Here is a 409324-nt window from a genome sequence, read left to right as displayed (position 1 = left end):
TCCTTCGGGTTGGCGGCAGAGCGCGGATGGGGACCGATGCGCCGCACACCGTCGGGGGCGCGATCGAGACCCACCTTACCCGAGCACGCCAGGTGCTCCGCGCCGTGTGACGCTCCGCCTCAGCCGGTCAGCGACGAGAAGTTCAGCGTGCTCAGCGCGACGACGTTCATCCAGAACACGGCGACCAGCGCGAGCCCGGCGAGGAGGACGAGCGCGAACTCGACCGCCTGGCGCCGTCGGCCGAGCGCGTATGCCGGGGCGAAGATGAGGATCGGGAAGAGCACGGAGAAGAGCAGGACGAACCACCCGTACGCGTTGAGTCCGTACTGGGCGACGCTGACGAGATACGCCACGGCGTTCCACACGGCGTACGCGTAGAACAGCCCGGCAAGACCGAGGATCAGCGTCTTCATCAGCCCGAGGCCCTGCCCCTTCGTCGTCTCGCGCGCGGTCATGCGCCCACCGCCCCGGTCATCACGAACGGCCAGGGCACCAGGAGTGCGATCCCGGCGATGAAGCCGACGACGCGGATCCAGGCCGCGGAGTGCCGCGTGAGCGTCCAGACAGCGCCGAACCACAGCGCGGGGGCCAGCACCGCTGCCCAGACCGCGACCTGGTACATGACCGTCGGCACGAGGAACAGGGCGCCCGCCTGCAGATTGAGACCACCGATGATCCAGCCGATCGTGTACAACAGGTACACCCCGCCGACGATGCCGACCAGCAGCAGCATGGGTGTGCTGAGACCCTCCGGCTCGTCCGGCTCGACGACCGTGCCGTCCGCTTCGACCCGGCCGACCGACTCACTGTCCTTGCCGACCGCGTTCCAGCCGTCCGGCAGGGCCGGCTTCGCCGTCTCCCCCGCCGATGGCTTACGGCGAGGCGCTGCCGGATGCTCGTCGTCGCCCTCCCAGGAGAACGCGTCGTCCGCTTCGGATGTCATGTGTCCAGCGTAGCCATCGCCATCGGTGCCGGATATGCTCAGGGAGTTCACAGGAGCCTGAGGGAGATCGACCGTGACAGAACCGGACAAGAACGTCGCCGCGAACGACTGGAAGCCCACGCCGGAGTCCAAGCGCAAGGCGACCGCCTTCCGGTGGATCGCCGTTGCGCTGTGGGCCGTCGCGATCGCCACAGAGGCCGTCGCCATCTTCTGGCTTCTGCGCCAGCGCGAGTTCGTCGGCGAGGACGGCGGACTCGTCCGCAACACCGACACCGGCCTGCTCGAGGATCAGCAGGCCACGGCCCAGTTCCCGCAGTGGGCGTTCGTCACGCTGATCGTGATGCTCGTCGTGATCGCTGCGCTGTCGATCACCGGTTCCTTCCTCTGGAAGAAGGCGAACCGTCTGGACCCTGCGCGCAAGTCCGACAAACTGCGGTTCTTCGTCCAGAACCAGCTGGGCGCGATCATCGCGGTCATCGCATTCCTGCCGCTGATCATCCTCATCTTCCTGAACAAGGACATGGACAAGGGGCAGAAGACCACGGCCGGCATCATCGGCATCGTGCTCGCGGTCGCCGCATTCGCGCTGGGCATCGACTACAACCCGTCGTCCGTCGAGCAGTACACCGCCGACCAGTCCACCGTCATCCAGCTGCTGGGCCAGGACCAGGTCGTCTGGGTCGACGGCGGATCCGTCTACCACGTCTGCGAAGAGGTCTCCGACATCCAGACCGGCAGCGAGAAGCGCGTCGGCACCACCGCCGAGGCCGTGGCGGCCGGCAAGACAAGGCTCACCCTGGAATTCGCATCCGAGCTGCGCACGTGCGGACTAGCCGTACCCGAGAACTCGGATGAGATCGTCGAGGCGCTGCGCGCGATCCGCGACGGCGCGACGGACACGCTGCTACCCGAACCGGTGTGGGCGTCCCCGTCGGATGCTCCGATCGAGATCCCGGATGCCGCCCCGGAGGGCGACGAGTCGGAGTAGGTCCGAACACGGAGAGACCCCGTCTCAACGACGAGACCCCGTAGCAATCACGTGGATGCGACGGGGTCTCGTCGATAAGACGGGGTCTCAGTGTCGTGCAGTCGGACTCAGATCAGCGCGCGGCCGAACCGTCCACGTAGTCCTCGTCCTGCTGCTTCCATGCGAACAGCGAGCGCAGCTCCTTGCCGGTCGTCTCGATCGGGTGCTGCTCCTCCTTGGCGCGCAGCTCCAGGAACTCCTTCGCGCCGTTGTCCTGGTCGTCGATGAAGCGCTTCGCGAACGCGCCCGACTGGATGTCGGCGAGCACGCCCTTCATGCTCTCCTTGACGGCCGAGTCGATGACGCGCGGGCCGGAGACGTAGTCGCCGAACTCAGCGGTGTCGGAGATCGACCAGCGCTGCTTGGCGATGCCGCCCTCCCACATGAGGTCGACGATGAGCTTGAGCTCGTGCAGCACCTCGAAGTACGCGATCTGCGGCTGGTAGCCCGCCTCGGTCAGCGTCTCGAAGCCGGCCTGCACGAGGTGGCTCACGCCACCGCAGAGCACCGCCTGCTCGCCGAACAGGTCGGTCTCGGTCTCCTCGGTGAACGTCGTCTTGATGACGCCGGCGCGGGTTCCGCCGATCGCCTTGGCGTACGACAGCGCGAGGTCCCAGGCCTTGCCGGATGCATCCTTCTCCACGGCAATGATGTCCGGGATGCCGCGACCGGCGACGAACTCGCGGCGCACGGTATGGCCGGGCGCCTTCGGCGCGACGAGGATGACGTCGACGCCCTCGGGTGCGTCGATGTAGCCGAAGCGGATGTTGAAGCCGTGCGCGAAGGCGAGGGTCTTGCCCGCGGTCAGGTTCGGCGCGATCGACTCGGAGTAGATCGTGCGCTGGTGCTGGTCGGGGGCGAGGATCATGATGACGTCCGCCCACGCGGTGGCATCCGCCACATTCTTGACCGGGAAGCCGGCCTCCTCGGCCTTGGCAGCCGACTTCGAGCCGTCCTTGAGGGCGATGGCGACCTCGACGCCCGAATCGCGCAGGTTCTGCGCGTGGGCGTGGCCCTGCGAGCCGTAGCCGACGATCGCGACCTTCTTGCCCTGGATCAGGGACAGGTCGGCGTCGTCGTCGTAGAAGATCTCAGTGCTCACTTGTATTTCTCCTTGATTGTGGTTCGAAAAGTTCGTAGTCAGCCGCGCAGGACGCGCTCGGTGATGCTCTTGCCGCCGCGCCCGATGGCCAGCAGCCCGGACTGCGCGATCTCCTTGATCCCGAAGGGCTCCAGGGCGCGCAGCAGGGCGTCGATCTTGCCGCGGTCGCCCGTCACTTCGACGACGAGCGCATCGGCGGCGTAGTCGACGACGGAGGCGCGGAAGAGATTCACGACCTCGATCACGTTCGACCGCGTCGTGTTGTCGGTGCGCACCTTCACCAGCACGTGCTGGCGCTGCACCGAGGTGGCGAAATCGAGCTCGACGATCTTGATGACGTTGACGAGCTTGTTCAGCTGCTTGGTCACCTGCTCGAGCGGAAGCTCCTCGACGTCGACGACGACAGTGATGCGCGAGATCCCCGGCACCTCGGTCACGCCCACGGCGAGCGACTCGATGTTGAAGCCGCGACGGGCGAAGAGACCGGCGACGCGGGTCAGGAGACCTGGGGTGTCCTCGACGAGGAGGCTCAGAACGTGCTTGGACATGGTTCAGACCTCCTCATCGAATGCCGGAGCGTGGTCGCGCGCGTACTGGACGTAGTTGTTGCTCACGCCCTGCGGCACCATCGGCCACACCATCGAGTCGGCGGAGACGACGAAGTCGATGACGACCGGGCGATCATTGGTCTCCAGCGCCAGCTGGATCGCGGCATCCACCTCGTCCTCCTTCTCGACGCGGATGGCCAGGCACCCGTAAGCCTCGGCGAGCTTGACGAAGTCCGGGATCCGGACGGTGTCGTGCCCGGTGTTCAGGTCGGTGTTCGAGTACCGGCCGTCGTAGAACAGCGTCTGCCACTGGCGCACCATGCCGAGCGAGGAGTTGTTGATGATCGCTACCTTGATCGGGATGTTGTTGATCGCGCAGGTCGCGAGCTCCTGATTGGTCATCTGGAAGCAGCCGTCGCCGTCGATCGACCAGACGACCCGGTCGGGCTCGGCGACCTTCGCGCCCATCGCCGCGGGCACCGAGTAGCCCATCGTGCCCGCTCCCCCGGAGTTCAACCATGCGTTCGGACGCTCGTACTTGATGAACTGCGCGGCCCACATCTGGTGCTGGCCGACGCCGGCGGCGTAGATGCCCTCGGGCCCGGTGAGCTCGCCGATGCGGGAGATCACATACTGCGGCGCGAGCAGGCCGTCGCTGGGCTCGGTGTACCCGAGCGGGAACTCGTCACGGAGCCCGTCGAGGTAGGACCACCAGTCCGAGATGTCGGGCTTCGTGCTGCCGACGACGCCGCGGTATGCGGCATCCAGGTCGATGAGCACATCGCGGACGTCGCCCACGATCGGCACGTCCGCCGTGCGGATCTTGGAGATCTCGGCCGGGTCGATGTCGACGTGCACGACCTTCGCATACGGGGCGAACAGCGATGCCTTGCCCGTCACGCGGTCGTCGAACCGGGCACCGAGCGAAACGATGAGGTCGGCCTCCTGAAGCGCCAGCACGGCAGGCACGGTTCCGTGCATGCCGGGCATGCCGAGGTGCTGCTCGTGCGAGTCCGGGAAGGCACCGCGGGCCATCAGGGTGGTGACGACAGGGGCTCCGGTGGATTCGGCGAGTTCCTTGAGCTCAGCAGCGGCCCGGCCGCGCACGACGCCGCCGCCGACGTAGAGCACCGGTTTCTTCGACTCGGCCAGCAGTGCCGCGGCTGCCTGGATCTGCTTGCCATGCGCCTTGGTGACGGGCCGGTAACCGGGCAGCTCGATCTTGGGCGGCCAGACGAACGGCACGGTGTCCTGCTGAGCGTCCTTCGTGATGTCGACCAGAACCGGACCGGGACGGCCCGTCGAGGCGATCTCGAAGGCGGCCGCGATCGCGCCGGGGATGTCGCGGGCGTCCTTGACGAGGAAGGAGTGCTTGGTGACCGGCATCGTGATGCCGACGATGTCGGCCTCCTGGAAGGCGTCCGTCCCCATGAGAGTGGAGAACACCTGACCGGTGATCGCGACCAGCGGCACGGAGTCCATGTAGGCGTCGGCGATCGCGGTGACAAGGTTCGTGGCACCGGGCCCGGAGGTGGCGATGCACACGCCGACCTTGCCGGACGCCGAGGCATAGCCCTCCGCGGCGTGGCCGGCGCCCTGCTCGTGGCGCACGAGGATGTGGCGGAGCTGCGAAGCATCCATCAGCGGGTCGTAGACGGGGAGGATCGCTCCTCCGGGCAGACCGAACACGTCGGTCACGCCGAGCAGCTCGAGCGAGCGGACGACAGCCTCGGCGCCGGTGATCTCCGGCGCGGAGGTCTTCGGGGCGGGCGGCCGTGGCACGGCCGAAACGGCGTCAGCAGTCATGTGATTCCTTGGTGATCTGCGGGTTCAGCCCGTGGTCGCGCCTTCGGCGGCGGAACGCACGAGCTTGGAGTACTTGGCAAGAACGCCACGGGTATAGCGCGGGGGAAGCGGCTCCCAGCCGGAGCGGCGGGAGGCGAGCTCTGCATCATCGACGAGTAGGTCAAGAGAGCGAGCTGCGATATCGACCCGTATCAGATCACCATCGCGCACGAAGGCAATGGGACCAGCGTCCACCGCTTCGGGTGCTATGTGGCCGATGCACAGGCCGGTTGTGCCGCCTGAGAATCGTCCGTCCGTCAAGAGTAGTACATCTTTTCCGAGCCCAGCGCCCTTGATGGCGGCGGTGATGGCGAGCATCTCGCGCATGCCCGGTCCGCCCTTGGGGCCCTCGTAGCGGATCACGATGACCTCGCCGGCGTTGATCTCGCCGTTCGCCACAGCATCCATCGCCGCGCGCTCGCGTTCGAAGACGCGAGCAGGGCCCTCGAACACGGTCGCGTCGAAGCCGGCGGTCTTGACGACGGCGCCCTCGGGGGCGAGCGAGCCGTGCAGGATCGTGAGGCCGCCGGTGGCGTGGATCGGGTTGTCGAACGTGTGGATGACCTCGCCGTCGATGGGGTCGGGGTTCAGCTCCGCGAGGTTCTCGGCGAGCGTCTTGCCCGTGACGGTGAGCGCGTCGCCGTGCAACAGGCCCTCGTCGAGCATCGCCTTCATGATGACCGGGATGCCTCCGTGCCGGTCGACATCGTTCATGACGTACTTGCCGAACGGCTTCATGTCGGCCACGTGCGGCACCTTGTCGCCGATGCGGTTGAAGTCGTGCAGGCTGAGGTCGACCTCGGCCTCGCGGGCGATCGCGAGCAGGTGGAGCACGACGTTGGTGGATCCGCCGAGCGCCATGGCGAGGGCGATCGCGTTCTCGAACGACTCCTTCGTGAGGATGTCGCGGGTGGTGATGCCCTGACGGAGCAGGTTCACCACGGCCTCGCCGGAGCGGTGCGCGAAGTAGTCGCGGCGTCGGTCGGCGGAAGGCGGCGCTGCGGATCCGGGGAGGCTGAGGCCCAGCGCCTCGGCGACGGATGCCATCGTGTTGGCGGTGTACATGCCGCCGCACGCGCCCTCACCGGGGGCGATCGCGCACTCGATGCGCTTGAGGTCCTCTTCGCTCATGAGCCCCGCACGGCAGGCGCCGACGGCCTCGAACGAGTCGATGATCGTGACGTCCTTCTCGGTGCCGTCCGACAGCTTGACCCAGCCGGGGGCGATCGAACCGGCGTAGAGGAACACGCTGGAGAGGTCGAGGCGGGCGCTGGCCATGAGCATGCCGGGGATGGACTTGTCGCATCCGGCGAGCAGCACGCTGCCGTCGAGGCGCTCCGCCATCATGACCGTCTCGACCGAGTCGGCGATGACCTCGCGCGAGACGAGCGAGAAGTGCATGCCCTCGTGGCCCATCGAGATGCCGTCCGAGACGGAGATGGTCCCGAACTGCAACGGGTAGCCGCCACCGGAGTGGACGCCCTCCTTGGCGCCCTGGGCCAGGCGGTCCAGGCTCAGGTTGCACGGGGTGATCTCGTTCCAGCTGGACGCGATGCCGATCTGCGGCTTGTCCCAGTCCTCATCCCCCATCCCGACGGCGCGGAGCATGCCTCGGGATGTGGTGGCCTCGATGCCGTCGGTGACGACGCGGCTTCGGGGCTTGATGTCGATGGATGCATTCGAAGAAGGGTCGTGCGAGGACATGACGGCAGTCTATTCCCGTCCCGACGCACGCTCGGACGCGAGCGTCTCCAGAAGATCCGCCATCTGCTGTGGAGTGTCCACACGCAGCGCAGCCGCGCTCTCCCCCGGACCGACGCGCACGCCGAGGTCGCCAGGGAGCAGGACCCGCATCGCGTCCTCGTCTGTGACGTCGTCGCCGGCGAACAGGATGCCGGTGGCATCGAAGTGCTCGCGCAGAACCGACATCGCCGTGTCCTTGCCCTCGGTCCGCGACGAGAACTCGAGCACGCGGTGCCCCGAGCGCCGCCGCCAGTGCGGGTAGTGGTCGGCGACGAGCGCGTCGATCTCGGCGAACGCGGCCTGCTCCGTCTCGCGCGTCGCCCGGCGCGTGTGGATGCCCATCCCGAACGTCTTGGGCTCGAGCTCGACGCCCTCGTAGCGGTCGACGATCGGCTGCGCTGTCGCCCAGAGCCGTTCGCGCGCGCCGTCCTCGGTCGCAGCCCCCGGAGCATCCTCGTCACCCGTGCCGGGGAACCAGTACTGCGCGCCATGGGAGCCGGCCAGGGCTATCACCGAATCCTCGTCGTGCTCGGTGATGATCTTCAGATCGTGCATGCTGCGACCGGACACGTAGGCGACGAGCGTGTCGGGAAGGGATGCGAGCCGCTCGACCTGCGCGGCGACCTCGGGAAGAGCCCGTGCCTCCATCGGGTCGGGCACGAGCGGGGACGCCGTGCCGTCGAAGTCGAGTGCGACGAGGAGTCGTGGTGTCCTCGCGATCGCTGAGAGGGCGTCGTCTGCGGTTCCGGGGGTCCAGGTGCGGGTCACTGCGGGTCTCCTCGTCGGGGTCGATTCCCGACCAGCCTCTCATGCGCCGGTGTCCGGCTCCGCCGCATGACGGCCGATCAGGAGCGTTGCGTGCGCACGGCCGCGAGGGCGTCGAGGAACGACGAAGACCACACCTTCACATCGTGCTCGAGCACGCGCTTGCGCAGCGACCGCATCCGGCGGCTCTGCTCGGCCGGCTCCATCTCGACCGCGGTCATGATCGCGTCCTTCAGCCCCTCGATGTCGTGCGGGTTGACGCGGATGGCCTGACGCAGCTCATCGGCCGCGCCGGTGAACTCGCTCAGCACGAGCACCCCGCGGTTGTCGGCGCGCGTGGCGATGTACTCCTTCGCGACGAGGTTCATGCCGTCCCGGAGCGCGGTGACGAGCATGACGTCGGCGGCCAGGTACAGCGCGACCATCTCCTCGCGCGGGAAGCCCTGGTGCAGATAGCGGATCGCGGTGTGCACCATGGTGTCGAAGTCGCCGTTGATGCGGCTCACCGCCAGCTCGATCTCATCGCGCAGGTGCACGTACGCGTCGACGCGTTCGCGGCTGGGGCTCGCGACCTGGATGAACGTGACGTCCTCGACGCTGAGCCTGCCCTCGGCGAGCAGCTCGCCGTAGGCCTTGATGCGGTGCCGGATGCCCTTGGTGTAGTCGAGCCTGTCGACGCCGAGCAGGATCCGCTTGGGGTCGCCGAGACTCTTCCGGATCTCCGCCGCCCGCGCCCGCACTTCGGGCTTCTGGATGAGCTCGAGGTACGGGGCCGTGTCGATCGAGATCGGGAAGGCCTTCGCGAGCACGCGGCGCGAGCCCTCCTCACCGGGGACCTCCACGAGAGATCCCTTCACCGGGTGCTGCAGGCGCCGGCGCACGGCGGCGAGGAAGTAGGTGGCGTCCTGCGCTCGCTGGAATCCGATGACGTCGGCGCCGAGCAGTCCGCGCAGCACCTGGTCGCGCCAGGGCAGCTGCGCGTACAGTCCGTGCGCAGGGAACGGGATGTGGTGGAAGTAGCCGATCGTGACGTCGGGTCGGAGCGTCCGAACCATCTCGGGCACGAGCTGAAGCTGGTAGTCGTGCACCCAGACCGTTCCGCCCTGCGCGACGGCTGAGGCCGCGGCCTCGGCGAAGCGGTGGTTGACGGCGACGTATGCCTCCCACCACTCGCGATGGAACTGCGGCGGGGCGATCACATCGTGATACAGCGGCCAGATCGTGTCGTTCGCGAAGCCCTCGTAGTACTCCTCGACCTCCTGCTCGCTCAGCGCGATCGGGATCAGTCGGATGCCGTTCGCCTCGAACGGCTCGAGCTCGAGGTCGGCCTGCCCGGCCCACCCGACCCATGCTCCGTCGACCGTCTTCATGACAGGCTCGAGCGCCGCGACCAGGCCGCCGGGAGAGGTGCGCCAGCTCTCCTCGCCGTCGGGGGCGACGACCCTATCCACCGGAAGACGGTTCGCGACGACGACGAATTCTGCGGCTGTCATGGCCGGCCCCTCGCTAGCGGTGGAACCCCAGGCTATCGACTCCGCCACGGTGCGCGGCAGGCGACCCCGTTCAGCGCACCGCACACGAACACGATCGCGGCGGCGGCGGCCGGCACCATCAGTGCGGCGGATGTGCCCACCGACTGCGCGATCTCGCCGGTGACGGCCGCGCCGATCGACTGCCCGACGATGACGCCGGAGCCGAGCATGGTCATCACCGTGGCAGAGCGGCCCAGCGGGCTTCGGGCGGCGCCGAAGCTGTACTGGGTCACGAGGGTCGGTCCGATCCCGATGCCCATGACGGCGAGGACCGCGACCATCCCCGCCACCGACGAAACCGTCGCCAGAAGCAGAGATCCCAGCAGCAGGATGCCGGAGAACACCAGCCAGCGGGCGTGAAGGCTGAAGCGCGGAGGGAGCCAGGCGACTCCGAGCGCGAGCAGCGCGGACCCGATTCCCATGACGCCGTAGAGGAGCCCGGCCTGCTCCGGTTCCCCTCGATCGGCCATGAAGGCCGTCAGCGCGGTGAGAGTCGCGCCGAAGAACAGCCCGACGCCGAAGATGCCGGTGACGACGACGAGCAGCTGCGGTCGGAACAGCTCGGCCGGTGCCGACGGCGCCCGACCGTCGCTTCCCCGCTCATCCGAGACATGACGACCGCTCGGGTGCAGCGCGAAGGCGCCGACGAACACGATGGTGAGCACGGCGGCGCCCACCAGGGGCGCCCAGGGGGCGATCCAGGACGCCGCGATCCCGACAAGGAAGGGCCCGAACACGAATACCGTCTCGTCCGCAGCGGACTCGTAGGCCATGGTTGCCGACAGCGTGCGCGCGCGGTGCGGTTCCGGCATCCGCTCGTTGATGATCGTCACCAGGCGCGATCGGGACATCGGCGCGACCTGCGGGGCGGTCGCGCCGATACCCGCAGCCGCCAGCAGGACATACGGGTCGGCGGCCGAGCCGTATACGACGAGGGTGAAGACGATCAGCGCCACGCTGTTCGTCACGGCGAGCAGCACGAGCACCGGTCGCTGGCCGAACCGGTCTGCCGCCGCGCCGAGCAGCGGCCCGAAGCAGGCGGTGCCGATGCCGACGGCCGCCGAGGTGAGTCCGCCCAGGGAGAGCGATCCGCGGGCCGAGACGACGAGGGTGAGGACGCCGACGACCATCATCGCGAACGGCAGCCGTGCGACGAAGGCGATCAGGAAGTACGGCAGGCCCGCCTGGCGGAGCAGGCTCGCCGGTCGGGTTGGAGGGGATGGAACTGATGCGTGTGTCTGTGTCATGACTCTCACGCGCCCGGACGGCGCGGGATCAGGTGCCGCCGCTTTCCGCCGGGATGCCGACGGCCGGTAGATACACAGCTTCTGGCGCTCGCGCGCCGCACTGATCATAGCGAGGGCACCTGAGCGTTTTCCAGCCCCGCGCGCGCCCGGGCGCCATGAGGGTAGCGTGGACGTCATGCGCTACCTCTTCAGCACCGGTCTGGTCGCAGCGATCTCTGCAGGAGTGTCGCTTCTGCGCGGAACTCGAGACGAACCGATCACCTGGCGGCTGGTGCTCTCGTGGTTGAGCTGGGGCATCACCCTCTCGCTCGCGATCGGCGCCGTCGTCGACATGAGGAGAGAACGCACCGGCAACCAGGTCGACGCCGACTCGCCGCAGTCGGTCAAGAAGGCGAAGAAGGCGCAGCGCCTGCAGTTCAAGTCTCAGAAGGCCCTGGCCGACGCCCAGCGCCACGCCAAGGATCGCCGCTGAAAGTCTGGGTCAACGTGTGAGGATGAGCGCCTCGCCCTGACCTCCGCCGCCGCACAGGCCGACGGCGACGGTACCCCTCCCCCGTCGGTTCAGCTCGTGCGCCATGTGCACGACCAGACGGTTGCCGGATGCGCCGATCGGATGCCCGATCGCGATGCCGCCGCCGTGGATGTTCACGATGTCGCTCGAGATCCCGAGCTCGGTCTGCGAACGCGCGACGACCGCGCCGAATGCCTCGTTGATCTCGACCAGGTCGAGATCTGCTGCGGTGATGCCCTGCTTCTCGAGCGCGCGGGCGATCGCCTGCGCCGGCTGGGCCTGGAGCGAGTTGTCCGGGCCTGCGGTCTGGCCGCTCGCACCGACGACGGCGAGCACCGGCCAGCCCTGGGCCTCGGCGTTCTCGCGTGTGGTCACGATGACGGCGGATGCCCCATCGGAGATCTGCGAGGAGTTGCCGGCGGTGATCGTTCCGCCCTCGGCGAAGGCGGCCCGAAGCTTCGCGAGCGTCTCGACGGTCGTGTCGGGGCGCACGCCCTCGTCGCGGGTGAGGACGACCGGCTCGCCGCGGCGCTGCGGGACCTCGACGGTGACGAGCTCGTCATCGAAGACGCCTGCGTCGGCGGCAGCGGCGGCGCGCTGGTGCGACAGCGCCGCGACCTCGTCCTGCGCCTCACGGGTGAGCTCGAACCGCGGGTTGTGGCGCTCGGTCGATCCGCCCATGCTCTCGCGGTCGTAGGCGTCGGTGAGTCCGTCATAGGCCATGTGGTCGAGCACCTCGACGCTGCCGTAGGTCCAGCCGTCGCGCGATCCCATGAGCAGATGCGGCGCACGCGTCATCGACTCCATGCCGGCGGCGACGACGGTCGTGGCGTCCCCGGTGCGGATCATGCGCGCGGCGTCGATGACGGCGGTCAGGCCCGAGAGGCACACCTTGTTGACCGAGTGCGCCGGGACGTCCCAGCCGATGCCCGCCCCGATGGATGCCTGGCGGGCCGCGTTCTGGCCGGAGCCGGCCGCGAGCACCTGGCCCACGATGACGGCGTCGATCGCTGCCGGGTCGACGGATGCCTGCTCGAGCGCGCCCTTGATCGCCAGCGACCCCAGTTGCGGCGCGGTGAAGGACGCCAGCTGCCCTTTCAGGCGCCCCTGCGGGGTGCGGGCGGCTGCGACGATGACGATGTCGGTCATGAGTTCTCCTTCAATGCTTCCGTGACGATGAGCGGAGGCTCGGTCGCGTCGATGACCTGCTGGGCGCTCACGCCCGGCGCGGTCTCCACGAGCACGAGTCCGGCTTCGGTGACATCGATCACAGCGAGGTCTGTGATGATGCGGTGCGCGACCCCGCGACCCGTGAGGGGCAGGGAGCACTCGTTCACGATCTTCGCCGAGCCGTCCTTGGCGACGTGCTCCATGAGGATGATCACGCGGCCGGCGCCGTGGACGAGGTCCATCGCGCCGCCCGGTCCCTTGACCATCTTGCCGGGGATCATCCAGTTCGCCAGATCCCCTGTCGCGGAGACCTGCATGGCACCGAGGATCGCCGCGTGGATCTTGCCCCCGCGGATCATCCCGAAACTCGTCGCCGAGTCGAAGAACGCCGCGCCGGGGAGCGTGGTGACGGTCTCCTTGCCGGCGTTGATGAGGTCGGGATCGACCGCGTCCTCCGTCGGGTACGGGCCGACGCCGAGGATGCCGTTCTCCGACTGCAGTACGACCGTGACGCCGTCGGGCACGTAGTTGGGCACGAGGGTCGGCAGACCGATGCCGAGGTTCACATAGGAGCCGTCGGAGAGCTCTGCCGCAGCGCGCGCGGCCATCTGCTGGCGGGTGAGTGCCATGTCAGGCTCCTTCCGTGGTGGTCGCCGGCTGCGAGGCCGCCGGCTGTGAAACCGTGCGCCGCTCGATGCGCTTCTCGATGTCCGTGCCGACCTCGACGACGCGGTGCACGAACACGCCCGGGAGATGGACGCTGTCGGGGTCGATCTCGCCGGGCTCGACGAGCCTCTCGACCTGGGCGATGCACACCCGGCCGGCCATTGCGGCGAGCGGGTTGAAGTTGCGGGCGGCCTTGTTGAACACGAGGTTGCCGTGGCGGTCGCCGACGGCGGCGTGCACGAGTGAGAAGTCCGTGGTGATGGCCTCTTCGAGCACGAAGTCCTTCTGGACGCCGCCGACGTCGAAGGGGCGCACCTCCTTCACGGGCGAGGCGACGGCGATCGAGCCGTCGGCGTTGTAGCGGCGCGGCAGGCCGCCTTCGGCGACCTGGGTGCCGACGCCCGTCTGCGTGAAGAACGCCGAGACGCCGGATCCGCCTGCGCGCAGCTTCTCGGCGAGCGTGCCCTGTGGGGTGAGTTCGAGCTCGAGCTCACCGGAGAGGAACTGCCGCTCGAACTCCTTGTTCTCGCCGACGTACGACGACGTCATCTTGCGGATCCGCTGCGCGTTCAGCAGGATGCCGAGGCCCCAGTCGTCGACGCCGCAGTTGTTGCTGACGATGCTGAGGTCGGTCGTGCCCTGTGCGAGCACGGCCTCGATGAGGGCGATCGGGTTTCCGGAGAGGCCGAACCCGCCGACGGCCAGGGAGTCACCGTCCTGGATATCGGCGACGGCTTCGGCGGCCGAGGACCATTGCTTGTCGATCACGCAGCACTCCTTCGGGTCAGGTCTTCCTCCAGCATCCGCCTTCCGAGTCCGTACTCGAAGCGCCTTCTTGCGATGTGGTCGGATCTGCGGATAGCGTCCACATTGTGGACACCTCGAATCGTTCCGTGCCGGGCGCGCAGGCGGTCGCCAGAGCAGCGCGGCTCCTGCGCCTGGTGACGTCGACCGCCGGCGACGGCGCGGCGCTGCAGGACCTCGCCAGGACCGCCGACCTCTCGCGTTCGACGACGCACCGGCTCCTGTCCGCCCTGCGGGCCGAGGGGCTCGTCGACCGCGATGAGGAGAGCGGGCTGTGGATGCCGGGCCCTGAGCTGTTCCTGATGGGATCCGTGGCCGCAGCGCGGTACGACGTGACCGCCCTCGCCCGCGACATCGTGCGCGCCCTGGCCGTCAAGACCGAGGAGAGCGCGTTCCTCTCGGTGCGCCGCGCGGATGAGACCGTGTGCCTGCTGCGGGAGGAGGGGTCTTTCCCCATCCGCTCGTTCGTCCTGAGCGAGGGGGTGCGCTTCCCGCTCGGGGTCGCGAGCGCCGGGCTCGCGATCCTCTCGTTCCTGCCTGACCACGATGTGGATGCCTATCTCGACCGGCATCCCGACCTCAGCGAGCGCTGGGGCAGGACGCATGCGCGCGCTCCCCTGCGACGCCGCCTGGCGGAGACGAAGGAGCGGGGCTTCGCCGTGAACCCCGGACTCATCGTCAACGGCAGCTGGGGCATGGGTGCCGCTGTCTTCGACCGCACGGGCCGCCCGGAGTGGGCACTGAGCCTCACCGGCGTCGAGTTCCGCTTCGGCCCCGACCGGATCGCCGACCTGGGACGCACGCTCATGGCGCACGCGCATCAGCTGTCGTCCCGCATCGCGGGCGCCAGGCGCTGACTCCATCCGCTCAGGCGTCCACGGCCGCGATCGCCGATTGCACGAGCGGTGCGAGCTGCCGCGCCCCCCGCTCGCTCATCACGACCGTATAGTGGTTCAGCCCCTCCAGGTGCCGATGGGCGACCTCGGGGTGGTCCGCGAGCAGCCGCTCCCGGTGAGCCGCCCGGTACAGTCCGGGCTCCGCGTTCTGCAGACCGCGGCTCCAGTCGCCCCCGCACGCGGGGTGGTTCGGCCAGAAGCCCTCCCCGTACTGCGCCGCATCGGTCCAGCGCGTCGAGAGGCGCTCGGCCGTCGGCCCCAGGATGATCGACACGAGCTGCTCCGGCTCGCATGCCCGCGGGGTCCATGCCAACTAATATATATTAGTTGGTATGAATAGCCCCGACGTCATCTCGTCGATCGTGGTCTCCGCGCACGCGCTGGCTCGCATCGCCGCGCAGGATGCCGAGAACGACGCACCCGCAGCCCAGTGGCGCGCGCTCACTCTGCTCGAGCGGACCCCAGGAAGACGTGTCGGGGAGCTCGCCCGCGCCTCGCGCACGACCCAGCCGGGAATGACGCGACTGGTGGGCGACCTGGAGCGCGCCGGACTCGTTACCCGCTCCCCCGATCCCTCCGATTCGCGCGCGACCGTCGTCGACATCACACCGGAGGGACTGCGGGCACTCGCGGAGTGGCGCGAATCATTCCGCGCCGCGCTCGCACCGCGCTTCGCCGACCTCGACACCGCGGACTGGGACGCACTGCGCCGCTCGGCCGAGATCCTCGCCGCGCACAGCATCGAAGAATCCGAACAGACAGGAGAGAACGCGTGAACACGGCCGTCTCAGGCGACGCGACAGCAACCGGATCGATCTGGCGCCAGCCCGCCCAGGTTTGGGCCGTCGCCTTCGCGAGCGTCGTCGCATTCATGGGCATCGGCCTCGTCGACCCGATCCTCCCGGCGATCGCCGAGTCGCTGCAGGCGAGCCCGACCGAGACCGAACTGCTGTTCACCAGTTACCTGCTCGTCACGGGGGTGGCGATGCTCATCACGAGCTGGGTCTCCAGCCGCATCGGAGCAAAGGCGACGCTGATGATCGGATTGGGCCTGATCGTGGCGTTCGCCCTGGCCTCGGCGCTCAGCGGCAGCGTCGACGCGATCATCGGATTCCGGGCCGGGTGGGGCCTGGGCAATGCCCTGTTCATCTCGACGGCACTGGCGACGATCGTCGGCTCCGCGTCCGGCGGCAGCGGTGCGGCGATCGTGCTCTACGAGGCGGCGCTCGGCCTCGGCATCGCGATCGGGCCGCTGCTGGGCGGACTGCTCGGCGAGGTCAGCTGGCGCGGTCCGTTCTTCGGCGTCGTCGCCCTCATGGCCATCGCCTTCATCGCCGTGTTCACGCTGCTGCGCGGTTCCGGCGAGAAGCGGGTACCCGTGCGGTTCTCGGCGCCGTTCACGGCGCTCGGACGCCCGGCCCTCGCGATCCTCGCCGTGGCGGCGCTGTTCTACAACATCGGCTTCTTCGTGCTGCTCGCGTTCTCGCCGTTCCCGCTGGGCTTCGGCGCGATGGGCATCGGGTTCACGTTCTTCGGCTGGGGCGCGGCACTGGCGATCACCAGCATCTGGCTGGCGCCGTGGATGATGAGGCGCATGTCGCGCACGGCGATCATCCTCACGATGCTGCCCCTGCTCGCGGTCGACCTTGTCGCCGCGGGAATCCTCGCCGAGACGGCATCCGCACTCGTCGTCTGCATCATCATCGGCGGCCTGCTCCTCGGCGTCATGAACACCGTCCTCACCGAAGCCGTCATGGAGGCGACCGACCTCCCGCGATCGGTCGCCTCGTCGGCGTACTCGGCCGTGCGCTTCATCGGCGGCGCGATGGCTCCACCGATCGCCGCCCTGCTGTGGCACGCGTTCAACTCGACCGTGCCGTACCTGTTCGCCGCGGCGTCCGTCCTCGTCGCCGCGCTGACCGTTCTCCTCGGGCGGAGGATCCTCGCTCGGATCGACGATGAGCCCAAGGATCGCGTCGCCGAGGACGCCGAGGCCATCACGGTCGGCGACGCCGCCTGACACGCCCGGGTACGTTGGCACCCATGAGTGAAACCCTCCCCGAGCGCAGTCGCATCGTCAGCCAGCACCTGGAAGCGGCCGGCATCGTACCTGCGATCCGGGTGCTGCCCGATTCCGCCCGCACCGCCGCGGAAGCGGCAGCGGCCATCGGCTGCGAGGTCGCGGCGATCGCGAACAGCCTCGTGTTCCTCGCCGACGACGAGCCCGTGCTCGTGATGACCAGCGGCGGCCACCGCGCCGACCTCGCCGTGCTCGCCTCCGAACTGGGAGCGGAGGCCGTGCACATGGCGCCGGCATCGGTCGTGCGGGCCGCGACCGGTCAGGCGATCGGCGGCGTCGCGCCAATCGGACACCCGACGCGGTTGCGCACGTTCCTCGACGAGAAGCTCCTCGACTTCGATGAGATCTGGGCGGCCGCCGGGCATCCGCACACCGTCATGCCCCTGACCTTCGAGACCTTGCAGCGGCTCACAGGCGGTCGCACGATCACAGTCGAGTGAGGATGCGGCGCCGATTTCGCATGAGGCTGCGAAACTGGTAATGTAATTCCTCGGCCGGGAGAGATCCCAGACCATGCGCCTCTAGCTCAATCGGCAGAGCAATTGACTCTTAATCAATGGGTTCAGGGTTCAAGTCCCTGGGGGCGCACGGATCAGCCCCGAAGCACTCTCGCCAGTGCTCCGGGGCTTTTCTGCATTCCGGCGACGATCGCGCCGACTAGTCTGAGAGCGTGACCGATTCCCCTGACGCGGCAGGCCTCGCCGCCGATCTCGATCTCGCTCTGCGGCTGGCGGACGCCGCGGATGCCGAGTCGCTCCCCCGCTTCGACGCCGCGGATCTGCAGATCTCGACGAAGGCCGATCGCACCCACGTGACGGATGCGGACCTTGCCACCGAGCGCACGCTCCGCGCGATGCTCGCCGACGAGCGTCCCGCCGACGGCATCTTCGGCGAGGAGTTCGGCTCGTCCGGCGACACGCAGCGGCAGTGGATAATCGACCCGATCGACGGCACGGCGAACTTCATGCGCGGGGTGCCGCTGTGGGGCACGATGATCGCGCTCGCCGTCGACGGCGTACCCCAAGTCGGCGTCGTGAGCATGCCAGCGCTGGGGCGACGCTGGTGGGCCAGCACAGGAGCGGGCGCGTGGACCGCGGCGCATCCCCGGCCCCGGCAGATCCGCACGTCGGCGGTATCGTCCCTCGACGACGCCGCGGTCAGCTTCCAGAGCATCACCCAGTGGGCCGATGCCGGGCACCTTCCCGCCCTGCTCCGCCTCGCGGACCGGGTCTGGCGTGATCGCGCTCTAGGCGACGTGTACGCCTACATGCTGCTCGCCGAGGGCCGGCTCGAGATGGTGGCGGAGTTCGATGTAAAGGAGTACGACATCGCCGCTGCCGTGCCGATCGTGCGCGAGGCCGGCGGCTCCTTCACCTCGTTCGACGGCAACGACAGCATCTCCGAGCGGTCGGTGCTCGCATCCAACGGCATCCTGCACGATGCCTTCCTCGATCTCGTACATGAGGCGGCCTGAGATGAACCGCAGAATCCCCGTCATGGCGCTCGCGTCGATCGCTGTGCTCGCCGGTGTCTCCGGATGCGCGGCCGAGCCCGAAGTCGCCCCGACCAGTACCCCGACGCCCACCGCTTCGGCACCGGATCCGGCTTCCACGCCCGAACCTGTCGAGACCGAGCCGGTGGAGGCTCCGGGCGCCGAGCCGACCTGCGAGACGATCCTCGCGCCGAGCACGACGGCGATGTTCGCCGAGCAGGGCTGGACGTTCGAGCAGCAGGAGTTCCGCATCGGCGAGGACATCGTCGCGGACGGCTTCGAGTGCGTGTGGGGCGACTACACCGTGCCCTCCGATCACGTGCAGGTGTTCGGCTGGGCGCCGATGGATGCCGCGGCGTCCACGTCGGCGCAGCAGAAACTCCTGTCGCAGGGTTGGCTCCGGGCGGACGCCGACGGGCACCTGTACATCACCGAGGATCCTGACTACGCCTTCGCCGTGGACGAGGACGGCTACGGCATGACGTACGAGTTCGGCGACGGGTGGGTGACCCTCGCCGACACCCGGCAGGGCCTCCTGCTCATCCAGCGGCCGTGACAACACGACGAAGGCCCGTGGCGGATCTCTCCGCCACGGGCCTTCGTCATGTGACAGCGGTTCGGTGGAGCTGGGGGGAATCGAACCCCCGTCCAGCGCTGAGTATCCACGGCTTCTCCGGGCGCAGTCTGTGCAGACGTTCTGCTCGGCTCCGACCTTTGTCACAGACACCTAAGTCGACAAGCCCAGCCTGGGAAGAGTCCCACGTGACGTCCAGACGCCGTCACGCAGCAAGATTCCTAGATGACGCCAGGATCCGTATCGGAATCACATACGGTCTGACGGACTATCGGGCTCGCTTATGCAGCGAGGGCGAAGTCGTTGCGCTTGGATTCGGCAACTATATTTTTGCAGGGAGCGTTCACGAGATAACCCTGCATCCTCGGCCCGCTTCTCGTGGATTCACAGGCGCTGTCGAAACCGATCAGCCCCGTGTTCCTTCTTGCGAAAGGACCGCTGTCACACTGTGGAATTACCATCTCGGAAACCGGAGCATCCGAGCATTACAGTCTACACCATGAGCGACGTCACAATCACCGTCCGGGGCGAGCACGAGGAGCGCATCGCTCCCGAGCGCGCCACCATCCACGTCACGGTCCGCACGGAGGGCGCCGCGCGCGCAGCCGTCGTGGATCACGCCATGCGACTGGCCGAACCGGTTCGCACCGGGCTCTCCGAACGGCAGGCTGCCGGAACGCTCATCGAATGGACCAGCAAGCGCCTCGCGGTGCGCGCGGAGCGCCCGTGGAACAACCAGGGCAAGCGCCTCGCGCTCGTGTACCACGCGAGCATCGACTTCACCGCGACGTTCGGCGAGGCCTCTGAGCTGTCGGTCTGGGTGTCCGAGATCTCTGCATGGGACGGTGTCGAGGTCGGCTGGGTGAACTGGCACCTCACACCGCAGACGCGTGCCGACGTCGAGCGCGAAGTCGCATCCGCGGCGGTCGGCGTCGCCGTGCAGCGCGCCCAGGCGTACGCCGGCGCCCTCGGACTCGAATCCGTCACGCCGTTGGAGATCGCGGACACCGGTCTCATCTCTCGCGAGCAGTCGCCCGCCCCGCAGATGATGAAGGCGCGCGGCGCGGCCTTCGCGACATCCGCGGAGTCCGGGCCCGCCATGGAGTACGAGCCGGAGGACATCGTGGTCTCGGCGACCGTCGAGGCCCGCTTCACCGCTCGCTGAGGCGCGTCAGCTGCGGAATGGAGCCAGTTCCGCCGCGAGGCGCTCCGAGACGTGCGCGTGGATCTGCGTCCCGTGCTCGCCGTGCTCCGCCGAGGCGAGGATGCCCGTCTCGTGCACGGCCGCGACGAGGTCTCCCCTGTCGTACGGCACGAGGGCGTGCACCTCGACGGCCGGCATCGGCAGGGCCTCATCGATCGCGGCGCGCAGCTGCGCGATCCCCTCGCCGGTGCGCGATGAGACGAAGTGCGCCTTCGGCTCGAGGCCCTGGAGCACGAGCCGTTCGTCCTCGGGGATGATGTCGGCCTTGTTGAACACGACGATCTCGGGCAGGTCTCGGGCGCCCACGTCGCCCATGACGTCGCGCACCGTCTGCAGCTGACCGGCGGGGTCGGGGTGGGACCCGTCCACGACGTGCAGGACGATGTCGGCGTCGCCGACCTCCTCGAGCGTCGAGCGGAACGCCTCGACGAGTTGGTGCGGCAGGTTCCGCACGAAACCGACGGTGTCGGTGAACGTGTAGACGCGGCCGTCATCGGTCGTGGTCCGGCGCACCGTGGCATCCAGCGTCGCGAACAACGCGTTCTCGACGAGGACGCCGGCGCTGGTGAGCGCATTGAGCAGACTCGACTTGCCGGCGTTCGTGTACCCGGCGATCGCGACCGACGGGATCGTGTTGCGCTTGCGCTCGGCGCGCTTGGCGTCGCGCGCGGGTGCGAAGTCGCGGATCTGGCGACGCAGCTGCGCCATGCGCGTACGGATGCGGCGACGATCGAGTTCGATCTTCGTCTCACCGGGACCGCGGGAGCCCATACCGGCACCGCCTGCTCCGACCTGGCCACCGGCCTGGCGACTCATAGAGTCACCCCAGCCGCGCAGACGAGGCAGCAGGTACTCGAGCTGCGCGAGTTCGACCTGGGCCTTGCCCTCGCGGCTCTTGGCGTGCTGGCTGAAGATGTCGAGGATCACGGTGGTGCGATCGATCACCTTGACCTTCACCACGTCCTCCAGCGCGCGGCGCTGGCTGGGTGCGAGCTCGGTGTCGGCGATGACCGTGTCGGCGCCGGTCGCGGCGACCAGGTCCTTCAGCTCCTGCGCCTTGCCCCGGCCGAGGTACGTGGCGGGGTCGGGATGCGGGCGCCGCTGCAGCACGCCGTCGAGCACGACGGCGCCTGCCGTCTCGGCGAGGGCGGCCAGTTCGCGCAGCGAGTTCTCGGCATCCGTCTGCGCGCCCTGCGGGTAGACGCCGACCAGCACGACGTTCTCGAGCCGCAGCTGGCGGTACTCGACCTCGGTGACGTCCTCGAGCTCAGTGGAGAGCCCGGCGACGCGGCGCAGCGCATGGCGATCGTCGAGATCCCACTGGTCTCCGTCGCGGTCGCCGTACGCGGCCGTGCCGGCATCCTGCAGCGCCTGGGCCGCACCGAACACTCTCGCCTCGGTGCGCTTCTCTGCGCTCGCGATCACACGATCGAGGGTCTCGTCGTGGGTGTCATGTGTGGTCTTCGTCATCCTCTGCCTTCTACGTTCGGCGTCTTAATGTTAACCCGCCCGTCCGGTACGCTCGCCCTATGGGGTCCGATCACTACTTCTCTGCGACCCCGGCAAGTGCGGAGAATCTTCGGACCATTCGGGTGACTCTCGCCGGTCGCGACCTCGAGGTCACCACCGCTGGCGGCGTGTTCAGTCCCGACCGCCTGGACGCCGGGACGGCCGTGCTCCTCGCCAACATGCCGCCGCTGCCGCCCGGCGGCGACTTCCTGGACCTCGGTTGCGGATGGGGTCCGATCAGTCTCACGATGGCTCTCGCCTCGCCGCATGCGACCGTCTGGGCCGTCGACGTCAATGAGCGCGCACTGGACCTCGTCCGCCGGAATGCCGATGAGCTGGGTCTTACGAATGTCAACGCCGTACGGCCGGACGATGTTCCCGACGACATCCGATTCCGCACCATCCGATCGAACCCGCCGATCCGCGTGGGCAAGAACGTGCTGCACGACATGCTCGAGCGCTGGATCCCCCGGCTGGACGAGCGCAGCGATGCGTGGCTGGTCGTCCAGCGCAATCTCGGCGCGGATTCGCTGCAGCGCTGGCTCGCCGCGACCTTCACGCCCGGCTACAGCGTGTTCCGCTCGGCCACGGGCAAGGGATTCCGCGTGATCAAGGTGCGCAAGCACGGCTCTCCCCCGACGGAGCCGATCGCGCTGGCGTGATCAGACGCCGACCCTGTTCCCGATCTTGAAGCCGGCACCGCGGTGCTCGTCCGGCAGCCGGTCTCCGCGGCCGTGCAGCTTGTTGCGCAGCGTGCCGGGGGCGTACCCGGTCTGATAGACACCACGGCGCTGCAGCTCCGGGACGATGAGCGTCACGACGTCCTCGAACGTGCCCGGTGTGATCGCGTAGGCGAGGTTGAATCCGTCGACGTCGGTCTCCTCCACCCATTCCTGCAGGAAGTCGGCGACCTCCTCCGGCGACCCGACGACGCGGGGCCCGAGGCCCCCGATGCTGCCGAGCTTGGCGATGTCGCGCACCTTCCACTCCTTGCCGGAGTCGTCGGCCTGCTGGAAGTTCGCCACCGTCGACTGGATCGCGTTGCTCTTGACGTTGCCGATGGGCTCGTCGAGCTCGAACTGCGACAGGTCGATCCCCATCCATCCCGACATGAACACCAGCGCACCTTCGTCGCTCGCGTACTGCAGGAACTCCTCGTGCTTCGCGTGCGCCTTCTCGCTCGTCTCGTCGGTGATGATCGTGAGCAGCGTATAGATCTTCGCCGAGTAGCGGTCGCGTCCTGCCGCCTCAAGGGCGTCGCGGATGCGCTTCACGGTGCCGGCGAGCACCGTCTTGGTCGGGGCCGCGACGAAGATCGCCTCGGCGTTGCCCGCGGCGAACGCGATCCCGCGCGGCGAGGCGCCGGCCTGGAAGATCACCGGCGTGCGCTGCGGCGACGGCTCGGAGATGTGGATGCCGGGAACCGTGAAGTGCTCGCCGCTGTGACCGATCTCGTGCACCTTGGCCGGGTCGGTGAAAACCCCGGCCTCGCGGTCGCGGACGACCGCGTCGTCCTCCCACGAGCCTTCCCAGAGCTTGTAGGTCACCTCGAGGTACTCGTCCGCGACGTCGTAGCGCTGGTCGTGCTCGAGCTGGTCGTCGTGCCCCATGTTGCGCGCGGCGGAGGGCAGATACCCTGTGACGACGTTCCAGCCGACTCGTCCGTTCGTCAGGTGGTCGAGCGTCGTCATGCGGCGCGCGAAGGGATACGGATGCTCGTACGCGGTGCCGGCGGTGATGCCGAAGCCGAGGTTCTCGGTGACCGCCGCCATCGCGCTCACGAGCAGGATCGGGTCGTTCACGGGCACCTGTGCGGCGTGGCGGATGGCCGCCTCGTTGGAGGAGCCGTAGACGTCGTAGGTGCCGAGGACATCCGCGATGAAGAGGCCGTCGAAGTGGCCGCGCTCGAGCAGCTGCGCGAGCTCGATCCAGTAGCCGAGCTCCTTGTAGCGCGCTGACTGATCCTGCGGGTGCCGCCACATCCCGGAGGACTGGTGGGCGACGCAGTTCATGTCGAAGGCGTTGAAGCGGATCTGTTTGCTCATGCGCACCATCGTCACCGGACGGCGGCTGCACTGTCACTCCGAGTCGTCACACGACGACTCATTGCGCTCCGCCGACGTGTCAGGCGAGGTCGACCGTGCCGCTGAAGACGAGCTGCGCGGGCCCGGAGAGCGCGACGTGCTCGCCGTCCTCCGCGGGGAACATCCGCACGCCGAGCGTGCCGCCCGGCACCTCGACGCGCCAGTTGTCGGGGGCGCGGTCCCCCGCCCAGTAGCGGACCGCCAGTGCCGTGGCCGCCACGCCGGTTCCGCAACTGAGGGTCTCGCCGACCCCGCGCTCGAACACGCGCATCGAGACGTGCCCGATGCCGTCTCGGACGAGCGGTTCGCCGGGGACGACGAACTCGACGTTCGCGCCGTTTGGCAGCGCCGGGTCGAGTTCGGGGATGTATTCGAGTTCGAGGCCTTCGAGCTCCTGCTCGGATGCCAGGGCGACGACGACGTGCGGATTGCCGACGTCGATGCCCAGGCCCGGGCGGGCCACATCGAGCCCGCGGGCCTTGGCGAGGGGGTTGTCGCCCGACAGCTTCCACCGGCCGAGGTCGACCTGGTATCCGTTCGCACTGGTCGTCACGTCGCGGATGCCCGCCCGTGTGCCGATCGGCAGCGTCGAGCCCTGTTCGATCGTGGCCAGTCCCGCTCGGAGGAGGTAGTGCGCGAACACCCGGACGCCGTTGCCGCACATCTCGGCGATCGACCCGTCGGCGTTGCGGTAGTCCATGAACCACTCGGCCGCCGGCTCTTCGGCCAGAGCAGCCGCGCCTTCGGGAATCGCCGTCGAGCGGACGACGCGCAGCACGCCGTCGGCTCCGATGCCGAAGTGGCGGTCGCACAGAGCGGCGACCTGCTCCGGCGTGAGGTCGAGCTCCCCGTCGGGGTCGGCGATGATCACGAAATCGTTGCCCGTGCCGTGACCCTTGGTGAATGCGACCATGGATCCAGTCTATTCAGCGCGGAGCACGCGATATCGCCGCACAGGAACGCCCGATTGCGGGCGACGTCGATGAGCTCGAGGTCGAGAGAGCGCGGCAGCACCGGAGCACCGCTGCCGAGCGTGACGGGCGCGTACTGCAGCCAGACCTCGTCGAGCAGCCCCGCGTCGACGAACTGCCCGGCCAGGTCTCCCCCGCCGACGATCCAGATGTCCTTGTCGCCCGCCGCCGCGGTCATGGCCGCGTGGACGGAAGTCCTGCTTCAGCGACCAGTCGAGCGAATGGTCCGCGCGGCGATGAATCCGTCCAGACTCGTCGCCGTGAAGAAGTGGGTCGTCATCCCGCCAGGATGTCACGGGGGTCGGACATCGGCGAGAGCCACTCGATGCCGGGGTATCGCTTGAACCACGACACCTGTCGCCGGGCGTACCGGCGGGTGAGGGCCTGCGTCTCGGCGATGGCCTCGGCTTCGGTCTTCTCCCCGCCAGCGCGCGAGCGCCTGCGCGTAGCCGATCGCGCGCGGTGCGGTGGTGCCGCGTTGGATCCCGTCCGCGCGCAGGCGCGGCCTCCTCGAGCATGCCCTGCTCCCACATGCGCTCCACCCGGGCATCGAGCCGGGCGACGAGTTCCGCGCGGTCCGCCTCGACTCCGAGGATCCGTGTCCGCGGGTGCCACAGCAGGGGTTCGTCGGGGAGCGCCGCGCCGTGGGTCTGCGCGCCCTGCTCGATCACCTCGAGCGCGCGCACGATGCGCCGGCCGTTCTTCGGGTCGACGCGGGCCGCGGTGACGGCATCCACCTGCTGCAGCCGTGCGAAGAGGGCACCGGCGCCCTGCTCGTCGAGTTCTCGTTCGAGCCGCTGGCGCACTGCGGGGTCGCGGGGCGGGAAGCGGAAGTCGAAGATCACGCTCGAGACGTAGAGACCGGACCCGCCCACGAGGACGGCGTCGCCGCCGCGTGCGTGGATGGTCTCGATCGCCGCCCGCGCGAGCGGTTGATACCAGGCCACGGCGGCGTCCTGGGTGACCTCGCGGACGTCGAACAGGTGGTGCGGGATGCCGCGGCGCTCGTCGACGGAGAGCTTGGCCGTGCCGACGTCCATGCCGCGGTAGAGCTGCATGGCGTCGGCGTTGACGATCTCGGCGGGGTTGCCGCTTTCGTGCAGCGCCTCGGCGAGGCGGAGTGCGAGGTCGCTCTTGCCTGTGCCCGTGGCGCCGACGATCGCCCAGATGCGCGGATCCCGATCACTCATGTCGACGCCCCCGCCTGTCGTCGATGCCCCGGCTGGCGACGCGTCGGCGAGGGGCCTCGGCGACCAGCGGGGGCCTCGGCGGAACAGGAGGAGACGGGATCAGACACCGACGCGGAGCGTGGGCAGGCCCAGTGAGACAGCGCGCGGGCCGCCGGATGCGCCCGAGGGGGCGGGGACGCCGCAGGACTCCGCCTGTGCGCGATCCCAGGCATCGCCACCGCGCGTGCGCCGGATGCGCAGCGGCGCGCCCGTCGGGTCGTCCGCCAGGAGGTGGAACGGCGCACCGTGGGTGATCGTCACGGTCACCACGTCACCGGGGCGCGGCAGGTCGGAGCCGGGGGTCACTTCGAAGTGCACGAGCCGGTTGTCCTGCGCGCGGCCGGTGAGGCGGTGCGTCTCGGCATCCTTCTTGCCCTCGCCGACGGAGACGAGAACCTCGACTTCGCGGCCGACCTGCTTCTGGTTCTCCTCGAGCGAGATGCGCTCCTGCAGGGCGATCAGCCGCTCGTAGCGCTCCTGGACGACGGCCTTGGGAACCTGATCCTCCATCGTCGCGGCGGGCGTCCCCTCACGGATCGAGTACTGGAACGTGAAGGCGTTGGCGAACCGCGCCTGCTCGACGACGCGCATGGTGTCCTCGAAGTCCTCGTCGGTCTCGCCGGGGAACCCCACGATGATGTCGGTGGAGATCGCCGCATGCGGAATGCGCTCGCGCACGCGGTCGAGGATGCCGAGGAACTTCTCGCTCCGATAGGAGCGGCGCATCGCCTTGAGGATGCGGTCGCTGCCGGACTGCAACGGCATGTGCAGCTGGGGCATGACATTGGGCGTCTCCGCCATCGCATCGATGACATCGTCGGTGAACGCCGCAGGGTGGGGACTTGTGAAGCGCACCCGCTCGAGTCCGTCGATCTGACCGGTGGCGCGCAGCAGCTTGCCGAAGGCCTGCCGGTCGCCGAACTCCACGCCGTAGGAGTTGACGTTCTGGCCGAGCAGGGTGACCTCGATCGCGCCGTCCTCGACGAGGAGGCGGATCTCGTTCAGGATGTCGCCGGGCCGGCGGTCCTTCTCCTTGCCCCGCAGGCTCGGGACGATGCAGAACGTGCAGGTGTTGTTGCAGCCGACCGAGATCGATACCCAGCCGCTGTGCGCCGAGTCGCGCTTGGTCGGGAGGGTCGACGGGAAGACCTCGAGCGACTCGAGGATCTCGAGCTCGGCATCGCCGTTGTGCTTGGCGCGCTCGAGCAGGCCGGGGAGCGACCCCATGTTGTGGGTGCCGAAGACGACGTCCACCCACGGAGCCTTGTCGAGCACGGCATCCTTGTCCATCTGGGCGAGGCAGCCGCCGACCGCGATCTGCATGCCCTCCTTGCGGCGCTTGACCGAAGCGAGGTGTCCGAGTGTGCCGTACAGCTTGCCTGCGGCGTTGTCGCGCACGGCGCACGTGTTGATGATGACGACGTCGGCCTCGGCGCCCGTCTCGGCGCGCAGATATCCGGCGCTCTCCAGGGATCCGGAGAGTCGTTCGGAGTCGTGCACGTTCATCTGGCACCCGAAGGTGCGCACCTCGTACGTGCGCTGACGGCCGTCGGCATCGACGGACGCAGAGGACGCCGAGATGATCGTCGGTTCGCTGCGGGGAATAGTCATGGTGCTCCCTATTCTACGAGGGCGCGCCCGCGGACGGACTCGGGGGTCAGTCCGAGTCGACGAACCTCACGCCCGTCCTCGGCGCCCCGAGGGATGCCTCGCCCAACGCCGTGCGGGCGGCATTGGCGGCGACCGATCCGCCGTAGCCTCGGCGTGCGAGTTGACCAATCAGTCGGCGCAGCGCCGTGTCGAAGTCGAGCCTCGACAACGACCGGGCCTTGGTCCTGGCGAACTCGAGAGCCCGTTCGGCATCGTCATCGGGAAGGTCGCCGAGGGCGGTGTCGATGACGTCGCGCGGGATCCCGCGCTGGGCGAGCGCGCGCGACAGCGCCACACGACCCTGCCCCTTGCGCTCGACCCCGGAGATCACCAGATGCTCGGCGAGCAGGGAGTCGTCGAGGTAGCCGCGTTCGCAGAAGCGGTCGATCACGTCGTCGATACGGCCCTGGTCGAGGTCGTGGCCCCGGAGCACCTGACGCGCCTCTGAGACCGAGAGCGACCTCGCGCGCAGTTTGCGCACAAGAGCCTCCTCGGCCCGTTGGGCGAAGTCATCGGCATCGGGTTCGCCGTGTTCGACCGTCCGATCCGGACGAGGACCCGGCGCCGCATCCCTGTCGATCGTGACCGCCGGGCTGTCGACCTCCCGGGGCTGCAGATCGGACGCTCGTGCGACTCGTCCGCCGAAGAGCGGAATGACGGGGGCGAGGCGGTCCTCGCCCCCGTCATCGTGCGTGTGCGGCATCAGGCCGGGCGGCGCTTAGCCAGCTCGTCTGCACCGGCCGGTGCAGCTGCCGTGTCGGCCGCCGGTCCTCCGATTCCGAGCTTCTGCTTGATCTGCGTCTCGATTGTCAGTGCGATGTCGGGGTTCGCGATCAGGAAGTTGCGAGCGTTCTCCTTGCCCTGGCCGAGCTGGTCGCCGTCGTAGGTGTACCAGGAGCCCGACTTCTTCACAATGCCGTGCTCGACGCCGAAGTCGATCAGGCTGCCTTCGCGGGAGATGCCGACGCCGTAGAGGATGTCGAACTCGGCCTGCTTGAACGGCGGCGCCATCTTGTTCTTGACGACCTTGACACGCGTGCGGTTTCCGACCGCCTCGGTGCCGTCCTTGAGCGTCTCGATCCGACGGATGTCCATGCGGACCGACGCGTAGAACTTCAGCGCCTTGCCGCCGGCGGTGGTCTCGGGAGATCCGAAGAACACGCCGATCTTCTCGCGCAACTGGTTGATGAAGATCATGGTCGTGTTGGTCTGGTTCAGACCACCGGTCAGCTTGCGCAGCGCCTGCGACATGAGGCGGGCCTGCAGGCCGACGTGCGAGTCGCCCATCTCGCCCTCGATCTCGGCGCGCGGCACGAGAGCTGCGACGGAGTCGACGACGATGAGGTCGATCGCCCCGGAGCGCACGAGCATGTCGGCGATCTCGAGAGCCTGCTCACCGGTGTCAGGCTGCGACACCAGCAGAGCGTCGATGTCGACGCCGAGCTTCTTGGCGTACTCGGGGTCGAGCGCGTGCTCGGCGTCGATGAACGCCGCGATGCCGCCGGCGCGCTGCGCGTTGGCGATGGCGTGCAGCGTCAGGGTCGTCTTACCCGACGACTCCGGGCCGTAGATCTCGACGATGCGTCCACGCGGGAGGCCGCCCACACCGAGGGCGACGTCGAGGGCGATGGAGCCCGTCGGGACGACGGCGACAGGTGCGCGCTCGTCGCTGCCCAGTCGCATGACCGAGCCCTTTCCGAACTGACGGTCGATCTGGGCGAGAGCCGATTCCAGGGACTTCTCGCGGTCTGCGGTTGATGGCATGACGTGCTCCTCATATGTTCGCGTGGTGCCGCCTGTAGGCTGTCGCGGCCACCCCGGCTGGGGTGGACTCTCCGACAAGGCGTATGGCTCCTGGGCCTGTGATCACCGTAGGAGGGGCATCCGACATTGCGTCGGATTCGCCACGAACGGTGGACGACAGCGCTTCGTAACCACTTGTGCAGAACGATACGCGCGCTTCGAACACATCTTCGACGACACGCCGGGCTCGTCGGAGTGAACCGTCGACGCGGAGACTCAGTGCCGGCGCGGTTCCAGTCGGCCGACGCCGTAGCGGCGCTCAGGCGGAACATCCATCTCGGCGCACAGCGCGGCCCAGATCTCCCGCGGAGGCACGCCGCTCTCCAATGCCTCTGCGGCCGTGCGGTTTCCGACCGCTCCGAGCACGAGATCGCTCATGAGCGCGACGGAGCGTCCACCGAACTCATCTTCGACCGCGCGATGGAACTCGCTGCGTCGCATCCGTCGTCCTGATTCGCCTCGGGTCAGTGCAGGGACAGTTCGGGCTCGACCGACGCCACCAGGTCGTCGGGAACCACATCGGGGAAGACCTGGATGCCCTCGAGCACGGAGATCCGGTCTCCGACCTCGCGCATGATCCGCGAGATGGGGACGTCGAGCGCCTCGGCGACCGATGCGAGGATCTCGCTGGACGCCTCCTTCTGGCCGCGTTCGACCTCACTCAGGTATCCGAGCGCCACCGACGCCTTGCTCGCGACCTGCCGGAGCGTGCGCCCCTTCTGCAGGCGGAAGTCCCTCAGCACATCGCCGATCTCCTGTCGGACAAGAATCATCGGAACCTCCTCTCCATTCCCCGGATCGGAGTCGCCTCCGAACGGATCGCCAGTCTAACCCGACTTTCTGCTGAAAACGCTACCGTTTCACGCTGTGGTTTCGTTGAGAACGACACATCTTCCACAACGCGGGCCCCGCGGGTGCTATTCCCCGAGTGCTGTCAGCACCGCGGCGACCGCCGCCTGCACGGACGCGGCGCGCACGGCGGCGCGGCCTCCGTCGAATCGGAAGCCGTACGCATGCGCACCGTCCGGTGTCGCGACGCCGATGTGCACCGTGCCGACCGGCTGGCCGTCCGGCGAGTCGGGCCCTGCGATCCCGGTCGTGGAGACGCCGACGTCGGCGCGGCGGCCGTCGACCTGCACCGCCTCGCGGACGCCTCTCGCCATCTGGATCGCGACCTGGGGATGCACCGCTCCATGTTCTGCGAGCAGTGCGGCATCCACCCCGAGCAGTGAAGCCTTGACGGGCGTCGCGTAGGCCACCACTCCCCCGAGAAGCGTCGCCGACGCACCGGGGACCGAGACGATCTCGGCGCTGAGCGCTCCCCCGGTCAGTGATTCGGCGACGCCGATGGTCCAGCCGCGGGCCGTGAGGGCGGCGACGAGCCGTGCCGCGTCGCTCATGTCCGGTCGGCGCGTGAGCCGCGAACCTGCGAGACGACGTAGTCGATACCGCTGGCTACGGTCAGCACGAGCGTCGCGTACATGAGGACCATGCCGACGCCGGTCCACCAGTCCATGCCGATCCACTGGTGGAGCGGAAGCAGCCACCAGCTCAACGCCACGCCCTGGAACGCCGTCTTGAGCTTGCCCATCCAGGCGGCCGCGACGATGTGATCGTTCGCGACCAGGAAGCGGTGGATCGTGATGCCCCACTCGCGGATCAGGATGACGACGACGACCCACCAGGGCCATTCGCCGAGGATGGCGAGCCCGACGAAACCGGCGCCGGTGAGCAGCTTGTCGGCGATCGGGTCCCAGAGCTTGCCGAAGTCGCTGACGATGTCGTACTTGCGGGCCAGATACCCGTCGACCCAGTCCGTGGAGATCGCGAGTACGAAGAGTCCGCCGGCGACCCAGCGCATCACCATGTCACCGTGACCGTACATGCCGCCGAGCAGCAGCAGCACGAAGAAGACGACGGCCAGCGGGATACGGGCGACCGTGATCGCGTTCGGCAGCTGCCGGGGAATCGTCATCAGTCGCGGCCCGTCAGGCCCCAGGCGTCTTCGTCGCCCTGATCCTCGTCGACGACCGGGAGCCCCTCGAACTGCGATTCGATCGGGTCGCGGCCGTAGTCGACGGACTCGGCGGCGGGAGCCGCGGGAGCCGTGGGCGCGGGCGGTGCATCCTCGCCGCGCAGCTTGGCCATCACGGCGGGCAGCTGTTCGGCGGTGACGAGCACGTCGCGGGCCTTCGAGCCCTCGGAGGGACCGACGATCTCTCGCGACTCGAGCAGATCCATGAGGCGACCCGCCTTCGCGAAGCCCACCCGCAGCTTGCGCTGCAGCATGGAGGTCGATCCGAACTGCGACGACACCACGAGCTCGGCCGCGGCGAGAAGCACCTCGAGGTCGTCGCCGATGTCTTCGTCGACCTCCTTCTTCTTGGCAGGGTCCATGGCCTCCTGCACATCGGCGCGGTACTCCGGCCGAGCCTGTGCGGTGACGTGCTTGACGACGGCGTCGATCTCGGTCTCCTCGACCCAGGCGCCCTGCAGACGGAACGGCTTCGACGACCCCATGGGCGAGAACAGAGCATCACCCTGACCGATGAGCTTGTCGGCACCGGGAGCATCCAGGATCACGCGGCTGTCGGTGACGCTCGTCACCGCGAACGCGAGCCGGGACGGAACATTCGCCTTGATGAGACCGGTCACGACGTCCACGCTCGGGCGCTGCGTCGCCAGCACGAGGTGGATGCCGGAGGCACGGGCGAGCTGGGTGATGCGGACAATCGAGTCCTCGACGTCGCGCGGGGCGACCATCATGAGGTCGGCGAGCTCGTCGACGACGACGAGCAGGTACGGGTACGGCTTGAGCACCCGCTCGCTGCCGGCCGGCACCTCGACCTCGCCGGCGCGGACGGCCTTGTTGAAGTCGTCGATGTGGCGGAACCCGAACGACGCGAGGTCGTCGTACCGCATGTCCATCTCCTTCACCACCCACTGAAGCGCCTCAGCGGCCTTCTTCGGGTTGGTGATGATGGGCGTGATCAGATGCGGGACGCCTGCGTAGCTGGTGAGCTCCACGCGCTTGGGGTCGATGAGCACCATGCGCACATCGGCCGGCCGTGCCCGCATCAACAGGCTGGTGATCATCGAGTTCACGAAGCTCGACTTACCGGATCCGGTGGATCCGGCCACGAGCAGGTGGGGCATCTTGGCGAGGTTCGCGACGACGATGTTGCCGCCGACGTCCTTGCCGACGCCGATCGTCATCGGGTGCGTGCTCTTCTGCGCGGCGGGCGAGCGCAGCACGTCGCCGAGGGCGACCATCTCCTTGTCGGCGTTCGGGATCTCGATGCCGATCGCGCTCTTGCCGGGGATCGGCGAGAGGATGCGGACGTCGTTGGATGCCACGGCGTAGGCGAAGTTGTTCGACAGCTGCGTGATCTTCTCGACCTTGACGCCGTGCCCGACCTCGACCTCGTACTGCGTCACCGTCGGTCCGCGGGAGAAACCGGTCACCTTGGCGTCGACCTTGAACTGCTCCAGCACGCTGGTGAGCTGCTGGATCACCTTGTCTGTGGCGTCCGAGCGCACCACCGGCGGCGGGCCCTCACGGAGCACGCCGGGCGAGGGCAGCACATAGGGCGCGCTCGGCGCCTGCAGCCCCCGCTCCCCCGGCCCGTCGGTGCCGAACCCGGAGAGTCCGGGCAGCTCGGGCTGCTCACCGGTGTCGCCCGAGTCGTCGAGCAGAGCCGTGCCGCTCTGCCCCGGGAGCCCCTGCATGACGCCGGCGACGTCGCTGAGCACCTCGGTGGCGGCATCCGACGGGTCGTCGAGGATGACCGCCTGGTCGTATGCCGTGTTCGTGTGGGCATCGTCTGCGCCCGAGAGCAGTTCGGTGAGATCCTGCGAGCCGATCCCCTCGTCCGGGTCCTCTTCTCGGCCGCTCTTGTTGCGGCGCCACCACGGCAGCGAGTCCTCTTCGGCGATCTCGACGAGGTCGCCGGATGACCCGTCCGAATCCTTCTCGACCCGCTCCGGGCGCTCCGCCCCGAACATCCAGGCGTACAGGTCTCCGAGACGCTGCCCGATCTTGTTCGGCGGCGTCTTGGTGATGATGAGGATGCTCAGCAGAGCGAGCAGGCTCAGCACGATGTAGGCGACGATGTCCGTCAGGTATGACAGCGGCTCGCCCAGCATCCATCCGAACAGACCGCCGGCTGCGCTCAGGGCGGGCATGCCCTGCCGCGGCTCGGGCTGGCCGCCCGCGACGTGGCAGATGCCGGCGATCGAGATCACGAACAGACCGAATCCGATGCCGATGCGGCCGTTGTCGTGCACCGATGACGGATGCCGGAACAGCCAGCCGGCGAGGATCAGCAGCATGACGGGCATGAGGAACGCCGTGCGCCCGATCAGCCCGCCGACCGTGTAGGCGCTGATGTTCTGCGCGACCTCGTTGCCGATGAAGAACCACTCGTCGACGGCGCCGAGGCACGCGAGGATCACGAGGAGGAACGGGAATCCGTCGCGTCGCTGATCCTTCTCGAGGACCTCGGGGCCGAACGCGCGGAACAGCCCGCCGACGCCGTGGGCGAGCCCGACCCACGCGCGGACGAGGACCGAGGGCTTGTCGTCCTCGTCGATGTACTTCTTCGGTGCCGCGGGGATCTTCTTCGTCGGGGCCGTCTGCGCCTTGGCGCGCGAGGTCGTCTTCTCAGACGCGCGCGAGGTCTTCGTGGTGCTCCTGGCCATGATCACAGACTACGTTCAGCCACCGACGACGCCGCGTAATGACGCGGCTTTCCGCCGATTCAGGCTTCGATGACCAGCGGCACGATCATGGGCCGGCGACGCAGCTTCTGGTTCACCCAGCGCCCGATCGTTCGGCGCACGACCTGCGACAGCGCGTGCGTGTCGCGCACGCCGTTGCCCGCGGCCTCCTTGAGCGCCGCGACGATCTTCGGGACGACGTCCTCGAAGACCGCGTCGTCCTCGGCGATGCCGCGGGCGTGGATCTCGGGGCCGGAGATGATGCGGCCGGTGGTCGCGTCCACGACGACGATGATCGACACGAACCCCTCCTCGCCGAGGATGCGGCGGTCCTTGAGATCGGCATCCGTGATCTCGCCCACCGTCGAGCCGTCCACGTAGACGAAACCGATGTCGTGCTGGCCGGCGACGCGCGCCTCACCGTCCTTGAGGTCGATGATCGTTCCGTTGGAGGCCAGGAACGTGTTCTCGACCGGGACGCCGGTCTTCTGCGCGAGCTTGGCGTTCGCCATGAGGTGACGGTACTCGCCGTGCACCGGGAGCACGTTCTTGGGCTTGAGGATGTTGTAGCAGTACAGCAGCTCACCGGCAGCCGCGTGTCCGGAGACGTGCACGCGAGCGTTCGCCTTGTGCACGACGTTCGCGCCGAGCTTGGTCAGGCCGTCGATCACGCGGTAGACGGCGTTCTCGTTGCCCGGGATGAGGCTCGAGGCGAGGATGACGGTGTCGCCCTCACCCGGCTCGATGGCGTGGTCGAGGTTCGCCATGCGGCTGAGCACCGCCATCGGCTCGCCCTGCGATCCGGTCGACATGTAGACGATCCGGTCGTCGGGGAGGTCCTTGGCCTTCTTGTAGTCGATGAGCACGTTCTCGGGCACCTTGAGGTAGCCGAGGTCTGCGGCGATGCCCATGTTGCGGACCATGCTGCGTCCGAGCAGCGCGACCCGGCGGCCGTTCGCGTGCGCCGCGTCCAGCACCTGCTGAACACGGTGCACATGGCTCGAGAAGCTCGCGACGATCACGCGGCGCTGCGCCTTCGCGATCACCTGATCGAGCACGGGTCCGATTGAGCGCTCGGTGGGCGTGAAACCGGGGACGTCGGCGTTCGTGGAGTCGACGAGGAACAGGTCGACGCCTTCCTCGCCGAGACGCGAGAACGCCCGGAGGTCGGTGATGCGGCCGTCCAGCGGCAGCTGGTCCATCTTGAAGTCGCCCGTGGCCAGGACGAGACCCGCGGGCGTGCGGATCGCGACCGCCAGGGCATCGGGGATCGAGTGGTTCACGGCGACGAATTCGAGGTCGAACGGCCCGACCTTCTCCTGCTGCCCCTCCTTCACCGTGAGGGTGAAGGGCTTGATGCGGTGCTCCTTGAGCTTCGCCTCGACGAGCGCGAGGGTGAGCCCGGATCCGATCAGGGGAATGTCGCCCTTGAGCCGCAGCAGGTACGGCACGGCGCCGATGTGGTCCTCGTGGCCGTGCGTGAGCACGACGCCGACGATGTCGTCGAGACGGTCCTTGATCGGCTCGAAGTCGGGCAGGATCAGGTCGACGCCCGGCTGGTGGTCCTCGGGGAAGAGCACGCCGCAGTCGACGATGAGGATCTTGCCGTCGAACTCGAAGGTGGTCATGTTCCGGCCGACCTCGCCGAGGCCGCCGAGCGGGATGATGCGGAGTGTTCCCTCCGCGAGCTGTTCCGGGGCGGCGATGGGAATGGACATTGATGTCTCCTCAGTCGGTCACGATTCGTGCCCGTATTGCTGTGGGCGCGCTCTGCGCCCGTCGTTTGTGCGCATGGCGTCAGCGGGTTGTGCCGTGCACCTTCGGCAGTGCTCCGCCGGCGGCCGCATTGCGGTCAGGGCGGAAGTTCGAGAAATCGGCTCCGGGCACGTCCTTCACCAGGTCGAGCTCGTCCTCGATGAGTGCGGCCTCCCACTCCTCCGGCCCGACCAGGGGCAGGCGGACGCGGGGGCTGGAGATGCGGCCGAGGCCGTGCAGGATGTACTTCGCCGACACCGTGCCCGGCACGTGCGTCATCGTGGCGCGCACGAGCGGCTCGAGGCGCTTGTGCTCGGCCGTCGCCGTGGCCAAGTCGCCGCGGTTCACGGCGTCGACGATCGTCCGGTACGGCGCCGAGGTGATGTTCGCCGTCACACCGATCAGACCGGATGCACCGATCGAGAGGTGCGGGAGCACATTGGCGTCGTCGCCGGAGAAGTACATCAGGTCGGTCTGGTTCAGCACGCGGCTGACCTCGCTGAAATCGCCCTTGGCGTCCTTCACCGCGAGGATGTTCGGGTGCTTGGCCAGACGCAGGATCGTCTCATACTTGATCGGGACGCCGGTGCGGCCAGGGATGTCGTACAGGATCACCGGCAGATCGGTCGCATCGGCGACCAGGCGGAAGTGCGTCAGGATGCCGGCCTGGGTCGGCTTGTTGTAGTAGGGCGTGACGATCATGATGCCGTCTGCTCCGGCCTTCTCACTGGCCTTGTAGAGCTCGATCGCGTGCGCGGTCTCGTTCGAACCGCCGCCGGTGATGATCTTCGCGCGACCGGCCGAGACCGACCGCCCGACCTCGACCAGCTTGAGCTTCTCGGCGTCGGTGAGGGTCGACGTCTCACCCGTGGTCCCGGTCACGACGATGCCGTCGGCACCGCCCGCGATGACGTCGTCCATGTGCTTCTCAGTGGCGTCCCAGTCGACTTCGCCGTCGGCCGTCATCGGAGTGACGAGCGCGACGAGAACCTGTCCGAAGGGGTTGCCCGAGTGCGTCATGATCCCAGCGTATCGGTTTCGGCCTGTCGTGACCGCGCCGGATAGGCTCAGCGGCATGACCTGGCAGACCCGCGCATCCCGCGTCGTGTACGAGAACCCGTGGATCTCGGTCCGCGAGGACGTCGTCGACGGCCCGTCCGGCGAGGGCATCTACGGCGTCGTCACGCTGCGCAACGCCGCGGTGTTCGTCGTCGCCGTGGATGACGAGGACCGCGTGTGCCTGGTCACCGTCCACCGGTACACCGTGGGGCGATCGATCGAGGTGCCGGCGGGCGGAACCGACGGCGAGGCACCGCTGACCGCCGCCCGACGCGAACTTCTCGAGGAGACCGGTCTGCAGGCCGATCAGTGGACGCCGATCGGTTCGATGAACGCCCTGAACGGCGTCACGGTCGCCCCGGAGCACGTCTTCCTCGCCCGCGGCCTGAGCTCCGCGGCATCCGGGTCGGCGCAGGAGGAGGAGGGCATCGTCGACCTCGCGTGGGTGCCGTTCCCCGAGGTGCTCGAGATGGTCGCCGACGGACGCATCTCGGACGGCGAGACGGTGGCCGCACTCGCCTATGCGGGCATCCACCTCGCACGGTTCCGCTGAGCGCTCGCCCTCAGACGCGGCCGCGACGGGCGGCGCGTGCCGTCAGGGGTGCCGGGAGCACCTTCGTGAGCGCGACGACGACCTTGTAGCGCAGCGACGGGACCGACACGGCCTTGCCGCGTGCGGCATCCCGCAGGCCTTCGCGAACGACGTCCGGCGCGTTCAGCCAGCCGATCGCGGGGATCCCCTCGTGCCCGGGGGCGAGGCCCATCCGCTCGTGGAAGGTCGTGTGCGTGAATCCGGGGCAGAGGGCGGTGACGGTCACGCCGTCTGCGGCGTACTCGGCGTTCGCCCACCGGCTGAAGCTGATCAGCCACTGCTTGCACGCCGAGTACGTCGAGCGCGAGATGAATCCGGCGACGGATGCGACGTTGATGATCCGCCCGCCCCGACCGCGCATGCTGCGCAGTGCCGCGTGCATGAGCCGCATGGGCGCCTCGACGTGGATGCGCAGGTGCCTCACCTCGTCGTCGATGTCGTTGTCGGCGAAGTGCAGGGGCAGGCCGAAGCCCGCATTGTTGACGAGCAGGTCGATCGGATGCTCCGGGTCGGCGATTCTGTCGACGATCCGCTGCAGATCGTCTGCGACGACCAGGTCGGCGGTGATCACGTCGACCGCCACGCCGTGCTCGTCGCGCAGCTCTGCCGCCAGGCGCTCGAGCGGCGCTGCTGAGCGCGCGACGAGGACCAGGTCGGCGCCGCGACCGGCGAGCTGGCGGGCGAACTCCTCGCCGAGCCCGGCGCTCGCGCCGGTGATGACAGCGGTGGGCATCAGCGCTCGTATCCGAGGAAGCGGTAGCGGATGCCGGTGCGGGACGTCTGCCACTCCCCCTCGTCGACGAGGCGCCAGCCCTGCTTGGAAGGGGCGTAGGCGTCACCGGCGACCTCGAGGTCGAGCTCGGTCACCTCGAGACGGTCGGCGTCGCCGATCACCTGCGCGAAGATCTCGGCGCCGCCGATGATCCACACGCGTTCCAGACCCCGCACGGCGCTGGGCAGATCCGCCGCGCGGCGTGCGCCGTCGGCGCTCCAGTCCTGCTGACGCGTGATGACGATGTTCTCCCGCCCCGGCAGAGGCCGGAAGCGCTCGGGCAGCGAATCCCAGGTCTTGCGCCCCATCACGACGGGTGCGGTCAAGGTGATCTCCTTGAAGTGCGCCAGGTCTTCGGGCACGTGCCAGGGCATGCCGCCCTCCGCGCCGATCACGCCGCCGCGCGCCTCGGCCCAGATCAGGCCGACCATGGGACCAGCGGAGACGGAGTCACTCACACCGCCACCGCCGCACGGATCGCCGGGTGGTGCTGATAGTCCTCGACGACGAAGTCGTCGTACGCGTAGTCGAAGATGGACTCCGGCTTCCTGGCGAAGCGCAGCGTCGGGTAGGGGTACGCATCGCGGCTCAGCTGTTCGCGCACCTGCTCGACGTGGTTGTCGTACACGTGGCAGTCGCCGCCCGTCCAGACGAAGTCGCCGGGCTCGAGGCCGGTCTGCTGCGCGATCATCATCGTCAGCAGTGCGTAGCTGGCGATGTTGAACGGGACGCCGAGGAACATGTCGGCGCTGCGCTGGTAGAGCTGGCAGGAGAGCCGTCCGTCGGCGACGTAGAACTGGAACAGTGCGTGGCACGGGGCCAGCGCCATGTCGGGGATGTCGGCCGGGTTCCAGGCTGAGACGATGATGCGACGGGAGTCCGGCGTCGCCCTGATCTGCTCGATCACCTGGGCGAGCTGGTCGACCGTGCCGCCGTCGGGCGTCGGCCACGACCGCCACTGCACGCCGTACACGGGGCCGAGATCGCCGTCGGCATCCGCCCACTCGTCCCAGATGGTGACGCCGTTCTCCTGCAGCCAGGCCACGTTCGAGTCACCGCGCAGGAACCAGAGCAGCTCGTAGGCGATCGACTTGAAGTGGACGCGCTTGGTCGTGATCAGCGGGAAGCCCTGCGAGAGGTCGAACCGGATCTGCCGGCCGAACACGCTGGTCGTCCCCGTCCCGGTCCGGTCGTCCTTGTGCGTGCCATGATCCAGCACGTCGCGGAGCAGGTCTTCGTACGGCGTGGGAACGGCATCGCTCATGCCAGCCAGACTACCGCGACGCTCCGACGACCGGGCCCGTCACGCACCGTCACATCCGTCCTGCGCGGCCGAGACCGGACGTACGCTCGGAACATGCCCGTGTCCACCGCGATAGCCGTCGCCGCCGCCCTGCTCGTCGTGGCCACCGTGCTCGGGCTCGTGCTGCGCACCGGAGACGGACGGCGGCGCGCAGGACGCGGGCTCGCGGTGCGTGCGGAGGATCTCCCCGCTCCCCTCGCGACCGGCGCGACACTCGTGCAGTTCAGCACCGCGCTGTGCGCCCGGTGCCCGCAGGTGCGCCGGATGCTCACCGGGATCGCGGAAGCCGACCCCGCCGTGACGCACCTCGACATCGACCTCACCCACCGCAACGACCTGGCCGCGCGCTATCACGTGCTCCAGACCCCCACCATCTTCCTCGTCGACCGCACCGGCGCCGTCGTGTCCCGCTGGAGCGGCGTGCCCGAGCGCACCGCCGTCGTCTCGGCGCTGCGCGCCGTGACCAAGACTGCACCGTGACCACCCTTCAGGAGCGCCCATGAGCACGCCTGCCGGAATCGATCCTCGCGGCCCTCACTTCACCGCCGCCATCACCACCGCGCTGCTTCTCGTCGCCGTCGTGCTCGGTCTCGCCGGCGCATCCACGGCGAGGCGGCTCGACGCCGCGTTCGGCTGGTTCGCGTATCAGCCGCTCTCCGGCGACGACTTCGCCTTCATCGCCGGGACGTGGCTCCTGCCCGCGCTCCCGCTCGCTCAGCGCGCACTCGACCCCGGATTCGTCCTCCTCGCGGTCATCGCACTCCTGTTCCTGTGGGGCGCCGCCTTTCCACGCAGCGCTCCCTGGGCGGTGCTGTTCCGCCGGGTCATCCGACCACGACTGGCGCCGACGACCGAGCTCGAGGACCCGCGACCTCCGCGCTTCGCCCAGGGCGTCGGTCTGGTCGTCGTCTCGATCGGTCTGCTCCTGCATCTGCTCGGTGTGCCGTGGGCGCTGCCGATCGCGGCTGCGGCCGCATTCATCGCAGCCTTCCTCAACGCGGTCTTCGGATTCTGCCTCGGCTGCCAGTTGTATCTGCTGCTGCAGCGCGCCGGTCTCGTCAGGCGGTCGGCCGCGGCCTGATCCCCCCGGTTCCCCGGATCGTCCCTGCTCGATAGGCTGACGGAACACCTGTCACGATCCCTGGAGGAATCATGCCCGTCACCAGCGAAGCAGCAACGACCTGGACCGGTTCTCTCGCCGAGGGGTCGGGCACCGTCCGGTTCTCATCGTCGAACCTCGGCACGTTCCCCATCGACTGGAAGGCGCGCAGCGAGGGGTCAGACACGACGACGACGCCCGAGGAGCTCATCGCCGCGGCGCATGCGTCCTGCTTCAGCATGGCGCTCGCGCACGCGCTGTCGGAGAACGGCACGCCGCCGGAGCGCGTCGACACCAGCGCCTCGGTCACCTTCAAGCCCGGCACGGGCATCACCGGCAGCCACCTCAACGTCAACGCGAAGGTGCCGGGACTCACCGCGGAGCAGTTCCAGGAGATCGCCGAGGGAGCGAAGACGGGATGCCCGGTCTCTCAGGCGCTCGCCGGCATCGACATCACCCTCGAGGCGACCCTCGCCTGAGGCCCAGCGAACCGCAAGTCTGGGAGAACGTCAGCTCGTGAGCTTCGCGAGCCTGATCGCCTCGCGGATGCTGGCGCGGGCGTCCTTGCGACGTCCCGCCGCATCCTGAACCACCCCCAGGCGGTACCGGGCGCGCCAGTCGTCGGATGCCGCCTCTGCTTCAGCCGCGTAGCGCTGCACGAGCGGCTCCGCATCCGCCCTCGCGATGCGTCCGTTCGGGCTCAGCTCGGTCTCGGCCGCGGGCATCCCGCCCTCGGCATCCAGCTTCGAACCGAGGCGCTCCGCCTGCACGCCGAACTGCACCTCGCGCACCAGCGCCCAGGCGCCGATCAGCGGAAGGACGATCAGCGCGGCCCCCATGGCGATCCCCACGGGGTCGCCGCTGGTCAGATACAGGAAGGCCCACTGCCCCGTGAGCACGAAGTACAGGACCAGGCACAGTCCGATGACGATGACGCCGGCTCTGGCCATCATGCGCGCGGCCGGATGCCGATGTCGATCATGTTCTCCAGCCCGATGACGACCCCGCGCGCGGTGGCCGCATACGGCACCGCGAGGCGGATGCCGGGGGCATAGGCCTGCGCGGGATCCACGGTGTCATGCGTGATCGTGAGCGATTCGCCAGGGCCCGAGAGGATGACGTCCTGACGGGCGACGACGCCGGGACGGCGCAGCGAGTGCACGGGGACGCTCGCGACCTGCTGCCCTCTCGCGCGCTGATCGGCGTGCGGGGCGCTCACCGGCCCCTGCTCCGCCCTGGCGGCGGCGATGAGCTCCGCAGTGCGCACAGCCGTGCCGCTGGGCGAATCGATCTTGGTGTCGCGGTGGGCCTCGACGATCTCGGCGGATGCGAACAACGGCGCGGCCGCAGCGGCCAGCGACGACCCGATGACCGAGCCGAGCGAGAAGTTGGGGATGAACACCGCACCGGTGCCCGCCTCTTCGACCAGCGGACGCACGAGGGCGATGCGCTCCGCCGACCACCCGGAGGTGCCGACGAGCACGTTGATCCCGCGCTCGACCGCCGCCCGGACGACGTCGACGCTGACCTGCGGGGTCGACGCGTCGACCACGAGGTCCGCGCCGTCGAGCTCGTCCAGGCCGCTGGCGGAGGTGAGCTTGCGCGACACCTCGAAGCCGTCGAGCTCGTCGATCACCTGCGCGATGATCGTGCCGAGCTTGCCCGAGCCGCCGACGAGTGCCACCTGAAGCGTCATGCACCCAGTCTATTTGCGCTCACACCGGCATCGCGTCCGGCAGGCCGGTACGCAGCTCCATCGGCAGGTGGCTCAGCTCGTTGTGGTTGATCAGCGTCCACGGGCGCCCCTGCTTCTGCCCGATGACCGTGAGACCGCAGTGCGCCTGGTTCAGCGTCATCCAGCGCCAGTCGGGCGCGCCGAGCACCTCGCGCACGAACCACGCGATGACGAAGTTGTGCGTGATGAGGACCTCGTGCACGTCGCCCTGCTTGCGGACGAGGAACTCGTTCACAGCATCCGCCATCTGCGCTCCCCCTGCCTCGATCTCGGCGTCGGTCACCGACCCGAAGAACGACTCGTACACCGCGGGGGTGTCCTCGTTCATGCCGGTCGGAACGCAGTCGAACAGCAGCGCGGACGGTTGCGGGGTGACCGACGGCAGCCGCTCGGCGATCGCGCGGGCCGTCTCGGTCGCCCGCAGCAGCGGCGAGTGCCACACGGCGTCCAGAGGGAGACCGGAGAGCCGGTCCGCGATCAACTCGGCCTGGCGCTGCCCCCGCGGCGAGAGGGGTCCGTCGTCGACGCCGTGCTCGGCATCCTGATGTTCACCATGTCTGACCAGATATATGTAGTGCGTCACAACCCGCTCGCTTCGTCGCCAGCCTTCACAGGGGCGTTCCCAGCCTAACCCGGACTCGAGCGCCGGGCCACGCGCGCATCGGTCAGTTGCCGACGCGGGTCAGTTCGGCGACCTGGGCGCGGGTCAGGGTGATCCCTGCGCCCTGCATGAGCTCGTCGACGTGCTCGGTGGCGAACGTGTTGACGATCGGCGCGACGATGCTGCTCCGTGCGAGCAGCCAGGCGATCGACACCGCCGCCACGGGTGCTCCCACGTCGGCTGCGACCTGGTCGAGGGCACGGAGGATGCGCGTGCCCCGGCGGTTGAGATGCCCGCGCAGCTGCTCGCCGCGCACACCGCGTGAGACGTGGGCTTTGCTGCGGTGCCTGCCGGAGAGGAACCCGTGCTCGAGCGCATGGGACGGTGTCACGGCCAGCCCCTGCGCCCCGGCGACGAGGCGCAGATCTCCTTCGAAGGCCTCGCGGCGGATGAGGTTGTACGGCTCATCGACGACCTCGATGCGCGGGTATCCGGCCGAGGCGAGGATGCGCGCCTCGACGAGCTGCTCGGGTGAGAGCCCGAACGCGCCGATCGTGCCGACCTTGCCGGCGTCGCGCAGCCATTCCACCGTGGCGAGGGCATCCTCCACGGAGGCCGTGCGATCGAGTGTGGCATCCAGGTAGATCACGTCGATGCGTTCGACGCCCAGCCGGGTGAGCGAGCCCTCCACGGCGCGGACGAGGTTCGTCGAACCCAGACCCGGATTGTCGGCGTGCGAGCCGACGCGGACGCTGAGCACGGTCCGATCGCGCAGTCCGCGGGAACGCAGCCACTGCCCGATGATGTGCTCACTGCGACCGCCGGAGAATCCGTCGGCCGTGTGGACCGCGTTGCCGCCGAACTCGACATAGCGATCGAGGATCGCATGACTCGTCTCGAGGTCGACGTTCCAGCCGAACTCTGCTGCACCGAGCATGAGCGGGAAGGTCTGGATGCCGCTGTCGCCGAGCGCGACCCGGATGCCCTCTCCGACACCGGGACCGACGACGGGGATCGGCGCCGACGGGTGCTCGGCGTTCTGCTCGGCGCGCTCGGGCTGCTCCTCAGTAGTCCCCGTGCCGAACAATCGCATTCTCACCACCCCCGGGGTGCGCACTCCCCGAGTGCGTACTCACAGGGTAAGCGAGAACGGCGACATCGCCGTCCATTGACGGTAACGAGAGCGGAACTTCCGATAACGGTTCGATCACGCACAACGCCGCGACGGCCCGGATTCCGCACATGAAGTGCCGAACCCGGGCCGTCGTGTGGAGGTGTTACGCCTCGGTGGTCTCCGCCTCAGCGGCCTCGGCCGGAGCGTCGTCGAGCACGGGCTCGAGCGACAGCTTGCCGCGGTCGTCGATCTTGGTGATCTTCACGAGCAGCTTCTGGCCGACCGAGAGGACGTCGTCGACGTTCTCCACGCGCTTGCCACCGGCGAGCTTGCGCACCTCGGTGACGTGCAGCAGGCCGTCCTTGCCGGGCAGCAGCGAGATGAAGGCGCCGAACGAGGCGATCTTCACGACGGTGCCGAGGAACTGCTCGCCGACCTCGGGGTTGGTCGGGTTGGCGATCGCGTTGACCTGGGCACGAGCGGCCTCGGCCGACGGACCGTCGACGGCGCCGATGTAGACGGTGCCGTCCTCCTCGATGGAGATCTGCGCGCCGGTCTCGTCCTGGATCGCGTTGATCGTCTTGCCCTTCGGGCCGATCAGCTCGCCGATCTTGTCGACCGGGATCTGCACGCTGATGACGCGCGGCGCGGTCGGCGCCATCTCGTCAGGAGCGTCGATCGCGGCGTTGAGGACGTTCAGGATCGTCAGACGCGCGTCCTTGGCCTGCGTCAGAGCGCCCGCGAGGACGTCGGACGGGATGCCGTCGAGCTTCGTGTCGAGCTGGATCGCCGTGATGAACTCACTGGTGCCCGCGACCTTGAAGTCCATGTCGCCGAGGGCGTCCTCGGCGCCGAGGATGTCGGTGAGGGCCGCGTAGCGGGTCTCGCCGTCGACCTCGTCGGAGACGAGGCCCATCGCGATGCCGGCCACGGCCGCACGCAGCGGCACACCGGCGTTCAGCAGTGACAGGGTCGATGCGCAGACCGAGCCCATCGACGTCGAGCCGTTGGAGCCGAGGGCCTCGGACACCTGACGGATCGCGTACGGGAACTCCTCGCGGCTGGGCAGCACCGGCACGAGTGCGCGCTCGGCGAGGAAGCCGTGCCCGATCTCGCGACGCTTCGGCGACCCGACGCGGCCGGTCTCACCGGTCGAGTAGGGCGGGAAGTTGTAGTGGTGCATGTAGCGCTTGCTCGTCGTGGGAGAGAGCGAGTCGATCTGCTGCTCCATCTTGAGCATGTTCAGCGTGGTGACGCCCATGATCTGGGTTTCGCCGCGCTGGAAGATCGCCGAACCGTGCACGCGCGGGATGACCTGCACCTCGGCGTCGAGCGGGCGGATGTCGGCGAGGCCGCGGCCGTCCATGCGCACGCCCTCGGAGAGGATGCGTCCGCGGACGATGCCCTTGGTGACCGACTTGTACGCGCCGGAGACCTCGCCTGCGGCGGACGCGGGCAGGGTGCCTGCCTCGATGGCCGCGGCGACCTCGGCCTTGACGCGGTCCTTGACCTCGTCATCGGCTTTCTGGCGCTCGATCTTGTCGGCGATCTGGTAGACCTTCTCGAGGTCCGCGGTCGCGGACGCGGCGATGAAGTCGTAGGTCGCCTGCTCGTACGCCGGGAAGACCGGGTAGACGCCCGGCTCCTTGGCGGAGTGCGAAGCCATCTCGGCCTGCGCCTCGACGAGCTGCTTCAGGAACGGCTTTGCGGCCTCGAGACCACCGGCGACGATGTCCTCGTTCGGCTTGACGGCGCCGCCCTTGATGAGGTTCCAGCTGTTCTCGGTGGCCTCGGCCTCGACCATCATGATCGCGACGTCTTCGGAGCCGTCGGCCTTCTTGACCACGCGGCCGGCGACCATGAGGTCGAAGACGGCCTCCTCGACCTGAGCCTGGTTCGGGAACGCGACCCACTGGTCGGCGTTCTCGCCGTGGCCGGGGATGAGCGCGAGACGGACACCGGCGATCGGACCGGAGAAGGGCAGACCCGAGATCTGGGTCGACGCGGATGCCGCGTTGATCGCCAGAGCGTCGTAGTACTCGCCCGGAGCGATCGAGAGGACCGTGATGACGATCTGAACCTCGTTGCGCAGTCCGTCGACGAACGACGGGCGCAGCGGACGGTCGATCAGGCGGCAGACGAGGATCGCCTCGGTCGAGGGACGGCCCTCGCGACGGAAGAACGAACCGGGAATCTTGCCCGCTGCGTACGAACGCTCTTCGACGTCGACGGTCAGCGGGAAGAAGTCGAAGCCCTCGCGCGGGTGCTTGCCGGCGCTGGTCGCGGAGAGGATCATCGTCTCTCCGTCGAGGTAAGCCGCAACCGAACCCTGTGCCTGCTGAGCGAGGCGACCGGTTTCGAAGCGGACGGTGCGGGTGCCGAAGCGGCCGTTGTCGAGAACGGCCTCGGCGGCAGTGATTTCAGGACCTTCCAAGAGGTCTCTCCTTCTTTGTTTAGACTCGTCCGTCCGTGTGACGGGCGAGCTCATTCATCGCGAAGCGGAGCCTCAGAGTTCGGGCGCGCGGGCACTCCCGCGAATCTCGCCTGCGCTGGCCACCAGTAGAAGACCACCCGGCATGTGCCGAGGAACCCACCACAGGGGACCAGCTTCTCGCCGATTCCACTCCGTATCAGCGTACCAGCGCCCGCTGCGCCTGTCAGCGGACGCACGGCGCGATGCGGGCGCGTGTCCTCCGAATGGCCGACAGCACGGCGACCGCTCCGCGCAGTATCTTCAATCATGACCGCACTCACCGCTCCGTCGCCCGCACCGTCCCGATACCGCAGGCTCGGCACTGCGTCGCTCGTTACCGGCGTCGCCACGCTGCTCGCCGCCGTGATCGGTGTCGCTGTCTCCGCCGCAACGCCGGGAGCCGCCGCGCTGGGTGTCGCCGCCCTCGGGCTCGGCGTCGTCGCGATCATCGCCGCGGCGTCGCTCGTGCTCGGCATCGTCGCGGTGTCCCTCTGCCGGCCGCGCACGATCGCGATCCGGGGGCTGGGCATCACGGTCGCGACGATCGTCGCCCTCGCCTTGATCGTCTTCCCGCCGTCCCTGTGGTGGGGATGAACCGGCGTCACCGCACTTCAGCGCCTCGCATGCTCGACGACCGGCCGATGTAGACGTAGTCGTCGTGCTTGGCGACCCTCCCGTCGCCGGCCACCCGCCCCCGCATGCGCCGCCACACCCAGGGCAGGGCGTGCTCGCGCCACCACACGGCCCTGGTCGTGGCATCCGCGTCGTGCAGCACCTGATCCAGCGCTCCGAGCGTCTCGGCGTGCGGCACCCCGAGCAGGTCGCCCGCGACGTACGCGAGGAAACGGTGCCCCCTGCTGCCGAGGTGGACGAGGTCCTCTCCCCAGTTCGGGCGGGCGCCGAGAGTCGGATGCAGGTCGGTGTCGAGCAGGATGGCGCCGTGGCGCTCGGCGATGCCGGCCAGTCGTGCGGCGAACGCCGCGAACCGGGAGGCGAACACCGCTGCGGCCCTCCGGCCCGGCAGAAACGGCGTGACGAGCAGCACATCGGCGCCGTCGGCGCGAAGCTGCCGCACCGTCTCCTCGACCTCGGCCGCAAGGGCGGGGACATCGGCATGGGACTTCACGAGGTCGTTCGCGCCGATGAGGATCGAGACGAGATCGGGTCGCAGCTCGCGCGCCCTGGTCAGCTGCTCGCCGCGGACGTCGCGCACACGCCGGGAGCGCACGGCGAGATTCGCGTAGTGGATGCCGCCCCGGGCCGACAGCAGCAGCGCGAGCCGGTCCGCCCAGCCGCGCAGCGCGCCATCCGGGCCCGGGTCGCACAGACCCTCCGTGAGCGAATCGCCCAGGGCGACGTAGCGCTGCCACCGGCCGTTCCGTGCAGCCCCGGCCGGCTCAGGACGTCGCGGGCGAGGCGCCCGCAGCGCACGATCGACGACGTGGAGCTCTCGCGCCTCGTCGAAGTGGTCCAGCAGCTGATCGCACACGGCCTGCCAGCTGCGGCCCTCGACGGCGGCACGGCCGGCGACGCCGAAGGCCCGGCGCTTGCGCGCATCGCCGGCGAGATCCAGGACCCGCATCCGCAGATCGTCGAGGTCTCCGGGACGGTACAGCCAGCCGTCGATGCCCATGCGGACGAGATCGAGCGGCCCGCCCCGACCGGTCGCGACGATCGGCACGCCGCTGGCGTGCGCCTCCTGCAGGGTCTGCCCGAACGTCTCGCTCTCGCCGGGGTGGACGAACACGTCGAAGGAGGCCATGGCCGTGGCGAGGCGGTCGCCGTCGAGATGTCCGAGGAACACGGCCCCGGGCATGAGCGTCTCGAGGCGCGAACGGGCAGGTCCCTCGCCGACGATGACGAGGCGGACGCCGGGCAGGCCGTGCAGCACCCGCAGATCCTCGACCTGCTTCTCGGCCGCCAGGCGCCCGACGTACCCGACGACGACCTCGCCCGCAGGGCGCTGCCAGTTCTCGTCCCGGGCTCCGGGGTGGAAGCGCTCGGCGTCGACACCGCGGCCCCAGCGGCGGATGCGGTCGACGCCGAGTCCGACCAGCTGCTGCTCCGACTCGGAGGAGGGAGCGAGGGTCAGCGTCGCACGCCGGTGCAGGCGCGTGATGTGGTTCTGCGCGAAGCTCGTCGTCGCGGCGACCCGGTAGCGCTCGGTATAGGCGGCCACGTCGGTCTGATAGGCCGCGACGGAGGGCACGCCGAGGCGGCCCGCTGCCAGTACGCCGCGCCATCCGAGCGCGAACGGTGATGCGAGGTGGACGACGTCCGGACGGAACCGCGCGAGCGACCCGGCCACGCGCTGAACGGTCGCAGCGCCCACCCGGACGTTGCGGTATCCGGGAAGCGCCATGCTCGTCACGGGTTCGACAGCGGCCCCGTGCATGTCCGTGGGGATGCCGACGGCATCCGGTGCGATCACGTGGGCAACATTCCCCGTGCGCTCGAGGTGCCGCAGGATCTGCAGCACGGACCCGGTCACCCCGTTCATGTGCGGCAGGAAGGATTCGGTCACGATCGCGACTCTCACGATGCCAGGATGCCCCGCCGATGCGGCGAGGCAGCGTGCGGACAGCCGCCGGAACCGAGAGTTCACCGGTTGCACGACTTTCCTTCACCGGCTGTCCCCGATTCGGTTTCCGTTCATCTCGGGAGCGCATCGTCGAGACGTGATCACCGACGTGGTTCTGGATGCCGTGCACGGCCCGTGGGCCCTGATCGCCATGGCGCTCCTCGTGCTCGGCGACGCCTTCTTCGTCGTCGTCCCGGGCGAGATCGCCGTGACGGCCATCGGCGCCCTGTCGATCTCGTCCGCCGCACCGCCGCTGTGGGCGGTCATCGCCGTGGCTGCCGCGGCCGCCGCCTGCGGCGACCTGCTCTGCTACGGCATCGGTCGCTGGGCGGGCATCGAACGCTGGCGGTGGATGCGCTCCCCACGAGTGGTCAGGGCGCGCACCTGGGCGCACGACCGTCTGCAATCGGGAACCGCCGTCGTGCTGTTCACCGCGCGGTTCATCCCGTTCGCCCGCCTCGCCCTGAATCTCGTCGCCGGAGCGACGCGCGTCCCTCTCCCCCGCTACGCCGCCCTGGTCGCGGTCGCCGCGACCGGCTGGGCCGCCTATCAGGCTGCCGTCGGCGCTCTCTTCGCGGCGATCCTGCCCGGTGGTCCTGTCGTCGCGATCCTCGTCTCGGTCGTCGCCGCGATCGCCATCGGCGCGCTGATCGACCTTCTGATCCGACGCCGCGATCGGATACGCACAGGCTATCGATCCCCCGCGCTGCGCGACTAGGCTGACCGCATGAGCACCGAAGAAGGCGCTGCGTCCCCCTCGGAGGACATGAAGCGCAAGTTCAAGGAAGCGCTCGAGAAGAAGAACGCTCACCACCGCGACGGCGAGTCGCACATGGACGGCGACTCCGCCGTCCATGCGGTGAACGCCCCGCAGACGCGGCGCGAGTTCCGACGCAAGAGCGGTTGACCGTCCAGAAGGCGCCGACCCGGAACCGGGTCGGCGCCTTCCTCATGCTGGCCTCACTCCCCTGCGAGCCCTCCGAGCAGGTGGCCGAACGAGCGCCCCTCGCCGAGGTAGTTCGCCGGATCGAACGGGTCGGACGTCGTCGCGGCATCCTTGCGGGCGATCGCCTCGGCGAGCTCGCGCGCGCCCTTCTCGACGCGCTTGCCGAGCGGGGCGACCTCATCGGCTCCGCCGCCCCAGTCGCTGGATGCTGCGAACACACCCGTCGATACGGCCTCGGCGTGCAGGTAGGCGAACAGCGGACGGATCGCGTAGTCGATCGCCAGCGAGTGCCTGGCCGTTCCCGCGTTCGCGCCGATGAGCACAGGCTTGCCGGTGAGCGCGTCGGGGTCGAGGACGTCGATGAACGACTTGAACAGCCCCGAGTAGCTCGTCGAGAAGATCGGCGTCACGGCGATCAGCGCATCGGCCGAGTACACCGTGTTGATCGCCGTCTCGAGGTTCGCCGGTGCGAACCCGGTCAGCATGTTGTTCGTGATGTCGTGCGCGAAGTCACGCAGCTCGATCACGTCGACCGACGCCTCGATGTCACGCTCGGCGAGCTGCTTCACGGTCTCGGCGGCCAGCTTGTCGGCCAGCATCCGGGTCGAGGACGGGTTGGAGAGCCCGCCCGAGATCACGGCGATGCGACGCTCCGTCATGCTCAGGCCTCCTTCCGGCCGAGTCCGAACGCGGCGCCGGCGGGCGCCGGCGTGTCCTGGTAGGGCGATCCTGCGGTGAGGTTGTCGCCGCGGTTCGCGCCGGGACGGGCCTCGCGCGCCGGTCCGTCGCCGTAGACCGCCTTGACGCGGGCCGCATGCGTGGGCGCATCCGGCACCGCGGCCGGGCGGTTCTTCGCCAGCTCCTTGCGCAGCACGGGCACGACCTCGCCGCCGAGGATGTCGAGCTGCTCGAGCACGACCTTCAGCGGGAGTCCGGCGTGGTCGATGAGGAACAGCTGGCGCTGGTAGTCGCCGAACGTGTCGCGCATCGCGGCGTAGCGGTCGATGACCTGCTGCGGCGAGCCGACGGTCAGCGGCGTCATCTCGGTGAAGTCCTCCATGCTGGGGCCGTGACCGTAGACGGGTGCGTTGTCGAAGAACGGGCGGAACTCGTTCACCGCGTCCTGTGAGTTCGCGCGCGTGAACACCTGTCCGCCGATGCCGACGATCGCCTGCTCGGGGGTGCCGTGGCCGTAGTGCGCGTAGCGCTGGCGGTACAGCTCGATGAGGCGCTGGTAGTGCTCCTTGGGCCAGAAGATGTTGTTCGCGAAGAAGCCGTCGCCGTAGTACGCGGCCTGCTCGGCGATCTCCGGCGTGCGGATCGAGCCATGCCACACGAACGGCGCCACGCCGTCGAGCGGCCGGGGCGTCGAGGTGAAGCCCTGCAGCGGGGTGCGGAACTTGCCCTCCCAGTCGACGACGTCCTCGTCCCAGAGCTTGCGCAGGAGCGCATAGTTCTCGATCGCCAGCGGCAGCCCTTGACGGATGTCCTGCCCGAACCACGGGTAGACCGGGCCGGTGTTGCCCCGGCCGAGCATGAGGTCGGTGCGGCCGTCGGAGATGTGCTGCAGCATCGCGAAGTCCTCGGCGATCTTCACCGGGTCGTTCGTCGTGATGAGCGTGGTGGAGGTGGAGAGGATCAGCCGCTCGGTCTGCGCCGCGATCGCGGCAAGGGTCGTGGTCGGCGACGAGGACCAGAACGGCGGGTTGTGGTGCTCGCCGATCGCGAAGACGTCGAGGCCCACTTCTTCCGCGTGCGTGGCGATCCGGATCGCGTCCTTGATCTTCTGCCGCTCGCTCGGGGTCTCACCGGTGACGGGGTTCTGCGTGATGTCACTGACGGTGAAGAGTCCGAACTGGATGCCCGAGGTCTCGGTCTGCTCGCTCATGGTCTGATGCTCCGGTCTCGCGGCGGATGCTGTGGCATCCGCATCTATTCATTTGAATGTATCTGATACAACGCCACCCCGGCAACTTTATTCCCGGCCGGTAGCCTTCAAGGGTGAGCAGCACCCCGCAGACCCCGCGCGCCCCTGCGACCGGCTGCATCGCCCGTGCGAAGCGGCGCGTGCCGTTCTGGGACAACGCCCGCTACGCATGCATCGTCCTCGTCGTGCTCGGTCATGCCATCCAGCGGTTGACGTACGACTCCAGCATCGCGATGGCCCTGTATCTCGCGGTGTACGCGTTCCACATGCCGGCGTTCGCGATCATCTCGGGCTACTTCTCGAAGGCGGCCCCGCCCACGAGGAAGCAGATGTCGCGCGTCATCACCGACATCCTCGTACCGTACGTCATCTTCGAACTGCTCTGGACCCTCACCAAGTGGCTCGTCGAGGGACAGGCGAACCCGAACATCACACAGCCGTCGTGGACCCTGTGGTTCCTCCTGGCGCTGGGGATCTTCCGGCTCGTCCTCCCCTACCTCGCCCTGCTACGCTGGCCGCTCGTGTGGAGCCTGCTGATCTCGATCGGCGCCGGCTACCTGCCCAACGTCGACAGCACGTTCTCGCTCTCGCGAACCCTGGGATTCCTGCCGTTCTTCGTGCTCGGCTGGTGGGTGCGCGAGCACGATCTCGTGAACCGGCTGCGACTGATCGACGTCCGCCCGTGGTGGGTGCGCGCGGTCGCCCTCGCGATCTTCGCCGTCGAGGGGTTCATCGCGTGGAACTGGGTGGATCTGTGGAAGAGCGTCGACCTCGACACCTGGTTCTTCTACAACGACGCGTACTCGGATCTCGGGGCGCATGTGTGGTGGTCCGGCGGCATCCGGCTCCTGCTGATCGTGCTCGGCGTCGTCCTCAGCGTCGCCTTCTTCGCCCTGATCCCCCGCGGCGAGCACTGGTGGACGAAGTTCGGTCAGTACACGATGTACGTCTACCTGCTGCACTCGTTCGTGCTGTACCCGTTCCGCGAGACGGGGATTCTGCGCAACGCGGAGCCGACCTGGTTGTGGCTGCCCGCCGTCATCGTGCTCTCGGGGGCGATCGCCGTGGTGCTGGCCACGAGGCCGGTGCGGTGGGTGTTCCGGCCGCTGATCGAACCGCGGGCGCGGTGGCTGTTCTCGGACACGCGGCTCGTCGAGACGTCGAGGCGCGACGACCCCACCGGATCGCGGCGTCCACGGGAGGGCGCGAAACGTCAGGCGAACAGTCCCGATCCGACGTAGGACCCCGGTGCCGCACCGGGCGGGATCGCCCAGATACCGGTGCCGATGTGCCGGATGTACTCGTTCATGAGGTCGCTCGAGACCGATGCCAGCCCACATGCGCGGAAGCACATCGCGACGGCCGAGGCGGCGGAGATAGGCGACGAGGATGCCGACGGCAGTCCTTAGCGAGCTGACATTAGCACCCTGCGCGCGATGTCCGTAACACTCGCCCGCCCTCGCAGAAAACGGACTTACTCTCGGGTCATGGCTGATCTGAACCTCCCCATCCTCGACCTGTCCGACCTGGACAAGAGCCCCGAGGACGCCGCCCGCTTCCGCGAAGACCTCGCCGTGGCCGCCCATGACGTCGGATTCTTCTACCTCGTCGGAACGGGCATCGAGCACGATCTGTTCCGGCGGCTCCAGCGGGCTGCGCGCGACTTCTTCGCCCTTCCCGAGGACGACAAGCTCGCCATCGAAAACGTGCACAGCCCGCAGTTCCGCGGGTACACCCGCATCGGCGGCGAGCTCACCCAGGGCAAGATCGACTGGCGCGAGCAGATCGACATCGGCCCGGAGCGCGAGAGCGTGCAGGGCGGCCCCGCATACAACCGGCTGATCGGCCCGAACCTGTGGCCCGCGGTGCAGCCGGAGCTGCGCGAGGTCGCCGAGAGCTGGCAGCGGCACCTCACCGCAATCTCGCGGAAGCTGCTGAGCAGCTGGGCAGAGGCCCTCGGCGTTGCTCCCACGCACTTCGACGCCGCGTTCGAGGAGGCCGAGAGCCTGCTCAAGATCGTGCGCTACCCGGGAACGGATGCCGTCGAGCCCCAGCAGGGCGTCGGCATCCACAAGGACGGCGGAGTTCTCACGCTGCTCTGGGTGGAACCGGGCAAGGGCGGCCTGCAGGTCGAGCGCGGCGGCGAGTGGGTGGATGCACCGCCGGTCGATGACGCGTTCATCGTCAACATCGGCGAGATGCTCGAGTACGCCACGGGCGGCTATCTCAAGGCCACCAAGCACCGCGTGATCTCGCCGAAGGCGCCCGACGACCGCGTCTCGGTGCCGTTCTTCTTCAATCCGGCGCTGAACTCGCAGGTGCCAGTCATCGACCTGCCCGACGAGCTGCGCGCGCAGTCACGAGGCGTCTCGGGCGAGGGCGAGAACCCCATCGACGGCGTCTACGGCGAGAACGCGCTGCGCTACCGGCTGCGTGCGCACCCGAACGTCGTCGAGATCCACCACGCGGATCTGGCGAACGCGCCCAGCTGAGCTCCCGGAAACGGTGAAGGCCTCCCCACACCGTGGGGAGGCCTTCTCAAGAATGTTCTGCGCGATTGAACGCTGGTCGCGTTATCGGCGATTCGGATCGGCGTGCGCCGATCCTCTCCAGACTGCGTCTGATTGCGTCCTGCGGCTTATCGCCGCAGTCCGAGTCGCTGGATCAGCGAGCGGTAGCGCTCGATGTCCACGCTCTGGAGGTAGCCGAGCAGACGACGACGCTGACCGACGAGCAGGAACAGCCCACGACGCGAGTGGTGGTCGTGCTTGTGCTCCTTGAGGTGCTCGGTGAGGTCCTTGATGCGCTGCGTCAGCATTGCGGCCTGCACCTCGGGGGATCCGGTGTCACCGGGGTGCGTCGCGTACTCTTCGATGATCGCCTTCTTGACGTCTGCTTCCAGTGCCATAGATTCGATCCCCTTTCAGTCGTTGCGCGGCGCCCGACGCCTGATGCGTGGGCTCTCTTTATCCGCGGCCGATCAAACGGCAACCTGTAGAGTCTACCAGCCCTGCGGACACCGGATAGCCTCGTCCGGTGAGCAGCGCCCTGATCGATCTCCGCCCCTTCCGGGCGAGCCCCGCCTTCACCCGCCTGTGGATCGGATCCACCCTTGCGGGCATGGGCGGGCAGCTGACACTTGTCACGATCATGCTGCACGTGTTCGAGCTGACCTCGAGCACGTTCGCGGTGTCGATGGTCGCCGTCGCAGGCCTCGTGCCGATGATCCTCGCCGGGCTCTACGGCGGAATGCTCGCCGACGCGTTCGACCGCCGCGTCGTCGGGTTGATCGCGGCCGTGATCACGTTCGCCTCCACGCTCATGCTCGCGGCGCTGACCTGGACCCACCTCGAGACGATCTGGTGGCTCTACGCGCTGAGCATCATCAACGCGGCGGCGAACTCGGTCGGTATGGCGACGCGCAGCGCGATCATCCCGCGTCTTCTCCCCCGCGACCTGCTGGCTTCGGCATCCGCACTCAACGGCATCACGATCGGGATCATGGTGATGGTCGGTCCCGCGCTCGCCGGCGTGCTGGTCGCGACCACCAGCTACGGCTGGACGTACACGATCGACGTCGTCCTCATGCTCGCGATGTTCATGGGTCTGTGGACTCTTCCGTCGCTCCGCCCTGAGGGAACGATCGTCCGCCCAGGGCTCGAGTCCCTCGTCGACGGGTGGCGCTTCCTCCAGCGGGCGAAGAACATCCGGATGCAGTACATCCTCGACATCATCGCGATGACCTTCGGCCAGCCTGTCGCGCTGTACCCGGCGCTGGGCACGGTTCTGCTCGGAGGCGGCGCGGTCACCACGGGTGCACTGACAGCCGCCGTCGCGGCGGGCACGTTCCTGTCGAGCCTGTTCTCGGGCCGGGTCGTGCGCTACCGATGGCACGGTCGTGGCATCCAGCGCGCGATCCAGGCCTATGGAGCGGCGATCCTCGTGTTCGGAGCCGTCCTCCTCATCGGGGTGTGGATGCCGCCCGCCGACGAGACCCACGTCAATCTCGGACTCGTCATCGCGGCGTGCATCGCGCTCGCGGCATCCGGCGCCGCCGACAACGTCAGCTCGATCTATCGCAGCACGATGATGCAGGCATCCGTTCCCGACAGCATCCGCGGCAGACTCCAGGGGATCTTCATCATCGTCGTCACCGGAGGACCCCGCATCGGCGCGCTCTACGCAGGTACGCTCGCAACGCTCACCGCGTTGTGGTTCCCACCCCTGCTCGGAGGGTTCATCGTCATCGTGCTGGTCGCGCTGCTCGTGCGGTCGGCGCCGTCCTTCCGCGACTATGACGCCGAGGACCCCGCACCCTGATGGGCGCGGGGTCCTCGGGGAGACGCGGCGTCAGTCCTGCTGCAGCGAGCCCTGCAGGTCGAGGTTGATCGTGACGTCCTTGCCGACGAGGACGCCACCGGTCTCGAGAGCGGCGTTCCAGGTGAGGCCGAAGTCCTCGCGATTGATGGTGGTCGTCGCCGACGCGCCGGCCTTGTAGTTGCCCCACGGGTCGGAGCCGAACCCGCCGAAGTCGAACGCGAAGCTCACCGGCTTCGTGATACCGCGGATCGTGAGATCGCCGTCGACGAAGAAATCGCCGTCCTCGACGCGGGTTCGCGTGGAGACGAAGTCCATCGTGGGGAAGTTCTCAGCGTCGAAGAAGTCGGCCGAGCGCAAGTGGGCGTCGCGACCTTCGTCCTTGGTGTCGACGGACGTGACGTCGACGGACGCCTCGACCTTGGCGTCGAGCGGGTTCTCGGGGGCGATGAGAGTCGCGCTCTTCACACCGAACGTGCCGCGCACCTTCGAGATCATCATGTGGCGCACGCTGAAGGTGACCTCGCTGTGCGCGGGGTCCAGGGTCCAGGTGCCGGGGCGGTAGCCGGGGACGTCGATGGTCATATGGGGGTTCTCCTCGAGATCAGGGCCGCGTCGCGGCGTTCACGTCATCCAACCTACATGCGTTCGCATGTATTCCCTGAGTGCGAACCGAATACTCATCACGAAGGCCTCCGCCCGATCCACGGGCGGAGGCCTTCGTATCGATGCGACGGGTCAGCCGACGGCCACGAGGTCGATGATGAAGATGAGGGACTTGCCGGAGAGGAAGTGCCCGGCACCAGCGGGCCCGTACGCCAGGTGCGGCGGGATGACCAGCTCGCGACGTCCCCCGACCTTCATGCCCGGGATGCCGTCCTGCCAGCCCTGGATCAGGCCGCGAAGCGGGAACTGGATGGTCTCGCCGCGGCCCCAGGACGAGTCGAACTCCTCGCCCGAGTCGTACTCGACACCGGCGTAGTGCACGGTGACGGTGTCGCCGGGCTTGGCCTCGGCGCCGTCGCCTTCGATGAGGTCACGGATGACGAGCTCTGCGGGAGCAGGGCCGGTGGGGGCGTCGAACTCGGGCTTTGTGCGATCAGTCATGCCTCCATACAACCCTGCGTCGTCACCGTCGGTCAACGTGATGACGACAGCCGACAGCGAACACACGGAAGGTCCGTGGCAAGACTCAGCGCCCGGTGCTGCGGCGATGCCTGCGAGTCTCCCGGGCGCTGAGTTGATCTGAGACCAGGGTGCACCCGGTCGCCGAACATGTCAAGGGTCAGTACGCGAGCAGCGCAGTGCGGGTCGCCGACGTGCGGGTGAGCAGCGCTCGCTCATCCTCAGCTGCGAGCGGATCCCGCCCTGTGATCGCCCGCTGGCGAACGGCCGCGAGGGCGGCGGCATCCCGGATGAACTGCTTCATCAGTGCCCGACGATCTCCGCTCAGGGTCGCGGCCCATTGCATCGCCACCTTGCGCCCGGCCGGGGTCGCGAGCATCGTGACCTCCTCCGGGGTGAACCATCCAGCCGCGGCGTACTCCCCCAGCCGCTCGCGCGTGAGCCGCGCCTCCTCCCTGCGCAGGGCGACGATCACCAGGATGAAACCGATGAACAGCGGGACCTGCAGCGTGACGTAGAGCGCGAAGAAGTCGGCGAACATGGCGGAGCCGTTCCAGAAGCCGTGCAGCAGCATGGCGCCGATGAGGCCGATGCATCCGCTGCCGAGCACGGCGCTCCGGGAGGCTTGCCGTCGCGCCGCGAGGCCCATCGCGAAGCCCGTGAGGCTCGTGAACATGGCGTGGGCGAACGGCGAGAGCAGCCCGCGCATCACGAACGTGGCGGTCAGCTGCGATCCCCCGCCCTCGATGAGACTGATGGCGAAATACTGGATGTTCTCGGTGAACGCGAATCCGCCGCCGATAAGGGCGCCGTACACGATGCCGTCGACCGGGCCGTCGAACGCGCGTCTGCCGATCAGGAAGATGATGAAGATCCCCAGCCCTTTGGCGATCTCCTCGACGATCGGCGCCTGGATCACCGTGCTGAGGACCTCTGCGCGCAGACCGATCGCCAGCGTGATCGCGAGATCGACGAGCAGCGTGATCCCGATCGCGGCGATCGCGCCCCACGCGATCGCGAAGGCGATCAGGGACTTCGGCTCCGGTTCCCACCGATCGATGATGTACACCCCGACGAACACGATCGCCAACGGGACGAGGGCGATGACCAGACCGATGCCGGATGCCACCGCCCCCAGCGCCCACACGAAGTACCCGATCAGGGCGACCAGCACGAAGCCCAGAATGCCGAAGAGCCAGATCGAGACGGTTCGTCCGCGGCGCGCCGGCACGGGTAGCGCCGGGAGAGCGGGCCCCGGAGCCGTCACAGTCGGGGCGGGCGGCGAATACACCGTCGGCTGCGCAAGGGCCGATGCATACACCTGCCGGGTGTTGTCGTATTGGGCAGGTCCTCCGAAGGTCATAGCCAAAGCCTAGATGTACTGACCCGGATCGTTGTTGACGTAGGAGAGACCTCCGTAGTCGAGTTGGAGCTGTCTAGGTTCCCTCGAGTCCACGGAGGTCTCTCGTGTCCCACGCTAATGCCCGGCTGACTCCGGCCGGCAGGTTGATCATGGTCCAGCGCATCGAGTCGGGGCGTGCGGTCGCGCATGTTGCCGCGGAAATGGGGATCTCCCGCACGACTGCGTGGCGGTGGTGGCGCAGGTTCCGGGAGTGCGGCCCGGCGGGCCTGATCGATCGTTCCAGCGTCGCCCGCTCCCACCCTCGCCAGACCAAAGCGTGCGTGGAGGCGAGGGTGCGGATCATGCGGCACCTCACTCGGCGTGGGCCGGTGTTCATCGCTGACAAGCTCGGCTTGCAGGCCTCAACGGTCGGTAGGGTGTTGCGCCGCCACCACGTGCCGTTGCTGCGGGAGCTGGACCCGGTCACGGGGTCCGTGATCCGCGCGACCCGCCGATCCGCGCAGCGTTACGAGCATGATCATCCCGGGTCCCTGATCCACGTCGATGTGAAGAAACTCGGCCGTATCCCCGACGGCGGCGGATGGCGTCTGCATGGCCGCGGGCAACGTCCTGCGCGCAAGCGGGGCCTGGGTTACGACTACGTGCACACCGTCATCGACGACCATTCCCGAGTTGCTTACGCGGAGATCCACGACGACGAGAAAGGCACCACCGCGGCGGGCGTCCTCGACCGCGCGATCGCGTTCTACGCGCGCCTCGGCGTCACAGTCGAACGCGTCATCAGCGACAACGCGTTCGCTTACCGCCACTCGGCCGCGTTCAAGGCCGTGGTCGACGCGCACGGCATCCGACAGCGGTTCATCAAACCGCACTGCCCCTGGACCAACGGGAAAGTCGAACGCCTCAACCGCACCCTCGCCACCGAGTGGGCCTACGCCCGCCCCTGGAGCTCGAACGACGACCGAAAAGCAGGGTTGACGACCTGGCTCGACTACTACAACCTAGACAGGCACCACCTCGGCATCGGAGGCCGCACCCCCATCGACCGAATCAACAACGGTCGAGGTCAGTACACCTAGAGGCATGCGAAGCGACGACGGGGAAGGCGACCGGTAGCGTAGAACGCATGCGTTTTGCCCATCTCCGCGGTCCCGACTCCTCCGACATCCGGCTCGCCGTCATCGAAGAGTCCACTGCGATCCTCGTCTCCGACCTGCTCTCCCCCGGTCCCGGCACCCTGCAGGAGCTCATCGCAGGCGGAGACGACGCGCTCGAGGCGCTGCGCGACGCACTCGCGAACGTCGACGCGCCGCGGCATCCGCTGGGTGACTTCGGGTTCGCGTCGGCCGTGATCGACCCGCCCGTCGTGCTCGCCGTCGGCTTGAACTACGCCGCGCACTCCAGCGAGCTGGGCCTGAAGACCGACACGGCACCGACCGTCTTCACGCTCTGGCCGAACTCGCTGACCGGCCACGAGCAGACCACCGCCTGGCCGCGCGCGCTGAGCGAGTCCGTCGACTACGAGGCCGAGCTCGGCGTCCTCATCGGCCGCCCGGCCAAGGACGTCACCGCGGAAGACGCCCTGGGCACCGTCTGGGGCTACACCGTGGTAAACGACATCACCGCCCGCGACATTCAGTTCGCCGAAGCGCAGTGGTCGCGCTGCAAGTCGTTCGACGGCTTCACCCCGACCGGGCCGTTCGTCGTGACCGCCGACGAGGTTCCCGACCCGCAGGACCTGCACATCTGGGCCGTCGTCGACGGGCAGACCGTGCAGGACGCCAGCACCGGACAGATGGTGCGCTCGGTGGCGACGCTCATCGCCCACCTGTCGCAGTCGATCACGCTCCAGCCGGGCACGCTGATCTCCACCGGAAGCCCGGGCGGTGCCGGCTACTCGCGCGACCCGCAGATCTTCCTGCGCGATCAGTCGATCGTGACGGTCGGCATCGACGGCATCGGCGAGCTGACCACGCACTGCCGCATCCACGACTGAGCGCTCCGCCCCGCTCCCGAGCTCGACGCGGGGACCAGGGCGGGCGCTCCGCTCAGATCTGGATCATGTCCTCCGGCGGGACCACGTTGATCGCCGCGGTGACAGTCTCGAGTCCCGACAGACGCGCAGGCGAGAGCTGCTTGGTGACCTCTTCGCGCGTCATCAGCTCGGCCTCGACCACGAGGTCCGCGACGTTCCGGTTGGTCAGCAGCGCCGTCTTCGCGAGCGCGGCCGCGGCGGCGTAGCCGATGAACGGCGTGAGCGCGGTGATGACACCCACGGATGCTCCGACCATCGCGCCGAGGCGGTCCTCATTGGCCGTGATCCCGTCGACGCAGTTCACGCGCAGGGTCCACATCGCCTGGCGCATCCAGGTGATGGACTGGAAGATCGAGTGCGCGATCACGGGCTCGAACGCGTTCAGCTGCAGCTGACCAGCCTCGACGGCCATCGTGACGGTCATGTCGGCGCCCACGACCGAGAACGCGACCTGGTTGACGACCTCGGGGATCACCGGGTTCACCTTGCCGGGCATGATGCTCGAACCCGCTTGCTTCGCGGGCAGGTTGATCTCGCCGAGCCCGGCCTGCGGGCCGGACGAGAGCAGCCGCAGGTCGTTGCAGATCTTCGACAGCTTGATCGCGTTGCGCTTGAGCGACGATGAGAAGGACATGAAGGCACCGGTGTCGCTGGTGGACTCCACGAGGTCGCTGGCGGTCTCGAGGTCGAGTCCGCTGATCTCGCGCAGGTGCTTGAGGACGGCCGGGGCGTAGTCGACGTGCGTGGTGATCCCGGTGCCGATCGCCGTCGCGCCCATGTTGATCTCGAACATGAGCGACGCGTTCTCGGTGAGACGCGAGTGGTCCTCGCCGAGCGTCGTGGCGAAGCCGTGGAACTCCTGGCCGAGCGTCATCGGCACGGCATCCTGGAGCTGAGTGCGGCCGACCTTGAGCACGTCGTGGAACTCGACGGCCTTGCCGAGGAACGAACGGCGCAGCAGGTCGAGCTCGTCCAGGAGCGAGCGCAGGTTCAGCGACAGCCCGATCTTGATCGCCGTCGGGTACACGTCGTTGGTGGACTGGCTGCGGTTGGTGTGGTCGATCGGCGAGAGGAAGTCGTAGTCGCCCTTCTCGCGTCCGGCCATCTCGAGCGCGACATTGGTGATGACCTCGTTCGCGTTCATGTTCGTCGAGGTCCCGGCGCCGCCCTGGATGACGCCGACCGTGAACTGGTCGTGGAACTCGCCGTCGATGACGCGCTGAGCGGCCGCGTCGATCAGGTCGGCGCGCTTCGCATCGAGGACGCCGATCTCCTTGTTCGCACGGGCGCTGGCCTGCTTGACCATCGCGAGCCCGCGGATCAGGTCCGGGTAGACGGAGATCGGACGCTTCGAGATCGGGAAATTGGCGTCGGCCCTGGCCGTGTGGATTCCCCAGTACGCATCGGCGGGGATCTCCATGCTCCCGAGCGAGTCGGTCTCGGTGCGGGTCTGTGCGGGCGCGTCAGATTCCATGTCACTTCCTTGTGGGTGGTGGCGGGTGGGTACTCCGGGGGATGCATCCATCCTATGCCGGGTTGGCCGCCTCCGCCGTGGCGGCGCGGGCCTCGTCAGTGGTTGAAGACGATCAGCAGCACACCGCTGAGGACGGCCAAGCCGCACAGGGCGAAACAGGCGCACGCGCCGACGAACGCGAGCTGCTTCTGCGCCTGCGAGAGCGGACTCTTCAGCGCCACCTTCGCCGCGTGCTTCTCGGCGCGTTCGATCTCCTTCTCGGAGAGGATCGTGATCGCGTCGGTGAACTCCGCAGGGGTCACGACGGGAATGCGCCCTGCGCGCACGAGCAGCCGGAGGCCCGTCGCGTAGAAGCCGACGATGAGCACGGCGCCGACGAACGCGGCGACGAACACGTTCACGAAGGCCATCCAGTCGATCTCGACGCTCATCGCTGTGCCTCCCGACGCTCGGCCTCTTCGTCGGAGACGTCCCACTCGGCCAGCCGCGCACGTGCACGGCGACTCGCGCTGAGCGCCTCCCACTCCTCCGCCGCCGTCCGCGCCTCGGCGAGCTTGCGGTTCGCGCGATCAGCAGCCTTGCGGGCGGCCTTGATCTCGGCTTCGGAACCGCCGTTCTTCTTGAGTTTGCGGGCGCGACGGCCGGCTTTCTCAGCCTCGTCGGCCTTGCGCTCGGCGCGCGCCATCGCACGGACGAGTTCGATGCGCGTCTGCCTGCGCGTGGGCGGCGGCACCTCAGGATGCTCGACAGCGTGGCCGGAGTCGGCGACGTCGCTCATCGCGTTGGCGTGAGTGACCTCGTTGCGCCGCGACCGCAGGTAGAGGCCGACGATGATCACCACGGCCAGGATCGCGTCGATGATGACGCCGGGCGTTCCGAGCCACACCACGACCAGCGCGGCCAGGGCGCCGACACCGCCCGCGGCGGGGAGTGTCAGCAGCCAGCCGAGCGCGATGCGACCGGCCGTGCGCCAGCGGACCTGCGAGCCGCGGCGCCCGAGGCCGGAGCCGATGACCGAACCCGACGCGACCTGCGTGGTCGAAAGGGCGAACCCGAGAGCGCTGGATGCGAGGATCGTGGCCGCGGTCGAACTCTCGGCCGAGAAGCCCTGAGCGGGCTTGACGTCGGTGAGTCCCTTGCCGAGTGTGCGGATGATGCGCCATCCGCCGAGATACGTGCCCAGCGCGATCGTGAACGCGCAGGCGACGATCACCCACAGCTGGGGTTCGTGGTGCGCTCCCGACTGCCAGCCGACCGTGATGAGGGCGAGGGTGATGACGCCCATGGTCTTCTGCGCATCGTTGGTGCCGTGGGCGAGCGCGACCATCGACGACGTGAAGATCTGGCCGAGGCGGAAGCCGGAGCGGCCGTCGGGCTTGCCGTCGTAGCGTCGGGTGATGCCGTACGCGATCTTCGTCGCGGCGAAGGCGATGATCCCGGCGGTCAGCGGGGCGATCAGAGCAGGCAGCACGACCTTCGACAGCACGACGCCGAAGTTGATTCCGGCCGTGCCGACGCCGATCAAGGTCGCGCCGATCAGTCCGCCGAACAGCGCATGGGACGAACTCGACGGAAGCCCGAGCAGCCAGGTGAGCATGTTCCAGGTGATCGCGCCGATGAGACCGGCGAAGATCAGCGACGGCAGCAGCGCGTGCGAGATGTCGCCCTCGTTGACGATGCCGCCCGAGACGGTCTTGGCGACCTCGGTCGACAGGAACGCGCCGACGAGGTTGAGCAGCGCCGCCAGCAGCACGGCTGTCTTGGGCTTGAGGGCTCCCGTCGCGATGGGCGTCGCCATCGCGTTGGCGGTGTCGTGGAAGCCGTTGGTGAAGTCGAAGAACAGTGCCAGTGCGATCACCAGCACAACGATGAGGGCTGCGGTTTCCACCGTTCGCTTTCAGGTCGACGAGAAAGGATGGTGCCGACGCCGTCGGCGTGACGAACGAAGAGTTCATCGTGGGTTTGATTTCCGTTAACCGGCCCGCCCAATCCTCGCACCGTCGTCACCACCGGTCAACTCGACAGCGACTAGCGTTGAGAGGGTGACCAACGCCCCCGCCGCAGCCCGCCGCTCGCACATCCGCACCCACCACGGCGACTCGTTCGACGACCCGTACGAATGGCTGCGCGAGAAGGATTCCCCCGAGGTCGTCGCGCACCTCGAGGCGGAGAACGCCTACACCGACACCGCGACAGCGCACCTCGCCGATCTCCGCGAGACGATCTTCCAGGAGATCAAGGGACGGGTCCAGGAGACCGACCTCTCCGTGCCGTCGCGCCGCGGCGACTGGTGGTACTACAGCCGTAGCGAGGAGGGTTCCCAGTACGGCATCCACTGCCGCGCAGCGGCCGCACCCGACGACTGGACGCCGCCGACGCTCGAGCCGGGGGTTCCCGTCCCGGGCGAAGAGATCCTGCTGGACGGCAACGTCGAAGCCGAGGGCCACGAGTTCTTCTCGCTCGGCTCCTTCGACGTCTCCGATGACGCGACCAGGCTGCTGTGGGCGCCGGACTACGACGGAGACGAGCTGTACACGATCCGTGTGCGCGATCTGACGACGGGAGAGACGCTTGCCGACGAGATCCCCCGCACCGGCGGCGGCTTCTTCACCCCGGACGGCACCGCGATCGTCTACACGACCCGCGACGATGCCTGGCGCCCCGACACGCTGTGGCTCCACCGCCTGGGCACGCCGGTCGACGAGGACGTGAAGCTCTTCCACGAGCCGGACGAGCGGTTCTGGCTGGGAGCCGGGATCACACGCAGCCGCCGCTATCTCGTCATCGGAGTCGGTTCGAGCATCACCAGCGAGGAGTACCTCGTCGATCTGCACGGCGACATCACAGCCGAGCCGCAACTGGTCTGGCCGCGGGTCGAGGGCGTCGAATACGAGGTCGACCATGCAGTCGTCGACGGCGAGGATCGGCTTGTGATCCTGCACAATCAGGATGCCCTCGATTTCGAGCTCGTCTCCGTCGCGGCATCCGACCCGCAGGGCGAGCGTCGGGTGATCATGGCGCATGAGCCGGGCAGACGCATCCTCGGCGTCGACTGCTTCCGCGACTTCGGGGTCGTCGGGTATCGCAGTGAGGGGCTCGAGCGGATCGGCCTCCTCGACTACACAACCGACGCGGTCGAGGAGCTCGGTTTCGACGAACCGCTGTTCTCCGCCGGCCCTGCCGGGAACCCGGAGTGGCACTCCCCCTTCCTGCGGCTGTCGTACACCTCGTTCGTGACCCCCGCGACCGTCTACGACCTCGATCTCGAGACCAGCGAACTCGTACTCCGCAAGCAGCAGCCGGTGCTGGGCGGCTACGAGCCCTCGGAGTACGGCCAGGAGCGGCGCTGGGCCGAGGCCGCGGACGGCACACTGGTGCCGATCTCTCTCGTCTGGAAGCGCTCGTTCGGCGACCCGGGCGCGGGGCTGCGGCCCGTGCACCTGTACGGCTACGGCTCCTACGAGCACTCGATCGACCCCGGATTCTCCGTCGCCCGGCTCTCGGAGCTCGACCGCGGCGTCGTGTTCGCGGTCGCGCATGTTCGGGGCGGCGGCGAGATGGGTCGCGGCTGGTACGAGGACGGCAAGCTCCAGCACAAGCGGAACACCTTCACCGACTTCGTCGCATGCGCCGAGCACCTCATCGCGACCGGTGTCACCTCGGCCGAGCGCATGGTGGCCGAGGGCGGGAGCGCCGGGGGCCTGCTGATGGGCGCGGTCGCGAACCTGGCTCCATCGACGTTCGCCGGCATCCTGGCATCCGTTCCGTTCGTGGACGCGCTGACGTCGATGCTCGATCCGTCACTGCCGCTGACGGTCATCGAGTGGGATGAATGGGGCGACCCGCTGCACGATGCGGAGGTGTACTTCTACATGAAGTCGTACACGCCGTACGAGAACATCCGATCGGATGCCGCATATCCGAAGATCCTCGCGATGACCTCGATCAACGACACCCGGGTGCTGTACGTGGAGCCGGCGAAGTGGGTCGCCGCCCTTCGGCACGCCGGCGCGCAGGACGTGCTCCTCAAGTGCGAGATGGCCGCAGGTCACGGCGGGGTGAGCGGGCGGTACAACGCGTGGCGCGAGCGCTCCTTCGAGCTCGCCTGGATGCTGGACGCCCTCGGCCTCGCCTGACCCGGGCGCCCGGTCGTTCCCCGAGATCAGGACGAATCACCCAGCGCAGGATGATTCCACCCGATTCCTCCTGTCCTCGGTCATTCCTCCTGATCTCGGGGGTGAGCGTCCTCAGTCCACAACTGGCCCTGACTTGGCTGCTTTGCCCTGCTCGTGGACTGACGGCCACCTGCTCGGTGGAGGATCCGGCATTGTGAACGCATGCTCCTCGAGGAATGGATGCGACGACACGACGGCGTGGCGCACACCTCGCAGGTCTACGCTGCCGGTTTCAGCAAGCGCACTGTGGCCGCCGCCGTGCAGAGCGGACGGATGCTGCGTGTACGCCGCTCCTGGCTCGTTCTCCGCGACTGCCACCCTGATAGAGCGGCCGCGGCGAGGGCCGGCGGACGACTCACCTGTGTGAGCGCCGCCCGATCACTGGAGCTGTGGGTTCCGGTGCACGAGCACGTGCACGTGGCCGTGTCGCCGACGTCAGCGCGTTTCGATGCACATGGGCTGCGCGTCCACTGGTCGAACGGCCCAGCCCCGTTCGCGCCACGGGCGGCCGTCGACCCGCTGATCAACGTGCTGTTCCACGTCGCTCGATGCCAGCCTCAGCCCGATGCCCTCGCGATCTGGGAGTCTGCGCTCAACAAAGGTCTGATCGGCGCCGAAGCGTTGCGCCGCGTGGCCTGGCGGAGTGAGAGAGCCGCGGCATTGGCCGCGCTGGCATGTCACCTGTCCGATTCCGGGCTGGAGACCCACTTCGTCGATCTCATGCGTGCGATCGGGGTAACGCCCCGCCAGCAGGTGTGGATCGACGGGCATCCAGTGGACACCCTCATCGGCGACCGACTCGTCGTGCAACTGGACGGATTCGCCTTTCACAGCGACGCGGCTGCGCGCAGACGCGACATCGCCGCGGACGTGCGATTGAGGCTGCTCGGGTACACGGTGCTCCGCTTCGACTACCAGCAGGTGCTGTTCGATCCGGAGTTCGTGCGGGATTCGGTGCTGACAGCGATCGCTCAGGGGCTGCATCTCTCCGCATGACGGTGTCCGAGATCAGGACAAAGCACCCCGCTCAGGACGAATCCCACCGAAAGCTCCTGATCTGGGCCGAGGCTCCTGTTCTCGGGACGCCCGCCCGACGGCGGTGGCTCAGCCGAAGAGGGCCGCGGCCTCGTCGTAGCGGTAGCGCGGGACGGTGTTGAGCTCGCCCAGTGCCTCCTCGAACGGCACGCGCACGATGTCGGTGCCCTTCATCGCCACCATCTGCCCCCACGCGCCGTCGACGATTGCATCCGCGGCGTGCAGCCCGAGCCGGGTGGCGAGCACCCGGTCGAACGCGGAGGGCGATCCGCCGCGCTGGATGTGCCCGAGGATCGTCGCCCGCGTCTCCACACCGGTGATCTGCTCGATCAGCGGCGCGAGCTGGTCTCCGATGCCGCCGAGACGCGGGCGGTTGAACGCGTCCAGGCCCTTGTCGCTGTACGCCTCGTCCATGCCCTTGAGCTTGAAGCCCTCCGACACGACGACCAGCGGCGCGCGGCCGCGGTCGTGAGCGCTCGTCACCTGAGCGGCGATCTCGTCGATCGACATCGGCACCTCGGGGATGCAGATCGCGTGAGCACCCGCGGCCATGCCCGCGTGCAGGGCGATCCAACCGACGTGGCGCCCCATGACCTCGGCGACCATGCAGCGCTGGTGCGAGTCGCCGGTGGTGCGCAGGCGGTCCATCGCGTCGGTGGCGATGTTGACGGCCGTGTCGAAGCCGAACGAGTAGTCGGTCGCGCGCAGGTCGTTGTCGATCGTCTTCGGTACGCCCAGGACCTTGATGCCGTCCTTCGAGAGCCGGTCGGCCGCGGCCAGCGTTCCCTCGCCGCCGATGGCGATGATGCCGTCGATCTTGTGGCCGTAGAGAGTCTTTGCGATGTTGTCAGCACCGCCGCGCTCGCCCTCGTAGGGGTTGGTGCGGCTGGTTCCGAGGATCGTGCCGCCGATCTTCGAGAGTCCCTTGACCTCGTGGCGGGTCAGCGGCATGAAGTCGCCCTCGACGACACCGCGCCAGCCGTCGCGGATGCCGACGAACTCGAGGTCGTACGATGTGGTGCCCTTGAGCACGACTCCGCGGATCACCGCATTGAGGCCGGGGCAGTCGCCGCCGCTGGTGAGGATGCCGATCTTCATGCTGATGCCTTCGGATGATTCGGGAGTGGGGGACGGGCGACGCTGCCTGCTCTCGACCCTAGTGGGCATCACAGGCGGATGCCATTCGGAGGGCGTGAGAACACCGGATCTTGCGACCGATTCTGCGGCGAATCCTCAATCCTGCGCAGAAGCCGCACGATCGCACGGAAAACCCCCGCAAGAATCGACATTCTTGCGGGGGTTTCGACAGGGGCGCCTCAGGCGCCCAGCGCCTCGCGCAGCAGGTGCATGAGGGCAGCGAGCTGCACCGACTCGCTCGCCGCCTCGTCGACGGCCTCGCCGTCGAGAGCGCGGGCTGCGAGGCCCTGCTTCTGGTCGATGAGCTCGGCGATCTTCGTGTCGATCGTGTGCGCGGCGATGATCCGCCACGCGGTGACCGGCTCGTCCTGACCGATGCGGTGCACGCGGTCGATCGCCTGCGTCTGCTCGGCCGCGGTCCAGCTGAGCTCCGCGAGCACGACGTTCGACGCCGCCTGCAGGTTGAGTCCGACGCCCGCCGCGGTGAGCGAGCAGACAGCGATGCCGACGCCCTCATCGCCGTTGAAGTCGTCGATCGCCTGCTGGCGAGCAGGAGTCGTCTGGTCGCCGCGGATCGAGACGTACCGGATGCCGGATGCCGCGAAGTGCGCCTCGGCCTGATCCATCACGTCGATGTGCTTGGCGAAGAAGACGACCTTGCCCACCGAGCGCTGCAGCTGCGCCGCGTAGTCGGCGGCGAGCACGGCCTTGGCCTGACCGATCTTGCGCACCATCGTGAAGACGTTGTCTCCTCCGGTGCCCGCGGCCTTGGACTCCTCGAGCTCCCCCGTCGCGACGAGGCGGACGATGTCGTCGTCGATCTCGCCGGCGGCGAGCCCGCGGTCGCCGCGCGCCTCGATGATGCGCCGGTACTTGGCTGCCATCCGCTCCCCCAGCTCGCGCTCCGCCTGGCGGATGCTGCGGCCGAACTCGTCGTCCAGCTGCACGGGGAGGTCGGCGATGAGCTTGTCGGGCAGGTCGGCGGCGACGTCCTTCTTCTTGCGCCGCACGATGCCCATCGAGATCACGGCATCCCGCGCCTCGCCGTAGAACGCCTTGTCAGCGGGAGTGAGGCCGGTGGCGTCCAGCTTCTCCATGAGTTCGTTGCCCGGCTTGTCGCCCGTGGTCCAGCCGAGGAACCGCCAGATCGCGTCGAAGTCCTCGACGTCGTTGATCAGCGGGGTTCCGGTCAGAGCCATCATCAGCGGGTCGCGGGTGCGCTCGCGGATGCGAGAGGCGAGGGCGAGCACGTTCTGCGAGCGCTGCGACGTGAGGTTCTTGATGAAGTGCGCCTCGTCGACGACCATGCCCTTCAGGCCGATCGAGCCCAGCCACGACAGGTGCCGATCGAGGATCTCGTAGTTCACGATGAACACGTCCGCGAACGCGTCGATGTCGACGCCGTCGCCCTGGATGACGGTCGCACGGCGCTGCGGCGTCCACCGCTCCACCTCACGCGCCCAGTTCATCTTGACGACGTTGGGGACGACGACCAGCAGCGGGTACGCGTCGGCGAGGGATGCCGCGAGAACCGACTGGGCGGTCTTGCCCAGGCCCGGCTCGTCGGCGAGCAGGAAGCTGCGGTGACCGGCACGCACCGACTCGAGCAAGCGCGACTGGTGCACCATGACCTCGAGGCCCTTGGGCGAGATGTGGTCGTACTCGGGGACGGGCGGCAGCTCCATGGTCGCCGAAGCTCCGCCGGCGCCGGTCTCGAAGGCCTTGTACAGCGGGCCCATGAGTTCCCAGCCGTCCAAGCGGCGGCGCGGCGCCGTCGTCTGCCGCGGTGTGAGATCCGGTGCGAGGAACGGGTTCGCGAGCTGCCGGGACTCGACCGAGGGCGGTGTCACCTGCTTCTCGGCAAGAGCCGCCGGCACGACCGGTGCCTGCACGGGGGCGATGTCGGCGATGATGAGCTCCTCCGGCGCGAGCTCGGCGCCGGATTCGAGCAGCCAGTCGCGACGCATCCGCTTCGCGACGGGCGAGGTCGCCTGGTCTGCCTCGAGGAGCTGGATGAGCGAGGTGTCGCGGGCCGCCGTCTTGGCGAGGATCGTTGCGACCCCATCGAGCCGCTTGAGCAGCTCGGCGCGTGCGGCATCCGCAAGGGCGTCATCCGCCTTCACCCTGGCGCGCTCCTCGCGCACCAGGAATGCGATCACCTGGAACTTGACCCTGTTGGTCGGGCCGAGCTTGCCGCGCTGGGCCTTGGCCTCGATCTCGCGCACCTTGCGCGCGAGGATCGGGATCAGCGGGGCCTCGTCGTCTCGACGAGATGTCTTCCTGCGCCGCGGCGCGGCGGGTGCCGAAGTCGGCATGCTCCTCCTGAGCGTGAATACCGGGCCGCCGTCGGAGACGGCCCTGCCGTATGGGTCATCCGCGTGTGGCGTGAGCCAGGACCGTGCGGACGTTGTTCTCGCCCTCAGCGGTGCGAGCGCACCGCAACGTCGAGTACGAGAGTCATTCTACGGCATCCGGGCCCAGAATGGCTCGGGCCGCGTCGACGTCCGCCGACATCTGGGCCATCAGCGCATCGATGCCGTCGAATGCGACCATCCCGCGCAACCGCCGCGTGAACTCGATCGTCACGTCGTGACCGTACAGGTCGAGGCCGTCGTGATCGATCACGTGCGCCTCGACCTGGCGGACGACCACGTCGTCGAAGGTGGGGTTCGTGCCCACCGACACGGCCGCGGGGAAGCGCTCACCCGTGGTGTGGTCGTGAAGCCACCCGGCGTACACGCCGTCCGCGGGGACGAAGGCGTCGACGGTCTCGGACAGGTTCGCCGTGGGGAAGCCGAGCTCGCGCCCGCGCTTGAGGCCGTGCACGACCTCGCCGCGCACGTCGACGGGGCGCCCGAGCACGCGCGCCGCCATCGTCACGTCGCCCTGGGCGAGCAGGTCGCGGATCCAGCTCGACGAGACCCGGCGCTCGGAGTCCTCCAGGTACACATCGTCGACGACGTCGACCGTGAAGCCGAAGCGGGGGCCGAGCTCGCACAGCAGGTCCGGAGTACCCGCGCCGCGGTGCCCGAATCGGAAGTCACCGCCGACGAGCACGGTCGACACGTTCAGAGCGCCGACGAGGATCTCCTCGACGAACGCCTCCGGTGCGAGTGATGCGAGCTCCCTGTCGAACGTGAGGAGCAGGGTCGCATCCAGCCCCAGCTCCCCCAGGAGCTCGAGCTTCCGCTCGACGGAGACGACGTTGTCCGGGCAGATCTCCGGACGCAGCAGCGCCAGCGGGTTGCGGTCGAACGTGACCGCGACCGAGCGGGCTCCCGTCGCCGCGGCATCCGCCTTCAGCCGCTCGATCACCGCGCGGTGCCCGGCGTGCACGCCGTCGAACTTGCCGATCGCGACGGCCGAGCGGCCGAAGTCGCCCGGCACGTCGCCGGGCGCCCGGAAGACGATCACGCGACGACCTCGACGCCTGCGGGGCGAACCGCAGGACGATGCGTGCGCAGCCACCAGATGCCGAACATCGGCAGCACCAGGGGGATGAACAGATACCCGCGGCCGAACACCGACCACACGGAGTCGTGCTGGAACAGCTCGGGGTGGGTGAGGCTGAGGGTGCCGACGACGAGGACGCCGACGAGTTCGAAGACGATGGCCACCCAGGCGATGGTGTACCAGCCGCGGCGTCCGGCGAAGACGAGACCCAGCGTCGCGATGATGTACACGACCGCGGCGAGCGCGGAGAGCGAGTACGCCAGCGGCGCCTCGTCGAAACGTCGCACGATCTGCACGAAGCTGCGGCCGGTGGCGGCGAGCGCCATCACGGCGTAGACGATGACGAGAACGCGGCCGATGCCGGTCATCCGAGAGCGGGGCTGGGTGGTGCTCATAGCGCCTTCCATCCTAAGCGCGCACGGCGGCGCCGGATGCCGGGGTCAGGCGACCTGGACCGTCCAGATGACCTCCATGCGCCACAGCATGATGGCGACGGCGAATGCGACGACACCGAGGATCACCGTGCTCCACCTGCTGCGTTCGAGCAGTGCCCAGACGACTCCCCCGACGGGCAGCAGGGCCGCCGAGATCAGGTACACCCAGAACTCCAGCGGGTCTCCGCTCGGCGGATTGCCCGCGAAAGGCGCGATGATCGCCATGACGACCTGGACGATCAGCAGCACCTCGACGAGCGCGAGAGCACCGACCGTGTAGTCGCTCGGGCGCCGGCCGAGGAGCCCCGCGATGACGGCGAAGAGACCGGCGGTGACCGCGATGACGATCTGCAGCGTGGTGAACCACAGGATCACGGCTTCTCCTCCGGCATGTTCATGGCGCTCTTGAGGTCGCGCGCTCGCCGCTCGACGATCCCGACCAGAGCACCGGCGGGGTCGACCGCGGCCGCGTACGGGCCCTCCAGCCGGTCCGCCGCGTCGACGATCCGCTTGCCGTGGCGGAGGTCACGTGCCTCTTCGGCGGTGACGTCGAGCCGCGGCATGACCATCGCCGCGGCCCGGGCTGGCGTGAGCACGGCATCCGGGTCGATGTCGTCGAGTTCGACAGCATCGGTGACGTCGAACGGTCCGATCCTCGTGCGGCGCAGCGCCGTCAGGTGCCCGCCGACCCCGAGCGCGTCGCCCAGATCGCGCGCGAGTGCGCGGATGTACGTGCCGGACGAGCAGTCCACGACGACGTCGAGGTCCATGACGCCCTCTCCACGCCGCTCGGCGAGCACGTCGAAGCGCGAGACGGTGACCTCGCGCGCCGCCAGCTCCACCTCCTCGCCGGCCCGCACGCGATCGTAGGCGCGGCGGCCGTCGACTTTGATCGCTGACACCGAGCTCGGTACCTGGGAGATCTCTCCGGTCAGCGCGGCGATGCCCTCGCGGACGCACTCCGCGGTCACGGCATCCACATCGGCGATGAGCGCTCGGCGCGTGATCTCTCCGTCGGCGTCATCGGTCGAGGTCGCCTGCCCGAGTCGGATGGTGGCGAGGTAGGTCTTGTCGGCGCCGACGATGTACGTCAGCAGCCTGGTGGCACCTTCGATGCCGAGGACGAGGAGTCCGGTGGCCATCGGGTCGAGCGTGCCTGCGTGCCCGATCTTGCGCGTGCCGGCGGCCCGTCGGGTGCGCGCCACGACGTCGTGACTGGTGATGCCCGCAGGCTTGTCGACGAGGAGGATGCCGGGCGCGACCATTCCTCCAGCCTACCGAGGGTCTCGCCAGCGCCGTGCCCGTCGCTGTCAACCGCAGCTCTCGTACGGCGGCTGGTCGAGCGTCGTGACGGTGACCGCGTTCACCTGGTCGCCGCCATCGAACTCGAAGAACACGGTGCTCTCTCCGGATGGCACGCTCAATCCTGGCGCTGCCGTCGCGCAACCGGAGAGCACAAGGACTCCGACGACCATGGTCAGTGCGATGCTGCGTCTGCGAGTCATGAAGGCTCCTTCACTCTCCCCCCGGCGAGTTCCCAGCGCTCCACATAGGCTAACGAGGTGACTGCTCGTTCGACACCCCCTGTGCGCATCGCTGACGAGGTGTCCGGTTGGTACCGATCCTCGGCGCGCGACCTCCCGTGGCGGCGCGACGAATTCCATGACCGCTACGGGGCATGGGGCACGCTCGTGAGCGAGTTCATGCTGCAGCAGACGCCCGTCGCGCGGGTAATTCCGCACCTGGCGGCGTGGCTGGCCCGCTGGCCCGACCCTGCCGCCATGGCCACGGCATCGCCCGCCGACGTCGTGCAGCAGTGGGCGAACCTCGGGTACCCGCGTCGTGCGCTGTGGCTGCACCGCGCCGCGATCGAGATCACAGAACGGCACGGCGGCGACGTTCCCCGCGACGTCGACGCTCTGCTGGCGCTGTCCGGCATCGGGGACTACACCGCGCGGGCCGTCGCGACGTTCTCCTTCGGCGATCGGCATCCGGTCGTCGACACCAACACGCGGCGAGTGATCGCGCGGGCGGTCGAGGGCAGATCGCAGCCGGGAGCCGCTTCGCGTCGCGATCTCCTCGCGATGGCGGAACTGCTGCCGGAGTCCGCAGCCGAGTCCGCCGTTTTCAACGCCGCCATGATGGAGCTGGGGGCTGTCGTCTGCACCGCACGGTCCCCCCGCTGCGATCGCTGCCCCATTCAGGGCACGTGCGCGTGGGTCGCGGCCGGGCGGCCGGACACCGGTGACGCGCGCCCGCGCCAGGCCCGGTACGAGGGATCGGATCGCCAGGCGCGAGGGGCGGTGCTGAAGGCTCTGCGGGATGCCGCGCCCGACGGCGTCGCGCTGGACGCCGTCATCCACGACTGGGTCGATGCACCGCAACGCGATCGTGCGATCCATTCGCTGATCGGCGACGGCCTGGCTGAGGCATCGGACGGGATGCTCCGTCTGCCGCGCTGAGATCAGAAGACGCGTCCGGCCCTGTGCGCCATGACCGCGAGCTCGACCCGGTTGCGGGCGCCGAGCTTGTCGAACAGGTGCCGCACGTGCACCTCGACGGTCCGAACCGAGACATCGAGCGCCGTCGCGATCTCGCGGTTCTCAGAGCCGGCGGCCACGCGCATCGCGACCTCGAGCTCACGCTGCGTCAGCAGCGTCTCCCACGCCGCCCTTCCCGCCGCCAGCGCGTCGTCGTCGCGGATCACCGCGATCGGGTCTGTCATCGGGTCGCTCATCGCGTCCTGCGTCGTGCGCACACCGGCGATCCGAGCATCCATCGCATCCTTCCACGCGTGCGCTCCCGCATCCTCGAACAGTCTGCGCGCGGCGCGCAGATGGCGACGGCCGCCCGGCAGATCGCCGTGCACCAGCGACGTCGATCCCAGGAGCGCCTCAACCCTGCCGCGCTCGAACGATGACGTGAGCGTTCTACCGGCTTCGGCGATCTCGCGGTGCTCGTGCCGCCACGACGATTCGGTCAGACCGCGGATGCGCTGAAGCAGCGACCGGGCGGCGCTCGCATCGGGCGGTTCGACCCGCTCCCGATCGACGAACGGCCCGACCTCTTCCAGTCCGGCCAGCGCGAGCGGGGGTTCCGGCGCTCCGCGGTCACGCCACAGCGCGATGTCCGTCGCGGCCTGCTCGGATTCTCCGAGGAGATACGCGCTCAGCCCGCTGTCGACGAGCGTGTCGATGCGGATGCCGTCGGGCAGCGTCGCGGAGATCGCCCGGGCGACGGGACCGGATGCGCCGTCGATCGCGATGTCGATACGCCGAGCGAGCACGGCCCCGAGCCCGGCGAACGGGATGCCGACCGGAAGGCGCAGCGCGGCAGCGGCGAGGCATGCCCGAGCATCTTCGATGTCACCACTCCAGAAACGCAGCAGCGCCTCCGTCACGGCGAGATAGGCGCCTGTCAGCGGGCTGCGCTCGAAGCCCGGGATCAGCGGATCGTCCTCCGGTACGGACAGGGCGCTCCGCGCGAGGCCCTGCCGCCCCTCGACGACGTCCCCGTCCATGGCGGAGCGCAGGGCATCGAGCAGCGCACCGGAGAACGTCCCGCTGGCCTCGATCGGGTCGGCATCGGCTTCGCCGGTCAGCATCCAGCACAGGGCGACGGCCGGATCGCGCACCTCCCCGCCCGCGCCTGCCGTCGTGTCGGCCTCACGTGCTTCGGCGAGCCAGGAGCGCATGGCAGAGGTCGCTCCGCGTTCGGCGCACAAAACGGCGGCGAGGCCTGTCGTGCGCGCCCAGGCCCGCCACAGCCGTGGATCCCCCGCACGCGGAGGCCGCGCCTCGGTGTCGAGGGTCGGGATCGTGCCGCGCCCGCAGGTCTGTGCGATCAGCAGGGCCGTCAACGATCCCGCGCGCACGGCGTGGTTCGAACTCGACGCGAGATCGGCGAGCAGGTCGTTCGCGTCGTCGAAGCAGCCCGCCGACGCCGCTGTCGTGCCAGCGATCAGGTGCGCGTGCTCACGCCATAGCGGCGCCGCGTGCTCCGACGCCTCGATCGCGAAGGCGAAGGCGCGATCCGTCTCCCCACGATCCCGCAGCTCACCGGCGGCATTCGTCAACGGCGATGCGATCTCCGGGCGGCGTTCGACCGCACCGCGTGCCGCATGCCAGGCGGCGATCGCCTCGTCACCGCGCACACGGTGGGCGCGTTCCAGTTTCCGGTGCGCGCACGCTGTCTCCTGCGGCGTCGCGGCGTGCTGCAGCCAGATCGCTGTTCGCCGTCGCGTCAGCGCGAACCGGCCGTTGGAGGCGCGCAGGTGTTCGGCGATGCCGGGCCTGAGCAGGTCCTCCGCGGAACGCGAGGCGGCGATGAGCAGTGGCTCGAGATCGTCGTCGATGCTGAGAGCGGCAGTCAGGAGCGTGAGCCGGTCCTCGTCGCCCGGGTCGATACCGACGCTGAGCGCCTCGACCGACGGCACCAGAGGCAGCAGCGTCGGGAGCATCCTCTGCCCGGAGCGCTGCGCTGCCGTCAGCGCCGCCGCGACCTCGTGGACCGCCGCCCTGTCGCCGTCCAGCTCGTGAAACAACCGAGCGACGATATGCGGCGCGGTCGGGAGCCCCGACGAGTTCAGTTCGGCGGCGATGTCCGACACCGTCGCGTGCTCGTCGGCGAGCTGCGGCTGCTGCTGCCGCAGGCCCTCCTGCCACGTCGTCGTCACCGGATCGATTCCCCCGACATCCTGATCGCGTATGGTCGGCGTCGCCGACAATGCGGGTCAGGCTATCAACGGGAGGACCGCCCTACCAGGGCAGAAGTCCCCATCCGGGCTCAGCCGGAGGGCCATCGATTCTCGCGATTCAGTCCTCGTCGGGGGCGTCCGCGCGCAGGTACGGGTCGGCGTCGCCGGCGTGCTTGGCCGATGACGCGAGCTTCGCGACTTCGGCATCTCGCTCCTGCGCCTGGCGCAGCAGAGCCGTGATGTTGTCGGCGTTCTCGGGCAGCGCGTCGGGGATGAACTCCAGCGTCGGCACGAGACGGGTGCTGAGCTGTCGCCCGACCTCGCTGCGGAGCATCCCTGTCGCAGACGCCAGGGCGGCACCGCTCGCGATGCGCTCCTCCTCCGTGCCGAGCACGGTGTAGAAGACGGAGGCGTGCTGGAGGTCGCCGGACACGCGCACGTCGGTGATCGTGACGAACCCGAGGCGCGGGTCGCGCAGCCCCTTCTCCAGGCGCTCGGCCAGGATGACGCGGATGCGGTCCGCCAGACGGGCCTGTCGTTCTCCAGCCATTTCCTTCTCCTTTGTGACGAATGAGGGGCGCCCGCAGGCGCCCCTCACGAATCGATCGGATCAGCCGCGCGGCTTCTCCACCATCTCGGTCGTCTCGATCTCGTCGCCGACCTGGATGTCGTTGTACTTGCCGAGGCCGATACCCGCCTCGAAGTCCGTGCGGACCTCGGTGACGTCATCCTTGAACCGGCGCAGCGACTCGATGGCCAGGCCATCGGCGAGGACGACGCCGTCGCGGATGACGCGGGCCTTCGCGTTGCGCGTGATCGTTCCGGAGCGGACGATGACACCGGCGATGTTGCCGAACTTCGAGGAGCGGAACACCTCGCGGATCTCGGCGACGCCCGACTGGACCTCTTCGAACTCCGGCTTGAGCATGCCCTTGAGGGAGTTCTCGATCTCGTCGATGGCCGCGTAGATGACCGAGTAGAACCGCACGTCCACGCCCTCGCGGGCCGCGGCCTCACGGGCCTTGGTGTCGGGGCGGACGTTGAAGCCCACGATGATCGCGTTGTCGATCGTCGCCAGGTTCACATCGGACTCGGTGATCGCACCCACGCCGCGGTGAATGATGCGCAGCTGCACGGAGTCGTCGACCTCGATCTTCAGGAGCGACTCCTCCAGCGCCTCGACGGCACCGGAAACGTCGCCCTTGATGATGAGGTTGAGCGTCTCGACCTTGCCCTCTTCGAGAGCACGGGTGAAGTCTTCGAGCGAGATGCGCTTGCGGGCCTTGGCCAGCAGGGCGTTGCGCTCGACGGCTTCACGCTTCTCGGCGATCTGACGCGCCATGCGGTCTTCCTCGGTGACGATGAAGACGTCGCCGGCACGCGGCACGGAGTTCAGACCCTGCACCTGCACCGGACGCGAGGGCGCTGCCTCTTCGACGGCGTCGCCGTTCTCGTCGAGCATCGCACGGACGCGTCCGTAGGCGGTGCCCGCGACGATCGGGTCGCCGACGCGCAGCGTCCCGGACTGGATGAGCACCGTGGCGACCGAACCGCGGCCCTTGTCGAGCTTCGCTTCGATGGCCACACCGCGCGCCGCCTTGTTCGGGTTGGCCGTGAGGTCGAGCCCGGCGTCGGCGGTCAGCAGGACGGCGTCCAGCAGCTCCTGGATGCCGGTGCCCTGGCGTGCCGAGACGTCGACGAACATGACATCCCCGCCGTACTCTTCGGCGACCAGACCGTACTCGGTGAGCTGCTGGCGCACCTTGGCCGGGTTGGCGTCGGGCTTGTCGACCTTGTTCACCGCGACGACGATCGGCACGTTCGCGGCCTGGGCGTGGTTGAGCGCCTCGACCGTCTGCGGCATGATGCCGTCGTCGGCCGCGACCACGAGGATGGCGAGGTCGGTGACCTGCGCACCACGGGCACGCATGGCGGTGAACGCCTCGTGACCCGGGGTGTCGATGAACGTGATCGCGCGCTCGATGCCCTCGTGCTCGGTCCACACCTGGTAGGCACCGATGTGCTGCGTGATGCCGCCGGCCTCGCCCTCGATGACGTTGGTCTGACGGATCGCGTCGAGCAGTCGCGTCTTACCGTGGTCGACATGGCCCATGACGGTGACCACCGGAGGACGGATCTCGAGGTCGTCCTCGCTCTCCTCCGCCAACTCCTTCTCGAGGTCGAGACCGAAGCCCTCGAGGAGCTCCTTGTCCTCGTCCTCGGGCGAGACCATCTGGATCTTGTAGCCGAGCTCCTCGCCGAGAACCTCGAAGGTCGCCTCGTCCAGCGACTCGGTGGCCGTGGCCATCTCGCCGAGGTTGAAGAGGATCGTGACGAGGGTTCCCGGCTGGACCGTGTACCCGGTCAGCGTCTCGATCTTGTCAGCGAAATCGGCGATCGAGGCGCCGCGGCGCATGCGGATGGTCTCCCCGTTGCCGCGGGTGACGTTGACGCCACCGACGACGGGTGCATCCCGCATCTCGAACTCTTGCCGCTTAGCCCTGCGCGACTTGCGCTGCTTGGACTTGCCGCCTCCCTTTCCGAAGGCGCCGGCGGTACCACCGCCGGGTCCACGGCCGCGGCCACCGCCGCCACCGGGACGACCGGCGAAGCCGCCGCCCGGACGTGCGCCGGGACCACCGGCACCGGGACCGCCGCCCGGACGACCGGGGCCGCCGGAACGCTGCTGGAACGGAGCACCGGGACGACCGCCCTGACCGCCGCGAGGCGCGCCGGGACGCGGGGAACCGGGACGCGGAGCGCCCGGACGGGGCGCTCCGGGGCGCGGAGCCTGCGGACGCGGGATGTTGCCCGGAGTCGGACGCTGGCCCATGCCCTGCGAGGACGCGAACGGGTTGTTGCCGGGACGAGGCGCACCCGGCTTCGGGGCGCTCTTGTCGGCCGAGGGAGCGGGAGCCGCAGGTGCGGGCGTCTCCGCAGCGGGTGCTGCGGGCGCCTCAGCGGCGGGCTTCTCCTCGGCGGTCGGCTTCGGACCGGGTTTGGGTCCGGGGGTCGGCGCCTTGGGTCCGGGCTTGGCGGTCGGCTGCGAAGCCGCTGCGGGCTTCGCCGCCGGCTTCTCGTCGACCTTGGGCTTGATCGCCCCGTCCGCCTCGATGGCGGCACGGAGCTTGCGAGCCACCGGCGGCTCGATCGTCGAGGACGGGCTCTTGACGAACTCGCCGAGCTCCTTCAGCTTTGCAAGTGCGACCTTGCTGTCGACGCCGAGTTCAGCGGCGATCTCATGTACGCGTGGTTTACCAGCCACAATTCTCCTGTCTGGGTCGGTCTGCCCAGACAGGGCAGACCACTAGTCGCGGACGGGTCTCATTTCGAGCCGTTCACTTTGTTTCCATAGCCGTTCAGCCTTTGTTTCTCTGGCGATGCTTTTCGATGGTCTGCGAGAGGGCGGCCTCGGGGAACCCGATGGATGCCGACACGCGTAGTGCACGGGCGAAAGCCCGGCGCCTCACGGCGCCATCCAGGCATTCCTGCGTCGGATGCACCCACGCGCCCCTCCCCGGCATCGCAGCGCGCTCATCGAAGATGAGGACGTCCTGGGAGGCCACCACTCTGAGAAGAGCGGATCGGGAAGCACGCATGCGACAACCGACGCATGTCCGTACGGGTTCCATCTTACACCGCGAGGCTGAGGGACGACTCCGCGACGCGGAGTCAGTCCAGGATGCTGTCGGGCTGGATGTCGATCTTCGCGCCGGTCAGCTTCGCGGCCAGACGGGCGTTCTGCCCCTCCTTGCCGATGGCGAGCGAGAGCTGGTAGTCGGGCACCAGTGCACGGACGGCCTTGGTGCCGGCATCCAGCACGAACGAGCTCGTCACCTTCGCCGGCGACAGGGCGTGCGCCACGAACGTCGCGAGATCGGCGTCGTGGTCGACGATGTCGATCTTCTCGCCGGCGAGCTCCTCGGTGACGGCGCGGACGCGCCGGCCGAGCTCGCCGATGCAGGCGCCCTTGGCGTTGATGGACGGATCGTTCGCTTTCACGGCGATCTTCGTGCGGTGCCCTGCCTCGCGGGCGAGCGAGACGATCTCGACGAGCCCGGCGGCGATCTCCGGCACCTCGAGTGCGAACAGCTTGCGCACGAGGCCCGGGTGGGTGCGCGAGACGGTGATCTGCGGGCCCTTCAAGCCCTTCGCGACGCTGGTCACGTACACGCGCAGTCGGGAACCGTGGGCGTACTCCTCGCCGGGGACCTGCTCCTCCGGCGGCAGGATCGCCTCGACGCTGCCGAGGTCGACGTGGATCATCCGCGGGTTGGGGCCCTGCTGGATGACGCCGGCGACGATGTCGCCCTCCTTGCCGCGGAACTCCCCCAGCACGGCATCATCAGCGATCTCGCGCAGCCGCTGACTGATGACCTGCTTGGCGGCGAACGCGGCGATGCGGCCGAAGTCGTCGGGGGTGGCATCCTCTTCGCCGATCACGGCGCCCTCGTCGTCGGTGACGGGCTGGAGGACCGCGACGTGGCCCGTCTTGGTGTCGAGGTCCACACGGACGCCGGCCGGAATCGCGCCGTCAGGCGAGACGTGCTTGCCGTAGGCGGTCAGGATGGCCTGCTGGATGATGTGGACGAGTTCGTCGAAGGGGATGCCCTTCTCCTTCTCGATCCCTCGCAGCAATCCGAGTTCAATGTCCATGACGGCCTCCGTATTCAGCTCTTCGCCGCGGCATCCTGCACGCGCGGCATCCGTACTACGATACCCGCTCCGCGCAGGGGCTGTCAGTCGACGGCCGACCCCAGAGCGTTGATCGCGTCGATGAGGCGATACAGGCCCCCGACCTCGCGCTGCCCGAGGTGGAGTGCGAGGCGAGGGAGGTCGACGACGTCGCCGTCGGAGACCTCGACCGGCTGCGCGTCGACGCGTTCGATGCGGCCTCGCGCCAGGATCGAGGCGAACTGCTCGTTGAGATCGTCGATCTCGGCGTCCTCGGGCCGATGCTTCAGTCGGAGCACGAGCAGGTCGCCGACCCAGCGGAGCGAATGGTAGTTGCGCCAGAAGCCGGTGATCTCGGCGACGGCCTCCTCTGCGGAATCGGTCACGAGCACGCGGTCGAAGTCGCCCGGCGAGATGACTCCGGCGGGGATCAGCGCCTCGGTCACGAAGCGCTCGAGCGAGCGCCAGAAGGTTCCGCCCGGCTCGTCGAGGAGAACGATCGGCACGGGCTCCGCCTTGCCGGTCTGCTGCAGCGTCAGAAGCTCGAACATCTCGTCCAGGGTGCCGAAGCCGCCGGGCAGGCAGATGAAGCCGGTGGACTCCTTGACGAGCATGAGCTTGCGCGTGAAGAAGTACTTCATCTCGACCGAGTGCGTCTCGTCGGCGATGACGGCGCTGGGCTTCTCCTCGAACGGCAGGCTGATCGAGACGCCGAGCGCCATCTTCTCCCCCGCGCCTTCGGCCGCGGCCTGCATGATTCCGGGGCCGGCGCCGGTCACGACCATCCACCCGCGGCGGGCGAGCTCCTCGGCGACGGAACGCGCCTGGCCGTACAGCGGATCGTCCTGCTTCGTGCGCGCTGATCCGAAGACGGTGACCTTGGGGACGTCGGCGAACGGCTGGAACAGCCGGAACGCGTCGCGCATCTCGGCCAGCGCCGCGGAGGCGATCTTCAGGTTCAGCCGGTCGGTGCCGTCCTGCCCGAGCCGGATGCCGGTCTCGAGGATGCGGGAGATCAGGGTGCGGTTGGCGGTCACGCCCGCCTCGTCCATCAGTGCGTCGATCCGGGTGCGCAGCTCGTCCATGCCTCTACTCTCGCATGCCGGCCGGCCGAACAGGTCAGCCGCGCAGGCGCTCCAGTGCCGCGTCGAGAGACAATGCCTCGCGCTCACCTGTGCGGCGATCCCAGAGCTCGACCTGGCCATCGGCGGCGCCACGGCCGACGACGAGGACGTGCGGCACGCCGACGAGCTCGGCGTCGCCGAACTTCACCCCGGGCGACACCTTGGGTCGGTCGTCGTAGAGCACGTCGAGACCGGCGGCCTCGAGATCGGCCGCGGCCTTCTCGGCGACCTCGAACGCGATCTGGTCGCGCCCTGCTGCGACGACGTGCACGTCGAACGGCGCGACGGATGCCGGCCAGATGAGGCCCTTGTCGTCGTTGTTCAGCTCGGCGATGATCGCGAGGATGCGGGTGACGCCGATGCCGTACGAGCCCATCGTCACGGTGACGAGCTTGCCGTTCTCGTCGAGGACCTTGAGCCCGAGCGCCTCGGCGTACTTGCGGCCCAGCTGGAAGACATGCCCGATCTCCATACCGCGCGCGAGCGACACGGGGCCGGAGCCGTCCGGAGCGGGGTCGCCGTCGCGCACGTTCGCGATCTCGACGATGCCGTCGGCTTCGAAGTCGCGGCCGGCGATCACCGAGTACGCGTGCTTCTGATCGATGTTCGCCCCGGTGATCCAGCTCGTCCCTTCGGAGACGCGCGGGTCGACGAGGTAGCGGATGCCGGTGGCGGATTCCTCGCCGAGCACGGCCCCGGTCGGCGACCACGGGCCGATGTAGCCCTTGACGAGCAGCGGGTTGGCCTCGAAGTCCTCGGGAGTCGCGGTCTCCACCTCGGCCGGCGCGAACGCGACCTCTGCGCGCTTGGGGTCGACCTCGCGGTCGCCGGGGATGCCGACGACGACGAGCTCGCGCGTGCCGTCCAGGTGGCGCAGGGCCAGCACGACGTTCTTCAGCGTGTCGGCTGCCGTGACCTCGCGGTCGAGCACGGCGTTCGAGTGCGCGACGAGCGTCTCGATCGTGGGCGTGTCCGGGGAGTCGAAGATCGTCGCCTCGGGCGCGTCGTCGAACGCGACGGCATCCGGGACCGCAGTCGTGAACGCCTCGACGTTCGCCGCATATCCGCCCTCGCTGCGGACGAACGTGTCCTCGCCCACCGGGGTCGGGTGCAGGAACTCCTCCGAGCGGGAACCGCCCATGGCACCGGCATCCGCCTGCACGATCGCGTACTCGAGTCCCAGGCGCTGGAAGATGCGCTCGTAGGCGTCGCGCTGGGCCATGTAGCTGGCGTCCAGGCCGGCATCCGAAGCGTCGAACGAATAGGCGTCCTTCATCGTGAACTCGCGGCCGCGCAGGAGTCCGGCGCGGGGGCGCGCCTCGTCGCGGTACTTGTCCTGGATCTGGAAGATCGTCAGCGGCAGGTCCTTGTACGACGAGTACAGGTCCTTCACGAGCAGCGTGAACGCCTCTTCGTGCGTGGGGGCGAGCAGGTAGTCGCCGCCCTTGCGGTCCTGGAGGCGGAACAGCAGATCGCCGTACTCGTCCCAGCGCCCCGTCGCCGCGTACGCCTCGCGCGGCATGAGCGCAGGGAAGTGCACCTCCTGCGCGCCTGCGGCGGCCATCTCCTCGCGGATCACCGTCTCGATCTTCGCCTTGACCTTCAAGCCCAGCGGCAGCCAGGCGAAGATGCCGGCGGCCTGCGGCCGGATGTAGCCGGCGCGGATCAGCAGCTTGTGGCTCGCGACCTCGGCACCGGCCGGGTCTTCGCGGAGCGTACGGAGGAAGAAGTTCGAAAGACGTGTGACCACGCGTCAAGTCTAGTGACGCGTGGTCACACGAACCGCACGGTCAGTTCAGTGCGCGCGTGCCCTCGGGGATCACCCCGTCGGCGTACAGGCTCTTCGCGACGTCCTGCACCGCAGTGAGGCCGACACGCTGAATCATCGGACCGTAGGAGATCCGGGCAACGCCGAGGGCTTCGTACTCGGCGGCTGTGAGCGCACCGGGCAGGCCGATGACGCTGATCTTGCCGCGGCCGATCCCGTCGACCAGCTGCGACGTGACGTCGGCGTTCAGGATGCCGGGGACGAACACGCACGTCGCGCCGGCGTCGAGGAAGGCACGGCCGCGCTCGATGGCGTCCATGATGCTCTCCTCGAGAGGGCGGTCGCCGCCCCGGACGAACGCATCGGTGCGGGCGTTGAGGGCGAATGGGACGCCCTCGGCCTCGCCGGCCTTCACGATCGCCTCGACGACGGCCACGGATTCGGTGAGGGGCTTGAGGCGGTCCTCGACGTTGGCGCCGACGATTCCGGCGCCGATCGCGAGGCGCGTGGTCTCGCCGGCGTCCCCGTACGCGTCGTCGAGGTCGGCGCTGACCGGAAGGTCGGTGGATGCCGCGATGCGGCCGACCATGTCGATCATGATCTCGCGCGGGATCTGACCGTCGGCGTAGCCGAAGGTCGCGGCGATCGAGTGCCCCGCGGTGGCGATGGCAGTCGTCTCGGGAAGCGCGGCAACGGCCTGGGCTGAGACGACGTCCCAGATGTTGACGACCCGGAGGATCTCGGGTGCCTCGTAGAGCGAACGGAGCGTACTTGCCTTCTCTGCAGCGGTCATGGTCTCACGCTAACGCCCATCGCGGACGTCAGGGGCGGAAGTAGGGTGATTCCATGCCTCAGCGTCGATCACATGTCGCCCCGTCCGCCGCGCAGAGCGAGCTCGCCGAGGCGCTGGTCGCGCTCAGATCCTCACTGGACGCGCCGACGGAGTTCTCGCCGGAGGCGGTCGCCGAGGCATCCGCCGTCACTCCCCCTGCGCCGGAGCTCGACCTGCGCGACGTCGAATTCGTGACTCTGGACCCGGAAGGGTCGAAGGACCTCGACCAGGCCTTCCACCTCGCCCGTGACGGGTCGGGCTTCGCGGTACGCTACGCGATCGCCGATGTGCCCGCGTTCGTGGAACCCGGCGGCGCCCTGGATGCCGCTGCCCGTGAGCGCGGACAGACCCTGTACGCGGCGGACGGGCGGATTCCGCTGCATCCTGCGCAGCTCAGTGAGGACCGCGCATCACTGCTGCCAGACGTCGACCGACCGGCGCTGGTGTGGACTTTCGCCCTCTCGTCGTCGGGCGAGATCACGGAGTTCCGGCTCGAGCGCGCGCTGATCCGTTCACGGGCGCAGCTCGACTACGTGAGCACGCAGAAGAGTCTGGATGCGGGTGAGGAATCACCCGCCGCCCTGCTGCCCGTGATCGGAGCGCTGCGCCTGCAGCAGGAGGCGGCACGCGGAGGGGCGAGCCTGAACATGCCCGACGAGGAGGTCGTGCAGCTTCCGGACGGCACGTACTCGATCGAGCGGCGCAGCCCCCTGCCGGTCGAGGAGTGGAACGCACAGCTGTCGCTCATGACCGGGATGGCCGCAGCATCACTCATGGTCGATGCGAAGGTGGGCGTGCTGCGGACGATGTCCGAACCGGATGCTGCGGCGTTCGACGCGTTCCGCCGGCAGACTGAGGCGCTCGGGCGGCCCTGGACGTCGGGGAACTACGGCGAGTATCTGCGTTCGCTGGACCGGGCGGACCCGCTGACTCTGCCCGTGCTGCAGGCCGCGGCATCGTTGTTCCGCGGCGCGGGGTACGTCACGTTCGACGGCAGTGTTCCCGCCGACATCGAGCAGGCGGCGATCGCCGCACCGTACGCGCATGCCACCGCTCCGCTGCGGCGTCTGGTCGATCGGTGGTCTCTGGCCATCTGCCTCGGCCTCTCGGACGGCTCCGGCGCCCCGGCGTGGGCCAGGGAGTCGCTGGCGGAGCTGCCTGACCTCATGCAGGCCTCGAGCCAGCGGGCGTCGTGGCTCAACGCCGAGACCATCAATCGTGTGGAGGCCGCGCTGCTGCAGCCGCTCGTCGGACAGACGGTCGAGGCGACGGTGATCGAGATCCGAAACGGCGGAGAGCGCGCCGGAATCCAGATCGCGGAGCCCGCCGTCACGGCATCCGCGCCCGTGCCTGCGGGGACGAGGCCCGGCGACTCCGTGACGCTCCGCGTGGAGCAGGCCGATATCGCCAAGGGCGAGGTGGAGTTCGCGCTGTGAGCGGATGGGTCCGCCTCGCGCCCTCCCAGCAGGCTTGGGTTCGCTCACGGATCGGCGACGCGGAGGTCGTGAGCGACATGTCGTGGAATCTTGTCGGATCGATCGTGCTCCACGTCCGAGCAGGCGCGGAAGACCTCGTCGTGAAGGCGGGGGACGCCGACAATCATCACATCGCCCGCGAGATCGGAGCGCATCCGACGTACACCGCTCGGCTCGTCGCATCCGGGCATGCCGCGCGGCTGCGCGACGCGGACGAGGCGCTGCGTGTGATGATCCTCGACCATCTTCCGGGGAGGCTGCTCGAAGGCACCGATGCCGAGCACAGCCCGGACGCCCACGAGCAGGCGGGCCGGCTCCTGCGTGAGCTGCACAGTCAGTACGCGCAGGACGTCGCCGACTACGGGAGCAGAACGATCGCGAGGGCGCTGTCGTGGCTCGACAAGCCGAATCGCGTGGCTCCGGACGCCGCGATCGAGGCCCGGCGCATCCTGCACCGTGCGTCCGCCGGCTCGGCCACGGTCGTCCCCACGCACGGGGACTGGCAGCCGCGGAACTGGCTCATCGATCACGGCACCGTGCGCGTCATCGATTTCGGCCGATTCGGATTCCGTCCCGCCGCGACGGATCTGACCCGCCTCTCCGCGCAGCAGTGGCGCGGCCGGCCGGACCTGGAAGCGGCGTTCTTCGCGGGTTATGGCGCCGATCCGCGCGATCCCGACGAGTGGAGACTGGAACGCCTGCAGGAAGCGATCGGAACGGCGTGCTGGGCTTTCCAGGTCGGCGATGAGGAGTTCGAGGCCCAGGGTCATCGGATGCTGGCGGAGATCCTGTCCGAGTTCTGAGAACCGCCCCATCGTGACGGTCACTCGGCCAGGAACGCCTCGATCGCTGCGATCGTCGCGCTGTTGTCGCGGTGCAGGACGGCGCGGATGCCGCACCTCTCGGCGCCGTGCTTCGGGCCCTCGTTGTCGTCGATGAACAGCACATCGGCGGCGGAGGCTCCCATGCGGTCCAGTGCGGCGAGATAGGCACCTGCATCCGGCTTCGCCACGCCCTGCTCGTGGCTGTAGCAGATCGGGTCGAAGATCGACGAGAGTTGGAAGCGCCTCTCTTCCTCTTCACGTGCACCGTCACCCGAGTTGGAGAGGACCGCGAGGCCTGCGCGGCCCCTCAGCGAGCGCGCGTGATCGAGGAGTTCTGTGTTCGCCTCTCCGCAGTACGCGTCCCACATCTGTGCTCGCATCGCCGCGACCTCCTCGTCATCGATCTCGAGCGCAGCGCCGAACTTCTGCCAGTACTCCGCGGCAACGTCCGCCTGCAGAGTCGTGTCGGGGAGATCGGCGTCGTCGAGCCGGGCACGGAACACGTCGACGGGCAGGCCGACGCGATCACTCCAGGCCTGCTCGAGGTGCTGCGGCAAGCTGTGATCGTCGACGAGTTCGAGGACGCCGCCGATGTCGTAGAGGATCCACTTCATCGGAGCACGGTAGCGCGGAACAGCGATGTTATCTATCCGTTACCTCAGATCACCTTGATCGGTATCGAAACTAGCTTCGAACGTCAGTGGTCCACGAGAGCATGGGGTATGGCCTTCTTCACCGAGATCACCGACGGGATCAGCGCGATGCGCGATCTCGTGGGCGACTGCGTGCAGGCCGATGATCTGCCCGCTCGCATCGGTGCGCTCGACGGCGACGCCGTGATCTCCGTCCTCCGGCAGGCGAATGAGATCGTGAAGGCGGTCGAGCAGGTGAGCCTCGTCGCATCCGGCATCGTCTCACGCCGCTCCAACCGCGAGGCCGGCCATTCCGGGCTCGCGCAGTCGAACGGGCACCGCAGTGCCGCCTCTCTCATCCAGGACATCACCGGCACGTCACGAGCGGATGCCACGCGCCAGAGCCGCGTCGGCGAATCGCTGCTGGAACCCGAGGAGGCGCCGTTCGCAGACGACGAACTCCTCGCGGACGGTTCTGACACGTGCGCCAGCGACGCACCTCGCACTTCTGCTCGTTGGGACGATCCGTTGCGGACCGCCTTGTTCGGACGCGTCATCTCGCAACAGCAGCACGACGCGATCCTGCGCGGCCTGGACGAGCCGCCCACGCCAGAAGGGGCATCGGACGCCGTGCTCCTCGGGTTCCGCGAGGCATGGACCGTCGCCGCCGAACAGCTCGTCGCGGAGGCCGCGCATCGCACGCTGGAGGAGCTCCGCGCCGCCGCGCGAACGATCCGCGACCAGCTCGACCCTGACGGGGCGGAGGCGCGCTTCCTCGAACGGCACGCTGCTCGCTCCTTCCGCATGTGGACCGAGCCGGACGGTCGCCATCGCGCTTCCGCAGTGCTGGACGATGACGGGTACCTGTGGCTGTCGACGATCCGGGACGCGGCGCTTCGTCCGCGACGCGGAGGCCCACGGTTCGTGGATGCCGATGAGCAGCGACGGGCGCAAGAGCTCGCCGACGACTCCCGGACGAACGATCAACTCGCCTATGACCTCGTGATGGACCTGTTGCGAGCGGGCTCACTCGCCGACGCGGAAACAGTGTTCGGTACCCGCCAAGCCGGGGTCCGGCTCGTGCAGCCGGTCGACGCGAGCGGACAGGCCACGGGCCCCGTGCTCACCGAAGACGGCCTGCAGGCCATGCCCGACTCGTACGCCGAGCAGCGCATCTGCGACAGCGGGAGCACCCGCGTCACCGTCGACGGCTGCTGCAACCCGCTCGATGTGGGGCGCGAACATCGGCTCTTCACGCCGAAACAGCGGATAGCCCTCGCGATCCGCGATGGCGGATGCCGATGGAAGGCCTGCGACAGACCCGCCTCGTACTGCGAAGCGCACCATATCGACCCCTACTCCGAAGGCGGCAGAACCGACATCGACCGCGGAATCCTCCTCTGCCGATTCCACCACATGCGGTTGCACCACGGGCAGTGGCGGATCACGAGCGACCGCAAGGGCGAGTTCATCGTGAGACATCGCTCCGGTGAGGAACGCGAGCTGAGACCGCGCATCGCACTCGCCTACGCCTGGGCAGGAATCGAACCACCACCCAAGAGATTCCGACCAGCGGCGTGACGCGTCACGCTTTGACTACGCGCCGACAGCCGTCGTGGTCATCACGAGCGTCTGCGGATCGGGCAGCTCGAGCGTCACCGAGATCGATGCGAACTCCGCGAGCGAACGGGCATGCGTACCCCCGCACGGGATCACGGCGTCACCCTCCGGCAACGCACAATGCCAGCGACGGCGGTCGACGATCGTGGGACCGTCGGTCTCCACCAGGCTCGAAGCACCCGAAGCCACCCATGCCGACAGCTGCGCGTTGATCGCGGCCTCCCGCTCCCCCAGCGTCGCCGCGAACGTCTCGGTGTCGAACCCGGCCTTGCGCAGGCTCTTGCCCAGGCGGTATCCGTCCACCGCGCCGTCCTCATGGATGCGGCTGCTCTGGTTCGCGCGACCCTCGAAGTCGGGATTGCCCAGCGCATCTGCCCCGGCATCCTTCCGCCAGAGATCCGCCACGGCGAGGTCCAGCGCGAGCGATGCCAGATGGCACGCGGTGTGACCGCGGCTGAGGCCGGCTCGCAGCTCCGCGTCGACCTCGAGGGAGACCTCCGCACCAGGTGTCAGCCAGGCTGGCGCCTCCGCATCGAGCACATGACCGACCAGCCAGGTCCATCCTTCGACGCCGCGCTTGACCGGGATGTCCGCACCGACCGCGAAGGCGCCATCGTCGCTCACCGCCGCCATCACGGCCTCGACGACCGCGACGGATTCCCCACCGAGACGGATCGCACCGGCATCCCCGGGCTGATCCGGCCAGGTGTGATCCACGGGATGGAACGGCGTCGCATCCACGATCACAACGGCCCCGGCCTCGCTCGCGTGCACCGAGGAGATGATGCTGTCCCCGACCACCGAACCGGCGGGGAACGTGACGACGGTCGGCGACATCAGGCCGTGATCACCTGAGCGGTGCCGGGCTTCGCGTCCGGGCCCATCTCCTCGGCGATGCGATTGGCCTCTTCGATGAGCGTCGCGACGATGTCGGCCTCCGGCACGGTCTTGATGACCTCGCCCTTGACGAAGATCTGGCCCTTGCCGTTGCCGGATGCCACGCCCAGGTCGGCGTCGCGCGCCTCACCGGGCCCGTTCACGACGCATCCCATGACGGCGACGCGCAGAGGGACCGTCATGTCCTTCAGCCCCTCGGTGACGTTGTCCGCCAGCGTGTACACATCCACCTGGGCACGGCCGCAGGACGGGCACGAGACGATCTCGAGCTTGCGCTCGCGCAGATTCAGCGACTGCAGGATCTGGTGGCCGACCTTGACCTCTTCCGCCGGCGGAGCCGACAGCGAGACGCGGATCGTGTCACCGATGCCCTCCGACAGGAGGATGCCGAAAGCCGTCGCCGACTTGATCGTGCCCTGGAACGCGGGCCCGGCTTCGGTGACGCCGAGGTGCAGCGGCCAATCACCGCGCTCGGCCAGCTGACGGTATGCCTTCACCATCACGATCGGGTCGTTGTGCTTGACCGAGATCTTGAAATCGTGGAAGTCGTGCTCCTCGAACAGGGATGCCTCCCACACGGCGCTCTCCACGAGCGCCTCCGCCGTCGCCTTGCCGTACTTGGCGAGCAGCCGCTTGTCCAGGGACCCGGCGTTCACTCCGATACGGATCGAGACGCCGGCGGCCTTCGCCGCCTCGGCGATCTTGCCGACGTTTCCGTCGAACTCGCGGATGTTGCCCGGGTTCACGCGAACGGCACCGCACCCGGCGTCGATCGCCGTGTAGATGTAGCGCGGCTGGAAGTGGATGTCGGCGATCACGGGGATCTGACTCTTCATCGCGAGGATCTTCAGGGCATCCGCGTCGTCCTGATGCGGCACCGCCACGCGCACGATCTCGCAGCCGGATGCCGTCAGTTCGGCGATCTGCTGCAGCGTGGCGTTGATGTCCGTCGTCTTCGTCGTGGTCATCGACTGCACGCTCACGGGAGCATTGCCGCCGACCAGCACCTTGCCGACGCTGATCTGACGCGACTTGCGACGGGGGCTCAGAACTTCGGGGACGCTCGGCATCCCAATGTTGACTGCAGGCACGACTCCAGGTTACGCGGCTCCGCCGGGCGGGGGCTGACAGCTGTGATAGTTTCACCGCATGCGAACAATCACCTGGTGGCCCGCCTCCTAGGCGGTGCGTTCGCAATACTCGAATCCAGACCGCCTCCGGGGCGGTCTTTTCGTATGTCCGAGCCGGAGCACTCCACAGGAGACATCGATGACCGAAAACCTGCTCGACGGCCTCGTACAGGACGCCGAAGCGTCTTTCGTGCTGATCGCCCGTGACGGCGCTCAGACCGTCGAACTGCTCACCGGCGACATCCTCGACGTCGACCTGCTCGCGGACATCCCGCTCAGCGCCGACGGCACCCCGCGCGAGGTGTTCGCCATGGTCCCCTACCGCCAGGTGCGCGAACGCGGCTTCGATGCGGTGGATGACGGCACTCCACTGCGCTGCCTCATCGTCGACCAGCACCATCACTTCGACCGCGGCGAGCTTCTCGCAGCCCTCCCCACCGAACCCGTGCCGCTGCGCGACGGGGGGTTCGACATCAGCGACGAGGAGTACGCCGAGGTCGTCTCCCGCGTGATCTCCGATGAGATCGGTCGCGGCGAAGGCGCGAACTTCGTGATCCGCCGCGACTACACCGCAGCCGTGGACGTGGACGAGCGGCGGGCGGCGATCACCTGGTTCCGTGCGCTCCTCGAGCACGAGCGCGGCGCCTACTGGACGTTCGCCGTCGTCACCCCCGGCCAAATCGCCGTCGGCGCCAGCCCCGAGGCGCACGTCGTCGCCCGTGACGGCATCGTCACGATGAACCCCATCTCGGGCACCTTCCGCCACCCTGCTGGCGGCGCCACGAAGGAGACGCTCGTCGGCTTCCTCTCCTCCGCCAAGGAGACCGAGGAGCTGTTCATGGTCGTCGACGAAGAGCTCAAGATGATGAGCGCCGTCTGCTCCGACGGCGGACGCATCACCGGCCCGCATCTGAAGCAGATGTCGCGCCTCACGCACACCGAGTACATGCTGCGCGGGCGCAGCCGCCTCGACCCGCGCGACATCCTGCGCGAGACGATGTTCGCCCCGACCGTCACCGGCTCCCCCATGCAGAACGCGTGCGCGGTGATCCGACGCCACGAGACGAGCCCCCGCGGCTACTATTCGGGCGTCGCCGCCCTGTTCACCCCGAACGCCGACGGCGGACACGACGTGGACGCGCCGATCCTCATCCGCACCGTCTATCTGAAAGGCGGCAAGCTGCGCGTTCCGGTCGGCGCGACGCTCGTGCGTCACTCCGACCCCTACGGCGAGGTGAGCGAGACGCACGGCAAGGCTGCGGGCGTTCTCGGCGCGATCGGCGCCATCCCCCGCGACACGGTCGCGGAAGCCGCCGCGGACGCCGATCAGCCGGACGCCGCCCCGGTGACACTCGCCGATGACCCCGAGGTCGCCCAGCTGCTCGCCTCGCGCAATTCGCGCCTGGCGGAGTTCTGGATCAACCCGCAGGGTGACGGCGCCACCGGCCCGTTCACGGGTCGGAGCGCATTGGTGATCGACGCGGAGGATCGCTTCACCACGATGCTCGCCCACCAGCTGCGGCACCTGGGGCTCGACGCCAGGATCGTGCCGTGGAGCGAGGTCGCGGACGCCGACATAGACGCCGCCGAGCTGCTCGTCGCCGGGCCAGGCCCCGGAGATCCGCGCGACACGGAGTCTGCGCGCATCGCACGCATGCGCGACGTCGTCGCGCGGCGCCTGGCGGAAGGCACTCCCCTGCTCGCGGTGTGCCTGAGCCATCAGATCCTCGCCGACAGTCTCGGCATCGAGCTCGCCCCGCTCGCCTCACCGCATCAGGGGCTGCAGAAGACGGTGCCGGTGTTCGGGGAGGACGCCTCGATCGGCTTCTACAACACCTTCACCGCTCGGGTCTCCCCCGCAGCCGAGCGCGCGGGCGCAGCCGAGGTCTCCGCCGACCCGGCGACCGGCGACGTCTACGCGCTTCGCGGCGAGCATTTCGCGAGCGTGCAGGGGCACCTCGAGTCCATCCTGTCCCGCGACGGCATCCGTACCCTGGAGCGCCTGGTCGAGCACGCGCTCAATTAGCGCGCGAGGTTTCGGCTCGCTCCGCTCGCTCGACCCGTTTCGTCTCGCCTGCGGCTCGCCCAATGTCCCGCAGGAGTCGCGCCGGGGAGTTCACTGGAACAGGTTCACCGGGTTCACGACGTCGGCGATCATCAGCAGCGCGCCCATCGCGATCAGCACGACGGCGACGACGACGGTGAGCGGCACGAGCCGCGTGGCGTCCACGGGAGCCGGCGGCGGCCGGCGGAACAGCTTCGCCCACGCACGGCGGATGCCGTCCCACAGCGCCACGACGACGTGACCGCCGTCCAGCGGCAGGAGCGGGATGAGGTTGAAGACGAACAGGGCGATGTTCAACGAGCCCAGCAGGCTCAGCAGCACGACGAACCGGTCCAGGATGGGGGCATCCGTGGCGGCCACCTCACCGGCGAGACGGCCGACGCCGACGACGCTGAGCGGGCCGTCCGGGTCGCGCTCGGTCCCGGTGACGAGGGACACGCCGACATCCCACAGCTTCACCGGCAGCTGCACGATCAACTCGCCCACACGGGCGACGTTCTGCCCGGCCATCTCCGCCCCGGTGCCGAGCGGCTGCGGCACGAAGCCCATCTGCGCGCTCATCCCGACGTACCCGACCTCGGCGACGATCTGCTCGCCGTCCTCGTCCAGGCGCGGCTGCCCGCCGGCATCCGTCAGCGTGCGCTCGGCCGTGATCGGCGTGATCGAGAGGTGCACATCCTCGCCGTCGCGGGAGACGACCATGTCGAGGGTCTTCCCCGGCGAAGCCTGGACGATCTCTGTGGCGTCGGCGAAGTCCGCGACCCGCTGACCGTCGATCGACACCAGCACGTCTCCGGGCAGGACACCCGCCTCGGCAGCCGGAGACGCGGGGTCGCCCGCTGCGCACTCGGTCTGTGTGGTGCCGGCCGGAAGGACGCACTCGGTCACCCCGGCGATCGTGGTGGTGCCCTGCTGCAGGCCGATCCCCGATGCGAGGACCGTGAAGATCACGACGGCCAGGATGAGGTTCATGACGGGCCCGCCGAGCATGACGATGATCCGCTTCCACACCGGCAGCCGGTAGAAGACCCGGTCCTCCGCACCGTCGGCGATGGTCTCGTCGTTCGCCGACCGCGCATCCTGCACCAGCGATCCGAACAGTCCGCGCACGGGCTTGCCGTCGGATGCCGGATACATGCCGGACATCGAGATGAAGCCGCCGACCGGCAGCGCCTTGAAGCCGTACTCGGTCTCACCGATCCTCTTCGACCACAGACGCGGCCCGAAGCCGATCATGTACTGCCCGACGCGGACGCCGAACAGCTTCGCCGGAACGAGGTGCCCGATCTCATGCAGACCGATCGACAGCCCGAGACCGATCAGCATGAACACGATGCCGACGAGGTAGAGGAGGATTTCCACTCCCCAAAGCTACTGCCCGAGGCTTAGGAATCCGCCGCATATGCTGGAGGCGTGACCTCCCGGCGGATGCGACTCGTGCGCGGTGCCGGCGCGTCCGCGGCCTCGACGATCATCGCGGCCGTATCGCACACGCTCGGCGGCGGCGCGGCGCCCCATCCTCTGCTGGTGCTCGCACTCCTCGTCTTCCTGACCCCGCTCGCGGCACTCCTGATCGGCCCGCGCGCGAGCCTTCGCCGGCTGAGCAGCGCGGTACTCGTCGCGCAGAGCATCTTCCACGTCCTCTTCGTCGCCTTGAACGCGACCGCGGCGCCGTCGGCCATCGGCACCGGACATCACCACACGCTCGTGCTCCCGGCGATCACCGGCGCCTCGCCCGACATCGCCCCGGACACGGGGATGCTCGCGGCGCACCTGATCGCCGCCGTCCTCACCGTGGCATGGCTGTGGCGCGGCGAGAATCTGATCCGTGCGGTCTTCCACTGGGTCAGGGCGGTCCTGCACCGCCGCGCACCCCGCCTGCTGCATGCGCGCTGGCCGGTCCCAGCATCGGTCGCCCGCACGGCCCGTGTCTTCGTCTCCGCGATTCTCGCGGGTGATCTCTCCCTTCGCGGCCCTCCCGCCTTCTCCCGCGTCTGACCCGCCGTCCGGCAGGTCGGTCGCACACGTGCCATCCATTCATCGCGAGCGACGCCGTCGGCGCGCCCGCACGCAGCGCGCGCCGGCGCGTCGCTGCACCTGCACAGGAGAAACCATGTCGAAATCCATCACCCGCCGCGGCGCAATCGTCGCCGCACTTGCAGCAGGCCTCATCCTCGCTGCACCCGCTGCCGCACAGGCCCACGTCGGGGTCAGCCCGGACAGCGTGGCGCCCGAGGGCTCCGCAGTCCTGACGTTCTCGTTCACGCACGGATGCGAGAACTCCCCCACGACGGCGATGCGGATCACGATGCCGGACGGACTCACCTCGGTGTCGCCGACGGTCGACGCGATGTGGGACGTCGAGGTCGAACGCGCTGACAACGGTCTCGTCTCCGTCGTGACGTACACTGCCACGACGCCCGTCGCGCATGATCTGCGCGGCGCCGTGACCATGGCGGTGAGCGTCGGCGAGGACGCGCCCGAGTCGCTCGTGTTCCCCGTCGAGCAGCAGTGCGAGACGGGTGCGAACGCGTGGGCGGAGGTCGCGGAGGACGGTCAGGATCCGCACGACCTGGACTCCCCCGCTCCCGTCGTGACCGTCGCCGCCGATGCGGAGGCGGATGCCGGGCACGGCGACCACGACGCGGCAGGGTCCGACGAGGCAGAGTCCGGCGCGGCAGAGTCCGACGCGGCAGAAGCGACCGGCGGCGCGGAGAGCGAGGATGTCGCACCCGTGGCGGGCATCATCCTCGGATCCGCGGGACTGCTCGCCGGCGTCGCCGCGCTCGTGGTCGCGATCCGCACCTCCCGCCGGAACGCGGGGTGACCCAAGCGGTCTGACATGAACGAGGGCGCGCCGGGCACCGGCCCGGCGCGCTCCCCGGACCGCCCGTGAGATCATGGGAAGGCTATGTCTACTCAGCCCAGCCTTCCTCCCGTGCTCCGTCCGGAAGCCCCGCCACAGCGGGCCCTGGCGGACCTCGCCGCCCGATTCGGCACCGCCACCCGCGGTGAGATCGACGGCGTCTTCCTGACCGGGATCACCCTCGCGACCGCGGACCTGCGCACCGGCGAGGTGTTCGTCGCGATCCGCGGCGTCAACCAGCACGGTGCCGTCTTCGCGGCCACGGCCGCCGAGAAGGGCGCGGTCGCGATCGTCACCGACGCCGATGGCGCCGAGATCGCCGCGGATGCCGGGCTTCCGATCGTCGTCGTCGACGACCCGCGCGGCATCCTCGGAGCCCTGAGCGCCTGGGTGTACGGCACGGGAGCCGACGACCGGCTGCCGCTGCTGTTCGGCACCACGGGCACGAACGGCAAGACCAGCGTCACCCACCTGCTCGAGGGCATCCTCGGCCAGCTCGGCGTCGTGACGGGTCTGTCCTCCACCGCGGAGCGCCACATCGCCGGCGAGGTCATCATCTCCAGGCTCACCACGCCGGAGGCCTCCGAGACCCACGCCCTGCTCGCCCTCATGCGCGAGCGGAACGTCGAGGCCGTCGCGGTCGAGGTCAGCGCGCAGGCGCTCTCGCGCAGGCGCGTCGACGGGATCGTGTTCGACGTCGCCGGTTTCACGAATCTCTCGCACGACCACCTCGACGACTACGCCGACATGACGGAGTACTTCGAGGCGAAGCTGCCACTGTTCCGCCCCGACCGGTCGCGTCGCGCCGTGATCTCGCTGGACTCCGCCTTCGGAGCCGACGTCGTCGCCGCATCCGAGGTTCCCGTCGTCACGGTCGGCACGCCGGCGATCGCCGCCGACGCCGAGGCCGCAGAACGGGCCGACTGGGTCGTCACGATCGACGAGGAGCGCCAGCGCGGCACGCGCTTCACCGTGACCGGGCCCGAGGGCCGCACCCTGACCACGGTCGTCCCGGTGATCGGGCCGCACATGGCCGCCAACGCCGCACTCGCGATCGTCATGCTGTTCGAGGGCGGCTACGCCTGGGAGCGCATCGTCGAGGCCCTCACCCGCGACGGGCGCATCGAGGCGTATCTGCCGGGTCGCACCGAGCTTGTCTCGGGCGAGCGCGGCCCCGCCGTGTACGTCGACTTCGGGCATACGCCGGATGCCTTCGTCAAGACGCTCGCCGCCGTCCGCCGCGTGACGCCGGGCAAGGTCCTGATGCTGTTCGGCGCCGACGGCGACCGCGACGCCACCAAGCGCCGCGACATGGGGCGCACGGCCGTCGAAGGCAGCGACATCCTCGTCGTCACCGACCACCACCCCCGATTCGAGGATCCGACATCGATCCGCGCCACACTCCTCGAGGGCGCCCGATCCGCGCAGCCGGACGCCGAGATCCACGAGTTCTCCCCGCCCGAAGCGGCGATCAGCGCGGCCGTCGGAATGGTCACGGACGGCGACGCGATCCTCTGGGCCGGCCCCGGCCACCAGGACTACCGCGACATCCGCGGAGTCCGCACGCCCTATTCGGCGCGCGAACTGGCGCGCCGCGCCGTGCGGGATGCCGGATGGCCCGTGCCGGAGCCGCACTGGCCCGTGCCGTACGAAGACTGAGCGGCTCCGCGCGGAGCTACTGCGCGGCGATCAGGCGATCGGCCGTCGCGCGGGCCCACGCCTCGGCATCCGCCAGGGACTCGACGGTCAGCGCGTCGGGCGCCTCGTGCGCGTCGACGACGCGAGCAATGGTGTCCACGATGCCGAGGAACGACAGCCGCCCCTCGTGGAAGGCATCAACGGCCTGCTCGTTCGCAGCGTTGAACACCGCGGGGAACGTTCCTCCGGCGCGGCCGACGCTCTTCGCCAGTGCGACCGACGGGAAGACCTCGTCGTCGAGCGGCTCGAAATCCCAGCTGGTCGCCTGCGTCCAGTCGAGCGGCTTTCCGACTCCCCCGATGCGGTGCGGCCAGTCCAGTGCGAGCGAGATCGGCAGTCGCATGTCGGGCGGCGAGGCCTGGGCGATGGTCGAGCCGTCGATGAACTCGACCATCGAGTGCACGATCGACTGCGGATGCACGACGACCTGGATGTCGTCGTAGTCGACATCGAACAGCAGGTGCGCCTCGATGACCTCGAGGCCCTTGTTCACGAGCGTCGCGGAGTTGGTGGTCACCACCCGTCCCATGTCCCACGTCGGGTGGGCGAGCGCCTCGGCGGGAGTGACTTCGGTGAGCTGCTCGCGCGTACGCCCGCGGAACGGCCCGCCGGATGCCGTCACGACGAGCCGCCGGATCTCATCGTGCGTCCCCGATCGGAGTGCCTGCGCGAGTGCGGAGTGCTCGGAGTCGACGGGGACGATCTGCCCCTCGGCGGCCGTCGAGGTGACCAGCTCGCCGCCGACGATGAGCGACTCCTTGTTCGCGAGCGCGAGTGTGCGGCCCGCCTTCAGCGCCGCGAGCGTGGAACCCAGGCCGATGGAACCGGTGATGGCGTTGAGCACGACATCGGCCTCGACGTCGCGGACGAGCTGCTCCGATTCCGCAGCACCCAGCGCCGTGTGCTCGACCTGGAGCTGCTCGGCCTGCCGAGCGAGCATCTCGGCGTTGCTGCCCGCTGAGATGCCGACGAGCTCGAAACGGCGCGGATTGGCGCGGATCACATCCAGCGCCTGAGTGCCTATGGAGCCGGTTGAACCGAGGACGAGGATGCGACGCATGCCGCCAGCCTATGCCGTACGGCGCGGCTCACGAGCTGGCGGGGTGCATCGTGGCGAGGATGTCGATCACGAAGACGAGCGTCTGACCGACCAGGTCGTCGTCGTTGATCTCGCCCTCGCCGTACGCCTGTGCGGGCGGAATCACGACGAGCACCTGCGAACCGACCTTCTGACCCTGCAGCGCCTGCACGAACCCGGGTACGTAGCCGTTGCCCTCGCTGCTGATCGGCGCGCCGTTCGCCCACGAGGAGTCGAACACCTCACCCGAGTTCCAGCTGACGCCGTGGTACTGCAGAAGGGTGGTGTCGCCCTCGCCGACCTCGATGCCGTCGCCCTCCTTGAGCACCGAGATCTGCACCTCGGTCGGGGCATCCGCATCGGGGATCTCGACGGACGGCGCACCGTCGTCGTCGAGCGTGACGGCAGGCATGCCTGCGGTGGGCTCCTGCGGCTCGCCCCACGCCGCGGTGGGGACGACGTCGAGGACGTCGAGGATGTAGTACTGCGCCGCAGCGTCATCCGTCGTCGGGAACACGATCGACAGTCGCGACCCGACGGTCGCGCATCCGATCAGCTGTCCCATCGGGACGTCGGCGGTCAGCTCGACGGGAAGGAGCTCGCCCTCGGTGTACCCGGCGTCGCCGAGCCGTTCGCCCGAATCGCCGTCGAAGGCGCTCAGCGCGTACTGCACGTAGTCGCCGTCGGCGATCTCCTCGCCATCGCCCTCCGTGAGCACCGTGCGCTGCGCCTCGTCGACCTGCTGCTCGAGCTCGAACGATGCCGTCGATGCCGTCCCGAAGTCGCCGTCGACGGTGACGCTCTCGGAGGCCGGCCCGGAGGCGATCGTCGCCGAGCAGAGCTCGCCCGACGTCGATTCGGCGTCATCGCCCGTCGAGCCCTCGACTCCCGTGCACCCGACGAGCAGGACGGCTGCGGCGGCCATGGTGGACAGGGCGATGAGCGGGCGAGTGCGCACAGTGATACCTCGGATCGAGAAAGGGAACCAGACCATCTTGCCCCACACGCCTTTGCTCCCGCTGTACGGGATGCACCGCGTCGGCATTCCCGTACCGGCATGCATCGCCGAGTAGCCTGATCTGATGACCTCTGCGCAGTCCGGCATCCCCGCGTCGACACCCGAGGCACCCGCCGCAGACACGACGGACGACGCCGCAGCACCGCGCAGAGCAGGGTTCACCTACGCGCTGGGCCGCGCCGTCATCGGCCCGCTCGCACGCCTGATCTACCGCCCGCGCATCGAGGGCCGCGAGAAGGTTCCCGCCGACGGCCCGGTGATCTTCGCCAGCAACCACCTCTCTTTCATCGACTCGGTCGCGATCCCCGTCGCAGCTCCCCGCCCGGTCCACTTCCTCGCCAAGTCGTCGTACTTCGAGGGGCACGGCATCGCGGGGGCGGCCAAGAAGAACTTCTTCCAGGCCATCGGCGCCATCCCGGTCCGGCGCGGAGCCGGGCAGGCCGCGCTGGACGCCCTGGACCAGCAGCGACAGCTGCTCGACGAGGGCCTCGCCGTCGCCCTGTACCCCGAGGGCACCCGATCGACCGACGGACGCCTGTACAAGGGACGCACCGGTGTCGCCTTCCTCGCCCTCCAGACCGGGGCACCGGTCGTTCCGGTCGGCCTCATCGGAACGGACAAGGTCATGCCCAAGGGCGCGAAGCTCCCCTCGATCAAGCAGCGGGTGACCGTGCGCTTCGGCGACCCGATCGACGTTTCGGTGCACGGCCCCGCCAGCAGCGGCAAGGCCCGGCGTCTGGCGACGGACGAGATCATGGCCGGCATCCACGCGCTCAGCGAGCAGGAGCTCGCCGGCGTATACAACGAGCCGACGGCGCACACCCCGATCGAGAAGATCAAGCAGGCGCTCCCCCACGAGCGCCGCTGACGCGCTGCCGGGCGGGCCCCTCAGAGCGAGGTGACGGTCGCCTGGTGACGCACGGGGAAGTTCACCGAGTTCGCGATGAAGCACATGCGATGCGCCTCGGCGTGCGCGTGCTCGGCGCGCTCGATCATCGACGGCTCCGCCACGACGACCTCGGGTCGCAGAAGCACGTCCGTGAAGGCCCCGCCGCTGCGACCGTCCTCCGTCATGACGCCGGTGGCGGAATCACGGTATGAGACGACGACGGCGCCGACGGTGACGCAGGCGTGCAGGTACGACAGCAGGTGGCACTCCGACAGGGCCGCCAGCAGCAGGTCCTCGGGGTTCCAGCGGGCGCGGTCGCCGCGGAACGGCTTGTCGGCGGATGCCAAGACATCGGGCTTGCCCTCGACGGAGAGCGTCACATCCCGCGAGTACTCGCGGTACCCGCTGGTGCCCGACCCGAGATTGCCCTCCCATGTCGCCGTGAGCGCGTAACGGTGTTCACCGAGAGTCATGGCGCCAGTCTCGCATGCCGCACGCGGAGGCGCGCGGACACGGCGGATAGGCTGGGGGTGTGCTGGAGACTCTCACCGTTGCGGATGCCGTTGAACTCGCCGTCGTCGAACGCAGCGGGTTCGTCGAGTCCCGGCACGCCGGGGCCGCGATCGTGCTGTCGCCCGACGGCGAGGTCCTCCGGCGGATCGGGAACCCCGACGCGCTGTTCCTCCCCCGCTCGAGCCTGAAGCCGATGCAGGCGGTGGCCTGCGTCACGGCCGGCGCCGAGCTCGAGGGCGAGCAGCTGGCGCTCGCCACGGCGAGCCACAACGGCACCGACCGGCACGCAGACGCGATCCGCGAGATCCTCGCCGCCGGCGGCCTGACCGAGGACGATCTGGCGTGCCCGCCGTCCTGGCCCGGCGACACCGCGACGCGCGACGAGATCGTCCGCGAGCACGGAGCGCCCAGCCGGATCCGCATGAACTGCTCGGGCAAGCACGCTGCGATGCTGCGCGCCTGCGTTGCGACCGGTTGGCCGACCGACGGGTACCTCGATCCCGCCCATCCGCTGCAGGGGCACATCCGCGAGGTCGTCGAGCGTCTCACCGGAGAGCGGATCGCGCACACCGCGATCGACGGATGCGGGGCGCCCGTGCACGCCATCACGTTGACGGGCCTCGCCCGCGGCATCCACCGCATCGGCACCGCATCCGAGCGCTCCCCGTTCGCGCTGCACCGCGTCGCGGGCTCGCTCGTGCGAGCGGTCAAGGAGCATCCGTGGACGATCGAGGGCCCTGGTCGCCCTGACACGATCGCGATCGAACGCCTCGGAGTGTTCGCCAAGGGCGGCGCCGAGGGTGTCATGGTCATGGTCGCTCCCGGCGGCGCGACCGTCGCGGTCAAGATGCTCGACGGCGCGGCGCGCGCGTCGACCGTGGTCGCGGCGACGCTGCTCGTGCGTGCCGGCGCTCTCGAGCCCGCGGATGTCGCAGGACTCGTTCACGCACTTCCCCTCGCCGTCCTCGGCGGTGGGAGCGACGTCGGGATGATCCGTCCCGGCGCCGGAATCTGATGCCCTGACCCTGGGCCGTACGATCCCTTCGACGAGGAGGGGGTGGAGAGGAGATCGCGATGAGGATCAGCGTCCCCACAGAGATCAAGAACAACGAGTACCGCGTCGCGCTGACCCCATCGGGAGTGCACGACCTGGTCAGCGAGGGCCACGAGGTCTTCGTGCAGTCAGGAGCCGGGATCGGCTCCTCCATGCCCGATGCGGAGTACGCCGAGGCCGGCGCCACGCTGCTGGACGACGCCGCCGAGGTCTGGGACCGCGCCGAGCTGCTGCTCAAGGTCAAGGAGCCGATCGAGAGCGAGTACGCCTACTTCCGCGACGGTCTGACGCTCTTCACATACCTTCATCTCGCAGCCGACCGGCCGCTGACCGACCGTCTCATCGCCAGCGGCATCACCGCGATCGCCTACGAGACCGTACAGCTGCCGAACGGCTCGCTGCCGCTGCTGGCACCGATGAGCGAGGTCGCCGGACGCCTGGCTCCTCTGGTCGGCGCGAACACGCTGATGCGCTCGAACGGCGGGCTCGGTCTGCTGATGTCGGGCGTGCCCGGTACCAGGCCTGCGACCGTCGCGGTGATCGGCGGCGGCGTCGCGGGTGCGAACGCGGCGGTCATCGCCAGCGGGATGGGTGCGGACGTGACGGTCTTCGACACGAACATCCCCCGTCTGCGGATGCTGGACGATCACTTCGCCGGGCGGGTCAAGACCGCGGCGTCCAACCCGCTCGATCTGCGCCGCGCGGTTGTGGGCTCCGACCTTGTCATCGGGTCCGTGCTGATCCCCGGTGCCCGCGCCCCGAAGCTCGTCACGAACGAGATGGTCGCGCAGATGCGTCCGGGCAGCGTGCTCGTGGACATCGCGGTCGACCAGGGCGGATGCTTCGAGGACACGCACCCGACGACGCATGCCGACCCGACCTTCGCGGTGCACGACACGGTGTTCTACTGCGTCGCGAACATGCCGGGCGCCGTGCCCAACACGTCGACCTCTGCGCTCACGAACGCGACGATGCCCTACGTGCGCAGGATCGCCGCACAGGGATGGCGCAACGCGCTCGGCGCCGATGCGGCTCTCGCCGCCGGTCTGAACGTGGCCGCCGGCGCCGTGGTGAACGAGGGCGTCGCCGTGGCGCACGGTCTGTCGTCGCAGCCACTGGGCTCCGTGCTCTGACGCGGTGACGCTCACGCGAGCCGGCCGCTGCGAGTCGGGTCGAGGTCGCGGATGACGACACGCTCCGGAACCCCGCCGTCCCGGATGCTCCACGCCCGTCCGCGGTGTGTGAGGGCGTAGGGCGGCAGTTCGCGGCATCCGGCCAGTGAGCGCAGCTCTGCCGAGCACTCCGCGAGGACGAGCATCTCGCCGTCCGTGCGGATCCGCTGCCACAGCGACCACTGCCGCTGCCAGCTCTCCGCGTCGCCCACCAGGATCCGCGTTGCGGTCGGGTCCGGTGCGTGATCTCCGACCGGGACGATCTCCCGGTCCGGGTGGGCGGCGCGGAGAGCCTCGACTGCACGGCGCACGCCGGTGACCACGACGCCGACCGGCCGCTGGGAGGGTCGCCATGTCGGCGGTTCCGACGTGTTCTGCGAGAGCTCGGCATCCGTCCACGCCACCTGGACCTCGATGTCGCCGATCCGCGCGCGTCCCGGCCTGCGATCGCGCAGATATCCGTCGTTCTCGCCGCCCAGGGCGAGGTGCTCGAGCTTCGTGCCCGTCCGCAGCAGCATGCGCTGCGGGAGGGCCTCGAGGATGCGCGACAGCTGCCCGGAGACGCGCCCGGCCGACACCACGAACGTCGAACCGCGCGCCGCACCGGATCGGATGAGCGCCTCGAGGCGTGCGACGAGAGCCATGGCATGGTCTGTAGGAAGAGCGGCGATCAGCTGATCGAGGTCGTCGCACAGGACGAGTCGCGGGACGACCCTGCCCGAGGCCAGCTCGTCCACGGCGTCCCAGGCGCGTTCGGGGTCGGCGGGAATCCAGAAGGCGTGTTCCACCTGGGATGAGAGCACGCGCAAGGCGGTCGTCCGCCCGGACCCGCTCCCGCCGACGACGGCGATGCCCCGATCTGCTCCGGGTTGCAGCGTCACCAGCTGCTGACGCTGCCGCTCCGGCTCGTCGCCGAGTCCGAGAACAATACTCCCCTGGTCCGTCTGAGCCCGGTACTGCCCGGCGAGCTCGGCGAGAGTCAGTGCGTGCGGCAGCGGCGGCAGCCACGGACTGGCCGGGGCGACGGACCCCGCCCACTGCGATGCCGCCCCCCGAAGGTCCGCCACGCCGGTGAGCGCGACGCGCATGGTCGTCGCCGCGGCATCCTGCGGTCTGCGCACCAGCGCGAGCCCGCGAGACGCGGCTCCTCCGGGGAGCTCTGCCGCATCGTCCGATCCGATGACGAGCCTGCTGTCCGCGGCATCCGTCACCCGCAGACTCACCCGCAGCGGGCAGTTCGCAGCGAGCGCGTCGCGGATCACTCCCGAAGCGCGCTGCGTGCCCAGGATGAGATGCATGCCCAGTGCGCGACCGCGCGCGGCGATGTCGGTGAAGACCACGGCGAGGTCTGGATGCTCCTGCAGCAGGGCGGCGAACTCATCGACGACGATCACGAGCCGGCCCAGGCGCCCCTCGGACTCGGCGATGCTGCGCGCGCCGAGTCCGGCGAGCACCGTCTCACGGCGCCGCAGCTCCGCGGTCAGGCTCTGCACGCCGCGCCGTGCGCCGTCATCGTCAAGATCCGTCATGACAGCGGTGACGTGCGGCAGTTCGCGCAACGGGTCGAACGCAGTCCCGCCCTTGAAGTCGGCGAGGACGAACGCGACGTGCTCCGGCGCGTGGCTCTGTGCGATCGCGGTGATCCACGTGACGAGCAGCTCGCTCTTCCCGGATCCGGTCGTGCCCGTGACGATCGCGTGCGGTCCGTCCTCGACGAGATCCAGGCTCACCTCGCCGCCCTCGGACTGACCGATCACCGCATCGAGACCGGGCCCGGACGGGCGACGGGCGAGGTCGCCGAGCCCGATGAGATCCGGAAGCTGAGCGGCATCGCCCTCGCGGTCCGCGCCGGCTCGCGCAATCGCCTCCGCCTGCGGGCGCGAGAGGCATTCGACGGCCACGTCATCCGTCCCTTCGCCGGTGCGCAGCCGCGACCGCGACGGCTCGATGCAGTCGACGACCGTCGTGATCCCCTCCGGCACGTCGCCGCCGACGGAACGCAGACGGATCTGCGCGGCGGCATCCGGTGCCGGATCGTCGCCGACGACGACGGCGAGTCGCCACGCGCCTCTCTTCGGCGGACGCGCATGCGGGAACGCGGCGAGCCCCAGCCGTTCGAGGCCGGCGCCGGAGATCGCGAGCTGCGACGGCGCATGCTGCAGGCACAGCTGCACGACGAGCGCACGCGCCGCAGCCGCCGTCGACGGGAGCGGACCGCGCAGGCACACGCCTCTGCCCATCGGGACGACGATCGGGGCGTCGGCGAGCACTGCGGCGCGCTCGCGGAATGCCCGCGCACGGTCCCCGTCTCCGGTCACCCGCAGGGCGCTGCGCCGATCGCCGGAGCCGATCACGATCGGCGTCGTCTCGTCGATCGGCGCCAGGTCGCGCAGCGGCGGCTCCTGAACGGCCGCGGCAGCGTCGGGGTTGGTCTGTCGCAGGGCCCTCCGCTCTCGCGCATGCCTTCGCTGCAGCTCCTGTTCGGCCTTCGCCCAGCCCTCCTGCTCCGTCGCGGCAGCCGCCGCGCGTCCGCGGCGGCGCGTCCGGACGCCGTCCAGCAGCGACGCGCCGATCATCAGGGGCCCGAGCGCCGCGAAGCACAGCGAGAGGATCGACCCTGTGACGAGCCACAGGACGATGCCCGCAGCGATCGGCACCACGGCAGCGAGGATCGGCACCGGTTGGCGACGGGGCTCCTCGGCCGCGGCCGGGAGCGTCAGGGGTTCGACATCCATCCCCCTATTTCAGAGGTTCCGCGGCGACCGGATGCCGTTGTCCACAGCGATCCGGACTATTCGGCCGCTTCGTCCGATGTGGAGGACGAGTCGATCGTGTCGATCTTGGACGTCGCCGTCTCGGCCTCGGGGTCGTGCCCCGTGCGCGCGACCTTCACGACGATGAGCGTGACGTTGTCGCGACCGCCGTTCTCGAGCGCGGCCGAGAGCATCGCGTCGACCGCCGCCCCCGGGTCCTCGTTCTCGCGCAGGAAGTGCTGGATGCCGTAGTCGGTGAGCTCCTTGGTGAGTCCGTCCGAGCACACGACGAACCGGTCGCCGTCGATGACCTCGATCCCGAGGTAGTCGGGCGGGGTCAGCTCGCTCGCACCGACCGCGCGGGTGATCACGTTGCTGTACGGGTGCCCCTCCGCCTCTTCGGGGCTGAGCCGGCCCGAGGAGATGAGCTCCTGCACCACCGAGTGATCCGTCGTGACCTGCACCAGGCGCTGGTCGCGGAACAGGTAGACGCGGGAGTCGCCGATGTTGAGCGACACCCAGCGCGGATCGCCGTCGGCGAGATCGAAGAACACTCCGGTGAGCGTCGTCCCGGTGCCCTCGTCGGTTGTGTCGGGGTGGGCTGCGATGTCGTCCACGGCGTCCTTCAGGGCGCGCTCGATCGCATCCGTTGTCACCGAGCCGGAGTCGACCACGTCCTGCAGCCGGGCGATCGTGCTCTGACTCGCGATCTCGCCACCGGCGTGGCCGCCCATGCCGTCGGCCACGACGAACAACGGGAACTCGGCGAGGAACGCATCCTGGTTGTTGTCACGGCGCCGACCGGTGTCGGTCGCGCCCGCCCAGGTCAGGGTGATCTCGTCTTCATCTGCGACGGCGACGCTGTGCGTGTGCGTGGTCGTCTCAGACAAGAGGATCCTCCGGGTTCATCGAGGCGTCGTTGGCCATATGTCTACGTTATCGGAGCCGCGGCTCCCGCATGACGAAGGACCCCCGATTCCTCGAGGGTCCTCGTCAACCGGTCAGGCCGGCGGCTGGTTCGGATCCGCGGGCGGAGCCGGGGGTGCCGCAGGCGGCGGCGTGGTCGGAGGCGTGGTGGGCGCCACCGGAGGTGCACTGGGCGCCGCCGGCGGCGGCGTGGGTGCGCCGGGCGCAGCGGGAGGCGTGGCCGGAGCGGCAGGAGGCTGGTAGCCCGGTGCGGGAGGCTGCTGCGCGGGAGCCTGCTGCGGGTAGCCGCCGGCCTGCTGGTACCCCTGCGGAGCTCCGTATCCGGGTGCGGCGCCGGGTGCGGCTGCCGCGGACGACTGGACGGGGATGCCCTCCCACACCGTGCGGTCGGCGAAGAAGCTGTTCCCGGCCCACGGAGCCGGCGGGATCTGGGTGTTCCAGCGCGACTTGTCATACGCATTGATGGCGAGCCAGACGATCGACAGGAAGATGTAGAGGACGATCCATGCGCCCTCCTTCTGGAGCTTCTGACCGACGCGGTAGGCGGCGAGCACCATCAGGACGCCGGCCGCGGCGGAGAAGATGAAGCCGATGCCGATCCAGCTGAGCAGCACCGCGCCACCGATGCAGTACAGGATGAGCCACGGGCTGAGGTCTCCCAGCTTCAAGAACACCATGCTGTTGTACACGGGCACCCATGCGCGCCACTTGCCCTGGACGCCGGCCTTGTCGAAGATCTTCATCAAGAACAGCGACGAGAGAACATACCCTGCGATCGCGATCAGGAACGAGATCAGGATGACGAATCCCACGAAAGCTGCGGCAGCAGCGCTGTCGTAGTAGTAAGAGTTCATTAGCCCCTCCGTAGTGAACGACGCATTCCGCATCGCGTGAAACACACTAGCGTGACCGGCGCGCGCAGCAACAGACACACGCTGCCCGCCTCAGGATGCGACGACGAGTTCCACGACTTGGTGCTCGGCCGCATCCCGCAACTCGATGCCACGACCGGATGCCCATGCGCGCAGACCGTCGAGTGAGCGCACGCGCGGGCGATCCTCGGCAAGCGCTCGGACGAGCTCGCCCTTGGACTTCTTGTTGAAGTGGTTGAGCGCGCGGCCCTGGCCGGTGACGACGCGCACATACGCGGAGGACACCGACGCGGGCACGGGTCCGAGCGCGACGTACGCCTCGCTGCGCAGGTCCAGCACGAACGACGGACCCTCATCCGCGATGGCAGCGGTCACCGCATCCGCCCAGTGCCGGCGAAGCGGCGGAACCCCGGGAAGGGATGTCCCGGCAGCCAGCCGGTACGCGGGGATGCCGTCGAGCGCACCGACGGGTCCGAAGGCCGCTGCGTGCACCCAGACGTGCGATCCCAGCCACCGCCTGGACGCTGCCCCGAGGGTCGCGGCGTCCAGGGCGTCGTAGAGCACTCCGGTGTAGCGGTCGATCGCAGGCATGGTCGCGGCCTCGCGCAGCATCCGGTTGTGTTCGATGTCGCCGAGCAGACGGTCGCTGAGCTTCAGCACGTGCTGCGCGTGGGCCGGGTCGGCGGACAGAGCCGTGAGAGCATCGACGACCGCCTCGCGCTGCGGTGCGAGCGCGGGGAGCGCGAGGGCCTCGATGCGCAGCGGGCGCGAACTCCCACCTGGGCGCTTGGTCTCAGAAGGAGGGAGAAGGATCTTCATGGATGTCCGAACAGGCCAGAACGCGCCCGCCGTCAGAACGACGGCCGGGCGCGTTCTCGAGGCGTCTGTCAGGCGATGAGCGCCGCGTTGCCGGCGACGATCGTCAGCTGGTCGCCCTCCATGGAGAGGAACCCGTCCTGCGCATTGGCGAGGACCTTGCTGCCGTCGGCGCGGGTGATGCGCACCTCGCCCTCGGCGAGGATCGCGAGGATCGGCTCGTGGCCGGCCATGATGCCGATCTCGCCCTCGACGGTCTTGGCGACGACGAGCGTCGCCTCCCCCGTCCAGACCTCCGCGTCCGCGGAGACGAGGCTGACCTGCAATGCCATGATCAGCCGTTCTCCTTCTGGATCTGCGCCCACTTCTCCTCGACGTCGGAGATCGCACCGACGTTGAAGAAGGCCTGCTCGGCCACGTGGTCGAACTCGCCCTTGGCGATCGCGTCGAACGACTCGATGGTCTCCTTCAGCGGAACCGTCGAACCCTCGACACCGGTGAACTTCTTCGCCATGTAGGTGTTCTGCGAGAGGAACTGCTGGATGCGACGTGCACGCGACACGACGATCTTGTCCTCTTCGGAGAGCTCGTCGACACCGAGGATCGCGATGATCTCCTGCAGCTCCTTGTTCTTCTGGAGGATCTGCTTGACCGTGGTGGCCACGCGGTAGTGGTCCTCGCCCAAGTAGCGGGGGTCCATGATGCGCGACGTCGAGGTCAGCGGGTCGATGGCCGGGTACAGACCCTTCGACGCGATCTCACGGCTGAGCTCGGTCGTCGCGTCGAGGTGCGCGAAGGTGGTGGCCGGAGCCGGGTCGGTGTAGTCGTCGGCGGGAACGTAGATCGCCTGCAGCGAGGTGATCGAGTGACCGCGGGTCGAGGTGATGCGCTCCTGGAGGAGGCCCATCTCGTCGGCGAGGTTCGGCTGGTAGCCCACCGCCGAGGGCATGCGGCCCAGCAGCGTGGAGACCTCGGAACCGGCCTGCGTGAAGCGGAAGATGTTGTCGATGAACAACAGCACGTCCTGCTTCTGCACGTCGCGGAAGTACTCCGCCATCGTCAGAGCCGACAGAGCGACGCGCAGACGCGTCCCCGGGGGCTCGTCCATCTGGCCGAAGACGAGGGCGGTCTTGTCGAAGACGCCCGCCTCCTCCATCTCGCCGATGAGGTCGTTGCCCTCACGGGTGCGCTCGCCGACACCGGCGAACACGGAGACACCGCCGTGGTCCTGTGCCACGCGCTGGATCATCTCCTGGATGAGGACGGTCTTGCCGACGCCGGCGCCGCCGAACAGGCCGATCTTTCCACCCTGGACGTACGGGGTGAGGAGGTCGATCGACTTGATGCCGGTCTCGAACATCGTGGTCTTCGACTCGAGCTGGTCGAAATTGGGGGCTGAGCGGTGGATCGGCCAGCGCTCGGTGATCTCGATCTGCTCGCCGGGCTCGGCGTTGAGGACTTCGCCGATCACGTTGAAGACCTTGCCCTTGGTGACGTCGCCGACGGGGACGGAGATCGCCTCACCGGTGTCGCGCACTTCCTGGCCGCGGACGATGCCGTCGGTGGGCTTGAGGGCGATGGCGCGGATGAGGTCGTCGCCGAGGTGCTGCGCGACCTCGAGCGTGATCTCGGTGGACTCCTCGCCGATCGTGATCGTCGTCTTCAGGGCGTTGTAGATGTCGGGGATCGAGTCGTGCGGGAACTCGATGTCGACGACCGGGCCCGTGACGCGTGCGACGCGCCCGACGACCGCGGTCCCAGCCTCAGCTGTGGCGGTGGGGGTCATATCTTCGTCTCTTTCTTGAGGGTCTATTTGCTCGACGCGAGGGCGTCGGCGCCGCCGACGATCTCTGCGATCTGCTGCGTGATCTCCGCCTGACGCGCGTTGTTGCGCAGACGGGTGTAGTCGGTGATGAGCTTGTCGGCGTTGTCGCTGGCGGACTTCATCGCCTTCTGCGTCGCGGCCTGCTTGGCGGCCGACGACTGCAGCAGGGCGTTGAAGACCCGGCTCTGGATGTAGACCGGCAGGATCGCATCGAGGACGGTCTCGGCGTCCGGCTCGAACTCGTAGAGCGGGTAGACCGCTCCGGTGTTCTCGGCGGATGCCTCGTTCTCGACGATCTCGAGCGGGAGCAGGCGCACCGTCTCGGGCGACTGCGTCATCATGCTGACGAACCGGTTGTAGACGAGGTGGAGCTCGTCGACGCCGCCGTCCGCACCACCGCGGTTGAAGGCCTCGAGCAGCGTGGCCGAGATCTCCTCCGCGGTCTTGAACTGCGGGGTGTCGGTGTCACCGGTCCACTCGGCCGCCGCCTGGATGCCGCGGAACTGGAAGTACCCAACGGCCTTGCGGCCGACCAGGTAGTACACCGGCTCCGAGCCCTGCGAACGGACGAGCTCGCCGAGCTCCATCGCCTCGCGGAGGATCTGCGAGTTGAAGGCTCCGGCGAGACCGCGGTCCGACGAGAAGATCACGACCGCGGAGCGGCGGATCGTCTCGGGCTCACGGGTGAGCGGGTGATCGACGTTCGAGTACGTCGCAACGGCGGACACGGCCTGCGTCACGGCCCGCGCGAAGGGCGAGGACGCGCGCACGCGCGCCATCGCCTTCTGGATGCGCGAAGCCGCGATGAGTTCCATCGCCTTCGTGATCTTCTTGGTCGTCTGAGCAGAAGAGATCTTCTGCTTGTAGACCCGGAGTTGAGCGCCCATGGTTCAGTACCTCACGCGATTACGCGCGACGACCCTTGACGATCTTCTCCTGGTTCACGTCGTCGACGTCCTGAGCGGCGTGCTCCTCACTGCCAGGGGCACCGATGGACTGGCCCTTGCCGCCCTGGAACTCGAGGATGAAGGCGTCGACCTGCTTCTCCAGCTCGGCGACGGTGTCGTCGTCGAGGACGTTGGTCTCACGCAGCGTGTCGAGCACCTTGGTGTTGCGACGCAGGTGGTCGAGCAGCTCGCGCTCGAAGCGCAGGACGTCTGCGACCTCGATCGTGTCGAGCTTGCCGTTGGTGCCGGCCCAGATCGAGACGACCTGGTCCTCGACCGGGTACGGCGAGTACTGCGGCTGCTTGAGCAGCTCGGTCAGGCGAGCACCGCGGTCGAGCTGACGACGCGATGCCGCATCGAGGTCGCTCGCGAACATCGCGAAGGCCTCGAGCGAGCGGTACTGCGCGAGCTCGAGCTTCAACGTTCCGGAGACCTTCTTGATGCTCTTCACCTGAGCGTCACCACCGACTCGCGAGACCGAGATTCCCACGTCGACAGCGGGGCGCTGGTTGGCGTTGAAGAGGTCGGACTGCAGGAAGATCTGGCCATCGGTGATCGAGATCACGTTGGTCGGGATGTACGCCGAGACGTCGTTCGCCTTGGTCTCGATGATGGGCAGACCCGTCATCGAGCCGGCGCCGAGCTCGTCGGACAGCTTCGCGCAGCGCTCGAGCAGACGCGAGTGCAGGTAGAAGACGTCGCCCGGGTAGGCCTCGCGCCCCGGCGGTCGGCGCAGGAGAAGGGAGACGGCGCGGTACGCCTCGGCCTGCTTCGACAGGTCGTCGAAGATGATCAGGACGTGCTTGCCGCCGTACATCCAGTGCTGGCCGATCGCGGAGCCCGTGTAGGGGGCGATGTACTTGAAGCCGGCAGGGTCGGATGCCGGAGCCGCGACGATGGTGGTGTACTCCATCGCGCCGGCCTCTTCGAGCGCGCCCTTGACGGAAGCGATCGTCGAGCCCTTCTGACCGATGGCGACGTAGATGCAGCGGACCTGCTTGCTGACGTCGCCCGACTCCCAGTTGGCCTTCTGGTTGATGATCGTGTCGATCGCGATGGCCGTCTTGCCGGTCTGGCGGTCGCCGATGATGAGCTGGCGCTGGCCGCGGCCGACGGGGATCATGGCGTCGATGGCCTTGATACCGGTCTGCATCGGCTCGTGCACGCTCTTGCGCTGCATGACGCCGGGCGCCTGCAGCTCGAGCTCGCGGCGGCCCTCCGACGCGATCTCGCCGAGACCGTCGATCGGGTTGCCGAGCGGGTCGACGACGCGGCCGAGGTAGCCGTCGCCGACGGCGACCGAGAGGACCTCGCCCGTGCGGCGGACTTCCTGACCGGCTTGAACACCGGAGAAGTCGCCGAGGACGACAGTGCCGATCTCGTGCTCGTCGAGGTTCAGTGCGAGGCCCTGCGTTCCATTGGCGAACGTGAGGAGCTCGTTCGCCATGACACCGGGCAGGCCCTCGATGTGGGCGATGCCGTCCGCAGCGTCCACGACGGTGCCGACCTCGGTCGCTACCGCGCCCGAGGGCTCGTACGCAGCGGCGAAGTCCTTCAGCGCGTCACGGATGACGTCGGGGCTGATCGAAAGTTCTGCCATTGTCTTCCCTTTGTATCTGGGTGCGCGGTTCCCCGCGCGAAGTCGTATTAGCCCGCGAGCTTCTGTCGAAGATCGGCGAGCCGCGCGGAGATGCTGCCGTCGATGACGTCGTCGGCGACCTGCACACGCAGTCCGCCCACGACGGTGGGGTCGATCACTTCGTTGATCGAGACCTGACCGTCATAACGTGCAGCCAGTGCATCACCGAGTCGGGTGCGCTGCGCTGCCGACAGCGGGGCTGCCGTGTTCACGGTGGCGACGATGCGGCCGCCCTGCGCCGACACGATCTTCATCGCACGGTTCAGGATCTGGCGCACGCGCCGGCCGCGGGGCTGACGAACCAGCGACGACACGATGAGAACCGTCGGTGCACTCGCCGTGCCGCCGAGCAGCTTCTCGACGAGAGCGCCCTTCGCCTCGTTGTCGCCGAGGCGTCCGCCCAGTGCGAGCTCGAGCTCGGCGTTGCCGGCGATGACGCGGAGGAACGAGAACAGCTCGCCCTCGATGTCGTCGCTCGGCGCGGCGATCGCTGTTGCCCGGATGGCGAGTTCCTCGATGCCGTCGACGAGGCCGTCGGCATCGGACCAGCGCTGTCCTGCGGCGGTCGTGAGCAGCTGCCTCGTGGTGTCCGACATGCTGGCGAACACGGACGCGACGAGCTTCTCTCGCAGTCCCTCCGGAGCAGCGGGGTCGGCAAGCGCGCCGCTCAGCTGACCGGATTCGCCCACGAGGCGCGCCGCGGTGAACAGTTCACCGGCCGTGTCGAGGGTGACGCCCTTCGCCTGAGCGAGAGCCGCCGTCGAAGCCGCAAGCGCCTGAGTGGTCGCGCTGCCCATTACTTGGCCGCCTTCTCGGACGCTTCGAGGTCCGCGAGGAAACGTTCGACGACCGCGGTGGCACGAGCGTCGTCGGAGAGGGTCTCCCCCACGACGCTGCCGGCGAGGTCGATCGCCAGCGTGCCGACCTCGGACCGCAGGGCGACGAGCGTCGACTGACGCTCGGCCTCGATCTGGGCCTGCGCCGCCGCGGTGATGCGCGCGGCCTCGATGGTCGCGGTCTCCTTGGCCTCGGCGATGATCTTCTTGCCGTCCTCACGGGCCGACTCGCGGATCTGACCGGCCTCGGCGCGCGCCTCGGCGAGCTGGCGGGTGTACTCCTCGAGAGCCGCCTCTGCCTGCTTCTGCGCCTCATCGGCCTTGGCGATGTTGCCCTCGATCGCGGCGGAGCGCTCGTCGAGCATCTTCGCCACGTTCGGAAGTGCGACCTTCCACGCCACGAGCAGGATGATGACGAAGCAGACCGCTGACCAGACGATGTCGTACATCGCCGGCAGAAGCGGATTGTGCTCCGCCTCCTCGGCTGCGAGCGTGACAAGAGCGTTCAGCATCCTGTCTCCTTACGTGTGGTGGGAGGGATCAGTAGCCGAAGAGGAAGGCGACGCCGATGCCGACGAACGCGAGGGCCTCGGTGAAGGCGATACCGATCCACATGGTGCCCTGGAGCTTGCCGGACAGCTCAGGCTGACGAGCGATGCCCTCGATCGTCTTGCCGACGACGATACCCACACCGATGGCCGGGCCGATTGCTGCAAGGCCGTAGCCGACGTTCGCGATCGAGCCGGTGATGTCGACGTTGATCTGGGCGAGAACAGAGATGGGATCCACTGGATCTTCCTTTCATTGTTGGGGAGCCGGGGCTCCCCGTTAGCTGTGTTTAGTGTTCGTCCGCGACTGCGAGCTGGATGTAGACCGCGGTGAGGATGGTGAAGACGTACGCCTGGAGGAAGGCCACCAGGATCTCGAAGGCCGTGAAGGCGAAGCCGAAGGCGAGCGTTCCCGCCCCCAGCACCGTCCAGAATCCGCCCATCGAGAAGATGAAGAACTGGGTCGCTGCGAAGAAGAGCACCAGCATGAGGTGGCCGACCATCATGTTCATCAGAAGTCGCAGGGTCAGAGTGACCGGGCGGACGATGAAGGTCGAGATGAACTCGAGCGGGGCGACGATGATGTACAGCGCCGGCGGAACCCCAGGGGGGAAGAGCGAGTTGCGGATGAAGCCCCACGGGCTCTTTCGGACACCGGCGTAGATGAACGTGACGTAGGAGATCACAGCGAGCAGCAGCGGCACGGCGATGATGCTGGTGCCTGCGATGTTCAGGAACGGGATGACACCGGTGATGTTGAAGAACAGCACCATGAAGAAGATGGTGGTCAGCAACGGCAGGAACCGGTCGCCGTCCTTCTTGCCGATCATGTCGTGCGCGATGTTCACGCGGACGAGATCGAAACCCATCTCGAGCAGCGCCTGGCCGCGGCCGGGGACGAGCTTGAGCCTGCGCGTGCCGAGCCAGAGGATGAGCACGACGACGATCGTGGCGAGGAACTGCACCAGGTGAATGCGGTGGACCGCGAGCGGGCCGATCTGGAACAGGATCTCCGGGAAGAACTCCGCGATGGACGGTGGATGGAATTCATCCGATGCGAATCGGACGAGGAGGCTCCCGGCGTGAGTCAACGTTGCTCCAGCTTCTGGGCACCGATCAGGATCGGCGCGAAGATTTGGTGAGGGATTCGAGCTGAGTCGGGATTTCTCGCACGACGCAGGAAGTCGCTCAGCGAACCCGGATTCAGACTATCAAGATTTTTTCAGGCTCACGAATCCTCGCGGGCCTCGGGGTCACGCGTCGGCAGCTCGATGTCCGATACGTGCGGCACCCGCAGCCGGCTGAACGCGACGGCGTCGATCACGAGGCTCACGATGATGCCGGCCACGAGCGATCCGAAGATGACGCCCGGGACGACCCAGCTCTGCCCGCGCAGGATGACGATGGCGACGATGAAGATGACGAGCTTGAGCAGCCACCCGCCCATCACGATGCCGAAGAACACCGTCGCGAACATCTCGCGGCCGTAGAAGCGGTTCGCGATGAGGACGCTGACCGGCGTGAGTGCGAGGAAGACGACCGCGAGGCCCACTCCTGCGAGCCCGCTCCACAGGCCGTCCGTGCCGGCGACGAGGAACCCGATGCCTCCGCCCAGCACGATGAGAACGACGGCGGCGATCCCCGTCCAGAGCAGGACGGTCCGCAGGACCGGGTTGATGGCCGGGGCGGTGGGCTGTGCGGGGATGTCGCTCATCGGGTCTCCATGGATGCGGCGGGCGGCGCGGGTTCGTCAGGGGCTGGCGCGTGCGCGGCGGGCGCACGGTGGGTGGGAAGAAGGGTCACGACGAGGCAGGCGGCGGCGCCGATCACGCCGAACGCGACTCCGGGGAGGTACTGGCCCGGCCAGTCCTCGCGGGATCCGACGTACATGAGGAGCACGGCGAGCGAGATCACTGCCGTCCAGGCGTAGAAGATGATCACGGCATCGCGGTCGCGGTGGCCGAGGTCGAGCATCCGGTGATGCAGATGCTTGCGATCGGGTGCGAACGGCGATCTCCCGGCGCGCATCCGCCGGAACACGGCCAGGCCGAAGTCCAGCAGCGGCAGCATGACGACGACGACCGGGAGCAGGATCGGGATGAAGGCGCCGAGCAGCTGCGAGCGCCCGAACTCCTGCGGGTTCATCGCAGCGGAGGACATCTGGCCGGTCAGCGCGATCGCCGACGTCGCCATGAGCAACCCCATCACGAGCGCGCCCGAGTCCCCCATGAACAGCTTCGCCGGGCTCCAGTTCAGCGGCAGGAAGCCGATGCACGCGCCGATGAGGACGGCTGCGATGAACGAGGCGAGGTTGAAGTAGCTCGACGCGCCGGAGTCGCGCGTGAGGATGAACGAGTAGGCGAAGAAGACGCCGTTCGCGATGAGGCAGACGCCGGCGACCAGCCCGTCGAGGCCGTCGATGAAGTTCACGGCGTTCATGACGACGACGATCGCGACCATCGTCACCGCGATGCTCAGCCAGCTGGAGACGATGACCATCTCGCCGAGCGGCAGCGACAGGATCTGCAGACCGCCCACGACCGTGATTATCCCGGCCGCGAGGAACTGCGCGCCGAGCTTGATCATCCAGTCCAGATCCCACAGGTCGTCGATGACCCCGATCACCGCGATGAGGAGTGCCGCGGCGAGGATCGCCCACATCGTCTGCGGCGGCACCCACATGATGGCGAAGAAAGGGTTCGCCGCCGAGACGCCGATCGCCGCGGCGATTCCGATGAACATCGCCACTCCCCCGAGTCGCGGGGTCGGTGTGGTGTGGACGTCGCGTTCACGGATGCCGGGGTAGAGCTTGAAGCGCAGGCTCAGCTGCCAGACCGCCCACGTCGCGATGAACGTGATCGTCGCGGTGAGGATGATCGTGAAGACGTACTGCTTCACGCCGTGCCGTCCGCCGCGTCCGCAGACGACAGCCGCGGTTCGAGCAGTTCGCCGAGGATGCTCTCGAGACGGCGCCGGGTCACGGCGCCTTCGCGCAGGATGCGCACCCGGGGCTCGCCCGCGTCGTCTGCACGACGGTGCACGAGGGTGGTGGCGTCGATGATCGTGGATGGGATGCCCGTCTCGCTGGTGCCGCCGTCGAGGTAGACCGAGACGCTGTCGCCGAGCATGGCGCGCGCCTGTTCGGCGGACACCGCCGCGCTCTTGCCCGTGAGGTTGGCGCTCGAGACCGCGAGCGGCCCCGTCTCGGCGAGCAGCTCCAGGGCGACGCGCTGATCGGGCATGCGAACGGCCACGGTACCCAGAGTGTCGCCGAGGTCCCAGGACAGGGACGGCTGCGCCGGCAGCACGATCGTGAGCCCGCCCGGCCAGAGCTCATCGACGAGGCGCTGAACGGGCTCGGGGACCTCTTCGACGAGGGCCGCCAGCGCGGACTGTCCGGACACCAGAACGGGCGGCGGCTGGTCGCGTCCGCGGCCCTTCGCGTCGAGAAGGCGCTGCACCGCGGCCGGCGTGAACGCATCGGCTGCGATTCCGTAGACGGTGTCTGTGGGCATCACGATGAGCTCGCCGCGCGCGATCGCCTGGCGCGCGTGACGCATTCCGGCGAGCAGCTGAGCCTCGTCGCCGCAGTCGAAGAGTGAGGACATGACCCCCATAGTCTACGGGTTCGGTCTGCCCGTCCCCCGTGCCGGCATCAGGGGCGCAGCGCCGTGGTCGCCCGATCGCGCTGCGTCAGGTCGCGGTGCGTGGTCGGGGCCCGCCAGCCGTCGCGTTCGAGCAGCTCGCGGATCTGCGCCCCCTGGAGCTCGCCGTGCTCGATCACCAGCAGCCCGCCCTGCCGAAGCAGCCGCAGCGCACGCGTGCTCAGCACGCGGACGACGTCGAGCCCGTCCGCGCCGCCGTAGAGGGCGAGCGCCGGATCGTGCAGCCGCACCTCAGGGTCGCGCGGGATCGCATCGTCCGGAACATACGGCGGGTTCGAGATGACGACCGATGCGGTGCCGTCGAGCTCGACGAGGGTGTCGGCGAGGTCGCCGAGCACGAGGGTGAGGTTGTCGGCAGCTGCGGTGTTGCGGGCCGCCCACGCGTGCGCGTCCGGGGACAGCTCCACGGCGAAGACCCGCGCGTGCGGCACCTCGCTCGCCATCGCGAGGGCGATCGCACCGCTCCCGGTGCACAGGTCGACGGCGACGGGTTCGGCCGAGGCGTCCGCCGCCAATGCGTCGATCGCGAACTGCGCGACGATCTCGGTCTCGGGGCGCGGGACGAAGACACCCGGCCCGACCGCGAGCTCGAGATGCCGGAACGGAGCGACGCCGGTCAGATGCTGCAGTGGTTCCCGTGCGGCTCGGCGGTCGACGAGAGCGTCGAGCGCCGAGGCATCCGCATCGTCCAGCGAGTCGCCGCGGACCATCGCCGCCTGGATCTCTCCGCGGCTGAGCCCGCGCACGTGGCCGACGAGCAGTTCCGCGTCGACGAGCGGGTCGGGGACGCCGGCGGTGGACAGACGCTCGGCGGCGGCTCGGACGGCGGCGGCGAGAGTGGTCTGCGGCATCCTTTCAGCGTACGTCGTCGCGCCGCCGCGATCGTCACATTGGCCCAGTGCTGTATCCGCTCGCATAGGCTGTGAGGGCACCCGTTCCGCGAACGAAAGGTCAGCCATGCCCGGCATCCACAACGACATCACGACCGCCTTCGGCAACACCCCTCTGGTGCGCCTGAACCGCGTGACCGAGGGCGTCGGCGCGACCGTTCTCGCCAAGCTCGAGTTCTACAACCCGGCATCCAGCGTCAAGGACCGCATCGGAATCGCGATGATCAACGCGGCCGAGGCCGCCGGAGCGCTCCAGCCCGGCGGCACGATCGTGGAGTCCACCAGCGGCAACACCGGCATCGCCCTGGCCATGGTCGGCGCGGCGCGCGGTTACAAGGTCATCCTCACGATGCCGGCATCCATGTCGAAGGAGCGGCGCGTGCTGCTGAAGGCGTTCGGCGCGGAGATCGTCCTCACCGACCCGACGAAGGGTATGAGCGGGGCGATCGACGAGACCAAGAGGATCGTCGCCGAGACGCCGGGAGCCGTCTGGATCAAGCAGTTCGAGAACGCGGCGAACCCGCAGATCCACCGCGAGACCACCGCCCAGGAGATCCTGCGCGACACCGATGGGAGCGTCGACATCCTCGTCGCGGGCGTCGGCACCGGCGGCACCGTGACCGGCACGGGTCAGGCGCTCAAGGCGGCCAAGCCCGAGGTGAAGGTCATCGCCGTGGAGCCCAAGGACTCCCCCGTCCTCACCGAGGGCCACCCCGGCCCGCACAAGATCCAGGGCATCGGTCCGAACTTCGTTCCCGGAGTCCTCGATCGCGAGGTCCTCGACGAGGTCATCGCCGTGGAGTTCGACGAGTCGCTCCGCCTGGCGCGCGAGCTCGCGGCGAAGGAGGGGCTGCTGGTCGGCATGTCGTCCGGTGCCGCGCTGTCTGCGGCGCTCCAGGTCGCCGCCCGACCGGAGAACACGGGCAAGACGATCGTCGTGGTGATGCCAGACACCGGTGAGCGCTACATCTCGACCGCGCTGTTCGAGGATCTGCGCGAGAGCTGAGCCGCTCGATGAACGCCATCTCGCGGGTGCGCGAGGACATCGCCGCTGCGCGGCTGCGCGACCCCGCCGCGCGCACAGGCCTCGAAGTCGCGCTGCTCTACCCCGGCCTGCACGCCATCTGGGCGCATCGTGCATCGCACGCGTTGTGGCGTCGAGGGCTGCGTCTGCTCGCGCGGGCGAACTCGCAGCTCGCCCGCGCGATGACGGGGATCGAGATCCACCCCGGAGCGAAGATCGGGCGGCGCTTCTTCATCGACCACGGCTCCGGCGTGGTGATCGGCGAGACCGCAGAGGTCGGCGACGACGTGATGCTCTACCACGGGGTCACTCTCGGCGGCCGCACGAGCGACGACACGGGCAAGCGGCATCCGACTCTTGCGGACGGCGTCGTCGTGGGCGCGGGGGCGAAGATCCTCGGGCCCATCACGGTGGGACGGAACACCGTCGTCGGCGCGAATGCCGTGGTGACCAAGGACGCACCCGAGGAGAGCATCCTCACCGGCGTTCCGGCACGTGCCCGCAGGCGCCGCGGGCACGACGATTTCAGCGACCTGCGTCTGGCCTCGGACTACGCGATCTGACTCGGCGTGCGCGCTTCGTCTCGCGCGATCCGCTCTTGAGGAAGATCTTCGGCAGCAGGAGAGCGGAAACTTCGGAAGAGGAAGCCGGTCACACCACGGAGCCGAGACCCTGCGACGTGGCGTTTCAGTCCTCCTGGCCGAGCGCTGCCAGGCGTGCCTCTTCGTCTGCCGTGATGGCGCTGTCGATGATCGGATCGAGCGCGCCGTCCATCACCTGATCGAGGTTGTACGCCTTGAAACCGGTCCGGTGATCGGCGATCCGGTTCTCCGGGAAGTTGTAGGTGCGGATGCGCTCTGAGCGGTCCATACCGCGGATCTGCGACTTGCGCGCGTCGGATGCCGCGGCGTCCAGCTCCTCCTGCTGCTTGGCGAGCAGACGCGCGCGCAGCACGCGCATGGCGGCCTCGCGGTTCTGCAGCTGGGACTTCTCGTTCTGCATCGAGACGACGATGCCCGTCGGCACATGCGTGATGCGCACCGCGGAATCGGTCGTGTTGACGGACTGACCGCCGGGCCCCGACGAGCGGTACACGTCGATCTTCAGGTCGTTCTGGTCGATCTGCAGTTCTTCGGGCTCGTCGACCTCGGGGAAGACGAGCACACCGGTCGTGGAGGTGTGGATGCGGCCCTGCGACTCGGTCGCCGGCACTCGTTGCACACGGTGCACACCGCCCTCGTACTTCAGGTGCGCCCACACGCCCTGCGCGGGGTCGGACGAGGAGCCCTTGATCGCGACCTGGACGTCTTTGTACCCGCCGAGATCGGATTCGTTGCGCTCGAGGAGCTCGGTCTTCCAGCCCTTGTGCGCGGCGTACTGCGTGTACATGCGCAGCAGGTCGGCGGCGAACAGCGCGGACTCCGCGCCGCCCTCGCCCGCCTTGATCTCCATGATCACGTCGCGGGCGTCGTCGGGGTCGCGCGGGATGAGCAGGCGGCGCAGGCGCTCCTGCGTCTGCTGCACGTTCTCCTCGAGGGACGGGATCTCCTCGGCGAACGCGTCATCGTCCTTGGCGAGCTCGCGCGCCGCGTCGAGGTCGTCGACAGCCGCGATCCACGCGTCATGCGCAGCAACGATGCGGCTCAGCTCCGCGTAGCGCCTGTTGACGCGCTTCGCGCGGGCTGCGTCGGCGTGCACCGCCGGGTCGGAGAGCTCCTCCTGCACCCGGCGGTGTTCGTCGATCAGCGCCTGGACGGACTCGAACACGCGGTGCTCGGATCAGCGGATGCTGTTCTCGTGCCCGTGGCTGTGGCCACCGGCGACGGGAGCGGGCATCGACTTCTGCATCTGCACGAGGAACTCGACGTTGGACTGCGTCTCCTTGAGCTTGCCGAGCACGACCTCGAGGGCCTGCTGGGGGTCCAGACCCGCAAGGGCGCGACGCAGCTTCCAGGTGATCTTGACCTCGTCCTGCGACAGCAGCATCTCCTCGCGGCGGGTGGACGACGCGTTGACGTCGACGGCCGGGAAGATCCGCTTGTCGGCGAGGGCGCGAGACAGACGCAGCTCGCTGTTGCCGGTGCCCTTGAACTCCTCGAAGATGACCTCGTCCATCTTGGATCCGGTCTCCACGAGCGCCGTGGCGAGGATGGTGAGCGAACCACCGTTCTCGATGTTGCGAGCAGCGCCGAAGAAGCGCTTGGGCGGGTACAGCGCCGAAGCGTCGACACCACCGCTCAGAACGCGCCCAGACGCGGGAGCCGCGAGGTTGTACGCACGGCCGAGGCGCGTGATCGAGTCGAGCAGCACGACGACGTCGCGGCCGAGCTCGACGAGGCGCTTGGCGCGCTCGATGGCGAGCTCGGCGACCGTGGTGTGGTCCTCCGCCGGACGGTCGAACGTCGAGGCGATGACCTCTCCCTTGACGGTGCGCTCCATGTCGGTGACCTCTTCGGGACGCTCGTCGACGAGAACGACCATGAGGTGGACCTCGGGGTTGTTCTGCGCGATCGCGTTCGCGATCTGCTGCAGCACGATCGTCTTGCCCGCCTTCGGGGGCGCGACGATCAGGCCGCGCTGGCCCTTGCCGATCGGCGCGACGAGGTCGATGATGCGCTGGGTGAGCTTCTCGGGTGCGGTCTCCAGGCGCAGGCGCTCCTGCGGGTAGAGCGGTGTGAGCTTGCCGAATTCGACGCGGGTCGCCGCGTCCTCGACCGAGAGTCCGTTGATCGAGTCGACCTTGACGAGGGCGTTGTACTTCTGGCGTCCCTGCTGCTCGCCCTCGCGGGGCTGCTTGATGGCGCCGACGATCGCGTCGCCCTTGCGCAGGTTGTACTTCTTCACCTGTCCGAGCGAGACGTAGACGTCGCTGGTGCCGGCGAGGTAGCCGGTGGTGCGGACGAACGCGTAGTTGTCGAGCACGTCGAGGATTCCGGCGATCGGGATGAGGACGTCGTCCTCGCCGATCTCGGTCTCGAACTCGTCGGATGCTCCGCCGCCGCGGCGCTTGTTGCGCTGGCGGCCACGGCCGTTGCCGTTGCCGTCGTCGTCGGAGGAGGCGTTCTGCTGGCCGTCCTGAGCGTTCTGCCCGTTTCCGCCGCGGCCTCGGCTGCGGCTGCGGTTCCGGCTGCGGCCGCGGCCGGCACCCTCCTCGCCATCGCCCGCCTCGGAGCCGTTGTCACCGGCGTCGTTCCTGGCGTTCTGCTTGTCGTTCTGGGCCTGGTCCCCCTCGCCCTTCGCGGGGGCGGCGGACTCCTGCTTGGCGCCGGACTCCTGCTTGGCGCCGGACTTGGCGTCGCCGGACTTGGCGTCACCCGACGCGGCGTCGCCGGAGTTCGCGCCGTCGGGCTTCGCCTCACTGGAGGCGGCCTCGGCGGGCGCGGCGTCGGCCTTCTTCGTGCGGCGTCCGCGTCCTGACTTCGGAGCGGTCTCGGCACGGCCCTCGGCGGCATCGGACGCCGCGCCCTCGGAAGCCGGTGCGGCTGCCTCGGCCTCGGCGGGCGCGGCCTCGGCGGGCGCGGTCTCGGCATCCGCCTTCTTGGCGCGGCTGCGGCGCGGAGCCTTCGCCTTCGGCGCGTCTGCGGCAGGAGCCGCATCCGACGCCGGAGCGTCGCCCCCGGCCGGCGCGGACGTGACCGGAGCGGACTCGGCCGGAGCGGACTCGACAGGCTCTGCGGCCTTGGCCGCAGCGGTCGCCGTCGTCGCACGTCGCGGAGCACGCTTGCGGGGGGCCGCGGTCTCGGTCGCCGCTGCGTCGGCGGCAGGGGCCGAGTTCTCGGCCTGTTCGTTCTGGGTCTCGGAGAATGTCTCCACGAGTACTCCCTTATATGTCGTGGGAAATGAGCATGTCTCGCGCACAACGGGTGCTGTGCACGATCGCACGGACAGACGCTCGGCGTCCGCCAGCCAGTACCGGAAATGAAGCACTGGGGGTTGCGTGCGGGTCTCGCAGATTTGCGATGGGGGCCAGATTCACGAAATTACGTGGAGCCCTCCGCTCGATCCCTAACTGTACCACCACGCACGTCGACGGCCAGCATGAGGCCCTCCCACGGAGTGTCCGTCACGGAATCGGCGAGTTCCTTCGCGGCCTGGCGTCCGCCGGGCCCGTCGCAGAGCACCAGGACGCTGGGTCCTGCACCCGAGACGACGGCGGCGAATCCGGCGGCACGCAGCGCCTGCACAAGCGCGCTCGTCTCGGGCATGGCTTCGGCGCGGTAGTCCTGGTGCAGCCGGTCGGCGGTCGCGTCCAGGAGCAGCTCCGGGCTCTGCATCAGCGCCGCGATCAGCAGCGCCGTGCGCGACACGTTGAACACGGCGTCCTCGCGGGAGACCTGCGGCGGCTGCAGGGAGCGCGCCAGGGTCGTGGACATCGTCCGCTCTGGCACGAGCACGAGCGGTGCGACACCGCGGTGCACGAGAAGCTTCTTGTGCTGCGGGCCGCTCTCCCCCGTCCAGGCGATCGTGAGTCCGCCGAACAGCGCCGGGGCGACGTTGTCGGGGTGGCCCTCGAGCTCGGTCGCCAGGCGCAGCAGCTCGGCGTCGCTGAAGTCGACGTCACCGGCGAGCAGTCCCTTGGCGGCGAGGACTCCGGCTGTCACGGCCGCGCCGGAGGAGCCGAGGCCCCGCCCGTGCGGCACGCCGTTGCGCGCCTCGATGCGCAGACCCGGCATCTCGCGCCCGGCGTCGGCGTACACGTGCTCGATCGAGCGGACGACGAGATTCGACTCGTCCCGCGGGATGTCCGCCGCACCGGAGCCTGCCACCTCGATCTCGAGGCGATCGTCGTCGAGAGCGGTGACGGTGAGCTCGTCGTACACGCTGAGCGCGAGCCCGAGCGTGTCGAACCCTGGCCCGAGGTTGGCGCTCGTCGCCGGAACCCGCACCTGAACCGTGCGCACCTCGGGCATCACTCGCCTTCCACGCGCAGCACGGACACGACCCGCTCGACGACGTCGCTCGCGGCGAGGTTCTCGACCGTGTCGCTGAGAGCCTGCTCGGCCGCCCGGTGGGTGCCGATCACGAGCCGGGCGGTCGTGTCGTCCTCGCCCTCGACGGTCTGCACGACCGTGGCGACCGAGACGCCGCCCTCCGACAGGATGCCCGCGATCGTCGCGAGGACTCCGGGCTGGTCGTTCACCTCGAGGGTGATCTGATAGCGCGTGATGACGTGGCCGATCGGCACGATCGGCAGGTTCGCTCTGGTGGACTCCCCCACTCCGACGCCACCGGCGATGTGCCGGCGTGCGGCGGAGACGACGTCGCCGAGCACGGCCGATGCCGTCTGAACGCCGCCGGCGCCGGCGCCGTAGAACATCAGGGAGCCGGCGGCCTCCGCCTCGACGAAGACGGCGTTGTTCGCGCCGTGCACGGAGGCGAGCGGGTGCGATCGGGCCACCAGCGCCGGGTAGACGCGCACCGAGATGGACTCGGCGCCGTCGACCGTGATGCGCTCGCACACCGCGAGCAGCTTGATGACGAACCCGGCGGCGCGCGCCTCGTCGATCATCGACGCGGTGATGCCGGTGATGCCCTCGCAGTGGACGGCATCCAGCGGAACCGTGGTGTGGAAGGCGAGGGACGCGAGAATCGCGGCCTTCTGCGCGGCGTCGTGGCCCTCGACATCAGCGGTCGGATCCGCCTCGGCGTAGCCGAGCCGCTGAGCATCCGCGAGCACATCGGCGAAGTCCGCACCCTCGGAGTCCATCCGGTCGAGGATGTAGTTGGTCGTGCCGTTGACGATGCCCATGATGCGCACGACCCGGTCCCCGGCGAGCGAGTCGCGCAGCGGACGGATGATCGGGATGGCGCCGGCGGCCGCAGCCTCGTAGTACACCGATGCGCCGACCTGATCGGCCGCCTCGAACAGCTCCGTGCCGTGCGTGGCCAGCAGCGCCTTGTTCGCGGTGACGACATCCGCGCCCGAGTTCAGAGCGAGCAGCAGGTTGCCGCGAGCCGGTTCGATGCCTCCCATGAGCTCGATCACGATGTCGCTGCCGACGATGAGGCTCTCGGCGTCCGTGGTGAACAGCTCCTTCGGGAGCTCGACGTCGCGCGGAGCGTCCACGGCCCGCCCGGCGATCCCGGCGAGCTCGAGCGATGCGCCGGCACGGTCGGCCAGTTCGTCGCCGTGGCGCAGCAGGAGGTCAGCGACCTGCGAACCCACCGCGCCGGCGCCCAGAAGCGCCACGCGGAGTCGTCGATACTGATCGCTCGATTCGGGCTGGGTCATCGTGCTCCTTCGTTCATGCCGATTCCGGCGTCCCGCGCCAGAAGATCCTCGATGGTCTCGCCCCGCACGATCACGCGGGAGGCGCCGGCGGAGACCGCGACGACCGCGGGGCGGGGTACGTGGTTGTAGTTGCTGGCCAGCGACGCGCAGTACGCCCCTGTCGCCGGCACCGCCAGCAGGTCGCCGGGGGCGACGTCGCCGGGCAGATACTCGTGGTCGACGACGATGTCGCCGGACTCGCAGTGGCGACCGACCACCCGGGCGAGGGCGGGCTCGGCATCGGTCGTCCTCGACGCGATCCGGGCCGAGAACTCGGCGCCGTACAGCGCCGGCCGCGCGTTGTCGCTCATGCCGCCGTCGACGCTGACGTACAGTCGGGTCGCTCCGGAGTCCAGGCGCACCCGCTCCGGCGTGCGGCCCGCGTAGAGCGGGACGCCGGCTGTGCCGACGATCGCACGGCCGGGCTCGAAGGACAGGATCGGCAACGGGATGCCGCGCTCTGCGCATCCGGCGGCGACCGCGTCGACGATCTCGGTCGCCAGCTGCTCGATCGGCGTCGGGTCGTCGACGCTCGTGTAGGCGATGCCGAAGCCGCCGCCGAGGTTGAGAACCGGCACCTCGCCGCCGGCCCGCAGCCTCTCGTGCAGCTCGAGCACGCGGGCGGCGGATTCGCGGAACCCCGCGACGCCGAAGATCTGGGAGCCGATGTGGCAGTGGAGCCCCACGAACTCGAGCGACGGGAGCTCGCGGATGCGCGCGACGGCGATCTCGGCATCCGCGAAGGTCATGCCGAACTTCTGATCCTCGTGGGCGGTGGCGAGGAAGTCGTGCGTCTCGGCGTGCACGCCGCTGTTGACGCGGACGAGCACCCGCTGGACGACGCCCGCGCGCGCGGCGATCTCGGCCGTGCGCTCGACCTCGATGGCGCTGTCGATGATGATCGTGCCGACGCCGACGGACACCGCGCGCTCGATCTCGGCGGGCAGCTTGTTGTTGCCGTGGAACCCGATGCGTGCGGCATCCACGCCCGCCGCGAGCGCGACCTCGAGTTCGCCCCGCGTGCAGACGTCGACGTTGAGGCCCTCCTCGGTCACCCACCGGGCGACCGTCGTGGAGAGGAAGGCCTTGCCGGCGTAGTACACGCGCGCTGTGCCGCCGTGGGAGGCGGTCGCCGCGGCGAACGCCTCGTGGAACGCACGGGCGCGGGCGCGCACCTCGTCCTCGTCGAGCACGAGCACCGGCGTGCCGTGCTCCCGGACGATGTCGGTGGCGGTCATTCCACCGAGGACGAGGCCTCCCTGCTCATCGCGCCGAGCGGATGCCGGCCACACGCCGTCGGCGAGAGCGTTCGCGTCGTCGGGGATGACGAGCCAGTCCGGGGCGAGCGAGTCTGCAGGGGAAAGCACACAGCACCAATCGTGGGAGGGGACCTCAGCGGAACGGGCCACGCGAGGCTGCCCCGATTCTATGGCACCGGCTCGGACTGCCCGGCACTCGGCACGTCCCCTGCGGACCGGGAAGACGATTCATTACGGTGGGGACATGACATTCGTGAAGTCGGTGATCGCCTGGGTCCTGCGTCTGAAGGTCGTACGCGCCTATCTGCTCTACTCGGAGCGGCGCGGCGCCATGCTCGCCGACAGTGTCACCTACCGCGCCCTGTTCAGCGTGTTCGCGGGTCTGCTGCTGGGATTCTCCGTCGCCTCGATCTGGCTCGCCGGCAACCCGGAGGCGTGGAAGCCGATCGTCGCGGCGATCGACTCCGCTATCCCGGGACTCGTCGGAGAGGACGGCATCGTGAAGGATCCGACGTCGATCGAACCGGTCGGCTTCACGGTCACCGGGATCTTCTCGCTCGTCGCGCTCGTCGGCGCCGCGCTGGGTGCGATCGGATCGCTGCGAACGGCGGTGCGCAGCATCGCGGGCACCGTCCAGGATGATGTGCTCTTCATCTGGGTGATCCTGCGCAACCTCGCCCTGGCTGCAGGGATCGCCGTCGCCTTCGTCGCCGCGGCGGCCGTGACATTCCTCGCCCGCATCGGCCTGAGCTTCATCACCGATCTGTTGGGGCTGCCGGGCGACTCGGTCATCGCGGAGTGGAGCATCCGCGTCGTCTCACTGCTGGTCGTGTACGCCCTCGACGTCGTTCTGATCCTGGGCGTCTTCCTGCTGCTGTCCGGTCTGCGTGCTCCCGCTCCGGCCGTGTGGTCGGGAGCGTCGCTGGCGGCCTCGGCTCCTGATCCTCCAGGAGCTGTCGAGCCTGTTCGTCGGCGGCGCGACCTCGAACCCGCTGCTGGCGACGTTCGCCTCTCTCGTGGCGCTGCTGATCTGGATGAACCTGTCCACGCAGGTGATCCTCATCGCGTGCGCCTACATCACCACGGGGGCCGAGGAAGCGCACGACCGGGTCTCATCAGCGGAGAGCGCGCAGACGCTCGCCCAGCGCCGCGTGCGGCGCGCCCAGCAGGAGGTCATGATCGCGACTCGGGCGCTGCGTGCAGCGGAGGAAGCGGAATCCGCCGAACGAAACGCCGCTGAGACGCAGAAGTCCTAGTCGCAGGAACCGTTCTGCTGGAGGCTCTCGTCCGTCGCGATGGCGCCATCCACGTCGAGGTCGATGACCGCCTCGGTGCCGTCGATCTCGAGGCCGGTCACGGTGAGGCCCGCGGGAAGCTGGTCGGCGATGCAGATGCGCTGAGGCCCGGCGAGCGGTGCCGCCGCGTCGCCGAAGCGCTCGGCGATGTCGGCGGCGTTCAGGGTGAGTCCCGCGATCTGAAGCTCCACCGGCGTGAGCAGCAGGTCACCGGCATCCGCTCCCGGTGTCACGGTGACCGACACCGGTACCGGCATTCCGAAGACCTCGAAGCTGCCGGATGCTGTGACATTCGGCTCGTCGAAGCCGATCTCATCGATCGGCAGATCGGACGCCGTCACCAGATCCGTGAACTGCTCCTGGTCGATGCGCACCGTTCCGCGGGCATCGGCGAGGTCGCCGCCGCGCAGCGGGATGCCGGTAGCGGTGACGTCCGCGGCTCCGGTGATGCCGCCGAACGTGACCGCGCCGGTGGTCAGATGCAGCTCATCGAGGCGACCGCCGATCAGCTGAGGCAGCAGGATGCCTACGGCATCCACGTCGAGCTGCTGATCCTGCGGCAGATCCAGCTGCTCGATCACGATGCCGCGGACGATGCCGGGCAGGATCGCCCTGGCCAGGAACTCGGCGGCCACGACCAGCGCGGCGAGCACCAGGACGATCACGAGCACGACCCATGGCCAGCGCGCGCGACGCCGCGGCGGGCGCGGCTCGTCAGCGCTCCCCGGAATCACGAGCGTCGGATGCTCGGACGACGTCTCAGGGTACGGCAGTGTGGGGTGCTCGTCGCTCACCGGTGTCTCCGATCGGGTGACTACATGCGCTCCGGCGCCGAGACGCCGAGCAGGTCGAGGCCGTTGCGAAGCACCTGGCCGGTGGCATCGTTCAGCCACAGGCGCGTGCGGTGCACGCTCTCGATCGGGTCGTCGCCGAGCGGAGTGATGCGGCAGTTGTCGTACCAGCGGTGGTAGAGGCCTGCGAGTTCCTCGAGGTAGCGGGCGACGCGGTGCGGCTCGCGCACCTCGGCCGCGAAGGCCACGATGCGCGGGAACTCCTGCAACGCCCCGAGCAGCGCCGACTCCGTCTCGTGCGAGAGCGTCTCGGGGGCGAACTCGCTGCGTTCGACGCCGGAGTCGGCAGCGTTGCGGCTGGCGTTGTGAGTGCGGGCATGCGCGTACTGCACATAGAAGACCGGGTTGTCGTTCGTGCGCTTCTGCAGCAGCTCGGGGTCGAGGTCGAGCGGCGAGTCGGCGGGCGAGCGCTCGAGCGCGTAGCGCAGCGCGTCCGTGCCGATCCATGCGCGCAGATCGTCCATCTCGATGATGTTTCCCGCGCGCTTGCTCAGGCGCGCGCCGCGCACCGAGACGAGCTGCCCGATGAGCACCTGGATGTTCTTCTCCGGGTCCTCGCCGGCAGCACCGGCGACGGCCTTGAGCCGGTGCACGTAGCCGTGGTGGTCGGCGCCGAGCAGGTAGATCTTGTTCTCGAAGCCGCGGTCGCCCTTGTTCAGGTAGTACGCGGCGTCGGCGGCGAAGTAGGTGTACTCGCCGTTCGAGCGGCGGATGACCCGGTCCTTGTCGTCGCCGAAGTCGGTGGTGCGCACCCAGACGGCGCCGTCCTCGTCGAAGACGTGGCCCTGCTCGCGGAGGCGATCGACGGCCTGATCGACGAGGCTCGTGCCATCGGCTCCCTTCGCGTGCAGGGTGCGCTCGGAGAACCACACGTCGAAGGGCACGTTGAACTGCCCCAGCGAATCCTTGATCTCGGCGAGCTGGTACTCGTAGGCGAGGTCTTCGGCGAGGCTCAGCTGCTCCGCGTCGGGGAGCTCGAGCAGGTCGGGCCGGGCTTCGAGGACGCGCGCGGCGAGGGCGGCGATGTACTCCCCCGGGTAGCCGCCCTCGGGCGTCGGTTCACCCTTGGCAGCCGCGAGGACGGATGCCGCGAACCGCTGCATCTGGGCGCCGGCGTCGTTGATGTAGTACTCGCGCACGGCGTTCGCGCCGCTGGCGAGCAGGAGCCGGACGATCGAGTCACCGAGCGCAGCCCAGCGCGTGTGGCCGATGTGCAGGGGCCCGGTCGGGTTGGCCGAGACGAACTCGACGTTGACGCTGACACCGGCCTGGGAGTCGTTGCGGCCGTAAGAGTCACCCGCCTCGACGATCGTCTTGGCGAGCACGCCCGCCGCTGCGGCATCCAGTCGGATATTGATGAACCCCGGGCCAGCCACCTCTGCGCTGGCCACGCCGTCGATACCGGCGAGTCCGTCGGCGATCTGCTGCGCGAGGTCACGCGGGTTGGTTCCCATTCGCTTCGCGAGCCGCATCGCGAGGTTCGACGCCCAGTCTCCGTGGTCGCGGTTGCGCGGGCGCTCCAGCGGGATGTCGGAGGCATCGATGTCGAGCGTCTCGTCCGGTCGCAGGGATGCCGCGATCGGCGTGACGACGGAGAGGATGGCTTCGGCGAGAGTGTCGGGATTCATATCGCATCAATTCTAGGGCGGGAGTTGGTGTTCACCTTCCGTTCGCTTACCCTCATGCCATGGGTTCTGGGAGGGTGCGGCGCGCGGGGCGCGCTGCAGCATTGATCGCGATCGTCGCAGCGGTCGCCTGCGGCGTGCTGCTCGGCGTGTGGCGACCGTGGGTGCCCGCTGTCGGAGACTCTCCGGTGCTGGCCTCTGAGGAGTCCGCGGCGATCGCTCCGACCCCGCTCGTCCTGCCGGAGCATCCGCGGGTTCTCGTCTTCGGCGACTCGTGGACGTACGGGTCGGCTGCGTCCGAGCCGACGCTGGGATACGCCTACGTGCTCGCGGATCTGATCGACGGCGAGACCATCGTCGATGGCGTGCGCGGCAGCGGATATCTGAAGCCGGGCATAGACGGCCCCGACTTCGGCGACCGGATCGCCACCCTGGACCCCGAGCTGGATCCGGACCTCGTCATCATCCAGGGGTCGATCAACGACCACAAGCTGGGCTCGGTCGGCTATCGGGACGCGGTGACGTCCGCGTGGGATGCCCTCGCCGCGACGTATCCCGACACGCCGATCGTCGTCCTCGGTCCCGCTCCGCACATGCTGCCCGTCGGTGCGGGAACGATCCGGATCGACCAGGATCTCGAGGCGCTCACGGCTGCTCGCGGCTGGTGGTACATCTCGCCCGTCCAGGACCAATGGATCACGGAGCAGAACTACCTCGACGTGATCGACGTCGAGGTCGGCAAGCGGCATCCGTCCACCGCGGGGCACCGCTACCTGGCCGAGAAGGTCGCCGCTGCCCTCGCCGACATCGAAGCGGCGCCGGTGACCGAAGCCGGCGGTGCGGAGAGCACCCCCGGTCAGTGATATCGTCGTTCGGTACGCCTCCGTAGCTCAGTGGATAGAGCGCCGGTTTCCGGTACCGTAGGTCGCAGGTTCGACTCCTGTCGGGGGCACGTGCAGAAGGCCGCTCAATGAGCGGCCTTCGTCGTCTCTAGTGCCGGTCGACTGCCTTCTGCGCGGCCGACACACCCTGCTGCGCCGCGCGCACACCTTCGCGGACATCGCCGAGGAGCGCCTCGAGATCGCCGCTCTCCTTCTTCTGCCTGTCGAGTTCCTGCCGCGTGCGTTCGGTCTCCTTCCCGAGTTCGTCCAGCCGCTCACTCAACCGCTCTGAGTTCTCGGCGCCCGCCTCCGCCTTCCGCTCCAGCGCGTCCCGGTCCTGCTCCGCCTTCCTCAGCGCACGCTCCGCCGTGCGCAACTCGTCCTCGGCGGCCTTGCGCGCGCGGCGGGCAGCGAGCTCGTCGGGTCGGCTCGGGGTCGGTGCCGCCGAAGCGGAGTCCAGATCACCGGCCACCGCATCCGAAACGTCGGCGGTGTCATCGCTCGCGGCATCCAGCGGCCTGATCAACCTTCCGGATGCCACGGCGAGCGCAGCTTCGGCATGGAACATCGCGGCGTTCAGCGTCCTCTCGACGGCATCCGTCGTCGCTTGCGTGATCTTCTCCCCTCGGGAGCTCGCGAGCTCGCTCGCCTGCTGTGCGAGAGCGCGGACGAGTGCACGGCGCTGCCGCCCCAGGGCCGTGAGTGCGCGTGCATCCAGATCGTCCTGCGCGTCGCGCAGTTCGGCGGCGAGTTCGAGTGCGCCGCCCAGCGCCTGCGTCTGCTCGCGCGCGAACAGGTTCACGACCCACGCGGCGAGCAGCGGTTTGCGCAGCCCGCCCACCTTCTTCGCGAGGGCGGCATCCGTCAGTTGCTTCGCTCGCGCATCACGCACGGCGGTGAACTCCCTGGGCGGCAACGCGTACAGCTCGGCCGCGATCTCCTCGAGTGTGCCATCCGGCTTGGCTGCCATCGCCCCATTGTGCCCGAGCCGATCCCGCCTGCCTAGAATCACGGGATGGACTATGTCGACCTCGCGAAGCGCTTCGTCGCCGCGCGTTTCCCGAAGGCATCCGTCGCGGTCATCGGCGGCAGCACCTCCCGCGGCGAGCGCACTTCAGGCCGGCTTCGTCCGCTGAGGCACGAAACGGAAGCGGCGTAACACGTCCCTCCGGCGTCATACGATGGAGCACAGGTCCCGGCATCCATCTTCAGCGCGAGCGAGGTTCACGACGTGCAGTACATCTCCACCCGCGGCGGCACGCTCGGACAGTACAGTGACGTCCTCCTCGAGGGACTCGCACCGAACGGCGGCCTCGCCGTTCCCGAGACGCTTCCCCGCCTGTCGGCGGACGACCTCGAGCGTCTGCGCGTGCTCACCTACCCTCAGCTCGCGACCGAGATCATCGGCCTGTTCGCGACCGACATCCCCCGTGCCGACCTCGCCCGGCTCACCGAAGGCGCGTACGGCGACGGCAAGTTCGCAGCTGAAGAGATCGTCCCCCTGACCGCCGTCGACGGCATGACGCTCGTGGGCCTGTCCGAGGGGCCGACCCTCGCGTTCAAGGACATGGCGATGCAGTTCCTGGGCGAGGCGCTCGAGTACGTGCTCGAGAAGAACGATCGGGTGCTGAATGTCGTCGGCGCCACCTCGGGCGACACCGGCTCGGCCGCCGAGCACGCCCTGCGCGGCCTCGACCGTGTCTCGGTCTTCATGCTCTCCCCGCAGGGCAGGATGAGCGCCTTCCAGCGCGCCCAGATGTACTCGCTGCAGGACGCCAACGTCCACAACATCGCCGTCGAGGGCGTGTTCGACGATTGCCAGAATCTCGTCAAGCGCCTGAACACCGACCTGGACTTCAAGCGCGCGCACAGCCTCGGGGCCGTGAACTCGATCAACTTCGGACGCATCTCGGCGCAGATCGTCTACTACGCGTGGGCCTGGCTGCGCATGACGGACGCCGTCGCCGAACCCGAGCGCGCGTCCTTCCGCGTCTCGTTCGCCGTGCCGTCGGGCAATTTCGGCAACATCCTCTCGGGTCACTACGCCCGTGCCATGGGCGTCCCGATCCACGAGCTCGTGCTGGCGACGAACGAGAACAACGTGCTCGACGAGTTCTTCCGCACCGGTCACTACCGCCCGCGCGGCGCTGCCGACACGCTCGCGACGTCGAGCCCGTCGATGGACGTCTCGCGCGCCTCGAACCTCGAGCGGTTCGTGTTCGACCTGCTCGGCCGCGATCCCGAGCGCACCGCCGCAGCCTGGCACGAGCTCGAGGAGCGGGACGAGATCGATCTGTCCGCCGAGCTCGGGCGATTCCGGAGCGAATTCGGCATCGTCAGCGGCACGAGCACGCACGCCGACCGTCTGGCCACGATCCGCGACGTCCACGATCGGTCGGGCGTCACGATCGACCCGCACACCGCCGACGGCGTGAAGGTCGCCCGCGAGCATGCTGAAGCAGGCATCCCGATGCTCGTGCTCGAGACGGCCAAGCCCGCGAAGTTCGCCGATCTCATCGAGGAGGCGCTCGGCGAGAGCCCCGAACCGGATGCCGCCACTCGCGCTCTCCTCGATGCACCGCAGCGCGTGATCGCGATGCCGGATGACGAGCAGCAGCTGCGGGACTACATCTCTGCGAGCGCACTGGGCTGAGCGAACAGTGTCCGCCAAGGTCGACTTCAAGAAGGAGATCGAGGCGTACGGCGCCCGCAAAGGCCGCTTCGACCTCGTCGAGGTGCCGCCGCTGCAGTACCTGATGATCGACGGGCACGGCGACCCGAACACGTCACCGGCATTCACGACGGCGGTGGAAGCGCTGTACCCGCTCGCCTACAGGCTGAAGTTCGCCAGCAGGCGCGAGCACGACCGCGACTACACGGTCATGCCGCTGGAAGGGCTGTGGTGGGCCGACGACCAGGCCTCGTTCACGTCCTCACGCGACAAGTCGGCATGGCATTGGACGCTGATGATCATGCAGCCCGAGTGGATCGACCACGGGATGTTCGCTGATGCCGTCGAGGAAGCATCCGCGAAGAACCGCGACGTCCGCGGGGTCCGGCTCGAGACGCTCGACGAGGGTCTGAGCGCACAGACTCTGCACGTCGGCACCTACGACGAGGAGGCGCCGGTGCTCGCGAAGATGCACGACGAGTTCATCCCCGCCCACGGCATGCGGTTGACGGGCACGCACCACGAGATCTACTTCAGCGACCCCAGACGCGGCGACCCGGCGAAACGCCGGACGCTCCTGCGTCAGCCCGTGCGGCCGATCAGCTGATCGCGACGGCGACGCCGAGCGCGACCACCGCCAGCAGCGGCAGCCCGCCCTGCATCGCCGCCGAGCGCGCCATCTTCGGGTTCGCGAGCACGAGCACGAGGGCTGCCGCGAGCATCATTCCGACGCCGGTGAAGATCAGGGTGAGACCGACGGTCGCCTGACCCGACAGCACGAGGACGATCCCCAGCAGCGCAGCGATCGCGAGGAACAGGTTGTAGAAGCCCTGATTGAACGCGAGCGGCTTCGTGACCTCGGCATCCGCTTCGCTGGCGACCCCGAAGATCTTCCTCGTCGCCGGCTCCATGGTATTCTCAAATCGATTGTGCACAATCTGACTGTGGGCAATGAAAAGGAGCCGGCATGAGCATCACCGAAGACATGATCTGCTTCTCGTTGTATTCGGCTGCTCGCGCCACCACGCAGGTGTACCGCCGCCTGCTCGCACCGTGGTCGCTCACCTACCCGCAGTACCTCGTCCTCGCCGTGCTCTGGACAGAGGGCGATCAGACCGTCGGGTCGCTCGGCGAGGCCATGCAGCTCGACTCGGGGACGCTGTCGCCGCTCGTGCGCCGCCTCGAGCGCGACGGCCTCGTCACGAGGACCAGGCACGCCGACGACGAGCGCGTCGTGCGTGTGCGGCTCACGGATGCCGGCACCGCACTGCGAGCCGAGATCGCACCGATCCACAAGAAGGTCGCGGAGATCGCCGGAGTCGGCGATCTCCAGCATCGAGAGCTCATCGCAGAGCTGCGGGAGATCACCGCCCGCCTGCACGAGTCCTGACACCCACCGACCACGACCTGCACGACCGACAAGGAGAACCGCTGTGCGCGCACTCATCCACCAGGAATTCGGCCCGGCTGAAGACGTCCTGACCCTCGACGACCGCCCTGTGCCCGAGCCCGGCCCGGGGCAGGTGCGCCTGCGCATCGTGCTCTCCCCCATCCACAACCACGACCTGTGGACGATCCGCGGCACCTACGGCTTCAAGCCGGCCCTCCCCGCACCATCCGGCACGGAGGCCCTCGGCATCGTCGATGCGCTCGGCGAGGGCGTCGAGCATCTCGCGGTCGGTCAGCGCGTCGCCACCGGCGGCACCTTCGGCGTGTGGTCCGAGTACGCGGTCACGAACGCGGCGGGCCTCATCCCCGTCCCCGAGGGCCTCGCCGACGAGCAGGCGGCCCAGCTCATCTCGATGCCGTTCAGCGCCATCAGCCTGCTGCAGTTCCTCGACGTCGCCGAAGGCGACTGGATCGTCCAGAACGCGGCCAACGGCGCCGTCGGCCGCATGCTCGCGCAGCCCGCTCGCGCCGCGCGCGGAGTCAACGTCCTCGGCCTCGTCCGTCGCAGGGACGGCATCGACGAGCTCCGCGCGCAGGGAATCGAGAACGTCGTGTCCACAGAGGACGACGACTGGCGCACGCAGGCGACCGCGATCACCGGCGGCGCACCGATGATCGCCGGCGTCGACTCGGTCGGCGGCGACTCCAGCGGCGACGTGCTGTCACTGCTGGCCGAGAACGGCACGCTCGTCGCCTTCGGCGCGATGAACTCGCCCACCATGAACATCAGTTCGGGTGACGTGATCTTCAAGCAGGCCACGGTGAAGGGCTTCTGGGGAAGCAAGGTCAGTCAGACCATGGATGCCGCGACCCGCCGCGCCCTGTTCGGCGAACTGATCACGCGCGTCAGCGACGGATCGCTCACCCTCCCCGTCGCCGGGGTCTTCGACGCCGCCGACATCGCCGATGCCGTGCGCGCGAGCAACGCTCCCGGCCGTGTCGGCAAGGTGCTGCTGAAGTTCTGAGAGCTCAGACGAGGAACAGCGGCAGCAGCCCCGGGTTGTGCGCGTGCACGAGCACGGCGAACACCACCGCATCGAACAGCAGGTGCACGGTCACGACGTACGCCAGCGAATGCGTCCGGAGGAATATGTACCCCTGCAGCAGCGCGAACGGGATCGTCAGCAGCGGTCCCCACTCGCGGTAGCCGAGCTCCCACAGGAACGACACGAACACGATCGCCTGCAGCACGTTCGCGAGCGCATCGGGAAAGTGCCGGCGCAGCAGGGCGAACACGGTGCAGATGAAGAACAGCTCGTCCCAGATGCCGACCGCCCCGACGCCGACGAACAGCCGGGCGATGAGGTCCGGCGTGTCGACGACCGGCCAGTTCTGGTAGACGCCGCTGGTGATGAAGTAGAACGGCAGGATCAGCCAGCCGAGCACGAGCACAGCGACCAGCCACGTCCACTGCAGCCTGCCCCACCGTCTGCCGGTGCGCCACGGGAAGCCGATCGCCCTGTCGCGGAACACGAACCGCGAGATCAGATACGGCACAACCACCGCCCCGCCGAGCGCGAGCGTGAACCGCAGCATCGCGAGGTTGTCGAGCTCCGCCGCCAGCGGGATGACGCTGACGATCAGCATCCCGATCGCGACGAGCCCGAGGTCGCGGGTGAGGGAGGGAGCCGCTGCCATGACCGCCCGTCTCTCGACCGCACAGGCGAGGACGAGACCGGCCGCGAGCAGCGCCCAGCCCAGCCACGGCGTCTCGAGCACGAAGAACGCGGGCGCCGCGACGCAGACGAGCAGCGCCGCGGCGAGGCGGCTCACGCCCGAGGCTTCCGCCGATACACGAGGTCGCGGATCTCGCGTCCCTTGGCGATGCCCTTGCGCTCGAACGCCGTCATCACCCGACCCTCGAAGCGCTCGGCCCATTCCCCGTCGAAGGCGCGCTCGAACAGCGGCTCCGCGTCGAGGACCTCCACCATCTGCAGGGCGTAGTCCTCCCAGTCGGTCGCCAGGCGGAGCAGGCCCCCGTCCGCGAGCGCACGCGCGGCCGCGTCCCCGAACCCGGGGCGGATCAGCCTGCGCTTGGTGTGACGCTTCTTGTGCCAGGGGTCGGAGAAGAAGATCCAGACCTCGGATGCGGCCCCCTCGGGCAGGTAGGTGGAGAGCACCTCCGGCGCGTTCGCCTCGACGAGCCGCAGGTTGCGCACGCCCGCCTTGTCGGCATCGAGCATGGTTCGCGCGAGCCCCGCGCGGAACACCTCGACGGCGAGGAAGTCGTCATCGGGTCTGGCGGATGCCGCCGACACGATCGCATGCCCCTGCCCTGAACCGATCTCGACGATCAGCGGAGCCTCGCGGCCGTACTCGGCGACCGGATCCATGCGCGCCTCGGGATGCACGCTCGTCCAGGCGACGTCCCGCGGAACCTCGAGCAGGTACTGGGGCGCGAGCTCCGCGAACGCCCGTTCCTGGGCCTCCGACATCCGTCCGCTCCGGCGCACGAAGGAGACCGGTTCATCGCGGAAGGTACGGGGCTCTGGCATGAATCAATCGTACGTCTCGCGGAGGGCCGGCCCTTCGACAGCCTCACGGACCGGAAGGGACTCAGGGACCGGAGGGCTCGGTCACGAAGTCGATGAGCTCCTCGACGCGGCCGAGCAGCGCGGGTTCCAGATCGCGGTAGGTGCGCACCTTGCCGAGGATGTGCTGCCATGCGCGACCGGTGTCGCCCTGCGACTCGTACGGCCAGCCGAACGCCTTGCAGATGCCGGTCTTCCAATCGGTTCCGCGGGGGATCTCCGGCCATCGGGCGATCCCGAGGACCTGCGGCTTGACGCACTGCCAGACATCGATGAACGGGTGCCCGACGATGCGCAGATGCGCGCCGTGCGGGCCGCGCATGATCGCATCCGCGATCCTCGTCTCCTTGGATCCCGCGACGAGGTGGTCGACGAGCACGCCGTAGCGGCGCGTCGCGCCGGGCGGTTCGGCGGCCAGCAACTCGTCGAGCCTGTCGACCCCTTCGAGGTACTCGACGACGACGCCCTCGACACGCAGGTCGGCGCCCCACACCTTCTCGACAAGCTCGGCGTCGTGCTTGCCCTCGACGAGGATGCGGCTGGGAAGCGCCACGCGTGCGCGCTGGTCGGCGACGGCGAACGAGCCGGATGCCGTGCGCCGGGGCGTCTGCTTCACCGCCGCGGGCGGGGTGAGTCGCACCGGCTCGCCGTCGATGAGGAATCCGCCGCCGAGCGGGAACACGCGCTTGCGTCCCTTGTAGTCCTCGAGTTCGACGTTGCCGCCCTGCACGCGCGTCACGGCGCCGCAGTATCCGTCGTCGGCGACCTCGACGACGAGATCCCGTTCGGCCGGAACATCGGCGACCTTCTTCGCGCCCCGCTCCCGCCATCCGGCGGCCAGCACATCCGAGCCGTACCTGTCGTCCATGCCTTCCAGCGTATGCGTCGCCCTGGCACTTCCCGGCGGCGACACAGACTGTTTCCCTAGAGTCGCTATCGTCTGTCGTCGGTAGTGAATAGACTCGGAGCGCTGGGGCCTGCGGCCCTGCGGAGGGAGTGCAATGCGGACTCGGTTTGCCGTCGTGCTGGGGCTGATCGTGGCGGTCCTCGCGTCGGGGTGGACGGCGTCTGCGGCGCTCGCCGTGCCACCGTCGACACTGGACTCCGGCTACGTGACCGATGAGGCGGGTGTGCTCTCCTCCGGCGAGGCGGATGCTGTGAACACCCGGCTCTCGGAGCTCGCTCAGGGCGAGGGCGGCGACCTGTTCGTCGTGTTCGTCGACTCCTTCACCGACCCGTCCGACAGCACGGCGTGGGCGGATGAGACCGCCGCGCAGAACAACCTCGACATCGACCAGTACCTCATCGCCGTCGCCGTCGACGACAGCCAGTACGCGATCTCCGCGGACGCCAACGGTCCCCTCGACGACGGCGACATCGACCGGGTGCTCCAGGCCATGCAGAGCGGGCTGAGCCAGGGCGACTGGGACGGCGCGGTGATCGCCGCCGCCGATGCGTTCCCCGGCCAGTCCGGCGCAGCGGACGGCAGCGGGATCATCTGGATCGTGGTCCTTCTGATCGTCATCGTCGCGGTGGTCCTCATCATCGTCCTGGCGATGCGCTCGCGCCGCAGGAAGACCCAGCAGACGACGCAGGCGCGGATCCCCGACCCGAACGATCCGTACGCATCCGCGAGCGACGAGGAGCTGGAGACTCAGGCCGGCAGCGCCCTGGTGCGCGCCGACGACGCGATCACGTCCAGCCGTCAGGAGCTCGGCTTCGCGGTCGCGCAGTACGGCGATGACTCGACTCAGCAGTTCACGCAGGTGATCGAGGCTGCGCAGGCCAAGGTCGCGGAGGCGTTCTCCCTCAAGCAGAAGATCGACGACGAGGTTCCCGACGCTCCGGAGCAGCGTCGGGCCTGGCACATCCGGATCATCCAGCTCTGCCATGAGGCGGACGACCTGCTCAATGCCAACATCGAGGCGTTCGAAGAGCTGCGCAAGCTCGAGGCCGAGGCTCCTCAGGCCCTCGAACGCATCAAGGCCCGGCACGCGACGGCGCAGCAGACGCTCGGCACGGCCGCTCCGGCCCTTACGGCTCTCGCGCAGACGTACGACGCCACGGCGCTTGCGCCCGTCGCCGAGAATCCTGGGCAGGCGCAGCAGCGGCTCGCCCTCGCGGACGCCGAGCTCGCCGAGGCGGAGACAGCGATCGCCGCGGGGCGCAACGGCGAAGCCGCCTTCTCGATCCGCACGGCCGAAGAGGCCGTCGAGCAGAGCGAGAACCTCGTCGACGCCGTGACGTCGCTCGGCGCGAACCTCGCAGCCGTGGAAGAACAGGCGCGCGCCATGATCACCGACATCGAGGCCGATATCGCCGCTGCCGGCGCCATGCCCGATGCCCAGGGGCAGCTCGCTCCCATCGTCGCGCGCACGCGCTCGAACCTGGATGCCGCACGGAGCGGCCTGGACGGCTCGCCCCGCAATCCCCAGCAGATCCTCGACATGCTGACGACCGCGAACACCGAGATCGACGGCGCTCTCGGACAAGCGCGTCAGACGAGCGAACAGGCGCAGCGCACGGCCCGCATGATCGAGCAGCGCCTGACGCAGGCGCAGGCGCAGATCGCGACGGCGAACGATTTCATCACGACCCGGCGCGGAGCGATCGGCGCCACCGCGCGCACCCGTCTGGCGGAGGCGAACGCCGCCTACTCCGAAGCCGTTGCCGCCCAGAGCGCAGACCCTGCGCTCGCACTCGACCGCGCCTCCCGCGCGTACAGCCTCGCCTCCGAAGCACTGTCATCGGCGCGCAGCGAGGTCGACACGTTCAACACCGCAGGTTGGGGCGGCGGCGGGTGGACCACCGGCCCCCGAAGCGGCGGCAGCGACTTCGGCGAAGCCATCCTCGGCGGCATCCTCGGCGGCCTGTTCAGCGGCGGAGGCGGCGGAGGCGGAGGCGGAGGATGGAGCTCCGGCGGCGGATGGCGCTCCAGCGGCAGCTCTCGCAGCAGCCGCCCGTCCAGCTTCGGCGGAGGCTCCTCACGCAGCAGCTCCCGCAGCGGGGGCCGCTCCCGGGGAGGTCGTTTCTAGCATCCGCTCGTTCTTCACACGCTCATCACAAACTCGCACGACTCCGTTCCAATCGAAAGGAAACACCATGGCCAAGCAGTCCATCTTCAGTCGCATCTCGACGCTGATGAAGGCGAACATCAACGCCCTCATCGATCAGGCCGAAGACCCGCAGAAGATGATCGATCAGCTCGTCCGCGACTACACCAACAACGTCGCCGACGCGGAGGCCGCGATCGCCGAGACCATCGGCAATCTGCGCCTGCTCGAGCGCGACCACGAAGAGGACGTCCAGGCCGCGAAGGACTGGGGCAACAAGGCCCTCGCCGCCAGCCGCAAGGCCGACGAGCTGCGGGCGGCGGGCAACACCGCCGACGCCGACAAGTGCGACAACCTGGCCAAGATCGCCCTCCAGCGTCAGATCGGCGAGGAGCGCGAGGCAGCCGCCGCCGAGCCCACGATCGCGGCGCAGACCGAGGTCGTCGACAAGCTCAAGAGCGGCCTGAACGGCATGAAGGAGAAGCTCGGCGAGCTCAAGGCGAAGCGCAGCGAGCTTCTGGCCCGCGCCAAGGTCGCCGAGGCTCAGACGAAGGTCCAGGATGCCGTCTCGTCGATCAACGTGCTCGACCCGACGAGTGAGCTCGGCCGCTTCGAGGACAAGGTCCGCCGCCAGGAGGCCCTCGCCCAGGGCAAGGTGGAGCTCGCGGCATCCAGCCTCGACGCGCAGTTCGAGAGCCTCGACGACCTCGGCGAGCTGACCGAGGTCGAGGCCCGGCTGGCCGAGCTGAAGACCGGTCGCCCCCAGGCGCAGCTCGAGGGCTGAGTCCCGATCGATGCGCGTGGGAGGTGAACCCTGATGGCAAGATTCCTCGTCGTCCCGCAGTGGCAGGGTTCGCCCTCCGCGCGCGCGATGCTGCTCGTCGACGGCGCCTCGGCGATCGCCGGCGACCTGCCGCGCGCAGCCACGACGGTGCTCGATATCCCGTTGGAGGCAGGTGAATCGCTCGGCACCGGCGTCCATCGGCTGAGCGCGCTGCAGCGCATCCGCTCGATGGTCGCCGAGGCCATGGCACCGGACACGATCGTCATCGGCGGCGACTGCAGCGTCACGGTCTCCGCGCTCGACGCCGTCGACCGTGATTCCCTCGCGCTCGTCTGGTTCGACGCGCACCCCGACCTGCACACGGATGAGACCTCGCCATCGGGTGCGTTCTCCGGCATGGCTCTGCGCGCGATCCTCGGCGACGGCGAACCGCAACTCGCCCTCTCGCCGGGTCTTCCAGCCGATCGCGTGGTCGTCGTCGGCGCACGCGTTCTGGACGACGCCGAGGAGGACCCGCTCGCGCGGCTGACGAGCCTCGGGATCGACGACCTCGACGACGAGAATGCGCTCGCGACCGCGGTCGCCAGCACCGGCGCCTCCGCCGTGTGGGTGCACATCGACGTCGACGTCCTCGACCCGTCAGAGATGGCGGGTGTGTCAACGGCTGCACCCTTCGGCGCACGTGCGGCGGCCCTGGCATCCGCCATCAGAGCCCTTCGGGCGCAGGTGCCGCTCGCCGGTGCGACCATCGCCGGGTTCGCGCCCCGTTCCCCCGTCGATGCCGTCGACGACCTCGGAGCGATCCTGCGACTCGTGGGTGCTGTGGCATGACGCCGGGCTCATCGCCGCGTCCCGATTGGCGCGCAGCCGCAGACGCCGCGCTCCAGCGGGGACGCCGGTTCGATCGCCGGATCCCGTCGTTCCTGCTGCGGTCGCCGATCAGCCGGATCGGCTATGCCTGGGGAACCACCGTCGGCTGGATCTGGGGCTCGCTGTGGAGCACAGGGCCGATCGAGCGCCGCGCGGGCCTGTGGGTGTTCCGCGGCATGCCGAAATGGACGTTCAACCGAGGAGGCATCTGCGTGGGCGGGTGCTTCCTGACCGGCGATGCCGACCCCAGCGACGCCATCCTGCGGCACGAGGCCGTGCACAAGGCGCAGTGGCTCCGTTACGGATTCCTCATGCCCGTCCTGTACCTGTTCGCAGGACGCGATCCGATGCTCAATCGGTTCGAGATCGAGGCCGGCCTCGAGGATGGCAACTACGTACGGCGATCGAGCCGAACGGCCGCGGTCAGTTCGCGGACGGCAGCAGCCCGAACCGGTCCGGGGCGCTGATCATCTCGGCCGGGACGTCGAGAGCCCCGGTCAGATGCTCGACGATGTCAGCCGAACCGAGATAGCCGCCCAGAAGCGTGACGTGGGTCGGCAGCTCGCTGTCGCACAGCATCTCGTCCGCCCAGGCGCAGGTCGCGCGGGCCAGAGCCGTCCCGGGCGTGCAGGAGCGTCCGGTACCGGGAGCGCCGGAGCGCGACGAACGGGCGAGCCACGTCACGGTCATGCGTGCCGGCGCATCGATCACGCCGATGTCGGCCGGGTCGGCGACCTCGATGAACACCCGGCCCGAAGCGCACAGCGGCAACGTGGCGAGGAACGACTCGAGTTCGAGCAGCGAGTTCTCGTCCGCGGTCACCAGGTGGTGCGAGCGCAGACGAGCGGCTCGGCGCTGGGCGCGTCCGCTTCGCAGTTCGGTCGAGGTCGTCATGATTCCCTCATCGTACCACCCATGAAGGGTTGCCTTACCTTGCTCAGTTCAGATCGTGCTCAGGACTCGATGAGTGCAGCCCGTAGCGCGTCGAGTTCGTCGTCGGCGAGGCCGTGAGCGCGCAGATAGTCGGCGGAAGACCCCCACCGGCGGTCGATCTCGTCGAGGATGCCGCGCATGACAGCGGCCGGCGACTGCGTCGCCAGGGCCACCGCGTTCTCGGCGTGCGGATGCTGCGCCCGGAGGAACTCCGTGATCCGGTGATTGCGCTCGGCCGGCAGCTGCGACGCCGTGAGCGCGTAATCCGCGACGACGGCGTCCCGATCCGCGTCGACAGCCGAAAGGGCGAGCGCGACCGTGACCCCTGTGCGGTCCTTGCCCACCGTGCAGTGCACCAGGGTGCCCTCCCCTTCCGCGATCACGCGGACGGCGTCCGCCAGCCGCGCGCCGCTCTCGTCGACCAGGTGACGGTACATCTCCTCCAGACTCAGATCCTCGTCGAAGAACGACGCGACCGAGCCGAGGAACAGCGGCAGGTTCGTCGTGGGCACCGAGCTGACCGCCGACGGCGCTTCGGCGACCTCCTGGCCGCCGCGCAGGTCGACGATGTGTCCGACGCGGTGCTCGATCGCGGCGACGGCCGCCGGCTTCGCCGCGACGAGGCTGCCCGAGCGCAGCAGCATGCCCTCGCGGATGCGGCCGCGTGACGCCGGCATCCCGCCGACGTCACGGGCGTTGAACACGCCGGGGAGTTCGAGGAGCGTCACACCGGCGCCTGATCTGCACGCGGCGGGACCGGATACCGTCCGGCGATCACGATCCGGTTGAAGGCGTTGATCGACACGCACGCCCAACTCAACGCGGCGTACTCCTTCTCCGTGAGCACGCCGCCCACGCGGTCGTACACGTCGTCGGGGATGCCGTCGTCGTGGATGAAGGTGAACGCCTCGGCCAGTTCGAGGGCCGCACGCTCGCGATCCGAGAACACGCCGCTCTCGCGCCAGGTGGGGATCTGCACGATCGTGTCGGTGTCGAGGCCGGCCTTCACCGCACGGTCGAGATGGACGCGCGCACAGTACGCGCAACCGTTGAGCTGCGAGCAGTGGATCATCACGATCTCCTTGAGCCGGTCGTCGATGCCGTTGTCGCGACAGATCTGGCCGACGGTCCTGGCGAACTGATCCAGAGTCTCGTACGCGGCCGGCTCGGTCTTCGACAGGCGCACGCGCGTCTCGCTCATGCCCTCAGCTTAGGCTCAGACCCCGTCTCTAGCGTGGGTGCAGATGGCGAACACGCAACGCATGAGGAGTCTTGACGGAGTCCGCGGCGCAGCCGCGGCTGTGGTCCTCGTGTACCACTGCAGTCTCGTCGCGATACCGTATCTGGACGATGCCACCGCCGCCTGGCTGACGCAGACGCCGGCGAAGATCCTGTTCGCCGGAACCGAGGCCGTGCTGGTGTTCTTCGTGCTGTCGGGCTTCGTCGTGGCGCTGCCGGTGCTGCGCGACGGCTTCAGCTGGTTGCGCTACTACCCCACGCGCATCCTGCGCCTGTACCTGCCGGTGTGGGCCTCCGTCGTTCTCGCCGCCGGCCTCATTGCGCTGGTGCCGCGGGACCCTGCGACCATGCCCGATGACTCGTGGATGCAGAACACGCAGGCCGCGACGGTCACGTGGAGCTCGTTCTTCGACGAGGCCCTCCTGACGACGACGAGCTACGACATCAACAACGTCCTGTGGTCCTTGCGCTGGGAGCTCATCTTCTCGCTGGGCCTCCCGATGTTCATCGGCGTCGCGATCGTCGTGCGCCGGCACGCCCTCATCGCGGCGATCGGATGCTGCGCGCTCACCGTAGCGGGGCGGCTGATCGACGCAGAACCGCTCGTCTACCTGCCTGTGTTCCTGCTCGGCACCCTGATGGCCGTCCGGTTCGACGACCTGCTGGCGTGGGTGCGCCGGCCCCGGCACCCTGCCTTCTGGCCCGCGTTCACCGCCGGCGCGCTAGCGCTGCTCATCGCGAGCCGGCTCGCTCGACCGGTCGCCGCTCCCGGCAGCCTGCTCGGCCGCACCATGTGGGGACTGGCCGGCATCGGCGCCGTACTGGCGATCGTCGCAGCGCTGGGATGGCCGTGGCTGCGCACGGCACTCGAAGGGCGGGTTCCGCAGTGGCTGGGGCGCACGTCGTACAGCCTCTACCTCGTGCACGTGCCCGTCATCGCGACACTGGCCTACCTGTGGGGCAGCGACAGATGGCCGCTCGTGATGACCATCGGCATCCCGACCAGCCTCGTCCTGGCCGCCGTGTTCCACCGCGTCGTGGAGGCGCCGTCCCAGCGCATCGCCAGGATGGCGGGTGGCGCCGTGCCGAGGCGGGCCCGCTCACGGATCTGGGACGAGCGCTCGCTCGGCGAGGCGGTGCAGGCGCCGCTTGATCCGGCCGGCGAGACGGCGGATGCGACGGGGACCGGGGTCTGACGCACGCCGCTTGCGCCGTCGCGCCCGTCGCATCTCACGCCCCCAGGCGCGCACGACGCTCCGGTCGTCGAACCGTGAAGCGCTCTCGCGGGCGCGACGGCGCATCGCGGAGACGTCTTGCTCCGGCATCCGCTGGAGCTCGGCGATCCGACGCGACATGGCGCCGATGTCGCCCGGCGGGATGAGGAAGCCGTTGCGTCCGTCCTGGATCACGTCCGACGGGCCGTAGGGGATGTCGTACGCGATCGGAATGCAACCCGCCGCCATTGCTTCGATGAGAGCGAGCGGAAGTCCTTCCGTCTTGGAGGTCAGGAGCATGAAGTCCGCGGACACGAACGCCGCCCGCGCGTCGTCGACGTGCCCCCGCAGGCGCACACGATCCTGAACGCCCAGCGAGCGGATCGTCTCCTCCAGGAGCGGGCGCCTCTCTCCCTCGCCGAAGACATCCAGAGTGAGGTCGGCATCGTCCGAGGCCCGGGCGAGAGCCTTGATCGCGTGCGAGACCCGCTTGCGGACGATGAGCGATGCAAGCATGACCCCGCGGCCTCTGCGCCTCCCGGAGGATGCGCGCGACGGGCCCGCCCCGTCGAAACCATTGGGGATGACCGCGATGTTGTCAAGCGGACCCAGATCGTGCAGGAGGTCCTCCCGCTGCCGCGATGTGAGGACGATCACCGCATCGAAGTCATCGAGATGCTCGAGCACGGTGAGCCGCGTCGCGCTCAGCTGCGAGCCGTCGGCGGATCGGTGGGACCCGTGCAGCACGTGCATCATCACGACGTTCGCCCGGTGGTACGTCCGCGCGAACCGGGCGACCGTCTTCGAGTCCACGATGACGAAGCTCTCCTGCGCACCGAAGACGCGGTCCAGCCAATGCCTGTACAGCGCCCAGACGCTCTCCCACCTGCGCACGGGTTCGCCGCGCCGGTCATAGAGGACGACGCTGCGCCCACCCGTGTCCGGGTCGCGGCGGTCCGTCATCAGCAGGGTGCCGTCGGGCCGGAAGCGGTCCGTCGCGAGCATTTCACCGCCAGGTTCCGTCCGCCGCTGCCTCACGAGCACGACGCCGTCACGTCTGGCCTGCCCGTCGCCATCTGCCGGATCGAGGCGCTCGTGCCCGTGCGCGGATGCTCCCGTGCGTGCGGGCTGCTCGTCGTGCTCGCGGAACCATTCCCAGATGTTGATGATGCGCATGCCGTCGACGACATCCCCGGACGAGCGCAGTCGATCGACGAGCTCGGGATAGTCCAGCCGATCGTCGAAGGTCAGGATCTCGACAGGCTGACCCGTGAGGCGGACGAATGCTCTCGACCGATGCAGGAGAGCGCTCGTCATGCCGCCGAATGCGTCGGGAATGCTCCAGCTGAGCGCATAGTGCTTCCCGGAGCGGACACGCGAGGGAAGAATCGATGTGAGCATGGGGCACGAAACTAGCAACCGCCCCTGTGAGCCATCTTGATGCAGCAAATGCAATACGCACATGTTTTCGTGCCTTGAATGTGCATATTTAGCAACCAGATCCCGGCATCACCGCGCACTCTGCTCTCGCGTTTCGCGCTGACCTGCAAATCGGAGCAGAATATGGGCGTGACGACCGAGAACAGCGAGTTCCACTACCTCCCGCTCCAGGCACAGGCCCTCGGCGCACCCGTTCCCCCCGTCGAACGCCTCACGCTCGACCTCCCCGACGGGCGCCGGCTCAGTGCGCTCCGCTACGGCACCGGTGACCCGGTCGTCACGCTGCTCCACGGCGCCGGGCTCAACGCCCACACCTGGGACACCACCGTCCTGCAGCTGCAGCAGCCGGTTCTCGCCATCGACCTCGCCGGGCACGGCGACTCCGACTGGCGCGAGGACGCCGACTACTCCGCCGCCTCGCTCGCCCCCGACATCGCCCTCGCGCTCCAGGAGTGGACCACGGCTGCTCAGGTCCTCGTCGGCCAGTCGCTCGGAGGGCTCACCGCGGCGGCTGTGGCATCCGCTCATGCCGACCTCGTCCGCGAACTGATCGTCGTCGACATCACGCCCGGAATCGACACCACCGCCGATCCGGCGGTCCTCCGCGCCTTCTACGAAGGTCCCACCGACTTCGCGACCCGCGATGAACTCGTCGACCGGGCCATGTCGCTCGGCTTCGGGAGCACCCGCCCCGAGACCGAACGCGGGGTCTTCCTCAACACCCGCGTCCGCGCCGACGGGCGGATCGAGTGGAAGCACCACTTCGCCCATCTCGCGGCGAAGGCGCTGGCGGGTTCCGCCGGTGCCACTGATACCGACGCGCCGCGCGCGATCATGGACGCCCGCGGATGGGATGACCTCGCCGGCACCGCCGCGCCGATCACGCTCGTCCGCGCTCTGCGCGGATTCGCGGGAGAGGACGACGCCGCCGAGTTCGAGCGTCGCGTCCCCGGCGCACGCGTCGTTCAGCTCGACGCGACCCACAATGTCCAGGAGACCGCCCCGGGAGAGCTCGCCGAGCTCATCAGGGCCGCGGTCGTCTCACCCGCCTGACCCGGCATCCTGCCCAGGCATCACCCCGAACCGGCGCACAGCGAACCCGCCGCCCGAGAGGACCCCGCGATCATCATGTCCCACCGCACCAGACGCCTCGCCGTCGTATCGGCGCTCGCCGCCACCGCCGTCGTGCTCAGCGCCTGCACGAGCACCTCGCCCGACCCGGAGCAGACCTCGAGCGGCACGCCGGACCCCGCCGCGACCCTCACGGTGGGCCTCGTCCTCGAGCCGACCAACCTCGACATCCGCCACACCAGCGGCGCCGCTCTCGAACAGGTGCTCGTCGACAACATCTACGAGGGCCTCGTCTCGCGCGCCCAGGACAACACGATCGAACCGCGCCTGGCATCAGGCTACGAGGTCTCCGACGACGGCCTGACCTACACGTTCACCCTCAACGAGGGCATCACGTTCCACGACGGCTCGGCCCTCACCTCCGCCGACGTCGTCGCCTCGTACGAAGCCGTGCAGACCGACGAATCGCTGCAGGGCCACGCCGAGTTCGCCGCCGTCGACTCCATCGAGGCCCCTGACGACATGACCGTCGTCATCACCCTGACCGAGCCGAACCAGAACTTCCTGTTCGCGCTCACGGGCCCCGCCGGACTCGTGTTCCGCAGCGGAGACACGACCGATCTGCAGACAGCGGAGAACGGCACAGGGCCCTTCACCCTCCAGAACTGGAGCCGCGGCAGCAGCATCACCTTCGACCGGTTCGACGACTACTGGGGCGACTCGGCCGGCGTCGCCGAGGTCGTCTTCGAGTACATCCCGGACTTCACCGCAGGTGTGAACGCCGCCCTCGACGGCAGCCTCGACGTCCTCACGGCGGTCGACCCCAACCTCGCACCCGAACTGGAGAGCTCCGGAGAGTTCGCACTGACGACCGGACGCACCACCGACAAGGCGACCCTCGCGTTCAACAACGCCAAGGCACCGCTCGACGACGTGCGCGTCCGAGAGGCGCTGCGCCTGGCCATCGACCACGAGGGCCTTATCGAAGCCGTGGGCGCGGGTGAGCCGCTGTACGGTCCGATCCCCGAGCTCGACCCCGGGTACGAGGACCTCTCGGACGTCGCCCCCTACGACCCCGAGAAGGCGCAGGAGCTGCTCGCGGAGGCCGGCCAGGAGGACCTGGAGCTCACGCTGACGATCCCGTCGTTCTACGGCACCACCGTCTCGCAGGTGCTGATCTCCGACTTCGCGAAGGTCGGGGTCACCCTCGAGGTCGACCCGGTCGAGTTCCCGACCTGGCTCGAGGACGTCTACACGAACAAGGACTACGACCTCAGCTTCGTCCTGCACGTCGAGCCCCGCGACTTCGGCAACTTCGCCAATCCGGACTACTACTTCGGCTACGACAACCCGGAGGTGCAGGACCTCTACACCCGCGCGCTGGCCGAGACCGATGCCGACGCCTCCGCCGAGCTGCTCGCACAGGCGGCACGCCTCGTGTCCGAGGACCACGCGGCGGACTGGCTCTACAACGGACAGACGATCACCGCCGTCCGCCCGACCGTCTCCGGCTTCCCGCAGGACTCGATCAACTCGCGCATCGACCTCGCCGGCGTCACCGTCGCCGCGGACTGACCGGCAGCTCATCCCGGTGATCCGATACGCGCTGACACGAGGGGTCCTGCTGATCGCAGGGCTCCTCGTGTCGAGCGTGGTCATCTTCCTCACCCTGCGCGTGTTCCCCGGTGACGTCGCGCAGCTGATCGCGGGCACGCAGGCGCCACCGGCGACGGTCGAAGCCCTGCGCGAATCACTGGGACTGAACCGTCCGCTGTTCGTCCAGTACACCGACTGGATCGGCGGCGTCCTGACCGGCGACCTCGGCACATCGCAGCTGAGCGGAGCGTCCGTAGGCGCCGAGATCGCCGAGAAGGCGCAGGTCACCGTGCCTCTCGGCATCATGGCGCTGCTGATCGCTCTGCTCATCGCCGTGCCGTTCGGCATCGGCTCGGCGCTCCTGCGCGGACGCGCCGGCGGCACCGCCATCAGCGTCGCAGCTCAAGCCCTCGCCGCGGTGCCCGTGATCTGGGCCGGGATGATGCTCATCGTCGTGTTCGCGGTCTGGCTGGGCTGGCTGCCGGCGCAGGGCTTCCCTCGAGGCGGCTGGGACCAGCCATGGCAGGCCTTCCGCGCCCTGCTCCTGCCCGCGCTGACCATCGGGATCGTCGAGGGCGCCATGCTGCTGCGGTTCGTGCGCAGCGCCACGCTTCAGGCCCGGGGGCAGGATTTCGTCCGGACAGCGGCGGCGAAGGGGCTCACCCGCAACCGCGCCCTGATCCAGCACGGCATCCCCGCCGTCGGGCTGTCCATCGTCACGGTGCTCGGCCTGCAGGTCGCCGGGATCATCGTCGGCTCGGTCATCATCGAGCAGCTCTTCACGCTGCCGGGCATCGGGCGCATGCTCGTCGCGGACGTCGGAACGCGCGATCTCGTGAAGGTCCAGAGCGAACTGCTCGTGCTGACCGCTCTCGTGCTCGTGATCGGGTTCATCGTCGATCTCATCCACCACGTCGTCGACCCGAGGCAGAGGGAGTCATGATGCCCCGCTGGCTGCGACGCCTGTGGTCCGATGCCACCGGCCGCTTCGCGCTCATCGTCGTCGCGGTGATCGCGCTCACCGCGCTCGTGGCGCTGTTCTGGACGCCGTTCGACCCGCTCAGCGCCGATGTGCGGGGTCGCTGGGCGGCGCCCAGCTGGCCGCATCTGCTCGGCACGGACGGCACCGGACGCGACATCCTGAGCCTGATCATGGCGGGTGCGCGCACGACCGTGTTCGTCAGCGTCGGAGCGGGCGTCGTCGCGACCCTCGTGGGGATCGCCCTTGCAGCCCTCGGGGCCCTGACCTTCCGCTGGATGCGCGAGACCGTCGCCGTCCTCGTCGACATCCTCATCGCCTTCCCCGTCCTCATCATCGCGATGATGATCTCGTCGGTGTGGGGCGGTTCCCTGTGGGTCGTCATCTGGGCGGTCGGGATCGGTTTCGGTGTCAACATCGCCCGCGTCACCCGACCCGAGCTGCGTCGCGTTCAGCAGAGCGACTTCGTGCTCGCCGGGCGCGCTTCAGGTCTCACCCCGGTGCAGAACCTCGTCCGCCACCTGCTCCCGAACGTTGCGCCGGTGTTCATCGTGCAGCTGTCCTGGTCGATGGCCGTCGCCGTGCTCGCCGAGGCGGGTCTGTCGTATCTCGGTTTCGGGGCATCGGTGACCGAGCCGTCGTGGGGCATCCTGCTGTCGGACCTGCAGCGGTACATCAGCATCCACCCCCTCTCGGTGATCTGGCCGGGGCTCGCCATCACCGTCACCGTGCTCGCGCTGAACCTGCTCGGCGACGCGCTGCGCGAGGCGACCGACCCGACGCTGCGCCATCGTGCGGCCGAGGCCCACACGCCGGCGGTGATCGCATGAGTCTCGTCGTGCAGGACCTCGTCGTCGAGATCGACGGACGCCGGGTCGTCGACGGCGTCTCGTTCGAGGTTCCGGACGGCTCGCGAGTCGGATTGATCGGCGAATCCGGGTCGGGCAAGTCCATCACCACCCTCGCGATCCTGGGGCTGCTCCCCGACGGCGCCACCGCGAGCGGAAGCATCCGCTGGCACGGCACGGAGCTGCTCGGGATGCCCGACCGGGAGCTCGCCCGCTTCCGCGGCGACGACATCGGCATCGTCTTCCAGGAGCCGCGCACGGCCCTCAATCCGATCCGCACCGTCGGCCGCCAGATCTCCGAGTCCGTGCGCATCCACTCCGGAGTCGGGAGGAGCGAAGCGCGCACGCGCGCCATCGACGAGGCCGCCCGCGTGCACCTGCCCGATCCGGCATCCATCGTCGACAAATACCCTCATCAGCTCTCCGGCGGGCAGCGCCAGCGCGTCGCGATCGCGATGGCGCTGGCATGCCGGCCCCGGCTGCTCATCGCCGACGAGCCCACCACGGCGCTGGACGTGACGATCCAGGCCGAGATCCTCCGGCTCATGCTCTCGCTCACCTCGGAACACGGCATGTCGCTCGTGTTCGTCACCCACGACCTGGCCGTCCTCGCACAGGTCGCGACGCATGGCGTCGTGCTCGAAGACGGCCGAGTGGTCGAATCCGCGCCGGTGCAGACCCTGCTGAGCGCCCCGACGTCACCGATCACGCAGGGCCTGCTCCGCGATGCCACCGCGACGCTGTGGCGGCCGGAGGGCGGTGACGCATGAGCCTCATCGAAGCCCGCGGCCTGCGCCGTGACTTCCCCGTCCCCAAGCGTTCGATCTTCGAACGGGCAGGACGCCAGACCGCTCTGCAGCCCACGGACCTCGACATCGAGGCGGGCGAGTCGATCGGCATCATCGGCGAGTCCGGGTCGGGCAAGTCCACACTCATCCGCCTGCTGCTGGGGCTCGACCGGCCGACCGCGGGGACGGTGAGCATCGACGGACGAGACGTCGATGCCGCAGCATCCGCCCGCTCGCTGCACTGGCTCCGCCGTGCCACCGGCCTGGTGTTCCAGGACCCGTACGCGTCCCTGGACCCGCGGATGAGCGCGGGTCAGATCATCGCCGAGCCGCTGCGTGCGCTCGACATCTCCGGCGACCGTCGCGCGCGCGTGCGGGAGGTGCTCGAGCAGGTCGGGCTGGATCCGGACATGGCGGGCCGCTACCCGCACGAGTTCTCCGGCGGTCAGCGGCAGCGCGTGGCGATCGCGCGCGCGATCGTGCACCGGCCACGCATCCTCGTCGGGGACGAACCGCTCTCCGCGCTCGATGCCACCGTGCGGGCGCAGATCCTCGGCGTGCTCGAGCACCTGCTGGAGACCGAGGACCTGACCCTGATCCTCGTGTCGCACGACATCGGCGTCGTGCAGAACCTCTGCGACACGGTCGCGGTGATGAAGGACGGCGCGATCGTCGAGCGCGGAACCACCCGCGACGTTCTGCTGCGCCCGCAACAGGACTACACGAAGAGGCTCCTCGCCGCGATCCCGGTCATCCCGGAGTAGTCACCGCCGGCGGCGCTGGGGCTTGAGGGTTCGCTGCAGATAGATCGTGCCGAGCGACCGGCCGAACTTGAAGCCGACTCTGCCCATCCGTCCGACCTCGACGAAGCCGGCCCGTTCGTGGAGCCGGACGGATGCCTCGGCTCCGCTGTCGCTGATGACGGCGACGACCTCGCGCAGGCCGATCTGCTCGCACGCTTCGATGAGCGCACGCAGCAGAACCGTGCCCAGCCCCTTGCCGCCGGCCCCGGGGCCGAGATAGATCGAATCCTCGACGGTGTAGCGGTAGGCGGACTTGCTCGCCCACGGCTGCACGAGCGCATAGCCGATCACGGCATTCGAGGGGGTCACCGCCACGAGGAATGGCAGCTTCAGCTTCGTGAGCAACGCGAACTTCTCGCGCCAATAGCGGTGCGTCGACGCCTTCTCATCGAACGTCACGACGGAGTTGGCGACGTAATGGTTGTAGATGCCGCGGACGTCGGGCAGATCGCCGACGCGCGCGGGCCGGATGACGTAGCTGAAGCTGTCCGGCTCCGGCGGCGGCGCCTGCAGATGGCGCGGCAGCCGGCGACGCTGGTCGCCGGGTTCGAACTGCATGCGCTCAGCCTATACTTCCCCGTCCACGCGCCAGTCCACAGGCTCCGCGCCCTGCTGCTCGAGGAGCGCATTGGCTCGCGAGAACGGCCTGGAGCCGAAGAAGCCGCGGCGTGCGGACAGCGGCGACGGGTGCGCCGAGGCGATCACAGGCGTCTCGCCGAGAAGCGGCTGGAGGTTCGCGGCATCCCTGCCCCACAGGATCGCCACGAGCGGCCGGTCGCGCGCGACGAGCGCGCGGATCGCGAGTTCGGTGACCTGCTCCCACCCCCAGCCGCGATGGGATGCCGGCGCGCCCGGCCGCACCGTGAGCACGCGGTTCAGCAGCAGCACCCCTGCTCGCTCCACGCGGTGAGGTCGCCGTGCGGCGCCGGCGGGATGCCGAGATCGCTCTCGCGCTCGGCGTAGATGTTCGTCAAGCTGCGCGGCAGGGGGCGCACATCACTGTTCACGGCGAACGACAACCCGATCGGATGTCCGGGCGTCGGATAGGGGTCCTGCCCGGTGATCAGGACCCGAACGTCGGCGAGCGGACGCTGGAAAGCACGCAGGACGTGCGCGCCGTCGGGCAGATATCCGACGCCGCTCGCTTGCTCGGCACGGAGCCTGTCCCCCAGCATCCGGATCGTGTCGGCAGCGGGAGCGAGAGCCTGCGCCCACCCCGCGTCGATCAGTCCCTCATCGACGAGCTGGGTCAGCGGCCGCCCCGGCACCGCCTCAGTCCTCCAGGTCGGGGCGCACGCGCAGCGCACCGCGGGCCAGCAGGTGCTGCGCGGACTGGGCGACGGGCCGCATCGTGATGAGGTCGAGGTTGACGTGCCCCGGAGCATCCAGCGCGTAGCCGATGACGTCCGCGACGTCGCGGGCGGTCAGCGGCGCCTCGACACCGGCGTAGACCGCGTCGGCCGCGACGCGGTCGCCGCCGAGCCGATTCAATGTGAACTCCTCGGTGTGCACGAGCCCCGGCGCGACCTCGACGACGCGGATGGGCTCGCCGTTGAGCTCCTGACGCAGCGCCTTGACGAGCATGGACTCCGCGGCCTTCGCGGCGTTGTAGCCCCCGCCTCCCGGGTAGGCGACCTGCGCCGCGGTCGAGGTCACGAAGACGGCGTCGGCATGCCCGTCGGATGCCGCGGCGCGCCGCAGCATGGGCAGGATGCCGGCGACCAGCCGCTGCGTCGCCAGCACGTTCACGTCGTACATCCACTGCCAGTCCTCGGTGCTGCCGGCCTCGACGCTGTCCGTCCCGCGTGCACCGCCGGCGACCTGCACCAGCGCGTGGACAGGGCCTGCCGCGTCGATCTCGGCGAGCAGTGCGGTCACGGCATCAGGGTCGGTGAGGTCGCACGCGACCGCGGATGCCCCGGTGTCGTCGGCGAGCGCCTGCAGGCGGTCCGCCCGTCGAGCGACGCCGACGACGTCCCAGCCACGATCGCGGAGGTCCCGCACGGTCGCCTCGCCGATGCCCGAGCTCGCGCCCGTCACCACTGCCCGTCTGGTCACTGCCTGTTCAGCCATGCCTCCACCGTACGACTTTTCCGCGCGATCACGCGGATCGTGGATGTTACGTAACATTTCCCGCGCGTTGTCGGGTCTGCGTGCGTTCCGTAGTGTCGCATCAACGGCATCCGCCACTGTTTTCGAACCAGCCGAGGAGGCACACAATGTCCGCACCCGAGACCTGGCGTTTCGAGACCAAGCAGATCCACTCCGGCGCCGCGCCCGACCCCGTCACCAAGGCCCGCGCGACGCCGATCTACCAGACCACCTCGTACGTGTTCGACAACGCCGACCACGCGGCGAACCTGTTCGCGCTCGCCGAATTCGGCAACATCTACACCCGCATCCAGAACCCCACGCAGGACGTCCTCGAGCAGCGCCTCGCGGCGCTCGAGGGCGGTACCGGGGCTCTCGTGCTCTCCAGCGGCCAGGCCGCGTCGACCTTCGCCGTCCTGAACATCGCGCAGGCCGGGGATCACTTCGTCTCGTCGAGCTCGATCTACGGCGGCACGTACAACCTCTTCAAGTACACGCTCGCCAAGCTCGGCGTCGAGGTGACGTTCGTGGAGAACCAGGACGACATCGAGGAGTGGCGCGCCGCCGTCCGCCCGAACACGAAGCTGTTCTTCGCCGAGACGATCGGCAACCCGAAGATCAACGTGCTCGACATCCGCGGCATCGCCGACGTCGCACACGAGAACGGCATCCCGCTGATCGTCGACAACACGATCGCGACGCCCTACCTCATCCGTCCGTTCGAGCACGGCGCCGACATCGTCGTGCACTCCGTCACGAAGTTCCTCGGCGGTCACGGCACCACGATCGGCGGAGCGATCGTCGACGGCGGCACATTCGCCTGGACCGAGCACGCCGAGAAGTTCCCGGAGCTCACTCAGCCCGACCCGTCGTACCACGGCGCCGTCTACACCGCAGCGGTCGGCGACGCTCTCGCGTACATCATCAAGGCGCGCGTGCAGCTGCTGCGCGACCTCGGCTCGGCGATCGCGCCGCAAAGCGCGTGGAACCTCATCCAGGGCATCGAGACGCTGTCGCTGCGCATCGAGCGCCACGTGCAGAACGCGCAGGAGATCGCGGAGTGGCTCGAGAACCACGCCGACGTCGCCTCGGTCAACTACTCGGGCCTGCCCTCGTCGCCGTGGTACGCCAAGGCGAACGAGTACGCGCCCAAGGGCGTCGGCGCCGTGCTGTCGTTCGAGCTCAAGGGCGGCGTGGAGGCCGGTCGCGAGTTCGTGAACTCGCTGTCGCTGTTCAGCCACCTGGCCAACATCGGCGACGTGCGCTCGCTCGTGATCCACCCGGCATCCACGACGCACTCCCAGCTCACGCCCGAGCAGCAGCTCACCTCGGGCGTCACCCCCGGCCTCGTCCGCCTGTCGGTGGGCCTCGAGAACATCGACGACCTCAAGGCCGACCTCGAGGGCGCCCTGGCCGCCGCTCGCCGTGTCTCGGAGGCCGCCCGCGCCTGAGCATCCACTCGCAGAAACGCACGAATCTCGCAGACTTTCTCTTGAACTCTGCGAGATTCGTGCGTTTCTGCGTTTTCCGCCCGCGGGCACGCGTAACGTTCGCCCGCGGGCGGGCACAAGCCGAGAGAATGGATGCATGGACTGGCAGAGCACGTCGGAGGACACGGTGCCGTCGGCGCGCGTCACCGACGACGACGCCCGTCTCCTGCGAGCCCGCCCGCCGGTCACCGGCGCCTGGCGCGACGGCGACCCCGTCGGCGAGCGGCGCTTCGCGGCATTCGGCGCCTTCCGCACCGAGAGCGGGCAGGAGCTTCCCTGCATCCGCGTCGCCTACGAGTCGTGGGGCGAGCTCAACGCCGCCCGCGACAACGCGATCCTCGTGCTGCACGCGCTCACCGGCGACAGTCACGTCCGCGGCGACGCAGGGCCGGGGCATCCCACCGACGGCTGGTGGCAGGACATCGTCGGACCAGGCGCGCCGCTGGACACCGACCGCTGGTTCGTCATCGCCCCGAACATGCTCGGCGGATGCCAGGGCTCGACCGGGCCGGCCAGCGTCGCCCCCGACGGCTACGAGTGGGCCTCCCGCTTCCCGTACCTGACGATCCGGGACCAGGTCGCAGCGCAGGTCCGGCTCGCCGATGCGCTCGGCATCGATCGCTGGGCGGCCGTCGTCGGCGGCTCCATGGGCGGGATGCACGCCCTGGAGTGGGGTGTCGCGCACCCCGAGCGCGTCGCGCGGCTCGCCGTGCTCTCCTCTCCCCCGGTGAACACCGCCGACCAGATCGCGTTGAACTCCGTGCAGCTCGAGGCCATCCGCATCGACCCGCGCTTCCAGGGCGGCGAGTACTACGACCAGAGCACGGGCGAGGGCCCGCACCGCGGTCTCGCGCTCGCTCGCCGCATGGCGCTGCTCAACTACCGCAGTCCGATCGAGTTGAACCAGCGCTTCCAGCGCTCGTGGCAGTCCGAGGTCTCTCCTCTCGGCAGAGGCGGCCGGTTCGCCGTCGAGTCCTACCTCGACTTCCACGGCAACAAGTTCACCCGCCGCTTCGACGCCAACAGCTACCTGACGCTCGTCGAGGCGATGAACTCGCACGATGTCGGCCGCGGTCGCGGCGGTGTCGAGAGCGCACTGCAGTCGGTCACAGCGACCACGCTGGTCCTCGGCATCGACACCGACCGGCTGTTCCCCGTCGACGGTCAGCACCGCATCGCGCGGAGCATCCCGAACACGCTCGACGGCAATGAGGCGGTCGTCCTCACCAGCGATTTCGGACACGACGGCTTCCTCATCGAGACGGACGCCGTGGGTCGTCAGCTCCGACGCCTGCTCACCGCCTGAATCAGTCGCGGGTGTGGATCCAGGGCAAGGACGACGTGTCCAGCCGGTGACGCCCCGTGCCGCCCGCCGGATGCTCCGCATCCCCCTCCCACACGAAGACGCCTCCGCCCAGCAGCACAGTCGTGTAGCGCTCCGGTGCGGATGCCGCGGCGACCGCCTCGTCGACGGAGGATCGAGCCGCAAGCCAGCGCAACGTGATCCAGGTCGGCGGGTAGAGCACCATGTCGCCGTCGGCGTGACGTCGGAGGGCGTCGGCGGGGGCGATCCACTGCACGTCGACCACCTCGTCGGGTGCGGCGCGCACGGCGGTATCCGGGGCCTGGGCGAGGAAGAACCACGTCCGCACCCGTTTGGGCGCCTCGACGGGCGGCACCCAGCACGACAGCGCTGTGAGGCGCTCCGGCCGGACGCCGACCTCCTCCTCGCACTCCCTGGCGGCCGCGCGCTCCGCGGTCTGCACCTCGGTCGCGGCGCCTGCGGCATCGGCCTCCTCGGTCACGCCGCCGGGGAACACCCAGGCGCCGGCGAAGGACCCGCGTTCAGGACGCCGTATGAGGAGCGTCTGGAGTCCCGCTTCCGTCGACCGCAGCAGTACGGTCGTGCCGCCGACGAGCAGGGTCTCATCCATGCCGCCAGCCTACGCGGCCACAGCCACCCGCTCGGCGCGATAGGCGATGGTCAGGATGCCGAGGCCGATGAGCGCGAGAACCGCTCCCGTCCACGCCGGGGCGGTGAAGCCCCAGCCCAGCCCGATGACCGTTCCGCCCAGGAAGGCACCGAGACTGTTGCCGATGTTGAGAGCGGAATGGTTCATCGCCGCTGCGATCGACTGGTTGTCGCCGGCGACGTCCATGAGGCGGGTCTGGATCGCCGGGCTCAGCACCGACGACACCAGGCCCACCCCGAACGCGAGCACGGCGAGCACCACGATCTGGAACGACAGCAGCGCCAGCAGCACGAGCACGACCACCATGGCGCCCATGCCGAAGATGAGCGTCCGCCGAAGATCCCGGTCGGCCATGTAGCCGCCGAGCAGGTTGCCGACCGTCATGCCGAGACCGACGATCACGAGCACGATCGGCACCGCCCACTCCGGTGAGCCGGCGACGTCCGTGACGAGCGGGGCTATGAAGCTGTACACGGCGAAGAAGCCGCCGAAGCCGATCGCCCCGATCCCCAGCGTCAGCCAGACCTGTCCGACCCGGAACACGCCGAGCTCGGAGCGCAGGGTGCGTCCCGGCTCGCCCGGATGCTTCGGAACGAACGCGGCGATGCTGACTGCGGCGAGCGCGAAGACCACGGCCACGACGAGGAACGCCGTCCGCCAACCCCACTGCTGGCCGAGGAAGGTGCCCAGCGGCACTCCGACGACATTCGCGACGGTGAGCCCGGTGAGGATGAACGCGACGCCCTGCGCGCGCTTCCCCGGGCCGAGGACATCGGCGGCGACGAGCGCCCCGATGCCGAAGTAGGCGCCGTGCGGAAGACCGGCGAGCAGTCGCGAGGCGCCGACGAGCCCGAAGGTGGGCATGAAGACGGTGAGGGCGTTGAACACGGTCAGGGCGATGGCGAGACCGAGCATGACGCGATGCCGCGGGAACCGCGCGACCATCCCCGCGATCGTCGGGGCACCGATGACCACGCCGAGCGCGTAGAGCGAGATGAGGATACCGGTCTGCCCGATGGCCTCCTCGTGGGACACGGCCCACTGCGCCGGCAGCAGGTCCTGTGCGATGTTCGGCAGGAGCCCCATGACGACGAACTCGGTCATGCCGATGCCGAAGGAGCCGATGGCGAGAGAGAGGAGCGCCATCATCGCCGAACCCCTCGAAACAGTCGAGGAGTGAGTCACCAGCCCATCGTACCGGCGGTCAGGAGGGCGAGTCCTCGCGCTCGGAGATCGCGGCCTCGAGCCGGTCGACCTTCGCGTCGAGCTCACCGGAGTACCCGGGTCGGATGTCGGCCTTGAGCACGAGCGAGACCCGCGAGCCGAACGGCATGACCGCTTCGGTGGCGCGCTTGACGACGTCCATCACGGTGTCCCAGTCCGGGCCCTCGATCTCGGTGAACATGCTGGTGGTCCGGTGCGGGAGCCCGGAGGCCCGGATGACCGCGACCGCTGCGGCGACCGCGTCGTGCACGGAGGCATCGGCGCTGCCGGTGCCGGACGGGGCGACGGAGAAGGCGATGAGCATGGTGGACCTCAGTTTCTCTGCGGGGACGATCCCCGGGTGGACGGAACGCGGATCAGTGCACGCACGGCGACGATCAGCAGGACGATGACGAGCGCGTTGCGGAGGGTGAGCAGGAGGATCGGGACGGTCTCAGCCGCCAGAAGACCGGCGTACGTCAGCGGGTAGACGAGGAACGTCAGCGCGCTGATCGCGAGCGCGAGCCCGGCGGGCAGACCCGAATGAGTCCGGTCGAGCAGGATCCACAGGATGATCGGCGCGATCAGCCAGGTCTGGAACTGCGGTGAGCCGACCTTGTTCGTCACGATGAGCACCGTCACGATCGTGAGCGCGAGGGGTGGGAACAGTCTCGGGAAGGATGCTCCGCGCACGGCCTTGATCGTCCCGTACACGGCCGCTCCTGCTGCGGCGAGCGCCATGAGCGGGGTCAGAAGCGCCGCCACGATCTCGACGCCGGGCGCCCCGATCTGGAAGGTGAGGATCTCGTAGCTGTAGTCGATGGATGCCGCTCCCGCCGTCGCCAGCCACAGGAACGGAGTCGCCGCGACCGCTTCGATCTGCAGCCCCCTGCCGGTCTGCTCGAAGACGAACCCGAACAGGTGGCGGTCCGCTCCGAGGACGAACAGGACCACGATGATCCCGGCGATGACGGCGAGGATGGCGAGCAGCATCCGCATCCGAGCCTTCGCCGCGACCACGGCCGCGACGACGAGCGCACCGGGCCAGATCTTGATCCAGGCGGCGAATGTCAGGATCGCGGCGGCGACGGCAGGGCGCTTCACGAGCCAGCATCCGCCGATCACGGCCAGGGGCACGGTGATCGCGTCGATGCGGTACATCGCGATCGGCCCGAGCAGCACGAGGGCAGTGGTCCAGAACCAGCCGGCCGAACGCCGCGCCGCCGTACCGGTCCGGCCGACGAGCACCCCGAAGCCGACCGCATCGACCGCGGTCACGAGCACGGCCCAGCCGATCAGGTAGGCGCCGGTCGTGCCGACGACGCCGTTCAGCGGCCACGCGATCAGCTGCGTGAGGAGCATCGGCAGCAGGGCCGGCTGCGGATACACCCCCGACTCCGTGATCCCGACGATCGGGCCCCCGCTGAGCGCCGCCGACGACCACGGCTGGTAGACGAGGACGACATCGCCCATCGGCTGGGTGGGAAGCCCCCAGCCGAGCCACGCGATGAGCACGTGCGCGGCGAGGAAGGCGGCCCATGCGGCCGCGACGCGCGCTTTCACGACAGCAGGTCCCCGATCGCGGTCGGCACGTGCTCGGCGACGTCCAGGGCGACGATCGGGCGCCCGGGTCGACCTCCGGTGCGCCCGGCGGCCAGGGTCGCGGCGTAGCCGTGCAACCAGGCGCCGGATGCCGCGACCTCGGCGAGCGGTGCGGTCGGATTCGCAGCGACGAGAGCGCCGAGGACGCCGGCGAGCACGTCGCCTGCTCCGGCCGTGGCCAGCCAGGATGGCGCCGACGCCGTCGAGAGGACGACGCCGTCGGGGCCGGCGATGAGCGTGGTCGCGCCCTTGAGCAGGACGACGGCGTCCAGGAGCGCGGCGACCTCGACGGCTTGGGCGGCGCGGTCGCCGTCGGGCTGCAGACGCAGTGTCTGGCGCAGCCGGGCGAATTCGCCGGCGTGCGGGGTGATGATCTTCGGGGCACGGCTGCGCGCGGCGAGCTCCAGTGCGCCGGCATCGACGATCACGGGAGCGTCGCTGTTCAGGATGCTCCGCAGTGCTGCTTCCTCCTCGGGAGCACGGTCCTGAGCGGACGTGCCGGACCCGATGACCCAGGCGTCCACCCGCGTCGCCCCGACCTCGCGACCGGTCACGGTCTCCGGGCGCCGGGCGATCACGGCATCCGCGGCGCGGCCGTCTCCGACGAAGCGCACGAATCCCGCTCCTGTGCGCCAGGCGGCCTCGACGCCGAGCACCGCCGCACCCGGATACGCGTCCGAGCCGGTGCGCAGGGCGACGACGCCCCGTGAATACTTGTCGTCGGCTGCGGTCGGCACGCGCAGATGCGTCACGGTGTCCGCACGGGACCATTCGCGTACGTCGACCATGGGTTCCACGCTATCGCGCCGACCCCGGCCGCTGCGGCACTACGGTCGAAGAGTGACTCTCCTGTTCTCCCCTCTCAGCATCCGCTCCGTGACCTTCCGCAACCGACTGTGGGTGTCGCCCATGTGCATGTACAGCGCCGTCGACGGCGTCGTGCAGGAGTGGCACCACACGCATCTCGCGCAATTCGCGTCCGGCGGCGCCGGCCTCATCGTCGCCGAGGCGACCGCGGTCGTACCGGAGGGCCGCATCTCCCCGCGCGACGCCGGGATCTGGACCGATGAGCAGCGCGACGCCTGGGCGCCGATCGTCCAAGCGATCCACGACCGCGGCGGCGTCGCCGGCGTCCAGCTCGCGCACGCCGGGCGCAAGGCGTCGACGTGGTGGCCGTGGGCGGACGAGCGCGGGTCGGTTCCCGCGAGCGAGGGCGGCTGGCAGACGGTCGCGCCGTCCGCCATCGCTTTCGACGGCTTCGCGGAACCGGTCGCGCTGGATGCCGCAGGCATCGAACGCGTCGTCGCGGGCTTCGCGTCGGCGGCGAGACGCGCAGTGGATGCCGGGTTCGACGTTCTCGAGCTGCACGGTGCACACGGATACCTGCTGCACCAGTTCCTCTCGCCGCTGTCGAACCTGCGCACCGACGAGTATGGCGGCACGCTGGAGAACAGGGCGCGGCTGCTGCTGCGCGTGCTCGACGCGGTGCGCGAGACAGCCGGCGACGCGGTGCCCGTCTTCGTGCGGATCTCGGCGACCGACCATGCCGATGGCGGCTTCACCCCCGACGAGGCCGCGCAGGTCTCGGACTGGGCGATCGCCCGCGGCGCCGACCTGATCGACGTCTCCAGCGGCGGACTCGTCGCGCATCAGCGCATCGACGTGCACCCCGGTTACCAGGTGCCGCTGGCGGCGACGGTCCGGCAGAGCGGGAGGATCCCGGTCAGCGCCGTCGGGCTGATCACGGCGGCCGAACAGGCCGAGCAGGTGCTCGCGAGCGGTTCGGCGGATGCCGTCTTCGCCGGCCGCGAGTGGTTGCGCGATCCGCACTTCGGCCTTCGTGCCGCGCATGAGCTCGGCGCCGAGACCACCTGGCCGCCGCAGTACCTGCGCGCTCGCTGGCGCTGATCCTGCGGCGGCCTGGCGGCCGATGAGCTAGCGGCCGTGCACCCGCCGCGTCGCATCCTGCACTTCCCCGACGAGCTCTTCGATGATGTCCTCGAGGAAGAGCACCGCGGTCGTCTCACCCTGAGCGTTGCGCACCTTCGCCAGGTGCCGTCCCGCACGGCGCATGATCGCGAGGGCGTCCTCGAGATCGGTGTCCTCCTGCACGGGCACCATGTGGTGGATGCGCTTGGACGGGATCGGGGCCGCCGCCTTCGACGCGGCATCCTCCCCCTCCGAGGCCCGGAGGATGTCCTTGAGGTGCACGTACCCGATCGGGGCGCCATCGTCGTCCACGATCACGTAGCGCGAGAAGCCGTACCGGGCGACCGCGCGCTCGATGTCGTCGGGCGTCGTCGTCTGCGGCAGGGTGACGAGGTCGCCGAGTCCGACTGCGACGTCGCGCGCCTTCTTGTCGGTGAACTCGACCGCGTTGGCCACCGCGCCCGAGGCGTCGGCGAGCACGCCCTCACGGCGCGACTGGTCGACGATCGTCGCGACCTCGTCGATCGTGAAGGTCGATGCCGCCTCGTTCTTCGGCTCGACGCGGAACAGGCGCAGCACGGCGTTGGCTGCGGCGTTGAGCAACCAGATGACGGGGTGGAACACCTTCGAGATCCACACCAGCGGAGGTGCGAGCATGAGCACGGCCCGGTCCGGCACCGAGAACGCGAGGTTCTTCGGGACCATCTCGCCGAACACGACGTGCAGGTACGAGACCAGCACCAGCGCGATCACGAAGCCGGTGATATCGACGACGGGCTCGGCCCACCCGAGGGCGTGCATCGGCACGGCCAGCAGATGGTGGATGGCGGGCTCTGAGACGTTCAGGATCAGCAGCGAGCAGATCGTGATGCCCAGCTGCGAGGTGGCGAGCATGAGCGTCGCGTGCTCCATCGCGAACAGCGCTGTCTTCGCCGCACGGGAGCCCCGTTCCGCACGCGGCTCGATCTGCGATCGGCGCGCTGAGATCACGGCGAACTCTGCCCCGACGAAGAAGGCGTTCGCGACGAGCAGGATCACGAGCCAGACGATTCCCATCCAGTCGCTCATCGTGTCACCTCCTCACTCGCGGCATCGACCGGCTCCGGCGTGTACCGGATGCGATCGACACGACGGCCGTCCATGCGCACGACCTGGAGGACGCCGGAGTCGAGGGCGACCTCGTCGCCCGTGGACGGCACGCGCTCGAGCACGCTCATGATGTATCCGCCGACGGTGTCGTACACATCGCCCTCCGGCACGTCGATGCCCGTCCTGTTCTTGAGTTCATCCGGACGCAGCTCGCCGGGGAACGTGATGGAGTCGCGTCCGCGGACGACGCCGGCACGGCTGCGGTCGTGCTCGTCGGAGACCTCGCCGACGATCTCCTCCACGAGATCCTCGAGGGTCACGATGCCCGCGGTGCCGCCGTACTCGTCGACGACGATCGCGAGCTGATATCCCTTGGCGCGCAGCTCCGAGATGAGCACGTCGAGGTGCAGCGTCTCGGGCACACGCAGCGGCTCGGTCGACAGCGCCCCGACGGGCACCTCGCTGCGACGCTCGCGCGGCACGGAGACGGCGGCCTTCAGATGCACGACGCCCGTGATGTCGTCGAGATCGTCCTCGTAGACGGGGAAGCGGCTGTGGCCGGTGCGGCGGGCGAGCTGGATGACATCCTCCGCCGAGTCGCTCGCGGCGATCGCGTGCATGCTCGGGCGGGGCGTCATGACGTCGGCGGCCGACAGGCGGGCGAAGGTCAGGCTGCGGTCGAGCAGGGTCGCGGTGTCGGCCTCGAGCACGCCCGCGCTGGCGGAGCGGCGCACGAGCGACGAGAGCTCCTCGGCCGTACGGGCTCCGGAGAGCTCCTCCTTGGGCTCGATGCCCATCGAGCGCAGGATGCCGTTGGCGCTTCCGTTGAGGAGCAGGATCGCGGGCTTGAATACCGTGGTGAAGGCCACTTGGAACGGCACCACGAGCTTCGCCGTCTGACGCGGGATCGCGAGGGCGAAGTTCTTCGGGACGAGTTCGCCGAGGATCATCGACAGCACGGTGGCGACGAGCATCGCCACGACCGTGGCGATCGGAGCGACGACGGCTTCAGCGATCCCCCAACCGGTCAGCACCGGCCGCAGCAGGTTCGACAGCGCCGGTTCCATCGTGTAGCCGGTCAGCAGCGTGGTCAGTGTGATGCCGAGCTGCGCGGACGAGAGGTGGGTGGAGGTGTGCTTGAGCGCGCTGATCGTCAACGACAGCCGTGATTCGCCGCGCGCCTGCCTCGCCTCGAGCTCAGCGCGGTCCAGGTTGACGAGCGCGAACTCGCTGGCGACGAACAGACCCGTCCCCACCGTGAGCAGGAGCCCCACGCCCAGCATGACGTAATCCATCAGACGCTCCCCTCCTCGGAGTGCAAGCGCGGGCAGTGGGGCGAGGTACTACAACTGGGAGGGTCGTCCATGATGGAAAGATTCTAGCGAGTCGCTCGCCGCGCCTGCGTTGATTCCGCTGTGAATCCCGGTCACCAGCTGACCGGCAGAGCCTTGCCCTCCTCGTAGCCCGCCGCCGACTGCCGTCCCACCAGGGCGCGGTCATGGAACTCGGGCACGGATGAGGCCCCGGCGTAGGTGAACGACGAGCGCACACCCGAGGTGATCATGTCGAGCAGGTCCTCGACGCCCGGCCGCAGCGGGTCGAGGTAGATCCTCGAAGAGGAGATCCCCTCGGCGAACAGTTCCTTGCGCGCCCGCTCGTAGGCGTCGAGGCGGCCGAAGCGCGCCTGCACGGCCTTGGTCGAGGCCATGCCCCACGATTCCTTGTAGACCCGTCCATCGGCATCCGCCTGCAGGCGCCCCGGCGCCTCGATCGTGCCGGCGAACCACGAGCCGATCATGACGGACGCGGCGCCCGCGGCGAGCGCGAGCGCCACATCCCGCGGATAGCGCACGCCGCCGTCGGCCCACACGTGCGCGCCGCTCGCCTTCGCCGCCTCGGCGGTCTCGAGCACCGCGGAGAACTGCGGGCGCCCCACCGCCGTCATCATGCGGGTCGTGCACATGGCGCCGGGTCCGACCCCGACCTTGAGGATCGACGCGCCTGCGTCGACGAGGTCGTTCGCACCGTCGGCCGTGACGATGTTGCCGGCCACGAGCGGGATGCCGAGGTTCAACGACGACACGGTGGCGAGGGCGCGCAGCATGCCCTCCTGATGTCCGTGCGCCGTGTCGATCACGAGTACGTCGACTCCGGCGGCCGCCAGGGCCCGCGCCTTCTCCGCGACGTCGCCGTTGATACCCACCGCGGCGGCGACCGCGAGGCGGCCGTCCGCATCGACCGCGGGCCCGTAGAGAGTGGAGCGCAGCGCACTGCGCGCGCTGAGCGTGCCGACGAGGTGACCGTGATCGATGATCGTGACGAGGTCCGCGCCGGTCTCGGTGATGACGTCGAAGGCGGCGCGGGCGTCGCCGACGTCCGCGGCCTCGAGCGCCGGACTGCCGGTGTGCACGAGGTCGCCCAGCTGCGCATCGGGAAGCGCGGTCGCCAGGCGCGTGGCCGGCAGGATGCCGCGCACGGCCGATGCCTCGATCCGCCCGGCGCCCTCGGCCACGACGAGACCGTGCCCACTCACCGGCGGGATCAGCTCCAGCGCGTCGGCCACCGTCGCGGACGGCGACAGCACGAGCGGGGTGTCCCAGGCCACCGGCTGCGCCTTGACCTCGCGGATCGCCGCATCGAGCTCCTGCAGGGGCATGTCCTGGGGCAGGACGCCGAGACCGCCTCGACGGGCCAGTACGGCGGCGAGCCTCGGGCCGGTCACCGAATTCATGTTCGATGCGACGAGCGGGATCGTCGCGGGGGTGCCGTCCTGCGGAGCGAGATCGACCTCGAGACGGCTCGTGATGCCCGAGCGGCTCGGCACGAGGAAGACGTCCGAATACGTCAGATCGACGGCGGGCTGCTCTGTGACGAACTTCATATCTCCACGGTAGCTTTTCCCGCTCCTCCGCGGTGCGTCACGAGGGGTGCCGGGGTGGAGGAACACGTTAGGCTAGAGGGCAGGATGCGCGGACCCGGGAGCCTCCCGAACTCGCGTGCACACACAGATCTTCAGCGATGAAAGAGGGCGATAGCGCGTGGCGAACCAGGTGACCGGCGTCGGGGGTTCGGACGACGGAGATTTCGGCGCCACTTCGTGGCTCGTCGACGAACTCTTCGAGCAGTTCAAGACCGATCGCAACTCCGTCGACAAGGAGTGGTGGCCGATCCTCGAGAACTACTCCCCTGATGCCGCATCCGCAGCTCCTGCATCCCCCGCGACGAGCCAGGCGAACGAGCAGCACCCCGTCACCGCGCCGATCCCCGTGATCGGGACGCAGCCGGTGGCCAGGACCACCGCCAAGCCGGCGAAGCAGGCTCCCATCCCCGCTCAGGCGCCGAAGCCCGAGCCGAAGGCGAAGCCGGCCGACGAGACGGCCGAGGACGAGGACAAGGTCACCGTCCTGCGCGGCATGCCCAAGACCCTCGCGGCCAACATGGATCAGTCGCTCACGGTTCCCACCGCGACCAGCGTGCGCACGATCCCGGCGAAGCTGATGATCGACAACCGCATCGTCATCAACAACCACATGGCGCGCTCGCGCGGCGGCAAGGTCAGCTTCACGCACCTGATCGGCTGGGCTCTGATCCAGACGCTCAAGGAGTTCCCCAGCCAGAACGTGTTCTACGCCGAGATCGACGGCAAGCCCTCCGTCGTCGCCCCAGCACACATCAACTTCGGCATCGCGATCGACCTGCCCAAGCCCGACGGCACTCGTGCGCTCATGGTGCCCAGCATCAAGCACGCGGACACCCTGACGTTCACCGAGTACCTCGCCGCGTACGAAGACCTCGTCACCCGCGCCCGCGGCAATAAGCTGACCGCCGCCGACTTCGCCGGCACCACGGTCTCGCTGACCAACCCGGGCGGGATCGGGACCGTGCACTCGGTGCCGCGTCTGATGAAGGGCCAGGGCTGCATCATCGGCGCCGGCGCCCTCGAGTACCCGGCCGAGTTCCAGGGCTCAAGCGAGAAGACGCTCGCCGAGCTCGGGATCGGCAAGACCATCACGCTCACGAGCACGTACGACCACCGCGTCATCCAGGGCGCGGGCTCGGGCGAGTTCCTCAAGAAGGTGCACGAGCTGCTCATCGGGCAGCGCGGCTTCTACGACGACGTCTTCGCGGCCCTGCGCATCCCGTACGCGCCGATCCGCTGGAACGCCGACATCGCCGTCGACCTCGCCGAGCGCGTCGACAAGCAGTCCCGCGTGCAGGAGCTCATCAACTCCTACCGCGTCCGCGGCCACCTCATGGCCGACATCGACCCGCTCGAGTACGTCCAGCGCTCGCACCCCGACCTCGAGATCGAGAACCACGGGCTGACGTTCTGGGACCTCGACCGCGAGTTCGTCACCGGCGGCTTCGGCGGCAAGCGCGTCATGAAGCTGCGCGACATCCTCGGCGTGCTGCGCGACTCGTACTGCCGCACGCTCGGCATCGAGTACATGCACATCCAGGACCCGGAGCAGCGCCGCTGGTTCCAGGAGAAGGTCGAGGTCAAGTACCAGAAGCCGGGCCACGACGAGCAGCTGCGGGTCCTCCGCAAGCTCAACGAGGCCGAGGCGTTCGAGACGTTCCTGCAGACGAAGTTCGTCGGGCAGAAGCGGTTCTCGCTCGAGGGCGGCGAGTCGCTGATTCCTCTGCTGGACGAGATCCTCCAGGGCGCGGCCACCGCAGGCCTCGACGGCGCGGCGATCGGCATGGCCCACCGCGGTCGGCTGAACGTGCTCACGAACATCGCCGGCAAGACGTACGGTCAGGTGTTCCGCGAGTTCGAGGGCACGCAGATGCCCGGCAACCAGCGTGGCTCGGGAGATGTGAAGTATCACCTCGGCACCGCGGGCACGTTCGTCGCCGATGACCGGTCTGAGCTGCCCGTGTACCTGGCCGCGAACCCGTCGCACCTCGAGACCGTCGACGGCGTGCTCGAGGGCATCGTCCGCGCCAAGCAGGACCGCAAGCCCATCGGCACGTTCTCGTGGCTGCCGATCCTCGTGCACGGCGACGCGGCCTTCGCCGGCCAGGGCGTCGTCGTCGAGACCCTGCAGATGTCGCAGCTTCGCGGCTACCGCACCGGCGGAACGATCCACGTGGTCGTCAACAACCAGGTGGGCTTCACCACGACGCCGACGGATGCGCGCACCTCGGTGTACGCGACCGATGTCGCGAAGACCATCCAGGCCCCGATCTTCCACGTGAACGGCGACGACCCCGAGTCGGTGATCCACGTTGCGCAGCTCGCGTTCGAGTACCGCGAGCGGTTCAACCGCGACGTCGTGATCGACCTCGTCTGCTACCGCCGACGCGGTCACAACGAGGGCGACGACCCGTCGATGACGCAGCCGCTCATGACCGACCTGATCCAGGCCAAGCGCTCGGTGCGCAAGCTGTACACCGAGGCCCTCGTCGGTCGCGGCGACATCACCGAAGAGGAGTACGAGCAGGCCAAGGAGGACTTCCAGAACCGCCTGGAGATCGCCTTCGCCGAGACGCACGCCGCCGAGACCGGCGCAACGCCGATCGCACCGGAGGTCTCGCCGGTCGACGAGGTCGTCGGCGCACCGGACGTCACCGGGATCTCGAACGAGATCGTGTCGCTCATCGGCGAGGCCTTCGGCAACAAGCCCGAAGGCTTCACCGTGCACCCGAAGATCCAGCAGCTGCTGGACAAGCGGGTCGAGATGGCCAAGACCGGCAACATCGACTGGGGCTTCGGCGAACTCCTCGCGTTCGGATCGCTGCTCGTCGAAGGAACCACGGTGCGCCTGGCCGGCCAGGATTCGCGCCGCGGCACGTTCGTGCAGCGGCACGCCGTGATGCACGACCGCACGAACGGCCAGGAGTGGCTGCCGTTGGCGAATCTCTCCGACAACCAGGGCCGCTTCTTCATCTACGACTCACTGCTGAGCGAGTACGCCGCGGTGGGGTACGAGTACGGCTACTCGGTCGAGGCGCCCGAAGCGCTCGTGCTGTGGGAGGCGCAGTTCGGCGACTTCGCCAACACCGCTCAGGCCGTCATCGACGAGTACGTCTCATCGGCCGAGCAGAAGTGGGGCCAGCAGTCCGGCGTCACCCTCCTCCTCCCCCACGGCTACGAAGGTCAGGGCCCTGACCACTCCTCCGCGCGCATCGAGCGCTTCCTGCAGCTGTGCGCGCAGGAGAACATGGTCGTCGCTCGCCCCTCGACTCCTGCCTCGCACTTCCACCTGCTGCGCCGGCAGGCGTACGCACGCCCGCGCAAGCCGCTGATCGTCTTCACCCCGAAGGCGATGCTGCGTCTGCGCGGCGCGACCAGCAGCGTCGAGGACTTCACCAGCGGCCGCTTCGAGCCCCTGCTGGACGACCACCGTCAGCTGAACAAGGACGCCGTCAAGCGCGTGCTCGTGCACTCGGGCAAAATCCACTGGGACCTGCGCAGCGAGCTCGAGAAGAACCCCGACGACCGGGTCGCCCTGGTGCGCCTCGAGCAGCTCTACCCCACGCCGCTGGACGGGCTCAGGCAGATCACCGATTCGTACCCGAACGCCGAACTGGTGTGGGTCCAGGACGAGCCCGAGAACCAGGGTGCCTGGCCGTTCCTGGCCCTCGAGTTCGACAAGGTGCGCGAGCGTGGGTTCCGCGTCATCTCGCGTGCCGCCTCGGCATCACCTGCGACGGGTTCGTCGAAGGTGCACGCGGCCGAGCAGGCGGAGATCCTGCGCCGCGCGTTGACCCTGGACTGACCGCTGCGGCGTCCACCCTCAGTACCAGATGCCGAGGACGGGCGCCTGCACGGCGCGGAATGCATCGTCGATGAGTCCCGCGACCTCTGCGCTCGCCTGCAGTCGCCCTGCCGAGCGCAGCTGGGCGGCGCTGACACCGCCGAGGTAGAGGGCCGAGAGGGTCGCGACGTCGAGCACGGCATCCGGAGCCGCCGTGTCGGATGGCCTCACGACGGCGCGGCCGTCTGCGATCGTCAGCCGCCATGTTCCGGCTGCGAATCCGAGACCGTCGTCGACGCGCAGCGCGAGGTCGAGCGGCGCCCGATAGGTGCGAGCTTCGAGGACGGCCGCAACGTCGAGGATCCGCAGCCAACCGTGATCGTGCACACACACCTCGACGCCGCGCGGATCGCGCACGAGCCAGGGAAGCGGATCGTCGATCGGGCGCAGATCGGCGGTGACCGTGTCCACGAGGTCGTGCTGCAGAGCGAATCCCCACAGCGCCGTCAGCGCGTCGGGCGTCACAGCCGAAAGCAGTGCGATGCGCATCTCGGACCGGAACACCGCGGGAATGTCCTCGAGCGTGTACACCAGCACGCCGCGCACGTCTCCGTTCTCGTCGACGTAGCGGACGCCGCGCACCTTGGCTGCCGAGGAGTTGCCCGGCTCGACACCCGTCATGCGCCCCCAGCGCCGCTCCCAACCGGCGATCTGGCCGGCGCGCTGCGTGCGTTCGACGTCATGGACTGCGGCGAGAGTGGTCTTGAGCGCATCCTTGTCGACGTACTCGAGCCGGCCAGCCGGCGTGGGAGAGTTCCAGCCGGCACGGCGGGTATCGACGGTGAGCTTCGCGACAGGCACGGCCGGCGCGAACCCGTACCGCCCGTAGATCGTCGCCTCGGAGGCCGTGAGCCCGGCGATCGGTACACCGGCGGATGCTGCGGCGCGCAGTTCTCCCTCGAGTAGCGCCCGCGCGATCCCGCGCCTGCGATGAGTACCGGAGACGGTCACCGAGCTGATGGCCCACATGTCGATCTCTGCGCCGGGCACCGTCAGCGGTGTGACCCAGGAGTTGATGGTGGCGACCGGCCAGGTGCCCACCGGAGCCTCGGCCTCGAAGACGCCGATGTTGCGGCGGTCCTTGATGCCCTCGCGGTCGGCCGCGACGACATCGGCCTCGGGTTCGCCGTCGAGGAAGCCGCGCGCGTCCGCGCGCAGGAAGGCATCGGCATCGGCATCCGATTCGGTGTCGACGAGCCGATAGGTGAGGTTCTGACCCGCCAGGCGCTCGGCGGATGCGGGGTCGACGGGGATCTGGCGTGCGTCGGTCATCGTCCCAGCCTATGGGAGGCGCCCGGAGCGGCGTCAGTGAGCGGCGACCTGGGCTTCGCGCAGCTTGGCGAGGACCTGGTCGCGGAGCTCCTCGGGAGCGGACTCCTTGCAGGCGCGGGCGACGACTTCGGTCAGGGTGCTGGCGACGAGCGCCTCACCCTGGCAGGACGGGCAGTTCTCGATGTGCTCGCGTATCTGCGCGTGCTCGGTCTTGCAGACCTCGTTGCGGAGGTACTCCTCCAGATCGAGTCGGGCCTTCTCACAGCCGCAATCGGTCATTTCGTGCTCCTCGTGCTGGCCGCCGCGATCCCTCGCTCGGCGGCATAATCTGCCAACAGCTCCCGCAGCATCCGCCTGCCACGGTGCAGACGGCTCATCACGGTGCCGATGGGGGTCTTCATGATGTCGGCGATCTCCTGATAGGCGAATCCCTCGACATCGGCCAGGTACACAGCCAAACGGAAGTCCTCGGGGACCTCCTGCAGCGCATCCTTGACCACGGACGCAGGCATGCGATCGATCGCCTCGGCCTCGGCCGAGCGGCTGTGCGACGCCGTGGTCGACTCCGCACCGCCCATCTGCCAGTCCTCGAGCTCGTCGATCGTCCCCTGGAACGGCTCACGCTGCTTCTTGCGGTAGATGTTGATGTACGTGTTCGTGAGGATGCGGTACAGCCACGCCTTCAGGTTCGTCCCCTGCGTGAACGACGACCACGAGGCGAACGCCTTGACGAACGTCTCCTGCACGAGATCGGCGGCATCCGCAGGGTTGCGCGTCATGCGCATCGCTGCGGCGTACAGCTGATCCATGAAGGGGATCGCCTGCTCCTCGAACTGGCGCTGAGCGTCGCCGAGGGTGTCTGCGGGGGTCGTGTCATCCATCACCGGCCAGTCTAGGCCGACGACGTCCGCGACCTCGCGTTCCAGCGTCGCGATCATTCCCCTCCTCTCAGGGTTCTCGGGGCCATTCACTAAGGTTGGAACCGATGAGCGACACGACCTATTCCCCTTCACCCGCAACGGGCGCGTACGAGGCGCCCGCCGCCGCCGGGGCCGTGCATGCGACATTGACCATCCCCGGGTCGAAGTCGCTCACCAACCGAGAGCTCATGATCGCCGCGATCGCCGACGGTCCAGGGCGCCTGATCGCGCCACTGCACTCGGACGATTCCCGCCGGATGATCGATGCGCTGCGCGCTCTCGGCATCCGGATCGACGAGGTCGAGGGTGACGGCGAGTTCGGACCCGACCTCGCCGTCACCCCTGGCCCTCTGCGCGGCGGCACGACGATCGACTGCGGCCAGGCGGGAACGGTGATGCGCTTCGTCACCCCGCTTGCAGGTCTCGCCGCCGAAGACGTGCACCTGACCGCGCACGAGAGCGCGCTGCATCGGCCGATGGGCGCCATGATCACCGCGCTGCGCGACCTCGGCGTCGACATCGACGACGAGGGCACCTGGGCCCTCCCGTTCACCGTCCGCGGGCACGGTCGCATCCGCGGCGGACGGGTCGAGATCGATGCCTCCTCTTCGAGCCAGTTCGTCTCGGGCCTGCTGCTGGCCGCTCCCCGCTTCGACGTGGGGCTGCACCTGGTGCACACCGGCGAGCACCTGCCGAGCCTGCCGCACATCGACATGACGATCGAATCGCTCAGCCGCCGCGGCATCCGCATCGAGCGGCCCGCCCCCGGCGAGTGGCTGGTCGAGGGCGGCGTTCCCCGCGCCAAGGAGATCGCGATCGAACCCGATCTGTCCAACGCCGCGCCGTTCCTCGCGGCGGCGATGATCACCGGCGGCGAGGTGTCCGTCACCGGGTGGCCGTTGCATTCCACGCAGCCCGGTGCCCTGCTCCCCGACATCCTGCAGGCGATGGGCGCGCACGTCGGCCGGCACAGCGGCACCATGACGGTGCGCGCCGGCGGCGGCATCCGAGGCCTCGACCTCGACCTGTCCGCCGCGAGCGAGCTGACACCCACGATCGTGGGCCTGGCCGCCTTCGCGGACCGCCCGACGACGATCCGCGGCATCGGGCACATCCGCCTGCACGAGACCGATCGCATCGCGGCACTGATCGAGGACCTCGCAGCGCTCGGCGGCGAGGCCGAGGAGCTCCCCGACGGGCTGCGCATCACCCCGCGGCCCCTGCGCGGCGGCGCGTGGGCCGCCTACCACGATCACCGGATCGCGACGACCGGTGCGCTGATCGGCCTGCGCGTGCCTGGCGTCGTCATCGACGACATCGGGACGACCGCGAAGACGCTTCCGGAGTTCACCCGGCTGTGGGATCGGATGCTCGCAGGCGCGCAGCCGGGGAGCGCGAACGCGTGAGCTGGCTGGGCCCCGACGACTTCGACGACGAGTACGAGGAGTTCGACGAGAGCAGCATCCGCACGCGCCCGAACCCGAAGGCGAACCGCCCGCGGACCAAGCGCCGCCCCGCGCACGAGGATGCCGAGATCGGCCGCGTGCTCGGGGTCGACCGGGGCCGCTACAGCGTCATGGTCGACGAGGGCGGGCCCGACGAGCGGGTCATCACCACCACCAGGGCGCGCGAACTCCGTCGCACGCCGATCGTCACGGGCGACCAGGCACGTGTCGTCGGCGACACCTCGGGGGCGGAGGGCACCCTCGCTCGGATCGTCGGAACCGCCGAGCGCACCTCGCTGCTGCGCCGCCGCCGACGACACCGATCAGGTCGAGCGGGTCATCGTCGCCAATGCCGACCAGATGCTCATCGTGGTCGCCGCGGCCGACCCGGAGCCGCGCCCGCGGCTGGTCGATCGCTATCTGGTCGCGGCGCTGGATGCCGGCATCCGCCCGCTCCTCGTCGTGACGAAGACCGACCTCGCCGACCCGGCACCCTTCCTGTCGCACTTCGACGGGCTCGATCTGCGGGTCTTCACGAGCGCACGCGGTGAGATGCCCACGGACGCGATCGGCGCCGAGCTGGTGGGGCACTCGACGGTGTTCGTCGGGCACTCGGGCGTCGGCAAGTCCACGCTCGTGAACGCCCTCGTCCCGTCGGCCGGACGCGCCACAGGTCACGTCAACCAGGTCACCGGTCGCGGCCGTCACACGTCGTCGTCGACCGTGTCGCTCCGCTATGAGAACGCCGCAGGCACGGGCTGGGTGATCGACACCCCCGGCGTCCGGTCCTTCGGCCTCGGACACGTCGACCCGGCGAACATCCTCGCGGCGTTCACCGAGCTCGCCGCGATCGCCGAGGACTGCCCGCGCGGCTGCACGCATCTCGTCGACGCGCCGGACTGCGCGCTGATCGAGGCTGCGCAACGGGGCGAGCTCGGCCCCGCAGAGCTCGCCCGCCTCGACTCGCTGCAGCGCCTGCTGCAGACCTTCGCCGACAAGGCCGACAGCAGGGACGCCAAGTAGGCTGGTGGCGTGACGAACCTGCGCCTGGAACCCGGAACCCCCGCCCCCGACTTCTCGCTCCTCGACCAGGACGGCACGACCGTCCGGCTCGCGGATCTGAACGGGCAGCGGACGATCCTGTACTTCTACCCGGCGGCGATGACGCCCGGGTGCACGACGCAGGCGTGCGACTTCCGCGACAGCATCGGGTCGCTTCAGGGTGCCGGGTACCGCGTCGTCGGCATCTCGCGCGACGAGCCGGCGAAGCTCGCCGAGTTCCGCGAACGCGACGGGCTCACCTTCACGCTGCTCAGCGACCCCGACCACGCGGTGCACAGCGCCTACGGCGTGTGGGGCGAGAAGATGAACTACGGCAAGGTCGTCGAGGGCGTCATCCGCTCGACGTTCGTGCTCGACGAGCAGGGCGTGATCACGACGGCGCTGTACAACGTGAAGGCGACCGGCCACGTCGCTCGGCTGCGCAAGCTGCTCGGCGTCGACGCCTGATCAGGTCTCCTGGTCGTCACCCGCAGGTTCTGCCGCGCGCTCTGCGCCGGCCCCGGCGCGCGTCGCCGCGATCAGCAGCACGAAACCGACGAGCGCGGGGATGCCGACCCCGAGCACGAATGCCCAGACCACGGGCTGCACCGTCAGGGACGCGAGGGCGAGCGCAAGCGCGAGCACCTGCAGGACGATCCCGCCTGAACGGGCCCAGGTCCTCCCCCGCCGCGTACCGATCGCGAACGCGACCAGCGCGGCGGCGCCGATCAGAGTGAGGACGATCAGGGCGAGCGCCGTGGGCAGCGAGGCCGCCTCGCCCCTGCCGAGACCGAACAGCTCGACGACGGCGAAGACGAGGAGGGCGGCGCCCTCGAGGGCGAGCACCGCCGCGGCTGCGGTGGCGACGGCAGATGAACGCACGGTGACTCCAGAAATCAGATTGCCGGCAGGAAACCCTTGATTTCATGCCCACGCTGTAACACAATGTTAACAGTCATGTGCTCCCACAGCGGCGTGGGGCGAGTATCCGCTCGCACTACTGATGAGCGATGTCCCCCGATATCGTCGCTCGAAATCGAGTCTTCGCACCGCGAACGCTCACCGTACATCCACACCGAGGAGCCCCCATGGATTGGCGCGACAAGGCCGCCTGCCTGACTGTCGACCCCGAGCTGTTCTTCCCCGTCGGGAACACCGGACCAGCGGTCGACCAGATCGAGAAGGCGAAGGCCGTCTGCGCCACCTGCACGGTGACCGAGATCTGTCTGCAGTACGCACTCGAGACCGGCCAGGACTCCGGCGTCTGGGGCGGTCTGTCCGAAGACGAGCGCCGCGCCCTCAAGCGCCGCGCTGCCCGCGCGCGCCGCGCCAGCTGACGCGGAGCACCGCCCGCCCGCTGCGCGGGACTACTTGGTCAGCCAGCGCAGCGGGATGTCGATGGACACCTCCGTGCCCTCGCCCTCGCTGCCGTGCCACGCAATGCTGCCACCCAGCTCCCCCTGGATCAGGGTGCGGATGATCTGCGTGCCGAGGCCCTGACCGACCCGACCCTCGGGCAGGCCGTGGCCGCTGTCGCGCACCGAGACGTGCAGGTTCTCGTCCGTGCGCGTGGCGTCGATCGTGACGGTCCCCTCCTTGCCGGCCAGGCCGTGCTCGACGGCGTTCGTGACCACTTCGGTCAGCGCCAGCGCAAGCGGCGTCGCATACTCGCTGGGCAGGACGCCGAAGTGCCCCGTGGACTGCGTCCGCGCCCGGGTGTTCGGGGCGGCCGCGACCTCGGCGACGAGCTTGAGGACCCGGTGGAACACCTCGTCGAAGTCGACCTTCTGCGTCAGACCCTGTGCGAGGGTGTCGTGCACGACGGCGATCGCGTCGACGCGGCGCATCGCCTGTGTGAGGGCGTCGCGGGCCTCGTCGGAGTGCGTGCGCCGTGCCTGGATGCGCAGCAGTGAGGCGACCGTCTGCAGGTTGTTCTTGACACGATGGTGGATCTCGCGGATCGTCGCGTCCTTCGTGATGAGCTCCTGCTCCTGGTGGCGCAGTTCGCTGACGTCGCGGCACAGGATGATCGCGCCGATGCGGGATCCGTGGTCCTTGAGCGGAATCGCGCGCAGCGAAACCGTCACTCCGCGCGCCTCGATGTCCGTGCGCCACGGGGCGCGACCGGTCACGACGACGGGCAGTGATTCGTCGACCTCACGGCCGGGCGGAACCAGACGCGTGGTGACCTCGGCGAGCGATTCGCCCTCGAGCTCGTCGTCGAAGCCCATCCGGTTGAACGCGGACAGCGCGTTGGGGCTCGCGAACGTCGTGATGCCGTCGACGTCGATGCGGATCAGCCCGTCGGAGGCCCGGGGGGCGCCGCGGCGCGGTGAGGTGGGAGCGGCGAGGTCGGGGAAGTCGCCGCCCGCGATCATGTGGAAGAGGTCGTTCGCGCACTCGTCGAAGGTGATCTGCTGCCTGGACGGTGTGCGGGCCTCGCCGAGGTTGGTGTGCCTGGTGACGACGCCGATGACCGGCTTGCCCGAGTCGGAACGGCGCGCCCTGAAGATGGGCACCGCGCGGACCCGCGTCGGCGTCTCCTCGAACCAGTCCGGTGAAGACGAATCGACGATCTCGCCGGAGTCGAACGCGCCCTGCACCTGCGTCTTCCACTGCGGGCGCACGCGCTCCCCCACGATGTCGCGGTAGAACAGGGTCGCGGCTCCGCTGGGCCTCGTGTGCGCGACGGCCACGAACGATCCGTCCTCTGTGGCGATCCAGATCACGATGTCAGCGGATGCGAGGTCCGCGAGGAGCTGGCCGTCACCGGCGAGACGGTGGAGCCATTCGACGTCTTCGTCGTTCAGGAGTCCCTGGGCATGGACGAGGTCACTGAGGGTCGACACTCTCCCAGACTAGTCAGCTGTCGGCCCGATCAGAGCACGGCGAACGACGTGGCGCGCCACCGTCTGTCGAGGCCCTCCAGGCGCACGGCGACCGCCCTCGTACGCCCGGGGCCGGCGACGATCACGACGGCCTCGATGACGCCGTCGGCAGGGGCGGACTGACGCATCGACAGCACTTCGAACACGGGGCGGACCGGGGCCGTGCCGCGGGCGCTGCGCGCCCGGGCGGAGAGGTTCGCCCGCGCGCCGAGCCTGCGGAACGCCTCTTCGCTGAACCATCGTGCGAGCTGATCGAGCTCGCGGACTCCGGCGAAGACCTCGAGCACTCCCTGGGTCAGACTCCGCAGCAGCGGCGCGGGGTCCGGCAGCTCGGATGCGGGCGTCGGCTGCGGTGCGAAGTACTCATGAAGCGTCATCGTCGTCACTCTCCGTCGGCAATGGGAGTCAGTACAGCACGGTTGAGCACCTGCCCGCCGGGCACGAAGCGCAAGATGTGGATAACTCGTATGCGGCCGATCGGCTCCCGTACGCTCTCTCGTGTGCACTGGGATCGTCTGTTCGAAGACCTCGAGGGTCAGCTCGCCGCCGAGTGGGAGGCGGAGCGGGCCGTGCTGGATGCCGAGTCCGAGCGTCTGCGGATCTCGAAGCTGACGCTGCGCGACCGGCTGAACGTCCTGCACCGGAGCGGGGCGCCGGTGGTCGTTCATCTCGCAGAGGGAGACCGGGTCTCCGGGCGGCTCGCCGCGGTCGGAGCGGACTGGATCGCCGTGCACTCCCGCGACACCGCAGGAGCGCTGATCGTCCCGGTCGGTGCGCTGAGCGGAATCGAGACGCACCACGGCGCGATCCTCGAGACGCTGGAGGATGTCGAGGCGCCTCACGACGCACTGCGCTCCCGAATGACGCTCGGGTTCCTGCTGCGCGACTTCGCGCGCCGCCGCGTGGCCGTGCACCTCGCCCTCGGCGGCGGCGAGCGCGTGCACGGGACGATAGATCGGGCAGGCGAAGATCACCTCGACCTCGCCGTTCATGACGCGGGCGAGTCGCGGCTCGCGAGTGCCGTGCGGTCGTTCCGCATCGTCCCGCTCACAGCGGTGCGGTGGGTGCGGACGACCGCAGCCACGGTGTGAGCGCGAGGCACGCTCATCCATGCGACGGAGGTCAGGGCCGCTGCGGGCCCCACACCTCGGGGAAGCTCGCAGCGTCGGCCTGGCGCCACAGGGCCATGCGCCGGGCATCCTCGGTCTGCTCAGCGAGATAGTCGGAGACGCTGGCCTCTTCCACACGCCATCGCGCCGGGGCGCCGAGCTGAGCACCGCGCAGGCGCCCGGCCATCACGAGGGCGATCACCTCATCGACATCGATGTCGAGCAGCTCGGCCACCTGCGCGGGCGCGAGGAAGCGAGGAGCAGATGCGGGCGAATCGGCCATGCCTCCATTGTGTCCCGCTGCGGTCGGAGTCATGAGATGCGGCGCGGTCCTGTGGATAACTTTCGACCGCCGGCTCATGATTCTGTGACGATGAACGCATGACGACGCATCCACGCGCCAGACGGCCGTTCTGGGGTGACATCCGGTTCCTGATCGGCCTGGTCCTCGTGATCCTCTCCATCGCCGGCGTCTGGCTCATCGTCTCGTCCGCGCGCGAGACGACTCCCGTGCTCCAGGCGAATCGCACGATCACGCAGGGCGAGGCACTCGCGTCCGGCGACTTCCAGGTCGTGGAGGTGAGCCTGGGCACGGTCGTGGACGGCTACCTCGCGCCCCAGGATCTCGAGCCGGGCATGATCGCAGCCCGAACGGTCGCCGACGGCGAACTGCTCGCGGCCGCGGCCACCGGCGACGCAGAGAGCGGCCGCACGACGAACATCGTGGTCGAGAGCAGCGTCGGCATCCCCGCCAGGGTCGAGGCCGGGACACCGGTCGAGCTCTGGTACTCGCCGCCGCTTCAGGACGACGGCGAGTACGACGCGCCGCGCATCCTGGCAGCGGACGTCGTCGTGGCATCCATCCCCGAGAGCGACGGAGTGCTGGCCGAACGGAGCGCCGCCGTCGAGCTCGTCATCGACAGGGCGGACGTCGCCGACGTGCTCGCCGCCATCAACGCCGGGGCCGCCCTGTCGATCGTCCCGCTCGGGTCCGGCTCATGACGGCCGTCGTCGTCGCCGTCGAGGAGCCGCGCGCCGCAGCACTCGCGCAGGACCTCGAACGCATCGGGCACACGGTGATCGGCGTGGTGCGGCCAGTGGATCTCAGCCGCAGCCTCCTCTCGGCGGCCGATGCGCTCGTCCTCCCCGCCACGCGCGCAGCGCTCACCGGCGACCTCGTCGCGGCGTGCGATGAGTCCGGGGTGCGGATCGTGACCCTCGGGACGGGCGACTCGCGGCTGCTCAGCCGGTACGGCCTCCCCGAAGCGCTCCCCGAGGATGCGGACGCCTGGCAGGTGGCCGCAGCGCTGTCCGCCGAAGCACCGCGGACCGTCGAACCTGCGCCGAATGCTCCGCACCGCATCGTGGCCGTATGGGGTCCGCACGGGGCTCCTGGGCGGTCCACACTCGCGATCCAGCTCGCCCTCGAGCTCTCGCGCTCGGCGAGCCGCTGCGCACTGATCGACGCCGACACCGTCGCCCCGTCGCTGGCGCTGCTGCTCGGGCTCGGCGATGATGCGCCCGGCATCGCTGCGGCGTGCCGTCGTGCCGGGCTCGGCGGACTCGACGCCGCAGAGCTCGATCGCATCTCGGTGTCGATGGAGACCAGCGCAGGCACCGTCGAGGTGCTCGCCGGCCTCAACCGCCCTTCCCGGTGGCCGGAACTCTCGGCGGAACGACTCAGCGCCGCCCTGGCCGTCTGCCGGGAGTGGGCGGAGAGCACGGTCATCGACGTCTCAGCCGCGTTCGAGTCCTACGAGGAGATCTCGGACGATCTGGCCGGGCCCCGGCGGCACGCGGCGACGACCACCGCGCTGCGCGAGGCCGACGTCATCGTGGCGGTGACCGCCGCCGATCCCCTCTCGATCTCGCGGTTCCTCCGCGATCACGCGGAGCTGCGCGGACTGGTCGGGCCGACGGCTCGGATCGTCGTCGTCGCCAATCAGGTGCGCCCCGGCCCGCTGGGCATCGACGCACGTGGGCAGATCCGACGCGCCCTCGAGCGCTTCGCCGGCATCAGCGACGTCGCGTTCCTGCCCTTCGATCAGCGCGCCGCCGATGCCGCGCTGCTGCACGCGAGGCCCATGGCGGATGTCACACCGCGTTCCGCGCTCGTCGCCGCGGTGCGCCGGCTGGCCGAGCACATCGACCCGCCGGCCCGGCGGGCCGGGGTCACTGCCGATAGCTCGACAGGAAGTTCCCGAGCCTTTCGATGGCCTCGCCGAGCACCCGCGGTTCCGGCAGGGTGACGACGCGGAAGTGATCCGGTGTCGACCAGTTGAAGCCGGTGCCCTGCACGAGCAGGATCCGCTCGGCGATCAGAAGGTCGTAGACGAACTTCTCGTCGTCGTGGATCGCATGCACGTCCGGATCGAGTCGCGGGAACGCGTACAGCGCGCCACGAGGCTTGACGCATGACACACCAGGGATCGACTCCAGGCCCTCCCACGCGATGTCGCGCTGCTCGTGGAGCCGGCCGGTGGGGGCGGTGAGCGCATCGATCGACTGCACTCCGCTGAGGGCCGCCTGGACGGCGAACTGCGAGGGCACGTTGGGGCACAGACGCGTGGACGCCAGCAGCGTGATGCCCTCGATGAAGCCCTTCGCGTGCCGCTGGGGGCCGGTGACGACGAGCCAGCCCGAGCGGTAGCCGGCGACCCGATAGGTCTTGGACAGCCCGTTGAAGGTGAGGCACAGCAGATCGGGTGCGAGCGTGGCCGTGGGGATGTGCTCGGCATCGTCGAACAGGATGCGGTCGTAGATCTCGTCGGACAGCAGCAGCAGCTCGTTCTCGCGGGCGATCTGCACGAGACCCTCGAGCACCTCGCGCGAGTACACCGCGCCCGTCGGATTGTTCGGGTTGATGATGACGAGCGCCTTGGTCTGCGGGGTGACCTTGGAGCGGATGTCCTCGAGGTCGGGCTGCCACTCGTTCTGCTCGTCGCAGACGTAGTGCACCGGTGTTCCGCCGGCAAGGCTCGTCATCGCCGTCCACAGCGGGTAGTCGGGCGCCGGGATCAGAACTTCGTCGCCCTCGTCGAGCAGCGCCTGCATGGTCATGGTGATGAGCTCGGACACACCGTTGCCGAGATAGACGTCGTCCGGACCGAAGTGCGGGAAGTCCGGGATCTCCTCGTAGCGGCTCACGACCGCACGACGCGCCGAGACGATGCCTCTGCTGTCGCTGTAGCCGTGAGCGGTCGGGAGCGCCGCGAGCATGTCGTGCACGATCTGGTGCGGAGCCTCGAAGCCGAAGATCGCAGGGTTGCCCGTGTTGAGCTTGAGGATGCTGTGACCCTCTGCCTCCAGCCGCGCCGCCTCTGCCGGAACCTTGCCTCGGATCTCGTACAGGACGTTCTTGAGCTTCGACGACTGGTCGAAGGTGCGCGTGTGGGTCATCACCCGAGTCTAATGACCCGCACGCGCCTACTTCTTCTTCTTGGCCGCCCTGCGCTGCTCGCGGTTCTGCGGGGCCGCCGCCGGAGCATCCACCCGCTGGCCGAAGGCGCCACGCGCGCTCTCCTGGGCCGGGGCGGCATCCGTCTCGGGCGTCGACTTCTGCACCTGGCCGCGGTCGTTGCGTACCTCGACCTCGCCGGCGTCGTTGGGCGCGGAGTACTCCAGGCGCTGCTCTCCGCCACCGGTGACGAGGCCCTTGGCCTCGACCTGGGTGACCTCGGAGTCCGCGGCGCTGCGCACCTCGACCTCGAGGTTGTAGAGGTAGCCGACCGACTCTTCCTTGATCTGTTCCATCATGGACTGGAACATCGCGAAGCCCTCGCGCTGGTACTCGATGAGCGGGTCGCGCTGGGCCATGGCGCGCAGGCCGATGCCGTCCTTCAGGTAGTCCATCTCGTAGAGGTGGTCGCGCCAGCGGCGGTCGAGCACCTGCAGCACGACGCGGCGCTCCAGCTCGCGTGTGGCTGCCTCACCCAGGCTCTCTTCGCGCTTCTCGTACGCGATCTTCGCGTCGGAGAGCAGTTCGCGGGTGAGTCCGTCGGTCGTGATCCCACCCTTGCGTCCGCCGGCCTCGGCGACGACCTCGTCGATCGTCACGCTGACGGGGAAGAGGGTCTTCAGCTCCGTCCACAGCGCGTCGAAGTCCCAGCTCTCGGTGTGGCCCTCGCCGGTGTGGTCGGTGACGACTCCGGTGATGGCGTCCTCGATGAAGTGCTGCACACGGTCCGCGATGTCATCGCCCTGCAGGATCTGGCGGCGGTCGGCGTAGATCGCCTCGCGCTGACGGTTGAGGACGTCGTCGTACTTCAGGACGTTCTTGCGCATCTCGGCGTTGCGCGACTCGACCTGCGACTGCGCGCTGCGGATCGCGCGCGAGACGAGGCCGGACTCGATCGGGACGTCGTCCGGGAAGTTCGTGCGCGCGAGGATCGCCTCGGCCGCACCGGACTGGAACAGCCGCATGAGGTCGTCGGTGAGGCTCAGGTAGAAGCGGCTCTCACCGGGGTCGCCCTGACGGCCGGATCGACCGCGCAGCTGGTTGTCGATGCGACGGGACTCGTGGCGCTCGGTGCCGAGCACATACAGTCCGCCGGCCTCGGCGACCTTGGCGCTCTCCTCGGCGACGACCGCCTTCATGGCCTCGTACGCCTCGTCCCAGGCGGCCTCGTACTCCTCCGGAGTCTCTGCGGGGTCCAGCCCCTTGGCCTTGAGCTCCTGGACGGCGAGGAACTCGGCGTTTCCGCCGAGCATGATGTCGGTGCCTCGACCGGCCATGTTCGTCGCGACCGTGACGGCGCCCAGGCGCCCGGCGCGGGCGACGATCTCGGCCTCGCGTGCGTGGTTCTTGGCGTTGAGGACCTCGTGCTTGATGCCCTTCTTCGCCAGCAGTCGCGAGAGGTACTCGCTCTTCTCGACGCTGACCGTTCCGACGAGCACGGGCTGGCCGGTCTCGTGGCGCTCGGCGATGTCTTCGACGACCTGCGCGAACTTCGCCGTCTCATTCTTGTAGACGAGGTCGGGGTTGTCCTTGCGGATCATCGGCTTGTTCGTGGGGATCTGCACGACGCCGAGCTTGTAGGTCGACATGAACTCGGCCGCCTCGGTCTCGGCGGTACCGGTCATGCCTGCGAGCTTGTCGTACAGGCGGAAGTAGTTCTGCAGCGTGACCGTGGCGAGGGTCTGGTTCTCGGCCTTGACCGGAACGCCCTCCTTGGCCTCGATCGCCTGGTGGATGCCCTCGTTGTAGCGGCGCCCGACGAGGATGCGGCCCGTGTGCTCGTCGACGATCATGACCTCGTCGTTCATGACGACGTAGTCGGTGTTCTTCTTGAACAGGGCGAGCGCCTTGATCGAGTTGTTCAGGAACGAGATCAGCGGCGTGTTGGCCGACTCGTACAGGTTGTCGATGCCGAGGTAGTCCTCGACCTTCTCGATGCCGGGCTCGAGCACGCCGACGGTGCGCTTCTTCTCGTCGACCTCGTAGTCCACGCCGGCTTCGAGGGTCCGGGCGATCTTCGCGAACTCGGTGAACCAGCGGTTGGCCTCGCCGGAGGACGGACCCGAGATGATCAGCGGGGTGCGGGCCTCGTCGATGAGGATGGAGTCGACCTCGTCGACGATCGCGTAGAAGTGCTCGCGCTGGACGAGGTCCTCCTTGCGCCATGCCATGTTGTCGCGCAGGTAGTCGAAGCCGAACTCGTTGTTCGTGCCGTAGGTGATGTCGGCGGCGTACTGCTCGCGGCGGACGGCGGGCGTCTGCCCCGAAACGATGATGCCCGTGGTCATGCCCAGGGCCCGGTACACGCGGCCCATGAGCTCTGCCTGATACGAGGCGAGGAAGTCGTTGACGGTGATGACGTGGACGCCCTCACCCGCGATGGCGTTCAGATACGCGGGGAACGTCGCGACGAGCGTCTTGCCCTCACCGGTCTTCATCTCGGCGATGTTCCCGAGGTGAAGGGCCGCGCCGCCCATGAGCTGCACGTCGTATGCGCGCATGCCGAGCGTGCGCTTGGCCGCCTCGCGGACCGCCGCGAAGGCCTCAGGCATGAGCTGGTCGAGGGTCTCGCCCTTCTCGAAGCGCTCCCGCAGCACGGTCGTCTCGTTCGCGAGGTCTTCGTCGGTGAGGCTCTCGAAGTCCGGCTCGAGGGCGTTCACGGCCTTGACGACCTGGTTCAGACGGCGAAGGATGCGGCCTTCGCCCGCGCGCAGCAGCTTCTCAAGAGGATTCGCCACTTTTAGTCTCCCTGTTGGGTCAGATCCCAGCCACCCAGATCGGGCTTCGGTGCCGGGCATACTGTGCCATGTTACCGGCCCGTGACCTGCACGTCGTCTGCACAGGACACGCCGCTCCCGCGATCTGGCATCGCACACGGTTTCCCTGTATGTATTTACTCAGCAATGATTTCAGGAGGTCACGTGTCCGTTCGCCAGAGCCTGCTCGCCATCCTCGACCAGGGCCCGTGCTACGGCTATCAGCTGCGCGCAGAGTTCGACCGCCGCACGGGCTCGACGTGGCCACTGAACGTCGGGCAGATCTACAACACGCTCGAGCGCCTGGAGCGGGACGGGCTGGTCGCGCGCGGCGAAGCCGACCCCCTGGGCCACGTGTACTGGCAGATCACGGATGCCGGATCCGCCGAGGTGGCACGGTGGCTCTCCTCCCCCGTCGTGCGGACGCAGGCCACGCGCGACGAGGTCGCGATCAAGCTCGCCGTCGCCGCCACCCTGCCCGGCGTGGACGTGGCAGGAGTCATCCGGGCGCAGCGCACGGCCTCGATGCAGCAGCTGGAGTCCCTGCGACGTGCGGAGTACGCGGGATCCGACCCCGAGGGCCCTCAGGGGCTCGCCTGGTCCCTCGTCGCGGACTCGATGATCTTCGCCGCCGAGGCCGAGCTGCGCTGGCTCGATCACGCCGAGCAGCGCCTCGCCGGGCATCCCGACCACGCGATGGGGCTCGAACTCACCGCGGAGCGCCCGAAGCGGGGACGCCCGATCGGACGGCCGATACCCGCCTGATCCACAGCACACGCATGGCGTACGGAAAGTAGGATCGAGCCATGGCAGGTTTCTGGGGCAAGCGCAAACGTGAGCAGGAGGCCGCTCAGGCGGCTCAGGATGCCGATCTCGCGCGCCGGGCCGAGCAGGCGCTCGTCGCGGCCGACGAGCGGATCCGCACCGCGGGCGACGAACTCGCCTTCGCCGAGGCGGAGCTCGGCGTCTCGCTCACGAAGGATCTGAAAGCGGCACTGGAATCGGTGAAGACGCACCTCCGCGAAGCCTTCCAGCTGCACCAGCTCAACCACGACGAGATCCCCGACACTGATGAGGAGCTGCGCACCCGCAACGCGCGCATCGTCCAGCTGTGCGAGTGGGCGGAGGATCTCCTCGATGAGAAGACGGGCGCCCTCGCCGACTCCGTGACGCGCGTGCGGCAGGCTCCGCAGATCATCGAGCAGGTCCGCCGGGATGCCGAGGCCCTGAGCGCCCGCATCCCGCAGACCCGCGCGACGATCGAGCGCCTGTCCTCGCGGTACGCCGAGTCGGCGATGCATCAGATCGCGGCGTCCGCCGACGAGGCCGAGCAGCTCATCGCCTTCGCCACCCACGGCGCCGACGTCTCCGAGCGCCGTCGCGCGGCGCGGCAGAACGAAGAGGCGAATCTCGCCCTCGAGACCGCCACGGAGGCGACGCGGCGGGCAGGCGCCCTCATGGACGCCGTGGAGGACTTCGAGATCGAGGCCCTGCGTGCCGAATCCACCCTCGCCGAGGTCGTCGCGGACTCCCGCGGCGACATCGTCGCGGCCAGGAATGCCCCGAACGTCCCCGCCGTGGCGTCCGCGGTCGCCGACCTCGAGAAGGCCCTCGACGCTCTCTCCCCCGCGGGCTCGCGCAGCGATCCGTTCGCCGAACTGACACAGCTGCGCACCGCGAACACGGCGCTCGACGACGCGATCGCCAAGGCGCAGTACCGTGCCCAGAATCCGCTGCCGAGCGTCGCCCAGGTGCAGCATGCGCTCGACGACGCCGACCGTCAGCTCGGAGTCGCCAGGGGACTGATCTCCGGCCACCGCGGCTGGATCGGCGCCGACGCGCGAACGCGGTTCGCCGAGGCCGAGCGTCTGCGCATCGACATCCCAGAGATGGTCGCCTCCGAGGAGACGCGCGACCAGGCGCTGGCGGCATCCCGCCGGGTCGCCCAGCTCGCTGCGGAGGCGCTGCAGCTCGCGCAGCGCGACATCGACTCCGCCCGCCCGCAGCAGCAGGCTCCCGGCTGGGGCGGCGATGGCTGGGGCGGCGGACGCCGCGGCGGCGGTGGCGACATCATGGGCGGCATCATGGGCGGCCTCGTCATCGGCAGCATCCTCGACGGCATCTTCGACTGACGGCCCCCGCGACAGCATGAAGGCCCACTCCGCTCGGAGTGGGCCTTCGCCTTCGCTTCACGTCAGGATGCCAGCGCCTCCGCGGCCTCGGGCGAGGCCTGAGTCGTCAGCGAGATCACGCCGTAGTCCCAGCCCTTGCGGCGATAGACGACGCTGGGGTGGTCGGTGCGGGCGTCGACGAACAGGAAGAAGTCGTGCCCGACCAGCTCCATGCGGTCGACGGCCTCCTCGACCGTCATCCACTCGGCGTCGAAGTTCTTGGTGCGGATGACGACGGGCGAGTACTCCTCTTCTTCGTCAGCCTGGACGGGGACCGTGCCGGTGGCTACAGCCTGGAGCACGTCGACGGATGCCGGCTGGACGTCGATCCCCTCGAGAGAGCCACTGCCCTTCTCGAAGTGCGCGCCGCGCGGATGCTGGCGACCGTCGACGCGCTTCTCCTTCGCGCGCCGCAGCTGCTCGGCGAGCTTGTCGACGGCGAGGTCGAGGGCGACGAACTTGTCTCCGTCGACGGCTTCGGCGCGGACCACGGGCCCCTTGCCGATCAGCGTCAGCTCGACGGTCTCGTCGGGGACACGGCCGCCGCGATAGGCGCGGTGCGTGACCTTCACGTCCAGGCGCTGCGCCTTCGCGGCGAACTGCTGGACCCGGGCGATCTTCTCTTCGACAACGGTTCGGAAGCGATCGGTGATACCCACTCCGACGCCAACGATGCTTGTTTCCATTGCTGCCTCCTTGTCCCGGTCCTCCCGGCCAAGGGCGGACCGTGGTCGCCTTGTGACCCCCTACCGTAGTCCGCGTTTCCCTCCTTGTCACGGCTCCGTCACGATGTGTTCGCTCAGAGTTTCCGATGACGCGGTGTCGCGGCGAGCGCGACGGCTCCGCACACGCGGAATCCGGCGGCTCGCAGTGCTCTCGCGCCCTCGTCGAGCGTCGATCCGGTCGTCACGACGTCGTCGAAGATCAGCACCTCCTCATCGCCCCGGGCGTGTCGTGCCCGCATGCTCCTTGCAACGTTCCTGCGCCGCTCATCGACGTCGAGGTCGCGCTGATCCTCCGTGCGTCTGACCGCTCTCAGCAGGCGCGTCGGGGCGAGTCCCGCCCGTCGCATGAGCAGTTCCGGCACGCGGTAGCCGCGCCGGCGGAAAGCAGCCCGGCCGGTCGGCACCGGAACGAGGAGGGCGTCAGGATGATCAGAGATCGACGATGCAGCGGCATCCGCCAGCGCCGCACCGAGCGGATGGGCGAGAAGCGTCTCGCCGTCCTCCTTCACACGTCGGATGCAGCGGGCGCCCACGCCCTCGAACGGGAAGGCGGCGGTGATCGGCATCCCGTTCGGCGACGTGGACAGCACCGGCTCGGCGCTCAGCGCACGTCGGCAATCGCCGCACAGCAGCGTCCCCGGCGCGTCGCATCCGGCGCAGCACGCGGACAGCACGAATGCGGCGATCTCGTCGGTCAGCTCCGCCCAGTCGATCATGCCGTCCAGCATGCCGCCGGACGCATCCGGCACGGCCCCCGCTCCCGGGATCCGTGGAGAGCCAATCCCTGTGCAGGAGGGGTGGACTACTGTCCGGCGTGGGTTCCGAGGACGAGGACCCCCGACAGGCCCATCTGCCACGTCGAACCGCGCTGTGCGTACAGGACGCCCTTGTCGTCGAGGATGCGCAGCGCCGCCTCCGTGCGTCCGCCGGACAGCGCCTGCGCCCCGGCCGGAGCCGCCGAGGAGACACCGGGTCCGCCGACGCTCTGCGTGAGCACACTGTGTGTCGCCTCGTCGTCGAGGAGGACCCCGAGCGATTCGTCGCCGATCCAGGAGAGGCCGAGGGAGGTGCCGTCGAGCTGGGCGACCAGATGCGTCTCGCCGAGCGAGACGGGCACATGGGCGTCGTCGCGGATGATCGCGGCGAGGGCGATCCAGCGCTGGCCGCCCACCGTGATCACGGCCGCGGCACGCACGCCGTCCGATGCCACACGCAACTGCGAGATCGACGACGCCCCGGGGAAGGCTTCTGCGACTCTGACGGAAGTGACGTCGGAGCGCCAGGCGAGAAGCTCCTGCGGCGCCTGCCCCGGAACGGACCACGTGTACCCGTAGGGATCCATCGACGGGGCGATCAGGCCCGCCCTGCTGTCGAGACGGTTCACCTCGTCATCGGCGACCGTGTACACCCACCCGTCGTCGAGCCGCATTGCCGCCCGCGAATCGTCCGCTGCGATATCGACGGACTCCACGGCGCTCGCGACCTCGACGATGTGATCGCTGATGCCGTCATAGGGAGTGATCTCCTCGCCGACGAATGAGCCGAACTCGGACTCCGTCAGGACGACGGGGCTGGACTCGGTGCGCCCCGTCTCGACCGCGGCGACGCCGGCGTTCAGGTCGCGTCCATTGACGAGCAGACGCACCTCGGTGACTCCCACCGGTCGCAGCGTCGCCTCCAGCTGCGTGCGCATCCGGGAGACCTGACGATCGTCGAGTGTCGACGCCGCTGCCGTGAGCTCGACCGAGGCGACCTTGTCCGGACTGATCGGCACCGAGTCGCTCGCGAGCGACACGTCCCCGGGGAACGCGCTGCGCACCGCCGGTGCCAGCCAGTCGGCCGGCGCACCGCCGAGGAGGGACTGCGTGAGCGTCGTGGCGATCGTCTGCCTGCGCGGATACCACCGCAGGTCGGGGACGAGGCGCGTCCAGCTCTGATCGAAGTACTGCAGCGCGTAGCGCCGGTAGACCTGCGCGAACGCATCCGCGTCGAGGACGATACCGTCCGCCGCCTCGGCGATGCGCCACTCCCCCTCGTCATTGCGCTCGACGCTGAACGCGAGCACGGAGTCGTCGCCGGGCAGCTCCGCGTACGCACCGTCCTCGTCGACGCGGGCGACGAGCTCGAGCTGCACGCCCACATCGCCGGACTCGGCATCCTCGTCTTCGACGTCCGTGCTGAAGTCGCGCGTGCCCGCGCCCGAGTCGATGACGACGCCGGCGGAGGGCCGCCAGCGCGCAGCCATCTCGGGGCTCAGGAACTCGCGTGCGATCGCCCAGCCGTTGTCCGGGGTGAGGGCGGCGTCCAGGAAGCCCTCGACGATCTCCGTCGGACTCGCCCCCTCCAGAGGACGCGCGGCGATCTGGCTGATGTCCGGGTCGAGGTCGACGTCGTCCAGCGCGAGGCCGACGTTGACCTCGCCGGAGCTGGGCAGGCTCGTGCATCCGGTGAGGACCGCGATCAGCGCCGCGAGGGCGACGACCGCGAGCCCACGGGGCGATCGGTTCATGATTCGTCCTCCGCTCGCGCGTCGAAGTAGATCTCTCGCAGCTCGGTCAACTGGATCGGCTGCGTCATGGGGCCGACGTCGACGATGGCGTCCTGAGGCTCCAGCGGCACCGGCGACGTGCCCTCGCGCTGATCGTGGTCGCGCGGGATGGTGAGCACGAAGTTCGTCCCGACGGCGAGCTCCGACCAGACGGCGAGAGTCCCGCCGTGCAGCTGCGCGTCGCCCAGCGCGATGGACAGCCCCAGGCCCGTGCCGCCGATCGTCCGCTGACGCGACGGGTCCGCGCGCCAGAACCGGTCGAACACGCGCTCTGCGTCGGCCGGCCGCATCCCGAGGCCGAAATCGCGCACGCCTACGGCCACCGCGTACTGGTTGCTGTCGACGGTGACGACGATCGGATGCCGCTCACCGTGCTCGATCGCGTTGCCGATCAGGTTGCGCAGCACCCGCCGCACGCGGCGCGGGTCCATCTCGACGGGCGAGTACGCGCCCGGGGCGACGAGTCGCAGCTCGGAACCGCGCTCCTCGGCCAGCGGCCGCATCTGCTCGATGACGTCCTCGGCGAGCTCGGCGAGGCTCGTGGGCTCGAGCTCGAGCTGCACCGATCCCGCGTCGTACCGGCTGATCTCGAGCAGATCGCTCAGCAGGGTCTCGAAGCGCTGCACCTGCGTGTAGAGCAGTTCGGCGGTGCGGGCCGTGGTCGCGTCGAACTGGTCGCGCTGGTCGTTGAGCATGTCGGCTGCGAGCCGGATCGTCGTCAGCGGAGTGCGCAGCTCGTGCGAGACGTCGGAGACGAACCGCTGCTGCACGAGCGACAGCTCTCCGAGCTCCTTGATCTGCGCCTCGATGCTGTCGGCCATCGCGTTGAACGACTGCGCCAGCGTCGCCAGTTCGTCCTCGCCGTGCACGGGAAGGCGCACGTCGAGGTCGCCTGCGGCGAGCCGCGCGCTGGTCTCGGAGGCCTCGATGATGGGCTTCGAGACAAGCCGGAGCACGAGCCACGAGATCACGGCGACGATCGCGATGAGCACGAAGCCCGCCGCCCACAGCGTGCTCTGCACGAACTGCAGGGTCTCCTGGGAGTCGGCGAGGTCGTAGGCGATGTACACCTCGAAGGCGCCGACGCCGGGGAGGAACAGCTGCTGCCCGACGACAATGCCCGGCGCCGTCGTGCCGTCTGGCATGGGGATCGCGATCGACTGCCAGGACTGACGGTCGGGGAAGGACACCACCCGCTCACGGAGGCCGGGGCTGATGAGATCGGCACTCAGATCCGTGCGGAATCCCTGCACACCGCTGCCGACCGGGGTGTCGTCGATGGGGAACGCGATCACCCGCGACGAGGACGACGCCCGCGGAATCGTGTCCTGCACGTCCGACCACAGCGCGCGCAGCCCGGCGGGATCGTCGGTCACCTCGGCCGAGTCGACGCGGATCTGCGCCTCGGCGACGGCACGCAGGGCATCGGAGAGCACCTCGTCCCGCCGCGATTCGAACAGGTTGTTCTGGATGACGAGGGCCATGATCACGCTCGTGATGAAGATCGCGAGCGTCGTGAGCAGCAGGGTGATGGTGATGGTGCGGAACCGCAGCGACCGACGCCAGAGAGTCGCCGCCGCCTCGGGCCAGCTCCGCGGATCGCGCCACACCGCGGCGGTCGTCGTCGGCATCGCGCTCGTCGCGATCAATCCGGGCCCCTAGCCGACGCTCCCGGCCCGGTAGCCGACGCCGCGGACCGTCATGACGATCTTGGGCGCATCCGGGTCGAGCTCGACCTTGGCGCGCAGCCGCTGCACGTGCACGTTGACGAGCCGCGTGTCGGCCTTGTAGTGGTAGCCCCACACCTGCTCGAGCAGCATCTCGCGCGAGAACACCTGCTGAGGCTTCGCCGCGAGCGCGACGAGCAGCTGGAACTCCAGCGGGGTCAGTGGGATCGGCGTCTGGCCGCGTCGCACCTCGTGCGCATCGACGTCGACGACGAGGTCGCCGATGCGGAGGACCTCGCTCGTGGCGGGGGTCACCGGACGCAGCCGCGTGCGGATCCGCGCGACGAGCTCCTTCGGATTGAACGGCTTGACCATGTAGTCGTCGGCGCCGACCTCGAGTCCGCGCACGACATCGGCCGTGTCGCCTCGGGCGGTGAGCATGATGATCGGGATGCCCGATTCGGCACGGATGCGCGTGCAGATCTCGATGCCGTCCATGCCGGGGAGCATGAGGTCCAGAAGGACGAGATCAGGATGCTGCGTCCGCCATTCCTCGACAGCCTTGGCGCCGTCTGCGCAGAACACCGGCTCGAAGCCCTCGGTGCGCAGCACGATGCCGATCATCTCGGCCAGCGCGGTATCGTCGTCGACCACGAGGATCCGTGAGGTCATCTGATCCCAGCCCCATCTTTCTACGCAACACGCCGCCATCCGGGTGAAGGCGCAGCGCGGTCGCTCCCAGCGTACTTCATGACAACATTTCGATCACGGTAGCGCTCGCGCCGGGGCGCCGCACAGATCCGCACCGGTTCTCCGCAGTCACTCGCGGATATGACACGATGGTCGTGCACCTTCGGAGGGGAGCTCGATGAGCGCACAGTACTGGACGCCCGCCGTCCGACCGGGCCTCGTGCCGCTGCATCCCCTCACGTTCGGAGCCCTGATCAGCAAGCCGTTCGCCGCCCTGCGTCACAACCCGAAGGTGCTGTTCGGATTCGCCATCGTGATCCAGCTCGCGATCGCGATCGTCACCCTCGTCGTCATCGGCGTCGTCGCCGTCGCGACCTTCACGCGCGTGGAGTCGCTCTCACCGAGCAGTCCCGACTTCTACCCCGTCATGTGGGGCACGATCGCCATCAACGCGCTGGTCGTCCTGGCGATGAGCTTCGTCAGCCTCGCCTTCACCGCGGTGATGCAGGGCGTCGTCGCCGCCGACGTCGGCAGCGCGGCACTGCGCGAGAAGGCCCCTCTCGGACGTCTCTGGCAGCGGATGCGGCCGGCGTTCTGGCGTCTGGTCGGCTGGAGCGTCCTGCAGGCCCTCGCCGCGATCGTGCTCATGCTCGTGATCGGCGGAATCATCGCCCTGGGCGTCATGGCCGGCATCGGCGGCTCCGGTGAGGGCGTCGCCGTGACCGTCGTGGTCGGCATTCTGCTCGTGCTCGGCGCGATACCGCTGTGGATCTGGCTGAGCACGAAGCTCTTGCTCGTCCCCTCCGTCCTCGTCCTCGAGGGCGAGCGACTGCGGCCGGCGCTCGTCCGTTCGTGGAGGCTGACCCGGGGACGCTTCTGGAACACCTTCGGAGTGATCTTCCTCATCGGCCTGATCATGAACGCGGCCGTGAGCGTCATCAGCGTGCCGCTGTCGCTCCTGGGCTCACTCCTGCTGCCCGTGGTCGCCCCCACCGGCGGCACGGACGAGGCCACCGAGCTCGTCATGGCGATCGTCGTCAGCACCGTCCCGCAGCTGATCGTGTACGTGCTCCAGGCCGTCGCGATCGTCGTGCAGTGCGCCGCGGCGGCGTTCATCTATCTCGACAGCCGCATGCGCTACGAGGGGCTCGACCACAGCCTGATCACCTACCTGGAGCGCCGCGACCTCGGCACGGCCCCCGAGGAGCTCGGCGACCCGTTCGCCGTCGATCCGGAGCGGGCGGTCAGCAGCGCTCCGCCGCTCCGGCATTCGCCGCAGTACGGTGCTCCCCCGGTCGGATGGAGCGCGTACCCGCCCGCACAGCAGCACCCGGCGGCCCCGGAACACCAGGCGGCACAGCCGCCTCAGCCGCAGTACCCGGCGCACTCCGGTCCGCAGATGCCGCCTCCTCCGCCGCCCGGGTACGGCGGGGCATGATCCGCCTCGCCGAGGACCCGTTCGCCCCCGACGGCGACGAGGCGCGCCGCTGGGCGGAGCAGGAGCTGCAGAACCCCCGCTACGCCGACGCCAAGCCGACGTGGTTCGACTACCTCGCCGAGGACATCGCCGAATTCATCAGCGGACTGTTCTCCCCGGAGGCCGGGCAGCAGGCCGGCGGCACGGCACTCGTGATCGTCACCGTGGTCATCGTCGCCGCGCTCATCACCGTGCTCATCCTGTGGGGGCGCCCGCGGGCGTCACGGCGGGCGAGACGCGCCGGCCCCGATCTGCTGGGCGAGCGCGACGACCGCACGGCCGCGCAGCTGCGCGCCGACGCCGAGCGTCGCGCGCGCGAAGGCGATTGGGATGCCGCGACGGTGCTGCGCTTCCGGGCGATCGCGCGCGGATTCCTCGAGCGCAACATCGTCGACCCCGCCCCAGGGGCCACTGCGCAGGCGATCGCCCGCGAAGCGGCATCCGCTCTGGGCGACCTGCACGCGGAGCTCGCCGCCGCGGCCGGCGCCTTCGACGAGGTCCGCTATCTGCGGCATCCGGCGACCGAGGCGGGCTATCGCTCGCTCGTCGCCGTCGATGACGCCGTCGGCCGGGCGCGCCCGGCATCCGACCTCCAGGTCGTCCCGGCATGAGCGGGACGGCGGTGCGCGAGAAGGGACGTCTGCGCTCGGTGCTGGGCTGGCTCGCGATCGCGGCCGCGGTCATCGCGTTCGGACTGATCATCGGCGCACTCACGTTCGGCGCCCCGGATCCGCGCGGTGCGCTGGACCCGGAGAACGCCGGCGACTCCGGGAGCCTCGCGCTCGCCGAACTGGTGCGGGACCAGGGCGTCGAGATCACGATCGCCCGCAGCCGCGCCGACGCGGCCGGCGCGATCACCGATGACTCCACCCTGGTCATGGCCGACCCGTTCGCACTCTCCGACGAAGCCGTCGAAACTCTCATCGAGCCGTCGCACCGCACCGTCGTGCTCTCCAGCTCCTCACGGATGCTCCGATTGCTCGATCTCGGCGAGAACGCCGCCCCGCCGGTGGCTGCGACTCTCGGAGCCGGGTGCGACCTGCCCGAGCTCGCGAACGTCGGTACGGTGCAGCCCGACCGCTTCTTCTCCCCTGCCGAGGGCGTGAAGGGATGCTTCGCCGACGACGGAGCAGCCGGCCTGCTCGTCGCCGACCGCGACGGCACCCGGACCGCGATGATCGAGGCGAGCTCGCTGCTGAGCAACGAGCACCTGGCCGAGAACGGCAACGCGGCACTCGGGCTCGCCCTCCTCGGCCAGACCGATCATGTCGTCTGGTACGTGCCGTCGTTCGGCGACACCGACGTCGAGGCGCAGTCCCCCGACACCCTCGCCTCGCTCACGCCGCCCTGGGTGACGCCTGCGATCATCCTTCTGCTCCTGGCCGGTGTGATGGCGGGCATAGCGCGCGGGCAGCGTTTCGGCCCGCTCGTCACCGAGACACTCCCGGTCACCGTCCGGGCATCCGAGACCATGCACGGCCGCGCCCGACTCACGGCGAAGGCGGGCGACGCCGCCCACGCCGCCGAGGCTCTGCGCGACGGGGCGATCCGCCGCCTCGCCGCCCGCCTGGGGCTGACAGCCCGGTCGACCTCGGTCGAGGTCGCGGATGCGGCATCCGACCGGCTGCGCATCCCGCGCGGCTCCCTTCATCAGCTCCTCGCCGGCCCGCTGCCGACCGGAGACGCAGAACTCGTCGAGACCGCTCGCCGACTCGCCGAACTCGAGACGGCGGTCGATGCCGCCGGGCACGTGGAAAGGAACCAACCGTGACAGACACCGACGACGCGCAGCTGCGCCAGGCCATGCACCGGGTGCGAACCGAGGTCGACAAGGCCGTGGTCGGACAGGCCGGCACCGTCACCGGACTGCTCGTGTGCCTGCTCGCCCGTGGCCACGTGCTGCTGGAGGGCGTCCCGGGCGTGGCCAAGACACTGGTCGTGCGCTCCTTCGCCAAGGCGCTGGGGCTGGACACCAAGCGCGTCCAGTTCACCCCCGATCTCATGCCCGGCGATGTCACCGGTTCGCTCGTGTACGACGCGCGCACCGGCGAGTTCGAGTTCCGTCAGGGCCCGGTGTTCACGAACATCCTGCTCGCCGACGAGATCAACCGCACGCCCCCGAAGACCCAGGCCGCACTGCTGGAGGCCATGGAGGAGCGCCAGGTCTCGGCCGACGGCGAGAGCCGCGACCTGCCCGATCCCTTCCTCGTCGCCGCAACGCAGAACCCGATCGAGCACGAGGGCACGTACTCGCTGCCCGAGGCGCAGCTGGACCGCTTCCTCATGAAGCTCGTCGTCGGAATGCCCGAGCGCGATGCCGAGGTCAGCGTGCTGCGTCTGCACGCGGGCGGCTTCTCGCCGCGCGTGCTCACCGGCGTCGCGGCGGCCGTGACCCCCGAGGAGATCCGGGCCGCACAGGATGCCGCATCCCGTGTCGAGGTGACCGACGAGGTGCTCGGCTACGTCGTGGATCTCGCCCGCGCGAGCCGCCAGTCCCCATCCGTGCTTCTGGGTGCGAGTCCCCGAGCCTCGACCGCTCTGCTCGCCGCGGCGAAGGGCTGGGCGTGGCTGAACGGGTCGAGTGCCGTGACCCCGGATCACGTGCAGACCATGCTCGTGCCGGTCTGGCGGCACCGCCTGCAGCTGCGTCCGGATGCCGAGATGGAGGGCGTGTCCGCGGATGCGGTGCTCGCCTCGGTGATCCAGCAGACGCGGGTGCCGATCTAAGTGTTCGTCACCGGTCGGCTCGCGCTGCTCACAGGTTTCGGCGTCGTACCCGTCGTGGCGCTCGCCATGGCAGGTGTCCCGGCGTGGGCGGTCGTCGGCGGGTGGCTGCTGCTGTGCGCCGTGCTGCTGACGATCGACGTGTCGCTGGCGGCGAGCGCCCGTACGGTCACTGTGACCAGACGGGTGCCTGCCCGCGCCCGTATGGGCGAGCCGGTCGACGCCGAGGTGGCTCTGCACAACCATGGTCCGCGCACCCTGAACGCTCTCATCCGCGATGCCTGGCAGCCGACGGCCGGAGCCGGAGAGGGGCGGCTGCGGGTCGTGGTGCCCTCCGGTGAGCGGCGGCGGGCGACCGTACCGCTGCTCCCCCGCCGACGCGGCGAGCTCGTCAGCGCATTCGTCTTCATCCGCTCCCGCGGGCCGCTGGGACTCGGCGGCCGCCAGGCCAGGCACGACGTGCGCGGCGCCATCCGCATCCTCCCGGCCTTCGCGTCGCGCAAGCATCTTCCTTCCCGCCTCGCGCGCCTGCGCGAACTCGACGGCAACACGAGCATCCAGGTCCGCGGCCAGGGCACCGAATTCGACTCCCTGCGCGAGTACGTGCGCGGTGACGACGTCCGCTCGATCGACTGGCGCGCCACCGCCAGGGCCGGCACGACGATGCTGCGTACCTGGCGTCCGGAGCGCGACCGGCATGTCGTGATCCTCATCGACACCGGGCGGACCGCCGCCGCGCGCGTGGGCGACGGCACACGACTGGATGCCGCGCTCGAGGCGTCGCTGCTGCTCGCAGCGCTCGCGTCGAGGGCCGGAGATCACGTGCACCTGCTCATGTACGACCGCGTCGTCCGAGGGCGGGTCACGGGCGTGGAGGGCGCCGGTCTCCTGCAGGCGATCACGGATGCGATGGCGCCCGTGCATGCCCGGCTCGTCGACACGGACTGGGGTGGAGCTTTCGCGGCGATCCGCTCGTTGACGACGCGCCCGTCGCTGATCGTGGTGCTCACCGCGCAGGATGCCGCCGAGTCCGCGCGCAGCTTCCTGGGCGCGTTCCCCACCGCTTCACGCGCCACGACAGTGCTGGTCGGCTCGGTCACGGACGACGCCGTCGGCGAGCTCGCCACCCGGCGCGATTCCCGCGAGGACATCTACCTGGCGGCCGCCGCCGAGCGCACGATCCGCGATGCGGAGAATGTCGCGGATGCCATCCGCCGAGCAGGCGGTGAGGCGATCACCGCCGACCCCGAGGCGCTGCCGCCGAAGATCGCGGATCGCTATCTGGAGCTCAAGGCCGCCGGCCGCCTCTGAGCGGGTCCGCCGCCGAACGCTGGGTGGCCGATCGGTTGACATGACTGATTCTCTTTTGTGAATGATTCAGGAAACGACTATGCTGAATGCGATGACCGTCGCCACTGAGCACCATGCACCCGAGCGCCTGCGCGCCGCAGGGCTCCGCGTGACGGTGCAGCGCGTCGCTGTCATCGAAACGCTGGCCGCTCGACCGCACGCCTCGGCGGAGTCCGTGTTCTCGTCGTTGCGCGACCGGCTCAGCGGGGTGGCACTGCCCACCGTCCACGGCATCCTGGGCGATCTCACCGGCGCCGGAATCGTGCGCCGAGTGAGCCTGCCGGACGCCGCGAGCGCCCTCTACGAGGTGCAGGACGAGTTCGACAACCACCATCATCTGCAGTGCGTCGAATGCGGCCGCGTCGAAGACGTCGCGTGCGCCGTCGGCGAAGCACCCTGCCTGCATCCGTCCCACGACCACGGGATGCGGATCATCGAAGCCTCTGTGACCTACCGAGCCATCTGCTCCGATTGCGAAAGGAAGAAGTGAAATGACGGACAAGACTTTCACGACCACCCAGACCGGAACCCCTGTCGCCAGCGACGCCCACTCGCTGACCAACGGGCCGGACGGCATCACCGCCCTCCACGACCGCTACCTGGTCGAGAAGCTCGCCTCGTTCAACCGCGAGCGCGTGCCGGAGCGCAACCCGCACGCCAAGGGCGGCGGAGCATTCGGCGAGTTCGTCGTCACCGAGGACGTCTCGCAGTACACCCGCGCCGCCGTCTTCCAGCCCGGGGCCACGAGCGAGACGCTGCTGCGCTTCTCCTCGGTCGCGGGTGAGCAGGGCTCCCCCGACACCTGGCGCGATGTGCGCGGTTTCTCCCTGCGCTTCTACACCACCGAGGGCAACCTCGACATCGTGGGCAACAACACCCCGACGTTCTTCCTCCGCGACGGCATGAAGTTCCCCGACTTCATCCACTCGCAGAAGCGCCTCACCGGCTCCGCCCTGCGCGACGCCGACATGCAGTGGGACTTCTGGACCCTCTCCCCCGAGTCGGCTCACCAGGTCACCTACGTCATGGGCGACCGCGGCCTGCCGCGCTCGTGGCGCCACATGAACGGCTACGGCTCGCACACGTACCAGTGGGTCAACGCCGAGGGCGAGCGCTTCTGGGTCCAGTACCACTTCCTCACCAAGCAGGGCGTCGAGCCGATGTTCTCCGACGAAGCCGAGCGCATCGCCGGTCAGGACGCCGACTACTACCGCCGTGACCTCTACGAGGCGATCGAGAACGGCGACCACCCCTCCTGGGACGTCTACGTGCAGGTCATGCCCTACGAAGAGGCCAAGACGTACCGTTTCAACCCGTTCGATCTCACCAAGACGTGGTCGAAGAAGGACTACCCGCGCATCAAGGTCGGCACGTTCACGTTGAACCGCAACCCGCGCAACTTCTTCGCCGAGATCGAGCAGGCCGCCTTCTCGCCGGGAAACCAGGTTCCGGGCACCGGCATCTCCCCGGACAAGATGCTCATGGCGCGCGTGTTCTCCTACCCGGACGCGCAACGCTACCGGATCGGCACGAACTACAATCAGCTGCCGGTCAACCAGCCGCACGCCGCCGAGGTGAGCAACTACATGCATGAGGGCAACATGCAGTATCACTTCAACACGGCGGAGCACCGCGTCTACACCCCGAACTCGTACGGGGCGGCCGGCGGCCCGGAGGCCGACCCGCAGCGCGGCGTCGAGGCGAGCTGGGAGAACGACGGCGCGCTCATCCGCACCGCCGCGACCCTGCACGCGGAGGACGATGACTTCGGCCAGGCGCGCACGCTGATCAACGACGTCTTCACCGCCGAGGAGCGCCAGCGCTTCATCGAGACCCTCGCCGGCCAGTACGAAGCGCTGACCGTCCCCGCGATCCAGGAGCGCTTCTTCTGGTACTGGGGCCAGGTCGACCAGAAGGTCGCGGATGACGTGCGCGCGCTCACCAGCCGCGCATTCGACAACGCGGAGCCGGTGGGCGTCGGCGAGTGAGTCGCTGATTCCCTGAATCGTCGATTCGCGCGTGGGGTCGGATGCTTCACCATCCGACCCCACTAGCATGTGCCCTGAATCCGATCGATTCCGATCGAACCGACGAGAGGGATTCCCATGAGCGAGACGCTCGCCGAAGCTGCAGCTCCCGTCCCATCCACAGGAGCCAAACTCACCGCCGAGGCTCTCGGCACCTTCCTGCTGGTCCTCGGCGGCGTCGGAACCGCCCTGTTCGCCTCCAACCACTTCACCGACCCGGGTTCGGGCTCGGCCGTGTATGTGGCCGTCGCCTTCGCCTTCGGTCTCACGGTCGTCGTCGGCGCCTACGCGTTCGGCCCGGTCTCGGGCGGACACTTCAACCCCGCCGTGACGCTCGGCGTCGCTGCCGCAGGACGGCTCGCGTGGCGCGAGGTCCCCGGCTACATCATCGCTCAAGTCGTCGGCGGCGTCGTCGCGAGCACGATCCTCGTCCTCATCGGCCTGTTCGGGCCCGACGGCTGGCTGACCACGGCCCAGGATGCCGGTTTCGCCAGCAACGGCTGGGGAGAGCACTCCCCCAGCGGATTCGGCATGTGGGCCGCCATCATCATCGAGATCGTGCTGACCGCCGTGTTCCTGTTCGTGATCCTCGGGACGACGCACAAGCTGCGGCCGACCCCGTTCGCCGGGCTCGCCATCGGACTCACCCTGACTCTCATCCACCTCATCAGCATCCCGGTGGACAACACGTCGGTGAACCCGGCGCGCTCCATCGCCGCCGCCATCTACGGCGGCGTCGGGCCGCTCTCGCAGCTGTGGGTGTTCATCGTGTTCCCGATCGTCGGGGCGATGCTCGCCGGGATCGCGTACAAGACGCTGCTCGACGGCACGAAGCGGGTCTGAGTCCCGTCACCCCGCGGTGAGCTGCGGAGTGCCCGCCTCGTATTCGAGCAGGTCTCCGCGCTCACCGCGCCGGTATGCACGGCCACCGACGAGCAGCATGTAGACGAGGAAGACGGCCAGCGCGGCGGCGCCGATGCCGATCTTGATCGGCCAGGGCAGCGACCAGCCCGTGACGAATCCCTCCACGAGCCCGGACAGGAACAGGGCGAAGACCAGTCCGATCGCGACGGTGGCCAGGGCCCTTCCCTCCTGGGCCAGCGCCGCTCCTCTGGTCCGATGCCCGGGTGCGACCCACGCCCAGAACAGATGCAGCCCGGCAGCGGCGGCGACGAAGATGCTCGTCAGCTCCAGCATCCCGTGCGGGAGGATGTACAGCACCATGACGTCCAGACGGTCGTGCACGGTCATGATCGCCGCCGCCACCCCCACCACGAACGCGTTCTGCACGATGACGTAGAGCGGCCAGATTCCTGTGACGCCGAACAGCACGCACTGCGCGGCGATCCAGGCATTGTTGGTCCACACCATGCCCGCGAACACCGCCGCCGGGTTCTCGGTGTAGTAGTCGGTGAAGCTCTCCTCGGCGTACTGCTCGAGGAAGTCGGCGGGTCCCAGGGACGCCACCAGCGCCGGGTCGCCGGCAATCCACGCCGCGACGAGGACCGTGATCGCGACGAAGACGACAGCGATCACGAGGGTCGTCCAGCGCAGTCGGTAAAGCGCCGCGGGGAGCTGATCGACGAAGAACCGCGCGATCTGGGTGAGGATGCTGTCGGATGCCCCGGTGAGCCGTAACCGCGCCTTCGACAGGACGGACGACACATAGGCGCCCTGCGGCGAGTCGCCGACCGAGGTCTTGAGCTCTGCGAGATCCGCGGATGCCGCACGGTATCGCACGATCAGCTCATCGACGCCCGCGCCGTCGAGTCTGGCGCGGCTGAGAGCGTCGAGTCGTTCCCACTCCGCACGGCGCGCATCGGCGAGAGCATCGGCATCCACCTGATTTACTGTACTCATGTCTACGCCGCTCGACACCGCCGATGAGGTGCTCTCCGGCGAAGCCGTCGCGATCGACGTCCAGCCGCTGGGCTTCTTCATGCGCGCGCTCGGCTCCTTCATCGACATGGTCGTCGGCTGGGTGCTGTTCCTGCTCTTCCTGTGGCTGCGGACGTGGTTGCTGTTCACGGGGATCATCGACGCGTCGATCGACGGCATCCTGAACATCACCGCCGCCGTCATCTGCTTCGTCGTCGTGCCGATCGTCGTGGAGCTGGCCACCCGGGGCCGGAGTCTCGGGCGGCTCGCCGTCGGCGGGCGGATCGTCCGCCTGGACGGCGGTGCTGCCGGATTCCGGCACGCATTCATCCGTTCGCTGATAGGCGTCCTCGAGATCTACATGACCTTCGGCGCCATCGCGATGCTCTCGGGCGCGTTCACGCCCCGGTCGCAGCGTCTGGGCGACCTCGTCGCGGGGACGTACAGTCAGCGGGTCCGCACGCCGAAGCTCGTGCCGCTCGCGCCTGTCATGCCCCCGGCGCTGACCGGCTGGGCGCAGATCGCCGACGTCGCACGGATGCCGGATCGGCTGGCCCGGCGCATCTCCCAGTTCCTGCAGCACGCCGAGCGGATGTCGCCCCCGGCGCGGGCACGCGTCGCGGGAGACCTCGTCGCCGAGTCCGCGGCGTTCGTGTCGCCCCAGCCGGCGGCGCACCCGGAACAGATTCTCATCGCGATCACCGTGCTGCGGCGCGAGCGGGAATTCCGCGCTCTGGCGATCGCCGACGCGAAGACGGAGCGGCTGACCGGTCGCCGGGTGGGCGTCTGACTCAGGCGCGCAGAGCCTCGTGCCGCACGACGATCCACCCGGCGGGCACCGAGAGCCGGTCCGCGTGCTGCGCGCACAGGTCGTGCGCGTGCGGGTGGCCGCTGCCGCCCAGCGGCCCGAGCGCGGCCATCTGGTCACCGTAGTCGTACGTGAGCGTGGCCACGGCCTCACGGGCGCAGGTCACCTTCGAGCAGAGTCGTCCGTCCATCCCTGTCAGCGTAGGACGCATGGGCGCCTCGATCGGGATGCCGCGCGGAGCGCCTAGACTTTCGAACATGCCACGCCGTCGCTCTGCCCCCGCGTCTCCTCGACGCGGTGCCCGTCATGGCCGGCACGGACGGCTGGGACGCAGCGAGGTCGTCCGCCCTCCCCTGCCGCCGCTGGACGGGCGCATCGACCGCTTCGACGCCACGATCGGCACCGCCGTGGACTTCCTGCGCGGCACGTGGCCCGAGCTGCAGGACGTTCGGTTCGAGATCGGCGGGCTGCCGACAAGGCCGGATGCCGACGGCATCCCGCGCTGGGAGATCGATCGCGAACAGCGCCGCATCGTGCTGTTCCGCATCCCGATCGAGCGACTCCTCCCGCCGGGGCATGACGATGATCTGCATCGACGAGTGGCGATCGAGAGCGCGGTGTTCCGCGCGGCGGCCGAATTCGTCGGCAAGGACCCGTGGGAGTTCGGACCGGATGCGCCCTGACGGCGTCGGCGATCAGGGGTAGACGGTGATCGGCTCCTGCGCCGCCGCGCCCGCCCACACGGGCCATCCGGCCAGCGCATCCGTCCCGGACAGCATGACGGCGGCCCGGATCGGCCCGTCCGTGGAGACCGAGTAGGCGCTGCTGCTGCGGACCTCGATCACGGCGTCGCCGCCGACCGGGATGCTGACCTCCTGCGGCTGCCCGCCCGACGTGCCCGCGACCGTCACCGTCACCGCATCGTCCGAGGCGTTCACGAGGTGCATCCGCGGGCCGGGGCCTGCGGGCACGGCCACGAGCACCTCCCCGTCGATCTCCGGCGCAGAGGGCATCCACGCGAAGTCGCTTCCGGCACCGGCACCCGTGGTCTGCCTGACCGCGCCCACGACGGAGGCGTCGGCCTCGATGTCGATGCTGTAGACGCCCGGCTCGAGCGCCTGCAGGTCGACATCCGTGGGCGCGCCCGCGTCGAGCGGGACGGTGGTCTGCAGCACCTCCTCGCCGCCCGAGCGCACGGAGATCCGCGCGTTGGTCGCCTCTTCCGTGGCCATCAGGCGCAGCAGCGTGAGCGGAAAGTCGTCGCTGGCTGCCTCGACCTGGACCCCGGCGAATCCGATGCGCTCGGCGGGTGCTGCAGCCGCATCCTGCAGGTCGGATCCCGACGGATCCAGTGTGCGGATGAGGGAGGACTGCACAGTCGCGCGCAGCGGGGCGCCCTCGGCGGTGACCCGTACCACCGGCGACGGCGTTCCGGCGGCGACGGATGACAGTGGCACGGAGATCTGCGTGCCCGCGGGGACGAGGACCGAACTCGACGTCTCTTCGAGGCCGAACATGGTGATGGTCGCCGTCGCCGTCACATCGCCGGGGTTGGCGAGGATGACCAGATCGCTGGTGCCCGTCTCGACGGCGCCGCCGATCAACCAGGACTCGGTGCGGGGCTCGCGGCAGGCTGCTGCGGCGAGGCCGGAGAGGTCATCGGCATTCAGCGTGATGGATTCGGCCGCGGCGATGAGCGAGTCACCGCCCTGCTCGGCGCTGGCGACGAAGTGCTTGGGCCCGGATGACTCTCCGAGCTCGGGGGCTGCGAGTTCGGACTCTTCCGTGCTGCCCGTGCTCTCGACCGTGAGCGACGGGGTGCCGCCGGACTGCTGCTGCGACGCATCCGTCGCGTTGCGTCCGAGGGCGCGGAAGTCCCCTGTGCACACCAGGGTGGTGTCGCCGGCGGTCGGCGTCACCGACACCTGAGCTGGCTGAGCCTGCGTGCTCGGCCACGGCATGGCCACGGCGACGACGACCGCGATCACGCACCCGATGGCCAGCGCGGCGCCGGTGAGGAAACGGGCGCCGGTGGTGACCAGCCTGACGGCTCGGTTCTGGATCATCGCTGCTCCTCATCCTCGTCGGCGTCACCGGCCGAGGGCTCCGGCCTGGCGTCCTCGCGACGCCGTGGCAGGACCAACGGCTCGTCGGCGGCTCTGCCGACGATGCGGGACTGGGATCTGGCCGCGCGCCGGGAGGCCCTGGTCGGGATGGAGAGCAGCAGAGCGGCGAACACGACGATGAGCTGCAGGGCGATGATCGACCCAGCGGTCCCCTGCTCGGCGCGGGTCGGGTCGGACCGCTCGGCCGGCTCGGCATCGAGCCGCCACAGCACGCCCTTGTCGGTCTCCCCGACCTTGACGAAGCCGGCGCGCTGGTCGAGCGCCGTCACCGCCTCGACGCGGAACGCACGAGCCGCGTCGGATTCGGAACCGCGTGGCTGATCGAGCAGGACGAAGTGGATGCCGTGGGCGGCGAGCTCGCCTGGAGCGTCGAAGGTGCGCGGCGAGAGCAGGTCGACGGCCAGGGCGCTGATGTCGACGCCCTGCGGCGACGTCGCCGTGCTGAGCATCGTGGTCTGGGCTCCGAGCGTGGCGCTGGCACCCCACACCACGTCGATCGCGAGCCCGCCGTCGTTCTGCGGGGTGAGCACGAGCGTGGAGATCTCGCGGTCGCCCCGCGCTTCGGCCGCGACGTAGGCGGGCAGCGTGCTCTCGGGCCCGTTGGTGAGCTCCGTGCGTCCGCCGTGCAGCGCGGTGAGCGCGGGCAGGGCGCATACGGCCAGCGCGAGGCCCGCGACGGTGACGGCGGCGATGCGCAGCTTCGGCATCGTGATCGCGGTGTCGAGGGTGACGAGGGCGCCGCCGACCAGTCCCGCCCACGCGAGGCTGAGACCGGTGCCGGGCCAGATCGCCACGGGAGTGCCCTGGGTGAAGCTCACGCTGACGCCGACCGCGAGGAACGCTGTGGCCAGACCGGCCATCGTGACGCCGAGCAGCGTGATGCCCGCGCCCCAGCGCGGCGCGACGGCGGCGGCCAGCGCGAGCAGCGCCACGGGTGCGATGAGCACAGGAGCCCATGCGGCCAAAGCGGGGTCGAGCACGTCCATCCAGCCGGCGAGGTCGGCCGTCGGGAATCCGCTGGCCAGCACGAGCCGTCCTGCCGGGTCGGCGCCGACCTGCGCCCCGGCCCAGACGGCGCCGGGGTCGGCGAACACCGACCACAGCTGCCCGTTCTGCGCCTGCCAGAACGCGAGAGGAGCGAACAGGACAGCGGTGGGCGCCAGCATCCACAGCAGGCGGATGGCGCCGTGGAACCACGCGCGGGAGAGCACGATGATGATCGCCAGCAGCCACAGCACGATCAGCGCCGGCGCGAGCGACGGTGCGCAGGCGATGGTCGCCGCGAGGATGATCGAGGCCGCACCGGCGGCGCCCCACGAGCGGTGCGCGACGACCGCCGTGTGGAAGAGCCACGGCAGGAGGAGGTGGGCGAGCACGGCGGCCGGGCGCCCCTCGATCAGTGCGGTGAGGAAGGTCGGTGCCAGGGCCCAGGCGGCGCCGCCGAAGATCCGCAGCCCCCCGCGGTCGGTGATGCGCGTGGCCGCGAACCACCCGCCGAGAACCGCAAGCGGCAGCGCCAGCAACCAGAGCACGACCATCGCGTAGGAGGGCGCCCCGGCCCAGAGCGTCCCGACGACGGCGAGAACGGCCGCGAACGGGTCGGCGGGGCCGATGACGCCGATGCCGACACCGCTCATTGCCCCCGGGCGTCGGACCACAGAGCCGCGACCGTGTCGCGGAGGGGAAGCAGGGCGCCCCCGCCGATCGCCGGCCAGGCCAGGAGCGTCGTGAAAGCCGCGATGCTCACGACGAGGGCGCCGAGCACTGCCCACGCGCCTCCGCCGGAGAAGAAGTCGAGTTCGCTGACGGCGCCGCCTTCGCTGCCGTGACCGTCGTCGAGTCGGCGACGCAGCTCTGCGCGGCTGATCCGCAGCGGGGCGATGCGCGCCCACGAGGCCTTCCTGTTGGTGCGGATGCCGCGGCGCGAGCGGGCGACAGCGCCGAAGCGGACCATCGCGGCGAGGGCTGCACCCCACTCGGGGAAGACGGATGCCGGGCGTTTGGCGACCAGATGCGCGATCGTGCGCCACAGCGCCAGGGGAAGCAGGCTCAGCCAGTGCAGCGGGACGACGGCGGCCGGCGCATAGGCGAGGCGGCGGTGCAGCTGGGCAAGGCGTGTGACGTAGGCGCGCGGCGCCTGACCCTGCGGCAGGGCGGCCGGTCCGTCGGGGCTGACGGAGACGCGGGCACCGGGCGCGAGCGTCACTCGTCCGCCGGCGAGGCGGGCACGGACGCCGAGGTCGAGCCCCTCGTCGGCACCGCCGAGCCCGGGGTCCGGCAGCAGCAGCCCGGTGGTCTCCGCACGGATGAGCATCCCGCGGATGTCGGCGCCGAGTGCGTCATCCCGGCCGTCGTGCTGGTTCTGGTCGAGCTCTCCTGCCGCGAGTTCGACGGAGCGTCCCCAGCGTGTCATCGTCACGCCCAGGCTGACAAGATGCCGGTCGTCGTCGACGTCGACGAGCTTGGGTGCCGCAATGGACGCGGACGGTGAACGCTCCAGAGCCCCCGCGAGCTGAGCGAGTGCGCCCGGATGCGGGGCAGTGTCGTGCGCGAGGAGCCAGATCGCCGCGTCGTCGGCGACGCGCGGCTTCGCGAGCGCAACGGCCTCTGCGAAGGACGTGCTCGTGCGGGCCTCGATGATCCCTTCGACCACCCGGGCGATCGCATCGCTCTCGCGCGCCGCCGTGCCGTCTCCGCAGACGACGAGGGTCACGGCGTCCGGCCGACGCGTCTGAAGCGTCAGGGCATCGAGCGTGCGCAGTAGCTGAGCTCGGGAGGACGGCCCAGGGCGCGCGACGATGATGGCATGAACTCGGGTTGGCATGGCCTGGTCAGCCTAAGCGCTCGAGCACGGCGTCTTCGTCAGCCCGTGCGGCGTGGCCGCCAAGCTGTGTGCGGTCAGCCGGCCTGGCGCTTGAGCTTGCGGCGCTCGCGCTCGCTGAGCCCGCCCCAGATGCCGAAGCGCTCATCGTTGCCCAGCGCGTACTCGAGACATTCGCCGCGGACGTCGCACGACGAGCAGATGCGCTTGGCATCCCGCGTCGAGCCGCCCTTCTCGGGGAAGAACGCCTCCGGGTCGGTCTGCGAGCAGAGTGCGTCGGTCTGCCAGGCGAGCGCCGAATCCTCATCGACCTCTGCACGCCTGACCCCGGGAACCCCGAGATTGACCGGATCGACAAACCAGTTCTCGGGAACGTCGGAACGGTAACCCGTCATATCGTTCTCCTTGCCCTATTACTGCCCCCCGCTGGGCCTTGCACCACTAATTACACCCGTGTCATTCGCCGCGGTCAAGTCGCGGATCGTAAACCCTCAAGCAAGTCTTGAAGGTTCACGGCGTGTCATCGGCGTGTCGCGCCGGGCTCGGCGACGAATGCCTCCCCCGTGCCGGCGAGGACGAGCACCGTCTCGTCGGCCGATGCGAAGACCGCCTGGCCGACAGGGACGTCGACAGCGTCGCCGTCCGAGCCCGCGACCGTGACCTCTCCCCCGGTGACGAGCACCACGGTCGGGCCGGTGACGTCGAGCTCGACGGCATCGCCCGTGATCCCGACGCGACGCAGGGCGAAGTCGTCGACATCGACCGGGTAGGCCGTGACGGCACCGTCCGCGGACGGCCGCAGCACGGGGACGATCCCCGGAGTCGTGTCCAGCACGGAGAGGAGTTCGGGCACATCGATGTGCTTGGGTGTGAGCCCGCCGCGCAGAACGTTGTCGCTCGCGGCCATGATCTCCACGCCGAGGCCCGAGACGTAGGCGTGCAGGAGCCCCGCACGGAGGAAGATGCCCTCGCCGCGGCGCAGCACGATGAGGTTCATGAGCAGTGCCACGACCACGCCCGGGTCGCCGGGGTTGCGCGCGGCGACGGCCCTGACCGCCTCCAGCTCGGCGGCGAACTCCACGGAGGATGCGGCATCCAGTGCGTCGATGATGTCGTCGACCTCTGTCTGCGCCGAGCCCGAGAGCAGCCACGCGATCGCGCCGCCGAGGGGATCGTCTGCCGCGGTGAGCCTCTCGCGGAGCGCGTCGGGACCGGCAGACGACCCGAGTGCGCCGACGAGACGCAGGGTGTCCTCGACGGGACGCAGTCCGCCCAGCGCCTCGAACCGGTCGCTGAGCGCGACGATGAGCTCGGGCTTGTGATTGTCATCGCGGTAGTTGCGCCGGGGGTCGTCGGCGGCGAGGTGCGCTTCGCGCGCCCAGCCGTCGTGCGCCTGCTCGATCGTGGGGTGGACCTGGATCGACAGCGGATCGGCGGCCGCGAGCAGCTTGAGCAGATACGGGAGGGATCCGCCTGTGACGGTGTCCAGCGTCGAGCCGCCGTCGACATCGGCGGGGTCGCCGGGGTGGTCGCCGAACCAGACCTCCGCCTCGGGCGCACCGGTGGGTTCGCGGTTTTCCAGTTCGGCGATCAGAGTGGACGATCCCCAGGCGTAGTCGCGGGGCTCGTTCGAGAGTCGAAGCAGCATGGCCCCAGCGTATCGAGGGGGTGGGCGCCGTCGTGCGCGGTAGCCTGATTCCGATGGCGCAGTATACGAAGCACCCCGTGGCAGCCCCGCCCGTCGCGCCGGAGCGCGAGTCGACGGGGCATCTGCTGCTGCGCGCGTACGCGACGCTCGTCCTGTTCGCCGTGTTCGCTCACACCGCGGTGTACAACCTCGTCGGCGAAGTCGGCGCCGGTGTGATCATGGCGCTGTTCCTGCTGGGCGCGCTGGCGATCGGCATCCCGATGCTCGCCCAGGGCCGCCCGCAGCCGTTCGCGTGGCGGCGCCTGCCGTGGGCCGCACTGGCGTACACGGCCCTCGCGCTGCTGTCGGTGGCGTGGTCGCAGTGGCGGCTGCCGACGATCCTGACCTGGGTGCCCTCGCGGCCGTCACCGTCAACGCGCTGCTGATCGCGCACGCGCTGGTGTGGCATGAGATCGTGCAGGCGCTCGGGTCGGCGTTCAAGTGGATCATCGGCCTGTCGATCGCCCTCGAGCTGACCGTGTCGCTCGTGCTCCACCACCCGCTGCTCCCCAACTTCGCGACCCTCCCCGACGGCGACATCGATCCGCACTGGTACTGGGTGCGCGACAACTTCTTCGACGGCGGACGCATCCAGGGGATCGTCGGCAATTCGAACGTGCTCGCGATCATCTGCCTGTTCGCCATCATCACCTTCGGTGTGCGGATCGCGGTGCGCGCCCGGTGGCGGGTCACGCACGCGCTGTGGATCGTGGCCGCCGGGTATCTGATGTTCCGCGCCTCGTCGGCGACCGCGTATCTGTGCGGTCTGGCCGCTGCTGTCGTCCTGCTCGTCGCGATCCTCATCCGGCGCACCCGCACGCTGGGAGGCCGCACGCGCATCTACGCGACGTGCGGCGGCATCGTGGCTGTCGCGGTCGCCGCGCTCGTCGTCTTCCGCGAGCCGCTGTTCGCGGCCCTGGGCCGCGGCGCGGACCTCACGGGGCGCACCGATGTCATCTGGTCGAAGGTGCTCGAGCGGGCAGCGCAGCATCCGATCTTCGGCAACGGCTTCTCGAGCCCATGGATCCCGACAGATCCCGCGTTCGACGAGTGGATCACCGACCACGGGATCACGGTCTTCCACGCGCACAACATGTGGCTGGACGTGCTCATGCAGCTCGGCGTCGTCGGTCTCGTGCTCATGGCTGCCGCGTACCTCAGCCTGCTGTGGCGGGCATGGTTCTTCGCGGTGGATCGCCCGCGCTGGGATCTGCGGGCCGATCGCCCGTTCTCGCCGCTGACGCTGCTGCCCGTGCTGTTCACGGTCGTTCTTCTCGTGCAGGGGCTCGCGGAATCCACTCCGATCATGCTCTGGGGTTGGATGCTGCTGGTGATGTTCTCGTTCAAGCTCAAGGCCGTGCCTCTGGTGGGCGTCGGACTGAGCGAGCGCTCGCGCGTCACCGAGCGCGGGCACGAGGCTCGGCGCGTCCCGTGACGTCGGCCGCCGCCGCGCTGTCCCGACTCCTCGGCTCGGTCGAGATGGCGCGCGCCTACACGCTCACCGTTCTCGGCGCCGCGTTCGGGTCGTTCGCGATCGGACGGATGACCTCGCCTCAGACGTACGCGACGATCGTGCTGCTGCTGACGGTGCTCGGGATCGCGATCCTGTTCGTGCGCCGTGAGGAGCTCTCGCTGCTGCGCATCGCCCCGACGTCGCTGCTCGTGTTCCTCGCTCTCGCACTCGCGAGCATCGTGTGGACGACCGACCGCTCGGACACATTCGTCAGCTGGCTGTGGCTGGTCGGCTTCGCCGTGATGGCCATCACGGTCGGTCACATCCGGGACACCCTTCAGACGGTTCGCGCGATCGGCGACACGCTCCGCGTGATGCTCGGTCTGTCGCTCGGCGTCGAGATCCTCTCGGGCGTCCTCCTCGATGTGCCGATCCGGTTCCTGGACATCGCCGGAAACCTCGCGGTGGGCGGTCCGATCCAGGGCCTGTTCGGCACGAGGAACATGCTCGGGTTCGTGGCCGTGATCGCGCTCATCACGTTCGTGATCGAGTGGCGGTCGCAGTCGGTCGCGGCTCCCATCGCGGTGCCTTCGATCGCGCTCGCGGGTTTCCTCGCGCTGCTCTCGGCGTCGCCGACCGTCCTGGTCCTCGCGGTCACCGTCGGCGTGGTCACGGCAGCTCTCATGATCGTGCGGCACACCCCGGCCGAGCGGCGCACGTTCGTGCAGTGGGCGCTGGGCGCGCTGGTCGTGGGGGCCCTCGTGCTCGCGTTCGCGTTCCGCCACCCGATCATCCGGTGGATGGGCGCCGGTTCCGACTTCTCCACCAGGGCCGACCTGTGGAACAAGATCCTCGATTTCTCCGCGGTCAAACCGTTCCAGGGGTGGGGCTGGTTCGGACCGTGGGACCGCGGCGAGTATCCGTTCGTGTACATCAACTACTGGCTCGGCGAGCATCATCAGACGGCGCTGAACGCGTTCTTCGACGTGCTCCTGCAGCTCGGCATCATCGGCCTCGTGCTGTTCCTGCTCCTCGGCGGCGTGGCGATCGTCCGCTCGTGGCTGGTCGCCAGCGCCCGTCGGTCGGTCGTCTACGCCTGGACCCCGTTGGTCCTCGTGACGCTGGCGGTGGATTCGATGTTCGAGAGCTTCACCCTCGACGGCGCCGGATGGTTCATGCTCGTCCTATGTGCGCTGCGCGCCGGGCAGTCGAGGTCGTGGCGCGAGAACATCGATGCCGCGAACACCGGGGTGATCCCAACGCTGGGGCCGGAGGGCGCGTAGCCGCGGATCCACAAGTCCCCCGGGTAGGCTGTCTCTGCCCGCTGATTGCCCGTCCGGTGCCGGTTCCGGCCCACGGGAAGAATTCCGGAGATCTCTCACGTGACCCACGTCCTGCAGAACGTCGTCTTTCCCCTCGATCACGACCCTGATCTTTTACCGCTGTATGCCGACCCTGAAACCTGGTCGATCATCGATGGCAAGCCTGTTCGAGTCTCCAACCGCGCTCAGATCGGCAACATCCTCGGCCGTCACCGGGCCCGGATCGGCTCCGGTCGTCGCGTCTCGCTCGGAACGTACTTCAATGCCTTCCCTGCCTCGTACTGGCAACACTGGACGAGCGTCCGGAAGATTCGTCTGACCGTGCGCACCACCGGCCCAGCGACGATCCTGGTCTATCGTTCGAATGGCTCGGGAGTGCAGCAGCGCGTCGATACACGGGAAGTCGCCGGTGAGGCCACTACTCACTTCGATCTCAGCTTGACTCAGTACAGCGACGGAGGATGGATCTGGTTCGATGTCGCCGCTGATGAGACGCACGCCGTCCTGGAGGGTGCCGAGTGGACGACGGAGCATGCACCCCAGCGAACGGGCAAGGCTTCGCTCGGCATCACGACTTTCAACAAGCCCGACTACTGCGTTGACACGCTTCAGGCGCTGGCCGCCTCTCCGGACGCCCTCGAGTTCGTGGATCGGATCTTCCTGGTCGACCAGGGCACCCAATCGGTCGCGGATCAGGAAGGATACGCCGACGTCGCCGCTGAGCTCGGCGAAACGCTTCACGTGATCCGCCAGCCTAATCTCGGAGGTTCTGGCGGCTTCGCCCGTGCGATGGTCGAGACTCTGGAGCGCCCTGATAGCGATTTCGTGCAGCTGCTCGACGACGACGTGCGGTTGGAGCCAGAGTCCTTGCGTCGCTCGATCGTGTTCGGTCAATACGCGACAAAGCCGATCCTCGTCGGCGGGCATATGTTCGATCTACTGGATCGACCCAAGCTGCACGGATGGGCCGAAGTCGTCGATGAGTCGCCGTTCATGTGGCGCAACCTGTACCAGGAGGAGATGCCGCACGACTTCGGCGCATCGAATCTGCGTCAGTCAACACTCCTGCACATGCGGATGGATGCCGACTACAACGGGTGGTGGATGTGCCTCATCCCCCTCGACGCCATCCGACAGGTCGGACTGTCGCTCCCCGCGTTCATCAAGTGGGACGACGCCGAGTTCTGCCTCCGGGCAGGCGAAGCCGGGTTCCCCACGGTATCCATGCCCGGCGTCGCGCTCTGGCACATCTCCTGGGTCAACAAGGACGACTCGATCGACTGGCAGGCGTACTTCCATGCCCGCAACCGCATCGTCGCGGGGCTCCTGCACTCGAATGCACCTCGCGGCGGCCGGCTGATCAGACACAGTCGCCGGGTCGATCTCAAGCACCTCATGATGATGCAGTACTACCCGGTGGAACTGCGCGCACGTGCACTGCGCGACGTGCTCTCTGGCCCCGGCCACATGGTGCCGAAACTCGCGAAGGCGATGCCGGAAGCTCGAGCACTCGCAGCCGAGTATCCGGAGACCACCGTTCACCGTGATCCGTCTGCAGTGCTGCACTCGCGACGGGGGCGTCAAGTCTTCAAAAGGTCGCGGCGTCATGAGTACGACAGCCCGCGTGGGCTGCGCTTGATCCGCTTCACTTTCGTCACGCTCATCGCGCACTGGCTGCACAAACCCAACCCGGCGAACGTTGAACAGCCCGAGGTCGAGTTCGGCAAGGACGATGCGCACTGGTGGCGCGTCCCAGCATTCGACAGCGCCCTGGTGAGCGCTGCCGACGGATCGGGCAAGAATATTTATACGCGCGACCGCCGGAAATACCGTCGCATGCTGCGCGAGTCACTGCGCCTGCACCGAGAGCTGCGACGACGGTGGCCCGAGCTGCAGAAGCAGTACCGGCAAGCACTGCCCGATCTCGTCTCCCCAGCGTCCTGGCGACGGATCTTCGAGGAGAAGGCATGACGATGACGTTCGACCCGGCATCGGCGACGATCGTCATCGTCACGTACAACCGTTCTCACCTTCTCTCGGGACTCCTCACGAGCATCAGCGCCATGGACCCGAAGCCCGGCCGCGTCGTCATCATCGACAACGCCTCCGCTGACGACACCACCGAGGTCGTGGAGTCCTTCCGCGATGGGATCGGCGCCGAGATCGTCTACCGCAAGCTGGAGACCAATACCGGCGGTTCGGGCGGGTTCAGCGAGGGCATGCGCACCGCTTACGAGCTCGGCAGCGAGTGGATCTGGATGATGGACGACGACGTCGAGGTCCTTCCCGACGGCCTCGCGAAGATGGGCAGGTGGACGCCGCGCTTCAAGAGCATCCAGGGACGCCGCTACGACTACGACGGCAGCGAGTTCTACTGGCAGTACCGGATCGCTGAGCGCATGGGCATCCCGATCCCGTTCGCCCCCGCCGGGTTCGACGAATCCGGCTTCAAGGAGATGAACAGCGGATGCTTCGAGGGCATGTTCATCCATCGTTCGATCGTGTCGCAGATCGGGCTCCCCGATCCGCGCTTCTTCATCTATTGGGACGATCAGATGTACGGCTGGCTGGCTTCGCGGCTCACGACAGCCGTGATCGTCGACGAGTTCGTGCTGCGCCGCACCCGCGAGATCAAGCAGTGGGACATGGGTGTGCGGCACATGAACGCATCGAGCAACGCCTACCGGTACTACATCATGCGCAATCGCGCGTTCATCAAGCAGTACTACCGGACACACGGCGTCTACAACCCGGTGCTCTTCGGCCTGGGTACGACGGCGACGTTCTTCAAAGAACTGATCCGCCTCGTGTTCGTCGAAAGAACTGTGCGCGGTACCAGTAATCTGTTCCGGGGCATCCGCGACGGCGGGAAAGCCGCGCGAGATCGCTCTTGGCGGCCGATGCCCGCATTGGAGGACTGATGAGCGACGGACAGCCCCGCCCCGAGTGGATCTTTCCTGAGGAGAAGAAGCGCGACAAGGGTCGCATCTGGTTGATCGTCGGACTGTCTGTGATCGCCTTGGCGATCGTCGGCACATTGCTGTTCTTCCTCTGCGCCGCGCGAGGCCCGGTGCCCTCCCCTCCCCTCCCCTCCCCGACCGCGAGCTCGACGACATCGTCGCCCACACCGACGTCGGATTCCACGCCCACGCCGACATCCGCTCCGACATCGACATCCGAGCCGGCTCCTTCGCGCCGCCGCGCGGATCCGGGCATGGATGTCTTCGTCGAGAAGGTCCGGCCTCGACTGGACGACGGGGTACGAGGGCTCCAGCTCGTGCAGGACAACATGGATCTCGGCGCACAGATCGTCGACTCGTTGCAGAACGACGCAGCAGTGCTGTCAGACACCCCTGCGCCGAGCTCGCTCGCTGCAGAGTGGAGCGACATGGTGACGCAGTACAGTTCGAAGCTCGGCGACCTTCGTGCGGCCTACGACAACGGTTCCGATCCCCACGCGCCTCTCGAGGCAGCAAGCACGGCTCTGCAGAAGGTACGCGCGCTCGTCGGCCTCTGAGGTCAGCTCACGCCGGAGTCAGCGTTGTAGCGGTCGAGGACGTCGTTGATCCCGGCATCGAGCACGAGCTCCCCTTTGTTCAGGTACAGTCCACGCTTGCAGAAACGGCGCAGATCCCGCTCGTTGTGGCTGACGAAGAAGAGTGTGCGCCCCTCGGCGAGCAGTTCGTCGATGCGCTTGTAGCACTTCTCACGGAAGGCCTTGTCGCCAACGGCGAGCACTTCGTCGACGAGCAGGATGGGCTCGTCGAGCTGTGACACAACCGAGAACGCCAGGCGGACCTTCATACCGTTCGACAGGTGCTTGTAGGGCGTCTCCTGAAAGTCCTCGAGCTCGGCGAATGCGATCATGTCGGCGTAGCGCCGCGTGATCTCGGCCTTGGCCATGCCGTGCAGCCCCGCGGTCAGTCGCACGTTCTCACGCACGGTCAGGTCGCCGACGAAACCACCGGTGAGTTCGATCAGGGGCGCCACTCCCCCGTGCACCGTGACCGAGCCCTCGTCAGGCAGCAGAACTCCCGCGACGAGCCTCAACAGCGTCGACTTGCCCTGACCGTTACGACCGACCACGCCGATCGAATCGCCCTGCTGCACGGTGAACGAGACATCGCGCAACGCCCAGAACTCCCCGGGGCGACTGCGTCGCGAGGCGTCGGCGAAGAGATCCTTGAAGCTCCGGCGGCCACGGCGGTTGCGTCGGAACTGCACGCCGAGGCCCTGCACCTCGATAGCTGCCTGCATCACAACTCCTTCAGCACGGGACGCTCGAGAGTGCGGAACACCCACCAGCCCAGTGCGAAGATCGCGAGGCTCATGACCACGCCGATCACCACGGTATTGGTGTGCCATTGATCGGGGAAGAACGCCATGCGATACATCGTGAAGATCCCGGCCAACGGGTTGAATGACCCGATCACTTCGAACGGCCCGGGCAAGTTCGAAACACTGTAGATGATCGGCGTCGCATAGAACAGCGCCCGCAGAATCAGCCCGGTCGTGCGTTCGAGGTCTGAATAGAGCGCGCACAACGGGGCGACGAGCATCCCCAGGCCGACGAGAAGCACCACCTGCAGGAGAACCGCGACAGGGAACCACAGAATGCCCCAGCCGAATTGCGTGCCCGGGGAGAAGATCGCGAACAGGGCCAGCACCGGTAACGAGAACAGGAACTCCATGCCCTTGCTCAGCACGATGCGGTTCACCCAGATCGAGCGAGGGATGTTGGTGGAACGCACGAGGCGGGAATCCTTCTTGAACGCCTTCGTGAAGTCCGACACCGACGAGTTGAACCACACCCACGGCAGCAGCGCGCTGATGAGGAAGACGATGTACGGATCCTCACCGACGTCGCGCTTGAACACCTGCGTGAACACGAACCAGTAGATGGCGCTCATGACCAGCGGATCGAGCACCGACCAGAGGTAGCCCAGAAGGCTCGTCGCGTACCGGACCTTCAGGTCGCGAGCGGACAGCAACCACAGCGAATGCAGATACCGCCGGGGCGTCCCCGGCGCCCCGACCGCAGCGTGACTCACGGCTCCGAGTCTAACGATCCTTGGCCCCTGCCTCTGCAACATGGGGCCTCAATCGTGTGCAGCGCGTGTCCGGGCTACCCTGGTGATGGCCGGCTTTCCGTCAGGCGCTCGTTGAAGGGAATTCGCGTTCATGCATATCGTCGTTGTCGGTACCGGGTACGTCGGACTATCGAACGCGGTCATTCTGGCCCGTCACCACCATGTCACTGCTGTCGACATCAACGCGGAGCGGATTGCGCAGATCACGGCAAAGCAATCGCCGATCGTCGACGTGGAGCTTGCCGACTATCTGGCCAATCAGCCTCTCGATCTCACAGCAAGTCTCGATGGGGAGACCGCGTATGCGGAGGCGGATTTCGTGCTGATCGCCACACCGACCAACTACGACGTGGAGACCAACCACTTCGATACGTCGACGGTGGAGGGCGTCGTAGCGACCGCACTCCGCATCAATCCGCGCGCGCGGATCGTGATCAAATCCACCGTTCCCGTAGGTTTCACCGAGTCGCTGCGCGCTGCTCATCCCGGTGCGAGCATCACCTTCTCACCCGAGTTTCTGCGCGAGGGTCGCGCGCTGTACGACAATCTGCACCCGTCGAGAATCGTCGTCGGCGACCGAGGCGAGGTCGGGCAGCAATTCGCGGAGCTTCTGCTCGAAGGCAGCCTGGAGGCCGAGGTGCCGGTGCTGCTCACGGAGGCAACCGAAGCCGAGGCGATCAAGCTGTTCTCGAACACGTATCTCGCCCTGCGCGTGGCCTACTTCAACGAGCTCGACACCTATGCGGCTTCGCGCGGTCTGAACACGGCACAGATCATCAACGGCGTGGGGCTGGATCCGCGTATCGGATCGCACTACAACAACCCGTCATTCGGCTACGGCGGTTACTGCCTGCCGAAGGACACCAAGCAGTTGCTTGCAAACTATGAAGATGTTCCACAGAACCTCATCGGGGCGATCGTCGATGCGAACCGCACTCGCAAGGACTTCATCGCCGACGACATCCTGGCCCGCAACCCCGAGACGGTGGGCATATATCGCCTGATCATGAAGGAGGGGTCCGACAACTTCCGGGAGTCGGCCATCCAGGGCATCATGAAGCGGATTAAGGCCAAGGGCATTCCCGTGATCGTGTACGAGCCAACGCTGCAGGAGGCCGAGTACTTCCACTCGGAGGTCATCGCGGACATCGATGAGTTCAAGCGCCGGTCGGATGTGATCATCGCGAACCGAAGCGTGGCGGTGCTCGACGATGTCGCCGAGAAGGTCTACACCCGCGATATCTACGGTCGCGACTGAGCAGCCCAGCGGTCGGACGCTGGCCGCGTCAGGAGAGCGTGTTGTTCCACATCGACAGCGCCGAGCCGATGGCCATGTGCATGTCGAGGTACTGATAGGTGCCCAGGCGTCCGCCGAAGTGGACGTCCTTCTCGCCCTTCTGCAGCTCGCGGTAGGTCAGCAGGCGCTCGCGGTCGGCGGGCGTGTTCACCGGGTAGTACGGCTCGTCGCCCTTGTCAGCGAATCGCGAGAACTCGCGCATGATGACGGTCTTGTCGGTGGGATAGACGTCCTTGCGCTCGGGGTGGAAGTGCTTGAACTCGTGGATGCGGGTGAAGGGGACGTCCAGGTCGGGGTAGTTCATCACCGGGGTGCCCTGGAAGTCGCCGACCTGCAGCACCTCCTGCTCGAAGTCGAGCGTGCGCCAGCTGAGCTCGCCCTCGGTGTAGTCGAAGTACCGGTCCACGGGGCCGGTGTAGACGATCGGGACCTGACCGACGAGCGCCTTCTTGTTCAAGGGCTGCGATTCGTCGAAGAAGTCCACGTTCAGCTTCACATCGATGTTGGGGTGCTCCGCCATCCGCTCCAGCCACGCGGTGTACCCGTCGGTGGGGAGACCCTCCCACGTGTCGTTGAAGTACCGGTTGTCGTAGTTGTACCGGACGGGCAGTCGGCTGACGATGTCACCGGAGAGCTTGTGCGGGTCTGTCTGCCACTGCTTGGCGGTGTAGTCGCGGAAGAACGCTTCGAACAGCGGCCGCCCGACGAGAGCGATCCCCTTCTCCTCGAAGTTCTGGGCCGTCTTGACGTCGAACTCGCCAGCCTGCTCCTTGATCAGAGCCCGCGCCTCGTTCGGCGAGTACGCGGCCTGGAAGAACTGATTGATGGTGCCGAGGTTCACCGGCATCGGATACACGACGCTCTTGTGGTTCGTGTAGACGCGGTGCACGTAGTTCGTGAACGTCGTGAAGCGGTTCACGTACTCCCACACCGTCTCGTTCGAGGTGTGGAACAGATGAGCTCCGTACCGGTGGACCTCGATGCCCGTCTCGGGCTCGGCCTCGCTGTAGGCGTTGCCGCCGATGTGCGAACGGCGTTCGATGACGGTGACCTTGCGGCCGGCTTCAGCGGCGCGCTCGGCGATGGTGAGGCCGAAGAAACCCGACCCGACGACGAGGAGATCCATACTTCCAGCGTACCGGCGGGCGCTCAGCGCAAAGAATCTAGAATGGCAAAGCCATGACTCTGCAGATCTTCGTGCCCTTCTGGGGTGACCCTGACCTTCTTTTCAAGACGATCGACTCCGTCCGCGCCCAGCACAATCCCGCCTGGGAGCTGACCATCATCGATGACTGCTACCCCGACGAATCGGTCGCTGCACGGCTGTCCGCCGAGACGGACCCGCGCATCACCTACCTGCGCAACCCCGCCAATCTCGGCATCACCGAGAACTATCGCGAGGCGATCCGTCGCGCGACGGCCAGCCACATCACGATCCTCGGCTGCGATGATCTGCTGCACCCGAACTATGTCGACGTGATCCTCGGAGCGATCGATCGTCACCCTGCGGCCGACGTCATCCAACCCGGCGCTCAGGTCATCGATGAGCACGGCTCGGTGATCCGGCCGCTCGCCGACCGAATCAAGCGGAGCGTCCTGACGCCCCGCGGCGGTGAGAGCGTGCTGGCCGGCGAGCAGATGGCTACGAGCCTGCTCCGCGGCGACTGGCTCTATTGGCCCTCGCTCACCTTCCGCACCGAGACCCTGCGCCGGATCGATTTCCGCGAAGGTTTGCCGATCATTCAGGATCTGGCACTGCTCATCGACATCGCGTTCGACGGCGGCGCACTCGTGTACACGCCCGAGCTCGCGTTCTCGTACCGTCGCCACGGCTCGAGCGCATCGCAGAAGACGTTGCTCGACGGGCGCAGGTTCCGCGATGAGCGGTCCTACTACAGGCTCGCTCGTGAACTGGCTAAGAAGCGAGGGTGGCGCCGCACAGCAAGGGTCGCTCGCGTGCGGCTCCTGGGACGCCTACATGCGGTGACCGAAGTCCCTGGCGTTCTGCGGCACGGTGACCGCGCTGGGCTAAAGTCGACCCTGGCCCATATCTTCGCCGTCTGACACATCCGAGAGGTCCCATTCATGGTCGAACAGGTACTCATCACCGGCGGAGCGGGCTTCATCGGCTCGCACCTGGCGCGCCGCTTCGCACGAGACGGACACCGGGTAACGGTCCTGGACTCGCTCGAGAAGCAAGTGCACGGCGACGACCCCGCCACCACCTCTCCCCTTCTCCGCGACGTCAGTGAAGTCGCCACGGTCCTCGAAGGCAGTGTGACTTCACCTGACCACCTCCGGCGCGCACTCGAAGGGGCGACGATCGTCATCCATCTCGCCGCCGAGACCGGCACCGGCCAGTCGATGTATGAGATCGACCGGTACACGGCGACGAACGTGGGCGGCACGTCCAAGCTGCTCGACATCCTGGCCAACGACAAGCACTCGGTGCAACGCGTCGTCATCGCTTCATCACGATCGATTTACGGCGAAGGCGCCTACCTCACAGAGGACGGCAGAACCGTCTACCCGGGCCATCGGGCCGATGCAGACATGGCGGCTGGCGACTTCGAGGTTCATCACCCCGGCGAAGGCGCGCTCACGCTGACGCCGACTGATGAAACAGCACTGCTTCACCCGTCGTCGGTCTACGGCATCACCAAACAGATGCAGGAAGCGCTGATCATGACCGTCGCCCCCACGCTGGGGATCGACGCGACCTCTGTGCGCTACCAGAACGTGTACGGTCCGGGACAATCCTTGAAGAACCCGTATACCGGCATCCTCTCGATCTTCTCGACGCTGATCCGCCAAGGCAAGGAGATCAACATCTTCGAGGATGGCGAGGAGAGCCGCGACTTCGTCTACATCGACGACGTGGTCGAGGCCACCTTCCTCGCGGCAACTCATCCCGCGGCGGTCGGTGAGATCTTCAACGTCGGCTCTGGCGTCGGAACCACCGTCAACGAGGTCGTCTCCGCGCTGTTCGCGGGACTCGGCAGAGAAGTCCCGACTCGGGTGTCCGGCAATTACCGCCTCGGCGACATCCGGCACAACATCGCCGACACGAGCAAGATGAGCCGCCAGCTCGGGTTCACCCCCGCCGTTTCTTTCAGGGACGGTGTCGCGGCCTTCGCGCAGTGGGTGCTCACCGAGCCCGTCGAGCAGGACTCGTACCAGCGTTCGCTCGATGAGATGGCGGAGCGGAACCTGCTCAAGTGACACGCGCGTTGCACGAGCCGCGGGAGTTCCCCTTCCGCACGAACAGCCTGAACCTGTTCCGTCTGATCCTCGCGGCTCTCGTCCTGATCGCGCACGCGTATTACACCGCGGGCTACGACTGGTCTCCAGGGTTCAACGGTGAGAATCTCGGCGGGTGGGCGGTGATCGGCTTCTTCGTGATCAGCGGTTTCTTGATCACGAGATCGCGCCTGCGCACCGACGCAGGCGCATTCCTCGTGCACCGCATCGCCCGCATCATGCCTGCGTTCGTGATCTGCTTGCTACTGACAGCCGCCGTGTTCGGACCGATCGCGATGCTGGCTGCACACGGCTCGCTCGCAGGCTATGCGACGACCGGGCCCACTCCCCTCGAATACGTCTGGGGCAACCTGTTCCTGCACATCGACCACTATGCGATCGGCGAGTCGCTGAGCACAGTCCCGTACGCGAACACGTGGAACGGCTCGCTGTGGACGCTGTACTTCGAATTCGTCTGCTACCTCATCGTCTGGGTTCTCGGCGGGCTCGCGGTGTTCCGTCGCTCTGTACTGCTCACCGCCGGGCTTTGGGCGTTGTCGATCGCCGTGCGAATTCTCATGGCAACGGGGACGACGGGTGGACTCGACAGTGATTTCGAGTTGCTCGCGCGATTGCTGCCCTACTTCCTCGGGGGCTCGCTGGTCTATCTCATCATTCAGCGCTGGTCGTACGTGCCGCTGTTGGGTCTCATCGCCGCACCGATCGCTGCTGTGCTGATGGTGCTCGTCCCCATCGCCGGCGGACCGCTTGCCGCGCCGTTCCTCTGCTACGCCCTGCTCTACTTGTCGACAGTCGTGCGGCAACCCGACTGGATCGCCCGCAACGACATCTCGTACGGCTTCTACATCTACGCCTGGCCGATGCAGCAATTGATCTTCATCTTCGGCGGCGCGCAGTTCGGAATCGTCGTGTACATCCTGATCACTGCCGTGGCGACCACGCTGCTCGCGCTGGCGAGCTGGTTCCTCGTCGAGCGACCTGTGATGCGGCTGGCGCGCGGCAGGACCGCGGTGCCGGCGCACTCCAGCGCCTCCTGACGACGCCTTCAGGCCCGACGGCGTCGCGCGCGGCGACGTGCCTCGCCCCACAGCCGCAGCAGCAGCAGCCGCGACTGCAGCGCTTTGCGGACTCCGCGTGGTCTCTCGCTCGACGCGTTCTCGGCGTGCAGCCTGCGGCGCAGAGTCGGCTGCTCCACATGCGCGAGTTCGCCATCGGCATTGGCCATCGTGGCGATCCACAGATCATGAGATTCAGTGAGGTAACCAGGAAACGGCAGCACTCGACCCAGGAAGTCGCGTCTGACAGCCATCGCGCACCCGAAGTACGGCGCGTCTCCGATCAGCATTCGCCATTGGTTCCGTCTACGTCTCGGAGCATCCTCCGCCCTGAGGAGCCAGTCGTGACCGGTCAACGGCGAGCGCAATGGTGCATCGGTGCCCAGGAGCACGAGATTGGAAGCCGCGACGCCTGCAGTCGCGGTCGCCTCGAGCAGCAAAGCGCGCCGACCCGGGATCCAGATGTCGTCTTGATCCGACAGCATCACCACATCGCCGGTCGCGAGAGCGAGCGCCTGCTCGAACGTGCGCACGTACCCGAGGTTCTCAGCGCGCGGATGAACTGAAACGCGAGGGTCCTCAATGGATTCGAGCAAGGCGACGGTCGCGTCTCCTGAGGCGTCATCGACGATGATGACCTCGTCCTGCGGCTCGAGTTCAGCGAGGATCGAATCCAGTTGCTCCCGCACAAAGGACGCGCCGTTATACGTCGCCATGCAGACGCTGACGCGCAGCTCGGTCATGACTCGCCTTCCAGGAGATCATTCGGCCTCGCCGCGCTCTCGTGCAGCGCCCCTCGCAGCACCATCAGCTGGTATCCCGCGACGCACAGTTCGGAGATCGCAACCGCCCATGCGACAGCCGGCAGCGAGCCGATGATTGCGAACAGGATGATCATCGGCGCGCCGACGGCCGCGCCGATCGCGGTCGAGATCGCAAGCGCTCGAACCCGCCCGAGACTCACCAGGCAGGCGTAGCCGACCACCGCCGCTGCAGCGATCCCGACGAATGCCACACCGAGCGGCAGCGACACCGTTATCGGCACCGTGATCCTGCCGACCGAGAGCAGCGTCGACACCCAGGGACTGAGCACTGCGATCAGAGCGCCCGCGATGATGCCGATGGCGATGGCCGCGAGCGACGCTACGCGCATGCGTCGACGTCGACCGCCGTCATCGACTGGGACCCAGCTCTGAAAGAACTGCTGGATGGGCAGGAATGCGATGGACGCGTATTTGAACAGCCGATCGGCATACGCATACATCGGCTGCAATCCGGGCAGGAACGTCTGAACAGCGACCATGGGCAGAGTGACGTACAGTCCGCTCACGAGCGTCGCCGAGACGGCGTGCCGTTGGGAGGCGAGGAGCGATGTCAGAGGCGTACGGTCCACGAAATCGGCGTCCTGCGGCGATCGTTGCACGACCAGAGCCGACAAGCTCACCGCCGCAATGTAGCCGAGGCCTTGGAAGAGTAGATAGACCCAGAGCTCTCCGGTCATCCACGTACCCACGAGTCCGAGCACCGCGCCGGCGATGGTGGGTACGGTATCGAGGACCAGCAGTCGCTTCGGGCGCCCCTCACCCGTGAAATACCAGCTCGCGTTGAGATACGGCAGCAGATAGACGGCCGCGCCGAGGATCGAGACGATCAGTTCACCACGGGTGAGAATGACCAAGAGCAGTGCGAGAACCGGAAAGACGCACACGTACAACAGGGCCCTGGCCTGCAAAGAGCGCCGGAAGAACGCGGGACGCCGTCCGATGGGCGTACCAGCCACTGTGGCGGCACCGACCGCTCCCCACCCGAACGCGACTAGGATGCCCCCGAACTGGGAAACGGTCTGTACCAGTGCGAGCCTGCCCCACGCGATGTCCCCCACCGAAGCAGTCAGCAGCGGGATCGAGACGATTCCGAGAACAGTGACCAGGAGCACCGATACGGTGAAGCCGCTGAGCCGCCCGACCGTGCGACGAGCGCCGGCGTAACTCACGTATGCTCCCGCTCGAGCACCGACGCGTCCCAGATGATGCTGTCGGCAACCGGCTGCAGCGCATCGGGCATGCGGCCCATGCGCCCGCGGATCGCTGCGTTGATGGCCGCACGATACAGACGCCACAGCGCACGGCGGGGTCGCGCCACCCCGAGAGCGTTGACGAAGTGGATTCCGTCGAGAAGCGTGTCCCGGAGGATCTGCACCGGCGCTGCCCACAGGTACTCGCGGTTGAGGACGATCCTGTTGCGCACGCGATAGAAGTAGCGGAACGGCGTGCTCAGCGTGATCTCGGGCGGGATGCCGGGCAGGCGCACCGCACGGCCGAAGAGCTCTCGGCGGTACTGGGTGCCGAGCGCATGCCCGAGGCGCAGACCCGCAGCAGCGAGTACCGCGTACCCCTCGCGGCGCAGTCGCAGCTCGAACTCGGTATCCACGAGGTCGATGAAGTAATCCGCGCGCAGTTCGCCGATTCTGTCCACCACGTCCAGCGGCAGCAGCATTCCCGACTGGATGACGTTCGCCGCGGGACCGTACGTTGCGATCGCTCCGCGCGCCTGACGGACCGCCGCGAAGTACTCCGGCACGATCACGCCGACCCGGACGTCGTCGGCGCTGGCCGCGTCATATGCGGTACGCAACGCGTCGACGAAGCCGGCAGGCACGAGCGAGTCCTGGTCGAAGGTGATCACGACCTCCGCGCCGGACTCACGCGCGAGGCGGATGCCGGTGTTGAGAGCTCCTGCGATGCCGCTGTTCACGTGCTGTCGATGCACGGTGACCCCACTGGCTGCGAGACGATCGAGAGCCGCGTCGGCGACCGGGCCGGACCCGTCGTCGACGACGATCACTCCGTCGACCTGCGCCGACACCGAAGCCACGGCATCCTCCGCTTCCGCACCAGGGCGGAACGTCGTGAACACCGCCCAGGCGGTTGGAAGATTCGGTTTCATCGCGCACCTAGACTAGCCTCATTCGCTGATGCGAAACTCAGACCGGGAGGATGAGCGATGACCTCCGAGCCTGGCCGCGGTGCCATCGTCCTGGCCGCGTACTCCCCCGATCCGGAGCTCTTCCGCGCCCAGTTGCGCTCCTTGCAGGATCAGAGCATTCGAGAGTGGGAATGCATCGTCTCAGTCGATGGCGAGCGAGATGCGGTGGAGAGCCTTGTCTCCGACATCGTCGGCGGGGATGAGCGCTTCCGGGTTGTGGGCGACGGCTCGCGCCGCGGTTTCTATCACAATTTCGAGTACGGGCTCCGCGCCGTCAGCGAGGACGCTGCCTGGATCGCCCTGTGCGATCAGGACGATCGGTGGGAACCGAACAAGATCGCCGCTCTTCTGCCTCATCTGAAAGAGGTGTCGCTGGTCTCCGGACAGGCGCGTCTGGTGCGCTATCCGTCCGGCGAGATCACCGGGGTGACCGATCGCGGCGACCACGGCGCGATCCTCACGCTGCTGTCGAATCAGTTCACCGGTTCACTCTGTGTGCTCGACGCAGCCATTCTCGCCACGGCGCTTCCCTTTCCCGTCGTCTCGAGCCGTGTCGCCACCCACGATCACTGGTTGGCCGTAGTCGCGGGGGCGTACCGCGGCACGCGGATCGTCGACGACGTGGTGCAGGACTATGTGCAGCACGATGCGAATGTGTTCGGCGACCCCAGTCGCCTGGAGAACGCAGGCCTCGCCGCCTCAGTGCGAAATGTTCTTTCGTTGGCGCAGCGTTATGAGGGATCTCGCTCCCCTCTGTCGTTGATGCGCATGACTTTCTGGACGTACGTCGGTTGGCGACAGGTCATGGTCGACACGCTCCGGTCGCGCACGGGTCTCCCGGATGAGCGGATCGAAGCGGCGTTCGGCGCCGGACGCCGTTGGCCGGCACTGAACACGCTTCTACGCAGGGCTGCCAGGTCGGGCGTCGTGCCCGCCCGTTTCGTTCTGGAGTACCGCGCGAGTTGGCTCGCCGGCCTGCTCAGCGGTGGGCGCGAAGCCGCCCGTCACGCTGCTCACCGCTCGCCTTGACCCTCGCCCTTGCGATCTTCGAGCCGCTGCACGCGTTCGCTCAAGCGCTCGCTCTCCGCGCGCAGGATCGCGGATTCTTCGGCAAGACGACGCACTTCTTCCTCGGCCCCGCTCAGCTCCCACGACAGGTGCAACGCGACGCCCATGAGCAGAAGGATTGCCGCGGCGAAGAGCAAGTTGGATGGCAGCTGCACCCCCAGCGCTACGGTGAGCGCTTCCCAAAGCCCGGGGAAGATGCCGGCGACGAGCACCGCGAGCGCGATGACCAGCCAGAGCACCGCGTACTTCTCGCGCAGTCGCCTCGTCAGCAGCATCCACAGCACGAAGGCGATGATGATGGCGGAGAGGACGATTCCGGCGATGGCGATCATTCGACGCTCCCTTCGTCCCGTGTCCGTCGTCGAGGATTGCGCATGACCGCGAGCAGCAGTGCGAATGCCGAACGCAGCAGGTAGATGGCGGCGCCGATCGGATGCTGACTGGGCGTCCCGTGGGAACGCGCTCGCATCGCCACGGGAACCTGGGTGACCGTGAGTCCGGCGTGCACCGCAGCCACAAGCGAATCGAGAGTGTCTCCGAGGTATTCAGCCGGGTAGTACGACACGTACTGTTCGATGGCGCGCTGGTCAGCAGCGCGAAAGCCGCTCGTGACGTCTGTCAACCGCGTCTTCGCGATCCGCGAGACGACACTGGCGAGCACCGCCATCGCCCAGCGCCGTGGACCGCGCACGGTGTAATCTCCGACATCGGCGAAGCGCGCGCCGATCGAAATATCTGCGTGTTCGAGACCTGCCAGCACCCGGGCGATATCAGCCGGGTCGTGCTGCCCGTCGGCGTCGACCTGGATCGCCCTCTCGTATCCGTTCCGTGCGGCGTACGTGAAGCCCGTACGCATCGCGCCGCCGACGCCGAGGTTGAATGGAAGACGCAGAACGACGGCACCGGCCGCTGCCGCAACATCAGCGGTGCCGTCGGTGGAACCGTCGTCGATCACGATGACGTCGTACTCAGCGGACGCCGCATTTATTTCGCGGATCGTAATGCCGACGCTTCGTGCTTCGTTCCACGCGGGCACGAGCACTGCGACTCTCAGGCTATCGGGACTCATCATGGCAAGCTTATGGTGCGCCGCTGAACGAACTCGTCAGCGCACCGGCATTGTCGACCGGATGCCACGCACAGAAAGTGAACTCGATGTCCTCTTGGATCAGCAGCGCCCCGACGCTCTTCGTCTCTTTGCTCGTCATCCTCGGTCCAGGTCTCCTAGTCTCCTCAGTTGGCGGTGCGCGAGGAATCACCCGCTGGGCGCTCGCTGCTCCGGTGTCATTTTCACTCGCAAGTCTTTCAGCGATCGTGTTTCCGCTGCTCGGCACCCCCTACACACCGCTGACGTTCGTGCTCTCCGCTGTGATAGCCGCGGTGGCGACTCTAGGTGTCCGACTTCTGTTGCGACGAACCAATCGGACACCCGCCAGGATCTGGGGAACGCCTCTCGTGGATCCGGATGATGGGCTTCCCTCGCAACGACGCGGGCTTTGGCTCCTGCTGTGCGTTCTCGCGAGTGCCTACTCGGTGGTGGCCTTGGCAGGACGACTCATGCGCGGCATCGGTGCACCGGAGAGCGTCGCTCAACTCTTCGACAATGTGTTCCACCTCAACGCTATTCGCCTCATCGCGGACACCCAGCAAGGGTCATCGCTCACTCTCGGAAACCTGACCGAGGCATCACAGGCGTTCTACCCTGCCGCGTTCCACGACATCACGGCTATCGTCATGACTCTCAGCGGTTCAGACGTCGCTGTCTCGATCAATGCGACATCGATCGTCCTGGCTGCCGTGATCTGGCCGCTAGCGCTCATATTCCTCGGGTCACAGCTCTTCGGACGACACCCCGCAGTCTTTGTCGCCGCCGCAGTGATCGCGCCAGCACTCGGAAGCTTCCCGTATCGCATGTTCTCGTTCGGCGTGCTGTACTCGTTCCTCGCGGGGCTGTGCATGCTCCCGATCGTCCTCGGACTACTGATCAACCTGTTCGGCGTAGCCCGGACGCGACATCTCCCCACCGTAGCGATCGGGATCGCCATAATCGGGACAGTCCCCGGTGTAGCGCTGACGCACCCTAGCGTCATCGTCGCCGCTCTCGCATTCTCGTTGCCGTTTGCGGTACAACGAGTCATCGCCGCGATGCGCAATCCCTCCGTGCCTCTCAGGGAACGCGCCATCGTATCGATCATCGGGGCGACCTACCTGCTCGCAACGGTCCTGATTTTTGTGCTGATCCGTCCCCCACTGTCCTCAGCACCGTGGAATCCGACCCAGTCGTACAAGGAAGCCATGGGGGCGGTACTTACGTTGTCGCCGGGCATGATCGCGGTGCAGTGGGGCGTGTTCGTCCTAGCCGCGGCTGGCATCATCTACTGCGTCCGCCATCCCTTCAGATTCTGGCCGGTGGCAGCCCTTGCCGCAGTCGGAGCTGTCATGTACTTTGCGTCAGCAGCACTCCCGAACGGGCTGCTGAGAGATCTGCTTTCGGGGGTCTGGTACCGCGATACTCAACGTCTCGCTGCACTGTTCGCGATTGCCGCGGCGCCACTGGCGATTCTCGGATTCGTCAGTACGGCTCGAGCGATCGTCGTGGTGCTGACATCCCTCCGAAAGTTCCGCTCGACTAACGCGCGCGAGCTGGTCTCGATCGTGACGGTTGTTGTTTTGATGCTGGGCACCATCGCCGCAACCCAGCGAGGTCCCGTCACACAGGCGGAGGAATGGGTCGCGATGTCGTTCGGCAACCGCGGTGGGTTCGCTCTCCTGAGCGATGATGAACGAGCTGTTCTCGCAGAGGCCGCTGAGATCATCCCTGACGAGGAGGTGGTTCTGGGGAGTCCACGCACCGGTGCCTCGTTGGTATACGCAGTCGCTGGCCGCTGGACGATTGCTCCGCACATCTTCGGCACTCGGACTCCCGAGGAGCAATTTCTGCTCGATCACTGGGACGAAGCGGGCATCAACCCGGACGTCTGCCCTGTGATTCGAGAGCTCGACGCCTACTGGGCGCTGGACTTCGGCTCAACCGACGTGCTCGGGGGCGAGCACAAGGAGCTCAAGGGTACCGACGCATTGGACTCGCGGGAGAACTCAGGCATTGAACAAAGGGCGTCGCGCGGTGACGCCGCACTGTACGAAGCGACGGCCTGCCGGTGAGTTCTCAGGTGCCGTTCCAGCGTGTGACAACATAGAGGTGTGAAGGGCATTATTCTCGCCGGTGGCTCGGGCACGCGGTTGCATCCGATCACATTGGGCGTCTCTAAGCAGCTGATTCCGGTGTACGACAAGCCGATGGTGTACTACCCGTTGTCGACGTTGATGCTCGCGGGCATCCGGGACATTCTCGTGATCACGACGCCGCATGATGCGGAGCATTTCGTGCGTCTGCTCGGCGACGGTTCCCAGTTCGGTATCAATCTGTCCTTCGCGCAACAGCCGTCTCCGGATGGGCTGGCGCAGGCGTTCACGATCGGCGCGGACTTCATCGGTGGTGACAGTGTCGCGCTCGTGCTGGGCGACAACTTGCTCTACGGACCCGGGCTCGGCAGTCGCCTTCAGCGATTCGAGAACATCGACGGCGGAGCAGTCTTCGCATATTGGGTTGCTGAGCCCGAGGCGTACGGCGTGGTGGAGTTCGACGCCGACGGGAACGCGATCTCGCTCGAGGAGAAGCCGGCTGCCCCCAGGAGCAACTACGCCGTACCCGGTCTGTATTTCTATGACAATGATGTGGTCGAGATCGCACGCCACCTCGCCCCGAGCGCGCGCGGCGAGTACGAGATCACTGACGTGAACCGCGCCTACCTGGAACGGGACAAGCTGCACGTCGAGGTGCTGCCCCGCGGCACCGCCTGGCTGGACACCGGCACCTTCGATCAGATGACGGACGCTGCGGATTATGTGCGCACGATGGAACGGCGCACCGCACTGAAGATCGGCGTCCCCGAAGAGATCGCGTGGCGACAGGGCTACCTCACCGACGACGAATTGCGCGAACGCGCAGAGAAGCTGGTCAAGTCGGGGTACGGCAGCTACCTTCTCGACACGCTCAAGAGAGGGCACGCATGAGCCGTCTGCTCGTCACAGGAGGGGCCGGATTCATCGGCTCGAACTTCGTCCACCACGTCGTGGGGAACACCGATCATCACGTCACGGTTCTGGACGCGTTGACGTATGCGGGCAACCGGGCGTCTCTTGCAGGTCTGCCCGAGGACCGGGTTGCGTTCGTGCACGGCGATATCACTGACGCGGCGCTCGTGGATGAGCTGTTCAGCGAGGCGGATGCTGTGGTGCACTATGCCGCTGAGTCCCACAACGACAATTCACTGCACGACCCGCGGCCGTTCCTCGACACGAACATCGTCGGTACGTACACGTTGCTCGAAGCCGCCCGTAAGCATGACACCCGTCTGCATCACATCTCCACAGATGAGGTGTACGGGGATCTGGAACTCGATGATCCGGAGCGGTTCACGGAGAACACGCCGTACAACCCTTCATCCCCGTACTCGTCGACGAAAGCCGGCAGCGATCTGCTGGTGCGGGCGTGGGTGCGTTCATTCGGGGTACGGGCGACGATCTCGAACTGTTCGAACAACTACGGGCCCTTCCAGCACGTGGAGAAGTTCATCCCCCGGCAGATCACGAACGTGATCCGAGGCATCCGCCCCAAGCTCTACGGCGCTGGCGAGAATGTGCGCGACTGGATCCATGCTGACGACCACTCCTCCGCCGTGCTCACCATCCTCGACAAGGGCGTCATCGGGGAGACCTACCTCATCGGCGCGGACGGAGAGCGCAACAACAAGGATGTCGTCGAGTTGATCCTGCAGATCATGGGTCAGCCTGCGGACGCGTACGACCACGTCACCGACCGTGCCGGGCACGACCTGCGCTACGCGATCGACTCCACCAAGCTGCGGACCGAGCTCGGCTGGGCTCCCTCGTTCGGAGACTTCGAGTCGGGGCTGTCCGCGACCATCGAATGGTACCGCGACAACGAGAGCTGGTGGGCGCCGTCCAAGGACGGCGTCGAGGCGTTCTACGCAGAGAAGGGCCAGTGAGCGAGATCTTCGGCAAAGCGCTGCAGCGCATCGAGACGCCGATCCCGGGGCTGGTGCTGTTCGAGCTGCCCGTGCACGGCGATTCACGCGGCTGGTTCAAGGAGAACTGGCAGCGCGAGAAGATGGTCGCCCTCGGCCTCGAAGACTTCGGCCCCGTGCAGAACAACATCTCGTTCAACGATGCCGTCGGCACCACCCGGGGCATACACGCGGAGCCTTGGGACAAGTGGGTCTCAGTCGCCACCGGACGTATTTTCGGAGCCTGGGTGGACCTGCGCGAAGGACCGACATTCGGCGCGGTCTTCACCACTGAGATCGACCCGTCACGCGCGATCTTCGTGCCGCGCGGCGTCGGCAATTCGTATCAGACTCTCGAACCCGACACCGCGTACGCCTACCTGGTCAACGACCACTGGTCGCCTGACGCCGAGTACGCGTTCCTGAACCTCGCCGATGAGACGGTCGCGGTCGAGTGGCCCATCCCGCTCAGCGAGGTGGAGATCTCCGACAAGGACAGAGCTCACCCGCGGCTGGCGGATGTCACCCCGATCCCCCCGCGCAAGATACTCGTGCTCGGTGCTGCAGGACAACTCGGCCTGGCGCTGCGGAAGCAACTCGGAGAGGCCCCACATATCGAGTACGCGACTCGCGCCGACCTCGACGTCACCTCACCCAGCCTCGACAAGGCACGCCGCTGGCGCGATTACGGCACCATCATCAACGCCTCCGCTTATACCGCCGTCGACGCCGCAGAGACCCCCGAAGGTCGCACCGCAGCCTGGCAGACGAACGCAATCTCCGTGGGATTGCTCGCTCGCATCGCGGACGAACACGGCATCACACTCGTCCATGTCTCCAGCGACTACGTGTTCGACGGGAAGTCCAGCGAGGCATATACCGAAGACGCTCCGCTGAGCCCCTTGGGAGTGTATGGGCAGTCCAAGGCAGCAGGTGACATCGCTGCCGCTACCGCTGCCCGCCACTATGTCATCCGTACCTCCTGGGTGATCGGCGACGGAAAGAACTTTGTGCGAACTATGGCATCGCTTGCCGAACGAGGCATCGATCCGAATGTGGTGAACGACCAGATCGGTCGCCTATCCTTCACGTCAGACATCGCCGCCGCCATCGCGCATTTACTCGACACCAATGCCGAGCACGGCACCTACAATGCCACGGGCGATGGTCCAGCGGTGTCCTGGGCTGATGTCGCCCGTGAAGTCTTCCGCTTCACCGGCCACGATCCGGCACGGGTCAGCGGCGTCAGCACTGAAACTTACTTCGCCAATGCGACGTCAGCTGTCGCGCCTCGCCCGATGAACAGCGTTCTCGACCTGAGGAAGCTCCAGTCGACCGGTTTTGTGCCTGCTGATTGGGCGACATCACTCGCTGGCCTTCTCGGCGCATCAGGAGGGGCCGCATGAGGTCGCTCTTTGGAATCGGACGGCGAGCGGAGCGCAGGACGTACTATGGTCTCGGTCGCAGCTGAGCGGCCTCGCACCGGAGTTGGTCGGTCGCACGGGACCCGGGCGGATATTCAATCACTGCGCGCCTTCGCCGTCGGGGCCGTCGTGCTTTACCACGTCTGGCCACTTGCGTTCCCCGGCGGGTACATCGGGGTCGATGTCTTCTTCGTGATCTCCGGTTACCTGATCACTGGACAGCTGATCCGACGCGCCTCGACAGGTAGCATCAATCTGTCCGAGTTCTGGGCAGCTCGTGCCCGGAGGCTCCTCCCGGCGAGCCTGCTCGTCCTGCTCGTGAGCGCGGTCGGGACCGTATTGTTCGCACCGGGCACAGTTGCAGCTCAGTATTTCCGATCGATCATCGGCAGTTCCCTCTATGTGGAGAACTGGTTCCTCGCTGCGGACGCTGTCGACTACCTCGGTGCCGATAACTCTCCGCCGATCGCGCAGCACTACTGGTCGCTGTCCCTCGAGGAACAGTTCTATGTGATCTGGCCGCTCGTCATCGCCGCCACAGCATGGTTTGCAGCCCGACGCGGGGGATCTCTCGTCCGTCGAAGCGCAGCAACGATCGCGGCGGTGACGCTCATCAGTCTGATCGCCTGCGTATGGCTCACGGCCGTTGACCCCGCGTCTGCTTACTTCGTCACACCAGTGCGTATGTGGCAGTTCGGCGCGGGCGCACTCGTTGCCCTGGTTTCGACGGTGATTCGCTCCGTCTGGGTGCGTTCGGTCCTCTGGGCGGGTGGCTACGCGGCATTGCTGCTCTGCATCTTCGCCTACGGCCCCTCAACGCCGTTCCCCGGATACGCGGCGATCCTGCCAGTCGCGGCCGTCGTAGGAATCCTGCTCTCGGGTCCCACCGCCCCGTTCACCCTGGCGCGTGCGCAGGAGTGGAGGCCACTGCAATGGGTCGGCGACCAGTCGTACGGCATCTATCTCTGGCACTGGCCGTTGATAGTGCTGCTTCCTTCGGTACTGGGCCGCGAGCCCGAACTGCCTGAGAACGTCGCGATCGTCGCTCTCACCGTGACGCTCGCTTGGCTGGCCAAACGATTCGTCGAGGATCCGATCCGGTTCGGCCGTGCGAAGAGCCTTCGACCTCGTCACGTCGCAATGCTTGCCGTGATCGCGATGGCAGTCGTGGTCGCCAGCGCCGGCGTGCCCTGGGCTGTGAACGCACGTTCCGCAGCTGCTGCGTCCGAGCAAGCGCAGTCCGAACTGGTCGACCCGGATGCCTGCAGGGGCGCAAGCGTGCTTCTCGAACCCGAATGCCGAGCAACATGGGACCGCACAACTCCGAGCGCCGACGTTGTTCCTCGGCTTGAAGGGCTCTACGACGACGTCGCCGGTGCTTTCAACTGCTACCGCCAAGATGAGAGTGCCGTGTTCGAACCGTGCACTATCGGTTCGAACGCCTCTGATGCTCGGCACCTCGCGATCACGGGAGACTCCCACGCGGCGATGCTCCTGCCCGCATTGAGCATCGCCGCCGAGTCCGAGAACTGGACGATCGACGTCTATATTGGGCGCGGGTGTCCGTGGCGCGCGGATGACGCCGAGAAGTGCCTTGATCGACGAACTCAGTTGACCGCGGATCTCATCGACGGCGATTACGACGCGGTGCTCGTCGCAGCATGGAACCAGCCTGATCTGACCGATTCCCAGCGTGCCGACAGTGCTGAGGCGTTTGCCACGACGTGGGGGCAGGCTGCGAAAGCGGGCGTGTCGGTCATCCCCGTCCTCGACAACCCAGGAGTTCCCGAAGCTTCAGCGACCTGCCTCACAAAAGCACCGAGTTTTCGTCTTTCAACCTGTGCCTTCTCTGCCGCCGAGAACCTGCGTCCCGATCCGCTCGAGATCGCGGCCAGGCAACTGGGCATCGGTACGATCGACTTGCGTGCTGCGTTCTGCACACCCGCGGGTGAGTGCCCGATGGTGGCTGGAGGTGTTGTGGTGTACCGGGACCTGCACCACATCAGCGGAACGTTCAGTAAGAGCCTCGCGCCGTACGTGTCCGCGGAACTGGCGTCGGCCCTCAACCGTTGACCGTGAAAGGCTCCACCATGACACCCCGTGTCTCGATCGTGATGCGTACGAAAGATCGTTCAGTGTTCCTCGAGCGGGCGTTGCGAAGCGTCGCGCAGCAGACTCTGTCGGACTGGGAGCTGATCATCGTCAATGACGGCGGCCTGCCAAGGGCTGTGCGAGATGTGGTTCGAGCCGTGAAAGTGCCCGACCACGCACGCGTGCACATCATCGACAACGATTCCCCCGCCGGTCGATGGCCTGCCGCGAACGCGGGAGTGCGCGCGGCGACGGGAGAATTTCTCATCCTCCACGATGATGACGACAGTTGGTCTCCCAGATTTCTCGAGCGCGCGGTTGGCTACCTCGAAACGCAACCGGATCGTCACGGTGTGGTTTCGCGCATCGAGATCGTGTGGGAACGACGCGAGGGGGAAGCGATCGTCGAAGAACGTCGGGAACGATTCCTACCCGGGAGCGTCGCTCCGCTTCTGATGGATCAGCAGCGATTCAATCATTTCGTCCCTATCGCGTTTCTGTATCGACGCTCGCTTCATGATGTGATCGGCCTGTACGACGAGAGCATCCCTGTGGTCGGCGACTGGGTGTTCAACACAAGAGTTCTCGAACTCGGCCCGTTGGAGTATCTCTCCGACGAGCCGCTGGTCTTTTGGCATCAACGCCCCACCTCCGTCGGAGCCGACAGCAACAGTGTCATCGGTGCACGCAATGAGCATGACCTCCACGACGCCTTGCTGCGCGATGCCGCCTTCCGCTCCTATGTCAATCTGCACGGTGCAGGCGGGATGCTCTACTTCGAGTGGCGGCTCAAGCAGCTCGAAAACGCGCTCAGGGAGGAAATGGCGTCACAGAGTCACGAAGCGACGAATCCGATTACGGTCGCGTTGCGACGTCTCTGGCGCCGCATACGGAGATGACGGGTAGCCTCCGATAGAGATGTCAGCTTCGATCCTCCGCTTTCCACGACGAATCACGTACTTCCCGACGTACCGCACGAACCCGTACCTGACGATGATGGCGCTCGCGCCGCTCGCGCACGGCACGACGATCGACGGCGCCATGACGTTCGTCCGCCTTCTGGACGCGGTGCGCGCCTCGGAGCGGCGCGACATCGTCCACGTGCACTGGACGACTCCGATCGTCCAGCATTGCAACACCCGTGCCGAAGCCCTCGCCCGCGTGTCGGCACTGGACGCAGAGATCCGCTCGATGCAGCGACGGGGCGGCAAACTTGTTTGGACTGTGCACAATCAGATGCCCCATGAGGTGCGGCATGAAGCTGAAGAGCGGTTGCTGATGCGGATGCTCGCAGATCGCGCGGATCTCGTCCACATCATGTCTCCTGGCACAGTGGAACTGCTTTCGGCCATCGTCGAGATTGACCCTGATCGAGTCCTTCAACTCGCGCACCCCAGTTACGCCGGTGTCTATCCGGACCCGCTGACGCGCGCTCAAGCGCGTCACTCCTTCGGACTCGACCACGATGACCTGGCTGTCCTTTTCGTCGGCCAGATGCGGGCGTACAAGGGCGTAGATGACGTGATTCATGCAGCACAGGATCTGGAAGTCGCAGACGGCAGGCGCGTCGTACTCATGCTCGCGGGGGCGGCCGAGCGGACGACGATCGACCAGGTCGAGAAGTTACTGCCGAACGATGCGCGATCGATCGTCAGCTTCAGCCGATTACCCGATCATGAACTCGGTCGCTGGCACCGTGCCGCAGACATTGTTGTGCTGCCTTACCGCCAGATTCTCAACTCGGGGAGCATGCACCTCGCCGCCACATTCGAAACACCCGTGCTCATCCCTGACCTTCCGCATCTGCGAAATGAGTTTCACCGCGAACCGTGGGTGCACTTCTTCGATACGAAGGATGTGATCGGCTCGATCCGCGAACGCCTGCGCACGCCGTTCGATCGCCCGGCTGCAGCATCCTTCTGGCCGTTCTTGAACGCTCGTTCCCCGTGGGTCTTCTCTCTGCGGTACGCTGACGCTCTCGCTCGCCTCGAAGCCGACGTCAGCGATGACCTCGCCCAGTAAGCCGTCGCAGCACGCTGCGAGGTGCCCGCACAATCCAGTGACGCCGACGAACGACGACGAGGTTGCCGTCGTAGTCGTCAAGAAGAAGAGGACGTCTCTGCTCGTAGCGCGGCACGACTCCCCGAAACGGCACACCGGTCACCGTACCGGTCGCGTCAATCGCAGCGATGGTGAGGGCGTGCCCGATCGGTAGTGCCCGTATGTCGAATTCCACATGGCGAGTGCTCTCGCAGTCGGGCACGGAATCTTGACGTGGACGCACCAGTCCACCGGTATGTGAGTCATGGAGAACCGGAACGGCAGCCGCACCGCCTGCAGCCACCGAGATACGAAGCACCCGGCTCTCGGCCTCTACGCTCCTGACCGTCATCCGACGACGAAGACGCACTTCCGCGTTCCCCAAACCGACAACCGCGTTAGTGAATTCCGGACGGGATCGCGCAAGCGCCTCCGCCAAGCGGTTCCAAGCACGAGCATCCTCGGGTACGAGAAGTTCAGCAGAACCGAGCAATGCGACGATGTCCTTCTCAACATCGAGTGATTCGGAATCGCAGAGAAGTGTGGCAGTGGCCGCTCGCAATCGTGCTGCTGGACCACGATCGGGCGCGCGCTCACTGGCAAGCAACACACGGGCGCCTTCGAGGTCCGCGTCCTCCAGAAGAGCGCAGACCGCTGCGAGCCGGGTGGGCATGCGGACAGTGCCTGCGTCGAGCAGCGACCGCAGCGCCGAGCCGACATCCGATATCGAGTTCTGCGAAGGCGCTCCCCGTGACCAGCGCGACAGCCGCGCAGTGACATCGGCGATCGGCACCGCGCGCACGCCGCTCGAGTGCGTTCTCAACGCATCCAACACTGCCGTCGTTCGATCGTCATCGCCTCCCGCGCCGTCGCGTCGGCGCACGATCAGTGGTTTCGAAAGGCGCGCCACCGATTCAGTCGATGACAAGGCTCGCGCGACGATTCCGTCGATGTCCGGAGGCGCATCAAGGGAATCGAGCACGTCGCGGAGAAAAGCACGACGAAAGATCAGGGCACGGCCTGGACAGTGCTGATCGTCCGCTTCGCGATGAGCGCCGATGGGGGAGGACCCATCAGGGTAGTACGCCACCTCGTTGCCGATGACGACATCAGCACCACCGCGCATCGCCGGTCGTGCGATCCTCCCAGCCTCAGGGGACAGCAACTCGCCACCGCTCAGCAGGATGACATAGTCAGTTTCGTCGGCTCTCACGGCCTCGTCGACCGTCAAGTGATGAACCAGATCACGTTTGCGATACGCCGCCCATCGCTGTGCAGCATTCGCTTGTGCGCGACCCCCCACAATACTCACCCGTACGGTGCCACTGGGTTGTGCCGTCGCGGACTCGAGCGCTTCCAGCACCCGGTCGTCCGCGCCCGTGATATCTACAATCGCCTCGATACACGGCATCGACGTGCGCGTCACCGAGACCTGAGCATTTCCACGGCTTCCTTCACATCGCCGTCGAACACCTTTTTTCCCGAGCGAAGGACGATCCCGCGCTCACACAGATCCTCGACCATGCCGAGATCGTGGCTGACGACAAGCATCGTCACACCCTTCTGAGTGAGTTCTTTGATCTTCTGCGTGCACTTCGCCCTGAACGGTGCATCACCGACCGACAGGACTTCGTCGACGAGCAAGATGTCGAGATCGACGTGGATGGCGACTGAGAACGCCAATCGCATGAACATGCCGGACGAGTAATGCTTCACCTCCTGGTCGATGAATTCACCGATCTCGGAGAAAGCCACTATGTCGTCGAATCGGGCTCGTGTCTGCTCCTCCTTCATCCCGAGAATGGCTGCGTTCAGAAACACGTTCTCGCGCCCACTGAGCTCCGGATGGAATCCTGCACCGACTTCGATCAGACCAGCCACGCGCCCGCGAGTGAGCACGACTCCCGCATCTGGCTCGAGCACCCCCGACACGAGCTTGAGCGTCGTGGACTTCCCCGATCCGTTCCATCCCAGAACGGCGACAGACTCTCCCTCACCGACTTGAAAGCTGACATCATCCAGGGCGACGAACTTGTCTGCTCGCACCTTCCGACCTCGAATCCAGCCGACGAACGCCTCTTTGAACGAATGGCTGTTTCGTTTGAGGAACTCCTTACGTACGTGGTCGACGATGATGCTCGGTTTGGTCGAAGTGCTGATCTTGATCTTGTCCATCACAAATCCTGTGCAAAACTGCGTTCGAAACGGCGGAACACCACCTGCCCCACCACGAGGGCGAGCAGCACCACGACGATGCCCACGAGAGTTGTCACTGTGGAATGAGGCGGCGTTGCACCTGGATCAGGCACCGTGGCACCCCAGAATGCGTTGTGGAACGCTTCGACTGCCACGGTGATCGGGTTGCTCATGTACACGTAGAACAGCCACGAGTGATCACCGAGTGCATCGCGTAGCAGCATCCATGTGTAGAGCACAGGCGAGGTCCACGTCGAGAACATCTTGATGAGGTCCACAAAGTTCTGCGCGTCACGGAAACGGACATTGAGTCCGCTGAAGAACAGTCCCATTCCAAGCGCAAACACCAGAACGAGCACGAGAGACCCGATCACTCCGATCAGCGCGAGCGCGCTCGGCGCCCACCCGACCAGCAGACAGACTGCGAGCAGGATCGCGAGCTGCGGAAGGAAGTGGATGAATGCCCCTATCACAGCAGTGAGCGGGAACAGCTCGCGAGGCAGGTAGATCTTGCGCACGAGTGCACTGTTCTCGACGATCGACTTCGTGGCGTTGTCAAATGCCTCGTTGAAGAGGTTTACAACGACGATTCCCGCGAACAGATATATCGCGAAGTTCTCGATTCCGCGATGAACCTGGAGGATGACCCCCATGACGAAGTAGTAGATGACGAACTGCGCGGCTGGTTTGACGTACGACCAAACCCACCCGAGCACAGAGTTCCGGTATCGAGTCGACGTGCCCTTCCTGAGGAGAACGCGAAGCAGGTACCTCCATCGGAAAGCATCGAGCAAGCCACGACCTCGCCCGGGTACGTCGTACTCAGCGACGTCCACGTAGTCACCCAGCAACAGTGTTCCCTTCTCGCCGGCGAACCGGCTTTTCCACCCCGTCGATACTAATTCAAGCTGCTTCCCCGACGTGTGCAAGGTCGCCGAGAACACACTTGCCCGCTACCGCGGAGTGGCTTCGCCTGCGGTATGGGAGCGACCCGCGAGGATCCGGACAGCACGCCGTGCCCAACGCGGTGAGCGCGTGGCCACCCGGTGAACCATCTCGGGGTGGTTGTCCATCGACGCCAGCACCTCGTCCCGCGCTGCCCTCGCTCCAGCGCTCGCGACACGGCGTGCGCTTTGCATCCCGCGCTTCGCGTAGCCGAGCAGGCGATCCGAAACGGGGCGCGACGGGGGTGCGCTCCGCAATGCCTCCCGCAAGGCGACAGGGCCGTCGTCAGCATTCAGAGAAGCGATCTGCCGCTCACGGTCGTTAAGCTCGCGGCCGACTCCGGGGCGGCCGCCGAGTTCCCGTGCAATCGCCACGAGGCGAACGAGCTCGGCGTCGCTCATGTCTTCGATCGTGTCGAACGCACCGAACACCGACCACCGTAAGATCTCCGCGACACCGGGCGCGAACTTGATGCCCGCGTGGCGGAACCACCGACGAAGGGCGTCGCCCGATGCGCGCACGACACGATCGACCGTTGCCTCTGAGTGATCGTTGAACGCCGCTGCGAGCGCCCATTCACCGGCCACGATAGCCTTGTACGTGAACAGCTGCCGCCCCTGCAATGACGCATCAGCGTATTGCAGCATCTCCGTGACGATCGAACGCACGGCCATCCGCGCCTGGTCGTACTCTGACGCATCGAGGTGACTGGCTGACGTGAGCGGACCGAGATGTGCCCAGACATCGTTCTCGAGCATCGACGTGGCATACCACGTCGTCACGCGCCGGTTCTGCAAGCGAACGACGGATTCGAAACAGATGCTCTCCTGCGCGAAGTGGCCGTAGATCGATTCGGGCGTGTGCTTCCGCGCTGTCATCGACCCTGCACCGGTACGTCGTCGATAGGCGTATACGATCTCGGGGACCACATCGAACTCGAACGCACAATAGGCGTCGGTCATCGCCACAATGTCGTTGGAACGAGGAGCATCGGTGAAACGAATCCCCGCAGCGTCCCATGCGGTGCGACGAAAGATACGGTTCCAGCAGACACGATCACGCAAGAACCTGGGCTCCCTGGACAGTGTGATTCCTGTTCGTTCCTCACCGTACAGCGGAAGCCACTGCTGTCGAGTGTAGATGGCATTCGGCTCGAAAATGAGGTAGTTCCCGACGACCATCTCAACGCCGGTGCGCCTCGCCTGCTGCAGGAGGCGGGTGTACGCACCGCTCGGGACCAGATCGTCGCCGTCCGCGAACGCGAGAAATTCTCCTCGGGCTCTGCTCACTCCGAGATTGCGGGCGCTGCCACCCCCATCCAACGTGCTGCTGAGCACCGTGACCCGCTCATCGTCAATGCGGCTGAGGACGTCGAGAGTATTGTCGGTGGAGCCGTCATCGACGACGATCAGTTCCAGCGAGCGAACCTCTTGATTCAGAATCGAGATGATCGCTTCGTACACCCAGGCACCAACGTTCTTCGTCGGCATGACGACCGAGAGTTCCGGGTCCTCCGGCGTCGGTCGCTGGTCAGCCATTGAGCTCATTGAAACCGCTCCAGTTTGTGCCGCGTAGACTCATCAGGTCAGTAAGTCTACCCGTGAGGTCGCCCGGATGAGCCCGCAGAACACCACTCCAACCGTCTCCGTGGTGGTACCCGTTTACAACGTGGAGAGATACCTCCGCGAGTGCCTTGAATCAGTCTCCCAACAGGACTACGACAACTGGTCCGCGATTGTCGTGATCGATGGGTCACCGGACGACTCAGAACGAATCGCTCGCGAGTTCGCCGAAAACGACCCGCGATTCCACGTGATCTCGGTACCGAATGGGGGGCTTGGGTCGGCACGCAACATCGGGTTCAAGGAATCCGATGGTGAGTACGTCTTCTGGTTGGATTCGGATGATGTGCTGCCGCCGTCAGCCCTCTCCACGCTCGTTGAGGCGGCGGTGGAGACGAAGAGCGATATCGTCGCCGGATACGCGGAAGACTTCGGCGCGACGGCATTCCCGACTCGCTATTGGACGCAGAACACCGCGCTGTTCGATGCACAGCAGACAGTGACGGCGCTCTCCGATCCGCGCGTTCTGGACGATCACGTCGTCTGGAACAAGCTGTATCGACGGTCGCTCCTTGCCGAGAACTCGATCGATTTCCCGGAGGGGATCCATTGCGAGGACATGGTCTTCTCAGCACGCGCAGCGTTCGCCGCGAACAGGACCACGATCACCCCTCGCCTTGTGTACCGTCATCGTCGACACGACGCCGCGATCTCCGCTTCGTACACGCGGGCCAAAACGCTTGCGGACTGGCTCGAGCAATCGACGATCGCCATCGGGGTCGTATCGAACAGCGGCAATGCACAGACGCTCGATCACTACCTTTCGCGCTTCGTCTCCACCCAGTGGTGGACGCGCGCGCGCGCCGTCAACGAGATCACCGATCCGCACCTGATGTCCGGGCTCGCCGCGTTGTCCGCGGCGGTGTATGCACAGTTGTCGCCGACCGCCAGCAGGCGCCTGCGGACTCTTGAATCCGCCACTCTTCGATTCTTCGCCGAAGACGATCCCAGGCAGCTCCTCGATCAATCCGATCCGCTCAAGCCCACCGTATTGATGGATGACTACGGCCGATCGCTCCAGGAAGCGGTCGCTGCGCTCAACACGGCGAGTCGTCTCGCGGCGGGCTCGGTCGCCGCGAGACGACTCGCCGAAATCCTGTGGATCGATCGCGCGCTTCAGCCAGCGGCGGATGGCTGGTTCAACGGCACAGACGGCTTCTTCGAGGCAGTGGATGCTCTGATTGCCTCGCTCGGCCTTTCCGAACTCCGCGCCCGGATGGTACCGGGTCGCTCTCATCCAGCCAACACCGCGCGCTTCCTTCTCGAGGCGGGCCGTCCCCTCTCCGAACTCACTTCGGTGCAGCGTATTGGGGGTGGTATCCAATTGCGCGGCGTTTCGCGGATGACTCCGGGTATCGAGCACGCACGCACGGGCACGATCACCCTGCACGCCTCGGCGGATGCGCGACCCGCCGTGCGGCCGATCACGTGGACGAGCGACGGCGAACGAATCCGCTGGCAAGCTGTTTTCCCGTACGGCGAGATCAACAGGGACACACCCATCGGGATGACGATTCATTTCGCGAAGGACGGAGAACCTCGCGGGAGCGGCACCGTCACGCTCTCCGACTCGATTCGACCAGACGCTCGCGGACAGAAGGGCAGCTTGTACTTCGCGCCCTCCGTCGTTTCTCGCTCCCCTGCGGAACGCCGCATCTTCACGATTCCCGCATGGAGGGATAACCCGTTCGTGACCATCATGCAGTTGGCGACGACCGCACGCGGATACGTGCACGATCGCGCGAGTGATCTCGATCGAATCGTGGCGGAATTGACGGCTCCCGGTCAGCGAGGAACTGTGCACCTGCACTGGCCTGATGCCATCCTCGACCACGCGACATCTGAGAAGAACGCCGACAGCCGCGTGGACACGTTCCTGAACGCGCTCGCCAAGTGTCGAAGCCACGGGCGAGCGATCATTTGGACTCTGCACAATGCTCTACCCCATGATCACCCCTATCATGCTGCGGCAGTGCGTCTTCACCAGGGCGTCGCAGACCTCGCGAGCACCGTTCACCTGCTCAACAGCCACAGCCTCACCGCCCTAGAGCACGGTTACGACATCCTTCCAGAGAAGACCGTGCACATTCCGCACCCGAGCTATGCGGGTGTCTACGGAGCGCCGATGGAACGGACGCAGGCTCGGGCACTGCTGGGAGTGTCAGAATCCGCGACCGCTGTGCTGCACTTCGGGCAATTGCGTCCGTACAAGGGCGTAGAAGCACTGATCTCGGGGATGCGCACCGCAGCGAGCACCGGCGCAGAATTCGAACTGCTGCTGGCGGGGAAACCCAAGCACGAGTGGGCGAGAACTCTTTCCGATCAAGTCGAGGGGATCAATGCGATTCTCTCCCTGAAACACATCCCTGACGAAGAGGTTCCGCACTGGTTCTCGGCGTCGGACGTGCTGGTCCTGCCTTATCGGCGAATCCTCAATTCAGGAACGATGCACCTGGCCGCGCCCTTCTCGTTGCCGACGATTCTTCCCGCTGAGCCGCACCTCGTCGAAGAATTCGGCGAACAGAAATGGATACGCTTCTTCGACCTCGATCGTCCTGAAGAGTCCATTGCGGAGCTCCTCGTGGATCCGTGGTACAAGGCGCCCCAGGCACGGCTTGCGGCACTTGCCTACTGCGAGGAGACGCTACCGGTGACGATTTCTCGGCAGTTCGCCCGGCTCGTAGAGTCGCTTACCCACTGAGCACACGACTCTCCCACGATGTCACGGGCTCATCCTTCTTGAATCGCTGCCGACGAATAGCGAGGATCCCCGGTCAGCCGGCCGTCCGCCACACGCACCCGAGCTGAGTGTTCGATCCGCTCCCGACGTTCTCTGCGATGGCGCAGATCTTGTGCTGTCCCGGTGCCAGCGAGATGATTCGATCGAACCCGCTCGACGTTGCTCGCGGCTGCGTCACGGCAAGGTCTCCGCGTGGCCCGGCAGCGATGACAGTGCTGTGCCAGACGTTGTCTACCAGCAGCTGCACCTTGAGCGCAGAATTCGTGTCCGAGTCGTAAGCCCAACCGGTCAGTCGGACCGTGTTTGCGCTCGCGTCAACCGATTCCAGCGCTCCGATCGGATCATTGCCCTTGACAACCACCCATTTGCAGCCCAGGTCGAGTGCCGACCCGCTCCCGACCGCATCAGCGACAAGGCAGATCTTGCGGGTACCAGACTGCAACGGAATCACGACGTCGATTCCATGCGCATCGCCATACGCCGGGTAGCGCTTGGCAAGACCGCTGTACGCCGCTGAAGCCAGGACTGTTCGCGACCACTTGTTGTCTACAAGTACCTGCACCTTGACCGGGTCAGAGGTGTCGGGGTCGATCACCCAGCCCTTGACTGATGCGCCCCCCGCCACCGCAGTCACTGCATCGACCGAACCGAACGCGTCGCCGGCATACACGGTGGTGGTGCGACAACCGAGGTCCCGAGGAGCGCCACCCCCCACGTTGTCGGCGATCAGACACACCTTGTTCCAGCCCGCGCTGAGCGGGATACGCTGCTGCAGGCCGTGCGCAGTCCCGTATTGTGGGTATTGCGCCATCCCGGCCTCGCTGTATGCATCGGCGACGATCGTACGGGACCACTTGTTGTTGACCAATACCTGGACACGCACGGGCGCGGTCGTATCAGGATCGAGCAGCCATCCCGACACCTGGATACCCTGTGGCACTGCGTTCCACGACGCCACGCTGCCGAGAACATCGCCCGATGGGATGTTCAGCCACGTGCACGGAAAACTGAGAGACGAGCCTCGCCCGACGTTCTCCGCGACGAGGCATACCTTTCGCGTGCCGGGTTGCAGCGAGATGACTGATTCGAAACCTCGACTCGCCCCGAGATCCGCCCTCGGCTTGTTCGCGAGCAGGGTCCGCGACCACTTGTCGTCGACGAGCACCTGAATCTTGACGGGGCTGGTGCTGTCGCCGTCCGTCGCCCAGCCAGCGACGAACGTCCCGCCAGGGGCAAGGCGGATGGCGTCAAGGCTGCCGACGACGCCCGCGTCTGGGATATTCAGCCACTTGCAGCCGATCTCCCGTTGAGAGCCATCACGCGGATTCTCGGCTCGAAGACAGACTCTCGTACTTCCCGAGGGCAGCGTGACATCGGCGGAGTATCCGGTCGTTTTGTCGGAGAGGCCATAGACGGTCGCCACATCGGGGCGGCTCTGATCGGCCAGGACCGTCTGCTTCCAGATGCCGCCTGCAGTGACGTGAATCTTTACTGTGATGTCCGCCGCTCCGGGCACGAATGCCCAACCACGGACTCGCACGCCGCCCGGAATCGCGGTCATCTCGTCAAGCGCTGTGCGCGGTGCCACCGTCGCCTGTGTCGACCCGAACCAGTCGGTGAAGTAGTTGTAGAAGTTGCGGTTGCCGTAGCTCGAGCATCCGTCACCCGCTCCGTAGTCCGCACGCAGCGCTGCAGCGTTCGGCTGATACGGTGTGTAGTAGTACAGCGCCTCGGTGGCCTTGTTCGCGATGTACACCGGCGCAGTGCCGCACGCCTTGTTCGGGTGATACTGCACCTGCCAGGTCTTACCGGCCTTGTACCACTGGAAGTATCGGCCCTCCATGTAGATCTGCATCTGGCGAGCGGCGCCGTAGACCTGGGTGAAGAAGCCCGCGAACGCCGTGTCGCACGGCGCAGTGTCGGGGCATGCCTGCCCCATCGCCTTGTTGTAGCGCCAGTTGCTCGGCCAGATGTGGGTGACCAGGCCCTGCTCCTTCTGGAGCATGACGATCAGAACCTGGGGGTTGATCCCGCATGCTTGCGCGACCTTGTACAGGATGCGCGCGGCCGACTCGCTTGAGGCACCCGAATAAGCCTTGCAGTATGCGTCAGCGGCCTTGGACTGCGTCGCCGTTCTCAGATCCTTGAGACAGACGAACGGCAGTCCGTCTTCGTCTTTGCCGACGACGCACTTGGAGACCTTCGAGTTCAGGAACGACTGGATACTCGCCTCTGTCATCGTGCCCGAATTCGTGAACACGGCGTCGCTGATGATGTTGCCGGCGTTGAACCCGGCCAATGACGTCTTCACGAGTCCGGTCTGCGTCAGGTCGGTCATCGAGCGCGCGAGGCTCGCCGTCGACCCCGATGTTGAGCTCGCTGCGGTAGCCGTCGCCGCCTCGATCGGCGTCACCGTCCCGATCACGACCGCGATCGATGCGACTAAGACGGCCAGGAACCGAGGCAGGTGGAGCGCGTTTCGGGGGCGCGCGGCACGAGGAGACATGTGACTAGTGTGACGGAAGTTGCGCGATGATGCCACTGGGACTCAAGAAGCGTCAGAACAGCACGGCGTGTCGGCCGCATTACCAGCCAACGTGCAGGTCTCAGAGCTCGGCGTGCAGCGCCCACACGCGCTCTGCCGAACTCGCCCACGAGAACGCCTTCGCCCTGTCTCCGGCGAGCCCTCGCAGCCGCAGCTCCCCCGCCCCGACGGCATCCGCCAGGGCGTCGGGAATCTCCTGCGGCGCGACGAGCGCACCCCTCGGCGATCGCGTCGCGGTGCACCCCGCTGTCGGCTGCGACCACAGGAACACGGAGCGCCAGGGCCTCCATCGCCCGCCAAGGCCACGCCGAACGCATGCTCGTCGCCACGAACGCCGAGGCCCCGCCCAGCACGGCTGCACGATCCTCATCCGGCAGCGTGCCGCGCACGTGGGCTCTGCGTTCCGGCAGTCCGGCCGCCGCTGCGGCATCCGCAAGCCCCGGCTCCGACCCCTCGGCGGCATCCAACACAACGGCGTCGACATCAGCTGCGGCGGCCGCCCGGAAACCGTGCTCGAGCTCCTCGGCCGAGCCCGACAGAAGCACATAGCGCAGCGGCAACGACAACGATTCACGCCGCGACGCGGCATCCGCCGGAATCGCGAACCCGGTCGGCGGCGCACCCGCGATCACGCGCACACGGTCTCCGAGCTTCGCGATCTCCCCGATCCGCTCGGCCATCGCGTGCGTCGGAACGACCACGGCATCCGCGTGCTTCACCGCCCGACGCAGCATTCCGCGCTGCCACGCGACCGTCGACCTCGGCAGTGTGCTCGGCGCCTCCCACGCGGTCAGGTCCCAGATCGTCACGGCCGTCTGGTCGTGATCGTGCACCCGATCGTGCTTGACGAGCGGAGCCATCAGCGAGGGCGCATGGATCAGCCCGCCGCCGACGCCCGGCACGATTCCGAGTTGCCAGGCCGCGGCGAGCTCGCGTCGCCGCAGACCCAGCGGGCGCACCGAAGCCACGCCGTCGATATCCAGCGACGCACCCGATGGGATGATCGCCTCGACCGTGCAATCGGTGGGAGCCGTCTCAATGAGTCCGACGACGAGATCCCGCGCCGCGCGGGCCTCATCGGCGTCGACGACACTCGCGATCTGATCGAGGACGACGCGCAGTTCAGCACCCATATCGACAGCGTATGCGCGCCGAACCCGAAACCCCGCGCCGCACGCCGTGCCGTGCTTGAATGCACTCATGAGCGACGGGCGGATGCCAGCACGACGGCGCGTGACGGGGTGGATCGTGGCCACCCTCGTCACCCTCTTGCTCGTCGCGATCGGCTGGGTGGTCATCCGCGGAGTCGGCGCCGTCACCGAACTGCAGAACGTGCGCAACTCCGTCACCCAGCTCCACCGGGCCCTCGACGAGCGCGCGTTCGACCGCGCCGAACGGATCGCCCCTCGCATCGCGCAGCACGCCGAGCTCGCCGGCGAGCTCAGTTCCGACCCCGTCTGGCGCGGGTTCGAATTCATCCCCTGGCTCGGCCAGAGCTTCACCGCGATCCGCGAGATCGCCGAGATCACCGCGAACGTCGCCGACACCGCCGTCCGGCCGACGGTCGCACTCGCCCCCGACACCGACCTCGCGACCGTCGGCCTGAGCGGAAGCCGGGTCGACGTGACGGCGCTCTCCGGCCTGGCAGAGTCCCTCGATCGCCCCGCCTCAGCGCTCGCCGGCGCCGAGGCCAGGGCGCGCCTCATCGACGCGGACGGCGCCTTGCCCCCGATCGCCGATGCCGTGCGCGAGACCCGCGCAGTCCTCGAAGACGCAGCATCCACCGTCGGCGCGTTGCGCGGTGCAGCCGTACTGCTGCCCGGGATGCTCGGATCCTCTGAACCGAGAACATACGTCATCGCCGTGCAGAACAACGCCGAACTGCGTTCGCACGGGGGTGCTGCCGCCGCGTTCATCCAGGTCAGCGCCGCCGACGGCACGATCAGCGTCGTGCGCGCAGCATCCGGCCTCGACGTTCCGGCGCTGACGGAGCCCCTCGAACTCGACGACGCAGTGCTCGCTCTGTACGGCGACGGCCCGGGGCGCATACCCCGCGACATGACGAGCGTGCCGGATTTCGCCGCGGCCGGATCCTTGATCGCACAGCGCTGGCAATCGCAGTTCGGCACAGCGGTCGACGGAGTCATCGCCGTGGACATCGACACGATGCGCCATGTGCTCACCGCGACCGACGCCGTGCAGTTCGACGCGTTCACCGCGACATCGGACTCCATCATGACTGTTCTGACGAACGACATGCCGCAGGCGATCCCGGACCCGGCGGCGCAGGACATCGCCTTCTCCCGGGCCGCTCAGGCCGTGCTCGGCGCCGCCCTGTCCAGCGAGGAGCCGTCGTCGCTGCTCGCCGCACTCAGCGACGCCGCACGCGACGACCGCATCCGCATCTGGAGCGCGCATGAGGAGGAGCAGGAGCTGTTCGCGGCATCCTCCCTCGGAGGCACGCTCCCCCATGACGACGATCACGACGTCCATGTCGGCGTGCTGCTCAACGACCGCACCGGAGCTCCCCTCGATGCCTACGCCGCCGCGACCATCACCACCGCCTTCGGCGTGTGCGACGGCATGCCGGCGACGCAGATCCGGGTGACATGGACCAGTGCCGTCCCGGAAGAGGTCGCGGCATCCGCCGTCGCCCCCGAAGGCGGCGCGCCGGGTGACCTGCGCACCCTGATCGCGATCTACGGGCCGCAGGGCGCCTCCGCGCGGGGTGAGCTCACGACGACGCTCGACGGGCGACCCGTCGTCCAGCAGGAGATCGCACTCGCGCCCGGAGAGTCCGGCACCGTGACGGCGACGTTCACCGGGGCCGGTTCGGGCGATCCCCTGACGCGTCTGCATCACACCCCGATGCTCGAGGATCCCGAGATCCTGCGCGCGGACATCGACTGCGGGTGAACGCCCTACCCCTTCGACAGGCTCAGGGACCGGGCTTGCGGGCCCAGGTGGCGGCGCGTCTACGGCGTCGGTGCGGGCGTCTCCGTCGGCGGATGCATGGTCTCGTGCGCGAGCTCGCGGATGTGCGCGTAGTCCGGCTCGAACTCGTCGACGCCGTTGTCGGGGGTCAGCTCGATCGTCGTGACGGGCTGCTCCTTGGCCTTCATCATCAGGTCGAAGAACTCCGGCAGCTTGTCCTTGGGAAGGTCGGTGTCGATGAGAACCGTACCGGCAGCGGCGATCTCGTTGAACCGTGCGAGCACGTTCTGCGGGGTGAACTGCTCGAGCATCGCGATCTGCAGCTCGCGCTGACGCTGCATGCGGTCCCAGTCGCTGGTGGTGTACCGCGAACGCGCATACCACTGAGCGGTGTCGCCGTCCATGTGCTGCTGGCCGACCTCGATCCAGCCGATCGCCCACTCGTCGGCGTCGGTGCCGGTCCAGCCCTCGGGCGGACCGCCCTTGGGGAGCCGCTCGGTGACGTTGATGTCGACGCCGCCGAGCGCATCGATCATGTCGGCGAAGCCGTGCATGTCGATGAACACGTAATACGGGATCTCGATGCCGAGGATCCCCTCTGCGGCATCCTTCGTCGCCTCGATACCGGGCGCGGAGCCGTGGTTCGCGGCATCCGGATACAGGGCCTGGCCCTCGTCCTCGCGACACACCTCGGCGGCGTAACGGATGTGGTTCATCCAGCCGTTCCAGCCGCACGTCGCCGACGACTGGCCCTGGAAGCCGTCCGGGTAGAGCTGCTGCATCGGGCTGCCGTCGCTGAAGGGGGCGTTCGGCAGCTCGCGCGGGATACCGAAGAGCGTCACCGCACCGGTCGTGGCGTTGATGGATGCCACGGAGATGCTGTCGAAACGCATGGAGTCGCGCCCGTCTCCGCTGTCGGCACCGAGGAGCAGGATGTTGTAGTACCCGTCACTGGGGTCGACGCTCGGACCGCTGCTGCCGAAGATGTCGCCGAGAGCACCACGACCGGACGCTGCGGCGCTGGCGGCGTAGAGCGCCCCACCGCCCACGAGGGTCAGCACGAGCAGCGACGCGATCGGGATCGCCCACCGCGACACCGTGGGCACCTTCACCAGGCGCACCAGACGCAAGGTGTCGATCGTGAGCACCAGCCACAGCACGAAGTACCCGATCAGCAGCACCTGCACGAGCGTCAGCACGCCCCAGGACAGCGGACCACTCACCAGCCACACGAGGGCCGACTGTGCGAACAGCGCGATCCCGGCAGCCACGAGGACGAGCACCCAGCCGATGAGCGTCGCACCGAGCCCGAAGCGGCCGAGCTTGCGATTGCGACCGGCGAGGATCTGCGCAGATCCGGGCACCAGCACGTTCATCGCCACCAGCCACCAGCCGCGGCGCCCCATGAACGATTCGTCGGAGACGTCGGGGTTGCGCAGCGGACGCGGCTCGATCAGGCGCCGACCCGTGCCCTGCGTCGCACGTGGTGCGGCAAGGGTCACAGGGAGCCCTTCAGCCGCTCGTTCTTCTCCGCCACCTGGCTCTCGAGACCGCGCGCGAATTCCTCGAGCCGATCCGCGATCGCGGCATCCGAGACGCCGAGGATGCGCGCGGCGAGCAGTCCCGCGTTGCGCGCACCGCCGATCGACACCGTGGCGACCGGGATGCCGGCGGGCATCTGCACGATCGAGAGCAGGGAGTCCATGCCGTCGAGATAGGCCAGCGGCACGGGCACGCCGATCACCGGAAGAGGCGTCATCGACGCCAGCATGCCCGGCAGGTGCGCGGCGCCGCCTGCCCCGGCGATGATCACGCGGATGCCGCGGGCACGCGCCTCGCGCGCGTAGGACATGAGCTTGTCCGGGGTCCGGTGCGCGGACACCACCTCGACCTCGTGCGGAATGCCGAAGTCGGTGAGCGCCTGGGAGGCGTCGCTCATCACGCGCCAGTCGGAGTCGGAACCCATCACGACGCCGACGACGGGCGCGCTGGAGGAGTGCAGTGGCTCAGTCACTCCCCCAGGCTACTTTCCGCTCGCCGGAGTTCTGCTGAACGGCACGAGCTTTGCGCCCGTGTTCTCAGCGGATTCAGTCGAAGTGCGCGGCGACCGCACGCGCCGTGTAGACGATGTCGTCGAGATCGTCGCCGGAGACGTTGATGTGTCCGACCTTGCGGCCGGGGCGCGCGTCCTTGCCGTAGATGTGGATCTTCGCGTCCGGATGCTCGGACATCGCTGCATCGAACCGGCTCTCGAACGTGCCGTCGAGCGGGCCGCCGAGGATGTTCACCATCGTCGCCCAGGCCGCGCTCGGCGATGCATCTCCGAGCGGCAGGTCGGCGACCGCACGCAGGTGCTGCTCGAACTGCCCCGTCACGGCGCCGTCCTGGCTCCAGTGACCGCTGTTGTGCGGGCGCATGGCGAGCTCGTTCACGAGGATCCGCTCGTCATCCGTCTCGAACAGCTCGACGGCCAGCATGCCCGTCACGCCGAGTCCCTCGGCGATCCGGCGTCCGATGCCTTCGGCCACCTGGACAAGGCGTTCCCCCGCGCCGGGAGCCGGCGCGAACACCTCTGCGCACACGCCGTCGCGTTGCACGGTCTCCACGACCGGGTAGGGGACCATCTGCCCGCTCGGCCTGCGCGCGATCTGCTGAGCGAGCTCGCGGCGGAACGCGACGAGCTCCTCGACGAGGAGTGCTTCGTCGCCCGCCCGCTCGAACCAGTCCGACGCCTCAGCCGCCGCACCGACCACGCGCACGCCCTTGCCGTCATACCCGCCGCGCGGGGTCTTCACCACACCGCGCCCGCCGTGGTCGTCGAGGAATGCCTGAAGCTCGGAGGCGTCGGTCACCCGCGCCCAGTCCGGCTGCGGCACGCCGAGCTCCGCGAGGCGCTCGCGCATCTCGAGCTTGTCCTGCGCGAAGCGGAGCGCATCGGGCCCCGGGTGCACGGCGACGCCTTCCGACACGAGAGCGCGCAGCACCTCCTGCGGGACGTGCTCGTGGTCGAACGTGATGACGTCGACGTCCTGCGCGAAGGCCCGCACCGTGTCCAGGTCGCGGTAGTCGCCCACCGCGGTCGCGGCCAGCTGCGCGGACATGCCCTCCGCCTCGGCGAGGACACGCAGATCGATCCCGAGCTCCACCGCCGGGGCGATCATCATCCTCGCCAGCTGACCGCCGCCGATCACGCCGATGCGCAACACCATGTGGTTCTCCGTTCGTCGTGAGCCATTCTTCCGCATCGAGCGGAGTGCTCGCGCGTCAGGCCCTCGCGCGTCAGGACACCGGGTCGGTGTCGCCCATCGACTGGGCGTCGCGGTGCGCCAGGATCTGGTTGACCTCGATCTGGTCGGCCAGCGCCTCGTGCACAAGAGTGACGTTCGGGATGTTCACCAGGCTCAGCGGCGCATCCAGACCGTTCGAGAGCGTGATCGTCCCGGCCCCCCACATCCGCTGCCCGATGCCGCGGCGCACCCCGATCGAGTAGCCGCGCACGTGCGACATCTCGCGGCGCTGGCGCGCTCCCAGCCCATGCCGGACGATCACGCGCCGCGTCGTGACGGTGTATGTGCGCGAGAACCACACGAGGAACGGGATGACGACCCCGAGCAGCACGAGCAGGCCCGCAGCTGCGAGCAGCATCCAGTTCTGGAAGCCGTCCGGCAGGTTGTCGAAGAAGAAGGCCGTGGCCCCGCACACGGCGATCAGGAGCAGCGCCGACCAGAACAGCCCGCGCGCCCCGCCGCGGAAGCGCGCGATGAGCAGCTCCTCGGCAGGTGCCCCTGGCGGCGGCATCATCGGCCGGCCGCTGAGCGTCACGGGTTGGGTCATGGCTCCATTGTGCCCGTCACCGCGGACAACACCCGCTGTGTGACGGCGTGTCCGCCCTGGCCCGGTGGGCCCGGACGATCAGGCGAGTCGGGCGTGGACGACGTCGCCGGCGGCGATGAGGTGCTCCGCACCGTCGACCTCGACGACCAGCCGCCCGTCGTCCGCGAGCCGGATCGCGGTCCCGTGCAGCGCGCCGCCGCCGGGCAGCGACACGTCGACGTCGCGGCCGAGGGTCGCGCAGCGCGCGGACACCGCGTCGCGCACGCCGCTGCGGTCGGCGTCGCCCCATGTCGCCAGGGCCTCCAGCAGGCCGCTCAGCCGCCGGAGGTAGTCCGAGACCAACCGGTCATGATCCGCCACGGCCCCGAGCGCCGCGAACGAGGTCGCCGTCGGCACCGGGAGCTGCGCCGCGGTCATCGCGGTGTTCACACCCGCTCCCAACACGATCGCGGAGCCGGTGGACTCCGCCAGGATGCCGCAGATCTTGCGCCCGTCCACGAGCACGTCATTGGGCCATTTGACGCCGACCTCGTGATCGACCAGCTGCACCGTCACGGCATCCGCCATCGCGAGTCCTGCGACCAGGGGGATCCACCCGGTCGCCTCCGGGTCGCTCGGCAGGCTTCGCAGGAGGACGGACACGGCGAGCGCGGTGCCCGCCGGCGCGTCCCAGGAACGGTCGAGGCGTCCCCGCCCCGCCGTCTGGTTGTCGGTGACGAGGACCGACAGGTGGGGCCAGGCCTCGGCATCCGCCGAGAGCACGCGAAGCGCAGCGTTCGTCGACGCCGACTCGGCGAGGAACTCGAACCGGGATGCCGCTGCCGTCGCCTGGGGGAAGTCCATGCCGCCAGTCTACGAACCGGCGGCGGACGGCGTCAGGGGCTGCGGGTCAGAGCTCGTCTTCCTTGTCCTCTTCGTCGTCATCGTCCTCGTCGGGGCTGATCGTGCCGATCTCGCGGTCGCGCCAGTCGTCCCACAGCCCCATCAGATGCTCGACGGCCGCGTGGAACTTCGCCGTGGCGACGCCGGGCGTGGTGTCGCCGAAGTAGTGCTGCACCCAGATGCGCAGCCTCGCGACGGCATCCTCGTCGGCGCGGACGCGATCGACCTCCGTGACGATGCCCACTGCGCCATCCGTCGTCAGCCACTCGCAGTCCGAGAGGTATCCGCCGATGTCGATCGACGCGCGCTCGTCGACGGGGCGCGTGATCATCAGCGGCTTGCCCGCGGCGAGACGGTCGTAGACCATCGCCGAGATGTCGACGATCGCGACGTCCGCCGCCACCAGCTGCCAGCCGAGCTCCGGGCCATCGTCGTGGACGTGGTGCGCGGTGGCGTCGGCGGCGTTCGCCTCGGCGATCGCGGCGAGGATGCGCCGGTGCGCTGCGCCGTACTCGGGGTCGAGCACGCCGCTTCGCGGGTGCGGCCGGTAGATGACGCGGTGCCGGCCAGTGGCGAGGAGGCCCGCGACGAGGGTCTCGCCGTGCGTGGCGATCGAGCCGTAGTGGGCGCTCGGACGATCACCCTCCCAGGTGGGCGCGTAGAGCACGACCGTCCGGTCGTCGGGCGTGTAGGGCAGCGAACCGGAGTAGTGGTCGGCCTGGGGCCGACCGATCTCGAGCGTCCTGGCATCCACGTCGTAGTCCCACAGCGTGCGGCTGAGTCGATCCCGCGCCGCCTGACCTGCCACGAACGCGTAGTCGTACGCCTTGTACTGGTTCGTGGTCATGTACATCTTGTCGGACTCGCCGTGATTGATGAACACGTGCCAGCGCCGGCCGTAGCGGAACATCTGGAAGTTGCGGGTGTTCTGGTTCACGTACAGCACGATGCGGATGTCCTGCTGCGCGATGAACCGCTCGAGGTCGCGCACCGTGGGCACGAAGGCGACCGGCGGCGCGTCCTCGTCGAGGAGCTTCTCGGCGCCGCCCGCATTGCGGGCGAGCACCACGACCGGCCAGAGCTTCTGCAGTTCGGCGAGGGGGCGGTACCACTGGCGCATCTGGTACATGTTCACGGCGCCGTCGGCGAAGTAGGCGGCGACCTTGTAGTGGTTCTCGGGGTGCGCCTGAAGACGCCGGCGTACGCGTTGGACCGCCTTGCGGGAGCGCAGCGCCTTGCGCAGCAGCCGGTAGGCCTTCTTCACATCGCTCACCTCTCAAGAGTACGCATGGCGCCTGCGCGCTCCATGACATGATCGACGGGTGGAAGAGCACGATTCGACAACACCTGCAGCAGGGGTGTCGTTCATCATGCCCGTGCTCAATGAACGGAAGTACCTCGAGCACGCGGTGGCCTCCGTGCTCGATCAGGAGCTCAGCGGTCCCAGCGAGCTCGTGCTCGCGCTCGGTCCGTCGACGGACGGCACGACGGAGCTCGCGCAGCGTCTGGCGGCGGGCGACGACCGCATCCGCCTGGTCGACAATCCTGCCGCGCACATCCCCGTCGGTCTGAACGCCGCGATCAGGGCGAGCAGGTACCCGACGATCGTTCGTGTCGACGCGCATTCCGAACTCGCCCCCGGCTACGCCCAGCGCGCGCTCGCGACGCTCGAGCGCACCGGTGCGGCCAACGTCGGCGGCGTCATGAGCGCCGACGGCCGCACGCCGTTCCAGAAGGCCGTCGCCCGCGCCTACAACTCCCCTGTCGGGCTCGGCGGCGGCGCGTATCACGGCACGACGCATGAGGGCGAGGCCGAGTCGGCCTATCTCGGCGTCATGCGGCGGTCCGTCCTGGACGAAGTCGGTCTGTTCGACGAGACCGTGCGCCGCGGCGAGGACTGGGAGTTCAATCTCCGCATCCGTCGCGCGGGCCACCGGGTGTGGCTGGATCCGAAGCTCTCGGTGACCTACTGGCCGCGCGAGAGCTGGTGGCGTCTGGCCAGGCAGTTCCGCGCGACCGGCGCGTGGCGCGGCGAACTGGTGCGCCGTTACGGCCGCCGCAACGGGCTGCGGTTCTTCGCACCGCCTGCGCTCGTGCTGATCACGGCCCTCGCTCTGGTCGTCGGCATCCTGCAACTCACCGGCGTGCTCGCGGGTCTCGCCTCGATCCTGGCGTCCGTCGTATATCTGCCCCTGGTCGCTTACGTCCTCCTCGTCGCGGTCATGGCGCTGAAGCCGGGCGGCGGGCGCACGTTCCGCGAACGGCTCTGGACCCTCGCGGTGCTGCCGACCATGCACCTGTCGTGGGGATTCGGGTTCATAGCCGGCGTGCTGCGCGGTGCGCGCGACACGGTGGATGCTTCGCGCCTGGGTACGCGGAACACCCCGCTGCCGTAGCCAGGGTTCCCGGCTGGCTGAACCGGGAGCGAACCCTGAGCCTGTCGAAGGGTGAGCGGACCCACCGGACGCTTCGCCGCGCTCAGCGACCGGCTCCGCGTCCAGCGATCCCCGAGCCTGTCGAAGGGTGAGCGACCAGGTGCGCCTGCTGCCAGATCCGCACCCGCTCAGCGCGACCGGCTCAGTGCGTCTCCCTCCCGCTGATCAGGCCTTCAGGTAGCCCAGGTCGAGAATGCGGGAGACGACGCGCTCCGCGGCGCGACCGTCGTCGAGCCCGTTGAACTGACGCCGCCACGCCGCGTAGCGATCGGCGAAGCGTGCGGGAACGCCCTCGTCGAGGACAGCCGCGACGAGCTCATCCTGCGACGTGACGAGCGGCCCTGGCGCGCGCTCGGCGAGATCGAAGTAGAAGCCCCTGAGCTGACCGCGGTAGTGCTCGAGGTCCGGCACGAGGAAGAACATCGGCTTGCCCGTGACGCTGTAGTCGAACATCACCGACGAATAATCGGTGATGAGCGCGTCGGCGACGAGCAGGAGAAGGGCCGTGTCGGAGAATCCCGTGACGTCGATCACCCGGGCGCCGGCCTTGTCCCGGCCCGGACGCAGTGTCCTCGAATGTCCGCGCACGAGAACGACCGCGTCGGTCTGCTCCGCGAGGAGCTCGGGATCGACGAAATCGACGATCTCGGAGCGGTCATCCCGCCAGGTCGGCGCATACAGGAGCACGCGCTCCTGCGGACCGATGCCGAGCTCGGCGCGTGCCGCCGCCGGGTCCCCGGTCACGAGCACGTCATTGCGCGGATACCCGTCGGTCCACACCGGCTTGCCGAAGAATGCATATGCCTTCCGGAGAATGCGTTCGGCGTACAGGTTCTGCGCGAGCAGCACATCCCAGCGGCGCGACTCCTTGACGACCGCGGCCATGCGCCGCGGGTCGAAGCCCGGTCGGTGCAGCGCCAGACGCTTGAGCGGCGTGCCGTGCCAGGTCTGCAGCACCTTCTGCCCGGTCTTGCGGACGAACCTGCGGCGCAGCCAGTCGTTGACCACGAGCAGCCGCGCCGCTCCGCGAGCGCGCCACCACTCCGGGCTGCCCTCGACCACGGCGATCGAGCCGTCCGGCACGGGGACGGAAAGGTCGACGACGCTCCAGTAGCGGGTCGTACCCGGGGAGCGTCGGGCGATCTCGGCGTCAATGGCTCGGGGGTTGCAACCGGCGCTCTGCCCGTAGAAGCTCTCGAAGAACACGGCGTCCTCATCGCCGCCCTGCTGCGCGGCATAGCCCGCTTCGAGGGCAGCCCTGCCCTCAGGCGTCTCATGGACCGGGTCGATCGGTGGTGCGAGATCGACCTGCGATCCGCGGATCGTGATGCGCATACCGGGCAGCAGCCGCGTCTGCTCCTCGATGCCGGACAGATCGGCGCCGTCGCTCTCGAGGCGGTATTCACCCGACGGCAGCGGCAGCGACGGGCCGCCCCAGCGCGAGGCCCTCAGGTCGAACGCGGCCTTCCAGGTCTTGCCGCCGCCGGTGATCGTGGCATCGACGCGGGCGCGGGAGCCGGCGAGCGCCGCGGACGCCGGCCTGGCCCCGGTGCCGGTGATGATGAGGCGCTCGGCTTCCTCATCGATACGGGCGGTCGTCATCGTGCTCCTCTCGAGGCTGTGCGGGCACGGATGGCGTCGTAGACGCGCCGTGTGCTCCCGCCGTCGCGGAACGCGTGCATCTGCGCGCTCAGGGTCCGTGATCGATCGGCGTGCGCCGCGAAGACGCCCTCGTCGGTCAGCAGCTGCTCGATCCGAGCGGTGAGGACGTGCCAGTCCTTCGCCGCACCGTCTCCTGCCACCTCCTCGTAGCTGCCGTAGAACCCGCGTGTGCGCGCGTAATCCTCGGCGTCGGGGGCCAGGAAGAGCACCGGCATCCCGATGAGCCCCACGTCGTAGGCCATCGACGAGTAGTCGGTGATCAGCGCGTCGATCCCCGGCAGCGCGGGGGTGACATCGGCGAGCACGTCCGATCCGAGCATCCGCACGCGCCTGGTCGGCAGCGGAGGCCGATACTCGCCCGCTCCGAGCGGATGCGATCGCACGAACAGCACGGCGTCCTCGCGTTCGAGCAGCGCGATGAGCCGCACCCAGTCCGCGGCAGACGGCACCGCGGGGTCGTCTGAGCCATCGCGCCAGGTCGGCGCGTACAGCAACGTCCTCGATCCGGACGGCAGCGGACCGGACGCATCCTCGAGCAGCGCCCGCGCCGTGCGGCGGCTCTCCTCCGGCGCACCGGCCGAGAGCACGTCGACGCGCGGCTCGCCCGTGACGACGACGCGGCCCCCGCCGAGCGCGAAGGCGGACTCCAGCCGCCCGCGCGATCGATCGGATGCTGCGGGCATGAGGCGGATGCGCTGGGCAGCGCTCCGATAGAGGAGAGCGATGACTCTCCTCAGCACCGCGGCCCCCGGGACGTCGGGCACGGTCACGGTCGCCGGTGAGTCCAGGCCGATGCGCTTGAGCGGGATGCCGTGCCAGAGTTGCACGAGGAAGGCACCGGATGTCGCGTAGCGGTTGACGTCGCCCTGACCGTGGGTCACGACCACCACTCCCGCTCTGGCCGTCGCCCACCAGCCGCGCGGCGACGTTTTCGGGATGGTCGGGATCCCCAGAGCTGCGGCGTCGGCGCGTTCGCGCTCCGAGGAGGTGAGCCACACAGCCGTGCGGCCTTCGGATGTCGCCAGCCGCCACAGCGCCAGCGCACCGTCGCCGATGCCGGTCCCGCATCCGAACACCCATCGGGTTCCACGCGGGACGAGCATCGTTCCCATGCGCCCTACGGCATACAGCGGGATGCGCAGGAGCCCTGCCGCATTGCCCGAGCCGAAGGAGAAGGACGCCACCCCGCGAGCCTATCGCGGGGTGGCGTCCTTCGCTGTGAGCCGAGGGGGCTCAGAGATCGAGCTCCCCGAGGGTTACCGTGGCCTCGTACTCCTTGCCTCCGCGGATGTACGTGATCGTCGCCTCGCTGCCCGCAGCCGCGGCCCTGACCTGAGCGGTGAGGTCTGTCGCGCCGGTGATCGGGAGACCGTTGAACCCGGTGACGATGTCGCCCGCCTTCAGCCCGGCCTGCGCCGCGGGACCGCCGGACGTGGGCTCGACGATCACAGCGCCGGCGACGTCGGCATCCTGCGCGGAGGACGCGTCCCGCACGGTCGCGCCGAGCAGACCGTGGGTCGCCGATCCGTTCTCGATGATCTCGTCGGACACGCGCTTGGCGATGTTCGACGGGATCGAGAATCCGACGCCGATCGAGCCGGACTCCTCGGAGCTGCCGGCGGTCGCGATCGCGACGTTGATGCCGATGAGCTTTCCCTCGCTGTCCACCAGTGCGCCGCCGGAGTTGCCGGGGTTGATCGCGGCATCCGTCTGGATCACCGAGATCGAGATGGACGAGTTCGGGCTCTGCTGCTGCGTGCCGGGAAGGTCGAACTGGAACGGGCTGCCGCCCTGATCGCCCTGGTCCTCCTGCGAGTCCTGGGCCGAATCGGGCACGGCGGACGAGGCGATCTGGATGCTGCGGTTCAGCGCGCTCACGATTCCCGTGGTCACCGAGTTCGACAGCCCCAGCGGTGCGCCGATCGCGACGGCGGTGTCGCCGACGTTGAGGTCGGACGAGTCCGCGAACTCGATCGGGGTGAGGCCCGATGCGCCCTTCAGTTTGATCACCGCGAGGTCGTAGATCGGGTCGGTGCCGACGACCTCGGCGTCGTAGATGCGCCCGTCGGATGCCGTGACGCGAATCGTCGCGTTCGCCTCGGCGCCGCCGAGGGTCACGACGTGCGTGTTGGTCAGCACGTAGCCGTCGTCGCTGAGCACGACGCCCGAGCCGCTGCCGGACCCGCTCGAGCCGGTGGCCTCGATCGTGACGACCGAGGGCAGGACCTCGGTCGCGATCGCGGTGGTCTCGTTGACGGAGCCGGGGTTGTTGACCGTGATGGTGGACGGGCCGCTCGCGGTCGAGCCGGTCGGCTGCGCCCAGAGCGTGCTGCCCAGGTAGCCGCCGCCGAGCCCCGCTGCGCCTCCGACGAGGGATGCCGCGACGATGAGCGCTGCGACCTTGCCTGCTCCGACGGGCTTCTTCTCCTTGGTCTTGGTGTGGGTGGGGGTCACCGGTGCCGTCGTCTCCGCTGCCGCGTGGTCGGCGCCGGGAGCGCTCTGCGCAGGGACGCCGAACGCGGCCCCGTGCCCGGGGTTCGCGACGGGTGCCGTGAAGTGCGCGATCGGTGCGGTCGGCCCGTCGTTCGGGACCGGACCCGCCGGCGCCGCGTGCGACGTGAACGCAGCCGGCAGCTCGTGGCCGGATCCGCCGCCACCCGGGGTCTGCGGAGTCTGGTCGGGGGACGAGGTCTCTTCTGGGGTGTTGTCGTCGTTCATGTCTGCTCCTTCATCGACCATCTCAGGTTGCCGCCCGATGCTGTGCGTTCGATATGGGCAGGGTGAGTGCTCTCTATGGCCTTAGCCTGGTGTGCATGAGTACTATTCCCGGCGCCTGGCGGCGCACGGCAGCGGGAGCAGGTCTTCTCTCCTCCGACGGTGACGTCGTGCCCACCATCTTCGCAGAGATGTCTGCGGCTGCGGTCCGCACCGGTGCCATCAATCTCGGCCAGGGCTTCCCCGACGAGGACGGCCCCGCCGAGGTGCTCGACGCGGCACGATCCGCCATCGCGGACGGTGTGAATCAGTATCCGCCCGGGCGCGGCAACCCGGAGCTGCTCGCGGCGATCGCCGAGCATCAGCGCCGGTTCTACGGCCTCGAGGTGGATCCCGCCGCAGAGGTCATCGTCACGGCGGGCGCCACCGAGGCGCTCACGGCGACGCTGCTCGCGCTGATCGACTCCCCCGACGACGAGGTCGTCGTCTTCGAGCCCTACTACGACTCGTACGCCGCCGCGGTCGCGCTGGCGGGCGCTCGACTGCGCACGGTGCCGCTGCGGCTGCCGGATTTCCAGCCCGACCTCGACGCTCTCGCGGCATCCGTCACCGACCGCACGCGGATCATCCTCGTCAACGACCCGCACAATCCGACCGGCACCGTGTTCTCTCCGGGGGTGGGAGCGGAGATCGTGCGGCTCGCCGAGCGGCACGAAGCGATCATCGTCACGGACGAGGTGTACGAGCACCTGACGTTCTCCGCCCCGCACGTGCCGCTCGCCACGCGTTCCGGTGCCGCCGAACGGACGCTGACGATCTCATCCGCGGGCAAGACGTTCTCCACGACGGGCTGGAAGATCGGCTGGGTGCACGGTCCGGCCGACCTCATCACGGCCGTCCTGACGGTCAAGCAGTACCTCACCTACGTGAACGGTTCGCCGTTCCAGCCGGCCATCGCGGTGGGGCTCGGGCTGCCCGACGCCTTCTTCGCGGATGCCGCGGCGACGCTCCGTCGCAAGCACGAGATCCTCGGCAAGGGGCTGCGCACCGCCGGATTCGAGGTGATCCCGCCGCAGGGCGGTTACTTCACGGTCGCCGACGCCGGGGCGCTGGGCGGGTCGGATGCCGCGGCCTTCTGCCGTGCGCTGCCCGAGCGAGCCGGGGTCGTCGCGATCCCGCTGAGCGCGTTCGTCAGCGCCGAGCACCAGGATCGGTTCGCGGGCCTCGTGCGCTTCGCCGCGTGCAAGCGGGTCGAGGTGCTCGAAGAGGCCGCGACCAGGCTGGCGTCAGCGACGTTCTGAGGCGGCGAAGCCCGCACTCCCATGAACCAGAGCGGAACGTGCTCAGGCCCGCAGCCGTCAGCGCGGGGTGACGGCGTAGCGGCGCAGCCGCAGCACGGGGTTCGTCTCGCGGACGCGGGCGACGGCATCCTCGTCGATCTCGGCGACGGCGATGCCCTCCCCCGTCCCCACACCGGCGATGACCACGCCCTGAGGGTCGATGATCTGCGAGTTCCCGACACCGATCGGCCCCGGGTGATCCGCTGCGACGACGTAGACCGTGTTCTCGATCGCGCGGGCCGCGAGCAACGTGGTCCAGTGGTGCTCTTTGAGCGGCCCGCGGACCCACTCGGCCGGCACGACGATGACGTCGGCCCCCGCGTCCACGAGCGTGCGGGCGACCTCGGGGAAGCGCAGGTCGTAGCAGGTCATCATCGCGAAGCGCAGCCCGTCGACCACGAAGGTCTGCGGCTCATCGAGCGCACCGGGTTCGATCCAGTCCGATTCCGTCTGTCCGAACGCGTCGTACAGGTGCTGCTTGCGGTACACGGCGCGCACACCCGCAGCATCCACGGCGACGAGCGTGTTGCGCACGCGCTCCCCCGCGGCTTCCACGAGCCCGGCGACGATCGTCACGCCGTGAACGGATGCCGCCTGCTGCAACGCCAGGACGAAGTCGCCGTCCAGCGTCTCGGCGTTGGCCGCGAGCGTGGCATCCATCGGGTCGACGAAATAGCTGGAGTACTCCGGGAACACGACCAGACGTGCGCCGCGACCCGCGGCGGCAGCGGCCAGTTCTGCGATGCGGGCGCGATTGTCCGCAGGCGAGGCGGTCGGGCTGAACTGGCAGACGGCGACGGTCGAGGACATGCCCCCATCCTCGCGCAGTTCACCCGTTGTCAACCACCCGCCGATTCCCGTGTTAGGCTAGTAGACGTGCCGCGGGGTGGAGCAGTTCGGTAGCTCGCCGGGCTCATAACCCGGAGGTCGCAGGTTCAAATCCTGTCCCCGCAACGAGAATGCGACACAAGAAAGGCCCCTGATCAGGAGAAATCCCGATCAGGGGCCTTTCGTTTGCCCGGGCCTTTCGCTTGCGCGGGCCTTTCGTTTGCCCGTCGGCAGGTCGCAGAAATGGCGGGTCGCGCACGCAGACCCGCCATTTCTCAACATGCGGCCGGAGCCGCCGGATCACTCCCGTTGCTTCCTCCAGGGCGAGCAGCTCGGTGACGGCATCCGTCAGACGCTTGTCGGCCTCGGCGAACGCGGTGAGGTCGCCGTCCTTCAGCGCGGCCTCGCGGTCGGCCAGCGCCTGCTGGGCGGCGCTCAGAGCGTCCTGATACGCGCCGGAGCCGGTACCCGTTCCCGGCTCCTCGGTGCCCGGGTCCGTGCCGCCCTCGTCCGGAGGAGTCGTCTCGCCCGGAGTCGGCTCCACCTCCTCGTCGCCGCCGGTGGCGCCGGAGTCGCCGCCGAAGATCGTGTCGAGGGCCTCGGTCAGCGTGTCCTCGAAGGCGACGTTGTCGCCGAAGGTCACGAGCACCTTCTGCAGCAACGGCAGCTGCGTGCCGCCGGCGTCAGAGGACTGGACGTACACCGGCTGGACGTACAGCAGACCACCGCCGACCGGGAGGGTCAGCAGATTGCCGTACTTCACCTCGGACTCCCCCTGCTGCAGCAGGTTGAGCTCGCGCACGACGTTCGGGTCGGAGTTGAACGTGTTCTGCACCTGACCCGGGCCGGGCACGGTCGTGTCCGCATCGATCTCGAGCAGTCGCATCTTCCCGTAGCCCTCGGACTTCTCGCCCGCTGTGGCGCCGGCATCCGAATCGACCGCGAGGTAGCCCATCAGCACGTTGCGGCTCGTCGTCCCCTGCGCGGACGCCGGGATGAACGTCGAGAACATCGAGAACCGCGGCGAATCCTGGCCCGGCATCTGCATCGACAGGTAGTACGGCGGCTGCAGTGACGTCGGGTCGCGCGGGTCGTCCGGTGTCTGCCACCGGTTGTCCTGCTGAGCGAACGAACCCGCCGTGTCGACGTGGTAGACGCCGAGGATCTCGCGCTGCACCTTGAAGAGGTCCGTCGGGTAGCGAACGTGGCTCATGAGGTCGGCCGACATCTCGCTGATCGGCTCGATCGTCGTCGGGTAGACGTTCTCCCACGCCTTGAGGATCGGGTCCTCCTCGTCCCAGGCGTACAGCGTCACCGACCCGTCGTAGGCGTTCACGGTCGCCTTGACGGAGTTGCGGATGTAATTGATGTTGTCCAGAGCGAAGCTCGGCGTCGGCGTGTTCGAGTCGGCGATCGCGTCCGGCAGGTTCACGCCGGTCGAGTACGGGTACGTCGCGCTGGTCGTGTAGCCGTCGACGATCCAGACGATCTCGCCGTCGACCACGCTCGGGTACGGGTCGCTGTCGAGTGTGAGGTACGGGGCGGCCTTCTGCACGCGATCGACCGGGTCGCGGTCGTACAGGATCTGCGAGTCGTCGTTCACGAGGTCGGAGAACAGGATCTCGGCCTCCTGGAACTTCAACGCGTACAGCAGCTTGTTGAACGTGTTGCCGATCGACGGTCCGCCATCGCCGTCGAACGTCGTCTTGGTCTCGTTCGCGCCGTCCTGACCGCGCGGGTAGTCGATCTCGACCGGGTCGGTGCCCTCGGGCGCTCCGACGATCGAGTACAGCGGCGAGGTCTCGCCGAAGTAGACGCGGGGCTCGAAATTCTCCGAGTCGGTCAGGAAACCGGACGACGGGATGCCGCGCTCGAGGAACACCGGCTCCCCCTCGCTCGTGCGCTGGTTGCCCGCCGCGACGACGAGGCCGTAGCCGTGCGTGTAGACGGCCGTGCGGTTGTTCCAGTTGTTGCTGTCGCCCAGACGCGACACGTCGAGCTCGCGGACGGCGACCACCGTGTCCTGCGTCTTGCCGTCGATCTCGTAGCGGTCGACGTCGAGGGTGTTCTGGAACTGGTAGTAGCCGCGGAACTGCTCGAGCTGCTGCACGGTCGGGCTGATGATGCTCGGGTCGAGGATGCGGATGGATGCCGTGGTCTCGGCGTCCTCGCGCAGCTGACCGGCGGCGGCGTCGGTGACGGCCTTGAACGGCGTGACCTCGAGGTCGTTGACGCCGTAGGCCTCTTTCGTGCCGTCGATGTTGCGCTGGTAGTACTCGGCCTGGAGGCTGTTCTGGTTCGGGCGCACCTGGAAGGTCGTCACGACCCAGGGGTAGCCGATGCCGACGACCAGCGCGGCGACGATCAGCAGCGCGGTCGCCGCCAGCGGGAAGCGCCAGCGGCCGATGATCGCCGTGACGAAGAACAGGATGGCCACGAGCGCCGCGAGGATCGCGAGGATCGCCAGGCCCGGGATCGTGGCGTTCGCCCCGGTGTAGGCGGCACCGGTGATGCGATCCTCTTCAGTGACCAGGGTCTTGAAGCGGTCGAGCCAGAGGCTGGCGGCCTGCACGAGCAGGTAGAGCCCGGCGAGGACGGCGAGCTGGATGCGCGCGGGCTTCGAGATGCGCAGCTCGCCCTGCCCGATGCGCACGGAACCGTACAGGTACGACACCAGGGCCGTCACGATCAGGCAGAGAAGGATCACCGCCGACACGAACGCGAGCAGGATCGAGTAGAACGGCATCGCGAACAGGTAGAACCCGGTGTCGACGCCGAACTCCGGGTCGACGGCACCGGTCGCACCGCCGTTGAACCACAACCAGACGGTCTCCCAGTTGCCTGCCGCCGCGAAGCCGGCGAAGATGCCGAAGAAGATCGGCATGCCCCACATGGCCAGGCGCCGCAAAGGCTCGATGACCTCCTGATAGCGGTCGAGCTGGGAGCTCAGGCGCACATACACCGGGCGCAGCCGGTACGCGAGCTGGATGACGACGAACAGCGGCACGGCCATGCCGAGGAACCCGACGACGAACATCACCGCCGCACCGATCCACTGCGTGGTGAGCACACGCGAGAAGCCGAGCTGATCGAACCACAGGAAGTCCGTGTACAGCGAGGCGAAGACGAAGAAGGCCGCGACCAGCGCGGCGATGATCACCAGCGAGATCGTGGCGATACGTCGGGATGTTCGGGGCGTGGCCGGATTCGGCGCTGAGGTCGTGGTCACCTGACCATCCTATGTGCGCAGACTATGAGCGGGCCGGGTGGACGGTGTCGCTCAGGTCACGAAACGCTGCACGTCGGCAGTGCGCCGACGTCGCCGCCGTCCGCGATCACCTCGATCGCATCGAGCGATTCCTCCAGCGTCGCGGTGCTGATCACGGCCAGGCCGTCCGGCACGTGACCTGCGACCTCGTCGCAGTTGGATGCCGGGGCGAGGAAGTAGTCGGCGCCGGCATCCCGTGCGCCGTACAGCTTCTGACGGATGCCGCCGATCGGGCCGACGGCGCCGGTCGCGTCGATCGTTCCGGTGCCGGCGATGTCGTTGCCGCCGGTCAGTTCTCCCGGTGTCAGCTCATCGACGATGCCGAGCGCGAACATCATGCCGGCGCTCGGTCCGCCGACGTTGTCGAGCTGGATGTGCACCTCGAACGGGAAGTCGTAGTCCGTGGTCAGGGTGATGCCGATCAGCCAGGTGTCCACCCCGCCTACCTGCTCCTTCTCCGGCGTGAGCTCGACCTCGTGCTCTTCGCCGTCGCGCTGCACGGTCAGCACGACGGCATCCCCCTCGGCATCCTGGATCGCCGCCCGGAGCCCTGCGGCACTGGTGACGTCCGCGCCGTCGATCTGCTCCACGACGTCGCCCTCCTCCAGAAGTCCGTCCGCCGGCGAGTCCTCGACGGTCGAGACGACCTCGACTCTCGCTCCGGTGTCGTACCCGAGCTCGTGCAGAGCTGCCGCCGTCGCCTCGTGCTGGGAGTCGACCATGAGATCGGCGTTGCGCTCGTCGCGCTCCTCGGTCGTGATGCCCTCAGGGAAGACCGAGTCGAGCGGCACGACCGCGCGCGAGGAGTCCATCCATGCCAGCGCAAGTTCGAACCACGACGGGGTGCGCTCGCGGTTGCCGACGACCTGCACCGTCGTGAGGTTGAGACTGCCGCTGGTCTCGAAGGTCTCGGCGCCGTCGATCGCGATCAGCGGCACCTCCTCGCCATCCGTGCTCGCCGCGCTGCCGAGGGTGTCGTAGACCGGCCCGGGCCGCTGGATCACGTAGGGCGTTGGCAGAAAGGTCAGCACGACCAGTGCGATGAGCGCGACGATGAGCGCCCACACGCCGAGCCCGATGCGGGCAGGCTGAGTTCGAGCCACGTGAATCCTCCGTCGTTCGCGACCGGCGTACAGCGATCTGCTCGCGTCGGGGGTGCGTGCAGAAACCTGCAACTAGCGTAGATGGCACGGCTAGCGACGTGCTGAGAGGCGACCGACATGGCAGATGACGAACCCACCCCCGAGGACTTCCAGGAGTTCCTGCGCAAGATGATGTCGGGGCAGGGCGGCGGGGACTTCGACCTCAGCGCGCTCCAGAACGCCCTCGGCGGCGAAGGCGGCCTCCAACTGGATCCGGCCATGATGGCAGCCCTGTCGCAGCAGCTGCAGAGCGTGTTCGGCGGCGATCCGTGGGAGAACGCGCTGCGTCAGGCCCTGCACATCGCGAACCGCGAGGGCCAGGGCATCACCGACGGCTCCCGGCATTCACTGGTGGATGCCTTCGGCCTGGCGAACCTGTGGCTGGGCGAGGCCACGACGATCTCGGAGCTGTCCGAGGCACCGCAGCCGATGACGCGCGGCGAGTGGGTCGAGAAGACGCTCCCGGTGTGGAAGGAGATCGCAGGCCCCGTCTCCACGAGCATCGCCGACGCCCTCACGAGCGCCCTGGACACCCAGGTGCCCGAGGACATGCGCGGGGCGATCCAGGGCGCGGGAAAGCTCATGCGGGGCCTCGGCTCCTCGGTGTTCGCCGCCCAGTTCGGCCAGGTGCTGGGCAACCTCTCCCTCGAAGTGGTGTCGGGCGGCGACGTCGGCATCCCCGTGCTCCCGGCTGGCACTGCGGCGGTCATCCCGCAGAACATCACCGCATTCGGCGCGGGCCTCGAGATCCCCGAGGACCAGATCGCGCTCTACCTCGCCACGCGCGAGCTCGCCTATGCCCGCCTCTACCGGCACGCCAAGTGGCTTCACCTGCAAGTCATGTCGCAGATCACCGACTTCGCCCGCGGCGTCACGGTCGACGTCGAGGCGCTCGAGGACGTCGCGAGCCGACTCGATCCGTCGAACCCCGAGGAGCTGCGCGCGGCGATCCAGGGCGGCGCGCTGCTGCCTGCGCAGACCGAGGCGCAGCGCGAAGCGCTCGGCCGCCTGGAGAACATCGTGGCGATGATCGACGGCTGGGTCGACGTGGTCACGGCCGAGGCCACCTCGCGCCTCCCCGACGGCGCACGCCTCGCCGAGGCTGCGCGCCGCCGCCGAGCAGTCGGCGGCCCCGCCGAAGACGCACTGGGCGCACTGGTCGGACTGAAACTGCGGCCACGCCGCCTGCGCGAGGCCGCGGCGATGTGGCGTCGGGTGACGGATGCCGTGGGCATCGCGGCCCGTGACTCGCTGTGGGACTACCCCGACCTCCTTCCCACCGCAGCCGACATCGACGACCCGACGGCGCTCATCGAACGCCTGCAGGCGCACGCCCGCGGCGAGGAACCCGTGGCCGACGAGTTCGATGAGGCGCTGGCACGGCTCCTCGACGGGGAGGACTTCTCGCAGGACCGCGGCGACGCGTCGGCCGACGCTGCGGAGGGCGACGGGGAATCCGGCACGGGCGACGACTCCGGAGAGGGCGAGAGACCCGTCTGACCCGGATGCACGCTCCGCTGTGCACCGATCAGCCTCCTCACGGAGTTCTCCACGGATCGTGGCTGGGCGCTCCGCGGTGAGCGCAGGGTGAGCAGAATCGGGTCATGCCACCGATGACTCCGACGACGCTGACCCGGATCGCTCCGGAGTATCCGATGCTCTGGCGCGACGCCGACACGGTGCAGTTCGGCCTGGAGGGCGGCCTGCGCATCGATGCGGGCGAGCCGTGGATCGAGCCGCTCATCCAGGCGCTCCGCAGCGGCATCCGCCGCAGTGCCTTCGACGTCGTCGCGCACGGCGTCGGCGCACCGAGGGAAGCCGCCCGCAGGCTCCTCGAGATGCTCGAGCCGATCCTCATCACCGACCTTCCGGCACCGCCGCCGGTGTGGATCGAGAGCGTCGACGTCGACGACTCGCGCGTCGAGGCGCGGATGGAGATCGCCCTGCACGATGAGGGCTTCTCCACGGCGCCGCGCGGCGCGGCCCCGGCTGTCGGGATCGTGCTCGTGCAGGGCGCGGCATCCGCTCACCGGCTCGCCGGCTACCTGCACGACGATCTCGTGCATCTGCCTGTGGCGTTCGAACCCGGGGCCGTGGTCATCGGCCCCCTGATCGTCCCCGGCCGCTCGCCGTGCCTGGCGTGCCGCGACGCGCACGAGCGCGATCGCGATCCGGCGTGGCCCGCCATGCACGCGCAGCTCATCGGCGCGCACTGCGGACGGATCACGACGGCGCGCACCGCCGAGGCTGCGGGATTCATTGCCCGGCTGCTCCGCGAGACCGACGCGGGACCGCGATCGGTGCGGGTCAGCCCCGACGGCCGGCGGACCTGGCGCGAGGCGAGGTTTCACGCAGAGTGCCGGTGCCGCGAGCAGTCGTTCCGATCTCCTCCAGGAACCGCGACGGCCGGCGCTCCCCCCGCCCTGCCGATCGCGACCACGTCAGCTCGAGCGTCCGCGCGGCGCGCGTGATGCCGACGTAGGCGAGGCGCCGTTCCTCGTCGATGGCGTCGAAGCCTGTGGCGTACGAGATGGGCAGTGCGCCCTCGGCGCAGCCGGCGAGCACGACGTGCGACCACTCCAGGCCCTTGGCCGCGTGCAGAGTGGACAGCGTCACCATCTGCATCGTCGGCTCGTGCTGGTCCTTCGCCCTGACCATCAGCGCGTCGCTGAAGGAGCGCAGCGTCGTGTCGTCCGGCGCCTCCTCCGCGAGCCGCAGTATCGCCCTGCGCGCTTCCCAGCCGTCGCGCTGCGCGCCGCCGGCGGCGGGCGCCTCGTCGGTCAACCCGATCTCGCGCAGCACTCGACGCACATTCGGCAGGAAGCCTCGCTCCGTCGGTGCGACGGCCGCGCCGCGCAGGGCGAGGATCGACTGGCGCACCTCCGGCATGTCGAAGAAACGTCTGCCGCCCAGCACGGTCGATGCGATCCCCGCCTCGGCGAGCGCCTGCTGGATCGCTGCGGACTGCGCGTGAGCGCGGTACAGCACGGCGATCTCGGACGGGGCGACACCCGATGCGATGCGCGCCGAGACGGATGCCGCGATCCCGGCCGCCTCCTCGGTCTCGGTGTCGTACGCCGTGAGGGTGGGCGGCTCGGCTTTCGGGGCCTCCCGCGCGGGGCTGAGTTCGAGTGCTCCCGGTCTGCCGTTCATGAGCGCGTTGGCTGCGGCGAGGATCGGCGGCTGGGAGCGGTAGTTCGTCTCCAGGCGCACGACGGTGGCGTCCGGGAACCTCCTGCCGAACTCGAGCAGGTAGCGCTGGTCGGCTCCGGCGAACGAGTAGATCGTCTGGCTGGCGTCGCCGACGACGCAGAGGTCCCTCCGGTCCCCGAGCCAGAGTTCGAGGAGCCGGTTCTGCAGCGGCGAGACGTCCTGGTACTCGTCGACGGTGAAGTGCCGGTACTGTTCGTGGACGGATGCCGCGACGCGGGGCTCGGCCTCCAGCATCCCGGCGCATGCGAGCAGCACGTCTTCGAAGTCGAGCTGGCGGCGGTCGTCCTTGAGGGTCTCGTACGCCCGCTGCAGGTCGGCGAGCTGCTCCGTGCTCACCCGACCGACCGATCTGCCGAGCGCGGCGTGCTGGTCGATCGACCTCATCGACACCTTGCGCCATTCGATCTCGCTCGCGACGTCGCGGAGCGTCGGGGTGTCCAGACGCAGACGGAGCTGCTCGGCGGCCTGCCCGAGCAGACGCACCTTGTTGTCGATGATCGACGGAGCCGGCGAGCCCGCGAGCGTCGGCCAGAAGAAGTTCAGCTGCGCGAGCGCTGCAGCGTGGAACGTGCGGGCCGCCACGCCCTCGATGCCGAGCGTGCGCAGACGCCCGCGGAGCTCGCCCGCGGCTTTCGCCGTGAAGGTCACGGCCATGACCCGGCTCGGCGAGTACGCGCCCGTGTCGACCCCGTGCGCGATGCGGTGCGTGATGACCCGGGTCTTCCCCGTTCCGGCTCCGGCGAGCACCGCGACCGGCCCGCGCAGCACGGATGCCGCCTCGCGCTGTCGTTCGTCGAGGGCGTCCAGTGCGCTCACTGCGCCCCGTCGGCGTCTTCGGCGGCCGGACGCCCGTCGCACCAGTCGATGATGAGGGCGCGGGCGATGGATGCCGGACCGGGGAGCCCCACCGGCCCCTCCCCCTTCAGAGCCGAGCGGATCTCGTCGCGTGTGAACCAGCGGACGTCGATGATCTCCTCGCCGTCCGGGCGGGCGCGGCGCTCCTCGGATGCTGTGGCGCGGAACCCGATCATGAGCGAACGCGGGTACGGCCACGGCTGCGAGGACACGTAGCGGACCTCGTCGAGGAGGACGCCGGCCTCCTCTTCGATCTCGCGGTGCACGGTCACCTCGAGGGACTCACCGGCCTCGACGAAGCCGGCGAAGCAGGAGTACATCCGTCCGCGCCAGTTCGCGTTGGCGCCGAGAAGGAGCCGCTCGCCGTCCGCGCTCTCGACGGCGACGATGACCGCGGGGTCCGTCCGCGGGAAGATGTCGTGCCCGCACCGCTCGCAGCGCCGCGACCAGCCACCCTGGCGCAGGAGGGTCTCCGATCCGCAGGTCGGGCAGAATCGGGCATCCCGCAGCCAGGATGCGAGGGCGACGGCCGTGACGAGCATCTCGGTGTCCGCCGCGGCGAGCATGCCCCCGGTGTCGCGGACGCCGAGCCAGGTCTCCTCGGGCGCGGCGTCGATGCTCTCGGGTTCACGGCCGACGGCGGCGAGCAGCAGCAGCGTGCCGTCCTCGCGCCTGCCGAGCAGCGCCCATTCCGCATCGCCCGCGACCTCGGACGGGGCGACCGCGACCAGCGTGCCGTCCTCGATCCGTGCACGCCCGTCTCGGACGACGATCGCTCGAGCGTCGGGCGACGACCGCAGCGCGTCGAGGATGCCCTGCTCATCGCGGAGGTGTGCTGCCCGATCGAACTGTGCGCGCTGGACGGTCATCGACTCCCTCTCTCACAGGCGTGGCGTAGGCGGAACCGCGCGCGATGCGACCTAATCTGGGGGCATGGCACGGTCTCCCTTTACTCTAGCGGCGGCGGTCACGGCCGCTCTGCCCGGGGCGGAGGGCGTCGGCGCTCGATCCCTCTCCGCCGAGGGCGACGGGCGCTTCGACTCCGCCGTCGCCACGCTCGCCGACGGCCGCGAACTCGCGATCCGTGTCGGAGACGACGACGAGACCGCGCGCGAGCTCGCCGCCGAAGCGCTGGCCCTGCGCGCACTGACCGCCGGTGCCCGTGCGATGCTCCCCTTCCAGGTGCCCGAGTACGTCGGCGAGACCCGGCTGACAGAAGGACGGGCACTCGTCTCGAGCCTGCTGCCCGGATTCCAGATCGAGGCGCACCATGTGCCGCGCGGCCGCGGGGCCGCAGCATCCATGGGAGCCTCCATCGCCGCCGTCCACGCGCTGCCCGCCTCGGTCGTCCGCAGCGCCGGGCTCACCGCACGCAGCGCCGAGGAGGTGCGCGACGAGATCCGTCGTCTCGTCGACCGAGCGGCGGCCACCGGGCGCGTTCCGGCCCGGCTCACGGTCCGCTGGCGCGAAGCGGTCGAGGACGACGACCTGTGGCGCTTCGAATCCGCCGTGACCCTGGGCGGCGCGAAGGCGACCTCGTTCCTGTTCGACGACGACCCGGAGCGCGGCCCCGCGGTGATCGGGATGCTCGACTGGCACGGCCTCGCACTCGGCGACCCCGCCGTGGACCTCGCCTGGCTCTCGTCCGCCCCGGACGCCGCCGGCGACGTCCACGCTGCGTACGCCGAGGCGTCCGACCGCGCACCGGATCCCGCCCTGGCCGTACGGGCTCGGATGCTGGCGGAACTGGAGTTCGCCCGGTGGCTCGTGCACGGCGACACCATGCGCCGCACCGACATCGTCGACGATGCCGCGGCACTCCTCGGGGCCCTCGCCGACGGGCTGCGCGAGAACGACCTCTCGGTCATCGCGGCGCGAGGCGAAGGCGTCGATTCGGCACTAGACGCTCTCGACCGCGTGCCGCAGACCGCTGCGACGGGCATCAGCACGGCGATGGAGACCGACGCTTACAACCCTGACGACCTGCTCCCCGAGGACCCCGCGACCGCGAACGACGACCGCATCGGCGATGCCACGGAGGACCTCAGCGACGTCGCCGAGACCTGGCGGGCGGACTCGGCCCCTGACGCGTCGACCGCCGAGCCCGTCGACGCGTCCGCGACCGGCTCGGAGTCCTCGGCCCCTGATCCTGTCGCTCGTGCTGAGCGAGCGTCAGCGAGTCGAAGTGACGCGGCGACGGCAGAACCCGAGCACGACCCGGCGGATGAGGCTCAGCGCGCAGCGCGCGCCGCGCTCCACCGCTGGACCAACTCCGCCTCCGAATAGACCCGGTCGCCGCGGATGACGAGGTCGTCGGCGACGTAGTAGAGCGCGACATCGATCTCGTCGAGCGGCACGCCGAACCGGCGGTGGTAGGCGAGCCGGTACAGGGCGAGCTGCAGCATCCGCTCTTCGCGCTCCGCCGGCGTGCGCGGAGCGCGACCGGTCTTCCAGTCCACGATCTCGATCCGCCCGCCGCGGTCCTCACGCCGGTACACCGCGTCGAGCTTGCAGATGACGATGTGGCCCGGGGCGGGCCCCGAGGTCGGCTCCCCTGCGCCTGCGGTCGTGCCCGCGCCGAGCGCGAAGTCGATCTCGATCTCGACCGCGATCGGTGCGAGGTCCGCCCATTCGCTGCGCTCGAAGGTCTCGCGCAGCGTCTGCAGATCGGCGTCGTCCGCGGCCGAGACGGCCGAGGGGTCCGCCTGCTCGTCGTCGCTGTCCCACAGGGCGGCGTCCGCACTCGGGCCCGCGCCGACGAGGCCGGAGCGGTGCTCCACCCACGCGTGGAAAAGGGTGCCCAACCGCGTCTGCCGGTACGGGCGTTCCGGCATCGGACGCGCGATCTCGCGGAGCGTGCCGTCGAAGTCGGTGACGTAGTCCTTGAACCGCGATGCCGGCACACGGGTCGGAGGCTCGGCGAGCACGCCGCGCTGCCGTTCCGCCCGCTCGGCGAGCAGGCGTTCGAGCTGGGGGGTGGGAGTTACGGGGTCGGCTGCGAGCGCCGATCGGACCGCGTCCGCCGCAGCCTCGACCCTGCCCCGTCGTCCACCGAGCGGGTCCAGCGGCCACACCGTGGTCTTGCCCTCGCCTTCATACGGGTTCTCGTCGGCATCGACCTCACCGACGCCGCCGTGACCGAGCACGTCGAACGCCTCGAGCAGGTAGGGACCGGCCTGCCGGGGCTTCTTCTGCCCGGCCCAGTGCGCTCCGGTGAGCAGCAGGTGGGTGCGAGCCCTCGTCACGGCGACGTAGGCGAGACGGCGTTCCTCCTGCTGCTGGTAGTCGCGGTAGGCGTCCTTGAAGACGGTCAGTGCGCCGGGTGCCGTCCTGCTCCTGCTGGTGAGCGACGCCACCCCGGCCTTGAGCCGCTTCGCCGGGTCGGGTTCCTCGTGCTCGGGCGGCGGATCCCACCGGAACACCGGGAGCGCGTCGCGGTCGCCGCGCAGCGCGAACGGCAGAACCCCGAAGCCGAACCAGCCCGACGTGCTCGTCGGCGGCGACGGCAGCTCGCCCTCGACCATGCGCACCACGGCCACGGCATCCCATTCGAGGCCCTTGGATCCGTGGATGGTCAGCAGCTGCACGACCCCCGGCTCGGGCGGTTCCGGCCGCGGCATGAGCTCGTCCGTGCTCTCGGCCTTGTCGAGCCAGGCCAGCAGGCTGCCGATCGTGCCGCGTTCATCGGCGGAGAGGAACGCGCGCACCTCGTCGGTGAACGCCCGCAGCTGCGTCGCCGCGATGCGGGCAGGGCCCCGGGTCTCGTTGGCCGCCAGCTCGATGTCGAGCCTGAGTTCGGTCTCGATGCTGCGGATGAGTTCGGGGATCGGCTGTCCCGAAGCACGTCTGAGACGCTCGAGCATCTCCCCCGCCGCGCGGATGCGTGCGCGCCCGTCCTGCGTGATCCTCTCGAGCAGCCGGTAGTCGTCGCGGAGACCCCGGACCACGTCGACGGCGTCCACGATCGAGACCGCCTCGTCGGCGCCGCGCGAGGCGCGAATCCGGGCGCGCAGCTCATCGGGCAGCGGCATGAGGCCGCTGTCGCGTCTGGAGAGCTCGCCGGCGAGGTCGTACAGCGCACCCATGTCGGCGACGCCGACCCCGAACCGCGGCCCGACGAGCAGTCGGATCAGGGCGGAACCGGCGTTCGGGTCGTGCAGCACCCGCAGTGTCGCGACGACGTCGACGACCTCCGGAGTCGCAAGGAGTCCGCCCAGGCCCAGGATGCGATGCGGAACGCCGCGCGCGGCGAGCGCCTCGGCGAAGGTCTGCATGTGCCGCTTGGATCGGAACAGGATCGCACCGGTGTGCGGCTTCGCGGCGTCGGTGTGCTCGGCACGGCGCTGGAAGAACCACTCGGCGACCTGGTCCGCTTCGTCGTGCACGGTCAGCGGATACCGCACCTGGACATCGCCCTGGCCCGCGCCCGGTCGCGGTTCGAGCGGCGGCACGTCGAGGCCGGGGCGCTGAAGCGGCTCGAGGATGCGGTTGGCGATCCCGAGGATGGAGCTGTCGTTGCGCCAGCTCGTCATCAGACTGTACGACTCGGGTTGCTGCTGATCGGCGAACGTGCGCGCGAACGCGTAGAGGTTGTCTGCGCTGGCGCCGCGCCATCCGTAGATCGACTGGTGCGGGTCGCCGACGGCCATCACGGCGGAGTCCTGGAACACCGCCGACAGGAACTGGGTCTGGATGACCGAGGTGTCCTGGTACTCGTCGAGGAGCACGACGCGGTGCTGCTCGCGCAGATCGGCGCGCACATCCGGCGAGGACTCCACGATGTCGAACGCGCCGCTGACCTGGTCGGCGAAGTCGAGAACACCGCGCCGATGCTTCTCGGCGATGTACTCGCGTACGAGGGCGGTGAGGGTCGGGAGGGCGAGCAGGTTGTCGGCCGCCTTCTCGACGTCGCCCTGGCTCCGGTACGGGGCGAACGCCGCCGCGTGCTCGAGCGCGATGCGCTCGGCCCTGCCGAGGTCGGCGCGATGATCCAGCGCTTCTCCTGCGAGCCGCTGCACGGCGTCGACGACGGTCGCGACGGACAGCTCGATGTCCTCCAGCTGCGGCAGATCGGCGCGCAGCACGACCTCCCGCGCGAGCATCCACGACGCCGCCTGGCTGAGCATCTCGACATCGGGGTCACGTCCGATCCTCGCGGCGTGCTCGCGGACGATCGAATCGGCGAACGCGTTGTACGTCGACACTCGGGGGCGGATGAGCATGTCCTCCGCGGTACGCGGCGCTGCGGCATCCCAACCGGTGCCGTACCGCGCGGCCAGCCCGTCGAGGACGTGCGCGCGGACCGCCTGCCGCTGCGCGCCGTCCGCGTCGGCGATCGGCGCCAGCGCACCCGAACGGACGATCTCGGGCACGTGCGGGAGCAGACCGCGCCGACCGAACTCGTCGATCACCGCGAGGCGAGCGCCGATGCGCTCGGCGAGCTCGCCCGCCGCCTTGCGCGTGAAGGTGAGCCCGAGGATCTCGTCGCGGCGCACGTGACCGTTCGCGACCAGCCACACCACGCGCCCCGCCATCGTCTCGGTCTTGCCGCTGCCGGCACCGGCCACGACCAGCGCCGGGGCGGGCGGAGCCTCGATGACGCGCTGCTGCGCGGGCGTCGGCGGCGGCTGGCCGAGCGCGGCCGCGACGTCCAGTGCGGACAGTCCCGGGACGTTGCCTGCCCATTCCGCGCTCATGCGCTCACCGCCGGCACCGTGTGGATGCGGCACGGCTGCACGCGCCACTGCACATCGGCGCAGTGCGCCTCGACGTGAGCCGTGAAGCTCCCCGCGGACATGCCTCTGGCCGCATCCGCGAGTCTCGTGAGGAACCGTGTGCGCGCCTCGCCCTCGAGCGTGTGCTGATGGGCGATCCGGTAGTCGCTGCCCGAGAGCGTCTTGGCGACGACGAGCAGCCGCGCCCCGGCGAGCGCTGCGGGATCGGCACCCTCGATGAGGCCCTGCTCGACGGCGACCTGATAGGCCGCGAGCTGGGCGTGGTCTTCGACCTTGGCGTCGGACTCCGGCTCATACTTGCCGGTCTTCAGGTCGACGACGACGACGCGCTCCCCGTCAGCGGACGCGGCCATGGGCGCCGCCCCGCGGGCGCGGGCCGCCGCGTGCTCGCCCGCGCCGACCGGGTACGCCTCGACGCGGTCGATGAAGCCGTGCACCAGCGCGCGCCCGGGTTCGTCCGCGGCATCTCCGATGTGCACGGCGGGCTCCTCGCCTGCGCCGGTCGCATCCACCGCGAATCGGAACTCGACCTCGCTGGCCAGCACCCGCCCGCCGTCGCGGGCGACCTCGCCCAGATACGCGTGCAGCCGTTCGACGTACAGATCCGCTCGGCGGTGCTCCTTGCGGCTGATCCACTCGGTCTCGAAGTCCAGCTCGCCCCAGTGCTCCGCCACGATCGTGCGCATGGCCTCGAGGTCGCCGGCGGGGACCTTCTCCATCGCCTCGTGGATGATCGTGCCGACCCCCGCAGACGGCGGCAGGACCGTGTCGCCGCCGAGGGCGGAGATCGCCCAGTGCAGCTCGCACTCCTCGAAGGACTCCATCCGAGACGGCGATACCCGTGCCGGTTCGACCGAGAGATCGTGCAGCGGCGCCGCGGTCGACGGCGCGGTCGTGCCGTACCAGTCGGCCGGGTCTGCGCCGGGCACGCCCTCGCGCGCGAGGACGGCCAGCTGCCCGGCGGCCTCGGCCCGCGATGCGGCATCCGGTGCGCTGGTGAGGGTGCGGCGGTGCCGCGCCACGAGACCGCGCAGGGTGAGCGGATGCTCCGCCGCCGGATGATCGGATGCCGGCGGCGGTTCGGGGAGGAACCCGAAGAACGGGCTCGGCGTGGAGTCGTCGTCATCCACGGCCGACACGAGGATCCGCGATCGTGCTCGGGAGACCGCCCGCACGAACAGCCGCAGCTCGTCGTGCAGCGCGTCGCGGCGCCGGTCGAGCACCCCGGGGTCGATGGCGCCGGCTCCCGTGCGGGCGGCGGTCACGGCATCCGCCAGGCGCCACGTCTCGAGGAGCCCGCCGCGAAGCCGCGTGTTCGGCCACACGCCGTCCTGCACGCCGGCGACCACGACGGCCTCGAACTGCGTGCCGAGCGCCGTCGCCGGCGTCAGCAGGGTCACGAGGCCGGGACGGTCGGGGGTCGAGAGCGAATCCTCCGGGACCTCGCTGTCGAGGATGTCGCGCACGAACGTCTCCGGGTCCTCGTTCGGAGTGCGCTCGACGAATCGCTTCGCGGCGTCGAAGAGCGCGACGAGCGCATCGAGGTTCCTGGCGGTCTCCCCGCCACCGGGGAGCGCCGCGGCTTCCTGCCAGTGCTGGGCGAGCCTGGCGCCGCCGGGCGCGCGGGACGAGTCCCAGACGCGCCAGAGCAGCTCGTGGATGGTCTCGTTCTGGGCCGCGGCCCCCGTCTCGGCGAGGGTCGTGGCGAACCGGGAGGCGATCCGCGCCTCCGGCGCGTCGATGAACGCGAAGTGCGCAGGGAACTCCATCGCCTGCCGCAGGAGCTCGGATGCCGGAGTCGAGCCGCCCTCGTCGAGCTCGAGATGCCGCAACCGGGCGCGCAGGCGCCGGAGCCCGACGGCATCCAGCCCGCCGAAAGGCGACCGCAGCGCGTCGACGAGGTCGTCCGGCGTGCGCTCGGACGCCGGCTGCAGCGCGAGACGCACGATGCCGACGAGATCGCGGACGACGCGCTCGCTGCCCAGCGGGCGCTGCACCCCCGCCGCACGCGTCGGGACCTCGCGCGCGGCGAGCTCGGTCTCGAGGGCGGCGACCTGGCGCGTGTCGTGCGCGATGACGGCCATGTCGCTCCAGGGGATGCCGGAGCTCACATGCCAGTCGCGCAGCGTGCCGGCGATGCGATCGACCTCTTCGTACGGCGACGATGCCAGGAAGGTCCGCACGGACGGATCCGCCGTCTCGGGAGGCGGTCCCGGGGGCCGGCGGTGCTCGACGCGGCCGGCGACGCCGATCGCCTGGGTGACCGTGCGGGTGAGGTCGCTCAGGGCCGGGGTCTGCCGGTGCGCGGTGTCGAGCACGAACACGTCGTCGAGCAGGGTGGACAGCTCGTGGAAGAGCTGCGGGCTCGCGCCGCGGAACGCGCCGGAGGAGATGTCGGGGTCGCCGAACGCGGTCACGGCGATCCCTCTGGCACGCAGCGCCCGGACGAGCGTGAGTCCCCCGCGGGTGATCTCCTGCGCGTCGTCGATGAGCACGGCGCGCAGCCCCGCGAGGGGTCCGAGCGTCGCGGAATCGGCTTCGCGCAGGATCGCCGCGGCTTCGCTGACGAGATCGGCGGCGTCGCGATAAGCCGTGCGCATGTCGCCGAGGACGGTGCGGTACTCGTCGATGAACGCACCGGCCGCCGCCCAGACGGGGCGCTCCGAGCGCTGGAGCTCGTCGGGGAGGACCCCCAGCTCGGTGCACTCGGCCAGGAAGGCACGCAGTTCGGAGCGGAAGTCCTTCGACGCGCGCACGGTCGCGGGCAGGGATGCCGGCCATCGGCTGAGCATGCCAGCGGCCTCGTCGTCGGCGTCACCGGCCAGCAGCTCGGCGACGATGCGGTCCTGATCGGCTCCGGTGAGCAGCGCGGGCGGCTCGCCGCCCGCGTGCACCATCGCACCGCGGACGACCTGGAAGGCGAAGGATCCCAGTGATCGGGCCAGCGGCCCCGGTGTCGCCCGGCCGATGCGCACGCCGATGCGGTCGCGCAGCGCGGTCGCCGCCTGCCTGCTCGGGGTGAGCACGAGCACCTGCTCCGGCGTCAGCCCCTGCTCGCCGAGGAGCGCGTCCACACGGTCGATGAGCGTGTGCGTCTTGCCCGTGCCCGGGCCGCCGATGACGACGCCGGATGCGCTGACGGGTGCGGCGACCACCTCGCGCTGCGCGGCATCCGGTGCGGCGCGGGGCGGGCTCGGTGTCATGCCGTCCACGCTATCGGCCGGCGCCGACACCGCCCGTGCACGCCTCGCGCGACGCGCTTGTGCGCCCACGGCGAAACCGGCCGTCCACCCCGATCCGACGCCGCACCACCGGGGTAGAGTCGTGTCAGTCCCCGAATCTTCAAGGAGCACGCGTGGAAATCCGCATCGGCATCATCAACACCGGCCGCGAACTGAACTTCGAGACCGCCACGAGCGCGGACGACGTCCGCAGCCAGGTCGCCGCTGCCCTCGAGCAGAACACCGCTCACGTGAGCTTCACCGACGTCAAGGGCAACTCGTTCATCGTCCCGACCGCGAACCTCGCGTACATCGAGCTCGGCACCGAGGAGTCGCGTCGCGTCGGCTTCGTCGCCTGACACGCTGTACATCCTCCTCGCGCTGATCGCGGCCTGCGCGCTCGGCGTCGGCGTCCACTTCCTGCTGCCGCACCGCGCGCTGCGCGGCCGTCGCGACGGCCGCGTCGGCGATCGTCTACACCGGCATGCAGTGGGCGGGCGTCGGCGAGGACAGAGTCTGGCTGTGGCTGGCGAGCATCCTCGGCGCGGTCGTCGTCGCGACGGCGGTCGGATACGGACTGACGGCATCCCGTCGGACGTCCGACGCCGCGAAGCGCGCGGCCCTGGGCATCTGAGCGCTCAGGCGGCCAGGCCCATCGCGTCCATGCGGCGCGCGTGGGCTCCCATGAGCTCGGTGTACACCGGCTCGACGCGGTCCTCGTCCTCGATGAGGCGCTCGGCGCGCAGGGCCTGACGGGCCACGAGCACCGTGTCGCCCACCATGCGACGCGCCCACATCGACAGCAGAGATCGCCACTCGGCGTCGCTGTCGATCGTGCGCTTGAGGATCGCCACGATCTCGCCGGTGTCGTCGTCCTCGCGCAGGATCGCGGCGACGCGGGCGCCCGTCTCGCCGTAGCTCGAGGCGAGGGCGAGATAGAAGTCGTCGAGCATGCCCGCCGTGATATAGACGGCGAGCAGGGTCTCGCGCGGGCGCGCACCGATGGTCTTGCGGCGGAACGCGTCGAGGTGCTCCTGGAACGGGAGCATGATCTCGGTCGGGTCCTCCCCCTGAGAGGTGATCACCTCGACGATTCCGCGATGCTTGCTGAGCGCGGCACCCGCGGCCCGCGCCAGCGCCTCCTTCTCGGCGAGCTCGGGGGTGGCCCGGATGAGCCGGGTCAGCGTCTCGAAATAGCCGAGCTGCAGGTATGCCGCCTGCCCGAGGAAGCGGTTCAGCTCAGGGGCGAGCTCGGCGAAGTCGACGCGGGTCGCATCGCCCACGTCGCCGCGACTGCGCAGCGTCAGAGTGCGTCGGGGCTTGTCTCGCTGCCAGAACCACTTCACCACGTGATCAGACTACCCGCGCTTCGGATCGGCGTTGCGGGCGCCCCTCCGGTAGGCTGGACGCGTCCTGCCGTCGGAGCAGGACGCCGCGCCTGTGGCACACGAGACGGCGTGGATCCGTTACGTGGCGGCCGCTTCAGTAGAGGGCCGCCGGACAGGCACACAGGACATAGTGACTTCATTCGCTGATCTCGGCATCGATCAGGACATCGTCGACGCACTCGCCGCCAAGGGCATCGTCGACGCGTTCCCCATCCAGGAGCAGACCATCCCCCTCGGCCTTCCCGGCCAGGACATCATCGGCCAGGCCAAGACCGGAACGGGCAAGACCTTCGGTTTCGGCATCCCCGTCGTCCAGCGCCTCGGCCAGGACCCGGAGCCCGGGGTCAAGGCGCTCATCGTCGTGCCGACGCGCGAACTCGCCGTGCAGGTCTACGAGGACATCGACCTGCTGACCTCGAACCGCTCCACGAGCGTCGTCGCGATCTACGGCGGCAAGGCGTACGAGGGCCAGATCGACCAGCTCAAGGCCGGCGCGCAGATCGTCGTCGGCACCCCTGGTCGCCTGATCGACCTCGCCGGCCAGCGCCTGCTCGACCTGTCGAACGCGACCGAGGTCGTCCTCGACGAAGCCGACAAGATGCTCGACCTCGGCTTCCTCGCCGATATCGAGAAGATCTTCCAGAAGGTGCCGGCGGTCCGCCACACGCAGCTGTTCTCGGCGACCATGCCCGGCCCGATCGTCGCGCTCGCCCGCCGGTTCATGTCGAACCCGATCCACATCCGCGCGAACGACCCCGACGAGGGCCTCACGCAGGCGAACATCAAGCACCTGGTCTACCGGGCGCACTCGCTCGACAAGGACGAGGTCATCGCCCGCATCCTGCAGGCCGAGGGCCGCGGCAAAACCGTCATCTTCACGCGCACCAAGCGCGCGGCGCAGAAGCTCGTCGACGAGCTCGGCGACCGCGGGTTCAACGTCGGCGGCGTGCACGGCGATATGGGGCAGGAGCAGCGCGAGCGCTCGATGGCCGCGTTCAAGGCGGGCAAGCGCGACGTCCTGGTCGCCACCGACGTCGCCGCCCGCGGCATCGACGTCGACGACGTCACGCACGTGATCAACCACACCATCCCCGACGAGGAGAAGACGTACCTGCACCGCGCCGGTCGCACCGGCCGCGCGGGCAAGACGGGCATCGCGGTCACGTTCGTCGACTGGGAGGACCTGCACAAGTGGGCCCTCATCAACCGCGCGCTGGAATTCGGCCAGCCCGAGCCCGTCGAGACGTACTCGTCGAGCCCGCACCTGTACACCGACCTCAACATCCCCGAGGGCACGAAGGGACGGCTGACGACAGCGCCGAAGGCCGACAAGCCCGCCTCCGAGCGTCGCCAGCGCCAGCCGCAGAAGGCGGCGGATGCCGCCGCAGAGGGCACGGACGAGGGCACCACGAAGCGTCGCCGGCGTCGCCGCCGCGGCGGATCGGGCGGCGGGGTCGGCTCGACCTTCACCGAAGGCGCGGAGACCGCCGCCACCGGAGCCGCATCGGCACCTGCGACCGACCGCGACGCCGAGGGCGCAGGCACGCACGACGGCGACGTCACGGGCGAGCACCGCGACGGCAAGCCGGCCCCGCAGCGCCGTCGCCGTCGTCGTCGCTCCGGCGGAGCCGCACCGGCCGGCGCCTGAGTCAGGGGCGACGCGGACTCGTCCCCGTCGCCGCGTCGATGATGCGGGCGACCATCTCGTCGCTCGTGGTGTTCTCGCCCGGCCGGTTCGGCTTGCCGGCACCGTGATAGTCGCTCGACCCGGTGACGATCAGGTCGTGCTTCGCGGCGAGCGCGCGCAGAGTGCGCTTGCCGGACTCGGTGTTCTCGCGATGATCGATCTCGAATCCGCCGAGCCCTGCGGCGATGAGCTCCTCGATGAACGCGAGCGGCATCATCCTGTCGCGACCGGCCGTGACCGGGTGCGCGATGATCGCCACTCCCCCGGCATCCGTGATCAGCCGGACGGCGGTGAGCGGGTCGGGCGCGTAGTGCGGCTCGTAGTACCCCTCGCGCGGGTGCAGGATCCCGTCGAACGCCTCCGAGCGGTCGCGCACGATGCCCTGCGCCACGAGGGCGTCGGCGATGTGGGGGCGTCCCACCGTGGCATCCGCGGTCGTCTGCTCGAGAACGTCGGCCCAGGTCAGGGCGTAGTCGCGGCCGATGTTGCGCACGATCCGCTCCGCGCGACCGACCCTGTCATCGCGGATCCGCTCGGTCTCGGCGCGCAGCGCCGCGTCCTCGGGGTCGAACAGGTAGCCGAGCACGTGGACACTCCGCCACTGGTGCTTGGCCGACAGCTCCATGCCGGGAATGAACGTCATGCCCAGTGCTCCCGCCGTGCTGGCGGCTTCGTCCCACCCCGTCGTGCGGTCGTGATCGGTGAGGGCGAGCGTGCGGATGCCGTGCACGTGGGCCTGGCGGACGACCTGACCCGGGTTCTCGGTGCCGTCGGAGTGATTGGAGTGCAGGTGCAGGTCACTCGGCCCCGCGAAGCTGCCGGCGTCGGTCATGACTCGACACTACTGCGGGACCGAGTCGACGGCGCGGCGGCGACGCGGCAGGCGATTCACAGCGTGCGCCCGTAGGCTCGTGAGGATGCTTCGACTGCTGGGAATCCTCCTCACGGTGCTGTTCGCGATCGCGACGGCGATCGTCGTCTGGCCGCAGTTCTTCCAGCTCGAGCAGACCTTCCCGTTCGCTCAGATCGTCGCCGTCCGCGGTGTCGTCCTCGCCGCCTTCCTGGCGATCGCGGTGCTGTCGCTGCTCATGCTGTTCGCCCGGCCACTTCGCGGGTTCGCGGCATCCATCCTCATCGTCGCGCTCGTGGGCGCTGCCGCCACGGGAGCTATCGGCGCGATGCGCGGCTTCGGGACGGGTTCGCTGCCCGAGAAGACCGATGCGAGCGTGCGGGTGCTCACCTGGAACACCGCAGGCGAGGCCGTCTCGGCCGAGACGATCGCCGATGCCATCCTCACCCGCGAGGTCGACGTCGTGACCCTGCCGGAGACGGCGGAGTCCGTCGGTGAGCGCATCGCCGTCATGCTGCGCGAGCAGGGGCATCCGATGTGGGTGCATCACGTGCAGTTCGGCGACGTCGAGAACGGCCCGCAGGCCTGGGAGACGACGATCCTCATCTCCCCCGACCTCGGCGACTACTCGGTGATCCAGTCGTCCGAGGACGGCAGCAGCAACACCAGCTCCGTTCCCAGTGCGGTCATCATGCCGGTGAGCGGCTCCGGCCCCACGATCGTCGCCGTGCACGCTGTGGCACCGCGCGTCGAGGCGATGGAGCGCTGGCAGTCCGACCTGGAGTGGATCGCCGACCAGTGCCCACAGGGTGACTTCATCATCGCCGGCGACTTCAATGCGACCCTCGACCACATGGCCGCCCTCGGCGTCGGCGGGGGCGACATGGGCTACTGTCGCGACGCCGCGTCACGCACCGGCACCGGGATCACCGGCACATGGCCCGCGGACTATCCCGAGCTCATCGGCGCCCCGATCGACCATGTGATGGCGACGCAGAACTGGAACCCGACCGGCTCGCTCGTGCTGGATGCCGCCGGTTCCGACCACCGCGCGCTCGTCGTGCAGCTCGACCCGGTCGCCGACTGAGCGTTCAGCGACCCGAACCCGTCCGTGATCGCCGCACGAGCGCGACCACAGCGCGCCAGCCGAGCAGGAACAGCGCCAGCGTGAGGGCGGCGACGATGATGAACGGCACCGCCGTGCCCTGACCGCTCGCTGCGCGCAGCAGCAGGCCGCCGGCAACAGTCACGGCCCAGACGACGAGCCCCGGCAGCATCCGCTCGGCGTGCGCCCGGCGCAGCAGCAGCGCGCCGTGTGCGACGAGCAGGGCGACGACGAACGGCCAGACGGTGTTCAGCGTTCCCGGCAGATCCCCGAAGATTCCCTCGGCATGCGAGAGCCGTCCGATCGCGCAGAAGACGACCACGAGCACCAGATCGATGAGGATCACCACATTCCCCAGCCTACAAAGGGGTGAGAGACTGGATGGATGAGCACCGCAGAGAACGAGACGATCGAAGAAGCCCCCGTCACGAACCGCAAGCAGCCGTTCCCGCGCGGATTCCTGGACACGATCTCGACCGGCTGGGCCGAGCGCCCCGAGTCGCTGCCGGCCGCTCGCCCGCAGGCCGCGTACGCCGCGGCCCGGCGCGATGCCGTGTCGGCCGCGTTCCCCGGCAAGCGCCTCGTGATCGAGGCCGGTTCTTTCAAGCAGCGCAGCAATGACACCGACTACCCGTTCCGCGCGCACTCGGCCTTCGCGCACCTGACCGGCTGGGCGATCGACTCCGAGCCGGACTCCGTGCTCGTGTTCGAGCCGGCGGAATCCGGGCACGACGTCACGCTGTACTTCCGCGAGCGCGCCGACCGCACGACGACGGAGTTCTATGCGGATGCCACGATCGGCGAGTTCTGGATCGGACCGCGTCCGTCCCTCGCCGGCGTCGCGGCGGACCTCGCCGTGGCGACCGACCACCTCGAGGCGTTCAGCGCCGCCGATGACGACGTGACCCTGGCCGACGACGAGCTCGCCCGCTTCGTGTCGGAGCTGCGTCTCATCAAGGACGAGTACGAGATCGACGAGATGCGCCGCGCCGTGGAGATCACCGCACGCGGGTTCGACGACATCATCGCGGCGCTCCCCGACGCGACGCGGCATGCGCGCGGCGAGCGGGTCGTGGAGGGCGTGTTCCACCGACGGGCCCGCGAGGACGGCAACGGCGAGGGCTACGACACGATCGCGGCATCCGGCCCGCACGCGTGCTACCTGCACTGGACGCGCAACGACGGCACGGTTCTTCCCGGCGACCTCATCCTCGTGGATGCCGGCGTCGAGGCCGACAGCCTGTACACGGCCGACGTCACGAGGACCCTCCCCGTGAACGGCACGTTCTCGGACGTGCAGCGCCGCGTGTACGAGACGGTCCTCGAGGCCGCAGACGCCGCGTTCGCCGCGGCACGACCCGGTGTGCGCTTCCGCGAGGTGCACGAGGCCGCGATGGCCGTGATCGCGAAGCGCACCGCCGAGTGGGGTCTGCTCCCGGTCACCGCCGAGGAGGCCCTCGATGCCGACGCCGGCGGGCAGCACCGCCGCTACATGGTGCACGGCACGAGCCACCACCTCGGCATCGACGTGCACGACTGCGCGCAGGCGCGGCGCGAGATGTACTACGACGGCGTCCTGGAGGCCGGCATGGTCTTCACGATCGAGCCCGGCCTGTACTTCCAGATCGACGACCTGACGGTTCCCGAGGAGTTCCGCGGCATCGGCGTGCGCATCGAGGACGACATCCTCATGACCGCAGACGGCCCGGTGAACCTCTCGGCGGACATTCCGCGGACGGCCGACGAGATCGAGGCGTGGATCGCGCGCGGCTCGCAGGGATGACGCGCCCGGAGGAGTGAACCGGTCCGGAAGCCTCGCACGCCGGCTGTTCTGGACGGGCTTCGCGGCGTACACGGCGGTCGCCGCGTGGGCGGAGTTCGTGAACTGGCGATCGAGTACGCGGTCGGTCGCCCCCGCGCGCACCGCGAGCGGATCCCTCGTCACGGAGGCCGTGGTCGTGCTCGGATACGGCAACGCCGGCGAGCGGGCGAACCTCGTCAACAGGTACCGGGTGCGGGCCGGCATCCGCTCGATCGATCGCGAAGCCGACACCACGGTCGTCCTGTGCGGCGGAACCGTGGAGGGCGACACGCCAGAGGCCGTCATCATGGAGCGCTACGCCCGTGACGAGCTGGACTACACCGGCGCGATCGTGCTCGAACCGAACAGCCGGTCGACGTGGGAGAACATCGAGAACGCGATCCCCCTGATCGAGCACGCCGACGTCATCAAGATCGTGTCGAACTCGCCGCACGCCGAGGTCGCCCGCGAGTACCTCCGCCAGCAGCGGCCCGATCTGGCGGATCGACTCGTGCGCGCCGATGAGCACCGGTTCGGCGAGATCGTGCCGATGAAGATCGGCGTTGCGCTGCGACTGCTGCTGTTCCGCTGGCAGCACCGCTGAGGATCCGGCGGGTCAGCGAGTGGCGAACTCCGCCACGAGCGGGGAGAGGGATGCGCCGATCTCATCGGCGGGACGCTTTCGTCCCTTCACCTCGAATGAGTGGCCGCCGCCCTCGATCCACGCGATGCGCGCGTCCTGACACGTCGCGACGACCTGCTCGAACTGCGCGATCGGCTGCACGAACGGGTCGTTCGTCCCTTCGATGAAAAGTTGCGGCGCGGCGATCGACGGCAGGTGCTCGGCCCGGAGCTTCTCGGGCTGCCCCGGCGGATGCAGCGGGTATCCGAGATAGATCAGTCCGTCGACGTCGAGCCCCTCAGCGACGGCCATCGACGCCATCCGGCCGCCGTACGACTTGCCCGTCGCCCAGATCGGGCCCGCGGACATCTCTCGGGCATGCGCGACCGCTGCGCGCCAGGTGACGGTCGCATGGGCCGCAGGCCCCGGCATCCGCCTGCCCTGCTCCCGGTAGGGAAAATTGAATCTCATCGTCGAGAATCCGACTGCGTTCAGCGCGTCGGTGAAGCCGACGAGGAACGGATGCTCCATCCCGGCCCCGGCGCCATGCGCGACGACGATCGTCCCTCTGCCGTCTCCGTCGCCCCATGCGGCGCTGACGGTGACGGTGCTCTGGGGCAGCTCGACGTCGAAGCCCACGTCAGCTCGCGTCGTCGCGCTTCTCGCCGGGCGCGTCCGCCGCGGCGTCCGGCTGCTCGTCGCCGGCGTTCTCCTTCGCTTCGACTCGCTCGCCGTACCGCGGCTTCGCGTCGGCAGCGCGTGTGTCTGCAGGGCGCGGGTCGGCCGGTCGCGGCGGAATAACGTGCCCGGCCGGACTCTGCTGGGCCGCGGCGGCGGCATCCGTGCCAGGGGCGACGCGTTCGCCGTAGCGCGGCGGCTCGTCCAGATCGACCGGGGGTCGCACGACCTCGGTGCGCTGGCCGGTGCCGAGGGCCTCGCGGGCCTTCGCGAGGGACGCCGGCATGACGGTGACCTCGTAGTGGTCGGCGGCGAGCTGGGTGACGCTCGCGAAGTCGCGCCGGCGTCGGACGATCGCGTAGGTGACGAGGCTGAGGATCATGCCCAGCGCGACGCCGATGAACACGAACCCGACGAACAGCTGGATCGGGGCATCCGGGTTCCCGATCACGAGGATCGCCGAGAGCAGCAGGCCGATGAGCACGCCGTTGACGGCTCCCGACCGGGCCGCCGCCGCGTAGCCGAGGCGTCCGGTGACCCGCTCGATCGTGCGGACGGACTGCCCGACGATCGCGATGTCGCGGGCGGGCACCTCGGCGGCGATCAGCTTCGACACCGTCTTCTGGGCGGCCTCGTATTCGCGGACCGATGCGACGGTCTCGCCGACAGCGGTGCCGGTGGCTGGACGGTTCAACATGCTCATCCGCCCATTGTTCCACGCACGCCTCTGCAGGAGCCGAGATCCGGGTCGCGCGGACTACGCTGGACGCGTGAGCACACAACGGGTTTTCGTCGCGCGCCTGGCCGGCTGCGCCGTCTTCGACCCCGTGGGCGACCGGCTCGGCAAGGTCCGGGATGTCGTCATCGTGTACCGAAGTTCGGCTTCGCCCCGCGTGATCGGGCTGGTCGTGGAGATCCCCGGCCGCCGTCACGTGTTCATGTCGATCGGCAGGGTCACGTCGATCCGTGCCGGTCAGGTCCTGACCACGGGTCTCATCAACGTGCGCCGCTTCCAGCCCCGCCCGGGCGAGGTGCGCGTGCTCGCCGAGCTGCTGGGCCGCCGCGTCGAGCTCGTCGACGGCAGCGGGAGCGCGGTCATCGAGGACGTCGCCATCGAACCGAACCGGCTCGGCGAATGGAGCGTCAACCAGCTCTTCCTGCGCAAGCCCAAGACGAGCGCGTCCCCCTTCGCGAAGGGGCCGACGACGTTCGCCGCCTGGAACGAGGTGACCGAGAAGCACACACCGGGCGAGTCGCAGTCGGCGGAGCAGCTCGTGGCCTCGTACTCCGAGCTGCACGCCGCCGACCTCGCCACGACCCTCCTCGACCTTCCTCAGCAGCGACTCATCGAGGTCGCCGAGGAGCTCTCCGACGACCGCCTCGCGGACGCCCTCGAGGAGATGCCGGAAGAGGATCAGGTGCACATCCTCGACGGCCTCGGCGACGAGCGCGCGGCCGACATCCTCGATCACATGGAACCGGACGACGCGGCCGACCTCCTCGCCCAGCTCCCCGAGAAGCGGCTCGAGCAGCTGCTCGATCTGATGGAGCCGGAGGAAGCGGAGGACGTCAGGACGCTGCTGAGCTACGGACCGGACACCGCGGGCGGCCTCATGACGACGGAGCCGATCGTGCTGTCTGCCGATGCGACGGTCGCCGAGGCCCTCGCCCTGATCCGTCGCCACGAGCTGCATCCCGCACTGGCCGCGGCCGTCTTCGTCACGCTGCCGCCGTTCGAGACGCCCACCGGGCGTCTGCTCGGCGTCGTGCACTTCCAGCGGATGCTGCGCTACCCGCCCCATGAACGTCTCGGCGCGATCGTCGACGAGACGATGGAGCCGATCTCGGTGGCGGCCTCCGCCGCGGAGACCGCCCGGCTGCTGGCGAGCTACGACCTCGTCTCGCTCCCCGTCGTCGACGCGGCGGGGCGTCTGGTCGGCGTCGTCAGCATCGACGATGTGCTCGACTACCTGCTGCCCGACGACTGGCGCACCCAGGATGCCGATGACGAACTGACCGCAGGGGGTGCGCGATGATGGCCAAGGACGACCGCTCGGGCCTCGACGCCCCGCTCGGCCGCGGCGCGTCGCGTCAGAAGCCGCAGTCGCGCGACCGGTTCGGGCGCTTCACCGAATGGGTCGCCCGTGCCATGGGCACGCCCGTCTTCCTCCTGATGCTCACGCTGTTCTGCGCGCTGTGGATGGTCTACACGGTCGTCGCCGAGCAGAACGGCTGGTGGCGGTTCGACTCAGCCGCCCTCGGCTTCACCGCGCTGACGCTGATCCTGTCGCTGCAGGCCTCGTACGCCGCGCCGCTGATCCTGCTCGCCCAGAACCGGCAGGACGACCGCGACCGCGTGCAGATCGAGCACGACCGCCAGCGCGCAGAGCGCAACCTCGCCGACACCGAGTACCTCGCCCGCGAGATCGTCGCGCTGCGCATGGCCCTCGAGGAGCGCAACGCGCAGGCGGTGACCCGCGACGTGCTGCGGCACGAGCTGCGCGCGCTGCTCGCCGCCCTCGACGACGAGCCGCCCGCCGAGGCCGCAGGAGACACCAGGACGGGCCCGATCACCCGGCCGCGGCGACCACGCGCATGAGCGCGGCCGACCGCGTCCGTGCGGCCGTCGGCGCCGTCTCCGATCCGGAGCTGCGACGGCCCATCGGCGAACTCGACATGCTCCGCGACATCACGGTCGAACGCGGCAGGGCGACGGTCGGCATCGTCCTCACGATCGTCGGGTGCCCCGCAGCCGACCGGATCGAGTCCGATGTCCGCCGTGCCGCGGCATCCGTCGACGGCATCGCCGAGGTCGACGTCGAGGTCGGCGTGATGACGCCTGCGGAGCGCGCCGCACTCACCGAGAAGCTGCGTGACGGACGACCGGCACGGCAGATGCCGTTCGGACCCGATTCGCTCACCAGGGTCATCCTCGTCTCGAGCGGCAAGGGCGGGGTCGGCAAATCCACGCTCACCGCGAACCTCGCCGTCGCGCTGGCGGCTCAGGGGCTCGCGGTGGGCCTCGTCGACGCCGATGTCCACGGATTCTCCATCCCCGGGCTGCTCGGCATCCCCGCCGGCACCCAGCCCACCCGCATCGACGACCTCATGCTCCCCCCGGTCGCCCACGACGTGAAGACGGTCTCGATCGGGATGTTCCTGCGCGATGGCGAGGCCGTGGTCGCCTGGCGCGGACCCATGCTGCACCGCACCGTGCAGCAGTTCCTCACCGACGTGTTCTTCGGCGACATCGATGTGCTGCTGATCGACATGCCTCCGGGCACCGGCGATGTCGCGATCTCGATCGGGCAGCTCCTGCCGCACGCCGAGGTGCTCGTCGTGACCACTCCGCAGTCCGCGGCGTCCGACGTCGCCATCCGCAGCGGTCTGGTCGCCCGGCAGACCGGTCAGCGCGTGATCGGCGTCGTCGAGAACATGGCCGCCCTCACGCTGCCCGACGGCACGATCGTCGACCTGTTCGGATCCGGTGGCGGAGCCGAGGTGGCCGCCGCGCTCTCGCAGTCAGGGGACGATGTGCCGCTGCTGGCCTCGGTGCCGCTCAGTCCCGCTCTGCGCGCAGGCGGCGATGCCGGCATCCCGGTCGTCCTCGGCGCGCCCGAGGATGCCGCGGCGCGCAGATCGACGCCCTGGCGCGCCGGCTCGCGCGCCAGGGCCGGCGGCTGCCCGGCAGGTCGCTGCCGATCACGGTGACGAGGGCCGCCGCTGACGAGTCGTGAAAGACTCGTGAGGTGACTGCCGATTCCCCCGCACGCACCGCCGTCGTGGATGCCGAGATGATCCGCGGAATGACGACGGATGCCGTGATCTACACGCTCACCCGTCCACTGGCCGTGATCGCGTACACGGCGCTGATCGCGGCGTTCGTCGTCAACGCGATCGTCCTGGGGATGGTCGGGGGCGACCAGGAGCAGACGACGACGCTGACCTGGACCATGCTCGCGATCGCCGCCCTGATCGTCGCGTCGATCCTCTTCACCAGGGCGTCGACGCGCCGTGCCATCAGCACGACGATGCCGCCGGGATCAGTGGTCCGTGTCGAGGTGGGCGAGGATTCGCTCAAAGCGGTCTCCAAAGCCGGGGTCTCCGAAATCCGCTATGCGACGTTCCGGTCCGTGCATGTCGGCCGGCACGCGGCGCTGCTGCGCCTGCATGGAACATCGGTCGTCACGGTCCTGCCGCGGGTCGTGCTCAGCGACGAGGACGTCGCGCTGCTGAAGTCCAGGATCTGACGAACAGGGCCGCGCACTCAGACAGGCTCAGGTGGCCTCGAGGTCGAACGGCGGCGGGGAATCGCGGGTGAACTCGGGCCGGGTCTTGAGCGGGCCCGGGCTCGACGCGGTGACGGCGGGCGCCCGCGCCCCAGCCGTCGAGGCTCCCGTCGCGGGCGCTGCCGGCGCGTCCTCGCGCAGAGCGTCGCGGATGATCCGGCGCGGGTCGTACTGCCGCGGGTCGAGTTTGCGCCAGTCGACCTCGTCCATCTCCGGGCCGAGCTCATCGCGCATCCGCGTGCGCGTGTCCCGCAGGTACTCCCCGCCTTGCGGACGAACCCGGCGAACGCCTCGGCCGCCTTCGGCAGCCGCTCAGGACCGATGATGACCGCGGCGATCACACCGATGAGAAAGAGCTTCGATGGTGAGGCCGAAATCCATGTAGACAGGCTACCCGCCGCGCCTGACGGTGAAGAACCCGACGTGCGAATACCCTGGGAACCGGAGGATACGGCCATGAGCGAGAACGACGCGAACGCACGATACATCCGCGAGGCGGTCATCGAGCCCGCGCACATCGCGCGCGCCCGCACGCATGCGCAGGAGCTCGGCGTCGCATCGGTGAGCCCCGCCGTCGGGGCGCAGCTCGCGGTGCTCGCCGCGACGACGGATGCCCGATCGATCGTCGAGATCGGCACCGGAGCCGGTGTCTCCGGCCTGTGGATGCTGCGCGGCGCTCCGCGCGCCGTCCTGACCTCGATCGACAACGAGCCCGAGCACCTCGCGGCCGCCCGGCGCGGCTTCGCCGAGGCGAAGGTCCCCGCAACCCGCGCCCGGTTCATCACCGGGCGCGCCGCCGAGGTGCTGCCGCGCATGAACGAGGGGGCGTACGACATCGTCCTCGTCGACGCCGACCCCGAGAACGTCATCGAGTACGTCGAGCACGGGCTGCGCCTGGCCCGCACCGGCGGTGTCGTCGCCGTGCCCCGGATTCTCGCGGGCGGGCGAGCCGCCGACCCGGTGCAGCGCGATGCCGTCCCCAGCGCATATCGGTCACTGATCCAGGAGACGCAGGAGTCCCCCGCCGTGCTGGCTGCGATCTCGACCGCCGGCGAGGGCCTGCTGCAGCTCGTCAGCCTCAGCACGGACTGACTCGGACTCCGAGCGATATTCGCCGCACAATGAGTCGTCCGGACCCGGTGCGGAATCGGGTGGGATCGTCGTCGTGCAGCCCCGGAGCACGACGAAGGGCGACGGATCCGAGGATCCGCCGCCCTTCAGGGTGAAAACCTGAGTCTCAGCTCACGACGCCGGCGAGGACGTCGTGCAGCTCCTTCGCCTCTTCGTCGTTGACCGAGACGACAAGGCGACCGCCGCCTTCGAGGGGGACGCGCACGATGATGAGTCGTCCCTCTTTCACGGCCTCCATGGGTCCGTCTCCGGTCCTCGGCTTCATCGCTGCCATCGTGGCTTCCTTTCCCTCGGTGGTATGCATCAAGTTTATCGGTACGCTTCCGCCCCGGTGCGCGCCCAGGGGGAATACCTCGTGAACACCGCCCCACCGGCGTTCAGGGGACCTGCCAGAACGTGTTCCCGTTCGCGTACATCTGATCGATCCACAGCCATTGACCGGCGATGCACAGCGCAAGAACGGTGCATCGATACGTCCTCGACCGCGGGACGGCGAGCGCTCCGGCGAGCGGGGTGAGGGGCATCAGCAGCCGGAACGTGCTGGACTGCGGGAAGAACACCGCGAGCAGGTACAGCAGATAGCTCGCACCCCACAGCCGCAGGTCGGCGCCGAGCCTGCGCACCTGCGGCAGCAGCAGAGCGGCTGCCGCCGCGAGCACGAGCACGACGAGGGCGACGATCCCCCACGCCGCGGGCATCCCCCACTGGACGAACCAGAACTGAGCCGCCTGGATCCAGCCGTCGAAGGGCACGAAGGCGGCCTCGCCGACACCCCAGTTGCGCCGCCAGGCCAGCTCTGTCGCGAGATAGGCGCCGGGATCCCCGGTGACGAGACCCGCGATCGCCTGCCAGCCGAACCCCGTGGCCGTCGCCAGCGCCCCGAGGGCGATGATATGGACGACGTCGCGGGCCGGCAGCGGTTCGCGACGACGACGGACCCAGCGCAGGATGCCGTGCAGCCCCAGGTACAGCGCGAAGGCGAGGATGCCGGGTCGCGTGAACGCCATGACGGGGATGAGCACGTACAGCCAGCCGTAACGGCGCCGCCCGACCAGATCGAGCGCGATGAGCAGGAGGAGCACGAACAGCACTTCGGCGTACCCGACCTGGAAGAGTGCGGCCAGCGGCCCCCACGCGAAGAAGGCGACAGCCCACAGGCTCGCCGAGTTCCCGATCCGCGGGCGCAGCAGCCGGTGCAGTGCGACGCAGGCGAAGAAGCCGGCCACGAGGGAGATCAGCAGCGCACCGGCACCCCACGAGCCGAACGGCGCCCCGACGATCTGAGCGGTGTATGCGTACACGGGCATGAACGCCCACGCGTTCTCCGCGACCTGGCCCGTCTCGGTCAGCGGCAACGTCTGCGGGTAGCCCTCCCATGCGATGAGCCAGTACCACTGGGCGTCCCAGCCGACGATGAAGCTGCCGATGCCCGCGTTCTCACCGAATCGGGATGCCGCATCCGACCGCTCGGCGGCGAGCAGGAGAAGACCGGTGGTCACCAGACGTGCAAGCACGTAGATGATGCTGATCCTGGCGACGGTGGGCAACCGCGCCCAGCGCCGCGCGGAGCCGATCAGCGCGCGGTGAGCCACGCGCGCAGACCTCGCTCGACCGCGTCGATCTGCTCGAGCGGCACGCGCTCCTCGTCGTGGTGGGCCAGATGAGGGTCGCCGGGCCCGTAGTTGACGGCGGGGACGCCGAGAGCGCTGAACCGCGCGACGTCGGTCCAGCCGTACTTGGGGCGCGGGGTCGCGCCGACGGCCTCCACGAACTGCTGAGCGATCGGAGCATCCAGGCCGGGACGCGCCCCGTCGGCCGCGTCCGTGATCTCGACCTCGAACCCGTCGAGCACGCCGCGCAGGTGAGCCTCGGCGTCGGCCGCGTTCTTGCTGGGCGCGAACCGGTAGTTGACCTCGACCTCGCACAGATCCGGGATGACGTTGCCGGCCACCCCGCCGCCGATGCGCACGGCGCTCAGGCTCTCGCGGTACGCCAGTCCCTCGACCTGGACCTCCTTGGCCCGGTACCCGGCGAGCCGGGTGAGGATGGGCGCCGCGGCGTGGATGGCGTTCTCGCCCACCCACGCTCTGGCGCTGTGCGCACGGACGCCATGCGTGCGCACCATCGCGCGCAGCGTCCCGTTGCATCCGCCCTCGACCTCGCCGTTCGACGGCTCGCCGAGGATCGCGAAGTCCGCGGCGAAGAGCTCGGGCCGGTCCGCCGCGAGGAGGTTCAGCCCGTTGAGGGACGCCGCGACCTCTTCGTTGTCGTACCACATCCAGGTGATGTCGATCGCGGGCGCGGTGATCTCGGCGGCGAGCTTCAGCTGCACGGCGACCCCGGCCTTCATGTCGACCGTGCCGCGCCCCCACAGGTGCGGGACGCCGTCGACGTCCACGGACCGGGTGGGCAGGTTGTCGTTGATCGGGACGGTGTCGATGTGGCCGGCGATCACGACGCGGCGCTCCCGGCCGAGCGTGGTGCGCGCGACGATCGTGTTGCCGTGGCGGATGACCTCGAGGTGCGGCAGCGCTGAGACCGCCTCCTCGATGGCGTCCGCCAGAGGGGCCTCCTCTCCGGAGACGCTGGGGATGTCGCAGATCGCGCGCGTGAGGTCGACGGAGGACGAGGTCAGGTCGAGCGTCATGAACCCAGCCTACGGCGAAGCACACGAGCGGACCGCGGTAGCGTGGATGCATGAGCAACGCGCGCACCGTCTGGGGCATCGGCCTGTCGACCATCGCCGGCGACGGCACCGTGCTGGACGCCTGGTACCCGCACATCGGGACCGGCTCGGTCATCGAGGCGAAGCTCAGCGAACTCGAGGAGCACGCCGGCGCTGATGAGCGTCGCAATGTGACGATCGAGACCGTGCAGCTGCAGATCGATCTGGATGCCGCCCCGGCATCCACCGTCGACGCCTACCTGCGCCTGCACGCGCTGTCGCACCTGCTCGTGCGGCCGAACGAGCTCAACCTCGACGGCATCTTCGCTCACCTGCCCAACGTCGCGTGGACGAACGCCGGACCGATGCATCCCGACGATGCCGCACGCCTGCAGGCGCAGATGCGCCGGCACAGCATCCAGGTGCAGGGGCTGGACAAGTTCCCCCGGCTGACCGACTACGTCCAGCCCACGGGAGTCCGCATCGCCGATGCGTCGCGCGTGCGCCTCGGCGCCCACCTCTCCCCCGGCACGACCGTGATGCACGAGGGCTTCGTGAACTTCAACGCCGGGACGCTCGGCGCCTCGATGGTCGAGGGCCGCATCTCGCAGGGCGTCGTCGTCGGCGAGGGGAGCGACATCGGCGGCGGGGCATCCATCATGGGCACGCTCTCCGGCGGCGGCACCGTGCGCGTCTCGATCGGTGCTCGCACCCTCCTCGGTGCGAACTCCGGGCTGGGCATCGCCCTGGGCGATGACTGCATTCTCGAAGCCGGCGTGTACATCACGGCTGGGTCGAAGGTGGTGCTCGTCGACGGGCCTGACACGGCAGGCGGGGGCAAGCGCATCGTCAAGGCCGCCGAGCTCAGTGGCCGCAACGGACTGCTGTTCTGGCGCAACTCCGTCACCGGCGCGATCGAGGCGAAGCAGCGTGAAGGCGTCGGCGTCACGCTCAACGAGGCCCTGCACGCCTGAGCCCTTCGACAGGCTCAGGGACCGCACCCCCGCGCTCTGCTAGTCTTGTGAGGTTGCCCGGTACCGGGCGACTGCGTCGTCGACACGGGGTCCACCCAGACCGAAGTGAGCTGCAGAGCTCCTCCACCAGTTGGCGTTTCGAACGGCGAACCTCTGCGCACCTCCTGTGCGCGGTCGCCCATCCCACTATTCGCGCACGAGTCGTCGTGCGCTGACGGAGTACATCCATGCCCACCTTCCTTGAACTCGGCGTGCCCGCACGCCTCGCCGACGTGCTCGCCGCCGACGGCAAGACCGAGGCGTTCGCCATCCAGCGCGACACCCTCCCCGACTCCCTGGCCGGACGCGACCTGCTCGGCCGCGGCCGCACCGGCAGCGGCAAGACCATCGCGTTCGCCCTGCCGCTCGTGGCCCGCCTGGCCGGGTCGCAGAAGCGCACGCGCGCCCAGCACCCCCGTGGTCTCGTGCTCGCCCCGACCCGTGAGCTCGCGACCCAGATCGCGGCCACCGTGGCCCCGCTCGCAAAGGCCGCGGGCCTCACCGTCACGACGATCTTCGGCGACGTCAGCCAGCGCCCGCAGGAGCAGGCGCTGCGCGGCGGCGTCGACATCGTCGTCGCCTGCCCCGGCCGGCTCGAGGACCTCATGAAGCAGAAGCTCGTCTCCCTCGACGCGGTCGAGGTGGCCGTGCTCGACGAAGCCGACCACATGGCCGACCTCGGATTCCTCCCCGGTGTCACCCGCATCCTCGCGGCGACCCCGACCGGCGGACAGCGCCTGCTGTTCAGCGCGACGCTGGACCGCGGTATCGACGCACTCGCCAAGCGCTTCCTCTCAAACCCCGTGAGCCACGAGGTCGACGAGGCGAGCGTCCCAGTCGGTGAGATGACGCACCGCGTGCTGGTGGCCACGTCCGCCGAGCACAAGACGGTGCTCGTGCGCGAACTCGCCGCCGGCACCGGTCGCCGCATCCTGTTCACGCGCACCAAGCACCAGGCGAAGAAGCTCGCCAAGGCGCTGACCGCAGCCGGCATCCCCGCCGTCGACCTGCACGGAAACCTGTCTCAGAACGCCCGTGAGCGCAACCTCAGCGCCTTCTCGACCGACCCGGCCGACGGCGGCGTCCGCGTGCTCGTCGCCACCGACGTCGCCGCTCGCGGCGTGCACGTCGACAACGTCGATCTCGTCGTCCACGTCGACCCGCCCATGGAGCACAAGGCGTACCTGCACCGCTCCGGCCGCACCGCGCGCGCGGGAGCTGCGGGAACCGTCGTCACCGTCGTGCTGCCCGAGCAGCGCCGCGACGTGAAGGACCTGTTGCGCAAGGCTCAGATCAACGCCGACCTCGAGCAGGTCGACGCCGCGATCGTCGAGGAGCTCGTCCCCGAGCGCGCGCCGCACGTCAAGCCGGCGCCGGTGCAGCCGCAGCAGCGTCAGCAGCCGAAGAAGCCGCGCCAGCCGCAGCAGGGCGGAGCCCCGGCACCCGGATCGCCCGCCCGCCGGCGCCGGCGTCCGCAGAACCACAGCGGCCAGACGCACGGCAGCCAGACGCAGGCGGCCCAGGGGCAGCCGGCCAAGCAGGGTCAGCGCCAGGGCCAGCGTCCCGGCATCCAGGTCGGGCAGCGCGTCGACACGCGTCGCCCGCGCCGCGCACAGGGCGGCGGATCCCAGGGGCGCTGAGCGCCTCGCCGCAAGGCCCCGACCGGTCACACCGGTCGGGGCCTTCGACATCGATCAGGGTGCTGTCGGATCAGGTGCCGAGCGCACTGGCTCGCGCCGCGGCGTGCTCCACGTCGGTGATGACTCCGCGTGCGTGCAGATCATCGAGTTCGGCAAGACGCTGCTCGATCGATGGTGGAGCCACCTCGGCCACAGGCGTCCCGGCCGGGCGCAGAAGCTCGCTGCGCAGAACCTGAGCCGTGGCCTGCGTCTGCATGGTCAGCGGGTCGTATCCCGCCTCCTTCGCAGTCTTCCAGTTGCGTACCGCCGCGACGATGATGAAGATCACCGCCGCGACGAACAGGACACCGAAGATCGCGAAAGCGATGCCCATGGAACCGGGCATGGCGTCGAAGAGCGCATCATCCATGGCGGAATACTATCCCCAGCCACCCAGCGCGCACGCCCGCGCCGCGGACGGCGCGTCCCCGACCTCAGCGGGTCTGGAACGTGCGCTCCGGCGACCCCGTGTACAGCTGCTGCGGGCGGCCGATCTTCGTCTGCGGGTCGAGGTTCAACTCGCGCCACTGGGCGAGCCAGCCGGGCAGGCGGCCGATCGCGAAGAGCACGGTGAACATGCGGGTCGGGAAGCCCATCGCCTTGTAGATCACGCCGGTGTAGAAATCGACGTTCGGGTAGAGGCGGCGCTCCTTGAAGTAGTCGTCCGCGAGGGCGATCTCCTCGAGCTCCTTGGCGAGGTCGAGGAGCGGATCGGTGACGCCGAGCTCGCGGAGCACCTCGTCAGCGGCCTCCTTGACGAGCTTGGCGCGCGGGTCGTAGTTCTTGTAGACCCGGTGGCCGAAGCCCATGAGCTTGACGCCCTCTTCCTTGTTCTTCACGCGCTCGACGAAGCGCTGCACGCCCTGACCCGAGTCGCGGATCTCGGCGAGCATGCTCAGCACGGCCTCGTTCGCGCCGCCGTGCAGCGGACCCGAGAGCGCCTGGATGCCGGCCGAGATCGAGGCGAACTGGTTGGCTCCGGTCGAGCCGACCAGGCGCACCGTCGAGGTCGACGCGTTCTGCTCGTGGTCCTCGTGGAGGATCAGCAGCAGCTCGAGCGCCTTCGACATCACCGGGTTGATCTCGTACGGTTCGGAGTTCACGCCGAAGTTGAGCTTGAGGAAGTTGTCGACGAAGCTCAGGGAGTTGTCGGGGTACAGGAAGGCCTGGCCGACGCTCTTCTTGTGCGCGTACGCCGCGATCACGGGGAGCTTGGCGAGCATGCGGACCATGTTCAGCTCGACGTGCTCGGGGTTGTTCGGGTCGGTCTGGCCCTCGTAGTAGGTCGAGAGCGCGGCGACCGCGGACGACAGCACCGACATGGGGTGCGCGGTGTGCGGAAGAGCGGAGAAGAAGTGCTTGAGGTCCTCGTGCAGGAGAGTGTGGCGCCGGATGCGCTCGTCGAAGTCGGCCAGCTCGGAGGCCGTGGGCAGCTCGCCGTAGATGAGCAGCCAAGCGACCTCGAGGTAGGTGCAGTTCTTGGCGATCTGCTCGATCGGGTAGCCGCGGTAGCGCAGGATCCCCTGGTCGCCGTCGATGAACGTGATCTCGGACTTCGTGGATGCCGTGTTGACGAACCCGTAGTCGAGGCCGGTGTAGCCGGTCTGCTTCGTCAGCGTCGAGAAGTCGATGCTGTCAGCGCCTGCAGTGCCGCGCAGAACCGGGAATTCGGCAGTGGTCTCACCGATCGTGAGAGTGGCCTTGGCCTGCTGGTCTCCCGCTGCACTCACGCGGACCTCCTTGTGGGTTTACGCGACCATGTCGGTCAGATTCGTCCTGATGGTCGATGGCTCGATGGCGATGCACGGCGCCGGGCGCCTGGCCGGATCCCGACCGAATCGCCTTTACAGCCTAGTCGTCAGATCGACCTACTGTGACATCCGCCAAGAGATGCGTGGATCGTGCGGCGGGTTCCTACAGGACGGCCGCGTTCAGCCGGCGCGCACCCTCGGCTATGCGCTCCAGCGGTGCCGTCAGAGCGAGGCGCACGTGCTGGGCGGCGTCGGGTCCGTAGAAGGGTCCTGGGCCGGCCAGGATGCCGAGATCCGCGAGCCGACCCATTGATTCCCAGGCGTCCCTGCCCTCTGTGGCCCACAGGTACAGCCCGGCCTCGGAGCCGTCGATCCGGAAGCCGGCCGTCCGCAGAGCCGGCTTCAGCAGGTCGCGGCGGGCGCGGTACAGCTCCTTCTGCGTCGCGACGTGCTCGTCATCGCCCAGGGCCACGACCATCGCCTGCTGGACGGGGGCGGGCATCATGAGCCCCAGGTGCTTGCGCGCCATGAGCAGGTCGGCGATCACCCGCGCGCATCCGGCGACGAAGGCGGCGCGGTAGCCGGCGAGGTTGGACTGCTTACTCAGGGAGTACACGCTGAGAAGGTTGCTCCGGGCTGCGCCGGTCACTCGCGGGTCGAGGATGGAGGGCACCGGTTCGCTCGCCCACGGACCGTCCCAGCCGAGTTCGGCATAGCACTCGTCGCTGGCGAGGACGGCGCCGAGCTCACGAGCGCGGCTGACGGCCGCGGCGAGCTCTTCGACCGTCCAGGTGCGCCCGTCGGGGTTTCCCGGAGTGTTGATCCAGATGAGCTTGGTGCCCTCGGGCCAGGCCGCGGGATCGTCCTCGGCCACCGGCGTGGCACCGGCGACGCGTGCCCCGACCTCGTAGGTCGGATACGCGACCCGGGGAAAGACGACGATGTCGCCCTCGCCGAGTCCGAGCAGCGTCGGCAGCAGCGCGACGAGCTCTTTCGAACCGACGGTGGGCAGCACGTTGTCGACGATGAGGTCCGGCACTCCCCTGCGCCGTGCGTACCACTCCACGATCGCCTCGCGCAGCGCGGGCGTTCCGATGTTCTGCGGGTAGGCGTGGGCATCCGTGGCCTCGGCGAGCGCCTGCCGGATGACGTCAGGGGTCGGGTCGACGGGCGAGCCGATGGAGAGATCGACGATCCCCTGCGGATGCTCCGCCGCGCGCTCACGGAACGGGACGACGGCATCCCACGGGTAGTCGGCGAGATCCCTGATCCCCACGCCCTACTCTCCCTGCGGCGGGAGCGCGGCGATGATCGGGTGGTCGTGCTTGATGACGCCGACCTTGGCCGCGCCGCCGGGCGAACCGACCTCTTCGAAGAACTCGACGTTCGCCTTGTAGTAGTCCTGCCACTCGTCGGGCAGGTCGTCCTCGTAGTAGATCGCCTCGACGGGGCACACCGGCTCGCAGGCGCCGCAGTCGACGCACTCGTCGGGGTGGATGTACAGCGATCGCTCGCCCTCGTAGATGCAGTCAACGGGGCACTCGTCGATGCAGGCGCGGTCCTTGACATCGACGCACGGGAGAGCGATCACATACGTCACCCCTTCAGTCTACGACCCGTTCTCGTTCAGTGCGCTCCGGCGCGTCGGCTGCGGCGCGGAGCGCTTGAGGTTCGGCCAGGCGATCACGAGCAGCGCGATGCCGCAGACCACGTAGATCCAGATCTGCCCGATGGGCGTGTTCGGCACGATGACCGAGCCGCCGGGGCCGGGGCCCGAGATGATCAGCAGCATCCCGATCATCCCGAGTGCGGTGGCGATCGTCGCCGCGCGGTCGTGCGTCAGCGCACGGACCGCGATGAGCAGGGCTCCGCAGGCGATGGCCGCGACGATGAACCCGATCGGCACCGGTCCCCACATCAGGCTGTGGGCGATCGTGCCCGCAGTTCCGTAGACGACGCCGACGAGCGCGGCCGCGATCCAGGACAGCAGGCGGGACAACCAGTTGGGCACGATCAGATCCTACGCGCGTGCAGTGCCACCTCCGATCAGGCAGCCCATCCTGCCAGTCGCAGGAGCGCCGCCACGGCGGCCGCCGCGATCACGACGACAAGGAACGACTGGCGCAGGTAGAGCAGTCCCGCAGCGACCAGGACGGCCGGGATGCGGGCATCCGCGACGATGCCCTGCCCGCTGCCGAGCGTCTGCACACCGACCAGAGCGGCCAGCAGGGCGACGGTCAGCAGATCGGAGATCCGGGCCGGCCGCGGCGCCTCGAGCAGGTGCGCGGGGATCAGGTAGCCGAACGCCTTGAGCGCCACGCAGATGCAGGCGGCCAGCAGGACGGCGCTCCAGACGCTCATGCGGGCACCTCCGGGTCGACTCGGGGGCGGCGGTCGCCGCCGAGCCAGTTGAACCAGCCGACGACGATCGCGACGACGGCGGCGACGAGCACGGGAAGCCCCGGCATGATGAACGGCGTCAGCGCCGAGGCGACCACGGCCGCGGCGACGCCCACGGCGATCGCCTGCCGTTGCTTGAGCCGAGGCCACAGCAGTGCGAGGAAGGCCGCTGCGGCCGCGGCATCCAGACCCCAGGTCTTGGGGTCGCCGAGCACATCGCCGAGCAGCGCTTCGAGGAGGGTGGTGAGATTCCAGCCGACGAACACGCCGATGCCGGTGACCCAGAATCCGAGGAGCCGCAGCGGACGGGCGCTCTGCGAGATCGCCACCGCGGTGGATTCGTCGATCGTGACCTGCGCTGCCGCCGCACGCTTCCAGAAGCCGGAGCCGATGATGGGCGACATCCGCATGCCGTAGGCCATGTTCCGCACTCCGAGCAGCGCGGCCGAGGCCACAGCCGAGGGCAGAGCGCTCATCCCCCCGGCGCTGAAGACCCCGATGAACGCGAACTGCGACCCGCCCGTGAACATGAGCAGGCTCAGGACGCAGGTCTGCCACACGTCCAGCCCCGAAGCCACCGCGAGCGCGCCGAAGGAGATGCCGTAGGCGCTCGTGGCGACGGCGACGCCGACACCCTCGCGCCACACCTCGCGGCGCGCGAGGCCGGGCGGCTCGGCCTTCGCCGTTCGATCCACTGAACGCATGATGATCATTCTGAACATCACCGGAAAGACAGTCAAGTGAACGATCGTTTGGCATGATGAACAGATGGATCTCGGAACGCGCATCGCCCGCACCCTTCGACGCGAACGCGAGGCCCGCGGCCTGTCCGTGTCGGAGCTGGCGAGGCAGGCCGGTGTGTCGAAGGCGACCGTGTCGCAGCTGGAGAACGGCGCCGGCAACCCGAGCGTCGAGACGCTGTGGGCGCTGGGCGTCGCGCTCGGTGTGCCGTTCGCCGTTCTCGTCGAGCAGCAGGCGAGCTCGCCGACGCTGATCCGCGCCGACGATCTCCCCGAGGTGCCGTCCGCCGCTGCCGCGTACAGTGCGTCGCTGCTGTCAGCGAGCCCCCCCGGCGCCCGCCGCGACGTCTACCTCATCCGTGCCGAGCCCGGCGAGCCGCGGCGTTCCGAGCCGCACCACGCCGGCACGATCGAGCACGTCGTGCTCGTCTCCGGTCAGGCGAGCCTGGGAACGGCGGGCGATGCCGTGATCCTGAACCCCGGTGACTACGTCTCCTACCCCGGCGACGCCTCGCACGTGTTCGAGGCGCTGCTCCCCGGCACGAGCGCCGTCCTGATCACCGAGCTGCGCTGACCTCGCTCCGTCTGCGACCGTCCGCCGACTGCGACCCGCCGCCGATACGACAACGCCCCCTCGCGGCATCCACGCCCCCGCTCAGCGATGCATGTGAGCGGGGGCGTCGACGACCGGAGGGGGCCTCGACGGGGAAGAGGGTTACGCGTTGGCGTCCTGGCGCTTCTGACGCGCGGTCTCGCGACCACGGGTCGTCTGGTCGAGGATCACCTTGCGGATGCGGACGACCTCCGGCGTCACCTCGACGCATTCGTCGTCACGGGCGAACTCGAGGCTCTCCTCGAGCGAGAGCTCACGCGGCGGCGTCATCGACTCGAACGAGTCGGCGGTCGCCGACCGCATGTTGGTGAGCTTCTTCTCCTTGGTGATGTTCACGTCCATGTCATCGCTGCGCGAGTTCTCGCCGATGACCATGCCCTCGTAGACCTCCTGCGTGGGCTTGACGAAGAACGACATGCGCTCCTGCAGTGCGATCATCGCGAAGGGCGTCACGACACCCGAGCGGTCGGCCACGATCGAGCCGTTCTGACGCGTCGTGATGTGGCCGGCCCACGGCTCGTAGCCGTGCGAGATGCTGTTGGCGATGCCGGTGCCGCGCGTCGTGGTCATGAACTCGGTGCGGAAGCCGATGAGGCCGCGGGCGGGGACGATGAACTCCATGCGCACCCAGCCGGTGCCGTGGTTGATCATGTTGTCCATGCGGCCCTTGCGGTTGGCGAGGAGCTGCGTGATCGCGCCGAGGTACTCCTCAGGAGCGTCGATCGTCAGGTGTTCGAAGGGCTCGTGGACCTTGCCGTCGACCTTCTTGGTGACCACCTGCGGCTTGCCGACCGTGAGCTCGAAGCCCTCACGGCGCATGTTCTCGACGAGGATGGCCAGCGCGAGCTCGCCGCGGCCCTGCACCTCCCACGCATCCGGGCGCCCGATGTCGACGACCTTGAGCGAGACGTTGCCGATGAGCTCGCGGTCGAGGCGGTCCTTCACCATGCGGGCGGTGAGCTTGTGGCCCTTGACCTTACCCACCAGCGGCGAGGTGTTCGTGCCGATGGTCATCGAGATCGCGGGATCATCGACGTGGATCTGCGGCAGCGGACGGACGTCGTTCGGGTCGGCGATCGTCTCGCCGATCGTGATGTCCTCGAAGCCCGCGATGGCGACGATGTCGCCGGGCCCGGCGGACTCGGCCGGGTAGCGCTCGAGGGCACGGGTCATCAGCAGCTCGGTGATGCGGGCGTTGCTGGTGGTGCCGTCGGAGCGCACCCAGGCGACGGTCTGGCCCTTCTTCAGCGTGCCGTTGAAGACGCGCAGCAGGGCGAGGCGGCCGAGGAACGGGCTGGAGTCGAGGTTCGTGACCCACGCCTGCAGCGGCGCCTCGTCGTCGTACGCCGGGGCGGGGATGTGCTCGAGGAGCGCCTCGAACAGCGGCTCGAGGTCGTCGTTGTCGGGCAGGGCACCGTTGTCGGGGGGGGTGCGGCTGGCGCTCCGGCACGGCCGGACGCGTACACGACGGGAACGTCGAGCAGCGCGTCGACGTCGAGGTCGGGAACGTCGTCGACGAGGTCGGATGCCAGGCCCAGGAGCAGGTCGTGAGCCTCCTCCTCCACCTCGACGATGCGCGCGTCGGGGCGGTCGGTCTTGTTGACCAGCAGGATGACGGGGAGCTTCGCCTCGAGCGCCTTGCGCAGCACGAAGCGGGTCTGCGGCAGCGGACCCTCGGAGGAGTCCACGAGCAGCACGACGCCGTCGACCATGGACAGGCCGCGCTCCACCTCGCCGCCGAAGTCGGCGTGGCCGGGGGTGTCGATCACGTTGATCGTGACGGGGACGTCGGTGTGGGCGCCGTTGTAGGTGATCGCGGTGTTCTTCGCGAGGATCGTGATGCCCTTTTCGCGCTCGAGATCGTTCGAGTCCATGGCGCGCTCGTCGACGTGCGCGTGTTCGCCGAAGGAGCCCGTCTGACGGAGCATCGCGTCGACGAGGGTGGTCTTGCCGTGGTCGACGTGCGCGACGATTGCGACATTGCGGAGGTCAGAGCGAAGGGCGTGCGCCATGCAGGTTTCCTAAAAGGGATTGGGATGTGATGGAGGTGCCGCTTGTACTGAGCGAGCGTCAGCGAGACGAAGTGACGGTCCAGGATATCGCACGGGGTTGTGGGTCCGGCGTTCGAGTAACGCAAATGCCCCGATCCTGGCCGGGAATCAGGTCATTCGCGTTACTTGAACGGAGTCGGATCTAGCATCGACACGTGGAACGAGAAGCTGTGACCGGGCGCGCCCGCACGTGGTGGGAGATCGCGATCGTCCTCGCCCTGGGGCTCGGCGAGTCAGCCGTCTACGCGATCGTGCAGATCGTGTACCGACTGACGGATGCCACCCCGCTGGCGGATCAGTCGACGACGCTGAATCCCTCCCGCAGCGACCGGGAGGTCTTCGACCTGATCTACCAGGTGCTCGGCATCGGCTTCTCGATCGTTCCGGTCCTGCTCGTGTGCTTCCTCGTCTGGCAGCACCGCCGCCCGCACCTTGGCTCGCTGGGGCTCGACGGCGCCCGTGTCGGACGCGAGATCGGACAGGGCATCCTGCTCGTCCTGGCGATCGGCATCCCGGGCCTTGCCCTGTACGTCGGAGGCCGGATGCTGGGGCTCTTCGTCGCCGTCGACCCGGGCGGGATCGACGCGCACTGGTGGACCGTGCCGATTCTGCTGCTGTCGGCGGCCCGCGCGTCGCTCACCGAGGAGTTCGTGGTGCTCGGGTACCTGTTCCTGCGCCTGCGGCAGCTCGGCTGGGGCAGCTGGCCGATCATCATCGCCACTTCGGTGCTGCGCGCGAGCTACCACCTGTACCAGGGACCGGGTGCGTTCATCGGGAACCTGGCGATGGGGCTGGTGTTCGGTTGGCTGTTCGCGAGGACGGGGCGACTGCTGCCGTTCCTGGTCGCGCACTTCATCATCGACGCGGTCGCGTTCGTCGGCTATCCCCTGGTCGCCCCGCTCCTCCCCTGACCTCGAGACTGCAAGGCCGCGTCGAGACTGCGCCGATCCGGCGCTGTGCCGGCGCGGCCTTGGGGATTCGGTGCAGATCAGCGGGTGAGGAGGACCGCCGCGACCGCCCAGGCCGCGAGGACGACGAGGGCGAGGATCGCGGGCCAGTCCCACGATTTCACGACTGCGGCATCCGGAGCAGTGGCATCCGGAGCCGCCTGCGCGTCCAGGCGCAGACGCTGCAGCTTCGCGATGCCGTCGGCGGCGTTCTCGTTGCCGTCCTCCTTCGCACGGTCAGGGCCGATCCGCCGCGGACGCGAGCGTGCGGGCCCGCCGAAGCAGCGCACGACCTTTCCGTCGTCGAGTGAGAACTCGATCTGCCAGCGCATCGCGATGCGCTTGATGCGCGACCACGGCATCGAGGTGCGGCGGAGGAGGTTCTGCACCTCGACACCCGCGCGGTCGGCGCGGATGTCGGATGCGACCCCGACGACGTAGACGGACCAGAGCACGAGCAGCGGCCACGGAGCCAGCAGCAGAGCGCCGCCGACGCCGGTGCGCACCCCGGCATCGATCAGCAGGTACAGCGCGACGACCGCGCAGATGACGAGCAGCCAGACCGCCCCGGTGACCGGGAAGGCCCGGGGCGGCCTGGCATCAGCTGCCATCAGGCGGTGCCGCCGCCCAGAGTGAGCGATGCGCCCGGGATCGCCTCGAGCAGTCGCCGGGTGTACTCCTCCTGCGGGTTGGTGAAGATCTCGTCCACCGTGCCCTGCTCGACGATGCGCCCCTGCTCCATGACGCACACGAGGTCCGCGGCGACGCGGACGACCGCGAGGTCGTGCGTGATGAACAGGTACGTCAGACCGAGCTCCTGCTGCAGGTCCGAGAGCAACTGCAGGATCTGATCCTGAACCAGCACGTCGAGCGCCGACACGGCCTCGTCGAGGACGACGATGTCGGGCTTGAGCGCGAGGGCCCGGGCGATCGCGACGCGCTGGCGCTGACCGCCGGACAGCTCGTTCGGGTACCGCCATGCGAGTTCCTGCGGCAGCGCGACCTGCTCGAGGAGTTCGAGCGAGCGCTGGTGCTGCTCCTCCTTCGTGCCGATGCCGTGCACGTGCAGGGGCTCGGAGATGAGGTTGCCGATGCTGCGCAGCGGGTCGAGCGAGCCGTACGGATCCTGGAAGACCGGCTGCATGCGACGACGCAGGCGGAAGACATCCGCCCTCGACATCGTGCTCGTCGGCGTCCCGTCGATGAGGATCTCACCGTCGGTCGGCTTCTCGAGCTGCAGCAGCATCTTCGCGACCGTGGACTTGCCCGATCCGGACTCGCCCACCAGTGCCAGCGTCTTGCCGCGGGGGATCGAGAACGAGACATCATCGACCGCGCGGAACTGCTCGTGGCGCAGCCCTCCCGTGCGGATCGAGAAGTCCTTGACGAGGTTTCGCACCTCGACCACGGCGGGTGCATCCTCGACGGCTGCGCTGGTCAGACCCGTGTCGCCGATGCGCTGGGATGCCAGGCTCGGGGCCGCGGCGACCAGGCGCTGCGTGTACGGATGCCGCGGGTTCGTCAGGATCTCGGCACTGCGTCCGGCCTCGACGATCTCGCCCTGGTTCATCACGAGGATGCGGTCCGCCCGCTCCGCGGCCAGTCCCAGGTCGTGCGTGATGAGCAGAACCGACGTTCCTCGCTCGCTCGTGAGCGTGGCGAGGTGATCGAGGATCACGCGCTGCACGGTGACGTCCAGCGCACTCGTCGGCTCATCGGCGATCAGCAGCTTCGGGTCGGCCGCGAGGCCGATCCCGATGAGGGCGCGCTGGCGCATGCCTCCCGAGAACTGGTGCGGGAACTGATGCATGCGCCGCGCGGCGTCGGCGAGCCCCGCCTGCTGCAGGACTTCGACGGCGCGGTCGTGCACCTGCTTGCGCCCCTGGGCCAGCCCGTTGGCACGCACGGCCTCCTTGACCTGGAAGCCGATCGACCACACGGGGTTGAGGTTCGACATCGGGTCCTGGGGGACGTAGCCGATCTCGCGGCCGCGGATGCGCTCCATCTCGCGGCGACCGGCCTTGGTGAGGTCCTTGCCGCCGAGGGAGATGCTGCCGTCGGTGACATGCCCCGTCCCCGGCAGCAGGTCGATGATCGCCGCAGCGGTCGTCGACTTGCCCGAGCCCGACTCGCCCACGATGGCGAGTGTCTCGCCCTCGTAGATGTCGAAGCTCACCCCGTGCAGCACCTCGCGCACGTCCTTGCCGCTGCGGAATGCGACCTTCAGGTCACGGATGCTGAGAAGAGGTGCGTCGTTCATCGCTGAGCCCTCGCCTTCGGGTCGACGGCGTCGCGCAGCAGCTCGCCGAGTGTGATGAATGCCAGCACGGTCACGGTCAGCGCGAGCGACGGCCAGAACAGCGCCATCGGTGCGGTCCGGATGTTCGTCTGGGCCTGACTGATGTCATTTCCCCACGACATCGTGTTGCCACCGAGTCCGACGCCGAGGAACGACAGCACCGACTCGGCGACGATCGCGGCGGCGAGGCTGAGGGTGGCGACGACGATGACCGGAGCCATGGCGTTCGGCAGCACGTGCGAGATCAGCGTACGGAACCGCGAGAGTCCGACCGCCTCCGCTCCCATGACAAAGTCCGCCTGCTTCACGCGAAGCACCTCGGCGCGCATGATGCGCGCGGTCGACGCCCAGGCGAACCCGCCGATCGCGAATGCGAGGACGATCTCATTGCGCACCGGCATGACCGACATCACGACGATCGCCGCGATGATGTACGGGATCGTGAAGAAGATGTCGCCGATGCGCGAGAGCAGCGAGTCGAGCCATCCGCCGTAGAACCCGGCGAACGCACCCATGATCATGCCGATCACGGTGCTGATCAGAGTGGCGAGCAGACCGACCACGACCGACGTGCGCGTGCCCCAGATCACCCGGGAGTACACATCGCAGCCCTGACGGGTGAAACCGAGCGGGTGACCGGCTTCGGGTCCGCCGTTGCTGCTGGCCAGCGAGCATCCGTTGTTCGGTGGCACGCTCGTGAAGAGCCAGGGGAACAGCGAGACGATCACCACGAGCAGCACGAACGCCGCCGAGATCCAGAACAGCGGCCGGTGGCGCAGGTCGCGCCAGGCGTCGAGCCACAGGTTGCTGCGCTTGGCGTTGATGCGGACGACGTCGACGGGAACCGAAGTCGTGTCGACGGGAGCGACGTAGTGCTCCGTGCGCGCGTCAGTTCGAGACATAGCGGATCCTCGGGTCGAGCAGGCCGTAGATGAGATCCACGACGATGTTGATGAACACATAGACGACGACGAACACCGTCACGAACGACACGACCGTCGGGTTCTCCCCGCGGATGATCGCCTGGTAGAGGGTATTGCCGACGCCCGGGACGTTGAAGATACCCTCGGTGACAGTCGCGCCGACCATCAGGATGCCGAACACGGTGCCGAGGTCGGTGACCATCGGGATGAGCGAGTTGCGCAGCACGTGCACGGGGATGACGCGCTCTCGCGGCAGCCCCTTGCTATAGGCTGTGCGCACCCAGTCCTGGTTCAGCGTCTCGATCGTCGAGCTACGGGTCAGGCGCATACTCGTCGCATACACGCTGAGGCCGAGCACGATCGCCGGCAGCCAGAGATCGCCCCAGTCGTTGCGGGCTCCGACCGTGGGTCTGAACCATCCCAGTTGCACGGCCAGGAAGTACTGCGCGAGGAACGCGAGCACGAAGATCGGCACGGCGACGAACACGAGCGCGATGACGAGCATCGAGTTGTCGAAGATGCCGCCCTTGCCGAGCGCCGAGAACAGGCCGATCACGATCGCGAGCACAAAGGCGATGCCGACGGCCATGACGGCAAGCCGCAGCGTGACGGGGAACGTGCGGGCGAGGATCTCGATCACCGGCTGTCCGGAGAAGCTGATACCGAAATCGAGCCGGAAGATTCCGGCGATGTAATAGAAGTACTGCACGAGGAACGGCTGGTCGAGGTGGTACTGCGCACGCAGCCGCTCGAGCAGAGCCGGGTTCGGCTGGCGGTCTCCGAAAAGCGCGGCGATGGGATCGCCGGGCATCGCGAAGACCATGAAGTAGATCAGCAGGGTGGCGCCCAAGAACACCGGGATCGCCTGCAGAATCCGTTTGAGGATGTAGATTGCCACCCTCGTCCTCCCTTCGGGTACGGGACGCACAGGACGACGAGGCGGTGGTTTCTTCCACCGCCTCGTCGCCTATGCGGGTGTCAGCCGACCTTGGTGATCTGCTCGTACAGCGGCACCGAGTTCCAACCGAACTCGACGTTGTCCACGGTCTCGCCGTAGCCGCCGACGACGTTGGAGTACCACAGGGGCGCTGCGGGCAGGTCCTGGAGCAGAACCTCCTGCGCCTGCTGGAACAGGCCGTTCGCCTCCTCCGGGTCGGTCGCCGAGATGCCCTGCGACAGCAGGTCGTCGAACTCGGGGTTGGAGTAGTCGCCATCGTTCGATCCGGCGTTGGTCGCGTAGAGCGGGCCGAGGAAGTTGTACAGACCCGGGTAGTCGGCCTGCCAACCGGTGCGGAACGCGGTCTGGATCGTGCGGTCGGTGACCTCGCCGCGCAGCTCCGCGAAGGTCGGGTACGGTGCGCCCGATGCGTCGATGCCGAGCGTGTTCTTGATCGAGTTCACGGTCGCGTCGACCCAGGCCTGGTGGCCGCCGTCGGCGTTGTAGGCGATCTGGAATTCGCCGCTCCACGGGCTGATGGCGTCAGCCTCTGCCCACAGCTCCTTGGCCTTCTCGGGGTCGTACGCCAGGACCTCGGCGCCCTCGAGCGAGTCGGACCAGCCGTCGATGACCGGCGAGGTGAAGTCGCTGGCCGGGGTACGGGTGCCCTGGAAGATCACATCGGTGATCTCTTCGCGGTTGATCGACATCGACAGCGCCTGGCGGCGCAGCTGACCCTCTTCGCCGCCGAAGTGCTCAAGGCGCTCCGGGATCGTGAAGGACTGGAAGACAGCCGCCGGCTGGTTGACCGCACGGTCTCCGAGGTCGGACTCGAAGGTCTCGTAGGCGGAGTCCGGCACGGCGTCGAGGACGTCGAGCTCACCCGCGAGCAGGTCGGAGTACGCAGCATCCTGGGTGGCGTAGAACTTGATGTCCAGGCCGCCGTTGGCAGGGGTCCGCGGGCCGTCGTAGTCGGGGTTCGAGACGAGGTTGATGCCCACGTCGTGCTGCCAGGCGCCTTCGCCGTCGAGCATGTACGGGCCGTTGCCGACCGGGCTCTCGCCGAACGCCTCCATGTCGTCGAACGCGGCGTCGGGGAGCGGGTAGTACGCCGAGTAGCCGAGGCGCTGCGCGAAGTCGGAGGCCGGCTTGTTCAGCGCGATCGTGAACGTGTAGTCGTCGACCTGCTCGAGGCCGGTCAGCTCCGAGTCCTCGTCGTAACTGAAGCCCTCGATGTCCTCGAAGAAGTAGCTCGAGAGCTGCTCGTTCGAGGCGAGTGCGCCGTAGTTCCACGCCTTGATGAAGTTGTCGGCGGTGACCTCTTCGCCATCGGTGAAGGTCAGGCCCTCACGCAGCTTGACCGTCAGGTTCTGCGGGTCATCGACCGTGATGTCCTCGGCGACGTCGTTGTACACCGAGCCGTCAGCGGCGTAGCCGATGAGGCCCGCGAACATCGCGTCGAGGATCTTGCCGCCGCCGACCTCGTTGGTGTTGGTCGGGATCAGCGGGTTCTGCGGCTCGGAGCCGTTGACCGAGATGATGGCCGTGGCGTCGCCGCTGGCCTCACCGTCGCCGTTGCCGGTGTCGTTGTTGCCGCCTGCGCAGCCGGCGAGCGCGAGAGCGCCGACGGAGAGCAGACCGACCCCGGCCAGGGTGATCTTGTTTCGCTTCATTGTGGTGTCCTCCTGTGGACAGGTCCAGGGTGCGTCGGCTTCGGACGCACCGGATACACGAGAGGCTACGTGACGTTCCATCGTTGGAATAGCTCCGTTAATGAACCGTTACTGACTTGCCACAACAGCGAAACAGCCGTGACTCGCACAGGAAACGACGCCGCCCCCTCATCCGCCGGTGGCGGGAGGGGGCGGCGTCGGACGCGGATGCTACGCGAACGCCTCGATCGGCGGGCACGCGCACATGAGGTTGCGGTCGCCGTAGGCCTGGTCGATGCGGCGCACCGGCGGCCAGTACTTGCCCGCGACGAGGGAGTGCACGGGGTAGGCGGCATCCTCGCGGGTGTAGGCGTGGTCCCAATCCCCCGCGATCAGCGACACCGCGGTGTGCGGCGCGTTCACGAGCGGATTGTCGTCGGCGGGCCAGCGACCGGCGGCGACGGCGTCGGCCTCCTGCTTGATCATGATCATCGCCTCGATGAACCGGTCGATCTCGCCGATGTCCTCGGACTCGGTCGGCTCGACCATGAGGGTCCCCGGAACGGGGAACGACATCGTCGGAGCGTGGAAGCCGTAGTCGATCAGCCGCTTGGCGACGTCGTCGACCGTGATGCCGGTGGTCTCCTTGAGCGGGCGCAGGTCGAGGATGCACTCGTGCGCGACACGGCCGTTCTCACCGGCGTACAGCACCGGGTAGTGCTCGCCGAGGCGCGCGGCGATGTAGTTGGCCGACAGGACGGCGGCAGCCGTAGCATCCCGAAGCCCCTCGGCGCCCATCATGCGGACGTACGACCACGAGATCGGCAGGATGCCGGCCGATCCATAGGGCGCGGCCGAGACCGGCCCTCCGGCGAACTCGTACCCGCCGGCGTGCGCCGTGCGCTGCGCGAGCGGGTGCGAGGGCAGATGCTCGGTCAGGTGCGCCTTGGCGGCCACCGGTCCCACGCCCGGCCCGCCGCCGCCGTGCGGGATCGCGAAGGTCTTGTGCAGGTTCAGGTGCGAGACGTCGCCGCCGAGGTCGCCGAACCGTGCGAAGCCGAGCAGCGCGTTGAGGTTCGCGCCGTCGACGTACACCTGGCCGCCGGCGTCGTGCACGGCGGTCGTGATGTCGACGACATCCTGCTCGTACACGCCGTGCGTGGACGGATACGTGATCATGAGCGCCGCGATCTCGTCGGCGTGCGCGGCGATCTTCGCCTGCAGATCGTCGAGATCGACATTGCCGAGCTCGTCGCAGGCGACGACGACGACCTTCATGCCGGCGAGCACGGCGGATGCCGCGTTCGTGCCGTGCGCGGACGATGGGATGAGGCACACGGTGCGGTGCTCGTCACCGTTCGCCAGGTGATAGCCGCGGATCGCGAGGAGTCCGGCGAGTTCGCCCTGGGATCCTGCGTTCGGCTGCAGCGAGACGGCGTCGTAGCCGGTGACCTCGGCCAGCCAGCCCTCGAGCTGATCGATCATCTCCAGGTACCCGGCGACATCGGACTCGGGCGCGAACGGGTGGATCTGCGCGAACTCCGGCCACGTGATCGACGCCATCTCGGTCGCGGCGTTGAGCTTCATGGTGCACGAGCCGAGCGGGATCATGCCGCGGTCGAGCGCGTAGTCGCGGTCGGCGAGGCTCTTCAGGTACCGCATCATGGCGGTCTCGGAGCGGTGCACATGGAAGACCGGGTGGGTCAGGTACTCGTCCGCGCGGATCAGGGTCTCGGGTAGGGCGCCGTGCGACCCGCTGCCGAAGTAGCCGAACGAGCGCTGCTCCTTGCCGCCGAACAGGATCGCCACCTGGTGCAGCGCACCGAAGTCGGTCGTCTCGTCGACCGAGATGCCGACCGTGTTCTCGTCGACGAGACGCAGCAGGATGCCGTGCTCGTCGTGCGCGCGGGCCACGATCGCCGCGGCATCCGCTGTGCGCACCTGCACGGTGTCGAAGAACGCCTCGTGCACGACGTCGGCGCCGGCCTCGACGAGCCAGTCGCGGAACATCGATGCGCGCAGCGCGACGTTGCGGGCGATGTTCGCCAACCCGTCGGGACCGTGATAGACCGCGTACATCGAGGCCATGACGGCGAGGAGCACCTGTGCGGTGCAGATGTTCGAGGTGGCCTTCTCACGGCGGATGTGCTGCTCGCGCGTCTGCAGCGAGAGCCGGTAGGCGGGCCTGCCGTCGGCATCCACCGAGACGCCGACGAGGCGCCCGGGCAGCTGACGCTCCAGTCCCTGACGCACGGCCATGTAACCGGCGTGCGGGCCGCCGAAAGCCATCGGCACACCGAAGCGCTGCGTGGTGCCGACCGCGACGTCGGCGCCGAGCGAGCCCGGCGAGGCGATCAGCGTGAGTGCCAGCAGATCGGCCGCCACGACCGCGAGGCCGCCAGCGAGGTGCGCGGCATCGATGACGGAGCTCGGGTCCCACACGAGACCGGATGCCGCGGGGTACTGCACGAACACGCCGAACAGCTCATCCGGCAATGCCTCACCGCCGGCGAGATCCCGCTCGACGAGCTCGATGTCCAGCGCCTCGGCGCGCGTGGCGAGCAGCGCCTTGGTCTGTGGGAATGCTCCGGCGTCGACGACGAACACGTTCGACTTCGACTTCGATGCGCGCCTGGCCAGCAGCATCCCCTCGGCGACCGCGGTGGACTCGTCGAGCATCGACGCGTTCGCCGTCGTGAGGCCGGTGAGATCGGCGACCATCGTCTGGAAGTTGATGAGCGCCTCCAGACGCCCCTGCGAGATCTCCGGCTGGTACGGCGTGTAAGCGGTGTACCAGGACGGGTTCTCGAGGACGTTGCGCTGGATCACGCTCGGCGTGATCGTGCCGTAGTAGCCCAGACCGATCATCGGCGTGTTCACTGTGTTGCGCGACGCGAAGCCGCGCAGCTCGGCGAGCGCCTGCGCCTCGGTGGCCGCAGCGGGGATCGACGATTGCCGCGACGGGTCGGTGTAGATGCTCCCGGGCACCGCCTGACGCATGAGCGACTCGATCGGATCGATGCCTGACGCTTCGACGGGCTCAGCGGTCGAAGGGTCTTCGATCTCCGGCGTGAGCCCGAGAGCCTCGAGCATCGTGCGCTGCGTCTGCTCGGTGGTTCCGATATGACGGTCGGCGAATCCTGTCACTGCGGAATCAGCCTTCCGTCAGGGCGACGTAGGCGTCGCGGTCGAGCAGGCCGTCGGCCGCACCGTCGGCGATGGCGACCTTGATCAACCAGCCGCCGGCGAAGGGTTCGGCGTTGACGAGCGAAGGGTCGTCTACGACGGCGTCGTTGACCTCCGTGACGGTGCCGGCCAGCGGCGCGTAGAGCTCGCCGACCGACTTGGTCGACTCGATCTCGCCGACGACGGAGCCGGCGGTGATCTCGGTGCCGACGGCCGGCAGCTCGACGAACACGACGTCGCCGAGCTTGTCAGCGGCGTAGTCGGTGATGCCGACGGTCGCGGTGTCGCCGTCGACGGCGAGCCACTCGTGCTCGTCGGTGTACTTGAGAGCGGTGAGATCGGTCATTTCTTCCTCCGGTAGAAAGGCAGGGCGGCGACGGTCGCGGGGATCTTCGTTCCGCGCACGTCCAGGAACAGCGGCATCGTCTGCGCCGCGGGGTCGATGTACGCCATCGCGATCGGATGGCCCAGGGTGGGGCTGAGCGCGCCGGAGGTGATCTCGCCGACGGCAGTGCCGCCCTCCGTCACCACGGCGTAGCCGGCGCGGCCTGCACGGCGCCCGTCGGCGGTGAGGCCGACCAGGACGCGGGCGTCATCCGCGGGCAGGGCGGCATCCTTGCCGACGAAGTCGTCCTTGTCGGATGCCACGACGCGGCCGAGCCCGGCCTGAGCGGGCTTCGTGTCGAGCGACAGCTCATGTCCGTACAGGGGCATCCCCGCCTCGAGGCGGAGCGTGTCGCGGGCGGCGAGCCCGGCGGGGACGAGGCCGTGCGCGGAGCCTGCCGCGAGCGCGGCATCCCAGAGAGCTGCGGCGTCGGCGGCGCGGACGAGGAGCTCGAAGCCGTCCTCGCCGGTGTATCCGGTGCGGGCGATGAGCAGCGGGTGCCCCAGGAAGAAGGCGTCCGCCCATGCGTAGTACTTCTGCTCGTGCCAGGGCGTGCCGACCTCGGTGATCCCCTCGATCGCCGAGACGATCTGCTCGGATGCAGGGCCCTGCACGGCGATGAGCGCATAGTCGTCCGATACGTCGGCCACGACGACCTCGAACTCGCCCGTGCGCTCCGGGAGCGCTACGGCGACGGCATCCCGGTTCCCGGCGTTCGAGATGATGAGGAACCGGTCCTCCCCCAGGCGGTAGACGATGACGTCGTCGACGATGCCGCCGTCCTCGGTGAGGATCAGCGAGTACTTCGCCTTGCCCACAGCCATGGTCGACAGCCGTCCGGCGAGCGCGTGGTCGAGGTACGCCGCGGCATCCGGGCCCTCGATCGTGAACTCGGCCATATGCGAGATGTCGAAGAGCCCCGCGGCCTCGCGCACGGCATGGTGCTCGGCGAGATCGGACGTGTAGCGCACCGGCATCTGCCAGCCGCCGAAGTCCGTGAAGGACGCGCCCAGCGACTCGTGTCGCTCGCGCAACGGGGTGTAGCGGGCCTCGGTCATGGAGTTCTCCCGTATCGATCGGAAGGATGCCGTACGCAAATGCACGGTATCCGAGAACTCCCCCTCTGTCATGGGCCTGAGAGTTTCGCCACTCGTTGCACACAAGGACTTTCACCGTCGGCGGATCGTGAGATCGCTTTTCAGAGCGGCCGGACGTGCACGGTATGGATACCTGAGAGATTGGCGGGGAGGCTTGCTCCTTCGGTGCCCGATCGCGTACATCGGACTCTCCCGCGCAGGTCATGCGGCCTGTGTTCACTTAGCGCTCCCAGCATAGCCGCACCGCTCATCTAGGCTCGACGGCGTGACACCTTCGCCTGGCAGCCCCGCGCTCGGAGAGATCGACGCGATCCGCGTCGCCGTCTCGACGGTCATCTTCTCGCTGCGCGCGGGCGACGACGGCGACAGGCTCATGCTGCCGCTCGTCCGGCGCACGCGCGAGCCGCACCTGGGGATGTGGGCGCTGCCGGGCGGCTGGCTGGACCCGGCGGAGGACCTGGATGCCGCGGCATCCCGCACCCTCGCCGAGACCACGGCGCTGGGGCCCAGCCACCTCGAGCAGCTCTACACCTTCGGCGACGTCGACCGCTCCCCCACGCGTGCGATCTCGATCGTCTACTGGGCGCTGCTGCGCTCGGACCTCGTCGACGCCCAGCGCGCGGCGGCAGGCGCCCCGGAGAACGTCGAATGGTTCGACGTCGACGACCTTCCGGAGCTCGCCTTCGACCACAACCGCATCGCCGAGTACGCGCTGTTCCGGCTGCGCAACAAAGTCGGCTACAGCTGGATCGGCGCAGGACTCCTGCCGGACGAGTTCACTCTCACCGAGTTGCGCGAGGTGTACGAGACCGTGCTCGGCAGGCGCCTGGACCCCTCGAACTTCCGCCGGCTGCTCGAAGGCTCGGACGAGCTCGTGCCGACCGAGTCGTTCCGCACAGGCAAGCACCGCCCCGCACGCCTGTTCCGCCTCGCGACGGGAAGCTGACGCGGCGCGAATTGCACTTAATGTCACTTCGACATAATCTGATCACGCACAGTAAGTGTCGAATCGACCATAAGGCGGCGCTCCGATGCCAACCTCGACCATCCGCATCACCGACCCCTCCGTCGACCACCTGATCCAGGCAGCTCCCGCAGACTCCTGCAGCACCGACCTGGCAGCAGGCCCCTGGACCTTCGACACGGTTCCGGGTTACGGCCCGGGTTCCTCGATGGGCGATGTCATCCCCACCGGCGCTCCCCGGCAGGGCGAGTTGCCGGCCGAGTACCGCGAGGCCGGCGAGGACGAGCTCGACTCCCGCATCCGCGCCGCCAGGGCTGCCCTCGGCGACCGCGCCGTCGTGCTCGGGCACTTCTACCAGCGCGAAGAGGTCGTGCAGCACGCCGACTACGTGGGCGACTCGTTCCAGCTCGCGAACGCGGCGCTCGAGCACCCCGACGCCGACGCGATCGTCTTCTGCGGCGTGCACTTCATGGCCGAGACCGCCGATCTGCTTTCGGGGCCCGCGCAGTCCGTGATCCTGCCCAACCTCGCCGCTGGATGCTCGATGGCCGACATGGCCGACATCGACCAGGTCGAGGACTGCTGGGAGCAGCTCGCCGACGTCCTCGGCCCGCTGGATCAGGCAGACGCCGACGGGCGCGTGCCGGTCATCCCCGTCACGTACATGAACTCCTCGGCTGCGATCAAGGGCTTCGTCGGGCGCCACGGCGGCATCGTGTGCACCTCGTCGAACGCCGAGACGGTCCTGGAGTGGGCGTTCGAGCGCGGACGGCGCGTGCTGTTCTTCCCCGATCAGCACCTCGGCCGCAACACCGCCAAGGCGATGGGCGTTCCGCTGGAGCGCATGCCGATGTGGAACCCGCGTCGCCCGCTCGGCGGTTCGACGGCCGCCGAACTGGAGGAGTCGAAGGTCATCCTGTGGCACGGATTCTGCTCGGTGCACCGCCGGTTCACCGTCGCACAGATCGATCAGGCGCGCGCCGAGCACCCGGGCGTCCGCGTGATCGTGCATCCAGAGTGCCCGATGGAGGTCGTCGACGCTGCCGACGAGGCGGGATCGACCGACTACATCCGGCGAGCTATCGCCGCCGCGACCGAACCGACCACGTTCGCGATCGGCACCGAGATCAACCTCGTCCGGCGCCTGGCCGCGCAGTTCCCGCAAAGACGAGATCTTCTGCCTCGACCCGGTCGTCTGCCCGTGCTCGACGATGTACCGCATCCACCCGGGCTACCTCGCGTGGGTGCTCGAAGAGCTCGTCGCCGGCCGCGTGGTCAACCGCATCCAGGTGACCGACGACGTCGCCGGCCCCGCGCGGGCCGCGCTCGAACGGATGCTGGCGGCGAAGCCCCGCGCATGAACGTCGTCGTCGTCGGCTCCGGCATCGCCGGCCTCACCGCAGCGCTGCACGCGTCGGCAGCGGGGCTCCGGACCGCTCTCGTCACTAAGGACGCCCTCGGCGGCGGATGCACCGCGCTCGCCCAGGGCGGCATCGCCGGCGTGTACGGCCCCGACGACTCCCCCGCGCTGCACGCCGCCGACACGATGACGGCGGGCGCGGGGCTGTCGGATGCCGCAGCGGTCGGCGTGCTCGTCCAAGACGGCTCGACGCGCATCGCCGAGCTCATCGCCCGTGGCGTCGCGGTCGAACGCGACGCCACGGGCATGCTGCTCCTCGGCCGTGAAGCCGCGCATTCGCACGCGCGCATCGTGCACGCAGGCGGAGACGCCACGGGGGCGGCGATCAGCAGGGCGCTCCTGGAACGCGTCCGCGAAGCGGACATCGAGGTGATCGAGCACGCCCTGCTCGTCGATCTGCTCACCGACGGCGTTGCCGTGCACGGCATCCGGATGCTGCGCCGCGACGATCCGGTCGACCTGCATGCGGACGCCGTGATCCTCGCGACCGGCGGCGCCGGACAGCTGTACGCGCATACGACGAATCCGGCAGGCGCGACCGGAGACGGCATCGCGGCCGCCCTGCGCGCCGGCGCCGCCGTGACGGATCTGGAGTTCGTGCAGTTCCACCCGACTGTGCTCGCGGGCGGCGATGCCTTCCTCATCTCCGAAGCCGTCCGCGGCGAGGGCGCAGCACTCATCGACGCCGACGGCCGCCGTTTCGTGTTCGACGCGCATCCGGACGGCGAGCTCGCGCCCCGCGACGTCGTGGCCAGGGTCGTGGCGCGGCAGGCCGCGCTGCAGGGCTCGCCGGTGCGGCTGGACGCCACCGGCATCGGCGCGGCTCGGCTCGCGGGGCGGTTCCCCACGATCGACCGGGTCACTCACGAGCGCGGATTCGACTGGGGGCGCGAGCCGATTCCCGTCACGCCGGCCGCGCACTACCTGATGGGCGGAGTCGTCACCGACCTCGACGGGCGCACCTCGCTGCCCGGGCTGTTCGCGGCCGGCGAGGTCGCGCGTACCGGCGTGCACGGCGCGAACCGGCTGGCGTCGAACTCGCTGCTCGAGGCCGCGGTCTTCGGGGCCAGGGCCGCGGATGCTGTGGGAAGGCGCCGACCCCCTTCGGTCGCTCAGCCCGTTTCGTCTGCGGCGGCTGCGCCGCCTCCGCTCAACGACCCGCAGCGGTCGTCGAGCGAGCGGGGCGAGACGAAACGGGCCCCGCGAGGAGCGCAGCGACGCGTCGAAACCTCACGCCCCGCCCTCCAGCACCTCATGTGGGACCGCGTCGGACTCCTCCGCACCCCCGACGGACTCGCCGAGGCGCTCGACACGATCCGCTCCTTCCGCGCCGCATCCTCGGCACCGACCACCCGCGCCGAGCACGAGGACGCGAACCTGCTGCTGGTCGCCGAGGCGACGGCATCCGCCGCCCTCGCCCGCACCGAATCCGTCGGCGCGCACCACATCGACCGTCACCCCGCCCTGATCGGAGCCTGATGCTCACCCCCGCCACCCTCACCCGCGTCGTCGGCGCCGCTCTCGACGAGGACGCCCCGTGGGGCGACCTCACGAGCACCACGCTGCTGCCGGCCGACGCCGAGGCCGTCGCCGATCTCACAGCTCGTGAACCCGGGGTCTTCAGCGGTGGTGACGTGTTCGCCGCCGCATTCTCGCTCACGGACCCGTCGCTCACGGTCGACGTGCACGTGGGCGACGGCGACGAGTTCGCGCCCGGCGACGTGCTGGCGACCGTGACCGGTTCTGCGCGCAGCATCCTGACCGCAGAGCGCGTCGCCCTGAACTTCACCCAGCGGATGAGCGGTATCGCCACGCTGACGTCGCAGTACGTCCGTGCGATCGAGGGCACTTCCGCGCGCATCGCCGACACCCGCAAGACGACGCCCGGGTTGCGCGCGTTCGAGCGGCACGCGGTCGCATCCGGTGGGGGCCGCAATCACCGCTTCTCGCTCTCGGATGCCGTGATGGCCAAGGACAACCACCTCGCCGTTCTCCAGTCCGCGGGCGGCGACGTCGCCGAGGCGCTCCGCAACGCGCTCGCGCAGCTCCCGCACACGACGCACGTCGTGATCGAGGTCGACCGACTCGACCAGATCGAGACCGTGCTCGCGGGTGGCGCGCACACCGTGCTGCTCGACAACTTCTCGCTCGACGACCTGCGCGCAGGCGTCGCGCTGATCGGCGATCGGGCGACGATCGAGGCATCCGGCGGTGTGGATCTCGAAACGGTCCGGGCGATCGCCGAGACCGGCGTCGATGTCATCTCGGTCGGTGCGCTGACGCACTCGGCGCGCGCACTCGACCTGGGGCTCGACGTCCGGATCAGCTGAGATGCTCTACCTCGATCACGCCGCCACGTCTCCGGTGCGTCCGGAGATGCTCGAGGCCATGCGCCCCTACCTGACCGGGGTCTTCGGCAATCCGTCGAGCCACCACACGGCGGGTGAGGCTGCGGCGAGCGCGCTCGAGGACGCCCGGATGCGCGTCGCGCGCCTGCTCGGGATGCGCACAGGAGACGTGATCTTCACCTCCGGGGGGACCGAGGCCAACAATCTCGCCGTGAAGGGCATCGTGCTGGCCGGGCTCGAGCGAGGACTCCGGCACCTGGTCACGAGTCCGATCGAGCACGAGTCGATCCTGGAGTCGGCGGCGTACCTCGAACGGTTCCACGGCGTGACGGTGACGCTCGCGCCGGTCGACGGCACGGGCCGCGTCTCCCCCGCGGCACTCACCGCCGCCCTGCGCGACGACACCGCGCTCGTCTCGATCGGGCACGCGAACAACGAGATCGGCACGGTGCAGGGTGCCACGACGCTCGGGCAGGTCGCGAAGGATGCCGGTGTGCCGCTGCACCTGGATGCCGTGCAGTCCGCCGGCTGGCTGCCGCTCGCCGAACTCGGCGCTGACGCGATCTCGATCGCCGGGCACAAGCTCGGCGCGCCCAAGGGCATCGGCGTCCTGGCCGTTCGCGGCCGCGTGCCGCTGGAGCCGCTGCTGCACGGCGGCGGTCAGGAGCGCGGACGCCGCTCGGGCACGGAGAACGTCGCCGGGGCGGTCGGCCTCGCTACGGCCCTGGAGCTCGCCGAGGCGGAGCGGCCTGCGCGTGCGTCGCAGGTCGGTGCTCTGACCGGTCGGTTCATCCGCGGTGTTCTGGATGCCGTACCGCAGGCAGCACTGACAGGCGATGCCGAGCACCGGCTGCCGGCGACAGCGAGCTTCACCTTCGCCGGGACGAGCGGCGAAGCTGTTCTGCTCGAGCTCGAACGCCGCGGCGTGATCTCGTCGAGTGGTTCGGCATGCGCAGCCGGCAGCGACGAGCCCTCGCACGTGCTGCTGGCGTGCGGCATCGCGCCCGAGACGGCGCAGACCTCGGTGCGCTTCACCTTCGCGCGCGAACCGCTCCAGGGCGACGCGCCGGAGCGGCTGGCGGCGCTGGTGGCGGATGCCGTGGCCGCCGTCGCGTCGTTCAAGTAACGCGAATGACCTCATCCGGTGTTGGAATCGGGTCATTTGCGTTACTCGAACGACGACAGAGGCTGCACCATAGACTCGAGGCGTGCCCGACCCGATCGTCACGCTCATCGTCCCCGGCCGCGACATCGAGTCGTTCGCGCCGGCGGCGATCGCCTCGCTGCGGGCGCAGACAGAGCCTCGCTGGCGGGCGATCCTCATCGACGACGGCTCCGTCGACACCACCGGCGACGTGTTCGCGGATGCCGCGGCATCCGATCCGCGATTCCGGCTGCTGAGGCACGACGAGCCGCGCGGGCTGGGCGCCGCTCGCAACGCGGGACTCGCCGAGGTCGACACACCGCTGCTCGGCTTCCTCGACGGCGACGACGAGCTCACCCCGACCGCGATCGCCCGTCTGACGGGAACTCTCGCCGAGACGGGGAGCGATTTCGTCGCCGGCGCCTACGCGCGCTCCCGGCTCCGCGGTGACGGATACGCCCCCGGACGCGTGCAGCCGTGGACGGCGGCCGCGACCGATCCCGCGCGCCTCGCCACGACCATCGCCGAGCATCCGGCCGCCGCGTCGAACATCGTCGCGTGGTCCAAGGTCAGTCGCACGGACTTCTGGTCCGATCTGCGCTTCCCCGAAGGCGTCGCCTATGAGGATCAGATCGTGGCGCAGCAGATGTACACGCGCGCCGCCGCGTTCGACGTCATCCCCGATGTCGTCGTGCACTGGCGGCTGCGGGCCGACGGAACCTCCATCACGCAGAGCAAGGCCGCGCTGCCTGTGCTGCGCGACTACATCGCGGCCCTGCGCGGCGGCATCCGCGTCCTGCACGAAGCGGGCGCGACCGCCGCCGTCGTCGCCCGACTCGACCTCATCCTCGCCATGGACCTGCCGCCGCTGCAGGCCATCGCGGCGACCCACGACGATCCGGCGTACGGCGCCGAGGTCGAGTCGTTCATCCACGAGCTGCGATCGCTGCCCGAATACGCCGACGCCCGACCCGACCCGTCGCTCGCAGCGGCGCTGGCCTGGTGAACGACCCGCAACGGAGCACCATGAACCCGTATCTGTCGCAGCTCTTCTCGCTCGAGGGCCGAACGGCCGTCGTCACCGGCGGCAGCTCGGGCATCGGGCGCGGCATCGCCACGGCACTGGCTCGCGCCGGAGCATCCGTCGTCATCGTCGCGCGCGGCCGGGACCGCATCGACGACACGGTCCGCGAGCTGACCGACGACGGATGTCGCACCGCCGGCGTCGTGGGCGACCTCGGCACCCGCGACGGCATCCACGCCGCAGCAGAGGCCGCGACGGAGCCGTTCGGCGAACCGGACATCCTCGTGAACTCGGCCGGGATCAACATCCGGCCTCCGTTCGCCGAGATCACCGAAGCGGACTGGGATGCCACGATGACCGTGAACGCCCTCGCACCCTTCCTGCTCGGGCAGCGGTACGCACAGGGAATGGCCGAGCGCGGATTCGGACGCCTCATCCACATCAGCTCGCAGCAGGCGCATCGCGCATTCGTCGGCAGCGGGGTCTACGGCGCTTCCAAGGGCGCGGTGGAGTCGCTCATGCGCTCCGAAGCCGAGGCCTGGGGCCACCACGGCGTCACGAGCAACACGCTCGTACCCGGGTTCGTGCTCACTCCGCTCAACGCCCGGCGCAGAACGACGAGGCCAAGGTCGCCGAGCTCGCAGCGCGCACGATGATCGGGCGTAACGGACTCCCGAGCGACTTCGCGGCTGCCGCGGTGTTCCTGGCCGGCGCCGGCTCGTCGTACATCACCGGGCACTCGCTGTTCGTGGACGGCGGCATGTCGGCGCACTGAGATGTCGGCGCACTGGGCGCCGGCGAACTCACCCCTCAGCGGGGTAGACGCGCTGATCGCCGGCATCCCCGTGGAGCAGAGGAACCGACGCGGTGAGGGTGTTCACGGCATCCTCGGAGACGGACCCCGCCGGCGCGCGATCCGCCCGCCGGTCGGCGAACGCGGCCATCATTCCCCCGGACACCTCCCGCTCGATCTCCGCCTCGGCGCCCATGATCCGGGATGCCGCGACCTGCTGCGCGGCGAGCTCGGCGTAAAGACCGCCAGCCGCGAGCAGCTCGGCGTGCGTTCCCGATTCGACGATCTGCCCGGCCTCCAGCACGTGGATGACGTCGGCGCCCATGACGGTCGAGAGGCGGTGCGCGACCGACAGCACCGTCCGCCCGCGAGCGGCCTCGTCGAGCGCCTCCTGCACGATCCGCTCTGACACCGTATCGAGGGCACTCGTGGCCTCGTCGAGCAGGAGCACCGGCGGATCCTTCAGCAGCACCCGGGCGATCGCGATGCGCTGCTTCTCGCCCCCGGAGAGCCGGTAGCCGCGTTCGCCGACGATCGTGTCGTAGCCCTGCTCGAATCCGGCGATGATGTGGTGGATGTTGGCCGCGCGGCACGCGGCGATCATCTCCTCCTCCGAGGCATCCGGCTTCGCGTACATGAGGTTCTCGCGGATCGTCGCGTGGAACAGATAGGTCTCCTGAGACACGATGCCCACGTCGTCGATGATCGACTCCTGGGTGAGGGTGCGCACGTCGGCCCCGGCGAACAGCACGGCGCCGCCATGCGCCTCGTACAGCCGCGGCGCGAGATACAGCACGGTAGTCTTGCCCGCACCCGACGGCCCGACGAACGCGATGTGCTGTCCGGGGTCGGCCGTGAACGACACGCCCTGCAGGGTCGGGCGGGCGTCGGGCGCGGCATCCGGGTATCGGAAGACGACGTCCTGGAACTCGATCCGGCCCCGCGGACCGGGCGCCTGTGCGACCGCGATGGCGCCTGGAGCGTCCTCGATCTCCGGCACGAGGTCGAGGTACTCGAAGATGCGGGCGAACAACGCGGACGACGTCTGCAGATCCAGCGAGACGCGCATGAGCCCCATGAGGGGCATCAGCAGCCGTGCTTGCACGGTGGTGAACGCGACGACGGTTCCAGCGGTGATCGCACCCTCGCCGCTGGCGATGAGGTAGCCGGCCACGAGATAGATGACGGCAGGCACGGACGCCATGAGCACCTGCACGACCGCGAAGAATCCCTGTCCGCTCATGGCCCGCCGCACCTGCAGCGTCACCTGGTTCCGATTTTCCGACTGATACCGATCGGACTCCGTGCGCTGCCGGTTGAAGGCCTTCGACAACAGCATCCCCGACACGCTCAGGGTCTCCTGCGTGATCGACGTGAGCTCGCTCAGCGACTCCTGCGTCTCCCCCGCGATCCGTGCGCGCACCTGGCCGACCTTGCGCTGCACGACGACGAGGAACGGCATCAGCACGACCGCGATCAGCGTCAGCCGCCAGTCGATGAGGATCATCGCGACGAGCGATGCGATGACCGTGACGACATTGCCCAGGATGCTCGTGACCGTGTTCGTCAGGACGCCCGAGACGCCGCCGACGTCGTTCTGCAGACGCGACTGGATGACACCGGTCTTCGTGCGCGTGAAGAAGCCGAGCTCCATCGCCTGCAGGTGCTCGAAGAGGCGCACCCGCAGGTCGCCGGTGACGCTGTTGCCGACCGTCGAGGTGAGCCAGGTCTGCGCGACCCCGAGAACCGCCGACAGCAGGAAGAGCCCCACCATCGCCAGCACGAGACGGATGAGCAGGTCGAGTTCCGGGCTTCCGCCATCGGTCGGGAAGAGCGCGTCGTCGAAGATGCGCTGCACGATCAGCGGCGGGATGACGGCGATCGCGGCGCCGGCGATCACGAGGATGCCGGTCACGATGATGCGGCCGAGGTAGGGGCGGAACAGCGCGACGACTCGCCTGCCGAGGCCCGCGATCCTCGGCGCCTGCGCGTTCAGCTTCTTCTGCGCTGCCTCGTCGACACCCCGGAAGCCGCCACCACCGCCGCGGCCTCCGCCCATGCCAACCATGCTCATGCGCTCAGCCTAGACCGCGCAAAATTATGCCGCCGTCGGGAATGAGGGCGACCGGAGGGGTTATCCTGGAACGTCGCGCACGAGCGGATGCCAGTTCTGTCGGTTCCGCGCCCGGCCTTCCCGCCCGCCCCATTCTCTTGAGGAGACGTTTTGGCCACCGCTTCCACCGGTTCCGTTCCCTCTGTCAAGGCGGCACCCGCAATCGCGCCGTCCGACATGCGCGTCATCTGGCTGCTGCTCGTCGCCGCCTTCGTCGCGATCCTCAACGAGACGACGATGGGCATTGCGATCCCGCACCTGAACACCGATCTCGGCATTCCGCCCGAGCTCGGACAGTGGCTCACGAGCGCGTTCATGCTGACCATGGCCGTCGTCATCCCGACAACCGGATTCCTCCTGCAGCGCTTCACCACCCGGCAGGTGTTCATCGCCGCGATGAGCGCGTTCTCGATCGGCACCCTCGTGTGCCTGCTCGCACCCGGCTTCGCCGTGCTGCTGGCCGGGCGCGTCATCCAGGCCGGCGGCACCGGCATCATGATGCCGCTGCTGATGACCACCATGATGAACGTCGTGCCGCCGCAGTCGCGCGGCCGGATGATGGGCCGCGTCGGCCTCGTCATCTCGCTCGCCCCCGCCATCGGTCCGACGCTCGCCGGCGCCGTCCTGGATGCCTTCAACTGGCGCGTCCTGTTCGCCATCGTCCTTCCGATCGCGATCATCGCCCTCGCGATGGGGGCCAAGTGGATGACGAACCTCGGCGAGACCAAGAACGCGCCGATCGACGTCCTCTCGATCGTGCTGTCGGCGTTCGGATTCGGTGGGGTCGTCTACGGCCTCAGCCAGTTCGGCGGCGAGGGCGCGTCCGGCGGCGCGACGATCGGCATCGTCTCGCTCGTGGTCGGCGCGATCGCCCTGGCACTGTTCGTCTGGCGGCAGCTCGTCCTGCAGCGCGTCGACGATGCACTGCTCGATCTGCGCGTGTTCCGCAGCGGCAACTACACCGTCGCGGTGATCGTGATGGCCGTGCTGGCGCTGTCGATGTTCGGAACGCTCACGCTCCTGCCGCAGTACCTCCAGAACGTTGCAGGCCTGGATGCTCTGCAGTCGGGCCTCATCCTGTTGCCGGGATCGGTGCTGATGGGACTGCTCGGCCCGATCATGGGTCGCATCTATGACGCCCGCGGGACGCGCACGCTGCTCGTTCCCGGAACGATCATGGTCTCGGCCGCACTCTTCTTCTACTCGACCGTCGGCGAGCACACGGTGTGGTGGATGCTGGTCATCGCGCAGACGATCATGTCGGTGGGCCTGGCCATGTCGTTCACGCCGCTGTTCTCATCGTCGCTGGGATCGCTGCGTCGCCACCTGTACTCGCACGGTTCGGCTGCGCTGAACACGATCCAGCAGGTCGCGGGTGCGGCCGGCGTCGCCCTGCTCACGGTGACGTACTCGTCGATCCTGCACGCGGGCGAGCATCAGGGTCTGGACACCGCGGTCGCCGGTGCGCCGGGCGCACGCCTGGCGTTCCTGATCGCCGCGTTCATCTCGCTGGGTGCTGTCGCGCTGAGCGCGTTCGTCCGCAAGCCGGCGGACGACGTGGATGCGGAGTTCGCCGGAGGTCACTGACCTCCGGCCGGTCGGCGGCTGGCTGCTCTAGATGTACTGACCCGGATCGTTGTTGACGTAGGAGAGACCTCCGTAGTCGAGTTGGAGCTGTCTAGGTTCCCTCGAGTCCACGGAGGTCTCTCGTGTCCCACGCTAATGCCCGGCTGACTCCGGCCGGCAGGTTGATCATGGTCCAGCGCATCGAGTCGGGGCGTGCGGTCGCGCATGTTGCCGCGGAAATGGGGATCTCCCGCACGACTGCGTGGCGGTGGTGGCGCAGGTTCCGGGAGTGCGGCCCGGCGGGCCTGATCGATCGTTCCAGCGTCGCCCGCTCCCACCCTCGCCAGACCAAAGCGTGCGTGGAGGCGAGGGTGCGGATCATGCGGCACCTCACTCGGCGTGGGCCGGTGTTCATCGCTGACAAGCTCGGCTTGCAGGCCTCAACGGTCGGTAGGGTGTTGCGCCGCCACCACGTGCCGTTGCTGCGGGAGCTGGACCCGGTCACGGGGGCCGTGATCCGCGCGACCCGCCGATCCGCGCAGCGTTACGAGCATGATCATCCCGGGTCCCTGATCCACGTCGATGTGAAGAAACTCGGCCGTATCCCCGACGGCGGCGGATGGCGTCTGCATGGCCGCGGGCAACGTCCTGCGCGCAAGCGGGGCCTGGGTTACGACTACGTGCACACCGTCATCGACGACCATTCCCGAGTTGCTTACGCGGAGATCCACGACGACGAGAAAGGCACCACCGCGGCGGGCGTCCTCGACCGCGCGATCGCGTTCTACGCGCGCCTCGGCGTCACAGTCGAACGCGTCATCAGCGACAACGCGTTCGCTTACCGCCACTCGGCCGCGTTCAAGGCCGTGGTCGACGCGCACGGCATCCGACAGCGGTTCATCAAACCGCACTGCCCCTGGACCAACGGGAAAGTCGAACGCCTCAACCGCACCCTCGCCACCGAGTGGGCCTACGCCCGCCCCTGGAGCTCGAACGACGACCGAAAAGCAGGGTTGACGACCTGGCTCGACTACTACAACCTAGACAGGCACCACCTCGGCATCGGAGGCCGCACCCCCATCGACCGAATCAACAACGGTCGAGGTCAGTACATCTAGAGCGAGCAGCAGCCGTCGGCGCCGCAGCAACCGCCGGCGTCGGTGTCGCCGAGCAGGTTGAGACCGGCGGGCGCCGTGAGCGGCTGCGCCTCGGTCGTGGCGCCCGGCTGCGTGGTCTGCGAAGAAGTCATGCCTCCATGGTACGCCCGGTTCTGACCACGAGCTCGGCAAGCGGCATCCAGTGCGGTGAAGGCTGGACAAGACGGCCGGCGCGTGACCAGACTCGGCTCATGGACCATGATGCCCCGGCCGAGGATGCCCTGAGCCAAGACGGCCGCGGTGAGACGGCGAACGAGCGCGCCGACCGCAACTGGGACGAGCTCATGCAGGAGCTGCGCGTCATGCAGACCGGTACGCAGGTGCTGTCGGGGTTCCTGCTCGCGGTGGCGTTCCAACCGCGCTTCACCGAACTCGACCCTCTGCAGGTCGGGTTGTATCTCGTTCTCGTCGGTCTCGCGGCGCTCGCGACGATCATCGCGCTCGCGCCCGTCGGCATGCACCGTTCACTGTTCGGCCGCCGTCGCAAGCCGGAGCTGGTGCGCATCGCCTCGCGCCTCGTCAAGGCGGACCTGGTCGTGGTGGGTCTGCTCAGCATCGGCGTCACCGCACTGATCGTCGACTTCACGCTCGGACGCACTCCCGCGACGATCGTCGCGGCCGTCGGGGCGGTGATCGTGCTCGGTCTCTGGCTCGCGCTGCCCGCTCTGATGAGGCGCAGCGGGGAGCGCGGGTGAGACCCCCATACCCGATCCGGAATACCACTTCCCCTACCGTTGAGGGATGCTCCGACGACTCATCGCCCGTGCCTTCTGGGGCGTCAGCCGCTGGCGGCTCGTCGGCGCAGCCGCACCAGATCGCCCCACCGTCTTCATCGGAGCGCCGCACACCTCGAACTGGGACTTCGTGCTCATGCTCGCGATCGCGTGGCGCCTCGGTGTCGAGATCCGCTGGCTCGGCAAGAAGAGCCTGTTCGCCGGATGGCGCGGGCCGGTGATGCGCCGTCTCGGCGGCATACCCGTCGATCGCGAAGACCCGAGCAGCGTCGTCGCCGACGTCGTCTCACGCGTGCACGCCGGCGAGACGTTCGGGTTGGTGATCACGCCGGACGGTACGCGCACGGGCGCCGGATACTGGAAGTCGGGCTTCTACCGCATTGCCCGGGATGCCGGCATGCCAGTGACGCTCTGCTTCGTCGACCGCACCACCATGACGACAGGTATCGGCCCCACTTTCGAGCTGACCGGCGAGGTGTCGGCAGACATGGATCGGATCCGCGCGTTCTACGCCGACAAGGCGGGATTCCGCCCCGAGCATCGCCGCGAACCTCGCCTTCGCGAAGAGGATCCCCGAGCATGACCCTGACGATCGAACCCATCGCTCCGGGGGATGCCGGTGAAGTGCTGACGGTGCAACGCGCGGCGTTCGTGTCAGAGGCTCTGATCTACGGATCGGCCGACATGCCCCCGCTGACGCAGACGCTCGAGCAGCTGCGCGCGGAGATCGCGGAGAACGACGGGTGGGTCGCTCGTGTCGACGGACGCCTCGTCGGAGCCATCCGAGCCGTCCAAGACGGAGACCTCCTGATGATCGGGCGGATCGCGATCGCACCCGACATGCAGGGCGAGGGCGTCGGCCGCGCGTTGCTCGAGGCGGCCGAGGAGGCGAGCACTGCCGCCCAGGCCGAGCTGTTCACCGGCAGCCTGAGCGAGGCGAACATCCGCCTGTACGAGGCATGCGGCTACGCGCAGACGCAGCGCGTGCCTCAGGACGATGGCACGGAGCAGGTCTTCCTGCGCAAGCGGCTCCGGCCGCCCACATGAGAAAGTGCTCAGAATCCTGACCTGAGCTTGAAGACGCCGTTCCTGTGCGGAATCGTGGCCCGGACATGTTTCGTCCGGAGCATGTCCGCAACACGGAAGGAGAGCGCTGTGCTCACCCTGACCGAGAATGCAGATGCCGTCGTCACCACGATCGTCGGCCGAGAGGATGCCGGTGCAGAGGCCGGGCTGCGCATCCAGACCGCGGAGGGGCAGGGTCCGAACGGCGAAGCGCGCTTCGCGGTTCACGTCGTGCCCACCCCCGAGCCGGCCGATGTCGTCGTCGAGGGACAGGGCAGCAGAGTCTTCCTCGAGGACGTCGCCGCCGATGCCCTGTCGGACAAGGTGCTCGACGCCGGTGTCGACGAGCAGGGAGCCGTGAGCTTCACGATCCTGGCGCAGCCGGCGTGATGTTCTGAGATGTCCGAGGAGGGTGGGATGTTCCGGCATCCCACCCTCCTCGCGTCAGCGCGTCAGCGCGTCAACCCCCTGTTCGACCGCCGGGAGCGGCGCCAGGGTGGAATCATTCAGAAAGAGAGGAGAGATCATGGCAGAACTCGATGGCAAGAAGGTGGCGTTCCTGCTCACCGATGGTTTCGAAGACAGTGAGCTGACCAGTCCGTGGGGTGCGGTGACCGATGCCGGGGCGCAGGCTCGATTGATCTCCCCCGCCGACGGGACGGTGACCGGGAAGAACGGACACGAGCAGAAGGTCGATCAGGATGTGGCCGACGCCGACGCCTCCGACTTCGACGCGCTGGTCCTTCCGGGTGGCGTCGTGAACGCCGATCACCTGCGAATGGATCAGGACGCCGTTGCCTTCGCGAAAGCGTTCTTCGACGCTGCCAAGCCCGTCTCCGTGATCTGCCACGGAGCGTGGGTCCTCGTCGAGGCCGACGTCGTCAGGGGGCGGACGCTCACGAGCTACCCGAGCCTTCGCACCGATCTGCGCAACGCCGGAGCGACGTGGGTCGATCAGCAGGTGACCGTCGACCACGGACTCGTCTCGAGCCGGACGCCGGATGACCTTCCCGCGTTCAACGCGAAGACCGTCGAGGAGATCGCGGAGGGCCGGCACGGCTGATTCCCGAGTAACGGATCCGCGGTGCAGAGGTCGGCGGCATCGCCGGCCTCTGCACCGCGTTCACTCTCGAGGCTTCGCAGACCAGCCGCACATCGAACTCGGGCTGGAGTGAGCCGGGTCAGTCCCAGTCGAGGTACTCCTCGATGATGACCGCGGTCTCGATCGGATGCGTTGCGGGGAACAGGTGATCGGCGCCGTCGATCGACTTGATGCTCGCACGCTCGGGGGCTGTCGCCTGCAGCGCTTCGGCACGCGCCGGCGGTGTCACCTCGTCGGCGGTCGCCTGCACGATGAGCACGGGGATCGCCCGCGCGAGCGCGATGTCGTCCTCTTCGACCCCGAGCAGCAGCAGCCCGTTCACACGGTCGGTGTGCTCTGCGGCGAAGACACGGGCGGCGGTGCCTCCGAAGCCGTGTCCGCCGATCCAGGTGTGATCGAGGCCGAGGTGGTCGATGACGGCCATCGCATCCTCGACGCGCTCGCGGAGGGTCTCGGCGCGGTCCGTGCCGCCGGCCTCGGCGCGCGGCCCGATGCGGATGACGTGGAACCCGGCCTCCTCGGCAAGATAGTGCGCGACGACGCCCAGCCCGTCCGCGTTCAGCGCGCGGCCCGAGATCAGCACCAACGAGACGGGCCCCTCGCCCTCTTCCGCGTAGGGAACGGCACCGCCGTCGCGCTCGAGAATGCTCTGCTCGGTCATCGTCTTCCTCTGCTGATCGCGGGGTACCGGGCCGCGGCCCGGTCTCGTCACACACATCCACGATACTGATCCGGTGCGGTGACGCAGAACCACCGGCGCCACCGGACGCGGATCGATCAGGAATCGAGAAGCAGCACGGCCGAGAAGCAGCACGGCACAGTGCCGACGTAACGTGTTCGCAGACCCAGCACCATCACTCACGAGGAGGCCAGTATGGCTGAGAAGACTGCCGGACTGAGCAAAGAAGAACGCGATGCCGTCAAGCAGCGCGCCGCCGAGCTGCGCGCCGAAGAGAAAGCCGGCAAGACCCGCGCAGCGGGCGAGAAGGCCGTGCGCGAGGCCATCGCGGCGCTCCCGGACGATGATCGCGTGCTCGCGGAGGGGATCGACCGGATCGTCGGCGAGGTCGCCCCGCAGCTCGTTCCGAAGACCTGGTACGGATTCCCGGCGTACACGGATGCCGCGGGCAAGGTCGTGGTGTTCTTCAAGGCGGCGTCCAAGTTCACGACGCGCTACGCGACCCTCGGCTTCGAGGAGGCCGCGCGGCTCGACGACGGCGACATGTGGGTCACGTCGTTCGCTCTCAAGAAGCTGACGCCGAAGACCGAGAAGACGATCGCCGAGTACATCCGCAAGGCGGCCGGCTGAGCATCGGCGTTCGGGTTTTCCGTCGAGGATGCGGCGGCTATCACCCCTGCGGCGAGCGCTCGGCGCCTGTACCGTCGACGACATGACTGCTCTCTTCGACGCCATCCGCCGCAGCGGCTTCCGCCGAGGCCCTCGGCGCATCTTCGCCGGCATCGGCGGCGGTATCGCGCAGAAGCTCGGCATCAGCGTCTGGGTGGCGCGGCTGCTCGTGCTCATCTCATTCCTGCTGCCTGTGCTCGGCGTCGGAGCGTACGTCGTCGTCTGGCTGCTCACGCCCTGGCAGGACGACAGCATCCCGTTGGAGCGAGCGCTCGGCGGGCGGAACGGACAGGATCAGCGATGACGCAGTACATCATCTACTTCCATCAGCAGTGGGTCGGCGATCACAGCGAGGCGTGGTTCCGCGAACGCGGGCCGCTCGCGGCTCGACTGAGAAAGGATGAGCTGCACGTTGAAGCGGAATTCCACCGAGTTCCGGTACATACCAACCTGTCGCTGTCCAGTAAGGGTGCAACTCCGGGGTACAGATCCACAGAGGGTCACCGGGGATCTCACTCAAGGCTGGCACAGAGGGCTTACGCCGACTTCGACACGGTACTGAATATTGACAGCGAGCGAAGCTGTGCGCGTCGGCTCCGATCCGTGAGTGCGAGCGCACCAAAGGTTTAGTTCGAGAAGCGGAACTCCACCGCATTCCGACACCGAGCGATTTCTTCCGCCACTGTCGTTGTGCGGGCCAGCACTGATGAGCCGCGCCTTCGCTCACCGGCGGTCAGACAACGGTGTGAGCGGACTCGTCGCCCTCCGTTCGAGCGCACACCATGAGCAGGTTCCCGTCAGGATCCCGGAACTGGACGAAGGCCACGCTCCCGATGTCGACGACGTCCGAGGCGAGTTCGGCCCCGAGATCGCGCACATGCGCCACGACTGCGCCGAGGTCATCGGCCCACCAGAAGAAGCGTGGCGGACCGTCCGGCGTGAACGGCGCGTTCGCGTCGAGAGCAAGGCCGGGGCCCGGTTCCATCGGGACGTCGACGATCGTGTCGTCATGCGAAGGCAGGGACACCTCCGCACCGAGCAGCCTGCCGTACCAGTCGGCAGAGCGGTGGATGTCCCGCACCGGGATGAAGACTTGGCCGATCTCGCGGCGTATAGGAGTCGTCACCGCTCAATCGTATGGCAACGCGTCTCGCGGATCGGCTCGCAGGGTCGTCATCCAGCTGTCCACCGACACGAGCGGACCCGGGAGGTCATGAAGGGCAGCAACGCGGTGACCAAACGCAGAGGAAGCGCATGACACCACGCGCAACCAGAGGTTATACGGCAAAACGAAATTCCACTGCGGTATCTGCGGTGATCCCCCGCTTGCCGTGCACGATCTCGTTGATCCGCCGCGGCGGCACCCCGATCGACACGGCGAGCTTGTTCTGCGTGATCCCAAGCCCTCGATGAAGTCCTCCATGAGGACCTCGCCCGGGTGGATCGGCTCGATCTTGTCAGTGGTAGTCAACGATCTCCACCTCCTCCGGTCCGGCGTCCGTCCACACGAAGCAGATCCGCCACTGGTCTTTGATCCCGATGTGCGCTGACCGGCTCGATCACCATTCAGCGCCTCGAGCCGATTACCGGGTGGGACGCGAAGGTCATCGAGCACCGCCGCAGATCCCACCTGGCGTAGCTTGCGCAACGCGACTCGATGGATCCTCGGATCGATCGAGCGCACGCGCTCACGACGCCACAGCCGTTCGGTCTCCTTGCTACCGAACGATCTGATCACGCGACCGGGGAATACCGCGGGCCGTTAATAGCGCTAGACGTTAAACCTGAACTCGGCCGAGCCTCGCACGGACCAACCTCTGGAATTCGGCGACTGATGCACCCGACAGGCGGGGATCTCGTGGCACCGGGATCTTCCTGGTTGACAGATCACACCACAAGCACGGTCACGGGTCCCTCATCAGGAGTCGGAGGCTCGAAGTGATCGAAGTACCTTGCGGCGGTCGCCGTATCCAGAGCGAAATCGTCGCTGTGTGAGCGTCTGCGCGAGGCCACACGCCGCAAACACGCCTCACGGTCAGTCGAAAGGTAGATCGTCTCAGGGACCACCCCGAACGGTTCCAGCACATGCCTCCATTCCTCCCTCATGGCACGCGACCAGAAGGAGAAGTCGAGCACGACCTCACGTCCATCTTCGACGAGATCCACGAGACGACGTCGGAGCTCGATCTCGATCTCGCGATGCGCATCATCTGTCAGCGGCATGTGTCGGATGCCCCTGCCCCAGGCCTCTTGATCGAACGAGAGCCGAACGAATCCGTCTGCCTCCATCCGACGAGCGACGGTCGACTTGCCTGACCCCGCCGGTCCGCACATGAAGACGACCCGAACCATGGGTATCAGTCTACGGACATACCCCTGGCCGACTTGTTCGACCGCACCGATGGCGTATCCACGGGAAGCGGCTCGCGCCCGAAGACCAATCCGAGTCAGTACGAGCCTGCCCGAACCCGTCCAGGCGCGAGCGGCATGCTCAACTCGGACGCATGGAGGCAGTAATCCATCTCCCCGACGTCGATATCCACGACGCTCGCGCAGCCGTGTTCCCCGTGCGGATGGGAGTTCCGCTACACGTTGAACCGGAACTCGACCGCATTACGTCAGCGTTAGCGGTATGCGGGTCACCAAGCGCGCCCTCGAAGATCGATCTCGCCGTCTGGCCACTCCGGCGACGAGTGCAATGGAGAGACAGGAAGTGGCGGACCCGGAGGATCGGTGGACGGCACGCCCGCCTGGTCCAGTGAGCGCCGCGCTCAGGAAACCGCCGAGCGGACGATCTCCGCGATGCGCTTCGCCGCGGGTTCGTTGATCGTGTCGAAGTACCATGCAGCGGGCATTAGTGTCCCGTCGGAACCGCCCGCAGGGCGGAGCGCGACCTTCTCGGTGAGAGCGAGGTTGACGCGTTCGTCATTGCGCAGCGTCACCAGTGCAGGCGTGCTCGCGGACAGAGCGTAGGCAGGCATGCCGTACCAGATCCGCGGCTTCAGCTTAGGCGCGGCGGCCATGATGATCTCGTGCACGCGCTGCACGAGTGACCGCTCCGGTTCGTCCATCTTCGCGATCTTGTCGACCACCTGGGCGAGGTTCTTCTCATCCTTCGATGCCATTTCATGTCCTCTCGTCAGCCGATGCCGGGCATCGGCGAAATGAAGTCGGCGCATCAATTGCGCCGCACCCCATCCGGACATGTCCTGAACCGCTCAGGCCTCTCCGCGATGATTCACGTGGTTGGCCACGTGGAAGCGCAGTCGGTGGCGCACCACCACCATCAGGTTAACCAATATGGGGGCGGATCGCACGCGCTGATTTGAAACCTCCTCACACGTTGAATCGGAACTCGACCGAGTTCCGGCACGGAGAACCATCTTCGGTCGAGACGCGTCGACGTCGCTCATCCTCTGCCGTCACCCAGCCCCCGGAGCAACTCGAGATCGTGATGGTCCTCAGGCCGGAGCTCATATCCTGACCTCAACTCCACGAGCCTCGCCGCAGTCGCTACGACCACTGGGCGACCACGAATCATCCCCTCAGCACGATCGCGAGCACGATGGGCGAAGGTCTCGTCCCCGAAACCCTTCTGGACACCGTCACCGGCTGCGTCCAGCGTCATCGGGTGGATGTCGACAGCCCGATCGCCCGATCGCAGCTCCACACGAATCGGTCGCCAATCCTCGACGACCTCGTACCCACGACCGGACAGCCACTCGATGAGGGTGTCGACTTGTCCAGCGTCGACGAAGAGGTCCAGGTCTCCGTGCGTCCTGGACTGGGATCCGACCAAGGCATCGACAGCCCAGCCGCCGTTCACCTGGTACACGACAGAGCGCTCGTCGAGCCAGTCGACGACGCGGACGACCTCCTCGGCGTCCATCCCTCCAGACATCACGCGACCTGCAGCGGCGTGATCGACGCGATCTGATCCCCTGCAGCATCCTCTGCGCGATCCAGCTCGTAGTGGCTTTGCAGGTTGATCCAGAACTCAGCCGACGTGCCGAAGTACTTCGCCAGCCGCAACGCGGTGTCCGCGGTGATCCCCCGCTTGCCGTGCACGATCTCATTGATCCGACGCGGCGGCACCCCGATCGACACGGCGAGCTTGTTCTGAGTGATCCCGAACCCCTCGATGAAGTCCTCCATGAGGACCTCTCCAGGGTGGATCGGCTCGATCCTGTCAGTGATAGTCAACGATCTCCACCTCCTCTGGCCCAGCATCCGTCCACACGAAGCAGATTCGCCACTGGTCGTTGATCCTGATGCTGTACTGCCCGACCCGATCACCCTTCAGTGCTTCGAGCCGGTTGCCCGGCGGGACGCGAAGGTCGTCGAGCACCTCCGCCGACCCCACCTGACGCAGCTTGCGCAGAGCAACCCGATAGATCCTGGGATCGATGGACCGCACGCGCTCACGACGCCACAGACGCTCGGTGTCCTTGCTGCCGAACGATCTGATCACGAGACCAGTGTATAACGCGGAGCGTCAATAACGCTATACGTTAAAATCAGAACTCCACCGAGTTCCGGCACATACCAACCTCTCAGAACCCGGCGACTCCCCCGAAGCGTCGTCCCTCTCCTGACCCTGCGAATACCAAGCCTGACGAGCGAGGAAGCAACCCAGGTTGACAACTCGTCACTTAGCAACATAGGTTGACGGCATGGAGTCTCCACGGATCGCAGCAGTAGCAGCCGATACCAGCGACCCGAAAGCAGGATTGCGGGCCGTAGCGTCGTTACGCGTGCTCGCGGACACCTTGGAACTTCGGCAGGTCGAGGCCGCGTTGCGTTCGGGCATGAGTTGGCAGGAGATCGCCGACGCGCTCGGAGTGACGCGACAAGCCGCCCACAAGAAGCATTCCAAAAGAATTGACCCCGCGATCTCGACATCCAGGAGGAACAGATGAACAGACTCGTCCGCGCCGCTCAGACCAGCCAAGCGCTTTCCCTGGCCGCCATGGAGGAAGCATCCCGGCTCGGGCTCCGCGAAGCCGACATCGACCACCTGTTCCTCGCATTGGTCATCAACGACCAATCCGCCGGCCGCGCACTGCGCGAGCTGGGTATCGACCTTGATAGCGCCCGTCTCGCCGTGGAGGAACAACATGATGCACAGCTGACCTCACTCGGCATCGAGGCGTCGTTCCCCGAGGCCGGGCGCATCGTGTTCCATGAGACGGATGGGTACGAGTGGACTCGTCGCGCTCGGGACCTCATCGCGAAGTCCAGCAGCAAAGGCAAGCCAGGCGACGCTGCCGCCGTTCTCCGGGAACTCGTCGCAGAACCCAGCGGCCTTATCACCGGTATCCTCGGCCGCCTTGGCACGACATCCGATGCGCTCATCGAACGCCTCGATCGGGCCGACTCGCCCTCTATAAAGTCCATGCCCGTCTCAGCGAAAGTGAAGGGGCGGACCACGGGAACGACTGAGAATTTCATATCCGCACCACTGGACGAAGTGTGGGCGTTCCTCACAGATCCCGCACGTATCCCCGAGTGGGAGCCGAGCATCGGCACTCTCGACCAGACCAGTCAAGAAGCGAAGCCGGGTACGGTCTGGGAGGGCACGGCACCCGCAACCTATCCAGACGGCAAGCCTGTGAAGATCAAACCTCAGTTTCGTCGACGCAGTGTTGAGCTCATCGCAATTCACCGACCGGACAGGATCGCATGGAGCTTCGGCTATCCCGACGTCGCGCAGAGCAATTCGGTTCTGACTGAATTCGCCTTGGCGAACGCGACCGGTGGCACACAGCTGCGGATCACTAGGTCTTGGTCGCGACGCCGAGGGTGGCGAGGACTTGTCGCATGGCCGCTGCGTCCCATCCAGAAGTTCCTGGTGTGGATCACCCTGTTCCAGACTGGCAGCGCGATCAGCCGAACATTTCGCTAGCCCCATGCTGCGGCGACTCGCCTGCTGGTCGCACGTAGATCGAGTGCCCGGATCTCCCTGTGGGAGATCCGGGCACTCGAATCAGATGTTGAGGCGGAACGCGACTAAACGTTGAACCGGAATTCAACCACGTCGCCATCCTGCATGACGTAGTCCTTGCCCTCGAGGCGCGCCTTGCCCTTGGAGCGGGCTTCGACGACCGAGCCCGTCTCGACGAGGTCGTCGAACGAGATGATCTCGGCCTTGATGAAGCCCTTCTCGAAGTCGGTGTGGATGACACCGGCTGCCTGCGGCGCCTTCCAGCCCTTGCCGATCGTCCAGGCGCGGGCCTCCTTGGGGCCGGCGGTCAGGTACGTCTGCAGACCCAGCGTGTCGAAGCCGATGCGGGCGAGCTGGTCGAGCCCCGATTCGTCCTGGCCGGTGGATGCGAGCAGCTCAGCAGCGTCCTCAGGGTCGAGGTCGATGAGCTCGGATTCGATCTTCGCGTCGAGGAAGATCGCCTTGGCCGGTGCGACCAGTGCCTCCAGCTCGGCCTTGCGTGCAGCATCCGTCAGCACCGCCTCATCGACGTTGAAGACGAAGATGACGGGCTTCGAGGTCAGAAGGCCCAGCTCCTTGATCGGAGCGAGGTCGATGCCCGACGTCGACAGCAGCACGCCGCGCTCCAGAGCATCCTTCGCCGCGTTGGCCGCCTCGAGGACGGACGGGTCGAGCTTCTTCTGCTTGACCTCCTTCTCGTACCGCGGCAGCGCCTTCTCAACGGTCTGCAGGTCGGCGAGCATGAGCTCGGCGTTGATCGTCTCGAGGTCGCCCTGCGGGTTGATGGCGCCGTCGACGTGCACGACGTCGTCGTCGGCGAATCCGCGTACGACCTGGGCGATGGCGTCCGCCTCGCGGATGTTGGCGAGGAACTGGTTGCCGAGCCCCTCCCCCTCACTCGCACCGCGCACGATGCCGGCGATGTCGACGAAAGACACCGTCGCAGGCAGGATCCGCTCGCTGCCGAAGATGCCCGCCAGCACGTCCAGGCGCGAATCGGGCAGGCTGACGACGCCGACGTTCGGCTCGATCGTCGCGAACGGATAGTTCGCCGCGAGCACGTCGTTCTTGGTCAGGGCGTTGAAGAGGGTGGACTTGCCGACGTTGGGCAGGCCGACGATGCCGATAGTGAGAGCCACGGGGTAAGAGTCTACCGGCGAGCACAACTTCGGATGCCGCGCAGGGCGCGCCGTCGTCCGGCGCGATCACGCGGCGTGTCGGCGCCAGGCTCCGAAGCTGTGCACGGGCTGGGCGACGCCGTTCAGTTCGTGCGCCTCACGCGCGGACGGCGCGGAACGCGCGCGTCACGTACGGGAGGTCGATGGTGGCGTCGCCGTGCAGGCCGAGCTCGTCGAACAGCGGCTCGCCGACCGTCGGGCCGTCCCCGTCGAACATGCCCGACGCGGGAGAGGTGCGCATGATCTCGGTCAGACGCATGACCCACGGCGCGCTGTCGTCCCGCAGATTCCAGATGAGCCCGAGCGTTCCGCCCGAACGGACCGCTCGCCCGATCTCGGCGGACCCCATGACCGGATCGACCCAGTGCCAGGCCTGGCCGAGGACGACGGCATCCAGGCTCGCGTCAGGAACCGGCAGGCGTTCGGCCGTTCCGAGGAATGTCGGCACCCCCGGCACGCTCTCGCGCAGCTGCGCGAGCATCGCGGCGTCCGGATCGATCGCGATCACCTCCGCGTCCGGAGCATCCGTCAGCACGCGGGTCAGCTTGCCCGTTCCGGCACCGACATCCGCGACACGGCGCGATCCGCGCGGCAGCTGCTCGAGCATCCAGGCCACGGCTTCGAACGGATAGTCGGGTCGCGCCGCCTCGTAGTCGCCCGCCGCCGCACCGAAGGATGTCGCCCGCTCATCGCGCATGCCGAAAGCCTACGGCGCGCCTGCGCCGATCGAGCAGGGCGCGGGGAGAGGGTGAAGACGTGCCCCTGGACTTCACTGCGATCGACTTCGAGACTGCGAACTCCAGCCCGGCTTCGGCGTGTTCCGTCGGCCTCGTGCGCGTCCGTGACGGGCGGGTCGTCGCGACGGCGGGATGGCTGATCCGCCCGCCCGCGGGCCACGACGAATTCCAGGAGTGGAACATCAGGATCCACGGCATCCGCCCCCAGGATGTCGTGCAAGCCGCGACCTGGACCGAGCAGTTCGACAGGCTGTGCGCTTTCGCCGGAGCCGACGTCCTGGTGGCGCACAACGCCGGATTCGACCTGAAGGTGCTGCGCACGGCATCCGAGGTCACCGACCTGGAGTGCCCGCCCTACCGTTCGCTGTGCAGCCTGCAGGTCGCCCGCAAGGTCTACGACCTCGAGTCCTACCGGCTGCCGATGGCCGCGGCCGCCGCCGGGTTCGCGGAGTTCTCGCACCATGACGCCCTCGCGGATGCCCGCGCGTGCGCGGAGATCGTCATCGATTCGGCGCGACGCATGGGCGCCGCCGACGTGCACGCGCTCGCGACAGCGCTGAGCCTGCGGGTGACGGATGCTCCAGCGGCTGCCGCCCAGGCTCGTGCGGCCTGAGCGCATTCGCGCTCACGTCACGCGAGAATGAGAGCATGACGAATCCTTCCGGCGACTCCCCCGTCAGCCTCGAAGTCATCGAGGGCACCTTCGACCTCGCGCGCCAGGGGCGCACCGGACCGCTCGGCGAGATGATCGACGCCGGTGTGCCGATCGACCTCCGGAATCCGCGCGGCGACACGTTCCTGATCGTCGCGACCTATGCCGAGGAGGAGCACACGGTCGCGGATCTGATCCGACGCGGCGCCGCACTGGATGCGGTCAACGGCAACGGCCAGACGGCGATCTCGTGCGCCGTGTTCCGCAAGAACGAGACGCTGCTCCGGATGCTGCTGGATGCCGGTGCCGATCAGAATGCCGGCACGCTCTCCGCGCTCGCGATCGCCGACCAGTTCGGACTCACCGACATGCGCGCGATCCTCGAGGAGCACGCCGCGGACTGAATACGCCGCGGGGCGTCTACGCGGCGATGTCCGTGGCCGTCGGCATCATGGCGGTATGGATGCTCTGTTGATCGTGGTTCTGGCTCTCGCGGCCCTCGCCGCCGGGGGCGCCGTCGGGTGGTTCGCACGCGCCGCTCGATCCTCAGCGCAGCAGTCGGCGAGTGCGACCGACCTCGCGCGCGTTCAGGCAGAGCTCTCCGCCGCTCGAGACGACCGTGACCGGCAGTACGACCTGTACCGGGATGCCGTCGAGCACGCCCGTGCCCAGCAGCGGGCCGAGGCCGACCGGGTGCAGCAGCAGAACGCGGTCCTCACCGCGCTCGCCCCTGTGCGCGAGTCGCTGCAGCAGATGCAGAGCAAGGTGGCGTCGCTCGAGCAGGAGCGGCACGCGCAGTTCGGCTCGCTGGCCGAGCAGCTGCGCAGGGCGCAGGAGTCGGATGAGGCGCTGCGCGCAACGACCGAGTCGCTCGCAGGGGCACTGCGCTCGACATCGACGAGGGGCGTGTGGGGCGAGACCCAACTGCGTCGGGTCGTCGAGGCAGCTGGTCTCACCAGACACGTCGACTTCGATCTGCAGTCGACCATCTCGTCCGACCGAGGACAGGGCCGACCGGACATGATCGTGCGGCTTCCGGGCGGCACCTCGATCGCTGTCGATGCGAAAGTGCCCCTCGATGCGTACCTCGAAGCGACAGCACTGCCGGGCGGCGATGCGCACGACGCGCAGCGACGGCAGCACATGCAGAAGCACGTCAAAGCGGTTCGTGCACACGTCGACGCGCTGGCGAAGAAGGCCTACTGGTCAGGGCTCGACGCGAGCCCCGAGTTCGTGATCTGCTTCCTGCCCAGTGAGTCTCTGCTGGCCGCTGCCATCGATGAGGATCCTGTGCTGCTCGACTACGCGTTCGGCAAACGCGTCGCGCTTGCGTCACCGGTCAACCTCTGGGCAGTGCTGAAGACCGTGGCCTACACCTGGACTCAGCAGGAGGTGTCGACCGAGGCCCGCAACCTGCTCGCCCTCGGCACGCAGCTGTTCGACCGGCTGGGCACCCTGGCCGGCCATGCCGACGACCTCCGGCGCGCGCTCGAGCGCACGGTGGACAGCTACAACCGCTTCGCCGGTTCGTTGGAGACGCGTGTACTCGTGACGGCGCGGCAGTTCCCCGGCATCGATGCGTCAGCGCTGGACGCCGCGCCGCCGGTGATCACGAACAGCCCGCGCAAGTTCACAGCCCCTGAACTGACCGTCGACGCGGGAAGCGACGGCGAGCCGGCAACCGACCGACCGGTCGTCGAGATCGAAGCCGACCTCGGATCGGTGCGCCACCGAGTCGCCGACGATTCGATCACGGATGGGGTCGGCAGGGGTCAGGCGCTGTAGGGAACCCAGCTCAGCAGGGCGATCACGAGACCCGACGTCACGAGGAACGCGCCGACCATCCACCAGGGGCTCAGCTCATGCCCCTCGGCACGGCGCACCCGGAACAGCACGTCCGTCCGGCGCGCGGGATCCATGTTCGCCGGTGCCGCAGTGGTCGCGGCCGCAGCCGCGGCTGCGCGGGCGGCTTCGTCTTCCGGTGAGATCCGCAGAATGCGACCGGTGTTGGTGGTGACCATCTGCACCGGTGCCGACTTCTCGTGGCTGCCCGTCTGTCCCGTGGTCATCTCTTGCCCTCCCGGTGGTGTCGCCCTGAGCCTTCCGGCGACGCCATCCATTGTGCCAGCAATGCCTGAGAACCGCGGGAAGGACGGCTCGTGGCCGCTCTATCCGGAGGCGAGTTCGGGCGTCAGAGCCACTTCGAGACGAGGTGCTCCGACGAGATGCGGCGCAGCGTTCCCGAGGCACCGCGCAGCACGACCGACTCGGTGTAGACGTAGTTGCCCTCGCGGCGCACACCCGCCACGAGCTGGCCGTCCGTGACACCGGTCGCGACGAAGATGGTGTTGTCGCCCTGGACGAGCTCGTCGGCCTCGTAGACGTGGTCCATCTTCAGTCCGGCGTCGATACCGCGCTGCCGCTCGTCATCGTCGCGCGGCCAGAGCCGGCCCTGGATGTGCCCGCCGAGCGCCTTGATCGCACACGCGGTGACGATGCCCTCGGGGCTGCCGCCGACACCGACGCACATGTCGGTGCGCGCGCCGTGGCGGGCGGCGTTGATGCCGCCCGCGACATCGCCGTCGCTCATGAGGCGGGTGCCGGCGCCCGCCTCGCGGATCTCCTCGATGAGCTTCTCGTGGCGCGGGCGGTTCAGCACCGAGACGACGACCTCATCGACCGGCTTGCCCAGTGCCTTCGCCAGCAGTCGGACGTTCTCACCAACGGGAAGGTTGATGTCGACGACGCCCACACCGGCAGGACCGGTCACGAGCTTGTCCATGTAGAAGACGCTGGACGCGTCGAGCATCGTCCCCCGGTCGGAGACGGCGATGACCGAGAGGGCGTTCTGACGCCCGGCAGCAGTGAGCGAGGTGCCATCGATCGGGTCGACGGCGATGTCGCACTCCGGACCGCGGCCGGAGCCGACGACCTCGCCGTTGAACAGCATGGGCGCGTTGTCCTTCTCGCCCTCGCCGATGACGACCCTGCCCTGGAAGTTCACGGTCCCCAGGAACGCTCGCATGGCGTCGACGGCCGCACCGTCCGCGGCTTCCTTGTCGCCGCGTCCGATGAACGGCACCGCCCTGATCGACGCCGCCTCGGTCGCGCGCACCAGCTCGAGTGCGAGGTTTCGATCGGGACGCAGCGGGCTCATATCGGCCGTCAGACTCACCATGGGGCCAGCCTAGCCAGCGGGCACGTCAGACCGCCCGCTGTTTCGCGCGATATGCCGCGAAGGAATCGCGTTTCTTAACGTTCGCGAAGACCGCGGTTACAGGGCGGCCCGAAGGCTGCGGCATCCCGCACCACCGACGATAGAGTGAGCACTGTCCCGGCTTCATCTATCGCAGGAGTTTCCATGCCCGTCGCCACCCCGGAACAGTACGCAGAGATGCTCGACCGCGCGAAGGCCGGTGGCTTCGCGTATCCCGCGTTCAACGTCTCCAGCTCGCAGACCGTCAACGCCGTGCTCCAGGGCCTCACCGAGGCGGGCTCGGACGGCATCATCCAGGTCACCACCGGCGGCGCCGACTACTTCGCCGGCCACACCGTCAAGGCCCGCGCGACTGGCGCCCTGGCCTTCGCCCGCTTCGCCACCGAGGTCGCCAAGAACTACCCCGTCACGGTTGCGCTGCACACCGACCACTGCCCCAAGGACGCCCTTGCCGGTTTCGTCGAGCCCCTGATCGCGGCATCCGCGGAAGAGGTCAAGGCCGGACGCAACCCGATCTTCCAGTCGCACATGTGGGACGGCTCCGCTGTGCCGCTGCAGGAGAACATCCAGATCGCGAAGGATCTGCTCCCCCGTATGAAGGCCATAGGCGCCATCCTCGAGATCGAGATCGGCGTCGTCGGCGGCGAAGAGGACGGCGTCCAGCACGAGGGCTCCAACGACGCGCTCTACACGACGTTCGCGGACGTCGACCAGGCCGTCCAAGCTCTCGGTCTCGGCGAGCAGGGCCGTTACATCGCCGCACTCACCTTCGGCAACGTGCACGGCGTCTACAAGCCGGGCGGCGTGAAGCTGCGCCCCGAGCTCCTCGGCGAGATCCAGGAGCAGGTCGCCGCCAAGTACGGCACCGGCCCCAAGCCCCTCGACCTCGTCTTCCACGGCGGCTCGGGCTCCACCGACGAGGAGATCGCCACCGCGGTCGCGAACGGCGTCATCAAGATGAACATCGACACCGACACGCAGTACGCGTTCACCCGTGCGATCGCCGACTACATGTTCAAGAACTACGACGGCGTCCTCAAGGTCGACGGCGAGGTCGGCAACAAGAAGCAGTACGACCCGCGCGCCTGGGGCAAGGTCGCCGAGTCGGCCATGGCCGCTCGCGTCGTCGAGTCGACCAGGCAGCTCGGCTCCTACGGCCAGTCGCAGAGCTGACCGCATCGCCCCGGATCAGGCCTCGGACCGCACCGTCCGGGGCCTGATCTGCGTCATCGACGCGACAGGCGCATCGCCCAGATCACGAGATCCGCGACCGCATCCACGATGAGCAGAATGCCGGCCACGCGTCCGACTCCGCGGCGCCGCGCAAGGACGGCTCCGCTCACGAGTTCTGCAGCGCCGACCGCGAGACCGACCGCGGGCCGCGCGCGCACGAACCGGACGACCCGCGCCCACGGCGTCTCCCGCCGCGTCAGCGGCGTCGACTCTCCGATCCCGGAGAGGAAGCTCTCCCCGATCGCGGCGATCCATCCGGACGGCGCGAAGCGCTGACCGACCGGTATCTGTGCGCTCAGCGCGGAATCGATCAGGCCGGCTGGAATGCGGAACGCCGCGAGGAACGCTCGCAGGCGCGCCTCGGACCCGACCACACCTCCGAGCGACTCCGCGACGAGAGCACGGTGCGCAGCGTCGACGTCCACGACGCCGCGGGCGCCGAGGACCTCGAGCTCATCCCTGGTTCCGTCGCCCTCCGCCAGAAGCCGCCGGTACACCTCAGCGGTCTCGGGCACCGCGATCGACGCGATGTCGAGAACCGGCAGCGTGTCGCGCTCGGCATCCGTCCAGAACGGGACGGTCTCGTTGGCGCGGGCCGTGACCTCGATCCAGCTGCCGCCGTCTCCGGTCCGGTTGAGCTCGATCAGGGGAAGTTCGGCCGCCGACGACGGCCAGGCCCCCGTCGGCTCGGTAGTGCGGAAGCGCTGCAGCGACCACGTGCCGGACTCGGCATGGACCACATCGGTGCCGTTCACCTCCGCGAGGAACCGGGCCGCAACCGGTCCCCGATGCGAGAAGGCCGCGACATCGACCGGCTGCGGCTCGAACAGCTCCGGGTCGAGATCGTCCTCGTCTTCATCGGGCAGGTCCTCGTCGACATGCTCCACCGCTGATTCCTCATCGGCGGTGAACTCCGCCTCGAACTCGTCGAAGTCGACGCTCTCGCCGCCGTCGATCCACAGGTTCAGCCCGGCATCCGCGAAAGCGTCCCGGAGCGACCCGATCGTCAGCTCTGTCGCGATCGTGTCCTCGTCCGTCAGCGTGAGGACCTGATCGTCGTCGGTCACCGGGATCAGCAGCACGGCCTCGTCCGCGTCACCCCAGGCGATGGTCGCGTCGCGCACCGCGGCGAGCGCACGCACGGAGCGCAGGACCTCGGTCGCCGCGGCGCGTGGATCGCTGCCGTCGCCGCGGTCCACGGAAGCGTAGGAGAGCTGCACGCCGAGACTGTTCTGATCCATGCTTCGAGCCTAACCACGCTCTCGCCGGCCTCAGACCGGTTGCCAGGTCTAGGACGCGCCGGCGCCGGCCAAGTAAGCCTGGAAGGCCGGGTCCCCCACCATCGGGATGCTGATGCACACCGACGCGACGAGCATCGTCACGACGGCGCCGACCAACGGCACCCACCACGCGAGCTTCGACGCACGCAGCCTCCGCACCGAGATCAGCGCGGTGATGACCCAGCCCGCCACGAGGACGATCGCGGCAATCGTGCCCCAGACCCGGGCCTGGTCGAAGTTCGTGAACTCTCCCTCGATACCCAGGATGCGCATGCTCTCGTTCATCACGCCGGGCAGGTCGAGGTACGACATGCCGGTCATGAAGACGTTGAAGACCCCGTACACGAGCAGGGCGATCGTGATGATCCTGTCCCACCGACGGGGCTCGCGGCTCTGCGCGACCGGCTCCGGCGATGCGGCCACGGCCGGGGCTGGAGGCTGCTCCTCGACCGGCGGCAGTCCGGCAAGTCTGCGCTGCTCCTCCGGCGTGGCGAATTCGCCGTACTGCGGGCGCTCGGTCATGAGGCGGCGGATCCCGTGCGCCCGCCCAGGGCCCGCGTGTCGCGCTGACCCGAGATGTCCTGACGCAGTTCCTTGGGCAGCGAGAACATCAGGTCCTCTTCGGCCGTGCGGACCTCTTCGACGTCCTCGTAGCCGGCGGCGCTCAGGGCTTCCAGCACCTCGCGGACGAGGACTTCCGGAACCGACGCGCCGCTGGTGACACCGACCGTGGCGACGCCGTCGAGCCACTCCTGCTTGACCTCTTCGGCGTAGTCGACGCGGTAGGCGGCCTTCGCACCGTATTCGAGTGCGACCTCGACGAGGCGCACCGAGTTCGACGAGTTCGACGATCCGACGACGATCACGAGATCGGCATCCTTCGCGACCTTCTTGATCGCGACCTGACGGTTCTGCGTGGCGTAGCAGATGTCATCGGACGGCGGGTTGTGCAGCTCGGGGAAGCGCGTGCGCAGCCGGTTCACCGTCTCCATGGTCTCGTCGACCGACAGCGTGGTCTGCGAGAGCCAGACGACCTTCGACGGATCCTTCACCTGGACCGTGTCGGCTTCTTCGGGAGAGTTGACGATGGTCACGTGGTCGGGCGCCTCGCCTGCCGTGCCCTCGACCTCTTCGTGACCGTCGTGGCCGATGAGCAGGATCTCGTAGTCGTCGCGGGCGAAGCGCACCGCCTCGCGGTGCACCTTCGTGACCAGGGGGCAGGTGGCGTCGATCGCGTGCAGGCCGCGGTCGGATGCCGCGTTCACGACGGCCGGCGAGACGCCGTGCGCACTGAAGACGACGTGAGCGCCCTCGGGCACCTCGTCGACCTCCTCGACGAAGATCGCGCCCTTCTGCTCGAGCTCGGTGACGACATGGATGTTGTGCACGATCTGCTTGCGCACGTACACCGGTGCGCCGTAGCGCTCCAGCGCCTTCTCGACGGCGACGACCGCGCGGTCCACGCCGGCGCAGTAACCGCGCGGGGCCGCCAGGAGTACGCGCTTGTGTCCGTCGACCGGGTTATTCTGAAGCCGCGCCCCCCGCGACCGAGGGATGCGGGGAACGGGAAGATGTACGGTGGCCTGGCTCACCCCTCGAGTCTACCGACGGGCGCCATGGAAGGGCCTGGGCGAAGATTCGGGCATCACGCACACGGAAGGACCCGATGACCGTCTTCGAGGCGTCTCCCGCGAACGGCGGCACCCCACCCGCGGATGCCGTCGCGCCCCGCGACTCGACAGCCGATGCCCCCACCTCCGTCGCCCGGCTCAACGGCACCATCCGCGACTTCGTCGCGCGCTGGAACACGGTGTGGGTCGAGGGCGAGATCACCTCGTGGAACGTCCGCGGCGGCAACGTCTTCGGCCGCCTCAAGGACACCCAGTCCGACGCGCAGATCGCGATCCGCATCTGGTCGAGCGTGCGCGGCCGCATCCCCGCGGATCTCGGGGTCGGCGACCATGTCGTCGCGGCGGTGAAGGCGGACTACTTCGCCAAGGCGGGCGATTTCAGCTTCACCGTCTCGAGCATGAAGCACGTGGGGCTCGGCGATCAGCTCGAGCGGCTCGAGAAGCTGCGCGCGCAACTGCGGCAGGAGGGTCTGTTCGATGAGGGCCGCAAGAAGCCTCTGCCGTTCCTCCCCCACGTGATCGGGCTCATCACCGGCGAGCGATCGGATGCCGAGAAGGACGTGCACCGCAACGCCGAGCTGCGCTGGCCGCAGGTGCGATTCCGCACCGAGTACGCCGCCGTGCAGGGCGACCGGTGCGTTCCCGAGACGCTCGCAGCGCTGCAGCGACTGGATGCCGACCCCGAGGTCGACGTGATCATCATCGCTCGCGGGGGCGGCGACCCGCAGACGCTGCTGGGCTTCAGCGATGAGCGCCTCGTGCGGGCCGTGGCGGCGGCATCCACCCCCGTCGTCTCGGCCATCGGGCACGAGAACGACCACCCGATCCTCGACGATGTCGCGGACCTCCGCGCCGACTCCGACGGATGCCGCCAAGCGCGTCGTGCCCGATGTCGGCGAGGCGGGCCTGATCGGTCAGTTGCGCGCCCGTGCGACATCCCGGCTCACCCAGCGCATCTCGCACGACATCGCACAGCTCGAGCAGCTGCGCTCCAGGCCCGTATTGCGCTCCCCCGAACCGATCATCGCGGATCGTGCGCAGGAGCTGTGGCTGCTGCTGTCCCGCGGCCGCGACACGGTCGCCCGTCACCTCGACGCGGCATCCAGGAAGACCTCCGAGCTGCGCGCCTCCCTGCGGGCGCTGTCGCCCGCGGCGACCCTCGCCCGCGGCTACGCGATCGTGCACCTCGACGGCGGTGTGATTCTGCGGGATGCCGCCGATGCCCCCGCCGGCACCGCGCTGACCATCACGGTCAACCGCGGTTCGCTCGCCGCGCGCTCGGACGGCGAGATCGCCGAGAGCACCTGAGGCCCCTCCTACGCGAGAATCGCGTTGCACGACGAAACGGGGATGCTGACAACGGCATTCTCATCGCGCAGAGCAATTCTCGCGGGCGGGCAGCGACCGAGCAGCGGCGGGCGCGGCGGCGCGGTCGGCGCGGAGTCGTAGGATGGAAGGCGTGACTGCGCCGAACGCGACCCCTGTGGAGACCCTGTCGTTCGAGGCCGCTCGCGACGAGCTCGTTCGCGTCGTCGCGGAACTCGAACAGGGCGCACCCACCCTCGAGCACTCGCTCGCCCTGTGGGAGCGCGGCGAGGCTCTGGCTGCGCGGTGCGAGGAGTGGCTGTTGGGAGCGAAGCGCCGCCTCGAGGCGACTCGTCCCGAGGCATCCGACGACGCAGACGAGGACGAGTCGTGAGCAAGCAGCCTCCCGTCGTCGCCGAGCTCGGACGCCCGGAGACTCCCGAGGAGACCGCCGCGCGCAAGGCCGAGTTCAGCAGGAACTACCGCGCCAGCCAGTCGTTCCGCAATCTCATCGCAGCCCTCATCATCACTCTCGCTGTGGTCGCCGTCATCATCTTCGCCGTGCCGCGCGGTGAGCCGGCATCCACCCCCGAGGTCGACGTCGCCCGCATCGCCGCCGACGTCGAATCGACCATGGACGGCCCCGTCATCGTCCCGGAACTCGGCGACTTCTGGCGGGTCAACGCCGCCGAGCTGCAGGGCGGCGCCACCACCGTGTGGAACGTCACCCTCGCCCCCGCAGACGAGAGCGAGCGCGGATTCATCCGCGTCGGCCAGGCCTTCGACACCGATGCATCCTGGGCCCCTCAGGTGCTGAACGGATCGGCGCCGACGGACACGACCCGCATCGGCGGGCTCGACTGGGACGTCTACGAACTCGCCGGCAGGACCGACAACAACGTCAGCTATGCGTTGGGCACTCAAGCAGGAGACGACTACGTGCTGCTGTACGGGTCGCGATCGGCCGATTCCACCGCTGAGCTCGCCGAAACGCTCGTCCCGCAGATCCAGACCATTTCGGAGGCAGAATGACCGTGCTCACCCCCACCGCTGCCTGGCAGGAGATGCTCGACGGCAATCGGCGTGTCGTCGCCGGTGAGCCGCGGCATCCGAATCAGAACGTCGAGAAGCGGCACGAGCTCGCGGACGGTCAGAACCCGATGGCGACGCTGTTCGGATGCGCCGACTCGCGCCTCGCCGCCGAGATCATCTTCGACAAGGGACTGGGCGACCTGTTCGTCGTGCGCAACGCCGGCCAGGTGATCGGCGAGTCGATCGTGGGCAGCCTCGAGTACGCCGTCGAGGTCCTGCAGGTCCCGCTCATCGTCGTGCTCGCGCACGACTCGTGCGGGGCCGTCCGGGCGGCGATCGACGGCACCGCCATCGACGCCGCTCCCCTGCCGCCGCACATCTGGAAGCTCATCGCGCCGATCATCCCCGCCGCCCGCAAGGTTCTGGCCGCCAACGGCGGCACGACTCCGGACGACATCGACGCCGAACAGGTCGGGCGCGAGCACCTGCGCAACACCGTCGCGAACCTGCTGCAGTCGTCCGAGTTGATCAGCGACGCCGTCGCCGAGGGACGCCTGGGCATCGTGGGCGCGAACTACCGGCTTTCCGAGGGCACGGCCGTGCCCGTCATCACCGTTGGAATCGACACGGGGTCGACGGACGACCTCGCAGACCAGGAGGGATCGAAGTGACCGAGACCGAATTCCGCATCGAGCATGACACGATGGGCGAGGTGCGGGTGCCCGTCAACGCGCTGTACAGCGCCCAGACCCAGCGCGCCGTGGAGAACTTCCCGATCTCGGGCAGGGGCCTGGAGTCGGCGCAGATCGCCGCTCTCGCGCGGATCAAGAAGGCCGCGGCCCTCGCGAACAAGGAGCTCGGCACTCTGGACGGCGCCATCGCCGATGCGATCGCGCAGGCCGCCGACGAGGTCGCCTCGGGCAAGCACGACGGCGAGTTCCCCGTCGACACCTACCAGACCGGATCCGGCACCTCGTCGAACATGAACATGAACGAGGTGCTGGCGACGCTCGCCACCGGCATCCTCGGTTCCGCCGTCCACCCGAACGACCACGTCAACGCCTCGCAGTCGTCCAACGACGTCTTCCCGACGTCGGTGCACATCGCCGTCACGCAGGCGCTGATCGACACGCTCATCCCCTCCCTCGACCACCTCGCCGTGGCGCTCGAGGCGAAGGCCGAGCTGTGGAAGGACGCCGTCAAGTCGGGCCGCACGCACCTGATGGACGCCACGCCCGTCACCCTCGGCCAGGAGTTCGGCGGCTACGCCCGTCAGATCCGCCTCGCCATCGAGCGCGTGCAGTCGGCACTCCCCCGCGTCGCCGAGGTGCCCCTGGGCGGCACGGCCGTCGGCACCGGCATCAACACGCCGCTCGGCTTCCCGCAGAAGGTCATCGAGCTGCTCGCAGCCGAGACCGAGCTGCCGATCACCGAGGCCAAGGACCACTTCGAGGCGCAGGCCAACCGCGATGGACTCGTCGAGACCTCCGGTGCCCTGCGCACGATCGCGGTGTCGCTGACGAAGATCAACAACGACCTGCGCTGGATGGGCTCCGGCCCGAACACCGGCCTGGGCGAGCTGCACATCCCCGACCTGCAGCCCGGTTCGTCGATCATGCCCGGCAAGGTGAACCCCGTCGTCCCCGAGGCCGTGCTCATGGTGTGCGCGCGCGTCATCGGCAACGACGCGACCGTGGCCTGGGCCGGAGCATCCGGTTCCTTCGAGCTCAACGTCGCGATCCCCGTCATGGGCACGGCCCTTCTCGAGTCGATCCGCCTGCTCGGTAACGCCGTCCGCGTCCTCGCCGACAAGACCATCGACGGCCTGCAGGCGAACACCGAGCGCGCAGCGGCCTTCGCCGGCATGAGCCCGTCGATCGTCACCCCGCTGAACAAGGTCATCGGCTACGAGGCCGCCGCGAAGATCGCCAAGCACGCGGTCGCCAAGGGCATGACCGTGCGCGACGCCGTCATCGACCTCGGCTACGTCGAGCGCGGCGAGATCACGCTCGAGCAGCTGGACGAGAAGCTCGACCTGCTCTCGATGACCCACCCGGGCTGACGCGCCGCGGCCCTTACTCCGCCCCGATCCGCTGACTCGTCCCCGATCTGCTGACGTTTCTCACCACTTCGTCAGCAGATCGGGTATCCCTCCGCAGATCGGGGCGTACAACTCCTCCTGCACAGGTCTGCAGATTGCCAAGCCGTGCACGGTTCGCGCCGGGTGGCTCAGGGCGGATGCTGCTTAACGGGCAGGCTGTGATGCATGCTCTCCGCATCCGACACCATCCGGCGCCTCGGCGGCATCGCTCGCGGCGCTCATCTTCAGACGCTTGGCTTCACTCGTCGAACACTCACGAACTGCGTGCGACGCGGAGAGATCCAACGCATCCGTGACGGTGTCTTCGCCGTCGAACCGCTCGACGGCGACATCCGGTCGGCGACCGCCCACGGAGGCGCGCTGACCTGCGCGAGCGTGCTGCAGCTGGCCGGGATCTGGGTCCTGGACACCACGGAGGTGCCACACGTCTGGCTAGGGTCCGACCGCCATGCGCACCCGCATGACGGCTGCGCATGCGTCTCGCACTTCTACCGCGGCACACCTCCCCTCGGGCGCGCGAGCCTCGAGACCGCGCTGGTGCACTTCCGTCGCTGCGCAGGCGATGAGGCGTTCTTCGCCGCCTTCGAGTCGGCGTGGCGGAAGCGTCTGCTGTCCGCGGCGGCTCGCGCTCGCGTACGGGCTGCTCTGCCGGCATCCGCTCGCTGGCTCGTCGATCTCGCACGCTCGGATGCCGACAGCGGCCTGGAATCGCTCCTGCGGCTGCGCCTCCACGTCCTCGGCATCCGCCTCGACTGTCAGGTCTCGATCGACGGTATCGGGCGAGTCGACTTCGTGCTCGGCGGCCGCCTGATCCTCGAAGCCGACGGGAAGAAGAATCATGACGGGACGATGATGCACAAGGATCGAGTGCGGGATGCCGCAGCATCCCGTCTCGGGTATGAAACCCTGCACTTCGACTACGCACAGATCGTGCACGACTGGCCGACCGTCCAATCGGCCATATGCGGCGCACTCGACCGCCTCAGGGCCCGCAAATGACCCGTTCTGCGGACCCGATCCCGATCTGCTGACATTTACTACGAATCCGTCAGCAGATCGGGACACCCTCCGCGGATCGGGGGCCGAAAGCTCAGCTGAGCTCGCCGCCCTCCAGCAGGTCGGTGACCAGGGCCGCGATGGCGGAGCGCTCGGAGCGCATCAGCGTCACGTGGCCGAACAGGTCGTGTCCCTTGAGCGTCTCGATCACCGAGGCGATGCCGTCGTGGCGGCCGACGCGCAGGTTGTCGCGCTGTCCGACGTCGTGGGTGAGCACGACGCGCGAGTTCTGACCCATGCGGCTGAGCACCGTCAGCAGCACGTTGCGCTCCAGCGACTGCGCCTCGTCGACGATCACGAATGCGTCATGCAGCGAGCGACCGCGGATGTGCGTCAGCGGCAGCACCTCGAGGAGTCCCCGCTCGACGACCTCGTCCATGACGTTGCCCGACACGACCGAGCCGAGGGTGTCGAACACCGCCTGCCCCCATGGGCCCATCTTCTCATTCTGGTCTCCGGGCAGGTAGCCGAGTTCCTGGCCGCCGACGGCGAACAGCGGACGGAATACGATGATCTTCTTCTGCTGCTGACGCTCGAGAACGGCCTCGAGTCCGGCGCAGAGCGCGAGCGCCGACTTGCCGGTTCCCGCGCGTCCGCCCAGCGACACGATGCCGACCTCGGGGTCGAGCAGCAGGTCGATGGCGATGCGCTGCTCCGCCGACCGTCCGTGCATGCCGAACAGTTCGCGGTCGCCGCGTACCAGCCGGTACTCGCCGTCACCGGTGACGCGGCCGAGGGCCGAGCCCCGCTCGGAGTGGATGATGAGACCGGTGTTCACCGGGAGCCCGCGGGCGTCCTCGCTGATGCCGACTTCGCTCTCGTACAGATCGCTGATGTCGTCGCCCGACAGGTTCAGCGAGGCGATCCCGGTCCAGCCGGAGTCCACGGCCTGCTCGGCGAGGTACTCCTCCGCGCTGAGGCCGAGGGATGCAGCCTTGACACGCATCGGGAGGTCCTTCGAGACGATCGTGACGTCCTGACCGTCCTGGGCGAGGTTCATGGCGACCGCGAGGATACGGCTGTCGTTGTCGGCGAGTCGGATGCCGCTGGGCAGCGCGCTGGCATCGGAGTTGTTCAGCTCCACCCGGAGGGTGCCTCCCTCGCCGACGGGCACCGGGAAGTCGAGGCGCCCGTGCTCGATGCGCAGTTCATCGAGGTGGCGCAGCGCCTGGCGGGCGAAGTACCCGATCTCCGGATCGTGCCGCTTGCCCTCGAGCTCCGTGATCACCACGACCGGGAGGACGATCGAGTGCTCGGCGAAGCGGAACAGCGCCTGGGGATCCGACAGCAGCACCGACGTGTCGAGCACGTACGTGCGGAGGTCCTGATCCGGCTCGTCCGAGGACGACCGGCGCGAGGCCTGACGGGTGGACTGCTGTGCTGTACGTGTGGTCACGACCCACTCCCGACCCGGGATTCTTCCCGGCTATGCCACGAGTCGACCTGGGGTCACGAGCCGCGAACCTGAGGGCCGACTCGACCGGACACCGTGTCCGATGCCTTGAACGTACGACCACCGACGAGCATCCGCGGACTCGACACGCCCGAAGCGCGGGTTACGTGCAGATTAACTCTCGGGCGCGCTCAGGCACCCGCTCCGACGACCGTGCCGAGGGCGTCGTCGAGCATGCGCAGCGTGTCGTCCGTGGTGCCGGCATGGGCCGCGACCCGCACCGTCGCGCCCCGTGTGGTGGCGACGACGCCGGCGTTCGTGAGCGCCGCCGAGACAGCGGCGGGCGCCTCGGGCGCGAGGGCGACGATCCCGCCGCGACGCTCGCGCTCGCGCGAGGTCAGCACCAGGATGCCGTGGCGCTCCGCGATCTCGAGGATGACGTCGACGCGCCCGCTGATCGCCTCGTCGATCGCGCCGACTCCGGCGTCGCGCACATCCCGCAGCGCGATCGCCAGCCGCGCGACGGCGAGCTGATCGGCGCCGCTCACGACGGCTGCAGGGTCACGGTGTCAGCGGTGACGCCGAGCAGTTCGCCGGCGAGCGCCCGCTCGTCGAGCCGCTCCGCGACGAGCTTGCGCGAGGAGGGACGTCCGCTGCCGAGCAGATCGGCATCGGCGAACACCTCGGCGCGCACGGCCTGGGACATCGGCCCGAAGGCTGCCCAATCGAGGTAGCCGGGATCGCCGTCGAACGTGGCGAGATAGTCGTCGAATGCGCTCGCTCGATGAGTCTCCCGTGGAGCCCGACGGCGAGTATGGGCAGGCCGCCCCAGTCCCGGGTGCGGTGGTCAGCGCCCGAAGCGCCGATCGCGGTCGGTGAAGTCGCGGATGGCGCGCAGGAAGTCGACCTGCCGGAGATCGGGCCCCAGTGCCTCGACGAAGTAGAACTCGCTGTGCGCGCTCTGCCACAGCAGGAAGTCGCTGAGACGCTGTTCGCCGCTGGTGCGGATCACGAGGTCGGGATCGGGCTGCCCGCCGGTGTAGAGGTGCTCGCCGATCATCTCGGGCGTGAGGTTCGCGGCGAGGTCCTCCAGACTCCCTCCGGACGCATCGTGCTTCGCGATGATCGAGCGCACGGCATCCACGATCTCGTTGCGTCCGCCGTAGCCGACGGCGAGATTGACGTGGAGACCTGAATTGTCCTTCGTGCGCTCCTGGGCGTCGCGCAGCACCCGCGCGAGCTCCTCGGGCAGGATGTCGCTCCGGCCGACGTGCTTGACCCGCCAACCGGCCTGCTGCGACAGCGACTCGGCGAGCTCGGCGATGATCTCGATGAGGTCCTCGATCTCCTTCGAGTCGCGCTTGCGGAGATTGTCGCTCGAGAGCAGATACAGCGACACGACCCGCACGCCGATCTCATCGCACCACCCCAGGAACTCGCGCATCTTCGCCGCTCCTGCACGGTGCCCGTCCGCCGCCGAGTCGAATCCCAGCTGCCTGGCCCACCGCCGGTTGCCGTCGATCATCATCGCGACGTGATGCGGGACGGATGCCGCGTCGAGACGTCGTCGGAGGCGGTTGCTGTAGAGCCGATACAGCGGGCCCCGGCCCTCGCTCGCACGTGCATTCACGTGCCTACGCTACCGCGCAACCCTCGCAGACCCGTGTGATGGTGCTGTGGATCCCGGATATGTGCGCTTCACGGCATGGAGGTCGTCTTAGAGTGAGCACGTGAGCGCACCCGAGACCGACGCCGTTCCTGTTCCCGAGCTGCCGCTGCTGAAGGCCGCATCCGCCGACGCCGAGGTGGAGATCAAGCCGACATGGCGGGGCGGGCCGCCCGCCGGCACCCTCCCCGTCGCGATCGCTGCCGGCATCGTGCTGATCGTTCTCGCGCAGGGGGCACCGGCGAAGTGGGCCGCCGCCGTCTTCATGGCGAGCTCACTGCTGCTGTTCGGCAACTCCGCGCTTTATCACCGCATCAACTGGAAGCCGAAGACCAAGCTCATCCTCAAGCGGATCGACCACGCGAACATCCTGCTGCTGATCGCCGGCACCTACACGCCGCTCGCGGTGAACGCCCTCGTGCCGGAGAAGGGCGTCCTGCTCCTCTGCCTCGTCTGGGGCGGTGCGATCCTCGGCATCCTGTTCCGTGTGTTCTGGATCGGCGCGCCGCGCTGGCTGTACGTCGCGCTGTACCTCGTGCTCGGATGGGCGGCCGTGATGTACATGGTCGACCTGGTCATCGCCAACGTCGCGATGATGGTGCTCGTGTGCGTCGGCGGTGTGCTCTACACCCTCGGCGCCGTCGCGTACGCGCTGAAGAAGCCGAACATCTGGCCGGGCCACTTCGGGTTCCACGAGCTGTTCCATCTGTGCACCGTGCTGGCGTTCCTGTGCCACTGGACCGCGTGCCTGCTGATCTCCCTCGCCCCGTACTCCCCCTCGCTCGGCCTTCCCGGCTGAGCATCCGAAACGACTTCAAGGAGAACCCATGGCCGACGTCGAGAGCTTCACGCTCGATCACACCGCTGTCCGCGCCCCCTACGTGCGCCTGATCGGCGTCGAGAACGGCCCGAAGGGCGACGCGATCTCGAACTTCGACGTGCGCTTCGTCCAGCCCAACGAGGGCGAGATCCCGACCGCAGGGCTCCACACGATCGAGCACCTGCTCGCGAGCCTCATGCGCGACCGGATGGACGGCATCATCGACATCTCGCCGTTCGGATGCCGCACGGGCTTCCACCTGATCACCTGGGGCGAGCCCGATGTCGCGCAGATCGTGGATGCTGTGCGCGGCAGTCTCACCGCGATCGCCGAGGAGATCACCTGGGAGCAGGTGCCCGCGGTCAGCGCGGTCGAGTGCGGCAACTACCGCGACCACAGCCTGCACAGTGCGCGCGAGTGGTCCAAGCGCATCCTCCAGCAGGGCATCAGCCTCGACCCGTTCGAGCGCGTCGGCGTCTGACGCGCTCGGGCCCGCTCAGGCCGGCGGGTTCTGCTCGTCGCTCTCGCGGGCCGCTGCCTCTTCGGCATCCAGTTCCTCGCGCACCTCGGCGCGGTAGCGGACGCGGCGCACGCGCCGGTTCATGTCCCAGATGAGCAGCGCGACGGCGATCACGACGATGACGATCACCGCGAAGCCCGCAGGCCCCGGGGTGACGGAGTTCGGGTCGACGGTCATCGACGGCGTCGGCATCGGGGTCTCGGTGCCGGTGAACACCATTCCGAAGAGCACCATCATCTGTCCGCCTCTCGATCTCAGGTCGCGTAACCTGGAACTCCAGCCTAACGACCGAAAGGCACCCGCCGTGACGACCGCGCAAGAGCTCGATGAGCGGTACGGGCGCACCCGTCGCCGGCGGCTGCCGTGGATCGTCGGAATCCTGCTCGTGATCGCCGTGGTGGGCGTGTTCGGGTGGATGACGTTCATGCAGTCCGCCAACTCCGTCGACGCCGACGATCTGGGTTTCGAGGTCGCTGACGAGCACAGTGTGACGGTGCGGTTCCAGGTCACCGGCGGGCAGGGCAAGGACGTCGCGTGCGCGATCGAGGCGCTCGACGAGGAGTTCGGCATCGTAGGGTGGAAGATCGTCGAAATCCCGGCATCCGAGGAGCATCTTCAGCAGTTGAGCACGACGGTGCCGACCGTCGCGGAGGCCACCACAGGTTTGGTGAACTCCTGCTGGGTCGCATAGACTCCTCTTCAGACGACGCCCTGGCACTGAGCCGGGGCGTCTTGGCATATCCCCTCCGCCGTGACGGCGGTCAGCACACTCGCCCTGAAGGGCGTTCGATGAAGGAGCACGCTGTGTCCACAGACGCTCAGGTCCCGTTCCTCACGCAGGAAGCCTACGATCGGCTCGTCGCCGAGCTCGAGCACCTCTCCACCGTCGGTCGCGACGAGATCGCCAAGCGCATCGAAGCGGCCCGCGAAGAAGGCGACCTCAAGGAGAACGGCGGATACCACGCCGCGAAGGACGAGCAGGGCAAGCAGGAGGCGCGCATCCGTACGCTCGAGCAGCTGCTGAAGACCGCCAAGGTCGGCGAGGCCCCTGCGAGCCGCGGCATCGTCGAGCCGGGCACGGTCGTGACCGCGATCGTCGCGGGTGGCGAGGAGCAGTTCCTGCTCGGCAGCCGCGAGATCGCCGGCGACACCGACCTCGACGTGTACAGCGAGGCGAGCCCGCTGGGCCAGGCCATCCTGGGACTCAAGATCGGTGAGAAGACGTCGTACGAAGCCCCGAACGGCAAGTCGATCTCGGTCGAGGTCACCGGCGTGGAGACCTACGCCGGCTGACGCCGAGACCGCAAGGCCGCGCCGAGACTGCGACGATTCGTCGCTGTCTCGGCGCGGCCCTGGTGTTTCGTGCGGCTCGTCGTCTGTCGATCGGGCCTCGGCAGGACGGGATCAGTCGGGGACGACGATGGGGTCGTATCCCGCCCGGCGCAGCGTGTCGAGCGTCAGCTCGGTGTGCTCGGCGCCGCGCGTCTCGATGCTCAGCTGCAGGCTGACCTCGCTGATCTGCAGACCCTGGCCGTGGCGGGTGTGCATGACCTCCATGACGTTGGCTCCGGCCTCGGCGACGAGCTCCGAGACCCGCGCCAGCTGGCCGGGACGGTCGGGCAGCGGGATGCGGACCGTCAGGTAGCGACCGGATGCCGCCAGCCCGTGCGAGACGACGCGCTGCAGCAGCAGCGGGTCGATGTTGCCTCCCGTGAGGACTGCGAGCGTGTTACCGGTGTCGTGCACCTTGCCGGCGAGGATCGCTGCGACGCCGACGGCCCCGGCGGGCTCGACGACGACCTTGGCCTGCTCGAGGAGGATGAGCAGGGCGCGGGCGATGTCGTCGTCGCTGACCGTGACGACCTCGTCGACGAGGTCGCGGATGATCTCGAACGGCACATCCCCTGGCTTGGCGACGAGGATGCCGTCGGCGATCGTCGGGTGCGTCGTGATCTCGACCGGATGCCCTGCCTCGAGCGACGGCGCGACGGCGGCGGCGTTCTCGGCCTGGACGCCGATGACACGGACGGTCCGTCCGTTCTTCTCGGCCGCGGCCTTCGCCGCTGCGGCGACGCCCGCGATCAGGCCTCCCCCGCCGATTCCGACGAGGATCGTGTCGACGTCCGGAGCGTCCTCGATCAGTTCGAGACCGAGCGTTCCCTGACCGATCACGATGTCGCGGTGGTCGAACGGGTGGATCATGATGGCGCCGGTCCGCTCCGCGAACTCGGCGGCGAGGCGCAGGGATGTGGCAACGGTCTCGCCCTCGAGGACGACCTCGGCGCCGTAGCCGCGCGTGGCCAGGAGCTTGGGCACCGGAACGCCGAGCGGCATGAAGATCGTCGCCGGGATGCCGAGGGCTTGAGCCGCGAGCGCGACGCCCTGCGCGTGGTTGCCGGCGGATGCCGCGACCACGCCGTGCGATCGCTCCTCAGCGGTGAGCTGAGCGAGCCGGTGGCCCGCGCCGCGGATCTTGAACGACCCGGTGCGCTGCAGGTTCTCCATCTTCAGCACGACGGGCGATCCGAGGATGTCCGACAGCGCTCTGGACGGCAGTGTCGGCGTATGGGAGATGACGCTCTCCAGCCCCCGTGCGGCTTCTTCGAACTCGGCCAGGGTGGGGACTGCGCTCATGTATTCCTCCGTCGCCGCTCGCGCGGCACTGTGCTCCAGATGAGATCGCCGGCGGGTTGTCGGCCGGTGCGCCACGAGCCCGTGCTCAACGTCACGGCCACGACGTTGACGAACGCGGCGAGCGGGACGGCGAACAGGGCGCCGGGAATGCCGGCGATCATCGATCCGCCGGCGACGACGAGGACCACGGCGAGGGGATGCACTTTCACGGCGGTCCCCATGAGGATCGGCTGCAGCACGTGGCCTTCGAACTGCTGCACGCCGATGACGACGACGAGCATCCAGAACGCGTTCCACGGGTCGTTGTAGACGAGCGCGAGGAACACGGCCACCGCTCCGGTGGTCACGGCGCCGACGATCGGGACGAACGCGCCGAGGAAGACGAGCACCGCGACGGGGATCGCCAGCGGCACCCCGAGCAGGAATGCGCCGAGGCCGATGCCGATCGAGTCGATCGTCGCGACGAGCAGCTGCGTCTTGGCGTAGTTGACGACCGTGCGCCATCCGCTGCGTGCGGCTGCGTCGACGGCGGGGCGAGCGTCACGTGGGAACAGCTTGGTCGCCCACCGCCAGATGCCCGCGCCGTCGGCGAGCAGGCAGATGAGGATGAACAGGGTGAGCAGCGCGCCGACGAGCACGTGACCGGCGGTCGTGCCGATCGCGAGCGCGCCGGACCACAGCAGTTCGGCCTGCTGCTGGATGAGCGCGAAACCCTGATCGATGTAGTCCTGGATCTGCGTCTCGGTGAGGTGCAGCGGCCCGTCGATGAGGTACTGCCGGAACTCGTCGACGGCCTGGGTGGTGCGCACCTGGACCTGCGCCCATTCGCGGCTGATCTGCCATCCGACCAGCCACAGCAGTCCGGCGACGATCGCGATGGTCCCCATCAGCGCGATCACGATGGCCACCCAGCGCGGGAAGCGGTGGCGCAGCATCCATTCGAATGCGGGCCACAGCAGCGCGGTGATGAGGATGCCGATGAGCAGCGGGATGACGAGGAGCTTGAGCTGGATGACGATCCAGATGATGACACCGGCGGCCGCGGCGATCAGCAGCAGGCGCCACGCGTAGGCGGCGCTGACGCGCAACGACAGCGGAACGGTGTTGTCGGCCTCGGTCGAGACCGTCCGATCCGTGGGCATGCGACCCCACAGGAGATCGCGCTTGCGGGGGCGCTGCTGGTCCGTCATGGGCCAAGTCTAGTTGCGGGCCTGTGCGGATGCTGTGCCGCCGCCGTCCCCTTGTCGGGCGCCGAGGGTACGCTGACCGGGTGTCCGAGACCCTCAGCGCCGCACAGGCCAGACGCGCAGCCCTGGCCGCCCAGGGATTCACCCGTCGCCGCCCGACGGCGACCGTCGCCGCACGGCACGTGCACGCGGCGATGGAACGCCTCGGGGTGCTGCAGATCGACTCGGTGAACGTGTTCGCCCGCAGCCATTACCTGCCGCTCTTCTCGCGGCTCGGCTCCTACGACCCCGCGCTGCTGGACCGCGTCTTCCTGTCCACGACGACCCACTACGTCGAGTACCTCGCCCACGAGGCGACGTTCGTGCCCGTCGAGGACTGGTCGCTCTGGCGGTTCCGCATGGATGACTTCCGGCGGCGATGGTCGGCACCGGACTCGTGGGCGAGCCAGAACGCCCGCACCCTCGCCTGGGTGCAGGACGAGCTTCGTGATCGAGGCCCGCTCCGGCCGGCCGAGTTGCGAGCCGACGCCCCTCGTGATCGAGGCAGCTGGTGGGACTGGGACGAGATCAAGATCGCTCTCGAGCACCTGTGGCGCATCGGTGACGTCGCGATCAGCGGCAGGCGGGGGTTCGAGCGGGTGTACGCGCTCGAGGAGCACGTGATCCCGGAAGAGGTGCGTGCGCGCGAGGTGCCGCGCCAGGATGCGATCACCGAGCTGATGCGCCGCGCCGCGCGCTCCCAGGGGGTCGCCACCGAGACCGACCTTGCGGACTACTACCGCATCCGTGACCGAGGGGCGGTGCGCCGCGCGATCGAAGACCTCGTCGACGCCGGAGAGCTCAGCCCCGTGCAGGTGCGCGGGTGGGAGCGCGGCGGGAAGCCTGTTGCGTCGTGGATGCACCGGGACGCCGTCGTCCCGCGCCGCGTGGACGCCGCAGCTCTGCTCACACCGTTCGACCCCGTCGTGTGGTTCCGCGAACGCGCACTGCGCGCGTTCGACCTGGACTACCGGATCGAGATCTACGTGCCCGCCGAAAAGCGCCGCTTCGGCTACTACTCACTGCCCGTCCTGGTCGGCGATCGGATCGTCGCCCGCGTGGATCTGAAGGCCGAACGCTCGTCGTCGACACTGCAGGTGCAGTCGGCGTGGTGGGAGCCGCACGCGCATCCCGAGGACGCCGAGGCCGTGGCTCAGGAGCTGGCCCTGGCGGCATCCTGGCAGGGTCTGGAGAACATCTCCGTCTCCGGATGGGGCGACGCGGCCGATGCCGTCGCAGGCGCCCTGCACGTCGCGCGCGGCGGGATCGCACGGCACGTGCACCATCGCGAGGTGCCTGCGTGACCAGACGGGCGCGCGTGGGCGTCGCAGTGATCGTCGCTGTCGGACTCGTCGTGGTCGCCGTCGTCGTCGTAACGCTCTGGCCGCGCACGGCCACAGGCCCGCGATCCGCGTCCGGAATCGGAGTGGAGCTCAGCGATGCGCAACTGGAGGCGGTGGCCCAGCAGCGACTGGATGCCGTGGTCGAGGCGTGCACCCGCCCCTCGACGGAGATCCCGGAGGCGTGCGGCTTCCGGATCCCCTGGGCCGCGGAGCTCGCCGAGGTCGACGGCATCCGGTTCCGCGTCGAGGAACCGCCGATGCTCGCCGTGACGCTGCCGACGTTCCGCGCCGACGGCGGCGTGCTCGTCGCGACCCTCACCGGGACGGGCACGGACGGCGAGTCGACCTCCGTGACCTACCGCACCGAGGACTGGAAGCTGCGCGGTGATGTGACCGTCAAGAACGCCGGCGTCGTGCTGTCGGTGTGGTGACGATCAGAACTGCACGCGCGGCGGCTCGGCGATCGCTGCGCCGTCGGCCACCTCGAAGAACTCGCGTTCGGTGAATCCGAGGCTTCGGGCGAAGAGGTTGTTCGGGAACACCTTGATCTTGGTGTTCAACTCGCGCACGCCGCCGTTGTAGAAGCGCCGGGCGGCCTGGATCTTGTCCTCCGTGTCGACGAGCGAGTGCTGCACCTGAAGGAAGTTCTGGCTGGCCTGCAGCTGCGGATAGGCCTCGGCGACGGCGAACAGGCTCTTCAGCGCCTGCTGCAGGTGGCCCTCGGCGATCCCCGCCTCACCGGGGCTCGTCGCGGCCAGCGTCTCGGCCCTGGCGCGCGTGACGTTCTCGAAGACCGCCTTCTCGTGCGAGGCGTATCCCTTGACCGTCTCGATGAGGTTCGGGATGAGGTCGGCCCGTCTCTTGAGCTGGACCGTGATGCCGCTCCATGCCTCGTCGACGCGGACGTTCAGCTGGACCAGGGAGTTGTACGTCGCCCAGAGGTAGATGCCGACGAGCACCAGTACCGCGACGACGATCAGTACCGGAATGAGCCATTCCATGTCAGGCAACCCCCTTGGACCGAATTTCCTTCATCCTACCGAGGCACCCTGCGTGTGAACTGGGCATCGTCACTGCCCGAGCACCCGATCCAGGTACCGGTTCGCGAACCGCCGCTCGGGGTCGAGCCGATCGCGCAAGGCGGTGAACTCGTCGAACCGCGGGTAGCGCTCCCGCAGCTGGCGCGCATCCAGCGTGTGCAGTTTGCCCCAGTGCGGCCGGCCGCCGTGTTCGAGGCAGATCTGCTCGACGGCCTCGAAGTACTCGGTGGGATCGGCGCGCCAGTACCGGTGGACGGCTATGTATCCGCTCGCCCTGCCGTGCGCGGTGGAGAGCCACAACTCGTCGGCGGCCGCGAACCGGACCTCGATGGGGAACTCGATCCGCCAGCCCTTGCGGCGGATCAGCTGCTGGATCTCGCGGAAAGCCGGGACGACGTTCTCGGCGGGCAGCGCGTACTCCATCTCGCGGAAGCGCACGTTCCGGCTCTGCGTGAGCACGGTGTGCGACCGGTCGGTGTACTCGCGGTCCCCGGTCAGTCTCACCGCCAGCCGGCTGAACGGCGGAGTGATGGCGGGGATGACCTGCCCCGCTGCGCAGACGACGCGGTAGACGCCGTTGGACAGGAGCGTCTCGTCGATCCAGCGCCCCGCCACCGGCAGTGGCCTGCGCGGTGCGGACTCCGCAAGCCGTGTCTGCCGCTTGGTGAGGGCGACCTCGGTGTGCGGGAACCAGTAGAACTCGAAATGGTCGGATGCCGCAGCACGGTCGTGGACGGTCTCGAGGACGTCCTCGAGCGGCGCAGGCTCGTCGATCGCGTGCATGACGAAGGCGGGCACGCACTGCAGCGTCACCTCGACGAGGATGCCGAGTGCGCCCAGTCCCAGCGCGACGGCCGGGAGCAGCTCGGGGTTGTCGTTCTCATCGACGCGCAGGAACTCGCCTGCGGCCGTGATCAGCGTCGCGCCGACGACCTGGGTGGCGAGTCCGCCGAAGCCGGCGCCCGTGCCGTGAGTTCCGGTCGAGATGGCTCCGGCGATCGACTGCCGATCGATGTCGCCGAGGTTCTGCATCGCCAGGCCGTGCGGTGCCAGCATCCGCGGGATGCGGTGCAGGCGCGTGCCTGCCAGCAGCGTGACCCGCGACCGTTCGACGTCGACCGAGACGAGTCCCTGCAGATCGTCGAGTTCGAGCAGCACACCGGGGGCGACGGCGATCCCTGCGAAGCTGTGCCCCGCGCCCACGGCCTTGATGGGCAGATCCTGCGCGATCGCCGCCAGCACGGCGCGCTGCACGCCCTCCGGGCTGCGCGGCCGCTCCACGCGGGCGGGCCTGATCGACGCCGACCGCCCCCAGTTCTGCCATGTGCCGCCGGGTCTGGTCACAGGAACGCCTTCCCCTCGCCGCGATACGTGGGAAGCTCGTCGATCACCTCGGACCCCGACACGAGCCGGTACGCGTCGATGTGCTCGGCGCCCTCGCCGCTCTTCGCGTGCCGGAACCACACGCGGTCGCCGATCCGCAGGTCGGCCGCAGAACGACCCTGCAGCGGGGTCTGCACCTCGCCCGCCGCTTCCCGCGGCATCGTGCGCAGGCCGCCTGGCCATACCGCGCGCGGCTGGCGCGAGGCGAGGGCTGGACCCGAGGCGATCCATCCGCCGCCGAGCACGGTGGCGATGTCGGCGGCGGGGCGGCGGACGACGTCGAAGGCGAACGCGCTCGCCGGAGCGGGCCGGAACGACCGGTAGCCGTCGAACAGGTGCCCGCCGAGCAGCCCGCTCCCGGCCGAGGCCTCGGTGACGGCCTCGTCGCCGCCGGTGAACTCGAGCGATCCGGTCCCCCCGCCGTTGAGGAACTCCAGCGGGGCGAGGTCGGTGAGCGCGTCGGCGATCTCCGCACGGCGGGTGCGCAGCTCGGCCCGAGAACGCGCCTGCACCGTGCGGATGACGGGGGCGTCCGAGCCGTTGTCGCCCTGTCCGGCGATCTGCGCCTCGTACATCTGGAGCCCCACGAGCTTGAATCCGCGGCGGGCGAGGATCGTGCGCGCGAAGCGCGTCACGTCGGATGCGGTGAACAGGGGCGAGCGGCGCACGCCGATATGCCCGAGCGCCGCGGAGCGCCAGGAGGCGTCGGCATCGATCGCGACGCGGACAGCGGCACGTGATCCGGGTGCGGCGACGCTGTCGACGAGGTCGAGGTGGGCCGGATCGTCGACCATGAGCGTGATGCGCGAGGCTGCCGCGTCGTCGTGGACGAGGCGTTCGAGGCCCACCCTGTCGACGGTCGGGTAGCCGAGCACGATGTCGTCGTGGGTCTCGGCGAGCCAGAGGGCTTCGGCGAGCGAGTACGCCAGGATGCCCCGATAACCGGGGATGCGCAGCACGGCATCGAGGACGGCCCGCACCCGTACGGACTTGGAGGCGACCCGGATCGGGATGCCGCCCGCGCGGACCAGCATGTCCATCGCATTGTGCCGCAGGGCGTCGAGGTCGATGACTCCGACCGGTGCCGCCAGATGCGCAGTGGCCTCCGTCAGCCGCGGCCACCATCGGGCGGGGTCCTCCCAGGCGCGATCGGCGGGCGACGTCGAGAGAGCCGTGAGGTCGAGCACTCCCCCACCCTACGACCTCGGCCCGCGCAGACGCGCGAGTAGGCTGAGGTGTCACGCCCCCATAGCCCAATGGCAGAGGCAGGCGACTTAAAATCGCTTCAGTCTGGGTTCGAGTCCCAGTGGGGGCACCGGGGAGCGGTCCGACTCGGCCCGGCATGTCCGGCGACAGGATTCCTTGGAGGGATCTGTCTTATGGGACGTCCCATTAAGTATTCGCGCGAGCTTCGTGAGCGCGCTTTCCGTATGGTCGCCGAGGTGCGATCCGATTATCCGAGCGAGTATGCCGCGATGACTGCGGTCGCGCAGATAGTCGGGATCGGATCGCCGGAAACGATCCGCACCTGGATCCGCCGGGAGCAGGTCGACGCCGGAGACCGTCCCGGTGTGAGGACTGACGCGACAGTGGAGATCAAGCGGCTCAAGCGTGATGGCGCTCATCGAAATTCCCCAGAGTTGCTCATCGGAATTCCTCAGGTCGCGTGGTCAGGTTAGCGCAGGTTCGTGCCGGTCGTGACGCGGCGGAGTTCGTCTGCGGCGGTGGCGTGGTGGCGGAGCCGGTAAGAGGCTCCATCGAGGGTGATCACGACGGATCGGTGCAAGAGCCGGTCGAGCATGGCTGCGGCGACGGTGGTGTCGCCGAGGATCTCGCCCCAGGCTCCGACCGGCCGGTTCGTGGTGATCACGATGGAGGTCTTCAGGTAGCGCTGGTTGATGACCTGGAACAAGGCTGAGGCGGCCTCGCCGGGTAGTGGCAGGTAGCCAAGCTCGTCGATGATGAGCAGGGTCGGACCGGCGAAGAAACGCATCATCGTCGACCACTTGCCTTCGATCGCGGCGCGGTGGCAGCGGGCGGCGAGGTCGGCGGCGGAGGTGAAGTAGACGCGGTAGCCGGCGGTGACGGCGGCGTGGCCGAGGCCGGTGGCGATGTGGGTCTTCCCGACGCCGGGCGGGCCGATCAGGAGCACGTTGGTGGCGGTGTCGATGAACCGGCAGGTGCCGAGCTCGGCCAGCAGCGACCGGTCGATGCCGGATGCGGCGTCGTGATCGAAGTCGTCCAGGGTCTGCCCGGTGGGGAGGTTCGCGAAACGGAACCGGCCAGCCAAGCGGCGGGCGTCGGTGGCGGTGACCTCGACTCGCAGTAGGTGCTCGAGGGCTTGCGTCAGGGTCCATCCTTCGGCTTGCGCCTGGTCGAGGACGGCGGGGAGGGCGTCCGCGGCGTCGGCGAGTTTCAGGTCGGTGAGGTGGCCGCGCAGCTGTTGATAGACGCTCGCTGCCGTCGTGGTGGCTGTGGTTGTGGTCATCGGAGGGTGTTCCTGTTCTTCGCGGCCTGCTCGTAAGCGGCCAGGCTGATCACGGTCGAAGGCTGCGCTGCAGCGCTGGTGAGGGCTGCGGCAGCGCGCAGCGCGGCGCTGCCGGGTGGGATGCGTTCTTTGCGGCGGTGCGGGCGTCCTGGTGTCGCTGACGCCATCGCGATGGCCTCCAGTGCGGTGACATGGCCGCTGTCGCGGATCGTGACGCCGAGGCCGGGTTCGGCGACCTGGTGGCGGGCGACGACCGTCCCCGATGCGGTGGCGATGTCGATGATGTCCGCGCCGAGCCGCTGCCGGACCTCGACTTTCGCGGCGGCGAGTTCGGGCGGGACGGAGTAGCGATTCCCACGCCAGTCGATCAGCGCTTGCCGGGTCGCGGTGCGCTCCTCTGTGATGATCACAGGGAACACAACCGCAGGTAGCGGTCTGAGCCGCTCGTTCACGAACAGGGCGGACGCTGTCGTCGTCCCGAGCTCGCCCTCACGCCGCCGGTCGTCCTGCCCTGCGGCGAACGTGTTCAGGCTGGCCTGCGCTTGCTCGAGGGTGAGGTCGTCGGGCAAGGTCCGCCACCAGCGTTGCGCGGCGGTGTGATTGTTCTTCTCGACCACGCCCTTCCTGTTCCCCGACCTCGGCCGGCAGACCACCGCGGTGACGCCGTGGTGCTTCGCGAACGCGGCGAACTGCGGGACCAGGTCGCCGGTGCGGTGGTCCAGGACCGTCCGCATCCGGTCGAACCGCCAGGTCTTCGTGAGCCCGCCCAGCAGGGCGAGCAGGGTCGTCATCGCGGCGAGCAGGTGCGGGGTGTCCATCGACGGGGAGATCACGCCCCGCCAGACACCCGAGTGCGCGAGCGACCCGACCAGGACATACGCGGTCTTGCGGCCGAACCCCCAATGCGCGGGCGGGTCGGGCATCTCGACCCAGTCGAACTGGGTCTCCTCCCCGGGCGGGTGCTCGATGACCGCGTTTGCGCGTTTGGTGACGTGCGCGCACGCGGTGCACGCCGGACGCAGCCCGCGGGCACGAATCTGCCGCGTCAGCGTCGGATACGACCCCTCGTAACCGAGCGGTCGCAGCTCGTCGAGCAGCGTCACCGCCCACAGGTGCGGGTCCTCGGTCAGTCTCGCGGTGGCGTAGTCGACGAACGCGTCGAACGAGTCCGGGATGGTGCGCTCACGCATCCCGGGCTGACGTTCACCGTTCAGATACGCGCGGATGGTCTTGCGGTCATGGTTAGTGCGGCGGGCGATCTCGCTGATCGTCATCCCCTGCCGTTTCAGAGCGTGGATGTCCACGCTGCTCCTCTCTGAGAGCATGAGAACAGGGCCTTCCTCCGGCTGGTGTGTGGTCAGAGACCACCAGCATCGAGGAAGGCCCGCCTCATGCGGCGGAGCGACCCAGAGTGGGGAATTTCGATGAGCAGAACCGAGGAATTTCAGTGAGCGCCGTCAAGCGTGAGGACGCCGAGTTGCGGCGGGCGAACGAGAGCTTGAAGGCGGCCTCGGCTTTCTTCGCGGCCGAACTCGACCGGCCACACAAGCGATAGTCGACTTCATCGACGAACACAACGACCGCGCCGACGGAGGGCTCCCGTGGGGTGTCGAGTCGATCTGCACCGTGCTCACCCAGCACGGCGTGAAGATCGCCCCATCGACCTACTACGACACGAGAGGTCGCGGACCGTCGCCCCGGGAAGCGTCGGATGAGCGGTGGAAGCCGATCATTCTGACCGCGTGACAGGCGCATCGGAAGGTGCTCGGGGCCCGCAAGCTCTGGCTGCGGTTGCGTCGCGACGGGCACGACATCGTCCGCCTACGACAACTCCCTCGCGGAGTCGCAGATCGGGCTCTACAAGTCCGACCTCATCCACCACAACGGGCCCCAGCACGACATCGACCAGGTCGAGGCGGCAACCCCGCCCTGCGTGCTCTGGTTTCCTGGGTGCTCTGGTTCAACACGGAGCGCACCCACAGCTCCATCGACGACCTCACACCACTCGAGGTCGAGCAGCTCGACTACGCTCGCAACGAACCGGTCACAAGAGCCGGCTGACACCAGCAAAACACTCTCCGGAGTTGCCGGGGCGAGTCACACCTTTTCAGTCTCCGGGGTGGGCAGTCTGGTCCGCGAGGAGACGAGCGGCCTCCGCAGCGTATGGTGCTTCCACTTGGACCTCGTAGTGGCCCGCCTCAAGGGTCTCCAGTGAGTCGAAGTCCCGTCGGCCTCCCGTAGCCAGGTGTCCAAGGAAGTAAAGCAAAGCGCCCCAAACTGCGCCAGAGGCGACCGAGATGATCACGATGGCCAGCCAACCGAATCCGGGGGCGAATAGCCCGAACAGCAGACCTAGCAGAACACCGAACCATGCTCCGACGGCTGCGCCCCTTAGCGCAGCCTTTCCTCCTGTCAAGCGACCGAGTACCTGCTCTACAACACGAACGTCGAGCCCCACGATCGCCACTCGTTCCACAGCAAAGCCGGCGTCGGAAAGACGGTCAACCGCTGCCTGCGCACTGGCGTAGTCAGAGAACCGCGCGATCGTTTGTTTCCAGCGGGCGTCATTGGTGAACGACACCTCACTAGCGTCCTGTTCCGGAGGGTTGTTGCGAGGGGCCTCGGGGCTGGTCATGGGCGTACTCCTTTACTGTTTAGTGAAAACCGGTTGAACCACCGCGCTAAGAGCGGAAGGCTGCGTGCACACCCGTCTTCCGGTCGTGCAAGGACGGGTGTTGCGCCGTTCGGCATCGGGGAAAGGTCGCCCTTGTTTGCTTTCGGCGCGTGCCGCGAACGAAAAGCATCGATTTGGTTTGTTCCGTGCCCTACATCCGTGAATCGATTCCTTCCCGATATGGTGGCGTCGGATGTCTCCGACGGTGCCCACGTTAGCTTGGTTCACCCCATGGGTGCTCCTACTACCTCTTTGTTTTTCGACCTTCATATCGGCACGGGAGTGGCACCCGTTCGATTACTCTTTGGTCACTGTCGTAGCGACGACTCGGGCGAGGCGCTTGCCGATGAGGTGGTTCGTTGCCCGCACACGCCGGACGGTGACCCCCTTCATCCGCTCCACGATGCGCAGCACGGCTTCGGAGCGGAACTCGTCGAGGTCGCCCATGATGACGTCGATGGGGGCTTTGACATGGGCGATGTCGCTGAGCGTGGTCTGTGACTCGATGGAGTGCTGCAACGACTTGATGAACGGCTCCCAGTTGCGTTCAGTGATATCGACAGCTTTGGGGATGGGCAGCAGCCGCTGTACCAGCGCAGCATGCCGGAGGGTGAACTCCCGGTTCGTGCGGAGGTACTCGTAGAGCCGCAGGTAGAAGTCCATCCGTGCCCGCTCGATGACGTCCCCGATTTCATGGGGTGCGAGATAGATAGGTGGGCTGACCATCACGAGCTTCGCGACTCGCTTTTGCCGCCGGGCGGCGTACCGGGCGCCGATGAGGGCGCCCATAGAATGCCCCACCACAGTGAACGGCTCCCGCAGCCGCAGCGAGGCGACCGTCCGCTCGATAGCGGCGACATGGTCGGCCAGGGTGTAATCGGCCCACTCCGGGGCCGGCGACTCGCCGAAGCCGAGCAGGTCGATGGCGATGCACCGGTGGGTGCGCTCGAGCAGCGGGATCACGTGGTGAAACGTCACCGACGAGGACGCGATACCGTGCAGCAGCAGCACTGTCGGGCCCTCGCCGCGTTCCTCGGCGATGTGCAGCACCGGCATGCGGCGAAACCACCTCATCCGACGCAACATCGAGCGGATCTTGCTCGCTACGCCCGCATGGGCCACCGGAGGATCCGCGGGTTCTCCCACGGCTGCCGGGTTCGGGGCGGCGTGCGGCGTCAGGTGTCCCTGGATGTCGGAGCTCATGCGACCACCCGACTGTGACGACCCTCGTTCAGGTACTCGTGGATCTGCCGGACCACACTGGCTCCCTCACCCACAGCCGAGGTCATTCGCCTCACAGACCCGTGCCGCACATCGCCGATAGCGAAGACCCCGGGGATGGTGGTCTCCAGGGAGAAGCGGGGGCTTCCTTCCGTCCGCGCGCCGGCCAGCTCCGCCTCCGCGCCGGTGAGGATGTACCCGTCGGGATCGCGTGCCACATCGACCTTCAATCCCGTCGTCGCCGGAGCGGCGCCGATGAAGACGAACACGTGCCCCACGGGGAGCTTCTCCAGCACGTCACCGTGACGGACTGTGACCGCTTCCAAATGGTTGCCGCCGTGTGCTTCCACGACCTCCGAGGACAGCAGCACGTTGATACGGGGGTGATGTTGGATCTGGTCCACCAGGTATCTGGACATTCCCGCTCCCAGGTCCGCTGCGCGCACCACAAGGTGCACACGGGAGGACGTGCGGGCAAGAAACAGTGCGGCCTGGCCGGCGGAGTTGCCGCCGCCGACAACAGCGACAGGTGTGTCTACGCAGATCCGCGCTTCCTGCGCTGTTGCCGCGTAGAACACGTTCGAGGTCTGGAACCGGTCCAGCCCCGCGGCGGGAAGCGAGCGGTATCGCACCCCGGTGGCAAGGACCACCACATCTGAGGTGACCTCCCTGCCATCTTCGAAGATCACCCGGAAGCGGTCCTCATCCTCCACGACCTCCTGGACCCTGGTCGGGATGTCCAACGTGGCACCGAACTTGCGCACTTGCAGGAGGCTGCGGTCGGCGAGCTCAGTGCCGGAGATTCCGGCGGGAAACCCCAGATAGTTCTCGATCCTCGCTGACGTTCCCGCCTGCCCGCCGGTGGCGACCGCGTCGCACAGGTAGACCGACAACCCATCGGAGGCTGCGTACACCGCCGCGGCAAGACCAGCCGGCCCAGCGCCGACGACCACCACATCGCAGGTTGCCGGCGGGGCGGGCGGGCGCATCCCCAACTCCTCAGCAAGCCGTGCCGGGGTGGCACCCAGGACGGTGCGTGAGCCGCCGAGGATCACCAGCGGGAAGTCGGCGACGGTGGCGCCGAGCTGGCGGACCAGCGCCTCCGCTTTCTCGTCCTCATCCAGGTCCACCAGCCGGTGGGGCAGCCGGTTTCGTGCGATGAAGTCCAGCAGATCCCGGGTCTGCGGGGAGAAGCAGGAGCCGACGATCCGCAGGCCCGCTCCCGCCCCGATGGCCAGGGAGCGGCGGATGAGGTAGGCCCGCAGGATGATCTCACCCAACAGCGGGTCCGAGGTGACGATGGCCTCCAGCTCATCGACGGGCACCTCCACCACCTCGGCGGCGCCGATGGCGGAGACGAATACGAAGGACGGCTGTCCTTCCAGCAGCCCGACATCCCCCACGAACCGGCCGCGGCCGTGCACCTCGACCGCCAACGGCTCATCGGAGTGACGCGGATCCGCCGCAAGTTCGGTGTCCGCCGTCAGCAGGTGCCCTTCCAGGACGACATAGAGGGAGGACGGGTGCTCGCCGGGCTGGATGAGAACCTCCCCGTCGGTGAGTGTGCGGCGCTGCCCTCGTACGAGCAGCACCGCGATCTGCTCGTCGCTGAGCCGCGGGAAGGCGCCGATGGTGTCAGGCGTCTCGGCCTGAGCTGCCTGGCTGCGGTTGGCGGCGGGCGTGTCACTCATATGTACGCTTCGTCCACGTAGCACCAGCTCCAGTTCTCCCCCAGCTCCAGCGACCGCACGATGGGGTGCCCCGCCGTGAGCGCATGCGTGCGGGCGTGCCGCATCGGGGAGGAGTCGCAGCACCCGACCTTCCCGCAGGTGCGGCACATCCGCAGGTGCACCCAGGGCGTGCCGGCCGCCACGCAGTCCTCACATGAGCCGGGTGTCCGGGGACGGACCGGGCGGATGAGCGGGACGTGTGGGTCGACGTATCTCATGGGGCACCGGCGGCCGAGTCAGCCTTCTTCTGCAGCGCCTCGTCCACCCAACGCAGCAGCACGTCCGGCGGGGCGGCTCCGGATTGGCGGGAGAGCACGGTCCCTTTGTTGAGGATGAGCAGGGTCGGCACCGCCTGGACGGAGAACTTGCGGGCCGTCTCCGGCGCGGCGTCCACGTCCACTTTCACCAGCTTGAGCTTGCCGGCACGTTCCGTGGCGACCTTCTCGAGGGCAGGGCTGACCATCCGGCACGGTCCGCACCAGGTCGCCCACAAGTCCACGAGCACCACTTGCGGGGCCTGCTCGACCACCGCGGCGAAGTCCGCATCGCCCGCATCGACGATCCACGGCACGGCGCTCTTGCAGACGCCGCAGCGCGGATACCCCGACGCGGCGGCGGGGACACGGTTCTTCTTCCCGCAGTTGGGGCAGGTGACAATCGCGCTCACGCCGCGTCCTCGTCTTCGGGGGGCGCTGCGACGTTGAAGACGAGGTCGCCGTCCTGCACGTCCAGAGTGACCGTCGACCCGTCCATCACCTGCCCGCTCAGCAGCGCACGACCCAGCCGGGTCTCGATCTCATGGCTGATGTAGCGTCGCAGCGGACGCGCACCATACACGGGGTCGTAGCCGCGGTCGGCGATGAGCTGGCGTGCCGCGGGCGTCAGCTCGATGCGGATCTGACGCTCGGCCAGCCGGGAGCGCAGGTCGGTGAACTGCAGCTCCACGATGTCCTGGATCTGTTCACGACCCAGCGGCGAGAACACCACGATGTCGTCCACCCGGTTGAGGAACTCGGGACGGAAATGGGCGCGCAACTCACCGAGCACACGGTTTCGCACGTCGTCGGGGATCGCGCCGCCATCAGAGCCCAACAGGTGATGGGCACCGATGTTGGAGGTCATGATGATGATGGTGTTGCGGAAGTCGACGGTGCGTCCCTGGCTGTCGGTGATGCGGCCGTCGTCGAGGACCTGCAGCAGCGTGTTGAACACGTCCGGGTGCGCTTTCTCGATCTCGTCGAAAAGGACCACGCTGTACGGGTGACGGCGCACCGCCTCGGTCAGCTGCCCTCCCTCGTCGTACCCGACATACCCGGGAGGTGCACCGACGAGCCGGCTGACGGTGTGACGTTCCTGGTATTCGCTCATGTCCAGCCGGACCATGGCGGACTCGCTGTCGAACAGTGCTTGCGCGAGCGCTTTGGCCAGTTCGGTCTTTCCCACTCCGGTGGGGCCGAGGAAGATGAACGAGCCGATGGGCCGGCGCGGGTCGCGGATGCCGGAGCGGGCACGGATAATCGCGTCGCTGACGAGCGTGATGGCCTCATCCTGACCGACCACCCGCTCCTTGAGGGTGGCGTCCAGGGTGAGGATCTTGTTGCGTTCACCTTCCTGCAGCCGGGCCACAGGGATCCCCGTCCACGCTGCGACGATCTCGGCGATCTCGTCCTCGGTGACCACCTCCCGCAGCAGCCGCTGCCCGCCTTGTTTGGAGGTGAGACGCTCCTCCTCGGCGCGCAGGCGTCGTTCCGCGTCAGCGATAGCCCCGTACCGCAGTTCAGCGGCACGGTTGAGGTCGTAGGAGCGCTCAGCTTCCTCCGCCTCCCGCCGCAGCCGCTCCAGCTCACTGCGCAGCTCCTGGACCTTGCGGATCGCTTGACGCTCCGCCTCCCACTGGGCGCGCTTGGAGTCCGCCTCCGCCTTCAGGTCGGTCAGTTCCCGGCGCAGCTCCTCCAGCCGTTTCTTGCTGGCAGGGTCCGTTTCCTTCGACAGCGCCGCTTCCTCGATCTCCAGGCGGGTCACCCGCCGGGTCAGCTCGTCGAGCTCAGCGGGCATTGAGTCGATCTCGGTTCGCAGTCGCGCGCAGGCTTCGTCGATGAGGTCGATGGCCTTGTCGGGCAGGAACCGGTCGGAGATGTACCGGTGGGACAGCACGGCGGCAGCGACCAATGCGCTGTCCTGGATGCGGACACCGTGGAAGATCTCCAGCCGTTCGCGCAGGCCGCGGAGGATGGAGATCGCGTCCTCCACGTCGGGCTCCTCGACCATCACCGTCTGGAACCGGCGTTCCAGGGCAGCGTCCTTCTCGATGTGCTTGCGGTACTCATCGAGGGTGGTGGCACCGATGAGGTGCAGCTCCCCGCGGGCGAGCATCGGCTTGAGCATGTTGCCGGCGTCCATCGCTCCTTCGGTGGCTCCCGCCCCCACCAGGGTGTGCAGCTCGTCGATGAACAGCAGGATGCGTCCCTCCGCTGCTTTCACCTCCGCCAGGACTGCCTTCATTCGCTCCTCGAACTCGCCCCGGTACTTCGCGCCGGCGACCAGGGCAGACAGGTCCAGCGAGAACACGGTCTTGTCGCGAAGGCCCTCGGGCACGTCCTCACGCAAGATCCGCTGGGCAAGGCCCTCCACGATGGCGGTCTTTCCGACACCGGGCTCGCCGATGAGGACGGGGTTGTTCTTGGTCTTGCGGGAGAGGATCTGGATGACCCGGCGGATCTCCGCATCACGCCCGATGACCGGGTCAAGCTTGCCCAACCGGGCGTCAGCGACCAGGTCACGGCCGTACTTCTCCAACGCCTCGTACGTCTGCTCGGGGGTGGCGGAGTTGACGTGCTGGTTGCCGCGGATCTTGGTGAGCGCGCTGAGGAAGCTCTCCCGGGTGACACCGTGCCCGCGCAGCACGCGGGACGCGGCACGGTTGGAGGAGTCGTCGGCGAGGGCCAGAACGAGATGCTCCACGGAGATGTAGGAGTCTTTCAGCCGCTTTGCCTCCCGCTCCGCCCGTTCCAGGGTGGAGGTGAGGCTGCGGCTCAGGTACACCTGACCGGTCTGCGGGGAGGACCCGGAGACGCTGGGCTTGCGGGCGATCTCCGCTTCGACGTCGGCGCGTACCGCGTCCACGTCAGCACCCGCTGTCTGCAGCAGTCGGGGAACCAGCCCCTCCTCCTGCTGCAGCAGTGCGAGCAGGAGATGCTCCTCGTCCGTCTCGATCTGACCGGCCAGGACCGCGATGCTCTGGGCCGAGGTGAGCGCTTCCTGCGACTTCTGAGTGAGTGAGTTCATGTCCATGGGGTGTCTCCTTCAAGTCGGATGGTCCGGTGCTGCTCGAGCTGCTCGATGCGGGCGAGCAGGTCGAGCACGAGTGCGATGCCGGCGTAGTTGACGGCAAGATCGGAGTGCAGACGCACGATGGTGCGCACGCTGGCGGGGACGGTACGGGCGAACCACAGCCGGCCGCTGGTGTCGACGTGGGCGGTGACCAGCCCCAGCTCGACGAACTTCCGCAGCGTATCCGGGTGGATACCTGCGGCCACAGCGGTCGCCGCCAGGTCGGCCCGGGCGACACGGACGGGCAGGTGATGTGAGGTCATGATCCTCTCCTGGCATCAAACGACGATTCGTCGCGGAGCTGTTCGAACAGCTCCTTCTCCTTCTTGCTGAGAGTGCGCGGAACGACGACCTTCACCCGCGCATACAGGTCTCCCGGCTGTCCTGGGCGGGGCATCCCCTGCCCGCGCAGGCGGAGCCGCCTGCCCGTGGACGAGCCGGGCGGAACGTGCACGGTGACCGGGCCGCCGGGGGTGGGCACGCTGACATCCGCGCCCAGTGCCGCCTCCCACGGTGAGATGGGAAGGTCCGTTTCGATGTCCGCGTCGCTGAGCCGGTACCGCTTACTGTCCTTCACGCGCAGCGTGACCAGCAGGTCCCCGTCCTGTCCGTCGGCGCCCGCTCCGCCTGCACCCGCGATCCGCAGCCGCTGCCCGTCGACAGCGCCCGCTGGGATGTCGATGGTGTACTCCTGCGCGCCGCCGTACGGGGACGCGACCTGCACGGTGCGCCGCCCGCCCCGGTAGGCCTCCTCGACGGTGATCTCAAGCTCCGCGGTGTGGTCGGCGCCGCGACCGAAACCACCGAAGCCGCCCCCGAAGAGGTCCTCCCAGTTCACGCTCTGCGCGCCGCCCCCGCTCCACGTGTATCGGGTGCCGCCGCTGCGGCGCGGCTGCTCGGAGGAGCGAGCCGCGTCCGCGGCAGCGTACTGCCGGAAGTTCTCACCGAACCGGTCGTACTGTGAGCGGGTTTCCGGGTCCGACAGCACATCGTGGGCTTCGCTGATCCGTTTGAAGGTCTCCTCCGCCCCCGGGGTCTTGTTGACGTCCGGGTGGAACTTGCGGGCCTTCTCCCGGTAGGCGCGGCGGATCTCCTTCTGATCCGCCGACCGGGAGACCCCCAGCGCGCTGTAGAGATCCTCCGCCATCTCCTACTCCTCATCCGGTCTGCGGGTGACCACGACCGCAGCTGGTCGCAGCATCCGCTCAGGCGTTCCGAACCCGGGGCGAGTGACGGCGAGGATGCTGCGCGGCGGGACGCTGGCATCCTCGACGACCGAGACCGCCTCGTGCAGCTGCGGGTCGAACTCCGCACCGTCGATGACAATCTCGGGGTACCCGAGTGCGCGCAACGCATCAGCGGCCTGCGCCCGGACGGCCTGCATGCCGCCCAGAACGCCCTCGTCAAGGTCCACCCCGAAGCTGAGCGCCCGGTCCAGACCGTCGACGACGGGCAAGAAGGCTTTGGCGGTGTGCCGCCGCTCCTGCTCGCGGACGGTCTCGATCTCGCGCGCCATCCTTTTGCGGAGGTTGTCGTAGTCCGCCGCCGCCCGGCGCCACCGGTCCTCGGCCGTCTCCAACTGGGCAGCGAGCGCTGCCTGCGCGGCGCGGATCTCCTCCGGGGACAGGTCGGTGAGGTCGTCGTTCAGCAGGTCCACGGCCCGCGCGTCCTCGTTCTGCTCCTCGACCATCGCGATCCTCCCTCCGTGCTACTTGTCGAATTCGGCGTCGACGACGTCGTCTTCGTCGTCCTGAGCGGGCTGCTCAGCGTGGCTGGCGTTCGCGCGGGCAGCAGCAAGGGACTGCGCAACCTGCAGCAGCTCGCCGGTGCGCTCCTTCGCTTCCTGCTCGCCGACGTTGTTCTGCACTGCCTCGCGGGCCTGCGTGATGAGCAGCTCCGCGCGGGCACGCTCGTGCTCCGGCGCAGCGTCGCCGAGCTCACGCAGCACCCGCTCGACCTGGTAGGCGGCGGAGTCCAGCTCGTTGCGGGCGTCGACGGCCTGCCGCAGCGCCTGGTCGTCAGCACGGTGCTGCTCGGCTTCCTTGATCATCCGATCGATCTCGCCCTGGTCCAGATTCGAGGTGTCGCTGATGGTGATGCCCTGCTCGGTGCCGGTGTCCTTGTCCTTCGCCGTCACGTGCAGGATGCCGTTCGCGTCGATGTCGAAGGTGACCTCGACCTGCGCCTCACCGCGAGGAGCGGGGCGGATGCCGGTGAGCTGGAACCGACCCAGCACCCGGTTGTCTGCGGCGTTCTCCCGCTCGCCCTGCAGGACGACGATGTCCACCGACGGCTGGTTGTCTTCGGCCGTGGAGAACACCTCGCTGCGTCGGGCGGGGATGGTGGTGTTGCGTTCGATGATCTTCGTCATCACGCCACCGCGGGTCTCCACACCCAGCGACAGCGGGGTGACATCCAGCAGCAGCACGTCGTCGACGTCGCCCTTGAGGACGCCCGCCTGGATGGCGGCGCCCACAGCGACCACCTCATCGGGGTTCACCGTCATGTTCGGGTCCTTGCCGCCGGTGAGCCGCTTCACGAGCGCTTGGACCGCGGGGATGCGGGTGGAACCGCCCACGAGGATGACCTCGTCGATATCGTTCTCGCTGACCTTCGCGTCGGCCATCGCCTGACGCACCGGACCGAGGCACCGCTCAACGAGGTCAGCGGTGAGGTCTTCGAACTTGGACCGCTTCACGGTCATGGTGAGGTGCTTGGGACCGCTGGCGTCGGCGGTGATGAAGGGCAGGCTGACCTGGGTCTGGGACACCGAGCTGAGCTCGACCTTCGCCTTCTCGGCCGCCTCGAACAGTCGCTGCAGCGCCTGCGGGTCGTTGCGCAGGTCGATGCCGTTCTCTTTCTTGAACTCTTCGGCAAAGTAGTCCACCAGGCGGCGGTCGAAGTCGTCGCCGCCCAGGTGGGTGTCACCGGCGGGGGGTCGCACTTCGACGACCCCGTCGCCCACGTCGAGGAGGCTGACATCGAACGTGCCGCCACCGAGGTCGAACACCAGGATGGTCTCGTGGTTCTTCTTGTCCATTCCGTACGCCAGTGCGGCGGCGGTGGGCTCGTTGATGATGCGCAGCACCTCAAGCCCGGCGATGCGTCCGGCGTCCTTGGTCGCGGTGCGTTGGGCGTCGTTGAAGTACGCGGGAACGGTGATGACAGCCTCGGTCACTTTCTCACCGAGGAACTTGCTGGCGTCGTCGACGAGCTTGCGCAGCACCTGGGCGCTGATCTCCTCCGGCGCGTACTGCTTGCCGCGGATGTTGAACCGTGCTTCGCCGTTGGGGCCTTCAACGACGTCGAACCCGACGGCGTTGGCTTCCTCCTTGATCTCGTCGAAGGACCGGCCGATGAATCGCTTGGCGGACGAGATGGTGCCCTTCGGGTTGAGGATGCTCTGCCGGCGGGCAAGCTGCCCCACCAGCCGTTCACCGTCCTCGGTGAAAGCGACCACCGACGGGGTAGTGCGGGCTCCCTCCGCGTTCGGGATGACCTTCCCCTCGCCGGCCTCCCAGACGGCGATAACGGAGTTCGTGGTCCCCAGATCGATTCCTACTGCCTTGGCCATGATGGTTGTTCCTTTCTTGTCACGTGAGACACGTTTCAGGGGTCGTTAAAGAGCGCCAGGATCGACGCAGGCGCAGGGCTGATTGCCCAGAGTCAGGAAGCAGGCTGCTTCAGGGGGATCTTTCTGGACGGCGCGCTGCTCGATGGACTCCGACATCGAGCGCGGATCCATCTGCTCAGCGATGCTCAGGTCCGCACTTGAGGTGGCCATCTCACCACCTCCACATTTACGCTGAGTCGCTGAACCACCGTGCGGCGCATCGTCTCGCGCTGCCCGGCCGGGCATCGGCCGAGTCCGCGAGACGAAACTCGTTCTGTCGCCAGCATGGACCCCACGTAGACATCTCGCAAGGCATTTGCCTGACGAACGGGGCCTGACCCGCTTTTCCGAGCCGGAATCGCTTCAGTCTGGGTTCGAGTCCCAGTGGGGGTACCGACCGCCGAGAACGCAGAAACCGCCCTCTCCCCTGCGGGGGAGGGCGGTTTCTGCGTTCTCGGGCTCTACTTCGAAGCAGCCTTCGCCGCCTCGGCGGCCGAGACGGCGGGCTTCGCGGGAGCCTTCTTCGCCGGAGCCTTCTTCACAGGGGGCTTTTCGGCTGCGGGCTTCTCGGCGGGCTTCGCTGCGGGAGCGGCATCGGCCGCCGGGCGCGGACGCGCGGCGAACTCCTCGAAGACGCGGCGCGGGTGCTGCACCGTCTCGAGGTTGACGAGGTCGCGCCCCAGCCACAGGTTGTTCCACCAGCCCCAGAGCACGCGCCACTTGCGCTCCCACGTCGGCATCGCGAGGCCGTGGTAGCCGCGGTGCGCGATCCAGGCGACGAAGCCCTTGAGCGCGAGGTTGCCCGACTGGAAGACACCGTTGTAGAGGCCCAGGCCCGCGACGGCGCCGAGGTTCTTGTGGAAGTAGTCCTTGGTCTCCTCGCCGCGCAGCACGGCGGTGAGGTTCTTGGCGAGGCGCTTGGCCTGGCGCACGGCGTGCTGAGCGTTGGGAACGCAGTACCCGCCGACGCCGCCGCCAGACAGGTCAGGGACGGCCGAGACGTCGCCGGCCGCCCACGCGCCTTCGACGAAGGCTTCCGCCGTGCCCACGCGCAGGTCGGCACGGGTCTGGATGCGGCCGCGCTCCTCTGCGGGAAGATCTCCGCCGCGCACGACGGTGGGGTTGGCCATGACGCCCGCGGTCCAGATGATGAGGTCGGTCGGGATGACCTCACCGGTGGAGAGTGCGACGTTGCCACCCTCGGCGCCCTGCACCTGCGTATCGAGGTGCACGTACGCACCGCGCTTGGCGAGGTCCTTGAGCACCCACTCGCTGGTCTTCTGCGAGACCTCGGGCATGATACGACCCATGGCCTCGATGAGGTGGAAGTGGGTGTCCTCGAAGCTGAGCTGCGGGTACTTGCCCACGAGCGACGAAGCGAGCGAGCGGAGCTCGGCGAACACCTCGATGCCGGCGAAACCGCCGCCGACGACGACGACGGTCAGCAGGCGGTCGCGCTCGGGCCCGGCGGGCAGAGCCGCGGCCTTGTCGAAGTTCGACATGAGCTTGTCGCGGACCGCGACGGCCTCTTCGATGGTCTTCAGCCCGATGGCGTTGTCGGCGATGCCGGGGATCGGGAAGGTGCGCGAGACGGCGCCCGCGGTGACGACGATCTGGTCGTACGCGAACTCGTACGGCTCGCCCAACGGCGGCGTGATCGTCGCGACCTTGTTCGCGTGGTCGATGCCGGTCACCTTGGCGGTGATGACGTTCGTGCGCCCCAGATGGCGGCGGTGCGCCACGACCGCGTGCCGGGCCTCGATCGAACCCGCCGCAACCTCGGGCAGGAACGGCTGATAGGTCATGTATGGAAGCGGGTCGACCATGGTGACCTCGGCCTCGCGCTTGCGGAGGTGCTTCTCGAGCTTCCACGCCGTGTAGAAGCCTGCGTAACCGCCACCGACGATCAGGATCTTGGGCACGCTGTTGTTCACGGTCACAGTGCTGTTCTCAGGCACAGAAGGACAACTCCTCGTCAGGCTGCTGGCGTGCTTGGCTCGCGCGCCGATCGAATACGCCGGGCAGCTGCGGTGACGCCTAGCCCTATAAGAATACCAGGGACTGTGAGCACGATGAGCGGCAGGGTACCGTACCGCAGTGAATCGATGCTCGGAACGAGCGGGGAACCCGCCTCGGACGGCGGATCCGCTGCCGGCAGCGGGGCGACCTGGACGGGCGTGACCTCGGGCTCCGGAGCCGGTGCGACGTCGGCACGGCGGTAGAGGCGCACCCATTCGGCGAGATCGCCCATCGGGTTCTCGTCGACGTACGCGACGGATGCCTCGACCGCGGCTGCCGCGTCGAGCAGCCCGTACCCGTAGAGCGGGTCGGGAAGCTGCTCGACGCCCTCCACGGGGATCGCGGTCTTGATGATCCGGTTGATGACGTTCGCGGCGTCCAGTTCGGGATGGGCCGCGCGCACGAGCGCGGCCGCGCCGGCGACGATCGGTGCTGCGCCGCTCGTACCACGCCACCGCGCCAGTTCGCCGTCGGCCGACACGCCGATCAGCCCCTCGCTGGGCGCCGCGATGCCGATCGTTATGCCCTGCGTCGACGCCTCGACGCTCGCGGTGCCGGTCTGGTCGACTCCGCCGACCGTCAGAACACCGGGAATCGTCGCAGGAGCACCGATCATCGACGTGCCGCTGCCGCGGTTGCCGGCGGCGACGACGACCACGACATCGTGCTCGTAGGCGTACAGGAACGCGTCGTCCCAGCTCTCATCCCAGTCGAGGGTGTTCGTCGTGAACGACATGTTGATGATGTCGGCCCCGTTGTCGACCGCCCAGCGGATGCCGTCGGCGACCTGATCGACGAACGGCACGGATGCCGCGGCGCCGAAACCGATCGAGACGGACAGCAGGTCCGCCTCCGGGGCGACGCCGATCATGCCCGAGCCGTCGGCCTTGCCTCGACCGGCGGCGAGGGATGCGACCCACGAGCCGTGGTCGCGGTCGACGACTCCCACCGGCGAGCGCCCGTCCGGTGAGCCGCTGCCCGACACGTCGGTGCCGCCGACGACGGCGTCCCCGAATGCGGAGGGCGCTTTGCCGATCCCCGTGTCGATGACGGCGATGGTCACGCCCTTGCCCCGTGTGGTCTGCCATGCCTCGCGGATGCCCGCGCCGTCGAGCCAGTACTCCAGGGCACGGACGGGATCGGTCGGATCGTCCGGGATCGGCGAGGTCGGCGACGGTGAAGGCGTCGGTGCGGCTGCGGTGAGCAGAATGGATGCCGCGACCGCCGCGGCTGCGACGGTGCCGCGCAGCATCGCCTTCCAGGTCATCGCGTCGCAGCCCCCGGGTCCTCGCACTGGCAGCGCTCGGGTGACCAGCTCGAGCGCTCGAGCGCGGCATCCCCGATGGGGTTGACTCCGGGGCCCGCCGCGAGCGCATGACCGGCGAGGGCATGCAGGCACTTGACGCGCGTCGGCATGCCGCCCGCGGAGATGCCGTCGATCTCGGGAACCTCGCCGAACTGCGCGCGGTCGTGCAGGTACGCCTCGTGGGCAGTGCGGTAGGCAGCGGCGACGTCCTCGTCGTCAGCGAGCAGGGCTGCGAGCTCCGGCATGACCTGGGTCGCCTCGAGCGTCGACATGGCCGCGGTGGCCGCGGGGTGGGTCAGGTAGTAGAACGTGGGGAACGGCGATCCGTCGTCGAGTCGGGGACTTGTCGCGACGACGGTCGGGTTGCCGCACACGCATCGGGCTGCGATGCCGACGACGCCGCGGGCCTGACGGCCGAGCTGCGCCGACACGACGGCGATCTCGGCGTGCGTGGGCGGGGCGAAGGGAGGCGTCGTCACCGTCTCAGCCTACGGGAGGCGACCCTGGGAAACCCCGGACTACTCCGCCGGGGTCGCGTTCTGAACGAGACCGGCGCCGGCGACCGACCGCAGCAGCTGCGGCATCCAATCGGCCGGCCGCTCCTCGAGCTCGTCGCTCACCGGAGCCTGCTCCTGCGGGAGGGAGGCGGGGTCGAGGTCGTTGTCGACGAGGTAGGTGACCTCGCCCGGCTTGACGTAGTACAGCCGCTCGCGCGCCTGCGTGGTGATGTAGGCCGGGTCGTCCCAGCGCTCGCGCACCTGCTCGAGAGCCTCGATCTCATCGGCGCTGACCTGAACGGACGCCTCCAGGGCCGCGATCTTCTGCCGCTGATCGATGTAGGTGCCCAGAGTCGGCACGAGCACCCACGCTCCGAGCACCACGAGCGAGAGCATGATGACCATGAAGCCGGACAGGCGGATGCCGGAAGCCCAGTCCCGCACATCGACCTGAGGGCGACGCGAAGGGCGCGACGGCGGCTGCACGGATGCCGCCTGCGCACGAGAAGGGGGAACCGGACGCCTGGTCATGGTTCCCCCTTCTGTCGTGCCTACGTGCGGGCGTTCAGCGCCTCAGTTCGACGGCCTCAGCCCTGGAACCGGGGGAACGCCGAGCGACCGGCGAACACGGCGGCGTCCGCGAGGTCCTCCTCGATGCGCAGAAGCTGATTGTACTTCGCGACGCGCTCGGACCGTGCGGGCGCACCGGTCTTGATCTGACCTGCGTTCGTGGCGACCGCGAGGTCGGCGATCGTGGTGTCCTCGGTCTCGCCCGAGCGGTGCGAGAGCATCGCGGTGTAACCGGAGCGCTGGGCGAGGCTGACCGCGTCGAACGTCTCGGTGAGCGTACCGATCTGGTTCACCTTGACCAGCAGCGAGTTGGCGACACCGCGCCGGATGCCGTCGGCGAGACGCTGCGGGTTGGTGACGAACAGGTCGTCGCCGACGAGCTGGACCTTGGAGCCGAGCGCCTCGGTGAGGAGCTTCCAGTTGTCCCAGTCGTCCTCGGCGAGGGCGTCCTCGATCGTGACGATGGGGAAGTCGCTGACCAGACCCTGGTAGTACTCGATGAGCTCGGGGCCGCTCCAGTCCTTGTTGTCGAGGCGGTACACGCCCTCGGAGAAGAACTCGGTGGCGGCGACGTCGAGACCCAGGGCGATGTCCTTGCCCGGGGTGAAGCCGGCCTTCTCGATCGCCTTGATGAGGAACTCGAGGCCCTCTCGGTTGCTGGGCAGGTCGGGGGCGAACCCGCCTTCGTCGCCGAGACCGGTCGCGTAACCGGCGGCCTTCAGCTCGCTGCGGAGCACGTGGTAGGTCTCCACGCCCCAGCGCAGCGACTCCGAGTAGGTCTCGGCGCCGATCGGGGCGAGGAAGAACTCCTGCATGTCGATGCCGTTGTCGGCGTGCTCGCCGCCGTTGATGACGTTGAACAGCGGGACGGGCAGAACGTGCGCGTTGGGTCCGCCGAGGTAGCGGTACAGCGGCAGGTCCGCGCTGTCGGCTGCGGCCTTGGCGACCGCGAGGCTGACGCCGAGGATGGCGTTCGCGCCCGTGCGCTGCTTGTTGTCTGTGCCGTCGGTCTCGTTGAGGATCTCGTCGACGATGCGCTGCTCGCTCGCCTCGACGCCCTCGATGGCAGGTCCCAGCTCGTCGATGACGGCTTCGACGGCCTTCAGGACGCCCTTGCCGCCGTAGCGGGACTTGTCGCCGTCGCGGAGCTCGTATGCCTCGAAGGCTCCGGTCGATGCGCCGGAGGGAACGGCTGCCCGCTGGACGATGCCGTCATCGAGGAGCACCTCCACCTCGACGGTCGGGTTGCCGCGTGAATCCAGAATCTCGCGTGCGCCTACAGCCTCGATGAGTGCCACGTATGTGCTCCTTGCTCAGGGAAAGGGTGGTTGTGGAGCGTCGTCGATCCGTGGCCAGTCTAGTCCGCGGCATCCCGCGCTCACAGGACGATTGCGAGCGCGACGCCGTCCCAGCCCTTGATGCCGACCGTCTGCAGGGCCGTCGCATCGAATCGCGGATCCTCGGCGAGCATGCGCAGGCCATCGCGCGTGCCGATCACCATCGGATCCGTCGTGCCCTCGTCGACGATCTCGCCCTCGCGGCCGATGTTGTCGACGACCACGACGGTGCCCGCTCTCCCGAGGCGCGCGGCCCAGTCGAGGTAGATCGTGTTCGACTCCTTGTCGGCGTCGATGAAGACGAGGTCGAAGGGATCGGAGCCCGCGAGCGTCGGCAGGACGTCGGCGGCGCGGCCGATCCGGATCGCCACCCGCTCCCCCACGCCCGCGGCATCGATGCTGGCCCGTGCGATGGCGGCGTTGGCCGGCTCCGCCTCGATCGTGACGACCTCGCCGCCCTCGCCGACGCCCCTGGCCAGCCAGATCGTCGAGTAGCCGCCGAGCGTGCCGATCTCGAGCACGCGCCGCGCACCGCTCATGCGGGCGAGCAGATTGAGAAGCTTGCCGCTGACGGGTGCGACTTCGATGGCCGGCAGTCCGCCGTCCGTCTGCGCGGCGAGCGCGGCCTCGAGACCGGGGTCGTGACCGACGAGGAGGTCGGAGAGGAACTCGTCCGTGCGGCGCCAGTTCTCAGAGGTCGATTCGCCCATGGCCTCAGCCAACCCCGCGCGTCGGCGGACGTCAAGAGCGTCGGGGTCGCCCGTCGGGCGGTGCGGTCGAATCCCGCAGCACGAGCGTGGGCGTCACGACCTCGTGCCGAGCGGACGCCCCGCCGATCATCTCGGCGAGCTGCTGCAGCGCGAACGCCCCCATCGTGCGACGGGGCTGATCGACCGAGGTGAGCGCGGGACGCATCTGCGCCGCGAAATCGAGGTTGTCGTACCCCACGACGCTCAGACGCGCGGGTACCTCGAGGCCGGCATCCAGCGCACGACCGATCAGTTCGACGGCGATGCGGTCGTTCGCGCAGCAGACCGCCGTGGGCGCGTCCGCGCTCCCCGAGCCGACCGCGGCGACGAGCGCCTGCGGGTCGGCGGGCACCGCGGCGTGCTCCTCGAGGCCGAGCTCCGCCATGGTCGCGCCGTATGACTCACGGCGAGCGGCGGCCGCGGGGCGCGGAGAACCGGGCAGATGCGCGATCCGGCGGTGCCCGAGGGCTGTGAGGTGGTGCACGGCGAGGCGCATTCCGACCCGGTCGTCGTTGTGGACCTGTCCCGCCTCGGGCGGCAGATCCGTCGGGCGTCCGACCACTACGAGCGGCACGCGCCGGGCGATGTCGCCGATCATCGCGGCATCCGCCTCGCCGGAGACGATCACGATCCCCTCGGGGCCCAGCGCCAGCATCCGTTCCAGGCGCGCGCGCAGCACGTCGCGGTCGCGGCGCCCGTCGGCGACCATCACGGTCATCGCGCTCGAATCCGCCGCGTCTTCGACGCCGTGCACGACGTCGGTGTGGTACCCGCTGCGAAGGTCGTCGACGAGGACGGCGATGGTCTGGCTGCGTCCGCGCACGAGGGAGCGCGCCCACGGATTCGAGCGGTAGCCGAGCCGGTCTGCGGCGTCCAGGATGCGGGCCCTGGTCTGCGCGCCGACCCCGTTCTCGCCGCGCACGGCGAGCGAAACGAGCGACTTGGAGACACCGGCCTCCGCCGCCACGTCGTGGATGGTGGGCCGGTGTTCCCGCTGATCCTTCACCGGACAGTCATATCAACGCCTGGAGCGTTCCAGAAGATTCCAGCTGGAGCGTTCCACGAGCGTTCATCCTGCGGTGTCCGTCAGGACACGACCTCTTCGTAGCTTCGGGAGTCGACGCACCCGAACGAGAAGAGCCGACGTGTCCGACACCCCCTCCGTCCTGCGCCATGCGCCGCGCGCCCTCCTGCTGGATTTCGGCGGAGTGATCTTCCAGACGAGCAAGCGCCCGACCGGCCGCGACGACTTCGCCGCATCGCTCGTCGCCCGGGCCGATCGCGCCGGCTACGTCATCGACGCGCCCACGGTGCGCGCATCGCTGGATGCCGCGGTCACGGCTCTCAAGCACTGGAAGCACGCTTCCAGCCGCCGCACCGAGCCCCGCGAGATGACGCACCGCGAGGTGGTCGGCGACTTCCTCGCCGCGGACCTCCCCGCCCCGATCCGGGCGCTGCTGATCGCCGAGGCAGGCGCCGTCCTCGAGGACATGAACGCGATGCTCTCCGACCATGAGGTGCGTCCCGGCATCCCGGCGCTGCTCGCCGAGGCGCAGCGGCGCGGCATCCCGGTCGGCATCGTCAGCAACGCGCACTCCGGACGCAGCCACCGGCGCCTGCTCGCCGAGCACGGCCTCGAGACCGCGTTCGCCGTGCAGGTGTACAGCGACGAGGTCGGCATGCGCAAGCCCCACCCGCGCATGATCGAACTCGCCTCCGCCGCCCTCGGCGTCTCCCCCGCCGACGCCTGGTACGTCGGCGACACGCAGGACCGCGACGTCGTCGCCGGTCGCCGCGCCGGCGTCGGCGCGGTCGTGCTCACAGCCAGCCAGCACACCGATCAGCCCCCGTTCGCGGTGTCCGAGACCGCGGATGCCGTCTACCCGACGCCGGAGGGACTGGCCGCGGTGCTGCAGGATGCCGACGCTCCCGCGGCACCCGCCGCCGCCAAGCCGGCCCCACGGGGACGCGCGGCTCTCCTGATCGACCACGGCGGCGTCATCTCGACCTCGACACCGGATGCGGCGATGCTCGACGAGTTCGCGACCCGGCTCGCCGCGCTGCTGCATCACGAGGACGAGCCCGTTGACCGCGAGCGTGCGTTCGCCCTCATCGCCGAGGGCCGCACACAGCACAAGCTCCGCAAGGCGGCGCAGCGCGAATCGCCGGACGGCATCCGCGAGGTCGACGCCACGACGTTCTGGCGCGATCTGGTCGGCGGCGAGCTCTCCGAGCGGGCCCGCGCGCTGCTCGAGGCCGAGGCGCAGCACCTGATGTTCCGCTACGGCCGCGCGAAGAGCCGGCGGACGCTGCGCCCCGGCATCCGCGATCTGCTCGAGACCGCCCGCGCGCAGGGCATGCCCGTCGTCGTCGTGTCGAACACGGTCAGCGGCCGCGCGGTGCGCGCCGAGTGCGCGGCGCACGGGCTCGACCACCTCATCGCGGCGTACGTCTGCTCGGACGAGAACGGCTTCCGCAAGCCCGACCCGCGCATCACCGCCGAGGCGATGCTCATCGCCGACGCCGACCCGGAGCGCACCTGGTTCCTCGGCGACAAGCCGGAGAACGACGCCTCCGGCGCCCGCACCGCCGACATCGCGCACCGCGTGATCGTGCGCGGCGGCAGCACGCCGGACGACGACGTGGACCGTGCGGTCGCCGACGGCGTCGCCACCCACGCGATCGACTCGGCCGCCGACCTCATCGACCTGATCACCTCCGCCGAGGACGCGAACCGCGTCCTGACCCCGCAGCACACCATATGAAAGAGAGCAGGAAATGACCGGAACACAGCAGGACTACTCCCGCGCAGGCGCGCTGCGCGGGATCGGATCCCCCGGCGGCGATCTGACCACGCCGCAGAAACTCATGATCTTCGTGCTGTCGATGTCGCTGTTCGGACTGTCGAACATCATCCTCGAGATCGTCCCCGATGTCTCGATCGGCCCGATCGACGTGTCGGTGAGCTACTTCGTCTTCGTGCCGCTCGCGATGGTCGCGCTGTTCAGCCCGTTCTGGGCGGCACTGGGCGCCCCGCTCGGCGAGATCGTCTTCACCGACCTGCTGATGGGCGATTTCTCCGGCCTCAGCGAGGTCGAGGGCTTCATCCAGATGTTCCTCGCGCTCTACATCGCCGGCACAGTGATCCGCAACCCGCGCTCGCGCACGCAGATCTGGATCGGCGCCATCCTCGTCGTCCTGATCGACAAGGCGCTGTCGGCCGTCGTCGACCTCTCCAAGGTGTGGATCGGCCTCGAGGACGCCGAGTTCGTGCAGGGCCTGCCCGAGTCGATGCTCGCGATCGAGGGCATCGGCCTCGGCGTGGACATCATCATCAGCGGCATCATCTTCGGTGCGATCCCGGCCATGTGGCTGATCCCCGCGCTGCACGGCCGCATCGAGCCGCTGCTGGGCGTGCGCCCACGGGTGCCCGGCGAGCCGATCCCCGGCGCCGCTCCCCAGGCCGGCTGGTTCGTCGCGGTCGCCGTGCTCCTCGCCGTCTCGTCGTTCTTCTTCGCGTTCCTCGAGGCATGGGACGTCAGCATCGGCGCCGTCGAGGGCGACTTCCGCGAGCAGTTCGGCGACGCGTTCCTGTGGGTGAGCGTCGGCGCCATCGTCGTGGCGCTCGGCATCGCCCTGCTGCTGTTCCGCCGCCACCGCGCGAAGCTGAATGGCTGAGGCATGGTCGATCCCGTCATCGTCATCGAGAACCTGTCGTTCCGCTACCCGGGCACCGATTCGGATGTGCTGCGCAATGTCTCCCTCACCATCGAGCGCGGTGGCTTCGTCGCGATCGTCGGGGGCAACGGCGCGGCCAAGACCACGCTGTGCAAGACGTTCAACGGTCTGATTCCGCATTACTGGTCGGGTGAGTTCGCTGGCTCCGTGACGGTCGACGGGATCGACACCTACACCTCCGGCGTCGACGAGCTGTCCCGCCGGGTCGGCTACGTCTACCAGGACTTCCAGAATCAGCTGGTGCGTCCGACAGTCCGCGACGACGTTGCGTTCGGTCCGATCAACTTCGGACGCGACTCGCACGCCGACGACACCGAGGATGCGATGCGCCACCTCGGCATCGACCACCTCGCCGACCGCTACATCTGGCAGCTCTCCGGCGGCCAGTCGCACCTCACCGCCCTCGCCGGGGCGCTCGCGCTGCGGCCCGATGTCATCGTCGTCGACGAGCCGGTCGCCGAGCTCGATCCCGCCCGCGCCGAGGAGATCTACGAGCGGCTGGCCGAACTCAACCGCGACCACGGCGTCACGATCATCACGATCGAGCACCACGCCGAGTTCGTCGCACGGTACGCCAAGTCGGTCGTGCTCATGGCGCACGGCGCCCCGGTGTGGCACCTGCCGATCGACGAGGCGCTGCAGCGCACCGACGAGCTCGAGGAGCACGGCATCCCGGCGCCGCAGTCGGTGCAGTCGGTGCGCGCGCTCGGGATCGACGCCGCCCCGCGCACCCCGGACGAGGCGGCGAAGATCCTCGCCGCTCGCGGCATCCCCGCGGATGCCGTGCAGCCGGCTGAGCGCCCGCAGGCGCTCCCGGGTCGCATCGTGGCGACCGTGACCGGCATCCAGCACGGCTACAAGGCCGTCGGTGGCGGGATCACCCCGGTGCTGCAGGGGCTGGACACCACGCTGCGCAGCGGCGAGCGCATCGCCCTGGTCGGCGGCAACGGCGCGGGCAAGTCCACGCTGCTGAAGCTGCTCGCCGGCATCATCGTCGCGCGCGAGGGCGAGGTCGTCGTCGACGGGCGGAGCACGAGAGCCGTGTCCGCACGGGTGATGGCCGAGACCGCGGCGTACCTCTCGCAGCATCCGCAGCTCATGTTCCTGAAGGGATCCGTGCGCGACGACGTCGCCCTGTTCCCTCGCTCTCGCCGGGTTCCTGATGCCGACGCCACCGTCGAGCGCGTGCTCGACCGCGTCGGCCTCCTCCCGCTCGCCGAGCGCGACGGACGCACCCTGTCCGGCGGGCAGCAGCGCCGCGCCACCCTCGCGATCGGACTGGCGATGCGGCCGAAGCTGCTTCTGCTGGACGAGCCGACCTCGAGCCTGGACATCCAGAGCCGCGACGATGTCACCACGATGCTCACTGAACTCGCCGACTCCATCGAGTGCACGGTCGTCGCCACGCACGATATGCAGCTGGTCGCCGAATGGGCGAACCGGGTGCTCGTGCTCGACGGCGGACGCATCCTCGCCGACGTCACCCCGCGCGAGCTGTTCGCTGACTCCGCGCTGCACGAACGGGTGCGGCTACGGCCGCCGCAGATCTCGCTGGTCGGCAGGCGGCTCGGGCTGGACCCCGTGCCGCTGTCGGTGGCCGAACTCGTCGAGGCGGCACAGACGGCGCCCGTCCCGCGTTCGGCGACGGCGGTGGCATGATGGCCCGCGTTCATCACGACGTCTTGTCGGTCGAGTGGGTCAAGCTCGAGCTGATCCGCACCGCCTACGCGACCCGCGGCGGACTGTTCGCCTCGATGGATCCGCGCGCAGTGGTGCTCTGGTACGTGATGCTGGCGATCGTGCCGTGGTTCACGCACAACATCACGGTGCTGGCCGGACTCTTCGCGATCGGCGTCGTCTCGATCTTCCTCGCCAGGGTCGGACCGCTCATCCTCGGACTGTTCGTGCTCGGCATGGGCATGGAGGTCGTCTACATGTCGATCGCGGCATGGCTGTTCGGCGGCAACATCGACACCATCATCGCGCTCGCGGCGCTGAACCTGAAGCTCGGCGTGGTGGCGCTGGCGAGCATGGCCGCGTTCGTCTCGCTGGACCCGGAGAAGCTCTCCGACGCGATGCTCGCCTTCCGCGCCCCGCAGATGCTCGCCTTCGGCGTGAGCTACGGCTACCGGATGCTCCCGATCCTCATCGAGGAGTTCAGCACGGTGTTCGAAGGGTACCGGCTGCGCACCGCACCGCCCGCGAAGAAGGGTCTGCTGGGCTGGCGCGTGGGCGTGCAGTGGGTGCAGCTGGCCGTGCTGTCGTTCTACCCGATCTTCCTCAACACCGCGAAGTCGGTGCGCACCACGGTCGAGGCGCTGGAGACCCGCGGGTTCACGCACGCGGCATCCAGCGCCGAGGGCCGCCGCATCCGCATGGCGAAGCTGCGCATCCGCCCGCGCGACATCATCGTGATCGCCGTCACCGCGATCGCGGTCGCGCTCGCCTTCGCGGCGGGAGCCGCCTGGCCCGTCTACCGCTGAGTCCGGTCAGTCCCGGGGCGCCGACAGCAGGCGTCCCGGGGCTCCGGCCAGCTCCGGCTGGTCGCGGAACTGCCCGGTGAGCGCGAGCACCACGATCACGAGCGTGCAGGCGATCCAGCCGGCCACCCCGAGGGGGCCGGCGACCGCCATGTCGAACGTCGTCCCCGCGACCGGGAACAGGGCGATCATACCCGCGGAGGCATTCATCGCGCCGTGCGCGAACACCGCCGGCCAGATCGACGCCGAGCGCAGGCGCAGCCAGCCGAGCAGGATGCCCCAGGCGATGCATCCGCCGATCATGAACAGCACGCCGGTGATGTCGTAGCGGTTGAAGTTGTAGCCGAGCAGGATGACCGGCGCGTGCCACAGGCCCCAGATCGCGCCGCTGATCAGCAATGCCGGCCAGGTGCCCAGCGGACGCAGCGCCGGCACGAGGAATCCGCGCCAGCCGAGCTCCTCGCCGAAGGCGAAGAGCGCGTTGATGGTCGCCGCCGCGAACGGGATGGTGAGGAACTGCGAGGCGATCAGGACGATCGTCGGCGGCAGCGGAGTGCCGTCGGGCACGGACGCCGCGATGAGCTCGGCATAGCCCGAGAACTGAGTGAGGTCGAGCGTCACCCAGCCGAAGGCGGCGGCGACGGCGACGGATGCCGCGATGACGACGACCGGTCCGAACAGGCCGGCCACCATCATCCACACCACGCGCTTCGCCGGACGCAGCGGCCACATTCCGAGGAAGCGCAGGCGCTCCCCCTTCGGCACGCGGCGCAGCGCGAACAGCACGATCACCACGGCGAGCGCCGGGGTGAACATCATGGCGTAGATGAGGAGTCCGGCGAGCGGGTGCGCGAGGCCGGTGCCGGAGAGCCAGAGCGGCAGGGCGACGAGCCAGGCGAGACCGAGGGCGAGCACGACGAACGAGACGGTGGCGGAGGGTCGGATGCGGGTCATGAGCGGTCGTCCTTCGATCGGAGGCGGACGGTCTCGAGCGCGGCGGCGGCGACGGGGCCGTAGTCGGGGCTCGTCGGCTGCAGGAACCACCCGACGACGGCGAACACGACCATCGCCGGCACGGCGAGCGCCGCCCAGCCGCCGATGTCGGGGGCGTCGGCCGCGTCGGCGAGACCGCGCTGGATGCCGTCGGTGCTGAGCAGCAGCAGGGCGAAGCCGGCACCGAGGCCGAGGTTCATCGCGCCCAGGAGCTTCGACGTCGCCGACCATGCCCGCACGGGAGGCTTCGCGCTCGACTGCGGCATCCGAGGGCTGACGACGGCGAGGAGCACGTCGAACAGGAGCAGACCGCCGCAGACGGCGAGCAGCACCGGCAGGAATGTCGCGCGCGGCAGGAAGCCGTCGACGCCGTCGGTGCCCCAGTGCGTCGCGATCGGATCGGGCAGCTCGGGCAGCCAGGCGAGCACGACGACCGCGGCGAGCGCGAGCAGCGCGAACGGCGCGATGACTCCGACCCGGATGAATGCGGTGCGCGACCGGCGGACGTCGACGGCGAGCGGGACGTCGGTCATGGAGCGTTCTCCTTCACGAGTGAGGCGAGAGTGGTCGGCGAGACGCTGAGGGCGGCCGCGCGGGCGACGAGGGCGCGCACGTCGTCGGCGAGCTCGGCGAGAGGCGCGGCGCCGCGGGAGATCACCGCTCCCCGGCCGCGGCGGAGGTCCACGAGCCCCTCGTCGCGCAGCTGCTGGTAGGCGTGCAGCACCGTGTGCACGTTGATGTCGAGGGCGTCGGCGACCTCGCGTGCGGCGGGGAGTCGATCGCCTGGTCCGAGTCGGCCCGAGAGGATGTCGGCGCGCACGGAGGCGGCCACCTGGTCGAAGATCGCCGTGGCGCTGTCGGCATCGATCCGGACGAGCATGTCATCTCCACTAGTTATAGAGAAACTATATCAACTAACGGACTCCTCCAAACCTTTCGGCCGAGTGCCGTGCCACGGCCACACTGGCGGCATGAAGATCACCCCTCGGCGACTCGCCCTCGGCATGAGCCTGTGGGCGCCCAACCTCTTCAGCGGCATCCGCATCCGCCGGTTCAGCGAGGACTGGACGCACGCGACGGTCGAACTGCACGTCAACCTGTTCACCCGCAACTACGTCAAGACGGCCTTCGGCGGATCCATGTCGGCGATGACCGACCCGTACTACTTCATGCTCGTGATGCACCAGCTCGGCCGCGACTACGTCGTGTGGGACACCCGCGGCGAGATCGAGTTCCTCAAACCGGGCCGCGGGGTGCTCACGGCGCACTTCCACGTCTCCCCCGAGCGCGTGGCCGAGATCCGCGAGAAGGCGGCCGGTGGCAAGAAGGTCCTCGAGTGGTTCGAGACCGAGATCACCGACCGCGACGGCGACGTCGTCGCCAAGGTGCGCCGCGAGGTGTACATCCGCGAGAAGAAGCGGGTCACGGCCGCCCGCAGCGCGTGAGCACCGGCCGTTCACGTGCCCGTGCCACAATGAGCCGGTGCAGCTCGCCAGACACCTGACCCTCACCGACGCCGTGGCTGTGGGACTCGGTTCCATGATCGGGGCCGGAGTGTTCGCGGTGTGGGGACCGGCGATCGAGGCTTCCGGCTCCGGGATCTTCCTCGCCCTCGCGATCGCTGCCGTGGTCGCGTTCTGCAACGCCACCTCGTCGGCGCAGCTCGCCGCCGTGCATCCGGTCGCCGGCGGCACCTACGCGTACGCGCGCGCCGAGATCGGGCCGTGGTGGGGCTACATCGCCGGGTGGTGCTTCGTGATCGGCAAGCTCGCCAGCTGCGCCGCGATGGCGATGACCTTCGCCGCATACGCCGCTCCCACCGGGTGGGAGACGCCGGTCGCAGCCGTCGCCGTCGCCGCTCTCGCGACCGTGAACTGCTTCGGCGTCACCCGCACGGCACTGCTCACCCGCTTCCTCGTCGTCGTCTCGCTGCTGGGGCTCGCCGTCGTCGTCGCGGTCGGGTTCGCCTCGGCGCCGTCGGCCTCGCCCGTACCGCTCGCCGACCTCACCGCCTACGGCGTGCTGCAGGGCGCCGGCCTGCTGTTCTTCGCCTTCGCCGGATACGCGAGGATCGCGACGATGGGCGAAGAGGTCACGGACCCGGCCCGGAGCATCCCCCGTGCGATCGTGCTCGCGCTCTCGGGAGCGCTGGTCGTCTATGCGCTCGTCGCCGTCGTCGTCGTGCTGACGCTCGGCGCGGATGCCGCAGCGAAGTCCGCACCGCTCGCCGCCGTGGTCGATGCGGCAGGGCTCACGGTGCTCGAACCCGTCGTCCGCATCGCGGCGGCGGCAGCATCCCTCGGCGCGCTCCTGGCTCTCCTGACGGGCATCGGCCGCACGACCCTCGCGATGGCCAGGGAATCCGATCTGCCGCGGTTCCTCGCCGCGGTGCACCCGCGCTGGCAGGTCCCGTACCGGGCCGAGATCGCCGTCGCGATCATCGTGATCCTCATCGTAATCGTCGCCGATCTGCGCGGTGCGATCGGATTCTCGTCGTTCGGCGTGCTGTTGTACTACCTCATCGCGAATGCGGCGGCGTTCCGGCAGTCGGGGGCCGCGCGACGGTACCCGCGGGCTCTGCAGGTTCTCGGCGTACTCGGATGCCTCGTGCTCGTGAGCACCCTCCCGCTGCTGGCGTCGCTGATCGGCACGGGGGTCATCCTCGTCGGCGTCGCGTATCGGATGCTGCGGCTGCGGCTCACGCGCGCACCGGCTGCCTGAGAGCCATCTCCACCGCGGGCAGGAGCGCCTCCGCCGTGCGACGGTAGCCTGCCGCGCTTGGGTGGAACCTGTCGAGGCTGAACATCTCGTCGGGCTGCTCCCGGAAGGTCGGGCCCACGGCCAGCCGGAGATCGACGGGCACCGCGCCGGTGCGCCAGGCGACCCTCGTCTGCTCGAGCGCGAGCCGCCGCGACATGCGCGAGAGCAGGGCGCGCAGCGGCTGCGGGACGGGCTGCAGCGTGCCGAGGTCGGGACAGGTGCCCACGACGACCGGGGTGCCGAGCTCCTGCAGACGTGTGAGGGCCCGTTCGAGCTCGTTCGCCGCCGACCACGGCGGAACCATGTGCGTGACGTCGTTGCCGCCGACGACGATCACGGCGACGTCGGCGCGGTATCCGTCCGGGAGCGCGTCGAGCTGTCCGGCGAGCGCCGTGGACTCGGATCCGACCACTGCCGCGGTCCGCAGGCGCACCGGGCGCAGCATCCGCTTCGCCACAGCCTTCGCGATGCGCCCACCGAGAGTCTCCTTGCGGCGCTCGGCGCCGAGTCCCGCCGCCAGCGAGTCGCCGAGCAGGAGCAGGTCGATCGGCGCGCCGTCTAACGACCTCTTCCACACCCGATCGGCGTCCAGCGACACCTCGCCGAGCGGCTTGCCGATGCGGTGGCGAGCGATCGCAGCCTGGCGGGTGAGCAGCGTGCGGATGCCGAGCGCGGCGAGGCCGAGCGCCGCCACGGCCGCCAGGATGCGCACCCTGATCATGCGCCCATTCGAGCGGACGCGCGTGAACGCGGCATGAACGCCCGCCGTCCTCACCGTGCGATCGTCATGTCACCGCAACAGTTGGATCACCGTCGGCCATCCGACGAACAGGATGACCGCCACCGCGGCGCAGTTCACCAGCACCGTGAACCAGTAGACGACCCGGAACGCCTGCTTGACGGTCTTGTGACGCAGTCGCTGCTGCGCGAGCCAGGCACCCGGCCACCCGCCGAGGACCGCAAGGAGATGCAAGCCGGCCTCACTCGTCCTCCAATCTCCCCGCCGAGCCGCTCGCTTGTCTCTCGCGTAGACGGCATATGTGATGAGGTTCAGGAGCAGGAGCGCGCCGAGCAGCCAGATCGGGATGCGCTCGGTGGACCAGCCCCAGGCCAGCACGGAGATCCACGCCGCCATGAGGACGATGGCCACGACGAGTCCGGCGCGGCCCGGCGAGCGCCTGCCGCCACGGGCAGTGCGGCTCGGTGCCCGCTCGGGGTACCGAGCCGCGGGCGCACCGGCAACCGAGCGCACGTCGACGGCGCGCGGACCCTTGCCCTCGATCTGGATCTCCGAGAACTCGACGCGAACGCCCTCGGCTGGGATGACGCCGCGCACGTCCCGAACGTGCACGAACGCGTCGCGCTGACCCGGGCGGCGGATGAAGCCGAAGCCGCGGTCGGCATCCCAGCGATGAATCGTCCCCTGAACGCGCATGAGAGGTGCTCAGGCGAGCGGCTTGATCTCAAGCGCGCCGACGGCGGCACCGGCCGAGACCGTCGCGAAGGCGGTGTAGCCGTCGGCCGCGGAGCGGTCCAGCAGGCCCTTGAAGTTCTTCACGCGACGCTCCAGACGCACCCGGCCGTGCTCCATCAGTGCGGTCTTGTGCGCGATGAGCTCTGCCAGCGGCACGTCGGCGTCGTGCACGAGCACGATCGCCTGGGCTCCCGCATCCGACTGCGGCTCGAGCAGGTCGGCGAGGCGCTCGAATCCGAGGGAGAATCCGACGGCGGGGATCTGCTGGCCGAGGAACCTGCCGATCATGCCGTCGTAGCGGCCGCCGCCGCCCAGCGAGTACGACACGGACGGATGCGCGAGCTCGAAGATCGTGCCCGTGTAGTAGCCCATGCCGCGCACGAGGAACGGGTCGAAGACGAGCGGGATCTCGGCGTCCGACCCCGCGCCGGCGGCGACGGCCTCGCCGATGCCGACCAGGTGCGCGACGATCTCGTCCGGCGCGTTCTCGGGCAGGGCCTTGCGGATCTGCGCCTCGCCGTAGGGGTTGTACTCCATGGTCTGCGGGCGGCGCAGATACGCGTCGAAGGCCTCGACGGCGGATGCCGTGGCACCCCGCTCGCGAAGCTCGGCGACGATCCCGTCCGGACCGATCTTGTCGAGCTTGTCGATCGTGATGAGCACGCCAGGGCGCTCGTCGGCCGCGAAGCCGAAGGCGTCCAGCATCCAATCGAGCACGCGACGATCGTTGATGCGCACGCTCGCGCCCTCGAGCCCGAGGGCGGCGAGCGCATCCAGCGACGCGACGATCAGCTCGGCCTCGGCGCGCGCGGAGTCGTCGCCCATGATGTCGATGTCGCACTGCACGAACTGGCGGTAGCGGCCCTTCTGCGGGCGCTCGGCGCGCCACACCGGCCCGATCTGGATCGCGCGGAACACAGCCGGCAGCTGCCCGCGGTTGCTCGCGTAGAACCGGGCGAGCGGGACGGTCAGGTCGTAGCGCAGGCCCAGGTCGCTCAAGGCTGCGGGGTCGTCGGCGCCGGCGCGGATCGCCTCGGCATCAAGCCCGCGGCGCAGGATGTTGTACGAGAGCTTCTCGTTGTCGCCGCCGATCCCGGCATGCAGGCGGTCGTACTCCTCGACGACAGGCGTCTCGATCTCGTCGAAGCCGTGCGCCAGGTAGCGCTCGCGGATCACGGCGAGCAGGCGCTCTCGGCGAGCCTTGTCGGCGGGGAGGATGTCGCGCATGCCGCGCGGCGGGTTCACAGTAGCCACGTCTCCATCTTTCCAGGCATCTCCCGCCGCTCGCACACCAGCACAGCTTCGGATGCCGGACGCGACACGCCGCGGCGCACGCTCGCCGCGCGGCGTGCCGCCGCCGAGCTCCGAAGTTGTGCACGCGGTGCCACGTCAGCGCTCCGCCGAGGCTCAGGCCTCGGCGGAGCGGACCTCGTCCTCCAGCGTCCGCAGACGCTCGCGCAGGGCGCGCTCGGCATCCCAGCCGTTCGCGCGTGCCGTGGCGGTGAGCATGAGCAGCATGTCGCCGAGCTCGTCCTCCGACTCCGGTGCGGCGCCGATCTCAGCGGCGTCGTGCGCGGCGAGCGCGACGTCGTCGCCCGCCCCGACCCTCGCCGCCCTGCCGAGCACCTTCTGGGCGCGGGCGAGTGCCGGCATCCCGGCGGGCACGCCGTCCAGAACGCTGCGCCGTTCGCGCTTCTCGGCCGCCTTCGCTGCGTTCCAGTGCACGAGCACCTCCTCGGGCGTGGTCGCGACCGCGCCCGCGAAGACGTGCGGATGCCGCCTGACCATCTTCTCCGTCAGAGTCTCCGCCACATCGTCGATGTCGAACGGATCGTCGGGGTCCTGCGCGGCGATCGCGGCGTGGAACAGCACCTGCCACAGCAGGTCGCCGAGCTCCTCGCGCAGGTCGGCACGGGTGCCGTCCTCGACGGCGTCGATGACCTCGTGCGACTCCTCGATGAGGTACGGCACCAGATCGCGATGCGTGATCTGCTGCGACCACACGCAGCGCTCGCGCACGGCCTTCATGGTCTCCGCTGCTGCGCGCAGTGCGTCGGTCATGGCATCCTCTCCGAGATCCGGACGGTCAGGAACTCGCCGCGGTGACACGGCGATGCCACGCAGCCCGCGACGAGACGATGATCCCCGAGAGCGCGAGGGCGATGAGTGAGCCGACGAGCACACCGAGGATCGCCTGGTCGCGCGTCGCGGCGTCATCGGCGAACGCGAGGTTCGCCAGCAGCAGCGACACGGTGAACCCGATCCCGCCCAGCGTGCCTGCGGCGACGAGATCGGTGATGGTCAGAGCCGGCGGCTGCCCGTGCGACCCGACCCGCACGGCGATCCAGCCGAAGACCGTGATGCCGATGATCTTGCCGACGGGGAGCGCGAGGGCGATGCCGAAGAACGCCGGCGAGAGCTCGGCGGGCGAGACCGC

Annotated in this window: 390 protein-coding genes, 4 tRNA genes, 1 other RNA gene, 12 pseudogenes and 2 riboswitches (1 of these 409 running past the window's edge); of the genes and pseudogenes, 163 read left to right on the top strand and 244 right to left on the bottom strand. The window is 68.6% G+C overall.

Annotated elements, in window-relative coordinates; translation table 11 throughout:
- Positions 1-119: 119 nt before the first annotated feature.
- Positions 120-455 (bottom strand): hypothetical protein, encoded by a 336-nt coding sequence (locus tag HWX58_RS06165; RefSeq protein ID WP_227530278.1) that lies wholly within the window; start codon positions 453-455, stop codon positions 120-122.
- On the bottom strand, positions 452-943 hold the full coding sequence (locus HWX58_RS06160) for a hypothetical protein (RefSeq protein WP_175986117.1): 492 nt from the start codon (positions 941-943) through the stop codon (positions 452-454). The genes HWX58_RS06165 and HWX58_RS06160 overlap by 4 nt, the downstream gene beginning before the upstream one ends.
- A 73-nt stretch (positions 944-1016) precedes the next feature.
- Here HWX58_RS06160 and HWX58_RS06155 point away from each other — a divergent pair, with 73 nt between their 5' ends.
- Positions 1017-1931 (top strand): hypothetical protein, encoded by a 915-nt coding sequence (locus tag HWX58_RS06155; protein ID WP_250646120.1) that lies wholly within the window; start codon positions 1017-1019, stop codon positions 1929-1931.
- A gap of 112 nt (positions 1932-2043) precedes the next feature.
- Here the strand turns inward: HWX58_RS06155 and ilvC are convergent, their stop codons facing one another.
- The 7 genes from ilvC to HWX58_RS06120 form a co-directional block, all read right to left on the bottom strand.
- Positions 2044-3114, bottom strand: coding sequence for a ketol-acid reductoisomerase (ilvC, locus tag HWX58_RS06150; protein WP_284690599.1), 1071 nt, complete (start codon positions 3112-3114; stop codon positions 2044-2046).
- The gene (gene ilvN, locus HWX58_RS06145) at positions 3111-3620 is read right to left on the bottom strand and encodes an acetolactate synthase small subunit (protein WP_175986115.1); all 510 of its coding nucleotides are present in this window, start codon (positions 3618-3620) and stop codon (positions 3111-3113) included. Before ilvN ends, ilvC begins: the two co-directional genes overlap by 4 nt.
- Positions 3621-3623: 3 nt before the next feature.
- A complete protein-coding gene (locus tag HWX58_RS06140) occupies positions 3624-5426 on the bottom strand; it encodes an acetolactate synthase large subunit (protein ID WP_175986114.1) in 1803 nt (600 codons plus the stop codon).
- Positions 5427-5450: 24 nt separating this feature from the next.
- The gene (gene ilvD / locus HWX58_RS06135; protein ID WP_175986113.1) at positions 5451-7169 is read right to left on the bottom strand and encodes a dihydroxy-acid dehydratase; all 1719 of its coding nucleotides are present in this window, start codon (positions 7167-7169) and stop codon (positions 5451-5453) included.
- A gap of 9 nt (positions 7170-7178) precedes the next feature.
- Positions 7179-7976 (bottom strand): trehalose-phosphatase, encoded by a 798-nt coding sequence (otsB, locus tag HWX58_RS06130; protein ID WP_175986112.1) that lies wholly within the window; start codon positions 7974-7976, stop codon positions 7179-7181.
- Between the two features lie 77 nt (positions 7977-8053).
- Positions 8054-9466, bottom strand: a complete 1413-nt coding sequence (locus HWX58_RS06125; RefSeq protein ID WP_175986111.1) for an alpha,alpha-trehalose-phosphate synthase (UDP-forming) — start codon at positions 9464-9466, stop codon at positions 8054-8056.
- Positions 9467-9498: 32 nt separating this feature from the next.
- Complete coding sequence (locus HWX58_RS06120; protein ID WP_175986110.1) at positions 9499-10752, bottom strand: MFS transporter; 1254 nt, start codon at positions 10750-10752, stop codon at positions 9499-9501.
- Between the two features lie 175 nt (positions 10753-10927).
- Between HWX58_RS06120 and HWX58_RS06115 the strand changes: the two genes are divergently transcribed.
- The gene (locus tag HWX58_RS06115) at positions 10928-11224 is read left to right on the top strand and encodes a hypothetical protein (RefSeq protein WP_175986109.1); all 297 of its coding nucleotides are present in this window, start codon (positions 10928-10930) and stop codon (positions 11222-11224) included.
- Positions 11225-11233: 9 nt separating this feature from the next.
- Here HWX58_RS06115 and HWX58_RS06110 read toward each other — a convergent pair whose 3' ends face one another.
- From HWX58_RS06110 to HWX58_RS06100, 3 genes are read right to left on the bottom strand one after another with little or no spacing between them, the layout of a single operon-like run.
- Positions 11234-12412 (bottom strand): acetyl-CoA C-acetyltransferase, encoded by a 1179-nt coding sequence (locus HWX58_RS06110; RefSeq protein ID WP_175986108.1) that lies wholly within the window; start codon positions 12410-12412, stop codon positions 11234-11236.
- Positions 12409-13062: a 3-oxoacid CoA-transferase subunit B gene (locus HWX58_RS06105; protein WP_175986107.1), complete on the bottom strand. Its 654-nt coding sequence runs from the start codon at positions 13060-13062 to the stop codon at positions 12409-12411. The genes HWX58_RS06110 and HWX58_RS06105 overlap by 4 nt, the downstream gene beginning before the upstream one ends.
- A 1-nt stretch (position 13063) precedes the next feature.
- Complete coding sequence (locus tag HWX58_RS06100; protein WP_175986106.1) at positions 13064-13867, bottom strand: CoA transferase subunit A; 804 nt, start codon at positions 13865-13867, stop codon at positions 13064-13066.
- A 104-nt stretch (positions 13868-13971) separates the two neighbouring features.
- Between HWX58_RS06100 and HWX58_RS06095 the strand changes: the two genes are divergently transcribed.
- Positions 13972-14760, top strand: coding sequence for an IclR family transcriptional regulator (locus HWX58_RS06095; RefSeq protein WP_175986105.1), 789 nt, complete (start codon positions 13972-13974; stop codon positions 14758-14760).
- Positions 14761-14770: 10 nt separating this feature from the next.
- On the opposite strand, the gene HWX58_RS06090 is transcribed toward HWX58_RS06095, so the two are convergent.
- Positions 14771-15112: a hypothetical protein gene (locus HWX58_RS06090; RefSeq protein ID WP_175986104.1), complete on the bottom strand. Its 342-nt coding sequence runs from the start codon at positions 15110-15112 to the stop codon at positions 14771-14773.
- A 19-nt stretch (positions 15113-15131) separates the two neighbouring features.
- On the opposite strand from HWX58_RS06090, the gene HWX58_RS06085 reads away from it, so the two are divergent.
- The 6 genes from HWX58_RS06085 to HWX58_RS06060 all read left to right on the top strand — a co-directional run bounded on the left by HWX58_RS06085 (position 15132) and on the right by HWX58_RS06060 (position 18927).
- Entirely contained in the window at positions 15132-15575 is a 444-nt protein-coding gene (locus tag HWX58_RS06085; protein ID WP_175986103.1) for a MarR family winged helix-turn-helix transcriptional regulator, read from the top strand.
- Positions 15572-16819 (top strand): MFS transporter, encoded by a 1248-nt coding sequence (locus HWX58_RS06080; RefSeq protein WP_217702951.1) that lies wholly within the window; start codon positions 15572-15574, stop codon positions 16817-16819. Before HWX58_RS06085 ends, HWX58_RS06080 begins: the two co-directional genes overlap by 4 nt.
- A 23-nt stretch (positions 16820-16842) precedes the next feature.
- A complete protein-coding gene (locus HWX58_RS06075; RefSeq protein ID WP_175986102.1) occupies positions 16843-17319 on the top strand; it encodes a YbaK/EbsC family protein in 477 nt (158 codons plus the stop codon).
- 75 nt (positions 17320-17394) lie between these two features.
- Positions 17395-17467, top strand: a tRNA-Lys gene (locus tag HWX58_RS06070).
- An 82-nt stretch (positions 17468-17549) separates the two neighbouring features.
- Positions 17550-18353, top strand: a complete 804-nt coding sequence (locus tag HWX58_RS06065; protein ID WP_175986101.1) for an inositol monophosphatase family protein — start codon at positions 17550-17552, stop codon at positions 18351-18353.
- A 1-nt stretch (position 18354) separates the two neighbouring features.
- The gene (locus HWX58_RS06060; RefSeq protein WP_175986100.1) at positions 18355-18927 is read left to right on the top strand and encodes a hypothetical protein; all 573 of its coding nucleotides are present in this window, start codon (positions 18355-18357) and stop codon (positions 18925-18927) included.
- A gap of 62 nt (positions 18928-18989) precedes the next feature.
- Here HWX58_RS06060 and ssrA read toward each other — a convergent pair.
- Positions 18990-19359: a transfer-messenger RNA gene (ssrA, locus tag HWX58_RS06055) on the bottom strand.
- A gap of 85 nt (positions 19360-19444) precedes the next feature.
- On the opposite strand from ssrA, the gene HWX58_RS06050 reads away from it, so the two are divergent.
- The gene (locus tag HWX58_RS06050; RefSeq protein ID WP_175986099.1) at positions 19445-20110 is read left to right on the top strand and encodes an SIMPL domain-containing protein; all 666 of its coding nucleotides are present in this window, start codon (positions 19445-19447) and stop codon (positions 20108-20110) included.
- 6 nt (positions 20111-20116) lie between these two features.
- On the opposite strand, the gene hflX is transcribed toward HWX58_RS06050, so the two are convergent.
- Entirely contained in the window at positions 20117-21619 is a 1503-nt protein-coding gene (gene hflX / locus HWX58_RS06045; protein ID WP_175986098.1) for a GTPase HflX, read from the bottom strand.
- A 59-nt stretch (positions 21620-21678) separates the two neighbouring features.
- On the opposite strand from hflX, the gene HWX58_RS06040 reads away from it, so the two are divergent.
- A complete protein-coding gene (locus HWX58_RS06040; protein WP_175986097.1) occupies positions 21679-22320 on the top strand; it encodes a class I SAM-dependent methyltransferase in 642 nt (213 codons plus the stop codon).
- On the opposite strand, the gene HWX58_RS06035 is transcribed toward HWX58_RS06040, so the two are convergent.
- From HWX58_RS06035 to dapA, 14 genes and pseudogenes are all read right to left on the bottom strand, one after another.
- Positions 22321-23703: an LLM class flavin-dependent oxidoreductase gene (locus tag HWX58_RS06035; RefSeq protein WP_175986096.1), complete on the bottom strand. Its 1383-nt coding sequence runs from the start codon at positions 23701-23703 to the stop codon at positions 22321-22323. It abuts the gene before it with no gap.
- Between the two features lie 79 nt (positions 23704-23782).
- Entirely contained in the window at positions 23783-24655 is an 873-nt protein-coding gene (gene dapF / locus HWX58_RS06030) for a diaminopimelate epimerase (RefSeq protein WP_175986095.1), read from the bottom strand.
- The gene (locus tag HWX58_RS06025) at positions 24610-24891 is read right to left on the bottom strand and encodes a dihydrofolate reductase family protein (protein ID WP_175986094.1); all 282 of its coding nucleotides are present in this window, start codon (positions 24889-24891) and stop codon (positions 24610-24612) included. The genes dapF and HWX58_RS06025 overlap by 46 nt, the downstream gene beginning before the upstream one ends.
- 98 nt (positions 24892-24989) lie before the next feature.
- A pseudogene (miaA, locus tag HWX58_RS06020) lies at positions 24990-25903 on the bottom strand (tRNA (adenosine(37)-N6)-dimethylallyltransferase MiaA).
- A 99-nt stretch (positions 25904-26002) separates the two neighbouring features.
- Positions 26003-27553 carry a tRNA (N6-isopentenyl adenosine(37)-C2)-methylthiotransferase MiaB gene (miaB, locus tag HWX58_RS06015; RefSeq protein ID WP_175986093.1) on the bottom strand — a complete coding sequence of 517 codons (1551 nt, stop codon included), beginning with the start codon at positions 27551-27553 and terminating at the stop codon, positions 26003-26005.
- A 46-nt stretch (positions 27554-27599) separates the two neighbouring features.
- The gene (locus tag HWX58_RS06010; protein WP_175986092.1) at positions 27600-28295 is read right to left on the bottom strand and encodes a regulatory protein RecX; all 696 of its coding nucleotides are present in this window, start codon (positions 28293-28295) and stop codon (positions 27600-27602) included.
- Positions 28295-29356 (bottom strand): recombinase RecA, encoded by a 1062-nt coding sequence (gene recA / locus HWX58_RS06005; protein WP_175986091.1) that lies wholly within the window; start codon positions 29354-29356, stop codon positions 28295-28297. Before recA ends, HWX58_RS06010 begins: the two co-directional genes overlap by 1 nt.
- A 255-nt stretch (positions 29357-29611) precedes the next feature.
- Positions 29612-29836, bottom strand: coding sequence for a DUF3046 domain-containing protein (locus tag HWX58_RS06000; protein ID WP_175986090.1), 225 nt, complete (start codon positions 29834-29836; stop codon positions 29612-29614).
- Between the two features lie 23 nt (positions 29837-29859).
- On the bottom strand, positions 29860-30168 hold the full coding sequence (locus tag HWX58_RS05995) for a helix-turn-helix domain-containing protein (protein WP_175986089.1): 309 nt from the start codon (positions 30166-30168) through the stop codon (positions 29860-29862).
- Between the two features lie 144 nt (positions 30169-30312).
- Entirely contained in the window at positions 30313-30795 is a 483-nt protein-coding gene (locus tag HWX58_RS05990; RefSeq protein ID WP_175986088.1) for a CinA family protein, read from the bottom strand.
- The gene (gene pgsA, locus HWX58_RS05985; protein WP_175986087.1) at positions 30792-31370 is read right to left on the bottom strand and encodes a CDP-diacylglycerol--glycerol-3-phosphate 3-phosphatidyltransferase; all 579 of its coding nucleotides are present in this window, start codon (positions 31368-31370) and stop codon (positions 30792-30794) included. Before pgsA ends, HWX58_RS05990 begins: the two co-directional genes overlap by 4 nt.
- Complete coding sequence (locus HWX58_RS05980) at positions 31370-34096, bottom strand: FtsK/SpoIIIE family DNA translocase (RefSeq protein WP_175986086.1); 2727 nt, start codon at positions 34094-34096, stop codon at positions 31370-31372. Before HWX58_RS05980 ends, pgsA begins: the two co-directional genes overlap by 1 nt.
- A 59-nt stretch (positions 34097-34155) precedes the next feature.
- A complete protein-coding gene (locus tag HWX58_RS05975) occupies positions 34156-35832 on the bottom strand; it encodes a ribonuclease J (protein ID WP_175986085.1) in 1677 nt (558 codons plus the stop codon).
- 79 nt (positions 35833-35911) lie between these two features.
- Positions 35912-36889, bottom strand: coding sequence for a 4-hydroxy-tetrahydrodipicolinate synthase (gene dapA, locus HWX58_RS05970; protein ID WP_175986084.1), 978 nt, complete (start codon positions 36887-36889; stop codon positions 35912-35914).
- A 55-nt stretch (positions 36890-36944) separates the two neighbouring features.
- Between dapA and HWX58_RS05965 the strand changes: the two genes are divergently transcribed.
- Complete coding sequence (locus HWX58_RS05965) at positions 36945-37481, top strand: NUDIX domain-containing protein (protein ID WP_175986083.1); 537 nt, start codon at positions 36945-36947, stop codon at positions 37479-37481.
- Positions 37482-37491: 10 nt separating this feature from the next.
- On the opposite strand, the gene HWX58_RS05960 is transcribed toward HWX58_RS05965, so the two are convergent.
- From HWX58_RS05960 to HWX58_RS05950, 3 genes are read right to left on the bottom strand one after another with little or no spacing between them, the layout of a single operon-like run.
- Positions 37492-38253, bottom strand: coding sequence for an SDR family NAD(P)-dependent oxidoreductase (locus HWX58_RS05960; protein ID WP_175986082.1), 762 nt, complete (start codon positions 38251-38253; stop codon positions 37492-37494).
- The gene (locus HWX58_RS05955) at positions 38253-38723 is read right to left on the bottom strand and encodes a dihydrofolate reductase (RefSeq protein ID WP_175986081.1); all 471 of its coding nucleotides are present in this window, start codon (positions 38721-38723) and stop codon (positions 38253-38255) included. Before HWX58_RS05955 ends, HWX58_RS05960 begins: the two co-directional genes overlap by 1 nt.
- Before the next feature lie 23 nt (positions 38724-38746).
- Complete coding sequence (locus HWX58_RS05950) at positions 38747-39556, bottom strand: thymidylate synthase (RefSeq protein WP_175986080.1); 810 nt, start codon at positions 39554-39556, stop codon at positions 38747-38749.
- Positions 39557-39649: 93 nt separating this feature from the next.
- On the opposite strand from HWX58_RS05950, the gene HWX58_RS05945 reads away from it, so the two are divergent.
- The 3 genes from HWX58_RS05945 to HWX58_RS05935 all read left to right on the top strand — a co-directional run bounded on the left by HWX58_RS05945 (position 39650) and on the right by HWX58_RS05935 (position 41173).
- Positions 39650-40075, top strand: a complete 426-nt coding sequence (locus tag HWX58_RS05945; RefSeq protein WP_175986079.1) for a thioredoxin family protein — start codon at positions 39650-39652, stop codon at positions 40073-40075.
- Between the two features lie 19 nt (positions 40076-40094).
- A complete protein-coding gene (locus HWX58_RS05940; RefSeq protein ID WP_175986078.1) occupies positions 40095-40676 on the top strand; it encodes a DUF4395 domain-containing protein in 582 nt (193 codons plus the stop codon).
- Positions 40677-40747: 71 nt separating this feature from the next.
- Complete coding sequence (locus HWX58_RS05935; RefSeq protein WP_175986077.1) at positions 40748-41173, top strand: OsmC family peroxiredoxin; 426 nt, start codon at positions 40748-40750, stop codon at positions 41171-41173.
- Positions 41174-41203: 30 nt separating this feature from the next.
- Here HWX58_RS05935 and HWX58_RS05930 read toward each other — a convergent pair whose 3' ends face one another.
- The 5 genes from HWX58_RS05930 to HWX58_RS05910 all read right to left on the bottom strand — a co-directional run bounded on the left by HWX58_RS05930 (position 41204) and on the right by HWX58_RS05910 (position 46578).
- Positions 41204-41647: a hypothetical protein gene (locus HWX58_RS05930; RefSeq protein ID WP_175986076.1), complete on the bottom strand. Its 444-nt coding sequence runs from the start codon at positions 41645-41647 to the stop codon at positions 41204-41206.
- Positions 41644-42390 carry a 4-hydroxy-tetrahydrodipicolinate reductase gene (gene dapB / locus HWX58_RS05925; RefSeq protein ID WP_175986075.1) on the bottom strand — a complete coding sequence of 249 codons (747 nt, stop codon included), beginning with the start codon at positions 42388-42390 and terminating at the stop codon, positions 41644-41646. The genes HWX58_RS05930 and dapB overlap by 4 nt, the downstream gene beginning before the upstream one ends.
- Before the next feature lie 19 nt (positions 42391-42409).
- Positions 42410-43012, bottom strand: coding sequence for a histidine phosphatase family protein (locus HWX58_RS05920; protein WP_175986074.1), 603 nt, complete (start codon positions 43010-43012; stop codon positions 42410-42412).
- 82 nt (positions 43013-43094) lie between these two features.
- Entirely contained in the window at positions 43095-44123 is a 1029-nt protein-coding gene (locus HWX58_RS05915; RefSeq protein WP_175986073.1) for an aldo/keto reductase, read from the bottom strand.
- Positions 44124-44307: 184 nt separating this feature from the next.
- On the bottom strand, positions 44308-46578 hold the full coding sequence (locus HWX58_RS05910) for a polyribonucleotide nucleotidyltransferase (protein ID WP_175986072.1): 2271 nt from the start codon (positions 46576-46578) through the stop codon (positions 44308-44310).
- Between the two features lie 306 nt (positions 46579-46884).
- Here HWX58_RS05910 and HWX58_RS05905 point away from each other — a divergent pair, with 306 nt between their 5' ends.
- Positions 46885-47211 carry a hypothetical protein gene (locus tag HWX58_RS05905; RefSeq protein ID WP_175986071.1) on the top strand — a complete coding sequence of 109 codons (327 nt, stop codon included), beginning with the start codon at positions 46885-46887 and terminating at the stop codon, positions 47209-47211.
- Positions 47212-47218: 7 nt separating this feature from the next.
- Here HWX58_RS05905 and HWX58_RS05900 read toward each other — a convergent pair whose 3' ends face one another.
- Positions 47219-49141, bottom strand: coding sequence for a GDSL-type esterase/lipase family protein (locus HWX58_RS05900; protein ID WP_250646118.1), 1923 nt, complete (start codon positions 49139-49141; stop codon positions 47219-47221).
- 154 nt (positions 49142-49295) lie between these two features.
- On the opposite strand from HWX58_RS05900, the gene HWX58_RS05895 reads away from it, so the two are divergent.
- Together HWX58_RS05895 and HWX58_RS05890 are read left to right on the top strand one after the other, a co-directional pair.
- On the top strand, positions 49296-49916 hold the full coding sequence (locus tag HWX58_RS05895; protein WP_250646117.1) for a DedA family protein: 621 nt from the start codon (positions 49296-49298) through the stop codon (positions 49914-49916).
- Positions 49917-49925: 9 nt separating this feature from the next.
- Complete coding sequence (locus HWX58_RS05890) at positions 49926-50105, top strand: DUF5302 domain-containing protein (RefSeq protein ID WP_175986069.1); 180 nt, start codon at positions 49926-49928, stop codon at positions 50103-50105.
- A gap of 53 nt (positions 50106-50158) precedes the next feature.
- On the opposite strand, the gene HWX58_RS05885 is transcribed toward HWX58_RS05890, so the two are convergent.
- Together HWX58_RS05885 and HWX58_RS05880 are read right to left on the bottom strand one after the other, a co-directional pair.
- Positions 50159-50803: an FMN reductase gene (locus HWX58_RS05885; protein ID WP_175986068.1), complete on the bottom strand. Its 645-nt coding sequence runs from the start codon at positions 50801-50803 to the stop codon at positions 50159-50161.
- A gap of 2 nt (positions 50804-50805) precedes the next feature.
- On the bottom strand, positions 50806-52032 hold the full coding sequence (locus HWX58_RS05880) for an LLM class flavin-dependent oxidoreductase (protein WP_175986067.1): 1227 nt from the start codon (positions 52030-52032) through the stop codon (positions 50806-50808).
- 113 nt (positions 52033-52145) lie between these two features.
- On the opposite strand from HWX58_RS05880, the gene HWX58_RS05875 reads away from it, so the two are divergent.
- Both HWX58_RS05875 and HWX58_RS05870 read left to right on the top strand, forming a co-directional pair.
- Positions 52146-53312 (top strand): acyltransferase family protein, encoded by a 1167-nt coding sequence (locus tag HWX58_RS05875; RefSeq protein WP_250646116.1) that lies wholly within the window; start codon positions 52146-52148, stop codon positions 53310-53312.
- Positions 53313-53558: 246 nt separating this feature from the next.
- Positions 53559-54563 (top strand): isopenicillin N synthase family dioxygenase, encoded by a 1005-nt coding sequence (locus HWX58_RS05870; protein ID WP_175986066.1) that lies wholly within the window; start codon positions 53559-53561, stop codon positions 54561-54563.
- 146 nt (positions 54564-54709) lie between these two features.
- Here the strand turns inward: HWX58_RS05870 and rpsO are convergent, their stop codons facing one another.
- Complete coding sequence (rpsO, locus tag HWX58_RS05865) at positions 54710-54979, bottom strand: 30S ribosomal protein S15 (protein WP_144795440.1); 270 nt, start codon at positions 54977-54979, stop codon at positions 54710-54712.
- A gap of 128 nt (positions 54980-55107) precedes the next feature.
- On the opposite strand from rpsO, the gene HWX58_RS05860 reads away from it, so the two are divergent.
- Positions 55108-56391, top strand: a complete 1284-nt coding sequence (locus tag HWX58_RS05860) for an MFS transporter (RefSeq protein WP_175986065.1) — start codon at positions 55108-55110, stop codon at positions 56389-56391.
- A gap of 30 nt (positions 56392-56421) precedes the next feature.
- Here the strand turns inward: HWX58_RS05860 and HWX58_RS05855 are convergent, their stop codons facing one another.
- The 3 genes from HWX58_RS05855 to HWX58_RS05845 all read right to left on the bottom strand — a co-directional run bounded on the left by HWX58_RS05855 (position 56422) and on the right by HWX58_RS05845 (position 58876).
- Positions 56422-56973 (bottom strand): YceI family protein, encoded by a 552-nt coding sequence (locus HWX58_RS05855; protein ID WP_175986064.1) that lies wholly within the window; start codon positions 56971-56973, stop codon positions 56422-56424.
- 153 nt (positions 56974-57126) lie between these two features.
- Positions 57127-57495 (bottom strand): FKBP-type peptidyl-prolyl cis-trans isomerase, encoded by a 369-nt coding sequence (locus HWX58_RS05850; protein ID WP_175986063.1) that lies wholly within the window; start codon positions 57493-57495, stop codon positions 57127-57129.
- A gap of 178 nt (positions 57496-57673) precedes the next feature.
- Positions 57674-58876, bottom strand: coding sequence for a PrsW family intramembrane metalloprotease (locus tag HWX58_RS05845; protein WP_175986062.1), 1203 nt, complete (start codon positions 58874-58876; stop codon positions 57674-57676).
- A gap of 104 nt (positions 58877-58980) precedes the next feature.
- On the opposite strand from HWX58_RS05845, the gene HWX58_RS05840 reads away from it, so the two are divergent.
- Positions 58981-59955: an IS481 family transposase gene (locus tag HWX58_RS05840; protein ID WP_175986061.1), complete on the top strand. Its 975-nt coding sequence runs from the start codon at positions 58981-58983 to the stop codon at positions 59953-59955.
- Positions 59956-60002: 47 nt separating this feature from the next.
- Positions 60003-60872 carry a fumarylacetoacetate hydrolase family protein gene (locus tag HWX58_RS05835; RefSeq protein WP_175986060.1) on the top strand — a complete coding sequence of 290 codons (870 nt, stop codon included), beginning with the start codon at positions 60003-60005 and terminating at the stop codon, positions 60870-60872.
- 52 nt (positions 60873-60924) lie between these two features.
- Here the strand turns inward: HWX58_RS05835 and HWX58_RS05830 are convergent, their stop codons facing one another.
- The 3 genes from HWX58_RS05830 to HWX58_RS05820 form a co-directional block, all read right to left on the bottom strand.
- The gene (locus tag HWX58_RS05830) at positions 60925-62385 is read right to left on the bottom strand and encodes an aspartate ammonia-lyase (protein WP_175986059.1); all 1461 of its coding nucleotides are present in this window, start codon (positions 62383-62385) and stop codon (positions 60925-60927) included.
- Between the two features lie 95 nt (positions 62386-62480).
- Entirely contained in the window at positions 62481-62816 is a 336-nt protein-coding gene (locus HWX58_RS05825) for a peptidase (RefSeq protein WP_175986058.1), read from the bottom strand.
- Positions 62813-64273 (bottom strand): inorganic phosphate transporter, encoded by a 1461-nt coding sequence (locus HWX58_RS05820; protein WP_175986057.1) that lies wholly within the window; start codon positions 64271-64273, stop codon positions 62813-62815. Before HWX58_RS05820 ends, HWX58_RS05825 begins: the two co-directional genes overlap by 4 nt.
- Positions 64274-64427: 154 nt before the next feature.
- Between HWX58_RS05820 and HWX58_RS05815 the strand changes: the two genes are divergently transcribed.
- The gene (locus HWX58_RS05815; protein WP_175986056.1) at positions 64428-66521 is read left to right on the top strand and encodes a S9 family peptidase; all 2094 of its coding nucleotides are present in this window, start codon (positions 64428-64430) and stop codon (positions 66519-66521) included.
- A 201-nt stretch (positions 66522-66722) separates the two neighbouring features.
- Positions 66723-67556 (top strand): type IV toxin-antitoxin system AbiEi family antitoxin domain-containing protein, encoded by an 834-nt coding sequence (locus tag HWX58_RS05810; protein WP_175986055.1) that lies wholly within the window; start codon positions 66723-66725, stop codon positions 67554-67556.
- Between the two features lie 108 nt (positions 67557-67664).
- On the opposite strand, the gene HWX58_RS05805 is transcribed toward HWX58_RS05810, so the two are convergent.
- From HWX58_RS05805 to HWX58_RS05775, 7 genes are all read right to left on the bottom strand, one after another.
- The gene (locus HWX58_RS05805) at positions 67665-68693 is read right to left on the bottom strand and encodes an ATP-dependent 6-phosphofructokinase (RefSeq protein WP_175986054.1); all 1029 of its coding nucleotides are present in this window, start codon (positions 68691-68693) and stop codon (positions 67665-67667) included.
- Positions 68694-68911: 218 nt separating this feature from the next.
- Positions 68912-71047 carry a DEAD/DEAH box helicase gene (locus HWX58_RS05800; protein ID WP_175986053.1) on the bottom strand — a complete coding sequence of 712 codons (2136 nt, stop codon included), beginning with the start codon at positions 71045-71047 and terminating at the stop codon, positions 68912-68914.
- 142 nt (positions 71048-71189) lie between these two features.
- Positions 71190-72146, bottom strand: a complete 957-nt coding sequence (locus tag HWX58_RS05795; RefSeq protein WP_175986052.1) for a bifunctional riboflavin kinase/FAD synthetase — start codon at positions 72144-72146, stop codon at positions 71190-71192.
- A complete protein-coding gene (locus tag HWX58_RS05790; protein ID WP_372456247.1) occupies positions 72143-72580 on the bottom strand; it encodes a hypothetical protein in 438 nt (145 codons plus the stop codon). The genes HWX58_RS05795 and HWX58_RS05790 overlap by 4 nt, the downstream gene beginning before the upstream one ends.
- A gap of 45 nt (positions 72581-72625) precedes the next feature.
- Positions 72626-72994, bottom strand: coding sequence for a hypothetical protein (locus HWX58_RS05785; protein ID WP_175986051.1), 369 nt, complete (start codon positions 72992-72994; stop codon positions 72626-72628).
- Positions 72991-73884, bottom strand: coding sequence for a tRNA pseudouridine(55) synthase TruB (gene truB, locus HWX58_RS05780; protein WP_175986050.1), 894 nt, complete (start codon positions 73882-73884; stop codon positions 72991-72993). Before truB ends, HWX58_RS05785 begins: the two co-directional genes overlap by 4 nt.
- Positions 73885-73929: 45 nt before the next feature.
- Positions 73930-74124: a hypothetical protein gene (locus HWX58_RS05775; protein WP_175986049.1), complete on the bottom strand. Its 195-nt coding sequence runs from the start codon at positions 74122-74124 to the stop codon at positions 73930-73932.
- A gap of 57 nt (positions 74125-74181) precedes the next feature.
- Between HWX58_RS05775 and HWX58_RS05770 the strand changes: the two genes are divergently transcribed.
- Entirely contained in the window at positions 74182-75081 is a 900-nt protein-coding gene (locus HWX58_RS05770) for an iron-sulfur binding domain-containing protein (protein ID WP_250646115.1), read from the top strand.
- Between the two features lie 2 nt (positions 75082-75083).
- On the opposite strand, the gene HWX58_RS05765 is transcribed toward HWX58_RS05770, so the two are convergent.
- The 8 genes from HWX58_RS05765 to HWX58_RS05730 form a co-directional block, all read right to left on the bottom strand.
- Positions 75084-77294, bottom strand: coding sequence for a helix-turn-helix domain-containing protein (locus HWX58_RS05765; protein WP_175986048.1), 2211 nt, complete (start codon positions 77292-77294; stop codon positions 75084-75086).
- Between the two features lie 139 nt (positions 77295-77433).
- Entirely contained in the window at positions 77434-77865 is a 432-nt protein-coding gene (gene rbfA / locus HWX58_RS05760; RefSeq protein WP_175986047.1) for a 30S ribosome-binding factor RbfA, read from the bottom strand.
- A gap of 60 nt (positions 77866-77925) precedes the next feature.
- Entirely contained in the window at positions 77926-80580 is a 2655-nt protein-coding gene (infB, locus tag HWX58_RS05755; RefSeq protein WP_175986046.1) for a translation initiation factor IF-2, read from the bottom strand.
- Positions 80581-80674: 94 nt separating this feature from the next.
- Entirely contained in the window at positions 80675-80947 is a 273-nt protein-coding gene (locus HWX58_RS05750; protein ID WP_175986045.1) for a YlxR family protein, read from the bottom strand.
- Positions 80948-80987: 40 nt separating this feature from the next.
- Complete coding sequence (gene nusA, locus HWX58_RS05745) at positions 80988-81971, bottom strand: transcription termination factor NusA (protein ID WP_175986044.1); 984 nt, start codon at positions 81969-81971, stop codon at positions 80988-80990.
- A gap of 83 nt (positions 81972-82054) precedes the next feature.
- The gene (locus HWX58_RS05740; protein WP_175986043.1) at positions 82055-83074 is read right to left on the bottom strand and encodes an LOG family protein; all 1020 of its coding nucleotides are present in this window, start codon (positions 83072-83074) and stop codon (positions 82055-82057) included.
- Between the two features lie 34 nt (positions 83075-83108).
- Complete coding sequence (locus HWX58_RS05735) at positions 83109-84863, bottom strand: proline--tRNA ligase (RefSeq protein ID WP_175986042.1); 1755 nt, start codon at positions 84861-84863, stop codon at positions 83109-83111.
- Positions 84864-84903: 40 nt separating this feature from the next.
- A complete protein-coding gene (locus HWX58_RS05730) occupies positions 84904-85674 on the bottom strand; it encodes an isocitrate lyase/PEP mutase family protein (RefSeq protein ID WP_175986041.1) in 771 nt (256 codons plus the stop codon).
- Positions 85675-85727: 53 nt separating this feature from the next.
- Here HWX58_RS05730 and HWX58_RS05725 point away from each other — a divergent pair, with 53 nt between their 5' ends.
- Together HWX58_RS05725 and HWX58_RS05720 are read left to right on the top strand one after the other, a co-directional pair.
- Entirely contained in the window at positions 85728-87149 is a 1422-nt protein-coding gene (locus HWX58_RS05725; protein ID WP_175986040.1) for an RNB domain-containing ribonuclease, read from the top strand.
- Positions 87150-87226: 77 nt separating this feature from the next.
- Entirely contained in the window at positions 87227-87991 is a 765-nt protein-coding gene (locus HWX58_RS05720; RefSeq protein ID WP_250646127.1) for a phosphotransferase family protein, read from the top strand.
- Between the two features lie 20 nt (positions 87992-88011).
- On the opposite strand, the gene HWX58_RS05715 is transcribed toward HWX58_RS05720, so the two are convergent.
- The gene (locus tag HWX58_RS05715) at positions 88012-88626 is read right to left on the bottom strand and encodes an HAD-IA family hydrolase (RefSeq protein ID WP_250646113.1); all 615 of its coding nucleotides are present in this window, start codon (positions 88624-88626) and stop codon (positions 88012-88014) included.
- A gap of 108 nt (positions 88627-88734) precedes the next feature.
- Here HWX58_RS05715 and HWX58_RS05710 point away from each other — a divergent pair, with 108 nt between their 5' ends.
- Positions 88735-90225, top strand: a complete 1491-nt coding sequence (locus tag HWX58_RS05710; protein WP_175986038.1) for an HNH endonuclease signature motif containing protein — start codon at positions 88735-88737, stop codon at positions 90223-90225.
- A 15-nt stretch (positions 90226-90240) separates the two neighbouring features.
- Here the strand turns inward: HWX58_RS05710 and HWX58_RS05705 are convergent, their stop codons facing one another.
- Positions 90241-91101 (bottom strand): alanyl-tRNA editing protein, encoded by an 861-nt coding sequence (locus tag HWX58_RS05705; RefSeq protein ID WP_250646112.1) that lies wholly within the window; start codon positions 91099-91101, stop codon positions 90241-90243.
- A complete protein-coding gene (ispG, locus tag HWX58_RS05700) occupies positions 91101-92252 on the bottom strand; it encodes a flavodoxin-dependent (E)-4-hydroxy-3-methylbut-2-enyl-diphosphate synthase (protein WP_175986037.1) in 1152 nt (383 codons plus the stop codon). The genes HWX58_RS05705 and ispG overlap by 1 nt, the downstream gene beginning before the upstream one ends.
- 178 nt (positions 92253-92430) lie before the next feature.
- Between ispG and HWX58_RS05695 the strand changes: the two genes are divergently transcribed.
- A complete protein-coding gene (locus tag HWX58_RS05695) occupies positions 92431-94317 on the top strand; it encodes an anthranilate synthase family protein (RefSeq protein ID WP_175986036.1) in 1887 nt (628 codons plus the stop codon).
- A gap of 90 nt (positions 94318-94407) precedes the next feature.
- On the opposite strand, the gene HWX58_RS05690 is transcribed toward HWX58_RS05695, so the two are convergent.
- Positions 94408-95718, bottom strand: coding sequence for a M50 family metallopeptidase (locus tag HWX58_RS05690; RefSeq protein ID WP_175986035.1), 1311 nt, complete (start codon positions 95716-95718; stop codon positions 94408-94410).
- 51 nt (positions 95719-95769) lie between these two features.
- Between HWX58_RS05690 and HWX58_RS05685 the strand changes: the two genes are divergently transcribed.
- The 3 genes from HWX58_RS05685 to HWX58_RS05675 all read left to right on the top strand — a co-directional run bounded on the left by HWX58_RS05685 (position 95770) and on the right by HWX58_RS05675 (position 98881).
- On the top strand, positions 95770-96354 hold the full coding sequence (locus HWX58_RS05685; RefSeq protein ID WP_175986034.1) for a hypothetical protein: 585 nt from the start codon (positions 95770-95772) through the stop codon (positions 96352-96354).
- Between the two features lie 115 nt (positions 96355-96469).
- Positions 96470-97183 carry a YcnI family protein gene (locus HWX58_RS05680; protein ID WP_175986033.1) on the top strand — a complete coding sequence of 238 codons (714 nt, stop codon included), beginning with the start codon at positions 96470-96472 and terminating at the stop codon, positions 97181-97183.
- Between the two features lie 84 nt (positions 97184-97267).
- Positions 97268-98881 carry a Mur ligase family protein gene (locus HWX58_RS05675; protein WP_175986032.1) on the top strand — a complete coding sequence of 538 codons (1614 nt, stop codon included), beginning with the start codon at positions 97268-97270 and terminating at the stop codon, positions 98879-98881.
- Between the two features lie 16 nt (positions 98882-98897).
- On the opposite strand, the gene dxr is transcribed toward HWX58_RS05675, so the two are convergent.
- On the bottom strand, positions 98898-99980 hold the full coding sequence (gene dxr / locus HWX58_RS05670; protein ID WP_175986031.1) for a 1-deoxy-D-xylulose-5-phosphate reductoisomerase: 1083 nt from the start codon (positions 99978-99980) through the stop codon (positions 98898-98900).
- A gap of 28 nt (positions 99981-100008) precedes the next feature.
- On the bottom strand, positions 100009-100992 hold the full coding sequence (locus HWX58_RS05665) for an FKBP-type peptidyl-prolyl cis-trans isomerase (RefSeq protein WP_250646111.1): 984 nt from the start codon (positions 100990-100992) through the stop codon (positions 100009-100011).
- 88 nt (positions 100993-101080) lie between these two features.
- Here HWX58_RS05665 and HWX58_RS05660 point away from each other — a divergent pair, with 88 nt between their 5' ends.
- Positions 101081-101884, top strand: a complete 804-nt coding sequence (locus tag HWX58_RS05660; protein ID WP_175986030.1) for a lysophospholipid acyltransferase family protein — start codon at positions 101081-101083, stop codon at positions 101882-101884.
- A gap of 20 nt (positions 101885-101904) precedes the next feature.
- Here HWX58_RS05660 and HWX58_RS05655 read toward each other — a convergent pair whose 3' ends face one another.
- Positions 101905-102378 (bottom strand): OsmC family protein, encoded by a 474-nt coding sequence (locus HWX58_RS05655; RefSeq protein WP_175986029.1) that lies wholly within the window; start codon positions 102376-102378, stop codon positions 101905-101907.
- Between the two features lie 59 nt (positions 102379-102437).
- Here HWX58_RS05655 and HWX58_RS05650 point away from each other — a divergent pair, with 59 nt between their 5' ends.
- Both HWX58_RS05650 and ald read left to right on the top strand, forming a co-directional pair.
- Positions 102438-103433 (top strand): asparaginase, encoded by a 996-nt coding sequence (locus HWX58_RS05650; RefSeq protein WP_175986028.1) that lies wholly within the window; start codon positions 102438-102440, stop codon positions 103431-103433.
- 59 nt (positions 103434-103492) lie between these two features.
- Positions 103493-104605 (top strand): alanine dehydrogenase, encoded by a 1113-nt coding sequence (gene ald, locus HWX58_RS05645; RefSeq protein WP_175986027.1) that lies wholly within the window; start codon positions 103493-103495, stop codon positions 104603-104605.
- A gap of 11 nt (positions 104606-104616) precedes the next feature.
- On the opposite strand, the gene HWX58_RS05640 is transcribed toward ald, so the two are convergent.
- The 16 genes from HWX58_RS05640 to prmC form a co-directional block, all read right to left on the bottom strand.
- The gene (locus HWX58_RS05640) at positions 104617-107379 is read right to left on the bottom strand and encodes an FtsK/SpoIIIE domain-containing protein (protein WP_175986026.1); all 2763 of its coding nucleotides are present in this window, start codon (positions 107377-107379) and stop codon (positions 104617-104619) included.
- A gap of 56 nt (positions 107380-107435) precedes the next feature.
- A complete protein-coding gene (locus HWX58_RS05635; protein WP_175986025.1) occupies positions 107436-108287 on the bottom strand; it encodes a PP2C family protein-serine/threonine phosphatase in 852 nt (283 codons plus the stop codon).
- Positions 108288-108398: 111 nt separating this feature from the next.
- The gene (locus HWX58_RS05630; protein WP_175986024.1) at positions 108399-109178 is read right to left on the bottom strand and encodes a DUF5684 domain-containing protein; all 780 of its coding nucleotides are present in this window, start codon (positions 109176-109178) and stop codon (positions 108399-108401) included.
- A 90-nt stretch (positions 109179-109268) separates the two neighbouring features.
- Positions 109269-110015, bottom strand: coding sequence for a YaaA family protein (locus tag HWX58_RS05625; RefSeq protein ID WP_175986023.1), 747 nt, complete (start codon positions 110013-110015; stop codon positions 109269-109271).
- A gap of 68 nt (positions 110016-110083) precedes the next feature.
- A complete protein-coding gene (locus HWX58_RS05620) occupies positions 110084-110344 on the bottom strand; it encodes a F0F1 ATP synthase subunit epsilon (protein ID WP_175986022.1) in 261 nt (86 codons plus the stop codon).
- Between the two features lie 2 nt (positions 110345-110346).
- Entirely contained in the window at positions 110347-111798 is a 1452-nt protein-coding gene (atpD, locus tag HWX58_RS05615) for a F0F1 ATP synthase subunit beta (RefSeq protein WP_175986021.1), read from the bottom strand.
- A 23-nt stretch (positions 111799-111821) separates the two neighbouring features.
- A complete protein-coding gene (locus tag HWX58_RS05610) occupies positions 111822-112724 on the bottom strand; it encodes a F0F1 ATP synthase subunit gamma (protein WP_175986020.1) in 903 nt (300 codons plus the stop codon).
- A gap of 19 nt (positions 112725-112743) precedes the next feature.
- On the bottom strand, positions 112744-114384 hold the full coding sequence (atpA, locus tag HWX58_RS05605) for a F0F1 ATP synthase subunit alpha (RefSeq protein WP_175986019.1): 1641 nt from the start codon (positions 114382-114384) through the stop codon (positions 112744-112746).
- Positions 114385-114431: 47 nt separating this feature from the next.
- Entirely contained in the window at positions 114432-115220 is a 789-nt protein-coding gene (locus HWX58_RS05600) for a F0F1 ATP synthase subunit delta (RefSeq protein WP_175986018.1), read from the bottom strand.
- Positions 115220-115771, bottom strand: a complete 552-nt coding sequence (locus tag HWX58_RS05595; RefSeq protein WP_175986017.1) for a F0F1 ATP synthase subunit B — start codon at positions 115769-115771, stop codon at positions 115220-115222. The genes HWX58_RS05600 and HWX58_RS05595 overlap by 1 nt, the downstream gene beginning before the upstream one ends.
- 28 nt (positions 115772-115799) lie before the next feature.
- The gene (gene atpE / locus HWX58_RS05590) at positions 115800-116048 is read right to left on the bottom strand and encodes a F0F1 ATP synthase subunit C (protein WP_147037730.1); all 249 of its coding nucleotides are present in this window, start codon (positions 116046-116048) and stop codon (positions 115800-115802) included.
- Positions 116049-116097: 49 nt separating this feature from the next.
- On the bottom strand, positions 116098-116898 hold the full coding sequence (atpB, locus tag HWX58_RS05585; RefSeq protein ID WP_175986016.1) for a F0F1 ATP synthase subunit A: 801 nt from the start codon (positions 116896-116898) through the stop codon (positions 116098-116100).
- Positions 116899-117035: 137 nt separating this feature from the next.
- The gene (locus tag HWX58_RS05580; protein ID WP_175986015.1) at positions 117036-117521 is read right to left on the bottom strand and encodes a Cg1360 family ATP-synthase-associated protein; all 486 of its coding nucleotides are present in this window, start codon (positions 117519-117521) and stop codon (positions 117036-117038) included.
- Positions 117518-118705 (bottom strand): MraY family glycosyltransferase, encoded by a 1188-nt coding sequence (locus tag HWX58_RS05575; RefSeq protein WP_175986014.1) that lies wholly within the window; start codon positions 118703-118705, stop codon positions 117518-117520. The genes HWX58_RS05580 and HWX58_RS05575 overlap by 4 nt, the downstream gene beginning before the upstream one ends.
- Positions 118702-119415 carry an L-threonylcarbamoyladenylate synthase gene (locus HWX58_RS05570; protein WP_175986013.1) on the bottom strand — a complete coding sequence of 238 codons (714 nt, stop codon included), beginning with the start codon at positions 119413-119415 and terminating at the stop codon, positions 118702-118704. The genes HWX58_RS05575 and HWX58_RS05570 overlap by 4 nt, the downstream gene beginning before the upstream one ends.
- A gap of 47 nt (positions 119416-119462) precedes the next feature.
- The gene (gene prmC / locus HWX58_RS05565) at positions 119463-120323 is read right to left on the bottom strand and encodes a peptide chain release factor N(5)-glutamine methyltransferase (RefSeq protein WP_175986012.1); all 861 of its coding nucleotides are present in this window, start codon (positions 120321-120323) and stop codon (positions 119463-119465) included.
- A gap of 106 nt (positions 120324-120429) precedes the next feature.
- Here prmC and cysK point away from each other — a divergent pair, with 106 nt between their 5' ends.
- On the top strand, positions 120430-121368 hold the full coding sequence (gene cysK, locus HWX58_RS05560; protein WP_175986011.1) for a cysteine synthase A: 939 nt from the start codon (positions 120430-120432) through the stop codon (positions 121366-121368).
- Between the two features lie 8 nt (positions 121369-121376).
- Positions 121377-121949 (top strand): serine O-acetyltransferase EpsC, encoded by a 573-nt coding sequence (epsC, locus tag HWX58_RS05555; RefSeq protein WP_175986010.1) that lies wholly within the window; start codon positions 121377-121379, stop codon positions 121947-121949.
- A gap of 124 nt (positions 121950-122073) precedes the next feature.
- Here epsC and prfA read toward each other — a convergent pair whose 3' ends face one another.
- The 5 genes from prfA to lysA form a co-directional block, all read right to left on the bottom strand.
- Positions 122074-123153 (bottom strand): peptide chain release factor 1, encoded by a 1080-nt coding sequence (gene prfA, locus HWX58_RS05550; RefSeq protein ID WP_175986009.1) that lies wholly within the window; start codon positions 123151-123153, stop codon positions 122074-122076.
- Positions 123154-123165: 12 nt separating this feature from the next.
- Positions 123166-125199, bottom strand: coding sequence for a transcription termination factor Rho (gene rho / locus HWX58_RS05545; protein WP_175986008.1), 2034 nt, complete (start codon positions 125197-125199; stop codon positions 123166-123168).
- A 167-nt stretch (positions 125200-125366) separates the two neighbouring features.
- Entirely contained in the window at positions 125367-126296 is a 930-nt protein-coding gene (thrB, locus tag HWX58_RS05540) for a homoserine kinase (RefSeq protein ID WP_175986007.1), read from the bottom strand.
- Positions 126296-127618, bottom strand: a complete 1323-nt coding sequence (locus HWX58_RS05535) for a homoserine dehydrogenase (RefSeq protein WP_175986006.1) — start codon at positions 127616-127618, stop codon at positions 126296-126298. Before HWX58_RS05535 ends, thrB begins: the two co-directional genes overlap by 1 nt.
- Positions 127615-129024, bottom strand: coding sequence for a diaminopimelate decarboxylase (gene lysA, locus HWX58_RS05530; RefSeq protein ID WP_175986005.1), 1410 nt, complete (start codon positions 129022-129024; stop codon positions 127615-127617). Before lysA ends, HWX58_RS05535 begins: the two co-directional genes overlap by 4 nt.
- 136 nt (positions 129025-129160) lie before the next feature.
- Between lysA and HWX58_RS05525 the strand changes: the two genes are divergently transcribed.
- Positions 129161-130156, top strand: coding sequence for a YhjD/YihY/BrkB family envelope integrity protein (locus HWX58_RS05525; RefSeq protein WP_250646110.1), 996 nt, complete (start codon positions 129161-129163; stop codon positions 130154-130156).
- Positions 130157-130168: 12 nt separating this feature from the next.
- Here HWX58_RS05525 and HWX58_RS05520 read toward each other — a convergent pair whose 3' ends face one another.
- Together HWX58_RS05520 and argS are read right to left on the bottom strand one after the other, a co-directional pair.
- Positions 130169-131005 carry an LmeA family phospholipid-binding protein gene (locus tag HWX58_RS05520; protein ID WP_175986004.1) on the bottom strand — a complete coding sequence of 279 codons (837 nt, stop codon included), beginning with the start codon at positions 131003-131005 and terminating at the stop codon, positions 130169-130171.
- Positions 131006-131025: 20 nt separating this feature from the next.
- Positions 131026-132690, bottom strand: a complete 1665-nt coding sequence (gene argS, locus HWX58_RS05515) for an arginine--tRNA ligase (protein WP_175986003.1) — start codon at positions 132688-132690, stop codon at positions 131026-131028.
- Between the two features lie 59 nt (positions 132691-132749).
- Here argS and HWX58_RS05510 point away from each other — a divergent pair, with 59 nt between their 5' ends.
- Positions 132750-133550, top strand: coding sequence for an SGNH/GDSL hydrolase family protein (locus HWX58_RS05510; RefSeq protein WP_175986002.1), 801 nt, complete (start codon positions 132750-132752; stop codon positions 133548-133550).
- A 16-nt stretch (positions 133551-133566) separates the two neighbouring features.
- Positions 133567-133639 (top strand) — tRNA-Arg (locus tag HWX58_RS05505).
- A gap of 38 nt (positions 133640-133677) precedes the next feature.
- Here the strand turns inward: HWX58_RS05505 and HWX58_RS05500 are convergent.
- Positions 133678-134538 (bottom strand): coiled-coil domain-containing protein, encoded by an 861-nt coding sequence (locus HWX58_RS05500; protein ID WP_175986001.1) that lies wholly within the window; start codon positions 134536-134538, stop codon positions 133678-133680.
- 45 nt (positions 134539-134583) lie between these two features.
- Between HWX58_RS05500 and HWX58_RS05495 the strand changes: the two genes are divergently transcribed.
- The 3 genes from HWX58_RS05495 to HWX58_RS05485 all read left to right on the top strand — a co-directional run bounded on the left by HWX58_RS05495 (position 134584) and on the right by HWX58_RS05485 (position 136846).
- Positions 134584-134727 carry a hypothetical protein gene (locus HWX58_RS05495; RefSeq protein ID WP_175986000.1) on the top strand — a complete coding sequence of 48 codons (144 nt, stop codon included), beginning with the start codon at positions 134584-134586 and terminating at the stop codon, positions 134725-134727.
- Between the two features lie 72 nt (positions 134728-134799).
- Entirely contained in the window at positions 134800-136221 is a 1422-nt protein-coding gene (thrC, locus tag HWX58_RS05490) for a threonine synthase (protein WP_175985999.1), read from the top strand.
- Positions 136222-136228: 7 nt separating this feature from the next.
- Entirely contained in the window at positions 136229-136846 is a 618-nt protein-coding gene (locus HWX58_RS05485; protein WP_175985998.1) for a GyrI-like domain-containing protein, read from the top strand.
- Here the strand turns inward: HWX58_RS05485 and HWX58_RS05480 are convergent.
- Positions 136839-137150, bottom strand: a complete 312-nt coding sequence (locus tag HWX58_RS05480) for a DUF1304 family protein (RefSeq protein ID WP_175985997.1) — start codon at positions 137148-137150, stop codon at positions 136839-136841. The genes HWX58_RS05485 and HWX58_RS05480 overlap by 8 nt on opposite strands.
- Before the next feature lie 56 nt (positions 137151-137206).
- On the opposite strand from HWX58_RS05480, the gene HWX58_RS05475 reads away from it, so the two are divergent.
- Positions 137207-137629 (top strand): MarR family winged helix-turn-helix transcriptional regulator, encoded by a 423-nt coding sequence (locus HWX58_RS05475; protein WP_175985996.1) that lies wholly within the window; start codon positions 137207-137209, stop codon positions 137627-137629.
- A gap of 43 nt (positions 137630-137672) precedes the next feature.
- Positions 137673-138653, top strand: coding sequence for a zinc-binding dehydrogenase (locus HWX58_RS05470; RefSeq protein ID WP_175985995.1), 981 nt, complete (start codon positions 137673-137675; stop codon positions 138651-138653).
- A 4-nt stretch (positions 138654-138657) separates the two neighbouring features.
- Here the strand turns inward: HWX58_RS05470 and HWX58_RS05465 are convergent, their stop codons facing one another.
- The 3 genes from HWX58_RS05465 to HWX58_RS05455 all read right to left on the bottom strand — a co-directional run bounded on the left by HWX58_RS05465 (position 138658) and on the right by HWX58_RS05455 (position 141087).
- Entirely contained in the window at positions 138658-139461 is an 804-nt protein-coding gene (locus tag HWX58_RS05465) for a CPBP family intramembrane glutamic endopeptidase (protein ID WP_175985994.1), read from the bottom strand.
- On the bottom strand, positions 139458-140183 hold the full coding sequence (gene trmB, locus HWX58_RS05460) for a tRNA (guanosine(46)-N7)-methyltransferase TrmB (protein ID WP_175985993.1): 726 nt from the start codon (positions 140181-140183) through the stop codon (positions 139458-139460). The genes HWX58_RS05465 and trmB overlap by 4 nt, the downstream gene beginning before the upstream one ends.
- Positions 140184-140244: 61 nt before the next feature.
- Positions 140245-141087: a DUF3097 domain-containing protein gene (locus HWX58_RS05455; RefSeq protein WP_175985992.1), complete on the bottom strand. Its 843-nt coding sequence runs from the start codon at positions 141085-141087 to the stop codon at positions 140245-140247.
- Between the two features lie 133 nt (positions 141088-141220).
- Here HWX58_RS05455 and HWX58_RS05450 point away from each other — a divergent pair, with 133 nt between their 5' ends.
- The 4 genes from HWX58_RS05450 (at position 141221) to HWX58_RS05435 (ending at position 145393) form a co-directional block, all read left to right on the top strand.
- Positions 141221-143254 (top strand): TPM domain-containing protein, encoded by a 2034-nt coding sequence (locus HWX58_RS05450; RefSeq protein WP_175985991.1) that lies wholly within the window; start codon positions 141221-141223, stop codon positions 143252-143254.
- 67 nt (positions 143255-143321) lie between these two features.
- On the top strand, positions 143322-144056 hold the full coding sequence (locus HWX58_RS05445) for a PspA/IM30 family protein (RefSeq protein WP_175985990.1): 735 nt from the start codon (positions 143322-143324) through the stop codon (positions 144054-144056).
- Positions 144057-144089: 33 nt separating this feature from the next.
- Positions 144090-144887: an arginase family protein gene (locus tag HWX58_RS05440; RefSeq protein WP_175985989.1), complete on the top strand. Its 798-nt coding sequence runs from the start codon at positions 144090-144092 to the stop codon at positions 144885-144887.
- Entirely contained in the window at positions 144884-145393 is a 510-nt protein-coding gene (locus HWX58_RS05435; RefSeq protein ID WP_175985988.1) for a Fe-S oxidoreductase, read from the top strand. The genes HWX58_RS05440 and HWX58_RS05435 overlap by 4 nt, the downstream gene beginning before the upstream one ends.
- On the opposite strand, the gene HWX58_RS05430 is transcribed toward HWX58_RS05435, so the two are convergent.
- The 3 genes from HWX58_RS05430 to HWX58_RS05420 are packed head-to-tail and all read right to left on the bottom strand — an operon-like array spanning position 145350 to position 147060.
- The gene (locus tag HWX58_RS05430) at positions 145350-145820 is read right to left on the bottom strand and encodes an SIP domain-containing protein (RefSeq protein ID WP_175985987.1); all 471 of its coding nucleotides are present in this window, start codon (positions 145818-145820) and stop codon (positions 145350-145352) included. The genes HWX58_RS05435 and HWX58_RS05430 overlap by 44 nt on opposite strands.
- 59 nt (positions 145821-145879) lie before the next feature.
- On the bottom strand, positions 145880-146587 hold the full coding sequence (locus tag HWX58_RS05425) for a tyrosine-protein phosphatase (protein WP_175985986.1): 708 nt from the start codon (positions 146585-146587) through the stop codon (positions 145880-145882).
- Complete coding sequence (locus HWX58_RS05420) at positions 146584-147060, bottom strand: carboxymuconolactone decarboxylase family protein (protein ID WP_175985985.1); 477 nt, start codon at positions 147058-147060, stop codon at positions 146584-146586. The genes HWX58_RS05425 and HWX58_RS05420 overlap by 4 nt, the downstream gene beginning before the upstream one ends.
- A 61-nt stretch (positions 147061-147121) precedes the next feature.
- Between HWX58_RS05420 and HWX58_RS05415 the strand changes: the two genes are divergently transcribed.
- A complete protein-coding gene (locus tag HWX58_RS05415; protein WP_175985984.1) occupies positions 147122-148294 on the top strand; it encodes an acyltransferase family protein in 1173 nt (390 codons plus the stop codon).
- Here the strand turns inward: HWX58_RS05415 and HWX58_RS05410 are convergent.
- Positions 148199-149713: a glycosyltransferase gene (locus tag HWX58_RS05410; protein ID WP_175985983.1), complete on the bottom strand. Its 1515-nt coding sequence runs from the start codon at positions 149711-149713 to the stop codon at positions 148199-148201. The two genes, HWX58_RS05415 and HWX58_RS05410, sit on opposite strands and share 96 nt — an antisense overlap.
- Before the next feature lie 162 nt (positions 149714-149875).
- Here HWX58_RS05410 and HWX58_RS05405 point away from each other — a divergent pair, with 162 nt between their 5' ends.
- The 6 genes from HWX58_RS05405 (at position 149876) to HWX58_RS05380 (ending at position 155798) form a co-directional block, all read left to right on the top strand.
- Positions 149876-150805, top strand: a complete 930-nt coding sequence (locus HWX58_RS05405) for an alpha/beta fold hydrolase (protein ID WP_175985982.1) — start codon at positions 149876-149878, stop codon at positions 150803-150805.
- A gap of 75 nt (positions 150806-150880) precedes the next feature.
- A complete protein-coding gene (locus HWX58_RS05400; RefSeq protein ID WP_175985981.1) occupies positions 150881-152398 on the top strand; it encodes an ABC transporter substrate-binding protein in 1518 nt (505 codons plus the stop codon).
- Between the two features lie 16 nt (positions 152399-152414).
- Positions 152415-153362 carry an ABC transporter permease gene (locus HWX58_RS05395; RefSeq protein ID WP_175985980.1) on the top strand — a complete coding sequence of 316 codons (948 nt, stop codon included), beginning with the start codon at positions 152415-152417 and terminating at the stop codon, positions 153360-153362.
- Positions 153359-154228, top strand: a complete 870-nt coding sequence (locus HWX58_RS05390) for an ABC transporter permease (protein WP_438268242.1) — start codon at positions 153359-153361, stop codon at positions 154226-154228. The genes HWX58_RS05395 and HWX58_RS05390 overlap by 4 nt, the downstream gene beginning before the upstream one ends.
- Entirely contained in the window at positions 154225-155016 is a 792-nt protein-coding gene (locus tag HWX58_RS05385) for an ABC transporter ATP-binding protein (RefSeq protein ID WP_175985979.1), read from the top strand. The genes HWX58_RS05390 and HWX58_RS05385 overlap by 4 nt, the downstream gene beginning before the upstream one ends.
- Positions 155013-155798 (top strand): ABC transporter ATP-binding protein, encoded by a 786-nt coding sequence (locus HWX58_RS05380; protein ID WP_175985978.1) that lies wholly within the window; start codon positions 155013-155015, stop codon positions 155796-155798. Before HWX58_RS05385 ends, HWX58_RS05380 begins: the two co-directional genes overlap by 4 nt.
- On the opposite strand, the gene HWX58_RS05375 is transcribed toward HWX58_RS05380, so the two are convergent.
- The 3 genes and pseudogenes from HWX58_RS05375 to HWX58_RS05365 form a co-directional block, all read right to left on the bottom strand.
- On the bottom strand, positions 155799-156395 hold the full coding sequence (locus HWX58_RS05375) for a GNAT family N-acetyltransferase (protein ID WP_175985977.1): 597 nt from the start codon (positions 156393-156395) through the stop codon (positions 155799-155801).
- Positions 156396-156404: 9 nt separating this feature from the next.
- Positions 156405-157222 (bottom strand): annotated as a pseudogene (locus HWX58_RS05370) (uracil-DNA glycosylase).
- Entirely contained in the window at positions 157110-157910 is an 801-nt protein-coding gene (locus tag HWX58_RS05365; RefSeq protein WP_175985976.1) for an SDR family oxidoreductase, read from the bottom strand. Before HWX58_RS05365 ends, HWX58_RS05370 begins: the two are co-directional and overlap by 113 nt.
- 146 nt (positions 157911-158056) lie before the next feature.
- Here HWX58_RS05365 and HWX58_RS05360 point away from each other — a divergent pair, with 146 nt between their 5' ends.
- Positions 158057-159379: a bifunctional o-acetylhomoserine/o-acetylserine sulfhydrylase gene (locus HWX58_RS05360; protein WP_175985975.1), complete on the top strand. Its 1323-nt coding sequence runs from the start codon at positions 158057-158059 to the stop codon at positions 159377-159379.
- A gap of 136 nt (positions 159380-159515) precedes the next feature.
- Positions 159516-160724 (top strand): homoserine O-acetyltransferase MetX, encoded by a 1209-nt coding sequence (gene metX, locus HWX58_RS05355; RefSeq protein WP_175985974.1) that lies wholly within the window; start codon positions 159516-159518, stop codon positions 160722-160724.
- A 1-nt stretch (position 160725) separates the two neighbouring features.
- Here the strand turns inward: metX and HWX58_RS05350 are convergent, their stop codons facing one another.
- From HWX58_RS05350 to HWX58_RS05330, 5 genes are read right to left on the bottom strand one after another with little or no spacing between them, the layout of a single operon-like run.
- Positions 160726-161352, bottom strand: coding sequence for an NUDIX hydrolase (locus HWX58_RS05350; RefSeq protein ID WP_175985973.1), 627 nt, complete (start codon positions 161350-161352; stop codon positions 160726-160728).
- Positions 161353-161361: 9 nt separating this feature from the next.
- The gene (locus tag HWX58_RS05345; protein WP_175985972.1) at positions 161362-162540 is read right to left on the bottom strand and encodes an MFS transporter; all 1179 of its coding nucleotides are present in this window, start codon (positions 162538-162540) and stop codon (positions 161362-161364) included.
- Positions 162541-162595: 55 nt separating this feature from the next.
- On the bottom strand, positions 162596-162919 hold the full coding sequence (locus HWX58_RS05340; protein ID WP_175985971.1) for a thiamine-binding protein: 324 nt from the start codon (positions 162917-162919) through the stop codon (positions 162596-162598).
- 8 nt (positions 162920-162927) lie between these two features.
- Complete coding sequence (locus HWX58_RS05335; RefSeq protein WP_175985970.1) at positions 162928-164157, bottom strand: hypothetical protein; 1230 nt, start codon at positions 164155-164157, stop codon at positions 162928-162930.
- Positions 164154-164984: an NAD(P)H-hydrate dehydratase gene (locus tag HWX58_RS05330; protein WP_175985969.1), complete on the bottom strand. Its 831-nt coding sequence runs from the start codon at positions 164982-164984 to the stop codon at positions 164154-164156. The genes HWX58_RS05335 and HWX58_RS05330 overlap by 4 nt, the downstream gene beginning before the upstream one ends.
- A 52-nt stretch (positions 164985-165036) precedes the next feature.
- Here HWX58_RS05330 and HWX58_RS05325 point away from each other — a divergent pair, with 52 nt between their 5' ends.
- Complete coding sequence (locus HWX58_RS05325) at positions 165037-166104, top strand: NADH:flavin oxidoreductase/NADH oxidase (protein ID WP_175985968.1); 1068 nt, start codon at positions 165037-165039, stop codon at positions 166102-166104.
- A 27-nt stretch (positions 166105-166131) separates the two neighbouring features.
- On the opposite strand, the gene HWX58_RS05320 is transcribed toward HWX58_RS05325, so the two are convergent.
- The 3 genes from HWX58_RS05320 to guaB1 all read right to left on the bottom strand — a co-directional run bounded on the left by HWX58_RS05320 (position 166132) and on the right by guaB1 (position 170095).
- Positions 166132-167193: a hemolysin family protein gene (locus HWX58_RS05320; protein ID WP_175985967.1), complete on the bottom strand. Its 1062-nt coding sequence runs from the start codon at positions 167191-167193 to the stop codon at positions 166132-166134.
- The gene (locus tag HWX58_RS05315) at positions 167190-168509 is read right to left on the bottom strand and encodes a hemolysin family protein (protein ID WP_175985966.1); all 1320 of its coding nucleotides are present in this window, start codon (positions 168507-168509) and stop codon (positions 167190-167192) included. The genes HWX58_RS05320 and HWX58_RS05315 overlap by 4 nt, the downstream gene beginning before the upstream one ends.
- Before the next feature lie 131 nt (positions 168510-168640).
- On the bottom strand, positions 168641-170095 hold the full coding sequence (gene guaB1, locus HWX58_RS05310) for a GMP reductase (protein WP_175985965.1): 1455 nt from the start codon (positions 170093-170095) through the stop codon (positions 168641-168643).
- Positions 170096-170252: 157 nt separating this feature from the next.
- Between guaB1 and HWX58_RS05305 the strand changes: the two genes are divergently transcribed.
- Positions 170253-173939 carry a multifunctional oxoglutarate decarboxylase/oxoglutarate dehydrogenase thiamine pyrophosphate-binding subunit/dihydrolipoyllysine-residue succinyltransferase subunit gene (locus tag HWX58_RS05305; RefSeq protein ID WP_175985964.1) on the top strand — a complete coding sequence of 1229 codons (3687 nt, stop codon included), beginning with the start codon at positions 170253-170255 and terminating at the stop codon, positions 173937-173939.
- Between the two features lie 18 nt (positions 173940-173957).
- On the opposite strand, the gene HWX58_RS05300 is transcribed toward HWX58_RS05305, so the two are convergent.
- Genes HWX58_RS05300 through HWX58_RS05290 form a run of 3 tightly spaced genes read right to left on the bottom strand, consistent with a single transcriptional unit; the run spans position 173958 to position 176188 of the window.
- Complete coding sequence (locus HWX58_RS05300; RefSeq protein WP_175985963.1) at positions 173958-175250, bottom strand: GNAT family N-acetyltransferase; 1293 nt, start codon at positions 175248-175250, stop codon at positions 173958-173960.
- Between the two features lie 33 nt (positions 175251-175283).
- A complete protein-coding gene (locus HWX58_RS05295) occupies positions 175284-175529 on the bottom strand; it encodes a zf-HC2 domain-containing protein (RefSeq protein WP_175985962.1) in 246 nt (81 codons plus the stop codon).
- Positions 175526-176188: a sigma-70 family RNA polymerase sigma factor gene (locus tag HWX58_RS05290; protein ID WP_175985961.1), complete on the bottom strand. Its 663-nt coding sequence runs from the start codon at positions 176186-176188 to the stop codon at positions 175526-175528. Before HWX58_RS05290 ends, HWX58_RS05295 begins: the two co-directional genes overlap by 4 nt.
- 47 nt (positions 176189-176235) lie before the next feature.
- On the opposite strand from HWX58_RS05290, the gene aroA reads away from it, so the two are divergent.
- The 3 genes and pseudogenes from aroA to bcp all read left to right on the top strand — a co-directional run bounded on the left by aroA (position 176236) and on the right by bcp (position 179124).
- Positions 176236-177576 carry a 3-phosphoshikimate 1-carboxyvinyltransferase gene (gene aroA / locus HWX58_RS05285; RefSeq protein WP_175985960.1) on the top strand — a complete coding sequence of 447 codons (1341 nt, stop codon included), beginning with the start codon at positions 176236-176238 and terminating at the stop codon, positions 177574-177576.
- Positions 177573-178638, top strand: a pseudogene (rsgA, locus tag HWX58_RS05280) (ribosome small subunit-dependent GTPase A). Before aroA ends, rsgA begins: the two are co-directional and overlap by 4 nt.
- A gap of 9 nt (positions 178639-178647) precedes the next feature.
- Positions 178648-179124: a thioredoxin-dependent thiol peroxidase gene (gene bcp / locus HWX58_RS05275; RefSeq protein ID WP_175985959.1), complete on the top strand. Its 477-nt coding sequence runs from the start codon at positions 178648-178650 to the stop codon at positions 179122-179124.
- Here bcp and HWX58_RS05270 read toward each other — a convergent pair whose 3' ends face one another.
- On the bottom strand, positions 179125-179538 hold the full coding sequence (locus HWX58_RS05270; RefSeq protein ID WP_175985958.1) for a hypothetical protein: 414 nt from the start codon (positions 179536-179538) through the stop codon (positions 179125-179127).
- A 206-nt stretch (positions 179539-179744) separates the two neighbouring features.
- Here HWX58_RS05270 and HWX58_RS05265 point away from each other — a divergent pair, with 206 nt between their 5' ends.
- Positions 179745-179993, top strand: a complete 249-nt coding sequence (locus HWX58_RS05265) for a WhiB family transcriptional regulator (protein ID WP_172990412.1) — start codon at positions 179745-179747, stop codon at positions 179991-179993.
- Between the two features lie 30 nt (positions 179994-180023).
- On the opposite strand, the gene HWX58_RS05260 is transcribed toward HWX58_RS05265, so the two are convergent.
- Together HWX58_RS05260 and HWX58_RS05255 are read right to left on the bottom strand one after the other, a co-directional pair.
- A complete protein-coding gene (locus HWX58_RS05260; protein ID WP_175985957.1) occupies positions 180024-181505 on the bottom strand; it encodes a sensor histidine kinase in 1482 nt (493 codons plus the stop codon).
- A 29-nt stretch (positions 181506-181534) separates the two neighbouring features.
- The gene (locus HWX58_RS05255) at positions 181535-181921 is read right to left on the bottom strand and encodes an Rv3235 family protein (protein ID WP_175985956.1); all 387 of its coding nucleotides are present in this window, start codon (positions 181919-181921) and stop codon (positions 181535-181537) included.
- 123 nt (positions 181922-182044) lie between these two features.
- On the opposite strand from HWX58_RS05255, the gene HWX58_RS05250 reads away from it, so the two are divergent.
- Positions 182045-182635 carry a hypothetical protein gene (locus HWX58_RS05250; RefSeq protein WP_175985955.1) on the top strand — a complete coding sequence of 197 codons (591 nt, stop codon included), beginning with the start codon at positions 182045-182047 and terminating at the stop codon, positions 182633-182635.
- 31 nt (positions 182636-182666) lie between these two features.
- On the opposite strand, the gene HWX58_RS05245 is transcribed toward HWX58_RS05250, so the two are convergent.
- On the bottom strand, positions 182667-182936 hold the full coding sequence (locus HWX58_RS05245) for a helix-turn-helix domain-containing protein (RefSeq protein ID WP_175985954.1): 270 nt from the start codon (positions 182934-182936) through the stop codon (positions 182667-182669).
- 98 nt (positions 182937-183034) lie between these two features.
- On the opposite strand from HWX58_RS05245, the gene HWX58_RS05240 reads away from it, so the two are divergent.
- Positions 183035-183655, top strand: a complete 621-nt coding sequence (locus tag HWX58_RS05240) for an SAF domain-containing protein (protein WP_175985953.1) — start codon at positions 183035-183037, stop codon at positions 183653-183655.
- Positions 183652-184902 (top strand): CpaE/TadZ family protein, encoded by a 1251-nt coding sequence (locus HWX58_RS05235; protein WP_175985952.1) that lies wholly within the window; start codon positions 183652-183654, stop codon positions 184900-184902. The genes HWX58_RS05240 and HWX58_RS05235 overlap by 4 nt, the downstream gene beginning before the upstream one ends.
- Here HWX58_RS05235 and HWX58_RS05230 read toward each other — a convergent pair.
- Positions 184826-186052 (bottom strand): pyridoxal phosphate-dependent aminotransferase, encoded by a 1227-nt coding sequence (locus tag HWX58_RS05230; RefSeq protein WP_175985951.1) that lies wholly within the window; start codon positions 186050-186052, stop codon positions 184826-184828. The genes HWX58_RS05235 and HWX58_RS05230 overlap by 77 nt on opposite strands.
- A gap of 27 nt (positions 186053-186079) precedes the next feature.
- Positions 186080-188848, bottom strand: a complete 2769-nt coding sequence (gene secA, locus HWX58_RS05225; protein WP_175985950.1) for a preprotein translocase subunit SecA — start codon at positions 188846-188848, stop codon at positions 186080-186082.
- 183 nt (positions 188849-189031) lie between these two features.
- Here secA and HWX58_RS05220 point away from each other — a divergent pair, with 183 nt between their 5' ends.
- Positions 189032-189631 carry a PadR family transcriptional regulator gene (locus tag HWX58_RS05220; RefSeq protein WP_175985949.1) on the top strand — a complete coding sequence of 200 codons (600 nt, stop codon included), beginning with the start codon at positions 189032-189034 and terminating at the stop codon, positions 189629-189631.
- A gap of 41 nt (positions 189632-189672) precedes the next feature.
- Positions 189673-190998, top strand: coding sequence for a coiled-coil domain-containing protein (locus tag HWX58_RS05215; RefSeq protein WP_175985948.1), 1326 nt, complete (start codon positions 189673-189675; stop codon positions 190996-190998).
- 62 nt (positions 190999-191060) lie between these two features.
- On the opposite strand, the gene hpf is transcribed toward HWX58_RS05215, so the two are convergent.
- From hpf to mtrA, 5 genes are all read right to left on the bottom strand, one after another.
- A complete protein-coding gene (gene hpf / locus HWX58_RS05210) occupies positions 191061-191723 on the bottom strand; it encodes a ribosome hibernation-promoting factor, HPF/YfiA family (protein ID WP_175985947.1) in 663 nt (220 codons plus the stop codon).
- 113 nt (positions 191724-191836) lie between these two features.
- Complete coding sequence (locus tag HWX58_RS05205; RefSeq protein ID WP_227530401.1) at positions 191837-192511, bottom strand: ComF family protein; 675 nt, start codon at positions 192509-192511, stop codon at positions 191837-191839.
- A 53-nt stretch (positions 192512-192564) separates the two neighbouring features.
- On the bottom strand, positions 192565-194271 hold the full coding sequence (locus HWX58_RS05200; protein WP_175985946.1) for an LpqB family beta-propeller domain-containing protein: 1707 nt from the start codon (positions 194269-194271) through the stop codon (positions 192565-192567).
- The gene (gene mtrB / locus HWX58_RS05195; RefSeq protein ID WP_175985945.1) at positions 194268-195941 is read right to left on the bottom strand and encodes an MtrAB system histidine kinase MtrB; all 1674 of its coding nucleotides are present in this window, start codon (positions 195939-195941) and stop codon (positions 194268-194270) included. The genes HWX58_RS05200 and mtrB overlap by 4 nt, the downstream gene beginning before the upstream one ends.
- A gap of 27 nt (positions 195942-195968) precedes the next feature.
- The gene (gene mtrA, locus HWX58_RS05190) at positions 195969-196649 is read right to left on the bottom strand and encodes an MtrAB system response regulator MtrA (protein ID WP_175985944.1); all 681 of its coding nucleotides are present in this window, start codon (positions 196647-196649) and stop codon (positions 195969-195971) included.
- A gap of 196 nt (positions 196650-196845) precedes the next feature.
- On the opposite strand from mtrA, the gene HWX58_RS05185 reads away from it, so the two are divergent.
- The 8 genes from HWX58_RS05185 to aqpZ all read left to right on the top strand — a co-directional run bounded on the left by HWX58_RS05185 (position 196846) and on the right by aqpZ (position 205088).
- Complete coding sequence (locus HWX58_RS05185) at positions 196846-198105, top strand: DUF7847 domain-containing protein (protein ID WP_175985943.1); 1260 nt, start codon at positions 196846-196848, stop codon at positions 198103-198105.
- The gene (locus HWX58_RS05180) at positions 198102-198755 is read left to right on the top strand and encodes a DUF4129 domain-containing protein (protein WP_175985942.1); all 654 of its coding nucleotides are present in this window, start codon (positions 198102-198104) and stop codon (positions 198753-198755) included. Before HWX58_RS05185 ends, HWX58_RS05180 begins: the two co-directional genes overlap by 4 nt.
- On the top strand, positions 198752-199915 hold the full coding sequence (locus tag HWX58_RS05175; protein WP_175985941.1) for a DUF4350 domain-containing protein: 1164 nt from the start codon (positions 198752-198754) through the stop codon (positions 199913-199915). The genes HWX58_RS05180 and HWX58_RS05175 overlap by 4 nt, the downstream gene beginning before the upstream one ends.
- A gap of 32 nt (positions 199916-199947) precedes the next feature.
- Positions 199948-200871, top strand: a complete 924-nt coding sequence (locus HWX58_RS05170; RefSeq protein ID WP_175986155.1) for an AAA family ATPase — start codon at positions 199948-199950, stop codon at positions 200869-200871.
- The gene (locus tag HWX58_RS05165; RefSeq protein ID WP_175985940.1) at positions 200872-202179 is read left to right on the top strand and encodes a DUF58 domain-containing protein; all 1308 of its coding nucleotides are present in this window, start codon (positions 200872-200874) and stop codon (positions 202177-202179) included.
- 91 nt (positions 202180-202270) lie between these two features.
- Positions 202271-202708 carry a Fur family transcriptional regulator gene (locus tag HWX58_RS05160; RefSeq protein ID WP_175985939.1) on the top strand — a complete coding sequence of 146 codons (438 nt, stop codon included), beginning with the start codon at positions 202271-202273 and terminating at the stop codon, positions 202706-202708.
- A 1-nt stretch (position 202709) separates the two neighbouring features.
- Positions 202710-204206 carry a catalase gene (locus HWX58_RS05155; protein ID WP_175985938.1) on the top strand — a complete coding sequence of 499 codons (1497 nt, stop codon included), beginning with the start codon at positions 202710-202712 and terminating at the stop codon, positions 204204-204206.
- A 117-nt stretch (positions 204207-204323) separates the two neighbouring features.
- Positions 204324-205088 carry an aquaporin Z gene (aqpZ, locus tag HWX58_RS05150; RefSeq protein WP_175985937.1) on the top strand — a complete coding sequence of 255 codons (765 nt, stop codon included), beginning with the start codon at positions 204324-204326 and terminating at the stop codon, positions 205086-205088.
- A gap of 6 nt (positions 205089-205094) precedes the next feature.
- On the opposite strand, the gene HWX58_RS05145 is transcribed toward aqpZ, so the two are convergent.
- Positions 205095-206087 carry a stage II sporulation protein M gene (locus tag HWX58_RS05145; RefSeq protein WP_175986154.1) on the bottom strand — a complete coding sequence of 331 codons (993 nt, stop codon included), beginning with the start codon at positions 206085-206087 and terminating at the stop codon, positions 205095-205097.
- A 16-nt stretch (positions 206088-206103) separates the two neighbouring features.
- Between HWX58_RS05145 and HWX58_RS05140 the strand changes: the two genes are divergently transcribed.
- Positions 206104-206913, top strand: a complete 810-nt coding sequence (locus HWX58_RS05140) for an RDD family protein (protein ID WP_175985936.1) — start codon at positions 206104-206106, stop codon at positions 206911-206913.
- A 1-nt stretch (position 206914) separates the two neighbouring features.
- On the opposite strand, the gene HWX58_RS05135 is transcribed toward HWX58_RS05140, so the two are convergent.
- Positions 206915-207121, bottom strand: coding sequence for a DUF3499 family protein (locus tag HWX58_RS05135; RefSeq protein ID WP_175985935.1), 207 nt, complete (start codon positions 207119-207121; stop codon positions 206915-206917).
- 67 nt (positions 207122-207188) lie between these two features.
- Between HWX58_RS05135 and HWX58_RS05130 the strand changes: the two genes are divergently transcribed.
- Positions 207189-207614 (top strand): hypothetical protein, encoded by a 426-nt coding sequence (locus tag HWX58_RS05130; RefSeq protein WP_227530407.1) that lies wholly within the window; start codon positions 207189-207191, stop codon positions 207612-207614.
- A 12-nt stretch (positions 207615-207626) separates the two neighbouring features.
- Here the strand turns inward: HWX58_RS05130 and HWX58_RS05125 are convergent, their stop codons facing one another.
- The 5 genes from HWX58_RS05125 to manA all read right to left on the bottom strand — a co-directional run bounded on the left by HWX58_RS05125 (position 207627) and on the right by manA (position 213526).
- On the bottom strand, positions 207627-208997 hold the full coding sequence (locus tag HWX58_RS05125; RefSeq protein ID WP_175985934.1) for a DUF5719 family protein: 1371 nt from the start codon (positions 208995-208997) through the stop codon (positions 207627-207629).
- On the bottom strand, positions 208994-210694 hold the full coding sequence (locus HWX58_RS15055) for a glycosyltransferase family protein (protein WP_250646109.1): 1701 nt from the start codon (positions 210692-210694) through the stop codon (positions 208994-208996). The genes HWX58_RS05125 and HWX58_RS15055 overlap by 4 nt, the downstream gene beginning before the upstream one ends.
- Positions 210691-211881: a glycosyltransferase gene (locus HWX58_RS15050; RefSeq protein WP_250646108.1), complete on the bottom strand. Its 1191-nt coding sequence runs from the start codon at positions 211879-211881 to the stop codon at positions 210691-210693. Before HWX58_RS15050 ends, HWX58_RS15055 begins: the two co-directional genes overlap by 4 nt.
- 74 nt (positions 211882-211955) lie before the next feature.
- The gene (locus tag HWX58_RS05115; protein WP_175985933.1) at positions 211956-212273 is read right to left on the bottom strand and encodes a WhiB family transcriptional regulator; all 318 of its coding nucleotides are present in this window, start codon (positions 212271-212273) and stop codon (positions 211956-211958) included.
- 125 nt (positions 212274-212398) lie between these two features.
- Positions 212399-213526 (bottom strand): mannose-6-phosphate isomerase, class I, encoded by a 1128-nt coding sequence (gene manA, locus HWX58_RS05110; RefSeq protein ID WP_175985932.1) that lies wholly within the window; start codon positions 213524-213526, stop codon positions 212399-212401.
- Between the two features lie 53 nt (positions 213527-213579).
- On the opposite strand from manA, the gene HWX58_RS15045 reads away from it, so the two are divergent.
- From HWX58_RS15045 to HWX58_RS05085, 6 genes are all read left to right on the top strand, one after another.
- Positions 213580-213951 (top strand): hypothetical protein, encoded by a 372-nt coding sequence (locus tag HWX58_RS15045; RefSeq protein ID WP_250646107.1) that lies wholly within the window; start codon positions 213580-213582, stop codon positions 213949-213951.
- Complete coding sequence (locus HWX58_RS05105) at positions 213888-215000, top strand: O-antigen ligase family protein (RefSeq protein ID WP_250646106.1); 1113 nt, start codon at positions 213888-213890, stop codon at positions 214998-215000. Before HWX58_RS15045 ends, HWX58_RS05105 begins: the two co-directional genes overlap by 64 nt.
- On the top strand, positions 214997-216301 hold the full coding sequence (locus HWX58_RS05100) for an O-antigen ligase family protein (RefSeq protein WP_250646105.1): 1305 nt from the start codon (positions 214997-214999) through the stop codon (positions 216299-216301). The genes HWX58_RS05105 and HWX58_RS05100 overlap by 4 nt, the downstream gene beginning before the upstream one ends.
- A gap of 99 nt (positions 216302-216400) precedes the next feature.
- Complete coding sequence (locus HWX58_RS05095; protein WP_175985931.1) at positions 216401-218311, top strand: glycosyltransferase; 1911 nt, start codon at positions 216401-216403, stop codon at positions 218309-218311.
- Positions 218308-219261 carry a glycosyltransferase gene (locus HWX58_RS05090; protein WP_175985930.1) on the top strand — a complete coding sequence of 318 codons (954 nt, stop codon included), beginning with the start codon at positions 218308-218310 and terminating at the stop codon, positions 219259-219261. Before HWX58_RS05095 ends, HWX58_RS05090 begins: the two co-directional genes overlap by 4 nt.
- Positions 219261-219857, top strand: coding sequence for a hypothetical protein (locus HWX58_RS05085; RefSeq protein ID WP_175985929.1), 597 nt, complete (start codon positions 219261-219263; stop codon positions 219855-219857). Before HWX58_RS05090 ends, HWX58_RS05085 begins: the two co-directional genes overlap by 1 nt.
- A gap of 2 nt (positions 219858-219859) precedes the next feature.
- Here the strand turns inward: HWX58_RS05085 and HWX58_RS05080 are convergent, their stop codons facing one another.
- Positions 219860-220597 carry an ABC transporter ATP-binding protein gene (locus HWX58_RS05080; protein WP_175985928.1) on the bottom strand — a complete coding sequence of 246 codons (738 nt, stop codon included), beginning with the start codon at positions 220595-220597 and terminating at the stop codon, positions 219860-219862.
- Positions 220597-221391, bottom strand: coding sequence for an ABC transporter permease (locus HWX58_RS05075; RefSeq protein ID WP_175985927.1), 795 nt, complete (start codon positions 221389-221391; stop codon positions 220597-220599). The genes HWX58_RS05080 and HWX58_RS05075 overlap by 1 nt, the downstream gene beginning before the upstream one ends.
- Positions 221392-221521: 130 nt before the next feature.
- On the opposite strand from HWX58_RS05075, the gene HWX58_RS05070 reads away from it, so the two are divergent.
- Complete coding sequence (locus HWX58_RS05070) at positions 221522-222688, top strand: nucleotide sugar dehydrogenase (protein ID WP_175985926.1); 1167 nt, start codon at positions 221522-221524, stop codon at positions 222686-222688.
- Between the two features lie 28 nt (positions 222689-222716).
- Here HWX58_RS05070 and glf read toward each other — a convergent pair whose 3' ends face one another.
- Entirely contained in the window at positions 222717-223853 is a 1137-nt protein-coding gene (gene glf / locus HWX58_RS05065) for a UDP-galactopyranose mutase (RefSeq protein WP_175985925.1), read from the bottom strand.
- A 53-nt stretch (positions 223854-223906) separates the two neighbouring features.
- On the opposite strand from glf, the gene HWX58_RS05060 reads away from it, so the two are divergent.
- Genes HWX58_RS05060 through HWX58_RS05050 form a run of 3 tightly spaced genes read left to right on the top strand, consistent with a single transcriptional unit; the run spans position 223907 to position 227025 of the window.
- Entirely contained in the window at positions 223907-224791 is an 885-nt protein-coding gene (locus tag HWX58_RS05060; RefSeq protein ID WP_175985924.1) for a glycosyltransferase family 2 protein, read from the top strand.
- Between the two features lie 21 nt (positions 224792-224812).
- Entirely contained in the window at positions 224813-225949 is a 1137-nt protein-coding gene (locus HWX58_RS05055; protein ID WP_175985923.1) for an NAD-dependent epimerase/dehydratase family protein, read from the top strand.
- Complete coding sequence (locus HWX58_RS05050; protein WP_175985922.1) at positions 225946-227025, top strand: acyltransferase family protein; 1080 nt, start codon at positions 225946-225948, stop codon at positions 227023-227025. The genes HWX58_RS05055 and HWX58_RS05050 overlap by 4 nt, the downstream gene beginning before the upstream one ends.
- Positions 227026-227033: 8 nt before the next feature.
- Here the strand turns inward: HWX58_RS05050 and HWX58_RS05045 are convergent, their stop codons facing one another.
- The 3 genes from HWX58_RS05045 to HWX58_RS05035 form a co-directional block, all read right to left on the bottom strand.
- On the bottom strand, positions 227034-227786 hold the full coding sequence (locus tag HWX58_RS05045) for a glycosyltransferase (RefSeq protein ID WP_250646104.1): 753 nt from the start codon (positions 227784-227786) through the stop codon (positions 227034-227036).
- On the bottom strand, positions 227783-228925 hold the full coding sequence (locus HWX58_RS05040; protein ID WP_175985921.1) for a polysaccharide biosynthesis protein: 1143 nt from the start codon (positions 228923-228925) through the stop codon (positions 227783-227785). Before HWX58_RS05040 ends, HWX58_RS05045 begins: the two co-directional genes overlap by 4 nt.
- A 107-nt stretch (positions 228926-229032) precedes the next feature.
- Positions 229033-229989: a glycosyltransferase gene (locus HWX58_RS05035; protein ID WP_175985920.1), complete on the bottom strand. Its 957-nt coding sequence runs from the start codon at positions 229987-229989 to the stop codon at positions 229033-229035.
- A gap of 57 nt (positions 229990-230046) precedes the next feature.
- Between HWX58_RS05035 and HWX58_RS05030 the strand changes: the two genes are divergently transcribed.
- A complete protein-coding gene (locus HWX58_RS05030; protein ID WP_175985919.1) occupies positions 230047-231057 on the top strand; it encodes a glycosyltransferase in 1011 nt (336 codons plus the stop codon).
- Here the strand turns inward: HWX58_RS05030 and HWX58_RS05025 are convergent.
- Together HWX58_RS05025 and HWX58_RS05020 are read right to left on the bottom strand one after the other, a co-directional pair.
- A complete protein-coding gene (locus tag HWX58_RS05025; RefSeq protein ID WP_175985918.1) occupies positions 231042-231428 on the bottom strand; it encodes a DUF2304 domain-containing protein in 387 nt (128 codons plus the stop codon). The two genes, HWX58_RS05030 and HWX58_RS05025, sit on opposite strands and share 16 nt — an antisense overlap.
- Entirely contained in the window at positions 231425-232168 is a 744-nt protein-coding gene (locus HWX58_RS05020) for a glycosyltransferase family 2 protein (protein ID WP_217702949.1), read from the bottom strand. The genes HWX58_RS05025 and HWX58_RS05020 overlap by 4 nt, the downstream gene beginning before the upstream one ends.
- An 83-nt stretch (positions 232169-232251) precedes the next feature.
- Here HWX58_RS05020 and HWX58_RS05015 point away from each other — a divergent pair, with 83 nt between their 5' ends.
- The 7 genes from HWX58_RS05015 to HWX58_RS04985 all read left to right on the top strand — a co-directional run bounded on the left by HWX58_RS05015 (position 232252) and on the right by HWX58_RS04985 (position 241720).
- Positions 232252-234258 carry a DUF6541 family protein gene (locus HWX58_RS05015; RefSeq protein WP_175985917.1) on the top strand — a complete coding sequence of 669 codons (2007 nt, stop codon included), beginning with the start codon at positions 232252-232254 and terminating at the stop codon, positions 234256-234258.
- Positions 234259-234297: 39 nt separating this feature from the next.
- Positions 234298-235170, top strand: a complete 873-nt coding sequence (gene rfbA / locus HWX58_RS05010) for a glucose-1-phosphate thymidylyltransferase RfbA (protein ID WP_175985916.1) — start codon at positions 234298-234300, stop codon at positions 235168-235170.
- Complete coding sequence (rfbB, locus tag HWX58_RS05005) at positions 235167-236165, top strand: dTDP-glucose 4,6-dehydratase (protein WP_175985915.1); 999 nt, start codon at positions 235167-235169, stop codon at positions 236163-236165. Before rfbA ends, rfbB begins: the two co-directional genes overlap by 4 nt.
- Complete coding sequence (locus HWX58_RS05000) at positions 236162-237589, top strand: sugar nucleotide-binding protein (protein WP_250646103.1); 1428 nt, start codon at positions 236162-236164, stop codon at positions 237587-237589. Before rfbB ends, HWX58_RS05000 begins: the two co-directional genes overlap by 4 nt.
- A gap of 45 nt (positions 237590-237634) precedes the next feature.
- Positions 237635-239680, top strand: a complete 2046-nt coding sequence (locus HWX58_RS04995) for an acyltransferase family protein (protein WP_217702948.1) — start codon at positions 237635-237637, stop codon at positions 239678-239680.
- Positions 239681-239697: 17 nt separating this feature from the next.
- The gene (locus tag HWX58_RS04990; RefSeq protein WP_175985912.1) at positions 239698-240597 is read left to right on the top strand and encodes a glycosyltransferase family 2 protein; all 900 of its coding nucleotides are present in this window, start codon (positions 239698-239700) and stop codon (positions 240595-240597) included.
- 94 nt (positions 240598-240691) lie between these two features.
- The gene (locus HWX58_RS04985) at positions 240692-241720 is read left to right on the top strand and encodes a glycosyltransferase (protein WP_175985911.1); all 1029 of its coding nucleotides are present in this window, start codon (positions 240692-240694) and stop codon (positions 241718-241720) included.
- Here the strand turns inward: HWX58_RS04985 and HWX58_RS04980 are convergent.
- The 4 genes from HWX58_RS04980 to HWX58_RS04965 are packed head-to-tail and all read right to left on the bottom strand — an operon-like array spanning position 241698 to position 246417.
- Positions 241698-243164, bottom strand: coding sequence for a hypothetical protein (locus HWX58_RS04980; RefSeq protein ID WP_175985910.1), 1467 nt, complete (start codon positions 243162-243164; stop codon positions 241698-241700). The genes HWX58_RS04985 and HWX58_RS04980 overlap by 23 nt on opposite strands.
- Positions 243161-243913, bottom strand: a complete 753-nt coding sequence (locus tag HWX58_RS04975; protein ID WP_175985909.1) for an ABC transporter ATP-binding protein — start codon at positions 243911-243913, stop codon at positions 243161-243163. The genes HWX58_RS04980 and HWX58_RS04975 overlap by 4 nt, the downstream gene beginning before the upstream one ends.
- Positions 243913-244878, bottom strand: coding sequence for an ABC transporter permease (locus HWX58_RS04970; protein ID WP_368356410.1), 966 nt, complete (start codon positions 244876-244878; stop codon positions 243913-243915). Before HWX58_RS04970 ends, HWX58_RS04975 begins: the two co-directional genes overlap by 1 nt.
- A gap of 9 nt (positions 244879-244887) precedes the next feature.
- Positions 244888-246417 carry a glycosyltransferase family 2 protein gene (locus HWX58_RS04965; protein WP_175985908.1) on the bottom strand — a complete coding sequence of 510 codons (1530 nt, stop codon included), beginning with the start codon at positions 246415-246417 and terminating at the stop codon, positions 244888-244890.
- A 76-nt stretch (positions 246418-246493) separates the two neighbouring features.
- Here HWX58_RS04965 and HWX58_RS04960 point away from each other — a divergent pair, with 76 nt between their 5' ends.
- Positions 246494-249202, top strand: a complete 2709-nt coding sequence (locus HWX58_RS04960; protein ID WP_175985907.1) for a glycosyltransferase — start codon at positions 246494-246496, stop codon at positions 249200-249202.
- A gap of 73 nt (positions 249203-249275) precedes the next feature.
- Here the strand turns inward: HWX58_RS04960 and HWX58_RS04955 are convergent, their stop codons facing one another.
- Positions 249276-251747 (bottom strand): LasA N-terminal domain-containing protein, encoded by a 2472-nt coding sequence (locus HWX58_RS04955; RefSeq protein ID WP_175985906.1) that lies wholly within the window; start codon positions 251745-251747, stop codon positions 249276-249278.
- Positions 251684-252919: a glycosyltransferase gene (locus HWX58_RS04950; protein ID WP_250646102.1), complete on the bottom strand. Its 1236-nt coding sequence runs from the start codon at positions 252917-252919 to the stop codon at positions 251684-251686. Before HWX58_RS04950 ends, HWX58_RS04955 begins: the two co-directional genes overlap by 64 nt.
- A 67-nt stretch (positions 252920-252986) precedes the next feature.
- Here HWX58_RS04950 and HWX58_RS04945 point away from each other — a divergent pair, with 67 nt between their 5' ends.
- Positions 252987-254702, top strand: coding sequence for a DUF4012 domain-containing protein (locus HWX58_RS04945; protein WP_175985905.1), 1716 nt, complete (start codon positions 252987-252989; stop codon positions 254700-254702).
- Between the two features lie 59 nt (positions 254703-254761).
- On the opposite strand, the gene HWX58_RS04940 is transcribed toward HWX58_RS04945, so the two are convergent.
- The 6 genes from HWX58_RS04940 to HWX58_RS04915 form a co-directional block, all read right to left on the bottom strand.
- A complete protein-coding gene (locus HWX58_RS04940; protein ID WP_250646101.1) occupies positions 254762-256222 on the bottom strand; it encodes an LCP family glycopolymer transferase in 1461 nt (486 codons plus the stop codon).
- Complete coding sequence (gene purE, locus HWX58_RS04935; protein WP_175986147.1) at positions 256219-256686, bottom strand: 5-(carboxyamino)imidazole ribonucleotide mutase; 468 nt, start codon at positions 256684-256686, stop codon at positions 256219-256221. Before purE ends, HWX58_RS04940 begins: the two co-directional genes overlap by 4 nt.
- A 121-nt stretch (positions 256687-256807) precedes the next feature.
- Positions 256808-257965 (bottom strand): 5-(carboxyamino)imidazole ribonucleotide synthase, encoded by a 1158-nt coding sequence (locus tag HWX58_RS04930; RefSeq protein WP_175985904.1) that lies wholly within the window; start codon positions 257963-257965, stop codon positions 256808-256810.
- A gap of 34 nt (positions 257966-257999) precedes the next feature.
- Positions 258000-258554: a PH domain-containing protein gene (locus HWX58_RS04925; RefSeq protein WP_175985903.1), complete on the bottom strand. Its 555-nt coding sequence runs from the start codon at positions 258552-258554 to the stop codon at positions 258000-258002.
- Between the two features lie 78 nt (positions 258555-258632).
- Positions 258633-259397 carry a biotin--[acetyl-CoA-carboxylase] ligase gene (locus tag HWX58_RS04920; RefSeq protein WP_175985902.1) on the bottom strand — a complete coding sequence of 255 codons (765 nt, stop codon included), beginning with the start codon at positions 259395-259397 and terminating at the stop codon, positions 258633-258635.
- A 46-nt stretch (positions 259398-259443) separates the two neighbouring features.
- Positions 259444-260709 (bottom strand): CDP-glycerol glycerophosphotransferase family protein, encoded by a 1266-nt coding sequence (locus tag HWX58_RS04915; RefSeq protein ID WP_175985901.1) that lies wholly within the window; start codon positions 260707-260709, stop codon positions 259444-259446.
- A 49-nt stretch (positions 260710-260758) separates the two neighbouring features.
- On the opposite strand from HWX58_RS04915, the gene HWX58_RS04910 reads away from it, so the two are divergent.
- Entirely contained in the window at positions 260759-261832 is a 1074-nt protein-coding gene (locus HWX58_RS04910) for a glycosyltransferase family 2 protein (protein WP_508619499.1), read from the top strand.
- A gap of 204 nt (positions 261833-262036) precedes the next feature.
- Here HWX58_RS04910 and HWX58_RS04905 read toward each other — a convergent pair whose 3' ends face one another.
- Genes HWX58_RS04905 through HWX58_RS04895 form a run of 3 tightly spaced genes read right to left on the bottom strand, consistent with a single transcriptional unit; the run spans position 262037 to position 266251 of the window.
- On the bottom strand, positions 262037-263473 hold the full coding sequence (locus HWX58_RS04905) for a CDP-glycerol glycerophosphotransferase family protein (protein ID WP_175985900.1): 1437 nt from the start codon (positions 263471-263473) through the stop codon (positions 262037-262039).
- Positions 263470-264717, bottom strand: coding sequence for a CDP-glycerol glycerophosphotransferase family protein (locus HWX58_RS04900; RefSeq protein ID WP_175985899.1), 1248 nt, complete (start codon positions 264715-264717; stop codon positions 263470-263472). The genes HWX58_RS04905 and HWX58_RS04900 overlap by 4 nt, the downstream gene beginning before the upstream one ends.
- A gap of 49 nt (positions 264718-264766) precedes the next feature.
- Positions 264767-266251, bottom strand: a complete 1485-nt coding sequence (locus HWX58_RS04895) for a S1C family serine protease (RefSeq protein WP_250646099.1) — start codon at positions 266249-266251, stop codon at positions 264767-264769.
- A gap of 95 nt (positions 266252-266346) precedes the next feature.
- Between HWX58_RS04895 and HWX58_RS04890 the strand changes: the two genes are divergently transcribed.
- Positions 266347-267549, top strand: a complete 1203-nt coding sequence (locus HWX58_RS04890; RefSeq protein WP_175985897.1) for an aminotransferase class I/II-fold pyridoxal phosphate-dependent enzyme — start codon at positions 266347-266349, stop codon at positions 267547-267549.
- 57 nt (positions 267550-267606) lie between these two features.
- On the opposite strand, the gene HWX58_RS04885 is transcribed toward HWX58_RS04890, so the two are convergent.
- Positions 267607-268398 (bottom strand): carbon-nitrogen hydrolase family protein, encoded by a 792-nt coding sequence (locus HWX58_RS04885; RefSeq protein WP_175985896.1) that lies wholly within the window; start codon positions 268396-268398, stop codon positions 267607-267609.
- Between the two features lie 70 nt (positions 268399-268468).
- Between HWX58_RS04885 and HWX58_RS04880 the strand changes: the two genes are divergently transcribed.
- Positions 268469-268542, top strand: a tRNA-Met gene (locus HWX58_RS04880).
- Between the two features lie 190 nt (positions 268543-268732).
- On the opposite strand, the pseudogene HWX58_RS04875 reads toward HWX58_RS04880, so the two are convergent.
- Positions 268733-271645: pseudogene (locus tag HWX58_RS04875) on the bottom strand (UPF0182 family membrane protein); the annotation flags it as partial.
- Positions 271646-271701: 56 nt separating this feature from the next.
- Positions 271702-272787 carry a YlbL family protein gene (locus tag HWX58_RS04870; protein WP_175985895.1) on the bottom strand — a complete coding sequence of 362 codons (1086 nt, stop codon included), beginning with the start codon at positions 272785-272787 and terminating at the stop codon, positions 271702-271704.
- A 117-nt stretch (positions 272788-272904) separates the two neighbouring features.
- Here HWX58_RS04870 and HWX58_RS04865 point away from each other — a divergent pair, with 117 nt between their 5' ends.
- On the top strand, positions 272905-274326 hold the full coding sequence (locus tag HWX58_RS04865) for a zinc-dependent metalloprotease (protein WP_175985894.1): 1422 nt from the start codon (positions 272905-272907) through the stop codon (positions 274324-274326).
- Positions 274327-275133: 807 nt separating this feature from the next.
- On the opposite strand, the gene HWX58_RS04860 is transcribed toward HWX58_RS04865, so the two are convergent.
- A complete protein-coding gene (locus tag HWX58_RS04860) occupies positions 275134-276855 on the bottom strand; it encodes an ATP-dependent helicase (RefSeq protein WP_175985893.1) in 1722 nt (573 codons plus the stop codon).
- Positions 276852-277763, bottom strand: coding sequence for an NAD(+) diphosphatase (gene nudC, locus HWX58_RS04855; RefSeq protein ID WP_175985892.1), 912 nt, complete (start codon positions 277761-277763; stop codon positions 276852-276854). Before nudC ends, HWX58_RS04860 begins: the two co-directional genes overlap by 4 nt.
- 64 nt (positions 277764-277827) lie before the next feature.
- Between nudC and HWX58_RS04850 the strand changes: the two genes are divergently transcribed.
- A complete protein-coding gene (locus HWX58_RS04850) occupies positions 277828-279180 on the top strand; it encodes a phosphotransferase (RefSeq protein WP_175985891.1) in 1353 nt (450 codons plus the stop codon).
- On the opposite strand, the gene HWX58_RS04845 is transcribed toward HWX58_RS04850, so the two are convergent.
- On the bottom strand, positions 279126-282590 hold the full coding sequence (locus tag HWX58_RS04845; protein ID WP_175985890.1) for an ATP-dependent helicase: 3465 nt from the start codon (positions 282588-282590) through the stop codon (positions 279126-279128). The two genes, HWX58_RS04850 and HWX58_RS04845, sit on opposite strands and share 55 nt — an antisense overlap.
- Positions 282587-285832, bottom strand: coding sequence for an ATP-dependent helicase (locus tag HWX58_RS04840; RefSeq protein WP_175985889.1), 3246 nt, complete (start codon positions 285830-285832; stop codon positions 282587-282589). The genes HWX58_RS04845 and HWX58_RS04840 overlap by 4 nt, the downstream gene beginning before the upstream one ends.
- Positions 285833-285984: 152 nt before the next feature.
- Between HWX58_RS04840 and HWX58_RS04835 the strand changes: the two genes are divergently transcribed.
- The gene (locus tag HWX58_RS04835; RefSeq protein ID WP_175985888.1) at positions 285985-286209 is read left to right on the top strand and encodes a DUF3107 domain-containing protein; all 225 of its coding nucleotides are present in this window, start codon (positions 285985-285987) and stop codon (positions 286207-286209) included.
- 125 nt (positions 286210-286334) lie between these two features.
- On the top strand, positions 286335-286484 hold the full coding sequence (locus HWX58_RS15040) for a hypothetical protein (protein ID WP_250646098.1): 150 nt from the start codon (positions 286335-286337) through the stop codon (positions 286482-286484).
- Positions 286485-286488: 4 nt separating this feature from the next.
- Here the strand turns inward: HWX58_RS15040 and HWX58_RS04825 are convergent, their stop codons facing one another.
- Positions 286489-287199 carry a ferritin-like fold-containing protein gene (locus HWX58_RS04825; protein WP_175985887.1) on the bottom strand — a complete coding sequence of 237 codons (711 nt, stop codon included), beginning with the start codon at positions 287197-287199 and terminating at the stop codon, positions 286489-286491.
- Between the two features lie 169 nt (positions 287200-287368).
- On the opposite strand from HWX58_RS04825, the gene HWX58_RS04820 reads away from it, so the two are divergent.
- On the top strand, positions 287369-288886 hold the full coding sequence (locus HWX58_RS04820; protein WP_175985886.1) for a DEAD/DEAH box helicase: 1518 nt from the start codon (positions 287369-287371) through the stop codon (positions 288884-288886).
- A gap of 1 nt (position 288887) precedes the next feature.
- Here the strand turns inward: HWX58_RS04820 and HWX58_RS04815 are convergent, their stop codons facing one another.
- Positions 288888-289757, bottom strand: a complete 870-nt coding sequence (locus HWX58_RS04815; protein ID WP_175985885.1) for a PHP domain-containing protein — start codon at positions 289755-289757, stop codon at positions 288888-288890.
- A gap of 85 nt (positions 289758-289842) precedes the next feature.
- Between HWX58_RS04815 and HWX58_RS04810 the strand changes: the two genes are divergently transcribed.
- Complete coding sequence (locus tag HWX58_RS04810) at positions 289843-290862, top strand: endonuclease/exonuclease/phosphatase family protein (protein ID WP_175985884.1); 1020 nt, start codon at positions 289843-289845, stop codon at positions 290860-290862.
- 4 nt (positions 290863-290866) lie between these two features.
- Here HWX58_RS04810 and HWX58_RS04805 read toward each other — a convergent pair whose 3' ends face one another.
- Positions 290867-291229, bottom strand: a complete 363-nt coding sequence (locus HWX58_RS04805; protein WP_250646097.1) for a DUF3054 domain-containing protein — start codon at positions 291227-291229, stop codon at positions 290867-290869.
- A 36-nt stretch (positions 291230-291265) separates the two neighbouring features.
- On the opposite strand from HWX58_RS04805, the gene HWX58_RS04800 reads away from it, so the two are divergent.
- Positions 291266-292663 carry an aminopeptidase P family protein gene (locus tag HWX58_RS04800; RefSeq protein ID WP_175985883.1) on the top strand — a complete coding sequence of 466 codons (1398 nt, stop codon included), beginning with the start codon at positions 291266-291268 and terminating at the stop codon, positions 292661-292663.
- A gap of 13 nt (positions 292664-292676) precedes the next feature.
- Positions 292677-293285 (top strand): YdcF family protein, encoded by a 609-nt coding sequence (locus HWX58_RS04795; protein WP_250646096.1) that lies wholly within the window; start codon positions 292677-292679, stop codon positions 293283-293285.
- A gap of 12 nt (positions 293286-293297) precedes the next feature.
- On the opposite strand, the gene HWX58_RS04790 is transcribed toward HWX58_RS04795, so the two are convergent.
- Together HWX58_RS04790 and HWX58_RS04785 are read right to left on the bottom strand one after the other, a co-directional pair.
- Positions 293298-293942, bottom strand: coding sequence for an alpha/beta hydrolase family protein (locus tag HWX58_RS04790; protein ID WP_438268241.1), 645 nt, complete (start codon positions 293940-293942; stop codon positions 293298-293300).
- A 1-nt stretch (position 293943) separates the two neighbouring features.
- Complete coding sequence (locus HWX58_RS04785) at positions 293944-294684, bottom strand: YflT domain-containing protein (protein WP_175985882.1); 741 nt, start codon at positions 294682-294684, stop codon at positions 293944-293946.
- 67 nt (positions 294685-294751) lie between these two features.
- Here HWX58_RS04785 and HWX58_RS04780 point away from each other — a divergent pair, with 67 nt between their 5' ends.
- The 4 genes and pseudogenes from HWX58_RS04780 to HWX58_RS04765 all read left to right on the top strand — a co-directional run bounded on the left by HWX58_RS04780 (position 294752) and on the right by HWX58_RS04765 (position 298231).
- Positions 294752-296017: a magnesium transporter MgtE N-terminal domain-containing protein gene (locus tag HWX58_RS04780; RefSeq protein WP_175985881.1), complete on the top strand. Its 1266-nt coding sequence runs from the start codon at positions 294752-294754 to the stop codon at positions 296015-296017.
- The gene (locus tag HWX58_RS04775; RefSeq protein WP_175986142.1) at positions 296017-296580 is read left to right on the top strand and encodes a DUF1003 domain-containing protein; all 564 of its coding nucleotides are present in this window, start codon (positions 296017-296019) and stop codon (positions 296578-296580) included. The genes HWX58_RS04780 and HWX58_RS04775 overlap by 1 nt, the downstream gene beginning before the upstream one ends.
- Positions 296577-297718: pseudogene (locus HWX58_RS04770) on the top strand (Mrp/NBP35 family ATP-binding protein). The gene HWX58_RS04775 and the pseudogene HWX58_RS04770 overlap by 4 nt, the downstream one beginning before the upstream one ends.
- 12 nt (positions 297719-297730) lie before the next feature.
- Positions 297731-298231, top strand: coding sequence for a hypothetical protein (locus HWX58_RS04765; RefSeq protein WP_175985880.1), 501 nt, complete (start codon positions 297731-297733; stop codon positions 298229-298231).
- A gap of 27 nt (positions 298232-298258) precedes the next feature.
- Here the strand turns inward: HWX58_RS04765 and HWX58_RS15370 are convergent, their stop codons facing one another.
- Positions 298259-298504 carry a Sec-independent protein translocase family protein gene (locus HWX58_RS15370; protein WP_368356409.1) on the bottom strand — a complete coding sequence of 82 codons (246 nt, stop codon included), beginning with the start codon at positions 298502-298504 and terminating at the stop codon, positions 298259-298261.
- Positions 298505-298581: 77 nt separating this feature from the next.
- Positions 298582-298728, bottom strand: a pseudogene (locus HWX58_RS15550) (hypothetical protein); the annotation flags it as partial.
- Between HWX58_RS15550 and HWX58_RS04755 the strand changes: the two are divergent.
- The gene (locus HWX58_RS04755) at positions 298727-299362 is read left to right on the top strand and encodes an O-methyltransferase (protein WP_175985879.1); all 636 of its coding nucleotides are present in this window, start codon (positions 298727-298729) and stop codon (positions 299360-299362) included. The pseudogene HWX58_RS15550 and the gene HWX58_RS04755 sit on opposite strands and share 2 nt — an antisense overlap.
- 145 nt (positions 299363-299507) lie before the next feature.
- Here the strand turns inward: HWX58_RS04755 and HWX58_RS04750 are convergent, their stop codons facing one another.
- From HWX58_RS04750 to dapE, 3 genes are all read right to left on the bottom strand, one after another.
- Positions 299508-299675, bottom strand: coding sequence for a DUF3117 domain-containing protein (locus HWX58_RS04750; protein WP_147039918.1), 168 nt, complete (start codon positions 299673-299675; stop codon positions 299508-299510).
- Between the two features lie 103 nt (positions 299676-299778).
- Positions 299779-300993 (bottom strand): putative hexosyltransferase, encoded by a 1215-nt coding sequence (locus tag HWX58_RS04745; RefSeq protein WP_175985878.1) that lies wholly within the window; start codon positions 300991-300993, stop codon positions 299779-299781.
- Positions 300975-302048 (bottom strand): succinyl-diaminopimelate desuccinylase, encoded by a 1074-nt coding sequence (gene dapE, locus HWX58_RS04740; protein WP_175985877.1) that lies wholly within the window; start codon positions 302046-302048, stop codon positions 300975-300977. Before dapE ends, HWX58_RS04745 begins: the two co-directional genes overlap by 19 nt.
- Before the next feature lie 50 nt (positions 302049-302098).
- Here dapE and dapD point away from each other — a divergent pair, with 50 nt between their 5' ends.
- Both dapD and HWX58_RS04730 read left to right on the top strand, forming a co-directional pair.
- Positions 302099-303040: a 2,3,4,5-tetrahydropyridine-2,6-dicarboxylate N-succinyltransferase gene (dapD, locus tag HWX58_RS04735; protein WP_175985876.1), complete on the top strand. Its 942-nt coding sequence runs from the start codon at positions 302099-302101 to the stop codon at positions 303038-303040.
- 227 nt (positions 303041-303267) lie between these two features.
- Positions 303268-304719 (top strand): DEAD/DEAH box helicase, encoded by a 1452-nt coding sequence (locus tag HWX58_RS04730; RefSeq protein ID WP_175985875.1) that lies wholly within the window; start codon positions 303268-303270, stop codon positions 304717-304719.
- Positions 304720-304789: 70 nt separating this feature from the next.
- Here HWX58_RS04730 and HWX58_RS04725 read toward each other — a convergent pair whose 3' ends face one another.
- The 7 genes from HWX58_RS04725 to HWX58_RS04695 form a co-directional block, all read right to left on the bottom strand.
- On the bottom strand, positions 304790-305128 hold the full coding sequence (locus HWX58_RS04725) for an SHOCT domain-containing protein (RefSeq protein ID WP_175985874.1): 339 nt from the start codon (positions 305126-305128) through the stop codon (positions 304790-304792).
- 64 nt (positions 305129-305192) lie between these two features.
- Positions 305193-306488 carry a citrate synthase gene (locus HWX58_RS04720; RefSeq protein WP_175985873.1) on the bottom strand — a complete coding sequence of 432 codons (1296 nt, stop codon included), beginning with the start codon at positions 306486-306488 and terminating at the stop codon, positions 305193-305195.
- A gap of 184 nt (positions 306489-306672) precedes the next feature.
- Positions 306673-307785 (bottom strand): succinyldiaminopimelate transaminase, encoded by a 1113-nt coding sequence (dapC, locus tag HWX58_RS04715; protein WP_284690597.1) that lies wholly within the window; start codon positions 307783-307785, stop codon positions 306673-306675.
- Positions 307786-307788: 3 nt separating this feature from the next.
- Positions 307789-308109, bottom strand: a complete 321-nt coding sequence (fdxA, locus tag HWX58_RS04710) for a ferredoxin (RefSeq protein WP_175985872.1) — start codon at positions 308107-308109, stop codon at positions 307789-307791.
- Positions 308110-308118: 9 nt separating this feature from the next.
- Positions 308119-308520, bottom strand: coding sequence for a histidinol dehydrogenase (locus tag HWX58_RS04705; RefSeq protein ID WP_250646095.1), 402 nt, complete (start codon positions 308518-308520; stop codon positions 308119-308121).
- A gap of 35 nt (positions 308521-308555) precedes the next feature.
- Positions 308556-308870 carry an AzlD domain-containing protein gene (locus HWX58_RS04700; RefSeq protein ID WP_175985871.1) on the bottom strand — a complete coding sequence of 105 codons (315 nt, stop codon included), beginning with the start codon at positions 308868-308870 and terminating at the stop codon, positions 308556-308558.
- The gene (locus tag HWX58_RS04695) at positions 308867-309613 is read right to left on the bottom strand and encodes an AzlC family ABC transporter permease (RefSeq protein ID WP_175985870.1); all 747 of its coding nucleotides are present in this window, start codon (positions 309611-309613) and stop codon (positions 308867-308869) included. Before HWX58_RS04695 ends, HWX58_RS04700 begins: the two co-directional genes overlap by 4 nt.
- Before the next feature lie 64 nt (positions 309614-309677).
- Here HWX58_RS04695 and HWX58_RS04690 point away from each other — a divergent pair, with 64 nt between their 5' ends.
- Positions 309678-310223, top strand: a complete 546-nt coding sequence (locus HWX58_RS04690) for a helix-turn-helix domain-containing protein (RefSeq protein ID WP_175985869.1) — start codon at positions 309678-309680, stop codon at positions 310221-310223.
- Positions 310224-310364: 141 nt separating this feature from the next.
- Here the strand turns inward: HWX58_RS04690 and typA are convergent.
- Positions 310365-312274 (bottom strand): annotated as a pseudogene (gene typA / locus HWX58_RS04685) (translational GTPase TypA).
- Between the two features lie 194 nt (positions 312275-312468).
- On the opposite strand from typA, the gene HWX58_RS04680 reads away from it, so the two are divergent.
- The gene (locus tag HWX58_RS04680) at positions 312469-313224 is read left to right on the top strand and encodes a CPBP family intramembrane glutamic endopeptidase (RefSeq protein ID WP_175985868.1); all 756 of its coding nucleotides are present in this window, start codon (positions 312469-312471) and stop codon (positions 313222-313224) included.
- A 77-nt stretch (positions 313225-313301) separates the two neighbouring features.
- On the opposite strand, the gene HWX58_RS04675 is transcribed toward HWX58_RS04680, so the two are convergent.
- The 8 genes from HWX58_RS04675 to gcvT all read right to left on the bottom strand — a co-directional run bounded on the left by HWX58_RS04675 (position 313302) and on the right by gcvT (position 323700).
- Positions 313302-313871 carry a PH domain-containing protein gene (locus HWX58_RS04675; protein ID WP_175985867.1) on the bottom strand — a complete coding sequence of 190 codons (570 nt, stop codon included), beginning with the start codon at positions 313869-313871 and terminating at the stop codon, positions 313302-313304.
- Complete coding sequence (locus tag HWX58_RS04670) at positions 313871-315520, bottom strand: ABC transporter ATP-binding protein (protein WP_175985866.1); 1650 nt, start codon at positions 315518-315520, stop codon at positions 313871-313873. The genes HWX58_RS04675 and HWX58_RS04670 overlap by 1 nt, the downstream gene beginning before the upstream one ends.
- Positions 315517-316461, bottom strand: a complete 945-nt coding sequence (locus tag HWX58_RS04665) for an ABC transporter permease (RefSeq protein ID WP_175985865.1) — start codon at positions 316459-316461, stop codon at positions 315517-315519. The genes HWX58_RS04670 and HWX58_RS04665 overlap by 4 nt, the downstream gene beginning before the upstream one ends.
- Positions 316448-317380 carry an ABC transporter permease gene (locus HWX58_RS04660; RefSeq protein WP_175985864.1) on the bottom strand — a complete coding sequence of 311 codons (933 nt, stop codon included), beginning with the start codon at positions 317378-317380 and terminating at the stop codon, positions 316448-316450. The genes HWX58_RS04665 and HWX58_RS04660 overlap by 14 nt, the downstream gene beginning before the upstream one ends.
- Before the next feature lie 80 nt (positions 317381-317460).
- A complete protein-coding gene (locus HWX58_RS04655; RefSeq protein ID WP_175985863.1) occupies positions 317461-319092 on the bottom strand; it encodes a peptide ABC transporter substrate-binding protein in 1632 nt (543 codons plus the stop codon).
- Positions 319093-319302: 210 nt separating this feature from the next.
- Positions 319303-322164 carry an aminomethyl-transferring glycine dehydrogenase gene (gcvP, locus tag HWX58_RS04650; RefSeq protein WP_217702954.1) on the bottom strand — a complete coding sequence of 954 codons (2862 nt, stop codon included), beginning with the start codon at positions 322162-322164 and terminating at the stop codon, positions 319303-319305.
- Positions 322165-322225: 61 nt separating this feature from the next.
- On the bottom strand, positions 322226-322603 hold the full coding sequence (gene gcvH, locus HWX58_RS04645) for a glycine cleavage system protein GcvH (RefSeq protein ID WP_175985861.1): 378 nt from the start codon (positions 322601-322603) through the stop codon (positions 322226-322228).
- Positions 322600-323700 carry a glycine cleavage system aminomethyltransferase GcvT gene (gene gcvT / locus HWX58_RS04640; protein ID WP_175985860.1) on the bottom strand — a complete coding sequence of 367 codons (1101 nt, stop codon included), beginning with the start codon at positions 323698-323700 and terminating at the stop codon, positions 322600-322602. Before gcvT ends, gcvH begins: the two co-directional genes overlap by 4 nt.
- Before the next feature lie 55 nt (positions 323701-323755).
- Positions 323756-323850, bottom strand: a riboswitch (glycine riboswitch).
- Positions 323851-323944: riboswitch (glycine riboswitch) on the bottom strand. It abuts the riboswitch before it with no gap.
- A gap of 60 nt (positions 323945-324004) precedes the next feature.
- Here gcvT and HWX58_RS04635 point away from each other — a divergent pair.
- From HWX58_RS04635 to HWX58_RS04605, 7 genes and pseudogenes are all read left to right on the top strand, one after another.
- Positions 324005-324685, top strand: a complete 681-nt coding sequence (locus tag HWX58_RS04635) for an NUDIX hydrolase (RefSeq protein WP_438268240.1) — start codon at positions 324005-324007, stop codon at positions 324683-324685.
- 85 nt (positions 324686-324770) lie between these two features.
- Positions 324771-326064: pseudogene (gene nadA, locus HWX58_RS15500) on the top strand (quinolinate synthase NadA).
- Positions 326061-327602 (top strand): L-aspartate oxidase, encoded by a 1542-nt coding sequence (gene nadB, locus HWX58_RS15495; protein ID WP_175985859.1) that lies wholly within the window; start codon positions 326061-326063, stop codon positions 327600-327602. The pseudogene nadA and the gene nadB overlap by 4 nt, the downstream one beginning before the upstream one ends.
- On the top strand, positions 327602-328453 hold the full coding sequence (gene nadC / locus HWX58_RS04620) for a carboxylating nicotinate-nucleotide diphosphorylase (RefSeq protein WP_175985858.1): 852 nt from the start codon (positions 327602-327604) through the stop codon (positions 328451-328453). The genes nadB and nadC overlap by 1 nt, the downstream gene beginning before the upstream one ends.
- 1 nt (position 328454) lies before the next feature.
- A complete protein-coding gene (locus tag HWX58_RS04615; RefSeq protein ID WP_175985857.1) occupies positions 328455-329597 on the top strand; it encodes a cysteine desulfurase family protein in 1143 nt (380 codons plus the stop codon).
- An 82-nt stretch (positions 329598-329679) separates the two neighbouring features.
- The gene (locus HWX58_RS04610; RefSeq protein ID WP_175985856.1) at positions 329680-330621 is read left to right on the top strand and encodes a glycosyltransferase family 2 protein; all 942 of its coding nucleotides are present in this window, start codon (positions 329680-329682) and stop codon (positions 330619-330621) included.
- Positions 330622-330641: 20 nt separating this feature from the next.
- Positions 330642-331414, top strand: a pseudogene (locus HWX58_RS04605) (SDR family NAD(P)-dependent oxidoreductase).
- A 28-nt stretch (positions 331415-331442) separates the two neighbouring features.
- On the opposite strand, the gene HWX58_RS04600 reads toward HWX58_RS04605, so the two are convergent.
- Positions 331443-333500 carry an ABC transporter ATP-binding protein gene (locus HWX58_RS04600; protein WP_175986138.1) on the bottom strand — a complete coding sequence of 686 codons (2058 nt, stop codon included), beginning with the start codon at positions 333498-333500 and terminating at the stop codon, positions 331443-331445.
- A gap of 222 nt (positions 333501-333722) precedes the next feature.
- On the opposite strand from HWX58_RS04600, the gene HWX58_RS04595 reads away from it, so the two are divergent.
- Positions 333723-335132 (top strand): DHA2 family efflux MFS transporter permease subunit, encoded by a 1410-nt coding sequence (locus HWX58_RS04595; protein ID WP_175986137.1) that lies wholly within the window; start codon positions 333723-333725, stop codon positions 335130-335132.
- Between the two features lie 122 nt (positions 335133-335254).
- A complete protein-coding gene (locus HWX58_RS04590) occupies positions 335255-336229 on the top strand; it encodes an IS481 family transposase (protein ID WP_175985855.1) in 975 nt (324 codons plus the stop codon).
- Here the strand turns inward: HWX58_RS04590 and HWX58_RS15270 are convergent.
- Positions 336226-336360, bottom strand: a complete 135-nt coding sequence (locus HWX58_RS15270; RefSeq protein WP_264675131.1) for a hypothetical protein — start codon at positions 336358-336360, stop codon at positions 336226-336228. The two genes, HWX58_RS04590 and HWX58_RS15270, sit on opposite strands and share 4 nt — an antisense overlap.
- A 99-nt stretch (positions 336361-336459) precedes the next feature.
- Between HWX58_RS15270 and HWX58_RS04585 the strand changes: the two genes are divergently transcribed.
- The 5 genes from HWX58_RS04585 to HWX58_RS04565 all read left to right on the top strand — a co-directional run bounded on the left by HWX58_RS04585 (position 336460) and on the right by HWX58_RS04565 (position 339130).
- Positions 336460-336963, top strand: a complete 504-nt coding sequence (locus HWX58_RS04585) for a DUF6328 family protein (protein ID WP_175985854.1) — start codon at positions 336460-336462, stop codon at positions 336961-336963.
- Between the two features lie 46 nt (positions 336964-337009).
- Positions 337010-337585: a 1-acyl-sn-glycerol-3-phosphate acyltransferase gene (locus tag HWX58_RS04580; protein WP_175985853.1), complete on the top strand. Its 576-nt coding sequence runs from the start codon at positions 337010-337012 to the stop codon at positions 337583-337585.
- Positions 337582-338049, top strand: a complete 468-nt coding sequence (locus HWX58_RS04575; RefSeq protein ID WP_175985852.1) for a GNAT family N-acetyltransferase — start codon at positions 337582-337584, stop codon at positions 338047-338049. The genes HWX58_RS04580 and HWX58_RS04575 overlap by 4 nt, the downstream gene beginning before the upstream one ends.
- 108 nt (positions 338050-338157) lie before the next feature.
- On the top strand, positions 338158-338457 hold the full coding sequence (locus HWX58_RS04570; protein ID WP_175985851.1) for a Fe-S cluster assembly protein HesB: 300 nt from the start codon (positions 338158-338160) through the stop codon (positions 338455-338457).
- 136 nt (positions 338458-338593) lie between these two features.
- On the top strand, positions 338594-339130 hold the full coding sequence (locus HWX58_RS04565; RefSeq protein ID WP_175985850.1) for a DJ-1/PfpI/YhbO family deglycase/protease: 537 nt from the start codon (positions 338594-338596) through the stop codon (positions 339128-339130).
- Between the two features lie 118 nt (positions 339131-339248).
- On the opposite strand, the gene HWX58_RS04560 is transcribed toward HWX58_RS04565, so the two are convergent.
- A complete protein-coding gene (locus tag HWX58_RS04560) occupies positions 339249-339830 on the bottom strand; it encodes an alpha/beta fold hydrolase (protein ID WP_175985849.1) in 582 nt (193 codons plus the stop codon).
- A gap of 213 nt (positions 339831-340043) precedes the next feature.
- On the opposite strand from HWX58_RS04560, the gene HWX58_RS04555 reads away from it, so the two are divergent.
- Both HWX58_RS04555 and HWX58_RS04550 read left to right on the top strand, forming a co-directional pair.
- Positions 340044-340478, top strand: a complete 435-nt coding sequence (locus HWX58_RS04555; protein ID WP_175985848.1) for a hypothetical protein — start codon at positions 340044-340046, stop codon at positions 340476-340478.
- A gap of 82 nt (positions 340479-340560) precedes the next feature.
- Entirely contained in the window at positions 340561-340821 is a 261-nt protein-coding gene (locus tag HWX58_RS04550) for a PspC domain-containing protein (protein WP_175985847.1), read from the top strand.
- Between the two features lie 429 nt (positions 340822-341250).
- On the opposite strand, the gene HWX58_RS04545 is transcribed toward HWX58_RS04550, so the two are convergent.
- From HWX58_RS04545 to HWX58_RS04530, 5 genes and pseudogenes are all read right to left on the bottom strand, one after another.
- Positions 341251-341643, bottom strand: a complete 393-nt coding sequence (locus HWX58_RS04545) for a VOC family protein (protein WP_099195594.1) — start codon at positions 341641-341643, stop codon at positions 341251-341253.
- A gap of 172 nt (positions 341644-341815) precedes the next feature.
- A pseudogene (locus HWX58_RS04540) lies at positions 341816-341988 on the bottom strand (HigA family addiction module antitoxin); the annotation flags it as partial.
- Positions 341975-342255, bottom strand: a pseudogene (locus tag HWX58_RS15360) (type II toxin-antitoxin system RelE/ParE family toxin). The pseudogenes HWX58_RS15360 and HWX58_RS04540, both read right to left, overlap by 14 nt.
- Positions 342256-342404: 149 nt before the next feature.
- The gene (locus tag HWX58_RS04535) at positions 342405-342851 is read right to left on the bottom strand and encodes a P-loop nucleotide/nucleoside kinase family protein (protein ID WP_175986136.1); all 447 of its coding nucleotides are present in this window, start codon (positions 342849-342851) and stop codon (positions 342405-342407) included.
- A 437-nt stretch (positions 342852-343288) separates the two neighbouring features.
- A complete protein-coding gene (locus HWX58_RS04530) occupies positions 343289-343642 on the bottom strand; it encodes a DUF1801 domain-containing protein (protein WP_175985846.1) in 354 nt (117 codons plus the stop codon).
- A gap of 21 nt (positions 343643-343663) precedes the next feature.
- Between HWX58_RS04530 and HWX58_RS04525 the strand changes: the two genes are divergently transcribed.
- The gene (locus tag HWX58_RS04525; RefSeq protein WP_175985845.1) at positions 343664-343846 is read left to right on the top strand and encodes a hypothetical protein; all 183 of its coding nucleotides are present in this window, start codon (positions 343664-343666) and stop codon (positions 343844-343846) included.
- A gap of 80 nt (positions 343847-343926) precedes the next feature.
- Here the strand turns inward: HWX58_RS04525 and HWX58_RS04520 are convergent, their stop codons facing one another.
- Genes HWX58_RS04520 through HWX58_RS04510 form a run of 3 tightly spaced genes read right to left on the bottom strand, consistent with a single transcriptional unit; the run spans position 343927 to position 344988 of the window.
- Positions 343927-344406 carry a nucleotidyltransferase domain-containing protein gene (locus HWX58_RS04520; RefSeq protein WP_227530503.1) on the bottom strand — a complete coding sequence of 160 codons (480 nt, stop codon included), beginning with the start codon at positions 344404-344406 and terminating at the stop codon, positions 343927-343929.
- 11 nt (positions 344407-344417) lie between these two features.
- Positions 344418-344720 carry a HigA family addiction module antitoxin gene (locus HWX58_RS04515; protein WP_175985843.1) on the bottom strand — a complete coding sequence of 101 codons (303 nt, stop codon included), beginning with the start codon at positions 344718-344720 and terminating at the stop codon, positions 344418-344420.
- Positions 344707-344988, bottom strand: a complete 282-nt coding sequence (locus tag HWX58_RS04510) for a type II toxin-antitoxin system RelE/ParE family toxin (RefSeq protein WP_175985842.1) — start codon at positions 344986-344988, stop codon at positions 344707-344709. The genes HWX58_RS04515 and HWX58_RS04510 overlap by 14 nt, the downstream gene beginning before the upstream one ends.
- Before the next feature lie 202 nt (positions 344989-345190).
- Here HWX58_RS04510 and HWX58_RS15025 point away from each other — a divergent pair, with 202 nt between their 5' ends.
- Together HWX58_RS15025 and HWX58_RS04505 are read left to right on the top strand one after the other, a co-directional pair.
- A complete protein-coding gene (locus tag HWX58_RS15025) occupies positions 345191-345436 on the top strand; it encodes a hypothetical protein (RefSeq protein ID WP_118912208.1) in 246 nt (81 codons plus the stop codon).
- Positions 345433-346422, top strand: coding sequence for an SRPBCC family protein (locus HWX58_RS04505; RefSeq protein ID WP_175985841.1), 990 nt, complete (start codon positions 345433-345435; stop codon positions 346420-346422). The genes HWX58_RS15025 and HWX58_RS04505 overlap by 4 nt, the downstream gene beginning before the upstream one ends.
- A 104-nt stretch (positions 346423-346526) precedes the next feature.
- Here the strand turns inward: HWX58_RS04505 and ychF are convergent, their stop codons facing one another.
- Entirely contained in the window at positions 346527-347600 is a 1074-nt protein-coding gene (ychF, locus tag HWX58_RS04500; RefSeq protein ID WP_175985840.1) for a redox-regulated ATPase YchF, read from the bottom strand.
- A 136-nt stretch (positions 347601-347736) separates the two neighbouring features.
- Positions 347737-348336, bottom strand: a complete 600-nt coding sequence (locus HWX58_RS04495; protein ID WP_175985839.1) for a class I SAM-dependent methyltransferase — start codon at positions 348334-348336, stop codon at positions 347737-347739.
- 59 nt (positions 348337-348395) lie between these two features.
- Between HWX58_RS04495 and HWX58_RS04490 the strand changes: the two genes are divergently transcribed.
- The 3 genes from HWX58_RS04490 to HWX58_RS04480 are packed head-to-tail and all read left to right on the top strand — an operon-like array spanning position 348396 to position 350813.
- Positions 348396-348989, top strand: coding sequence for a 3'-5' exonuclease (locus HWX58_RS04490; protein ID WP_175985838.1), 594 nt, complete (start codon positions 348396-348398; stop codon positions 348987-348989).
- Positions 348990-349024: 35 nt separating this feature from the next.
- Positions 349025-349432: an ankyrin repeat domain-containing protein gene (locus HWX58_RS04485; RefSeq protein ID WP_175985837.1), complete on the top strand. Its 408-nt coding sequence runs from the start codon at positions 349025-349027 to the stop codon at positions 349430-349432.
- A 55-nt stretch (positions 349433-349487) separates the two neighbouring features.
- Positions 349488-350813: a DNA recombination protein RmuC gene (locus HWX58_RS04480; RefSeq protein WP_175985836.1), complete on the top strand. Its 1326-nt coding sequence runs from the start codon at positions 349488-349490 to the stop codon at positions 350811-350813.
- Here the strand turns inward: HWX58_RS04480 and HWX58_RS04475 are convergent.
- Together HWX58_RS04475 and glpX are read right to left on the bottom strand one after the other, a co-directional pair.
- On the bottom strand, positions 350801-351097 hold the full coding sequence (locus HWX58_RS04475) for a hypothetical protein (RefSeq protein WP_175985835.1): 297 nt from the start codon (positions 351095-351097) through the stop codon (positions 350801-350803). The genes HWX58_RS04480 and HWX58_RS04475 overlap by 13 nt on opposite strands.
- A gap of 122 nt (positions 351098-351219) precedes the next feature.
- Positions 351220-352206 carry a class II fructose-bisphosphatase gene (gene glpX / locus HWX58_RS04470; protein WP_175985834.1) on the bottom strand — a complete coding sequence of 329 codons (987 nt, stop codon included), beginning with the start codon at positions 352204-352206 and terminating at the stop codon, positions 351220-351222.
- Between the two features lie 183 nt (positions 352207-352389).
- Between glpX and fbaA the strand changes: the two genes are divergently transcribed.
- Positions 352390-353418 (top strand): class II fructose-bisphosphate aldolase, encoded by a 1029-nt coding sequence (gene fbaA, locus HWX58_RS04465; protein WP_175985833.1) that lies wholly within the window; start codon positions 352390-352392, stop codon positions 353416-353418.
- 53 nt (positions 353419-353471) lie between these two features.
- Here the strand turns inward: fbaA and HWX58_RS04460 are convergent, their stop codons facing one another.
- Genes HWX58_RS04460 through HWX58_RS04450 form a run of 3 tightly spaced genes read right to left on the bottom strand, consistent with a single transcriptional unit; the run spans position 353472 to position 356314 of the window.
- Positions 353472-354719, bottom strand: coding sequence for a hypothetical protein (locus HWX58_RS04460; protein ID WP_175985832.1), 1248 nt, complete (start codon positions 354717-354719; stop codon positions 353472-353474).
- Positions 354720-354767: 48 nt separating this feature from the next.
- On the bottom strand, positions 354768-355280 hold the full coding sequence (locus HWX58_RS04455; RefSeq protein ID WP_175985831.1) for a DUF6264 family protein: 513 nt from the start codon (positions 355278-355280) through the stop codon (positions 354768-354770).
- Positions 355277-356314 (bottom strand): 4-hydroxy-3-methylbut-2-enyl diphosphate reductase, encoded by a 1038-nt coding sequence (locus HWX58_RS04450; protein ID WP_175986135.1) that lies wholly within the window; start codon positions 356312-356314, stop codon positions 355277-355279. Before HWX58_RS04450 ends, HWX58_RS04455 begins: the two co-directional genes overlap by 4 nt.
- Positions 356315-356424: 110 nt before the next feature.
- Between HWX58_RS04450 and xseA the strand changes: the two are divergent.
- From xseA to HWX58_RS04420, 6 genes and pseudogenes are all read left to right on the top strand, one after another.
- Positions 356425-357697 (top strand): annotated as a pseudogene (xseA, locus tag HWX58_RS04445) (exodeoxyribonuclease VII large subunit).
- A 151-nt stretch (positions 357698-357848) separates the two neighbouring features.
- Entirely contained in the window at positions 357849-358088 is a 240-nt protein-coding gene (locus HWX58_RS04440; protein ID WP_438268239.1) for an exodeoxyribonuclease VII small subunit, read from the top strand.
- Positions 358085-358726, top strand: a complete 642-nt coding sequence (locus HWX58_RS04435; RefSeq protein WP_175985829.1) for a DUF4245 family protein — start codon at positions 358085-358087, stop codon at positions 358724-358726. The genes HWX58_RS04440 and HWX58_RS04435 overlap by 4 nt, the downstream gene beginning before the upstream one ends.
- On the top strand, positions 358723-359397 hold the full coding sequence (locus HWX58_RS04430) for a carbonic anhydrase (RefSeq protein ID WP_175985828.1): 675 nt from the start codon (positions 358723-358725) through the stop codon (positions 359395-359397). The genes HWX58_RS04435 and HWX58_RS04430 overlap by 4 nt, the downstream gene beginning before the upstream one ends.
- The gene (locus HWX58_RS04425) at positions 359394-360788 is read left to right on the top strand and encodes a class II fumarate hydratase (protein WP_175985827.1); all 1395 of its coding nucleotides are present in this window, start codon (positions 359394-359396) and stop codon (positions 360786-360788) included. The genes HWX58_RS04430 and HWX58_RS04425 overlap by 4 nt, the downstream gene beginning before the upstream one ends.
- Positions 360789-360992: 204 nt before the next feature.
- Positions 360993-361826 carry an endonuclease domain-containing protein gene (locus HWX58_RS04420; RefSeq protein ID WP_175985826.1) on the top strand — a complete coding sequence of 278 codons (834 nt, stop codon included), beginning with the start codon at positions 360993-360995 and terminating at the stop codon, positions 361824-361826.
- A gap of 91 nt (positions 361827-361917) precedes the next feature.
- Here HWX58_RS04420 and phoH2 read toward each other — a convergent pair whose 3' ends face one another.
- From phoH2 to HWX58_RS04405, 4 genes are all read right to left on the bottom strand, one after another.
- A complete protein-coding gene (gene phoH2 / locus HWX58_RS04415; RefSeq protein WP_438268238.1) occupies positions 361918-363279 on the bottom strand; it encodes an RNA 5'-3' helicase PhoH2 in 1362 nt (453 codons plus the stop codon).
- 188 nt (positions 363280-363467) lie between these two features.
- Positions 363468-363824, bottom strand: a complete 357-nt coding sequence (locus tag HWX58_RS15020) for a hypothetical protein (protein ID WP_250646090.1) — start codon at positions 363822-363824, stop codon at positions 363468-363470.
- Positions 363821-363982 (bottom strand): hypothetical protein, encoded by a 162-nt coding sequence (locus tag HWX58_RS15015; protein ID WP_250646089.1) that lies wholly within the window; start codon positions 363980-363982, stop codon positions 363821-363823. The genes HWX58_RS15020 and HWX58_RS15015 overlap by 4 nt, the downstream gene beginning before the upstream one ends.
- 141 nt (positions 363983-364123) lie before the next feature.
- Positions 364124-364906 (bottom strand): isoprenyl transferase, encoded by a 783-nt coding sequence (locus tag HWX58_RS04405; protein ID WP_175985825.1) that lies wholly within the window; start codon positions 364904-364906, stop codon positions 364124-364126.
- Positions 364907-365006: 100 nt separating this feature from the next.
- Between HWX58_RS04405 and trhA the strand changes: the two genes are divergently transcribed.
- Together trhA and HWX58_RS04395 are read left to right on the top strand one after the other, a co-directional pair.
- Positions 365007-365741, top strand: a complete 735-nt coding sequence (gene trhA, locus HWX58_RS04400) for a PAQR family membrane homeostasis protein TrhA (RefSeq protein ID WP_250646088.1) — start codon at positions 365007-365009, stop codon at positions 365739-365741.
- Positions 365742-365769: 28 nt separating this feature from the next.
- On the top strand, positions 365770-366243 hold the full coding sequence (locus tag HWX58_RS04395; protein WP_175985824.1) for an S-ribosylhomocysteine lyase: 474 nt from the start codon (positions 365770-365772) through the stop codon (positions 366241-366243).
- Positions 366244-366258: 15 nt separating this feature from the next.
- Here the strand turns inward: HWX58_RS04395 and HWX58_RS04390 are convergent, their stop codons facing one another.
- A complete protein-coding gene (locus tag HWX58_RS04390) occupies positions 366259-366519 on the bottom strand; it encodes a hypothetical protein (protein WP_250646087.1) in 261 nt (86 codons plus the stop codon).
- A gap of 67 nt (positions 366520-366586) precedes the next feature.
- Here HWX58_RS04390 and HWX58_RS04385 point away from each other — a divergent pair, with 67 nt between their 5' ends.
- Positions 366587-366973: a DUF4307 domain-containing protein gene (locus tag HWX58_RS04385; RefSeq protein WP_175985823.1), complete on the top strand. Its 387-nt coding sequence runs from the start codon at positions 366587-366589 to the stop codon at positions 366971-366973.
- Between the two features lie 113 nt (positions 366974-367086).
- Positions 367087-367575: a transcription elongation factor GreA gene (gene greA / locus HWX58_RS04380; protein WP_175985822.1), complete on the top strand. Its 489-nt coding sequence runs from the start codon at positions 367087-367089 to the stop codon at positions 367573-367575.
- Between the two features lie 111 nt (positions 367576-367686).
- On the opposite strand, the gene ilvA is transcribed toward greA, so the two are convergent.
- Both ilvA and HWX58_RS04370 read right to left on the bottom strand, forming a co-directional pair.
- Positions 367687-368916 carry a threonine ammonia-lyase gene (gene ilvA, locus HWX58_RS04375; RefSeq protein ID WP_175985821.1) on the bottom strand — a complete coding sequence of 410 codons (1230 nt, stop codon included), beginning with the start codon at positions 368914-368916 and terminating at the stop codon, positions 367687-367689.
- Positions 368913-370106, bottom strand: coding sequence for an AI-2E family transporter (locus HWX58_RS04370; RefSeq protein ID WP_175985820.1), 1194 nt, complete (start codon positions 370104-370106; stop codon positions 368913-368915). Before HWX58_RS04370 ends, ilvA begins: the two co-directional genes overlap by 4 nt.
- An 80-nt stretch (positions 370107-370186) precedes the next feature.
- Here HWX58_RS04370 and HWX58_RS04365 point away from each other — a divergent pair, with 80 nt between their 5' ends.
- Complete coding sequence (locus HWX58_RS04365; protein WP_175985819.1) at positions 370187-371446, top strand: winged helix-turn-helix domain-containing protein; 1260 nt, start codon at positions 370187-370189, stop codon at positions 371444-371446.
- Positions 371443-371916 (top strand): hypothetical protein, encoded by a 474-nt coding sequence (locus tag HWX58_RS04360; RefSeq protein WP_175985818.1) that lies wholly within the window; start codon positions 371443-371445, stop codon positions 371914-371916. The genes HWX58_RS04365 and HWX58_RS04360 overlap by 4 nt, the downstream gene beginning before the upstream one ends.
- Before the next feature lie 3 nt (positions 371917-371919).
- Here HWX58_RS04360 and HWX58_RS04355 read toward each other — a convergent pair whose 3' ends face one another.
- The 3 genes from HWX58_RS04355 to HWX58_RS04345 form a co-directional block, all read right to left on the bottom strand.
- Complete coding sequence (locus tag HWX58_RS04355) at positions 371920-372486, bottom strand: LemA family protein (protein WP_175985817.1); 567 nt, start codon at positions 372484-372486, stop codon at positions 371920-371922.
- A gap of 69 nt (positions 372487-372555) precedes the next feature.
- On the bottom strand, positions 372556-373869 hold the full coding sequence (locus tag HWX58_RS04350; RefSeq protein WP_175985816.1) for a D-arabinono-1,4-lactone oxidase: 1314 nt from the start codon (positions 373867-373869) through the stop codon (positions 372556-372558).
- Positions 373866-375095: an alanine racemase gene (locus HWX58_RS04345; protein ID WP_175985815.1), complete on the bottom strand. Its 1230-nt coding sequence runs from the start codon at positions 375093-375095 to the stop codon at positions 373866-373868. Before HWX58_RS04345 ends, HWX58_RS04350 begins: the two co-directional genes overlap by 4 nt.
- A 55-nt stretch (positions 375096-375150) precedes the next feature.
- Between HWX58_RS04345 and HWX58_RS04340 the strand changes: the two genes are divergently transcribed.
- Both HWX58_RS04340 and HWX58_RS04335 read left to right on the top strand, forming a co-directional pair.
- Positions 375151-375223: transfer RNA gene (locus HWX58_RS04340), tRNA-Leu, on the top strand.
- Between the two features lie 64 nt (positions 375224-375287).
- A complete protein-coding gene (locus HWX58_RS04335; protein ID WP_175985814.1) occupies positions 375288-375587 on the top strand; it encodes a transposase in 300 nt (99 codons plus the stop codon).
- Here HWX58_RS04335 and istB read toward each other — a convergent pair.
- The 19 genes from istB to HWX58_RS04240 form a co-directional block, all read right to left on the bottom strand.
- Positions 375584-376396 carry an IS21-like element helper ATPase IstB gene (gene istB / locus HWX58_RS04330; protein WP_068476904.1) on the bottom strand — a complete coding sequence of 271 codons (813 nt, stop codon included), beginning with the start codon at positions 376394-376396 and terminating at the stop codon, positions 375584-375586. The genes HWX58_RS04335 and istB overlap by 4 nt on opposite strands.
- Complete coding sequence (istA, locus tag HWX58_RS04325; protein ID WP_438268237.1) at positions 376393-377700, bottom strand: IS21 family transposase; 1308 nt, start codon at positions 377698-377700, stop codon at positions 376393-376395. The genes istB and istA overlap by 4 nt, the downstream gene beginning before the upstream one ends.
- A gap of 803 nt (positions 377701-378503) precedes the next feature.
- A complete protein-coding gene (locus tag HWX58_RS04320) occupies positions 378504-379031 on the bottom strand; it encodes a YflT domain-containing protein (protein WP_175985813.1) in 528 nt (175 codons plus the stop codon).
- A 336-nt stretch (positions 379032-379367) separates the two neighbouring features.
- Positions 379368-380192, bottom strand: coding sequence for an alpha/beta fold hydrolase (locus HWX58_RS04315; protein ID WP_250646086.1), 825 nt, complete (start codon positions 380190-380192; stop codon positions 379368-379370).
- 77 nt (positions 380193-380269) lie between these two features.
- Positions 380270-381982 carry an FAD-dependent oxidoreductase gene (locus tag HWX58_RS04310; protein WP_175985812.1) on the bottom strand — a complete coding sequence of 571 codons (1713 nt, stop codon included), beginning with the start codon at positions 381980-381982 and terminating at the stop codon, positions 380270-380272.
- Positions 381979-382131 carry a UBP-type zinc finger domain-containing protein gene (locus HWX58_RS15010; RefSeq protein ID WP_246313260.1) on the bottom strand — a complete coding sequence of 51 codons (153 nt, stop codon included), beginning with the start codon at positions 382129-382131 and terminating at the stop codon, positions 381979-381981. The genes HWX58_RS04310 and HWX58_RS15010 overlap by 4 nt, the downstream gene beginning before the upstream one ends.
- Before the next feature lie 104 nt (positions 382132-382235).
- Positions 382236-382688 carry a thioredoxin gene (trxA, locus tag HWX58_RS04300; protein WP_175985810.1) on the bottom strand — a complete coding sequence of 151 codons (453 nt, stop codon included), beginning with the start codon at positions 382686-382688 and terminating at the stop codon, positions 382236-382238.
- Positions 382685-385312 (bottom strand): ATP-dependent chaperone ClpB, encoded by a 2628-nt coding sequence (gene clpB / locus HWX58_RS04295; RefSeq protein ID WP_175985809.1) that lies wholly within the window; start codon positions 385310-385312, stop codon positions 382685-382687. Before clpB ends, trxA begins: the two co-directional genes overlap by 4 nt.
- The gene (locus HWX58_RS04290) at positions 385303-385614 is read right to left on the bottom strand and encodes a chaperone modulator CbpM (protein ID WP_175985808.1); all 312 of its coding nucleotides are present in this window, start codon (positions 385612-385614) and stop codon (positions 385303-385305) included. Before HWX58_RS04290 ends, clpB begins: the two co-directional genes overlap by 10 nt.
- Positions 385611-386498: a DnaJ C-terminal domain-containing protein gene (locus HWX58_RS04285; RefSeq protein ID WP_175985807.1), complete on the bottom strand. Its 888-nt coding sequence runs from the start codon at positions 386496-386498 to the stop codon at positions 385611-385613. Before HWX58_RS04285 ends, HWX58_RS04290 begins: the two co-directional genes overlap by 4 nt.
- 3 nt (positions 386499-386501) lie before the next feature.
- Positions 386502-387041 (bottom strand): nucleotide exchange factor GrpE, encoded by a 540-nt coding sequence (locus HWX58_RS04280; RefSeq protein WP_175985806.1) that lies wholly within the window; start codon positions 387039-387041, stop codon positions 386502-386504.
- 18 nt (positions 387042-387059) lie between these two features.
- Positions 387060-388925, bottom strand: coding sequence for a molecular chaperone DnaK (gene dnaK, locus HWX58_RS04275; RefSeq protein ID WP_175985805.1), 1866 nt, complete (start codon positions 388923-388925; stop codon positions 387060-387062).
- A gap of 500 nt (positions 388926-389425) precedes the next feature.
- A complete protein-coding gene (locus HWX58_RS04270; RefSeq protein WP_175986130.1) occupies positions 389426-390886 on the bottom strand; it encodes an NAD(P)/FAD-dependent oxidoreductase in 1461 nt (486 codons plus the stop codon).
- A gap of 53 nt (positions 390887-390939) precedes the next feature.
- Positions 390940-392250 carry a S8 family serine peptidase gene (locus HWX58_RS04265; RefSeq protein WP_175985804.1) on the bottom strand — a complete coding sequence of 437 codons (1311 nt, stop codon included), beginning with the start codon at positions 392248-392250 and terminating at the stop codon, positions 390940-390942.
- The gene (locus HWX58_RS04260; protein ID WP_175985803.1) at positions 392247-392768 is read right to left on the bottom strand and encodes a DUF501 domain-containing protein; all 522 of its coding nucleotides are present in this window, start codon (positions 392766-392768) and stop codon (positions 392247-392249) included. Before HWX58_RS04260 ends, HWX58_RS04265 begins: the two co-directional genes overlap by 4 nt.
- Before the next feature lie 39 nt (positions 392769-392807).
- Positions 392808-393317, bottom strand: coding sequence for an FtsB family cell division protein (locus HWX58_RS04255; protein WP_175985802.1), 510 nt, complete (start codon positions 393315-393317; stop codon positions 392808-392810).
- A gap of 56 nt (positions 393318-393373) precedes the next feature.
- Positions 393374-394654 (bottom strand): phosphopyruvate hydratase, encoded by a 1281-nt coding sequence (gene eno / locus HWX58_RS04250; protein ID WP_175985801.1) that lies wholly within the window; start codon positions 394652-394654, stop codon positions 393374-393376.
- An 80-nt stretch (positions 394655-394734) separates the two neighbouring features.
- On the bottom strand, positions 394735-395403 hold the full coding sequence (locus HWX58_RS04245; protein ID WP_175985800.1) for an O-methyltransferase: 669 nt from the start codon (positions 395401-395403) through the stop codon (positions 394735-394737).
- 31 nt (positions 395404-395434) lie between these two features.
- A complete protein-coding gene (locus HWX58_RS04240; protein ID WP_217702945.1) occupies positions 395435-396448 on the bottom strand; it encodes a LacI family DNA-binding transcriptional regulator in 1014 nt (337 codons plus the stop codon).
- A 139-nt stretch (positions 396449-396587) separates the two neighbouring features.
- Here HWX58_RS04240 and HWX58_RS04235 point away from each other — a divergent pair, with 139 nt between their 5' ends.
- The 4 genes from HWX58_RS04235 to HWX58_RS04220 are packed head-to-tail and all read left to right on the top strand — an operon-like array spanning position 396588 to position 401663.
- Positions 396588-398207 (top strand): HAD family hydrolase, encoded by a 1620-nt coding sequence (locus tag HWX58_RS04235; protein WP_175985799.1) that lies wholly within the window; start codon positions 396588-396590, stop codon positions 398205-398207.
- 13 nt (positions 398208-398220) lie between these two features.
- Positions 398221-399120 carry a DUF8171 family membrane protein gene (locus tag HWX58_RS04230; protein ID WP_175985798.1) on the top strand — a complete coding sequence of 300 codons (900 nt, stop codon included), beginning with the start codon at positions 398221-398223 and terminating at the stop codon, positions 399118-399120.
- 3 nt (positions 399121-399123) lie between these two features.
- Positions 399124-400839, top strand: a complete 1716-nt coding sequence (locus tag HWX58_RS04225; RefSeq protein WP_175985797.1) for an ABC transporter ATP-binding protein — start codon at positions 399124-399126, stop codon at positions 400837-400839.
- Positions 400836-401663 carry a CbiQ family ECF transporter T component gene (locus HWX58_RS04220; RefSeq protein WP_368356407.1) on the top strand — a complete coding sequence of 276 codons (828 nt, stop codon included), beginning with the start codon at positions 400836-400838 and terminating at the stop codon, positions 401661-401663. Before HWX58_RS04225 ends, HWX58_RS04220 begins: the two co-directional genes overlap by 4 nt.
- 6 nt (positions 401664-401669) lie before the next feature.
- On the opposite strand, the gene HWX58_RS04215 is transcribed toward HWX58_RS04220, so the two are convergent.
- From HWX58_RS04215 to HWX58_RS04205, 3 genes are read right to left on the bottom strand one after another with little or no spacing between them, the layout of a single operon-like run.
- Positions 401670-402614 carry a CPBP family intramembrane glutamic endopeptidase gene (locus HWX58_RS04215; RefSeq protein WP_175985796.1) on the bottom strand — a complete coding sequence of 315 codons (945 nt, stop codon included), beginning with the start codon at positions 402612-402614 and terminating at the stop codon, positions 401670-401672.
- Entirely contained in the window at positions 402611-403186 is a 576-nt protein-coding gene (locus tag HWX58_RS04210) for a DUF1648 domain-containing protein (RefSeq protein WP_175985795.1), read from the bottom strand. The genes HWX58_RS04215 and HWX58_RS04210 overlap by 4 nt, the downstream gene beginning before the upstream one ends.
- A complete protein-coding gene (locus HWX58_RS04205; protein ID WP_175985794.1) occupies positions 403183-403533 on the bottom strand; it encodes a GntR family transcriptional regulator in 351 nt (116 codons plus the stop codon). The genes HWX58_RS04210 and HWX58_RS04205 overlap by 4 nt, the downstream gene beginning before the upstream one ends.
- A gap of 91 nt (positions 403534-403624) precedes the next feature.
- Here HWX58_RS04205 and HWX58_RS04200 point away from each other — a divergent pair, with 91 nt between their 5' ends.
- Entirely contained in the window at positions 403625-404098 is a 474-nt protein-coding gene (locus HWX58_RS04200; RefSeq protein WP_175985793.1) for a DUF4442 domain-containing protein, read from the top strand.
- A 37-nt stretch (positions 404099-404135) separates the two neighbouring features.
- Positions 404136-405374, top strand: a complete 1239-nt coding sequence (locus HWX58_RS04195) for an APC family permease (RefSeq protein ID WP_175985792.1) — start codon at positions 404136-404138, stop codon at positions 405372-405374.
- Here HWX58_RS04195 and HWX58_RS04190 read toward each other — a convergent pair.
- The 5 genes from HWX58_RS04190 to nhaA all read right to left on the bottom strand — a co-directional run.
- The gene (locus tag HWX58_RS04190) at positions 405352-406134 is read right to left on the bottom strand and encodes an SGNH/GDSL hydrolase family protein (RefSeq protein WP_175985791.1); all 783 of its coding nucleotides are present in this window, start codon (positions 406132-406134) and stop codon (positions 405352-405354) included. The genes HWX58_RS04195 and HWX58_RS04190 overlap by 23 nt on opposite strands.
- Before the next feature lie 69 nt (positions 406135-406203).
- The gene (locus HWX58_RS04185; protein WP_175985790.1) at positions 406204-406848 is read right to left on the bottom strand and encodes a DUF1294 domain-containing protein; all 645 of its coding nucleotides are present in this window, start codon (positions 406846-406848) and stop codon (positions 406204-406206) included.
- Positions 406849-406857: 9 nt separating this feature from the next.
- Positions 406858-408114: a histidine--tRNA ligase gene (locus HWX58_RS04180; protein ID WP_217702953.1), complete on the bottom strand. Its 1257-nt coding sequence runs from the start codon at positions 408112-408114 to the stop codon at positions 406858-406860.
- Between the two features lie 180 nt (positions 408115-408294).
- Positions 408295-408948 carry a nucleoside triphosphate pyrophosphohydrolase gene (locus tag HWX58_RS04175; protein ID WP_175985788.1) on the bottom strand — a complete coding sequence of 218 codons (654 nt, stop codon included), beginning with the start codon at positions 408946-408948 and terminating at the stop codon, positions 408295-408297.
- Positions 408949-408973: 25 nt separating this feature from the next.
- Positions 408974-409324 carry the end of a Na+/H+ antiporter NhaA gene (gene nhaA / locus HWX58_RS04170; RefSeq protein WP_175985787.1) on the bottom strand. The gene runs 816 nt beyond the window's last position, so 351 of the gene's 1167 nt are visible here — the last part of the coding sequence; its start codon lies beyond the right edge, outside the window; its stop codon occupies positions 408974-408976.

The organism is Microbacterium tenebrionis (assembly GCF_903645325.1).
Classification (GTDB): Bacteria; Actinomycetota; Actinomycetes; order Actinomycetales; family Microbacteriaceae; genus Microbacterium; species Microbacterium tenebrionis.
This window is presented reverse-complemented; position numbering and strand designations above follow the sequence as displayed.

Excerpts from the sequence above, each read along its gene's own strand:
- HWX58_RS05960 (WP_175986082.1), bottom strand. The coding sequence starts at position 38,253 with ATGCCCACCGCTGTCATCACCGGCGCGAGCGCCGGGCTCGGCGAGGAG.
- HWX58_RS05630 (WP_175986024.1), bottom strand. The coding sequence starts at position 109,178 with ATGAACTCTTACTACTACGACAGCGCTGCTGCCGCAGCTTTCGTGGGA.
- HWX58_RS05610 (WP_175986020.1), bottom strand. The coding sequence starts at position 112,724 with ATGGGCGCTCAACTCCGGGTCTACAAGCAGAAGATCTCTTCTGCTCAG.
- HWX58_RS04310 (WP_175985812.1), bottom strand. The coding sequence starts at position 381,982 with ATGAGTGACACGCCCGCCGCCAACCGCAGCCAGGCAGCTCAGGCCGAG.
- HWX58_RS04245 (WP_175985800.1), bottom strand. The coding sequence starts at position 395,403 with ATGGGCGAATCGACCTCTGAGAACTGGCGCCGCACGGACGAGTTCCTC.
- HWX58_RS06115 (WP_175986109.1), top strand. The coding sequence starts at position 10,928 with ATGCGCTACCTCTTCAGCACCGGTCTGGTCGCAGCGATCTCTGCAGGA.
- HWX58_RS04960 (WP_175985907.1), top strand. The coding sequence starts at position 246,494 with ATGAGCCCGCAGAACACCACTCCAACCGTCTCCGTGGTGGTACCCGTT.
- HWX58_RS05930 (WP_175986076.1), bottom strand. The coding sequence starts at position 41,647 with ATGATGGCCAGAGCCGGCGTCATCGTCATCGGACTGTGCCTGGTCCTG.
- HWX58_RS15040 (WP_250646098.1), top strand. The coding sequence starts at position 286,335 with ATGCAGTGGGCGGGCGTCGGCGAGGACAGAGTCTGGCTGTGGCTGGCG.
- HWX58_RS06050 (WP_175986099.1), top strand. The coding sequence starts at position 19,445 with ATGAGCGACGTCACAATCACCGTCCGGGGCGAGCACGAGGAGCGCATC.
- HWX58_RS05410 (WP_175985983.1), bottom strand. The coding sequence starts at position 149,713 with ATGCTCACATCGATTCTTCCCTCGCGTGTCCGCTCCGGGAAGCACTAT.
- HWX58_RS05140 (WP_175985936.1), top strand. The coding sequence starts at position 206,104 with ATGTCTACGCCGCTCGACACCGCCGATGAGGTGCTCTCCGGCGAAGCC.
- HWX58_RS04965 (WP_175985908.1), bottom strand. The coding sequence starts at position 246,417 with ATGGCTGACCAGCGACCGACGCCGGAGGACCCGGAACTCTCGGTCGTC.
- HWX58_RS04995 (WP_217702948.1), top strand. The coding sequence starts at position 237,635 with ATGGTCTCGGTCGCAGCTGAGCGGCCTCGCACCGGAGTTGGTCGGTCG.
- HWX58_RS05835 (WP_175986060.1), top strand. The coding sequence starts at position 60,003 with ATGCGTTTTGCCCATCTCCGCGGTCCCGACTCCTCCGACATCCGGCTC.
- HWX58_RS05115 (WP_175985933.1), bottom strand. The coding sequence starts at position 212,273 with ATGACGGGTTACCGTTCCGACGTTCCCGAGAACTGGTTTGTCGATCCG.
- dapE (WP_175985877.1), bottom strand. The coding sequence starts at position 302,048 with ATGACGCTCGACCTGACCTCGTCCTCCGTCGACCTCACGCGCGCGATC.
- dapA (WP_175986084.1), bottom strand. The coding sequence starts at position 36,889 with ATGACGCACTCGGGCAACCCCTTCGGACAGGTTCTCGTCGCGCTCGTC.
- HWX58_RS15270 (WP_264675131.1), bottom strand. The coding sequence starts at position 336,360 with ATGACTTCTTCGCAGACCACGCAGCCGGGCGCCACGACCGAGGCGCAG.
- HWX58_RS05695 (WP_175986036.1), top strand. The coding sequence starts at position 92,431 with ATGACCGAAAACCTGCTCGACGGCCTCGTACAGGACGCCGAAGCGTCT.
- gcvP (WP_217702954.1), bottom strand. The coding sequence starts at position 322,164 with ATGCTCGAGGCTCTCGGGCTCACGCCGGAGATCGAAGACCCTTCGACC.
- HWX58_RS06125 (WP_175986111.1), bottom strand. The coding sequence starts at position 9,466 with ATGACAGCCGCAGAATTCGTCGTCGTCGCGAACCGTCTTCCGGTGGAT.
- HWX58_RS06140 (WP_175986114.1), bottom strand. The coding sequence starts at position 5,426 with ATGACTGCTGACGCCGTTTCGGCCGTGCCACGGCCGCCCGCCCCGAAG.
- HWX58_RS05855 (WP_175986064.1), bottom strand. The coding sequence starts at position 56,973 with ATGACCATCGACGTCCCCGGCTACCGCCCCGGCACCTGGACCCTGGAC.
- istB (WP_068476904.1), bottom strand. The coding sequence starts at position 376,396 with ATGACCACAACCACAGCCACCACGACGGCAGCGAGCGTCTATCAACAG.
- HWX58_RS05200 (WP_175985946.1), bottom strand. The coding sequence starts at position 194,271 with ATGAACCGATCGCCCCGTGGGCTCGCGGTCGTCGCCCTCGCGGCGCTG.
- HWX58_RS05385 (WP_175985979.1), top strand. The coding sequence starts at position 154,225 with ATGAGTCTCGTCGTGCAGGACCTCGTCGTCGAGATCGACGGACGCCGG.
- HWX58_RS04665 (WP_175985865.1), bottom strand. The coding sequence starts at position 316,461 with ATGTCTCGAACTGACGCGCGCACGGAGCACTACGTCGCTCCCGTCGAC.
- HWX58_RS05640 (WP_175986026.1), bottom strand. The coding sequence starts at position 107,379 with ATGGATGTCGAACCCCTGACGCTCCCGGCCGCGGCCGAGGAGCCCCGT.
- HWX58_RS04595 (WP_175986137.1), top strand. The coding sequence starts at position 333,723 with ATGCGCGTCATCTGGCTGCTGCTCGTCGCCGCCTTCGTCGCGATCCTC.
- HWX58_RS05800 (WP_175986053.1), bottom strand. The coding sequence starts at position 71,047 with ATGCCGACTTCGGCACCCGCCGCGCCGCGGCGCAGGAAGACATCTCGT.
- HWX58_RS15370 (WP_368356409.1), bottom strand. The coding sequence starts at position 298,504 with ATGCGCGATGAGCTCGGCCCGGAGATGGACGAGGTCGACTGGCGCAAA.
- ald (WP_175986027.1), top strand. The coding sequence starts at position 103,493 with ATGAGGATCAGCGTCCCCACAGAGATCAAGAACAACGAGTACCGCGTC.
- HWX58_RS05705 (WP_250646112.1), bottom strand. The coding sequence starts at position 91,101 with ATGTCGCCGACCGTCGTCACGTTCCCCGCCGGTTCGGTGGTCGGGGAC.
- HWX58_RS05400 (WP_175985981.1), top strand. The coding sequence starts at position 150,881 with ATGTCCCACCGCACCAGACGCCTCGCCGTCGTATCGGCGCTCGCCGCC.
- HWX58_RS05300 (WP_175985963.1), bottom strand. The coding sequence starts at position 175,250 with ATGACCGACGCACGCCAGATCCCCGTCGACCCCGCATCCGCCGAGCGC.
- HWX58_RS05290 (WP_175985961.1), bottom strand. The coding sequence starts at position 176,188 with ATGATCGCGACGCTGGAACGCGAGGTCGCGGACGTCGTCGGCCTAGAC.
- mtrA (WP_175985944.1), bottom strand. The coding sequence starts at position 196,649 with ATGACCTCACGGATCCTCGTGGTCGACGACGATACCGCGCTGGCCGAG.
- HWX58_RS04850 (WP_175985891.1), top strand. The coding sequence starts at position 277,828 with ATGGCACGGTCTCCCTTTACTCTAGCGGCGGCGGTCACGGCCGCTCTG.
- HWX58_RS05870 (WP_175986066.1), top strand. The coding sequence starts at position 53,559 with ATGGCTGATCTGAACCTCCCCATCCTCGACCTGTCCGACCTGGACAAG.
- fbaA (WP_175985833.1), top strand. The coding sequence starts at position 352,390 with ATGCCCGTCGCCACCCCGGAACAGTACGCAGAGATGCTCGACCGCGCG.
- glpX (WP_175985834.1), bottom strand. The coding sequence starts at position 352,206 with ATGGTGAGTCTGACGGCCGATATGAGCCCGCTGCGTCCCGATCGAAAC.
- HWX58_RS04535 (WP_175986136.1), bottom strand. The coding sequence starts at position 342,851 with ATGTGCGGACCGGCGGGGTCAGGCAAGTCGACCGTCGCTCGTCGGATG.
- HWX58_RS05740 (WP_175986043.1), bottom strand. The coding sequence starts at position 83,074 with ATGGACGAGCTGCGCACCCGGATCGACGCACTGATGGACGAGGCGGGC.
- HWX58_RS05730 (WP_175986041.1), bottom strand. The coding sequence starts at position 85,674 with ATGACCGCTGCAGAGAAGGCAAGTACGCTCCGTTCGCTCTACGAGGCA.
- HWX58_RS06105 (WP_175986107.1), bottom strand. The coding sequence starts at position 13,062 with ATGGCACTCACCCGCCAGCAGATGGCCGCGCGCGCTGCGGCAGAGCTC.
- HWX58_RS05175 (WP_175985941.1), top strand. The coding sequence starts at position 198,752 with ATGAGCGGGACGGCGGTGCGCGAGAAGGGACGTCTGCGCTCGGTGCTG.
- HWX58_RS05320 (WP_175985967.1), bottom strand. The coding sequence starts at position 167,193 with ATGAGCGACTGGATGGGAATCGTCTGGCTCGTGATCCTGCTCGTCGCG.
- HWX58_RS04905 (WP_175985900.1), bottom strand. The coding sequence starts at position 263,473 with ATGACGACCGCCCGTATCGATGAGGAAGCCGAGCGCCTCATCATCACC.
- aroA (WP_175985960.1), top strand. The coding sequence starts at position 176,236 with ATGAGCGACACGACCTATTCCCCTTCACCCGCAACGGGCGCGTACGAG.
- HWX58_RS04600 (WP_175986138.1), bottom strand. The coding sequence starts at position 333,500 with ATGGTTGGCATGGGCGGAGGCCGCGGCGGTGGTGGCGGCTTCCGGGGT.
- nadB (WP_175985859.1), top strand. The coding sequence starts at position 326,061 with ATGAACGTCGTCGTCGTCGGCTCCGGCATCGCCGGCCTCACCGCAGCG.
- HWX58_RS05475 (WP_175985996.1), top strand. The coding sequence starts at position 137,207 with ATGAGCATCACCGAAGACATGATCTGCTTCTCGTTGTATTCGGCTGCT.
- nudC (WP_175985892.1), bottom strand. The coding sequence starts at position 277,763 with ATGACCGTCCAGCGCGCACAGTTCGATCGGGCAGCACACCTCCGCGAT.
- HWX58_RS04230 (WP_175985798.1), top strand. The coding sequence starts at position 398,221 with ATGACCGGAACACAGCAGGACTACTCCCGCGCAGGCGCGCTGCGCGGG.
- aqpZ (WP_175985937.1), top strand. The coding sequence starts at position 204,324 with ATGAGCGAGACGCTCGCCGAAGCTGCAGCTCCCGTCCCATCCACAGGA.
- HWX58_RS06010 (WP_175986092.1), bottom strand. The coding sequence starts at position 28,295 with ATGCCGCACACGCACGATGACGGGGGCGAGGACCGCCTCGCCCCCGTC.
- HWX58_RS15010 (WP_246313260.1), bottom strand. The coding sequence starts at position 382,131 with ATGTGCCGCACCTGCGGGAAGGTCGGGTGCTGCGACTCCTCCCCGATG.
- HWX58_RS05130 (WP_227530407.1), top strand. The coding sequence starts at position 207,189 with ATGCCACGCCGTCGCTCTGCCCCCGCGTCTCCTCGACGCGGTGCCCGT.
- hpf (WP_175985947.1), bottom strand. The coding sequence starts at position 191,723 with ATGGAAACAAGCATCGTTGGCGTCGGAGTGGGTATCACCGATCGCTTC.
- HWX58_RS04185 (WP_175985790.1), bottom strand. The coding sequence starts at position 406,848 with ATGCGCGTTCAGGGGACGATTCATCGCTGGGATGCCGACCGCGGCTTC.
- HWX58_RS05035 (WP_175985920.1), bottom strand. The coding sequence starts at position 229,989 with ATGAAACCGAATCTTCCAACCGCCTGGGCGGTGTTCACGACGTTCCGC.
- guaB1 (WP_175985965.1), bottom strand. The coding sequence starts at position 170,095 with ATGAAGTTCGTCACAGAGCAGCCCGCCGTCGATCTGACGTATTCGGAC.
- HWX58_RS05455 (WP_175985992.1), bottom strand. The coding sequence starts at position 141,087 with ATGGACGACAGGTACGGCTCGGATGTGCTGGCCGCCGGATGGCGGGAG.
- HWX58_RS06075 (WP_175986102.1), top strand. The coding sequence starts at position 16,843 with ATGAGTGAAACCCTCCCCGAGCGCAGTCGCATCGTCAGCCAGCACCTG.
- nusA (WP_175986044.1), bottom strand. The coding sequence starts at position 81,971 with ATGGACATTGAACTCGGATTGCTGCGAGGGATCGAGAAGGAGAAGGGC.
- HWX58_RS04985 (WP_175985911.1), top strand. The coding sequence starts at position 240,692 with ATGATGGCGCTCGCGCCGCTCGCGCACGGCACGACGATCGACGGCGCC.
- HWX58_RS15050 (WP_250646108.1), bottom strand. The coding sequence starts at position 211,881 with ATGCCAACCCGAGTTCATGCCATCATCGTCGCGCGCCCTGGGCCGTCC.
- HWX58_RS04460 (WP_175985832.1), bottom strand. The coding sequence starts at position 354,719 with ATGGATCAGAACAGTCTCGGCGTGCAGCTCTCCTACGCTTCCGTGGAC.
- HWX58_RS05295 (WP_175985962.1), bottom strand. The coding sequence starts at position 175,529 with ATGACCGATTGCGGCTGTGAGAAGGCCCGACTCGATCTGGAGGAGTAC.
- HWX58_RS05620 (WP_175986022.1), bottom strand. The coding sequence starts at position 110,344 with ATGGCATTGCAGGTCAGCCTCGTCTCCGCGGACGCGGAGGTCTGGACG.
- HWX58_RS05070 (WP_175985926.1), top strand. The coding sequence starts at position 221,522 with ATGCATATCGTCGTTGTCGGTACCGGGTACGTCGGACTATCGAACGCG.
- HWX58_RS05775 (WP_175986049.1), bottom strand. The coding sequence starts at position 74,124 with ATGACTCGCAGACGCAGCATCGCACTGACCATGGTCGTCGGAGTCCTT.
- HWX58_RS05935 (WP_175986077.1), top strand. The coding sequence starts at position 40,748 with ATGCCCGTCACCAGCGAAGCAGCAACGACCTGGACCGGTTCTCTCGCC.
- atpA (WP_175986019.1), bottom strand. The coding sequence starts at position 114,384 with ATGGCAGAACTTTCGATCAGCCCCGACGTCATCCGTGACGCGCTGAAG.
- HWX58_RS04845 (WP_175985890.1), bottom strand. The coding sequence starts at position 282,590 with ATGAGCGCGGAATGGGCAGGCAACGTCCCGGGACTGTCCGCACTGGAC.
- gcvT (WP_175985860.1), bottom strand. The coding sequence starts at position 323,700 with ATGACCGAGGCCCGCTACACCCCGTTGCGCGAGCGACACGAGTCGCTG.
- HWX58_RS04280 (WP_175985806.1), bottom strand. The coding sequence starts at position 387,041 with ATGGTCGAGGAGCAGAACGAGGACGCGCGGGCCGTGGACCTGCTGAAC.
- HWX58_RS04505 (WP_175985841.1), top strand. The coding sequence starts at position 345,433 with ATGAACAGACTCGTCCGCGCCGCTCAGACCAGCCAAGCGCTTTCCCTG.
- HWX58_RS05420 (WP_175985985.1), bottom strand. The coding sequence starts at position 147,060 with ATGAGCGAGACGCGCGTGCGCCTGTCGAAGACCGAGCCGGCCGCGTAC.
- HWX58_RS05330 (WP_175985969.1), bottom strand. The coding sequence starts at position 164,984 with ATGGTCGACGTACGCGAATGGTCCCGTGCGGACACCGTGACGCATCTG.
- HWX58_RS05830 (WP_175986059.1), bottom strand. The coding sequence starts at position 62,385 with ATGGAATCTGACGCGCCCGCACAGACCCGCACCGAGACCGACTCGCTC.
- HWX58_RS04555 (WP_175985848.1), top strand. The coding sequence starts at position 340,044 with ATGGCTGAGAAGACTGCCGGACTGAGCAAAGAAGAACGCGATGCCGTC.
- dapD (WP_175985876.1), top strand. The coding sequence starts at position 302,099 with ATGAGCAACGCGCGCACCGTCTGGGGCATCGGCCTGTCGACCATCGCC.
- HWX58_RS04725 (WP_175985874.1), bottom strand. The coding sequence starts at position 305,128 with ATGGATGATGCGCTCTTCGACGCCATGCCCGGTTCCATGGGCATCGCT.
- HWX58_RS15045 (WP_250646107.1), top strand. The coding sequence starts at position 213,580 with ATGGCGCAGTATACGAAGCACCCCGTGGCAGCCCCGCCCGTCGCGCCG.
- HWX58_RS05825 (WP_175986058.1), bottom strand. The coding sequence starts at position 62,816 with ATGAGCGTCGAGATCGACTGGATGGCCTTCGTGAACGTGTTCGTCGCC.
- mtrB (WP_175985945.1), bottom strand. The coding sequence starts at position 195,941 with ATGCCGACGACGACCGCCGCGGTGTGGCGCGATCCGCGGAGCTGGCCC.
- HWX58_RS04800 (WP_175985883.1), top strand. The coding sequence starts at position 291,266 with ATGAGCACCGCAGAGAACGAGACGATCGAAGAAGCCCCCGTCACGAAC.
- HWX58_RS05600 (WP_175986018.1), bottom strand. The coding sequence starts at position 115,220 with ATGGGCAGCGCGACCACTCAGGCGCTTGCGGCTTCGACGGCGGCTCTC.
- ilvA (WP_175985821.1), bottom strand. The coding sequence starts at position 368,916 with ATGAGCGCAGTCCCCACCCTGGCCGAGTTCGAAGAAGCCGCACGGGGG.
- glf (WP_175985925.1), bottom strand. The coding sequence starts at position 223,853 with ATGGATCTCCTCGTCGTCGGGTCGGGTTTCTTCGGCCTCACCATCGCC.
- HWX58_RS04530 (WP_175985846.1), bottom strand. The coding sequence starts at position 343,642 with ATGGCATCGAAGGATGAGAAGAACCTCGCCCAGGTGGTCGACAAGATC.
- HWX58_RS04580 (WP_175985853.1), top strand. The coding sequence starts at position 337,010 with ATGCTCCGACGACTCATCGCCCGTGCCTTCTGGGGCGTCAGCCGCTGG.
- HWX58_RS05990 (WP_175986088.1), bottom strand. The coding sequence starts at position 30,795 with ATGAGCGACGCGGCACGGCTCGTCGCCGCCCTCACGGCCCGCGGCTGG.
- HWX58_RS04895 (WP_250646099.1), bottom strand. The coding sequence starts at position 266,251 with ATGAACGACGACAACACCCCAGAAGAGACCTCGTCCCCCGACCAGACT.
- HWX58_RS04950 (WP_250646102.1), bottom strand. The coding sequence starts at position 252,919 with ATGGGTGCTGAACTGCGCGTCGTCCTCGATCAGATCGCGAGTGTCGTC.
- HWX58_RS05810 (WP_175986055.1), top strand. The coding sequence starts at position 66,723 with ATGCTCCTCGAGGAATGGATGCGACGACACGACGGCGTGGCGCACACC.
- HWX58_RS05045 (WP_250646104.1), bottom strand. The coding sequence starts at position 227,786 with ATGACCGAGCTGCGCGTCAGCGTCTGCATGGCGACGTATAACGGCGCG.
- HWX58_RS04190 (WP_175985791.1), bottom strand. The coding sequence starts at position 406,134 with ATGATCAGGGTGCGCATCCTGGCGGCCGTGGCGGCGCTCGGCCTCGCC.
- HWX58_RS04205 (WP_175985794.1), bottom strand. The coding sequence starts at position 403,533 with ATGCTCGTCCGGATCGATGCCGACAGCGCCACGGCGATCTTCGACCAG.
- HWX58_RS05595 (WP_175986017.1), bottom strand. The coding sequence starts at position 115,771 with ATGCTGAACGCTCTTGTCACGCTCGCAGCCGAGGAGGCGGAGCACAAT.
- HWX58_RS04585 (WP_175985854.1), top strand. The coding sequence starts at position 336,460 with ATGGACCATGATGCCCCGGCCGAGGATGCCCTGAGCCAAGACGGCCGC.
- atpD (WP_175986021.1), bottom strand. The coding sequence starts at position 111,798 with ATGACCCCCACCGCCACAGCTGAGGCTGGGACCGCGGTCGTCGGGCGC.
- HWX58_RS04755 (WP_175985879.1), top strand. The coding sequence starts at position 298,727 with ATGAGCGAGAACGACGCGAACGCACGATACATCCGCGAGGCGGTCATC.
- HWX58_RS04990 (WP_175985912.1), top strand. The coding sequence starts at position 239,698 with ATGACACCCCGTGTCTCGATCGTGATGCGTACGAAAGATCGTTCAGTG.
- HWX58_RS04180 (WP_217702953.1), bottom strand. The coding sequence starts at position 408,114 with ATGCGCGACATCCTCCCCGCCGACAAGGCTCGCCGAGAGCGCCTGCTC.
- HWX58_RS05055 (WP_175985923.1), top strand. The coding sequence starts at position 224,813 with ATGGTCGAACAGGTACTCATCACCGGCGGAGCGGGCTTCATCGGCTCG.
- HWX58_RS06040 (WP_175986097.1), top strand. The coding sequence starts at position 21,679 with ATGGGGTCCGATCACTACTTCTCTGCGACCCCGGCAAGTGCGGAGAAT.
- HWX58_RS05090 (WP_175985930.1), top strand. The coding sequence starts at position 218,308 with ATGACGATGACGTTCGACCCGGCATCGGCGACGATCGTCATCGTCACG.
- HWX58_RS04675 (WP_175985867.1), bottom strand. The coding sequence starts at position 313,871 with ATGGCAGCTGATGCCAGGCCGCCCCGGGCCTTCCCGGTCACCGGGGCG.
- HWX58_RS04975 (WP_175985909.1), bottom strand. The coding sequence starts at position 243,913 with ATGGACAAGATCAAGATCAGCACTTCGACCAAACCGAGCATCATCGTC.
- HWX58_RS04560 (WP_175985849.1), bottom strand. The coding sequence starts at position 339,830 with ATGACCGAGCAGAGCATTCTCGAGCGCGACGGCGGTGCCGTTCCCTAC.
- HWX58_RS06000 (WP_175986090.1), bottom strand. The coding sequence starts at position 29,836 with ATGCGACGCAGCGAGTTCCATCGCGCGGTCGAAGATGAGTTCGGTGGA.
- HWX58_RS05885 (WP_175986068.1), bottom strand. The coding sequence starts at position 50,803 with ATGACGGAGCGTCGCATCGCCGTGATCTCGGGCGGGCTCTCCAACCCG.
- HWX58_RS04890 (WP_175985897.1), top strand. The coding sequence starts at position 266,347 with ATGAGTACTATTCCCGGCGCCTGGCGGCGCACGGCAGCGGGAGCAGGT.
- HWX58_RS05255 (WP_175985956.1), bottom strand. The coding sequence starts at position 181,921 with ATGACGCTTCATGAGTACTTCGCACCGCAGCCGACGCCCGCATCCGAG.
- HWX58_RS04655 (WP_175985863.1), bottom strand. The coding sequence starts at position 319,092 with ATGAAGCGAAACAAGATCACCCTGGCCGGGGTCGGTCTGCTCTCCGTC.
- HWX58_RS04615 (WP_175985857.1), top strand. The coding sequence starts at position 328,455 with ATGCTCTACCTCGATCACGCCGCCACGTCTCCGGTGCGTCCGGAGATG.
- HWX58_RS05980 (WP_175986086.1), bottom strand. The coding sequence starts at position 34,096 with ATGGCCAGGAGCACCACGAAGACCTCGCGCGCGTCTGAGAAGACGACC.
- HWX58_RS04550 (WP_175985847.1), top strand. The coding sequence starts at position 340,561 with ATGACTGCTCTCTTCGACGCCATCCGCCGCAGCGGCTTCCGCCGAGGC.
- HWX58_RS06160 (WP_175986117.1), bottom strand. The coding sequence starts at position 943 with ATGACATCCGAAGCGGACGACGCGTTCTCCTGGGAGGGCGACGACGAG.
- HWX58_RS05655 (WP_175986029.1), bottom strand. The coding sequence starts at position 102,378 with ATGACTCTCGGTGAACACCGTTACGCGCTCACGGCGACATGGGAGGGC.
- HWX58_RS04920 (WP_175985902.1), bottom strand. The coding sequence starts at position 259,397 with ATGGACTTCCCCCAGGCGACGGCAGCGGCATCCCGGTTCGAGTTCCTC.
- HWX58_RS05665 (WP_250646111.1), bottom strand. The coding sequence starts at position 100,992 with ATGGTCTGGTTCCCTTTCTCGATCCGAGGTATCACTGTGCGCACTCGC.
- HWX58_RS05510 (WP_175986002.1), top strand. The coding sequence starts at position 132,750 with ATGGGTTCTGGGAGGGTGCGGCGCGCGGGGCGCGCTGCAGCATTGATC.
- HWX58_RS06025 (WP_175986094.1), bottom strand. The coding sequence starts at position 24,891 with ATGACCGCGGCGGCGGGCGACAAGGACATCTGGATCGTCGGCGGGGGA.
- HWX58_RS05905 (WP_175986071.1), top strand. The coding sequence starts at position 46,885 with ATGACCGCACTCACCGCTCCGTCGCCCGCACCGTCCCGATACCGCAGG.
- trmB (WP_175985993.1), bottom strand. The coding sequence starts at position 140,183 with ATGCCAGAGCCCCGTACCTTCCGCGATGAACCGGTCTCCTTCGTGCGC.
- ilvD (WP_175986113.1), bottom strand. The coding sequence starts at position 7,169 with ATGTCCTCGCACGACCCTTCTTCGAATGCATCCATCGACATCAAGCCC.
- HWX58_RS05950 (WP_175986080.1), bottom strand. The coding sequence starts at position 39,556 with ATGAGCGATGCCGTTCCCACGCCGTACGAAGACCTGCTCCGCGACGTG.
- HWX58_RS04885 (WP_175985896.1), bottom strand. The coding sequence starts at position 268,398 with ATGTCCTCGACCGTCGCCGTCTGCCAGTTCAGCCCGACCGCCTCGCCT.
- HWX58_RS05430 (WP_175985987.1), bottom strand. The coding sequence starts at position 145,820 with ATGACGACCTCGACCGAACTGCGAAGCGGACGCGCCCAGCGCCGAGCC.
- hflX (WP_175986098.1), bottom strand. The coding sequence starts at position 21,619 with ATGACGAAGACCACACATGACACCCACGACGAGACCCTCGATCGTGTG.
- HWX58_RS05535 (WP_175986006.1), bottom strand. The coding sequence starts at position 127,618 with ATGACCCAGCCCGAATCGAGCGATCAGTATCGACGACTCCGCGTGGCG.
- HWX58_RS04565 (WP_175985850.1), top strand. The coding sequence starts at position 338,594 with ATGGCAGAACTCGATGGCAAGAAGGTGGCGTTCCTGCTCACCGATGGT.
- HWX58_RS05480 (WP_175985997.1), bottom strand. The coding sequence starts at position 137,150 with ATGGAGCCGGCGACGAGGAAGATCTTCGGGGTCGCCAGCGAAGCGGAT.
- HWX58_RS05440 (WP_175985989.1), top strand. The coding sequence starts at position 144,090 with ATGGCAAGATTCCTCGTCGTCCCGCAGTGGCAGGGTTCGCCCTCCGCG.
- HWX58_RS04815 (WP_175985885.1), bottom strand. The coding sequence starts at position 289,757 with ATGACCGACGCCGGCAGCTTCGCGGGGCCGAGTGACCTGCACCTGCAC.
- HWX58_RS05915 (WP_175986073.1), bottom strand. The coding sequence starts at position 44,123 with ATGCGATTGTTCGGCACGGGGACTACTGAGGAGCAGCCCGAGCGCGCC.
- HWX58_RS05155 (WP_175985938.1), top strand. The coding sequence starts at position 202,710 with ATGACGGACAAGACTTTCACGACCACCCAGACCGGAACCCCTGTCGCC.
- HWX58_RS05350 (WP_175985973.1), bottom strand. The coding sequence starts at position 161,352 with ATGGATGAGACCCTGCTCGTCGGCGGCACGACCGTACTGCTGCGGTCG.
- truB (WP_175986050.1), bottom strand. The coding sequence starts at position 73,884 with ATGGTCGCGCCCGGCATCCTCCTCGTCGACAAGCCTGCGGGCATCACC.
- HWX58_RS05580 (WP_175986015.1), bottom strand. The coding sequence starts at position 117,521 with ATGAGCGACATCCCCGCACAGCCCACCGCCCCGGCCATCAACCCGGTC.
- HWX58_RS05125 (WP_175985934.1), bottom strand. The coding sequence starts at position 208,997 with ATGATCCAGAACCGAGCCGTCAGGCTGGTCACCACCGGCGCCCGTTTC.
- HWX58_RS04785 (WP_175985882.1), bottom strand. The coding sequence starts at position 294,684 with ATGAGCATGTTGAACCGTCCAGCCACCGGCACCGCTGTCGGCGAGACC.
- HWX58_RS04865 (WP_175985894.1), top strand. The coding sequence starts at position 272,905 with ATGGCAGATGACGAACCCACCCCCGAGGACTTCCAGGAGTTCCTGCGC.
- HWX58_RS05375 (WP_175985977.1), bottom strand. The coding sequence starts at position 156,395 with ATGCAGTTCGAACCCGGCGACCAGCGTCGCCGGCTGCCGCGCCATCTG.
- HWX58_RS06085 (WP_175986103.1), top strand. The coding sequence starts at position 15,132 with ATGAATAGCCCCGACGTCATCTCGTCGATCGTGGTCTCCGCGCACGCG.
- HWX58_RS06165 (WP_227530278.1), bottom strand. The coding sequence starts at position 455 with ATGACCGCGCGCGAGACGACGAAGGGGCAGGGCCTCGGGCTGATGAAG.
- pgsA (WP_175986087.1), bottom strand. The coding sequence starts at position 31,370 with ATGACGATTCCCCGGCAGCTGCCGAACGCGATCACGGTCGCCCGTATC.
- rfbB (WP_175985915.1), top strand. The coding sequence starts at position 235,167 with ATGAGCCGTCTGCTCGTCACAGGAGGGGCCGGATTCATCGGCTCGAAC.
- HWX58_RS05365 (WP_175985976.1), bottom strand. The coding sequence starts at position 157,910 with ATGGCTGAACAGGCAGTGACCAGACGGGCAGTGGTGACGGGCGCGAGC.
- HWX58_RS05625 (WP_175986023.1), bottom strand. The coding sequence starts at position 110,015 with ATGAAGATCCTTCTCCCTCCTTCTGAGACCAAGCGCCCAGGTGGGAGT.
- HWX58_RS04265 (WP_175985804.1), bottom strand. The coding sequence starts at position 392,250 with ATGACCTGGAAGGCGATGCTGCGCGGCACCGTCGCAGCCGCGGCGGTC.
- HWX58_RS05845 (WP_175986062.1), bottom strand. The coding sequence starts at position 58,876 with ATGACCTTCGGAGGACCTGCCCAATACGACAACACCCGGCAGGTGTAT.
- HWX58_RS04285 (WP_175985807.1), bottom strand. The coding sequence starts at position 386,498 with ATGGCGGAGGATCTCTACAGCGCGCTGGGGGTCTCCCGGTCGGCGGAT.
- HWX58_RS05805 (WP_175986054.1), bottom strand. The coding sequence starts at position 68,693 with ATGAAGATCGGCATCCTCACCAGCGGCGGCGACTGCCCCGGCCTCAAT.
- purE (WP_175986147.1), bottom strand. The coding sequence starts at position 256,686 with ATGGGTTCCGACTCCGACTGGCGCGTGATGAGCGACGCCTCCCAGGCG.
- HWX58_RS05230 (WP_175985951.1), bottom strand. The coding sequence starts at position 186,052 with ATGACCCACACGCGCACCTTCGACCAGTCGTCGAAGCTCAAGAACGTC.
- HWX58_RS05235 (WP_175985952.1), top strand. The coding sequence starts at position 183,652 with ATGACGGCCGTCGTCGTCGCCGTCGAGGAGCCGCGCGCCGCAGCACTC.
- HWX58_RS05945 (WP_175986079.1), top strand. The coding sequence starts at position 39,650 with ATGCCCGTGTCCACCGCGATAGCCGTCGCCGCCGCCCTGCTCGTCGTG.
- HWX58_RS04320 (WP_175985813.1), bottom strand. The coding sequence starts at position 379,031 with ATGACCAGCCCCGAGGCCCCTCGCAACAACCCTCCGGAACAGGACGCT.
- nadC (WP_175985858.1), top strand. The coding sequence starts at position 327,602 with ATGCTCACCCCCGCCACCCTCACCCGCGTCGTCGGCGCCGCTCTCGAC.
- HWX58_RS05215 (WP_175985948.1), top strand. The coding sequence starts at position 189,673 with ATGGCAGGTTTCTGGGGCAAGCGCAAACGTGAGCAGGAGGCCGCTCAG.
- HWX58_RS04695 (WP_175985870.1), bottom strand. The coding sequence starts at position 309,613 with ATGCGTTCAGTGGATCGAACGGCGAAGGCCGAGCCGCCCGGCCTCGCG.
- HWX58_RS05160 (WP_175985939.1), top strand. The coding sequence starts at position 202,271 with ATGACCGTCGCCACTGAGCACCATGCACCCGAGCGCCTGCGCGCCGCA.
- HWX58_RS05030 (WP_175985919.1), top strand. The coding sequence starts at position 230,047 with ATGACCTCCGAGCCTGGCCGCGGTGCCATCGTCCTGGCCGCGTACTCC.
- miaB (WP_175986093.1), bottom strand. The coding sequence starts at position 27,553 with ATGACTATTCCCCGCAGCGAACCGACGATCATCTCGGCGTCCTCTGCG.
- dapB (WP_175986075.1), bottom strand. The coding sequence starts at position 42,390 with ATGACGCTTCAGGTGGCACTCGTCGGCGGCTCGGGCAAGCTCGGCACG.
- HWX58_RS15025 (WP_118912208.1), top strand. The coding sequence starts at position 345,191 with ATGGAGTCTCCACGGATCGCAGCAGTAGCAGCCGATACCAGCGACCCG.
- HWX58_RS05135 (WP_175985935.1), bottom strand. The coding sequence starts at position 207,121 with ATGGACGGACGACTCTGCTCGAAGGTGACCTGCGCCCGTGAGGCCGTG.
- rbfA (WP_175986047.1), bottom strand. The coding sequence starts at position 77,865 with ATGGCTGGAGAACGACAGGCCCGTCTGGCGGACCGCATCCGCGTCATC.
- prmC (WP_175986012.1), bottom strand. The coding sequence starts at position 120,323 with ATGCCGCAGACCACTCTCGCCGCCGCCGTCCGAGCCGCCGCCGAGCGT.
- HWX58_RS04700 (WP_175985871.1), bottom strand. The coding sequence starts at position 308,870 with ATGAGCGTCTGGAGCGCCGTCCTGCTGGCCGCCTGCATCTGCGTGGCG.
- HWX58_RS05445 (WP_175985990.1), top strand. The coding sequence starts at position 143,322 with ATGGCCAAGCAGTCCATCTTCAGTCGCATCTCGACGCTGATGAAGGCG.
- HWX58_RS04480 (WP_175985836.1), top strand. The coding sequence starts at position 349,488 with ATGGATGCTCTGTTGATCGTGGTTCTGGCTCTCGCGGCCCTCGCCGCC.
- thrB (WP_175986007.1), bottom strand. The coding sequence starts at position 126,296 with ATGCCCGAGGTGCGCACGGTTCAGGTGCGGGTTCCGGCGACGAGCGCC.
- dapF (WP_175986095.1), bottom strand. The coding sequence starts at position 24,655 with ATGGTCGCATTCACCAAGGGTCACGGCACGGGCAACGATTTCGTGATC.
- HWX58_RS05720 (WP_250646127.1), top strand. The coding sequence starts at position 87,227 with ATGTCGTGGAATCTTGTCGGATCGATCGTGCTCCACGTCCGAGCAGGC.
- dxr (WP_175986031.1), bottom strand. The coding sequence starts at position 99,980 with ATGCGTCGCATCCTCGTCCTCGGTTCAACCGGCTCCATAGGCACTCAG.
- HWX58_RS05340 (WP_175985971.1), bottom strand. The coding sequence starts at position 162,919 with ATGCTCATCGCCTTCTCCGTCGCCCCGTCCGGCACCGGCAGCGCCGAT.
- HWX58_RS04290 (WP_175985808.1), bottom strand. The coding sequence starts at position 385,614 with ATGACCTCACATCACCTGCCCGTCCGTGTCGCCCGGGCCGACCTGGCG.
- HWX58_RS04485 (WP_175985837.1), top strand. The coding sequence starts at position 349,025 with ATGACGAATCCTTCCGGCGACTCCCCCGTCAGCCTCGAAGTCATCGAG.
- HWX58_RS05085 (WP_175985929.1), top strand. The coding sequence starts at position 219,261 with ATGAGCGACGGACAGCCCCGCCCCGAGTGGATCTTTCCTGAGGAGAAG.
- HWX58_RS04220 (WP_368356407.1), top strand. The coding sequence starts at position 400,836 with ATGATGGCCCGCGTTCATCACGACGTCTTGTCGGTCGAGTGGGTCAAG.
- HWX58_RS05020 (WP_217702949.1), bottom strand. The coding sequence starts at position 232,168 with ATGATGAGTCCCGATAGCCTGAGAGTCGCAGTGCTCGTGCCCGCGTGG.
- HWX58_RS04495 (WP_175985839.1), bottom strand. The coding sequence starts at position 348,336 with ATGCGCGATGAGCGGGCGACATCCTTCGGTGCGGCGGCGGGCGACTAC.
- HWX58_RS05675 (WP_175986032.1), top strand. The coding sequence starts at position 97,268 with ATGTCTACTCAGCCCAGCCTTCCTCCCGTGCTCCGTCCGGAAGCCCCG.
- dnaK (WP_175985805.1), bottom strand. The coding sequence starts at position 388,925 with ATGGCCAAGGCAGTAGGAATCGATCTGGGGACCACGAACTCCGTTATC.
- HWX58_RS06110 (WP_175986108.1), bottom strand. The coding sequence starts at position 12,412 with ATGACCGACATCGTCATCGTCGCAGCCGCCCGCACCCCGCAGGGGCGC.
- manA (WP_175985932.1), bottom strand. The coding sequence starts at position 213,526 with ATGCTGCTTCGACTCTCGAACGAGCCCCGCGACTACGCCTGGGGATCG.
- ilvN (WP_175986115.1), bottom strand. The coding sequence starts at position 3,620 with ATGTCCAAGCACGTTCTGAGCCTCCTCGTCGAGGACACCCCAGGTCTC.
- metX (WP_175985974.1), top strand. The coding sequence starts at position 159,516 with ATGGACTGGCAGAGCACGTCGGAGGACACGGTGCCGTCGGCGCGCGTC.
- HWX58_RS05390 (WP_438268242.1), top strand. The coding sequence starts at position 153,359 with ATGATGCCCCGCTGGCTGCGACGCCTGTGGTCCGATGCCACCGGCCGC.
- HWX58_RS04775 (WP_175986142.1), top strand. The coding sequence starts at position 296,017 with ATGGCCAAGGACGACCGCTCGGGCCTCGACGCCCCGCTCGGCCGCGGC.
- HWX58_RS15055 (WP_250646109.1), bottom strand. The coding sequence starts at position 210,694 with ATGAGCGGTGTCGGCATCGGCGTCATCGGCCCCGCCGACCCGTTCGCG.
- HWX58_RS06035 (WP_175986096.1), bottom strand. The coding sequence starts at position 23,703 with ATGAGCAAACAGATCCGCTTCAACGCCTTCGACATGAACTGCGTCGCC.
- HWX58_RS04945 (WP_175985905.1), top strand. The coding sequence starts at position 252,987 with ATGAGCGACGGGCGGATGCCAGCACGACGGCGCGTGACGGGGTGGATC.
- cysK (WP_175986011.1), top strand. The coding sequence starts at position 120,430 with ATGCCCGGCATCCACAACGACATCACGACCGCCTTCGGCAACACCCCT.
- HWX58_RS05955 (WP_175986081.1), bottom strand. The coding sequence starts at position 38,723 with ATGGTCGGCCTGATCTGGGCCGAGGCGCGCGGCGGCGTGATCGGCGCG.
- HWX58_RS04420 (WP_175985826.1), top strand. The coding sequence starts at position 360,993 with ATGCTCTCCGCATCCGACACCATCCGGCGCCTCGGCGGCATCGCTCGC.
- HWX58_RS04730 (WP_175985875.1), top strand. The coding sequence starts at position 303,268 with ATGCCCACCTTCCTTGAACTCGGCGTGCCCGCACGCCTCGCCGACGTG.
- HWX58_RS04575 (WP_175985852.1), top strand. The coding sequence starts at position 337,582 with ATGACCCTGACGATCGAACCCATCGCTCCGGGGGATGCCGGTGAAGTG.
- HWX58_RS05890 (WP_175986069.1), top strand. The coding sequence starts at position 49,926 with ATGAGCACCGAAGAAGGCGCTGCGTCCCCCTCGGAGGACATGAAGCGC.
- epsC (WP_175986010.1), top strand. The coding sequence starts at position 121,377 with ATGAACGCCATCTCGCGGGTGCGCGAGGACATCGCCGCTGCGCGGCTG.
- HWX58_RS04210 (WP_175985795.1), bottom strand. The coding sequence starts at position 403,186 with ATGACCGACGTCCCGCTCGCCGTCGACGTCCGCCGGTCGCGCACCGCA.
- HWX58_RS04955 (WP_175985906.1), bottom strand. The coding sequence starts at position 251,747 with ATGTCTCCTCGTGCCGCGCGCCCCCGAAACGCGCTCCACCTGCCTCGG.
- HWX58_RS05265 (WP_172990412.1), top strand. The coding sequence starts at position 179,745 with ATGGATTGGCGCGACAAGGCCGCCTGCCTGACTGTCGACCCCGAGCTG.
- HWX58_RS05710 (WP_175986038.1), top strand. The coding sequence starts at position 88,735 with ATGGCCTTCTTCACCGAGATCACCGACGGGATCAGCGCGATGCGCGAT.
- HWX58_RS05940 (WP_175986078.1), top strand. The coding sequence starts at position 40,095 with ATGAGCACGCCTGCCGGAATCGATCCTCGCGGCCCTCACTTCACCGCC.
- HWX58_RS05080 (WP_175985928.1), bottom strand. The coding sequence starts at position 220,597 with ATGCAGGCAGCTATCGAGGTGCAGGGCCTCGGCGTGCAGTTCCGACGC.
- HWX58_RS05060 (WP_175985924.1), top strand. The coding sequence starts at position 223,907 with ATGACTCTGCAGATCTTCGTGCCCTTCTGGGGTGACCCTGACCTTCTT.
- HWX58_RS04335 (WP_175985814.1), top strand. The coding sequence starts at position 375,288 with ATGGGACGTCCCATTAAGTATTCGCGCGAGCTTCGTGAGCGCGCTTTC.
- clpB (WP_175985809.1), bottom strand. The coding sequence starts at position 385,312 with ATGGACATGAACTCACTCACTCAGAAGTCGCAGGAAGCGCTCACCTCG.
- HWX58_RS05180 (WP_175985942.1), top strand. The coding sequence starts at position 198,102 with ATGATCCGCCTCGCCGAGGACCCGTTCGCCCCCGACGGCGACGAGGCG.
- HWX58_RS05025 (WP_175985918.1), bottom strand. The coding sequence starts at position 231,428 with ATGATCGCCATCGCCGGAATCGTCCTCTCCGCCATCATCATCGCCTTC.
- HWX58_RS05975 (WP_175986085.1), bottom strand. The coding sequence starts at position 35,832 with ATGTCCATTCCCATCGCCGCCCCGGAACAGCTCGCGGAGGGAACACTC.
- HWX58_RS04255 (WP_175985802.1), bottom strand. The coding sequence starts at position 393,317 with ATGACCAGGCGTCCGGTTCCCCCTTCTCGTGCGCAGGCGGCATCCGTG.
- HWX58_RS05495 (WP_175986000.1), top strand. The coding sequence starts at position 134,584 with ATGGACTATGTCGACCTCGCGAAGCGCTTCGTCGCCGCGCGTTTCCCG.
- HWX58_RS06060 (WP_175986100.1), top strand. The coding sequence starts at position 18,355 with ATGAACCGCAGAATCCCCGTCATGGCGCTCGCGTCGATCGCTGTGCTC.
- HWX58_RS05680 (WP_175986033.1), top strand. The coding sequence starts at position 96,470 with ATGTCGAAATCCATCACCCGCCGCGGCGCAATCGTCGCCGCACTTGCA.
- HWX58_RS04455 (WP_175985831.1), bottom strand. The coding sequence starts at position 355,280 with ATGACCGAGCGCCCGCAGTACGGCGAATTCGCCACGCCGGAGGAGCAG.
- HWX58_RS04215 (WP_175985796.1), bottom strand. The coding sequence starts at position 402,614 with ATGACCCGCATCCGACCCTCCGCCACCGTCTCGTTCGTCGTGCTCGCC.
- HWX58_RS04525 (WP_175985845.1), top strand. The coding sequence starts at position 343,664 with ATGCCGGGCATCGGCGAAATGAAGTCGGCGCATCAATTGCGCCGCACC.
- HWX58_RS05750 (WP_175986045.1), bottom strand. The coding sequence starts at position 80,947 with ATGGAACCCGTACGGACATGCGTCGGTTGTCGCATGCGTGCTTCCCGA.
- HWX58_RS05245 (WP_175985954.1), bottom strand. The coding sequence starts at position 182,936 with ATGGCCGATTCGCCCGCATCTGCTCCTCGCTTCCTCGCGCCCGCGCAG.
- HWX58_RS04475 (WP_175985835.1), bottom strand. The coding sequence starts at position 351,097 with ATGACCACGGGACAGACGGGCAGCCACGAGAAGTCGGCACCGGTGCAG.
- HWX58_RS04810 (WP_175985884.1), top strand. The coding sequence starts at position 289,843 with ATGCTTCGACTGCTGGGAATCCTCCTCACGGTGCTGTTCGCGATCGCG.
- HWX58_RS05450 (WP_175985991.1), top strand. The coding sequence starts at position 141,221 with ATGCGGACTCGGTTTGCCGTCGTGCTGGGGCTGATCGTGGCGGTCCTC.
- HWX58_RS05570 (WP_175986013.1), bottom strand. The coding sequence starts at position 119,415 with ATGTCCTCACTCTTCGACTGCGGCGACGAGGCTCAGCTGCTCGCCGGA.
- argS (WP_175986003.1), bottom strand. The coding sequence starts at position 132,690 with ATGAATCCCGACACTCTCGCCGAAGCCATCCTCTCCGTCGTCACGCCG.
- HWX58_RS05380 (WP_175985978.1), top strand. The coding sequence starts at position 155,013 with ATGAGCCTCATCGAAGCCCGCGGCCTGCGCCGTGACTTCCCCGTCCCC.
- HWX58_RS05995 (WP_175986089.1), bottom strand. The coding sequence starts at position 30,168 with ATGATTCTTGTCCGACAGGAGATCGGCGATGTGCTGAGGGACTTCCGC.
- HWX58_RS04930 (WP_175985904.1), bottom strand. The coding sequence starts at position 257,965 with ATGCGGAAGAATGGCTCACGACGAACGGAGAACCACATGGTGTTGCGC.
- HWX58_RS05880 (WP_175986067.1), bottom strand. The coding sequence starts at position 52,032 with ATGAGCGAGCAGACCGAGACCTCGGGCATCCAGTTCGGACTCTTCACC.
- HWX58_RS05415 (WP_175985984.1), top strand. The coding sequence starts at position 147,122 with ATGAGGAGTCTTGACGGAGTCCGCGGCGCAGCCGCGGCTGTGGTCCTC.
- HWX58_RS04670 (WP_175985866.1), bottom strand. The coding sequence starts at position 315,520 with ATGAACGACGCACCTCTTCTCAGCATCCGTGACCTGAAGGTCGCATTC.
- HWX58_RS05360 (WP_175985975.1), top strand. The coding sequence starts at position 158,057 with ATGTCCGCACCCGAGACCTGGCGTTTCGAGACCAAGCAGATCCACTCC.
- HWX58_RS05525 (WP_250646110.1), top strand. The coding sequence starts at position 129,161 with ATGACATTCGTGAAGTCGGTGATCGCCTGGGTCCTGCGTCTGAAGGTC.
- rpsO (WP_144795440.1), bottom strand. The coding sequence starts at position 54,979 with ATGGCACTGGAAGCAGACGTCAAGAAGGCGATCATCGAAGAGTACGCG.
- HWX58_RS05185 (WP_175985943.1), top strand. The coding sequence starts at position 196,846 with ATGAGCGCACAGTACTGGACGCCCGCCGTCCGACCGGGCCTCGTGCCG.
- HWX58_RS05170 (WP_175986155.1), top strand. The coding sequence starts at position 199,948 with ATGCACCGGGTGCGAACCGAGGTCGACAAGGCCGTGGTCGGACAGGCC.
- HWX58_RS04355 (WP_175985817.1), bottom strand. The coding sequence starts at position 372,486 with ATGGAATGGCTCATTCCGGTACTGATCGTCGTCGCGGTACTGGTGCTC.
- HWX58_RS05965 (WP_175986083.1), top strand. The coding sequence starts at position 36,945 with ATGACCTGGCAGACCCGCGCATCCCGCGTCGTGTACGAGAACCCGTGG.
- HWX58_RS04200 (WP_175985793.1), top strand. The coding sequence starts at position 403,625 with ATGAAGATCACCCCTCGGCGACTCGCCCTCGGCATGAGCCTGTGGGCG.
- HWX58_RS04175 (WP_175985788.1), bottom strand. The coding sequence starts at position 408,948 with ATGACCGACGCACTGCGCGCAGCAGCGGAGACCATGAAGGCCGTGCGC.
- HWX58_RS05345 (WP_175985972.1), bottom strand. The coding sequence starts at position 162,540 with ATGATGGCGCTCCTCTCTCTCGCCATCGGCTCCTTCGGCATCGGCATG.
- HWX58_RS05500 (WP_175986001.1), bottom strand. The coding sequence starts at position 134,538 with ATGGCAGCCAAGCCGGATGGCACACTCGAGGAGATCGCGGCCGAGCTG.
- HWX58_RS05790 (WP_372456247.1), bottom strand. The coding sequence starts at position 72,580 with ATGAGCACCACCCAGCCCCGCTCTCGGATGACCGGCATCGGCCGCGTT.
- HWX58_RS04390 (WP_250646087.1), bottom strand. The coding sequence starts at position 366,519 with ATGATGGTGCTCTTCGGAATGGTGTTCACCGGCACCGAGACCCCGATG.
- HWX58_RS05315 (WP_175985966.1), bottom strand. The coding sequence starts at position 168,509 with ATGGATTACGTCATGCTGGGCGTGGGGCTCCTGCTCACGGTGGGGACG.
- recA (WP_175986091.1), bottom strand. The coding sequence starts at position 29,356 with ATGCCATCAACCGCAGACCGCGAGAAGTCCCTGGAATCGGCTCTCGCC.
- HWX58_RS05405 (WP_175985982.1), top strand. The coding sequence starts at position 149,876 with ATGGGCGTGACGACCGAGAACAGCGAGTTCCACTACCTCCCGCTCCAG.
- HWX58_RS04690 (WP_175985869.1), top strand. The coding sequence starts at position 309,678 with ATGGATCTCGGAACGCGCATCGCCCGCACCCTTCGACGCGAACGCGAG.
- HWX58_RS05435 (WP_175985988.1), top strand. The coding sequence starts at position 144,884 with ATGACGCCGGGCTCATCGCCGCGTCCCGATTGGCGCGCAGCCGCAGAC.
- HWX58_RS04840 (WP_175985889.1), bottom strand. The coding sequence starts at position 285,832 with ATGACACCGAGCCCGCCCCGCGCCGCACCGGATGCCGCGCAGCGCGAG.
- HWX58_RS06120 (WP_175986110.1), bottom strand. The coding sequence starts at position 10,752 with ATGACACAGACACACGCATCAGTTCCATCCCCTCCAACCCGACCGGCG.
- HWX58_RS05725 (WP_175986040.1), top strand. The coding sequence starts at position 85,728 with ATGCCTCAGCGTCGATCACATGTCGCCCCGTCCGCCGCGCAGAGCGAG.
- gcvH (WP_175985861.1), bottom strand. The coding sequence starts at position 322,603 with ATGACCGATCTCACCGCTCTCAAGTACACCGACGAGCACGAGTGGCTC.
- HWX58_RS05660 (WP_175986030.1), top strand. The coding sequence starts at position 101,081 with ATGACCTCTGCGCAGTCCGGCATCCCCGCGTCGACACCCGAGGCACCC.
- HWX58_RS15015 (WP_250646089.1), bottom strand. The coding sequence starts at position 363,982 with ATGTCCCAGGCCGTGCGCGCCGAGGTGTTCGCCGATGCCGATCTGCTC.
- HWX58_RS05240 (WP_175985953.1), top strand. The coding sequence starts at position 183,035 with ATGACGACGCATCCACGCGCCAGACGGCCGTTCTGGGGTGACATCCGG.
- HWX58_RS04370 (WP_175985820.1), bottom strand. The coding sequence starts at position 370,106 with ATGACGGACCAGCAGCGCCCCCGCAAGCGCGATCTCCTGTGGGGTCGC.
- HWX58_RS04430 (WP_175985828.1), top strand. The coding sequence starts at position 358,723 with ATGACCGTGCTCACCCCCACCGCTGCCTGGCAGGAGATGCTCGACGGC.
- HWX58_RS04225 (WP_175985797.1), top strand. The coding sequence starts at position 399,124 with ATGGTCGATCCCGTCATCGTCATCGAGAACCTGTCGTTCCGCTACCCG.
- HWX58_RS04750 (WP_147039918.1), bottom strand. The coding sequence starts at position 299,675 with ATGGCAGCGATGAAGCCGAGGACCGGAGACGGACCCATGGAGGCCGTG.
- HWX58_RS05715 (WP_250646113.1), bottom strand. The coding sequence starts at position 88,626 with ATGAAGTGGATCCTCTACGACATCGGCGGCGTCCTCGAACTCGTCGAC.
- HWX58_RS04395 (WP_175985824.1), top strand. The coding sequence starts at position 365,770 with ATGGCCGACGTCGAGAGCTTCACGCTCGATCACACCGCTGTCCGCGCC.
- HWX58_RS04925 (WP_175985903.1), bottom strand. The coding sequence starts at position 258,554 with ATGACCCAACCCGTGACGCTCAGCGGCCGGCCGATGATGCCGCCGCCA.
- HWX58_RS04520 (WP_227530503.1), bottom strand. The coding sequence starts at position 344,406 with ATGGACGCCGAGGAGGTCGTCCGCGTCGTCGACTGGCTCGACGAGCGC.
- HWX58_RS05850 (WP_175986063.1), bottom strand. The coding sequence starts at position 57,495 with ATGACTGATCGCACAAAGCCCGAGTTCGACGCCCCCACCGGCCCTGCT.
- HWX58_RS05015 (WP_175985917.1), top strand. The coding sequence starts at position 232,252 with ATGTCCTCTTGGATCAGCAGCGCCCCGACGCTCTTCGTCTCTTTGCTC.